The following is a 461,373-nucleotide window of genomic DNA, read 5'->3' as shown; positions in this document are numbered from 1 at the left end:
ATACAAAACAGGTGCACGGCCATTCGGCACAGAAGGGCTTACCCGTTTGCTGGGATACTTCGCCAATGTGAGTTACGCATACGATAACCGTTACCTGCTGGATGTTTCATACCGGTTGGATGGATCTTCCCAGTTTGGCGCCAATAAACGGTTTGCCTCTTTCTGGAGCGTAGGCGGCGGATGGAATATTCATAAAGAAAAATTCCTGGAAAACAGTACCGCTATCAACCGGCTGAAACTCCGCTATTCATACGGATATACCGGCTCTTCCAATTTTGCCAGCTACCTCGGTCTTACCACCAGCAGGTACTATACCGACCAGGATTATTTATACCACCTCGGCACCTCCCTGCTTGGCTTTGGTAACCCCAATCTTGCCTGGCAGCAGACCGCCAAAAGCAACTTTGGTATTGACGGTACTTTTTTCAGACGACTGGATATTACCGCCAACTATTTTGAAGAGAAGACAAAAGGTTCTGTTGTGTCTATCACCACCGCCCCATCTACCGGCTTTTCCATGTATATGGATAACATGGGCGACGTAGTAAGCAAAGGGTATGAAGTAAATTTACGCTACACCATTTTCTCTAATTCGCGGAACCGCGACAGCTGGTCCGTTTTTGCCAACGGATTTCATGTGCAGAATAAAATTGAGAAAATCTCCAATACCCTCGAACAACTAAACAAAAGAAATACTGATTCACTCAGCACCACACCGCTGGCCCGCTTTGCTGAAGGCCGTAGTACCACCGCTATCTGGGCAGTGCCTTCGCTGGGCATCGACCCTTCTACTGGGAGAGAAATTTTTCGTACCCGCAACGGTACCACTACTACTGTGTATGATCCGCTGGACCAGGTAATAGTAGGAGACGCCCGCTCTACACTGGAAGGAACCTTCGGAACCAATTTTGAAAAAAGAGGCATCGGTGTGAACCTCTACTTCCGGTACCGGTTTGGTGGCTATACCTATAACCAAACACTGGTTGACAGAGTAGAAAGCGCTGACATGAGATTTAATGTGGACCGCCGTGTATTTGAAGAGCGCTGGAAAAAGCCAGGTGACATAACTTTTTATAAGGGAATTGTGGATAATAACGGGTACACCATTAACACCATCACCTACGCCACTTCCCGCTTTGTACAGAAAGACGACTGGCTGAGCCTCGAAAGCGCCTCGCTGTATTACCGCTTAAGTGACGCGCAGAACGTACGGTTACGCCTGCACGATACCAAGCTCACCCTCTTCACCAACCAGCTGTTCTGGTGGTCCAGCATTAAGCGGGAAAGAGGCCTGGATTATCCTTTCAGCCGCAGCTTCACTTTACAGTTACAAACCACTTTTTAATTTTAAGAGGATCTGAACATGAAACATCTACGCAATATACTTTTCCTGGTAGCTTCCATCACCTCACTCACACTTACCTCCTGCAAGAAATGGCTGGATGTAAGACCCAAGACAGAAATCAAGGAATCAGAACAGTTTTCTACTGAACAGGGTTTCAAAGATGCACTGTATGGCAGCTATCAGAAAGCGGCCGACGGGCAACTATACGGTGGCTACCTGACTTTCAGTTTCCTGGAAGTCTTATCGCAGGGATACGACAACACCACGAAAATAGATCACGACTTTTTTTATGCCGCCACCTACCAGTATAGCAATGCCGGTATAACAGGCATCATCAATAGTATCTGGGGTAATATGTATGCCACCATCGCGCAAACAAATTATATCCTGAAAAATATCGACAACAAAAAATCAATCTTTACAGCGGATAACTATAATATTATCAAAGGCGAAGCGCTGGCACTGCGGGCTTTTATACACTTCGATCTGCTGCGTTTATATGCACCTTCTCCTAAATCAGATGCTACTGCTACCGCCATTCCTTATATGACTTCCTTTACGGTAACACCACAGGCGCGCTTAAAAGTAAGCGAGGTGATTACCTTATGTGAGAAAGATCTGAAAGAAGCAGAAGCATTACTGAAAGTATATCCGCGAATGAACAACCCCGGTGGCAACGACGACTTCCTCGCCTTTCGCAACAACCGGATGAACTATTGGGCGGTAAAAGCATTACTGGCAAGACTGTATCTCTATAACAACGATAAAGTACAGGCACTCGCCTATGCAAAAGAAGTAATTGCCAGCAATAATTTCCGCTTTATTACTTCCGGTGAATTAACTACCAATGCCGTTGATCTCAACAGGACCTTTACACCGGAACACATTTTCTCCATTTATGTATCCAAGCTGAAAGATCCCGTGAGCAGCTATTTTATGATGGCTACCGGTGATAAGATGTATAAGAAATTTACCATCACTGAAGAACGCAGAAAGGCAGTGTTTGAAACGGCAGCAGGCGGCAGTACCGACATCCGCTTTGTAAGTAACAGCTTGTGGGGCGTAAGCAATGGTATTATCTTCCCCAGTAAGCTCTGGCAGGTAGATGAAAACAGGGAATCACTAAAGAAGAGAATACCGGTGCTTTCTCTCTCAGAGATGTATTACATCGCCGCAGAAAGTGAACCGGCTCCTGCTGAAGGGCTTAAATGGCTGAACAAAGTCCGCGCTGCCAGGAATATTATAGAACTGCCTGCAGGACTGGACGCAACTACTTTACAGAATGAAATATTTAAAGAGTATCGCAGGGACTTTATCTGCGTGGGACAACTCTTCTATTATTACAAACGGTTAAACCTGGCTAAAATTGAGGGCGCCCTTAATGGCACCATCAATAATACGCAGTACGTACTGCCATTGCCAAACCAGGAAATCGAGTTTGGAAAGTAATCATCTCTGCATCTCTTTAAATCATCAAACATGAAGAATATTAACAGGCTGATAGCAACAGCCATATTATACCTGCTGGTAAGTGCATGTGGCAAGGAAGAGCGGCTGATGTACAAAGAATTGCCTGCGATCTACTTTTCCAGGGATTTTGTACTACCCGACAGTATCAATTATACATTTGTGGTAAAACCGGATACCGTATTGAAAGATACCGTGTACCTTAATATGCGGATCACCGGGCTGGCTACTGCTACCGACAGGAAGTTCAACCTCGTAATAACAGACAGCTCCACCGCTGTAAAAGGAACACATTTTGATATAGGCCCTGCCGTTATAAAGGCAGGCGAATATGCCATAAAGTTTCCGGTATACCTGTTCCGCACCCCGGACATGAAGAATAAAGTGTTCTCTGTTTATTTTCGTATAGCCTCCTCCGATGACTTTGCCGCAGGATTCGCTAATAGCCTTAATTACCAGATAAGGATAACGGATATGTTGCTGAAACCCGCTGATTGGAGCGACTTCTTCTATGGCGCATATTCACTTACCAAGCATCAGTTCATGGTATCACGGTTAGGTACCACCGCTATCACAATGGGAACAGGCGCACAATTTTCGGAGATCATGTCTATCCTGCAAAAGATGCGGGTAGAACTGATCCGTTACGAAAATACAAACGGGCCGCTGATAGATGAAAATGGCAACCGGGTCACTTTCCCTGCTATTTAACCTGCACTCTTATTTCTTTATCCTAAAAGTTGCAATATGAAATTGTCAGTATATAATTGGTTGTGTGTTTCAATGCTGGTGATGCTCACGCTGTCCGGTTGCCTGAAAGACAACAGCAATAAAGATATTATCCCTATTAACGTGCTCAGTATCTCCGATACTACGGCAGTTGACGCCGTGCTGCAGTTTGACACATTAACTGTGAAGCCCGATATTAAAGAGGCCGTGCCTGCAGGCGATAATGGCCTGGTATATGAATGGAGCATTCACCAGAATGATTCTGAAGATGCTTATCCGGTATATATCCTCGACAGCACCCGTTACCTTCACCAGGCTATCCGTGTGAAACCTGGCATTTACAGGCTCATTTATAAAGTAACCGTGAAAGCTTCCGGCGTTTCTTACTTTAAGTTCTTCAACCTGAAGGTAATCAACCGCTTCAGCGAAGGATGGCTCGTGATGGAAGATGTGGCTGGCAAAACAGATATGACCATCATCCTGAAAACAGATACCTTCTTCCATCATATTTTCACAGAGCTGAATAAGGACTATGTACTGAATGAACCGCTGCAGGTAGCTACCACTAACTATTACGGTGCTAAATCGGTATGGATGTTTGGCACTGACAACGCCATAGAACTGGAGTATACAGAAATGACGAAGCTAACAGACTACACCAGCTGGTTCTGGGAAACACCGGCCGTGTTCCATCCGCAGAAGTTCGGGCAAATCAATACCGGCATGAATATCCTGATTAACGACGGTCATCTGCAGGTACGTGTTGCCGGAGGTTTTCCGGGAGATGTAAAATATCTCAATACCCTTCCTTTTCCGGGAGGTAAGGGTGATGACTATTATTTTTCTTCTTATACAGGAGTCGGTCCGCAACCCTATACTGGTGAGAAAACACCCTATACCGCTTTCTTTTTTGATACAAAAACCAAAGGCTTTGTGTACCTGTCAGGCGCTTCCCTGATCCCTTCCCTGGTGGCTTTCAGCGCACCCGAGCCGGGCAGTTACTTTGATATGCGTAACATCGGGATGGATCTTCTTGCTATGGACCAGGGAAATGCGCCTTTCCTGAACAACGCTATCTTCAAGGATAATGGTAATTATTATTTGTACCAGATAGATGGCAACCGCTCGGACCCCGCCGTCGCAAAAAAACTGATCACAGGCGATGCTCCTGAATTGGCGGCCTTCACTAAAATGACCAGCTCCAAAAAACTGCAACAGATCTATTTTCTCGTTAACGGCAACATCTACCTGTATGATATCCCCTCCGGTAAAGCAAGGACCATTAAGACTATTGCAGCAGGAGAGCAGGTAACTTACTTCCAGTGTACGGGCGACGACGTAATGGTAGGTACCTGGAACGGTACAGCAGGAAAATTGTACCGCTATAAGATCAGTCCTTTGGGCGATTTCCAGGATGTAAAGGTGTTCACCGGTTTCGGCAAAATTGTAAGTATGACCTATAAAGCAGCATAACCATCAAAACCCACTATTAATATGAAGAAATCAATCGTCCTGTTGGCAGCCACTGTTGGTATGCTGTCGGCACAGGCACAAAACGGTAAGGGCTATACGATTAATGGCGTTATCCACGGCGAGGATACCGGTAAGGTATACCTGAATACTTTCATGTTGCCAGACCATAAGCCGGATTCCACCATGCTGAAGAATGGAAAGTTTACGTTTAAAGGAAAAGTAGGCTCACCGCAACTGTATTCGATATGGACTGCCGCTGATAAATATAACGGGATATCATTTTTCCTGGAAAATAGCACTATTACCATTACCGCTCATAAGGATTCCATGGGAGCCGCAAAAATAGCAGGCTCGGGAAATCAGCCTTTATATGCCGGGTGGGCGGAAACATGGGAAGCGATACGCCAGAAAGCCGGTAAATTATATCAGCGTGCAGATGCAGCAGAAAAAAACAAAGACAGCGTGGAGCGAAAGGTGGTAGCAGCCGGTTTTGCCGATCTGGATAAAGAACTGGATAGCTCCATTACCGCTTTTGTAAAGCGTTCACCCGGTTCCGCGGTAGCCGCATTTGTGATCCTGGACAGGTATATCAATTATTCCTACCCGGAAAAAGCGGCGGCCGCCTATCAGCTACTCGCAGATCCCGCAAGGAAAACGGACTACGGACTGGCTATCAAAGCCTCGATGGATAAACATGCTAAAATGAGCGTGGGCGCCCGGCCGGCAATGTCGCTGCCTGATAGCACCGGCAAACTGGTGAAATTGACCGACTACAAAGGAAAAGTTGTACTGGTAGATTTCTGGGCCAGCTGGTGTGGTCCCTGCCGTGCAGAAAATCCTAACGTGGTAAAAGCATATCAGCGCTTCCATGATCAGGGTTTTGATATCCTCGGTGTATCACTGGATACCGATAAAAAAGCATGGCTGAAAGCTGTAGGAAAAGATGGACTCACCTGGACGCATGTATCTGATCTGAAGGGTTGGAAAAGTAATCCTGTATTGGAGTTTGGAATTTCAGGCATTCCTGCCAACTTTATCATAGATGGCAGCGGAAAAATAATAGCGCAGAATTTACGCGGAGAAGAATTAGAGAAGAAGCTGGAAGAAGTATTTAAGAAATAGTTACGGCTAAGATAAATGGGTAGATATCCGCGATGGATATCTACCCATTGTTAATTTATTTTGTGAAGCTGTTGTATCTGCCGATCATGGTATCCAGCGCGTTATCGAGGGTTTCGAGTTGGCTGTCGGTCATTTCGCCTTTTTCTTTGGCGTCACGCATGATCCTTTTGGCTGTCAGCAGGAACTGGTGAAAGCTGTCATAGAAGCTCTTATAATATGAATCTTTGTTTTCTTTCGCGGCATTGGCCATATCCATGCCCGCATGTGCCGCCTGGTTTTTTTCCAGGGCGTCGTAAGCTGCCTGTGCTTTGTCACTGATCTTCGCGAAATCGGCGCCGCCTTCTCCCAGCAGGGTAATGTAATCACGTACCGACTGCATATCGGCTTTCATGGCCAATACGTAATCTTTTATGGGGCTGTCTTTCAGGATGATGGCCTCACTGGCATCTGCTACTTCGTTCACTCTTTTCATCAGGATAGCTTTCTGCTCAAAAAATACCTGGGCGCTGCTGCGGATAGAATCTGCCAGTGCCAGGCCTTTTGCGCCTTTGTCGTCTTTGTAGTCCTGTGCTTTCAGGTAATCATCCAGTTGCGTGTAAGTAGTTTTCAACTTGTCGAACGAGCCTTTAAAGCTGGTTACCTTTTCTTTAAAAAACTGCTGGTCTGCCTTATTTAAGGCATCTACCGGTTCTTCCACTTTCACCTTACCATGACTGATCATATTAATCATAATAGGTTTGATGATACTGCTGAGGAAGGCGGGATTACCTTTGCCAGACAGTAATTCGGTTACACGGTCGGCATTATTAACCAGCCGTACTACGTAGTCGGAGTTCTTGTTAGAAAGGTCTACAATCAGGTTGGTGTACTCAATTACATCATTTGCGGAAGATGCAGATTTATCTTCGTACGCAGCGTTGCTGTCTTTTTTACCAGTTTCATTACATGACGTAAACGTGGTGAGAAGGGCGGTTCCCAGGGCTAAGTACAGTACGGATCTTTTCATGATAAGTTTTTTTCGGATTAAGCTATGGCACAATCGCGTGCCGGGGTATTTTGTGGGCAAAGATATTTTTTCAGGCAAACAAAACAAAAGAAAAGTAAGACGACAAACTACTGGTATGAGTATATGTCATCATTTATATAACCGGTAATTTTAATCCGGTAAATGAGCGGCATGTTTTCAGATCTCACAGTTATATACGGAATACTATGCTGCTGGCTGTTTTTGGCGTTGTGTGTGCCTGCGGAGGCACAGCAGATACCCTTAAGTAACCCTTCGCTGGAAGGCCGTACCGGGAAAGGTTTGGTTCCTTCTGGCTGGCTGGTGGCTAATGGTACGCCGGACACACAGCCCGGTGTTTTTGAAATCCTGCTGGCTCCTTCAGCAGGTAAGAGTTATGTAGGGGTGCATAGTGGTAAAGGATTCCTGGAAGGCATTGCCCAAAAGTTGCCTGCCTCGTTGAAACAGGACAGCACTTATGTATTGAGTTTGGATCTGGCGTTTACACTTTATTATTTGTATCCCGCCTGTTATGGCAACCTGGCGATCTTCGGGGGTAATGCCCCGGGAGATACCGCCGAGCTGTTATGGACATCTGGTAATTTTACCCATGAAAACTGGCAAAGGTATCATGCCATATTCAGGCCGCATCGCAGCTATGCTTATATTTCCTGCTGGGCTTATCCAACAGCGGCCTGTAATAAAAGTATGTATGGAATAGCGCTGCTGATGGACAATCTTTCGGCTATTGACCCATTAATACCGCCTGCTGTGCAGGCTAGTGTAAAGCCCTGCAGTTGCGGGGAAGTAGCCGACGGCAGGATTATGCTGCATGTAACCGGTGGTGCGCCGCCTTACCGTTACCGGCTGGACAATGGGCAATGGCAAACCGATAGCGTGTTTCCCGGGCTTGCAGCGGGTAGCCATGTAGCGGAAATTATGGATGCACATGACTACAGCGCCGGTGTAACCGTTAAGGTGGAATCTCCCTGGAAAAACTGCCTGGTGGTGATGCCCGGTGCTTTCAGTCCTAATAACGACGGCCTAAATGATTTGTTCCGTCCGAAAGTATATGATGTGATTCATGACTACCGGTTACGGGTATACGACCGGTGGGGGGCCTTGGTATTTATGAGTAATGCATCCGAGGTGGGGTGGGACGGGAATTTTAAAGGCACGCCGGCGGGTGTGCAGGCCTATGTATATATATGTACGTTTACAGACAGCCGCAATGAGCAGCATTTATTGAAGGGAACGGTGATGTTGGTTCGTTAGTAGTTAAAGGTAACCGAGAAAACAGAACCATTTTTGCCGCTGGTAACGCTGATATGCCCGTTGTTGGCGGCAACATAGGATTTTACAATGGCCAGGCCCAGGCCGGTGCCCTCTTTACCGTGAGCGTTTGTTGCCCGGAAAAAAGGCGTGAATAAAAAACGTATATCCGCCTCCGGTATACCGATGCCATTGTCTTTTACTTTAATGCAGAGGTGATTTTTCCGGAAATGCAGGCCGAGTAGCGGATCGCCGGAAGAGTATTTAAACGCATTGCTGATGAGATTAGTGAATATCCCGGCCAGGTGGCTCCTGTCGATGTAGATATTCCGCGGGCGCCCGGATACTTTGATGCGGAGTTGGCGCTGGTCGGCACGGTTGCTGAAATACTGTTGCCGGATCATACTGGCAAAAATAGGTAGCTCCGTTTCTTCCGGTTGTGTTACAGGATTGCCGGCTACCATGCTGCCAGTGGTGAGGATGTCGTCTACCATGCTACTCAAAATGTCTATTTCTTCCTTAATGCGGGATAAATTGCGTTCGTAAAACGGCAACATCAATTCATCTCTCTGCATTTTGGTTTCCAGCAATTCTATGGAAGACGAGATGGCACTGATCGGTGTTTTAAATTCATGGGTAGCCATGGCAATGAAATCCGATCGCATTTCCAGTATTGATTTTTGGCCAACTGCATGCCTTTTGATATGGTTCAGCATACTTCTTTTTTTGGTTGATTCTTAAAAAGGTTTTCTATTTCGAAGGATACCGGGTTAGGAGCGTAAATGGTTCTGTACACAATATACGAAACTTATTCATATTATTAAAAAAGTAGCATTTGGTTACATTTATTTAACATGTAGTGAGAATTTGTTTACATAGAATTTATTATAATATAACTATTTGAGCGGACTGATTTTTCTTTCATCTGTATATAAGCCTTTAACATATTCATAAAAAATTATACTAGATAACTATCATTTTTCCGACTATATTTACTATCAGATTATTTTAATAAACCATATCATTTCGAGTACCATACCCCCGTTTAGCCATGATCAACATTGGAATCATTGAAGACAACCATTTTCTGCTAAGTAATTACCGCGAGTTCCTGGAGGACTTCCAGGAGTGTAAGGTCATGTTTGCCTGCAAATCGATAGAGGAATTTATGGACTTGCCGGTTACTTACCCGGATGTAAAAGTAATCCTGTTGGATATCACCTTGCCAGGTATATCCGGTATTGAAGGGCTCCGCGAAGTAAAGCGGGTGTATCCCGATACAAAGGTGATTGTATTATCCGGTCATGAGGAGCAGCAATATATTATTGAGGCCATTAAAAATGGTGCGAGTGGATATGTGATTAAATCCAGCCGCCTTAGTGATATCTATCAGTCGGTGATGGACACCGTGCAAAGCGGCGCTTCTTTATCTCCCCGTGCTGCCCATCTGCTCATTACTCATATCAATAAAGATCCGCTGGAAAGTATTAAAGACAAACTTACCCGCAGGGAGTATGAACTGGTGGCCTTGCTCAAGGAAGGCTACTCATATAAGGAAATGGCAGCAAAGTTGTTTGTAACCGTGTTCACTGTAAACCAACATCTGAAAAAAGTATATTTTAAATTGAATGTTTCAACCAAATCTGAGTTAATCTCAAAAATTTTATCAAATAATTTATTCATTGCCCTGTTTTTTGCCCTTCTTCAGATAAAATAATCAAATTTTCGTTTTTGGTAATATGTCAATGGCTGTGAACGGTAAGTTACTTTAATAAGTAAGGACCCCAAACTAATCGTCTCAATTTATACTGTAGTGAGTAATTGAATCCCACCCCGTTCTGAAGTAATATTGTATTGAGAGGAACGGTCAGTGTAAGTGATGATGTTAAATGCCATATCGATGATATTGAAAGCCTGCTTAACCTGGATAGGATTGGGATTGCTATGCTTGAGTTGTTTGTTTACTTCGTGCGTGTCAACCAAAAATGCTGTTTATTTCAATGATGTAAGGGATACGGTGCTAATGCCGTCAGATAGCAGTTTCGACCCCCGTATCCAAAAGAACGACATATTACAGATCAACGTAAGCAGTCTTAATCCAGAGGATGTGATCATTTATAATGTATCAAACATGACCTCCGCTTCCGGCGCAGGAGGCGCCAATGCAGGAGCCGGTGCCATGCTGGGAGGCTTCCTGGTAGATGAACAGGGATTTATACAGTACCCCGTACTGGGTCCCGTAAAAGTAACAGGCCTCACCAAAAAAGCACTCACCGTATACCTGCATGATCAGCTCATTGAACGAAAGCTCCTGGTAGATCCGGTAGTGAGCATACGGTTCCTCAACTACCGTGTAACCATACTGGGAGAGGTAAGTAAACCAACCGTAGTAAACGTAACCAACGAAAAGATATCGGTCCTTGAAGCATTGGGAATGGCGGGAGATATAACGGTGTTCGGTAAACGGAATAATATTCTGTTGATCCGGGAGATAGACGGGCAGCGGATTATACGACGCATCGATCTGAACGACAAGAGCATTCTGAACTCACCCTACTATTTTCTGCAACCCAATGATATCCTATATGTAGAACCCAATAAGTCAAAAGTGGCGACGGCTGATCGTTCGCGGCAAATCCTGCCAATTATTCTCAGCAGTCTTTCACTACTTGTTATTATCCTGGACCGGTTAGTTATAAATAATTAGGTTATGCAAAAAGTTAACGGACATAAAACCCAGCACACGGAAGCGCCTCAGAGTTTGCTTACTATCATTCGCTCCCGCTATCTGCCATACTGGCCTTTCTTTGCAGGAGCCGTAGTAGCCGCACTGATAGCTGCTTTCCTTTATCTCCGTTATGCCACTCCGCTGTATAAAATATCCGGCGTGCTCCTGGTACAGGAAGCCACCAACGGGCTCGGCGCCAGCGATATGTTGCAATCGCTCGACCTGATGGGTGGCAGCAAAACCGTGATGGAAAATGAAATAGAAATCCTGAAATCACGCACGCTCACAAAAGAAGTGGTAAGGAACCTGAATCTTTATGGAGAAGTAATAGAAAAAGGAAAAATAAGAGACGTTGTACTTTATAAAGATAGCCCGGTGAAATTTACCTTCCTGGAACCGGAGTCTATCCAGATGGCTTCTACCGGCAACTGGCCTTTCACTTATGATCCCGTGCAAAAGCGTATAACCATCGACGGTAAAAAATATCCGCTGAATGATACGGTACAAACCCGTTGGGGAAAAATGCTCATCCAGGCAAAAGCCCGGCATACAGATACCACCGCTGGTTATGTACTGCATATCATGAACGAAAAAACATGGATGCAGATCATCCTCGGTACCATGAAAATTATGCCTGCCGCGAAAGCCGGCAGTGTAGTGGATCTTGAATATACAGACGAAGCGCCGGAACGTGGGGAAGATATTGTGAATGAACTCATCCGGGTATATAGCCAGGCTGCCGTGGAAGATAAGAACAGGACTTCCGCAAACACCATGCGCTTCGTGGAAGAACGCCTGCGCATCGTGAGCACAGAACTGGGCCAGGCTGAAACAGAAGTGGAACACTTCAAAACCTCCCAGGGCATTGTGGATATCAGCGAACAAAGTAAAATATTCCTGGCAGGCGTGCAGGAAAATGACCGGAAGATCAGTGAAGCCAATATGCAGATCTCCGTATTGGATGCCATTGAAAGATATGTTACCAGCCAGAATCCGGGAGGTAACATTGTACCCGGTACATTAGGACTTTCTGATCCGGTGCTGCTGGAGTTGGTGAGCAAGTTGTCTGAAACAGAATTACAACTGGAAAGACTCCGCAAAACCACCGGCGAAAACAGCCCGCTGCTGGCAAGCCTCACACGGCAGGTAGAACGCCTGAAACCTGCTATCATGGAGAACATCGGGAGCCTGCGCGCCAATCTGCAGGCTGGCTTAGCACGCCTTCAGGCGGAGAACAGCCGCAACATGGGTATCATCCGCAGTGTACCTGGAAAAGAAAAAGCATTGCTGGAAGTAAGCCGGCAGCAGGTGATCAAAAATAATATTTACACCTTCCTGCTGGAGAAAAGAGAAGAAACCGCACTGGCATACGCGGCCGCCGTATCCGACAGCCGCGTGGTAGATGCGGGGGAAGCAGCAGCCTATGCTTTCAGTCCGCAGAAACCAATGGTGTACGGTATCTCCGTACTGGCGGCACTTGCACTGGTAGCAGGATTTGTATCGCTGAAAGATATGATGAACCGTGAGGTGATGTTCCGGGCAGATATTGAAAAAATAACGACGGCGCCGATTGCAGCAGAAATTATGTACCACGACAGCAAAGAGGCGATCGTGATGTCTAATAACAGCAGAACAGCCGTGGCAGAACAGTTCAGGGCGTTGAGAACATCTTTGTCTTATATAGGATTAAACGGCGATCGCAAAACATTGTTGATAACCTCTTCCATATCTGGCGAAGGAAAGAGCTTTATATCCGTTAACCTGGCCATGAGTTTGTCACTTGCCAAAAAGAAAGTAGCCCTGCTGGAGTTTGACCTGAGAAAGCCAATGGTCAGCAAGATGCTGAACATGCGCGCGGATCCGGGTATTACGAACTACCTCGTTGGAAAAGCATCACTGCAGCAGATATTGCAACCTGTTGGAGACAACGAGTACCTGTATTTACTGTCTGCCGGTATTATGCCGCCAAACCCGAGTGAACTTATTCTGAATGGTGAACTGGAAAGGTTGCTGAGTGAACTGAAAGAACGTTTCGATTATATCATCATTGATTCTGCCCCTGTTGGACTGGTAACAGACGCCCGCCTGATAGCGCCCTATTGCGATGCTACCCTGTATGTGGTGCGTCACCAGCGTACCCCGAAAAATTATCTTAAACTGATTGAAGAGTTGTATCAGAATAAAGAATTAGGAAAGCTGAACATTGTGTTTAACGGTATCAAGCGGCAAGGTGTGGCAGGATACGGATACGGATCCGGATATGGTGATATTAACGGATACGGTTACACGGAAATAACAAAGAAACCCGGATTATTCAGGCGCACCGTAAAGTAAATGCAGCCCGCTATAGTCGAATTAAATAACAAAGGGCGAAGTCACGCCCGTTCCTGCCTTTATAAATTCTACACAAAACTATCCGATCACCTAAAAACCGGCTACTATGTTTAATGAACAGCCTCCGGTCTGGTATGCGGTATATACCCGGCCCAAATGCGAAAAAAAAGTGGCAGACCTTTTCACCCGTAAAAAGGTGGAACACTACGTCCCCGCTAAACCATTGGTGCGTGCCCGTAAGATCATCCAGGAACCTCTTTTTCCATCCTACGTATTCGTACACATTCCTGAAAGCAGGAGTTGGGTGGTAAAGGAAACAGACAACGTGGTCAACTTCGTATACTGGCTGGGGCAACCGGCCGTGATACCAGACCACGAAATAGCGCTCATCCGCCATTTTCTCCGTGATTATGAAGATGTATCTGTAGAAAAATTTCCTATCCGGGCAGAGGAAGAAGAAAACCGTTCTCCTTCCACGGCCAGGATCTTACAGATCAGCCGTAACCGCGTGAAAGTGGAACTGAATAGCCTGGGCTGCATGCTCGTAGCAACAGTGCCATCCAGGGAAATAACGGTGGTCACCGGCCATAAAACGGTGAACGGACATCATTACTGACCATAAACCAATCATCCTATGATGCAGCATATTCTCCTTTGCGGTGGCTCCGGCACCCGGTTATGGCCTTTGTCCAACCAACAAACGCCCAAGCAGTTACTCACCCTGTTCGACGGCTATAGTCTTTTACAACTCGCTTTCCGGCGAAACCGTTTTGCCTGTAATAAAGTAATGGCGATTGTTAATGAACAACAGTCCGAAATTGTTCAGGAGCAACTGATGCAGGCAGGCGCAGCTGCCCCGGTATGCCTGGCCGAACCGGTAGGCCGTAATACTGCTGCTGCCATTGCCCTGGCTGCCTTTACAGCGGAGCCGGAAACCATACTACTCATCACTCCGGCCGATCACCTGATTGGTACGCCCGACCGCTATGCCATGGCCATTGAAACGGCCGGCCTGCTGGCTGCGGGAAATCATATCGTTACCATCGGCCTGGTGCCCACACGCCCGGACACCGGATTCGGCTACATCAGCTACTCCGGTCATGATGTGCTCCGCTTCGTGGAAAAACCCGACCGCGCCGTAGCAGAAGCCATGCTGGCCGCCGGCGGCTTCCTCTGGAACAGCGGCATTTTCTGCTGTAAAGCACGCATCATGCTGCAGGAGCTGCAAAAACATGCACCTGCTATCTATGAAGCCGCTGCCATCGCCGCGGAAGAATGGAAACAAACCGGTGTGTTATCGAAAGAAAGTATGGAAGCCATTCCTTCAGATAGCATCGACTATGCCGTGCTGGAAAAAAGTGACATCGTAAAAGTAGTGCCCAGCAAAATGGACTGGAGCGATGTAGGCAGCTACGAAGCACTGGCAGACGCATTGTCGCAACACTACCAGTACAGGAATCACCAGGCGGTTTTTATTCAAAGCGATCCGCATAAAAGTATGGTAATCGGAAAAGATAAATTGGTCGCATTGGTGGGCGTGGAAAACATGGTGGTGGTTAATACAGAAAGCGCACTGCTGATCATGCAGAAAGGAAGTGGACAGGATATTAAGCAACTGCATCAATGGGTAAGGGAAAACCGCCCGGAGCTGCTCTAAACATAAACACAATCAATCAACACGTATGGAGGCAAACGATCTTATATATGTAGCCGGCCACCGCGGAATGGTAGGAAGTGCTATTAAAAGGAGACTGGAAACTTTAGGTTACCAGAACATTATTACCCGCACATCCGGCAGCCTGGATTTACGCAATGCCGCCGCAGTGGATGAATTCTTTGCAAAAGAAAAGCCGGCATATGTATTCCTGGCAGCCGCCAAAGTAGGCGGTATACACGCTAATAATACCTACCGCGCAGAGTTCCTGTACGATAACCTCATGATTGCCGCCAACGTTATTCATTCGGCGTGGAAGCATAACGTTACCAAGTTGCAGTTCCTGGGAAGTTCCTGTATCTACCCGCGCATGGCGCCGCAGCCAATTAAAGAAAGCTTTCTGCTGACAGGCACGCTGGAACAAACCAATGAACCCTACGCAATTGCAAAAATTGCCGGCATCAAATTATGCGAGGCTTACCGCGATCAGTATGGCTGCAACTTTACCAGCGTAATGCCTACTAACCTGTTCGGCATTGGCGATAACTATCACCCGGAAAATGCACATGTTTTACCGGCGCTGATCCGCCGGTTTCATGAAGCGAAAGTAAATCAGAAACCATCCGTAACAGTATGGGGCACGGGCATGCCTAAACGGGAGTTTTTATTTGCAGATGACCTGGCAGATGCCTGCGTATATCTCATGCAGCATTACAATGATAAAGAACCGGTGAACATCGGGATAGGAGAAGATCTCACCATTAAGCAACTGGCAGAGTACATCCGGGAAGTGGTTTGTTATGAAGGGGAAATCATTTTTGACGCTACCAAACCCGATGGTACGCCGCGCAAGCTGATGGATGTATCCAAACTGCATCGCCTGGGATGGAAACATAGTATCAGCCTGAAAGAAGGACTGGTAATGGCTTACAGGGATTTTCTGCAACAGGATCAGTTCAAATTACAACCTTAAAACCAGTGGTATGAAAGTAGTCATTGTAGGAACAGGATATGTTGGACTGGTTACCGGCGCCTGCCTGGCTGAAGTGGGAACCAGTGTTACCTGCGTGGATGTGGACGCAGCAAAGATAGCACGGCTTCAGAAAGGGGTATTACCCATTTATGAACCTGGTTTGCCTGAAATGGTGATGCGTAATCAGGCAAGCGGCCGTCTTTCTTTCACTACCTCGCTGGCCAGCGCATTGCCCGGAGCTGAAGTGGTATTTATTGCCGTAGGCACACCACCGGGAGAAGATGGCAGTGCAGACCTGAAGTATGTATTACAGGTAGCGCATGAGGTAGGACAATACATGGAGCATTACCTGCTGCTGGTAACCAAAAGCACCGTGCCCGTTGGCACCGCCGCCCGCGTGAACCGCGCAGTAAAGGAGAGCCTGTCGGCCCGCCAGCTGATCATCGATTATGATGTGGCTTCCAACCCGGAGTTCCTGAAAGAGGGCGCCGCCGTAAATGATTTCCTGAAACCTGATCGTATTGTCGCCGGCGTAAGTACTACCCATGCCCGCGAAGTGCTGGAACAATTATACCGGCCATTTGTGTTAAACGGACACCCGCTGCTTTTTATGGACATCGCTTCTGCGGAGATGACTAAGTACGCAGCCAATGCCATGCTGGCTACCAGGATTTCCTATATGAACGATATCGCCAACGTATGCACGCTCGTGGGTGCAGATATCAACCAGGTGCGTAAAGGTATCGGCAGCGATCCCCGCATCGGGAAACACTTCCTGTATCCCGGCATCGGCTACGGTGGTTCCTGTTTCCCAAAAGATGTAAAGGCCCTGATCCAAACCGGCCGCGAATATGGCTATCAGCTTCGTATCCTGGAAGCAGTGGAAGCCGTGAATGAAGATCAGAAGAAAATATTATCCGATAAAGTGCTCCGTCACTTCGACGGCGACATCAAAGGTCGCACGTTCGCCGTATGGGGACTGTCTTTCAAACCTAACACCGACGACATGCGCGAAGCGCCTTCGCTGGTGCTGATCAGCAGCCTGCTGGAAGCCGGCGCACAAGTGCGTGTATACGATCCCGTTGCCATGGAAGAGGCGCTTCACCTGCTGGGCGACAGCGTCACCTTTGCGGATGATATGTATGCCGCCGCTGCAAATGCAGACGCCGTATTGCTGGTAACGGAATGGAATGCCTTCCGGATGCCCGACTGGCCACGACTGCGCAGCCTGCTGCAAACGCCACTGCTGTTCGATGGGAGGAACATCTATGATGACGTACAACTGGTAAAACATGGGTTCACTTACTATGGTATCGGCAATACAGCTGCTACCCCGGTAAATGCCCTTATGCAATAACTTATTTCTTTTTATCACTAAAAAATAACGATCGTATGAAAGTAGCCCTGATAACAGGTATTACCGGCCAGGATGGCGCTTATCTGGCAGAACTGCTGCTGGGAAAGGGATATATGGTGCATGGTGTAAAACGCCGCGCTTCGCTGATCAACACCGAAAGAATTGATCACCTCTACCAGGATATGCACAGTGAAAATGTGCGCTTCCGTTTGCATTACGGCGATATGACCGACAGCACCAACCTCATACGCATTATACAGGAAACCCAACCGGATGAAATTTATAACCTGGCTGCCATGAGCCATGTACGGGTAAGTTTTGATACCCCGGAATATACTGCCAACGCAGATGGTATAGGCACGCTGCGCCTGCTGGAAGCACTGCGCATCCTGAAAATGGAAAAGAAAACACGCATCTACCAGGCCAGCACCTCCGAGTTGTACGGACTGGTACAGGAAGTACCACAACGTGAAACAACGCCTTTCTACCCGCGCAGCCCATATGCTGTGGCGAAGTTATACGCCTACTGGATTACGGTAAACTACCGCGAGGCTTATGGAATGTATGCCTGCAACGGTATCCTCTTTAACCACGAAAGCCCGCTGCGCGGAGAGACTTTCGTAACCCGGAAGATCACCAGGGGCGCTGCTGCGATCGCACTCGGACTGCAGGATAAACTGTACCTCGGTAACCTGGATGCACAACGCGACTGGGGCCACGCAAAAGATTATGTAGAAGCCATGTGGCGCATCCTTCAACAGGAAACACCAGATGACTACGTAATTGCTACCGGTATTACCACTACCGTGAGAGAGTTTGTACGCATGTCCTTTGCAGAACTGGGTATCGAAATCGCCTTCACCGGCACCGGTGCTGAGGAAGTGGGTACCGTAGCCGCCTGCACAAACGAAGTATATGCGTTGCCGTTAGGAAAGCAGGTAGTCGCTATTGATCCGCGTTATTTCCGCCCTACGGAAGTAGAGCTGCTGATAGGCGACCCTACCAAATCCAAAACAGTACTCGGATGGGAACCAGCCTACGACCTGGCTGCACTGGTAAAGGAAATGATGGCCAGCGACGTGGCATTGTTTGCAAAAAAAGAAGTGACACAACTGGAACACTTAATCGGATAATTAAATCAACATGCAGGTAGCGAACAGGGTGATATTAAATACAGGCGCGCTTTACGGACGGATGCTGATCACCGTTTTTATTTCCTTATATGCCACCCGGCTGGTACTCAACCTGTTGGGCGCGGCAGACTACGGATTGTTTAACCTGATCAGCGGGGTCATTGCCATGTTGTCTTTCCTGAACATGGCAATGACCATCAGCACGCAGCGGTATATGTCTTTTCACCTTGGCACCAAAGACGCACACAAACTGAAAGTGGTGTTTAACTCCAGCGTATTGCTGCATTTTGTACTGGGCCTGGCATTGGTGCTGCTGTTTGAAGTGATAGGCAGCTATCTTTTTGATCATGTGCTCAATTATCCTGCATCCCGCACCATGGCTGCCAAACTTATTTTTCAGTTCATGGTGGTCAGCGCGTTCTTTACGATCATCTCTGTGCCTTACGATGCTACATTGATTGCACAGGAAAATATGGTGATGGTAGCTATAATGGGAATAGTGGAATCCGTAGGCAAACTGCTGATAGCACTCAGCCTGCAATACACTTCATACGACCGGCTCATTGTGTATGGCGGTCTTATGGCATTGCTCACCGTATTACTGCTGGTGTTTAAGCAGGTGTATTGCGCGGTGAAGTATGAAGAAAGCCGCATCCGCATCCGGCAGTATTTCGACAAAAGCCTTTTGAAAGAAATGTTTGCCTACGCAGGGTGGAATATGTTTGGCGCCGGCAGTTTTGTGGCACGTAACCAGGGCATCGCTCTTCTGCTGAATGTTTTCTTTGGCACCATCGTTAATGCAGCTTATGGCATCGCTAACCAGGTGAATGCACAGCTCAGCTACTTTTCTGTTACCATGCTGCGGGCATTAAATCCGCAGATCATTAAAAGTGAAGGCAGCGGCGACCGTCCGAGGATGCTGCGGCTGGCCATGATTGCCAGCAAGTTTTCCTTTTTCCTGCTGAGTTTTTTCGCCATCCCCATGATGATAGAAATGCCATTTGTATTGCAATGCTGGCTGAAACAAGTACCTGATTTTACCGTCATGATGTGCCGCCTGATTATCATCGCTACATTAATTAACCAGCTGTCGTCGGGCATACAGGTAGCGGTACAGTCGGTAGGGAAAATAAGAAAGTACCAGGTGGTAGTCAGCACAATGGTACTGTTCAATTTACCCATTGCCTGGTTGCTGCTGAAGGCAGGATATCCCGCGGCTACGGTATTGATCAGTGCCATCGCCATAGAAGTAGTAAGCGGCATTTACCGCATGATGGCGGCGAAAACTATTACGGGCTTATCGCCGGCAGTGTTTACCCGGCAGGTGATCATCAAATCAATAGTGCCGGCATTGCTGGCAGCCGGACTGGCCTGCATCCCGCAACTATTCATGGGAGAAGGATTTATGCGGCTGGGCGTTACCACAACAATAAGTATCATCAGCATCGTATTCCTCATCCGGCTCATCGGGCTAACCACCGATGAAACCGCGAAAGTGGAACAATTACTCAACAGGATTTTCACAAAACTACAGGCACGGCTAGTGGTATTAAAAGCGAATTAAGATATGAACATTCTTTTCTTCACAGACATATCTCCCTTCCCGCAAAACGGGGGAGAACGCATCAGGAGCTACTACCTGATCAAAGCTTTGTCGCAGCTCGGTTATGAGGTGATTGCCGTGGTACAGAATGTGGAGAAGGTGGACCTGCAAAAATACCATCTCCCTAACGTCACTTTTTATACTTATGAAACAAAACCTTTCGATCTGCTGACCCGTATTACGGGTAAACAATACTTCCAGCGCTCTGCCACCGTTATGAGCATTTTTGAAGAGGTTTGCCGCGAATATCCGCTGGCAGCAGCTATCCTGGACTATGGCTATGTAGGTCATTATATTTCTTATTTCAGGCAGAAGCAGATCCCCGTTATCCTGGGCACACACAACGCACAGCCCATGATCACCTGGCAGCTGCCCTCAAAAAATATTGTGGATAAGCTGCGCAAGTGGCAGCTGTTTAGTATGGAAAAACTGCATGAGCGCATGTACTTTAACAAAGCTGCTGCGGTACTGGTAGTTAGTGAAGATGATAATGCCTATCACACACGCTTCCTGCCTAAACAGAAAGTTTTTACGGTTCCCAACTTCCTGGATGCGAAGGATTATCACTTCACCGGGAAGAAGCAGCAGCGTGTGCTGGTGATGACGGCTAACTTCGGCGTATATATGAATTTCGCCGGCCTCAAGTGGTTTATCGAAAACGTGTGGGATGATGATCTGGCCGGAAAGTACGACCTGTGGCTCGTAGGCAGAGGTTCTAAAGAAGCGTTGAAACAAATTACCGGCAAAGAAGAATATCGCAATATTGTAGCCTTTGGAAAGGTGGATGATGTGAAGTGGTATATCTCCGTGGCCAGCGCAGTGATCATTCCGTTGGTGCATGGCAGCGGTACACGCCTGAAATGCCTGGAAGCAATGGCACTCAGTACACCGATTATCAGTACCCGGAAGGGAGTGGAAGGCGTGAAGAGTCATCACTTTATTGTGTCTGATGAACCTGAAGCGTTTAAGCAATCCCTGCTGGCTTTTGATCCGGAAACGGATAAGGGTGCGCGGTTACGGGAAGATTTTTTACAGGAATACAGCCTGGACGTAAACCGGGAACGGCTACAGCAAATTGTTCACTACGCGGTTCGCGGTAAAATGCCTGCCTATGTTTAACCGGATCAAAATAGCCATGTACACTTTGTTGAGTGGCGTGAATGTAGCACTGGTGGGGCAGTTGAAGCTCAATGAGATCATGGTGCTGCTGTCTACCCCCTTTGTATTTGACCTGCGGGACTTTAAAGCATACCCCATGTTCCGCAAGATCATCTTTGCATTGGTAGCGCTCTTCGTGTTCCAGGCTATTACTGATCTGTTTATTGTACACAGCTCTTCAGAGAATTTCATGCGGGGCTGGGCGGCCATCATTATGTCTATCCTCTCTTTTATTTTCCTGTTTAAAACTTTGGAAGATGATCAGGCCATCTTCTTCTTCCTTTGCATGACCCTTATCAAAAATATTATCTGGACAGATGATAATGCCGATACGGATATGTCGTACTTCAAGTTTAAGATGGTACCTATCCTGTCGTACGCTGTTTATATCTGTTCTTTCCTTTTATATCGCAGAGGACAATGGAAGGCAGTGCTGGCGCTGCTATTAGGCTACAGCCTGTTATGTTTTGCCCGCGACTCGCGCTCAACAGGCATGGTCTTTTTCCTGGGCGCCATTATCATTTACTGCTTTAACAGTGGTATGTACCTCACCCGCGACCGGTTGCTGGTGTTTGGGATTGCAGGCGCTATCCTGTTCCAGTTTGCCTATGTATGTTATGTAAATGCAGTGATGAATCATGAAATAGGAGGAGATCATGCTTCCGAGCAAATCGACCGGCTCGATAATCCTTATAATCCGTTGTCATTACTGATGACAGGCAGGGGCGAAACCTTTGCTGCAATGGCAGCCATTGCCGATGCACCGCTGTTCGGTCATGGTTCCTGGGCAAAAGACGACAACCTGCAATATTACCGGATCCTGTTGCTGTACCAGAATGAAGAAATGAATGAACAACTGGCTACCTCAACAGACCACCTGATCCCCAGTCACTCGATCCTGTTGGGGGCCTGGGTAAACTGCGGGCTGGGTGGATTTATTGCGGTACTGCTGATATTCATATTCCTGCTGAGAATGGGATTTTACCTCATTCGCAACGCTGCGGATACAGCATTGTACCCGGTACTGGTACTGATGACGATTGGGGTAATATGGACTTTTCTTTTTTCCCCCATCCAACAACTAAGGTTTAACATACCTGCCATCGGTGCAGTGCTGTTGCGTGCCTACTATGATTTTATGGAAGAATCTGCCACGGAGGAAGTACCCGTACAAATAAATGAAACGATCGATATGCTATCTCCCGAAGGGAAAATATAAACGGTAAAAAAACATCAGCTATGAAAATATGCTTCATTACACTAGGGGATATTAAATTCATTGCCACCATGAAACGGGCGATAGGCATGGCCGGACCGCTGCTGTCGCTAGGCTGGGAAGTGTCTATCATTGCGCAGGACAGTGAAGAGAACCGGAAACGTATAGCCATGGAGTGTAGTGAGGCAGTGAAGGTATACTACTATCAGCCTGGCTCCGCAGGAGAAGAAGTCAGGGTAAAAACAGAGCTGGTAAACCAGATTGCACCAGACTATGTGTTATTCTGTTCTTTCAGTTTCCGTAACCGTATTTCCAAAGGTAAGCTCAACGTAAAACCCAAAATACTTATCGAACATTCGGAGCTGCCTTCCGGTATCCCGGATAATAAAGGCATCCGCAAACTGGCGATGTTGGCGCTGGAGTATTGGTCGGTGTTGTATGCGGACGGATTGCTGTGCGCCAGCAAGTATCTCTGTAACGTATATACGAAAAGGGCAGCGCAGCTGTTTCGTAAACAACTTCCGGTGTTGTACTCGCCTTACGCCTTCAATAATGATGTGATAGCGTCGCCGCGGATCCGCCTGGATGAATTGCAGGATGCTTATAAAGGCAAAACGATACTGATCTATATGGGCACGCTTACCCGCAACTATGGCCTCTTTACGATGTTGCAGGCAATGGAAATGGTAAGCAAGGAAAGAAGTGATGTGGTATTAATGTTATTGGGACAGGGCCGGCATATGGTGGAAGCAAAAGCTTTTGTCAAGGAAAAGCAGCTGGATGCACAGGTTGAATTCCTGGGCTATGCACCCGAAGAAGATCTCAGTTCCTGGTTCACCGCGGCCGATGCATTTATTTCCCCGCTGAATGATACTGTGCAGGACTGGGCGCGTTGTCCCAGTAAGATTTACATGTACCTGCCATTTGGCAAGCCGGTGTTTACCTGTGCTATTGGCGAGCCATTGGAAATATTCGGGCACGAGGGATATTATTTCAACAACAATGCACCGGCATCACTGGCGGTATTGATCAGCAAACTGGCTAATGGCAAGCTGGCGCTGGCAACGGTGAATAGCGAAGCCCACAGCTGGGAACGACGGGCAGTTGACTTTACAGCATGGATCAACAGTAACGATGCAGTAAAAGTACTACGTATTGCTAACCTGTAAATGACTACAACGTGAATTATGTTTATTATAAAGATCCCAAAGGGAATTTTGGTGATGACCTGAACGGGTGGCTCTGGCCCAAGTTGTTTGGCGAAGGCAATATCGGTGATCCCGAGGCATTCCTGGGCATTGGTTCTATCCTGTTCGACGGCTCTCCGCTATTCAGGGATATACCGGACAAATGCAAGATTGTTTTCGGCACAGGCGTGAGGCCTTCTCATCAAACCTTCAGTCTCGACAGCAGTTGGGATATCCGTTTCCTGCGGGGGCCATTGTCGGCCTATGCGTTTAATAACCAGTTCCCGTACATCGCAGATGCTGCCTACGCCATTCGCCAGCTGCCGGAGTTTGATAAATTCCTGAAGATGAAGAAAAAGCACAAGGTGAGCGTGATTCCTTATTTTAAATCAGTCCCGTTTTTCGATTGGGAAGCACTTTGTAATAAACTGGGTTATAATTATATCTCACCACGTTCGGAGCAAGGCGTAGAACATACGTTGCAGGAAATCGCCGCATCGGAGTATGTGATTGCGGAAGCCATGCACGGCGCCATCCTCGCCGATGCGCTACGCGTGCCCTGGCACCGCTTTATATTATCTACACCGCACACAGAGGGCAGTGGTGTGGCTGAGTTTAAATGGATGGACTGGCAGGCTGCGATTCAACTATATAATATCAATGCTACACCGGTAAAACTTTACCGCAAATCATTTCTTCACCAGAAAATTAAAACCCTCTCCGGCAATCGCATCAGCGCAGAATTTATGGCCAGGGATATTGTAAAAACGGACCTGTTAAAAACACTGCAGGGTGTGAACGGTTTCTATTTATCTGAAGAAGATGTTATCAGACGTATTGATAATAAGATTCATGATCAGACTTTTTTATTGAGAAAAGAAAAGTGCATGGATAAATCATCTTTCATCACAACACATTAATATATGCAGCAGGAATTTATTTTATCAGCAGGAACAGGACATTTCTTTTTTGGTTTTCATGACCTGGTAGCTTGGAATGCTGCAGGTGATAAATTGCTTGCATTACAAACACCCGACATTACTGTTCCCCCGGATCCGCGCATTCCCTGCGGCATTGGCTATTTCGATGCAGCGCAGCAATTCCGCCGGATGGGAGATACCTACGCTTATAATTATCCACAGGGAGCCCGCCAGCAATGGATCGGCGATACAGATACTTTTATCGTGAATGACCGGGTTGATGATGTATGGGGTTCCCGGATATATGATACAAATGCCGGCAAATGTGTGAGTGTGTTGCATCAGCCCGCCCATGTGATCACAGATGAAGGCGTTGCCTTTGGTATCGACTACGCAAGGCTGTATCGTGTAGGAGGATATGGATACACCGGTATTGCTGATAAGTATGCGCACGTTCACGTACCTGATAACTCCGGTATTGTAAAACACAATGTATATACCGGTGAGCAAACATTATTGCTGTCTATTGCTGCTGCCGCTAATTATAAAATGAATCCCGCTTTGGGACAACATCATTATATCACGCACCTGCTGCTGAATCCCTCGCAGCAACGGCTGGCCTTCCTGCACCGCTATAAGTTAAAAGACGGAGGTGAAACCACGCGGCTCATGACGATCGGTGTGGATGGCAGCGACCTGAAATGCCTGGCTACAGGCTTTCTCAGTCATTTCGACTGGAAAGATGATTCACACATCGCTATCTGGGGCAGAACAGGCAGTAACATCGAAAAACTGCGTGGTTCCCTGTTGTATAAAATGATGCCTTCCGGATTGATTTCCGGGGGAAAGAAAGTGCTGAAGAAATTATTGTATACAAAAGAGAAAGGTGCAAAAGCGGTAGCGCCCTTCAACTGGTTGTTACTGGAGGATGTGGATAACGGGGCTCCGGCTATGTTAGCGAAAGATATTATTACGGAAGACGGGCACCCGATGTTTTGCCCGGCTGACCGCGACTGGATGATTTGTGATACTTATCCCAATCAACAGGGAATCCGGACGCTGTTCCTTTTCCAGTACAGCACGCAAAAGAAAGTGACGTTGGGTACTTACCGTATGATTGACGATAAACCTGATCTGAAGCAGGCGCACCCTTTACTGGCCGGCGTGGAAGAAGGAGTGTTAAAAGCGTTTTCGCTGGAACAGATGGCCTTTACACGCAGCGGTCTCCACTGCGATTTACACCCACGCTGGAAGCGTGATGGTAACGTGGTGGCGTTCGACTCCATCCACGAAGGCCGCCGCATGATCTATGGTTATGATGTGAGCAGTATTATTCATGCACATAAAAATGTACTGGTATGATTGCCATTCTGCAGCCACTGGTGCCGCATTACCGCGAACATTTTTTTAACCGGCTCAATGAGCAGGCGCCTTTCGATCTGTATTGTTATGATCAGGCAGATGCTATCAAACAGCAAAACCTGTCTGCCGGCAACACCGCAGTGAAGCAATTGCCTGCCTGGAGCGTAGGCCCGTTTGTGTTATATAACCCGTTACGTTTTTTTAATAAAGACTATAAGGTACTGGTGTTGATGCTCAATTTCGCGCATCTGTCTACCTGGATGATCCTGTTGCTGAAACCCTTGCTGAAACAAAAAGTTATCCTTTGGGGACATGGTATTTCGGTGAAGAGATATGTGCAGGAAGAACAACGACCCAGCCGCCTGTTGAAATGGATGATACAACTGGCCGATGCTACCTGGTTTTACACACCAAAAGAGATGGCGCTCTGGCAACAGGAAATGCCGGGGTTAAAGGCAGTGGCTTTGAACAATACGATTTCTGAAGTGGAAAAGATTATGCAACGGGAGGCGCCCGATAAAGCAGCGCTCCGTGAAAAGTATAATATCCGCTCAAAACGGATACTGATCTATTGCGCCCGCTTTAATGAAACCGGCCGTCGTATTGATTTGCTGGAGAAGCTGATGCAGGAAACTGATCCGGAGCAGTATGGATTTATCATCATTGGGGCAGGTAAATACAAGCCCGATTTCAGCAGTTATCCACATGTACATGACTTTGGGGCGGTGTATGATCCGATTATAAAACAGGAGCTGTTTGGTATCGCCGACCTGTATTTTCAGCCGGGATGGGTGGGATTGTCGGCGGTGGAAGCAATGGCTTATGGCAAGCCGGTATGCACTTTTAGGCGCAGTGAGGAAGTGCTGCAGTGCGTGGAGTATAGTTATGTCCGCGATGGCTACAACGGGCTGATCTTCGATAGCATGGACGAGTGTTTGTATGTGCTGGATCAGTTGTCAGATGAAGAGATCATCAGGCTGGGGCAACATGCCAAACAATTTGTGGGAGAAAATCTGACCATGACGGCTATGGTGGATAATGCTTTTCACTCGCTGGATTCAATGAATAAATAACCCTTGTTTATGAAGATACTTTTTATTGTTCCTTCCTACAAACCGGCCTACGTGTACGGAGGTCCTATTGTAGTGATAGCGCGGCTGGCGGAGCAACTGGTGTTAATGGGGCACCAGGTGGAAGTATATACTACCACGGCCAACGGCGCCAGGGAACTGGATATAGCGGCTAACACCACGGTGATCATGGATGGGGTGAAGGTAACCTATTTCAAAAGGATCACCGGTGATCACACGCATGTGTCGCCGGCATTGTGGAAAGCAGTTTGGTCTAATGCAAAACAGTTTGATAAAGTACATATTCACTCCTGGTGGAATTTCCTGGTGATGGGCGCTTCCTTTATCTGTAAATGGAGAAAGCTAAAACCACTGTTGTCTCCGCATGGCATGTTTTGCGACTATGTGCTGACGGCGCGGAACAACCGTAAGAAGAAACTGCTGCACACGGTAATGGGTAAACGTTTGCTAAAAAATACTTACCTGCATGTATCATCGGAACTGGAGTGGAAGGAATGCCGGCAGGTGAATACTCACTGGGAGGGCGGACAGGTGTTTAACCTCGTGGATTTACCGGAGGGGAGTTTTGTGCGGAAAGAGAACGAGGTATTTACCATCAGCTTTCTTTCCCGGGTAGATCCCAAGAAGGGATTGGATCTGCTGATCCGTGCATTAGCGAAGGTAACATTTCCCTACCGGCTGCAGATCGCCGGCAGTGGTGATGCGCAGTATGTAGCAATATTAAAGGATTTAATTGCGTCGCTCGATATGGATAATAGCGTCGAATGGGTAGGTTGGAAAGGCAGTGAGGATAAATTTCATTTCCTCGCTGCCACCGACCTTTTTGCGCTAACCTCCCGTAATGAAAACTTTGCCATTGTAGTAATTGAATCGTTGTATGCCGGTACCCCGGTGCTGATCAGCGATCAGGTGGGACTGGCAACCTATGTGCAGCAGCATGATCTGGGCTGGATTACCGGAATCGATAGCGTGGAGATGATTACAGCGCAGCTCACTGCTGCTTACCAGGAAAAGGGGCAACGGCAAAGGATTACACGGTCTGCCCCTTTACAGATCCGTAATGATTTCAATGATGCCACGCTGGCATCGTCTTATGTAGAACTGTATGAAAAATGTAGCTAGATGAAGATCGCGGTAGTTATACTCACATTTAATGAATCGTTGCACCTGGCACGCTGCCTGGAGAATCTCCGGCAAATAACGGATGAGCTGTACGTAATAGATGCTTTTTCAACAGATGATACTGTAGCGATAGCGGAAAGATATGGCGCAAAGGTTTTTCAGCGTAAATGGGTGAACTATGCCAACCAGTTTCAGTGGGCATTGGACCATTGCGGCATTGAAACACCCTGGATCATGCGCATGGATGCAGATGAATACCTGGAACCCGGACTGGTAAAAGAAATCCGGCAACGGATGGATAAAGTGCCGGACGGTATAACAGGCATATATATACGCCGCAAGGTGTTATTCAAAGGTAAATGGATCCGCTTCGGTGGTTTCTACCCGCATACCCTGTTGCGGATATGGCGCAACGGGGTAGGCAGCATCGAACAGCGCTGGATGGATGAACATATTGTATTGTCCGACGGCGCTACGATGCTGTTTAAAGAACATATTGTAGACGATAACCTGAACTCCATTCACTGGTGGGTAAACAAACATAACAACTACGCCATCCGTGAAATGGTAGATCTGCTGAACATCCGCTATGGTTTCTGGCAAACCGATGAAAGGCTGCTGCGGGAGAGTGGAACACAAGCCAAACGCAAGCGGTTCCTGAAAGAGAAGGTATACGCTTCTATGTCGCCTGGAATGCGGGCCTCGCTGTACTTTCTGTTCCGCTATGTGCTACGTTACGGTTTCCTTGATGGCTACAAAGGCTTTCTGTTCCATTTCATGCAGGGGTACTGGTATCGTTTGCTCGTAGACGTTAATGTGCAGGAATTTCAGCAAAAGCTCGATGGAAACGAAAGCCGGGAAGATATTATGGCGTTGCTAAAACAGGATTATAACATTCATATCTGATATCACATGACCACTAATCTTGCTGCATTTAATACAGGCAGTTATTATGCCGGCCCTAAGTGGAAAGTGCTGTTATGGTACTTCTGTAACTACTATATTTTCAACAGTGCTTTCCCCTGGCCTTATGGGTTCAAAAGTAAGCTGCTGAAGCTGTTTGGCGCCCGTGTAGGGAAGGGACTTGTCATAAAAACAAAAGTGCGTATCAAGTATCCATGGTTGCTGACCATCGGCGATCATTGCTGGATAGGGGAATCGGTGTGGATCGACAACCTGGCTGCGGTAACGCTGGGAGATCATGTTTGTCTCTCGCAGGGCGCCTTGTTGCTTACCGGCAACCACGACTACAAACAACCGGATTTTCCTTACCGGCTTGGTCCTATTCATATTGAAAATGGCGCCTGGATAGGCGCTATGGCGGTGGTCTGTGCAGGTGTTACCTGTGGCAGCCATGCGGTACTTACGGTGAATAGTGTGGCATCAAAAGAGATGGAACCCTGGCTGATTTATTCCGGGAATCCTGCAGTGGCAGTTCGCAAACGGGAAATGAAGGGACATACAGTAACCCTGCTAAATACAGCGGCTATATGAAGAAATGGTGCTTACATATCGCGTTAATAATGGGCCCTGCCACGGCAGTGGCGCAGGTTCACTTTACGGATTCGTTGGAGGTGCATGCCGGTGCAGTAGGAACTGTTGCTTCGAAAGACTACCAGCCGCTCTGGCTCATGGCGAATCATTTTGGCACTATCAGCGATCGTAAAGGAGATGTATCTACCCATGTAGGCTTCAGCAACGGGCATGTATGGAAGGAGGATTATTACGTCAGGTATGGGCTGGATGTATATAATAACGACCAGTTTCATCAGACATTTATAGAGCAGGGATATGTAAAAGCCGGTTATAAACACTGGGAAATCAGGGCAGGGCGGTATGAGGAAATCGTCGGGGAAACAGACAAGGACCTCAGCAGCGGCTCTATGGGAATCAGCGGCAATGCGCTTCCCATCCCAAAAGTAGGCATCGCGGTAACACAGTATACCGATATTCCCTATACGAATGGTTGGCTGCAGTTCAAAGGGCTCATCAGCCATGGCTGGATGGGAAACGACCAGTACATCAAGAACGCGTGGCTGCATGAGAAAAATTTCTACCTCCGCATAGGGAAAAGAAAACTAAAGTTATTTGGCGGCATACAGCATTATGCGGTATGGGGTGGTAACCGGAAAGATCTGCCAAAGATCACCGCTGACTGGCAGGGATTTATGGATGTGCTGCTTGTAAAAACAAAAGATGATGGGACCGTTGGCACGACCGATATACAGCCTAACCGTCCCGGCGATCACCGCGGTATTATAGAAGGGGGGATTGAGTGGGAAAATGACCAGTTGTCGCTTCGCCTGTATAATCAAACTCCTTTTGAATCCGGGCAGGGCATTGATATCCGGAACATCGACCGGCTCCTGGGCGTTGTGTATACCAATAAGCAAGCCGGCAGCTGGCTGGAGAAGATTACGGCAGAGTTTCTTTATACGAAACAGATGAATGATTTCTTCCCGTTGCACCAGCGCGAAAGCTACTACAACAACGGCGTATACCTTACCGGCTGGGATTATCATGAGCGCGTGATCGGCACGCCGTTGTTCATCGACCGGGATCGCGGACAGCATTACTTCCCCAGCATGAAACCGTTCAATTGGAATGATCCCAAGGATTCGCTGAGAGCAAAAGGAGGGAATATTATTAACAATCGTGTAATGGGAGTGCATATTGGCGCACTTTATCATCTCCCGAAAAAAATTACCGGCAGAACATTAATTACCTACACACAGAATTATGGTACCTACACCAATACCGCCCTTTTCAAACCAATGAAACGGCAATGGTATACACTACAGGAGTTCCAGTACCAGGTGTCGTCGAAAGGACTTGCCCTGAAAGCATCCATAGCAGTGGACCAGGGACAGCTCTCCGATAACATGGGATTTATGTTAGGGGTATTGTGGAGTTGGCGGAAATAATATTTAAATATAACGTATATGGGCAAACGAATATTACTGATAGGCGGCAATTTTTCACCAGAGCCAACGGGAATAGGAAAGTACAACGGAGAAATGATCAGTTGGCTGGCAGATAACGGGTACGACTGCACGGTAATAACTACTTATCCCTATTATCCGCAATGGCAGGTGCAACCGCCCTATGAGCGCTCCAAGAACTGGTTTAAAAAAGAAGTACATCCGCAGGGGAAGGGAAAACTGACGGTATACCGTTGTCCGCAATATGTGCCTGCAGAGCCTTCCGGTAAGAAAAGAATGTTGCAGGATTTTTCTTTTGCAGCCGCTGCATTCGTAAAAGTGATGCAGCTGGTATGGAAAAAGAAATATGATATAGTAATTACAGTGGCGCCGCCGTTTCACCTGGGATTGCTGGCGGTCCTCTATAAAAAACTGCGGGGCGCCAGCTTCGTGTATCATGTGCAGGATCTGCAAATAGAGGCCGCGCGCGATTTACAGATGATCCGCTCCCCGCGGCTGATTAACACGCTGCTGAAACTGGAAAAGATGATTCTCCGGCAGGCGGATCATGTAAGCAGCATAGCAGACGGGATGATCCGTAAAATAAGTGACAAGGCGGGCAGGGAAGTATTTTATTTTCCAAACTGGGTGGATGTAACACAATTTCATCCGCTAACGGATAAGGCTATATTAAAGCAGTCGTTCGGTTTTTTGCCCACTGATAAAATTATATTGTACTCCGGCGCCATCGGTGAAAAACAAGGGCTGGAAGCCCTGCTGCATGCTGCTGCGTCCTGGCAGCACCGGGAAGAAATGAAATTCCTGATCTGTGGTTCCGGCCCATATAAAGCCAAGCTGGAACAGGTAGCATCGCAACTGCAGTTAAAGAACACGATCTTTTTTCCATTGCAACCGCTTGCACAGTTTAATAACTTTTTGAACATGGCAGACGTACACCTGGTCATACAAAAATCACACGCCAGCGATCTCGTGATGCCATCCAAACTAACGACCATACTTGCAGTGGGCGGTATTGCACTGATTACGGCCAATGAGGGTACCGGCCTGCATGAGCTGGTAAGCCGGCATCAGATGGGCATCCTCGTAGAGGCGGAAAACCAGGAAGCCCTTCAAACAGGAATAGGCAGGGCCGTATGGGAAAATACTGCCGACATTGCAAGGAATGCCCGTGAATTTGCAGCCAGCCATCTTTCTATTTCGGGTGTGATGACGCGCTTTAAAGAACAGGTGGCGTAGCGCTTTCTTTTATTGATCAACCATATTCTATTTTATGCTGAACCGGTATCTCAAAATTTGCAGTATCCAGTTGATTGTGCTGGATTTTATCTGGCTGAATGTATTGTTTTTTTTAACCAGCTCCTGGTTGCAGCGGTACGACCGCATGCAGGATATTAATGTGGATATTTTCCTCGTGGTATCAAATCTCTCCTGGCTGGTTGCTTTATACACTACCGGTATTTATTTCCTCAGTCAGCAGTTGTCGTTTGACCGAATCGCCCGCAAAACCATACAGAGCATATTGTTGTACCTGTTGCTGTTGTTGTTGTCCTTGTTTCTGACCAAGCAGTTATATTCCCGGTTGTTTATCCTGAGCTATTGCTCCAGCTTCCTGTGCATGGTATTGCTGGGCCGGTGGCTTTTTTACAAGGTTACCCGGCATATCCTGCATCGCAGCGGCGTGGAAAAGAAAGTGGTGATCCTCGGGTATAATGATCTTTCCAAGCAACTGGCGGATCAGTTGATAGGGGATAACAGCAATCTCAAGTTTGAAGGTTATTTTGAAGAATACAGCAACGTGCATGAGTTGTCTTACTACCCGGTGATAGGCAACCTGGAGGCTTGCGTGCCTTATGCACAGTCTAACAACATCCGTGAAATATATTCTACATTATCTCCCGAAAAATTTCCTTACCTGTATACTTTGGCAAGGGAAGCAGAATTAAACCTGATTCATTTCCGCTTTGTGCCCGATTTCAAGTTGTTTGTAAACAGGCAGATCTTTGTGGATTACTTTAATAACATTCCCATTATTTCATTGCGTTCTGAGCCGTTGGATGATATTGCCAACCGCATCCGTAAGCGGGTGTTTGATATTATCTTCAGCAGTCTTGTGATTGTTTTTATTCTTACCTGGCTGATCCCTTTGCTGGCGCTGCTGATCAAGCTGGAGTCGCGGGGACCGGTGTTTTTTATTCAATATCGTACAGGCCGTAATAACCTGAACTTCCCCTGTTTGAAACTGCGGAGCATGTATGTGAATAACGAGGCGAACGCGAAGCAAGCTACGCGGCATGATAGCCGGTTTACGCGGATCGGGCGTATCCTGCGTAAAACAAACCTGGATGAAATGCCGCAGTTCCTCAATGTTTTTATGGGTGATATGTCTATTGTAGGTCCCCGTCCACATATGCTTCGTCATACCGAAGAATTTTCCCGGGTGATCCAGCAATACATGATCCGTCATTTTCTGAAGCCCGGTATTACAGGATGGGCGCAGGTTTGCGGTCTGCGTGGGGAAATTACAGAAGAATCGCATCTGCGCAAAAGGATTGAACATGATATCTGGTACATGGAAAACTGGTCTGTATATCTCGATCTCCGTATTATATTTTTAACGATCAGGAATACGATTAAGGGAGATGAAAATGCGTTTTGAATAGGTATGGTTTGTGTGAATGATAGGGTCCTGCCTCATCATTAAAATCACCAAAACCATGGCAAAGAAAAAAAATCCTATTATCGGAACGTCAAACAGGAAAGTGGATAGTCTTACCCCGCATACAGAAGAAGGGGTGGACCAATTCCTGACAACTAACCAGGGAGTGCGCATTAATGATAACCAGAACTCGCTGAAAGCGGGCGAACGTGGTGCGTCGTTACTGGAAGATTTTATTTTAAGGGAGAAAATTACACACTTTGACCACGAACGCATCCCCGAAAGAATTGTGCATGCACGGGGAGAGGCCGCTCACGGCTATTTCCAGGTGTATGAGTCTATGGCGAAGTATACAAAGGCCGGTTTCCTGCAGGATCCGTCGAAACAAACGCCGGTATTTGTCCGCTTTTCCACAGTAGCGGGCTCACGCGGCTCTACTGATCTGGCCCGTGATGTGCGCGGCTTTGCGGTGAAATTTTATACAGATGAAGGGAATTATGATCTTGTAGGTAATAATATGCCGGTGTTTTTTATACAGGATGCCATGAAGTTCCCGGATTTTGTGCACGCCGTTAAACCGGAACCACACAACGAAATGCCCCAGGCTGCTTCCGCGCATGATACTTTCTGGGATTTTATATCCCTTGCGCCGGAAAGCATGCATATGATCATGTGGGCAATGAGTGATCGCGCTATTCCCCGTAGTTTGCGCATGATGGAAGGATTTGGGGTGCATACTTTCCGTTTTATCAACGCGGCAGGCGAGGGCAGCTTTGTGAAATTCCACTGGAAGCCTTTGCTGGGCGTTCATTCCGTGGCATGGGATGAAGCGCAGAAGATCTCCGGGAAGGACCCGGACTTTCATCGCCGCGACCTGTGGAATGCCATTGAATCCGGAGCTTATCCCGAATGGGAATTAGGCGTGCAGATAGTGGCGGAGGATGATGAACATAAATTTCCCTTCGACCTGCTGGATCCTACCAAAATAATTCCTGAAGAAGTAGTACCGGTGATGCGTATCGGTAAAATGGTATTGAACCGTAACCCGGATAATTTTTTTGCGGAAACAGAGCAGGTGGCCTTTCACCCCGGGCACCTCGTGCCGGGGATAGACTTCACCAATGATCCGCTGTTGCAGGGAAGGTTATTTTCCTATACGGATACGCAGTTGTCGAGACTGGGGAGTCCGAATTTCCACGAAATCCCCATCAACCGCCCGATAGCGCCTGTGCATAATAATCAGCGCGATGGTCACATGCGGCAAACCATCAACCGGGGTGAAACCGCTTATGAGCCTAATACGATCAGCAATGGATGCCCTTTCCAGGCAAAAATGAAAGACGGTGGTTTTACTTCTTACGAAGAAAGAATAGATGCTAAAAAGATCCGTGGCCGCAGCGAAAGTTTCTTTGATCATTTCAGCCAGGCTGCTTTATTTTATAACAGCCAGTCGGAAGCAGAGAAAAGGCATTTGATCAACGCCCTGCGTTTTGAACTTGGCAAAGTAACCCGTACGGATATACGCGAGCGGATGGTCGGGGTCTTGACACAGGTCGACCGGTCACTTGCCGCGCAGGTGGCTGAAGGCCTGGGATTACCAGTCCCGGAGAAACCGGAGTATCCTGTTAACCACATACGGCCTGCGGATGCGGATGTGGAAAGTTATGAGCCGAGAACCGTAAAACAGCAGGTAGATACTTCTCCGGCGTTGAGCATGGCCAATACCGTGAAAAATACGGTGAAGTCGAGGCAGGTGGCTTTCCTGGTAGCAGACGGCGTTTCCGGCAAAGACATCGCTCAGATGAAAGCAGATCTGGAGGCCGCAGAAGCGCAGGTGCAGTTGATTGCGCCAAAGCTGGGTATCATAAAGGTAGATGGCGGCGCAGACCTCGAAGCCGATCAGAGCTTTCTTATGGCGGCATCTGTATTGTTTGATGCGGTATATGTACCAGGAGGCAAGGCTAGTGCATCCGTCTTAGCCAAAGAGCCGGCAGCGCTGCATTTTATCAACGAAGCCTATAAACATTGCAAGGCGATTGCGGTAAGTGGTGAAGGCGTAGAAGTGCTGAAGAAAACCTATCTGCAAACAGAAAATAATGAACCTGGTCTGTTGCTGAACAAAAGTAGTAATGACTTTATAAACGCCATTGCACAGCATCGTTTCTGGGAAAGAGAAGTCAATGACAGCATCCCGGCATAGATATTTTATTAAGTTAAATGAAAGGTTTAAATTCAGGGATATCTGAAATTAAAATATTCCTATGGAGATAAGAGCCATTATTACAGGAAGTACCGGGATGGTAGGAGAAGGGGTGCTGCACGAATGTTTACTTCATCCGGATGTAAAGGAGGTGTTGGTGATTAACCGCAGGCCCTGCGGCGTGCAGCATCCCAAGCTAAAGGAAATCATTCATGAAAATTTTTATGACATGCTGCCTATCGCTACAAAGCTGCATGGATATAATGCCTGCTACTTCTGCCTGGGTGTTTCTTCTGTGGGAATGAAGGAGGACCGGTATAAGCGGGTCACGTATGATCTTACGATGGAAGTGGCTAAAACACTGGCCGCGCTCAATTCAGATATGACCTTTTGCTATGTTTCCGGTGCGGGCACCGACAGCTCGGGGAAAGGGCGCAGCATGTGGGCGCGGGTAAAGGGCAAAACCGAGAACGACCTGCTGAAGCAGCCGTTCAAGGCGGCGTATATGTTCAGGCCGGGGTTCATGCTGCCTACAGATGGGCTGAGGTATACCCAGAAATACTATAAGTATATGACCTGGGCTTACCCGTTCTTCCGGCGGGTTTTTCCACAGTGGGTGTCCACGCTGGCAGAAGTAGGGCAGGCAATGATCAATGTTACCCGTTTTGGCTACAAGAAACCGGTGCTGGAAGTAAAAGATATCCTGACTTTGGCCCATCATCCATAAATACTGGTAACCTTCGGGATAGCGGTCTACTTTATATAGATACCGGGGTGTATATTTGCATCTTGTTACTTTAACAGTGTAACAGTTGTAGGTTATGAGATGACTGGAATAATCCTATCCCGGGTCCAAATAAAAAAGGCGGTGCTTCGGCGCCGCCTTTTTGTTTACAGATAAAATCCCCTCATTTTTAGGTTATCTCCCTAAAAAATCTTTACTTCACGTTAAAATGACGCAAACAGAGTATGAAGTCTTTCCACGAGTATAAGAACCCCTCCCTGGCGGTAGACCTGGTGGTATTTGGTTACCACAACAATACCTTGTCGGTATTGTTGCTGAACCGTAAGGAGGAGCCGTTCAAAGACTGCTGGACCTTACCGGGCGGCTTCCTGCAAATGGAAGAGACCTTCCTGGACACCTGTTCCCGCATCCTGCAAACGAAGCTGGGCATGAAGGAAGTATTTCTCGAACAGCTTTATTCCTTTGACGCACCCGACAGGGATCCGCGTGGCCGCGTAATAGCTGTGGGATATTACGCACTCATTAACCCCGCTAAATTCGATGTGGTGGCTGGTAGTATGGCCAACGATGTAAAATGGTTCAATGTCAGGAAAATGCCTGCCCTGGGCTTCGACCATAAACATATTTTTAAACAGGCGCTGCAAAGGCTCCGGTCAAAGATCCAGTATTACCCCGTAGGATTTGAATTGCTGGATGAACTGTTTACCATTACGGAGTTGCATGAACTGTATGAGTGTATCCTGCAAACAACCATCGACCGGCGCAACTTCCGCCGCAAAATATTGGACGCCGCCTACGTGATCAACACCGGCCTGAAACGCGAAGGGTTGAAGAACAGGCATCCTGAACTGTACAAGTTCAATAAACAACTGAAGAAAAATAGTTTCCAGATCAATATTCCCACTGAAACCTGATGTTATGGAAAAAATCACTTACACCTCCGAAATTTTGACCGTCAAAAATTTCCTCAGCACGGAAGAATGCGCCCAGCTCATAGAAAAAAGTGAAGCAATGGGCTACGAGGAAGCCACCGTAGACGTAGGCGGCGGTGTACAACGGATGATAAAAGGTGTACGAAATAATGAACGGGTCTTGTATAAAGACCTGGCTTATGCTACCTTTATCTGGGAACGGCTGAAAAATTTTGCTCCGGAAGGAAAAGAAAACAGAACGGCCTCCGGTGTGAATGAGTTGTTCCGGTTCTATAAATACAGCCCGGGACAACGCTTCAAAATGCACAAGGACGGCAGCTTTGAGCGGAACAGGTTTGAAGCCAGCCAGTATACTTTTATGATCTATCTGAACGAAGCATATACCGGCGGGGAAACCATTTTTGCTTCCGGCGAAATTATCCGCCCGGAAACAGGTACCGCCCTGATATTTCACCATCCGCTGCGGCATGAAGGTGCATTGCTTACCGCCGGTGTGAAATATGTGCTGCGAACAGACATTATGTACAAATAAAACAAAACATGCCCGCAACCTACGTAATAGGTGATATACACGGTGCGCTGAAAGCCCTCAAACAGCTGGTAGAGCGTATCGCGCCGAAAACAACCGATACACTGATTTTTTTAGGTGATTATGTAGATGGATGGTCTGAGTCTGCCGAAACCATCACCTGGCTCATGGAACTGGCATCACAACACACCTGTATTTTTATAAAAGGAAACCACGATGCCTGGTGCGAATCCTGGCTGAATGGCATAATGCCCGAAGCCTCATGGCAACGCAACGGCGGCAAAGCTACGGTAGACAGCTTCAATAAATTATCGCCCGCAGCGCTGGAAGGCCACAAGGAATTTCTGAACCGCATGCGCATGTATTACATCGATGACCAAAACAGGTTGTATATACACGCCGGGTTCACTTCCACCCACGGCCCCGCCCATGAAAGGTTTGAACCCATGCTCTATTGGGACCGAAGCCTGTGGGAACTCGCCCTGGCAATGGACCGCAGCATTCCGAAGAACTCTATGTTTTATCCAAAACGACTGCTGCAGTTCAAAGAAATCTATATCGGTCATACCCCTAGTCTTAATTACGGTGAGGAACTCCCCATGATCGCCTGCAACGTGCATAACATCGACACCGGCGCGGCCTTCAAAGGCAAAATATCCGCCATGAATGTGGATACGAAGGAAGTGTGGCAAAGTGATGCCGTGTATTTGCTATATCCGGGGGAGAACGGCCGGAATCCATAAAAAAAAAGCACCGGAATGCGAGGGCATTCCGGTGCTTTAAACTTTAAAGCAACTTCTTACTGAATCACTTCCTGCATTCCCTGCATGCCTGCACCCATGTTCTTTCTCTTAAACAGGCTGGCGTCAATTTTACCAAACCGGTAAGCAAATGTCAGGCGCATCATCTGCGGGTCGCGGAGGCGGCTGTAATACTGCGTGAAATAATCGCTTTGTGAATATTGGTCAGACCAGCGTGTCCTGAAGATATCATTTATACTAAAGGTCACCGAAGCCGCATTGTTTTTCAGGAAGCTTTTTTTGATGGCGGCATCTACACCATAAAAAGAGGCGATGTAGCCCTGTGAAGCATTCTGCGACTGCTGCATAGGCGGACCGGCCTGCACGTTCTTGTTGTCATTCACCGGCAGATTGGTTTTCGACTGGTAAGTGCCTGTGAGCTGCACTTCAAAATTTGCCGGCAGCTTAAAGGTGCTGTTGAGCTTACCAAACCAGCTCCAGAGCGCATCCTGCGATTGCGTTACATTATCTGTATTGATCTTCGAATTGTAGAGATTCACATTCGCGGTAGCACTCCACCATTTGGTGAAATTATACATGACAGTCACTTCCGCACCGGCAGAATAGCTGGAATTCGCATTGATATAAGTGTTCACCAGCAGTTCCTGGCCATTTACCGGATCGGTTTCCTTTGTGAGGTAACGGGTGATCAGGTTGTTGGTATGCCTGTAGTAGAGAGATGCCAATATGGTATTGTTTCCTTTCAGCGTTTTCAGGTACGACATTTCCAGTGAAGTGGTGAACTCCGGCACCAGCCCGGGGTTACCTTTGGTAATGTTCAGCTTATCGGTAGAGTCGGTGAACGGAATCAGCTGGAAGAAGTTAGGCCGGTTAATACGACGGGTGTAGCTCACCTGCAGTTCCTGGTCGTGTTTCAGCTTCTGGCTTAAAAACAGGGATGGGAACAGGCTTACCGGGTAGTTGTTGGAGAAATGCTGTCCGTTGTTGAGCAAATCACCCGTGTAGTTGGAACTTTCTGCACGTACACCTACTTTATAACCAAAATTACCAATGGTGTTGGATATGCTTACATAAGCGGCGTATACATTATCACTGTTTTTATAATTATTGGAGGCGGCCGGTATCAGTACATATTCCTTTGTTTCCGGGTCCAGCATATAGTTGTTGAAGTTGCTCTTAATTTTACGGACAGAGGCTCTTAACCCGGTTTCCAGCTTTAATTTACCATTGAAGGGCTTTACATAATCCGTTTGGATGGTCATAAAGCTCATGGCGCCATTACCCAGGATCTGTTGTATATCGCTGCCGCTGATGTTGCTGCCGGCATAACGGTCGGTCCGGTAGTCGGAGTTATTATCGCTCTTTCCGCCAAAATAGTTGAAGTCGGCGGTCAGTTCTTCCCCTTCTTTAGGGAACAGGTGTTTCATGCCCAATACCACGCCGTTAGCGTTGAACTTGTTATGGGAACTGGAGTTACGCTGACTGAAGGACCTTATATCACCGGCTTTATTCAGGGTGTCGGTATTAATATCGATCCTTTCAGAAGGGTTCATGGAGCCATGCACCTTGATCCCGGCCACAGACAAGGTGGTACGGTTGGTAACAAACCAGTCCAGTCCAAGTTTACCAAAAACGAAACCGCCATCTGTTTTGTTGGCGTTGTATTGGTTGATGTTGGTAGCCGGTTCATCTGCAAAGTTGTTACGCTCGGTGGTACCATTGGTACGTCCTTTCATCTGGTTGCCCATTACGCTGGCGGAAATATTTACCTTATCCTGGCGCAGGTTAAAGTCCGCTCCGCCGTTTACAGCGCCGCGTTTATCCACACCGGCGCGCAGGTTACCGTTGTAACCCGTTTTGCGATTCTTTTTCAGCACAATGTTCAGGATACCGGCGCTACCACCGGACGCATCGTATTTGGCGGAAGGATTGGTGATCACCTCTACGTTTTCAATCGCATCTGCCGGAATCTGTTCCAGGGTAAGGGTGGTCGGGCGCCCGTCGATATACAGCTGCGGGGCGCTGTTACGCAGGGTTACATTTCCGTCGATGTCCACATTTACAGAAGGCACGTTTTTCATCACATCCAGCGCGGTACCACCGGCGCTGACGATGTTTTTCTCCACGTTAAATACCTTTTTATCGATATCCATCTGCATCAGCGGTTTGGTGCCGGCTACAGTAACGCCTTGCAGCTGGGTGGTGCTTACTGCCAGCTTAATATTGCCGAGATCCTTTTCAAAAGGAGGAAAGGTCACCGGTTGTTCCACAGTTTTGTACCCGGTGGCAGTGATCCGCAGTTTCAGCGGGCCTCTGGCGGGAAGGTCCTCCAGGCTGAACTCACCATTACCTTTGGTCAGCACGCCTTTCAGCAGTTTTTCCTTCATTTTTTTTGTGGCGCTATCCATACGGTTCTGCAGGATAATTACGGAAGCATAAGGAACGGCTTTACCATCGGGGTCAATAATTTTGCCATATACATGGCCGCTCATGCCCATACCCATCGGCATTTTGGCGCCTGCGGGAGGCTGAGCTACAGCACTCATTGAAAGCAAAAACAGGGTGATAAACAAATAAATCTTTTGCATTTTATATAAATTCAGATCATGCAAAAGTATACCCACCAGATGGATAAAATAAATTAAATGAGATGAGTGGGGAAAAAACTGCTACGAACTGTCGGATCACTGACCGGCCTTTCCGGCAATAGCATATACCGCATCACGATAGGTGTCGCCCACCGGGAATTCCAGCGTATCGAGGAATACACTGTTTTTCCGGATAGCAGTGATGGCGGCAATGGAAACGATATACGACTTGTGCACACGCACAAACCTGGAGTTGGGCAACTGCTCCTCTAATCCCTTGATACTCATGCGTGTAATGATCGGTTTGGGATTGCTGTTCAGGTGGATTTTTACATAGTCTTTTAGTCCTTCTATCCACCGGATATCGGAGTATACTACTTTCAGCAGGCTGTAATCTACATTTACAAAAAAGAAATCAGCCTCTTCCCGGGCTGTTTTTCCACCTGTTTTGAGCAGGAAAAGCTCCTGTGCTTTATTACAGGCTTTGATAAAACGCTCCAGGGACACCGGTTTTACAAGATAATCCGTTACTGCGAGATTGAAGCCTTGCAAGGCATATTTTTCATAGGCCGTAATCAGTATCACCAGTGGTTTATTGGGCAGTGATTCCAGGAACTGTAACCCCGTAAGTCCCGGCATCTGGATGTCCAGGAAGATGAGGTCCACCGGCTGATGCCGCAAAATCTCCATCGCCTCAAATGCGTTGTTGCATTTGCCGGTGAGCTGCAGGTATGGAACCATGCTGATATTGTCTTCCAGCAGGTCCAGCGCTAACGGTTCATCGTCTATGGCGATACATTTCATCATCAGTGGAGATTTAATTGCAAGGATACTATAAACCAGTCATCTTTTTTATCTATATGCAAAACATAATTATCTCCATATAACAAATTCAAACGTCTTTTTACATTGGTAAGACCTATGCCACTGGTTTTATCTTTTATTTCGGAAGAATCTTTATTGAAACGGTTCTGCACAGAGAAAAATAATTTGTCATCCCGCGTATATAGCCGGATATCTATCGTAGCATCGGTGATCATGCCGGTACCATGCTTAAAAGCATTTTCCACAAAGGGAATCAGCAGCATCGGCTCTATTTCATAACAAGTGTTGCCCGTTTCCAACGACACCTGGATAGTTACATTTTTCCCGAAACGTTGCTGCTGCAGGTCGATGTAACTTTGCAGGTATTCGGTTTCTTTTTGCAACGGAACTTTGTCCTCATCCGCTTCGTACAGCATATAACGCATCAGCGACGAAAGCTTGATGAGGGAAGGTTCCAGCACATCCGACTTTTTACGCGCCAGCGACACCATGTTGTTGAGCACATTAAACATAAAATGCGGACTTACCTGCGAACGGAGCAGCGACAATTCCGTTTTCAGCAACTCATTTTCCCTTGCACTGCTTTGTCTTTCCAGCTTCATTTTATCTACAATCATCTGAAAGGCGGTACTAGCCGATAGTACAAAGAAAAAAGTGAAGAAAGTGAACAGGATGGCGGGTTTAATATCTATATGATGCGGTTTCAGGAATATCTTTTCAAAACCATACCGCATGGTGCACATGAAAATAAATACCCCTATTATGTAAAGGGTATAATCGAAAATTTTCTTTTTATAAACCAGTTTCGGAATAAATACCCAGGCGTTCAGGTAAAAAAACACGACCAATACCAGGTAGGTAAAATACATATACAGGGTCCACGCCTGTTTTTCATTCATGAGATCCCTGTCATATTTTTCGTTGGTAGGATGTAACAAATAGGGAAGAGAGAAGAATATCAGCCATGCGAGTATATGCCTGGCTACTATTGCCCATTTCTGCTGGTACCATTCCTGTTTCATGGCGGCAAATTAGGGGATTTGTATAATTATCAAGGCAGAGTTGCGACCAATTGTAATAATTCTACGACTAACACGGAAAAGAACAAAGCTTTCCGGGATTTTTCCCGGAAAGCTTGTTAAGCAGTTTTCCTGGCGGTCATCAGTTCCTGTATCCTGGCGGGGCCGGTGACTACATTCGCCTTCAGGTCGCTCAGAATGGAGTATAACCCAAAATAGGTACGGTTAATATAAAGACTATGCCTGGAGCCACGCGCTACCTTTGAATCACGGATCTCTTTCATATTGTAGAGTTCATCCATGTAGGCATATATTTCATTAAAATAAACTTCGTTGCCGAAATCAAAGTTGTCCAGCGTAAAGGGAAGGGTCAGCAAATCGATCATATGCTGGAAAAGGCCGGAGAAGAATTCCACCTCTTTGGGGCTGTCCGACGGATGAATCATTTCCAGGTTGGTATAGATCTGGTGCCGGCGTTTCTCGTCTTTTAACACCTCTTTGTCAACCAGCAGGAAGTAATTCTCATAGAAATCTTCCGGTATTTCCTTTACACAACCAAAATCAAAAATGCCGACAGTGCCATCCGGGCGCATCAGGAAGTTGCCGGGATGCGGGTCTGCATGCACCTGTTTCAGGCTGTGTACCTGGAACTGGTAAAAGTCCCAGAGGGCCTGGCCAATTTTATCCCGCACTTCCTGCGAGGGGTTGGTCAGCAGGAATTCTTTCAGATGCTGACCATCCAGCCAGTCCATGGTAATGATCCGGTCCGACGACATTTCAGGGTAGTAATCGGGAAATTTCAGGTTAGGAATATGCGCGCATTCCCTGGAAAGGTCCATAGAACGGCGGAGTTCCAGTTTGTAGTCGGTTTCCTCCAGCAGCTTACTTTCTATTTCGTCAAAATATTTGTCCATGTCTACCTCGTTCATGCCCACAATGCGGATGGCAAAGGGTTTCACAATACGGAGGTCTGACTTTACGCTATTGGCTACGCCGGGATACTGGATCTTAACGGCCAGCTTTTTACCATCTTTGGTGGCTTTATGCACCTGCCCTATGGAGGCAGCGTTAGAAGCCTGCAGGTCAAACTGGTCGTACAGCTGTGAAGGCGATTTCCCCAATGTCTTTACAAAAGTATTTACTACCAGCGGGCCGCTCAGCGGGGGAGCGCTGTATTGCGACATGGCGAATTTTTCGGTATAGGCTTTCGGCAGCATGCCTTTATCCATACTCAGCATCTGCGCCACTTTCAGTGCGCTGCCTTTCAGGTTACTCAGCGTATCGTAAATATCCGCGGCATTGTCCTGGTGAAGCTCTTCTTTGGTGGTAGAAGGATCCATCAGTTTGCGGGTGTAGTGTTTGATATAGTTGGTACCTACCTTAAGTCCTGTCGTAACGAATTTGCCTGCCCTTTCCACTTTGGAAGTGGGAATATTGGATTGTTCTTTCATGATGCTTATTTCCGCGTAAAAATAAATTTCCCGAAGTCCAGCAAACTATCCAGTGTATTGGATTTGATCAGCTGGAAGCTCAGGTTAACCGCTTTTTCAATGGCGGCATCGGTCATTTCAAACTGGTTGCTGGTATCATCCAGCCAGTATTTCAGCACAAACAGGGCCTGTAACCAGAAACCATGTACATACTGGTCGGAGATATATTTCCTTTCCTTGATTTCGCTGGATTGATAACCTTCTTTCACCAGGTCGCTTACATACTTGCTAAACGCGTGACGGAAAGTTTCCAGTTTGTTGCGGTACAGGTCCGGTAACCGGAAGTGTTTGCGCTGTAATAACAGGTAACTCCGGTCTTCCTTTAGCTTCTGTACCCAGAGAAAATAAAAGGCCAGCAATTTTTCCTGCGCATTATATTGCTGATAAATTTCATCTGCATGCAGTTGATCCAATGTTTGTTGGAAGATAGCTAACCAGATGTCTTTTTCTACCGCTTCCAGTGAACTGTATTGTTCATAGAATTCGGTTTCAGAAACGTCTACAAGTTTGCAGAGCGCATAAACAGAAACGGGCGCTTTGCCGTTTTCCAGCCAGTACACTTTATAGGCGTTGCGGATGAGCTGTTTGTCCATAAGAAAAAGTTTTATAATGTTGATGTAGCCCGTCCGGAGCGGGTTCCGGAGGTTAAAAATGCGGGTACATACAAATTTACGTCATGCACAGTTATAAACCCTTTTTTATAGGCTGGAGAAATGTTAAAATCTGCGACTATCTGCGCTAAAATTATTATGTGAAAAAAATGCGGCTGTATTTATAAAATAGCTATATCTTTGCACCCGAATTCCTTATTCTTCATCTTTTTAAAATACAAGGAATCATGACAGAACGTACCCACATATCGCTCCTTTCGCTCCTTGCCTGATCAGGCAAACGTTGCTGCTTACCTTTTACATAAGCCGGAATAATACTTGCATGGATCTTATACTTTTTGTATAAATACATTTCGTATATACGGATACGTTAGTGCCCCCGTTTGCTTTATCTTTCCTTTCAACGGAAGGTGTGTTCCTGCACGGAACAACATTTACATTCATTTATATTTAATACCGCACCGGGTTACCGGCGCCGCTGTGGTGTGCCTTTAAAGGCCGCATCACCGCACATACATCACCTTTTATGGGCAGTATAAAAACAAAAGAACTTAGTAAAATAGGTTATACAAACGACCAGGCCAGAAGCCTCGTCATTAATATTATATCAAAGCATTTCAAACACGAAGCGAAGGCAGATCTTATGGCGCTGTTAACCGCCATCAAAGCAGATCCGGCCAGCTATCGCTCTCACGGGATACTGGGAAAAATAGCGGACACCTTTATGGATGAACCGGTGGAATGCAATTTTCAGTCGTACGACCTGCTGGAAAAAACAGGCCAGCTGAAAGTATACGGCGCCAAAGAAATAGAACGCTCCGCCAAACAGCAAATGGAAACGGCGATGTCTTTGCCTGTTACCATACAGGGCGCCCTCATGCCGGATGCACATACGGGCTACGGCTTGCCTATCGGCGGGGTACTGGCTACCGATAATGCCGTGCTGCCGTTTGCAGTAGGCGTGGATATTGGCTGCCGCATGGCGCTCACCATCTTTGATGAAGGCGAAAGCTTTTTAAAACGCTTCTCTCACCAGGTAAAAGTGGCGTTGAAAGAATACACGCACTTTGGGATGGAAGGCGGACTGGGATTTCCACAGGAACATGAAGTGCTCGACAGCACAGCGTTCCAGTCGACAGAACTGTTGCGGAAATTACAGGCCAAAGCTGCGCGGCAGTTAGGTTCTTCCGGCAGCGGCAACCATTTTGTGGAATTCGGTTTAATAGAACTGAAGGAAGACAATGCCTTGCAGCTACCACCCAAAAAGTACCTGGCATTGCTGTCGCATTCCGGCAGCCGTGGCCTGGGCGCTAACATCGCGCAGCATTACACCCGCATCGCTATGGATACCTGCAAGCTGCCAAAGTCGGCGCAACAGCTGGCCTGGCTGGATCTCAACAGTGAAGCGGGTCAGGAATACTGGCTGGCCATGAACCTGGCAGGTGATTATGCCAAAGCGTGTCACGACCGCATTCACCTCAACCTCATGAAGGCACTAGGTTTGCAGTCGCTCGCAAAAGTGGAAAATCACCACAACTTTGCCTGGAAAGATACCCTGGCAAACGGTCAGTCCGTGATTATTCACCGCAAAGGCGCTACCCCGGCTCATGCCGGCGAAATGGGCATCATTCCCGGCAGTATGTGCACTGCGGCCTACCTCGTAATAGGAAAGGGCGTGGACAATGCTTTATACTCTGCCTCCCACGGCGCAGGAAGAGCTATGAGCCGCAAAAGAGCCAAAGAAAGCATGACCGTATCCGGTTTGAAAAAAATGCTGGCCGCTGCAGGTGTTACCCTCATCGGCGGCAGCGTGGAAGAAAACCCGCTGGCGTATAAAGACATTGAAGATGTTATCAGCGCACAGCAGGAATTAGTAGACATACAGGGCCGGTTTATGCCCGCCATTGTAAGAATGAATAAAGACTAACAACATGGAACAACTGATTATACAGATCACCTCGGGCCGCGGCCCTGCAGAATGTTGCAGGGTAGTGGCAAAGGTGCAGGAAATAATGATAAAGGAAGGCCGCGCAGCAGGCATCAGCATACAGGTATTGGAAAATATCAAAGGAGATATTAACGGTACCCTGCTTTCTGCTACGCTGCTGCTCAAGGGGAAAAATATAACGGCTTTTTGCGGATCGTGGGAAGGTACGGTGCAGTGGATTGCACAAAGTCCCTACCGTAAATTTCACAAACGTAAAAACTGGTTCGTGGGCGTATCTGTATTCGATATCAAAAAACAGGTGCAGTGGAATCCGAAAGACGTAACGCTGGAAACCTGCCGGGCCGCGGGTCCGGGCGGTCAGCATGTGAATAAAGTGGAAACCGCCGTTCGTGGTATTCACCGCCCCAGCAGATTACAGGTGCTGGCAATGGACAGCCGCTCACAACTGCAGAATAAACAGCTATGCCTGGAACGGCTGGAAGCAAAGTTCCTCGCCTGGCAAACGGACGAGCTGGTAAAACAGCAGCAGGACCGCTGGCAGGAGCATAATGAACTGGAAAGAGGGGATGCGGTGAAAGTGATCCGCCAACGGTTGTAAGAAGAAGGTGTATCGGATGGTACACCTTCTTAATTTAATATTGCTCTATCGCCTTCGTATATTCTATCTCAAACGTTTCTCCGTAAATCCTTTCATACTCGGCAATAAATGAAGTGTATATTTTCTTCGCAGACGCATGCTGCCGCAGTGTTACCAATGCCTTGCATTTTAGCATCACCGCTTCTTCACACAGCGAATCAAAGGTGAGAATACAATCACAGATACTGATCACCTCTTCTGGCTCCGCTGCATGTTCCTCCAGGTGGTGGATCAGCAGCGGAATTGCCTGCGCGGAAATATCCGCTTTGAATTTGTCCAGCCACGGGTATTCTGTTTCCTGCAAAAAAGCGCCTCTTTTTACAATGTCTGCAACCCGGTGAATATTGCTTCCATCGATTGTAATAACGGACAATAAGTGCAGGTACTCGGCCAGATCAACCTTTATCTGCGGATCGTCAAAATGAAAGATCCATTTATCGTTTTCTTTCGCGAGTGTATAGATGCCGGTTTTATCAAGGATACTTTTCAGCTTTACAATATTTACAGAGCGGTTATTTTTGGCATCTTTCACAGAGCGCCCCGGCCATAGTATTTCATTGATTTTTTCGGAAGATATACCCGTTTTACCCGGTAAGGAATGCAGGAATAATAACAGGAACAGTTCTTTTAGCAGCGGGCTGAATAACCGGGTGATATCGTTGCCTTCTTTGTCGAGTACCGTGAAATGCCCGAATAAATAAACAGCCGTTGCTGGTTGCGCAGGAAGGATAGTTGTTGCCGGTACCGGCGGCGCTGGCGCTTCCTGCCGTGGCTCAGTGGGCATTACCGGCTCATCATCTTCCTTTACTGTTTTATTAATTTTTACAGCAGAAATTCCAGCCGCCAGCAAAAACAGGGAAAACCCAATGGCTATTGCCAGCAGCAGCCTCATAACGTATTCGGGTATACGCTCATTGGCGGGGGCTTTTACAGCAAGGCCGTAAGGCGAAAAACTAAGCGTATATATTTTTGCCTTTGTAATGTTATTTTTTGGGGAGAAGAAGGTAACGGCTACCAGCTTATCATTTTGTGGGCAATAGAACAGGTAGGCAGCTGATTTGGTATCGTAGAAATTGTACGGCAAACTGGCCGCCATTTTAACATATGTAGGGTTTTTCAGCGAACCCCGGATCAGCTGCAGGGAAGAATTCATGCGGTCGTTGGGAAATGTCAGTGCAAAATATTCCTGGTGCGCGCTGTTGATGATCATGTTACCGGCCAAAGCAAAAGGTTCTTCCGGTTCCTTCAGCTTATAAATAGTTTTGAAGGTCCTGCGCTTTACATCAAACAGCATGAGGTCGTACAGTGCATGTGGATTCAGCAGCTGGTCACCGGTAATACTGCCGTAGCCACCCAGTATATAAACAGAATCCCCCGCGTTGTTGGCGCCGGCGGCGGCTAAGTAGCGTGGCGTGAAAAAGTCGCCGGTTACATGTACGGTATCCCAGTTCTGATGACCGGGATCATACCGGTGTACCTCATTTTTATAGCGGAAGTCGCCATATCCGCCCAGTGAATAAATGGCGCTGTCGTATAAGGAGAAGAAAATATTGGAATGCCAGTAGTTGGTTACTGCATCCGCATCAATAGACTGACTCCAGCTGGCGGTACCCGAATCAAACCGGGCCACCTGTTGCCTGTCGGGAAATAAATTGTACAGTTGATGCCGCGCAATGTCGTATGCCGACCGGATCCCGGCGGGAGTGCCTTGCGGCTGCCCGAGCGTACTGGCAGCCAATGTGTGCGAACTGCAACTGTATTGATATATGGAATCCCTCCCCGTGATATACACATTTTCAGTAGCGGGGTTCATCGCTACACTGGCATTGCTGTTAATAGAAAAGGAATCGGCCAGCTGCCATCCGGTGAATTGTGGCCGCAGCCAAATGGGGTTTTTAATGGTGGCAGTTTGCCCGGTGAACCCATCTTTTGTAACCGTACCGCTTACCTGGTCTAGCGGCCAGTGGTGCAGCAACTCCTGCCCGGCGGAAATTTTCACATCCTTGAGCCGCATGGGCGCTACATCAAAGGTTTTGAATGTTTTGCGGTAATTGGCGCCGAAGCAAATATTCAGCTGGTGTCCGGAAATAACCGGGTGACGGATACTCTTTACTGCTTTCCCGTTTACAGTAACGAGCAGCGTATGCGCACGGGTGTTAATGTCCAGCCGGATGTTATTCCATTGATGGTACAGGGAATCCCGGTCTATCTTAAAAGAAATCCCGGAAAATTCATTACCGGTAACCACATTAAACGCATACGTATGTACATTATATATCAGGTCAATATTTTGTTTCTTTTCATCGGTTATCCGGAAAATATACCCGAAATAAGAAGAAGAAAAAGGAAGGAAAGACAGGTCAAACGAAAGGGCATATTTATCTTTCACAACCAAAGGTTGCCCGGGGAAAAGATCAAGGGAAGTGCGCGATTCCTGCGGGATATTCTTGCACGCAAACTCCAGTCCGTAAGCTTCCTGGGCTTTGCTGATGATAGTAATAGTCAGTAACGTTAATAACAAAAGAGTAGATCTGTACATTGGCGGCCTTACAATTATTGCTGTAAGAATTTTTCAATTATCCTATGGTAAAAGCGGGTCACCGGCTTTCAATAACGTGGCAAATTACTCGCTAAATAAGTATTATCTCCGATCTGAAAGTTAACTTTAGTTTAAGAAACTTTTCTAGTGTTAATTTAGGCGATTATACACGCATTTCATAATTTATTTTGGGTTAATTCACGCCGTTAATCACCAGTTAACCCGCCCGTTAACCCGCACTTCCTTATTTGCAGCAGACATTTTATTATTCCTGATCTACAAAATCAAAGAATCACCATGAAGAGATGGTTATGCATTCTACTGCTGCTAGGCTACGCATTCAGAAGCACTGCGCAATCGCACCCGGTAAAGGGCAGGGTGGTCGACGACGCCGGCCAGCCGTTGCTGGGGGTGTCTATTAAACTGTCGGGCACGGGCACCGGCACCAACACCGATACCAAGGGTAATTTCAGTATCAATGCTACTGCCGGCGACCGCCTGATATTCAGTTTTGTCGGATACAAACCGGATACCCTCGCCGTAGGTAATCAAACTAATATCCAGGTAGTATTAAAAGATAATATATCCAACCTCAACGACGTGGTAGTGGTAGGATATGGTACGCAGAAGAAAGCAAATCTTACCGGGGCCGTTGCACAGGTATCCGGTAAAGTACTGGAAAACCGCCCGCTTCCAAACCTCAGTCAGGGGTTACAGGGCATGATCCCCAACCTCAACCTGGTACCCGGCGATGGAAAACCGATCCAGTCGCCCGCCTATAATATCCGCGGTACAACATCTATCGGACAGGGAGGAAGTGCCCTTATCCTTATCGATGGGGTAGAAGGGGATCCGGCTATGCTCAACCCCGCCGACGTGGCCAGCGTCACTGTATTAAAAGATGCATCTTCTGCCGCCATCTATGGCGCAAGAGCCGCATTCGGCGTAGTACTCATCACCACAAAAACACCGGTGAAAGACAGGCTGAGTGTAAGCTACTCCTCTAATTACTCTATTAAAAAGCCTACTACCGTTCCCGATATGGTGACTAACGGTTACGAATATGCCAAAAACTTCAATGAAGCCTGGAGCGCCTGGAATGATTATTCCCAGTCGCCGCAAAACATTAATAAAACACAACCCTTCTCTAAAGCATACCTGGATGCCCTGAAAGCGCATGAGGATGATCCCTCCCTGCCAAAAACAATCGTGAATGCCGCAGGTAACTATGAGTATTATGGCAATACCGACTGGTACGGCCTGCTATATAAAAACCATACCACCGCTACAGACCAGAACCTCACCGTTTCCGGCAGCAGCGGTAAAGCCAGCTACTACCTCACGGGTCGTTATTATGGCCAGGATGGGTTGTTCCGCTTTAACACCGACGATTATAAAATGTATAACCTGCGCGCAAAAGGAAACATCCAGCTGTTCCCCTTTTTACAGGTGTATAACAATACAGAATTTTCCAACAGGGATTATCATAACCCGCTCAACGTAGGCGAAGGGGGTGGTATCTGGCGCAATATGGCCGATGAAGCGCATCCTTCTTCCATGCTGCTCAACCCGGATGGTACCCTCACCGCCTCTGCCGCTTACACGGTAGGGGATATGTATTATGGTAAAAACGGACTCGACTGGAACAAACAGGTATTCAGGAACACCACCGGCTTTGTAGCAAATATTTATAAAGATAAATTCAGGCTGAAAGGCGACTTTACCTTCCAGAATACCGCCGATAACCAGAAACGTTTACGCGTACCCGTACCTTACAGCGCAGCGCCAGGTGTAATTGCTTATGTGGGCAACGCCTACAACGATCTTATGATGAGCAATTACAATACCCTCTACCTCGCCTCTAATCTGTATGGTGAATATGAAAACCGTTTTGGGGGAGATGTGCATTACTTTAAAGCCCTCGTTGGGTTCAACTATGAGCAGTCGACCTACAAAGGATTCGCTACCACCCGCAACGGCCTGGTGTACAGCGATGCCAAAGATCTCAGTCTCGCGCTCGGCACCAATGTAAACACCACCGGCGGCTACGACCGCTGGGCCATCATGGGTGAATTCTTCCGGTTGAACTATGCATATAAAGACCGCTACCTCGTGGAAGTGAACGGCCGCTACGACGGTTCGTCGAAATTTCCTTCCGATCAGCGCTATGCTTTCTTCCCCTCCGTATCCGCAGGCTGGCGGGTAGCACAGGAACCTTTCTGGAAAGTATCGCCAAAAATTATTTCCGATCTGAAAATAAGAGGATCCTATGGTTCCCTGGGTAATGGTAATGTGGCATCCTACGCCTACCAGGAAAAACTGGCCATCACACAATCATCCCGCGTGATCAACGGCGTAAAGCAGCAACAAACATCACAACCTGTGGTGCTGCCGGATGGCCTTACCTGGGAAACCTCCACTACCCGCGATCTCGGACTGGACCTCTCTGCTATCAATGACCATCTCACCATTAGCGGGGACGCCTATACGAGAATCACCAAAAATATGTTCACCGTAGGACAAACACTTCCCGCTGTATTTGGTACAGATGTACCCAAAGGAAACTATGCCGACCTGAAAACAGTAGGATGGGAAGTTACTGTGGGGTGGAAAGACCAGTTTAATGTAGCAGCAAAGTCACTGCACTACGCAGTAAGCGTTTCTATGGCCGATTATAAAGCCACCATCACCAAATACAACAACACCAATAATAAACTCACGGATTATTATGTAGGGCAGCGCTTCGGTGAAATATGGGGTTATACCAACGATGGCTACTGGACAAAAGATAACGTATCCCAGGCCGCCAAAACACAGGCGCTCTTTAAAGCCTCCAACAGCGGACAATGGCTGCCAGGCGATATCCGGTTTAAAAACCTGGACGGCGATCCTAATATTAATAATGGTGCAAATACACTTAGCCAGCATGGAGATCTTACCATCATCGGTGACACCCTGCCGCGGTATACCTATGGAATCAACCTGAGCGCCGACTGGAATAACTTCTTTATCGGCGCCTTCTTCCAGGGTGTATTACAACAGGATTGGTGGCCGGGATCAGAGTCAGATGTATTCTGGGGACAGTATAACAGGCCCTATAACTTTATGCCTAAATCACAGCAGGGAAAGATCTGGTCGGAAGACAACCCGGATGCATACTTCCCACGCTATCGCGGGTATGTGGCGCAAAACGGCGCGGGTGAATTAAACCCGCCGCAATCAAAATACCTGCAAAATGTGGCATACATACGGCTCAAAAACCTGCAGCTGGGTTATAACCTCCCACACTCGCTGGTATCGCGTGCCAGGATGACGTCCGCACGCGTTTATCTCTCCGCGGAAAACCTCTGGTCGTGGTCGCCGCTGTATAAAGTTACCCGCGACCTTGATGTGGAAAGTATCCGCCGTTCCGATGCTGTAACGGATCAGAACAGTTCCGGTAATGGTAATAACTATCCCATTCTGAAAAGCTATACGATCGGGATCAACATCACACTCTGATAAATAAAAAGGAAAAGCTATGCAACAATATATAACTGCATTACTCCGGAAAAGGGCGGCATTGATACTGGCAGCAGGGATGTTTATGACCGGTTGTGCAAAGAACCTGGATCAATCACCGGTATCCACCGCCACTAAAGACGCCGTGTTTGGAAGTGCCGATGGTCTGAAACTCTATGCTAACTCTTTCTACGACGTACTGCCCGGTATCAATGATATCTATAAAGCAGACGGAATGGCCGATTACAGCGCCGTGAATTCCGTTCCCGATTTTTTAAGACAGGGCGGATATACTTCCAGGACTGCCACGGGATGGGACTGGAAAAATTTGCGCAACATCAATTATTTTATCGCCAACTGTACTGATCAGCGCGTACCGGAAGCAATAAGAAATAACTACCTCGGACTGGCCCGTTTTTTCAGGGCATACTTTTACTTCGATAAAGTAAAACGTTTCGGCAATGTACCCTGGATTGGTAAACCCTTTGAAGTAGATGATCCCGCGTTATATGCAGGCCGTGATCCGCGTACAAAGATCATGGACTCCGTGATCGCCGACCTGGACTACGCCGCTGCCAATATTACGCTCACCAATGATCCTACCTGCAGCCAGATCACTAAAAATGTGGTGTACGGATTTAAATCGCGCGTATGCCTGTTTGAAGGCACCTTCCGCAAATACCAGACGCAGCTGGGCCTGGCGGGTGGGGCCGACAGTCTCCTGACCGCCGCTGCCGCCGCCGCTAAAACGGTGATCGATAGTAAGGCGTTTAGTTTGAACCAGATCGGTGGCGCCACGGCGTCATACCGGCAATTATTTACCAGCACGGCGCCGGTTACCGCCGAAGTGATGCTGGCCAATATTGCTAATGCCAGTCTCGGCGCCTTTAACGACGCCAACTGGTGGTATACCAGCGCAACCTATGGCTCCCGGCTTAGCTTCACCCGCAAATTTGTGAACACTTATCTCAATGTGGATGGTACGCCTTTTACCAGCACACCGGGATATGATACGCTGCCGTTTAATAAAGAAACACTGGGCCGCGATAACCGCCTCCAGCAAACCATCCGCACGCCGGGATACAAGCGCACCAGCAACGGAACTGTGGTGTCTGCACCGCCGGTATTTTCGTATACCTATACAGGTTATATGCCTATTAAATGGTGCCTGGACGACACTTATTACGATAATGGTACCAACAACATCAACGCTATTACCCTCATGCGCTATGCGGAAATCCTGCTGAACTATGCGGAGGCCCGCGCAGAACTGAAGCTGCTCAGCGACGATGACTGGAAAATAACCGTAGGCGCACTGCGTGCCCGTGCCGGTATTACCGGTGGTATTGCCAGTAAACCGGTGGTCATTGATAGCTATTTAAAAAGCAATTATTTTAACGATATTACCGATCCTTCCCTGCTGGAAATCAGGCGGGAAAGAGGCATAGAGCTGGTACTGGAAGGCTTCCGTTTTTATGACCTGGTAAGATGGAGACAGGCGCCGTTGCTCACTGGTTCCTGGAACGGTATGTACGTGCCGGCGCTGAATGTGCCGATGGATCTCGACAGCGATGGCGTATTGGATGTTTGCTTCTATCAAACGATGCCGGCCAATCCTGTAAAGGGAGTTACCTATATCAACGTATCTCCTCAGCTGGGTAGCGGAGTAAATCCGCAGCAGTTGTCGCATGGCACTTACGGCGAACTGCATTGGCTGGATAACGTGCCAAAAGAATGGCTGGAACGCAAGTACCTGTATCCCATTCCTTACAACGACCTTCAGCTCAATCCAAACCTGCTGCAGAATCCAGGCTGGGAAGAGTAGTATTGATAACCGTATAAATAACAACAGATGAAGAAAAGCGTAATGCTGGTAATGGCCTGTGTAGTCATTTTCTCCTATGGAGTAAAAGCGCAAAAGTTTAATGTAGCCACCTACAATATGCGCAATGATAACAACAAAGATGATTCCATTGCAGGCAATGGCTGGAAACAGCGGTTCCCGGTGATCGCCTCGCTGATTGCGTTCCACGACTTTGACATTTTTGGTACCCAGGAATGTTTATACCACCAGCTGGAAGATGTGAAAAACAGCCTGCCCGGTTACGATTATATCGGCATAGGCCGCGACGATGGCAAAACAAAAGGAGAATACTCAGCTATCTTCTATAAAACATCGAAATTCAAACTGCTGAAAAAAGGTGATTTCTGGATGTCCACCATTACCGACCGGCCCAATAAAGGATGGGATGCTGTGCTGCCCAGGATTTGCTCCTGGGGCGAGTTTAAAGAAATTAAAACAGGATTTACCTTTTATTTCTTTAACCTCCACATGGATCATGTGGGTGTGGTTGCCCGCTCAGAAAGTGCAAAACTGATCCTTGCAAAAATAAAAGAGATGACTGGTAACAAACCGGTGATCCTTACCGGCGATTTCAACGTAGACCAAACCAGTGATTCGTATGCAGTACTGCACACCTCCGGTGTTTTGGAAGACGCATATGAAACCACCGCCATCCGCTACGCGCTGAACGGTACCTTCAACAGCTTTAAAACCGACAGCAAAACGGACAGCCGTATCGATCATATTTTTCTGACCAAACAGTTTAAAGTGAGCCGTTATGGTATCCTTACCGATACCTATCGCAGCAAACGCCCGGAGGGCGCCACTCCTGAGGCAAACGCCAACTTCCCCAAAGAAGTGCGTATGTCAAAATATATTGCCAGGGAGCCGTCAGATCACTTCCCCGTAATGGCTACGGTGGAATACCGTAAATAATCACCTCTTTTTTATCAACACGGGCCTGCTGATGCGGGCCCGTGTTATGAACAGGCATTCTATGCAGTCACCTTTCTGTTACCTGCCGGTAATCGCCTTACTGTTTCTATATGGTTGCAGCACCAACCCGCAAATTAGTACAGAACAGTATATCGACCCTACTATCGGCAATATTTCCACGTTATTGCAGCCGACCAGGCCTGTGATGCAGCTGCCCAATCAAATGATCCGCGTATACCCGTTGAGGAAAGATCACACCGATGATCAGGTCAGCGGGTTTCCGTTGCAGGTGGCCGCACACAACAGCGGGACTTTGTTTGTTGTGCAACCTGCCACCGGTAAACTTACACCCGCCGCCTGGCAACAAAAACAAACCTACGATCGGGAAATTATTCACCCCTGGTATTATCACGCCGATTTGCTGGAAAGCAATACCACCGTGGAGTTTACGCCAGGAAGTAAAACAGGGATCTATCGTTTTACCTATCCTGCCGGCATGCGGAAATATTTATTGCTCGACAGCGCCGGGTATCACACCAACGGAACCTCCCTTACTGCACAAACATTTTATCATGATGATGTACCGGTATACTTGTATGGAGAATTTAATACGCCCGTTAACGTTATAACGCTCACGGATACACTGCAATACCTTTCATTCCCCGATACCACCACTAACATCATTACCCTGAAGTACGCCATTTCTTATGTTAGCATGGCGAGTGCGGAAAATAGTTTTAAACGGGAGATAGGTAACAGGAATTTCACCGCAGTACAAAATAATGCTCAGCAGCGATGGAAGGAAATAACCGATCAGATCAGGGTAGAAGGGGGCACCACAGCGCAGCGCCGCTCTTTTTATACAGCCCTTTACCGCTGCTACGAGCGGATGGTGGATATCGCAGAAGATACGCTTTACTACAGCGGGTATAATAAAAAAGTAAATCATACTACCCGCCCGTTTTATGTAGATGACGCCACCTGGGATACCTACCAGGCGCTGCATCCCCTTCGCATGATCCTCCACCCGCAGCAGGAAGCCGACATGCTGCAGTCCTATACGGAAATGTACCGGCAAAGTGGCTGGATGCCGACCTTTCCCCGGTTGTATGGCGATCATCCCTGTATGAACGGGTTTCACAGCACCATTGTTTTCCTCGATGCCCTGCGCAAAGGCATTCCGTTAACAGACCCGGATACAGCATACGCCGGGATGAAGAAGAACGCATTGATGGCTACCATGCTGCCCTGGCGCAATGGACCCAATGGTCCGCTCGATTCTTTTTATTACACCCACGGATATTATCCTGCTTTATCACCCGGCGACACTGAAACCGTCAGCACCGTACATCCTTTTGAAAAACGGCAGGCGGTAGCCGTTACGTTAGGGCATAGTTACGATGACTGGGCCTTGTCGCAATTCGCAGCGGCATTAAAGCAGGATGCCGATGCCCGGCTGTTTGCTGCGCGCGGCGAAAATTACCGCCACCTCTGGAACCCAGGCAATGGCTTTTTTATGCCAAAAGATGCTGCCGGCAACTGGATCAATATAGATCCCGCTTTCGACGGCGGGCCTGGTGGCCGCGACTATTACGATGAAAACAACGGCTGGACCTATCTCTGGCAGGTGCAACATAACCTCCCTGCGCTCATCAGTTTAATGGGCGGCGAAAAACGTTTTGAAGCCAGGTTGGATGAACTGTTCCGCAAAGATCCCGGCATGCCCCGTTATGAACTATGGCACAAGTTCCCAGATGCCACTGGCCTCGTGGGACAATTTTCTATGGGCAACGAACCCGGCTTTCACATTCCCTGGCTGTATAATTATGCCGGCGCCCCCTGGAAAACGCAGAAGCGCGTCCGCTTTTTACTGGACCTCTGGTTTAAAGACAATGTATTCGGCATCCCCGGCGACGAAGATGGCGGCGGCATGAGCGCCTTTGTAGTGTTTGCCTCTATGGGCTTTTACCCCGTTACGCCCGGTATCCCCATCTATACCATCGGCAGCCCCATATTCAGCAGGATCACCATTACCCTTCCGGAAAACCGCCGCTTCACCATTATTGCCAACCACTGTTCGGATACCAATAAATATATCCAAAGCGCCCGCCTGAACGGAGAAGTACTTACCTCTCCCTTTTTCACCCACCAGCAACTCACGCAAGGCGGTACACTGGAGCTGGAAATGGGCCCCTCGCCCGATCGCCGCTGGGGAGCGAGCGTACACGCCCTCTAGCGAGGATCGCCTTCGGCGATCACGTGGAGGTTGTCTTTCTCAGGATTACGCTGATTATACTGATTAGTTTGATTTTTACTTTTGTGATTTTATAAAGGATTAAGGGAGATATAAGCGGATATATTCGCTTTTATCTCCCTTAATGTTATTAATCTAAAAATCTAAAAAAAATCCAAAAGTAAAAATCAAACTAATCAGTATAATCAGCGTAATCCTGAGAAAGACAAAATCCGCCGCATTTTACTTATTTTTATAGCGCACCCGGATATCAACCAATTACCACACGTGGAGGAACAAAGTGACATAGCGCTATTACAAAGACTACGGCAATCCGATGAATCGGCGTATACCGAAATATTTCATCGTTATTGGGAGAAACTGTATGCTATTGCATACAACCGCCTGCGTACCCGCGCTGCAGCGGAAGATGTAGTGCAGGAAGTACTGGCCAGCCTGTGGGTACGAAAAGGGGAGCTGGATATCCGCCATCTTTCCGGGTACCTGGCTACAGCTACCCGGTATGCCGTGTTCCGGCAGATCAGCCGTTTATTGCCGGATCATCCGCTGGATACGGCTGATATGGCGCAGCAACTGGTGCAAAACCCCGATATGGACCACCTGGATTATTGCCGCCTCCAGGAGCGGCTGGGACAGGAAATCGCCCACCTCCCCGAAAAATGCCGCCTCGTATTTTTATACAGCCGCCGCGATCAGTACAGCAATAAAGAAATCGCCGCCGCGCTGCAACTGTCGGAAAAAACGGTGGAAGCCCATCTGACAAAGGCCCTGAAACACCTGCGCGTTCGCCTGAAAGACGTGTATCCCTATCTTTCTTTCTTCTTCTGAAAAAAAATCTAAAAACAACTAAGGGTAACAGCAGAATTTCTGTACTCTGTTATTATGCAGCACCTAAAAGACCTGATCCAACGTTACCTGAAAGGCAATGCTTCACCCGAAGAAGTGGAAGCGCTTCACGAGTGGTATGATAGCTTCGACGATAGCGAAGTGCAGCTGCCAGTGGAGCCAGGGGAAGACCGACGGATGCTGGAACAGCGGCTGCTGAACAGGTTGAAGCCAGTGATGCAGGCGCCCAAAGTGAAAAAGATCCCCTTCTGGCGTTATGCCGCTGCGGCGGCCCTGCTGGCGCTGGTAGCAGTAGCCGGGAAAATAGGGTGGCAGCACCGGTATCCATCTCCACAAAAAAATATTATGGCGGATAACGCCACCGCAACAGATAAAGCGCCGGCCAACCAAAAAGCCATGCTTACCCTGGCCGATGGCAGCACTATCACGCTCGATGACGCAGCCAATGGCGCCCTCGGTAAACAAGGCGGCGCAAACATCATTAAAAAAGAAAAAGGACAACTGTCCTACCAGGCAGGTGATGCCACCGGCGAAGTGGTGTATAATACCCTCACCGTGCCCCGTGGTGGCCAATTCCAGCTGGTATTGCCGGACGGTACCAGGGTATGGCTCAACTCCGCCACTTCCCTGCGTTACCCTACAAGTTTCCAGGGAGCAGAACGGAAAGTGATCCTGCAAGGACAAGCCTACTTTGAAATTGCCGCCGACGCCGCACAACCCTTTAAAGTACAGGCCAATGAAATGGAAGTGCTGGTGCTGGGCACCCGCTTCGATATGATGGCCTACCCCGATGAACCTACGATCAACGCTACCCTGGTGGATGGAAAAATAAAAGTACAGGATAAGATCCTGCATCCCGGTCAGCAGGCCGTGCTGGCCCTGTCAGGCCACCAGCTCACCGTTCGCGATGCCGACGTCAATAAAATTATGGCCTGGAAAAACGGACTCTTTGTATTTAATAATATGGACCTGCCAACCATACTGCGGGAAATTGCCCGCTGGTATGATGTGGAAATTGTGTATCAGTCCCCACCCGGTAAAGAACTGTATGGTGGCGGAATCAGCCGGAATCTTAATTTGTCAGCCGTATTGCGCGTGTTAGAAGAAAACGGAACTAATCACTTTAAAACAGATGGAAATAAAGTAGTGGTATTACCGTAAAACCTGTAAAAAAAGCATATGAAGTAACACATTGAACAATGAAAAAAGCCGGAGGTGGTGACACACCCCCGGCAGCAGCTCAGCATCCTGTAAGATCAGCGACGATCATTTAAGAATTCTAAACCTTATTAAAAGTATGCATTTAAAATTTAAGGAGATACCATTTCTCCCAAAGGGACTTTTATTAACCAAAATTTTGCGGGTTATGAAAATGACCACCTGGCTTATCCTGATCGCCTGCCTACATGTAAGCGCCAGGAGTTTTTCACAACAGGTTACCCTCTCTGTGAAAAATATGCCGTTACAGAAAGTATTTGCAGAAATAATCCTGCAATCGGGGGCTACCATCGTATACAATGAATCCGCCCTCAAAAATACCACCCCGGTTACCTTACAGGTAAGCAGCGCCTCCGTGCAATCGGTATTGGAGCAATGCCTGCAACACCAGCCGGTAACGTTTTCTATCAACAACGGCGTATTCGTTATCCGCCCAAAGTCCGATCCCCCGCCACCGCCAGTGGATACCACTGGCCGTATTACCGGTATAGTACGTGGCCCTGACGGCACACTGCTCCCCGGCGCTACCGTAATCGTAAAAGGCACCAGCAGGGGCAACGCCACTAATGCAGGCGGGCAATTTACCGTAGCCGCCAACGCCGGCGAAATACTGGTATTCACTTTCACCGGCTATGATAAACAGGAACTGCCCGCCCGCAACGGCATGCAGGTAACCCTGCGAACCGCCAACAGTCAGCTGGACCAGGTAGTGGTAGTAGGCTACTCCGATAAAAAGAAAAGCGAATTAACCAGCGCCGTTACCGTTGTAGACGCCGCAAAACTGAAAGACGTTACCACCAACGACGTAGGTACTATGCTGCAAGGTAAAGTAGCTGGTCTCCAGGTGGTAAGCAGTTCCGGAGTGCCCGGCGCCGCGGCAGAAATTCGCATGCGCGGCATTTCTTCGGTCAACGCGTCGCAAAGCCCGCTCGTAGTAGTGGATGGTATCATTGGCGGCAACTACGACCCCAACGATATTGAAAGCGTAACGGTGCTTAAAGATGCCGGCGCCACTGCCATGTATGGCTCGCAGGCCAACGCAGGTGTGATCATCATCACCACCAAAAGAGCCGCCTCGGGTAAAATACAGTTCCAGGCAAAAGTAACCACCGGCTTCCGCACGCCCGACTTTGGCACCATGGATATGATGAACGGCAGTGAATTGTATGAACGCCAGAAAGAATATTACCGCGACTATATTCCCGGCGCTTCCAACAACTCCTATAAAATAGACCTGCTGAAATTTTACAATGAGCGGCCGCTCGACCTGCGCAACCAGAACTACAACTGGTTAACCGATATGTTCCAACGTGCACCCATGCAGAACATATATCTCTCTGCCAGTGGCAAGTCGGAAAAATCAGACTACTACCTGGGCCTCTCTTACTACAACGAGAAAGGAACTTTTATGAATACCAACTACCAGCGCGTAAACCTGAGAGCCAATTCTACCTACCACTTCACTAAACGTATCAGCTTAACCAACAACATCAACCTCAGCGGCTCCTTTGGTAAAACATACGACTACAACGATATGTATTATGCTTATCTCAACATGCCCTGGGATAACCCGTACGACAGCTCCGGTAAAGCATTGTATGTAGATGGTAACTCGCCCTTCAAATGGTGGTCACGCGATAAGGTAAATCCTATTCACACCATTAATAATTCAGAGCATCCCTACAAAAATTTTGATGTGAATTATGACATGGGGCTTAACATCGGTATCACCGACTGGCTCACCTTTACCAGTACTAACCGGCTTTCGCTGGGATACAATAAAAATAAAACCTGGTATTCGCCGGATGTGGCCGGGCAATACCATAGTACCGGTTACCTCAGTGAATTCAGTACACTTAACTATGGATACATCTCCAACAACCTGCTGAAAGTAGATTTCCGTATGGGCGATCACCGCATCAGCGGCCTCGCGGGCGTGGCGTTTGAAGGCAGCAATACCGACGTGCTGGGCGCCTCCGGGAAAGGACTGCCCGCCGGGTTAAAAGTGCTGAACGTAGTAGCCAACAGCCAGATCGTAAATGGTAGTATCAATGAAGCCATTATACAGTCGTTCATCTCACAGGTAAACTACAGTTACCTGGATAAATATTTCCTCACAGGATCATTCCGTGTGGATGGCTCTTCCAATTTCCCATCCGGTAACCGCTGGGCATCTTTCCCATCTGTTTCTGCCGCATGGTTAATGAGTAATGAAGATTTTCTGAAAGATAATGCGGTGTTCACTAATCTGAAACTCCGCGCCAGTTACGGCGTTACCGGTACACAGGACATAGGGTCATCGCGCTACCTGGCGTTGTTTTCACTGGCTAGTCAGTACAACGGACAAATAGCGGCAACACCATCACAGCTGCCCAGCCCGGATCTCACGTGGGAAAGCAAATACCAGTGGAACGGCGGTATCGATATCGGGTTGTTTAAGCGCATTGACCTGAGTGTGGATGTGTATAACAACATCACCAAAAACCTGCTGCTGCAGGTATCACAACCACTGTCGGTTGGCTTTGAAACACGGTGGCAGAACGTAGGGGAACTGGTGAATAACGGTGTGGAACTGGGCATCAGCTCGGTGAATATCCGCGGCCGGAAATTCCAATGGAGCACCGATTTTAATATCAACTTCAACACCAACAAGCTGCAAAAATTCCCGGCCAGTATCATTAACACACAATCTACCTGGAGTATTTCACAGATCTACCGCAATGGCGGTAACCTGTATGAATTTTATATGCCCAAGTGGTTAGGGGTAGATAAACAAACCGGTGCACCTTTATGGGAAGTGGTGGATAAAGATGGCAGCAGGTCATCTACCTCAGATTATGCCAGCGCCACCTACCAGGAAGTAGGCTCCGCACTGCCAAGGTTCCAGGGAGGTATGACCAACACCTTTACCTATAGCGGTATCTCTTTAAGCGCAAATATCTATTTCCTTTCCGGCAACAAAGTATACAGTAATAACCTTCGCTTTGTGGAAAATGATGGCAACGAACCTTACTATAACCAGGTGAACCTGCCCAAAGGCAGCAGTACCTGGGCAAAGCCCGGCGACAATGCCACGGAGCCCAGTCCGCAGAATTCTGCCAACAGCACGCAAACGTCTACACGCTTTTTGAAAGACGGCAGTTTCTGGGCATTGCGTAACATCAGTATGAGTTATGAACTGCCAAAAGCATTGGTAAACAGGTGGCGCCTCGATGGTGTAACCGTTGGCTTCACCGCCGATAATGTGCATACGTTCACCAATTTCCTGGGACAGGATCCGCAAACTACCATCACACCCGGATCACAGGTGATGCCGGGCGTTTCGGATTTCAAGTATCCCAACAACCGCCAGTACCTGTTCAACATTAATTTCAGATTCTAAAATGCCTGTCATGAGATCAGCGATTATAATATTAATACTACTGCCTGTGTTGTTATGGCAAACAGGTTGTATGAAAGATGTGAATCCAAGCGATGCCCTCACCACAGAAACCATTACAGGTTCTCCCGAAGGGCTGAAAAATGCCGTGAACGGAGCATATTCACTGCTGAAAGATCACGTGCCGTTTAATGGTACCACCGATGATAACAACATGTACCTGCGGCAGTATTTCCAGTTGTCGGATTTTGCCAGCGATGATATTGTATGCGGACAAACAACAGAAGATCCCCTGTTTTATAGTTTCTCACTTGGCCACTCGCCAACGCAAACGAATACACGCTATTTCTGGTATATCTCCTATAAAATTATCAACGACGCCAACACCGTTATTGAAGCGGTGGAAAAGCAGGCCAATCCTGATGCTACCACGCAACAGATGTTGGGTGAATGCTACTTTCTGCGAGCTTTCAGTCATTTTAACCTGGTGAAATTATTCGCCATGCCATACGCACAGAACCCCGGCGCTCCCGGTGTAATCCTGCGTACTTCTACCAGCGATCCTGCACAAAAGGCACGGGCCAGCGTAGGAGAAGTATATGCACAGATCATTGCAGACGCCAGGAAAGGAGCGGAACTGATGTCGCAAAGCAGGGGATCACAGTACGCTTCCCGCGAAGCGGCATGGGCACTGCTTTCCAGGGCATACCTGTATGAAGGGAACAATGACAGCACCACTTACTTCGCATCGCAGGTAATTTCATCCGGCCGCTATTCACTGGCTACCTCCGCTACTTATCCCGATCTGTTTGCCAACGCAGCCGCCGGTACTGAAACCATTTTCTGTGTGGCCTTTACGCAACTGGACGACTACGGTAAGTTTGGTTCTATCGCCTCTATGATCTATTCCAACGGTAACTCCGGCTGGGGAGAAGAATTTGCGTCCGCGTCGCTGAGGGATACCATGTCCGCTAACCCGGAAGATGTACGCTGGAAATATATTATACCCCTGAAAGATGACAATGGCGTATTGCAGCAAAAGAATGGCATCGATATCTACTATATCTCCAAATTCTCTGGTCAGGGGGGAAGTCCTACGCTGAGCTCACCCATTCTTTTCCGCCTTGCGGAAATGTACCTGAACAGGGCGGAAGCCGAAGCCAAAGCGGGCAAAACAGCCGCGGCGCTCGACGACCTGGATATGATCCGCACCAACCGCGGCTTGTCGGGTGCATTGTATCATCAACAGTTGCCTGCCGGGAAAACCGCACTGGATGTGGTGCTAAAGGAAAGGAGACTGGAACTCGCCTTTGAAGGTCACCGCGCCTATGATGTGTACCGCAATAAGAAGCCCATGAACAGAACCTACTGGGGTTATCATTTACCGGGCCTGAAAGAATCGGATATCAACCCGGCAGTAAATCCTTCCGGTTATGCCGGCATGGTAGTGCAGCCTGATAATCCGAAGATCATCTATTACATCCCCATCGATGAAATAGAAACCAATAAACTGTGCGTACAGAATCCTTAAAACCACCTGATTATGCAAAAGCAACTGCTCTATATATTTATGCTGCTGTGCGCAGCTTCCGCCTGTAAAAAAGACGATACCAACCCGGCGCCGCTGGTAGTATATACCATTGAAGTAGAAGGGAACCAGGTATCTTTTAATAACACTACTACCGGTGCTACCTCCTGGAAATGGGACTTCGGCGATGGTACTAATTCCACCGAGCAAAGCCCGGTGCATACCTACCAGGGTAAGGGTAAATATGTGCCAACCCTGTACGCCACTTCCGCTGCAGGGGTTACTGCGGAAGGGTCTACCGTGATCCGGATCTCCAAAACCTCACCGGTGAAACTCACTGATAACAGCCTGGCCGACTGGGATACCATCAGCCAGAATGTGATCACTGCCGGTCCGGCAGGCGGCGTTTTCAAAAAGCTGAAATTCGATTACGACGGACAGTTTATGTATTTCTATGGAGAGATGAGCGGTAAACTGGCCGATGGCGCTATTTTCGACGTGTATATCGACAGCGACAACAGCGACGCCACGGGCCTGATCACTTCCCTGTTTACCGGCGCGGCTTACGATGTATTGCTGGAGGGGCAGCTGCTGCTCAATCAGAACACGGCGCCTATCCCGATGGCGATGTATTATCATAACGGACCGCAAACCAGCTTCAGTTTCGATGTGCAATCAGGAACGGATTTCTTTACGATGGGCACCATTAAAGAAGAAGGGGGGACCATCCGTTTTGAAGGAAAACTGGACCGCTCAAAAATAAAGGGCTTTACGGGAACGGCTATACGGCTGGGCATGGTGGCCACTTCCAGCGATTGGTCCACACAGCTGGGCACCATCCCCGATGAAGGCGCTGCCGCTTTTTTATTAAATATGCCGGAATAAATTATTAATTTAAGCCTACAAACAGGACAATGAGCCAAACAACCAATGTCAGTCAACGATTGATTTCCCTGGATGTGATGCGTGGCCTTATTATGATTCTCCTGGCCGGAGAAAGCGCCCGCATCTATGAGTCGATAGCACATTTACACCCCACGGGGGTAGCCGGCAGTCTAATAACGCAGTTTTTTCACCACCCCTGGAACGGGCTACGGGCCTGGGACCTGGTGCAACCTGCTTTTATGACAATGGCCGGTGCTGCGATGTTCATCTCTTACTATTATAAAACGCAAAAGGGTATTACCTGGTCACAAAATTTCCGGCATATTGCCCTGCGTTGTTTAAAGTTGTTTATATTTGGTACTGCCCTCCATTGCGTATATGCAGGAAGGTTAGTATGGGAGTTATGGAATGTGCTCACGCAGTTATCTGTAACCACCCTGATCGCTTACCTTATCATACGCCGTTCCTTTGGTTTCCAGCTGGCCATAAGCCTTTTACTGTTGCTGGCAACTGATTTAATGTACCGGTTTGTTTTATTGCCCGGTTTCGAAGAGCCATTTATACAAGGTCATAACTTCGGAGCTTTTATGGATACTGTGCTGATGGGTAAGATCAACCCTGACGGATGGGTGACCATTAACTTTATCCCCACCGCCGCGCATACCATCTGGGGCGCGCTGGCCGGGAAGTTACTGATCAGCGACCGGCCGCGGGCGCAGAAAATAAAGATCCTGGTGATCGCAGGGCTGATAGGGCTTGTCACCGGGTTCGGACTGGACCTGGCAGGCATCACGCCGATCATCAAACGGATTGCCACTGCCTCTTTTACACTGGCTTCCGGGGGATGGGTAAATGCTGGTAATGGCCCTGCTGTATTGGATTATAGATGTAAAACAAAATGTGCGTTACGCCTGGATAGCCACCGTAGTGGGTATGAACGCTATTTTTATTTACCTCTTCTTTGAAACGGTAGGCGCTCAATGGGTAAATCCCACCACCGGCATCTTTGTAAAAGGATTTACCGCGCTGGCCGGAATCCCGGAAAGCATCCGGGAAATATTATCCGCCTTTGCAGTACTGGCGCTGGAATGGGGCCTGTGCTACTGGCTGTTTAAAAAGAAGATCTTCTTTAAATTATAGGCTATCTACTGAAACCCCCATGAAAACAAAGCTCCGGTATCCTTTACCGGGGCTTTTAATTTTTTTACCGCGCCCGTATAATTTTCCGATTTTATTATTTACCTTGATTCCAGTTTAATAGTCAATTAGCCAAAATCTTTAGTATCAACGTGAACAATGGAAGAATTAAATTTCTTCCGGATCATTTAATCAAAGTCACTGTAATAAGGTTGCCAATTGGCAGCGTTACAGATATGTTATGTGTTTAAGCTACCTGTAATGAATAATTACCAATAAGGTTCCGGTTACATGAGTCATTCTTCAGACATAGTATTGGTGCAGCGGTTAAAGGAAGGCGATGCTTCAGCATATGATGCTTTATTTATGAAGTATCACAAGCTGCTTTGCCTGAATGCCTATTGGTTCCTGCGGAATGAGGCAGAAGCCAATGATCTTGTACAGACTTTCTTCCTGGACATTTGGGACAAAAAATTATACCTTCATTTTTCAGGTGATATCAAGGGATACCTGCATCAGGCTGTCAAAAACCGTTGCCTCACGTATCTTAAAAAGCAAAAGGCGGAACTGGAAAATAAAGTGGCATTCACCCAGTTACAGGATGAAACCTGTATGGTAAACACCGAAGTTTCACCGGATTATTATAAACAGGTATTAACGGCCATCAACGATATGGCGGTACAAAAAAGATCGGCTATACAAATGGTGTATATCCAGGGAAAACGGTACCAGGAAGCAGCGGATGAAATGGGCATCAGTATCAATTCTTTCAAAACCCACCTGAAAAGAGGGCTGAAAGTATTACGTCATGCAATTACTAATAAGGGGTATTAGCCCGCGTTTTGTTAACAATGGAGCAGGCACAGGAAAAAATATTTGAATTATATCTACAACGTTTGTCGGGAACACTCTCCGCAGAAGAGGAGGAGTATGTCCAGGAAATGCTGCAGCATGATGCCGGCTTCAAAGCGCAGTGGGATCAGCTGGAACAGGAGAGCATGACCCTTCATACAGACAGGTATCTTCAGCAGATTGACTCTGATGCGGCCCTGCACCGCATTAAGGAAGAAAGAACAACACGCCGCCCGGTCATACACCTGAAAAAGTGGCTGGCCGCAGCCGCTATACTGCTATTGGCAGGCAGCGGTACGTACTATTTCTTTACCCGCACAGCACCGGTAACTTCGCCATCGGTGGCCATGCAGCAGCAAAAGCAACCGGTTCGCCTGTTGCTGAGTAACGGCGAAAAAGTAGAGCTGAGCAAAGACAGCAGCGCCAAAACCATCGCACTTAGCAACGCCACGCTGAACACCAGCAACGGCGCCCTGCAATATACTTCTGCCGACACCGTATTAAATACCCTCGACGTTCCTGCCGGCGAAAGCTACAAGCTTACCTTGTCGGACGGCACGGAAGTGTGGCTGAATGCCGCCACCAGGCTGCGTTTTCCTTTTCATTTCGGCAGGGCGGCAAGAGAAATATATGTAGAAGGGGAAGCCTATTTTAAGGTGGCCGCCAATGCGGAAAAGCCTTTTATTGTACACACAGCACTTACCAGCGTACAAGTACTGGGAACAGCTTTTAATATTAACACCTATCAGCCGGGAACAGTAAAAACGGCCCTCGTACAGGGCAGCGTTATCACCAAAGGGAAAACGGGCGAACGCCAAACCCTGCAACCGGGTATCCAGGCCGACTACAACGCCGGACAGGGATTTGTTACCAGCCACTTTGATGAAGAAGAAGTGTTATCCTGGCGCAACGGGGTTTACTATTACCACCGCATGCCGCTTACAACCCTGATCGCCGCCGCTTCCCGCTTCTACGGGATGCGCTTTGTATTAGACAAAAATAAAGAAGCCGGACAGGTGGTAACGGGCCTGATGGACCGTAACCGGCTGGAGGATTTCTTATCCGATCTTAAAACAACTGCCCATATCGAATACCATTTATCAGGTAATGAAATTACCCTGAGATAGATTTTTCTTCTCTCAAAAAATATTTTTACTACTCCTTGTCACCCGTTTTCTGAAAAACGATGTAGTTGTGATGAAAGCATTTGCTACGGTGATTTGCTGTACCATCATTTTAACTTGTAAACATTCCCGAATGAGAAAAAGTATACGCCACTGCCAGCTGGCTATGCGAAACGTAGTGCGCATGTTGGTGCTCTGTACCCTTATATGCACTTCCTTTTCGAGCGTGAAGGCGCAAACACCGCCGCCTTCACTGCAGTCAATCGTCACGGTTACCGGTAATGAGGTAACCCTCCTGCAGATCTTCCGGGCCATCAAAAAACAAACAGGGCTTACCCTGGTGTACAGCAATCAACTGCTGAACGATGGGGAAAAAATGTCGCTCAACTTCCAGCAGGCAAAACTGGAGGAAGTACTGGCTTTTATTTTTAAAGATAAAAATATCAGCTACGTATTGCAGCGTAACCGCATTGTACTCGACAAGAAAGCAGCGGTGCCGGAAACCACGGTCACCGCGGCGGCAGAGAAACAATCGGAGTGGCTGGTGCGCGGGCAGGTAATGGATGTAGATGGAAATCCCCTGCCTGGCGCCACTATTACGGTAAAAGACAGTAAGAAAGGAACTGTTACCGATGTAATGGGCGTATTTTCCATTGCGGCCAACAAAGATGATATCATCAAAGTGGCGATGATGGGCATGAATCCCGAAGAAGTAAAAGTGGTGAATCAGAAAACACTCAAAGTGAGCTTAACCGCAAAGGTGGATAAGCTGAACGAAGTGGTGGTAGTAGGTTTTGGCAGCCAGAAAAAAGTAACGGTAACGGGCGCCGTATCCACCGTAAATATGGCCGATATGCAAACGCCGGTGCGCTCCTTAACTAACGCATTGGTGGGCAAGGTAGCTGGCATAATATCCATGCAGAGCGCCGGAGGGGAACCGGGTTATGACAATCCCAACTTCACCATCCGCGGTATCGGTACTTTCCAGGGAAGCGTTTCCCCGCTCATCATTGTTGATGGCGTGCAAAGGGAAGATGTAAACAGCACCTACGGCGGCGCTTTTAATAACATTGATCCGGAAGATATCCAGAGTATTTCGCTGCTGAAAGATGCTTCCGCTACCGCAGTGTATGGCGCGAAAGGCGCCAACGGCGTACTGATCATCACCACCCGCAGAGGGGTGGCCGGTAAACCAAAGGTATCCGCTAAAGCAGAAACGGGTTTCAGCGGGCTAACCCAGATGCCGAAAATGCTGGACGGCGTGAATTATATGAAGTTGTATAACGAAGCCCGTACCAATGCCGGCGATGAACCGGTATACTCTGATGAATTGATCCGTAAAACAGCCAGCGGACTCGATCCATATATCTATCCAAATGTAAACTGGATCAAAACTATTTATAAGGACTGGGCCACTATGGCAAACGCCAATGTGAATGTAAGCGGCGGCGGAGAAGCCATGCGCTACTATGTGTCTATGTCGTTTTACAACCAGGACGGACAATACAAAGTGAATAACATCGGCTACAATCCCAACCTCAATTTCAAAAGATATGATTTCAGGAGCAACGTGGACCTGAACGTCACCAAAACAACACTGCTTTCCCTCAACCTGGCTTCCATGCTGGTAAACACCCGCTACCCGGGTAACTCCGCCGGTTCTATCTGGTATTCCACTTACGCTACCAATCCCATCTCTTTCCCGGTATCCTACCCGGATGGTAAATGGGCAGGCCCGGTTAACAACGGTGGTGCCAACCCGTTTAACCTGGTACAAAACGCTGGCTACTCCACAGAATTCAGACCTTCCATCCAATCCGTGTTATCCCTTAATCAGAAACTGGATGTAATTACAGAAGGACTGAGCGCCAATGCCCGGTTTTCTTTTGATACTTACAGCGAATTTGATAACAGCAGAACCGGTGTAAATGACCTGTTTTATGCGCCCGGCAGAAACGAAGATGGTAGTCTCTTTTATAATCAAACCAGGATAGGCAGTACTTACCTGGGCTATGGAGCCTCTTCCACCGGCGAACGCATGATGTACCTGGAAGGTAACCTCACCTATGATCATAGCTTTGGTAAACATAATTTCGGTGGATTACTGGTAGGTAGTATCCGTAACAGGTTGGTGGGTTCTGCCGGAGATGTAAAAGGAGCCATTCCTTACCGTAACCAGAGCGCTGCAGCCAGGGTCACTTATTCCTATATGGATAAATACCTGGCAGAAATGAATATGGGCGCCACCGGATCTGAAAACTTTGAACAGGGAAAAAGATGGGGTTACTTTCCGGCGGGTTCCGTTGGCTGGGTGATTTCCAAAGAAAACTTTTTCCTGCCTTATACCAAAGTGATCAATCTCCTGAAGATCCGCGGGTCTTACGGGATGACAGGTAATGACCAGATCGACGGGAACCGTTTTGGTTATCTCACTTATTATAATAGCGGTGCGCCTGGAGTGTCTTTCGGCAGCTCCGGTACGCCTTCCTATAATGGAGGCGTTAATGCAGATGTAATCGGTACAGAAAACCTCACCTGGGAGAAATCTGCTAAAACCGATATCGGCCTGGAAGTGGGTTTGTGGAATAAACTGAATATTATCATAGATGGATTCCAGGATAAAAGAAGTGCGATCCTGGTTGCCCGCAAATCCATTTCACCCATTGCAGGATACGGCTCCAGCAGTATCTATGGTAACATCGGTGAAATGGTGAATAAAGGAATAGATGGCAGCATGGAGTATACCGGTCATATCGGAAAAGATATTTCGATTCGTTTATTCGGCAATATTACCTACGCCAAAAACAAGATCATCTACGCAGATAATCCCATAGCCCTGTATGCATATGCACAACAGGAAGGACATAAGTTTGGCGAATTCAAAGGCTACCAGAGCCTCGGGTTATTCACCAGTCAGGATGATGTGGAGAAAAGCCCGCAACAGTTCAGGGTAGTGCATCCCGGTGATATAAAGTATGCAGATCTCAATAACGATGGCAGGATCGATGGTAACGACCAAACCTATCTAGGTAAATCCAGTTTCCCTACCTGGTCATACGGTTACGGCTTTAATTTTGGCTATAAGAAATTTGAACTCTCTGCCGTTTTTGCAGGCGTGGCAGATGTAGGCATTATGGCCAATGGCATAGATGTACGCGGCAATGGCGCCGGGGCCGATGGCGTAGGTGTTATTCCTTTCGCCGGCATGGGGCAATATTCCGCCAGTGTACTGGAAGATATGATGAACAGGTGGACACCGGAAAATCCCAGTCAGAATGTGCGCTATCCACGTCTTACCGTAGCTAATACCAACGACAATAACTATTTAAGTAGCAGCTGGTGGATTAAAGACGGTAGTTTCATGCGTCTGAAACAGGCCACTTTCAGCTACTCCTTTATCACACCGGATATGAAACGCAAAGGCATCAGCAGTCTGCAGGTATACACCACTGCTACCAACATGCTCACGTTCACGAAGTTCAAATTATGGGATCCGGAACTGGGCAATTTCGCGGCAAGGTATCCTTATCCGAAAACCGTTACCCTGGGTGTAAGAGCACAGTTTTAATCAAGATCAAAAAGATTATTGTTATGACCAGATATAAATACCTGTTACTTTTTTTCATCGGTATCATTGCCATCACACTGGTATCCTGCAGCAAGTACCTGGACAAAAAGCCGGATAACCTTCTCACTGAAGATCAGATCTGGCAAACCAGGGCTAACGCGGAAGCATACCTGAGTAATATCTACAGCGCCCGCCAGGCCGGCGGCGACTATGCCGGCATCGGCGCCGCGGATGAACTCTCTGTTTCCATTCCCGGTACTACGGTAAGGTACATGGTGGGTGGCAACTGGAGCGCGTCCGATTGGTACTTCTATAATTGGGGCGGCTACTATACTGCCATCCGGAAATCTTTCATCTTCGAGCAAAATATCGATAAAGTACCTGCCGATCAGTTGAGCAACGAACTGAAAGCGCAATACAAGTCGGAAAACCTTTTCCTGCGCGGTTACTTTTATTGGATGCTGCTAAGACAATACGGACCATTCGTGAAGCTCACCGGTACTGTTAGCCAGGATGAAGACATGAACAAATACCCGAGAGCGCCTTTCGACACCTGCGTAAAGTTCATCAATGAAATGATGGACGGCGCGGCAGCCGGACTTCCTTTCGTATGGAGCTCCTCAGGTAATAATGGCCGTGCTACCCGTGGCGCTTGTCTCGCTGTAAAAGCAAAAGTTGCACAGTGGGCGGCAAGCCCCTTGTGGAACGGTAATCCCGCTCTTGCTGCGTTCAAAAACCAGGATGGTACACCACTGGCGCCCGCCGGCTTCGATGTAAATAAATGGCGCATCGCCGCACAGGCAGCAAAAGCGATCATCGATTCCAACAAGTATAAACTGTTTACCAACCTCGATAACGGCGGTACTACCTTCGATCCGTTTCTTTCTGTAAGAGATGTATTCCTTACTTCCTGGAATGATGAAATTATCCTTGCTTCCATGAACTGGCAACGCTGGGGATATACCATCTGTTCCTCTCCCGGCCCTGCAGGGTACAACCTGTACAACGCTACACAAAACGTGGTGGATGCCTTTTATATGAACAATGGTAAAACCATTACGGACCCTACTTCCAACTATGTAGAAACAGGCTTTGCTGCACAGGATGGTGAGCATTACTGGGAAAATAAGGAAGGCGACTGGAACATGTACGCAAAGCGTGAACCAAGGTTCTATGCTTACATCGCTTACAACCGCCGCCCGGTGATTGCAGCGGTATCAGTAGATGATAAAAACTATTTCTCTTCTGAAAAAAATAAAGATGGTACCGGCCGCCAGGAGTTTTACTACAGTGGTAAATCAGGCATGCAGGGAATGGGCAGCAACATCATCACCGGCTACCTTCCCGCTAAATTACTGAGCCCGAACGATAACCTCCGCAGCATGTCTACCGACGCCTACCGTTCTCCGTATATCCTTATCCGTTACTCAGAAATTTTACTCGACTATGTAGAGGCATTAAATGAGTATGATCCGGTTAATCCGGATATCGTGAAATACCTTAACCAGGTAAGAACACGCGCAGGCCTGCCGGGCATTGAAACCGTATATCCGGGTGCCATAGGTAACCAGGAAGAAATGAGGAAATATATTTTGAGAGAAAGACAAGTAGAATTTTGCTTTGAAGGCGATCGTTATTACACGCTCATCCGCCGGTTGCTGATGAGTAAACCGGAAAACCAGGCGATTTACGGCATGAATATAAATGCGAAAGATAATGACCAGGGATTTTCTTTCACCGGTTTTTATACCCGCACACTTTTCCAGAAAAGATACTGGGATAATAAGATGTATATGTTCCCTATCCAGCAACAGGACCTGGAAAGGGACCGCGCATTAGTGCAAAACCCGGGCTGGTAATTTTTTCTTTATTTAATTCTTAACTAACTGCTATGATCAGGCCACTGAATTCATATATACTGAAAGGTTGTTTACTGATGTCTGCCCTGTTGGCGGGATGTTCAAAAGACGACGATCTGAAACACGCGGAAGGGCAACCGGTGCTGCTTACCGACTTCATTCCCGCTACCGGCGGCAGTACCACGGAAGTACTGATTACAGGTGATAATTTCTCTGCCGATACATCCGATATCACTGTTACGATCAATGGTAAACGTTGTGCTATCGTGAACGCCAATACGAAACAGATTATGGTAATAGTGCCAAAGAAATGCGGCACCGGCAACCTCGTGGTGAAAGTTGGAAAAGACAGTGTGGTGAGCAGTACGCCGTTTACCTACGTGTTTTCCAGAACAGTCACCACACTTGCCGGCAACGGTACCGCCGGATTTGCCAACGGAAAAGGCGCTGACGCACTGTTTAGTTTTAACGGGCAAAGCTGGTACCGGATGATGGGGATTGGTGCGGATGATAACGGGAACGTATATGTGGCAGATCCGGGCAACGCCTGTATCCGTAAAATAGACAGCGAAGGAAATGCGACTGTATTGGCCGGCAGTCCCGGTAACAGCGGAAGCGATGATGGCAAAGGTGCTGCGGCGCGTTTCCAGATTCCATACGGCCTGGCACTGGATGCACAGGGAAATGTGTATACCGCGGATCCGGGCACCTGGAGCATCCGCAAAATTACACCGGATGGTACTACCACTACCCTGGGAGGTACAGTACAGGAACCCTGGAATGTTGCAGTAGATAAAACATCCGGCAAAATATATTATTGCAGTACCGGCGGCGGCGGCGTTTTTGAAATGAAGCCGGATGGCAGCAGTGTGGCTATTATTAATGGCGTTACGGCGCCAGGTGGTATGGACTTCGACAAAGCCGGCAATCTTTACATATCCAGTAACACGGGCAATACTATTATCCAGTTTAAAGCGGATACGTGGCAGCCTACTGTTATTGCCGGCGCTACCGGCGTGGCAGGTTATGAAAACGGCACGGGTACGGCTGCACGATTTGCAAATCCATGGGGACTAGCAGTAGACATTACCGGCAATATATATGTGGCTGGTAATGGCAGTTACGGCGCTAATGCCGATGAAAGTATCCGCGCTATTTCCGCTAACACCTGGAACGTGACTACCTATGCCGGTAGCAACAGCGCTGGTTTTAAAGATGGTATCGGCGCTGCCGCCTCGTTTAATGCACCAATGGGCGTAGCAGTGGACAAAGATGGGATCGTATATGTGTTGGATAAGAATAATAACAGGGTCAGGAAAATAATTTCAGAATAAACTATATGCAAACCCACGGCGGCGGTCACTTACTGCCGCCGTTTATTTTTAAAAAGATGTTAAACAGGAACATGTATTTTTTTCTATTCGCTATGCTGGCCGGCGCCTGTAGTAAAGGATCTACCGCTGTTACTACCGTTGATGCCGCACAAACCCACACTTACTACGTTGCCGCTAATGGCGATAACTCGGCTGCAGGAACTATCAGCAAACCGGTACGCAGCATCAACATCGCTTTGGCAAAGGCGCTTCCCGGCGATACCGTGATGGTGAGAGCCGGTACTTACGGGGAAAGGGTGGTTTTTCCACGCGCCGGCCGGCTGGAAAAACTCATCACACTCAAAGCCTATCCCGGTGAAAAGGCGGTGATTGATGGCACCGGCATGATCGTTACCGGGAGGGAAGCGCTGGTTACTATCAGTAATACAAGCTATGTGGTGCTGGAGGGATTTGATATCTGCAATTTAAAAAGTACTGCAGCATGGGCAAATGTGAATGGGATTACAGCAGACGCAGGTGCCAGTAATATCATCATCCGGAAAAATAAAATTTATAACATAGAACATAACGTGGAACCATCGCAGGGCAGGAGCGGTCATGGCATCGAAATTATCGGCAACACCGCCGATGTGATGAAGAACATCCTCGTGGAAGATAATATCATTCATGACACTAAAACCGGGTACAGCGAAAACCTCACCATCAATGGTTATGTAGATGGATTTACGATCAGGAGAAACACGATCTACAACACCGAAAACATTGGTATCGATGCAGCCGGTGGCTACGCGGCCAATACCAACCCTGCATTGAACTATGCAAGAAATGGCCTTATCACCGAAAATGAATTGTATAACATTGACATGACACGCGGCCCCGTTGGCGGAACGCATGGTCACGGCGCTATCGCTATTTATGTAGACGGCGCCCGGAATATTACCGTGGAAAGAAACCGCATCCATGAAGCCGACCGCGGCATCGGTATCGTAAGTGAAAATGATGCATATCCCACCAGCAATTGCATCGTCAGGAATAATTTTGTGTCTAACTGCTGGCGCACCGGCATCTATCTCGGCGGCTACCTCGGTTATACATCCGGCGGTACACGCAATTGCTACGTGGTAAACAATACCCTGTTGTTCAACGACCGCGAGCCGGGCGCTTTTGGCGAAATAGAAGGAGAGATCCGTCTCACGGAACAATGCTTTGATAACGTGATCCGTAATAATATCGTATATGCGAGGCCGGTAGATATCTTTGTGCATAAATATACCGGTACCGGCTCCGGTAATGTCATCGATAACAACCTTTACTTCACTACCGGTACGCCGCAATGGATCTGGAATGGTACCAATACAAATATCATTACGGATTTCAATACCTGGAAAAGCACTTCCGGCACCGATGCCAGCTCCGTGTATGGTACAGATCCTTTGCTTATCAGTACAACAATACCGGACCTGCACATTGCTCCCAATTCACCCGCCCGCAATACCGGTGCAGTGATCTCTGAAGCAGTGAATGGTAGTCTGGATATCGACGGCAACGCCCGTATCGTTAATAACAAGATCAGCAAAGGAGCACAGCAGTGATAAATCCCCTTTTTACGTGATTGATGGTAACAGATTCTTATCGTAGATTGAAGTAACCTAAATCTGTATCAATATGAAAAAGAAAATCACTTCAAAGCTGAAGCTCACAAAAATTACCGTTGCCAGCCTTAGTAAAGCGCCACAGGAGAAAAGCAAAGAACGTACTTTGCCCACCACACAGTTTATCTCCTGCGGGGAAACTTTTTGGGTATGCTAATAGCCGGATGCCCAATGGCTAAAGTTTGTTTTAGTTGACTTGAACCCGCTGTCACAGGCGGGTTCAGTATTTTACAACGGTTTTATCTTCAGCTAAGAAAAATCAATTCCATAAAAAAAGCATTACGGTATGAATCGTAATGCTTTCTTTTTATCGTGTTGCTTCGTACACCGGGTAGTCTGTATACCCGTGTGCGGCCCCTCCATAGTGTAAATTCCGTTCGGGTTTATTTAATGGCCAGTCGTTTTTTAGTCGGTCAGCGAGATCAGGGTTGGCAATAAAAGGTTCTCCCCATGCAGCCAGGTCGATGATGCCGTCAGTTAAGTACTGCTCCGCTTTTTCCCGGTTCATACCACCTGCCAGTATGATCACGCCGTTGTATTGTTGTCTGAACCGTTCCAGGAAGCCGTCGGGTAAAGCAAAGCTGCCTCTCGACTGCTGGTCCATGATATGGATATAGGCAATGTTCCGCTTGCCAAGTTCCGCAGCGAGATAATTATAGGTAGTCTCCAATTCATCATAGTGCGGCATTTCATGCAGGCCTCCATACGGCGTAAGACGGATCGCTACTTTTGCCGCACTAATATTGGCAATGCAGGCATCGATGGCTTCCAGCAAAAAGCGGCTGCGATTAACGATGCTGCCGCCATATTCATCCGTGCGGTTATTCACAAAAGGATTCAGGAACTGCTCAATCAGGTAACCGTTGGCGCCGTGGAGTTCTACTCCGTCGAAGCCCGCTTTTACTGCATTGGCAGCGGCATTGGCAAAATCCTGTACCACTGCTTTTACACCTTCGGTAGTTAAGGCTACCGGAACAGCGCAGGGAACAAAAGCTTCCTGGCCGTTTTCATTGTAGCCCCATGCATGCGAGTTGGCGGCCTGGATATTGGAAGCGCCTACCGGTGCAGCGCCGCCAGGTTGATTGGTGGTATGCGATACGCGGCCCACATGCCACAACTGCGTGAATATTTTACTGCCTGCTGCGTGAACAGCGCTGGTAACCAGTTTCCAGCCTTCCACCTGCGCCGGTGTAAACAAACCGGGAATATGCAATACGCCCGATGCTGTAGGGGAGATGGAAGTGCCCTCCGTGATGATGAGTCCTGCGTTGGTACGTTGCCGGTAGTACAACGCATTCATTTCATTGGGTATTCCGTTAGGATTCCGTGCGCGTGTCATGGGCGCCATCACGATCCTGTTCTTTAATGTCAGGCCTTTGCCGGTATATGGTTCAAATAATAGCATTGGTTGTTTTTTTAATAATCGGATAATCGGTATAACCTGCCGCACTGCCACCAAAAAATTTCGACCTGTCAGGCTCATTCAGCGGCAACTGGTGTTGCAGGCGGTAAGGGAGATCGGGATTGGCAATAAAAGGGCGGCCAAAAGCGATGAGGTCTGCCCATCCTTTCTGCAGCGCTTCTTCCGCCCTGGCAACAGTATACTTGCCGGCGTAAATAAGGGTACCGGAGAAGGCTTCCCTGTAAGCTTCCTTAAAAGCCACCGGCATCACGGGTGCATTGTCCCAGTCGGCTTCCGCGATGTGGATATAGGCAATGCCTATGTCGTTCAATACCTTGGCTGCCGCGATATAAGTTTCTTCCGGATGATCGTCCATAGCGCCCATCAACGTGGTCAACGGGGCCTGGCGCACGCCTACACGGTGCTTTCCGATGGCATCTGCTACTGCGGTTACCACTTCTTTCAGGAAGCGCAAGCGGTTTTCCAGCGAACCGCCGTATTCATCTGTTCTGTGATTGGTTTGTGAATCGATGAACTGCTCAATCAGGTAGCCATTGGCGCCATGCAATTCCACGCCGTCGAAGCCAGCTGCCACCGCATTTTTAGCGGCTTGCGCAAAATCACTGATAATAGCCTGTATTTCGGCTTTGGTAAGCTCGCGGGGCATAGAGTGCTGGATCATTTCCCCGGCGCCGTTTTCGGCTCCTTTTCCTGTGGGATCGGCAAATACTTTCACGCCTTCTGCCAGGATAGGGGAAGGCGCTACCGGCGCGGCGCCGTTTTCCTGTATGGAGATATGCGAAACCCGCCCCACATGCCACAACTGGGCGAAGATGAGGCCATTATTGGCATGCACGGCGTCTGTTACCTGTTTCCAGCCCGCTATTTGCTCCGGGCTGTAAATACCCGGGGTCCAGGCGTAGCCCTGGCCCTGGCGGCTGATTTGTGTGCCTTCTGATATCAGCAGGCCCGCCCCGGTACGCTGACTGTAATATTCTGCCATCAATGCGGTGGCTACATCGCCGCGGGCCGCTCTGGATCTGGTCATTGGCGGCATTACAATCCTGTTTTTCAGGTGAAGTCCGCCTAGCGTATATTCTGTAAAAAGCATCGTCTTCGTATTTTGATAAGGCAAAATTCTTCCAAAATTTATTATTATCATAATTATTTAACTTATACCTTTGTATCAGAAAAATGATATTATATGGGACTCAACCTGGAATGGCTCCGTACCTTCAAATCCATCTATGAACAGGGCACCCTCACCGGGGCGGCACAGGAGCTTTTTATTTCGCAACCAGGCGTAAGCCTGCACCTCAATTCCCTCGAGGCATATACCGGCTATAAATTATTTGATCGCTCGGCCAAAAAACTGGTGCCTACCGAAAGAGGAAAAGTGATCTATAATTTTATCGAGGAACCTTTACTCAAACTGGAAAATGCAGAACAGCTTTTTCATAAAAGTACCAGGGCCGACAGAGCCACCATCAGCATTGGTATGTGCTTTGAAACATTTCAATATACACTGGAGAAATATATTGCCACCCTGCCCTTTAACGTCATCATCAAATTCGGCGACTACCCGCAAATGATCAACGACCTCGATAAAGGATTGCTGGATCTTATTATCACACCGCAAAAAGGGGATCAGAAAAACCTGGAGTTTAAACCTTTTTCAAAAGAAAGAATTGTACTGGTGGCCGGTGGCAAAACAGATATCAAACCACTGAACGCTTTACTGAAGAAAAAAGATCTCAAAGCAGCGGAGAACTGGCTGAAAGAACAGCTGTGGTACAGCACCGCGGCGGACATGGAGCACCTGAAACGATTCTGGCAGTTCAACTTCCATCATCAAATGGATTTTAAACCCAACTACATTGTTCCAAATATCTGCTCTATTGTGCGCTGTCTCAGTGGAGAAACCGGTTTTTCAGTAGTACCCGACTTTTTGTGCGCCCGCGAAATTGAAACAGGCAGCATGAAACTGGCGTGGGAAGGAGAATCGATCATGGAAAATACCCTGTATTTCGGTACACGGAAGAAAACAATGTATGCGGCAGAAATAGATAAAGTACAACGGATATTTTCTACAGAACTATATAGTCCTTCAGTCGTGAATAGTTACGCTGGCAGCCACCAGTGATTTAATATATTCAGTAGGTGTAAGGCCGGTTATCTTTTTAAAATACTGGTTGAAAGATGACTTGGCTTTAAAGCCGCAATCATACGCCAGTGTTAACACGTTCACCGGCAACGCTTTTTCATTCATGAAACGGATCTGTTCCATCGCCCGCCGGATACGCCATTCATTGATATACTGGTAAAACGACTTGCCGGCATAACTGTTCAGCGTTTCTGAAATATGATACTTGCTGATCCCGGCGCCCTGCGCGAGTTTATCGAGGTTCAGCTCCGCATCCGTAAATATTTTTGTTTTATGAAGATAAGCTTCCAGCGATTGTAACAGCAGCCGCTGCTCATCAGTACTGAGATGCATTTTGCGGGAAGGCAATACCTCCGCTGCTGGTCCGGCTATTACTTTCACCGGCTGCGTGCCCATGATCCCCACATACTTGTACCTGATAATCACCAGGCACACCACTAACAGTAAGGAATATACGATATCTCTGCAGATAATATTATACGAGCCATCCAGCATATGCGCCGATTGCGCGGTTTTAAATCCCAATGAAATAATACTGATAATGCCCAGCAGGTAACTGATACTGTTGATCAGCTTCTTCTCCTGCGGCATATCAGGTAATTGTTTCGCAATGCGGAGTGATAATACCGGAAACAGGAAACCCAACACCATCATTAGCCATGTGGTGGTTTCATTGTAGTAATACAATACAGCATGACCGGCATCCGCGGACCACATCAATACGCATACCACCGTAAGATAGCCCACTGCGCCAAGCATAAACGGCAGGAAAACATACCACCGCGAAGCAGGAATAAACGCGGTATCCCGCCGCTGACAGGCATATAAATACAGCAACGGACCGTAGCAAAAACCGATAAATGTATTCATCTGCGTACGCACTTCGGGGTCGTTCACAAATGAATAAATGCAAAACTTGATAGCGAGATGCGCAGCAATACTACACAGCAACAGGATCAGCAGAAAATCTGCTTTACTGCGCAACTTACTGCTGCCTAGTAAAGCAACTGCGGTAAGTGCCTGAAATGCTCCGATGGCAATAACATATATCATAGTGCGGATATGCACCGAAAGTATAAAACCAATATTACCGGAATGTTAAACCTGCTGCATCGGATGGCTGGTGATCCATTTGGTAATGATTTCGTAACACATGTTAATGTATTGGTTTTCAATAAAAGTGAGTACGTTTAAAACAGAAAATACGCCTGCGCGTAGCAGTAGTTGGATGCGGTCGTAGTCATCATCAGCAAGCCTCACTTTTGTTGAAAAATACCTTCATATGGATCGCATTTTTATACCATTAAAACGCTCCCGTTACTGCACATTACTGGTTTTACTGGTAATGGCCGGCACGGCAAAGGCACAAACCATCAAGGGAATTATTAACGGCAGGGAAGGACACCTGCCCGGCGCTTCTGTACAAACCGCCGGAACCAGACAAGGCACCTCCACCGATCTGAATGGCGCCTTCACCATCAACCTACACACCACCGGTAAAGTAACATTGCTGGTATCTTATATAGGACACGAAACGCAACGACTGGAACTAACCGTAAAACCCGGTATCAACGACGCCGGTAATATCACGTTGTCGCCCACCGGCGGTAAACTGGGAGAAGTACTGGTAAAGGGAACCATGGCGCCTTCCACGGTGAAGGCCCTCAGCATTAAAAAGAATTCCCTCGCCATCATGGATGTAATCGCGGCCGATGCCATTGGTAAATTACCGGACCGCAATGCCGCCGAAGCGGTACAACGTGTACAGGGTGTGGCGGTAGCCCGCTATCACGGAGAAGCCGATGCCGCCACCGTGAGAGGTACGCCCTTCGCATGGACATCCACCCTTTTCAATGGCAGCCGCCTGCCAAGCGCCAACGTACTCGGTAACCGTAACTCGGTGCTGGACGCGGTACCCTCAGAAATTATCCAGTATGTACAGGTGGCCAAAGCCATCACACCAGACATGGAAGGCGACGCCATTGGCGGTTCCATTAATTTCATCACCCGCACCGCCCCCGCTAAAAGAACACTCAATGTTAGCGCGGCAGGCGGTTACAATACTTTTTCAAAAGACGCTACCTACAACGCATCCCTGGTCTACGGAGATCGCTTTTTTAAAGATAAACTGGGCGTCATGATTGCCGGCGCCATCTGGGACCGCCAGTGGGGAACAGATGCGTATGAAGTGGCCTACAATACCGGCCTGACCAATCCCGCACAACAAAAATCTATCAGCACCGTCATGCTGAAACGATATATGGGTAAGCGCCAGACCTATGGCGCCAACGTCGGACTTGAATATAAATTCAATTCCTCCAATAAAATATTCTTTCGTGGCCTGATGGATAAATTCAACGATATCCGCCCGGTATATGAATCCTATGTGGATTACAATAACAGCCGCTATCAGTACAACTACCGCTACTCTTATTACCAGACCGTGCTCAACGGCGGTGAACTGGGGGGCGAACATCAGCTGTCTTCCAAAGTGAAAATGGACTGGACCGTCAGCGACTACTACACAAAATATTTCCTGGAAACACCACCTACCAACAATAATAAAGGATTACCCATCGCTACTTTCCGTCAGAAAATAACCGGCGGGTTTAATAATCTTTCTGCAGATGGGAAACGGTACTGGGGTTTCGATTCACCGGAAGGTGTGGGCGGTGATCCGCTGCACTTTGATGCCGGCATCAAAAACAGCGGGGAAGTAATGGACCCGTCGAAACTCACTTTGCAGCAGTTAGTAATTGCGCAACTGGATACAAAAGAAGAAGATAAAACAGCACAGCTGAACTTCAAAGTGAGCGCCTCTTCGCGGGTAAACCTGAAGTTCGGCGCCAAATACAGGCATAAAGATCGCGCCGGTATGTATGGCTCCAACATCGTATACCTCCCCGGCGCCGCACTGGGCATCCCCAAATCGCCGGACCTGCTGCCGCTGAACACACTCCAGCGCACCGATTTCCCGGTGCGTGGCGGCTTCTTCCAGGGACTGAAAGGTAACTATGATCAGTTCATGATAGATCCCATCACCAAACAACAGCTGTTTGATTTGTATGATACTGCCACCCTGCGCAAGAACGGCTTTGCCGACTACACATCTAAAACCAATGCCACCAACATTTATACGGGTACGGAAAATGTAGCAGCCGCTTATGCCATGGCAGAAATCGATCTCACAGATAAATTGAAAATGATTGCCGGTGTCAGAAATGAATACACGGCATTTACATTGCATGGCTCCAAAGCCACTGCTGAAGGCACTCCAAAAGTAACCACCATTACACCAGCCACCGTCAAAAACAATTACAACGCGCTGCTGCCCATGATGCACCTGAAATACAGTATCAACGACCAGGCAAACCTGCGCGCCGCTTATACCCGTACTTTCATCCGTCCGAATTTCACGGATCTCACACCCGGCGAATCTGTGGACAACACCGGCTCCAACGTGACCATCACCAAAGGAAATCCTGATCTGAAGCCAACCTTCTCCAATAACTTCGACCTGATGGGCGAATACTATTTCAAAAATATTGGTCTCATTTCCGGTGGTGTTTTTTATAAACAGATCAGCAATGTAATTTTTGCCAATAAAAATTATTACACGGAGAATGGCGTGAACTATGTGGTGGCACAGGCAAAGAACCTGAACAATGCAACGCTCACCGGGCTGGAAGCAGGGATCAACAAACGCTTCGATTTTTTACCAGGCATCCTCGGTGGATTGGGCGCTGAGCTGAACTACACGTTTATCAGTTCTTCGGTAGAAGTACCCAGAACCGTGAGCGGAAATAAGATCACCGATAAAACCAGTTTGCCCAACCAATCGCGTCACCTTTTTAACAGCATCCTCTTTTATGAACGCAATGGTCTTATGATCCGTATTGCAGGCAATTACCGCGGCGCATCTGTGGAAACGATCAACCAGCAGCTGGGTAAGGATTTTTATATCTGGACAGATAAGAACTTTACCGTAGATGCTTCCGCTACTGTAAACATCACCTCCAAAATACGGGTGTTTGCAGAGCTGAACAATATCACCAACGAACCACTGAAAACCTATATGGGTGACAAGCGCCGTGTTGCCGCCGAAGAATGGTATGGCAGTCGTGGTCAGGCTGGTATCCGGTGGGACATCATCAAATAACATCATCTCTCAAAAAAAATAACAAATACAATATGAAAAGAATAATGCTGGTACTGGCTATAGCCTTACCCATGGCAACCTTTGCCCAATTGACCGATAGTGCACAAAGAGTTGTGCGCATGCAGGGAGCGGTTAACTTCCGCGATGTAGGCGGATATAAAACAACAGATGGTAAAGAAGTAGTGTGGGGTAAAGTATTCCGCTCTGCTGATGTAAGCCACCTGACAGACCAGGACCTCACCGTACTGGAGCAGAAACATATTCATACCGTCATAGATTTCCGTGGGGTAAAAGAAGCCGCTGCGGCGCCGGATCATTTGCTGCCAAAAACGGATTACCTGTTATGTCCCGCTGGCAGCGATAGTTTGCCAGGTGCTGCACAAATGGGCGAAATTATTAAGAAGGGTAATTTCCTGGAGAAGTTTTATGGCAACACCCAATACCTGGGCGATCGTTATAAACCACTGTTCCAGAAACTGCTGGTGTTACCGGCCAATGAATCCATCATGTACCATTGCACCGGTGGCCGCGACAGAACCGGTATGGCTACCGCTTTGTTCCTTTATGCATTAGGTGTACCGCAACAAACAATTGAAGCCGACTTCACCGCCAGTAACGTATACCTATTGCCCATGAATAAGCGGATGTTCCAGGGTATGCAGCAAAGTACAGGTATGGATGAAGAAACCATCCGTAAAGCATTGGAACTGAAACCGGAGCTGCTGCACAGCCTTTTTAATGCTATTAAAGGCAAGTACGGCACAGTGGAAAATTTCTTTGAGAAAGAATTAGGTATCGGGGAAAAGGAGCGGGCGATCCTGAAAGAGAAGTATACTATTTAGCAGTAAAAGCGGAGGGGAATTCTCTCCGCTTTTACTTATTCCTTCATTCCTTTTACAAGGGCCACAATCGCTAAACCGCACATCGCCATAATGGCAAACGACCAGCGTAAACTGGTCGCCTGGGCCACTAATCCCACCAGTGGCGGCACTATCATGAATCCAAGATAGCCGATGGTGGAAATAGAGGCCAGCGTTTGCCCGCTGTTGGTGCTCTTCGAGCGTCCAGCCAAACTAAATACGAGTGGCACTACACATGCCACGCCCAGTCCGGCAAAAATAAACCCGATACCGGCAGTAACCGGATAAGGCAGCAAAATAGCCAGCAATAGCCCGCTGAGGATGAACCAGCCACTGTACAGCAGCATTGATTTAATACCCAGCCTGTTGACGAGCCTGTCGCCGATAAAACGCCCGGTGGTCATGGCTACCATGTATATACCAAATGCAGCCACGGCAGTGGATTTAGTGCTGCCAACAATTTTTTCAAAGTATAGCCCGCTCCAGTCATACATGGTGTTCTCCGTAGCCATACACGCGAAGCAGATCAAAGAATATTTCAATAATGATTTATCAGGAAGCGCAAAGGCCGCTCTTTTTACTGTTTCCCTCACCGGTTGGTCCGGTAATGTTTTTGGATAGTAATAGATGGTGAATACCAGTAATAAAACACTGATCATCAGCAAATGATAGGAAGGCGCCACGTTCATGGTCACCATCAGGTATCCAATAGCCGCCCCTGCGAAGCCCGCCACGCTCCAGATGCCGTGAAAGGTGGTCATAATAGATTGCGGGAACAGGTGCTGTACCTGTACCGCCTGCGAGTTCATGGAAAGGTTCAGCAGGTTACGGGCAGAGCCAAAACAAAATAATACCAGCGCCAGCTGCCAGATACTGGTGGTGAAACCCGGCAGGCTTAGTATCAGGTTAAACACCATCGCGCCAAATACCATGATCTTCCTGGCGCTGAATAGCCCCAGCAGCCTGCCGGTAATGGGCATTGTAAGCATCAGCCCGATAGGGAGGGCTAATAATACCAATCCGAACTGCGCCTCGTTTAAATGCAATTGTTGTTTGATAGAGGGTATCCTGGAAGCCCAGGAGGAATAACCTAATCCGGAGATGAAAAAGAAGACGGAGATAGCGATGCGGTATTGCCTGGCATCGGTTTCATTTTGAATATTTGCTAACATGATCTGCGCTCACACACCTGTTTGTGGCATTTGACGACGCAAAATTAGGCAAATCCGGGGAGAAATGGCCTTGGAAATGCAGGGGATTGTATTTTACCGTTTAAACAAGTCTTCCATCGTTACTTCGTTCTGAATGATTCCTGTTTTATATACATTGTCTTTGGTACCGTAAGTAGTCACCATTGTAAGGAACAAAGTCTTTTTTGTACCCGTCTTTTCCTTAAAGACGTGCAATTTGTTTTCTAATCCAGTATCTTTATCCGCAGCCATAACTATACAAATATACATACTTATGGCTGCAGATCAAAATATATCCGCAGCCATAACTGCTAAGATGCTGTTTTTTCCGCCAGGATGTGGGAGTGGCCGGGAGCCGCTGTTGCCTGTTCCTCCATGGCGGCTTTGAATGAAGCATTATCTCGGCAACAGGTACTTAAATACTGTTTATCTTCATTGATAAGAGATCACAACCTATACCCCACAGTAACAGATAAATTCCTGTTTTTATAATCCCGTTCGGAATAAGTACCCTCTTCCTTAATCTCCCCGATATTTATCAAACCCGGCTCATAGTTTACCCCCAGAGAAAACCTTTTATATTCCACCCCCACACCGGAGCTTATCCCGAAATCCGTTCTTGATAAAGGGTGTCGTGTATCCCCGAATGTATCCGTTGAGGTTTTTTCATAATCGGTTTTCCCGGACGAGTGAACTGTTTTGTTCTTTGTTACCTCTTTTCCCCCGATACCATAAGCAATATAAGGTCCTGCATTTATAAACAGCCGGGTACTGGAAGTAAGCGGGAGTTTATACCCGATAAGAAGAGGCAACTGAAGATAAGTTTGATTGGTTATTATTTTGCTATAGGTGATCGGCGCATTGCTGCCGCCAATCCACCTTTCAGCACTTTCGTGTATGGTCCCTTTGACGGTGAGTGAAACACCGGATCGTAAATAAACCGCATCCGACAGGTTGTAGTCTGTAATAAATCCCACCTGGAATCCGGGCTTACTCTTTTTGTCTCCAATAATATAGTTCACTGTTTCATGGGCATTCGACAGGTTAAACCCGGCGTTTACTCCAAACGTGAAGGGTTTGTGTTGTGCAGTCACCTGAAGAACTGATAGTAGTATTACGCAGGTTGAAATAAGTAATTTTTGGACACTCATGCTACAGTATAAATTTATCTTCATACGGGAATAGGTTTAAATCCAGCGCATTGTAAGCGCTGCGGAATAAAAGTAAATATTAAAAGTTCTTTTCCTGGAGAAAAAAAGGCGCTTCTTATCAAGGATGTTTTTCTTCCGCGTATGCTTAACATCATTATTTGATTGAAATAGTACAACATTTGGAAAAGAAAGTGTCATTAAAGTATTTTATACGTCCGTACTTTTAGTGTCCTGATAACACTCGTACGAACGTTATGAACAAAACTACTTTTACAAGCAGTACTTACGGGACTTCCAGCCTTCTTTGCCAAAGAAAAAAGCAATCCGGATCAGCACTGCATCATTTGATATTATATCAGCCGGGCTTAACAGGTATTACAGGTAAGCATAAGCTGCGGATTAAAAAAGTACCGGTTTAAATATCTCCTGAAGTCAGCCGGCAACCAAGCCATTATTCACATATAAAAACAGTTCACCGGAAACACCCGTTTCCGGAAAGGGAATCTTTTTGCCTATCTGTACTACACAATTTAATATGACCGTTATGAAACGATGCCTTCTTTTTATTTTCTTTCTCACGCTGATAGTACCACTGGGTACTTATGCACAACAGCAAACAGTAACAGGAGTGGTACGGGATGCCACCACCGGCATAGCTTTGCCGGGCGTAAGCGTACAGGTGACCGGCACTACTGCCGGCGCGGTAACAGATGCCACTGGTAAATACCAGCTGAATATCCCCGCTAATGGCACGCAACTCAGCTTTACTTTCATGGGATACCTGGCCAAACAGGAACCCTTTGCTGGTCGCCATACGATCGACATTCAACTGCAACCGGATACCAAAGCGCTTGGTGAAGTTATCGTGGTAGGATATGGTACGCAACGCAAATCCGATCTTACCTCTTCTATTACCAAAGTAGATCTTGCCGGTGTAAAAAGCGCACCGGTAACAGGCGTGGAACAGGCATTACAGGGCCGCGCCGCCGGCGTAACTGTTACGTCTGCATCCGGCGTCCCCGGCTCACCGGTAATGGTCCGCATTCGTGGAATAGGAACGGTAAATAATAACGACCCTCTCTACGTGGTAGACGGTGTGCCGGTAAGTGGTATGAACTATCTCAACCCTGCTGACATAGAAAGCATGGAAATCCTGAAAGATGCTTCTGCTACCGCCATCTATGGCTCCCGCGCTGCCAACGGCGTTGTGCTCATCACCACCCGGAAAGGTAAAGCCGGTAAATCACAGATCACGCTGGATGCATATTATGGTCTCAACAGTCCGTGGAAAGATTATAAACCAGCCGGCCGCGATGAATACCTCTACATGGTAAAAAATGTGTACGGCGAAACTACCGATCAGTATAAAGATGCACTGACACAGTATAACAAAGGATATAATACTAACTGGTGGAAAGAAACGGTGAAGAAGAACGCTCCTGTGCAAAGCTATAACCTCGGTGTATACGGTGGCACCGACAAAGTAACCTATGCCATCAGCGGCGGTTACTTCGATCAGAAAGGTATTATCGATCCCTCTGATTTTAACCGCATCTCTTTCCGCGCCAACACTTCTGCGAAAGCAAAAGAATGGCTTACTATCGGTCAAAACCTCAGCATCTCCAACGAACAAACAAATGTAATCGGTGATGAAATCCCCGGTATCATGGGCAACATCATTCCCTACGATCCGCTGATCCCCGTGCTGGACCCATCAAAAGACCAGAGCGATCCATACAGCAAATGGGCTACCTCTGCCACCGTATTCGGCAGCAGCCCTAAAGCGATCCTGGCAAGGGAAGTAGGCAAACGAAATACATTGCGGATGGTAGGAGATGTTTTCGCCAACGTAAACATCCTCAAAAGCCTCGTGTTTACTACCCGCTTCGGATTGAACATTTCCCGCGCAGATGAATGGACTTTCAGCCCTACTTATTATATGAAGCCGAGCGACCTGCTGGAAACGCCGCAGGCCAATTCTTCAAAGGCATCTAATAATTATTACAACTGGACAAACACGTTGAACTGGCCGGAGACATTCGGCCAGCATCGCCTGAATGTACTGGCCGGTATCAGCGCGGAACGCAGCCGTGACACCTATCTTAATGGCAGCAAACAAGGCCAGCTGGGCAACGAAGAAAACTACTGGTTCCTCGATGCCGGTAACATGAACGACAAAAGCGGCGGCGGCGCAGCGCGCTGGTCGCTGATGTCACAGTTTGCACGTGCCAACTACAGCTACGCCGATAAATATTTGTTCTCCGCAAGTGTGCGCCGCGATGGCTCCTCTAACTTCGGTACAGATAAACAGTTTGGTGTTTTCCCTGCCGTTTCCGGTGGTTGGGTGATCAGCAGGGAACAGTTTTTTAAGGACATCGACCTTGCCTGGCTGACCAATGTAAAGTTGCGCGCAGGATGGGGACAAGTAGGTAACCAGAACATTCCCAACGGCGCCTACACCACGTTTGTAGCCAACAGCCTGGGTCGTAACTACCTGCTTGGTAACGGTACATCCGTGGTAATGCCGGGCTACTCTATGGATAATCTTGGCAACGGGAATATCAAATGGGAAACAGCGGAGCAGTCGAACGTAGGACTGGAACTCGGATTATTTAAAAACAGCCTGAAAATTGAAGCGGAATATTTTAACCGCAAAACAAGGGATATGCTCATCGCTATGCCAACTGCCTCCATGTTTGGCGTGCCTTATCCCTGGGTGAATGCCGGTAACGTAAGCAACAAAGGCTTTGAGCTTTCCGCGAATTATGAAGGCGATGCTGGTGCAATACACTATGCTGTTGGTGGTAATATTTCTACCTATAAAAATGAAGTGCTGAGCCTCGGCGGTGGTCAGCCATATGTGGAAGACGTAGGCTGGCAACTGCGTGTACTCAGTTTCTCCAGAACAGCAGAAGGCCATCCCATCGGTGAATTCTATGGCTGGAAAACAGATGGTGTCTTCCAGTCGCAGGCTGATGTGGACAACTACAAGAGCAGCAAAGGCGAAGTAATCCAGCCCAATGCAGGCCCCGGCGATTTCCGCTTCAAAGACCTGAACGGCGACGGCGTGATCAACGATGCAGATAAAACCGCCATCGGCAGCCCGCACCCCAAATTTACATACGGTGCCAATATCAACCTGTCGTACAAAGCATTTGACTTTTCGCTTTTCCTGCAGGGCGTTTCCGGAAATAAACTGTTCAATGCCACCAAATATTTAACAAAGCATCCGCTTGGCTTTAACAACGTGGAGGCCGGCGCTGCCTACAATGCCTGGACACCGGAAAATCACTCCAACGAATATCCGAAAATGTCGGTGAACGATCCGAACGATAACTACCGCGCATCCGACTGGTATGTGGAAAACGGCAGCTACCTGCGCATCAAAAATATCCAGCTGGGATACACTTTGCCGGAAGCATTGATCAAACGCATGGGACTACAACAGTTACGGATATACGTAGCTGCACAAAACCTGTTCACCTTCACAAAGTATACCGGTCTGGATCCTGAAGTAGGCGCTTACCAGTTAAACAGCAGCGACCAGAATAAAATGTCGCGTTTGATGGGGGTGGATAACTACACTTATCCACAGGTGCGCACGATGCAGGTAGGTGCAAGTTTGAAATTCTAATAACTTTTTAACTGACAAGAAATGAAAAGGCTGATATGTATAGCATTACCGGCAGCACTCTTACTGGGCAGCTGTTCAAAAGATTTTATCAAAGGCGACGTGCCTGCCAAAACAGACGTCAACCAGTTCTATAGCAATGCAAAGGAAGTAAACATGGGCCTGATGGACGCCTATGATGCTTTCCAGGAAGAAGAATCACAACTGGCCCGCTTCGTATATGGCGATATGGCCAGCGACGACGCCCTGAAAGGCGGTGAAACCATTGGCGACGGCCCGGATATGGAAGCCCTGGTGGAATGCCGGCCACTGTCTACCAACGACTGGTCCTATAAGCTGTGGACACAATGTTACAAAGCCGTCACGAAAGCAAATATCCTGGTGGAGAGTATTGATACCAAAGCGGATTTTAAAGGAGATGAAACCACGAAGAACCGCTACCGCGCAGAAGCACAGTTCCTCCGCGCCCTGGGCTACTATTACCTGGCAATGGCCTACGGCGATGTGCCCCTGTTCACCAACGGCGTTACCAACTACACACAGGTAGATCCGAAAATGATGATCAGGAAACCGGTGGCAGATGTATGGGCGCAGGTGGAAAAAGACCTGACGGAAGCTATTCCCGCACTTTATACAAAACAAACCATTCCTTCTTCGGAGTTAGGGCGTGCTACGAAAGGCGCCGCACAGGCTATTCTCGCAAAGTCACTGATGTTTCAGAAGAAGTATGATGCAGCCGTGCCTGTATTATCAGACCTGGTAAAGAACGGAGGCTACCAGCTGTCGCCAACTTTCAATTCGCTGTGGCGTCCGGGTACGGGCGATTTCAACGCCGAAAATATTTTTGAAATCAACTATACCAATACCTGGAACTGGTCCAGCGATGGAGAAGGCGCTATCCGCAATGTATACGAATCATCCCGCAACACCTGGGGCTGGGGCTTTAACCAGCCAACACAAGACCTGGCCAATGAGTTTGAAGCAGGCGACCCACGTATCATTTATACGCTTACCTATTCCAAAGATATTTTCCAGGCAAAAACACCGGCGGAACAGGTGGAAGAAAAGAATTCCATCAACAACGTATATCAGTACCATTCCTATAAAGTGATGATGTTGCAGGCCGAACGCGACGGCATGACCACCGGCGGCGCCGGCATGAACGAAAAAATTGTCCGCCTGGCAGATATGTACCTGTTGTATGCAGAAGCACTCGTGCGGTCAACTGCCGCTAAAGATGTAAATACCGCCGTATTTTATCTCAACGAAGTACGCAAACGTGCCAACAACACACCTAAAACAGACCCGGTGCGTGTAAAGCAACAGTTTACCGTTGCTGCCAACCTCTTGCCAATGCGTGTGTATACCAACGATGTACAACTGCTGAAAGATATTGCACATGAACGTCGCGTAGAACTGGGCATGGAAGGCGTTCGTCTCTGGGATCTTATCCGTACGGATAATACCGTTGCACTGGATGCTTACTACAAAAAATGGGGCGCCAACGGATATGAAGCAAGGGGCGATCTGAAAGGAAAATTCTATGGTACCTGGATCAGCAAATTTGCCGGTGGTAAATATCCCACCTTCCCCATTCCTCAAAAAGAAATTGACCTGTCGCAGGGCAACCTGAAACAGACCAGTGGATATTAAATCATGTTTATGGAGTATACAATGAAAAACACGACCCTGCAGGTAGAACAGCTGCAGGCGCAATATGAGCAACTGGTACAACGCACCAATGAACCTTCAGGAACATACAATGGTATCTATAACCGGTATAAGTACCCCGTACTAACGGCAGCGCATATACCTTATTTCTGGAAATTTGACCTGAATCCGGATACCAATCCATTCCTGCAGGAACGTATCGGCATCAACGCGGTGTTCAATGCCGGCGCTATCCGGCTGAATGATAAGTTTTACCTCGTGGCCAGGGTGGAAGGCAGCGACCGTAAATCTTTCTTTGCCGTAGCTGAAAGTCCAAACGGTATCGATCAATTCCGCTTCTGGGATTATCCCATTGCGCTGCCACAGGTGGCCGACCAGGAAACCAACGTATACGATATGCGTTTAACACAGCATGAAGACGGATGGATCTACGGACTGTTTTGCGTGGAACGCAGGGATCCGGCTGCAGCACCGGGCGATCAATCTGCTGCGGTGGCGCAATGCGGCATTGTCCGCACCAAAGATCTCCGCTCCTGGCAGCGGTTGCCGGATCTGCAAACACCTTCCCCGCAACAACGGAATGTAGTACTGCATCCGGAATTTGTAAACGGCAGATACGCTTTTTATACCCGTCCGCAGGATGGATTTATTGAAGCCGGAAATGGCGGTGGCATCGGCTTCGGACTAGCAGACGATATTACCAACGCTGTTATTCACGAAGAACAACTGCTGGATAAAAAAGTATACCACACCGTATATGAAGCAAAGAACGGTTTGGGACCAGCGCCTATTAAAACAAGTAAAGGCTGGTTACATTTAGCCCATGGTGTTCGCAACACCGCCGCAGGCCTGCGTTACACACTCTATGTATTTATCACCTCGCTGGAAAAACCCACCGAGGTAATACATAAACCTGCCGGCTATTTCATGGCGCCGGAAGGCGAGGAGCGTGTGGGAGACGTATCCAACGTTTTATTTTCCAACGGTTGGGTAACAGACGAAGAAGGAAATATCTTTGTATATTATGCTTCGTCAGATACGCGTATGCACGTTGCCGTTACCACGGTGGATAAAATGCTGGACTACGCCATCAATACACCGGCAGATGGTTTTACGTCCGATAGTACCGTACAACGTATATGCGACCAGGTGAGTAAGAACCAGTCATTTCTGTAATGTTTAAATGAACAACATGAAGTTAAGAACCATCATCACTGCTGCATTGATGGGCGCCATACCGGCGCTCGCCCAGCAGCAGCCTGTCGATAAAAAGGCGACGCCGGAAACCAGGCAGCTGCTGCATAACATGTCGGCGCTGCTGGATAAGGGCGTCATCCTCGGCCACCAGGACGACCTGGCCTACGGCATGCAATGGGCCTACAAAACAGGCGAGTCTGATGTGAAAAGGTTAACGGGGCAGTACCCCGGCGTGTTCGGCTGGGAACTGGGTCGTCTGGAGAAAGACAGCACCCATAACCTGGACGGTGTTCCTTTCGATTCTATTGTGGTATATATGAAATGGGTATACGAAAACGGCGGCATCAATACTTTCAGCTGGCATTTCAACGACCCGGTTACAAAAGCCACCGCCTGGAGTACTGATCCGAACACGGTGAAAAGTATTATCCCCGGTGGTGCGCATCACGCGGCTTACAAAGCTTACCTGGATAAACTGGCCGTTTATCTTCATAAAATAAAAAATAATAAGGGAGAAGAAATTCCTTTATTGTTCCGTCCGTTTCATGAACATACCGGTAACTGGTTCTGGTGGGGCAAATCGTCCTGCACACCGGAAGAATTTAAAGACATCTGGCAGTTCACCGTCAACTACCTGCGCGATGTGAAACAATTGCATAACCTGCTGTATGTTTATTCCGCCGCGGATTTTGCTACAGAAAAAGAATACCTGGAACGCTATCCCGGTGATGCCTATGTGGATGTGCTGGGCTTTGATGCTTATTGTAATAAAGACGTAGCCTATTTTGTAAAAGATCTTAACAACCGGTTAAGTATCCTTCAGCAAATAGCCGCAAAACACCACAAAGTACCGGCACTCACGGAAGTGGGCAACATCAATACGCCACAGGCGGAGTGGTGGACAAAAACATTCCTGCCCGTACTGCAAAAGTATCAGATGTCTTATGCGCTCTTCTGGCGCAACGGGCCAAAGGAAGGCGCTTTCATACCTTACGAAGGTCAGGTGAGCGCAGCAGATTTTATTAAGTTTGCCACACAACCACCGGTCATTTTACTGAACCAGTTACAAGCAACCGCTGTTTATAAAAAATAGCAGGTTGTTTTCAGGACAATTATATATTTTGTAGGGGAGAGATGATTACCGTCGAGGTAATGATTTCTCCCTTTTTCTGTATTTAAACGTCCACGTGTTATGTCCTTCTTTAAATATATTGCCTGCTGTTGTTTTTTTTACCTGCCTGTAGCGGCGCAGGTGCCGGTTGACCTCCATGCGTTCAAGCCCTCCGAAGAAGTAAAGGTAAGCGTAGCTGATCAACAGCTCACCGCCGTGTGGAATGCAGGCACTAATACACAAGCGCGTATTGTACTGAACATGGAACAGCAAAATCCGCTTATCCGCAGCCTCAGCTGGAACGCCGGCAAAAAAGAATGGCAGCAGGTGGCGTCAGGGTTACAGCCTGTATTTTTCCTTACTACCGGTAAGCGCGACCTGATTTCACAAAACGGATGGAATATCTTCTTTGATAAAACGGATAAATTACCACGTACCACTTATCCGGTACAATTGCAGAAAGACAGTATAGCCGTTATTACAGATGGCTCCCGCACGGTATTACGGGTGGCAGGTGCTACGGCCGGTCCCTTTAACGGCGTGGTAGAAATAACCCTTTACAATGGCAGCGGACTAATGAATATAGCCGCCGTGATGACCACCCAAAAAGATTCCACTGCAATATTATACGATGCCGGACTAACGGCTACAGATATACCCTGGCAGCAAATTCACTGGTCCGATCCCAAAGGCATGATGAAGTCAGTGCCGGCAGTAGCGGGCACACAAAGCACCAACGTCGCCGTTAAATACCGCACCATCATCGGTGAAAGCAAAGCCGGCAGCCTGGCATTATTCCCCGCGCCGCACCAGTTCTTTTACCCGCTGGATAATTGTTTCAACCAGTCCTTCACCTGGTACGGAAATAATTATAATAAAGATGCACCCGGCTATGGTATCGGTATCCGGCAGGAACCGGGAGGAGATAAAAGATGGGTGCCCTGGTTTAACGCGCCTCCAGGCACGGCGCAGCGCCTTCATTTCTTTTGTTTGCTCAGTAACACCCCAGCAGGGCAAACGCTGCAGTATGTTCGCCGCTATACTCACAGTGACGTTTATGCGCCGCTTCCCGGATACTATACGATGAGCAGCCATTTTCACCAGGAGCATACCGCCGATGTGTTAAATAAGCTGCCGATGCCCGAAATTCCGGCTTTCATAAAAGCTTTTCGTGAAACGGGTGTGAATATTGTCCACCTGGGCGAATTCCACGGCCCCGGCCATCCGCGTGGTCCGGAAGGTGAACGCTTCCTGGAACAGCAAACACTATTCAAAGAGTGCGAGCGATTGTCTGCAGGAAATTTTTTATTGCTCCCAGGCGAAGAACCTAACAACTTCTTCGGTGGCCATTGGATGAACATCTTTCCCAAACCGGTTTATTGGGTGATGGATCGTAAACCGGCACAGCCTTTTGTAACCAATGATCCAACTTACGGGAAGGTATACCGTGTAGGCAATAAAGAAGAAATGCTGCAACTGCTGCAAACGGAAAAAGGCATGGCCTGGACTGCCCACGCACGCACCAAAGGATCAACCGGGTTCCCTGATAAATATAAGGAGGAAGCATTTTTTACCTCGTCCAAATTTATGGGCGCCGCCTGGAAGGCTTTGCCTGGCGATCTTTCACAGCCTTATCTCGGCAAGCGGGCACTGGATCTGTTGGATGATATGGCCAACTGGGGCCTGCACAAAACAATGATTGCGGAAGCAGATCTTTTCCGTATCACGCCGGAAGATGAACTGTACGGACACCTCAACGTAAACTATCTTCAACTGGATCGCCTGCCTGCTTTTAAAGAGGGTTGGCAGCCTGTGCTGGATGCCATGCAGCAGGGAAAGTTTTTTGTAACCACCGGTGAAATACTGTTACCCGCTTTTACGGTAAATGGGAAATCTTCCGGCAATACCATTGCCGCTGCAGAGAAAGGAATTGTGAAAGTAACTGCCAGCTGGACTTTCCCGCTTAACTATGCGGTAATCATCTCAGGTGATGGAAAAGAGGTTTACCGGGAAAAAATCTCACTGCATCAGACACAATCTTTCGGGTCCACCACATTTACATTTAATACCAATCTGGAAAACCGTAAATGGGTACGGTTTGAATTATGGGACGTTGCCGCCAACGGCGCATTTACACAGTGTGTGTGGATAAAGTAGCGGGATGTAAATCCGCTTCGTTGATCGCTTTAAATTCGTCCAACGGGGATGAACATACGGAACAGCAATAATCTTCCGGTAACTCACTGAAAGCAGTACCCGCAGGGATTTGCTGTTCCGGATCACCGGCATCATCATCATACACCGTTAAGCACACCTGGCATTGATGTACTATCCGTTCAACAGCGGCAACAGGCGCCAGCGATTGTTGCTCGGTTACATAATGCTGTAATACATCCGCCTCGCTTTCCCGTTCGTAAAAAGTTCTGCACAGCGCTACAATGTAAGGCCCCAGGTGCTCTTTGGAAACACCTTCGCGGTATAACAACAACTGCGCGGAGTTGGCGTTGTAACCGGCCGTATACAGAATGTCGTAACGCTGCATATACTTCAGCTTGCTGCCATGTTTGTTTTCCTGCTTACGGATCACCACCGTTCCAAAAAGACTTGCCGGGCGGTTAATCCTTACACTGAAGCACAAACCATAGGTGCGTACATCGGCCGTATCAAAGTAACGGATGATATGACGTTTCAGCACAAGCCCGTCTTCACAGTTGTCTTCCACCTGCCAGTTTAATTCATTCGCCGCATGGCGCACATTGATGCCATATTTCCCTAACACATAATCCCATAGCTTGCGGTGGGCCGGTTCAATATTTTTTATGATCAGCGACTTCCACGGTGTGGCATACAATTGCCCGATGCGTGTTTCCAGGCAAATGGTACATACTTCTTTCAAAAAAGCTATCGGGAAATCTTCATCCCGCCGGTAAATACCTAACCAGTAACTATTTTCGAACTTATTAAAACCTTCGTAGTATGGTAAATGGAAAGCCGGCAGATCAGGTTCCTTCTCCTTCGGGCGGCCAATATAGCTCGCTACTTGTTTCACCTGCTGGTATACTTCCTCGGGAGTATCGCCTTCGTTGATACTCTGCTCCAGTTGCTTGCTCATGGCAGCAATGTTATTGGTATAGATCAGCTCCGGCCAGGCGTACAGCTGCTGGCTTCCCGGCATGCGGATATACAGGTACCAGTAATGCAGGCTGCCTGAAGAGATCCAGTTGATATGCCCGGTGAACAACGGTACAAATGTTTGCTGACTATCGCAGATATTGATTTTCAGTGTGGGCGTATAGTCGAAGCCGTTAAATACATCTTTATAAATTCCTTCACTCAGCCAGCTGTCGTGGATAAAGATACCGGCAGCAGGATAGGAGCTCATGATATTAGGCTGGTCTGCTATGGGCAACTGTTTATCTGCGCAGTTCTTTTTAAAGGCCGCTAAATTTTTATCCGGTATATCCACCAGTAATTGTTGCCGTAAGCCAAAGCGCACATGTGTAGCCTGCGCTGCTGCAGCTGTTTCCAGCAGTTCCAGCAGGTATCCCGGTGAAATAATGCCACCGGTGAAATTAACGGGTAAAGTATGCGTGTGTTTAGCCATAATTATACAAGTGCTGCCACGGTTTTCTGAATCGATTTTTCCAGCAAGGTCTTTATTTCTGATTTGCAGCTGCCACAGCCCAAACCGGCGCCGGAGGCCTGGCAAAGCTGTTGCAGGTTATCGCAACCTCCTGCTATCTTCTCCGTAATATTTCCTTCGCCCACATTGCCGCAGGAACATATCAGCCTGCCAATTACCGGTGTTCCTTTCTTACCTGAACGAAGTAACTCCAGCCGCTTATCTGATAACTCGATCTTTTGCTGGATCAGATCCCTGAATTCTGCAAACTCCGATTTGTCGCCAATCAGGATGGCGCCCACCAGCCGGTCCTGGTGAATAATACATTTCTTATAATAACGTTTCGCCTTGTCAATAAAAACAACCTCTTCATAAGCCGGGTCTTTCGGTGTTTCTACCATACCAAGCGAACAAAGATCAGTGCCATGCATCTTCAGGATGTTCATAAACAGGGAACCCTGGTAATAATTGCTGATGTCGCCGTTAAGATAACGGGCCACTACTTCCGCCTGCTGCTCTGCAGCGGCAGTGATGCCGTACAGGGTGCCATTGAAAGCAGCAATCTCGCCAATAGCATAAATTTCCGGATCACTGGTCTGAAGATATTCATTCACCACTACACCGCGGTTGCACTCCAGTTGCGCCGCCTGGGCCAGTTCTATATTAGGCACCGTTCCTATGGACATTACCACCGCCTGGCAGGGAATGTACAAACCACTTTTCAGCTGGATGCCTTCCAGTTGATCCTGCCCGGAGAAACGGTTAATTTCATCATTGTAATAAATCTCAATACCCCTGTCGGTAAGTTCTTCATAAAGAAGCTGCCCGCCCAGTGTATCCAGTTGGCGGTCCATTAACCGGGAAGTGCGTTGTATAACGCCAACGTCTATATTAATTTCTTTGAGAGATGCTGCCAGCTCTATCCCCAATAATCCACCTCCTGCTATCATTACTTTCCCTTTGGAAGGATCTATATGTTGTTTGAAGGCATCTGCATCCATCCGCGTGCGCATGGTGAAAATGCCGGGTATAGGCGGAATATCACGCAGCGTGGCTGCCCGGCTGCCGGTGGCCATCAGCAGGATATCATACGTATGCACGTTCCCGTTACTGTCAGTGAGCAACTTATTGGTACGGTCGATATGCGTAATGCTGACGCCTCTGTGCAAGGTAATATTATAGGCTTTTTCTTCTGCACGGGTCATTTTTACCAGTTGTTTCCATTGCTGCGTGCCGCTGATGTAATCCGGAAGCATTACCCGGTTGTAAAACGGCAGGTCCTCTTTACTGAACACCACTATTTCATCTGAGGTGTTTAATTCCCGGTACGACTTTACAAATCCGCAGGCGCCGGCTCCGGCGCCTATTAGCACAATTTTTTGCACCGGCTTCCGGTAGCGTGCTACCTGTACCGCTGCGTATTTAAAATCCGGCTGTTTGGAAATCGGATCAAGCAGCGGACTAGTCAGGTTATTGGCGCGGTGAAGATCGTTTTGAAGGATTTTTCCCCAGTGCATCGGGAGGAAGACAACTCCTTTTTTGATGGTGGTGCTAAGCTGGGCTTTCACCCGTACCGTACCGCGTCCATTGGTAACGGTAACAATATCGTCTGCCGAAATGCCACGTTGCCGCGCATCTTCGGGATGTATTTCAAGGAAGGAGGAGGAAATATGCTGCTTCAGCTTACTTACCTTACCTGTTTTACTCATGGTATGCCACTGGTCGCGTATGCGGCCGGTAGTCAGTATCAGCGGCAGCTCATGGCTGAGCGGCTCTGACCTGTTGTCATCGTCAAAACTATGTATCACCGCCTTTTCATCAGGGGTGTAAAACCGGTGGTCGCGGAACAGGCGCGGCGTGCCGTTGCCCGATTGATAGGGCCACTGCACGCTGCGCTGCGCCTTTATAATATCATAGTTCAGTTCACTTACATCAATATTGGTACCGGCAGTAAGCCGGCAATGTTCGTCGTATATTTCTGATACATTCGTATAGTCGAACCCGTGATACCCCATTTTTTGCGCAAAGCGGCAAATAATTTCGGCATCCGGCAACGCTTCGCCAGGTGCATCATTTACTTTGGAGAGATAACTGATGCGGCGTTCTGCATTGGTCATGGTGCCTTCTTTTTCCGTCCAGGCTGCGGCGGGCAATACCACATCTGCGTAGCGCAGTGTTTCCGGTTTACTGGAAATTTCCTGCACCACCACGTACTTCGCCTTTTGCAGTGCTGCTTCGGCAAAGCGTGCGTCGGGTAAACTCACCAGCGGATTGGTACACATGATCCATATGGCTTTCAACCGTCCGTCGTTCAGTGCGGTGAACATCTCGGTGGCAGTAAGACCCGGCTTATCAGAAAGCTCTGTGCCTCCCCAGAAAGCCTGTACCTCTTTGCGGTGCGCCGGGTTGTTCAGCACCCGGTGCGCAGGCAGAAGATTGGATAAACCGCCAACTTCACGGCCGCCCATTGCGTTAGGCTGACCGGTCAGGGAAAAAGGACCGCTGCCGGGCTTGCCGATATGCCCGGTGATCAGGTGCAGGTTAATAAGACTAAGATTTTTATGCACACCCACCGAGCTTTGATTCAGCCCCATTGTCCAGAACGTCATGAAACCAGTGGCATTGCCAATGTAATCTGCTGCCCGGTGAATATTTTCTGCTGCAACACCGCAAATGGCTGCCGCTTCTTCTATGGTGCGTTCCATCACGGTATCCTTGTACTTATCAAAACCATTGGTATGCGCCTCTACAAAGGAGCTGTCGGTAAAGCCGGCAGTGATGAGCGCCCTGCCTATGGCATGATGCAATACAATATCGGTACCCGGGTTCACCTGCAGGTGCAGATCGGCCAGCGCGCAGCTCTGTGTAACCCTTGGATCACTTACAATGATCTTCATGGCGGGGTTGGCTGCCTTTGCGGCTTCTACCCTGCGCCATAAAATAGGATGGCACCAGGCAGGATTAGCACCTGCCACAAAGATGCAGTCGGCCTGCTCTATATCATCATAGGTGCCAGGCACTGCATCTTCTCCCAAAGCCATTTTATAAGCAGCTACTGCACTGCTCATACACAACCGCGAATTGGTATCTATATTGTTGCTGCCAATAAATCCTTTGATTAGCTTATTTACTACATAGTATTCTTCCGTAAGGCATTGCCCGGATGCGTAGAAGGCTACGGCATCCGGACCATGTTTTTTGATGATGGCTGCAAATACAGCAGCAGTTCTTTCCAGTGCCTGGTCCCATGTAACCCTTTGCCGTGGAAGGTTACGGTGATACCGCATTTCGGGATACAGCAACCTGTCTGATGTATCCATCACGGTATAATGCAGATTCATACCTTTGGAACAAAGCATGCCCTTGTTAACCGGGTGTGTTTTATCACCTTCCACATGCAGCTTGCCCTGCCGGTCTTTATGTACCACTATTCCACAGCCTACGCCGCAGTAACAACAGGTGGTTTTGAATGATGCTTGCATGCTAAAGGTTTTACAATGATTTATGATACCGCTACCGGTGTTCTTACCGGTGCTTCCTCGCTGGCAGGCTGCCGGGTAAAGCGTGTGAGCATTACAATACAGGAAATACCAATCACCACATAACCGATATACGTGAACGCCTGTACGTAGCTGATGCTGTCTGATTTAAACAGGAAGCCGAACATCATCCCGCCCAGGTTTCCCCCGGCGCCAACAATACCGCTTACCAGCCCGGCATTTTTTTCGTTAATAAAAGGCACAATCCCATAAGTGGCGCCATTGGCCATTTTCAGGAACAGTGCAAAGCTCAGCATCGCTATGATAGCTACTACCAGTGATCCTGCCTGCGCAAATAACAATAATCCGATTCCTTCCGCCAGCAGCATCAGGGCCAATAACCATCCTTTCCCTTTCATGCCAAATCTGGCGCCTGCCTTGTCTGAAATAATGCCTCCCAATGCGCGCGCAAACAGGTTCATAAAACCAAAGATGCCGGCCCAGAACCCTGCGCTGCCCTGCGAAAGTTGAAATGTATCCACAAAATGTAAAGAGGCAACGTTATCAAAAGTGATCTCCATGCCAAAACACATTCCGTATGCCATTGTCAGCGCCCAGATGCGCCAGTCGGCCAACACCGACCAATCCGTTTTATTATCTTTTTTATTATAACCAATCTCATCAAAATTTCCGTTAGGCGTATCTTTTGTATAACGGTAATACAGATACGCTACACCGAGCATCATCACTCCCGGCAGTATCATCGCATAGCGCCACGCTTCGGGCTTGGTATAACCAAAACCAACAATTGCGGCAAATATCACCGGCATCACCATGTTGGTAACGCCCCCGCCCAGGTTGCCCCAGCCGCCGGTAATAGCATTGGCGGTGCCTTTGATGGCAGGGGCGAACATAAGGGAGGTGTGAAACTGCGTAATAACAAAAGAACCGCCTATAACGCTGATGGCTAAACGGAACAGCATAAAGGAAGTATAGTCTTTTGATAACCCTACCAGGAATACCGGCAACGAACCTATCAGCAGCAGCCGGATGGCGGTTTTGCGTGGCCCCCAGGTATCACAGAGCCGGCCAATGATCAGCCGCGCTATGATAGTGCCGGATACGGAAGCAATGATGATATTACCCACCTGCGATTTGGTTAAACCAAGATCCGTGCGGATGGTAGGCATCAGCGGCGCCAACCCGAACCAGCCAAAAAAGCAAACGAAAAACATGAGCCACGTAATATGGAACGTGCGCATCTGTATGGTATCAAGACTGAATATTTTTAATTTTTCTAAAGGAGCAGCCATGTGTTGTGTTTTTACAGGTTATTTAATCAGGAATTCGGGCCGGATATTCACCGATATGTATGCCCAGTTACTGTTTGGAGCAGCGTTTTTTACATTTTTAACAGTAGGAGAAGACAGGGTAGCAGTACTCCAGAAGTGACTGTAACCTGCTTCCAGGCCTATCATTTTGGTAAGTGTGTAATTTGCTGTTACATCTGCTTCTGTTCCAAACTGTTTATTCATGCCCGTTACATCGGCTGCACTGAAAAACTCGTGTACGTCGCCGGTCAATGCCCAACGCGGTCCCGGCTTTAGTTTTGTTTTTACGTAATAGTCCTGTAATCCCTTATTCCCAAATCCGCTGGCCACATAGAAATAATCCATATTACCCCAGAACTTATGCGGGGTGCCATACAGCGGATCAAAATCAGGACTGGTATAATCTGCCCCGGCGCCGGCGCTGAAAGTTTTATTTACACTATAAAAGAAAGAACCGGAAAGTAAACTGCCGCTCACCGTTTGTCCGTTCCCGTTGGTACCAAACTGATGATACGCGGCAGCTGTATAGGTAAATTTGTTAAATGCCTGTGTGTAAAACAACCCGGTGGTCATACGGGTATTTACCGCGCCTTCATATACTTTTACGGCCACATGCTCTACACTGTCGATGTGGTATTTTGAAAACTGATCCGTCAGGAAAAGAAAAGATAAGTTGCCTTTGTTCAGCTTCCTGGATACATAAGCAAACTCCAGGCTTTTGTACATGTTGCCGCCATTGGTATTTGCGGTATAATTACCGGGAGGCGTGGCATTGTACACACTGCCGCTGGCATTTTCTTTATTCTGGTTAAACGCGGCGCCCACATGCAGGGTCCACGCATTACTTTCATACTTTAATACCGCTGCATCGTGCCGGCGGCCCTGCTGCAGCCAGTCGAGATTACCCAGCAAACGGCTGTCGTCATACACCAGTTCCTGGCGGCCGATCTTCAGAGAAAGGCTCTTATTCTTCACCACAGTATCTGTCAGCAATATTTCCGCCCAGGCTTCATGCAGCATAAACCCGTTATTATCCGGAGTGGTAGTACGGTTAATGGTGGATCCGTCTTGTCCCCATACGCGTACATCCTGTACTGTCAATCCCAGCTTGATCCGGTAAGCGCTGAATCCGGCCATTAACCGGGTGCGCTGGGAAGTAAAAAAAGCTGGTGCGGCGCCTTCAGGCTGCGGAGCGCCTTGTCCGTTACGTAGTTCGGTGCGGGTCCTGAGTTGCGCACCGAGTGAGAGCTGGGCATAGCCGTACTGCGATAACAGCAGTCCGGGAAGTATCAATGATACCTTGCCTGGAAACCATTTTTTCATGTAACTTTGGTTGATTTTGAATGAGCCAATCATTTCCGGATCAGAAACCCGGTTAGCCTGCCAGCTACCGGGTTTCGTTTTTTTATTATACACCTGCCATCTCCATCTCAGCTTCTACGCCTATATACACCATGTCGTCCACGATCTTTACAGGGTAGGTAGTGAGGGAACATTCGTGTTCATCAGACAGGCAACGGCCATCTTTCAGGGAGAATGTTTTTTTATGAAAAGGACAGGCTACTTTAGGCTCGTCTTGTACAGTGCCGGTCATGCCGCGGCTGAGCGCCATCTGCTGGCGGTGGGGGCAAAGGTTCTGAGTGGCGTACCATTCATTTCTGCGGGCAAAAAAGAACAGCGCTATCTGCTCCTCCTTATACTTTACGCAAACGCCGCCATTGGTAGGTACATCTGATGTTTTGCAGGCGAGGAACCAGCTGGTAGTAGTTGTGTGAGTAGTAGACATAGCAGTATATTTTTTGTGTAAAGAGATTATTTCCATTCTGCGGCTTTCTTCTGGGCGCGCATCGTTTCAAATTTTACAGTAGGGTCTTTATCAGCCGGTGCATTTACGAAGTGCGAGAAACGTTTACGCAACTCAGGATTTTCCACCACTTCGCGCCACTCGCATTTGTAGTTGTCGACCAGCAACTGCATTTCTGATTCGAGCTGGGCGGCAATACCAAGACTGTCATTCAACACCACATTGCGTAAATAATCCATGCCACCATCCAGCTTGTTGAGCCAGGTAGCTGTACGGGTCAGCGGATCGGCAGTTTTGATGTAAAACATCAGGAAGCGATCGATGTATTGGATACAGGTTTCACTGTCGATATCTGATGCGAGTAATTGCGCATGCTGCGGTTTGGAGCCGCCATTACCGCATACATACAGGTTCCAGCCTCTTTCTGTGGCGATGATGCCAAAGTCCTTCGACTGTGCCTCTGCACATTCCCGGATACAACCGGAAACCGCCGATTTAATTTTATGCGGCGCCCGCAATCCGCGGTAGCGTTCTTCTATCCGGATAGCGAAACTCACGCTGTCGTGCAGTCCGAAGCGGCACCAGGTAGAGCCTACACAGCTTTTTACCGTGCGGAGTGCTTTACCGTAAGCATGACCGCTTTCAAAACCCGCCGCAATCAATTCTTCCCAGATATTGGGCAGATCGCTGAGATGCGCACCAAACAAATCGATACGCTGTCCTCCGGTGATTTTCGTATAGAGGTTATATTTAGTACCAATCTGACCAATCACTACCAGCTTTTCCGGCGTAATTTCGCCGCCGGGAATTCTCGGTACCACGGAGTAAGTACCACCTTTCTGGATATTGGCGAGGTAGCGGTCGTTGGAATCCTGCGCAGTGTCGTTGCCTTTGTCAAGGATCATGTCGTTCCACAAACTGGCGAGGATGGAGGCAACTACCGGTTTACATACTTCGCAGCCTTCGCCGTTGCCGTAGTGATCCAGTACTTCATCAAAGGAACGGAGTGATTTTACTTTGATCAGATCCAGCATTTCCTGGCGGGAGTACTGGAAGTGTTCGCAAACCACGTTGCGGATATATTTGCCCTGTGACTTCATGGTGGCGGTGATCAGGTCTTTTACCATCGGCGTACAGCCACCACAGCAGGTACCGGCTTTAGTACATTTCTTTACTTCGTCCAGCGTTTCAAAACCATCGGTTACCACCTGGCAGATGGCGCCTTTGCTGACGCTTTCACAGCTGCAGATAATCGCTTCATCCGGAAGGGCCGTAACGCCGGCGCCGGTATCGGCACTGCCGCTTCTGTTGCCCAGCAATAGATCTTCCGGGTTAGCCGGCAGGGCCAGTTTGTTTTTGGTGGTTTGCAGCAGCATGTTATAGGCAGCTGCATCTCCTATTAATATACCTCCCAGCAGGAACTGGCCATCATGCGTAATGTTGATCCTTTTGTAGGTGCCTTTAAATTTATCTTCAAATACTATACTGTGACAGCTTTCCGGAGCCGGGAACGGATCGCCGAAGCTGGCTACATCCACCCCGATGAGTTTTAGTTTGGTACTCATATCGAAACCGGTGAAGGCTTTGGCTTCACCGGTGATATGAGAGGCGGCCACTTCTGCCATTTCATAACCCGGGGCCACCAGGCCATAGATCATGTTGTTGTAAAGTGCGCACTCACCGATGGAATATATAAAGGAGTCACTTGTCTGCATCTGTTCGTTTACCACAATCCCCCCGCGCGGACCAACGGTGATGCCGGCAGCGCGTGCCAGCTCATCCCGGGGTTTAATGCCCGCAGACACTACCAGAATGTCTGCTTCCAGGATGGTATCATCGGAAAACTGTAATCCTGTTATGGCCTCTTCACCCAGTATTTCACGGGTGTTTTTGCCGGTAAGCACTTTCAGTCCCAGACTGGCCAGCTTGTTCTGCAGGATAGAGGAGCCTTGTTCATCTATCTGGCGTGGCATGAGGCGGGAGGAAAACTCCACCACATGCGTATTGTTAATACCGAGGTCCAGGAGGGCTTTGGCGGCTTCCAGTCCCAGCAACCCACCGCCTATTACGGCGCCGCTGCTGGCTCCCGGGGCATAAGCCTTCATCATTTCCAGGTCTTCTATCGTGCGGTAAATGAATACGCCTTTTTTATCCATGCCGGGTACCGGCGGTACAAATGCGGCTGAGCCGGTGGCCATTACGAGGTAATCGTAGGTTTCCACGATACCTTTATATGACTGCACTGTTTTATTAATACGGTCAATCTGCAATACCGGGTCGCCCAGGTGCAGGCGGATGCCTTGCTCTACGTACCAGTCGGCGGTAGCAAGTAGCAGGTCGTCGGCTGTTTTGCCGTCAAACCAGGAGGTGAGATGTACGCGATCGTAGGCGGGACGGGGCTCTTCTCCAAATACAACGAGTTCAATCGGGGTGTCGGCAGATTTGGAAATGATCTTCTCACAAAATTTGTATCCCACCATACCGTTTCCTATTACTACTATTTTCATTCGATTATATTTAAGGATCAGAAATCTTGAGTTATATTATAAATTAATTAATATAATAGTATTTTTTGCTTTGAAGATGATTTTTAAGGTAGGTGTATGATGTTAATTATAAAATTAAGCGTTTTTGTTTTAATTTTAGGCATGCATAGCTGTTAAATAATCACATAATTTTAAATATCATATGTATGCAGGTGTCAAATCCATTTCTATCTTTAGTAGGAGCAGGGCCCGGAGATCCTGAAATGATCACGCTGAAAGCGATTAATACCATCCGCCAGGCCAACGTTATATTATATGATGCATTGGTAAACGAATCGCTGCTCACTTATGCTTCGCCAGGCGCGGTAATAAAGTTTGTAGGTAAAAGATATGGCTGCCATGCGCTCTCCCAACAGGAAATAAACCACCTGATCGTGGAAATGGCATTGGCCCATGGCCATGTGGTCCGGCTCAAAGGTGGCGATCCGTTCATATTCGGCAGGGCGGTGGAGGAAATTGAAACCGCTAGGAAACATGGGATCAAAGTGGCTATTATACCAGGGATTTCCAGTGCAGTAGCAGTACCGGCATCTCAAATGATACCGCTTACCTGCAGGGGCACGGCGGAAAGCTTCTGGGTAACCACCGGCACTACCCAAAGCGGCAATATTTCGAAAGACATTGCCCTGGCGGCACAGTCCACCGCCACCGTAGTGATATTAATGGCCATGAGCAAACTGGAAGCGATCATGGATATTTTCCAGGCACATGGCAAAGCAGCCACGCCGGTAGCCATTATCCAGGATGGCACCACGCCGCGGCAAAAAATGGTGACCGGCACCGTAAAGGATATCACCTGGCGTGCACAGGCGGCTGGTATGGGAAATCCTGCTATTATAGTAGTAGGAGAGGTAGTAAAGCTGCAATCCCTGCTGGCAGATGAAACATTACAACAATTACAAAACAGTAATACGATACATGAAGAAAGATAAACAGGGCTGTGATGGTAAAACTTGTCTCCTTTGCCGGTTATCCCTGAAAGAGTGGGCTCCGGCAACAGCGTTGTACCGGAAAAATTTTTCGTTGAACAAAGGAGAAACCCTGTTTAAAGAAGGTGATAAAGTAGAAGGTATCTACTTTATTTATGAAGGCCGCATGAAAGTGCATAAACACTGGGGCTCTGAAAAAGAACTTATTGTCCGCTTTGCACAAAAAGGCGATATCGTTGGTCACCGCGGCATAGGCGGTACGGAACACCATTATCCCATATCTGCCACTGCCCTGGAACCGGTAAAAGTTTGTTTTATAGAGATGGACTTTTTTCAGGCATCTCTTAAAATCAATCACGACCTGCTGTATGAACTGATGCTGTTTTATGCGCAGGAACTGCAAACGTCCGAAAAGCAGATGCGCAACCTCGCACATATGTCCGTTAAAGGCCGCATGGCCAATGCACTGATACTGTTACAACAAAAGTTTGGCTTTAACAAAGATGGGTTTATTGATCTTGCATTGAGTAAGCAAGACCTGGCCTCCTACATCGGGGCTACTTATGAAACCACTTTCCGGGTGTTAAATGAATTAATAGAGGAGCGGTTGGTAGCAGTTTCAGGAAAAAGTATCACCATCCTGAATGAAAACAAGTTGCTCAGGCTCACAGAAACCAGTGCCTGAGGGCATTCCCGGATCAAGTCCACCTCATCGTCGTATCAACGCCGGGCTTACTTCCCCTCAATCCCCATTAAACAATATACTTCCGCAGTTTCTTCTCATTTAATATCGTAATCGCCCTTCCCTCCGCGGTAATCAGTTTCTCTGCCATAAATTCCTGCAAATTGCGGTAAATCGTTTCATAGGTGGTTCCTGCAAAAGCGGCGAGATCCTGGCGGCTGATCGTAAAATGAAGCGCCTTATGCAACCGGCTGAGTTCCAGCAAAGCATCCGCCAGCCTGCCTTTTACATCCATATGCACCAGGTTGCGCATCTTCCGTTCTGCCTCCTGTAATTCATCGGCATAAAATTGCATCAGCTTCAATGCCAGGTTGGGGTTCACTTTCAGCGATGCCTCAAAAAACGACAGCTCCGTATAACATACCGTGGTATCTTCCAGCGCAGTGGCGGAAACCGTATACAGCCGCTCACCGCTGCCTAACCCCCGGTGCCCGAGGATATCCCCCTTTTGTGCAAAGCGGACAATGAGTTCTTTTTCAGAGCCCCATTGCTTGTGCACCTTTACGTTGCCGTCATACAAAAAAAAGATCCCTTTTACCGGGCTGCCCTCCTGGAAAATTGTTTCATTCTTCTTATAAAAAAGATGCTGCCTGTGATCCGATACCGCCGCAATCCATTCGGGAATGCTGTACTGGCATAAAAAACAGGTGTTCAGATCGCAGGTTCCGGCTTTTTTCATGACTGCAATACTAGTGTTTTTTTGTGTTTTTGGAAGAAAAAATAGGTTTTAATATGATTTGAATCATATTTTTGCATTGTTTTAAAGATATAATTGTCATTTTGTATAGTATGAATCATAAAAAAGAGCAAAAGTTTGCCGGAAATATGTCAAGGAGGGTATTTTACCTGAGCCTGCAGGCATGTATCAACGCCCTGGTTATAGGCGTAGTAGCAAAAGCACTGGTGTTGCTGATCAGTCTTATTACCAACCTGTCGTTTTACGGTAAATTTTCATTTGAAGAAGCAGGGCCCGCCGGAAACCACCTGGGTATGATCGTAATAATAGTTCCTATCATAGGTAGCCTGATAGTAGGCGTGATGGCGCGTTTTGGCAGTAAAGCCATCCGCGGTCATGGTATCCCGGAAGCCATGGAGAACATCATCGGCAATGAAAGCAAGATCCCGCCGGTGATTACCTTGCTGAAACCCATATCCGCTGCTATTTCTATCGGTACGGGTGGTCCCTTTGGTGCCGAAGGCCCTATCATCGCCACCGGTGGCGCCATTGGCTCCTTCACCGGCCAGGTGATTCACATTTCTTCTGCAGAAAGAAAAGTATTACTGGCAGCCGGCGCTTGTGCCGGTATGGCCGCTATTTTCGGCAGCCCGCTGGCCGCTATCCTGCTGGCCATTGAATTATTATTGTTCGAATTCTCTCCCCGCTCAGTGATTCCCGTGGCCATAGGCTGTATCGCCGGCGCCGGTATGCACATCCTGTTGTTCGACAGCAACCCGGTTTTTGCCATGCCCCCCATCCCTGCCGTAACCGATATTGCCCTGGTCACCTATGTGCTAATGGGTGCCGTAATAGGTGTAGTCGCCGCTTACGTGTCAAAATCTGTTTATTTCGTGGAGGACCTGTTCGAGAAATTACCCATCCACTGGATGTGGTGGCCGGCACTCGGCGCCATCGCGGTGGGCGTGATCGGCTACTTCGCCCCGCACACCATGGGAGTGGGCTACGATAACATCAAAACATTGCTAACCGGCACCGCACCGCTGGCACTGCTCGTATCACTTTGTATCCTTAAATATCTTTCATGGGTGATTTCCCTAGGTAGCGGCACTTCCGGTGGAACGCTGGCGCCCCTGTTTACCATTGGTGGCGCCTTTGGCGCCTTACTGGGCGTGGCCGTAATACAATTATTCCCCGGCAGCGGCATCAATATCGCCACGGCGGCACTGATCGGTATGGCCGCTATGTTTGCCGGCGCTTCCCGCGCATTGCTCACCGCCATCGTATTTTCACTGGAAACAACCGGGCAAACACATGGCCTCCTGCCGCTGATAGCCGCCTGCACAGCCGCTTATTTCGTATCGTTCTTCCTCATGAAAGGCAGCATTATGACGGAAAAGATCCGCCGCAGAGGTGTTGCCACCCCGGAAGAATATACCCCTGATATGATGCAGCTGATTAATGTGGCGGCCGTTGCTACACAACCTCCTGTTACATTGCAGGAGCAAATGACGCAAGCGCAGGCAGACCAGTTATTGCAAACCGTCTTTTATCACTACCGCTACCTGCCGGTAACAGATAGCGCCGGGCAGTTTAAAGGCTATGTTAACAGGCAGCAGTTGTCGGCCGGAAGCAATACGCCTGTCCGCGAGCTCCTGGAGTCATCTGCACCATACCTGTATCCCGCCGATAATATCAATCTCGTTACAGAACTCTTCGATAGCTACCCGCCGGATATCCTGGCGGTACTCGACAAAGGAAAGAAATTGACAGGCATCGTTACTGCCGATGGCGTGCTGAGAACCTATGGTGAACGCCGCAAGGCCACCGCAAAGTATCACTCTGCTTTCTATGGCAATACCCGCCTGCTGCGGTTAATGGCCCGGGGAAAACGACTGCTGGCACGATCTTAACCTGCCGGCATTAAAGGTTGAAATACGGGTCCGCTCTTTTGAGCGGACCTTTTTTTATACCGGGTAAAATATTCCTCCGCACTGTCCGTCTTCGTATAAAAGCTTCTTAACTTTAATACATGCAGCGGAAATTACCTTCCATAGAAGAAAGAATACAACACTCGCAGAACTTCCGGAACGGGGCGTTTCAAAACCTGTCCGTTACGCCGATGAAACCTGACGATGTTACCTACTTCACCATGCTCCGCAAAGTGCTGCGACGCCCGGCAGATGTTCGCCCCCCGGGAGCGATGCCTTCCGTACACACCAACCTGAAAACATTATACTCGGAGAAACCGGTGGTCATCTGGTTTGGTCATTCGTCGTACCTCATCCATGTAAAGGGCTTTAATATATTGGTAGACCCGGTTTTCAGCGGCAGCGCATCCCCCATGTCATTTATGGTAAAAGCTTTCCCGGGAGCAGATGCCTATACGCCCGCTGATATGCCGGAAATAGATCTTTTGATCGTCACTCACAATCACTATGATCATCTTGATAAAAAAACATTAGCGCAGCTGAAGCCACATACAAAGCGCATCTATACCAGCCTGGGTGTTGGTCACGATTTGCAGCGCTGCGTGGCAACAGGCAACAACGTTACGGAAATGGACTGGTGGGAAACCCGTGAAATTGCTACAGACATCACCCTAACGGCTACGCCTGCACGGCATTTCTCCGGCCGCGGCTTTAAAAGAGGTGGCAGCCTGTGGTCTTCTTTTGTACTGGAAATTTTTGGGTATAAGATTTTTATCGGGGGAGACTCAGGATACGACACGCATTTCAAAGCCATCGGTGATAAATTCGGTCCCTTCGATCTCGTGATACTGGAATGCGGACAATACAATGATTACTGGCCTTTCATCCATATGAAACCGGAAGAAACCGTGCAGGCGGCTGTCGACCTGCAGGCAAAAGCCCTGCTGCCGGTGCACTGGGGCAAATTTGTGCTGGCCATGCACGCCTGGAATGATTCCCCGAAAAGAGTGACCGCTGCCGGTGCACAAAGAGGATTGCTGGTTACTACTCCCCGCATAGGAGAGCCGGTAGTCGTAGGCGCACATTATCCGCAGGAACACTGGTGGGAGTAATACCTATATCCGGAAACTCACCATTTCCACAATGCCTTCACCGGGTGCATGAAACAGCTGATTGCCCCCGGTGAGTCTTTTTTCCGTTTCGCACAAAGGCTCCACTGTTTCAAGTATGCCATCCAGCTGATACAGCAATCCTGCTATGTCTGCACGGTTATTCACATTGATGGGCCGGCCAATATAGCTTTCCAGCACCTCTTTTACCGCTTTGTGATGAGACAAAAAATTTACAGGCACCTCTTCCTCAGATAAAGAATAATCCAGCATTACCTGGTTGTGCCGAAACTGCGTTTTAAATAGTTGCATCACCTGCACAAACGCCTGGTTGGGGATGTAGTGAAGCACACCCTCAAAAATGATGATGGCCGGAATCTCCTCCCGGTAGCCATTTTTCAATAATTTATTCCATAGCAGCGCCGTATCTGTTATATCACATTTGATGAAAGCGATCAGCGGATTGCCAGGAATAATTTCTTCGTATAGCCGTTGCTTTTCTTCAATATATCCATTGTCTACTTCTATGATCCGGCTGATCTGCTGCGGGTAGTTTTCCAGGAGATATAAAGATAAAGGGTCCAGTCCGGCGCCGAGCATAATCACCTGTTGTCCTGCAAATTCAGGGATGCGCCTGTGCAACATCCTGCGGATGCTCTGTTTGCGCAGGCAGATCATATCTGTAACAAATGGATATTGTCGTTTCAGCTCATCATATAAACCACTGGTTTCACTGAAATCGATCGCTTCCATATATTGTTGCTGCAGTGGAGAGGTGTACAATTGCATGGCTGCTTCCAGCACCAGGCGCGAAGTGGAGGGTACTTTTAGTTTTCCGGTCATTTTGAGGTGCATTTACAATAAAGCTAATATAGCGCAATGCATAGGTACGGCAGGGTTATTTTAATATGAACCGTTTATAAACGATTCATAATAAGGTATCTTTAATAAACAAAATGGTAGCATCATTGTTTCATTAAAAATGTCAACAACTCAGCTTATGCAGCCACGTATCGCATCACTCAGCAAACTGGAACAGGACGGAAGAAAAATCTCCCGGTTGCCTTTCTCGATCAGGATCTTACTGGAAAATGTATTGCGGAACCACGACAACTTCGCCATCACTGATGAACACGTGGAAACACTGGTGAACTGGGATCCTGCGGGAACAGACAACGAAATACCTTTTAAACCGGCCCGCGTACTGATGCAGGACTTTACAGGCGTTGCCGCTGTGGTGGATATCGCTTCCATCCGTGCGGAAGTGATCCGCAAAGGGAAAGACGGCGCTAAAATTAACCCGGCCATACCGGTTGACCTGGTGGTAGATCACTCCGTGCAGGTAGATTTTTTCGGAACAGACTACTCCTACACAAAAAATGTGGCCTATGAATATGAACGTAATAAAGAGCGTTACCAGTTGCTCAAATGGGCGCAACAGGCCTTCGATAATTTTACAGTAGTGCCTCCGGGCATGGGTATTTGTCACCAGGTAAACCTGGAATACCTCGCCAAAGGCGTTATTAACCGTGATGGTTGGCTGTTTCCCGATACATTGGTGGGCACAGACTCTCATACTCCCATGGTTAACGGTATCGGCGTATTGGGCTGGGGCGTAGGTGGTATTGAAGCCGAAGCAGCTATCTTAGGCCAGCCTATCTATTTCTCCTGCCCCCAGGTGATTGGGCTGCGGCTCACCGGCCGGTTGACGGAAGGCGTTACTGCTACGGATATGGTGCTTGCCATCACGCAGTTGCTGCGTAAATATGGGGTGGTCGACAAATTCGTGGAAGTATTCGGCGACGGTCTGGACTTCCTCTCCGTGCCTGATCGCGCTACTATCTCCAATATGTCGCCGGAGTTTGGCTGCACCGTTACCTATTTCCCGATAGATGCACAAACGTTGCAATATATGCATCGTACCAACCGCTCCAAAGAGGATATTGCGCAGGTAGAAAACTATTGCAAAGAAAATATGCTCTGGCGCCATGGCAGCGAAGAAATCACCTATACGGATATCATTGAAGTGGACCTCGGGCAAATACAATCCGCTGTGGCCGGGCCTAAGCGCCCGCAGGACCGTATCCTGGTCCGTGATCTGCACAATGAGTTTGAAACCCTGCTCAGCAAGGAATTCAAGCGCATGTACACGCCTGAAGGCAAACGGCGTGATACCGCCTGGCTGGCGGAAGGCGGTTCCGGCACCGCCTTTACCTACGAAATACAGAAGCATGTGGAAGAAGTAGCGGTGGAACTCGACTATCTTAAATCCGTACGTATTAAACTGAAAAATGAAGAATATGTGCTGAGCGACGGCGCCATCACCATCGCCGCCATCACCAGTTGCACCAATACTTCCAATCCAAGTGTAATGATAGGGGCGGGGCTGGTAGCAAAGAAAGCGATCAGTCGCGGGTTATATGTGAAACCCTGGGTGAAAACCAGCCTGGCGCCGGGTTCACGGGTGGTAACCGAATACCTGATGCGCTCGGGTTTACTGGCTGAACTTGAAGCATTGCGTTTTCATATTGTTGGCTATGGTTGTACTTCGTGTATTGGTAACAGTGGTCCGCTGCCTCCTGCCATTGCGGAAGCGGTGGAAAAAGGTAACCTGGTGGTGGCATCGGTACTTTCCGGTAACCGTAATTTTGAGGCAAGGGTACATCCTCAGGTAAAGATGAATTTCCTTGCTTCGCCGTTGCTGGTAGTAGCTTACGCCATTGCCGGCCGCATCGATGTAGATATACTTACCGCCCCGCTGGGCTATGACCCTAACGGCGAACCGGTATACCTCCGCGACATCTGGCCTACACAACAGGAAATCAATGATACCGTAGCGGCCGCAGTAAAGCAGGAAGACTTTGAAAACATCTATAAGGTAATATTCGACGGCGACGAACAATGGCGCGGTTTACTGGCGCCCTCGGGCAAAGATTATCACTGGAGTAACGACTCCACCTACATCCGGGAAGCGCCGTTCTTTAAAGGGCTCTCTGAATTTCCGTCTTCCGTGGAAGATGTAAAAGACGCACGCGTGTTACTGAAGCTGGGAGACTCTGTTACTACAGACCATATCTCCCCTGCAGGCTCGTTTAAACAAGACACGCCAGCCGGTAAATACCTGCTGGACCGGGGCATTGATCCGCGTCTCTTTAATTCTTATGGCTCCCGGAGGGGAAATCACGAAGTGATGATCCGCGGCACCTTTGCCAATGTGCGTATTAAAAATGAGTTGTCGCCCAAAGAAGGTGGCTTTACCACTATCATTCCATCCGGAATGGTGTTGCCCATTTATGATGCGGCACAGCAATATGCGGCCACAAAAGTGCCGCTGATCATACTGGCCGGAAAGGAGTATGGCAGCGGTTCTTCGCGCGACTGGGCAGCAAAGGGCACCAATCTCCTCGGCGTAAAAGCAGTAATTGCGGAAAGCTATGAACGTATTCACCGCAGCAACCTGGTAGGCATGGGTATCCTCCCGCTCGAGTACCTGGAAGGAGAAAATGCAGCCATTTTAAATCTAACCGGAACAGAATCATATACCATCAGCGATATCTCCACCGGTCTTGTTCCCAACAAAATACTAACTGTAACGGCTATCCCGGCTGAAGGGCCGCCCATTATTTTCAAAGTAAAATCAAAGCTGAACTCCCTGATAGAAATCGAGTATTATCGCCACGGAGGCATTTTACAGTATGTGCTGCGGGCGTTTCTTGAGAAGGCTTAAGCGAGAAAGACAAAACTCGCGCTACCTGCCCCGCGAAAATTCCAGGATCTTCCGGCGGTTGCCTACCAGCCACACTACATCTTCCCATTCAAATGCGGTTTCGGAAGCGGGGTTGAGGATTTTCTCGCCGCCGCGGGCAATGCCTACTACGAGTGCCTGCGTTTTTTCCCGGATGCCGGAACCGCGGATGGTCTGACCTTTGAGGCCATTGTGTTCATCCACTACGATGCTGGTCAGGCCGATGTTTTCGTCCGCTACATCGTCGCTTCTTTCTACATTGAGGGTGTTAACCACGCGGTTAAATTCCTCCAGTTGCGCTTCCGTACCAATGGCGGTAAGGATGTCGTGCGGAAATAATTTCTCATCGCGGGTGGGTGCGTAGATCGTCACATTGCCTCTTTTAATGGCGCCTACGTTAATGCCGTACTTTTCCCGCAGCTGCAGATCTATCAGCGGTTTATCCACCAGGGTAGACCAGGGATCAATTTCTACTTCAGATACCTGCGCATCCCAGGGCAGTAAATCTGCTGCTGTAGCCTTATTATTGGCTGCATCGGCAGTTTCACGGGCATTCAGATTGGTCAGGAAACGGCTTTCAATACGGTTATAATATTTCTGTAGTTGTGAACGCAACACCAGTAGCACGCATGCCAATATAACGGCAGTACCCATTAACGCCTGCCAGAACGGAAAGTACTGGTTTACCAGGAAACCTACCAGCAGTACGGCCACCACATTACGCACTACTTCCACCACTACCAGCGGACCGTGATTGTATTTGGAATCCAGCCATAACGCCTTATAGGAATTGCTCGAAATTTTCTGCACCATCAAGGCCCAGATAAATGGCGACATCATGGCAATACCGATGATCACGCTCAGTAATTCCGCCAGGAACAGGTTCTTCACATATTTAATCACAAACGGACCGATATAATAGGTGTTGAGTAAGATCACGGCGAACATGATCACTGCATTCAGTACAATCACTTTTACATAACTGCGCAATACAATACGCCAGTCGCTTTCCGCCTGTAAGGTTTGTGAACTGGCACTGTACCGGTTAAGAGTAGTTAGCCAGCGACCAGGGATGATCTTCTCCAACCAGTTATAAAATGGCACGGAAAACTTGATCATGTAAGGTGTAGTGAAGGTGGTAATGGCCGAAACGCCCACTGCTACCGGGAAAAGGAACTCGCTGGTTACTCCTAGGGAAAGCCCCAGTGTTGCAATAATAAAGGCAAATTCACCTACCTGCGCCATACTCATACCCACCTGGACAGCCTGTTTCAGCGGCTGACCGGATAACAACGCTCCCATTGTGGTGGTGAAAAATTTCCCGGTGATGGTTAACAACGTTATCCACAGTACCGGCCACCGGTATTCTACAATCATCTCCGGGTTGATAAGCATACCTACCGATACGAAAAAGATAGCGCCAAAAAGATCTTTTACCGGTTGTATGAGGTGTTCCACTTTTTCAGAGGAGGTGGTTTCCGCTATGATGGAACCCATGATAAAGGCGCCCAGTTCCGCGGAGAAGCCCACTTTGGTGGCCAGGATCACCATGCCCAAACAGAGCGCTATACTCAGTATCAGCAGGGTTTCTCCATTGAGGTAGCGTTCTATTTTCTTCAGTGCGGTGGGTAAAAGAAAAATCCCTGCCAGGAACCAAACCGCCAGGAAGAACATCAGCTTGGCAATGGTAAACAGCATCTCCGTTCCTTCAAATTTCCGGCTCACCGCCATCGTAGATAATAATACCATCATGAGGATCACCACAATATCCTCTATCACCAACACGCCGAAAACTATTTTGGTAAATGACTTTTTCTTGATACCTAATTCTTCAAAGGCACGGATAATGATAGTGGTAGAGGAACTGGCCAGCAAACCTCCGAGGAACAGGCTGTCCATAAAACCCCAGCCCATCAGTTTACCGGTAAAATAACCGGCAACAGTGATCAGCGCTATTTCTACAAATGCGGTAATGGTGGCGGTACCCCCCACCCGCATTAGCTTTTTAAAACTAAATTCCAGTCCCAATGAAAATAAAAGGAAGATAACACCGATTTCAGACCAGGTTTTTATCCCTTCTGCATCCCCGATAGTAGGAAACAGTTTGAAATTGGGGCCCACTATAAATCCAGCGATGATATACCCCAGCACCATCGGCTGTTTCAGCCGTTTAAATAGTAATGTAATAACTCCCGCCGCTCCTAATATTAATGCCAGGTCAATGATCAATGATGGTAGATGCATACAGTAATAATCGATTTAATGTTTCGTGTGATGTACTTTTATGGCGTTGAGAAATCAGCGCACATATGTGTCAGATGCCAGTTTCCGGACCTTTGAATATTGCTAATATATTATTTTTCCGGCGGGGAAGCAAGATTAAGTTTGGCTACCGCTCCTTCTCTGCCTGTATCTGCGCTACATATCTCGACGGTAGTATCCCGAACTGTTTCTGAAAATTCTTTCCAAAATTGGTCAGGGAAGCAAAGCCGCAAAGCTCCGCTACTTCATTCACTTTGTATGATCCGGTGGATAATAAAGACGCTGCTTTTTTCAAACGTGCGATATTGATCAGCTCATGAGGCGTAAGATCGGATATCGCTTTTATTTTACGATAGAAAGTAGGGCGGCTCATGTTCATAAAATCTGCCAGCTGTTCCACATCGAGATCAATGTTATTGAGATGCTGGTTGATCAGGTCATTCAGCTTTTCCAGGAATTGTTCATCGGCGCTGGTATAGGCCATGCTGCGCAGATGCACCAGCGGAGTACTGGCATAATAGGATTTTATTTTATGACGGTTGCTGAGCAGGCTCGCAATTTGCGCCTGCAGGAATTCAGGTGAGAATGGTTTTTCAATATAAGCATCGGCGCCGAGTTCAAGCCCTTCTATTTTCGATTGCATTGTATTGCGTGCCGTAAGCAGGATCACCGGAATATGACTGGATACAAAATCCGACTTAATAATACGGCAAAGTTCAAAGCCATCCATTACCGGCATCATCACATCACTGATCACCAGCTGCACGGGCTGCTCCTGCAATAATAGCAAGGCGGCCTGCCCGTCGCGCGCAGTGATTACTTTATATTTATCTTCCAGGTCGTCTGCAATGAAAGAAAGTATTTCTTCATTATCATCTACTAACAGTATCAGCGGCTTGTTTTCCATTTGCTCAGGTTAAATTCTATTTCCTGGTGAACAGGCAAAGTAAGTGAAAAAACATTTAGTGTCCCATCGGTCGGCAGCAACTCGAGGCTACCTTTGTGCAGCAGCGTTAATGATCTTGAAAGGGATAACCCGATACCTGTACCGGATTTATCGGCCGTGGCCTTCGCACGGAAGAATGGCTCAAATATTTTGTCCTTCATTTCAGCAGGAATAATGTATCCGTCGTTCTTCACCAGGATAGTAAAAGTTGCATCGTTTTCATCCACCGGCTGCAGGTGTATGGATGCTTTGGTAGCGGCATACCGGATAGCATTGTTGATCAGATTGCCCAGTATCTTATGTAGAGCTTCCGCATCTACATAAGCAAAAAAATGAAGGCTTGATAACTCTATTTTAAACCGGATATCCTGCTGCTCCGCTGCTGGCGTAAATCGCAGATGGTTTTCTTTCAGCAGCTCAGAAATATCAGTACGCACAAAATTCAGGCTGAAACCATTGATCTCTGTTTTGCGGAAGTCGAGCAACTGGTTGGTTAACTCCAGCAGCCGGTCGGTATTGCGTTCCATGATGCGCAGGTTTTTCTGGATCAGTGGTACCTCATCGGATTTGCGGATCACCTTTTCCATCGGCCCCTTGATCAGCGTAAGTGGTGTCCGGATCTCATGCGCGAGATGTGTAAAGAATTCAATTTTCGCCTGGTATAACTCTTTTTCTTTTTCATGCTCCAGCAATTCAAGCTGCCGTTTCTGCTTTTGCTGCGCACGCTGATGATACCACCGGATAATAAAATAAGCCAGGCTGCATAGCAGGACGATGTAGGCGGCATATGCCCAATAGCTGGCCCAGAAGGGTGGGAGGATAACAATAGTAAGCACACGCGGCGTAATGCTCCAGCTGCCGCCACTGCTGGCCGACTTCACCATAAACCGGTAAGTACCGGGTGGTAATTTGGTAAAGAACGCCTTCCGGTTAGTTTCCAGGTAAGTCCAGTCACGGTCAAGCCCTTCCATTTTATATGTGTAAGCCGTCATCTCCGGGGAAGTGTAGCTCAGCGCCGCAAAGTTGATGCTAAAAGAAGATTGGTCGTGCGATAAGACAATCGTATCCGTCAGGAAAATAGATTGTTTAAGGATGTCACCCACCTGGGCTTCTTTATTATACACCTGGAAGCCGGTAATATATACGGGTGGCAGATAACTGTTACGCACAAACGACTCGGGGTTGAAACGGATCAATCCTTTTACACTGCCAAAATACATATTGCCACAACTATCTTTATAAGCGGAATTATAATTAAACTGATCATTTAATAAACCACTGGCTTTAGTATATACCACTGCATTTTCAGTGGCGGGTGTAAAACACGCCAGCCCTTTGGAAGTAGTTACCCACAGGCGGTCGCTCTTGTCTTCCAGGATAGAAAACATCATATTACTAAGGAAACCATGCCGGGTGTTGTAAGTCGTAAAATTATTACGCTGCCGGTTGTACAAACAAAGGCCATCATCTGTGGCCAGCCATAAACGCTGCTGGCTGTCTTCAAAAATTCTGTTCACGCGGTTGTTGCTCAAACTGGTGCTGTCATGTGCATCATGCAGGTAAAGCCCTTTCTTCCCCGTGCGGCGGTTATAGAAATATAATCCGTCCCTCACCGTGCCTAACCAGATAGTGCCCTCCCTGTCTTCAAAAACAGCGGTATAAAAAATATAATGAGGTGCTTCTTTTACGGTATTAAATTCATCACGGGAACGGCTATACTCATATAATCCCCAGGTAGTACATATCAGTATATTATCGTTGCTGGTACGCAGCAAGCTATAGATAAAACCACTGTGCAGCTGATGTGGCCCGTCACCCGGTGCATAGTGCCGGATAAATTTTCCGCTGGGGATATCCATGACATCCAGGCCATGCTCGAAAGTGCCTATCCAGAGGGAATCCCCGGTAACCAGTAAACCATGAAGATTGGTATGCGATAAACCAGGTGCATGTTTATCCAAAGGCCGGATGGCCGAAAAACTGCCATCCGATGGGATGAACTTATTCAGCCCCCCATCTTCGGTACCTATCCACAAATGACCATATTTATCGGGATGAATCTCTCTCACTGCGTTACCACTGAGAGAAGAAGAACCTGTTTTCGGAAATAGCTTTTCGAAATACGTATAAGGCTGTGGAAAATAATTGGTGCCGCCAAAGTAAGTACCTACCCATATGCCGCCTTCTTTATCTTTACAAATATTATAAATGGCATTATCAGAAACAGAGTAAGGATCATCATAATTTTTTTTCAGGTTGATGATCTTACTGCTTTTAATATTATAGATATAGATACCGGATTCCGATGCAATCCAGTATTCATCATCGTTCCGGCGGATAATGTCCCTCACATACAATTCAATACCGGCTGTATCCCTGGAAAGGAAATCTTCGTAGGCACGTGTCCGTGTATTAAACAGTTTTAAGCCCTGCCCTGCGGTACATGCCCAGATGGTATCCCTGCCCATTGGTACAATTTTCTGGATAGCATAGGAATTGGGTTTGGCAGAATGTGTGAAGAGGGAATAAGTGGTAAAATTGTTTTTGTCGTAATGATAGACCGCCATATTGCCCGCCGAAGAGCACAACCAGAGGCGCCCTTCGCCATCCAGGCAAACGGAGGAGGCGTCCCGGAAGCCGGGGACTTCTGTCAGACGGTCGGTAGCTGCCTGGTAGCGAAACAGGCGGCCTGCGGATATAATCCAGATATTTCCCTGCCTGTCTTTTGTGATGGACCGTACTTCTCCCTCCGTTTTTTTACTCAGCTCGCGGAACTGTTCATTACGCGGATTATATATAAATACCCCTTTGTCTGATCCTACATATAACAAGCCGTTATCGTCCTGGAACAGGCAGAGGATGTAGTTGCCACCAATACTTCCCGGCTGCTCTGTTCGCCTGAATACCCGGAAGGTGTAACCATCGAACCGGTTCAAGCCATACATCGTTCCAAACCACATAAACCCCTGTTTGTCCTGCAGCGTGCAGATAACGGCGTTGTGCGACAAACCGTTCTCTACCTGGTAATGTACAAAACCGGGCGACTGGCTATATAGCGCCCCGCTTAGCAGCAGCAACATGAACAGGATATAATAGCGGATTTTTGGCATGTGTTCGTTTAGTGGAAAGCTTAAAACTAATGGTTTTTCCGCTAAAACCCACCACCATCCGGCTAAAAGCTAAAATGATACAAAAGAGATAAAAATTGAGATAAATGGGCAAACAAGTATTCAGCGGATAGTCTTTCTTTGGAGAAGTGTGTTAAGCGTGAAATATACACTTAAATAAGCCATCTTCTAAATCCATGTTATGAAAAGTAGCCAACTACTTTCACTGGTATTTTTACTTTTTATCAGCGGTATATGCCGCGCCACTTCTGAGGATACCACCGGTATGTTCAAAAATCCTTTGCTGACCTCCGGCCCCGATCCCTGGGTTGTAAAACACAACGGTATGTACTATTATATGCATACCACAGGTCATAACCTGGTGATGCGGAAAACAAAAAGCATGTCGGCGTTGGCGCAATCCACTCAAAAAGTTATATGGACACCACCAGCCAAAGGACCTAATGCGAGGGATATCTGGGCGCCCGAACTGCACCGTTTAAATGGGAAATGGTATGTGTATTATACCGCCGGATCGTCTGATAGCATTCATCCGCAACACACATTTGTGCTGGAAAATACGGCCGCCGATCCAACCACCGGCAGCTGGACTGATAAGGGACAGATCACCGATCCCGCCCATCCGGAGCACTTCGCCATTGATGGCACCCTCTTACAATATAACGGCAATAACTATTTTATCTGGAGCGGGCATAACGGAAAAGATGCGGTGCAACGCCTGTATATCGCCCGCATGAAAGATCCCTGGACACTGGCCTCTTCAAAAGTAGAAATAGCTGCGCCTCAATATCCATGGGAACAAAACGGGATAAATGAAGGCCCCGAAATCCTCCGGAATGCCAAAGGAGAAATCTTCCTGTTCTTCTCCGCATGCGGGTGTTGGACAGAAAATTATATACTCGGTATCATGAAATTAAAGCCTGGCGCAGATCCGCTGCTGCCGGCCAGTTGGACTAAATCGCCTGATCCCGTATTGCAAAGCAAGCCGGAGAACGGCGCTTATGCACCAGGACATAACGGTTTCTTTAAATCGCCGGACGGAAAAGAAGACTGGATCATTTATCACGCCAACTCAAAAGCCGGACAGGGATGTGGCAATCAACGTAATCCCCGCATACAAAAGATCACCTGGAATACAGACGGCACGCCATTTTTTGGTGAACCGGTGAAAATAAATACATGGGTCACTAAGCCTTCAGGAGAGTAAATCACTTTAAGAAAATATATGAAAAAGAAGTACCTATTTTTTGCACTGGCACTTGGATTGGGCAGCAGTACAGCAATAGCACAACAACAGGATTGGAAAATAGTGGGAGGTAAGATCGCTACTTCCTGGAGCGAACAGGTATCGCCGGCAGCTACGTTGCCGGAATATCCGCGCCCGCAGCTGGTTCGCGGCAACTGGAAAAATCTGAACGGATTGTGGAATTATGCCATCAAAGCAAAAGAGGAAAGTCAACCTACCACCTGGGACGGCAAAATACTGGTACCCTTTGCTGTTGAATCAGCACTTTCCGGCGTAGGCCGTACTGTGGGGAAAGACAGCATACTGTGGTATAACACCACGCTCACGCTGCCTTCCGGTATGCAGGGTAAAAAGATATTGCTGCACTTTGGTGCATCCGACTGGCGTACTACCGTATACGTTAATGGCAAAGAAGCCGGCAGCCATGAAGGCGGCTTTGATCCATTTACCTTCGATATCACGTCATTAGTAAAAAAGGGTAAACAGGAAATTGCAGTAAAAGTATGGGACCCCACCGACGATGGCGATCAGCCAAGAGGTAAGCAGGTGAAGCGTCCGGAAGGAATCTGGTATACCCCGGTAACCGGTATCTGGCAAACAGTATGGGTGGAAGCCGTAGCAGATACTTACATCACTTCTACCAAACAAACACCCGATATCGACCAGGAAACACTTACGGTAGCAGCTAATGTGGAAAACTTAAAAGCAGGTGATGTAGTAAAAGTAACCGCATTCGATGGCGGTACCAAAGTAGCAGAAAGCGCCATCAACGGAGAAAATGCTGTATTGAGAATAGCTTCGCCAAAGTTATGGTCGCCTGAATCCCCTTTCCTCTACAACCTCACCCTCACGGTTACACGAAAAGGCAAGGTAGTAGACGAAGTGAAAAGCTATTTCGCCATGCGTAAATCTTCCATTGGAAAAGATGCCAATGGCGTAGAACGCATGCTGCTGAACAATAAATTCGTATTCCAATATGGCCCGCTGGATCAGGGCTGGTGGCCCGACGGATTATATACCGCCCCCACAGATGAGGCCCTGAAGTTTGATATCGCACAAACCAAAGCAATGGGTTTTAATATGATCAGGAAACATATTAAAGTTGAACCTGCACGCTGGTACTATTACTGTGATCAGCTGGGTATGCTGGTATGGCAGGACATGCCGAGCGGCGATCTCGGAAACGGCTGGGAGCCACGCCCCGGTATTATCGGACGCGGCACCGATCAGCATCGCTCAGCTGAATCAGAAAGCTACTACCGGAAAGAGTGGAACACCATCATTGATGAATTATATAACTATCCCTCTATTGTAGTATGGACGCCATTCAACGAAGCATGGGGACAATTCAAAACAGTAGAGATTGCAGAATGGACTATGAAGAAAGATCCGTCCCGCCTCGTGAATACTGCCAGCGGCGGTAACTTTTACCCGGTAGGACATATCATCGACCTGCATAACTACCCCGAGCCAGCAATGCCGGATCCGGCCATATATGGCGATAAACGTGCCATCGTGCTGGGTGAATTCGGCGGACTGGGATTGCCGGTGAACGGACATGTATGGCAGCAAAAAGATAACTGGGGATACCAGAGCTTTAAAAACGAGGAAGATCTTTTTAAACGCTACAGCGGGTTCACCGACAGATTGGAAGCACTGATCAAACAAGGACTATCAGCCGCCGTATACACACAAACCACCGATGTGGAAGTGGAGACAAACGGCCTGATGACCTACGACCGGAAAGTGCAGAAGATGCCACTGGACAAACTGAAACTGATTCATCAGAAATTGTATAACCCGGCCTTGGTAACTATAAAACCATAATGATGGAAAAGCGAAAGTTGTTTGGCTTATTGATGCTTTCTGCTTTTTTTGTTGGTCTTATTCCGGCGGATGCAGCGCATCCGCCGGGTGCCAGGGCTGACACCAATGCCTTTGTGGCCCCCGTTTACCAGGCCCTTCCACTCGGCGCAGTAAAGCCACAGGGCTGGCTGCTGCACCAGTTGCAAATCATGCGCAACGGAACCAGCGGCCATCTCGATGAAGTATATGGTAAAGTGAAGAACGACAACGGCTGGCTGGGCGGAAAAGGCGACGGCTGGGAGGAAACACCCTACTGGCTGGATGGCGCAGTACCCCTGGCCTGGCTGCTCAACGACAAAGAACTGAAAAGTAAAGTACTCCGCTATATCAACTGGACCCTCGATCACCAGCGGCCTTCCGGTTATTTTGGTCCGCTCACCAAAACCGAGCGAGAAAAGAATATAGCCATTGGCGTTAGTAATGCCGCTGATGGCGACGACTGGTGGCCAAAGATGGTGATGTTGAAAGTACTGCAACAATATTATACGGCCACAAATGATCCCCGTGTTTTACCTTTTATGACGCGGTATTTTCACTACCAGTTGCAGGTATTGAAATCCTGCCCGCTGGGCAAATGGACAGAATGGGCCACCTCCCGTGGCGCTGAAAACGTAATGGTAGCACAATGGCTGTACAGTATCAATAAAGACAAACAACTGCTGGAACTGGCAGCACTGCTGCAATCACAGGCATTTACCTGGAGCAGCTGGCTCGGCAACCGCAGCTGGGTAATAGATGCTGCTGCACAGCAAAATGACCAGCACTGGATGCGCCGCCACGGTGTAAATGTAGGTATGGGACTGAAAGATCCCGTGATGAACTACCAGCGCACCGGCGACAAAAAATACCTGCAGGACCTGCACACCGGCTTTACCGACCTCATGAACCTCCACGGCTTGCCGATGGGCATCTTTTCCGCCGATGAAGACCTTCACGGTAACGCACCTACGCAGGGAACTGAACTGTGCGCCATTGTGGAAGCCATGTTTTCCCTGGAGGAAATTATCGGTATCACCGGCGATCCGTTGTACATGGAAGCATTGGAGCGCATGACCTTTAACGCACTGCCTACACAAACAACCGACGATTATAACAACAAACAATATTTCCAGGTAGCCAACCAGGTGAATATCAAAAGAGGCGTTTTCAATTTCTCCCTGCCATTCGACCGGGAAATGAATAATGTTCTGGGCATGCGCAGCGGCTATACCTGTTGCCTGGCCAATATGCACCAGGGCTGGACGAAGTTCGCCTCGCACCTGTGGTATGGCGCTGCCGGTAACGGCCTCGCGGCACTTACTTACAGCCCCAATGAAGTAACTGCTGAAGTAGGAAAGAATCATACCCCTGTTACCATTCACGAAGAAACCGGCTACCCGTTTGAAGATCAGATCCGTTTCCGGATGAACATGCGGGAGGCAGTTGCCTTTCCCCTCCAACTGCGTATCCCCGCCTGGTGCGATGAAGCAACAATACTGCTCAACGGCCGGAAACTACGTTCCGAAAAAGGCGGCCAGATCATTACTGTGAACCGCAGCTGGAATAACGATGATCAGCTGGTACTGCAACTGCCCATGCAGATACGCACTTCCAACTGGGGCCGTAATTCACGCACCGTGGAAAGAGGACCACTCGTATATGCGTTAAAGTTAGAAGAGCAGTGGGAGAAAGGACATGATGAAGTGGAAGGCGATTATTTCAGTGTTTACCCCAAAGGTGAATGGAACTACGGCCTGCCTGAAAAGATCATCCGCGAGCCGGCAAAGTACCTGAAGGTGAGCACCGTGAAACCGGTAACAGACACATTCGTATGGAACCTGGCACATGCGCCGGTAACGATCACCACCACCGGTAAACAACTCCCTGAGTGGAAACTGGTGGATGATGTGGCGCCCCAACCCGTAACAGACCGGAACGGTATTTATAAAGGTAAAGTAAACGACAAAGAAACCAGTATTACACTGGTGCCCTATGGTTGCACCAAAGTGAGAATTGTAGCATTCCCGGTAGTGAAATAAACAATAGCGTAGCATATTTCAACCAAAAAGACAGCATGTAAGACTGATAATTTAATAAGACCACACAAACATTTGTTATGAAAAAACGATTACGTTTCCGCAATTTAATCCGGAAGGTGATACCGGGCGGCTATTGCCGGCTATTCACGGTATTGTTGCTTTCCTTGGGCCTGATGGCCCATGCTGCGCCTGCAGACATGGTGATTACCGGTAAGGTAACAGACGATAAAGGAATACCACTGGTAGGAGTGACAGTGAATATAAAAGGCACCAATAAAGGAACCGCCACAGATGGCGGCGGAAATTACTCGCTCTCTGTTCCGGAAAACAACGCCATACTGGTATTTTCCTATGTAGGATTTCTGAAACAGGAAGTACCATTATCGGGCAAAAAAGTAGTAAACGTACAACTGGAAACGGATAGCAAAGGATTGGGAGAAGTGGTAGTGGTAGGGTATGGTACACAAAAAAAGGAATCCCTGACAGGCGCTATCTCCGGCGTAACCAGCAAAGACCTGGAAAGGGTACACGCTTCTACCGTGAGCGCCACGCTGGCGGGTAAAATACCGGGCGTGTCTTTCCGTATGCCCGACGGCAGACCCGGCGCAGGCGCCAACATCCAGATCCGTAATTTCGGAAATGCCCTGTATGTAATTGACGGTATTCAGAAAGATGCCGGCCAGTTCAACAACATTTCCCCCAACGACATTGAAAGCATCACTGTACTCAAAGATGCTTCCGCCGCAATTTATGGCGTAAGGGCCGCAAATGGGGTAGTAGTGGTAACCACCAAAAGAGGTAAAATGGGCGCGGGAAATACCATTAACGTAGATGCCTATACGGGATGGCAGAACTGGTCGAGATTCCCCAAAACGGTAAATGCCTATGAGTGGATGCTCGGTAAAGCCGATGCCGAAATGAATGACGAAAACCCGCATACAGATATCACAAGAGAGGAACTGGAGAAGTGGAAAGCGGGAACAGAAAAGGGATACAGGAGTTTCGACTGGTACGATTTTATTATCAAGAAAAATGCCCCGCAGAATTCTATTAATGTGAATGCTACGGGCGGTTCTGAAAATATCAACTACTATCTTTCCCTCACACGCCTGGATCAAAAATCGGTGCTGGGAAGAGAATTTGATTTTAACCGTACCAATATCCAGAGTAACGTGGATGCCAAAGTGGCGAAGCGTGTAAAAGTAGGCGTACAGATCAACGGTCGTATTGAGCAACGCGATAACCCCGGCGTTCCCGGCGGCGACGACTATTGGGCGCCCCGCTTCGCACTGTTCCGCAACAGGCCTACAGAAAGAGCATACGCCAATGATAACCCGTTGTACCCGAATGATATCGGCCACAACACGGAGAACTGGGCGGTACAGTCAAAAGCCATCTCCGGCTATTGGACGGAAGACTGGCGCGTGCTGCAAACCAACTTCAACGCTACTTACGAAACACCTATCAAAGGGCTCACACTGAAAGGAATGTATTCCTACTATTTCGCTGACAAGCTGATGAACGGTCACGAATATACGTACGATACCTACACCTACCAGGAGGCTACGGATACTTACCTGCGTACCGGCGGAAGCTCCAATCCCTGGAGGGAACGCGGCACGCATAAAGTGCTGGAAAACGTATTGCAGGGCCAGATCAACTATAACAACACTTTTGGTAAACATACCATCGGCGCTACATTGGTGTCTGAGCGCATCAAACGCCGGGAGCTGGATGTGTGGGTGCATGCAGTGCCTAAAAGCAACCTGCTGCCACTGATCCAGTTTTCCGATATGGATACTTACAATGACAACGACTGGACAGAAGCCCGTGTGGGTTATATAGGTCGTTTAAACTATAGTTTCAGTGACAAATATTTCCTGGAAGTAGCCGGCCGTTACGATGGCTCCTGGAAGTTTACACCAGATAAAAGATGGGGCTTCTTTCCATCTATCTCCGGAGGATGGAGGTTAACAGAGGAACCTTTTGTTAAAAACCTGCTGGGAGGGAATTCTATTCTCACAGAATTGAAATTAAGGGCTTCCTATGGAGAACTGGGTGACGATGATATTGGTATCGGTGCCTACGACTACCTGCCCGGCTATACGTACGGCACGTCTACTGTAATCCTGGATGGCACCATTATCAGGGGCTCCCGCGATAAAGGTGTTCCAAACGACCGTCTCTCCTGGTTTACCAGTAAAATTGCTGACGTAGGGCTGGATTACCAGTTGTGGAATGGAAAAATATCCGGCTCGCTCGATTTCTTCAACCGTAAACGTTCCGGGTTACGTGGCCGCAAGTACGATGTACTGGTGCCAAGTGAAATTGGCTACAACCTGCCGGATGAAAACGTGAACAGCGATTCACAGCGGGGCGGCGAATTCTCTGCTGCCTATAACGGCCAGGCAGGTAAAGTGAGCTTTATGATTGGCGGTAACGTATCTTATTCCAGAAGCAGGCTGCTCGAAACCTATAAGCCGATATGGGGCAACTCCTGGGATCATTACCGGAATTCCATTGAAGACCGCTGGAATGGGATCTACTGGGGATATGAAGCCATCGGCCAATTCCAGTCGCAGGATGAAATCAATAAATACCCTGTGAATGTGGACGGACAAGGCAACAAAACTTTGTTACCGGGAGATATCATCTATAAAGACATGAACGGTGATAACGTGATCAATAACCTGGATGAAAGGCCTATTGGCTATCAAACAACAGGTAACCCTACCGTTAACTTTGGTTTAAACTTCGGCGTAAGATGGAATGGTTTTGATTTTGCAGCCGACTTCTCCGGTGGTTCCATGTATTCCTACAATCAGAACTGGGAAATGAGATGGCCCTATCAGAATGGCGGCAACCTGCTCAAACAGTTCTACGACGATCGCTGGCACCGTGAAGATCCTTTTGACCTGAACAGCAAATGGATTCCCGGTAAAAACCCACCACTGCGATTCAACAAGGGCGGTCATAGTAACTATAACAAGGCATCTACTTTCTGGTTGCATAATGTACGTTACCTGCGCTTGAGAACAATGGAAATTGGCTATTCTATTCCTCAGCAAATACTGGACAGAATTAGGTTTAAGAAGGTAAGGGTATACGTAAATACCTACAACCTATTCTCCTTCGATAACGTAAAAGACCTTGGAATAGAACCGGAAATAGCAGACGAGAACGGGTTGCAATATCCGCAGAATAAGCTGGTAAACATTGGTTTGAACTTTACTTTCTAAGTAATTAATAAGATTCGTTATGAAAAAAAGTTTGTTATATATAGGTCTTTGTGTACTCGCTTTGAATACGGGTTGCAGCAGGGACAAAGACTTCCTGGACGTGCCACCGTCCAACATCCTGCAGAATGAGCAGTTATGGAATGATGAAGGGCTCATCCTTTCTGTACTCGCCGATCTGTACGACCGTTACCCGGACAGGCAAACGGATGTTGAGAATTCGCCGATACCTTCAATGGTGGTACAAACCATAGATAACTGGGGCGAGTTTGCCCGCTTTGATGAGGCCTTCGCATCTGAAAGCGGCCAGTACTGGCGGCATAGCGCCAGCGACTATCCTTATGTATTTCCCGGTATGATTGTAAAAGGTGGACGCGAAGTGACCTATTGGGATTATGCGTATATCAGGGAGTTGAATATATTCATCGAAAAGTGTGGAGCCTCCACAAAACTGAAACAGGAGGTAAAAGACAGGTTTGTTGCCGAAGCCCGTTACCTGAGAGCGGTGGTATATTTTGAAGAAGTAAAAAGGGTGGGCGGTGTGCCGTTGATATTGCAGGCAATGGAGTATGACTACAAAAACGATCCTGCTTATCTGCAACATCCGCGTGCGAAAGAATCAGAGATCTATGATTTTGTGATCAGCGAAATGGATACGGTAAAGAAATATGTGCCTGCAAGCCCCGTGAGTAAAACCCGTGTAACTGTAGGGCTGGCGCTGGCTACCAAAGTCAGGGCGGCATTGTATGCCGGTTCTATTGCAAAACACGGCGCAGAAACACCGCAGGTGTCATTGCCCGGTGGAGAAGTAGGTATCCCCGTTTCAAAAGCAAATGCTTATTATACTACTGCCCTGCAGGCAGCACGGGAACTGATTGCCACCGGCAGTTATTCTTTGTACAAAAAGAATTCGGATAACATCACGCAGAATTTTGTCAGTCTGTTTATCGACAAAGGTTCCAATCCGGAAGTGATTTTTGCAAAGGATTACAAATTGCAGAGCGGACGTGTGCAACCCTGGACCTTGTGGAGCCAGCCACGTTCCAATGCAGAAGAGCAGCAGGGCGGCCGTTTAAACCCGTCGCTGAATCTCGTACAGTCGTTCGAGTTACTGGATAATACTTTTGCCCCGCTTCCCATCAATGCGGCAGGTGGCGGTTATATGTACTATAGTGATCCGATGGATTTGTTTGCCAACAGAGACCCTCGTTTAGCCGCTACTGTTATGTTACCCGGATCTGAATTTAAGGACAAGAAAGTAGATATATGGGCCGGTTATATTAAGAAGGATGGCAGCATTGTTACGGGTGACAACTTCGGGGCAAAAGCCAAGCTGGAGCCGAATGGACCGGATGTGCAGGTAGTTGGATTTGACGGGCCGGTAAATAACCTGGAGTTCAGCGCCCAATCCGGTTTTATTATCCGCAAGTATATGGATCCCACTGTTGGATCGGGCCGTATAGGCACTCAAAGCGAAGTATGGTGGATCCGTTACCGTTATGCAGAAGTGTTGCTCAATGCTGCGGAAGCAGCGTTTGAACTGGGGCAGGCAGGTGTGGCAGCCGGTTATATCAACGAAGTACGTGAAAGGGCTGGGTTCAAAACCCCGCTGACGGCTGGGCAAATCACCTTCGACCGGATTGTGCATGAAAGGAAAGTGGAACTGGCATTTGAAGGCCACGAATTCTGGGATATGAAACGCTGGCGCCTGGCACATAAGGTATGGAATGGTGTGAAAACACCATTGACTACTACACCTGGCACTGCAACTGCGGTAAGTAACCGGGTATTTGCCCTGTGGCCTTACAAGGTATACGATCCGGGAAGCGCCAATAATGGTAAGTATATATTTAAACAGGTATTGCCGGGAGCGGTTACTTCCGCGCATCTGTTCCGGATGGGAAATTATTATGGGTATATCGATGACGATATCCGGAATAATAATCCTAAAATAGTAAAGAATCCTAACCAGTAAAGCGAATTATTATGAGAACTAAAATTCAGTATATCATACTCATTGCATTAGGTATATTTTCTGCCTCCTGTAAGAAAGATAACTACAAGGCGCCCTCCAGTACTTTTAATGGAAGACTGGTATACCAGGGAGAGCCGGTAAATGTTAGTTACAACGATGTATATTTTGAACTCTGGGAACCTGGTTGGGGAAAAAGTATACCCATCAACGTTAATGTAAGCCAGGATGGTTCATTTTCCGCACTGTTGTTCAATGCTGCCTATAAGCTGGTGATTCCCGCTTCACAGGGCCCTTTCAGGTCCATTCCGGACAAAACAACCAATACAGATACCATTCCGTTGACGATCTCCGGCAGCCTGCAACAGGATATCGAGGTAATGCCGTATTACATGATCCGCTCTCCGAAATTTACAGCAGTGGCGAAAAAGCTCACGGCTACCTTTAGTGCGGAAAAGATCATTAAGGATGTTAATGCGCGGGATATTGAGCGGGTATTCCTGTATGTGTGTAAAACGCAGTTTGTGGATGGTCGCAATAGCATTCAAACAGCCGATATGGCCGGTGGCGATATCGTTAATCCTGCGAATATCAGTCTGCAGCTGGATATACCGGACGTGGTGCCGGCACAGCCTTCCGTATTTGCGCGGATTGGTTTAAAGATAGCAGGCGTAGAAGATATGCTTTTCTCCCCCGTACAGGAGATTGCACTGTAGAGAATGATGAACAAACATTCACATGCCCTCCGGTTTTCCGGAGGGCTTTTTATTTTTTCTTCGCTCGTTTCCGAAGCTCATTCACCTGTGCAGTGATGGTTTCAAAGAGGATATCGGTAAGCCGTTTTACAGCTGGGGAGGGCGTTTTTTTACGGATGAGCATAAACACGGCAACATCAGGTAGTGCTGGCAAACCACTGGTCTTTGTGAGTGCTACACAGCCTGCAGGCAGTCCCATTTCTGTGCGGATGGTGATACCCAATCCGGCCTGGGCTGCAGCCCACATCCCTGCTACGCTGCTGCTGGTGAGCGCCGGCCGCCATGTACGTTTAGCTTTTTCCAGCGCTGCCAGCCCCGCACTGCGGAACAGGCATGGCGCTTCAAACAGCAGCAGCGGCAACGGCCGCAGCTGCGCGATGTGCTTTTGCGTGTTACCAATCCATCGTATAGGTACATGCCCTATCAGGATGGCATCATCTGGTATATCTTTTCCAAAGGAAAGTACCACATCCAGTTTACCGCGTTGCAGCTGCTGTTGCAGCACCGCCTGCCGGTCGATCGTCACCTCCACTTCCATGTGCGGATGTACAGCGGCAAACCGTGCCAGCACCACCGGAAGACCACTTTCCGCAAAGTCTGCCGGCAATCCCAGTTTTACCTTCCCTGCTATATGCGTGGCCGTTAGGGCATTGATCGCCTGCTGGTTAATATCCAGCAGTTGCCGGGCATATCCCAGCAATATTTCGCCGGCAGGAGTGAGCTGCCAGCCTCGTCCCTGCCTGATAAATAACTGTTGGCCGGTAATTTCCTCCAGCCGCTGCATCTGCAAACTTACAGCCGATTGCGACCTCGCTACCTGGTCGGCCGCCCGCGCAAAACTATCCAGATCCACTGCCAGCACAAAAGTACGGAGCAGGTCCATCTCCAGGAGGTCTGTTATCATAGTTTAGTTTTATTAAAGTATAATGTTAAATGTTTCAATATTGCAAATGTATGAAACCATAGTAAATTTGATTCATGAAAAACATATTACTGATCATGAGCATGCTAACTACCGGGGCAGCGGCCGCACAAATGCCAACTGCCCGGAAAACATTGTTGCAGCAGGACCTGACTGGCCTGACTGTAGAAACAGTAAAGATGGACCAGGCCACTTTGGCGTCGGAGCAGCCTACTATCATCATAAATAAATAAGCCATGCCTTTTGTACAGATCTACCTGGGAAAACATCTTTCCCAACAAAATAAAAAAGACATTTCCCTCGCTGTTCATCAGAGTCTCGTGGATATCTTCAGTATTCCTGTAACGGATTATTTCCAAGTGATCCATGCCATGGAACCCGGCGATATTCTTTACCCGGAAAGCTACTTTGAGGTACCGCACACCGAAAACCTGCTCTTTATCCGTATCACCGCCAGGGCCGGCAGAACACCGGATATGAAACAGGCGCTGTATGAAAAGATAGCCAGCCGTATAGCAGCCGCTACACCAGTGAGTGCAGATGACGTTATCATCATCTTCGTGGAAAATGACCTGGCGGATTGGTCTTTCGGCCGCGGTATTGCGCAGATGGTGAAGAAATAGCAATATCGCCGGTTTTAATTTCCTGCAACCATTTAACCGGCAAAGCAAATTTATCGGTAAATTGGGCGCAGGTATGGACACTGTTACAACAGAAAAACAATTGCCGCGCTGGCAGCTTTTCCTGCTTTCCTTCAAAGAAGCATACAAGGCACTGCAGGCCAGCGATCCGCTGCGGATGGCGGGCGCCACTGCCTTTTTCACCACTTTTGCCTTACCAGCTATCCTGATCATTATTATCCAGTTGTTACGTATTATTTTCCGGATACAACATGCCGGTCAGCGTCTTATGATCCAGCTGGAAGGAATGTTTGGAAAGGAAACAACCGAAGCCATCCTGGGAACACTGAGAGCCTTCCGGAGCATTGCGCAGAACTGGATCATCGCCATCGCCGGCTTTATTTTCCTGTTGTTTGTGGCCACTACGCTCTTCAAAATTATTAAAGGCTCGCTGAATGAACTGTGGAAAATAAGATTGATCCATAAAAGCAGTTTTGGAGAAATTATGGTATCCCGGCTGAAAGCAGTATTGGTGATCGTTTTCGCAGGAGTTTTGTTTATCATCGACCTGGTGGCAGAAACTGCGCGCATCTTTCTTGGAAAGTATATAGACCTGTATCTGCCTGCCCTGGGCAGTTATTATAACAGCACGCTCAACTATGTTATTTCTGTGATCATTGTTACCATCTGGTTTTTCCTGGTGTTCCATTTCCTGCCGGACGGCCGCCCGCGATGGAGGGTAGGGATTACCGGCGCACTGGTAACCAGCATCCTGTTTAACATCGGGAAAATGGTGTTGAAAGTAATGCTCACCTACAGCAGTATTAACAGCATTTATGGGGCTTCTGCGTCTACTGTGCTGGTGCTGTTGTTTATGTTTTATTCTTCCCTGATCTTTTATTTCGGCGCCTGCTTTACCTATGCCTGGGGCGCTCTTACCGGCAGACCCGTGGAACCATTGCATTACGCCGGCAGGTTTGAAATTACTCCTGCGGAAGACTAATCTCCTCAATGGATAACAAAGCACCCTGAATAGATAAATAAGTATTACAAAAATGATCTTTTATAGAGATAGATTTGCTGATTGTATAAAGTAATTTTTAAGCAGAATTCCACCTATGGGCAACACAATTTCTTTAAAGGAAAAAATAGGGTATGGCTTTGGAGATATGGCTTCTTCCATGTTCTGGAAGTTGTTTGGTATGTACCTGTTGTTTTTTTATACAGATGTGATGGGCATCGCTGCTGCTGCTGTAGGCACTATGTTCCTGATTACCCGTATATGGGATACTTTCTTTGACCCGGTAGTAGGTACTTTGTCTGACAGAACCCATTCCAGGTGGGGGAAGTTCAGACCCTACATTTTATATATGGGAGTGCCTTTTGGCGTTATAGGCGTACTTACTTTCACTACGCCGGATTACGGCGCCACCGGAAAACTGGTATACGCTTACATTACCTATTCCGCCATGATGATGATCTATTCCCTGATTAACGTGCCTTATGCATCGTTACTGGGCGTGATCTCTGCCGACGGAAAGGAAAGGAATACGCTGGCCTCTTTCAGGATGGCCTTTGCTTTTGGTGGCAGTCTTATTGCGCTGGCGTTGATAGAGCCGCTGGTAAATTTTTTTAGTAAAGCCGGAGGAGAAAATAACCTGCAAATGGGCTGGCAGCTGGGCGTGGCAGTGATCGCCGTAATTTGTGTGATCTTATTTCTGCTATGCTTTGCCTGGGTAAAAGAAAGAGTGCAGCCTATAAAAGAGGAGCAGTCGTCACTGAAAGAAGACGTAAAGGATCTCTGGAAAAATAAGCCCTGGTGGATATTGCTGGGAGCGGGTATTGCCGCACTGATCTTCAACTCTATCCGCGACGGCGCCACCCTGTACTATTTCAAATATTATATACAGAATGCGCAGGCCTTTAAACTGGGCGGTGTCAGCATTACCTATTCCACGCTGTACCTGGTACTTGGCCAGGCGGCAAATATAGCAGGCGTAATCCTGGCTTCTCCCATTGGTAATAAAATAGGTAAGAAGAATACTTACCTGGGCGCTATGCTGATAGCTTCTGTCCTGAGTATCGGGTTTTACTGGCTGGGCCGCGGACAACTCACCCTGATCTTTATATTCCAGTTCCTGATTAGTATTTGTGCAGGTATTATTTTCCCATTGTTATGGTCGATGTACGCAGATATCGCGGACTATTCCGAGTGGAAAAACGGTCGCCGTGCCACTGGCCTGATCTTCTCTTCCTCGTCGATGTCGCAGAAGTTTGGCTGGACGATCGGCGGAGCGCTCACCGGCTGGCTGCTGGGCGCCTTTGGTTTTAAAGCCAACGAAGTACAGGCCGATGCTGCACAAAACGGCATCCTGTTAATGCTTAGTTTTTTACCGGCCATCGGGTCGGTATTGTCTATCATATTTATCGCCATGTACCCGCTCTCTGAAGAGCGCATCGCTACTATCTCTGCTGAACTGGAACAAAGAAGGAAATAATGCAACAGGAATTAAAGACATCACTGGAAAAAGAACTTACCGCCATCCTGGACTACTGGATGAAATATACGCCGGACGAAACATATGGCGGCTTCTTTGGCAAGCTGGGAAATGATAATGTTCCCGTACCCGGAGCGGCAAAGGGTGCGGTATTAAATGCCCGCATCCTGTGGACATTTGCAGCCGCCTACAACACTACCCCCAACCCGGCCTACCTGGCAATAGCAGATCGTGCATACCGGTATTTTAATACACACTTTATTGATCCTGCTTACGGGGGCGTATACTGGACGGTAGACTATACCGGCCGGCCGGCCGAAACAAAGAAACAGGTATATGCCATTGCATTTGCCCTTTACGCATACAGTGAATACTACAAAGCGGCGCCACACCCGGAGGTGCTGTCTACCGCCATTTCCCTGTACAACAACATAGAACAGCACAGTTATGATCCGGTTCATGACGGTTACTTTGAAGCATTCACACGGGAGTGGCAGGAAATAGCGGATCTGCGTCTCAGTGCAAAAGATGCCAATGAAAAGAAAACCATGAATACCCACCTGCATGTAGTGGAAGCGTATGCAAATCTATACACCGTTTGGCCGGACGAGAAACTACGTATACAAATACAACGGTTATTGCAGGTATTTCACGATAAGATCATCGATAAAAAAAGCGGGCATCTGCATTTGTTTTTTGATGAACAATGGCAGGTAAAAGGTAATCATGTATCATACGGACATGACATTGAAGCCAGCTGGCTCCTGCTGGAAGCCGCTGAAATAATCGGCGATCCCACACTCACTGAACAATACCGCAAACTGGCGCTGTTGATCACCAATGCCACCCTGCAGGGCGGCATAGATAAGGATGGTGGGCTCTGGTACGAATATGAGACCTCCCGGCGCCACATGAATACAGAGAAACACTGGTGGCCACAAGCCGAAGCGCTGGTGGGCTTTATCAACGCCTGGCAACTGCAACCACATGGCCGTTACCTGCAACACGCACAAAACACCTGGAACTTTATAACGCAACACATCATCGACAAAACCAACGGCGAATGGTTCTGGGGCGTGTACGCGGATTACAGCATCATCCCGGAAGACAAAGCCGGACTATGGAAGTGTCCTTACCACAATGCGCGGGCGTGCATGGAAGGAATAAAGCGGTTATGCGAAGGTTGTCTTTCCCGCTGATTACGCTGATTATACTGATTACCTTGATTTTTACTTTTTTGATTTTATAAAGGATTTTAGATGATTTTAGGGAGATATAAGCGAAAATATCCGCTTATATCTCCCTAAATCCTTTATAAAATCAAAAAAGTAAAAATCAAGGTAATCAGTATAATCAGCGTAATCCTGAGCCAAGACAACCTTCGCGGCACCAATACAGAATTCGCATTTTTTAATTTGTAATTAGCAATTACCCCTCACCCGCTTCCGCCGCATAACTATTTTATATATCTTGAAGCATATGAACTGCAAGATATATTCCACGCTGCAAGCTGCATTTTTATTGGGCGCCCTTACGTTGTCGGCGCAATCTGATGTAACGGTACGGTTCAGTGAACCAGCCCGGCATTTCACGGCATCTGCCCCGTTGGGAAACGGGCGTATGGGAGCTATGGTATTTGGCAACACCAACAGGGAACGGATTGTATTAAACGAAATATCGATGTGGGCTGGCGGTGTGCAGGATGCCGACAGCAAAGAAGCAGGCAATTACCTGCCACAGATAAGGACATTACTGCTGGCAGGGAAAAATATTGAAGCACAGAAAATGCTGCAGCAATATTTTGTGTGCAAAGGCCCCGGAAGCAGTGGTGGCGCCAATGTGAAGTTTGGTTGCTATCAAACCCTGGGCGACCTTTTTATCCAGTGGGAAGATACCACGTCGGCGGTAAGCAACTACCAGCGGCAACTACGGCTGGATAGCGCCATCAGCGCCGTAAGCTGGGAAAAGAACGGGGTTACTTTTAAAGAAGAAGTACTGGTATCAGCTCCAGGGCAGGTGGCCGTAGTACGCCTCAGCGCCAGCAAACCTGGCAGTCTTTCTTTCAGTACCGGCTTATACCGGAAGGAACGCGCCGCCCTGAAAGTGGTAAACGGCAACCTGGAAATGAGCGGTACGCTCAATGGCGGCAACAACGACCCCGGTGTTCAGTATGCAGCCGTACTGAAAGTAATACCCAAAGGCGGTACCCGTACACAAAGCAATGACCAGATCATCATTACCGGCGCTACTGAATGTTTATTACTGGTAGCCGCCCGTACCAATATGAACTGGCCGGAGGTGGAAACACCAGGTCCGGCCCCGCTGTCGAAAACGCTGGCAGATATCAATAAAGCCACCACATCTTCCTGGCAGGCGTTATTACAGTCGCACGTAAAGGACTATACGTCGTTCTTTAACCGTTGTCGTATATCCTTTACTGATAACAGCAATGATGAGGTGAAGACCCTCGCTACCATCGACCGGCTGCAACGCCTGCACGATGGTAAAAAGGACGCTTCCCTGGCCTCCCTGTATTTTAATTTCGGACGGTACCTGCTGATCAGCTCCTCCCGCAATGGCGGCATGCCGGCCAACTTACAGGGGCTTTGGGCAGAAGAATACCAGACACCATGGAACGCCGATTATCATCTCAACATTAATGTACAGATGAACTATTGGCCAGCAGAAGTAACAAACCTGTCGGATTGCCACCAGCCACTGTTTACACTGGCCAGGCAAATGGCGAAATACGGTCAGCGCACCGCCCGCACCTACTATAAAGCAGATGGCTGGGTGGCGCATGTGATCAACAACCCATGGGGCTTTACTTCTCCCGGTGAAGGGGCCGACTGGGGTTCTACGTTAACCGGTGGCGCCTGGGTAGCTACCCATCTCTGGAAACATTACCAGTATACCAACGATAAAAAGTTCCTGAAAGAAATATACCCGGTACTGAAAGGCGCCGCTGTTTTTTATAAAGATATCCTGATCACAGAACCATCGCATCAGTGGCTGGTGACTGCGCCATCCAACTCGCCGGAAAATGCGTACATCCTGCCCAACGGGCAGCAAGGACAAACCTGCATGGGACCAACCATGGATATGCAGATCGGAAGGGATTTACTCAAAGCCAACCAGGAAGCGGCCCGCATCCTGCAAACGGATAAAGGCTGGGCAGATACGCTGCAGGGAGTACTGGCCAAACTGGCGCCAAACCAGGTGAGCCCCAGTACCGGCGGTGTGCAGGAATGGCTGGAAGATTATAAAGAAGCAGATCCGCATCACCGGCACGTATCACCATTATATGGTTTGTATCCGTATGACGAAATTACACCGTGGGATACACCGGAATTAGCTGCGGCAGCAGAAAAAACACTGCTCAGAAGAGGCGATGGTGGCACCGGCTGGTCGCGCGCCTGGAAAATTGCTTTCTGGGCCCGCTTAGGCAACGGTAATCACGCCTATACCATGTTGCAGGAATTATTGGCGCCTGCCGCCGCTACCAGCGAAATCAGTATGCACTCCGGGGCAGGTACTTACGCCAACCTGTTCTGCTCACATCCGCCGTTCCAGATTGATGGTAACTTAGGCGCCGTGGCCGGTATCGCGGAAATGCTGCTGCAAAGCCATGGGGGCGATAACGTAATCCGCCTGCTACCCGCCCTGCCGGACAAGGAGGAATTTGCTGCCGGCCAGGTAAAGGGACTTTGCGCTATCAATGGTTTTGTAGTGGATTTCAGCTGGAAAAATAAAACAGTGCAGGAACTCAACCTGCTCTCCAATACCGGTGCGGAGTGCCGCCTGTTGCTGCCGGAAAGCGCTGTGGTAAAGGATCGAAGCGGAGCAGTGATACCGCATCAGTATAGTGACGGCGTATTGCGCTTCACTACAAAGAAAGGAATGAAGTATCATATAGCAGTATAAAGTGGCGGAGTTTTGTCTTACTCAGTCTAACCTGAGTAAGACAAAAAAATCGCATCTTTACCTTTCATAACAACCCATATGGAAGATCTGAAACAAGTGGCTGCAAAGGCAGCGTTGGATTATATAAAACCCGGCCATACCATCGGACTGGGTGCAGGCAGTACCATTGCACACCTGGTGAACTACCTGAAAACGGAGGAAACGTTATTTAAAAGCATTACCACGGTTACCTCTTCCTTTAACACACAGCAACTACTGCAGGAACACGGATTCAACACTAAACAACCAGGAGACGTATCCCGGCTGGATATTTATTTTGACGGATGCGATCAGTTTGATCATCAGCTGAATGCCCTGAAGAGCGGTGGTGGTATTCATACACGGGAAAAATTGCTGGCCGCAATGGCAGATAAATTCATCCTTATCGGCGATGGCTCCAAGTATGTGGCGCAGTTGTACACTACTTTTCCCGTAGTGATAGAAGTGATCCCGGAAGCAGTTCCCTTTGTGCTGAAGCAGCTGAAGAAAATATTTTCACTGGCTAACCCGGTGATCCGGCTTAGTAATAAAAAAGATGGAGCCGTGATTACCGAGAATGGCAACCTGCTTGTTGATATCTGGTTCCGTTCCTTCCCGCCATTAGACAGCCTCAATTATCGTTTAAAGGACATTCCGGGTATTCTCGAAACATCGCTTTTCTATAATATGGCGCATGCTGCCATCATAGCGGGAAAGAAGGGAGTAGAAATTATTCAGAAAGATCCTGCTTACCTGATCTGAAACTCTTTCGTACCTGCGGTTACATGATAACGTAACCCTTTACCAGTGTTTTCTGTAATTACCGGTTTATCGTTTTCATATATTTTTTGTGTGGGTGAGATGTGAAAAAAGATGTCTGCACCGGCATTTGCGGGCACTGTCACACGGTAGGTGATGACCGTACCGTTTCTTTTCCAGGAAGAAACCACGGTTCCGTAAGGGCTGTCATGACTTCCTTCAAAATGATCCAGTCCTTCTACGAAATTAGGAGATAACAGGATGTTTTTAAACCCGGGCGCATTTTCATCCGGCTTAATACCAGCGAGTCCCTTGTACAGCCAGGCGCCTATTTCACCAAACATGATGTGATTGCGCGAAAGATCTGAAGAGGCATTGATATCCCAGTTTTCGAAGAGGGTAGTAGCGCCGTTCATGATCCACCAGCCCCACGATGGAAAAGTGCGTTGCGCGGCCAGTTTCCAGGCTACATCTGCATAGCCGTTTTCGCTCAGCGCATTCAGGATACTTTTGGTGCCCAGCAAACCCACGTCGAGGTGAAAGTTATCTGCGGCTACTCTCTTTGCGAGATTGGCGGCTACCTTGCTTTTCATGGCATCGGGCACTAATCCCCAGTACAGGGCAACGCTTTGCTCTGTTTGTACGCCTTCTCCATAGATACCGGTTTCACGGTTCAGGTATTTGGCATTAAAAGCGGTTTTGATCTTCTCTGCCAGTGCGCTGTATTTACTATGGTCTGATGTTCTGCCAAACAATTTCGCCGCTTTGGCCAGGATCAGCGCGTCGGCATAGTAGTAAGCCGAGGATGTGAATTCCACGGGTGATTTTGATTTTACCGGCACCCAGTCGCCGAGGCCCCAGGTGGTTAGTCCGGACGGACTGATCGCCGTGATCCGGTCCACATAACGGCGCATGTTATCATAGGAGGCCGAGAGCAGTGTAGTATCTCCGTAAAACAGGTAGATGTTCCACGGAATGATGGCGATGGTGCTGGTCCAGTCCGGGCCATTGCCCCATTCATATCCCCAGCCGCTGGTGGGAATGATAGAGGGCAGCACCCCGTTGGGCTGCTGCTCGTCGCGGTGGTCTGCCAGCCATTTTTCATAGATGGTGATGCCATCGTAACTATACAACCCGGTTTCAATGGCAATCTGTGCATCTCCTGTCCAGCCGTTCTTTTCGCGCTGCGGGCAATCCGTTGGATAACCGAACAGGTTGGAGAGATAGGCATTATTGGTGGCCGTGAATAATTTATTGATCATGGTATCGGAGCCATGAATGTGGCCTGCCGGAGGTACATTGCTGTGCATGAAATAGCCGGTGAGACTTTCCTTATTGAGCTGTACCGGTTTACTGCTGGTCACTTCCACATATTGAAAGCCTTTATAGTTGAAGCGGGGCATAAAGGTTTCTTCTCCTTTGCCGCCGAGGATAAAAATATCTGTCTGGAAAGGATCGGTGTCATCTGTGGGGCGGTAATGCACTATAATATTGGAGAGGTCTACAAATCCTTTTTTATCCAGTTGCTCGCCGTGCTTCAGCTTAATGATAGTACCGGCTGCACCGCTTACGCGGATCTTACTTACGCCGGCAATATTTCTGCCCAGGTCATATATCCAGGTGCTGTCGTTGGGATGGGTAACGGCGGTAGCAGGAATTTCCTCCACATTTTCGATGGGATATAATTGTTGCGATACAATGTTTTGGGAAGGCGCGGCACGGTAAATAACCTCTTTCCATTTGTTGTCGTCGAAATTAACGGTGTTCCATCCTGGTTGTTCTTTGCGGGCGTCATAATGTTCTGCGGTATAAATGCTGTTAAATACGATAGGTCCCAATGCCGTTTTCCAGTCTTTCCCAGAGGTAACAGTTTCCACGGTGCCATCGGTATAGGTTACCCGCAGATCGAGGCAGAATGCCGGCCGGCCGCGCCACGGCGCTTCATGAAAGTTCCATACGGCGGTGGACTGGTGATTATACCAGCCATTACCAAGCATTACGCCGATGGCGTTTTTACCGGATTGCAGCAGGGAGGTAACATCGTAGGTAACGTATAGCGTGCGGCGGTCGAAGCGGGTGTACATGGGATCGAGGCGATGGTTGCCTGCTTTTTCCCCGTTGATATACAGTTCATACAGGCCCGCTACGGCGATATAGGCGCGGGCAGACTTTATAGATTTCGTAGCGGTGAAAATTTTTCTGAAGTTGGCGGCGGGTTTCAGGCGGGTGTCCTCACCGTCGCTGATCCAGGCGCCTTTCCAGTTGCTTTGCTGCAACATGCCTGTTTCAAACCAGGAGCGGCGTGGAGTGGATTTTACGCCGTCTTTATCCCATACTTCCACGCTCCAGTAGTAGCGGGTAAATGGTTGCAGCGGTTTCCCGGAGTAGCTGGTAAGTATATCTGCGCGGTTAATTTTGCCGGAAGTCCACAACGGGTGGGTGTCCAGGGTCAGTGAATCGGTGGATATGCGGATCTGGTAGGCCGTTTGGCGCGCGCCCGGGCGCGCATCTTCCAGTTGCCACGACAGCCGCGGATGAGCAGCGTCTACACCGAGCGGCATTACCAGGTGTTCGCATTTCAGGTGGGAAGCTTCACAGGGAGTGGCTTTTGCACCGGCGTACACCGTTGATACTGCACACCATAAAATTAAAAGATACAGAAATAGTTTCCGGAATGTTGAATACATGCTAAATGCTTGATTATTTTGCCAACAAGATAAAGTAAGCCGTACTTTTTTTTAATTGTTTTATGTAAATGGAAAAAAGATAGATCGATCTGTCTATTTTGTACTATCTTTGTTCCATGAAGAAGAAAACAGGAGATCCAAAGCAGCGTTTGCTGGATACTGCCACAGCACTTTTCTATAACCAGGGATATCACGCCACGGGCATTAACCAGGTGATTGAGGAAGCTGGTGTGGCGAGAGCCAGTTTATACCTGCATTATGAATCGAAGGAATCTTTGCTCCTGGCGTTTTTACATCAGCGTCATATCGACTGGATGGCCGGGCTGAAAAGCTTTACAGACGAGGCCGGCAAGCCGAAGGATAAAATTGCGGCAGCGTTTGACTTCCTGTTTGATAATAATGAAAGGGAGCATTTCAGGGGCTGCGCCTTTTTGAATATCCTGTCGGAAACTACGGAGAAGGACACAGTGGTGTTGACGGTCATACAGGATCATAAAAAAGACCTGCGCGCTTTTTTAGGTGAGATCCTCACCAATGAGAAGCAATTGGTAAAGGATCATGTATACCTGTTGTTTGAATCCGCGATCGTGGAAAGTCAGCTTTACCGGAACCAGTGGCCGGTGCAGGAAGCGAGAAAAATGGCATTGGGATTGTTGTAATGCGGACCAGGTGCATATTTCATCTCTATAAATTTAAAGATGCCCGGCATCTTTTTTTTAATCTTTTAAAATAGACAGATCGATCTATCTGTAATATTATACTGATCACTTTTAAACAATTATCTCATGGAACAGAAATTCCCCCTTCCTCCATTTACGCATGAAACCGCCCTGCAAAAAGTGCAGATGGCAGAAGACGCCTGGAACAGCCGTGATCCGCAAAAGGTATCATTGGTATATACGCCCGACACCGTATGGCGCAACCGCGACCAGTTTATCAACGGCCGGGAAGAAGTAGTGGCCTTTCTTACAAAGAAATGGCAGCGGGAGCTGGACTACCGCCTGAAAAAAGAACTCTGGAGCTTTACCGACAACCACATCGCCGTATGCTTTGAGTATGAATGGCATGATCATGCCGGTAACTGGTTCCGGTCGTACGGCAATGAACTGTGGGAGTTTAATGCCGATGGATTCATGCAACGCAGGCTGGCCGCCATCAACGATGTGCCTATTAAAAGCAGTGAACGGAAATTCCGCGAACCGGAAGATTTAATACTGGCCTGTTAAAGAGATGTGATTATTATGGTTACCCGGGAAATCATAATAATCACTACTAATTATAGTGTGAATTTTGTAACTTCGCTGAATGAACAAAACAGAAACACTCCAGGAGTTTTACGAACATAAGTTCCAGGCAGTTCCTGATAAGTTACAGCAGGATATAGGTCACTTTAATGTATTCCGGCTGGAGGACTGCATTGTAGACGGCGCTTCAACGGTGAAATACAGTCGCCGTGACTTTTACAAAGTAAGCCTGCTAAGGGGAGCCAACCTTTATCACTATGCAGATAAAACCATTGAAGTAAAAGGCAGCACCCTGATTTTCTTTAACCCGCAGGTTCCTTACGGATGGGAGCCCCTGACGAACGACATCAGCGGCTATTTCTGCATATTCCGGGAGTCCTTTTTTACAGGCGCCACCCGTGGCAACATCCACGACCTGCCCATGATGATGCCGGGGGGTATTCCTTCTTATATACTGACAAAGGCCCAGGACAAAGAAGTATCACAGCTCTTTAAAAAGATGCTCACAGAAATCAATACGGACTACGTTTATAAATACGACCTGCTGCGTAGCTACCTTACAGAAATCATCCATTATGCCTTAAAGATGCAGCCCTCTGAAACCCTGTACCAGCATGCAGATGCGAAGTCGCGTATCACGGCGGTATTTACGGACCTGCTGGAGCGGCAATTCCCCATTGAATCGCCGGCACAGCGGTTTGCATTGCGTTCTGCCAACGATTTCGCAAAGCAGTTGTCTGTGCACGTGAATCACCTGAACCGGGCCATCCGCGAAACCACAGGAAAAACCACCACGGCACACATTGCGGAGCGCGTAACGGCAGAAGCAAAGGCTTTATTAAAGCATACTAACTGGAATGTGGCAGAAATCAGCTATGCCCTTGGATTTGAGGAACCTGCTCACTTCAGCAACTTTTTCAAAAAACAAACCAGTATCCCTCCCGGCGCTTTCCGCGTTGTTTGATTTTTGCAATTATTGGTTTGAATAGCGTAACACGCTGCAGCATTCCCTGTTCTACTTTTGTGTTAACAAAAAACACAAGATCATGGACAACAAAAAAGTATGGTTTGTAACCGGCGCCTCCAAAGGATTAGGCCGCTCCCTCGTAAAACAATTATTAAACAAAGGATATAAAGTAGCCGCCACCTCACGTAGTATCGACGACCTGCGCAAAATTGCAACGGACGCGGATTTCCTGCCCCTGGCCGTTGACCTTAATAATGAAAATAGCATACAGGCAGCAGTAAAGGAAACTATCAGCCGCTTCGGTCGCATCGACGTACTGGTGAACAACGCCGGGTACGGACAATTAGGCAGCATTGAAGAACTGTCGGATGCAGAATCACGAAGCAATTTTGATGTGAATGTATTTGGCCTCCTGAATGTAACCCGCAGTATCCTGCCCCAAATGAGAACGCAGCAGTCCGGACACATCATCAACATTTCCTCTATCGCTGGTCTTACCGGTAGCTTCCCCGGCTTCGGTATCTATTGCGCTACCAAGTTCGCGGTAAACGGTTTATCTGAATCGTTGGCGGTTGAAGTGAAACCTTTTGGCATCTCTGTAACCATCGTTTCCCCTGGTTATTTCAGAACCGATTTCCTCTCTTCCGGCTCCCTGGGCCTGCCTGTGAACCAACTGGCCGCATACGAGTCGGTTCGTGCTGCCCAGCACGCGCATCAGGAGGAGATTAACGGCAACCAGCCAGGTGATCCCGAAAAAGCAGTAGCCGCCATTATCGACGTAGCCGCTGCAGACAATGCACCGCTGCATCTCTTCCTCGGAGAAGACGCCTACAATCTCGCGAATCAAAAAATAGCCACGTTGGAAGCTGACCTGGAGCAGTGGAAGGATGTAACAGTGGGAACGGCGATTGTGTAGGATGGATCACAGCGTATTTTGTCTTTCTCGCTGATTACGCTGATTATACTGATTACCCGGATTTTTACTTTTTTGATTTTATAAAGGATTAAGGGAGATAGCAGCGGATATTCGCTTTTATCTCCCTTAATTATGTTAATCAAATAAAATCCAAAAGTAAAAATCCGGGTAATCAGTATAATCAGCGTAATCAGCGAGAAAGACAAAATACGCGCCGGTCCCCTGCACTAAGTCAACGTGACATTAAAGTCCGCCCCCAGCTCGAGCCTCCCTTCGCGCTCCTCCGTGCTGCCAGGAACCTGGAGCCCTTTTATTTTGGCGGTTTTGCCTTTGGTCAGCAGGTCCGCAATGTGTTTGTCGGTTAATTTTTTGCCCAGTATTTCGAACGGAAGTTTGAAGCCGCATTCTTTAAAATTGGCGCAGCCATAGGCGGTGTTGCCTTTTTTGAGCGGATGCGTTTTGCATTTCGGGCATTGCATTTCCGCTATCACTACGGCCTTTTTGGGCTTAGGTTCCTTTTTGGGTTTCTCTTTTTCTTCCGGTACAGGCGGGGGATCAGGGGCAATGGTGATGAACTTGTAGCTGGATGTTTTTACTTCTTTGGTAAGGTCAACTACCATCTGGATCAGTTCATCTTTGAAGGTGTCCATCGCGTACTCGCCTTTTTCTATGAGGCGTAGTTTACGTTCCCACTGACCGGTTAGTTCGGCGCTTTTCAGCAGCTCTGTTTGGATGGTGTCAATGAGATCCATGCCGGTTTGGGTGGCATAGATATTTTTCTTTTTCTTCTCGATATATTTTCTGCGGAACAGGGTTTCGATGATATTGGCGCGGGTGGAAGGCCGGCCGATGCCATTGTCTTTCAGCAGTTCCCTCATTTCCTCATCATCTACCTGCTTGCCGGCAGTTTCCATTGCTCTCAGCAAGGTCGCTTCTGTAAAGGCTTTGGGCGGAGAGGTTTTGCCCTGGTGGATGCGTGGGGTATGTGGTCCGCTTTCACCCACTTCAAAGTGAGGGAGTATTTTCTCTTCTTCTTCCCCTTCCTTTTTCTCTTTTACATCGTTGGCATATACTTCTTTCCATCCCGGTTCTATAATCTGTTTACCGGTTACTTTGAAAGGTACCTGTCCTACTTTACCGAGTACGGTGGTATTGGAGATCTTACATTCCGGGTAGAAAGCGGCAATAAAGCGGCGGGCTACCAGGTCGTAGATCCTTTTTTCTTCCAGGGGAAGACCACCGGGATGCTGACCGGTCGGTATGATGGCATGGTGATCTGTTACTTTTTTATCGTCGAAAACAGTCTTTAGCTTTGGGATAGGAGCAGCCAGCAGTGGTGCAGTGAGCGCGTTGTAGGGCGTCATATCCTGCAGGATACCGGCAATTTTCGGATGCAGGTCTTCCGAGAGATAAGTGGTATCCACCCTGGGGTAGGTAGTCAGCTTTTTCTCGTAAAGGTTCTGAATATATTTGAGCGTATCATCTGCAGAGAAGCCGAATTTTTTATTGGCTTCCACCTGCAGGGCGGTGAGGTCAAACAGGCGCGGATTGCCTTCTTTTCCGTCTTTCTTTTCGAAGGAAGTCACCTCAAACGGGTGTTCTTTGAGATAGGCGAGCCCTTTGGCGGCTTTATCCGGTGTTTTCAGGCGGTCGATGGCCGCGGTGAATTCTGTTTCCCGGTAAATGGTTTTCAGTTCCCAGTAGTCTTCCGACACAAAGGCATTGATTTCCTTTTGCCGCTGCACAATCATGGCCAGGGTAGGTGTTTGCACCCTTCCGATGGACAGTACTACCTTACCCTGTGCAAATTTTTTAGTGAACAGCCGGGTGGCGTTCATGCCCAGCAGCCAGTCGCCGATAGCGCGTGCGCTGCCTGCGGCGTACAGGTTGTTATATTGCTCGGATGCTTTCAGGTTTTGAAAGCCATCGCGGATAGCCTCCACTGTCAGAGATGAAATCCAGAGCCTTTTAATGGGGGCGGCGCATTTCGCTTTCAGCAGCACCCAGCGCTGGATTAGTTCTCCTTCCTGCCCGGCATCCCCGCAATTTATCACTTCTTCACAGGCCTGCACCAGGCTTTCTATAATTTTAAACTGTTTTTGTACACCTGAATTTTCAATTAGTTTGATACCGAAGCTGGGAGGGATCATGGGCAGATCTTCCAGTCGCCAGAACTTCCATTGTTCGTAATAATCGTGCGGCTCCTTTAGAGTACAGAAATGTCCGAAAGTCCAGGTTACCTGGTAGCCATTGCCCTCATAGTAGCCATCTTTGCGTTGTTTCGCACCGATCACTTCTGCAATATCCCTTGCCACGCTTGGTTTTTCAGCAATGCAAACTTTCATATTCGTTTAAAATTGGGTAACAAATGTCGGATAAAAAGTTGTAAATGAAAGAAGGTTAAAATACGCCAAAAATCTTAAAATAATCAAGTACACACTTTAACTTTTAGTCTCCAAAAATACCTGTTATTTTAAGGAAGATTTGAAACTAACATCTTTTCCTTATGCGCTTTCCTGCCCTTGTATTATCGTGTGCCTTATCGCTTCCCGCTGTAGCACAATACCCTGCATCTTTTGACGGAAGCTTCGAAAGTAAAAAACCGGGAGGCGCGTTGCCTGACGGGTGGGTCGACTGGGGCGGTAAATACCGCCTGGCCGTCGACGACAGCACCTATTACGAAGGACATGGAGCATTGCGCATTACACCATTTGAAAAAAGAGGAATGAATGATTATGGTTGTACCGTGATACGTATACCCGTTACTTTTGCCGGGAAAACCATTTCGCTCAAAGGCTACCTGAAGCTGGATGCAGTTACCGATGGTTATGCCGGCCTGTTTATGCGGGTAGACGATAAATCGGGTGCCGTATACAAAATGGATAATATGCAGAAGCGGCGGCTGCAGGGAACTACCGGCTGGCAGCAATACAACATTACCCTTTCCCTCCCGTCCGGTGGCGGCACAGTATACGCCGGCGCCATTAATCACAGCAATGGTAACGTATGGGCGGATAACCTGGAAGTATTGATTGATGGCAAACCATTGAAGGACGCACCACCGCTCCACGTGTATAAAGCCGACAGTGATCATGCGTTTGACAAAGGCTCGGGTATCAGTATTTCCAGTCTTACCCCGCTGCAGGCAACACACCTGGAAGTACTTGGAAAGGTTTGGGGCTTCCTGAAATATTATCATCCTGCAATAATGGCCGGGGAGTACAACTGGGACTATGAATTATTCCGGATCTTACCGGAGGTATTGAGCAGTACCAGCGAAACGGCCAGGAATGAGGTCCTGCTTCGGTGGACCAACCAGCTTACGGCGCCGCAGGAGTTCCGGCGTATGCACACCGGTAAAATGGTGATTAAATTCACCCCTGATCTCGACTGGATTTCAGATGAGAAAACATTAGGTACGGCATTATCGGCAGCCCTGAAGACAGTGGCCGCCATGAACCGCGATGATGCCAGTTATTACCTCGGACTGGAGCCTGCTGGTAATCCGGCATTTAAAAATGAGCAGGCCTATAACACCATGGCCTATCCTGACGCCGGTTTCCGCCTGCTGGCATTATACCGCTACTGGAATATCATACAGTATTGTTTTCCTTATAAGCACCTGATCACCGAAGGCTGGAATAATAAACTGGCGGAGTATATACCGGCAATGATTAACGCGGCAGATACTGCGGCATACCAAACTGCGCTGCTGCGGCTGATTGCAGGTATCCACGATTCGCATGCAGGTATATATGGCGCCAATGTGGTGATTCGCAATACAGACAGGTTTAGAACGTTGCCACTGCGGGCACGGTTTGTGGAAAACAAGGCGGTGCTGGTGAAAGTGGGTGATGAAAAATACGGATTGCAGGTTGGTGATGTGATTACCGCTGTTAATAAAGAGCCGGTGACGGCTATGGTACAACGATTATTGCCGCTTGCTTCTGCTTCCAACTATGCCACGCAACTGAACAGGATTGAACGGATCCTGTTTCAAACGCAGGACAGTACCCTGCAGCTGGAATACGAAAGAGAGGGTAAGATCAGCAGTGTAACGCTGGCTACCACTACTTATAAACAGGCCATCATAGCGGGCGACCGCCCATCTGTTTCCTGGAAGATGATCGGGGAAGACGTAGGATATGTATATCCCGGTTATTTTAAGAATACACAAATGGATTCGGTAGGGGAAGCTTTTAAAAACACCAAAGGAATGGTGATAGATATGCGTTCTTATCCCGCAGACAACCTCCTGGCTTCACTTGTGAAGTATGTGCTGCCGTCGCCTGTACCTTTTGCTAAGTTTACTGTTGGCAGTGTACAGCAGCCAGGGTTGTTTGGCGTGACAGGTGAAATGAAGGCCGGCGCAAAGAACAAAGATTATTACAGAGGCAAGATAGTTATCCTGGTGGATGCCACCACGCAAAGCAACGCCGAGTTTGTAACCATGGCGCTCCGGCTGGCGCCGCGTGCTGTGGTGCTGGGCAGTACTACCGCCGGTGCAGATGGAAATGTTTCTTATTTCGCACTTCCCGGTGGCGTGCAAACGCTCATCACCGGCATTGGCGTGTACTATCCTGATGGACGGGAAACGCAACGGGTGGGGATTGTGCCGGATATTGTAATGGAGCCAACGGTGAAGGGTATACGTGAAAACAGGGACGAGCTGCTGGACAAGGCCCTGGCTATTATCAGGGAATAAGTTACTTTTTTGGTAAAGAATATTTCTTTGCTGCTTTATTATATTTCTTCAGGTACTTCCGGTCTTTTTTAACGCCTACGGCTGTTATGATACCGGAAGTTTCTGCTTTTACCCAATAGTTGAAGATGAACTTTTCCCGGTCGCGGATAAAGAACATCCGGGTGGGCCGTTGATTGCGGTTTTTCAGGAAGAGGTTGGCCAGGAACGTTTCCAGGTTAGCCATGAAACCCTGCCGCGTGGAATCCTTTTTATTCAGCACCTGTACGTTCAGGTTGTGATAATAAAAATTCATGGCGCCAAGTGTAGCGTATTTATTTCCGGACCATTGTGAGAAGATCGTATCCGCATAACCGCGTCTTACCTTTACAGCTGCCATCGGGATGGCTACGGCATTAAAATCTTTCAGGTCCATTGGAGCAAGATAGCTTTCTGCTGTAAAGCCGGAAAGGGAATCTCCATAGGATTCATGATAGGAAAAGTAACGGATAGGATTTCCCAGGAGCCTGCCGGTAGCCTGTACCAGGAGGCTGTCGGCGTTGCTGTAGGTGTTGCCGAAATGGGTAATCAGGGCGTTGATATCCGTAATGGGTACGGCTGACCATTTGTTCGTGGACTTCGACGATTCATTGACCGTTACCGCAGATTGTTGTACCACAATGGAATCTACCCGGAGCGCAAATGGAATGGTATGAATTAATTTTGTGGGCATCCATTTTTCAATGCCGTGTTCAAACGGAATTCGTTTATCCCTCGCCGTTGTCAGCTGTGTATTGTCCACCGTAATTTTACGGATAGCAATGGTGGTGTCGCCGGGTTGGTGATGCATATTGATACCGCTGATCTGCAATGCATCTCCTTTCACTGTAATGTAATCGCGTTGCCAGCGGGCAGTGCGGAAAGTTTCCTCTGCCGAAAGGTTGGGCGTCACTTCAAAGTTACGCACCTGAAATGTTTGGGTGGCCGGATCCAGTTTAAAGTTGTCCGCGTTGACATGAACCTGTTTATTGCGATAGTGCAATCCGCCTTCACTGAGCGTGGTATTGTTGATGAATGAGGGCCACTTTATTTTATGACCCTGGCTCCAGGAGAAGGATGCATCTTTAAACATGCCCGATAATTTTTGTAATACCAGTTCAAGCGTATCGGCCTGGTGCAGGGAGAACTGTGCCTCCTGCCAGGTGAGGTCCACACCTGAGCGGAGCGACAGGTGACCGGACTTCTCCTTATGCAACGAACCTTTACTGAGTTGCAGGGATAGCTGCGGAACGGAAGCAATTGTACCGGTATGACTGTAGGAGAGCGCCGATAACTGCATGTTCATATCGCCATATTGCAACAACTGTTGACTGCCGGTATTTACTTCCAGTTGGTTCCCCGTTAGCCGGGCCTGTGTTTCCAGGTGGGTGGTGTCGTGTTCTTTGATGCTGGTATGCGAAACAGCGGCATTGCCCGTAGCCAGTTTACTAATGGCTATCCTGCTGAAGTCAGTGTTATGGATGTTGGTTTGTATATCGAGAGAAGGGGTGGTTATTTTAGTATGCCCGTTACTGTTATGCAGTGTGGCTGCGGCATCGGTAATGTACGTATAACCGTTGCTGTTAAACCGTACGCTGCCAATGGTAGCATCCATTTTTTTACTGTGATGGCTGATGTGGTTAAGCTGGCCTGTGGCGGATGCCCAGGTAAAGAAGTGCTGCCGAGTGCGCATATCTTTCAAAGCTATTTTATCCGCATTAAAACTACTGTGCTCACCGGCGCCTTCGCTGTTGAACTGCACCTTGCCTATATCCAGCCGGGCAACCCGTATTACCGGCAAATCCTTTGCAGGACCTTCTTTTTTAGCGCCATTGTGATGTGCCTGTATATCGATAGCCCCGATCCTTAACACATCTACCTGTATGTCCTTTGATTGCTGAAATACGTCCCAGTCGAATACTTCCCAGTAAAGATCCCGTGCCGCTATGCGGGTGCCGTTTTCCAGTGCCACGGCTACTTTCGTGGCTTTATTATGCCGGTGCGTACCATCGAAGCTGTAGTTATCCATGGTGATATTAGCTTTATCGGAGATCACATTCACCTGCAAAATATGCAGGTTGGGCATGGAATGTTTGATATCTACCAGCGAATCGCTGAGCAGGAAGTTATGCAGCAGGATATCGGTGTTCAGGTTTTTTACCATCAGCGTTACCTTTGATTTGCCGTTGGAAGTAAAATTGATATTGCCATCTACTATCCGGAAGGTGTTCACCTGTATCAGTTCACTGAGACCATGCAGCGTTTGGTAGAAGGCCGGCATTTTAATAGCGGTGCTGTCTATAGGAACTTTGCCTTTAACCCGTTTCTTTGCTTTGGTAAGAAAGGTAATACCCGGTTGATAGAGCACTGCGCTGGTGGCTTTTAAACGCTTTCTCAGCAGGTGTTCCAGGCTTACGTTGTTGAGCCGCAGGGAGGGAGCGCGGAATGTTAATCCTTTGCCGGAATGGTTCATCGGCGTGGGGCTGTATTCCACGTTGTTAAAGATCACATCGTTCCGTTGCAGGATAAATTCGTCCACACTGAGCTGGAACATGCTGTCGAGCGAATAGAACTTTATTTTATCGAGGTTGAGTGCGATGCTGTCGGCGGTGATGGCTGGTGTGGAATCATGTGCAATATTGAGGTTATAAATATTCAGGTTGGTACGTTTGGGTGGTGCCGGTAGACACATTTCCACGAAGCAGCAGTTCGCCGTCTTTTACTTCGATGTACCGGAAGTTCATTCGTTTGAACAGGGTATTGGGCAGGCTGTCCAGCGCTATCTTTTTATCTTTGGTGCTCACCTTCTTGCCAGGGAGTTTTAATACAGGACGGATACATACGAGCGTATCAATCAGTAATTCTTCCCGCATATAAATAGCGGGAAGATGCCGGGCGTTAAAGTAGAACTTATCTGCCTGCAGCGACATTTCCCCTTTTGTGGCAGTGGCGGCACTGAAGATGGTGGCCGAGTCGAGTTCAAAAATCTGTTTTTTACCGGAGAAGTGCAGCCGCCTGAAGCTGATAGTATTCCTGCCATCCGGGAGGATCCAGTGTTGGCGGTCGAATGAGAAGTCCACATCATCCGATCCAAGGATGTGATTATCGGAGTTGGTAACCTTGGAGAAGTTGAGGATAGAGAAATTAAAATGATCGACGCGCAGGGGTGGCGGCCCATTTACCTTGCTGTATACCAGGGAACCGTTTTGCAGGTGAACGATGCGGGCATTTACATATTGCAGGGTTTGTTCCAGGTGCTGTACTAAAGATGAAAGCTGGAATCCTTCCTGGCGGGAGCCGCGCGCCACATGTTCATGGATAATGAGCGCAGGGCTGATCACGGAGAGGCTGTCGACCAGCAGTTTTTTATGCAATATCAGCGCGCGCCAGGATTGTATGGAAAGATACACCCTGGGAATGGACACATCGAAATGAGCGGCCACGTTAACGGTGTCTTTCCCGGTGAGCCGTGCGCCGCTGATCACAATATTTCTTTTGAAAAGGGAGAAGTCAATATCATCCGCGTCGAACCTATAGGCATTCCCGGATTCTTTGCTGACGATGTATTGTATGATGTTTACGAACTTATGTTCTACAAGATAATATAACAGCACACCAATGGCTATCCTGAGGATGAGCAGGACCACCAATACTTTCAGCCATATTTTTGCTTTGGGCGATATCTTCATATTCCTGGTATGCGAATGATCTGATTACAAACAGCCGGGCCTTGTATATGTTCATTTTTCAGGAAACCAATTTTGCGATGGCAAAAGCGGCTGCTGCAGCAAGCACGCCTATCATGGTTACTTTCAGGGCTCCCTGCACGGGAGGTTGACCGGTTACTTTACTTTTAAAATAGCCGAATACAAACAGGCAGATGATGGTGAGCGCGGTAGAACCTATCAAACCGCGTTGAGGCGTGTCCGTGAAAAGATAAGCCGATAGTGGCAGCAGTCCTCCTACAAAATAGGAGGCGCCGATGGTGAGCGCGCTTTGCCGCGCCCTGTTTGGGTTGGGTGCTTCCAGTCCCAGTTCAAATTTCATCATGAAGTTCACCCATTTGGTTTTGTCTTTCGACAGTTCAGTGGCAATCAGGTGTTGTACTTCGGGACTGAGGCCATATTCCGCAAACACTTCCTTCACTTCTTCCATTTCTTTGTCGGGTACGGTTTCCACTTCTGTATATTCTCTTCTTAATTCGCTTTCATAGTGTTCCAGTTCTGTTTTCCCGGCGAGGTATCCGCCGAGGCCCATGGCGATACAGCCGGCTACAATTTCGGCGATACCGGCGGTGAGGATGATGTTGTTGCTGCTCACGGCGCCGCTGAGTCCTGCGGCCAGGGCAAAGGGCACGGTTAATCCGTCGCTCATGCCAATGACCATGTCTGTGATAAAATCTGAGCTTTTTAAGTGTTCTTCCTGGTGCATCTTTTTCCGGGTTTAGAGGGCTTCACGTTATAAATATAAGTGCTTTATCGTATTTTGTCTGAACAATGTAAGCGATCATCACCTTTAATCAAAATTGGAAAGTTATGGCAAACGGGATTGTATGTTTTGGTGAAATGCTCTGGGATATTTTACCAGAGAAAGAATTACCCGGTGGCGCGGTGATGAATGTAGCTTACCACCTGCAGAAGCTGGGAGAGCAGGTGTCGCTGGTATCCCGTGTGGGACGGGATGCCCGCGGGCAGGGGTTGCTGGACATGCTGCACCGGTATGGGCTGGATACCAGCCTGGTTCAGACCGATGAACAGCAGGAAACGGGGAAAGTATATGCGGATATGACTGATCCGCATAATGTGCATTATGATATCGTATACCCGGCGGCATGGGATTTTATTGATTACACACCGGCATTGGCGGCGCGGCTAAAGGATACGGCTACACGTTATTTTGTATTCGGAAGTCTTTGTTCGCGCGACAAGGTATCATTGCATACGTTGCAGCAGGCATTGAAGGAGGAAGTGGTGAAGGTGCTGGATATTAATTTAAGGGAGCCGCATTATACGCAGGCGCATGTGGAATGGTTACTGGCGGAGTGTGATATCCTGAAGCTGAATACGGATGAACTGGCGCTGATCAGCGGATGGTATCATCCTTATGTGGATAAGGAGCAGGCCGTGCGTATGTTATCGGAGCGTTTTGGGATTGCGACTATCGTGGTAACGATGGGCGGTGAGGGTGCGTTGTTGTTTATGAACGATATTTTTTATGTGGAACCTGGTATTGTGGTGAAGGTGGCAGATACCATCGGAAGCGGGGATGCGTTCCTGGCGGGGTTCCTGCATAGTGTGATCCGTGGGCGTGCGGCGCGGGAGTGCCTGGTGTTTGCCAATGCCCTCGGAGCGCTGGTGGCATCTTATGCGGGAGGTGCACCGGACTATGAGGTGAATGATATTTTAAAGCAGAGGAAATAGCTTCCACCCGGAAGTTAATTCCCCTGCCAGATCTGGTGTTATTTGCGGGTGTATTTGATTTCCATGTCTTTTGTTTCTTTCCCGTCGGTTAACCGGTACATTTCCATGGTGTGATGGTCTTTATCCTGCCATTTTAATACCTGGCGTACGTTGTGTTCTTTGCCGGTGGCAGGGTCCAGGCCTTTGCCGGTAAATTCAAGTCCATCGCCGGATTTGAGGGGTTCACCTTCCATCACCATGATGCCGGTGCCCATGTTATCCACCCAGGTGGAGAAGTATTTTTTCTTTGCATTGTCGTACGCCATGGTACTAATGCCTTCGAAGTTCATGCCCATCATGTTGGCAGTGTAACGGCCTTCACAATAGCGGCCGCCAAGGATCATCTTGTAAGTGGCGGTGCCGGTTGATTTGCTGGGCGGTGCATCCGGTTTTTCCCAGAAGGTCATGTCGGCTGTCCATTCGCCATCGGTTTCTGCCATTTTCTGGTGTGCGGGGCCTGGTGTCATGTAGTCTGCCCACGCTTTCATCATGGCGGCAGAGTCTTGCTGGGCAAAGGTTGCGGAGTTAATTAACAGGCATAACGCAGCTGTTAACAGGTAAATTGTTTTCATGATTTGCAGCTGTTTAAGAGATGTTCGTAATGGGGTGAAATTACAGTCCAACAAGGTAAGATATTTATTGCTTTCCGCGATCGCATGCGTGTTACACCTCGTAAATAGCCAGGATTTCCCCTACCTTTGATCCTGAAAAAGAATTTTCCCCTTTATGCAAACAACCATCTTGGATGTGTCAGGAAATAAGGCGCAGCCACTGGCCATAGATGCAGCCATTTCCTTTGAACCATTTATCGCCTATCTCAGGCAGCGGATCCACGAAGAACCCACCGTGAAAGCCCGGTTGTATAAAGAAGCGCTGGCCGCGTTTGAAGCATCGGATATTGGCCGGCGGGATATTCCCCTGGAAGAAACCCCTCAGTATTCCGGCCTGCTGGAATATGTATATGCCTGCCTTTCTCCGGCCATGAGCCCGGAATATCAGCTGGCCTGGGGACTTAGCTTCCCGTTCCTTCCCACTACTTTTTATGGTACAGACCTGATCTATCAACTGCTGGCAAATAATTCGCCGGAGTATAATTACGAAGTAACCCGCACACCGGCAGATTACCACCGGGAGCGCCTGCAGCTGGTGTATTCACTGATCCTGCAACGGCTGTATAATTTCCAGGCGCCGGTAAAAACGGAGCAACACCATGCAGGAGTAAATACAGCTACCGGTTTGCTGCAATATTATGCGGTGGCCATCAGCACCGACTTTGTTGACGTGACGGCGAAGGGTGAGCTGCCGGACATTGATTTTGTGCAGCTGTACACGCATTTCAGTGAAGGCGGTGGTGAAGAGATACTGGAAGATATGTTGCCGCTGGACCTGTTCAGCTTCCGTGGATTTTGTGTGATCACCGTAACAGATGTAACGGCGGAGAAAGCGGTGGAGAATATTGCCGGTATGCGGTTATCGCGTACTACATTGATTGATGAACAGAATTACGAACGGGTGATCTTATCGCTTAAATCGCTGGTGCGTGACAGCAGGATTGAATTCGACCTGTTTCCTTTCCTGCGCGTAAATGATAATCCCGTATATAGTTTTGAAAAAGGTGGAACGGGTGTATTGTTTGCCGTGTGGGGTGAAAGCCGCCTGTCGCCGGAAGAATTCAGCAGGAATGCGAAGGCCTTTATGTCGAAACCACTTTTCTTTTTTTCCGGGGATATCGTAAAAGAAACGCGGGAAGAATATTCCTTCCTGGAACATTTCCGTCAGCAGGGAGTAAAGTCGCTGGCTATTATGCCCATTTTCCATATGGGTGAACCGGTAGGGGCATTTGCGGCACATACCTGGAGCGATCATAGTTTTGACGAGAAAACGTTGTCGCTGCTGGAACCTGCCATAGGCGCAATAGGCCAGCTACTACAGATCTATATAGACGAATTTAACGGGGAGATAGAGCAGGTGATCAAAGAGAAATTTACTTCCATACAACCGGCCGTGCAGTGGAAATTTAATGAGGCCGCCTGGCATTACCTGTACAGGCTGAAAAAGAACCGGCCGGCTGTCATCACCAATATATTGTTTAAAGAAGTATACCCTTTGTATGGCGCTATTGATATCCGGAATTCTACTATAGAAAGAAATAAGGCTATCATCGCTGACCTGGACAGTCATTTAAGCATCCTTGCCAATACCCTGGACTTGCTGCGCAAGTACCAGCAGAATGACCTGCTGCAGGAAATGATCTATCATAGCCAGCGGTGGCAGCAGGCCCTGTTGCATCAACAGCTGAGCCCTTCCGATGAAAACGCGCTGAACAGGTTCCTGGAAGAGGAATCGGTGAATTACCTGCAACATATTGCGGCGCAATATCCTGATACCCGCGAAACGATTAACACCTGCCTGCAAAGCATGGCGGGTAATGTGAATAAAGATGCGCTGGAAACATCTATGCAGCTGATTACCCAGGCGGCGAACAACTACCTGGAGTCAGAGAAAGCCAAGTTGCAGGATTCTTATCCCTGTTATTTTGAAAAGTTCAGAACGGATGGCGTGGAGTATGATATTTACATTGGTCAGTCTATTGCACCGGCGCGACCGTTCAATCATTTTCATCTCAAAAACCTCCGGTTATGGCAGTTATCTTCCATGGTAGCCATCACCAAACTAACCCACTCGCTGATCGCGCAAATGGAGAAGGAGTTGTTTACCACCCAGCTTATTTTTGTGCATAACCATCCTATCGATATCAGCTTCCGGGCAGATGAACGGAAGTTTGATGTGGAGGGTGCATATAACATCCGTTACCAGATGATCAAGAAGCGGATCGATAAAGTACATATCCGGAATACCGAAGAGCGGTTAACCCAGCCTGATAAAATTGCGTTGATCTATTCCGACAAAGACGACGTAGATGATTACCTGCCGTTTATCCGCTATTTACAGGAAACCGGTGTACTGGAGCCGGAGCTGGAGGAACTGGAACTGGAAGACCTGCAGGGCCTCAGCGGTTTGAAAGCCCTGCGCCTGGGCGTGGTGGTGGAAGACGCGAAATAAAATATTATCTTTCTCAAAAATAATTTGCATTCCCGTTAATAGTATACTAAGTTTGTAGACTAATAAATCAGCGCGGGGGTAGTACCTCTCAACCGCGGCAAGCAGCTCATGGAGAAAAAAGATTACGATGTAATAGTGGTAGGGTCCGGACCCAATGGCTTATCTGCCGCCATCAGGCTGCAACAGCAAGGGGTATCGGTATTACTGCTGGAAGCAAAGGACATCATTGGCGGGGGCATGCGTACTGCCGAGCTTACGTTGCCGGGGTTTTACCACGACGTATGTTCTGCGGTGCACCCGATGGCGATGGGGTCTCCTTTTTTTTCCAAATTGCCGCTGGCAGATTACGGTTTGGAGTTCGCCTATTCCCCGCTGGAAGCGGCCCACCCGTTTGACGACGGCACGGCGGCCTTCCTGGCGCGCTCGCTGGACGATACCGCCCGTGCGCTGGGAGCAGATAAAAAAGTGTACCGGGAACTGATAAAACCGGTGGCCGACAATTGGGAGGCAGTAGCGGAAGATAGCCTGGGACCCTTTTCGTTTCCGCGGCATCCTTTGATCATGGCCCGTTTTGGGTTGAATGCGCTGCGCTCAGCATCGGCTGTTGCCAACAGGTTTTCCACTACGGCAGCCAGGGGTTTATGGGCCGGCATGACAGCACACTCCATACAGCCCTTGACCAATGTGGCTTCTGCGGCCATCGGCATCGTATTGTCGGCGGTAGGCCATCGTTACGGATGGCCGGTTCCCAAAGGCGGTTCACAAGCCATTGGCAATGCCCTGGCCCAATACTTTGTTTCGTTAGGCGGGGAAATTCAAACAGGCGTGCACGTTAGTTCACTGTCGCAATTGCCATCGCATCATGCAGTGGTGTTTGATCTCACGCCAAAACAACTGCTTACCATTGCCGGTGATCACTTTTCACCATTCTATAAACGGCAACTGTCGCGCTATCGTTACGGTCCGGGCGTGTTTAAAATGGACTGGGCGCTCAGCGGCCCCATTCCTTTTACAGCGCCCGAATGCAGGCAGGCCATCACGGTACACCTGGGAGGCACCTTTGAGGAAATTGCGTTCTCGGAGCAACAGGCATACGATGGTAAGATCTGTAAGGCCCCTTTTGTATTGTTATCGCAGCAAAGCCTGTTTGATGAAAGGGCGCCCGCCGGAAAGCATACAGCATGGGCGTATTGTCACGTGCCCAACGGCAGCGATGCGGATATGACCCAGATCATTGAGCAGCAGATAGAACGCTTTGCACCGGGGTTCCGCGACCTGATCCTGGCAAAACATACTATGAATGCACAACAGATGGAAATATATAATCCAAACTATGTAGGCGGTGATATCAACGGCGGCATCATCGACATCAGGCAGTTGTACACGCGCCCTGCCTGCCGCATTTCACCCTATCGGACTTCTGCCAAAGGAATCTATATCTGTTCCTCTGCCACACCGCCGGGGGGCGGCGTTCATGGCATGTGTGGCTACCATGCTGCCAACACTGTGCTGAAAGATTTTTTTTAAACCGTCACTATCTTAATGAATAAATATGCCTGGAGTTAAGTCTTATTTACAGGAAGATTGGGCCATTGTTGTATTGGGGTTCCTGATCATCCTGCTTTCGCTGGCCGGAGTACATGTTGCTTTACCGGATTACAAATGGAGCACCGCCGGTGACCTTACCATGAAGGTGCTGACCGGCGCCAACTTTTTAAAGATCGGCGCACAGTTTATTTACGTGTTGCTGGTGGCCCTGCTGGGATCCTTTCTTACCGGCAGATCATTAAAAAATACCCTGCTGGTATTCCCGGCAGTGTTTATATTAACCACATTGGCGCTGATTGTAGCGGGTAATGCCGCGTTGAATGAACTGGGACTGGAAGCGGTAATTTTCAGCCTCATCATCGGGTTGCTGATCGGTAACCTGTTTAAACTGCCTGCCTGGTTCCGGGAATCCCTTACGTCGGAGTTTTTTGTGAAGATAGGCCTGGTATTGCTCGGTACCACCGTTATTTTTTCAGATGTGCTGAAAGCCGGTTCCCTTGGACTGATACAGGCATTGGTGGTCGTTATTTCTGTTTGGTATTTTTCCTATTGGGTATGTAAACAACTGAAAATAGATAAAGAGCTGACCATGATGTTGTCCAGCGCGGTGTCTATTTGCGGGGTGTCTGCCGCCATCGCTACTTCCGGCGCTATTAAAGGCGATTCAAAGAAGTTATCGCTGGTGATTTCACTGGTATTGATCACGGCCATCCCGATGATGATCTTTATGCCGATGATAGCCCACCATTTCCAGTTCCCCGAAGAAGTAACAGGGGCCTGGCTGGGCGGCAGTATAGATACTACCGGGGCAGTGGTAGCATCCGGATCACTGGTAGGTGAAACTGCACTGAAGATCAGCACTATCGTGAAATTTTCGCAGAATGTGTTACTGGGTATTGCCGCTTTTGCGATTTCCGTATACTGGACATATACCAAACATCCGAATGCGGCCGACAAGGAGCAAAAGCCCACGCTGAAGGTGATCTGGGACAGGTTTCCAAAATTTGTGATCGGCTTTATCATTGCGTCGCTGGTGTTCTCCTTTTTGTTGTCGCCCGCTGCTATTGCGCCGGTGAAAGGATCGCTGAAAAGTTTACAGGGACTGTGGTTTGCGCTGGCATTTACCAGTATCGGGCTGGAAACAAATTTCAAGGACCTGATCGGCACAGAAAGCAGGAAACCGGTATATGCGTTCCTGATAGCCCAAACGTTTAATGTAATTGTTACACTGATATTGGCTTACCTGCTGTTTTCCTGAACCGGCTGATTACTTTTTTTAGTATTTTGCCGGTATATGAAATACCTGAATCCCTTTGCTTTCCTGGAGAAGATGAATGGCGGACCCGTATCAACAGAGGATACTGCTGCGATATCCCTTCTCCGGAAAAAAATGATGGCAGAGCTGGAATTATCGGAAGAAAAGGTATTACGGGCAGGAGCGCAATGGTTCAGTAAAAACGACCTGCTGCTTTTTTTTGATGAACTGCAGTCGCCCGGCAAATTACACCTACATCAACAGATCAGGGATGATAACGTCCTGTTGGTTTTCCTGGAAACAGGTAAGCTGACAGGATTTTTTAATCATAACCCGCTTTACAATACGCCTGCCTTCCTCACTTTTATAGCTCCGTTTTATGAGCCGGTGTTTACCACTGCGGTACTCGATAGCCTGAAACAACAGCAGGCGCCGGAAGTACAGCAACTGTATGCGAACCCGCTGCTAATGGACGGCGAACACCAGCACCGGAGTTATGATAAAATATTCCGGGCATTACAGGAATCCTATAAAATACTGGAAGCAGCAGAACAACGCAGGAGGGCGGATCCCCGCTCGGGGTGGAAGGACGCAGCGCCGTATGTGAATTTGCAACAGGTACAGGTGTTGAATGCATTGCCGGAAATTTTCCAGGAGTTCAGAAACGACTCTGGTATCCTCATGATCAACTTCGCACTGGCGCTGGATGGTACCCGTGAAAATAAAAAAGCGCTGGAAATCCTGTATGCCGTAAAAGCGTTGAAATGCGGCGCGTATGTGAGAGAAGAAACAGCCAAATATTTACAGCAACTGGAAGAAAAAGCTGCCAGCCGCAAATCATTGCTGGGCAGGTTTTTCGGGAGAGAGTATAAAACGAAACAACAACGCCGGAAACTGCTCCGCGATACCTTGCTGAAAGGAGGAGTTGCGCTGGCCATTATCGTGGCCATCATTATCGGCGCACGCTTTGAACAGGAACAGGTACCCCGTATAAAGGTCCGGGAAAGCGCGAACAGCATTTTTACCGGCGCCCGTACATCGCTGACCATGCAGTATCTTTTATCACAGTTACTGATGGACAATGAAAAGCGTGCGAAGAAGCTATTGGAAGGTACCAGGCTGCCAGTTCCTGCCACAGGCGCAGATGTGTATGGCGCCGATTTTATGAAAGCCGTACGGATGCAGGGAGATTACGGCGCCGGCTTTGTGCGTCCGCCTTTTGGCCGGTCGAGGAAGTGGGCGCCGGAAGACAGCTCCCGGAACGATGCCGGGCACCGGCAAAGCATGCAAGTGGTTAACCACCAGGATGGAGCGCTGATTACGATGGTGCAAACGCCCGACTCTTTTTAACTCGTGTTACATAGCGCCGTTCGACAGCGCCTTTGTGCCCCTGCCGCTTTCCATATGCAGGGTATACTTTTACGCCGGCACAGGCTGGGACCCGGAATGGAAGGCGGAGTATGCAATGGACTACGTAGCATCTTATCGTGCTAAAGGTTTTTTTCTTATGCCTGTTTATGATGCGCTTTCGTTCCTGAAAACGTCGTGCCTGCAGCTCAACCTGGATAGCAGCTACTGGCAGCACTCCAACCGTTATATCCCGGTAGAAGTTTTCTTATCCGAAAAGAACCAACTGCAACAGCAATTGCAACTCCGGCAGCTGACCAATAATTTCAACGGCGTAGACCTGATTCCGATGGAGTAGCCGCTTTTTTATTTATTTTGCTTTCTTATGAAATATGTGAATCCCCTTAGTTTCCTGGAAGCCGTTCATGGTGGACCCGTAGATACCGGGAACAGTGCTGCGTTATCCCTTCTCCGGAAAAAAATGCTGGCAGAACTGGAACTGTCCGATGATAAGCAACTTAAAGTAAATGATTGGGTATTCAATAAGCACCAGCTCCTGCAGTTTTTTGACCAGCTGTCGGCAGGCAATGAGCTGCGCTATCATGCGCAAATCGCCGCCGACCCCGTACTGCTGCATTTCCTGGAAACGGGTGATATCACCGGCCGGTTTGCCAATAACCCGCTTTACGAAGAGCATGCGTTCCTGAAATTTATCTCTCCTTATTATGAACCGCTGTTTACAAATGCGGTACTGGATAGTTTGAAACATCAGCGGCTGCAAAATACCTCCCATCTTTTTGCCAATCCCTGGCTGCTGGATGGGGAACATACTACTACCAGTTATGGGCGGATATTCCGTTATTTGAGAGTGCTGGAAGAACAGGCGAAAATTGTTATAACGAAACTCCGGGCCGGCGAAGTGATGCCATGGAAAGAGCTGTGGGGATTCGCCAATATTCTCCTGGTGAAACAACTGAATCAGCTGCCGCAAGTGTTTCATGAGTGGAGAAGTGATTACGGTATCTGCATGATTAACCTGGGCCTGGCTATTTACCGGAATGATTTTACAAATGGCATGGCTACACTTGGACTGGTAGGGAAATTACTGACCTCGGAATATGTGCAGGAGGAAATGCAACGATGGAAAGCGAAGATGAAAGGGTACTGGAAGGAGCAGGAGAAAAAGATGTCGCTTACACAGCGGATTGGGCGTTGGGTAGCGCCTATCCGGCCGAAATGGTTAAGTGAACAGGGTGCAGGTTCCCTGATCATTGGTATTGCGCTGATACTTTTTTTTGTTATCAACGTAAGACCGATGTTTACCAGGCACAACCCCACGTTACCTGCATCTACAAATTATTTTGCCGGCAGCCGCACGGAAGCGGCGGTGAAATACCTGCTAGACAATATGCAGGTTGCCGCATTTGATTCCGGCAGAAGCGATATGGCCATAATGCCGAAAACGGGCGCAGATGTATATGGCCCCGATTTTATGGCTGCGCTGGATAAATACCTGTTCAAAAATACCAATGATCCGGCTGGATTGAAAAAGGAGGAAGATCGTTTTATAAACCGGGAGCCTGGAATTACTATACCAACCACAAAAGCAAACACTATTTTCCGTCAAAGCCTGCACCTTTATAACCGTTTAACAGTTCCTTTCATCGCCATGATCCAGACGCCGGATACTTTTTATTCCTGTTATATTGCGCCGGCCGACAGTGCCTTTGTACCATTACAGCTCTCGGTTAACCAGCTGTATATTTATGCAGGGCAATACTGGGATGGAACAAAGGAGGCTAAATACCCGATGAGCGATGTACATGCATACCGCACAAAAGGCTTTTTCCTCCTGCCTTATAAAAATTCCAAAGACTTCCTCAAAGAAAGCAGCCTTATTTTCAAACTGGATCCCAATTACTGGGCCACTTCCAACCGGAATATCCCTATTGAAATCGGACTCACAGACAGTACCAGTCTCCACTTCAACCTGCTGGAAAATAATGCCGCAGGCATAGAGCTGGAAATCGCCAATTAGCCGATCCCGGTTCCTTTCAGCTGATCGGCTTCTTTTTTGGTATCCGGCATGAGGTTGTACAGTTGATTCACGGCTACTTTCAGTTCTTCATAATTTTTCCGTTCCAGCGCTCTTTCTCCGATTTCCTTGAAACGGGCAGCTGTTTGCGGGTCAGTATAATCTTCTGTACTTACATTGGCATAGTAATAATACGCATTGATCCAGGTTTCGGGTTTATTGCGTCTTATTTCCCAGGTGAGGTCATTCAGCTCATCAATTTTTGCTTTGATTGCATAGTAGCTTTGTGAAGAAAGACAGGCGCTTTCATCGGCAATGACCTTTTCAAAACGGATCATGCGGGCGCTGTCTTCTTCTTCCCGGATATTATACAAACAATATTCTTTCCGTTTAAAATAGAGTTCGGTAATTTCTACGATCAGCTGGTCTTTCCCGGTGCTGTCGAGGTGTTGCGCGAGTTTACGTTTCTTTTCTTCCAGCTGATATTTTTCATCGGTCACATCGTCTGTGCTGAGCAGTTCCAGGCGGTTGCTGATATGATCAAGATCCACCATGATATCTTGTACCGTGGCAGCCAGTTCATATTGCTGGCTTCTCCTGAATGATTTTATTTTTTCAGATGCACTCAGGCGCAGCTGCCGGATATCGTCGAGCAGTTTACCAGTGTTTATTTTCCTGACCATCGGGTTAAATACTTCGGAGAATTCCTGTTCGTTCATGAGCAATACTGCTTTCACGGACAGGTCCCTGCTTTCGCTGATCTGCAAAGTAATTTCCACATCGGAGCCTTTTACAAGGTCGGTGATGAGGTCTGTGCTTTTTATTTCAATCATGCCGAGAGGGATACAACTGCCCGGGATGGCATAGCGACTGCCTTCCAGTACGTTGATCAGCAGGCTGTCCTGGCCGGTGCGCAGGATGGTTTTCATCACTTCTTTGATGATCGTTTTCCTCAGCGGGAGGATGGCGTTCTTTTCAAAGATAAGTTCCAGCTTGGTCGTATTATTTTCCAGGTCATCTATTTCAATGCAGATATCGTTGGGCAGTGGCTGACCATGAATGTTGAACTTGCCCTGGGAAATAGCGATCACCGGTGCCTGTACCGGCAGTTCGTTGTGGGCGGCATCGAATACCAGGATATTAAATGCGTTGCTGGTATTTTCGGCGAGCAGCAACATTTCGGATATGCGTTCCTGCAGTGGTTTGATGCCGCTGTCGTAGCCGCCGTCGGTACGCACAATGCGATAGCTTAGTCCGGCTACAGGACCGGTTACGATGGCAGTGAAATATTCTTCTTTATCGGCAGTGTTTTTCTGGTAGGCAGTTTTAAACCGGATGTCCGGTATGCCTGCCGCCAAAGGTTTGCTGGCCGCGGATTTGGACGGAGTAATTGTTTTGGTGCCGGCATACCATGCTGCGCCTGCGGCCACCGCGGTGGTAGGATCTACGCTGCAGTTAACCGGGATGCCCAGTTGTGCAGTAACCAGGTTTTTTACCAGCGGGATGTAGGTACTGCCGCCGATCATCACTACTTCTTTGATATCGGCAGCGGTGAGGTGGTTACGGCTGATAATCCTTTTTACCAGATCAACGGAATATTGTATGCGGTCGTATATAACGGTTTCAAATTGTTCGCGGGTGATGGTGAGATAAATATCCTGTGTCTGTCCGCCGGCATCAGTGATCTCGAATTCTATTTCTGCAGAAGAACTGGCGGTGAGCTGCACTTTTACTTCTTCTGCCTTTTTTAGCAGGATATGATACAGGGTATTGTATTTACCGCGTGCGCTGCGCATCTCGTTGAGCAGGTCGGGGAAGGCGTGTTGTTGTTGCAGGGCAGGGATCACCAGTTGCTCTATGATGGCGATGTCGAAGTCAACGCCGCCAAGATAGTTATCTCCTTCATGATCGGTAACACGCATTTCACCGTCCACAATTTTCACGAGGGCCACGTCGAAAGTGCCACCGCCAAGATCATACACCAGCCATTGGCCCTGCAGGGAGGTAGCGTTGGCCTGTTTGTTGGCAAAAGCCAGGCTGGCGGCAATGGGCTCCTGCAACAGCAGTACTTCACTGAAGCCTGCATCGTTACCTGCTTTCTTGGTAGCGTTCGACTGGATCGTATCAAAAGAAGCGGGGATCGTGATGATCACTGCTTCCGGTTTTTCACCGGTATAGATAAAGTTTTTGAGTTCGCGGAGTACAAGGGCAGAGAGTTCTACCGGTGTTTTAAAGTCGCTGGTATTGGGCACAAAAAAAGATTCCGATGTTCCCATTTTTCTTTTGAAAGAAGAGAATACATTTTCCGGATCTTTCTCTATCAGTTCACGGGCTTTGTCGCCAACAATGATCCTGTCTTTCCGGAAGGCCACCACCGAAGGCAGTGTTTCTTTCTGGCCAAACGGGTTTTTGAAGATTTCCACGGCGCCGTTCTGGAACCTGGCGATCAGGGAGTTGGTGGTGCCCAGGTCGATACCGAAATTAATTTGGTTGTTCATAGGTTTATTTTGCGGCGGCAATGACTACCCCTTTTTGTAAAATGGACTTTTGTCCCCCGGCAGTATAATATACAACAGGTTTGATCACATTTACTATTTCCATGTCCGGCGACATATCACCGGTGATACTGGCTTCGTAATCCACCCGTGTTTCCCGGTACGGTTCACCCAATGGATTAAGAATGGTATATCCGGCTTCTTCAAAATGCTGTTTGATCCGGTCTATATTACGTTGCAGGGATAGCAGCTCCGGTTTGGTACTTGTTTTCTTGTCCAGTTCAAAAACCTGGTTAATGATCCGGATATGCAGGGTAGATAGTGGGTCCATTATTCAAATGCTGGTCTAAGCAAATATATGGATAATTTAATCTGTTTACAGGGGCGGTCAAGGAAAACGTTTCCTATGTATGGCATCGGCTTTGATGAGAGGTAGGTCCTTTTGAATAACCATATGCTAAAAGTAGTAACCTGATATATGGAAACAACAACATATCCCGGAAGCCCGTTCCCATTGGGCGCCACCTGGGACGGCCAGGGGGTAAACTTTGCGTTGTATGCAGAAAATGCTACCCGGGTGGAGCTGTGCCTGTTTAATGATCCTGCAGGAAGCGCATACGATACTGTCCGTCTTTCGGACCGCAGCAGTAATGTATGGCATGTCTATCTTCCGGGGGCGAAGCCTGGTCTTTTGTATGGCTACCGGGTACATGGCCCGTATGAACCGGCGGAAGGACACCGTTTTAACCCCAATAAACTGCTGATAGATCCTTATGCGAAAGCGGTGAGCGGAACTATCAACTGGCATAATTCGCTGTTCGGATATGAACCGGGGCATCCGGATCAAGACCTGAGCTACAGTGAAACAGACAGCGCTCCTTTTATTCCCAAAAGTGTGGTGATAGATCAACAGTTCAACTGGGGTGATGATAAGCCGCCTAAAACACCTTATCAGCAAAGCATTATTTATGAAACGCATGTAAAGGGTTTCACCAAACTGCATCCCGGTATTCCGGATGAAATACGCGGCACTTACAGGGGCATGGCGCATCCGGCCACTATTGAATATATAAAACAGCTAGGTGTTACCGCGGTGGAGTTGATGCCGGTACATCATTTTGTGGCCGACCGTTACCTGGTAGATAAAGGATTAACGAATTACTGGGGATATAACAGCATTGGTTTTTTTGCGCCGGATGCACGATATGCCGCTTCCGGCTGTTGTGGTGAACAGGTCACGGAATTTAAGGCGATGGTAAAAGCGCTGCATGCCGCCGGTATTGAGGTAATACTGGATGTAGTATACAACCACACCGCCGAAGGCAATCACCTGGGCCCCACCCTTTCCTTCAAAGGCGTGGACAACGCGGTGTATTACCGCCTTACAGAGGATAAAAGGTATTACATGGATTATACCGGTACCGGCAATACGCTGAATGCAAGATTACCGAATGTACTGCGCCTGATCATGGACAGCCTGCGTTACTGGATTACAGACATGCATGTGGATGGTTTTCGCTTCGACCTGGCGGCTACGCTGGCGCGTGAGCTGCATGAAGTAGACCGGCTCAGCGCCTTCTTCGACATCATCCACCAGGACCCGGTTATTTCACAGGTAAAACTTATTGCAGAACCCTGGGATGTGGGCGAAGGCGGCTACCAGGTAGGTAAGTTTCCGCCCGGCTGGGCAGAGTGGAACGGCAAATACCGCGACAGTATCCGTGATTACTGGCGGGGAGCCGACAGCACGCTCGCGGAATTTGCTTCCCGGATCACCGGCAGTGCGGATCTTTATAAAGAAGATTATCGCCGCCCCACTGCCAGCGTTAATTTCATTACCGCGCATGATGGATTCACCTTGCACGACCTGGTATCTTATAATGAGAAACATAATGAAGCCAACGGGGAAGACAATAAAGACGGAGAAAGTCATAACCGCTCCTGGAACTGCGGCAATGAAGGACCCTCGCATGATCCGCTGGTGAATACATTACGACTCCGGCAGAAGAGAAACTTCATCGCCACCCTGTTCTTATCACAAGGCGTTCCGATGTTGCTGGCCGGCGACGAAGCAGGAAGAACACAGCAGGGAAACAATAATGCCTATTGCCAGGATAATGAAGTGAGCTGGCTGAACTGGGCAGGCATAGATGAAGAACTACTTGCCTTTACAAAAAAGATGATTGCGCTTCGCCGGCAGCACCCGGTATTCTGCCGCAAGCGCTGGTTCCGGGGCGAGCCGGTGGAGAGTGTGGGCGTAGAGGATATCGCCTGGTTCCTGCCGGAAGGTACGCCTATGTCTGAAGAGCACTGGGATACCGACTTTGCCCGTTCCCTGGGTGTTTATCTCAATGGACTCAGTTTACGCACCCGCGATGAAAAAGGAAACAAAATCCTGGACGACAGCTTTTATATCATCTTTAACGCACATCATGATGAACTGGGTTTTCAGCTGCCTCCCGCAGCATATGGCGACCGTTGGAAGATGGTGGTGAACACTGCCACCAATGAGGAAGGCGATGAATATACCGCCGGCAGCCAGTTGATGGCAGCGGGCAGATCGCTTATTTTATTAATGAAGGAAGAAGATAAATCAGCCTGATACCATTTCCAGCAGGGCAACCGGGAAGCGATCCAATAATGCCAGCGGAAGCTTCCCGTTTTCCGTTGTTATCCTTTCTCCCGTAAATATATTACGCCATTGCTGTGGCATATTGTTATCCAGCACCAACCACCGCTGGCCAATATTATTATCCGCATTTAATAGCGGCGCTATTACCAGGCAGATATTCTGTTCATGTTGCCGGGCATAGGCTATCAGCGGATCCTGGTCGCCGCTGAGCGGGAGATAGTCGCCTTGCTGAAAAAGTGCAGCATGTGCTTTCCTGAATTGTAAAGCTTTGGCAGCAACAAATAATTTCTCCCAGGCAAAGTGGCGGTTTTCCTTCAGCAGTTTTATTAACGCGGCCGGATCATCTTCTTCCAGCTGCTGCATCAGTGACAGCATATTGATGCGGCTGAGATAATTTACCGGGCGGCGGTTATCGGGATCTACAAAGCTGAAGTCCCACAGTTCGCAGCCCTGGTAGATATCCGGTATGCCCGGCGCCGTAATTTTCAGCAGCAGCTGGCTGAGTGAATATATAGGCGCATGCTGGTTGATCTTTTCCATAAAAATGCGGAGGCTTTCCAGGAAGCCATGATCCGGGGAAAACAACTGTTGGATAAAACGCAGGCAGCTGTTTTCATAAGCTTCGTCCGGCGCAGTCCAGTTGCTGTGTTCTTTTGATTCGCGCAGCGCTTTGATGAGATAATCGGAAAGCCGTGTGATAAAATCTTCTCCGGGATCATTATTTTCAGGAAAGCCTGCGATGATGGATTGGTAGATGAAGTATTCATCATTTTGCGCCGGTGCGGTTTCTTCGCGGAAAATGCTGTTCATGGCATGCCATTGCTGTACCTGCTGAATCCAAAGGTCGGGAAGCAGGGTGAGTACATTTAAGCGGATGCGCGCATCTTCGCCACGTTTGGTGTCGTGCGTGGCTGTAGCATTCAGTGATCCCGGAAATAATTCCTGCCGTTTGATACTGCGTTCGTGAAAAGTCGCCGGTGTGCATTTATAACCTGCGGGTGAATCTCCTACTTCGTTGTGCGAAAGCAGGGCATTATACACATAAAATACGGTGTCTTCCACGCCCTTTGCGGTGAGCGGGCCGGTGAACTGCATCAGTCTTTTTAAAAACTTTAAAGCAACAGCAGGTTTTTCGAAATCTTCCTCCCACCAGGAGCGGATCAGGGTAAACTCCTCTGTTAATGCAGGCACACGTTGTGTGGCAGCGGTAAGCGCTTCTTCAAGAATATGTATGTCGTTTTCAGGCAGTGGCCATATTTCAGGATAAACACGGTATACAGGCATGCATACCATCCATAATCCCAGCGCCGCTTTCAGCTTCTGGCGGTCGGTGTTTTTTGGCGCCAGCTGGTATTGGAACAACAGGTGCACCAGGTTATCCCATTCGGCGCTGAGTTGTGTTTGGAGGATCATTGTTTTTTTATTCTGCACCAGCTGACGGTATTTGGCGAGTCCGGGGAACAGGGCCCGGTAAAAGCGGCTGATCTTTTCATCGCCCCAGTGATTGGTGAGCAGATGGTTTACATCCGACAAAAATTCATAGCCGGTGGTGCCATCCAGGTGCCAGTTCTCCGGCAATGACTCTCCTTCTGCCAGGATCTTTTCTGCTATAATGTAACAGTTGTCCCCAAAGCGTTCGCGGAGCCTGCGTACATACATAGCCGGTTCCATCAGGCCGTCGATATGATCGATGCGTAGTCCCTGGATAAGACCTTCCTGGTATAGCTCGTGCAGGAATTTGTGCCAGGTGTCAAATACCTGTTTGTCTTCCATCCGCAGGGTGAGGAGTCCATTTACGGTAAAGAAGCGGCGGTAGTTGATCCGTTGCTCCACTTCGCGCCAGTAGGTAAAAAGATAGTATTGTTGTTCCAGCAACAGGGTGAGCAGCGCTTCGTGGTTGTTCACCTGTTCCAGGAATGTGTTGAGTATGGTTGTTTGCAGCAAACCGGTAAACAGCCGTTGCTTCTGTGCAGACCAATCTTCCGGCGATAATGGCAGCCGGCTGTTTTGTTTGAGGGTAAGCAGGCATTCGTATATCTGCGGATGTAAATCGTCGAAGGCATCGAGGAGAATATCATAGGCGGTAGCCGACAGCGGGAATTGCAGTCCGCCGGTATCGAATTTAAAGCCTTCCGTATCAGCTGTAAAGGCGATCTGTTTTTCAGTGATGGCCTGCGGCAATGGCCGGTCGAGGAAAGGAACCATCAGCCGGCCGTGGAGTTGCGGATCGCGGTACTCCCAATCGATATCAAAGAAATGATACCAGGGAGAGGAAGGGCCTCTTTCCAATGTGTCCATCAGCCAGGCATTGCCGGGATGCAGCGCCATGTGATTGGGTACAATGTCCTGTATCCAGGTCATGCCGCGTTGTTTGAGTGCAGCGCTGATCCTGCGGAGGTCGTCCAGTGTGCCAATGGCAGGGTTGATGCGATGGGGATGAATGCCATCGTATCCGTGTAAACTGCCGGGTACTGCATCGAATATGGGAGATGCATAAATGGTGGTGATGCCCAGTTGTTGCAGGTAGTCGAGTATTTCTTCCAGGTGTGCAAAGGTGAATGCATCATTGAACTGTATGCGGTACGTGGAAAGAGGGTAAGTAGTATCAGTTTTCATAAGCAATTATTTCATAAACAACAGCAGATAAAGGTGGTATTACCAGTTGGTTTTCGTTTTCAGCTGGAGGTAATGTACCTGGTCCGTTGAACCGCGTACTGGCAGAATCAAATATCTGCCGCAGTTTGCCGTGGGTGGTGTAGGGTACTGTTTGCGTATTGGAATCGAAATTAAATATGATCAGCAGCGTATCAGCGTTCATGCGGCGCTCCAGTATCAGCAGGCGTTCATTTTCTGCACGGTGCACACGGGTGCCTTCCCGGGCGGTGTTGTAATGAGCCGGTTGTTGTTTACGCAGCGCCAGCAATGCTTTATAGCAGTTGAGCAGGGCCGTGTTATTATCACCAGTGGTATTCCAGCTTAATTTACTTCGCTGAAAAGTAGCAGCATCCTGCGGATCGGGCGCTTCGCCGGCGTGTGCAAATTCCCGCTGCCGTCCTTCCTTTACTGCCTTCATGAGTGCGGGGTCTGTATGAGAGGTGAAAAACAGGAACGGATTTTTTTCTCCATATTCTTCTCCCATAAATAATAAGGGAATAAAGGGAGATAATATGACGGTGGCAGCAGCCAGTTTGAGCGCTTCAAACGGAACCAGTGACGACAGCCGTTCACCCAGCATCCTGTTGCCGGTTTGGTCGTGGTTTTGTGAAAAAACAACGAACTGGTGGAACGGGTTACCGGAAGGTTCCCTGCCGAATTTTCTTTTGCGGTGAACGGAATACTGGCCGGTATAAACGTAGGCGTTTTCAAAGGAGCGGGCGAGATGTGACACGGCGCCAAAGTCTTCGTAATATCCTTGCTGCTCACCGGTTAGGAGGCTATGCAAGGCATGATGGAATTCATCCACCCACTGCGCATCAAGGCCGTAACCTCCTGATGATGCGGAGTTGATAAAGCGTGGATCGTTGAGGTCTATTTCACCGATCAACAGTTTCCGCTTGCCGGTGCGCTCCTGCAGGTCTTTTACGGCTGCCGACAGCTCTTCTGTGAAATGCACAGCGCTGTTGTCGGAGAACGCGTGCACCGCATCGAGACGGAGGCCATCGATATGAAACTCCTCCAGCCACATTAAGGCGTTTTGTATATAAAAGTTACGGACGCCATCGCACCAGGGGCCGTCGAAGTTAACGGCATCGCCCCAGGGTGTTTTATACTTATCGGTGAACCAGGGCGCGAAGTCGGAGAGGTAGTTGCCTTCCGGGCCCTGGTGATTATATACCACATCCAGGATCACAGCGATGTCCAATGCATGGGCTGCATTAACAAGCGTTTTCAGTTCATCCGGTGTGCCATAGCTGTTGTGTACCGCGAACGGATATACGCCATCGTATCCCCAGTTGCGGTTACCCGGAAATTGCGCGATGGGCATTATTTCAATGGCTGTAATGCCAAGTTCTTTGAGATAATGCAGGTGTTGGATGATGCCCCGGAAGTTGCCTCCGGCAGAGAATGTGCCTGTATGTATTTCATAGATGATCATTTTTTCGGGGTCAATACCGGTCCAGTGATCATCTGTAAATGTGAACGACGTTTCAGGAACAGCGGATGGGCCGTGTACGCCTTCCGGCTGCCAGCGGGAAGCCGGGTCGGGGCGTTGCAGGTGGCTATCCAGCAGGTAGGTGTACCGTGTTCCGGGGCGTATGTCCGTTAGCGTTAGTTCCCAATACCCTTCCGCTGAACGTTCCATTGGTAAGAGGCGGTCGTGCAGTTGCAACGCCACTTCCTTACGGAAAGGCGCCCACAGCCGGAAGGTGGTAGCTCCATCTGCGTTGGTGAATATTCCTGCCAAATCGTATCTGCTCATAAAATTACCGGTTATATAGCTGTGTCCATTTTTTTAATCTCGTGATCGTCTTTTTGTCGAACTGCCCCGGCAGCATTCGCCATGCCCAATGTTGCCCTTCTGCTGCGGGTTTGTTCATCCTGGCGGCAGCGCCGAGCCCAAGTACATCCTGCATGGGCAGTATGGCATTGGCCGCAACAGAAGCATATATCATGCGGGCAGGCAGGAGGTGTTTTTTCTTTTTACCGGGCGTAATGCCGGCGTATTGTTTCAGGCGATTGCATGCTGCCGGCGATGCCTCTTCCTCCAGCCATCCGGCAATGGTATTGTTATCGTGTGTGCCGGTATATGCGTAGCAGTTTTGCGGATAGTGATGGGGGATATGCACACTTACGGGCATATCATCGCCGAAGGCGAACTGTAATACTTTCATACCTGGTAACCGGAACTGGTCCCGGAGGTCTGTCACCGCTTTATCGATGTCGCCGAGGTCTTCTGCTACAAAAGGATTGCCGGGAAAAGCGCTGATCATCGCTTTCAGCAGGTCGCCACCCGGACCTGGTTGCCATTCGCCGGTCTTTGCAGTGGGGGCCGTGGCGGGCACCTGCCAGAAAGCGGCAAAGGCCCTGAAGTGGTCGAGCCGGAGAAGGTCGAACCAATGCATGTTCCGTTTAATCCTTTGCATCCACCACTCGTAGCCGGTACTTTTAAGTTGTGGCCAGTGATAGATGGGCATATTCCACCGTTGACCGTTTTCGTTAAAATAATCCGGCGGTACGCCCGCTACGCTGGTCATGTTACCTTTATCGTCCAGCAGGAAAAGTTCGCGGTGGCTCCATACGTCTGCTGCCGCGTGGCTGATATAAAAAGGCAGGTCTCCGAACAATTGAATGTTCCGCTGGTGGCAATATGTTTTTAGTTGCTGCCACTGCCGGTCGAAGATGAACTGCCACCACTGTTCCTTTAAACTGATGGCGGCGTATTCAGTGCTGAGACGGGCATCTTTCTTACGGTCGGGCGCATCCCATTCCTGCCAGGGTTTGCCGCCGTATTTGACAGACAGCGCTTTGTGCGTGGCATAGCTTTTCAGCCATGTTGCCTCACGATTGCAGAAGGCGTCAAAGTCGGCCGCTATTGCAGGATAAACGCCGTTGCTGTAATTTAACCAGGCCGATTCCAGGATGGCCATTTTATACCGCGCGGCCACATTGAAATCCACCGTATCTGCCGAAGGCAAAGTAAATTTTACCAACATCTCTTTATCCAGCAATCCGTCTTCCATCAGCAATTCCGGGCTGATCAGCAAAATGTTTCCCGCCATAGCGGATAACGCACTGTACGGGGATGCATTGGAAATATCAACAGGATTTACAGGCAGCACCTGCCATATCTGCTGGCCACTGTTGTGCAGCTGGTCAGCAAACTTCCGTGCAGCAGGCCCCATATCTCCTATTCCAAAAGGGCCGGGCAATGAAGTAATATGCAGGAGTATCCCTGCCTTCCTTGCTATATTGCCGGAAGGTTGTAACGCCATATGTTGTATTTAAAATAACGGATCAGGCAGATAATCGACGGGGCGCTTCCTGTGTTGTTTGATTTCCGTGCATCATTTCCTTTATCAGTGAAGCCACGTTGCTCAGCACCGGAACAGGTTCTGCGATAACTGTCCTGCTGTAATCTTTTTCAAAGATGATTTTCAGTGCATCTCTTAAACAATAAATATCAGGCTGCTTGGGCAAACAGTCCGAGAAGCCATGCGTGCTGAGGTTATCAAGGGGTAGCTGCTCTGCGGCCGCTGCAAAATGTATCACAGGTACAGTGGCCAGCCTTTTTAACCTGCGGATTTGCTGAATAAACAAGGCAGCATGTGCAACTGGTACCCCCGAACTAATAAATATATAATCGGGGACGAAACCGGGTTGTAGTTTCAGATAGGCAAGCGCCTCAAAGGTGTTGTCCTGGCAAATACAGGCCTGGTTAACTTTCAGCAGGTCTAAGGACAGGTAAAACTGGATGCGTTGATCTGCTTTTTCTTCAATGAGAAGGCTGGTAATTTTCTTTTTCATACGACACAATATTGGGATCTGGTTACATTTTAATCCGGAAACAAATCAGGTGCCGGATGATGATATGATTATAAAATGGCTGTGGTGGCCGGTTATCGGGATCTGTCTTTTTTTATAAGTGGGGATAATATCACTCAATTGTGTAATAATGCCGCAGTGGGTAAACAGCCTGAAGGATTTGTTACAGGCTCATCTGGCGCGGTTATCACGCAGGCTTCGCTTTAATTAACGGTTACTTTTGGCATAAGAATTACTATTAAGAAAGTATGCGAACATCAACGGTTAAAAAGAAAAGATCTTCTCCCCCGGCAAAGGCCGGCAAGGTGTCCGGAAAACTGCAAACACTACTCCGGAAGTATGGTTTTACAGATGCACCGGAGAAGCCTTTCCCCAAAACAGTGAAGCCCATGCTGGCAACGCTGGTAGACCAGCCCCCCGGTGGAGAAGGCTGGCTGTACGAAGTGAAGTGGGATGGTTATCGTGCTGTTGCCTTATGTAAAAATGGTGACGTAAACCTGATATCAAGGAATAACAAATCTTTTAATGATAAATTTTATCCTGTTCACCAGGCATTGCTGCAGTTGAATAAAAATGCAGTGATTGATGGTGAAATTTGTGTACTCAATGAAAAGGGAATCGCTCATTTTGGCGCGCTGCAAAACTGGCGGAGCGAGGCGGATGGGGAACTGATCTATTATATTTTTGACCTGTTATGGTACGACGGAAAGGATCTTACCGGCTTGCCGCTTACCAGCAGAAGGGGGCTGCTGGAGGCCCTTATCCCGGGAACAGACATCATCCGTTACAGCGAATCTTTTAATACGTCCGCCACTGATCTCCTGGCAGCTACAAAGAAAATGGGAATGGAAGGGATTATGGCGAAGAAAGCAGACAGTTTTTATATCCAGGACAGGAGCAGGGACTGGCTAAAAATAAAATCCAATAAAAGGCACGAAGTAGTGATCGGCGGGTTTACTAATAACGAAGGTTCTCCCAAGGCATTCAGCTCCCTGCTGGTAGGCGTGTATGAAAACGGGAAGCTGCGGTATACCGGTAAAATCGGCACCGGGTTTAATACCAGGCAGCAGCAAGAATTGATGCAGCGCTTTCAGCCATTGAAAATAAAGAAATGTCCTTTTATAGAAACGCCTGATGTAAACCAGCCTTCCCGCTTCCGGCCAAACCCGCCGGTGGCAACCGCTACCTGGTTGAAGCCCGAATTGGTTTGTGAAGTGAGCTATGCAGAAATCACGGGCGACGGCGTCATGCGGCATCCAAGCTTTGAAGGCATGCGGACCGACAAGCCAGCCAAAGCTGTTACCGCCGAAGAACCCGCTGAATTAGTGGATATACTCCCTCAAAAAGAAAAGACGAAAACCGTGCGGTTAACCAAACCGGTTGGTACGCGCAGCCGCAAATCGTTGTTGAATCCAACAGAGGCAACACAGGTAAAACAGGTGAGCCAGCATCAGTTGAAGTTCAGTAACCTTGGAAAAAAATTCTGGCCTAAAGAAGGATACACTAAACGGGATATGCTGAATTACTATTACCAGATGGCGCCTTACATCCTTCCTTATCTTCAACACCGCCCCCAGTCGCTTAACCGTTTTCCCAATGGGATAGAAGGTAAAAGTTTTTACCAGAAAGATGTGACCGCTGTAGCGCCTGAATGGGTCAAACAGTTTCCCTACCGCACCAGCGAAGGGGAAGACAAAAATTTCCTGGTAGTAGAAGATGAAGCGAGTTTACTCTGGATGGCTAACCTGGGAGCCATTGAAATGAATCCCTGGAACAGCACCATTCATAACCCGGATAATCCCGACTGGTGTCTGATTGACCTGGATCCCGATAAGGGTAATACTTTCGCGCAGGTGATTCAAACTGCGCAGGTGGTGCATGAGGTACTGGAGGGATTAGGAATTAAAAGTTATCCTAAAACTTCCGGCTCTACGGGCATTCACATTTATATTCCTCTGAACGCAAAATATTCCTATGATCAGTGCCAGCTTTTCGGAAAGCTGGTTGCCACCAAAGCACAGGAGCAGTTACCAACATTTACCAGTATTGAGCGGATGACCCGCAACCGGAAGGGAAAGATCTACATCGATTATTTGCAGAACCGGCCCAAAGCTACGCTTGCCGCACCTTATTCATTGCGGCCCAAGCCAGGAGCCACGGTTTCCATGCCCCTGTATTGGGAGGAAGTGCGGAAAGGATTAAAGATGACCGATTTTACCATTGAGAACGCATTGGCACGTGTCAAATCGGAAGGGGATCTTTTTAAACCGGTATTGGGAAGGGGGATTAATCTGGAACGGTTGCTGAAAAAATTTTAGGTGACGCGGATAGCCCGTGTTTCCCTATTTTAGCAATTCATTTCCACAATCCATGTTATGAAAGAGCGTTCCTTCTTCATCAATGCAACAGGCATTCAGCAAAATACATTTGACGCTATTGTGATCGGCTCGGGGATCAGCGGCGGGTGGGCTGCGAAAGAGTTATGTGAACAGGGATTAAAAACGCTGGTGCTGGAGCGGGGAAAAAATGTGGAGCATGTAAAAGATTATCCGACTGCGACTAAAGCGCCGTGGGAATTTAAGCATCGCGGGCAAATGACGAAGGAGTTTTTACAGGAGAATCCTTTGATCTCCAAGGCTGCGGGGTTTGGAGAAGATACTGCACATTTTTTTATCAAAGATAAAGATCATCCTTATATACAGGAAAAGCCGTTTGATTGGATACGCGGCTACCAGGTAGGAGGGAAGTCGCTCACCTGGGGGCGTGCCTGCCAGCGTTGGAGTGATTTTGAATTTACGGCCCCCGAGCGGTATGGATATGGCCCCGGCTGGCCCATTAATTATGAAACGGTTGCGCCCTGGTATTCGCATGTTGAAAAGTTCATTGGCGTATGCGGTACCCGAGATGGCATTGAAGCCATGCCGGATGGCGAATTTCTGCCGCCATTTGATCTTAACTGCGCAGAAGCAGCGATACAGCAAAAGATCCATGCAAATTACAAAGACCGTCACCTTGTACATGCGAGGTGGGCGCATCTTACCGAGCCAAAAGAAATACATTTCCAGCAGGGCCGTGTAAAATGCCAGGCCAGGAATTTATGTATGCGGGGATGTCCTTTCGGCGGCTACTTCAGCTCCGTTTCTTCTACGCTGCCGTGGGCAAAGAAAACCGGGAACCTTACGATACGGCCTTTTTCTGTTGTGCATTCCATCATTTACGACGAACAAAAAGGCAAAGCTACGGGTGTGCGGGTAATTGATACCAACACAAAACAGGTCACCGATTTTTTTGCACGGATCATTTTTGTAAATGCCTCGGCGCTGAACAGCAACCTGGTGTTGCTCAACTCTACCAGCCGTCGTTTCCCTGACGGTCTTGGTAACGACAGCGGGTTGCTGGGTAAGTATGTAGCGTTTCATAATTACAGGGCGTCGGTGAGTGCCGGTATAGAAGGAATGGAAGATCAATACTACTATGGGCGTAATCCTACGGAGCCTATCATTGCCAACTACCGGAACCTGCACCGCCAGGACACTGATTATGTAGGTGGGTTCACCACTTTTATGGGCGCGCATCGCGGGCGGGGAAACGGGGAGGGCATAGGCGCTGCGTGTAAGGAAGCGTTATCCGAACCGGGCGCCTGGAGCACTTATATGTATATGCAGGGAGAAACTATTCAGAAAGAAACCAACCAGGTGAGATTAAGTACCGATCAAAAGGATCAGTGGGGCATACCACTGTTGGTGATGTCTGTTGATTATGATGATAATGACGAAAAGATGATCCGTGACTTCCTGACGCAAAGTGCAGAGATGCTGGAGAAGGCAGGGTGTAAAAATATTCAGCAGCATGATAACAAGCAGGCCCCGGGTCTGGACATACACGAAATGGGAGGTTGCCGCATGGGGAAGGATGCCCGTACTTCGTTGCTGAACGAATGGAACCAGCTGCATCATTGTAAAAATGTATTTGTAACAGATGGCGCTGCCATGGCGAGTACCGGCAATCAAAGCCCTTCGCTTTTATATATGGCGCTCACGGCAAGGGCTGCGAGCTATGCGGTGAGTGAAATGAAGAAGGGAAATTTGTAACAACAGTTTTTTTATTGAGGGTTTGTCGGAATTTATAGTTATATTAATATAGAAAATATAAAAAGATGAAAATTGCCGCCTCAAAAATACTTCCTTCCATTAACGAATTAGCGGAGACTTTAAAGCAAAAGTTTTCCGACAGGTATTCATATGAACTATTTGATTTCGGTAACAAGCAAAGTATTTTTGTGGAGAAGTCTGCTTTTGTATCGATCCAGGTAACAAGAGAAGAAAATGAAATTATGATAGAGAGAATTGCAAAACCATCTATTTTCACGGCGGTTTTCTTTTTAGTGGATCTTATTGTTACGGGTAGCGGCAATGTATTGTACCGGCTTTCGCCATTCCATTCAGAACAGCAAAAACTCGAACAGGAATTAAGTGCCTTTTTAAAAAAGGAATATAATTAGTCAGCACTTCTTTCTGCTTTTCCTTCCCATATAAATTCAAAAATTACCTTTTATTTCGTCAGGCTATCCCGATGAACGCAGAATACAGGCTATGATTTGTCAATCGCTGGGTACCTACCAGTGTTTTACCAATCATAGCCTGTGTTGTTTTTCGGCGGGTAAAAAGGGGAGATAGTGCATGGGGAGTGCATGCTTAGTGCATGAGGAGTGCATGGGGAGTGCATGCGAACAGTATTAGTACTGTATGGAAGATCCATGGTATACCCATGGATGAGGCAACTCAGAAGTATCGGTGAAGTAGTCACGGCACGACCGGGAAGCGTGTTTTTAGCTACGGTGTCCCCGGTTCACGGCCAGGTCCAGGCGAACCATATAGCCCTCCATTTTCCCGCCCCCGTCTTTTTGTTTTGTTTTTCCGGAATTAGATATTATCTTAAAGCTGTTCCTTTTTCCACATAAACTTACCAGACGTTATGAAAACTTGGTTGCTACTCCTTTTAGCCGTTGTCTTCTCCCCGTTTTTGCAATCGAATGCACAGTCGTTGCCTGCCATCGGCATCTGTTCTTCTTTTTCCAACGACAGTCTCGCTGCTGCCAACGGGTTTACTTTCATGGAAGAAACCGTGCGGAAGATCCTTTCACCTGCACTGAGCGAGGCCCAGTTCAGGGAACAGCTGCATGCCATCCGCAGCAGTAAATGCAAGATCCAGAGTTGTAACGTATTTATTCCCGGAACCATGAAACTAACCGGCAACGAAGTAGACGAAGCTAAAGTGCTGGGTTATGTGGACTCCGTGATGCAACGGGCAAAAATCGCCGGAATAAAGATCATTGTACTGGGCAGCGGGGAAGCCAGGAAAATACCGGAGGGCGCGGACCGGGCCAAATGTAAACAACAATTCATTCAACTGTGCCGTAAAATGGCAGTGGTGGCGGCAAAATATAACGTGACCATTGCTATGGAAAACCTCAATTCCACCGAGACTAATTTTGTGAATACCCTGTCAGAAGGCAATGAGATCGTTACCGCCATACAACATCCTAACTTCCGGCTTACGGCAGATATCTATCATATGCTTAAAGAGCATGAATCTCCTGCCAGCATCGAAAATGCCAAAGCAGTACTGGTACATTGCCATATCGCGGAAAGGGATAAACGTACACCTCCCGGTGTAGCCGGCGACGATTTCCGGCCCTATTTTGCCGCCCTGCATAAAATCGGATATACCGGTCATATTATGATGGAATGCCGCTGGGACGACCCTGCTACGCAGTACAAACCAGCCTTCGACTACCTCGAAGGACAACTGAAAGAAGCTTACGCCAAATAAACAACACACTATAAAAAACGCCTTTATATGTCTGAATCAAAAAAAACAAGACGGGAATTCCTGCAACAGTCGTTACTGGCAGGAGCCGGCCTCACGATCAGTGCTATGGGAATGCCCGCCAGCAGCTACGCCCGCATCATGGGCGCCAACGACCGTGTAAATGTGGGACTGGTAGGATTCTCCGATCGCGCACGCCAGGCCCTGTTGCCATCTTTCTTTAATAACAACAAGGAACTGAACTTCGACCTGGTGGCTGTATCTGATATATGGAACCGCCGCAGGGACGAAGGAAAGGCTTTCCTGCAGCAGAAAACCGGGCATAATGTACAGGCCTGTATGAATAACGATGAGCTGTACAATATCAAAGGACTGGATGCGGTATTCATCGCCTCCGCCGATTTTCAGCATGCTTATCATACCATTGAAGCAGTAAAAAACAAGTGCGACGTATACAGTGAAAAACCTTTCGCGGAAACAATGGAAGATGCCCGCAGTGCTCTCAAAGCCGTGAAAGACTCGGGCCGCATTATGCAGGTGGGTACACAGCGCCGCAGTGGTCCAAGCTATCATGCAGCCGCCAACTTTATCCAGCAGGGAAAATTTGGTCCCATTACGATGGTGGAAATGACCTGGAACGTTAACCAGCCAGGCCGCTGGCGCCGCCCGGACCTGGTAAATTCCATTAAAGAATCAGATACCGACTGGAAACGCTTCCTGGCAGGTCGCCCGCAGGATAGCTGGGACCCGCGTAAATATCTCGAATACCGCCTCTTCTGGCCCTACTCTTCCGGTATCTTCGGACAGTGGATGACACACCAGATAGACACCGTGCATTGGTTCAGCGGATTGAAACATCCACGCAGCGCGGTCGCCAACGGCGGCATTTATATGTGGAAAGACGGTCGTAAAAATCCGGATACCCTCACCGCAGTTTTCGACTACGGTCCGGAGAATGATCCTACCAACGGTTTCCAGGTAATGTACAGCAGCCGTTTCCACAACTCCGCCGGCGGTACCAAAGAAATTTATTACTCCAATGGTGGCACTATTGATATGTCTACCAACAAAATAAGCGCTACCGGTGGTCTCACAGAAAGAGAAGCCCAGGAAATGGGGATGCACGCCAACCTGCTGACGCCTCAAACGCTCAGCAATGACGAAGCTGCCACCACCAGCGCCAACACCGGCGGCGACCCGCTCACCAACGCGCATGTACGCAACTGGATGACATCGGTACGTGAACGTAAGCAACCCAATGCGCCGATCGAAGCGGCCTACTCACATTCTATTGCACTCATCATGGGTAATGCGGCCTACCGCACCGGTATGAAAGCCACCTTTGATGAAGCCACCCAGGAAGTAATGGTGGGAGGTAAAGTATTTAAAATGTAAAACACGAGGCGGAGGGAAGACATTCCCTCCGCTTTAATAATCAGTTTGTCCCCATTAGTCTGCGCGTTACCCCATTGTTGAAAAAAGACGGGAATACTTTGTATTTTGGATCAGCGAAGTAATTGCAAGGTATAGCAACATGAACATGAAAATTTTTAACACATTGCTGCCCATTGCAGCAGGATTTACCCTGTTAACCGCACCCGTAGCGGCACAGCAAAAGAAAACACCCTCTCCCAATATTGTTTTTATTCTGGCCGACGACCTGGGTTATGGCGACCTGAGTGCATATGGTCAACGAAAATTCAATACGCCCCATATCGATCAGCTGGCAAAGCAGGGCATGCGGTTTACACAATTCTATGCCGGCACGTCGGTATGCGCACCCTCCCGTGCGTCGCTGGTTACCGGCCTGCATACAGGTCATACTTTTATCCGCGGCAATAAAGAAATACAACCCGAAGGACAACAGCCTATAGCCGACACTGTTATCACGCTAATGGAAGTACTGAAAAAAGCCGGGTATACTTCCGGCATCTTTGGTAAGTGGGGACTGGGCCCGGTAGGCTCGGAAGGTGATCCGATGAAGCAAGGGACAGACCGGTTTTATGGCTATAACTGCCAGCGCGAATCGCACCGCTTTTTCCCAACACACCTGTGGGACAACGATACCAAAGTTGTACTGGAACAAAACGGCCGGCTGGAGCACATGAACACTTATGCGCCGGATCTCATCCAGCAGCAGGCGCTCCGCTTCCTGGATGATAATAAAAACAAACCTTTCTTTTTATACCTCACCTACACCCTGCCACATGCAGAGCTGCAGGTGCCGGATGATAGCCTCTTCCGGCATTTTAAAGGCAAGTTTGAAGAGAAGCCCTATAAAGGCAACGACTACGGTCCTAACGCCACCGTGCCCGGTTACGCTTCACAGCAATATCCGCATGCTGCCTTTGCCACCATGGTTACGAGGCTGGATAATTATGTAGGAGAGGTGATGGCGCGCTTAAAAGAACTGGGCCTGGATAAAAATACCCTGGTAATTTTTACGAGCGACAACGGTCCGCATAAAGAAGGCGGCGCCGATCCGGCATTCTTCAACAGCAGCGGAGGTTTCCGCGGCGTTAAACGCGACCTGTACGAAGGCGGTATCCGTGAACCATTTATTGCACGCTGGCCCGGCAACATCAAAGCCGGCAGTACCAACAGCTTCCAGGGCGCTTTCTGGGACATCATGCCCACACTGGCGCAACTCACCAACGCACCCGCAGTACCCTATACAGATGGCGTGTCACTACTACCCACCCTCACCGGTAAAAAAGGACAGCAACCACATAACTATCTCTACTGGGAATTCCACGAAGACGGCGGCCGCCAGGCCGTGCGGCAGGGAAATTGGAAAGCCGTGCGCCTCCACGCCGCTCAACACCCCGATGGAGCATTGGAATTATACGACCTTTCCACCGACCCCGGAGAAACAAAGAACATAGCCGCCGCCCATCCCGATATTACGCGCAAACTGGCCGCCTACATGCGCGAAGCACACGTGGAGACGGCGTTGTATCCTTTCCAGGAGAAGTAAGCGGATTTTGTCTTTCTCGCTGATTACGCTGATTTTGCTGATTACTCGAATTTTTACTTTTTGATTTTTTTGATTTTCTTAGGATATAAAAAAAGGGAGATAAAAGCGATACATCCGCTTTTATCTCCTTAATCCTTTACAAAATCCAAAAGTAAAAATCCGAGTAATCAGCAAAATCAGCGTAATCAGCGAGAAAGACAAAATTCGCGCTACTAGCTCCGATCCACCAGTTTGTTCATTGCTTCACTATACCTTTCCCCGGTGTTGGGATACTTCCGCAGTAAGTCTTCCAGGTTTTGCAGATCAGCAGGTGTTAAACTCACGTCTACTGCGCCGGCGTTATCGAGGAGGTATTTTCTTCTTTTGGTGCCCGGAATCGGGATGATATTTTCGCCCTGTGCTAATACCCATGCCAGTGCCAGTTGAGCAGGGGTACAGTTTTTACCGGCAGCCAGTTCCGCAAATCCGGCGGCCAGCAGGCGGTTGTTTTCCGCATGTTCGCCCTGGTAGCGGGGGAGAGATTTCCGGAAGTCGTTGTCAGCAAGATTGGATATATCGAGGTCGTTGGTAACAAGGCCCCGCGCAAGCGGACTGAATGGCACAAAGCTGATGCCCATCTCTTTGCAGGCCGGCAGGATCTCTTTCTCCACATCCCTTGTTAACAAAGAGTATTCACTCTGTAATGCGCTGATGGGATGTACGGCATGCGCTTTACGCAGGCTGGTAACAGAAGCTTCAGAGAGGCCGAGGTAGCGTACCTTTCCTTCCTTCACCAGGTCTGCCATGGCGCCTACCATTTCTTCCACCGGCACATTCGGATCGATGCGGTGGGCATAATATAAATCAATCACATCCGTTTGTAATCTTTTTAAGCTGGCTTCCACGGCTTTCTTCATGTACGCGGGTGAACCATCGAACTGCACGGCGCCGGGCGAAGCAGGCGAAGAAGTGAATCCAAATTTGGTGGCCAGGAATATTTTGCTGCGGTTAGGCTTCAATACTTTCGCAATCAGCTCTTCATTTTTACCGGCAGCATACACATCCGCGGTGTCCCAGAAATTGATCCCGATTTCCAGGGCTTTTTCCAGCGTGGCAATGGATTCCACGTCGTCCGGTGTGCCATAGGCATGGCTCATTCCCATGCAGCCCAGTCCAATGGCTGACAATTGTACGTCTGTTGTTCCGAGTGTTCTGTACTTCATATAATGTAATTTCGGGTTGCTGTAATACAATGAGGCAAAGATAGGCGGCGTAATACTTGTATAGTTGTAATTATGACAGTATTAATTGTGCAAATCAAAGATACCCTCTGTACGAAAGGTACCGAATATTCGTATTTTTAAGGCCCATTATGAACCACGATAAACAACATCAGTTAGTTACCGCATTCAGCGTTACCGATATCACCGACTGGTTTTGCGATGATATCCGGTTAACGCATACCGTTTCCCGTTACACAAAGCCCGATAAAATCCGTGCCAGCAACGATACCGATGTGGTACGCCTCCATTTTGGTATGAAAGGCGATTATGCTTTTTCGTATAAACAACTGGACCGTTCTTTTGACCTCATCGGCGGGCATCATAATATTATGTATTCAAATGGCTTTGAGATCGAAATAATGCCCAAAGCCACTGAGATAGAAACATTCGGGATCCAGTTCTCCAAAAAACAATTCCTGGAATTTACCGAAAACGGGAATGAACACCTGCAACGGTTTTGTGAAGCCGTGCTGAGTGGAAAAAGCGTATTGCTGTCTGAAAACTGGGGCCCTATTGATGCGGGTATTCAACAGGTAATCAGCCAGATACTGAACTGCCGTTTTACGGGTCAGCTGAAAAAATTATTCCTCCTGTCAAAGAGTATTGAATTGCTGGTGCTATCGGCCGAAGCATATAATTACACCGCGAAGAAAGACATCTTTATAAAAAATAAAACAGATAAAGAAAAGATCATTGCTGTCAGAGACCTGATCAACGACCGGCTTAGTAACCCGCCTGGCCTCAGTGAAATAGCGCAACTCGTAGGACTGAACGAATATAAACTCAAACGCGGTTTTAAAGAAACATTTAATTCCACCGTGTTCGATTATCTCACCGGGCAACGTCTGGAGCTGGCTAACCAGTACCTGCAGGGAACACAGAAAACATCCGCTGAAATAGCCTATGAGCTGGGCTATTCCACGCCCCAGCATTTTAATAATGCTTTTAAAAAGAAGTTCGGGGTCACTCCCAATTCCGTTAGAATTAATCCGTAAAATGCAATCGGGCGGAACAGCCGTTGCTTAATATTGTACTATCAAAAACAATGTATTATGGACAAGCAGTTAAAACTTTCGGAAAGTACCAGTATCAACGCCCCCGTTTCAAAAGTATGGGCCGCCATCACTGATAAGACCCTGATCAAACAATATTTTTTTGGAACAGATGTTACCAGCGACTGGAAAGTGGGCAGTCCTGTGATCTGGTCCGGTGAATGGGAAGGACAACACTACGAAGAAAAAGGCGAAGTACTGGCGATGGAGCCGGACAAAAAACTATCTTTCACCTACCTGAGTTCCGGCAAAGAAGATAAACCGGAAAACTATTCCGTCATCGTTTATACCCTGAACAGCAACGGTAACGGCGCTACCGGCTTTACCATCACCCAGGAAAATTTTGAAAACCAGGAAGCCTGCGATCATTCGCGCGACAACTGGCGGCAGGTGCTGGCCGGCCTGAAGAAGGTCGCAGAGAGCGTGTGATGCGGATTTTGTCTTTTTCGCTGATTACGCTGATTATACTGATTACCCGGATTTTTACTTTTGGATTTTTAGATTTCTTTAAATAATAATTAAGGGAGATAGAAGCGGATATATCCACTTCTATCTCCCTTAATCCTTTATAAAGTCCAGAAAGTAAAAATCAAGCAAATCAGTATAATCAGCGTAATCAGTGTTCCAAGACAAAATCCGCATGAACAATCTGCGGACTTCCGTTGTTCTAATATCCTGACAACTCCGCCAAACAATCTAAAGGTATTACGTATGAAAATCTTAAGTACTTTAATCATTGTATTATTTGTTTGCATATCCTCCATTGCCCAGAAACCACGTGTGATCATCCTGGCTACCGGCGGCACTATTGCCGGGGAAGGCGCTTCTGCCGACAGGGCGGCTTACACGGCAGGTAAGGTGCCCATTGCATCTTTACTGAAAGCGGTGCCGGGCATTGAGAAAATTGCAGACATTACCGGTGAACAGGTAGCGAATGTAGGCAGCCAGGATATGACCATTGATATCTGGATGAAGCTGAATAAACGGATCAACGAAATATATGCGAACAACGAAGCCGATGGTATTGTGATCACGCACGGTACCGATACGCAGGAAGAAACGGCGTATTTCCTGAACCTCACCGAACGTTCGGATAAGCCGGTGGTGCTCACCGGCTCCATGCGGCCTTCTACCGCTATCAGCGCGGATGGCCCCAAAAATTTATTTGATGCCGTTACCGTGGCTGCCAGCCCCAAATCTGCCGGTCGGGGTGTACTGCTGGTATTTAATGAAAGCATTTTTGACGGCCGTGATGTATCAAAAGGAAATACGACCAAAGTAGATGCCTTCTATGCCCCCAACCTCGGGCCATTGGGCCAGGTGTACGATGGCAGGGTGGCCTATTACCAGAACGCCATGCGGAAAGCAAATAAAGCAACACCTTTTGATATTGCCGGCGTTACCTCACTACCCAAAGTAGGCATCGCCTATATGTATGCCGATGCGGATCCGGTAGCCATTAATAATTTTGTAAAAGACGGTTACAAGGGAATTGTTATTGCAGGTGTGGGCAACGGTAATTTCAACAAAGCCTTTTACAACGCTATCGACGAAGCCATAAAGAAAGGCGTGGTGGTAGTGCGTTCCAGTCATGTTGGCTCCGGACGCGTTACGCAATATGATGAAGTAGACGACAAAGCGCTGGGTACCATTGTGAGTGATGACCTCAACCCGCAGAAAGCCAGGATCCTCCTGATGCTCGGACTTACCAAAACAAGCAATAAGGATATGTTGCAGAGTTACTTTTTCACCTATTGACCCGAAAATATCATTTTATGGGACTGTCTTATATCAAAACTACCGTTGCAGAACAACGTGCCTTGCAGAAATTAAGCCCTTTTGAACTGAAGGACACGCTGATTTCACTGGCACAGAACACCGCACAAAAAAGTATTGAAGTAATGCTGAATGCAGGGCGTGGTAATCCCAACTGGACGGCCGCCACACCACGGGAAGCCTTCTTCCTGCTGGGGCAATTCGGTATTGCAGAATGCCGTCGTAATATGCCCGAAGAGCATGGATTTACCGGTGTGCCGGAGAAAAGCGGTATTGCCGATCGTTTCAAGAGTTTTCTGGCCCTGCATAAAAATGCGCCTGGCGCAGCGCTGCTGCAACAGGCCTATTTATACGGACAAAACGTACACCAGTTTAACGACGATGCCTTTGTATTTGAACTGGCGGAAAGCGTGATCGGCAATGAATACCCGGTGCCCGGCCGCATGCTGGCGCACATGGAACCAATTGTGCATGATTATATTGTTCAGGAGATGTGCGGGGGGGAAAAGCAGAAAGGCAAATTCGACCTGTTTGCCGTAGAAGGCGGCACCGCGGCGATGTGTTATATTTTCGATTCACTGATGCAGAATAAACTGCTGAAACAGGGATCAAAGATTGCATTGATGGTGCCTGTTTTTACGCCTTACCTGGAAATACCGGAACTGGACCGGTACCAGTTTGAAGTGGTGTATATCAATGCAAAGGGCGAAACCAAAGAAGGCCGGCATACCTGGCAGTACCCGGATGAAGAACTGGAAAAATTAAAGGATCCCGGCATCAAAGTATTGTTTTGCGTAAACCCCAGCAATCCGCCATCAAGGGCGCTGGCGCCTGATGCGCTGGATAAGCTGTCAAAGATTGTAAAGAAAGATAACCCCCGTTTGATGATTGTAACGGATGATGTATATGGCACGTTTGTGAACGGGTTCCAGTCGTTGCTGGCAAAAATTCCCTACAACACCATTTGCGTATACTCCTTCTCCAAATATTTTGGTTGTACCGGCTGGCGTTTAGGCGTGATCGCTATTCATGAAGATAATATCTTTGATGAACAGATCGCCGCTTTACCGGCTACTGCAAAAAAAGATCTGGCAAAGCGGTATAGTACCACTACATTGCACCCGGAAAAAATGAAGTTCATTGACCGCATGGTGGCCGACAGCCGCCAGGTGGCGCTGAACCATACGGCGGGATTGTCGTTGCCGCAGCAAACGCAAATGACTTTATTCAGCCTGTTTGCGTTGCTCGACAAAGAAAACAATTATAAACAGGTAGCGCAAACGCTGGTGCATAAACGGCTGAAGCTATTGTGGGATAAGCTGGAACAACAGCAGCTGGAAGATCCGCTTAATACCGGTTATTATTCTGAAATAGATATTGCATCCTGGGCATCGAAAATTTATGGAGATGATTTCCTGAAATGGTTGCAGAAAAAAATGCAGCCCACCGACATTCTTTTCCGGCTGGCAGAAAAAACAGCGATCGTATTACTGAATGGCGGCGGTTTTGCGGGCCCCGAATGGTCGGTAAGGGTATCACTGGCCAATTTACCTACCGATGCTTATACATTGATAGGAGAGAGCCTCACTGAAATTATGCACGAATATGTGAGCGCATATAAAGAAGAAACCGGTAAAAAGTAGCTTTTTTTCATAATGATAGATGTACGGCAGGTGGCATTGCAAGGGCTGCCTGCTGTTTTTTTTATGATTTGGTAATAAGCGGGGAATTGGCCAACTTAGCAGGTATGAAAGCACCCAAAAACGCATGGCGTATATGGCTGTTATGCCTCCTGGCATTTTGCAGTGTATCTGCACACGCGCAGCATTATGTTCCCACAGACGCTGGTTCCAAAGTACAGTTTACCATTATCAATCACCTGGTTTTTACGTCTACGGTGAATGGCTATTTCAAAGGATTAAAAGGGAGTATCCGTTTTGATCCGCGTGATCTGAAGTCGTCATCAATAAACGCTACCGTGGATGTAAATACCATCAGCACCGGTATTGGTAAGCGCGACAGGGACCTGCTGGAGGAGAAATATTTTAATGCGGCAAAATACCCGGTGATGAAGATCGTTTCTTCCGCCATTGCAGCTACAGACAAGCCCTCTACGTACCAGCTCACTGCAGCGCTTACCATCAAGGGAATTACTCGGACCATCACCTTTCCGTTTACAGCAGTAGTATCTGCGGAAGCGGTGCAACTGACCGGTAAGTTTACTATTAACCGGAAGGACTTCCAGGTGGGGCCGGATAATGCCATCGATGATAAGCTCACAGTAACGCTGAACGTACAGGCAAAAAAACAGTAACGGTGATACGCCGTGTGCCCGTACACGGGTATCATCGTTACCGGCAGCCATTACAACGGTTGCGAAAAATGATGGGCGGAGATACGGAATCCCTGCCGGTGATACAGCCGGTGCGCAGGATACAGCCCGTGTCCGGAGTCCAGCTGTACAGAACGCAATCCTTCACTTTTCGCCAGCGCTTTTATATGATCCAGCAACAGGGCAGCATAACCCCGGCCCTGGTATTCAGGAAGGCAGGCCAGATCATCTATATAAATTGTTTTCCCGGTAAATAGCTTGTTCATATGACGGAAGCCTGCAAAGGCCGCCACTTTGGAAGGATCTTCTTCTGCCGTGATATACACAATTTCATATTTTTCAGATTGCATTTCTTTCAGCTGGGGTAACAGCTGTTCCCGTTCCAGGAAGGGACGGAGAAAAAGAATGACTTCACTGCAGGCCTGCAGGTCGGCTTCACTGCGGGCAGTTTTTACAGACACCATATCGCTTGGTTTAAATGGGCTTATTGAGGAATGCGCCGGGTGGTAATCCCGATACGGTCCCACGCGTTAATAATATTCACCGCCATGATCAGCTGGGCAGTACCATTCAGGCCAAATGCGGCCAGCGCTTTTTCATAGGTTTCATCAGTAAGACCTTTTTCGCTGATGAGCGTAATTTCTTCCGTCATAGCCAGGATAATCCTTTCTTCTTCGGTGAATTGCGGTGATTCACGCCATACGGGGAGCAGCAGCAACCGCTGCGTGGTTTCACCTAAATTAAGCGCATCCTTGCTATGTTTATTTACACAAAAGGCGCAGCCATTAATCTGAGAGGCACGTATTCTTATCAGCTCATGATGGAGCGGGGCAATGCCGGTAGTAGCGAGATATTTTTCCAGTCCGAGCATAGCGGCGTAGGCGCCTGGTTCCGTTTCGTTCATCAAAAATCTGGTTGTCATCGTCAATTGTTTTGTATTAAAAATGATCCACAAATTTACCATCAACTGGAGTATCTTAGTAGTCCACTTTGTAATTGTTAAGTAGTCCAGATGCTGCCATTTAAAACGCTCATACAAACAGATAAAACGCTGAAATTGCCGGTGTACCAGCAAATTGCCAACCGGCTCATCGGGCTTATCCAGGAAGGGATACTGAAACCCGGGCTGTTCCTGCCGGGCAGCCGGGTATTGGCGTTGCAGCTGGAGGTGCACCGGAAAACGGTGATTGCGGCTTATGATGAGCTGGTGAGCCAGGATTGGCTGGTGGCAATGCCGCGCAAGGGTGTGATGGTGGCGGCCAATTTGCCGGTGATGAAGCCCAGGACCTACCGGGACGCTGCCTCTCCCTATGAGGATGCAGCAGCCTTTCCATTTCACGAGGTTCCTACCATCACATTGGCAGGTGTGCCGCCGGCTGCCGGTACGCTGATCATCAACGATGGTTTTCCGGATGCGCGGTTGGCGCCGCTGGCCGACTGGGTAAAGGAATGCCGCTCGGTGATTGAAAGTCCCCGGTATGCCAAGCTGCTGATGTATGGTGGCGCTACCGGGCTGGAATCGCTGCGGAAGCAGATGCTGGAGTACCTTTCTGATACACGCGGATTAAACATCAGTATGCCGCACATCATGATTACCCGTGGTGCGCAAATGGCTATCTACCTGGCTGCCGCGTTGCTCATTAAAAAAGATGACCTGGTAATTGTTGGTAGTCCGAACTATTTTTTTGCAGACCTCTGTTTCGAACAGCTCGGCGCAAAGCTGCTGCGGGTGCCGGTAGATGAAGAAGGTATTGATGTGGATATGATTGAACAACTTTGCGGCAAGCGGAAAATAAAGATGCTGTACCTGGTTACGCATCATCACCATCCTACCACGGTTACGCTGAGCGCAGCGCGGCGAATGAAGCTGCTGGCTGTGATCCGGAAATACAAACTGCCTGTGATAGAAGACGATTACGACTATGATTTCCACTACAGCTCGGCGCCCATTTTACCGCTAGCCAGTGCAGATCATGGAGGTAACGTCATTTACATCGGGTCGTTTACCAAATCGCTGGGACTATCAATCCGAATCGGGTTTATGATTGCTCCTGCGGATTTCATTGAAGCCGCTGCCAACCTGCGTCGGCTGATGGACCTGCGCGGGGATAATCTTTCTGAGCAGGCATTAGCCAACCTGCTTGCGGATGGTACCATAGAGCGGCATCTTAAAAAATCAAATAAAATTTATAAAGAAAGGCGGGACCTGCTTTGTCATTTACTGAGCACCAAACTGGGCGACGCAGTAAAGTTTACGGTTCCTTCCGGCGGAATGGCTATCTGGTTGCGCTTCTCCAAAAAATACCCGCTCAAAAAAATCGCTGCAAAGGCAGGGGAACTCGGCCTGCACATGACAAGCGGCGGGCAATACCACTATGGCGCTGCATCGCAGAATGCACTACGCTTCGGCTTCGCTTCCCTCAACAATAAAGAAATTGCTGCGGTGGTGGGGGTGCTCGAAGAGGTGTGCGAATTTTGTCTTGGCTCAGGATTACGCTGATTTTACTGATTAATTTGATTTTATCTTTTGGATTTTTTTTCTGATTTCTAGATTTATAATAATGGAAGATATAAGCGAATATTTCCGCTTATATCTCCCTTAATCCTTTATAAAATCAAAAAAGTTAAAATCAAATTAATCAGTAAAATCAGCGTAATCAGCGAGAAAGACAAAATTCGCTTACTGGTCGAAGAACTGCCTGGTGCGGTTAAGCCGGAGATCTTTCAGCAGGCTGGCTTTGGCGCTGATCGTAAAGCTGAACTGCCGGTAGGTACCGAAGGGAATGAGGTTGATGGAGAGATTGAAGTCGTGCAGATCCCGCGAGATATACATGTTGGTGTAGGCGATTTCCATGTTGGTAAAATCGAAGCCGCTGTTCAGGCCAATCTTCCATTTGGGCGTGAGACTGAAGTCGCCGTTAAAACTTACATATTGCGTGATACGTTTTACTACGCCGCCGGAGTCGGGGATGATGGTGTTGGTATACGATAGGCTATAAGAAAGATCTATGCGCCAGGGGATATCGAAGTCCACGTATTCACCGGGATTGTTGCGTATTTGCGCCAGCTGGCGTTGTTGCGCGGCAAAGGCGGCGTCGCCACCCTGGACGTTTTGGAGGGAATCCATTGTTTGTTCTTTGGCGGCGCCCTTTTTATCTTTCGATTGGAAGGAGGTGCTCATGGAAATGCTGGCGTTGGTTAAACGACCCAGGCTGATTTTTCCCTGCTGCCACACGTATTTATCGATGCGGCGGCCGCGGGCATCTACCTGGTAGGGGTCGAGATTGCCGCTGGCGGAGATGTTCAGTTTATCGAACAGGTTGGTACGGGCGTATAAGCTGAAAGTCGACAACTTAAAGGAGTCGGCCACCAGGTTGTAGCTGCCGTTGATGCCAAAACCATCCAGTAGTTTTATTTTCTTTTCATGGTGCCCGGTGGTATCTTTTTTAGAGAATACTTTCATCTCCAGGTTATTATCCAGCCCGAAGTTAATACCTCCAAAAGCACCAGGGGAAGGTACCCCGATGATGGCTCCGTCGAAGTCGGATACCATTTGTTTATCGCCTTCCTTGTTGTATTGCAGCTCATGGTAATATTGACTGGAAAGGTCCGGGCGGTAGCTCACACTCATGGTGGGCCGCATCACATGGCGGATGGCTTTGATCTTCGAGTTTTTGTTAAAGGTGTACATACCGTACATGGCAGTAGACAGTGACATGCTGGCGCTGATGTCGCGGGCACTGTAAAATCCGGGAATGTAGGTGGTATCGATAGCGCCACCCGCGGTATCCGATCCAGGGTTCTTTTTATTGGGATCCCATTTGCGGACGAATTTCTTGGTATACCAGTATTCTGTATAGTTAATCCCTGGTGATAACGTAAAGGTTTTTTTAAACACCGGGATAGAGAATGAGATCGGGATACTGTGCTGCATGCCGGTTTGCATGGCGTCAAACATGGCTTGTTTACCAAACAGGGAATCCTTGAAGTTAGCCTGGTTGCGCAGGATAGTATTATAGGAGATCCCGATCTTTTCGTACCACTTTGGTGCGCCCACCATTTCCTTTGGCTGGAAAGGATAGATCGTGTTCACCGTGAAAGTGGCGTCCGGGAAGGAGATAGACACATCACGGGTGCTCAGGTTCTGCGAGTGGTTCAACCCCATGGTGAGGTTGTAGGGCTTCCCCTGCCAGGTTTTGGAGAACGTGATAGACGACCCGATGTTATTATTTACACGTGTGTTGTAATCATACACGTTGTACTTGTTATAGGAAGAGGTGCCAAAGTTCACGGCAGCACCGAAGTTTACACCGGGACGTGCTTTGCTGTCCATGCTATGGTTCCAGGTGACCCGGAAATCTTTGGAGGTACTGAACTCTGATTTCACTTCCGGATCGCCGAAGCGGGTGTTGGCAAAGTCGAAGTTAAAGCCGCCGTTGTATTTATAGCGTTTCCGGTAAGTGGGACTGGCTTTGATGCCCCAGCTGCCGTACGAGTAGAGGTCTATGCGCGTGGTGAGGTCGAAGTTGTCGCCCAGGCCGAGATAGTACCCGCCGTTTTCCAGGCCAATTCCCTTTTGCTGGTTCACCACGTACTGCGGCGGCAGTATCCCGGAGCGCTGACCGTGGGTGATGGGGAAAATGGCGAAGGGTATATACAACGGTGTGGGAATGCCTTCAATTTCCAGGTTAGCCGGGCCGGAGATCACCAGCTTATCGGGGATCACTTTTATTTTGCGGGCGCGGAATTGGAAGTGTGGGGTATCGAGATCGCAGGTGGTAAAAGTATTTTTAAAACCGAAGATGGTATTGTCCGGCATCCGTTTGGATTGCTGGCTGGTGATAAATCCTTCTCCGTATACCGACCTGGTATTATAAATTTTTGCTTTCCGGGAGGTAATATTAAACTGCATGGTATCAGATTCGAAGCTCTGGCCGTTGTCTGTCATTACGGGGCGGCCAATGGCTTTGCCGGCGGTATCGGTCATTTTGGTGGCTTCCACCATCCCGTTTTCCTGGTCGAAGCTGATACGCTCCGCGGTGATGTTGGTTTCTTTATATTTGGTATCGCCGCTACCGTACAGGAGTATACGTTTTTTGGGTATCTGCATTACGATAGAGTCTTTCGCCTTGTAATGGATAGGGGCATCCATGCTATCGGGTGAGGCAATGGGCAAAGTATCGGCAGGGAGGCTGTCCAATGCATCCGGTGAAACAATGAGGGCCGTATGAGGTACGCCTGCGGCAATAAGAATAAGGGCAATCAGTAAAACCGAAAGTAGCTGGCAAAGTATTTTCATGTATGCAATTGGATGGCATCCGTGGAGCGAAAATAGTACCGGAATGGTTACGTTTGCTTCGTGTAACTGGTTACAAAAAGGATAGTGACGGGGAACATTTAAGCAAAAGGGAATGCAGATCAGCCGGGATGGCTGTGAGAGACATTTTGGAAGCTGTTGGTGGAAAGTGGAAGGGGTTGATACTTTAACATTTTATTTTGTAAAGGATTGCGCGGATTTTGTCTTTCTCACTGATTACGCTGATTATACTGATTAGTTTGATTTTTACTTTTGGATTTTATTTGATTAAGATAAATAAGGGAGATAAAAGCGAATATCCGCTTCTATCTCCCTTAATCCTTTATAAAATCAAAAGTAAAAATCCGGGTAATCAGTAAAATCAGCGTAATCCTGAGCCAAGACAAAATCCGCTGCGATCACCCTAATAAAATAATCCTCGTAATAAATTTTTCTTGTCGTCCAGTGGTGGCTTTGACGCCAGGAACGCAGACATTTGCTGGCTGCTCAGCACTGTGGCAAGTTTTGTTTTAAAGTCGTTGAACAGGGCGGGCTGCTGCTGCCTGTAAACGCTGAGGTCTTGTTTGTTTGCCAGCGCCAATGTTCTTTTGGCGTCGAGGTAGTTCAGGATTATTTTATTTACCTGTGGTTTTTGTGTATCGGTTACTGAAATGTTTTTCAGGTAGATCATGCTATAATCGGTATTGGCCCTTGTTTGATTATAGCCTTGTTTTACCTGGTTCACCGGCGACAGGTTACTCTGTTGGGCCTGCGCTAATTTGCCGCCCAGTAGAGTTATAACAGCTATGAAGAATATCTTTTTCATCTGATAAAATTTAAATAATAAAATTACTGGTGGTTCCATGTTATCCATCCCAGGGCATCGCCGGCAGTTACCATATCCATGGTAGTTCCATCTGCTTTACGAACAATGTAAAAACCTGCGGAGTTAGCGAAATAAGGGGGTGCTGTTTTCCCAGTATTAAAAACATTGTTGGTAGCGATAATGCTTGGCGGATTCACGATCGGATCGCCGCCGTCGAGCATTTCGAAAGTGAGGCGGCCGCCGCTCTGTAAATAGGGGTATGCCACTCCGCCTGCAAACAGGTAAGGATAACCGTTGGTGGCTCCTACGAAGAAGGGCGACAACACATCATAGAAATCGCCACCACCTGCGTCTACCAGGCCGGGGTAGTATACATACCGGTAATAGGTACGGCCGGGAAAGGTTAGTCCCCGGATATTGTAAGCATCATCCACTCCGCTGATATGGAAGCCCGGAACGGTGAGCCAGGGGTTATCGAGGCCTTCGTTGTAGAAAGCCAGTGCAACGCCTGGTTCCGGCGATATGGGCGCCAGTGCCGGCGAAATGGTAGCCGGCGTACCGTTGACGCTCGCGCTGATAGTACGCGTACCAGGGTTCCAGACGAGGTTGTCGAGGGATTTGACCGTGAGTCCGCCGATGGTAACGGGTTCCTGCAGTATGATGCTGTGCGGTGCAAACTGGCAGCCCACATTGGTAATGTTTTGACTGCCGGCTGTTTTAATATCAAATGATCTGCCGCCAACACCGGGAGTTATTTCGAAGACAACGCCACCGGCATTCACCCGCTTGAAATATTCGAGGATTTTATTGAAGGTGCTGTAAGAACCGAATCCATTGGTATTAAACAAGGTTTGCTCGGCTTGTGTGGCTTTTACCATCACCGCTTCCGCCTGATTCAGGTTACCTTTCAAACGGATGGTGTCGCCCAGTTCCGCTGCGGCAACGTTATCTGCAAAAGCAAATTCAAAATCGGTTCCCCATCCGAACCCTGATCCAAAGGGACTGTTAGATATAGCGGCATCCGGATCGCAGGGCAGATGAACATAGCTGTAGGTATCAAAGATCAGCGTAGGACGCTGGTTAGCTTTGATGCGGTAGCCGGTATTGTTAAAAACGGTGGCAGCTCCCATGTTAAAATCCGACAACATCGATACCTGGCTGTTTTTGTCGAATTTCATATAGTAGGAGAATACCGCTTTAGGCCCGTTGCGGGTAACGCCGCCATTGGTGGAGGTACCGTTGGTGAATTGGGTAACCACCCATCCATAGGGAGCGTCTGTAAGTTTTTGCTGATAGGTGGCCAGGGCCTGTGCTATCCTTACATCTGTTGGTATCCCGTCAATATTAAGGTCAGATTTCCTGTCGCACGCAGAGAGCATCACTGCCAGGCCGAGGAAATAATATATCCATATCTTTTTCATAAATAATAATTCAGGGTGATCAACAATTATTGATAATAGGCGGCCAGTGCTCTGCGGCATTTGCGTTGCAGGGCGTAAAAGTCGATGGACCACGACCGGGCGAAATAATCCACTACCGCTGCTTCTTTTGCTTTGATGGCCTCATACCCGGGTGTTCCCGGACCATCTGTCTGATCGGCCAGTATTTTCTCATAGTCATCATACCCATCGTTGCCATTGTCGGCGCCTATCAGCAGGGAAGCGACCATTTCCACGAAGTCTTCGTTGGGGTCCGACTCTGCATAAGCGGTAATAAATCCGTCCATCCGCGCTTCCTGATCGGCGATATTATACCAGTTGCCGGTGTATCGTGGTGTGATCTGTTTAAATGAAGGAGGAACCACGATATTCTGATTCAGGATGTGTCCAAACTCGTGGTGCATGGTATGTCCCATCCGTTTCAGCGTATTGGAGTCTTTTGCCTGGGCCGTGAAGTTATTAAACTCGAACAGCACCATGGAAGTGCCGCCTTCCGCCTGGCCGAGAATGATGGAACCGTTGCTCAGGTATTGTGCGGACCCTGCTACTTTAAATGTTTTCGGCAGGTATCTTCTCAGGAAAACGTTGCTGCCGGTTTGTTCGTTGTAAGGTCTGAAAGTAACGGCCAGCAAAGCTTTTAATGCCGGGATCATTTTCTCTGCCTTGGGTGGTACAATTTCGTAAGGAAAGTCCAGCTGGCCGGGCAGCCATTTATAGTAAACGGCGATGTTATAAGGTACCGTGAGGCTATCATGTATAAAAATATCTTCCGGTGTGTTGGCGGTAGAGTCGCCGCCGAGTCCAACCGGGGGAGTGGTGAGGCTCACCTTCTCTTTCTTACAGGCGCTTCCCATTAGTAGTAGCAGGAAGATGCCGGTGATTATCTGTAGTTTCATTGGTTTCATTTTAAAAGGTTTACAACAGATGAATTATCTCGGGTTCAATGCCATACCGTCGTTAACTGCTTCCGGCGGCAGCTGTAACAATCTTCGTTTATCGCCGGGCGCCAGTGTCGTGTTAAAATTAGGCGAACCGGTATGTACTACCGGGATATCAAGCCGGAGGATATCGAACCAGCGTAGACCTTCCTGCATGTAAGTAACCCTTTTCATATAGAGTGTAGTTTCAATCATGGATGCGTCCTGAGGCAGGCCATAGAACGACATCATTTTTGCGATGGTGACGTTGTGCCGGGATGGACTGTAGCCAGAAATATTTTTGCTCACCCAGGTATTCATATCCGTAACAGCGGCGGTGTAATTCTTTAAGCGGATATTCGCTTCAATCCTGTTCAGCAGTACTTCATCCATGCTGAGGAGCGACATCACAGTAACATCCGACTTAAATTTCGGGAAGTTAAAATACTGCGGGCCGGAGCCATATATAGACATCGCCAGGTTGCCGCCGGTCACATTGTCCGACAGGAAATATTCCTGGTTAATTTCGGTACCTATGCCATAGCGGTAGCTGTAGTAGTTATCAGGATATTTTGTGCCGGGCGCTTCCTGCAGTAAAATATTAGCAGGATTGGATGCGTGGTTGTAGTATACCACCATGTCATCGTACGACATGCCATAGAATGCATCCTGGTCACGGATCAGGTTAGCCGGGTTGACGCTGCCAAAAACAGCGGTGGCATGTGCAACCACTTTGGCATAATCCCTTTTGAATAGATAAAACCTTGCGGCGAAAGCATTTGCAGCCTGGCGCGTGAAATGGTATTTAGGCGCATTGGCATACAGCTCATCTTTCAGCAGGGGTAAACCAGTGGTGAGATCACTTTCAATTTTCTGGTATACCGCCGCTACATTGCTCCTGTCGTATTTATTGAAAACGGAGGTGCTGATGGTGGTCATGTAGGGCACACCCGGATCGTTGGCGGCAGTAGCCGGGTTATATGCTTTGGCAAACAGGGTTACCAGCATAAAGTGTGCATAGGCCCTGCATACCAGGGCTTCTCCTTTTTGCGCGGAATAATTCGCTGAGTCCGGACCGTTGCAGTAAGACAATGCCTGGTTAGCCACCGCAATAGCGGCATAGCAGGAATCCCAGTAGGCAATGGGGCCATCGGCAGAAATATCATCTGCATCCTGGTATTTAAAAGTTTGCGTATTGATCTGGAAAGTTTGCGGATCAATACCTACGCCGGTGTTGCCTTTGTCTTCCACATTATCGCTCAGCGCTTCACAAAACAACATGTAACTCGCATGCGGATAGGCGGTCGTGAGCAGCTGGGTTACCTGCTCCGGTGAGGTGATCACCGTCCTGTTATCGGGCAGTGTTTCGAGGTACTTCTTACAGCCGGGTAATGTTAGTACGGCGGCAAATAAGCCTATATAGATCAGTAGTTTTTTCATAATGAATACTTTTTGGATTAGAGGCTTACTTTCAGTGAAACGGTTACCTGTTTGTTGACAGGCATTGCTACCCCGCCGGTATTATAAAATTCCGGGTCCTGCCCATGCAGGCGTTCGTCGGCGTAGATAAGCCATAAGTTGTTTCCTGTAGCCGTGAGTGATCCGCCTTTTAATCCTATGCGGGCCAGCAATGGCGCGGGGATCTGGTAACTGAGGGTCACTGATTTTAATCTTACAAATCCACCATCTGCTATGCGGTCGCTGGAAAAATTATAGTTGTTATACGGATAGGCTGTATTTGACAGCAGATCTGTTTGTGTATAGATGTCTGCCACGGAGGGGATATTTGTTTTCTTCTCATCTCCGGGTAAACTCCATCTTCCTTTAAATTCATTTGGCAGCGAGTTAAAATCGGTGTAATCGGTAGTGTATACCGGTGTAAGCCTGATCTTATTTCCTGCCTGGTAAGTAATGAGTGCGCTGAGGGAGAAATCCTTATACCGGAAGGTGTTGCTCCAGCCGCCGGTAATGGTCGGATCGGCGGGGCCTTCGTACTTCAGGTATTTCACATTATGGCTTTGCAGGTACACGCCGGACGATACCGTGCCGGTGTCGTTGATAAAGCGTGCCACGCCGGTGTATGGGTCCAGTCCTGCGTTTTGCAGGGAGAACAGTCCACGTACAGGGTAGCCTTCCAGTGCGCCGCCACCTTCACCTACCAGGTCGAAGATGACCGGGTTGTTTCTGGCATTGGTGATAAGGGTATTATTATAACTGAAGATGAACGTACTCGTAAGGCCTACATTTTTTTGCGCGATGATTTTGCCGGTAAGGGCTACATCCACGCCATGTGATTTCATATCGGCATAGTTGGCGAATTGATTTACCTGTCCGCCTACGCCGGAAGTTTTAATAAGACCGATCAGGTCAAAACTTTTTCTCCGGTAGTAGTCGAAGGTAAGTCCGAGTCTTTCATCAAAAAATCCCATATCCGCTCCGAGGTCCAGTTCATATTTTTTCTCCCAGGTAAGATCCGAGTTTTCGAGCGCCTGTATGAGGATAGCGGTTTGCTGATCTACGAGATATGGCCGGGCGGTAACAAACGACCGCAGGATAGCGGTGGTATTGGTAGCGGCGCCGGTGCTGGCGTTCAGGCCATAGCTGGCTTTGAGCATCAGGTGACTGACCGCGGAAGAGTTTTTAAGGAATGCTTCCTGGTCCACATTCCAGTTACCGGCAACGGTCCAGGTAGGCAGCCAGCGTGCACTGGGAGAGCTGCCAAGCCTGTTGGAACCATCTTCACGGACGGTGGCCTGCAGGGTGTATTTACTTTTATAGGTATAACTGGCATTGGCGTAAAAGGCGATGAACCGGTCGAAGTCGTTGCTCACACCATAGTAGGTTTGGTTTTTCTCTGTCATTTTTTTGATGAAGAGATAATCTACAAACGGTGTTCCGCCGCTGTTGTATTGATAACCCACGCCTACGTTGTTGGACGTCTGGCGGTCGGCATATTTTACTTCCTGGCCAACCAGTGCGGATACCTGGTGTTCATCGTCGTTGAACGACTGGTTATAGTTGAACTGGTTACGGAAGGTATAGTTTTTCAGTTCCACATCATTTCTCCGGTAAAATCCTCCGTAGGGCAGTACTACTACAGCCGGGTCGTTGGGGAAGTCGGGGTTTTTGTAGAGAAATGGATTCCGCTGATTGATGATGCTGTTGCCATTGGCGCGGTAGGAATTGGCTTCATTGGAGTTTTCATTTGATTTATGCTCCGCACTTGTCCGTGCATAACGGATGGCGCCGGTAAAATCATAATTAAAGTGGGGACTGAATTTATAATTCAGGTTACCCTGTAATCTGAAATCGATGACGTTAAGGTCTGTAAAATTATTCCTGGTTTCTTCAATGATGTTGAAGGGGGCAAAGTTTCGCGTAAAGTATTCGAGCTGACCGTTTTCATCGTACGCCCTGAGTGCCCTGCTGGTGCTGAGTGCGTAGGAGAAAGGATTGATATCGAAGTCCCTGGTATAGGTGCCCTGTACTTTGTCAGATACGCGGTCTTCTGTGCCTGGTGCGCGTTGCTGGCGTACGTTACCGTTGATCTGGAGGCCGTAGCTTAGCTTATTATTAGGTGTATAGTTGGCGCGCATATTCACCGTATATCGCTTCACATTATCTGCAATGGTCCATCCGGCGTCGTTATAGAAGCTGGTGGAAAGATACAGTTGTGATTTTTCGTTGCCGGTGGACAGGCTCAGTGAGTGTTCCTGGGTGAGGGAATTACGGAACAGGATATCGAACCAGTCGGTGTTTGCGTTGGCATATTGCATGAGCCATTGCTGCCGTGCTTCCGGGGTGTTCAGTACCGAAAATTTATCGCTGCCATCGGGATATTGGAGCAGGCGCCCCAGTTTTCCGTAGATGCCCGACGTACGTTCGTTGATCTGTTCTGAATACTGGAGCAGTTGTTTACGTTCCAGTTCAGCATATACCGACATCTGGTCGGCGGAGTTCATGATATCGTAGTTTTCGTAGGAGGGTTTCAGTTGTACGCCGAAGTTGCCGGTATACGCCACTGCCGCCCTGCCTGCCTTACCTTTTTTGGTGGTGATAACGATTACGCCGTTCATGGCGCGGGCGCCATAGAGCGCGGTAGCCGCCGCATCTTTCAGGATATCGAACGTTTCAATATCGTTAGCATTCAATCCGGCTACGGCAGACCCCAGGAGCGTATTGATATTACCGCTGGTGAGCTGTTCGTTGGAAACGTTTACGATATCTTCCAGTACCACGCCGTCCACCACCCACAGTGGCTTGTTTTCACCGGAGATAGAAGTAGCGCCGCGGATACGCACTTTAGGCGCAGAACCGAATGTACCGGAAACGTTTTGCACGCTTACCCCGGCAGCACGGCCCTCCAGCATACGGCTTACGTCCTGTACGCCGTCTATTTTCACATTATCCCCTTTGAGGGTAACGGCAGCGCCGGCAAATTTCTTACGGTCGATATTCTGGAAACCGGTTACTACTACGCCTCCCAGTTCTGTTACATCTTCTTCGAGGGAAATTATCAGGTTGTTGGTGGCTCTTACTTCGCGGGTTTTATAGCCCACGGCAGATATCACGAGCGTGGCGCCATCCGGTACTTCGAGGTCAAATGCACCTGCGGTGTTGGTAATAGCGCCCCTCGTAGTGCCTTTTACTTTTACCGAGGCGCCAGGTAATGGTTCTCCTTTGTTGTTGCGGATAATGCCGTGCACAGGTGCCGCAGCTTTGACGGTTTGCCGCAGTACGCCGGGAGGGAGTTTTTCCAGGGAATCCCTGGCGCTTGCCTGCAAAGAAAGCGCGAGCAGAAAAAGGGACAGTAGCTTCATAGTTAACAGCGATTTAATTGAATATAATCCGGGCAATGTAGGGTAGGGAAACGCACCCAGCTTTCTACATCTTTTGGTTGAATGCATATGAGGCAATAAGGGTTTAATATTACATTCTGGTTGATATCACTATCGCTTCCCGGCAGTATTGATGATGGCTCCGACTTGATAAATAAAGCAAAAACTTACCGGGTATCTTATCTTCTTCAGTACTTTATCATAGTGTATAAGGCTAATTTAACTAAAATTATTATACCATCAGGAGCAAAAAAACAGGAACGGTTAATTTCGTCCCGGCAACGGTTGCGCATTTTGCCGTAAACGATTTTTGCTGTATTTTGCCCCTTCTTATGAAACTAATCCCATTATTCCAACGTCATGCATGATAATGAATTATGGTACTCCTATAAAGAAGGAGATGTAAAAGCCCTGGAAGGATTATATGAATTGTATTATTCCCCGCTCACGAACTACGGATTTAAATTTACGCCCGATAATGTATGCATAGAAGAAAGCATGCAGGATCTTTTCCTGAAGCTATGGCAAAACAGGGAGCGTATTGAAAGTCCGGCAGTGGTGAAACAGTACATGTATCTTTCTTTCCGGCGTATCCTGCTTCGGAAGCTGGATTATAATCCTTCGCGGCATGAGGAAGAGCTGAGTGGAGAACATATTCCTTTTCAACTGGAACTTATCGGCGGACATCCGATGGTGAGGAAAGAGCGTATGGAGGAACTTACCGCCAAAGTAGATATGTTGCTCTCTATTCTTACTAACCGGCAACGGGAGGCGGTATTCCTGAAATACTATGAGGATCTTTCTTACGAAGAGATCGCTGACATTATGCACATGAATGTAGTGGGCGCCTACAAGCTGATATATAGTGCGCTCGAAAGTTTGCGCGAACAGTTTGGCGACTTCACTTTACTCCTGATCCTTTACGTTTTAAAACGGGCCTGAAAGCTGGAATTAATGGATAAAAAAAGCAGCGAAGATTTCCTTCGCTGCTTTTTTATGTTAAGCTGTTTTGCAGAAAGCAATATGATCATGTACCTGTGGTATTTTCTGGTAGCCGTTGGTAAGACCTAATTGCAGATCCAGCCAGAGAATATACGCGCAGGGTTCCATTCCGGCGGTAGAGAATACCAGGCTGTTGTTATGGTATTCCGCCGCTGTCGGTGGTGGTCCGCCGTGGAAGGACGCCGGGAGTACCGGGTTGCCTTCAAAGCGGATGGTGAATGCCTCGATGTGCGGGTGGGCAATGGTGTATTGCGCGGTAACGGTGGTGGTGATGCCTCCGCAACCATGGCCGCTGCCGGTAGTTTCTCCGATTTCCAGCATGGCTGCTGCGAGAATATTTTCATCGCCGGTATAGCCCCATCCGGGGTGTCTTCTTTGTTTATAATTCACATTGGACACGACTATTTTCTCCAAGGTGTTGATAGCGGTGAGTGTAGTGGTACCAACTTTTCTTGCTTCGAAGATAATTTTGAAAGTATGGATGCCTGCCCTTTGCGTAGGTGGTACGGCGTTGCCGGCTACGAGCACAGCGGGGGCGGTGAGATCGAAATTATCCCTTGCGAAGGTGGTGCCGGTGGCATTGAGTACCAGCTGGGAAGTGTTGAGGATAGCCAGTACACCATTAGTAGGGGTGAAGATACCAGTGGTTAAGTTATTGCCGCGTGGTACCGGGATCCACACTTCTCCGGCGCCGTTGATGGCCGGGGTAACAATGACCGCGTCGTGCGTCCAGGTGGTGGGGCCGGTTTGTTTCAGCAGTTCACCGATCTTGAATGGCAGCAGGGCGCTGAGTACCTGTGTGGCGCTGAGTTCGTAGCTGGTGTCGGCGTTGATGATGCGGAAGCGGTATTCCATTTCATTGGAGTTGGTGCCGCTGGGCAGGGTGCCGTTAAGATCAAGCGCACCGTAGAAAGAAAGACGCGGCACATCGGTAGTATAACCCTGTGCATCAAACTGGGCGCCGGTGGGGCCTATGTCGTAGGCGCCTACTCTTTCAAAGAGGGCGGGTACTTCATTATTAGGTGTGATATCATCCGGTACGCAGAGTTCTATGCAGAAGCAGGGGCCGCGGTTGGTACGGTCGGCGCGATGGCCCACGCTGCGGTCTTCTTTCAGCAATACCGCGCCGGATACGGGTTCGGTGATGCTGAAATAGAGATCGGGACCTGCCGGCCATTCCACGTTGAGCCAGGGCGACAACAGCGTTTGGCTGAAGTCGGCCATCGTATAATCTATCCGGAAATGCCCGGTGGCATCGGTGAGCTGACTGCCAAGCGGATCATCCTGGAGCCAGTCTACATCAAAAGCGGCTACGCGCAGGCCTTCAAGGGGTTTCTGGGTTTTACAGTTGATCACGCGGCCGCAGATGACCCATGCATCGTATTTAGCGCGGATAAGACACCACCAGCGGTTGGGGATTACATATTCCCAGGAGGCGAAGAAATCATTTTCCTGTCCGCGCCACCGTGGCTGGAGGGTAGTGATGTGAAACTGCAGGGTAGGCAGTTTGCCCGGGTAAGGTTTGGGCCGTGGCACATTGCCGCATTCGAAGTCGATTTCGAAGGCTTCGCCTTCATATTTACTTTCCCTTCCAAGAGAAAAGGCGAAGTTGCCTTCCGCATCGGTGAGGGCTTCTGCCAGCAGGTTGCCGGCTTTCTTTTTGGCTTCTTCTGCAGATACTTCATGGAAGGTTTCCTTCTCTGCAGCAGTAGCCTGCAGGACAACTTCCCGGGAAACGGCGGCCCGGTAAAGCCGGATCTTAACATTGGCAATGGCTTCTATGCAATATTTATCGCACAGGAGGCCCTTTAAATTGCCTTTGAACTGGTAGCTCATGACATTATTTTTTGGGGTTATTTTAAATCGGAAGCAGGTGCTTTTGGGGTGTTCTTCACTAGAATTTTTTGGGGACTGTTTGTGCTGTTATAATGGCCCCTGCCTCTTTAACAAATCTCCACCTAAATTCCTTCGTTATCAAGAGGATAAGTGCGGGAAATGCCAAATGCGTATATATCGCGCGGTGGCGGGAATGCGCTGATAAATGGAAAGGTATTTTGGGCATCCGGGATAAAAGCGCTTATTTTGCCGGTTAGGTTTGGTAGAGCAACATGAAAGAAGATAGCAGCAATTATTCCCTGTATGATGAGGAGGATTTGGTGACAGCTTTCCAGGTGAGTGAGGATATGCGTGCGTTTGAAGAAATCTATAAAAGATTTTGGTTCAAGCTGTACAGCGCTGCTGTGAAGCGCACGAGTTCCCAGCACGAGGCGGAAGAGCTGATCCAGACCATTTTTGAGCGGTTGTGGACCAACCGGCGCAAGGTGGTGATCCATAATATAGGCGCTTACCTGGCTGTTTCGCTCAGAAATAGCCTGCACGATTCCCAGCGCAGGAAGATGACGGCAGAAAAATACATGGAAACACTGGACACCGATCCATTGGTAAATACAACAGAAGAAGATGTAAACAGGGAGCTTCTCCTGAAAGACATCGAAAAAACGTTGCGGGAGCTGCCGGAGAAAACCCAGGCCGTTTTCCGGTTGAGCCGTTTTGAAAATAAGTCGGTCCGCGAAATAGCAGGCAACCTCGATCTCACCGAAAAGGCCGTGGAATATCATATCACAAAGGCTATAAAACTGCTGCGGCAGCGGCTCCGCGGCTATATGTCTTCCTTCCTGTAAAATTCTTTAAATTTTTTTTAGGGGTTTAATTCAGTTATGCGTCAATGTAATCAGATAAACTGATTCCATGAGCCAATATGAATTCGACGACCTGCTTGAAAAATATCTTTCGGGGCAATGCACCCCGCAGGAGGAAAAACTGGTATTGGCCTGGTACCGTTCATTTATCAACGAAAGTGAAATAGAGATATCTGCAGAAGAAAAGCAGCGCATTGAAAGCCGGATCTGGTCCAATGTAACTGCCACTGTTGGCAGTGGGGAACCGGAAACACCGGTAGTGCGGATGTGGCCCCGGCAGGTAGCGCGGTTAGCTATTGCGGGCTGCCTCGTACTGGCCGTTACAGGCGCCTGGTATTGGTGGTCGCAGCAACGGACCATTACGCCAAGGAACATATTTACGCAGGAGCCTATCCCGGGAGGATACGTATCCGTTTTCAATGAAACGGACAACAACCGGGAAGTGGCACTGAGTGACGGATCGGAGGTGAGGCTGGAACCGGGAAGCATAGTGTATTATCCGCCTGCATTCAGTGGTCATACAAGAGATGTGTACCTCAGCGGAAACGCATTTTTCCGGATAGCGCACGATGCCAGCAGGCATTTTATCGTACACACCAGCGAAGGAGTGCTGGCAGAGGTATTGGGAACCAGTTTTTATGTGAGCCATGACAAAGTAAGTCATAAAGTAGAAGTAGCCGTGGTAACCGGGAAAGTATCTGTTTATGAACGGAAGAAAAAGAATGATACTTTATTTACAGCATCTGCCAACAGCATTATTATTACACCCAACCAGAAGGTTACATATAAAACAGAAAATAACCAGTTCACCACCTCGTTAGTAGACGATCCAAAGCCGGTAACAGCACCGGAAAAGCAGCCCACGTTCAGTTATGAAGATGCTTCGCTGGAAGAGGTATTAAAGGCTTTGGAAGATACTTATGCCATTACCATTGAAACAGATAACGGGCAATTCAGCCGTTGTCATTTTACAGGAGATATCACGAAACAACATCTATACGAGAAGCTGGACATTATTTGCCAATCTGTTCAGGCTTCATATGAAGTAAAGGGTACCACCATTTATATAAAAGGGAAAGGATGTAATTAATGAAGATACTATAAAAGTCACCAAAAGAAAAAACTGGTAATGTGGGGCATTACCAGTTTAGTAAAATTAACCGTTTGCCGCGGTTAAAATGCGCTATGTCCGCAAACTTTCAATTAACGAAACAAAGCCACACAAGTTATGAAAAAAAAGCGATTCGCTGCCGTAATCTACTACGTTATGAGATTAACTGCTGTTCAACTTATTCTTGCTTCCGTTTTTTCACTGTCGCTGTACGCCAATAAGGTGAACTCACAGTCTGTGCTGGAAAAACCGATCTCCATTTCGGCAGAGCAAACTTCCGTGAGGAAGCTGCTGAACCAGATCCGGACCCAGACGGGCGTGAATTTCACCTATAGCAGCGATATGGTGGATGTAAACCGGAAGGTATCCGTAGAGCTGAAATCCAGACAGCTGAAGGAGTTTTTTGATGATATTTTAAAGCCTATGGGCATCGGCTTTAAGGTGATAGACAACCAGCAGGTCCTGCTGTTCCTCACACCTGCCGATGGCCGTCAGAATATAGTGGTAACCGGTGTGGTAACCGGTGAAGACGGTTTACCGGTGCCCGGCGCTACCGTGAGAATAAAGGGCAGCACCACAGGCACCACCACCTCCCCGGATGGTAAATTCACCCTGCCGGTTCCCGACAAACAGGCGGTGCTGGTGATTTCGTTTATTGGTTATCAGCCGCAGGAAGTAGTGGTAGGAGAACAAACGCATATCACCGTAAAGCTGACTGCAGAAAACAGTAAGCTGAATGAAGTGGTGGTAGTGGGTTATGGTACTCAGCGGAGGAAAGATATTACTGGTGCAGTATCTGTTGTGAAAGCAGACGCTTTTGAAAGCAGACCGATTGTAAGCGCCGCAGCAGGCTTACAGGGCCAGGCCGCCGGTGTAACCGTTACCGCGCCTTCCGGCAAACCCGGTGCAGGACTGAACGTGAGCATCCGTGGTAATACCTCCCTGAATGCCAGCAATAACCCACTGTTTGTAGTAGACGGGGTGATTGTACCAAACATTGATTTCCTGAATCCGAGCGATATTGAAAGTTTCTCTGTGCTGAAAGATGCGTCTTCCGCCGCTATCTATGGCGCCAGCGGAGCGAATGGCGTGGTGCTCGTTACCACTAAAAAAGGAACCAGCCAGTCGAAAGTATTTGTAAACGCCTATACCGGCATGTCCAATTTCGCTAAGAAAATGGATGTACTAAATACAGCTCAATATCAAACGCTGATGGGCGAACTGGGCATCACCGATCCCAATAACCTGAACACCGACTGGCAGAAAGAAACATTTAAAACCGGCCGTGAGCAGAATATCCAGGTAGGTGTTTCCGGTGGTACCGAGAAAGGACATTACTATGTGTCCGGCGGTTACCAGAAACAAAAAGGAGTGGTGGCGCCGGCAGATTATGACCGTTATTCTGTTAGGGCTAACATCGATAATAAAGTGAAAGACTGGCTGACACTGGCCTCTAACCTGTCGTTCAACAGATCCGTTTACGTAGATGTGCCGGATAACAGCGGCGTAGCGAGAGGAGGCACCATCCTGTCGGCCTTAACATCACCGCCAACCATCGGTATTTATAACGCAGATGGCACCTATACATCTAACCCAAATAACAAAAGCTGGCAGAATCCTATCGCCTATGCTTTTGCACCACAGCAGAAAGCCATCAACAACCGTTTCCTGGGAAATGTAAGTGCAGACTTCACCATCCTGCCGGAACTGCATTTCCGTTCTAACCTCGGTGCGGAATCGGAAGGCTACCGGTATGATTATTTCCTGGACCCTTATTCTACTGATTACGGCGCGAAGGAAAAAATTGGTTATGGTAAATCCCAGTCGATCGAACGTTTTGTATGGTTATGGGAAAACACCGTGAGCTATAACAAACAGTTTGGCAAACACAATGTGGGCGCTATGGTTGGTCATACCATGCAGGAATCTGATTATAATTTCACCGATGATATTGCCAAAGGATATACCAGTGATAAGATACCTACGCTGACAGGTTCCACTATCCGTGAAAAACAGGAAGTAACGAAAAGTCAATGGGGCAAACGTTCTTACCTGGGCCGCCTGAATTATGGCTATGCTGATAAATACCTGTTCACCGCTACCATGCGTTATGATGGCTCGTCGAGGTTTGCACCGGATGCACGTTACGGATGGTTTCCGTCTGTATCAGCAGCATGGCGTATTTCCAATGAAGACTTCTTCAGCAAAGACGGTATCGTAAATGACCTGAAAATCCGTGCAGGCTGGGGTAAAACCGGAAACGACGGTATCGGCGATTACGACTGGCGCCGGCTGTTCAGCAGCAATGGCACCGGTGGTTTAAACTTCACCAACCTGCCAAAGAACGACCTGACCTGGGAAAAAACTACGCAGAGCAACGTGGGTGTGGACCTGAGTATCCTGAACAGCCGCATCAATATTACCGCTGATGCCTATATCAAGAAAACGAATGACCTGCTGGTGGATATCCAGCCACCTGCCAGTTCCGGCTTTGGTACTCAACGTTACAATGTGGGCAGCATAGAAAATAAAGGAGTAGAACTGAGTGTGAATGCACTGATCATCGATAAAGAAGTGAAATGGAATGCCAATGGTAATATTTCCATGAACCGCAATAAGGTCTTGAACCTCGGTCCTACACCAAGTTTAGGTTATGGAGATGTATATGAAAGAGGTAACGCTATCCGTGTAGAACCGGGTCATCCCCTCGGTGCATTTTATGGTTACGTGGCACAGGGCGTTGATCCTGCTACCGGTAACATGATTTACGCAGACCTGGATGGCGACAAGAAGTTATCTGATGGTGACCGCACCTGGATCGGCAATGCGCAACCCGACTTTATCTATGGTTTCACAAATAGCATCAGTTACAAAGGCTTTGACCTGAATCTTTTCTTCCAGGGTATCCAGGGCAACGAGATATTCAACGCCACCCGTATGGAACTGGAAGGTTTGTACGACTCCAAGAACCAGAGTACCGCAGTATTGCGCCGCTGGAAACAGGCAGGGGATGTTACAGATATCCCAAAAGCTGAAAAAGGAAATACCATCAACAGTGCATCGTCTTCCCGCTTCGTGGAAAACGGTTCTTACCTGCGCCTGAAATCAGCTACGCTGAGCTATAAATTTTCAAATGATCTGTTGAAACATATCGGCGTTGGCCGTTTGAATGTGTATGTGACAGGACAAAACCTGCTGACATTTACCAGGTACAAAGGACTGGATCCGGAGGTGAGCAAGGATGCAGCCAACGGTCCGGCTATGGGTATCGATTATGGAACCTATCCACAGTCACGCGCCTTTATCTTTGGTTTGAATGCTGAGTTTTAGTCTTAACAATTAATTATTCCAAGTATGAAACAATTCACTTCTTATATAGCTACCGGTTTTCTCAGCGTGTCTTTATTGTCATCCTGCACAAAGGATCTGCTGGACAAGAAGCCAATTTCCCAGTCGGAAACTGCCACTGCAGAGTCGCTGCTGCTGGGCGCCTACGATAATATGTATGATGAGTACTACACCTCCGATTTCCTGACCAACGGAGATGTATCTGCAGATAATGGTTATGCAGGTGGTGACAACGCGGCAAACTTTTCCATTGATAAGTTCACCGTTAATTCCATCAACGGTAACGTGAAAAGAGACTGGAAATACCTGTACACCGATATAAAAAACTGTAACCTGATCCTCAGCATCACGCCCACCACGGATGATAAAGGATTAACGCCCGAACGTCGTGAGGAGATCATGGGAGAAGCATCCTTCCTGCGCGCATGGCATTACTTCAACCTGATCAGAAGCTGGAAGGAAATCCCGATCATCACTGCTATTCCAACAGACCTGCAAAGTATGTACGTGGCTAAAAAGCCTGCGGAAGAAGTATATGCGCTGATCATACAGGACCTGGAATATGCGTTGACCCGTGTACGTGATAATCCACCTGCAGGTAACAAAGGGATTGTGGCGAAAGGAGCCGTAAATGCGTTGCTGGCAAAAGTATATGCACAGAAACCCAACCCCGACTGGAACAAAGTAGTTGCCTACTGTGATGCAGTAACCGCCAGTGGTTACGACCTGGTGCCGGATTTTGCTACCCTGTTTACCGTAGCGGGAAAGAATAATATTGAGTCCATCTGGGAAACACAATTTGATGGTGTTTTGCACCAGAACTGGGTAACGGGTATGAATACACCGTTTATGTGGGGCGACTGGAAAAAGTTCAATATTCCTTCGCATACAATCGTAGCTGCTTTTGATGCGGAAGGCGACGCGGTGCGGAAAGCGGCCAGCATTAAATTTGTGAATGTTTCCTGGACGGACGACTATTGGAAACAACCGGTCCCGGTGATCTATAAATACAACGACGCCGATGGTAAAAGCAATATTTACCGTCTGCGTTATGCCGACATCCTGTTGCTGAAAGCGGAAGCGTTAACAGAGCTGAACAAGCTGGATAACACTGCCAACGGCGCGCAATACTACATCAATAAAATCAGGCATCGTGCAAAGCTGGGCGACACCCCTGCCAAAACACAGGCAGCACTGCGCCTGGCAGTGGAAAAGGAAAGACAGCTGGAACTGGCGTTTGAAGGCCATCGCTGGTATGATTTGCTCCGCACTAACCGCGCCATCCCGGTAATGAATGCACAGAAAGATGGCAATGGCAACAACCTGAACTACAACGTAACTACGGATAAATTATACTTCCCTATTTCGCAGGACGAAATAGACAGCAATCCTAACATTAATAAGTAAGTGCAATTATAAAAATGAAAACGGAACAGGAGCCTGGATAACACCAGGCTCTTTGTTTAAATACCCTTTCCATATGCAAAAAATATTTCGCCCTATATTATTTGCCGGCGGCCTTGCGCTGGCACTCTTCGCCTGCTCCGGCAGTAAAGGCATTACACAACCCTTAACACCGGTAGACACCAATGGTGCTAACGGCGCCACAGTTAACTGGTGGGTTACCACCGGGGATCAGCAAAGCCTGTTGAAACCTGGAAACGGGCAGCCGGTATTCAGTAGCCCCAACGCCAACGGTTATACGACTATTGAAGTGGACAGCAGCACAGCTTTCCAGGAAGTAGATGGCTTTGGCTATACTCTTACCGGCGGCAGCGCGCAACTGATCAATGCCATGAATGCCACCGCGAAGCAGCAACTGTTGCAGGAGCTGTTTGGTAATACCGCTAACAGCATTGGCATCAGTTACCTGCGCATCAGCATAGGCGCCTCTGATCTGAATGCCACGCCTTTTACCTATAATGATGTACCGGCAGGACAAACCGATTTATCATTGACACGTTTTTCACTGGAGGCAGATATGTCCGCAGGCACAGGTTTGATCCCTTTGCTGAAAGAAATACTGCTGATCAATCCGCAGCTGAAAATACTCGCAACGCCATGGAGCCCACCGGTATGGATGAAGGACAATGCTTCTTTTAAAGGAGGCGTCCTGCAAACAAAGTACTACGAAGTGTATGCACAATACCTGGTGAAATACCTGCAGCAGATGAAAGCAGCCGGTATTACTATTGATGCCATCACACCACAAAATGAACCATTGAATCCCGACAATAATCCCAGTCTGAAAATGGTGGCGGAAGCGCAGCGCGACTTTATCAAAAATAACCTGGGGCCGGCCTTTGCGGCGGCGGGAATCGCCACCAAAATTATTATATACGATCACAACTGCGATCACCCGGATTATCCGCTGACCATCCTCGCCGACGCAGCGGCCGCGAAGTTTGTGCATGGCAGTGCCTTTCACCTCTATGCAGGCGACATCAGCGCGTTATCTACTGTTCATGCTGCGGCGCCTGATAAGGCCTTGTATTTTACCGAGCAATGGACCAGTGCTACCGGCGGTTTCGACGGCGACCTGAAATGGCATATAAAAAATGTGATCATCGGGAGCATGCGTAATTACAGTCGTACTGCGCTGGAATGGAACCTGGCCAACGATCCTAATTACGGTCCGCATACCCCCGGCGGCTGCACCGAATGCAAAGGTGCGCTTACCGTCAGCGGCAGCAATGTTACGCGGAATGTGGCCTACTATATCATTGCACATGCATCCAAATTTGTACCTGCGGGTTCCGTACGGATTAGCAGCAACAATGGCGGGAATTTATACAGTGTGGCCTTTAAACGCCCAGATGGAAAAAAGGCGCTGATTGTATTGAATGATAATAATGCAGCTGCTTCTTTTAACCTGAAGTACCAGGGGAAGCAGGTGGTACCTGTTTTGCCTGCCGGTAGTGTGGCTACTTTTGTGTGGTAATTTTTTTTTCGGAGTTATGAAAGATGATCAGTTTTTACTGGTCATTTTTTTTTGTTAATCATTTTCTTTTAACCTGTTCTTTACGGATGTTTTGTATTGGAAAGATATATTTGTTGGCATATTGTTTAACCCATAAGAACCTGTGAAAGGCGGGAGCTATTGGATCTGCGCCGGGCGGCGGTCGAACTGTTTGAAATTTACTAAGGGATGTCATTAAATTGAATGAATTTGGAGAGGTATGAATGTACTGCTGATTCTCAATTCAGTAGTTTTACGTTTGATAGCATAGGTCCGAACAGAACCATTAGAAAGGTTGTAAATTATGAGCAGATTCCTGGTATTTTTTTACCCGATGGTTCTGCTGTAAGGAATTTGGCATTTGGTGACTGGAACGAAGTGGAGGAAAGAATTGATGACGGCATTGTTTCTAATAATAATGACAGGGATAAAGTGCTTGCAACCGTTGCTTCCACAATTATTTCGTTTACAGAAAGCATGGAAAAATACCTGTCTATGCAGAGGGCAGTTCTCCGGCGAAAACGAGACTGTATCAAATGGGGATCAATGCCCGCCTGGATACAATTAAATCATTGTTTTGGATTTATGGCCGCATTGAAGGAGAATGGGAAGTATTTGAATCAGGGGTTAATTTTGAGGCATTTCTGGTAATTCGGAAATAGTCTTATTTTTGTTGATAACAAATGTTTGATTATGTTTTTAAAGTATGTAAGAAAGAAGAAAAATATACCTTCAAATATCAGGGTTTGTACTGCTATGAGAGATTACAGCAAAGAAGACTTTTTTATCAAAAAATTGGAAGCCGCAAGAATTGCCATTATTAAATGGGGGCTTCCCAAAGAATTATACGTTAAATAATGCAACTTTCTTCAGATTAGAGCATATTCCTACCTGTGTCCATTTCCGAACACCCCCTGTCTTAAATCCGGACAAATTATATTTTTAATACATTCAATTCCGCCTGATTCTAATACCCCTCGTCACTGGCATTTTCTTCGCAGTCAAGTCCGCGGTCCCGTGAGATAGATATCTTTCAAAATCCAATTTCCTGCTGATGTTTAAAAACTATCTCAAAATTGCCTGGCGCAATCTCTGGAGAAATAAAGTTTTTTCTTTTATCAATGTAATGGGCCTCACTATTGGTCTTACTGCCTGCTTCTTCATTTTCCTGTATGTACATTTTGAACTTAGCTATGATAAGTTTCATAGTAAGGGAGACCGTATCTACCGCGTTATCTGTGACATAAAAACGCCCAGCGAAATGATAAAAAGCGGAAGTACGCCATGGACGTTTGGGCCGAACATGCAGCACGACTTTCCGGAGGTAGAAGCATTTACGCGGCTAAACCGCGCTAATTTGCTGGTGAAGAAAGGTAACCTGAGTTTCCAGGAAGAGCATTCCATGTTTGCGGATTCGTCGATCTTCCGGGTATTTGATTTCAAACTTATTTATGGTAACCCGGCTACAGCGCTGAGAGATGTGAACGCTGTGGTACTTAGTAAAACAGCTGCTAAGAAATATTTCGGGAATACAGATCCGGTAGGACAAACCGTGCAGCTCACCGGCGAGCTGGTACCGGTCACAGTCACCGGCGTGATGGAAGACATGCCACAGAATTCGCTGATCAAAGCAGATATGCTGGTGTCGATGTCTTTTTTGGTGAGTAGAAATCCGCGCCTCGATGACTCGTGGGGCAATTTCGGCGCAACTACTTTCCTGCTGCTGAAACCTAATACAGACGCTGCTGCGCTTGCGGCAAAGTTCCCGGATTTTATAGAGCGGCATAATGGCGACGAGAGAAGAAAGGCCAAAATGCTCTATACCGTTTTACTGCAACCGCTGGAGCAGATCTACCTGCATTCCGACCGGTCCTCTTTTGAGAATGGCAGTATAACCAATGTGTACATTTTTTCCGTTATTGCCATTTTTATATTGTTTATTGCCTGTATTAACTTCATCAATCTTACCACTGCGAGGTCGGTAGAGCGGGCGAAAGAGATTGGTGTACGTAAAGTAGTAGGCGCCACCCGTGCGGAGCTAATCCGGCAGTTTATCGGCGAATGCGTGTTGTTGTGTTTAATGGCATTTGTATTCACTATTATATTGTTTGCAGTATTGCTGCCATCCTTTAACCTGCTGGCGGGTAAAACGATCAGCACCGGTTTGTTTGCCAATGCCTGGTACATCGGGGCATTGCTGGCGGCAGCCATAGGGATAGGTTTGCTGGCGGGTGTATACCCGGCGCTGGTGCTGTCGTCCTTTAAACCGGTAACGGTATTGAAGGGCCGGTTCTCTACCGGTACCAGAGGCATTTTTCTCCGCAAAGGACTGGTGGTAACACAATTTGCTATTTCCATTGCACTGATCACAGGCACTATTGTGGTGTACCTGCAAATGCATTATATACACAGTAAAGACCTGGGCTTTAACAAAGACCAGGTGCTGGTGATCGATACACATGGCGACCCGGCGAAACACACTTTCAGGACATCTATTGAAGATATTCCAAAAGTAAATTCCGTTACCATTTCATCAGGTATCCCTGGCGGGGAAACCAATGGCGCTTACTCAGAAATTCAGAACAAACAAGGCGATATGCAGGTGGCCAACCTGGACCTGTATTCCGTGGATTATAATTTTTTGCAGCAATATAAAATGAAGATAGTTGCCGGACGCGGATTTTCCCGCGACTATGGCAGCGACTCTGCCCATGCCCTGGTGATCAATGAAGCGGCCGCAAAGCTGTTTGGCTACGCCACTCCCGATGAAGCTATTGGCAGGGGCTACCGGCAATGGGGCCATGAAGGCACTATTATAGGTGTGGTAAAGGATTTTCATTTCCGCTCACTGCAGCAGGATATTAAGCCGCTTACCATCCGGATGGAGCCGCAGGATTGCGAAGTGGTGTCTGTGAATGTAGCCCCCGGTGATCTGTCAGGTACCATCGCCGCTATTGAACGGAAGTGGAAAACGCTGATCCCTAACCGGCCTTTCAGTTATTATTTCCTGGACGAATTCTTCGACAGGCAATACCGCGCCGAAGAACGTTTTGGTAAACTCTTTTTCGACTTCGCCCTGCTGGCGATTATTATTTCTTGTCTTGGTTTACTAGGACTGGCTTCTTACAGCGCCATACAACGTACCCGCGAAATGGGTATCCGCAAAGTAATGGGAGCATCTGTTACAGATATCGTGAACCTGTTATCAAAAGAATTTCTTAAACTGGTATTAATCTCCTTTGTTATAGCCACACCGGTAGCCTGGTATTTTATGCACAAATGGCTGCAGGAGTTTGCCTACCGGATCAGTATTGGTTGGTGGGTATTCGCCGTATCGGGCATCATTGCAGGTATCATTGCCATTGGCACAATCAGCTACCAGGCGCTGAAAGCCGCGTTGGCAGATCCGGTGAAAAGCATGCGGGCAGAATAGCATCCCCATACCGGCAGTTCCGGAAAATTTTTATCATCTTATCATGAGCGCCCTGCTCCTGGGAAATTAACGCGTTTGGAAATGCCCCCTGAAGGCAAAACAAAGGCGAAGAAAATTGCCATTATTTTCGATGGTGCACAGCCAATTATAATTTGTATTTTGTTCCTTGCCGCCGCATTTTTCAAAAAATGCGTCTGCCCCAATGATCAGTCCGGCGTTTTGAAAGAAAACAGTCCGGAGTAGCTAAAATTCCACTTAATTACAAAAACTCATGCGAAGGAACAAACACACTATAGCCGTTTGCGTTATAGCATTGCTAACATCGCTGCCTGCATTGGCGCAGCGCACAGAACTGAAACTCAGGTACGACAAGCCTTCGGGCAAAATATGGGAAGCCGCATTACCAGTGGGCAATGGTCGCCTGGCCGCTATGGTGTATGGCAATCCCGGAAGCGAACTGATACGGCTAAACGAAAATACGGTTTGGAGCGGAAGTCCCAACCGCAATGATAACCCCCATGCACTGGCTGCACTGCCGGAAATCAGGCAACTGATCTTCGATGGTAAAATGAAAGAGGCCAGCGAGATGGCGGCAAAAAATATCCAGTCAGAAAAAATCAACGGCATGTGTTATCAGCCGGTGGGAGACCTGGAACTGGTTTTTCCCGGTCATGAGCAATACACCGGTTATGCGCGGGAACTGGATCTGCAAACAGCGGTAACCGCTACCAGCTACACGGTAAACGGCGTAAAGTATACCAGGCAGGTATTTGCTTCTATACCGGATCAGGCGATAATTATTCAGCTTACTGCCAGTAAGCCCGGCAGCATTACTTTTAACGCCGGCATGAAGAGCCAGCAAAAATCGAATGTAGTTACCAGCGGGAATAATGAACTGGTGTTATCCGGTATCAGCGGAGACAGAGAAGGTGTACCGGGAAAAGTGAAATTCCAGTCGCAGGTAAGGTTTAAAACCAGCGGTGGTAAAGCCTCCGCCAATGGTAGCGCCATTAGTGTTGCCAGCGCTGATGCGGTAACCATCTATGTGTCTGTTGCCACCAACTTTGTAAACTACGCCGACATTAGCGGCGATGAAGTAAAGCGCACCACGGCGTATATGTCGAAGGTATGGCCAAAGAATTTCGCAGGTCTGCTGAAAGATCATATAGCGGCTTACCAGCACTTTTTTAACCGCGTACAACTGGATTTAGGAACTACCGATTCTATCAAAAATACAACAGATATCCGGTTAAGGGATTTCAGGAACGGCAACGATCCGCAGCTGGTAACATTGTATTTCCAGTTTGGCAGGTACCTGCTGATAGCTGCTTCTCAACCGGGTGGCCAGCCGGCAAACCTGCAGGGCATCTGGAACCCGCTCATGAATCCACCCTGGGGAAGTAAGTATACGATCAACATCAATACAGAAATGAATTACTGGCCTGCGGAAGAAACAAACCTTTCTGAAATGCATGAGCCACTGATAGAAATGGTGAAGGACCTATCTGTTACCGGGCGGGAAACGGCAAAAGTGATGTATGGCGCCGGCGGATGGGTGGCTCATCATAACACTGACCTGTGGCGTATTACAGGCCCGGTAGACGGGATTTATTCTGCTATGTGGCCAATGGGAGGCGCCTGGTTAAGCCGGCACACATGGGAAAGGTATTTGTTTAACGGGGACAAGAAATATCTGCAAACAGTATATCCCGCATTGAAAGGCGCGGCGCAGTTTTACCTGGACTTTCTGGTAGAAGAGCCGGTGCATAAGTGGCTGGTGGTATCGCCTTCCATGTCGCCGGAAAATAGCCCAAAAGCCTACCCCGGCATATCCATTGCGGCAGGCGCCACCATGGATAATCAACTGGTATTTGATCTGTTTACCAATACCATCCATGCTGCTGAAATCTTACAAACTGATAAAGTGCTGGTGGAAAAAATGAAAGCCGCCCGGAAACGCTTACCGCCTATGCAGGTGGGCCAGCATAACCAGTTGCAGGAATGGTTGCAGGACCTGGATAATCCGGACGACAAGCACCGTCACGTGTCGCATTTATTTGGCTTGTATCCTGCCAACCAGATCTCTCCCTACCGCACGCCTGTTTTGTTCAGCGCTGCACGTACTTCGCTGCTGCAACGTGGTGATGTGTCCACGGGTTGGTCGATGGGCTGGAAGGTAAACCTCTGGGCGCGTTTGCTGGATGGCAATCATGCCTGGAAGCTGATCAAAGACCAGCTTACCCCGGTGGACGTAAGTAATGTAAAGTATGGTGGCGGCGGTACTTACCCCAATCTTTTTGATGCGCATCCTCCTTTCCAGATCGACGGGAACTATGGCTGCACCGCAGGGATCTGTGAAATGCTGCTGCAAAGCCAGGATGGCTCCATCCACTTGTTGCCGGCGCTTCCGGACGATTGGAAGAACGGGCGTGTGAGCGGCCTGCGTGCCCGGGGCGGTTTTGAAATCCGGGAGATGGTATGGGAAAATGGTCAGCTCAGTAAAATCACCATCCGTTCCACGCTGGGTGGCAATTGCCGTCTCCGCGTACCCAATGCGCTCCGGGAAAACGGACAGTTGAAAGCAGCCGGTGGTGATCAAACCAATCCTTTCTTTGAAGTAACACCAACAGCTCCGGCCCTGGTGAGTGAAAAAGCTAAGGTAGAAGAACTGCCGTTGCCCCAGACAATATTATACGACCTGGATACACAGGCAGGAAAGACGTATACTTTTGTAAGGCAATAAGCGCGTATGTTGTCTTTCCTCGCTGATTACGCTGATTATACTGATTTGCTTGATTTTACTTTTTGGATTTTATAAAGGATTTTAAAAGATTTGGGGAGATATAAGCGAATATATCCACTTATATCTCCCCAAATCTTTTAAATCAAAAGTGATCAAATCCCCTGAATCAGTATAATCAGTGTAATCAGCGGGAAAGACAAAATCCGCTCAAAGCACCAGCTGCCGGTGCAACCGCATCAGCGTATCTTCCGCATTGGCGCTGCAAAAACCGGGATGTACCCTCGATGTTTGCACCACGCTGCTGCGCGTGGCAGTTAGCCAGCGGAAGCGGCTGGCAATATCCAGTGCCCCGATCGGGCCGCCTGCTTTGCTGCCGTTGGAAATTTCCACAAAGGCATCCAGGTAGGGGCGGATGGTGTTGACATCTGTTTCAGGAGAAAGTGCGTGTAATTTTTCTTCGTTTAATGCATATACCGCCCGTAAAAATTTTTGTTGCCTGCAATAGAGGATAACACCAACATTCAGAAACTCTTCCCGCTCTACGCTTGGCACCACCCGTATTACAGCGTATTCATATAAGTGATTGTCTTGCATGTTGTGCTTCTTTTACAAAAATGCCGGAGTGGCTGATCCGGTTTGTTAAAAATTCAAAATATACCTGGCGTCTTTCTTCCGGTGTAACATCGTTGCTGTCGTCGCTGCGCAGCCATTCTTCGGGAATGATGTTTACAACGGCGCGTATCCGTTCCGGTGTGAGGATCAGGTTGAAGGCAGCATCTACTTGTTCCAGTTCACTTGCCTGTGGCAGCAGCACATGATCCTTTACCTGTACAAAGGGACGGAGGGACTGTTCCTGCCAGTTTTGCCAGGAGTGATGAAAATAGAGCGAGGCCCCGTGATCAATAAGCCATAGTTCATTGCGCCACATGAGCATGTTGGTGTTGCGGGCAGTACGGTCTACATTGGTCAGGAGGCAGTCGAGCCACACGATCTTCGATGCAGTTAAAGCATCGATGGTATTTACCGTAGGGTCGTATGTGGTGGCGCCGGATAAATAGTGCAGGGCAAGATTGAGGCCCACGCTTTTTTTCAGGAGGTCCTGTATTTCCTCGTCGGGTTCTGTACGGCCAAAGGCGGCGTCGAGATGGGCAAATACAAGTTCCGGTATTTTCAGTTTGAGTATCCTGGCCAGTTCACCGCCTATTAGTTCAGCGATGAGCGCTTTTACGCCTTGTCCGGCACCTCTGAACTTCAGGGCATACAGGAATCCGTCGTCTGCTTCGGCGATGGCCGGCAGCGAACCCCCTTCACGTAACGGCGTTACGTAGCGGGTTACATTCACCGTTCTTAGCTGAAGTTGAATATCGTCTATCATCTGATAATCTGGTTATCGTTTTCTAATATGAGTCTATAGTCAAACAAAGTAACCAAATATCAGGCACTTTTGCCACAGGGCTTTTATATAGCGGTTACGCTTTGCAGCTCCTTTCCCATAAAAGCCGCATAGGCAGCCGCTGCGGTGTCTACTGTTGTTTTCTTGCCGGGAGAAACCAGTTGTGTGGTAAGTGCAATATGCCGGTTCCCTTCTTTCCGGTTCCAGATACCACCAATTTTTCCATTGATCACTACTACGGGCTTAAAGATGCCATAACCGGCGGTGGATTGATGTTCGGCCGGGAGGATATCGCTGCGGTCTTTGTAGGCCACGGCGTATTCATCGTACCAGGGCAGGAGCAAGGTAGAGGGAGTGGTGCGTTTAGTCAGTGGCGTGCCGCCGGTAAACCAATAGGCCTGGCCGTTGACGACCGTATGAGTGAGCTGTGCTTTGTTGAGCTGCAGTCCTGTTTTGATATCGGATATATTTAACCCGCTCCACCACTGGAAGTCCTGGATAGTAGCAGGTCCCCTGCTGCTGAAGTAGCACAGGGTGAGGCGGGCGATGGCTTCTTCCCGGCCGGGCGCCGCGGTGGCGGGTACACGGTCGGCAAGCAAGGCATAGGTGAATTGTTTTCCCTGCCTTGGGCCGCTGCAGATAAGTCCATCCAGCTCCGCATCCATCAGGAGAAATCCGAGCCGGATATCATCGGTGTTGATCTTTGCTTTGGCGAGCAGCGGAAGAAGGGCTGTGCGGGGAAGGTAGGTATGATCGCTGAGCGCTTTGGTAATAATGGCGCTGCTGCGTTTCAGGTCTTTGTCGGAGATGCCCAGTTTTACATGCAGCCGTTTATTAAAGGCTTTTATTTTAGGCGCTGTCAGTTGCAGCATCCAGCGGATGTCTTCCGGCGCCACAAAGTGCCAGGTAGGGCGCAGTACATGAGTGCGCAGGATCTTTCCTTCGTTAAAGTCCTTTTCAATGGAGGCGTCGGTGCTGCCTTTAATACGGTTCCCGATGGCCCATTTGGCGCCTGCATAATCCTGCGCCTGGATGCAGCCCATCCAGCGTACTAGGTCGGCAGGCCGGGTAAACCGGGAATGGAGGAGCTGCTGCTGATGCAGCCGGTGTTGTATGATCTGCAAGCTGTTCATATCCCAAAATTACCGGTGGGGTGTGACAACGGTATGTCAGTTGAGAAAACGGGTCAGGAAACTTTTTTCAGCATCTCCCGCAAACGGTCTTTTACCAGGGTTTTAAGGGAAGCTGGTGAAATAATATCTGCCTGGTCAGCGAAGGTGATATACCAGCGGGAAAATGCTTGTATACAGGGCGCTTCAAACTCCATGCGGGTGTGGGTTTTGCCTGCTTTCTCGCTGTTAAAGCCATAATTATATTTCTGTTCCGTAAGATACCTGGCCATATCGTTATGCACGTTGATCACTACCGGGAACGACTGCCCGTTATTTTTAGGTTTGTTTGCCAGGTATTCCGTCAGGGAGATGTGTTCCTGGTGAAATGGCCGGCCGGTATCTTTTACCGAAAGCATCCGCTCTGTTCTGAAAGGATGATATTTTTTGGAGGTGGTACAAAAGGCGATGGCATTCCAGCTGCCGTTTTCCCGGAAAATACCAATGGGCTCTATGTCCCTTTCGTTAACACCGGTTTCGGTGGCATACCGGATATGCAGCACTTTCTTTTCACCTATTGCCCTGATGAGCAGGGGAAGGGTGTCGTTGAGCAGGTGATTATGTTCAGATACCTTATGTTTAACGGCAATGTTTTCTTCCAGGTCTTCCAGCAATTTTTTCTGTGCATTACGCAGTACAGCTTTTACTTTGAACATCGCGCCTTTAAAGCGTTCGCTGTTTTGCAGGTCGGCATGGTGTTCCAGCATTTTTTCCGCCATCAGGAAGGCAATCACTTCTTCTTCGGTAAACATTACCGGCGGCAGGCGATAGCCTTCCATAATGGAATATCCCAGTCCTTTTTCGCCGATAACAGGCACCCCGGCCTGTTCCAGCGATCGTACATCGCGGTACACCGTACGCAGGCTCACATCAAAGCGGTCGGCAATTTCCTGGGCCAGCACCAGTTTTTTGGATTGCAGGTGAATGAGAATAGCGGTTAATCGGTCGAAGCGGTTCATTGTTGGAATCAGTTGTAGGTTGAAGTAACTAAATTACTGATTTCCCGGGATATCGTTTTTGCGCCGTGAATACTACCTTTGCCGGCACAGATAATAGCTTAAAGTTATGATGAAACGTTTGTTTGTTGTGGTATGCCTCCTGGCCGGATGGGTAGCCGCCTGTTTTGCACAGTCGGATGAGTACCTGAAAAAGAAGAATGTCCCCGATACCATTTTACAGAACCGCACCCTGTTACTGGCAGGTACTTTTAATGCACAGAAAGCGCTGCTGCAACTGTTCCCCGGAAAATATTACAATCTCACCAAAGATAGTTACCGGAATGAGCTGATCAACTGGGAATGCAAAACCTGTAAACCCAAACCTTACCCGGATGTAAATGAAGACGGCAACCCTGTATTTCCTTACCCCGAAGGCGTGGCCACCCGCCTGATCAATGAAATGGATTTTAAAGATGCCACAGGCTTACAGTATAAGGTGATCAGTTTTAACCATTCGGTATTTGATGAAGAAGGTTTCCAGACTTCGCGTTTCACCGGCGGACTCCTCGGCCTTGCCAAGTTTGTACTCACCGACGAGGGCTGGAAACTAAGGATGTTTCAACCGGCTATCCAGGCGTACGGCGCTTTTTCTAAGTGCCCCACGCCAAAGCCACTGCTGATAGGCGATGATCAGTATGCGTTTATGATTAAACATAGCAACGGACCTGCAGGTGGTCCATACTATGGCGATTATTTCCTGGTTGCCGGAATCAATGGCGGCTATCAGCAGGTAATGGCTGCTCACAACGCAGAACGAACAGAAGTCGGAGCGGAGGAAGGGTTATCCAGCTGGAGCAGTGAGTATACGGTGCCGGCGGGCGATAAAAAGTACTTCCGCGATATTGTAATCACCTTTAAGGGAACCGCTACTGCCACGGATACCGACGGGCTTCCGGATGAAGTGAAAAGCCTGCTGAAAGGCAAAAAGAAAATACGGTTTACGGCCGTGAAAAGATATGTATACATGGGCAGCAAAGGCTACCAGCTGCAGCTGCCGGTGAAAGCTACGTTAATCAACTGATGCCGTTTCCAGGGCAGGCAATTTCAGGCTGCGCCCTGTGATTTTTTTCCGGTGCATGGCGCCCCATACCGTTAATGAATGGAGCACATCTCCCAGGGTGTCACTGTAATCGGTCAGCTCATACTCCATAAGTTGACTGCCGGCTACCGGTATTTTTTTCACAAAACCATTCAGCTCCAGCTCTTTCAGTTCATTCGACAATACCTTTGCCGAAATACCTTCCACTAAACGCTGCAGTTCATTAAACCGCCTGCGGTGATCTATCATAGCCACAATGATCTTCAGTTTCCACTTGCCGCCAATGGCATACATGGCGTCTCCCACTGCTGCGAGCGAGGCAGCACATACTTCTGCTGAAGGATGATGTCTTTTATCCATTTGCATATATTTTAACTTCCCTGGGTTAGCAGTAACCAAAGGTAAGTAGTTTTCGAAATAAATTCGCGGGGGTTGTCTTGAGCGCTGATTACGCTGATTATGCTGATTTTAAGGATTGGATCAGGTTGGATTTTAAAAAGATTCGGGGAGAAGTAAGCGAAGATCGCGGCGAATTTTGTCTTTCTCAGGATTACGCTGATTTTACTGATTTTACTTTTTTGATTTTAAAGGATCAGGGAGATATAAGCGGATATATTCGCTCGTATCTCCCTGAATATTTTAATAAAATCCAGAAAATCAAAAAAGTAAAAATCCGGGTAATCAGTAAAATCAGCGTAATCAGTGCTCAAGACAACCTCCGCGTTTTATTTACTCAGCGCATCGAAGTCCTCGTCAGAGAGCGTGATCGATCCTGCTTTAAGGTTTTCTTCCAGGTGGGCAATGCTTTTGGTGCCAGGTATCAGCAGGATGTTGCTGGCGCGTTTCAGCAGCCAGGCCAGTGCAATCTGCGCCGTGGTGGCATGGTGGCGGGCAGCAATTTTGCTGATCTTTTCTTCCAGGGTATGCGGACCGGAAGCCAGTGGGTACCAGGGAATAAACGCAATGCCTCTTTCAGTGGTATAATCCAGTACGGATTCCCATTGGCGGTTACCGAGGTTGTACAGGTTTTGTACAGACACAACAGGCACTACTTTTTCTGCTTGCTCGATCTGTTCAATAGTTACTTCAGACAGCCCCACATGTTTAATTTTACCGGCTTTTACTGCTGCTACTACCGGCGCCAGGGTTTCTTCTACCGGGATGTTAGGATCAATGCGGTGCAACTGCCAGAGATCTATTATGTCCGTCTTCAGATTTTTGAGGCTGTTGTCGATGTCTTTAGCAATCCATTCCGGGCGGCCATCAGGTACCCACTGGTTGGGGCCGGGGCGCTGAAAGCCACCTTTGGTAGCGATAATAAGGCCTTTTTGATAGGGATGCAGCGCATCCGCAATGAGGCGTTCATTGGTCCCTGGACCATAAGCCGCCGCAGTGTCAATAAAGTTCACACCGGAAGCCACCGCTTGTTGTAATACCTTAATGGCATTGGGACGGTCAGCTGCATCGCCAAATACGCCGTTGCCGGTTAATTGCATAGCGCCGTAACCCACACGGTTAATATTGAATTCGCCTCCTAAAAGAAAGGTGGCGGCGGGAGATATTTGTGTTTTTTCCATTTTTTTATGATTTGCTGGATCAAAGGTAGGGGTAACGGCTGATCCGGAAATTGTGAAAATAACAGGAAGAGTTGTATAAATCAAAGAATGAGGGGACAGGATATTAATTTTTTTTCACAGTTTTAAGCTGGGCATGCAGATAATCTGCCACCATCTTAGCAATTGAAGGTAGTCCTTTCTTTAACCAGGTCTTTTTCAATGAAGATTCTTTAGCCATTACTACTTCGTTATCTTCCAGTTTAACAAGTAAAGTAGGTTTAATCATTCCGTCATACCGGCAAATAACCTTAAATGTATTGCTATAGTTGTTGATGTGTTCCAGATTTTTCTCATAAACGCCCTTTAATGGTCCTTGCATCTACAGCATGTCCACCTTCTTTCACTCTTTGCTCACAATCTTTTATTTTATCGAGACATAGGTAGTTAAGTTGAATTTGATAGCCTTTGTTTTCAAAACGGTCTATGTACTTCCAGTAATCAGGATGGGATAAGGGCGTTTCCAAAACAAAGTGGTGATTTGCAAGAATGGCTTCGTCCATTTTAGAAATCAAAAAATCTTCCATCATTTGTGCGGAGCGGTTTTTGATCTGGTCTGGTGACATTCCATCTTTCTCCAGTTGTTTTCAATATTTGTCCGCGTTAAGTCCCTGTCGAAAGGTAAAACGCCTTCAAATAGTGAAGGTAATATCGATTCAATGTGTGTGGACTTACCTGCTCCGTTTGGCCCGGAAATGACTAGTAGTGTTGGCTTAGAGTAATCCATTTTCTCTCCGGTACTGTTGCCTGATGGTATTAGATTCCAGATCTGATAAACGACGCACAAGCCGCGTTTCTATTTCAGCACCAATAGTATAAACTTCTTGAATTTCAATATGACCATCTGCATATTCATAAAAACCTTGTCCCTCCGGTAGTTTATCAGAGAGCATCAGGAACGGCAGGTTATTGCTAAAATTTCTTTTTCTTATTTTTTCAATAGTAGCAGTAAATTTTCTATCCTGCAAAGCAATTTCAGATTCAATATTTGTCATATGGATAATGCTAAATTACTGTGCCAATTTTGAATGCCGTTTATAAAGTGTTGATAATTAGTTGTTTGCAAGGGAATGTTATTCGCCTTTTTTGTCTATATTATCTTCGGGTTTCCATCTTATCCGTCAACGCATGAATAAACGCTATCAGGTCCTTAATCTCCGCTTCCCGGAGATTCAGCGGCGTGGAAGAAAGCGTTTGATAAGGATCAGTCATTCCCACTCCATTGCCGCCGCCGGCATTATAAAATTCCATTACTTTTTCAAGATCCCGGAATGCGCCATTATGCATGTAGGGAGCGGTCATAGCGCTGTTGCGTACGGTGGGCGTTTTGAAGGCTCGCTGATAATAAGCAATCGGGAAAAATTCAAACCTGCCGGCATCCGTATCGCGTCGCGGATGCTGGAGATCATCGTTGGCAGGCATGCCGAGGTTTTCAAATTCCGTGAACTGGTATAAGGGCGGCGTTAGACCGTTGAACAGCGGGGCAAAGTGACAGGTAGCGCATTGCGCTTTCCCGGTGAATAAGTTGAAACCCCGGATCTGCGCGGGTGTCATGGCGTTTTTGTTGCCGGCAAAATATTCATCCATTGCGCTGTTCATAGGAGCGAGGGTGCTGAGGTAAGCAGCAATGGCGGTGGCCAGGTGGGGCATGGTAACAGCGGTACTGTCTTCCGGGAAGGCTGCCGCAAAGGCTTCGCGGTAATGCGCGCTGTCTTTTAACCGGCTGACGATCACGGCAGGATGGCCGTTCATTTCCTGCGGGTTGCTGATCACGGTGAGTATTTGTTTTGATAAGGTACCCGCTCTTCCATCCCAGAACTGCGCATATTGGAATGCGGTATAGGTGAGGCCCGGCGCATTTCTTCTTACCACGGCTTTATCATCCAGCGTCCTGCTGGTGCGGAGTCCGTCGCTGAAGTATAATTCCGGGCGGTGACAGGTACCACAATGGCGGGTGTTGTTCCCGGAGAGTGCCTTTTCGAAGAATAGTCGTTTTCCCAGTGCCTTTTCATTTTCCGTATATACGGCGCCGTTAGTAAAAGCTTTGAGGTCTATGGCGTTTTTACTGAAAAGGTTTGGAGCGTTATAGTTTAGCGCGCTGCGGGTGTGCTGGTCCAGCTGTAAAGCGCGTATCAGTGCGCCGGTGCTCTCCTGCAGGGGCAAACCGCAGGTGGTGAGGAATTCCAGCCGGTTAAAGTCATCGAAACCCGGATGCGTTTCCAGGTATTGTATACAAAGGGTGAGGTAATGGGCTACGGATTTTGTTTCGGGAGAAGAGCTGCTGAGCCAGGGTTCCATCACTGCCTGGATAGTTCGCATCGATTGCGCGGTTTCTGCAATGCCTGTTTTTAATTCCGGTGCATCGTAACCGGTGATGCCTCCTGCGTATAGGCGTACCAGTTCGAGCCGTATACTTTCCATAATGGCTTTGTCGCTGGTAGTAAACTGGTAGAGCAGCGATGTAAGATCGGTGGCGGCAGTGCGGATTACCAGCGCTTCTGTTACCAGTTCTTTTTTCCGGGAGAAAGGATCGTTCTCAAACAACAGTACCGCTATCTGCTGTAACCCTGATGGCGCCTGGTATTCCATGTACGGTTCATCTATTTCCGTTTTGGCCGGGCGGTTATACACCATGGAAGAAGAGAAGAAAAAGTAATCAAGAAAAAACTCGATCCTTTTGTATTGTAAGCGGCATTTTTTCAGCGCTTCTTTGGCAGCCATAAGGCTGGCCGGATCATCTTTATCAATTGCCTGTATGGCCTGTTCCAGTTCCAGGGAAGCCGCCGAAAATCCGTTGGCGCCCTCCCTGAAAATGGCAATGGTATGGGTAACACCGCGGTCATCCGTGGATGGTGTAAAGCTATAAGCTACCAGCAGGCTGAATAACAGCCAGATGACCTTATTTCGATACATATACGGTGAAAGTATCTTTTACATTATTGTATGCATCCACTACGGTATATTTTGTGGTGGAAGCCGTGGGAGTTACGGTAATACTCCGCGTAGTGTCTTTACGGTTATTCCATTTATAAGTACCAATGAACGACGCGGTTAATGTTGCTGCTTCGCCTTTTTTGATACGGATATTGGTATTCCGGTTTACATTTTTCATCATGGAAAACTGGTCGCGGATGGTGCCATCTGCGCAGATCCATTTCAGGTCGAGGCGGTTGTCCTGTATTTCAAGAATGCTGGAGCCGCCGTGTTCTGCATCTGCAAAATACATGGCATTATGCGGGTAAACGGTTTGTTTGCCGCCCAGCTTACCGGCGGAGCCGCTCACTACGTATACAGTACCGGTGGTATGGATGCTGTCCTTGATGTATGGTGCGGAATTGCTGCCGCCATCGTACCGGCCGGAAGAGTTGCTCACGTTATGTTTGGCAGGATCAAAGCTGTTAGCCGGGCCGTAGTGCCCCTTGATCATCCTGGATCTTTCGTAATCATGACTATGCCCGTTCAGCACCAGGTCTACCCCGTTGCGCTCCAGTATCCGGATAAAGTTTTCCCGGATGTGTACCAGTTCATCTTCTTCATCGGAATTATGGGAGCCCATAGTATACGGCGGATGGTGCCAGTAGGCAATAACCCAGCCTTTATTTTTATTTTCGGCGAGGTCTTTCTTTATCCAGGTAACCTGCGGACCGGTGGTGTCGTACAGGCGGTAGGCGCTGTCTTCTTTGCCGTAGCTGTCCAGCGACAGGAAGTGAATGTTCCCGATATCAAAGGAATAGAACGAAGCCGAGTGGGAAGGTGATCCGCCGGATTCTCCTTCAGATGGCATGGAGAAGTTCTGGTAGTAGTTTGTTTGGTGCGACTGCTGCGCGGCAGCGGCAGAGATATCGGTATCATGGTAGTCATGATTGCCGGGCGCCGGGAACAGGGGATATTTCTTCAGCAGGTCATCTTTATAAACATTAAAAAACTTGCTTTGATATTCCGCATCGGTGCCGTTGGGATAAGCATTATCGCCTAATAATATCCATGCATTCAGGTAATTGCTGCCGATGTATTTTACCAGTTGTTCCTTTACCAGTTGCTGGTTGGGAGAGCCGTCGCCGCAATCGCCCAATGCTGCAATGCGGTACAGGTCTGTTTTACCGGCTTCGGGCAGGGTCATAAAGTAATTGTCTGTGTTGCCCTGCAATACCTCCTTATAGCCGCCAATGGAATAATAGTAGCGGGTGTTGGGCTGCAGGTGGGTAAGCAATACTTTATGTTCTGTTACCAGGTTGGCATCGTCTGCCTGCTGATCCAGCTTATCCGGAGCGGTGCCGTATTTCACACGGCTGCGGGCAGATGCATCGGTGCGCCAGCGGATCAGCATCTGCTGTGTACCTGCTGCCTGCAGGTAAGGACCACGGATCAGCTTTGCAGCGATGGGGTCTTTTTTAACAGCAGCATCCTGTGCCTGCACCGGGCCTAAACCGGCCAACAGGCACAGGGAAGCGAGAAAGATAGATTTCATATATGGGACACTATTTTTTTGTTGGCGCTGATTCCAGCTCTTTACCGGCGATATCTTCCCAGCGATAATAATGGAAGGTCCGGTCGTCGCTCATCACTACAAATAATCCATGTTTGAAAGTATTGTTCAGTGGCACATTTACCATATCAGAGCCATCGCTGTGGCTGGCGCTTACTTTCACTGTTTTCAGCAACATATGTGTTGTTCCTGCTCTGTTGAAGATATGAAATTTGTTGGCACCCTGGTCAGATACCAGGATATATCCTTTGGTGGAAGACGTTTTATAAATGGAGATGCCTTCATGATCTTCTGTAAAACCGGTGGTACCGAAAACTGTTAATTCTTCATTACCTTTTTCGGGATCAGCGTAATATTGCCGTACGCCGTACTGTTCATCCGAATAATAAACATAACCGGCTTGGTTATCTACCGCTATAGCTTCTATTTCCTTTTTGCCACTGTAGTGGCCAAACTTACGTACCAGCGTGGCTTTTATTTTTCCTGCACCGTTATCAGAGATACGGTATTGCCATAAATAGGTCCCATCCTGCGGGCCGGTTTTACGGCCTGCGATAACATAGTGTTCGTTCTTTTTATTAGTGTAAACAGCCACCCCCATAAGATCACGGAACTGTGTGCCGGTTTCGCCTTCAAATGCCGGGATGCCGCCATCATCGATGGGCTGCATGTCTGGTAATGAATAGAAGCGGAGTTTATGCGTGATGCGTTCTGTGGTAACGGCATAGTCTATACGTTTTCCGTTGAGGAGCAACCCATATGCGATGTCCACATTATTGGGGCGTTGCAGGTTGGGTACTATCTGTTTGATCTTCCCTTCGAGGTCAAACACATACAGGGCGCCCTGGGCCGATTTATCAGTGCCTATCACCAGGCTCTGCGCGGGATTTTGCGGGTTTACCCAGATCGCCGGATCATCTGAATCAAACTTTACAGGTTCGGTGATGATCGCCGGCTGAATAATGGCAGTATCCGTATATACCTGCCCGTTAGCCCGGCTCGCCGGTCTTGCGCAGGCAAGAAAACACAGCAGTCCGGGTAGAACTGCTGCGGAAAATAATATATTGCGTGTAGTCATTACTGTGAGATCGCTGTTTTAGTTTTTAGTGCTAAATGCACCAATAAAAGAGGAAGGAGCGGGAGAAGCATAGTTATTCCCATTCAGCTCCAGACCATTCGGGAAGTTACGGGTAAAAGCAGTGGTACCCTTGCCCAGCGCGGGCGAACCGGCCTGTAAATGAAAGTCCCAGCTGGTGTTAAAGTTTGGGCTATCCATTGGTGTGCTTAGCGGGTAATTTACAAATTTCGGGTCATTCTCACCGGCTTTGGCACCAATAACGTCGTTGGCGCCGCTAACAATATCTTTCGCGGGCTGGAACTGATCTACCGTAGTTTGATTAAATCCGTAATAAAGATTGTTGCTGATCACCGAGCGACTGTCCTCTACTTTTTTAGTATCTCTCTTAATACCAAAACGTGTGTTGGCAAACAGGTTATTGTGCAGTTCCACGAATACTGTGGCCTCTACCCAAACGGAGCCGCCTTTTACAGTAGGCCTTCTCCAGCCGGTGTTGAGCATGGTGTTGTTATAGGCAATCACGTGCGCCTGTGGCGTGCGCTCACCGGAATTGGATAACTTAAGGGCGTTGGTATTGGTAGAGTAGAAGAGATTATAACTTACATCCGCGATGCAGCCGGATTTGATGTTAATACCCTCTCCGCCGGTAATACCGGTAGTATAGAATTTATTATTGGAGAAGATGATCTTACCGCCTTCAATATAGGTGCAGTCTTCATTAAAATTGCGGAAGATACAGTTATTAACAACCAGCTTGCCATTCACACTACTGTACCATAGCGCGGGCAGCGCTTCGCCGCTCACAGCTTTATACAAACCCAGTTTTACAGAGGTAGATGATTCGGTGGTGACAGCACCGCCGTATTCAAGGATGGTATTGTCTAACAATAGCTCTGCACAGGATTTAGCCGCGAGGATACCGCCCCATTGTTTACCAAACTTGCGGCTGTCGGTGCGGTAGTTTTCTTCAATGGTAAACCGCACTGGTTGTTCAGGTGTTCCCATGGAATACAGGTTTCCTTTTACAATTACTTCGGGTTTCACAAGCGTATCCATAATTACCAGCACGCCTTCTTCAATCACCAGCGTTTTGCCTTCAGGAACGGTGATATCGCCGGAAACACGTTGAATACTGCCTTTGGGCCAGATGCCCCATACATCGCCGTGAACAGTGCCGGAGCCAATGATGCCTTCGCTGAGGTCTACATCGCTGTTTGCTTTTTTACAGCCGGCGACAATAGTCAGTATCAATGCAGCGTAAAAGAGAATATTTTTATATTTCATGAGATGAATATTTTAGAATGAGTTTATAACTTGTAACGTACGCCGAGCAGGTAGGTTTGTTTATAATATTCTTTCCTGATCAGGGTTTCATTGGCCTTTCCCTGTCCGGGCATATTGGTATTGGCAGGATCTGTTCCTTTGATAAATATTTCTGTTGGAGTGTTCAGCAGGTTACCTGCTTTAACGAAGATGCTGAAGTTGTTTCTGAACCTTTTTTCTACAGAAAGATCCATTTGTATAAATCCTTTCTGCCACAGATCATTATCGATGTACTGGGAAACAGTGTTGATACGCGGACCGGTGTAAGCGCCGGCCAGCTGTGCATCCCATCCATACTGAATGTCTTTGTACAGCACGGAAAGGTTACCGATGTGTTCCGACTGTCCGTATAAAGGGCGGGTCTGATCCACAGCGATGGTCTCAACATCGCCTTTGTCATCCCGGATCCTCACGCTTTTAGAAGTGGTGATAGAAGAATGTGTATAAGTGTAGTTCGCTTTGAATCCTATCTTACTGAAAAATTTGATATAATCTATTTCCAGGCCGTAGTTACGGGCGGTACCAAAGTTACCGGCAGAATAATACTGATCCTGCGGGCGGGTGGCATCTGCGCGGATGGTATTTTCAATCGGGTCCTGGATCCTTTTGTAGAATACACCTACCAGCAATTGGTCGGAGCGTTTCGGGAACAGTTCATAACGCAGGTCGAAGTTGTCCGCGATAGCGCGCTTCAGGTCCGGGTTACCGCGTTCCTGGTAGTCTTCCAGTATAATTTTGGAAGGAACAATTTCAAAGAAACCGGGACGGTTCAGTGAGCGGAAGTAGGAACCGCGTAAGTTCTGGTGTTTAGATAACTCGTATTTCAGGTTCAGGCTTGGCAATACATCGGTATATACCTGGTTGCCCGTGGGGCGGTCTTCTCCCTGTGGAAAAAACATATGATAACCCTGGTCGGTATGCTCTATGCGTGCACCACCGGTTATTTCCAGTTCAGCTACTTCGAATTTAAACATACCATATACTGACGTCGTTTTTTCGGATGCGTCGTAAGTAAGCGGGTTGCCTACTGCGCCTCCGGGATTCTGGATCTCCCATACAATGTCTGTATAGCTGGTAAAATCTTTGCCATATACTGCATTGATATTCGCAGGTCGGAAGGTATAGTTGTTAAAGAAGCTGCTGCGTTGTTTGTCGCGGTACAGGCCACCTGCGGAGAAATCTACTTTGGTCCCGGCTATCCTGGCAGTGTACGTAAGATCGAGGTAGCCCGCGAGATCATTGTCTGTATTACGTTCCCAGCGACGGGAGGTACCGTTGTTTTCAATAGTGGTGCGTGTGTCCTGGAAGTTGTTCCTTACCCCGTTTAATGCGATGGTAGTATTGTCCGGCACTTCATTTTTGGCAGAAGAAAACACGGCAGACCACTGCAACTTTAATTTACCCGGAATGATATGGTGATCGCCATGCAAGGTGGAATTGTAGATCTGCTGGGTGGTTTTCCTGGAGCGGTTTTCAAACGTCAGCTGTGCATTGCCGGCTGCAGGATCAAATACGCCATCAGAGAAGTTGGTGGTAATACCTTCCCTTGTTTGGAAACTTTGCAGGTTCATATAGGCGTTGTAAAGCGACAGCTTATTATTTTCATTGAACACATAGTCGATCTTCCCGTGAATACCACTGCGCTGCTGTTGTTCGCTGTACTGCCTGTTTTGCATACTGGTAAGCACAGAGTAATGCCCCGTATCCATATCATTCTTATAGAATGTGCTGGTAGTACCGCGATAGGTGTTCTGGAAACTGCCGGCGAGGATCACACCCAGTTTATTGTGCAGGAAACGCTGGCCAACAGATAATCCTGCTACCAGGTTGGGGGCGAAGCTTTTGTTTTTATAATCAAGTGTGCCGGTGGCAAAATCTGCGGGAGTGGCATTGTAGCTTTTACCGTGCGCTTCGTAAGGTGATTTGGATTGTATGTTGCCGGCGTCAAAGGAAGTAAAGCCTTTATCCAGCACCATCTGGCTGTAGCCGGTGGCTACGTTGGCGTTGAGCGACAGTTTCCCGGGGGCGTCTTTCATTACCATGTTCACTACGCCGCCTACGGCGTCAGCCTCCATGTTGGGGGTTAAGGATTTATATACCTCGAGGCGGTCCAGCAATTCCGACGGGAAGATGTCCAGCGGCACGTAGCGGTATTTATTATCCGGGCTTGGTATTTTCACCCCGTTGATAAGTGTGTAGTTATATCTTTTGTCCATACCACGGAGAATGGCGTATTGCCCGTCGCCGTTGCTGCTGCGTTCTATGGAGATACCCGAAACGCGCTGGATCACGTTGGCCACAGTGAGGTCGGGTGATACTTCTATTGCCTGACCGGATACTACGTTCATCACCTGGACGGATTTCTGTTCCAGTTTGCGGGCGGTGTTTTCAGAGGAGGCTTTGGTGCCGCCGGCAATTACTACTTCACTCAGGTTTTTGCTGCTGCGTTCACTGAGGTAGATGTTGAGCGCGGGGTTGTCACTTTCCTGTACGGTAACTTCTTTTGTTAATGTTTTGTAGGTAAGATGGGAAATGTGCAGAGTGAATTTTCCTGCGGTGATCTTTTTAAATTCAAAGGAACCATCAAGCCCCGTGAGGGCTACCAGTTTGGTTTGGTCCATTACAACGGTGACGCCTACCAGCGGTTCGCCCGTTTTCTGATCGTACACATGTCCTTTCAGACTGCCGGCGCTGGCAAATGTGACGCTCAGCAGCAGACATAAAAGCGTTGTTAAAAGTGTCTTCATCTTTTGGTGAATTTGATGCCGTTCGTGTTAGTGGCGAATGGCATCGCAAATGTGGGCTGCTCCAAAAAAAAATGCAAGAAAGCAGCGTAAGCAAAACGTAAACAGCGTTAACAACACCGTAAACAAAGCGTGATCAGCGTATACAAACAAGATGTAAGTTGTTGGTAGTTAGGTGTTTATTTGTAACAGGAATCGCCATTACCATTATGTTACCGCAACGTTACCGGAAGGTTATGCTTCACAGGCTTTGCACAAAAGTGTTGAGCGTATCGCCTTCCGGAATGTTTAATTTTTTTCGGAGACGGTATCTTGCCACCCGTAAACTGTCGGGTGAAATACCAAGAATGGTAGCCATATCTTTTGAGTCCATATTCATTTTATGGAGCGCCAGTAATTTGATATCGTTGTTGGTAAGATCGCTGTGCAACGCATTGAGTTTATCAAAAAACACCTGGTGTACCTGTTCAAAGATGCCGGTGAATTCTTTCCATTGTTTCTCGTGATTGACGGTCTGGTTAATTTTCAGCACCAGTTGCTGCAGTTGTTTTTTCTGGTCGCGTTTATCTTCCTGTACCATCTCTGAGAGGGTATTCCGCAGTTCATCTAGGAACTGGTTCCGTTGGATCACGTCCAGCGTATGGGTGGCCAGCTGCCTGCTTTTCAGTTCCAGCTGGTCTTTCTGCACGCGGTTTATTTCGGCATTCCGTTCAGATACGGTCTGGGCCTGGCTGATCTTCAGCTTCTGGCGGGAAATGGTAAGCAGGCAAAGGAGGATGAGTAATGCCACTACAATGACTACCGCCGTATAAATGATGCGGTTTATTTTATGGCTGTTTTCCAGCTGGAGGATTTCGTCGTTCTTTTTATTGGTATCGTACAGGATCTGGAGGAAATTCATCTGCTGGTTGTTTTGGGCAGAGTAGATGTCGAGCAAGCATTTGCGGCTGTACTCCATATAATAAAAGGCGCTGTCGTTCCGTCCGAGGAGATTAAACGCTTTGGCAATGTCTTTACAGGCCGCGGCTTCCTGGTACTTGTTATTGGTTTGCTGTGCCAGGGCGAGTGCTGCTCTGGAATAAGGCAGGCTGTTTTTTACATCGCCGGTTTTCCGGAGCACATCACCTATATTATTTAATACTTCTATGCCGGCTACCCGTTCGTGGCTTGCCTCAAAGAGTTGCAGGGCCATGCGGAAGGAGGAGAGGGCGGTATCGTATTTTTCGAGGTCTTCATAAATGGTGCCCAGGTTTTCGTAGATGCCGGCCATGCCGAACGTGTCGCGTGCGCGCTGGTATTGTGTCAGCGCCAGTTCCTGGAAATACCGGGCGCTGTCGTATTGTTGCTGTTTTTCGTAGTAGTGACCAATGTGGCCATAGGTGGCGGCAATGCCGGCGGGATCATTTACCTGCCGGTACAGCTGAAGGGCTTTATCGTACTGCTTTTTGGCGCCTGGCTTATTAATATTGCGATAATAGAGCTGGCCCATATCATTGAGTACAGCCGCTTCGGCGGCTTTATGGCCGGTGACGGTAAAAAGAGTGGCCGCCTGCTGGTAGTATTCCAGCGATTTGGCGTAGTGCCCCAGGGTAAAGCAGATTTTTCCCATCTGGCGGAGGCATTTGCCGGCAGTGGCTTCATCTTTGTTACTGATAGCTGCATCGTGCATTTTGCGCAGGGCAAGAAAGGCGGCATCCGGTGATTCCTGGCTCAGCTTTCCTGCGGCTGCCAGCTGCATTTGCAGGGTGTCCTGTGCAGAGGTGGCGGTTACCGGGAAGACAGATAAGCATACTACGATAAACTGAAGAAAACGTTTCATTTGTAATGACAGCACGTATTAATTAAGTGTAATCAATCCGCAAAGAATGTTTTTTAGTGTTAACTGTATGTTACCAAACGGGCTGCCGCTGACATAAAAATGCTTGCTTACCGATACTATTTTATATATTATTGTGCCGCCGGTTACATTTTTTGACCCATAAATTAGTTCCAGTTAAATATTGATTATGAAAAAGAGAATCTTAGTTACCATGCTGCTGGCCGGAGGAATTGGCGCCGCCAATGCCCAGGAGAAAGCAAAACCTGAAGATACAGAAGTATATACCCCGGTGCCGCCGGAGGTAAAACCCGGAAAAAAATGTGGTGAAGCGCCTTCGGATGCGATCATCCTGTTCGATGGCAGCAACCTGGATCAGTGGGTAATGACCGACGACCGGGAGAAACCTGCAGAATGGCTGGTGAACAAAGGCATTCTGACGGTGAACAAAAAGTCAGGAAATATTGAAACAAAGAAGTCCTTTAAGAACTACCAGTTACATATCGAGTGGCGCGTTCCCGCCAATATCACCGGTACTGGTCAGGGCAGGGGCAACAGCGGCGTTTTCCTTGCCTCCATTGGTAAAGGGGATGCCGGTTATGAATTGCAGGTGCTGGACTCCTATAACAATAAAACGTATACCAATGGCCAGGCCGGCAGCATTTACAAGCAGTCCGTGCCACTGGCTAACCCTACCCTGAAGCCAGGGGAGTGGAATACGTATGATGTAATCTGGACAGCGCCCGTATTTGGTGCAGATGGCGCGTTGGTATCTCCCGCAAAAGTAACCGTAACTTTTAACGGCGTAGTGGTACAGAATGGCTATGAGCTGAAAGGCCCTACCCAATACATTGGTCAGGCATCTTACCGCCAGGCGCATGGCGCCAGCCCAATCAAGCTGCAGGCACATGGCGATAAGAGTGAGCCGCTCAGCTTCCGGAATATCTGGGTAAGAGAATTACAGTAACAAAAACGAATTTACAGGAGAGGGCTGCCGGAAACGACAGCCCTTTTTTATTTTTTTCTCCCCGTTCCATCATTTTCTTTACTTTTAATACAACGACGTTATGTAAAACTATTCCACTTTATCCGGTTCCATGGAGCACGTAAACATTGAAAAGAAATTGTTGCAAAGGGCTGCCGAAGGCCATGAGGAGGCGTTTACCCAACTCTTTTTCCTGTACAGGCATAAGTTGTACAGCTTCCTGCTGCGCTTAACGGAATCTCCCGAAATGACGGAAGACGTAATACAGGACGTATTCCTGAAATTGTGGAAGGACCGTGAAAACCTGGTGAACATTGAACAGTTTGGCGGGTATGTTTACCGGATGGCCCAACACCAGGCACTGAATGCGTTCCGCCGGATGGCGAAAGAAACACTGATCCTGGCTGAACTCACCAGGACGATCAAGGATGCCGCCCCCGCCGATGCCGCGGATAACCTGAGTGTCCGCGAGGTGAGGGAAAAGTTACAATACGCGCTGGATCATCTTCCCCCAAAACAAAAACTGGTGTATACCCTGAGCCGGGAACAGGGACTGAAACATGAAGAAATTGCCCGGCAGCTTAATATTTCCCCGTCTACCGTTAATAATCATATGATTGCCGCCCTGCGCACCATCCGCCAGCAGCTGGGCCCGCACCTGCATTCCATTACCAGCGCTTCCTGCCTCCTGATGATCATCGATGGCTTCTGCTGAAAAAATATTTTCAGGGACACTAGTTATATCCTTCCGCCCGGGTGTCTATAATACGACAGATTCCGCATTAATGTAAAAACACCGCATGACTTCAGCAAGGATCAGCTACCTGGCAACACGCTATTTTGATAATACCTGTACACCGGCAGAAAAGCTGGAGCTGGCGGCATGGATCGACCGGCAAACGGATGATACCGTGCTGGAAGCCGTATTGGGAGAAGCCTGGGCATCACATGTGCCGCTGATCATGATGCCGGATGAAATGTCGGACCGCATTGTGTCAGCCATGTTTGGCCGTGCGCCGGAGGTACCCGTGATGCAGGCGCGTACCCGGTATTATAAAATATGGTGGGCAGCTGCCAGTATCCTTCTACTGGGTGGCATAGGCGTATGGGCATGGCAGCATCAGCGGTCGCCATCGCCGGTAGCAGAAAGCAAACAACAACGATATAAAAATGAAGTGATGCCGGGCAGCAACCGCGCCATGCTCACCCTGGCCGATGGCAGCGTGATTGCGCTGGACAGCGCCGGCAACGGATTACTTGGCCGGCAGGGCGCCGTAAAGATCATCAAACAGGCCAACGGCGAACTGGCTTATGTGGGCAACGGCAACGGCGAGGCCATGTATAATACAATGACCACCCCGCGGGGCGGTCAATACCACCTTACCTTACCGGATGGCACACAGGTTTGGTTGAACGCCGCTTCTGCGATTACTTATCCTGCCGCATTTACCGGTAAGGAAAGAAAAGTAACCGTGAAAGGGGAAGCCTATTTCGAGGTAACCGCCAATGCCAATATGCCTTTCCGGGTGGCAGCCGGCAATACCGCTATAACGGTACTGGGTACACGATTTAACGTAAATGCCTATACGGAGGAACCGGCTGTCCGCACCACGCTGGTAGATGGCGCCGTAAGCGTAACTGCCGGCAGCAACAGCACCGTACTCCACCCGCGCATGCAGGCGAGGGTAGGCAAAGATGAAGTATTACACGTTACTGAAAATATAGATACCGATGAAATCATCGCCTGGAAAAACGGGTTCTTCCAGTTTACCGACGCAGATATGCCTGCCGTAATGCGGCAAATAGAGAAGTGGTACGACGTTAAAGTGACTTATGAAGGACCTGTTCCTGAAAAGAGCTTTGGCGGCGGTATGCAACGCTCTTTGCCCTTAACGGAAGTGTTGGGAATACTGGAAGAAAATGGGGTGAAATTTAAGATAGAGGGGAAAAATATTATTGTATTGAAATAAAAAACCACGTTACTGATTCACTATTAAACTAAGAAACACAAATTCCACTGCATAAGCTCCTGTAGTTTATGTATCCTCACCTGTTATGCATAATAAAGCCGGAAACGCTGATAACATTTCCGGCGGCGTCTGGATAACAGAAACAAAAAAGTCGGCGAAGACTCCTTATTCATTCAACCAAACAATGCAAATGTATGCAAATTAATTGTATCGCTCTTTGCAGCCGGACAGCTGTTGCTATTACCCGGAGCGTTATTTCCCGGACAGGCAGCAGGGTTTCCTGGCATCGCACGCTATGCTCAACCAAAATGCTGTTAGCTATGAAGTTAACGATTGTGTTCACATTACTGCTCCTGAACGTAAGTGCCGCCGGCCTTTCGCAAACGGTCAGTTTTTCCGGTAAGTCGGTATCACTCAAAGCAGTTTTTGCCGCCATCAAAAAACAAACGGGATACGTGGTGTTCTACGACAACCAGCTGCTGCAAAACAGCAAGCCGGTGACCCTCTCCGTGGAAAACGCGCCGCTGGCGGTAGTGCTGAATGCTGCCCTGAAAGACCAGGGGATGACTTTTACCATCCTGGACAGAACTATTTCAGTAAGGAAGCAGCGGCCGCCGCTCACACTTCCGCCCCTCCTGAAATTGATGATCCCGCAAATGACCATCACCGGCCGGGTTACCGACGATTCCAATACACCGCTGCCCGGCGTTACGGTATTGCAGAAAGGAACCAGCAACGCCGTTGTGACCAGCGAAACGGGCGAATACCGGCTTTCCAATATCAGCGATGGCGCCGTGATCGTTTTTTCCTACATCGGGTTTAATAAAGAAGAGATCACCGTGAATGGGCAGTATAAGCTGGACGTTCGCCTTACCAAAGCCGCCAACACCGCACTCGACGAACTGGTGGTAATCGGCTATGGCACCATGAAGAAAAGTGACCTCACCGGCGCTGTGTCTACCGTGAAAGGCGATGCCATCGCTTCCCGCAAAACCACGCAGGTATCGCAGGCACTCCAGGGCGCTGTGCCGGGCGTAATGGTTACCCGTACCAACAACGCACCAGGCGCCGTGGCGCAGATCCGCGTAAGAGGGATCACCACCATTTCTGATGCCGGCGCCACACCGCTCATCATCCTCGATGGCGTACCCATAGATGATATCAACTCCATCAACCCAAATGATATCGATAATATTTCGGTATTGAAAGACGCCGCCTCTGCTTCTATTTATGGCTCCAGGGCCGCCGCCGGCGTGATCCTGGTCACCACCAAACGCGCAAAGAGCGGGCAGCTGGACCTGAACTACAGCTATGAATACGGGGTGGAAAAGCCTACCAAATTGCCGGATTATGCCAATGCCGTACGCTATATGCAACTTACCAATGAGCTGCGGTGGAACGATAATGGTAATAACGCCAACGAATATCCTACCTATACCAAAGATATTGTGGATAACTACGCCACATTGCATGCACAAAATCCGGATCAATATCCGGATACTGATTTTAGAGGCATGATCCTCAACAACAGCGCACCCCGCGAAACCCATGCACTCAGCATTGCCGGCGCCGGGAAGGCACTGCGCTCCAGGGTTTCACTGGTATATGATAAAATCGGCGCACTGTACGACGACCGCTCGTACGACCGCCTCACCACACGTATCAATAACGACATCGTCATCAATAAATACCTCACCGCCAGCGTGGACGTGAATTACAAACGCACTATCGTTAAACAACCCGTCGTTGACCCAATGTACAAGATGGGTATCATGCCGCCTATTTACGCGGCCATGTGGTCCGACGGCCGCATCGGCGCGGGAAAAGACGGCGCGAATATATACGTGCAAACAAAGTATGGCGGCTTTAACAACAACTGGTATAACCAGCTTGGCGGAAAGGTGGGCATCGATTTTACACCCATAGAAGGATTGAAAATTTCCGGTGTCGTATCGCCTTTTATTAACTTCGATAAAGGAAAGAAATTTACCCGCAAAGTGCCGTATACGTCTTTCAACAATCCCAACATCATTTCGGGATATATTGAAGGCGCTACGGAAACCAAACTGGAAGAAGTCCGCAACGATAACTACCGCTATACCACCCAGTTTATTGCCAATTATAGTAAACAGATCAAAGACCACAGCTTCAGCCTGATGGGCGGATATGAATTTTATAAGGCGTTCAATGAAGATCTGGGCGCTTCCCGTGGCCAATATATCCTCAGCAACTATCCCTATCTCAACCTGGGACCACTGGAGTTCCGCGACAACAGCGGCGGCGCATATGAAAATGCTTACCGCTCCTGGTTTGGAAGGGTTACTTATAGCTATAAAGACAAATACCTGTTCCAGGGTAATATCCGCTATGATGCGTCTTCCCGTTTTGCTGCAGGCTACCGCTGGGGTTCTTTCCCCTCTTTTTCTGCCGGCTGGGTAATATCAGAAGAGAAATTTATGAAATCCACGGCGCCCTGGTTATCCTTTGCAAAGCTCCGTGCTTCCTGGGGCTCGCTGGGTAACGAACGTATCGGTAACTACCCTTACCAGGCATTGCTGCGCTTTGAAAATAACTCCCTGTTCTATAAAGGCAACAACGCCGTATCCGCGCAATCTGCCGCACAGTGGCAATATGCGATCCGTGATATTTCCTGGGAAACCACCCACTCATGGGATCTCGGCGCTGATGTAAACTTCCTCAATAACAGGTTACGTTTCACCGGTGATTATTTTAAGAAGACAACAGACGATATCCTGCTGGAGCTGGAAATCCCTGATTACATTGGTTTCGACAATCCTTACCAGAATACCGGTAAAATGTTTACAACCGGCTGGGAAGCGCAACTGGGCTGGAACGATCGCATCGGTGATTTCACTTATAGTGTATCCGTGAACGTAGCAGACTTTGTATCAAAAATGGGCGACCTGGGTGGTACACAGTTCCTCGGAGATTCTATAAAAAGACAAGGCAGTGAATTTAACGAATGGTATGGTTATTTATCTGATGGAATTTACCAGACACAAGATGAAGTAGATAAATCGGCCAAGCTCAATGCCAATGTGAGGCCCGGCGATATCCGCTACCGCGATGTGAGCGGTCCGAATGGCGTACCCGATGGCAAAATATCCCCCGAATACGACCGCGTATTACTGGGTGGTTCGTTGCCCCGCTACCAATATGGCATCAATTTGCAGGGTGGGTTCCGCAACTGGGATCTGGGTATCGTATTCCAGGGCGTAGGCAAACAAAACTCCAGGCTTACTGTGGATATGGTACGGCCCCTCATGGAAAATTTCGGCAATTTCCCGGCTATCCTCGATGGCAATTCCTGGAGCAAATATAATACGCCGGAACAGAACAAAGCAGTCCGGTATCCGCGTTACAGCAATACTTCCGCAGGCAATAACTACGCCATGTCCGATTTCTGGCTGATCAACGGCGCCTATTTCCGCCTGAAAAATATCAGTGTGGGGTATTCCATGCCTAACGACTGGGTAAAGAAGATCCGCATACAAGGTGTTCGTATATACGGCAGCGTTAGCGATCTTTTATCGGTGCATAATTTCCCTAAAGGCTGGGATCCTGAACAACCTTCGCTGGGCTATCCTATTACCACCAGTTATGTTATTGGCGCATCTGTTAAATTCTAAATTCCACGAACATGAAGCAACTTATTCTCATAGCCGGCATCACTTGTTTTTTCTTCAGCGCCTGCGGCAGCCTGGATCTGAACCCGCTGTCCGACGGCTCCAGTGAAACCTGGAATTCCAATGCGGAAGAAATTGAAATGTCGCTCAACGGATTGTATAAAATCAATTTCTGGATGAAGGACGACGATGAGTGGACCGACGACTGGATCTACCGCGACGTTACTACCGCTATTACCGGCGCTACCATCAATGGGCAAACTGATTTTGTAAAGAAGTGGTGGACAGATACCTACAAAGCCGTTGCCCGCGCCAACAACATCCTGCAAAGCATTTCCCGCGCCGATAAGGTGTTGTCGGCCGACCAGATCAACAACTACACCGCAGAGGCCCGCTTTGTAAGAGCGTGTATGTATTCCCGTTTGTTATCGCATTACGGAAATATTATTTACACCGATTCCATGCTCGATATCGACCAGGCATTGCAGCTGAAGCAAACAGACAAAGCCACGGTGCTGAAAAAGATCTATGAAGATTTTGATGCCGCTGCCGCTACCTTGAAAACCACTTACGGTACATCGGAATTGAAACGTGCCACCAAAGGCGCTGCCCTGGCCATGAAAGCGCGTATTGCCCTGTATATGGGCGACTGGGCCGTTGCACGCGACGCCGCTAAAGCATGTATCGATCTCGATGTATATAAATTGCACGATAATTTTGGTAACTTGTTCCTGTCGAAGACAAAAAACTCCACCGAAACAGTTTTTGGCCTGCCAAGATCCGTGACCTTAAAAGTTACTTTCGACGATTGCCAGAATTATGTATCGCGTAACGCCGGTGGCTGGGCTGCCAAAGATCCGTCATGGGATCTCTTTTGCAGTTTTTTATGTAAAGATGGATTACCGGTAGATGAATCCCCTTTATTTAATCCCCGCCGCCCGTTTGATAACCGCGATCCGCGCTGTGCCGCCACCATCGTGGAGTTCCAGACACCGCACCTGGGGTATATTTTCCAGCCGCACCCGGACTCCCTGAAAGTAAGATCCGTATCAGACAATAAATACGTAGAAAATAAAGATACCCGCACCATTGCACAGTACGCATCGTTCAACGGGTTGTTATGGAAAAAAGGAATTGACGGCGACTGGCTCCTCAACTCCTGGAAATCAGAACCGGATAATATCGTGATCCGTTTTGCAGATGTATTGCTGATATATGCAGAAGCCAAAACAGAGCTGGGAGAAACAGATCAGCTGGTGCGCGATGCTATTAACAAAGTAAGGGCACGCGCCTATGGTACCGTGTACACCAATACCAGCGGGTATCCTGCGGTGACTACGGCAGATCAGTCTGCCCTGCGTAAAATTATCCGTACGGAAAGAAGAATGGAGTTTGCGCTGGAAGGCATCCGCTACATGGATATCATCCGCTGGAAGCTGGCAGAAAAAGTGCTGAACAAAGCAAACTATGGTTTGCTGGAACCCGCGGACCTGCGCACAAAAATAGTGCAGCCTGGATTATGGTTCTTCCCGCAAACGCCGGCTATCGATGAAGATGGTATAGCAGATTTTACCGCGATGTATAATGCCGGTCTGGTAAAACAGATCACCGTGCGAAAGTTTGATGCCACGCGCCAATACCTGTGGCCTATTCCATCTACAGAAGTATTGACCAGTCACCTCACCCAGAACCCAAATTATTAAGCCAGCACATGACACAAAGAAATAGATTGGCAGCAGTATTAATAACCATCGGTATATTGGGAGCTGCCTGTAAAAGTGAAAAAGCAGCGGCGCCGCGATCGTTCAGCGGTATTTACCCGCAACTGGCGATGTATAACAAGGAAGGAGAATGCGGTACCGGTGCAGTAGTGCCGTGGGCGGGGAAACTGTGGGTAATTACTTATGGCCCGCACCTGCCTTTTGGTTCATCTGATAAACTATATGAAATAACCCCCGACCTGAAACAGGTGGTACGCAGCGAAAGCATTGGCGGCACACCAGCCAACCGCATGATCCACCCGGAAAGCCACCAGTTGTTCATAGGGCCATATGCGATTGGAGAAAACGGCCAGGTACGCGTCATCCCTTATACGGCAATGCCCGGACGGCATACCGGTAACGCCAGGCATCTTACAGATCCCGCCGGCAAAATTTACTATGGCACTATGGAAGAAGGTTTTTATGAAGTAGATGTAAAAACCCTTCAGCCTACTTTATTATATGAAGATGGAAATGTAAAAAACAAAAAAGGCGCAGACACTACCGCCAACTCACCTTCCGCCTTGTTGCCGGGAGCGCATGGTAAAGGCCTGTATTCGGGGCAGGGCGTAATGATCTATTCCAACAACGGGGAACCCGGGCCCAAAGCATTGACCCAGTTTGATATTGAAGCCGGATCGTTATCGGAATGGAATGGGAAGGACTGGAAAGTGGTGCGCCGGAACCAGTTCACGGAAATCACCGGCCCGGGCGGTATCTCCGGAAATAAAAATCCGGCCACAGATCCCATATGGGCAACGGGCTGGGATCATAAATCGGTGTTACTCGGATTGCGCGACCAGGGCAAATGGAGCTTTTTCCGGTTGCCAAAGGCCAGTCACAGCTACGACGGCGCACATGGCTGGAACACCGAATGGCCGCGTATCCGCGATATCGGCGCCAACAATAAACCGGATTACCTCATGACCATGCACGGCCTGTTCTGGCATTTCCCCGGACAGTTTTCTACCGGGCATACTGCGGGTATCCGTCCCCGTAGTGCCTACCTGAAAGTGATCGGCGACTTCACCCGCTGGCACGATCAACTGGTGTTTGGTTGTGACGATGCCGCACAAAAAGAATTTCTCAACAAGCGTACCGCCAAAGGAAGTATTGAAGGACCCGGACAATCAAATTCCAATCTCTGGTTTACCTCCCTGCAACAACCCGATGCGCTGGGACCCAACACCGCCGAAGGCGCCGTATGGCTGAATGAAGCCGTAACACCCTCACTGCCTTCCGAGCCTTTCCTTTTTGCCGGCTGGCCTCACCGCATCGCGCGCATCACCCACAACGACAAACGTGCCGTGGAGTTCACGCTGGAAACAGATAAAGGCGACGGCAACTGGAGTGTTGCGCAAAAAGTAACCGTAGCGCCCGGGCAAACCGGTGACATTATTTTCCCGGAAGATATGCCGGGAGAATGGATCCGCATCACTGCCGCACAACCGGTAGTTGCCACCGCGCATTTCTTTTATGCTGCCATTGATGCCCGCAAAACAGCCCCGGCGGCTATTTTTAGCGGACTAAGCAAAGTAACCGATGCCGTTTCCAACGGCGGATTATTATATGGTTTAGGTAACGATCGCCGCGCACTTGGTATACTGGCACAGTCGTATAAAAATGGCGACGCTACAGTGGAAGGCTATTACGAACTGGATGCTAATATGGACCTGGTAAAAAAAGACGATCCTAAAACGGCGGACTTTATCCGGCAGAAATTCGCCATCCCGCAACAGGCGGTGACAGTGGAAGCCGGCGCTGTATTGATTGTAGACGACAAAGGCCGCAGATGGCGGTTGCCATTAGGCGACGAAGCCTTCGCCGGGCTTACCGGGAAAGCCGCTCTGCGCATTTGCCGCGAGGTGTCAACAGAAAGGGACCTGTTTAATTGTATGGGCACCTTCTATGAATTGCCTGCGGAAAACGCCGACGGCTACGCGAAAATACGACCGGTAGCATCGCATCCTTTCCGGATCAACGACTACGCCGCTTACCGCGGTATGCTGGTAATGACAGGCATTGCTCCCGGTACCAAAGCCGGCGAACATATCATTGTATCGGAAGATAAAAAAGCGATGGTATGGGCAGGCGCTATCGATGATCTCTGGCAGCTGGGCCGGCCGGTGGGCCGCGGCGGTCCGTGGAAAGATGAGGCGGTGGAAGCAGGCAAGGCATCAGATCCTTACCTGATTGGTTTTTATTCACAGCGGCAACTGCAATTATCGCATGATGCTGCCGCGCCGGTTGAATTTACCCTGGACATCGACCCGGTGGGCAATGGCGCCTGGATGAAGTATAAAACCATTACGGTTGCCCCCGGAGAAACGCTGAACTGGCAGTTCCCCGATGGCTTCGAAGCACGATGGATCCGTTTTACCAGCAATAAAAACTGCCACGCTACTGCATGGCTGGAATATAAATAAGGAGCGGCATGAAATATACAGTGGTCTGTTTACTGATGTGGTGTTGCCAGGCAGCCAACGGGAAAAATCCCGTTGATACCGGCGCCGTGAAAGACGTGCTGGGTAACCGCTCGCTGTTACCGGTGGCGGCTTCCTATAAAACATACCGTATCAGTGACACTGCGGCTTATGAGCTGCAGCTGGCGCTGGACCGGGATAACAGGCCACTGTACTATTACCGGCATATTTTTACGCCGGTTTGTTATACGGGAGAATGTAAACCGGTATACATCAACCTTTACTGGGACCTGCTGGGCAATTATATCCGTTATGATCTGCCCGGAAAGGAAGTATTAACAAAGCTGGATCACAAAGAATTTAAACGCGACGATTATGAAAAGCTGCAGGACATACTGGCCCGGCCCAATTCGTTGCTGGCTGATCTGGCTATCACCGACCTCATTGTACCGGGAACGGAAAGTCTCAGCGATTCGGTGGATGCCCGTACCGGCGCTACGCTGAAAACCATTAAAAATGAAGTGATTTCCGGCGCCGTGTACACCTGTTATACCTTGTGGCATATCGCGCACGGTACCGTGACAGATGAAATCGCCCGTATTACAGATACCTATATCAATCCCGCACTGCTGCATCGTTTTCTGTCTTCCTCCAATCACGCTTATCAGTATAAAGCACTTGAAAAGGTGATGGATAAAAACGGGAGGATAATGCCGGGTTTTGAAAATGATATCCGTACTTTGATTAATGGCAAAAATATTTTTATTGCCAGGTATACTTTGCAACAGGTACATCCCGGTTTTATCAGCGGCGCCAAGGCACAGTCGTGGTTGTGGGATACTTACACTAAAAGCGTGTACCCGTTACAGTTAACCATGCTGCGTAAACTGGCCACCGTGCCGCTGAGCGATGCAATGGCAAAGCAACTCGCGAATGCGGGCAGCAGCGCCAATGAGGAACAGTTCCATTTAATACTGGCCGCATTACAGGCCACGCCCCATTTGCGGGATGCGGCGATACAGCTGCTGGCCAACCAGTTAAAAAACACCGATGCCACACGGGCAGCCGCTATCCATGCGTTGCTGTTACAACAGCAGCCGGTGAATCATTCCGTAAAAATTAAGATGCATGAATATGAACAAACGCTTCATCCAACTGAAAAATAGCTGGCTCACCATCCTGTTGTTGTGTATATGTACACCCTGGCTGCAGGCGCAACAGCGGGTATTTGTGGAAACAGAATCCTTTACAGAAAAAGGCGGCTGGGTCATCGACCAGCAGTCGTTTCCCGTAATGGGTTCCTCCTACCTGATGGCGCACGGCATGGGCCGCCCGGTAAAAGATGCGGTGACTACCGTCAATTTTCCGGAGAAAGGTACTTATCATTTATGGGTGCGCACAAAAGATTGGGCGCCCTTCCCGAAGGGACCAGGAAAATTCCAGGTGGTAGTGAATGATGCACCGGTGAAAACGGTGTTTGGGGAAAGCGGCAACGACAAATGGAAATGGTACGACGGCGGCGAGATCACCGTGGCTGCCGGCGCCACAAAAATAGCCTTGCGCGACCTCACCGGTTTTAATGGCCGTTGTGATGCCCTGATGTTTACCACCGGGAAATTTACCCCGCCGGATGACGCGGCCGCACTGAGCGCATTACGGCGTAACCTTTTGCATTTAACGGCCGCGCCAAAAGAGGCCGGCCCGTTTGATCTCGTGGTAGTAGGTGGCGGCATTGCCGGCACCTGTGCCGCTATATCCGCTTCCCGCATGGGTTTGAAAGTAGCGTTGATACAAGACAGACCCGTACTCGGCGGGAACAACAGCTCGGAAATACGGGTGCACCTGATGGGCGATATCGACAAAAATTACTATCCCAAGCTGGGTCGCATTGTAAGGGAAATGGATAACGGCGATCCCGGTAACGGTAACCCCGATGCAAAAGAATATGGCGATGCCCGTAAAATAGCCATCGTTAAAGCAGAAAAAAATCTTACCCTGTTCCTCAATACCTATGTATTCAAAGTAGAAAAAGAGAAAGATCATATTGTAGCGGTTACCGGCCGTGATATTGCGAGCAACCAGGAAACACGTTTTACCGGCACTTATTTCTCTGATTGTACCGGCGATGGCACGATAGGTTATCTTGCCGGCGCCGCCTTCAGGATGGGCCGAGAAAGCAAAGAAGAAACAGGCGAATCGCTCGCCGCAGAGAAGCCAGATAGCTTTACACTTGGCACTTCTAACTTGTGGGCCTCCCTGCCAACAGACAGCGTTACTGCTTTCCCTGCCACACCCTGGGCATTGCAGTTTTCAGACGAATATCATATTGATGCGTCTAAGGCGGACTGGGAATGGGAAACCGGTTTTGGTAATTTCAATACCATCACGGAAGCCGAACAAATCCGCGATCATAACCTGCGCGCGATTTATGGTAACTGGTCCTATCTTAAAAACAGCAAGCCCGAAAAATATGGCAAACAGCAACTGGCCTGGGTAGCCTATATCGGCGGTAAGCGCGAATCCCGGAGGATCATCGGTGATCATGTGCTCACCCAGATGGATATACAGGAAGGTAAAATGTACCCGGATGGCGCTGTCACCGCCACCTGGACCATCGACCTGCATTTCCCGGATCCTGTCAACAAAAAGTATTTTGAAGGACAGGAATTTTTTGCCGGCACCAAACATATCAGGGTGGCCCCGTATACCATTCCGTACCGTTGTTTATATTCTAAAAATATCAACAACCTGTTTATGGCAGGACGGAATATCAGCACCACGCATGTAGCCTTTGGCAGTACCCGCGTAATGCGCACCTGTGGTATGATGGGAGAAGTAGTAGGCTTTGCCGCCTATGTGGCCAATAAATACCACGGCAGCCCGAGAAGTGTATACACCGATCATCTCCCCGAACTGATGGACCTGCTTAAAAATTAAACATGTACGCCGTTTATATCCTGCTGCTGTTGCATACCGCCGTTGCCCCTTCCATGATACACCTGGAAGGCAGCGCGCAGGGCACTACCTGGCATATTCAATATGCGGATGCGCAGCAGCGGGATTTCACGCCGCAGATAACACAAATTTTAACAGACATCGACCAGTGCCTGTCTGTTTACCGGAAAGACTCCGAGATCTCTTTATTTAACCGCGCTACCTCCCTTGAATTCCAGCTGCCTTATTTTTACCCGGTATTAAAAAAATCCGCCGAGATATACGCCGCTACCGGCGGCGCTTTCGACCCTACTGTCATGCCGCTCACAACCGCTTACCGGCAGGGCAAAAGAACACATACCCCGTGGTGGGAAAAGGCCGATTCCCTGTTGCAATATGTAGGCTTTTCCAATATCCGTTTTGATGAAACCGGCGTGCGCAAATTAAAGGAAGGCGTAAGCCTCGATTTCGACGGCATTGCGCAAGGCTATAGCGTGGATGTTCTAGCCGTATTACTGGACCGCAACGGCATCAGCGATTACATGGTAGAGATAGGCGGAGAAGTGCGCTGTAAAGGGCTTAAAAACGGCAAGTCGTGGACCGTTGGCATCGATAACCCATTGCATCCCGATCAGCAACTGGCTACCATACGGCTGTATAACAGGTCTGCTACCACGGCAGGTGATTACCGCGATCACTATGAGCAAAACGGTACTGTATCCGGGCATATCATTCATCCCAAAACCGGCTACTCCACACCCGATTCGCTGTTGAGCGTTACGGTGTTTTCTGAAGATGCTATTACCGCAGACGGATATGATACCGCTTTTATGGTAATGGGAGTAGAGGCAACGAAACAGTTCCTGGCGCAACGGAAAGATCTGGATGCATACCTGGTGTATGTGGATGCGCAGGGCGGGGTGAAGGTGTGGATGACGGAAGGGGTGAGGAGAATGGTGGAGTGAGAGAGAGACTGTTCCGAAGATTAACCCCAAAAGCTGTCGTTATTGATGGCTTTTTGTTTTGAATTTAATTAATTGCATAGTACTGATTTGCGATATCTGTGTATATTTAATTAAACTAAATATTCAGCTGTTTTATACTTTGTATAACCCCCGGGGAATTTCCTCTTATCAGTTAATTAACGACGCATATTGCTTCCCATTTTGTAATAATTAATGATGCTTCAGCCGCAATACAGTTGCTTTTAAGTCGGGTCATTTATTCTTTTAATTGATGATTTTTATCAATTAATTGACAAATAGAATAAATTTACATAACTTTATGAGAGTTCTACATACTGCATCGGGCAAATATAAAGAGGCTCGTATAACTTTACTACGAAAAGTGGAGTTAACAGGCGCCACAAAGAAGAGATTTGATTTTGATTGGGAAAGGGAAGTAGAAATTGAAACCTATAAAATCACATTTATCAATGATGATTATATTCTTGGACTGATGTCTGTTCAAATTAATTCTTCAGAGCGTAGATGTGAAATAAGATTGTTGGAATTGTCACGGGAGAATAGAGGTGATTTTAAGGTGTATGATAGGCTGGCAGGTTGTTTGATTGCTTTTGCATGTAAACTGTCATTTAAAGAAGGGTTTAATGGTTTTGTTTCTTTGATACCTAAGACGGTATTAATATCTCATTATATGAGGAAATATTTTTTTTCTCCAATGGGAGCACAGCTCTATGTTAGACGGTGAAATTTCTATTACTCTCATTACAGATTATTTGGAAAACGATTAATTATGAAGAAGAATAAGAAAATAAGTGAAGAACTATCTGTGGATAACATTTATCCTCACGGCCTTTCCAAAGAAGAAAAAACTGCTGCAGATAGAGAAATGGCAGCGTTTCGTATGCAGCAGTGGAATAAAATGACCCCAGCCGATCACCTCAGAGCAGACTTATTGCAAGTTAAGTACCAGATGGAAAGCGTAATTGAATCACTGGAATACCAGGGCTCATTGCACTTCGGCTATTTCCTTTCTGCCTATATCCGGGCCGTGCAAAAGAAGCAAAAGGAATTCGCCGCGGAGATCAGTATCGATGAAACCCGTTTAAGCCGTATTATTCATAATAAAGAATTTCCTAATGATGAGTTGTTTATCAGGCTGGAGCTGCACTCAAACAATACAATACCCGCACTCAGCTGGTTTTTGCTGGCCGAGAAAGGCAAGGCGTATAATATCAGTACAAATAAAGAATTAAGGAAAAAAGAGAAGAAAAATGTGCATAAGACGATTGCAAAAATATAAGTTACAAATACTTCCTAATCACCTCATTCTTACACACAGCCATATAAAATAAAAAAGTTGCAGGACCTGCCTGCAACTTTTTTATTAATAGATATCTCTTAATATCCTGGGTTCTGCACAATCTTCGGGTTACGGTCTATCACATCCTGCGGTACCGGGTTCAGGTACATTTTTGAGGTAAACACATGCGGGTGGTTCAACGGCACAATTTCGTATTTCCATACCCCTGAGTTGTTATTGGGCACCGTATTCGTGATCTTCATGGCATGTTTATCCACATTCATCACCGTGCTCACGGTTTTCCAGCGAATGATGTCATAAAAGCGTTTGTTCTCAAAACAGAGCTCCACGCGTCTTTCATGATAAATAGCAGCCCGCATCTCTGCCTGAGATAATCCCGGCGCCAGGTTGGGCAACCCAGCTCTTTTGCGGATCTGGTTAATGGCATTGTATACGGTGGCATCGGGGCCTGCGGATTCATTTTGCGCTTCGGCATATCCCAGTAATACTTCGGCATAGCGGTAGTAGATAAAGTTGGCGCCGCTTACTGCACCACCGCCGGGCCGCACCAGTGGGTTGAGCCGCTTTTTAAAATAATAGCCGGTATTGCTTACGTCATCGGTGCCAAAATCAATCTGGTTTTTGGAAGGACGTACTTTATCAATGCGGGTGTATATGGTGTCGCCTTTATCCATCCAGTTCATTTTATAAGGCGCGCCGTCATATACGATCCAGTCGTAAAAACGCTTCTCGCGGCCTATGTAAGGGTGTTGCGGATCATAGCCGGAAGTGGGATCGGTGATGGGTTTGCCATTGGCCATATTGAACTGGTCTACCAGTTCCTGGGTAGGGTTGTAGTTGCCCCAGGTATAATAAGCGCCATTGATCCACACCGGGCCGCCATATTGTTCAAAGGAAGACCCCATAGTGTTGGCTACTACCTGGCGATCCCACACTACTTCCGAATGGTACTCATTGGCTTCATACCAGATAGCGGAAGGTTCGGGAAACAGTTCGTATGATTTACCGTTGCCATAAAGGTCGATGAACTGTTTGAAAGTAGCGGCGGCCTTACTCCAGCGCTGCGCATCGAAGTTATTGTAACCGGCTACTTTGTGCGGGTCGTTGCCTGCGGCAGGTTGTGCGGCGTTGAAAGCAGGACTGGCGGCATATAACTCCACCCATCCTTTTAAGGCCAGCGCGGCGCCCAGTGTAGCACGGCCAGCATCTGCGTCGCCCTTGTTGTATTTAGCCGGCAGGTAACCATCTTTGGCAATGGAATCCAGTTGCGTGGTGATGAAGTCTGTTGTTTCCGCAAAAGTATTCCGGGGCGTGTAAATGGCGGCGCTGTCCATGGTGCGCCTGTCGGCGGGCACGGTAATAATAGGCAATCCGCCGATGTGCATCCACAATTCGCTGTAAAAAAAGGCGCGGATAAACCGGGCCTCATCGAGCCGTTTGTTCAGCCACTCGGGCGAGAAGTTGGCAGCATTATTACGTACCTCTGTAATGAAGGTGTTGCATTTGCGGATATTAGTGAAGATGGTTGTCCAGTTGGTGAGATCGCCGGAACCCGTGATGCCTCCCCAAATAGTATAGTCGTTGGAGGAAGGTTCCACAATGCCCTGTTTCCAGTTGTAGGAAGTGTAATAAAAGCCGGCGTCGTTGTCGTCGGTGAAGTTATCCAGGTTTTCCGGCTGGTTCCAGTAGTTCGGTAATGCGCTGTAAATATCGTTCAGGAAAAGATCGGCATTCCCTTCTGTACTCCATTGGGTTTCGTCGGTGAGCTTCGACTTGTCGGTATTTTCCAGGAATTCTTTTTTGCACGACAGGATACTGAGCAGCAGTATAACGGCGGGCAACAGATGTATGAAGCGGATCATAATATTTTTATTTAACAGGATGAATCTAAAAGGTGACATTGAGTCCAAACACAAATACTTTCTGGTTAGGATACGCTGTTTCCAGGTCGGTGTAGCCTACTTCCGGATCCATGAATTTCATTTTGCTGAAGGTGAGCAGGTTTTGCCCGGAGAAATAACAACGGACACTCTGCATCTTCATAGCTTTTGAAATATTGGGAGGAAGGGTGTATCCCAGCACGGCAGTTTTTAAGCGGAGATAACCCGTTTTCATCATCCAGAAATCGGAGTTCTGTGTATTATTAGCGTAGGGCGACTGGTTCGCACGCGGATACTTTGCATTGGGCGTGGCCGGTGTCCAGTGGTCGTTGTAGTATTCATAAGCTGAATTACTGTTGTTGTTGTTAAACGGCACCGTCTGGAAACCACGGATGTTCAGGCTGGCCAGCGCAGATCCCTGGAAAAACAGGCTGAGGTCAAATCCTTTCCAGGAGGCGCTGGGCGTGAAACCGTAGGTGATGAAAGGATACACGGGGTTGCCGATTACTGTTTCATCATAGGAATCTATTTTACCATCGGGTTTACCACCGGGACCGCCTATATCTGCATAGCGGATGTCGCCGGGATGTAGCACGCCAAACTGGGTAACGTTGTAGCCATCGTCACTGTTGATGATACCATCGCTGTTTTTATCGTCTCCCTGGGAAAACAATCCCAGCGCATGATAGCCGAACTGCGTGCCGGTGGGTCGGCCTGTTCTGCTGCGATTGGGATTATCATGTGTGGCAGCAGTTTCAAACACCTGGATCATTTTATTCTTCGCATAGCTGAAATTGCCGTTCAGGTTTACCTGCAGGCCATTGGTGAAACGGTGGCTGGTACCCGCGGAAATATCAATACCACGGTTTTCCATAATACCCTGGTTTTCGTCGGACAGCCCCAGGCCGTATTCTACCGGTACCGTTACTGCCGGCGGCAGCAACATACCTGTTCTTCTTTCATGAAAATAATCTACTTCCAGTGTAAGTAAACCTTTCCATAAAGTAGCATCTATACCAATATCTGTTTTAGTAGATATTTCCCAGGTGATATTGGGATTGGCTTCCCTGCTGATGTTGGAACCCTGTACCATATTGCCGTTGCCATAAGCATAGGCGTTACCGTATAAATTATAACCGTTCAGGTATTGGAACGCAGATCCGGCCAGGTTACCCGATTTTCCCCAGGAGCCCCTGAGTTTAAGATAGTTCAGCACAGAGGGACGATCCTTCATAAATTTTTCTTCGGAGATAATCCATCCTGCGGAGAAAGCAGGGAAATAACCCCAGCGTTTGCCAGGCGCAAAATAATAGTGACCATCGTACCGGCCGGCTGCTTCAAAAAGATATTTTTGATCGTAGATGTAACCTACGCGGTATACAAAACCAAGTTGACTACCGGTAATAGTAGAGCCATTGTTATCAAAATCATTTTTGTTGGAACTGCCCATTCCCAGCTCGTCGATGTTTACCGCAAAATTATTCCGCCGGGCAGAGAAGCCGGTAGAGTCATTCTTGCGGGCTTCGGCTACCAGCAGTCCTGTGAAGTCGTGCTTGCCAAAGCTGTTATGATAGTTCAGGAATCCCTGGTAGGTATAGAACTGGTTCTTTGAATACTCCTGGTTCAGCCAGGTGTAGGGTGCAGCGCTTCCTTCCGAAGTGGATATTTGTTTCGTATATGAGTAGGGGTTAGTGGAGGTATTCTGCGAATAAAAGTAAAACGGCGTATGCCATCCTTTCACGGTGAAGTCGTTAGGATCATAGCTGAAAGTACCTTTAATACTAAGCCCTTTAATGAAAGGCAGTTGCTGTTCCACGGCGAGGGTAGTGAGCAGCGAAGTGGCATTGCGGTGGGAGTAACCTGCTTTCAGGATACCTACCGGCGTATTGCCTGCAAACTCGCCCCACAGGCCATTACTGTAATACATGTTGGTGATGGGGATCAGTTTATATGCACTACGGAACAGTTGCCCGGGTTGTAGTGGCAGCATCTACACTGTTGGTATTTTCAATGGCGCCAATAAGCGACAGTGATACCGTGGTGGTGGACGTGGCGCTCACTTCCATGTTTACATTATAATCGTAACGTTTGTAGTTGATCGGGTCAAACATACCATCCTGTTTAAGGAAACCAATACCGGCATAGTACCGCACCACTTTGGTGCCGCCACTGAGTTGCAGGTTATAGTTTTGAATCGGCGCGCGCATGCGCACCAGGTCTTTGGTATTGCTGATGGGATATTTATCGGGATCTTTGGCGTTCAGGTCTGCATACGTGTTGATCAGCTCTTCGGAGAATGGCTGCTGTGCGCCACCGGGGTTTTCATTCATATAGGCTTCATTACGCAGGCGCATATAGTCCTGTGCATTCAGCATTTTAGGATAATAAGTGGGCGTTTGCCAACCGTAATAGGCGTTGAGCGATAACGACGGCATACCTGTTTGTCCGCGTTTGGTGGTGATGAGGATTACACCATTAGCGCCACCCAATCCGTAAGGGGCTACTGCGGCGGCATCTTTCAATACCGTCACGGAGGCGATGGAGCTGGGCGCAATCTCGTTGATGTTATTGCGGATGATACCATCCACTACTATCAGTGGTGAATTGTTACCAGTGGTGGCAATACCCCTGATGTGAATATCAGGATTATCCCTGCCAGGCTGGCCGCCATTGGGACGCATGCTGATACCGGAAACATTTCCTGCCAGCGAATTGGAGATATTGGTTACCGGCGATTTTGCCAGCTCCTTACCCTGTACTGCTGCCACGGAGGCGGTGGAGGAAGTTTTCTTCTGTGTGCCGTAACCCACCACCACTACTTCATTTAATCCGCTGGCACTTTCTTTCAGGATGATGTTGATGGGATCGGCGGTGCTTACCACTTCGGTTTGTTCATAACCTACATAGCTGAATACCAGCGTAACGCCGGCGGCAGCCTGCAGTTCAAAACGACCGTGTTCATTGGTCATGGTACCAATATTGGTACCTTTTACTTTTACGGAAACACCAATCAGCGGATCGCCGTGTTCATTTTTTACAATGCCGCTTAATTTGGCGGCGATGATATTTCCGGATGCAATTACAATAGCGTTGTCGTTCAGTACAGTGTAACGAAGCGTAGTACCGGAAAGGGTTTCAGTGAGCAGTTGCTCTACGGTAGCATTTTCTGCGTGAATGGATACCGGCGGTTTCTCCGGTAAAATATCGTCGTTGTAGATCAGCCGGTAGCGGCTTTTTTGTTGAATAGCCTTCAGCACTGTTTTAATGCTGACTTTCTCCAGGGAGATACTGATCTTTTCCTGGGTGGCGGAGGTGGCGTATACCGGCGTGATACCGGTTAGCAGCAAGGCCAGGATGAGTATACCAGGCAGCCTGCCATGCAGACTTTTAATAAAAGTCCATAGGAACATTATCTTCATAACATGGAATGTAAGAGGGTGAACGAAAGTTAAAAGAACGGGTTTGTAATGTTTTTATGTCATAGCATTTATTTTTGAAGATGATAAATACGGTATCAATTATTGATGCGGACGTCCTTCCCGTTGATCCGGAAATTGAAGGGCCGCGATAGCTGCAGCATTTTCAACGTCTCGTCTATTGATTCTGTATCGATGATGCCGGAAAACCGGAGTTGTTGCAGTTGGGCAGATTCAAAGTGTATAGTAACCCCGTACCACTGGTGCATTTTCACCGCCAGTTCACCAAAGGTTTCGTTGTCAAATACCAGTTTATTATTCAGCCAGGATATTTCGCGGAGCTGTCCGCTGCTGTCTTTCTCCAGGTGTTTTTGCTGCAAGACAGGCGCCAGCCGGGTTGCCGGAACCATTAGTTTTTCTTCAGGTTGCATCACCACGGTTTTACCGCCAAACGATACCGCAATTTTTCCACGGACCAGCGTAGTGGACACGGCGCTGTCGCCCGTATAGGCTTTCACGTTAAACGCGGTGCCTAGTACGCGGATGTTTACTTTCCCCGCATGAATAATAAAAGGAACGCCTTCGCTTTTGGCGATATCAAAAAAGGCTTCACCGGTAAGTGTAATTTCCCGCTGTTGCTGGCCAAAGCTGTTTTTTTCGTAAGAAAGCTGCGTGTTGCTGTTGAGCCATACGATGGAACCATCGGGAAGTATCACCTTCGATTTTCCGCCGGGAGCGGAGCTGAGTTGTTGTACCGCAGGGGCCGTGGTGCGCGTAAAATGCCACAGCGTCCAGGCTGCTGTCAGCACTGTTGCTGCCGCTGCCATCGCTACCAGTTTGCGTATATTGTTGCGGGGAAGTTGCGGGTTCACAGTTTCCCATATACGTTCTTTACTGTGCTGCATATCAGTCACTTCCTGCATAGGCGACTGCCAGATGGTGGCAGCAAGTTCCTGCGAAGCGGCAGCCTCCGGATCATCTTTCAGCAATGTTTCCAGTTCTGACAGTTCTTCACGTGAAATATCGCCGCTGAACTGTTTACCGAGTAATATCCATATACGGTCGTTGCTCATAGTACTATTGAAAATGGTTGACGAAGGGCACTTCGGGGTATAAGACAACCGGAAGGAGATAATACCCCCAAGAGGGCAGGAATTTTTTTTTGAGAAAGATTACTGGTCGCCCGGAAGCGGCGTAGTGAGGAAGGACTTTATTTTAGTGAGTTTTTTCAACGCGATGCCTACCTGGTTTTCTACCGTTTTTATGGAGATGTTAAGCAGCATGGCTACTTCCCTGTATTTGAGCTCATCTTCTTTTACTAGTTTAAAGATGAGGCGGCACTGCGGGGGAAGCTCGCTGATGGCCGTATTAATATGCCGCATCATTTCATTGCTGATCAGTTGCGCTTCGGGATTTATTTCATATTCCAATAAATAGGCTTCATCAAGATGCAGCGTTTTTTTATGGGCATATTTGCGGAGATAGTTAAGCGCAATGTTACGGGTGGCTGCATAGAGATACCACTTCAGGTTGCTTACCTGGTGGAGGCTTTTCCTTTTTTTCCATACGGCAATAAACACATCTGCAACTATTTCTTCCGCCATTTCCCTGGAATGAACAATCGCCAGGGCTAATTGGAGTAATGGCGCGCAAAAGTCATCGTACAATTCTTTAAATGCCTGTGTATCACCGGTGTATATTTTGTTTTGCAATTCGGGGATATCTTCGCGCATGATAGTAAAAATACCCAAATTATGTAAAAATGCAAGTGTATAATATTAAGTGTCCGGATGACATATAGCTTACCCTTGAAGGGTTTTTCACCGGGAATAATCAATATATATCACAGACAGGATAATATACTATAAGAAATATCTTCTTTAATCCTGTTTCTTTGAATATCATGCTGTTATCCACCGGTGAAAATAAAACGTCCGGGTACGGATTTTTTTTTCTAAATTAATTATGGTGAAAACACTCATTTGTACTACTCCCGGTAATTTTGAATATGGTTTGCAGGCAATGCCCCAGGTGCAGGCTGGGCATGCTATTATCCGCATCCGCAAAATAGGGATCTGCGGCACCGATCTGCACGCTTTTGAAGGTACCCAGCCTTATTTTAATTATCCCCGCATCCTCGGGCATGAGCTGGCTGGTGAAATTGTAGACCTGGACGGCATAACATCTACCAGCTTTCACATAGGGGAGCTGGTAACGGTTATTCCATATGAAAACTGCGGCGTTTGTATTGCCTGCCGCAACGGCAAACCCAATTGCTGCGAAAATATCGCGGTATTGGGCGTGCATAAAGACGGCGGCATGGCAGAGTACCTGTCGGTGCCGGAACGCCTGCTGGTGCATGGCAATGGTCTCACTGCCGAACAGCTGGCACTGGTGGAACCGCTGTCGGTAAGCGCACATGGCATCCGCCGGGCAGCCGTCCAACCCGGTGAGTTCGTACTGGTAATGGGTGCTGGCCCCATCGGCCTGGCCGCCATGGAATTTGCCCGCATTGCCGGCGCACAGGTAATTGCCACCGACATCCAGGATAAACGGCTGCAGTTTGCACAGCAAATGCTGGGCATTCCTTTTACGATTAATGCCGCTGCAGACGTAGCCACGCAGCTGCGCAATATTACCGGCGGCGATATGCCGGTAGTAGTAATAGACGCCACCGGTAACCAGAAAGCCATTAACAACGGCATTTATTACCTGGCACATGGCGGCCGGTATGTACTCATCGGGTTGCAGAAAGACCTGCTCCAGTTTTCCCATCCGGAATTTCATAAAAGGGAAACCACCCTGATGAGCAGCCGCAACGCTACCCGCGAAGATTTTGAACAGGTGATCCGCTGTATCAAAGAAGGACAGGTGCATCCGGATAAATACATTACCCACCGGGTGAAATTCGGCGACGTAAAAACCGCCTTTCCCTCCTGGCTGGATCCCCGTAACGGAGTGATAAAGGCGATCATAGATATCTGATCCCTTAACCGATATCAAAAACAGTTGACGATGATGAAATCATGGCTCTTGTTGCTGCTCCTGGGTATTACCCATACCATTGTTGCGCAACCTGTTTCATTACAACACCTGCTATGTGAATACCAGGATAATCCCATGGGCATAGATGCCCCGCACCCCGCGCTTAGCTGGCAACTGCGAAGTAAAGGCACCAACATCCGGCAAACCGCCTACCGCGTACTGGTAGCGGATAATCCCACTGCACTGGATAAAAACCGCGGACGCATCTGGGATTCAAAAAAGGTGCCGTCGGATCAGTCGGTGCAGGTACTTTACAACGGCAAACCACTGCTGCCCGCTACTACCTACTACTGGAAAGTAATGGTATGGGATCAGCAGGGAAAGCCGTCGGCATGGAGTGAAACGGCGCAGTGGCATACGGGCCTGTTTTCGCCGCACGACTGGCAGCAGGCGCAATGGATCGGTTATGAGAAAATGCCGGATACTGCACGCATCGTTCCCGCTATTACCAACGACAACGCCCCAAAATACCGGTACCGGAAAGACATACTACCCCTGCTGAGAAAGGAATTCAATATCGCCAAACCACTGCAAAAGGCCACTGTTTATATCAGCGGACTGGGTCAGTTTGATCTTCATCTCAATGGAAAAAAAACAGGCGATCATTTCCTCGATCCCGGCTGGACAAAATATGATCAACATGCCCTCTATGTTACCTTTGATGTAACGGAACAACTACACACCGGTACCAATGCACTCGGTGTAATGCTGGGCAACGGCTTCTTTTATGTGCCCGGTGAAAGATACCGTAAACTCACCGGCGCGTTCGGCTACCCGCAACTCATTTGCCGGCTGCATCTGCAATACAATGATGGCACCACGGAAAATATTATCAGCGATACTACCTGGAAAGCAGCACCCGGTCCTGTAACTTTTTCCAGCATCTACGGCGGAGAAGATTATAACGCCACCCTGGAACAACCAGGATGGGACACTCCTTCCTTCGACGATGCTTCCTGGCGGCCCGCCGTAACGGTAACCGGGCCGCCGCAGCTGGAAGCGCAAAACGCAGCTCCCCTGAAAATATTCGACCGCTTTACGCCGCTTAAAATAACACAAACCGGTACTAACACCTGGGTATACGATATGGGGCAAAATGCGTCCGCCATTCCTGCCATCTCCCTGAAAGGAAAAAAAGGAATGGTGGTACGTATCACGCCTGCTGAACTGATCACGGAAAAGGGCCTGGCAGATCAATCCGCCGTAGGCAGCCCGGTATTTTTTAATTATACTTTAAAGGGAACAGGTACAGAATCCTGGCAGCCGCAGTTTATGTACTATGGTTTCCGCTATATCCAAATCGACGGCGCCGTGCCTGCCGGCAAAAGCAATCCTGCAGGATTGCCGGAAATACAAACACTGTATAGCCTGCATACCCGCAACGCAGCGCCCACCATCGGGCAATTCAGCTGCTCCAATGAATTGTTTAATAAAACTTTTAAGCTGATCGACTGGGCCATCCGCAGTAACACAGCAAGCGTGTTTACCGATTGCCCGCACCGCGAAAAACTGGGATGGCTGGAAGAAGCACACCTGGTAGGCAGTTCTATCCGTTATAATTACGACATTGCCGCACTTTGCCGCAAAGTAGTGCGTGATATGATCCATGCACAAACCGCAGATGGCCTGATCCCCGACATCGCCCCGGAGTATGTGCAATTCGATGACGGCTTCCGCGACTCACCGGAATGGGGCAGCAACGGCATCATCCTCCCCTGGTACATGTATCAATGGTACGGCGATAAATCGGTACTGGAAGAAAGTTACCCGATGATGACCCGCTACGTAAGCTATCTCTCGCAAAAATCAAATCATCATATTCTGTCACACGGCCTGGGCGACTGGTACGACATTGGCCCCAAGTTCCCCGGCGAATCACAGCTCACGCCAAAGGGTATAACGGCTACGGCTATATACTATTACGATCTCAGCATCCTGTCGAAAGTAGCCACCGTACTAGGAAAAACAGCAGACGCACAAAAGTACGAATCGCAAAGCGAAGCTGTAAGGCAGGCCTATAACCGCGCCTTTTTCAACGACAGCACTAAACAATATGCTACGGGCAGTCAAACCGCCAACGCCATGTCGGTATACATGCAGCTAACAGATTCCCGTTATAAAGCCGGCGTAGTGGAAAACATCGTGGCGGATATCCGTCAGCACAACAACAGTATCACTGCCGGCGACATTGGTTACCGCTACCTGCTCCGCGTGCTCGACGACGAAGGCCGCTCAGATGTAATCTTTGATATGAACAGTCGCAGCGATGTTCCCGGTTACGGGCTGCAACTCGCCAAAGGCGCCACTGCGCTCACCGAATCGTGGCAGGCCTATCGCGATGCTTCCAACAATCATTTTATGCTGGGCCACCTGATGGAATGGTTTTACAGCGGCCTTGCCGGCATCCGCCCGGCGCCCGGCAGCGTTGCCTTCCGCGATATCGTGATCCGCCCGGAACCTGTGGGGGATGTTACCTCCGCCAAAGCCAGCTACCTTTCTCCTTACGGGGAAATTGTGAGCGACTGGAAGAAGGAAGACAACACGTTTACCCTGCGGGTGCGGATACCTGCCAATTGCCGCGCTACTATTTATGCACCCGCAGAATCCACTTCAGATGTTACCGTAAACGGAGTAGCCGTAGCGATAGAGAAGGGGTATAAAGAAGGCCGGTATATCATGGAAACCGGTTCCGGTGAATACCTGCTGCATGTGGTGAACCGGCGGCCGGTGACCTCGTCGGCGGGGAGTTATGCGGGGAGGTGATGTATGTTAAAAAGATGTGTAACTGTTACACATATACGAAGTAATACATGGCGTGTACGACAAAGTGCCTATATGTATACACATTTTCTGCAAAGGCAGCCATACTATTCAATTTCAGTCATTTTTAATATGACTTTTTCATTTAAAAAGTACCACTTCCGGAATTAATTTGAAATACTCTTCACTCTAATTGGTACTTTTTTATCCATTTGTGTGTAATAATTATGTTTCCGATGCATTGTTTTTACTTCGCGTTGCAGTAACAAGCATAATTAAAAGAGCTTATGCTATTCTTAGCAGGAGGATGAATATTGGCTGAATGTTATAATAGTTAACCAGCTTTAGTAAACCCACTATTAGATATTGGTGGCCGCTATCCGATTCATACCTGCCTTCCTTAGTTCTATGTGTTGACCCGTTAACCACATAGAACATTAACAGTAGAAAAACACTCATATGGATAAAAGACTATTAAAAGCCATTCGTAGCAATAAAGCTATTGTTTTGGCAGGCGCAGGGGTTTCAATAGCCACCACTAATGACCCATTATCGAGTTGGAATGGGTTGCTACGTCATGGTGTTATGACCTGTAAGAACCATTTTTCTGATAAGCTGGATGAAAAATGGATAGAAAGAAGGTACCGCGATCTGGAAGAAGGAGATGTGTATGACAAGTTAAATGTAGCCACACAGGTGATGGATAGGTTCGGAAAGTTAGGGAAAGAACTTTTTGAAGCCTGGCTGGAGAGGACTATCGGGAAACTCACAGTTAAGGACAGGAAACTGATTGACGCGATTGGAGGATTAAAATTACCTATTCTAACTACCAACTTTGATACCCTGATAGAAAAAGTACTGGGTAGAGATTCGGTAATATGGGAAAATCCAGAGCTTTGTTCACAGATCATAAAAGGTAAAAGTCCAGCAGTGCTGCATGTACACGGTTGCTGGAAGCATCCGGAAACAATTGTGTTGGATTTAAAATCTTATGGCCGAATTGGAGCAGATGACTTTATACAAACTTTTCTGAAAAGTATAGAATATCATCATTCCATTATTTTTATGGGTTTTGGTGCAGGTATTGACGATCCTAATTTTCAAGGATTTTTAAACTGGGCAAAAGGGAAGTTCCTGAACTCCCAAACGCAGCATTTTATTCTTGTAAGAGCTGGTGAGGAGCCGAAAGACCTACCGGATAATATTATACCTATAGTATATGGAGAAAGTTATGAGGATCTGCCGGGGTTTCTGCAACAGTTGGTGGCTAAAAACAGAAGACCTGGAAGGCCCCGCAAAAATGCAAAGTATTTTAATTTTAGTCCTGTGCCCGTAGTGAATAGCGTGGAAGAGCCTGTAAAGAATGCCTGGGCTCACAAGCTGGTTTCAGGCGGAGCCGGGAACAAAATACCGGCATCAGAAGGCAATGTGCGCCCGGTAATGCAATCGGCAGAAGGGTTTCTTGAGTATGCCAGTAGTAACATGGAACTCGTAAAGGACGTGATGTTTTTAAGCATGCTGTTACAAATAGATGAGAAGGTACTAGCTCTTTACTGGCCCGGTATTGATGTTACCCAGAAGTTAAATGAATTGTCTTCACAGCATCCTTTTATTAGCAATGGTCGTGTTGGCGCATCCGACAGAAAGCTGTTTCGTCACAACTGGGAGAAAGGCCATAATCCTATCGCGCAGGAAGTACTCACCCGGCTTGACAAGATTATTGAAACACTGCGGGTTGATGTCAACTTTAAAACCAACGATTATTTTAATTGGTACCTTCAGTTTCTGAATGTAAAGTGCTGGACCAGTGGTGTTGCTGTTATACCACACCTGGTAAAGGGACTTTTAGCCGGTGTATTAACCGGAGAAAATTGCCAGATGATAATGGAATTGGCAATGGAGGTCGTTGAATTTCATCCTGATGAGAAATCATTTGCCGGGTTTTTGGAGAATAGATCTTTTACAGACCTGGAATCGCTTCAGCTGAAATGGGTGGACCTATGTTTCCTGGAAAGCCTGTATATCGCCGAGTGGTATCCTATGGAGCGGGCTATTTTATATTTCGTATTGGCTTATGGCTATTATGTAATTAAAGATAGTCGTATGGCGTTGTATTACTTTGATATGGCTTTTGCGGTGTCTGATAATTTTTTGCCCGAAGTAGAACTGTTAGCTAAAGCTTATCTGGATGTAGTGCTGGCAGTTCTTCCTATTGCCGATTCCTTAATGATGTTAAACAACTGTTTGCAGTGGATTGATAAATTTAACCTTTCCTCTTCCGGATTGTACCGGGAGTTAGCAATGGTATATCACCACGCAAAAGAATATGAAAAGGCAGTGAGTTTATGGAAAAAGTATCTGGAATTAGAACCTACGCATGTTACTACCTATGAGGAGCTGATAACAACTTTGACTTTCCGGATGGGAGAGCATGAAGCAGCTATCACCGTTTTTAAAGAGGCTCCGGTAAGTATCCGGGACCGACCTCTGCTAAAATTGCTTATAAGTGGCTGTTATCAAAGGCTGAAGAACTACACGCAGGCGGTAAAATATTACCGCATGGTTATTGACCATGATTACGACGCCAAAGGTGCTGTTTATTGCTTGCTGGCAGAATTATATGTTAATAACCTGAATGATCCTGATCTTGCTGAAGATTGCTTTGTGATGGCTATTCGGGAGAAAGGAAGTAATTATGAAACACTATGTTGTAAATTATCATATCTGCAATTCCTGATGGATACAGATCAACCTGAGAAAGCAACCTCACTGGTGTTATTGATGGAGCAGTTGTTGAATGAGGGTTACCATAGATTGTCTGCTGATGTACTGAATAATGCTGCCTGGCACCTTTACCTATTGAATTTAAAATTAGATCTGGCAGAAAAAATATCATCTCGTGCTGTTGAACTGGAAGACAATCCGGAGCTTTATGTACATACACTATCCTGCATATTGGTCCGCAGGAATAAATGGATTGAAGCGAAACGGCATATACTAAAATGGGTGGCCTATACAAACGATGATGTTGTGAAAGATCGTTGGGACGACTATCTCCCATTGTTCCGCGATGCTGTTATAGCGAATAAACAAACGATGGTAGAGCGATTATTAAAGGAAGAAAATTCCAGACTTTGGATAATTATCAGATATGCGTTGCTAAAAACTACTATTAAAGGGCGGGCATCGGTGATTCCTGAAAGTATAATAAGCCAGGTGGAAGTTGTATATCAACAGTTAATCAGTAAGGAGCCCCCCGGCGAATTCCCCTCATAGGTGGTGAAAGTTATGGTACCTTCTGCCTGATGGGAGTGTATTATTATTTGCACGTGTGACATGCGGCAAGGATACTAACCCCAATCGTTATGAATGAAGCATCACTCCAGGTAATCCTCAGGAATTTACCGGCATTTCTGCAGCGGCTGAATAAAAAGCATAAGGCTCCCCGGCCAGCGGGCATGCTGGGAAAAACGGACATTGCCTATCTTGAAGCCGTGCAGGGCAACCAGCGGCAACAGCAGGAACAAATTTCCTTCTACTTAATACTGGCATACAGCCATTATGCGCTGGGCGAACAACGGATGGTTGTTCATTATTTTGAGCGGGCTTTTACCTTATCTGATGACTATTTTCCTCAGGGCGACATATTGGCAAAAGTTTACCTGGATGCATTGCACGCCGTGGCAGCGCAAACGGGCGATCTTTCTTTGTTGAATAATGGCTTGGAGTGGGCGGGAAAATTTGAGTTCATTACGTTTAATGTGCATAAGGAGCTGGCAGCAATTTACTACCTGGCAAAAGACTATCACACTGCTGCCGCTCTCTGGAGCCAACACCTGCAAAATGTCCCCGACTGTGTAACTACCTGTCACCACCTGGTCAAATTATTATCGGACCAGCGTCGATATGAAGCGGCGATAGCGGTGTTTAAACATGCGCCGGCATCTGTGCAGCAGGTATCTTTCTTACAACTCCTGATAGGACATTGCTATAAAGAAACCGGAGAGTATGCCGAGGCGGAAAAGCTGTATAAAGCCGCCATGTCGGCTCGCGGCAACGACCAATGCCAGCCTATGCGCGCACTGGCGGAGTTGTATGCGGAAAGTCTTACGGATTACCAGCTGGCGCATACCTGGTACCAGCAGGCGGTAGATCAGAAGGGGAGCAGCTACGATTTGCTGCAGGCAAAAATTTCTTACCTGCGTTTCCTGGTAGATCAGGGAGAAACGTCCATCGCGGTTTCCCTGCTGTTGTTTATGGAGCAACAGCTCAATTACAATTATCTCCGCCTGCCGGCCCGCGATTTGAACCGGGTAGCCTGGTGCCTGTATATACTGAATACCCGGATGGATCTGGCGGCGAAGTTCGCCCGCCGGGCTGTTGAGCTGGACCCGCATGTGATGGATCATGTACACAGCCTGGTAGCTATACTAATCCGTTTAAGGGAGTGGGAGAAGGTAACGCCGCATGTGCGTCACTGGCTCAAGTTCTCCGATGATGAAGCCGTGAAAGCTTCCTGGAAAGATTACAGCCTGGTGTTCCAGGATACTATTATGCAGGATCAACAGGCTACTATGGAGACACTGTTATATGATAAAACTTCTCATTGCTGGCGCGCTATCCGGTGCGCATTGTATAAAACGTCGGACTATGGGGAAACGGTGGCTATTCCCGATGATATTTATCCTGTTGCACATCAGTTATACAAACAATTTATTTTCAGGGATATGCCGCATATTCCCAGAGTAGGGAGGGGGAAAAGCCCGGTAAAGTTGTTTTACCGGGCCATTTTTTTAAGACAGGAACAAATCCCGCTGTAGCTTGCCGCCCGGCACTACTGCATATTTATCGAAGTTGGTGATACCCATCGCTTTCAACACATCTTCATCAATCAATGTATTTCCTGTGTATGACGAGGGCTGTTGTAATATATATTCTACGGCGTCGGCAATAATTTCCGGGGTACGGCTTTTGTTGATCAGCGAATCGCCGCCCAGCAGGTTTTTTACTGCTGCTGTAGCGATGGTAGTGGCGGGCCATAGTGCGTTGGAGGCAATGTTGTATTTCTCCAGTTCATTGGCCCAGCCCATGGCCAGCATGCTCATATTGTATTTGCTGATGGTATAGGCTACGTGTGGTCCAAACCATCTTGGGTCGAGGTTCACCGGTGGCGACAGCGTAAGGATATGCGGATTATTTCCTTTTTTCAGGTAGGGGAGACAATGTTGTGTAACGAGGAAGGTGCCGCGTACGTTGATATTGTACATGAGGTCGAAGCGTTTGGCAGGTGTTTCTTCTGTATTGGTGAGCTGGATGGCGGATGCGTTGTTGATCACTACATCAATTCCACCGAATTTCTCTACACCTTGTTGTACGGCGGCGGCTATCTGTGCTTCTTCCCGGATATCTACCTGTACGGCGAGTGCTTTACCGCCGGCAGCTTCTACTTCTGCAGCGGCGGAGTAGATGGTACCTCCCAGTCTTGGATCTTCTTCCACGCTTTTGGCGGCAATGATAATATTAGCTCCCCGGCTGGCGAGTCGCAGCGCAATGGCTTTGCCTATGCCGCGGCTTGCGCCGGTAATAAAGATGGTACGTTGCTGAAATGACATAACCCTTGCTTTTAGCGGTGAGAAAAGAAAAAGGAATTTAAGGAATCTTTCTCTGACGGCAAAAAGCAAGGGTTATTTTGAGGGACAAGTGATTGCCGGATCAGGATTGATCCGGCATACTAATGGGGATATTCAATCTCTTCATTGACTACTTCGAATGATAGCGATGGAACAGTTAAAATAGGATTCAAACAGGGTAGTGAATTCGTCTGCATTGTTCATTGCTATAGAAGTACAAATTTTTTCAGGGGGATCGGGAGAGGTGATAACGGTGCCATATGCCTGGATCATCTGGCGTTGGAAGTGGAAGTGCTCAGGCGTCATAAAGAAGCTGTTGATGAAGGCTTCTCTCAGTTCCTGTGTGCCGAGGTCCAGCAGTACTGCCATTTTAGCCATGGAAAACTTTTCGTTGGTGACGTTCACCAGGTATTTAATGGATTCCTCTAATTTTTCAGATACATATAACGGGAACACCCGCATGGGCTCATCCTCCAGTTTATCCTGCGCCGCAAAATTGAAGTACAGCTCCAGGCAGCACCTGTGCATGAATATTTCTGCCTGTTTGCCTACAAACTTACAGTTGCAGATGGCATCAATAAGGTCTGTACACGCCAGGTTGATATGATACGGCTCTGCGTTGATGGGCGCACTGCCTTTTTTGGATGTTTTCTTAACTATTGCCGCCAGTTCCGGGTATTCCAGTGCCAGCTCCTTCAAATCTTCTGGTGTGATATTAATATGGAAGCTGAACATATTATCCCAGGGGTTCATGGGTGCTTTATGTGCGCTGGGTTCCAGCTTGAATAAGGTCATTTCCCTTTTGGCCATCATATACGGCCCCTGGTCGGTGAGCTCTGCTACTATTTCACCACCAGCCATAAAGTGCAGGGCCAGCAGCTCTATTTTTGTATAAGGAACCAGCATAATGGGATGTTCCTTATTGAATACTTCATGCGTACGGAGTGTGAACCGGCCAAACTTTATCGTTTGGCTGATGATATCCACATAGTCATCACTTCTGAAAGAGATTTTAGCAGCCGGCATGGCCAGGTGCTGATATTCCGGGGGTAAACTTTCAATAGAGATGAAATCCTGGTCATCTTCATCGATTCTTAAAGGTATACGTGGGAGATTACTGGGCGCTTTCATAACATTATTTTTTTTGTGAAAGTGGTGTAAAAATGTCTGTTATTGTTTTGCCTGCTGACCGGGCTGATTGAAGTGTTTTTATAGGATAGCAACAAACTATTTCAATCTGGCCTATTCAGTTTTGTATCTTAATATTTTGCTTTCGTCTTTTTTAAGGTTAATCATATATAGTACACATGCGAATTCCTCTACGTACTATGAATATGAAAAAATATTATTTTGAGAAAAAATGGGTCACTAATAGGAATACTAGCGACCGACACATGAGTGCGTAAGGGGTGTAAACCATCCACCCACTTACACCGCGTAGAGTTTAATTATTTTGTGGCCAGGTAGGGAGGCCGGCTTTCATTTTTTGAAGGGTTTCAGCGAAGGATTCTTCCTCTGCTTTAGTTCTTTTTAGTTTAAGCGCCTTTTCCTCCCAAATTATGCCTTCGCTCGATTTATTTAACTTATAAAGAAGATTAGCATAAGTGTCATAAGCACTTGGGTTATTTTGATCCCATTTTTCCAAGTCATATTTCATCACCTGAAGAGCGAATTCCAATATAAGAGGATCATCAACTTTTAAGAATAACTGCCATGTCAGATTATTTATTTTATAATCTGGATGTTTATATGCTTTCCCGAAATAGAGCATATAATATTTTCCATAGTTTTCCCAATCATGTGTAATATCATGGTAATACATCATTCGCTTTCCTAAAATTAGTTCTTCCCCTGATTGTCCGTATTTTAGACTCATCTCTTGATATAATGAATCCCAATTAGGAATAATTTTATTATTCAGGTAATCGGATAATTCCTCTTTCTCAATTATCTGCTTAACTTTATATTGCGCTTGAATACTCCCAAATACTTCATTTGCCTTCTCGGCATTTGTATTTAGAAGAACAAACCCTTGATCTTTTGTAGTATTGGTAATGCTATTGATAAAATACAAATTCTCTTTATTAAAAGGATCCTTCAGCATAGCGATATAGCTATTACCTATTTGCGTGATTCTTGGTTGATCTTTTTTCCGTAAAGCAATGAGTGTAAGTCTTCTTAGAAAGGTTGAATCGCGATTTCCCTTATCATACTCATCTAACAGTTCTACATATTTGTTGTCATTGTCATTTGTATTAATGTTTGCTGCAATGTAAAAATTAGGATCCAAGTTAAAACCGTTGCTTAGATGTACTAAACTTTTATTAATGTTTCTAATATCATTTATAGGTATTTTAATGATCTCCCTGTCGTAGGTTAGTAGTCCATTTTCTTCCCCCTCTACGTCGAAGGGCTGTGTGTAAATGGAAGCGCTTAGCCCTTCTTGCTCTAACTTTTTAAGAGTAACAATCATTTGTGTATACTTCTCTTTTAGCTCATCTGCGGTAGACTGAACATAGCCCCAACCATGTAGGTCATCCCATTGGTGACCCGGAACAGGAACACCGATGCCTCCAAACTCACCTATAACTTTTGCTTTTCCTGGTTGGCCCGGCGGATTTCGTGGTTCGGGATAGGAGTGCACGTCTGTCATGTCACTGCTAATCCATGGATTCGTAGATGGCTCTCTCAACTCGCCATTTACATATAGTAGCTCTCCTGAATGACCATTCACAACTCTACTTGGATCGTATTTTTTTACCCATTCTGTAATCCTTTGTTGATCGTAAACTCCCCATCGCTCATTAAATATTACCCAAGTAATAATGCTAGGATGATTGTGTAATTGGTCGATTATTTCTTTTACTTCATTTTCAAAAATAGTTTTGGATTCATCGGGAAGTCCTTGAGGTGGGTTTACAAAATCTTGCCAAACTAGTACACCCATTTTATCTGCATGGTAATACCATCTCGCAGGTTCAATTTTAATATGTTTTCTTATGGTGTTGAATCCCATTGATTTTATGGTCTTAATATCAAAAGCCAATGCTTCATCGGTAGGAGCCGTGTATAGACCTTCGGGCCAAAACCCCTGATCCAAAATTCCTAAATTGAAGGTATATTTATTGTTTAGAAAGATCCGGTCAGTTCCTTTTTCATCCTTCTGAATACTTATTTTACGCATCCCGAAGTAACTCTTAATTTCATCTATTATTTTGCCACTTTTAAGTATCTTGACAGACAGATCATACAAGAATGGGTTATCAGGTGACCATAGTTGTGCGTCAGGGATTAGAAGCTGAATATTGGTAGAATTGATATTATTTGTTAACTGAATTTTTTTGCTATTAATGATTTTATTATTGGAAATGGCAGCAACTTCCATCACCATATCTGAATGAGCATCAATAGTATTTATTTGTATAGATAATATTCCTTTGTCTATATCCGGAGTCATTTTTATTTTTTTCACATGGGTCTCCGCTACTTTCTCTAACCATACAGTTTGCCAGATGCCACTGGAAGATGTATAATAAATATTCATCGGATTCAAAACTTGTTTGCCATGAGGATTTGGACCTTGATCAGTCGGATCATATGTCTTCACTAATAATTCGTTATTTCCTGCTTGCAAATACTTGGTGATGTCAATTGAAAACTCTTCATAACCATTAGTATGGGTTGCTACTTCTGCATTATTTACATAGATCGTAGCTTGCCAATCAATGGCACCAAAATTTAATATTAAGCGATCATTATTTTTAATATTTTGAATTTTAATATTTTTTTTGTACCATAATCGTTGTTCTGGCTTTAATTGTTTCTGAACACCTGATAGAGCAGATTCAATTGGATAAGGAACCAGTATAACGCCATCATACGAGATTGGTTTTTTTGTAGTAGAATCAGTAATTGCATACTCCCATAGACCATTCAGACATTTCCAGTTATCCCTTTTTAGCTGTGGACGCGGATATTCTTCAAGTACATTAACCGAGTTTACTTTTCCAGCCCAACGTGTTTTCTGGTGAATGGGTTTCATATGATAATCAGCTGTAATTCTTCCTAAGGTGTCTACTTGGTTTCCTGCCAAACAGTTACCTGCTATCAGCAGTAGTAATAATGAATAGTGGTGCTTTGATATCATTTTTTTTGAATTGATTTTTATTTGATAAGCCACTAGTTTCAAAGAAGCCTCCGGAATTGACCGCGCTTTATTATGGGCTCATTTAATTTATATCTATTTTAGTATCCTATATTTTGTTGGATATTTGAGTTAGCCTGTGTATCATAGATAGGTATTGGAAACCATTGCCAGTTTGGATTCCAATTTCCACCTTTTATGGGTGTTACTTTGCTCATGATAGCATTTACATTATTAGTTCTTTTAAGATCGAACCAACGATGTCCATACTCGGAGAATAACTCCACTTGTCTTTCATGTAGAATGGCTGATTGCAAAGAATTGAAATCAGTTGCGATTGTGTTTGGAAGGCCTGCTTTTTCTCTTATTTTTTTTAGATCTTCTCGTGCGCCATTAAAATTTCTCTGATTGTTTCTTGCCTCTGCGCGTATAAGATATTGTTCGCTCAAGCGTAGCACGGTATTGTATTCATTGACGTCCTCTCCCTGAGTATGAAGTTTATATTTGTAGGCAAAAGAGTAGATTGAATTTTCAAATGAGATTGAGTCAATCCATTCTTTCTTTCTTTGATCATTTGGCTCAAAGACGTCAAGAAGGTGATTGCTAAGATATACACCTGACGCCCCATTCGGTCCGAAGTCACTTGGGATTATATAAGCTTTAGCGTCTTCTGTATTCCACCCCCTTAGTACGGGTTGTAATTGCCAAATTGCTTCGTTGTTATTTTTTTTAAACTTTTCATTTATTGGAACTAGTGAAAAAATAGAAGCTTGGTCAATTAGAATACTCGATTCATCCTCAGCCCTTTTCCAATTTTGAATATATAGATATGTTCTTGCTAATAGTGCTATGGCTGCCCATTTCGTAGGCCGTACTCTTTCATTGTCTTTGCTGAGCAATGTAGCATCTAGAAAGTCAGCGCTTAGTAGATTTTTCGCATCGATTAGATCTGAAACGATTTGCTCCCAAACTTTATTTTGTGGCGATCGAGATAGGGATAGGTTTACAGTATAGTCTGGATTCGTTACCAATGGTACATCTCCATATAAATTTACAAGATAGAAATAGCATATTGCTCTGATAAATTTTGCCTCACCTAGCAATTGTAATTTTACTTTCTCATTTAATCCTTTAGAGGCCGTTAATCCTTCAATTGCTGAATTGACAATATAAAGTCTTGAGTATAAAGTATTCCAAAAGCTAGTTCCTTGCAATCTAGAAGACATCGAATTCTGGAAATAGCTCATTAAGGTTGTATTGGTGTTTCCAATATATAAAATGAGTTCATCCGAAACCAACCCCGTTATGAACCCTATGCTAGATAAGTCAAAACCTCCATACTGAATTGAATTTTCGCTCATTTTTGTGTAAATTCCAGAAAGTACGGCAATTGATGTGGCGTCATTTTCATATACATTCTTACCACTTATACTTGTTATTGGACCATCAACTTCGACAAATTTTTTACAACTATTAGTGAGCAGCAGTATTCCTAGAAGACTGCTAGATATGCCATACTTTATAATATTAATGAAGTGCATAGCCTTGTGGTTTTTTTGTCATAATGTAACTTGGGCTCCAAATGTTATTACTCTTAATGGAGGAAGTCCTACCCCTCTTGATTCAGGATCTAGTCCAAAATAGTTAGTTATTGTAAACAGATTCTGGCCCAGTAAGTATATTCTCATATTTTGGATCTTTATTTTTTTAATCCAGCTTTGAGGTATTTGCCATGAGAGAGAAGCGTTTTTAAGTCGGATAAAAGATGCATCATTATATGATGCATCACTTCCCCTTGCGTCTAATAATGCAAATAGAGTACCTGATCTACTAGTCGTGAATCTAGGTTGGGATACTTTGTCCCCGACTTTTCGCCAACGATCAAGAACCGTTATAGGTTGATTATTTATCCCTGCCCTAAAAAGACCTGCTGCGCCGGAGCTATATCCATAAGTTAAGTCTTGCCCTGTTCTTTTAACAAATTGAAATAGAAAATCTAACGAGACACCTTTATAGCTGAAACTGTTTTGAAAGCCTCCGTAGAATTGAGGATCTACGTTGACAGATTTTGTTATATCGGTTGCTAAATCAGTTAAGTTTCCTTTGTCATCATAAAACTGAAAGTTCCCGTTACTTTCATTTATCCCGGCTAACTTGCCTACTTTAATTGAGGTAATTGGCTGTCCGACAACATAGAGTTCATTTGTACTGCTATAGGGATAGGATGCTAGTTTATTTTTTGGAATGGTTAAATTGATATTACTGCTCCAATTAAAGGCTCTTGTCTTGATAATTGTTGAATTAATAGTAAATTCCCATCCCGTATTCTGAACAATTGCGTCAAAGTTTCTGCTTATTCCTGGGAAACCGGTGATATAGGGGATCATAACACCTAGCAATTGGTTTGAAGACCTATTATGGTTATAATTTGTATTTATTATGATTTTGTCTTTGAATAAGCCTAGTTCCAATCCAACCTGGAATTTTTTTGTTTCTTCCCATTGCAAATCTGGCGTGGTTAATCTTGTTGGTGCCAAGCCTAATGAGTTTTGTTGGTAGGGGACTTCTGCTGGTATAATATCGTAAAGGTCAAGAAATTGATAGTCGCCAATCTGATCATTTCCGGTAGTGCCATAACTAGCTCTTAATTTTCCGAAACTCAGAAAAGGAACACCTCTTTGAATGGCCTCACTTTGCGAGAATATCCATGCAGCACCTACTGCTCCGAAATTATGAAATTGGTTTTGAGGTCCAAAACGAGAACTTCCGTCTCTGCGGGCTGTCACATTTACGATGTATCTGTCCAGTAGATTATAATTGAGCCGCCCATACAAGGCGTTATATTTATAGATATAGTCCGCCGATTGTATTGCCTGTATCAAGGGAGCGGATTTAATATCTTTTAGAACAAGATCATTGCTGAATCCACTAGCTAACAAATCTTGCCTGCTTCCATCATTGTTTTGCAGAGTTGCTCCAACATATATATTAACTCTTCCTTGAAGTATATTTCTATTGATATCTATTCCCGGTTCGATAAGCCAAGAATTCATATTTGTGGTGCCAAAGGTGCTTGATCGTACATTGTAGAATTGTGATTCGGGAGGTAGAGTGGATAAAGGGTCAATCGAGATTTCATTTGAGCGTAAGCTGTTATATCCAAAACTACTCTTAATCGTTAACCAAGGATAGATGTCGTAACTAAGGGTGGCTTGACTAGTTAAATTATCTGTTTTATTAGAATATTCTCTTTTTAGATAAGTAAGCGGATTGCCCGGGTTAGTACTGGTTCCAGATGGTGTAGGTTCCCAGTTGAGGCTCCCGTCAGAATTAAGAGGATTAGGTGCGACCGGGGCTAATTGTATAGCAGCAATAGTCGGGTCACCTGCAGGTAACAAATTGTTGTCTTTCATATAAGATCCCGATAATTGTATCCGGAATTTTTGATCTGTTGAGGCGCTGGTGATATTGAAATGAACACTGCCTTTAATATCTGAGAAGTCACCAGGAAAAACACTGGTTTCCTTATGATATCCACCACTGATGAAATATTGTGTCTGATTTGTACCGCCAGAGAATCCAAGCTGAATGTCATTATATTGAGCCGAGCCCCCAATTAACTCTTTTTGCCAGTCTTTGGCTTGCGTGGTATCCCAGATTCCGTTTAAGTCGTAATCGACAGCTGAAGGATTACTGATGCCGTCATTTTTTAATGCTTCATGTCTCATGGCGAGATATTCTTGAGCATTCAGAACTTTTAACTTGTGGCTAACTTCCCCCCAGCCTTTTTGTATATTGAGAGTCATCTTCATTACACCACTTTTCCCTTTTTTAGTAGTTATCAATACTGCCCCATTTGCAGCACGCGATCCGTAAATAGCAGTTGCATCTGCATCTTTCAGTATTTCAATACTTTCAATGTCAGAAGGATTAAGGAAATTTAACGGATTTCCTGCTATTCCTGATGAGCCTGCTGTGATACCAGCGACAGTTGGTTGCATTAGTTGTGACATATAAGGGACACCGTCGATTACATAGAATGGGGCATTGCCTTGTCGAATGCTGTTTTGACCTTGAATGGTAATTTTTACGCCTGTCCCTGGCAACCCAGATGCCTGTTCTATGAATACGCCGGCTATCCTCCCTTCCATAGCGAGAAGAGCATTATTTATGGGCTGTTTTTCTATATCGACAGCTTTTATGCTGCCAATATTGCCCGTATTGAATCTTTTTGTTGTGCTTCCATAGGCAATTACTACTTTTTCATCTAGTTTATTGGTATATGATTTCAAAGTGGCTATTATGCTCTTATTTTTAACTTCAATATCCTCAGATTCAAACCCGATAGAACTAATTGAGATTATCTCTCCCTTTTTTACATGCTTTAATTGGAATGATCCATCAGAGTTTGAAATCGTACCATATTTTCCTCGTTTTACTTTTATAGTTGCGCCTGGGATTGCGTTTCCAGAGTCATCGGTTATTTTGCCTGATATTGGGAACTGTTTTATAATTGTGTCGCTAATATATGTTGCGGAGGAAATACCTGGTTTAGGATTACTACGCCTATAGATAACAATCTTATTCCCTTTCAAATAGAACCCTAACTCTTTTTTATCCGTTAATAGAAAGTTCATTACAATGTCAATATCTGTCTGGACAAAATTTACACTCACCTTTTTGTTCTCGTTTAAATTCGTTTCTTGTGTGTTGTTAAGGACAAGAATCCCAGTTTGTTTGTTAATAATGTGAAAGAAGTTGCTTAGAGGAATATTTTTTGCCGAGTATGTTATCTTTTGCGATTGGGTATTACAAAAATACCCAAATGTAGTGTTAGGGAAACTCAAATACATCGTCACCATAGAAATTATAACTAATCCATAATTGGACCGATATGAGTATTGCTTCGTCATATAAAAATTATTATGAGTTGCTTTAATGAGAACAGAAGCTGTTTAAGATGAGTATTTTTTATCAACATCTATATCTAATACACCAGCGCTTTTTTGGAGTACTATATATAGCGATTTATATTATGTATCCTTAGGTCCCTAGGTTGTGAATTTATTAATGCGACAATGAAATTGTTGGTACTAAATGGACTTAATAAGTGTATTGGTTTGGGATTTTAAAGAAAGACCGGTAGGCTAGATTCTTTGGATGATTTTACAAAATTGATGCTGTATAAGAGCAGTATTATTTAGTACATTTCTCTTTATAGGTTAGTTATTTTTATAATTTCTGTTTTTATACGCTTATTAAAATATTTAAATCATGATAGTTTTGAATTTAACAAAGTGCTTTAAAGCTGCAGTTTTGTTCAGTTTGGCATTTATTTTATTCACAGTTTGCAACGCACAGTCCCCTCATAAGCCGTTAATTGACACTAGCATATATAATAAGTGGCCAATAATAACCGATCCATTAATAAGCCCTAACGGACTTTATGTATCATATATCGTAAAGAATGATCCCGTGGGGAGTTGGACGTTAATAATAAGATCTATACATGAAGATTGGGAGTTAAAAGTACCTGGAGGTGAAAAGCTATGCTTCACAAATAATGAAGGTTTTGCTGTTTTTTCGAGATCTAACGATAGCTTGTTCATTGTCAGACTTGGGAAATCCGTTCTTGAGGGAATGGCAGATATAAAATCTTTTGAATTAAAAGGGGATGGTGACAATGAAGTGTTAATTATGAATAAGGGCAATGACTCACTTTCTACATTACAATTGTTAAATTTTAGCACTAAAAGAACGATTTCTTTTTTGAATATTAAGAACTATGTTATAAGCTCCGATGCTAAAAGCTTGATTTTATTTAGAGATTCAATTTTAGAAGGAAGAGTTATTCAATCTCTGGATTGGTTAAAATTGGAGCAAGGGGAGAGATTTAATATTTGGACAGGTAGTAGCAAATCATTTCAAATGATAATTGACGATACTGGCAATCAAATTGCTTTTCTCGTTGGTGATAGTGTAGAAAAGGAAGATAGTAGGATTTGTTTATATTATAAATTGGGAAATAAAGCCTCAGAAATTCTATTTGATGATAGAGATGGAAGTACTTTGGTAAGTGAGCACGTCGCTTATCTATTGAAGTTTAGCAAAGATGGAACAAGAATATTTTTTGGCACTGAATATTCAGCTACAAAGTCTGTGTTTTCGCCTATTTACACAGGCGTGAAGGTCTGGAGTTATTTGGATACAAAACTACAATCTGTTCAAGAAAAAAGTATATCACAAAGTAAGACAGTAGTTCATTCGTTTAATATTAGCAATCGCCAAGCTAGTGTTATTAGTAATGAAGGAGATATCGTTATCGATAATTTTAAGAATGATAAGGCTGCTTTTATTTGGCACATGAATCCAAATGCGGACTTCAGAGAGCATTCGTGGAATAAAGCCGCTAGATTAAGTTATTTCTTTACATCAACAATTGATGGGAAAAGAATTGATCTAAGTAAAATAGGGAACTATCAGGGAGAGGTCTCGCCTGATGCTCAATTTGTAATTTTCTTCGACGGTAAAGATTATTATAGTTATGAAGCAGCTTCTGGAGAGTATAGAAATATCAGCAAAGGCATTAATTTAGATTGGTTGAATCATGAAACAAGCGATAGAGATTCTTCTACTCGGGGAATTGGTGGCTGGCTAAGGAAGGATGCTGGCCTATTAGTTTATGATAAATATGATATTTGGTTATTAGATCCTACGGGTAAGGAGCCCGCAAAGAATATTACTAATGGTTATGGGCGAGAAAATGACATCGTTTTTAGTTTGGGCTTGTCCGAGTATTCAAACGTTCCGATTTCTAAGAATGCCTCTTTAATATTAAGCGCAACTGGATTAGTATCGAAAGATAATGGATTCTTTAGAAAAGATCTTAATAGCAATGAGGATCCAAAAGTTTTATCATATGGCCCGTTTGTATTTCATATTATGGATAATATTTATGTTAGGCAAAATGGGCATTTTCCGATAAAAGCTCGTAAGTCAAACACCTATATGGTCTGTAGAATGAGCGCTACTAAATCGCTTAATTATTTTATCACTTACGACTTTAAAAGTTTTACTCCAGTTAGTCACATTTATCCTGAAAGATCGTATAATTGGTATACGAATGAAATTTGTACATGGAGAACTTCTGAGGGCGAAACTCTGCAAGGGATTTTATATAAGCCTGAGAATTTTGATTCTACTAAGAAGTATCCGCTAATTATTAATTATTATGAGAAATTATCGCAAAATCTTAATGTTTGCTTAATCCCGAATTATTCAACTGCAGTAATTGATATTCCCACTTATGTGAGTAATGGATATCTTGTATTTACACCAGATATTCTATATAGAATAGGTGATCCAATGCAAGGTGCTTATAATTCCATTACATCTGCCACTCACTATTTGTCAACATTCCAATTCGTCAATAAGGAGAGGATTGGTATTCAAGGATTTAGTTTTGGAGGCGTACAGACGAACTATTTAGTTGCAAATACTAGTTTGTTTGCGGCTGCGTGTTCTGCTTCTGGGTTATCTGATTTTATAAGTGCATATGGTTCGATTTCGGTTAATGGATATAGTTTGCAAGGGAACTTCGAAAGTGGAGGACAGGTTCGCATGGGAGGTGCCCCATGGGAAATCCCAGACTTGTATATTAAGAATTCTCCTATATTTAAAGCAGATAGGGTCTCTACTCCCTTATTGATGATGCATACGACAGGCGATGGAATTTGCCCTTTCTCCCAGGCATTGGAATTTTTCACGGCTTTGAGACGCCTAAATAAAAGAGTTTGGCTTTTAGAATATATCGATGGCCGCCATACGATACGGGGAGCATCTGGGGTTGATTTCGATATGCGTATGCGGCAGTTTTTTGATCATTATTTAAAAAATCTACCAGCACCTGATTGGATGACAAAGGGAAGGCCCTAGAAAGCCAAGTGAAGATCAATACGAGTAAAATCAGGTTAATGCTATCCCGCTGAGAGAATGAAATTGGTCAGCGGGATAAAATGTTTGATTTTTGGAATTGCCGAACTACAGTTCAATACCGTTGGACGCCAATTATTACTACAGGTAGAAAGTTATTTGAATTGTAGGACAGGGGTCATACTTAGGATAAGTCGAAAGCACAGTCGATCGTCCAAAATCAGTTACTATGGAATTGATAACAGTAGGAACTGTACAGAATGTATGACCATTATTGACTGTAGGCATATAAAAGACTGAGTCAAAGCCCCTAGATCTATATGCTAACGTACTGCAGATACATGTTAAAACTGTGACCAGCGTTAACAATAGTTTTGCCTTGTTCATTTTGAAGATTTTTAGATTGAGTAGTTTTTTCTATCTCCTTGTTAATTCCTCTTAAATTCAATCGGTCAATTCAGTTACATATTTATTACTTGTAAGAAGCTGGTATTTAGAGTTGTTTTATTGACGGATCCAATTAGTTTTTTGATTAAGTAAATTTGAGACTCTAACCATCGCGGGTTTTAATTATAGATTATTCCGTAAAGTGATAGTCGGGCACGGAGCCGCTATTGTGGCAGGGAAAAGTGTCGCTACAGTTGTGAAAGCTATGCCTGGACCAGTTATAGTTGCATTTTCCACTATTGTTGGAACAGTGCAAAAAGTTCGCCCATTAGTTATGGTTGCAGTATATACTCTCACATCGAAATTTCTCGTCGCTTTAAAGGCCAACGTTCCACCGATTACTGCAAGAAAGATAACAGTTGTTAATGCTATTTTTGCTATTTTCATGATAATGAGTTTAAAGTGAAATTATTTCTGTTGTCTGGAGAACGGTAATTTTGGCTACAGCTATTCTGTTAGTATTGCGTAATTTTGAGTCGATTTATGGAAATCTCTTTCTTTCTTTCTTTAGTGTGTTTTAGTGTTTATGTAAGAAAATATTTACTTTTCGGAGAGAAGACTAATTGGTTTATGAGGTGATTATAAATGTTCTCAGGCCTTTACGTTGAAGTATCGGAGTGTAGATGAATTGGAATGGTATTAATTTTTCTGTTTAACCTGGTATCATCGTAGGTTGTTGCTAATTGAAATGCGTTGTGCTCGTATTTTTTAAGATCCTTTTTCCTAATACATTTCCACTTATTTTGTACTTGCAGATATGCTAAAAATACAGCAATACCTTTTCTATTCACTATATGAGTTTATTTGTCGTTACTATGTTGTTTTCTGTATTTTGACTTACTTTAAGTAGGGGCTATCAAGTGATAGCCCTTACTCTTTAATTTACTTCTGGACGGATAATTATTCAGCCAAAAGCGAACTGTAACTATTTACAGTGTTGTGATTATAAGTTGCTCCTCAAAGTGATAACAGGGCAAGGAGCTGTTGTTGGGGCAAGTGAAGCTTTAGTGGTGAAAGTTGCTCCAGCTCCAGTAATTGTTGCATTTTCAACAAGTGTCTTAAAGGTACAGTAGGTAGTACCTTGAGATATAGTTTGAGTGTAAACTACTACATCGAAATTTCTAGATGCTTTGAAAGCTAAGGCGCCACCTACTACGGCCAGAATTGCTACTGCTGTTAATGCAAATTTTGCTTTTTTCATAATGATAGATGCTTTTTAGAATCAAAAAGCTAAACTTTGATATGTATAAATTTGCCTACTCGTTTATAATGGTTTTCGGCTTCTCCATTTTTCGACTAAACGTTTGTCCAAAATTTAGCCTATGTTGCGCAACATTTTATAGCTTCGAAACTGCTATTATTTGGTCAGAGTTGACATTCCCAACAAAAGCTCCGTTTAATCTCTTGTCTTGCCCATAAATAGCTATGTATGGAATACTTACAGTATTGAAATATTTTCCAATAAATAGTTGATTGTCTATGCCTGTTTTTATATTGTTAAATCTTTTAAGATCAAATTCATCATAAAAATTTTTCATTTCAGTGAATGAATATGGAGTTAGAATATAAAACTCAATATTCCCTAATCGGTTTATGTTTTTAACTATTTCTTTCATTTCCATTTTACAAAAAGGGCAATATGGACTGAAATAGAATAACACAATAGGTTTTCCTACTGGAATGTTATCAGTATTGATATTTGTTGTACTACTGTCGGCGAGAATTATATTGAATGTCGGTAATAGTTGATTTTCCTTGCCTGTTTGCTGGGGATGAATGAATATTATTTTTTTTGATTTGGAGAGTATAGGTATTCCCATTAAGTTGCCTAATACAACGAAAAGCAATAGTCCAGAAATCAATGTGACCACATACTTAGTTAACTCTTTTTTAATCATCTTTAATATTATTATAGTTATTAATAATTGTAATGATTATCAGCGGTGTCACCTATTGGATTTAGTAAACTCTTATTTTTTAAGGTATTTGTGCCTTCAGTCTTCGTTGCTTCTTTTATTAGAAATTCTAAAAGGAAAAGAGTAAATGAGAAGGATGCTAGTATCGGAAAAAGCTGAAATCTTAGGGCAATTGGCGACGCAAATACACTGAATCCGAAATTTATTACCCAGAGGGTTATGATTAGCAGTATCCCTTGATTTAATCGTGGATATTGTTTATGCCCCCTTAATATTAAGAAGCTTATAAGGCTGAATAATAGAACGATATTCATTGTTCCTGTCAGAACGGGAAAAAAGTTAAGAACATTTACATTGTAGTCTTTAAAATGTGTTTTAAGTTTATTTGTTTTATAGTCAAACCAAACTTGAGCTATGTAGGATACACTATCTACCCCAGTACTATATTGACCAAGAAATTCGAGTGGCGGCGCATAATATTTTAGAGCGTTAGGAATTAGGTAAAATTTGACATATTCTTCGGGATATTGTCTAATAAGTAATCGCCCATAATCTTCAAAGAATGATGATACGGAAGCCCATTTTTTTAATTGACTCGCTGTCGTGTCTTTTTTAAATCTAGTTTCTGTATATATACTCAACGGAGAGTCTGGAGCCCACATGTATACGGTGCTAGCTACTAATTGTTCTTGAGGATATTTTTTTATATCTCTTGTTGTATCAAAATATGTCCGGACCATTCTATCTAGCACTTGAAATCGCTTTGGCACATTCTTTCTTTGAGAACTGTCTACGTATCGATAGGCGTATAATGCATTATTTGCGGTTTGCCATCCCGTGAATGGTGTAAATTGTCTATAACCAGTCAAAGTATAGTATTTATTGCTGGTGTAGAATATGAAAACTCCTATTAGTAAAAAGCTGATCGCAATTCCGCCGATCTTTTGACCAGCTGAGTTTCTTCCAATTAATAATGCGACTAGAGCTATTGCCGGATAGAATAAAGCATTATATCTAACAGTGAATGCTAGGAATAGTATGAGCGCATTCACTACAATTAGTCTTTTAGATGGCCTGTTGATTATCCAGAGCAACTGTGTGAACCAAATCATACTGAGAGAGAGAAAGAAGGCATCACTTGAGACATAGTTAGCCAGATAAAGGAATACAGGATTGAATAACATGAAGCTAAACAATATTATTTTAGTTACTTTTTCGGGATTGTAAAAATAGAATAGCGAAAATATAAATGCCATTAGGCTTGATTGTACTAGTAAGTACTGTGTAGCTATAAGAGCTGTGTCTGACCTCGTAAATACACTGAAGATCCTTAGGAACATAGAATATCCAATAGGATACGTATTTATGGATAAGTTGTGGTAGGCGGTTTCTAAATAGGAATACGAATCCCCGTTGATGAATCCAGCATATGGATAAAGATATTTGAAAACTGCAAACTGAAGCACGGTTACTATTATCGCAGTTCGTATAAACCACTTGTTAGTTGGATTTTTGAAAATATAATTCCATAGCGTTTGGCCGGGAATATGGTCAGAGTTGCTTGTTTCGATATTCACCTTGATTTTATCCGGCGTTGACGCAGTATTGTTCAATTCAATATTTGCTATTTCTAGTGGATTACCTGTACTCATTGCTAAGCGGTTATTTGAGTCAAATACGCTCTATTATTATTAATAGGTTTTAAGTTTCTTTCCTGAATTATATGCTGTGAATCGAGTGAAATTATAGCATACAGGATTCGCAGTTGTTGAACTCAAAGTGAATAATTGACATGGCTTGTTATGTTTTGAGGGTCTTACATATTTGTTAATCCAAAATTAAATCCATTCACTGCAATTACCACACAGCAAACATTTTATTTCTATAATTATTGTATGAAATCTCCTTTCTTGTTTATAACTGCAGTTTGATCGCAATTGGATGGCCGAAATTACAAGTACCGGTAATCTCTCCATATGAAGCAATGGCTATTTTTGTTTGTTACTGTATTTTACGGTTTTCATACTTTAGCCCAGACTAATAACGGTATTCGACTAATTGGACATCTCTATGATGCTCAAAGTAAAGAGTATCTGTCGGGAGCTTCTGTCGTTTGCTTGTTGGCGAAGGATTCCTCTATGATTCAGATGATCTTTACGGACTCAAACGGCGCTTTTGGACTGGATAGCCTGTCTCAGGAAAAGTATTATCTGTATATAACATATATAGGATATAACGCGCTTTTAAAGCCTGTTGATCTGAGGGCCAATGGAAAAGTAGTAGATCTGGGTGATTTGTCAATGGAAAGGAAAAGTTTAACACTTGCAAAGGTTGATGTAATCGGCACTAGACCTCCGGTCAAAATATTGAAGGATACTATTGAATTTAATGCTGGAAGCTATAAGTTAAGGGAGCATTCTGCATTGGAGGAGTTATTGAAAAGATTGCCTGGAGTACAAGTTGACGAAAGTGGTGGGATCCGAGTTAATGGGGAGGTTGTAAGTATTATTTTGGTGGATGGTCGACCTTTTTTTTCTAGGGACCCAAGTATAGCATCAAAGAATTTACAAGCTGATATGATTGAGAAGGTTCAAATAATTGATAGAAAGATTAAGGAGAGAGACCCTGCTATTTTTGATAGTGAGAGAACAGAGAAAGTCATTAATATTACCTTGAAAAAAAGCAGTAAAAATATTTGGTCAGGAGAGTTAATGCTGGGACATGGAATAGATAATCGCTTTGCCGCAAGGACGAATATTGCTCGATTTAGTGATTTGGAGCAATTTGCATTACTTGTCAATGGTGATAATATTAATGGAAATATGGAAGGAATAGATCCCGGTAATGGTTTATCCAGGAAATGGAATCCTAATCTGAGTTATACCAAGGATATTAACGATAGAATTTCTTATACCGGTAGTTACTCCATGCAAGATAGTAAGAATGAAGATCGTAGAGGGAGTTCCCAAGAGATATTTGGCGTTGATTCGAGTTACTTTTATGATCAAAGATCTGTTCATTTGAGTAGAGGTAATTCGAATGCTATTAATTCCCAGTTGAGTTTAAAAACTGGCCCGTTATTAACCATAATTTATTCAAATAGCCTCGGCTATTCCATAAGTAAAGATGAACTATTGAACGAGCATGGGTCATATGGTAATCACAGGCAATTATTGGATAGTGGAATGATTGAGAATTACAGCAGTAAATCACTTTTAGATATTTCAAATCAAATTACTATTGATAAGAAGTTTAGAAGATCAGGTTATAACTTGAATTTGAGTTTAAGCTATTCAAGTGCTAATAAGCGTGAGGATATCTATAATGCGTCTAATACATTATACGTGCAACCCGATGATAAGTATATATTGGATACATTAAATCAATATAGCAAGATAGCAGATAAAGGAAAGTTTCTACAATTTATGATCACTCAAATATTTCCGGCCTTTAGGAGTGGTAAGTTATCACTTTCCTACTCTTTTACTAATAGCACTAGCCTGTATTCTAAAATTACTTATGATTTTGATCCGTTTGAGAATCATTATGATAACGTCATTGATACCTTGACAGGTAGTTTTAAGAATGCAATGACTGGTAATTTGTTTCGTATTGGAATTGAATCAAAGAGTGAAAGGATTGACTATAAAATTTCATTTTACGCTATGGCTTTTGATTTGACTAATTTTAATCTTCTGTTAGGAAATAGTTTGAAGTATGGAACCATTACAGTTATTCCTAGAGGCAGTTTGAATTATAAATTTGATAATAGTCGGCGTCTTCGCGTTTTGTTGACTGGGAATCCAATTCTGCCAAATGCTGAGCAGTTGCGCCCAATTCCTGATAATAGTAATCCACTAGTTATAAAACAGGGGAATGGGGGCCTGAAGGCAGGTAGTATGCATGCATTGTCTCTGAATTATAGTTCTTTTAATGCGTCTAGAATGCTTTTTTTTAATTGGGGATTTAACAGCTCATTTATGTTTAATCAAATTATAGACGAGATATGGCTTGATTCATTAAAGCGACAAATCATCCGGCCTTTGAATATTAGCGGTTCTTATGATTTGCAGATGAGTAGTGATTATTCCTTTCCTATCGGTAGATATGGATCTTCTTTTAATGCGGGAACATCTGTAAGATTAAGTAGAGATATGAGTTATGTAAATGATGTCAAAGGAAGTAATATGAACCTATCATTGTCGCAATCTATCTCTTACAATTACGCTTATAAAGAGTTACTTAATGTTTATGTAACAGGAAGTTGTAGTTATAATAGAGCTACTTATGCTAATTCATCTTTTGTAGCTACGAATTTTTTTGGCTATGGTTTTTCATTTAGGGGAACTTTCAAGTTGCCTTTAGATTTACTGATAGGGAGTAGTATAAATTACACTTTGAATACGGGAAGATTTAATGGATATAATTCAAGTGTATGTATGATGAATGCTTATATTTCTAAGACTGTATTTGGCAACAGGAAGGGAATGATAAGGCTGCAAGGATTTGATATCCTAAATCAAAATGTAAGTATAAGTAGAAATGTTGGACCAAGCTATATCGAAGACGTCAAAGTAGATGTTTTGCAACGATCTTTTATGTTAAGTTTTACTTATTATCTAAAGCAGCAGAGAGCTAGTAAGTAAAATATAAGTCAAAGCACATGATCAATGTTTTTAAAGAATAGTTATACCATTATTATGAGGTATTTGTTATTTTTGCTGATTTGTTTTTCTACGATCGTATCCTTTGCGCAATCGGATAGAAATGATGGGTCAAAAGAAATACTTTCATTCAAAGTATTGAATAAGTGGCATTTATCACCACGGATCGATATTAGTAGGAGCGGTAAGTATTTATACTTTACCAAGCAGGATCCTTTTTCATACGGAGTACTTTTAGTGATTAAAGATTTGGAAGGTAAGCATTATGTCGAGGCTCCTTGTTACGGCGAGCCACACTTTTCCTCTGATAGCCGTAAAATTATTTGGATGAGGTCTTCCGATACTTTATGTGTAATGAATTTAAAGGATTTTGGACTTTCATATATTGCGGATGTAGAAGATTTCTGGGTATGTAATGATTTTCTCCTGTATAGAGTAAGTAAGCCAAGTAGAAATTTTTTTGTTGTTAATTTGATAAATGGAAAAGAAAAGTCATTCTCCACTGTTATCCAATTTAAAATAAGTGGTAATGGGAGATATTTGGTTTTATGGAGACAGTTTGTCAGTTCGGTGCAATCATTGAGTTTAGTGAATCTCTATGATGGGAAGATATTTGAAGTTTGGGAGGGAAAGAAAATTGATTTATTTATAGTAGATTCAAATGGCAGTCAAGTTGCTTTTTTGACTGAAGGTGTAGTATTGATATATAATAGGTTTGAGAGGCGCAACCTGGTGAAACTAAAATGTACGCGGGACGATTTTTCTATAAATCGACTGATTGCCTTTAGCAGAGATAATAAAAATATATTTGTTACCGTAAAAAATGTGAAGAAGATTACTGCTCCAGAGTGGAAAGGGGAGTTAACCATTTGGAGCTATTGGATGAAGAGATTTCCACCTGAGCTGCATCGGAAGATAGACGAGAAGGATTTTTTAGCGACTATTTCTCTTTCTGATCAACAAATACAACTGTTGGAATATCCGGATGAATTGGTTTATTTCCCGGGTTATGAGAAGTTAACAGATTCGATATGTCTGATTTATAAGTCAATCGATAGTCTAGCCAGTTATGATGACATTAAGGAAGGAGTATGGGAATTATTAAATACCAGGACTGGAGTCAGGAGACAATTGGAATTTACAAAGAATGCGACTTTTGCATTAATGTCTTTGGGTGGTAGGTATGTGGTTTATTATGATAAAATACAGAAGAACTATTTTTCTTATGAGATAACCACCGGAGAATTAATAAACATTACGAAAAAGACACCTGTTTTGTGGGGGAAAGATGTCGAAAGAGGCATTTATGGGTACAGATATATATGTGGATGGCTAACTGATGATAAAGCATTGCTGATATATGGCGAGGATGATATATGGCAGGTAGACCCCGCTGGAGTTCGTGCCCCCATCAGACTAACAAATGGATATGGAGCCAAGCATGGTCTGAAATTTTTTCTTGCGTTGGATGATTACTGTTATCGTTTTCTTAGTGAGAATGAATCGCTTGTTTTATCTGCTTTTGACCCGATAACGAAGAATAATGGATTTTATATGACGACTATCGGAAAAAGTAGAGACCCAGACTCACTAACCATGGGAGCATATCTATATTGTATTTCTGAAAATCCTTGGGTGCCTTCATACTACAATTTCCTTCCTATTCGGGCTGCAAATGCTAGTAAATACATTGTTCGACGTATGAGCAGTACTGAGGCTCCCAATTTTTTTATTACTAGTGATTTTAAGTCGTTTCAGCAAATTACTGATATAGCTCCTCAAAAGGAATTCAATTGGTATACAGCAGAGTTACATAAATGGCAATCATTGGATGGCCGAGAACTACAAGGAATTCTTTATAAGCCTGAAAATTTCGAAACAACAAGAAAGTATCCTGTTATCTTCTGTTTTTACGAGAGAATGTCTGATAGGCTGAATACCTACATACAGCCTGATGTTCTGACTGGAGGTAGTTCGATTAATATTCCATATTATGTAAGTAATGGATATACTGTATTTTGTCCCGATATTCACTATAAGAGAGGCGACCCTATGCAGGGAACTTATGACGCAGTTATATCCGCGGCAAATTATGTGTCTGAGTTGCCTTTTGTGGATTCAAAGAAGATGGGCATGCAGGGAAGTAGCTGGGGCGCGATACAAGTAAATTATTTAATTACACATACTAGTCTTTTCGCAGCGGCGTGTTCTGTATCTGGACTCTCAGACTGGATCAGTGGTTATGGGAGTCTGATGGCCGATAGAGTTAGTGCACAGGAAATGTACGAAGATGGACAATTAAGAGTTGGAGGCACTTTATGGGATAAACCTGAGATTTATATTAAGAATTCTGCTGTTTTAAACGCAGATAAAGTAACTACACCTTTATTAATGATGCATACGACTGATGATGAGCTTTGTGCATTTTCCAATGCTCTCGAATTCTTCACTGCGCTCAGGCGATTGGGGAAAAGATCATGGTTATTGCAGTATGAAGGAAATCATACCTTATTTGGTAAAGATGCTGAAGATTTTAGCATTCGTATGAAACAGTTTTTTGACCATTATTTAATGGACAAACCAGCACCCAGATGGATGACCCAAACGTTAAAACAAGATGATACTGGTTTAGAACTTGATGATAACCTTAAAGCTCCGGGGGAAGGCTTGAATGTTAAATAGATTTATTACTCATATTACAAATAGAGATTTAGGTTTCTAAGCTCTGAATTGGAGACTATCGGCATCTAATTAAAGTCAGTAGGTTTTGGCTGGCGCCAGCTAGACCTAAGAGCAGAAACTAATTATCCCAACGCCACATAATCTTATTTTTTCGTGGCATCGATTCACTTTGGGCTATAATTTTTTTATTTTAGCAAAATACCCCATCAGGGTATTCCCTTCTCTCCCAAACTCAGGTCATTGAACGTAGTATTATTAATACCATATCTGTGTATATATAATATACCAACAATTCAGAGTTTAATAAATTGTTATCCCTGCAACTAGAATGCAAAAATGAAAAATGACACGGTGACTCAGCAAGACCTGGAGAATCTTAAAAACGAGATATTAAAGGAAATCGAGACATTAGGAAAGCTATTAGATTATATCAGTAGCATGTTTAACCCTCTCCGCCAATGGCTTAAATCCTACGAAGTACGCGACATGATGGGCATCTCTGAAGGTACGCTTCAAAACATGCGTAATAATGGTACGCTTGCCCACAGAAAAGTAGGTGGTTTGATGTATTATAAGTATAGTGATATCCTCAAGTTGATGGATGGATAAAAATCCACTTATATTCACCCTTATCTTGGCAGGATCTGCTCCTTAGAGAACAGATTGTTCAAGTGAAAGCCGGGCTACAGCTGCGAATCGGCTATTCGGCATAAAGAAGGCCTCGCATTTGCGAGGGCCTTCTTTATGCCGAATAGTTTTTTTATTCGAAATCCTCTGTTGGAGGCTCCTCATATACTACAGCCTGGCTTACTGTTGAAAATACAGTTTCTGCTATCGCCAGGTGAGTGGCTATTTTAGCAATAATAACAGGTACTGTTGGAATTCCAATCAGGGCGGTGCTGATGGCCGTTAATACCAGTCCTATATTGCGGGCTTTGGTAAAGAAAGGCGGCGTGTCAGCTATTAAACGTGCGGCGAGTTTCATTTGTATGATTTTAATTGTTAAAAATACCGGGGCCAATTAAGACCCCGGTTTGAGGATTAAAGAGCAGGTATAGTGGCCGGCATACCGGAAACCTCCACCAGCGATAACGCGTTGTTAACGCCATTTTTCAGTTTGTAGAATACACCGTTTACCTGTTGGTAAAAGGCGATACCCAGCGCAAGAAACAACGGCTTGGTACTGTTACCGGTAACATTGGTCTGTAAGTGGAGTTCCGGAGTGGCAGAACCATCTATCGGAATTTCTTCGCTGGTAGCGACTCCATTCACAAATGTTTCCGCTTCGAAGTCCACTTCAGCACCGCCTGCCAGGATTTTAAAATGCGTGGCGCCGGCAGGGCTGGCCACCAGGTCAGTCGGGCTGAATACAGGCAGGTCTACTTTGAGCGTACCTGCAACGCGATCTATTGCGGCTGTATACGGAGCGGACAGTGTTGCCCCTAAACGTGAATTGCTGTTGAATTCAAAGCCTTTCAGCAGTTCTGCTTCGCCGTCAATTACGTTGCGTTGTACTCTCACATTCATAACGTCCGCCTGGATCACTTTCATCATTTATCTTACATACGCCAGGCTCTTTGGCCAGCAATACCTTTTTACCCGGTAGCGTTGTATTAGCTACCACGCTCTTATATATAATCGTTCGTACAGTACAGGCTCCACCTTCATACGCCGGCATGTAATAATAAGTTGGCAGTGCAGCCGCTATCGCAGCCATGCCCACCATCACAATTAAAATCCTGGCTTTCATCATATCCTGAAATTAAAGAGCATCACTGCAAACCCATCTCAGAAAACATAACACAACCTTAAACCACCTCCCCAACAAAATCCCCTATTTTCGCCCCGTTGCTCAAACCACTGCCATGCTGCATGCTCATGATGATATAGCGCTTATCCGTACCGGTGACCCAAAAGCATTCGAAAGGTGTTTCAATCAGCACTGGCCTGCCCTCTATGCCTTCGCACTGAAAATCCTCGGCAATAAAGACGATGCAAAAGACGTAGTACAGGGGGTATACATCTCCCTGTGGTCACGGAAAGAGAAACTAAACCTGAGTGGCCCGCTGGAAAACTATCTCCACCAGGCCGTCCGCTTCCAGTCTATTAAAAAGTTAAAGGAAATCATGAACCGGCCGGAGGAGCTGGACCGCGTACAGGAGTATATCATGCCGGTGTTAAACGATATCTGGGAGAAGATGGAAACGGCCGATGTATTTAAAGAAATCGATAACCGGTTAACCACCTTACCGGAAAAAACGCGGGAAATCTTCCTGCTGAGTCGCCGGCATCATTTATCTGTCACGGAAATCGCCGGGAAATTAAATCTCTCCGAAAAAACAGTCCGGAACCAGCTGCACATAGCGCTGAAGGCGCTCCGGCATCATATTGCGGCGGCATTGATCCTCGCAGAAATAATGAGTTAATAATTCCTTAACGTACTTCTTCGGGACAAGCACCCCTGCTGAAGGAACATATCTATAGAAGAATGTTCCGGATGAATATCACACAGTTTAAAAGATTGGTCAGTAATTACCTGTCGGGCAATGCCACTCGCAGGGAAGCGGCGTTGTTGAACAACTACCTCGATAAGGCCTGGAAAGAAAAGCAGGTGCCTGGCGATGTGGAAGAGCAGCGCCTGGAGGTATGGAATAACCTGAAAAGGGAAATCGCGCCGCCACGCATCAGGGTATGGCGGTATGCGGCTACGGTCCTTATCATTATAGCTGGCGGGGCCACCTACACCTATCGCCTCGCGTTGCAGGACTGGCTAGATCCTATCCCCATGCAAAGTATTACGGCGCTGAAATACCAGGTAAAAAAGATCGTCCTGCCGGATAGCTCTGTGGCTATTTTGAATGGCGGTACTACGGTCACTTATCCCAAATATTTCCGCGGTAAACAAAGAAGTATTACAGTAAATGGGGAAGCATTCTTCGAGGTCACTCCGCAAACGGCGCCTTTTGTCATCACCGGTCCGCATGTAAGCGTAAAGGTATTGGGCACCAGCTTCGTGGTGGCGGACAGCAGCAGCATCGAAAAACCAAAGGTAAGTGTGAAAACGGGCAGGGTAGCGGTTACTGCGGGTACGGCGGTGCAGCAGCTCACGGAAAACGAGGAGCTGGTATACGACAAGGAAACCATCTATATCTACAAACAAGCAGAAGTGAACACCAGTTGGACCAGCAAAAAGCTGCTGTTCAATGAGTCGGCGCTGAACGATGTTTTCAGGGAGATAGAATTGCTGTACGGCGTAAAAATAAAAACCACGCCAGGTGTCAGCAACCTGAAATTCACCGGCGCATTCGAGGATACAGATACGATGAACGATATCCTCAAAGTGATATCGCTGTCGTACCGGCTAACCATTCACAAAAACAAACAGGGCGTCATCGTCATAAAATAACACCACACATAGAACAAATGCTAACAACCATCGGCGTACCGCTGCTGGTAACGGATCTTCTTTTTTTAAATCACAAACGAATGAAGGAAAAAATTTTACACGGATGTATGTGGGTCCTGCTCTGCTTTACGTTGCCGGCAATGGCACAGGAAAGCTTCCTGCAGAAAAAGATCAGCATCAGTTTCAGGAATGAACCCATCGCAAAGTGTTTCATAGGATTACAACAGAAGGGCGGCATTACTTTCTTCTACAATCCTGCCGATATGAAGGCGGTAGATAAAAAATACACGGTCGATCTCAATAATAAAACCGTAGCAGAAGTGATCACCTGGTTATTACAGAATACCGGGTTGGAATTTGAAGCGGTAGATGGGAGGAAGGTAGTGGTGCGAAAAATCATTATCAAACAATCAACAGCGCCCCGGAAACGTACCATCAGCGGGATGGTTACAGACGCAACTAAAAACAGCCCCATTGCCCGCGCGGAAATCATGGCGCAAAGTACCGGTAGTGTGGTGATGGCAGATGAATCCGGTCGTTTCTCCTTGGAAGTAAAGGACACGTCGGATGTACTGGTGATCTATTATGTAGGCTACGCCACTAAAATGATCAAAGCCGGCAGCGCGCCGGTGTTGTCAGTACAACTGAAACCCGACAGCAAAACGCTGAGCGGCGTAACGGTAGATGCCCGGCGGCGCTCCAATACGGAAGTAATGCTGCTGAACGACCGTAAAAACTCCGCCATGATCTCCGACGGGATCTCTGCCCAGAACATCGAAAAAACTGCCAGCATTACCACCACCCAGGCCCTGCAAAGGGTATCGGGCGTAACGGTTACAGATGATAAATATGTAGCCATCCGTGGCCTGGGTGACCGCTCGGTGATCGGGCAGCTGAACGGTATCCGCCTGGCATCTTCCGATCCCGACAGGAGCGCCATCCCGCTGGACCTGGTGCCCGCCGGCCTGCTGGATAATATCACCATCTACAAAACCACTACCTCCGATAAACCTGCCGATGCCGCTGCCGGTATCGTGGAGCTGAAAACAAAGTCGGTGCCGGATAGGGAAATGCTCACCATCACCGTGCAAACCGGCATGAACTCACAAACCGGCAGCAAAGTGAACAGCTTCTATAACAGCGACATGGGCTTTCTCGGGCAAAAGGTAAAATCAAAGGGATTGTCGCCGGAATTCAGGGAACTGTCCAAACAGTACCCAAACGGCTTAGGCGATATCCAGCACAAAATCGCCAACAGCCGCAACGATCCGGCCCTGCTGGCAGAAGCCAACCGCATCAGCGGTATCATGCACGGCTTCGATCCCGTGCTCACTACAAAGTATAAATCGGCGCCGCTGAACCAGATCTATGCGGTTACTTACGGTAACAGCTATACGGTATTTAAGAAACACCAGGTAGGATTAATAGCCGGCGCCAATTATTATAACCGCACCAACGATATCTACGACGGACAACTGACCCAGTACAGCGTATACCAGGGCGTGTTAACCGGCAACAGCGCATTGTACAGTCCCCGGGTGATCCCTAACTACATTACACCCAACAACATCAATCTTGGGAAGTATTTAAATTATAAGGAAAATACCGGCACACAAACACTCAACTATGGATTTTTGGGTGGACTTACCTATCGCTTCAGCCCTCAGCACGAAATAAGTATGCAGTACCTGGGCAGCCGTGGTGCGGAAACACGCGCCAGCAACCTGCACGGCGCCTACGAATACACCGGCCTGCCGGGAAAGGTGTATAACCTCGTGTATTCCTTACGCCAAAGCTATCGCACACTCAACACCTTCAACCTGCAGGGCGAGCATAAGTTCACAAAAAAGGAATATGCGCCAAAGCTGAGCTACAACCTTGCTACCTCTTCCTCTGCACAGGATGATCCGGATTATCGTTTTGTAAACCTGGCCGACTATCGCATTAACGGCGGTACCAGCTACCCCGGGGTACCGGATAAACCAGGCGGTACGCCGCCGGACATGTTCTCGCCCAGCCTGTATTCACTGGTGTCGGGGTATGTAAATGGGTATGGCCCCTACGGCATTATCCAGGCCGATCCCAATGGCCGCCGCTTCCGTCATCTCAACGAAAATAATTATAACTATAAAGCAGATCTGACCCTGCCTTTTAAAGTGCTCAACAAAAAACAGGAATTTAAAACCGGGGTCAACTACCTGCACCGCAGGAGAAGCTTTAATGAAAATGTACTTTATCTTCCGGGATCAAATTACTCAGCCAATGGCGCGCTGCCTTTATATGAAGTAAGCGGCAATCTCGATCAGCTCATCGGCTACGATCGTATCGGTATCCTCCCGCAGTCGTCGTATAACGGGGAAGGCGCTCCCCGCAATGGTGGCTATCTGTATAATATCCAGAAGTCGCCCAACAACTACAAAGGCTACTACGAAACACGCGCCTTCTATGGTATGCTCGATCTGCATCTCACGGAACAGCTGCGCCTCACCGGCGGCGTGCGTTTTGAAATGACCGACATCCAGGCGTCTGTAGATACATCCAATGTTTTCCTCGATCCCAGTATTACCGCTACCGATGCTGCCGGCAATAAAGTGAACCTGGTGTATACAGAGCCTAATTCTGTCTACAAAACCGATTACGAACCTTACTACTCTGCTAACCTTACCTATACACTGAATAAGAACATGAACTTCCGCCTGGGCTACAACACTACGCTGGCCCGACCGGAGCTGAGGGAACTCACTAACGTATTTGATTTTGATCCTTTCCAGTTTGCACTGGTGGTAGGTAATCCCAACCTGAAAAACCAACAAACCACCAACTACGATTTCCGCTGGGAATGGTTCCCCGCGCCAGGTGAGGTATTGTCTGCGTCGGTTTTTTATAAGGAGATAGATAACCAGTTAACAAAGGTGTTTAAACAAAATTCATCCGGACTGGAAGCACGGTTCCCCGAATTTCCCGCGATAGAATTTCAGAACGATCCCAACAAAGGACGGGTGTACGGAATAGAACTGGAAGTAGTAAAAAATCTCGGCCTGCTGTGGGCACCCATGAAAAATTTCTTCCTGGGATCCAACCTGCTGCTGGCGCAAAGTGAAATCAAGAAAACAAAGGAACGGCTGGAATCTTCGCGTGCCATCGATCGCCGCGCACCGGCCAACAGCCCGCTGTTTGAACAGGCGCCGTATTCCGTGAACGTATTCATTAACTACAACAATACTAAATCAGGTACCGACTTCACGGCCACTTTTAATATGGTAGGAGAGCGGCTTATCCAGGTAAACCTCGATGGCACGCCGGATCTCTACTCCCGGCCAAATCCTGTACTGGATTTTGTGGGCTCGCAAAAATTGCTGAAACGCCTCACGTTAAAAGGCTTCGCCAAAAATATCCTGGACAGGCCCGTGGAGGAAGTATACGCGAACCCCGGCACCGGTGGTAAGTTCTACGGCAAAAAGTATGTACGGAGAAGTTTTTACCGGGGAACAGAATTTATGCTGGGCCTGACTTACAACCTGTAAAACCTGAATGATGAAAATGAAAATTACATATATAGGGATGGCTGCTGCGCTCTTGTTCAGCGCCTGCAGCAAGAAACTGGACTACACCTACGATAACCGATTTATTCAACAGCCGGTTACTGCGTCCACCGTTCGCCTGGTAAACCTCGTAGGCGCCACAGAATTAACTATTGCCGGGCAACCGCTCACCAGCTTTATAGCCCCGGATGATGAAGGCTATTATGGCCCCAATGAAACCCGCGCTACCCGCTGGTTCCCGGAAAATGGCCGCCTCGGTACCACATTCACCATTCCAGCGGAATTACTGAAAAATGGCCGCGCAGATAGTATCCTGTTCAGCAGCCTGTCTCCAAAGTTATCGGTGCCACCACCGCGTCCTTTTAGTGTGCAGGAAGAAGTGAACAACCCTTCGGATTATTACTTCGTGCGCTTCCGGCCCAACGCCGCCGGCTTCACGGATTCGCTGTTCCGCATTCCCCGGGCTGTTTCGCCGGCATCAGATCCGGCCGGGTTTAAGGTGCGGCTGCTTAATCTGAGTTCCATACCGGCCGGCAATTCCATGCCGGGCCTTTTCCGCCACGGACCAATGACGCTCACGCTGGCAGATGGCACTGCTGTACCCGGCCTGACCAACATCATGCCCGGCGCTTATTCCGGTTATGTGGAACTGCCCTACGGTACCTATCAGTTTAAAGTACTCAGCAGCGAAGGAAAAGAAGTGCCGGCAAGCGGGGAATATAATTTACTCAACCCCGTAACCGGCACGTTAATGGACCAGCAGGGAACACCCGGCATCGGTGGCAATAAGGATACCTGGCTTACCTATGCACCGCTGAAAACATTCCAGCCCGGCGGTATCTATACCATCGTGGTGGCATGTAACTACGATACCAAAGTGCCTACCGGTAACCCCAACGGGGAAACTACCATCACAGAAAATAATTCTTTCCGCATCATCGCAGATATATCCGAGCCGGTGAATATGACCTACGCCCGCATGCAGGGCATCAATGTAGCCGCCGGCAGGAAAATATCCTGGCAGGTAGATGGTCAACCGATGGGAGCCACACTGGACTACACCCAACAAACCACCTATAGCCGGTATATAACGGGCACGCATATAGTAAAAGCAATAGACGAAAAAGGACAGGTGCTGGCAGAACGCTCCCTGCCGCTGCAGCCAGGCGATAACCTTACGCTATGGTACTACCAGCATAAAGATGGCGCCCCTGCGATCACTTTCTCTGCCAATAACCTGAGCGGGAAATTCTATGGCGGTACAGCTACCGACAACGGTACTTACGGCATGTTCAAAGACAGCTACCCCTTCTGGATCCGTTTTATGAACTTCTGTCCCGACCTGGAGGAAATGACTTTCACCACGGACAATGGTCTTCCATTTCCCAACCCGGTGAATATCCCTAACGCAGCGGCACAGCATATCGAATTGGGAACTCCGGTAACAGACAACCCGTACGTGATGATGTTTGTCAATTTTCCGCAAAGGATCCTGGCATACGCATCGGCACCCGGCATCCTTCCTGGCAACTGGATCCGCACCATCACCCCGCTGAAGAGCCGCCAGTTTATTGCCCGTCCTGAACTTTATAAAACACCGGAGCTGCCGCAAAGTGAGCCCGGTATCTATACGGTAGCGCTCATTGGCAGCACATCCGCCAATGCCACGGAAAAAGCCCGGATGATTATTGTGAAACACAACAACTGAGTTAAGTATGAAGTCGAAATATTTTTTGCTGCTTTTATGTGCCATCGCCCTGCTCTTTAACAGCTGCCGCAAAACGGATTATGCCACCCTGAACAGCCCGGCGTATCTCCGCGTGTTCAACTGCCTGGAGTACAACGCCACGCTCGATAATAAAGATGTGCCGGTGCCTTTCCTCGTGTTCCTGGTAGATCCTGTAATGGATGATGCAGGCGTACCGGTAAACGCCGCTATCACCGGCGATTTCCTGGATCGCCGCAGCGAATGGGCTATGCCTTACCCCGATGCCGCCAGCAATGTGATCTGGCAAAAGGAATATCCCGGTACCAAAAGAGTACTGGCCGGTCCAATATTAAATGGATATGATCTGTCCAGCTGGGCGCAGGTGCCGTCAGGAAAACATCACATTGTTTTCCGTACCCGGCCGCTGAACAACACGCCTTACTTCGAACTGGATAAACTGGAAAGAGGTGTTACCCTGATCGATACAACTATCGATCTCACCGCCGGTGAAGTATATACCATGCATGCACTCATTGCGGAATATACAAGCCAGCAGCCGTTTATGTACCTGCGCCAGGAAACGTTTACCAAACAGCCTTTTGCGGATTCTATGGTGTACGTAAATTTTTACAACCTCAGCTCGAAAAACTGGTACCGGCTGGCGCCCAATGAAATCACCAACCAATACCTGGTGAGCACGAAGCTGCAGGATACCATGCAGGTGTATTATTCACTGAATAAAAGAAAGGATGCCATTCTCACCCCTTTACCAGGTTACAGGGGCGTACCTATGGGGCAAATCATACATTCCCTGGAACCCCGTGTGGCGCCATATTACAGCTTCCCGCTGTTTGCAGATACCAGCGGCAATAAAATCTTTACAGGTAACATGAGCCAGCAGTTCGGATTTTTTGGAGCAGGGTTTTCCCCGGAAAACCTCGGCTATCCCGACTTCCTGCCGGTAGGCGCCTACTCAGCGCTTATCCTCGGCGATTACGGGGATGCTAACAAAACTTCTCACCTGCCTTTCAAAATAAGAACAGACCTGCGCACAGGACTCATCGTCAGTATTCATTCCGGTACTGCCAACCCACGCTCTTTTGCTACGGTAAATACCATTGAATACATCAACCGCAAGTTTTATGTAACCACCATCCAGCGGAAGTTTGCGCCGCCTGTTTATTAACATCTTATTGTATGAATATGCTGAATATAACTTTTAAAAGATTTAGGGAGATGATGGGACTGCTGTTAGTGTTGCTGATGGCAGGGTGCAGTAAAGATGACCTCATCCCCCCGGTAGATAGAACCACGATCCCCCGTAACATAGGGGTGTTCATTGAAAATAACTACGACCTGAGCCTGTTAAGCGCCGCCCTCAAAAAAACCGGTTTGCTGGATTCATTAAACCAGCCGGGAGCCACCACGCTCTTCGCACCGGATAACGCGGCCTTTAACAGGATAGGTATCAGCACACCCGCAGAGATAGACCGTATGGACGTGGACAGCCTGCGGTTTATGCTGCGGTATCACATGATCCGCAACCGGTATTTTATTACCACTTTCCCCAAACAGATGGATAATAAGTATCTCTCCCTCACCGGTGACGCACTCTATGTGTCTGTAGATAAACAGGAGCAATTTATCAAAGACGACATCTTCACATTTGTGAATGGCGCCTACATCATGACCGGCGCCAAACGCAATATCGCGCTGGCCAACGGGGTAATCCACATCCTCGCCAAACCATTGCAGTATAAAAAGGAAACAGTACAGGACTATATCTCTAAAGATACCAGTCTTGCCCTCTTCGCCGCTGTCTTGAAACAGTTCAATCTCTGGGATGATCTGAAAATAAAAGATCCGCTTACCTTATTCGCACCGGATAACAACGCTTTCCTGAAGTACGGCTTAACAGCAGGGAAAATTGCCACCCTGAAGCCAGCAGATTACAAACCACTCACCTTCGGCATCTATACCCTCATGATGCGGCCTATGCATATTTTTTCTACCGATGGCTACATCCTGTCTGGCACAAACGTATACGGCGCCAATGTGATTTACTTCAACGATACTTACAGTATCACCCCCAATTATATACGGAATAACTACAACGGTACAGAACAATCGGCGGTCTACATCGGCAAAATAATGGGCGTAAACTGGGGCTCAAACGAAGAAGGACCTGCCACAGTACAATATAAAGGTGGACTCACAAATGCTGATCACCTCTGCAGCAACGGTATTGTACATGTGATAGACGACCTGGTGTTTAACCCGGATTTAATGAAGCAATAAAATGAATCAGATGAAATTACAGATACACGTACTCTTATTACTGTTGCTGGTGGCGGCCGGTTGCCGCAAACAGGATATCGAACCGGAGCCGGTGGGCAACCCGGTGCCGCATGAAGCCGGCCCGGATAAAACCTGGCAACAACTGCTGGCTGCTTCTCCGTATACCCGTTTCCGTGAGGCATGGCAATTGTCCGGCATGGATGAAAAAGTAAAGCAATCCGGGTCAGGTTTCTACACGGTGCTGGTACCCTCAGATAAAGCTTTTGATGAAGCCGGATGGACCACCGCAAAAATAAAAGCCGCCACCAAAGAAGAACTGGATGAACTGCTCACCATATATGTGATGCCTGCCCGCCTCACACCGGAAAACATTGCAGCAGTACCCGCGGCAACACGCCCGGCGCTACCCTGTCAGAGCGCTCAATGGCGGGCCGGGACAACTGGTACAGCAAAAACTATATCGATTTCCTGTTCCTCGGCAAACATGGCGACAGCCTCCTGGTAAACGGCATTGCCCAGGCTAGATGGGGCCAATACCAGGAAGCTGTCAACGGCCTCATTTACCCGGTAGAACATTGCATCACCAAACCACAGCAAACAATGTGGGAGTACATCAGCACAGAACCCCGCTTCAGCCTCTACCGCGATGCACTGCTCATATGCGATAGCCTCTACAACTCGGTATGGATGAATATGGGTATCATGACCCTGCTGCAATCGTCAGAATCGCTTGCGCAATTCACCTTGTACGCACCCAACAACAACGCATTTATAAAGAATGGATTTCATAATGCAGATGATATCCTGAATTATTGCCTGCGCTCCTGGCCATTGCCGCCCGGCGACTATGATGAAAATATGTACTACCAGCAGCCGGTGACAGCGATCGACTCCATTCTTTTTGCACACGGTGTGGAAGTATACATCGCCTCGCAGCTCAACGGCGATGCAAGAATAGGACCGGTATACTTCTCCAACGATCTCGCCGATAATGCACAGCAGCTTAGCGGGTTGATGCTCCTGAAAGGACAGCTATATGGCAGTCCGCCGGTATACATCAGTCTTGATTTTATCAGCAACAACGGGCAACCCGGCGTAAAAAGACACGCTGCAAACACTCCATATACCGGTCTCAAAAACAAGGATATCCGTGTGCTCAACGGCGTGATCCATGAAGTAGATGATCTTTTCAAATGGCCTAACTAAACAAATGTACCCATGAAAATATTGAAGTATACCGGCGTGCTGTTAATGCTGCTGTCGGCCTGTACAAAAGACAATGATAAGGTGGCCGGTACGGACGAAAACAACCGCCTCACCTACGTCATCGATGATAATAAATTCAACTTCTCCGCTTTCAGCACTGCCCTGAGCAGAACCCGTTACCGCACCACACTGGCCGGCCCCGGCCCATATACGGTGATGATACCGGATAACAACGCCTTTTCAAAAGCAGGCTACAGCACCGATCAGTCAGTGCTGGTAGAAGATGGTACCATCCTCGGTAACCTGGTCTCTTATCATGTTGTGAACGGCGTCTGGGAACTGAACAAACTACCGTTTAAATTCAACCAGGAAATTGCCGCTATCACCGGCGCGAAGATGTTCGTTACCCGCTGGGTGAAAGGAACAGATACACTGCTCACCATCAACGGCACGCCATTACTCGCTTACAACCTGCCCGCCAGCAACGGCGTAATACAGGTGCTGGATAATGTGCTGCAGCCATTGGTACATAAAACATTGTCGGACGCTATATCTTCAGACACCACGCTCACCTTCCTGAACGTAGCGCTTCAACAGGCGGGAATGAAACAGCTGCTCACTACCGGTAACACCTACACGTTTTTTGCACCCTCCAACACAGCCTTCCGCAGCGCAGGTTTTTCTTCTGCAGATAGTATCAACGCAACAGATCCTGCCGTGCTGCGGGAGTTATTGCAATACCATTTGTTCTCCGGCAGGAAATTCATATACGATTATATCCTCACCACCGGTGACTCCGATCAAACAGAACAGACCATGCTTAACGGTAACAACGTGAAGATCAGCCTGCTGAAATCCGGTGTGAAATACACGGGTATCAGCATCACCGGACCCGGTAATACCGCGGCCGCACAGGTGAAGAAAGCCAACGTTATGGCCGGCAACGGCGTACTCCACATCATAGACCAGGTACTAAAAGAAAATCAGTAGTGATGAAGAAAATTTTATACATAGCTTACTTGTTCACCGTACTGCTGGCTACCAGCCCCTTGGCATACGCACAGGAAACAAACGGCACACTAAGCGGGAAGATCACCAGCGATAAAAACGAACCGCTCATCGGCGTTACGGTACTGGCCATCCACGAGCCTTCGGGTACAAAGTACGGCGCAATCACCACCGCCGATGGCCGCTACTATTTACCCGGCCTGCGTATCGGCGGTCCTTACTCGGTAAGCATCACCATGATGGGAATGCAACCGCAGAAAAGAGAACAGCTCAACGTCCGCCTCGGCGAACCCGTACAACTCAATGTGGTAATGGCTGTTGCCGGTAAAGATCTTGCTGCTGTAACTATCAAAGGCACAAAGAAAACCGCTTCCGCCAATACTACCGGCGCAGGACAAAACATCAGCCGCACACAACTGGCAAACATGCCTACCATTTCGCGCAGCCTTCAGGATATGACAAAGATGGTTCCGCAGGGCAGCCGTGATAACTCCTTTGCAGGTACCAATTTCCGCTATAACAACGTAACCATCGATGGTGCTATCAACAACGATGCTATTGGCTTCAGCCCCTCTGCAGGAGGCATTACCGGCAGCTCCGGCCTGCCCGGCTCCAGTACCCGCACCAACGCGGTATCGCTGGATGCGATCGAAGACATGCAGGTATACCTCGCCCCCTTCGATGTAAAGATCGGGAACTTCACCGGCGGCAGTATCAACGCTGTTACACGCAGCGGTACCAATACCGTAACGGGATCGGTTTACGGCTTTGGCCGCAATGCAGCCCTCACCGGTAAAGGTCCCAATGGCAAAATGAACAGCGACTTCCACGACTATCAGGCCGGCGTCCGGATAGGATTCCCCATCATAAAAAATAAACTGTTCTTTTTTACCAACGAAGAAATTACTTCCCGCCAGGACCCTGCACAGCTGCTGGCCGGTCAACCGGAAACGGCGCAGATCCTCAGCGTCAAAGATGCAGACGATATCCGCAACGCTACGCTGAGCCGTTATGGTAAAGGATTTGATCCCGGTACTGCCGGTAATTACACGGCATACTCCCGCTCGCAGAAATTCTTTAACCGCATCGATTGGAACATCAACGATAAACACCAGCTCTCCTTTCGCAATAATACCATTCTGTCTAAAGCCATGAACATGGACCGGGATCAACAGGATTTCCGGTTCAGCAGCATGGCTTATCAACAGGTAAATAACCAGAGCTCCACCGTAATGGAAATAAAGTCGAGGTTTAACAACCGCTGGTCCAACAGTTTCATCGCAGGATTCAGCGTAGTACACGATAAGCGCAACCCCGGTTCAGATCCGTCACTGCCACAGGTGCAGATCACCGGCCGCACACCCGGTACTACCATCTATCTCGGTACTGACCGCGAGGCGAGCATCTTTGATATGAAACAACGTACCATCGAAATCTCTGATAACCTTACCTTCAGAAAAGGAAAACATACCATATTACTCGGCACCCACAATGAACTGTATCATATCGACTATGGCTTTGTTAACAGCTGGAATGGGAGAGTGGATTATCTGAGCATTGAAGATTATCTGAACAACAATCCTTACCGTGTTCGTGGCAGTTACAACTATACCAATAACAGCCGCGAATACATCCTCGCGCACCCGGAAGCGCAGTTTAATATAAACATGCACAGCGTATATGCACAGGATGAAATACAGGTAACAGACAAGTTGAAGGTGATCCCCGGTATACGTGCCGATTATACCTGGCTGCCAGAGAAACCCGCCTTGAGTGATAAAACACAGAACGCCTATACCGATGGTTCTTTTGGTAACACCTACGCCTATACGCCGCTGAACCGCATCAATAATGGCTACCTGGGCAAAGTGCAATTGTCGCCCCGCCTCGGCTTCCGCTACGATTGGAAAAACGATCAAAGCCTTATCCTCCGCGGTGGTACCGGCCTGTTCACCGGCCGCATCCCTTTTGCCTGGATCGCCTATGCCTATTATAACAACGGCATCAACTACGGCTCCTTTGATCAGAAAGCAGATACAAAAGTATTTGTGCCCGGCAGCGATCCGCTGCAACCCAATCCTAACGGTATCGCGCAGTTTATTGAGCAAAACGGCGCACAGATGAACAACCGGAATGCAGGTAAAACACAGGTGGATGTAATTGATAATAACTTCGTGATGCCGCAGGTATGGCGCAGCAGCCTGGGACTGGGTTATGTGAGCCCGGCAGGATTTAAATACACCGTGGAAGCGATGTACACCAAAACGCTGAAGGACGTATTATTTCAGCAGGTGAATATCAAAGATGATCCAAAGTATTATGCTTATGATAAAGACCGGCAGCAACCGATTTACAGCGGTACTACAGATCCGCATTTCTCTAACGCCTACCTGTTGAGCAATACAAAAAAGGGTTACCGCTACAGCTTCACCGGTAGCGTCAACCGTAGCTTCCCTTCAGGTATCCAGGCGTCGCTGGCATATACCTACGGCGGTTCCAAAGATATCTCCAACGGTATCCGTAACTCTATGGAAAGCAACTGGCAGCTGAACCAGGCGCTCAGTCCCAATAATCCCGGACTGGCATGGTCCAACTTTGACGTGCGTCACCGTATAGTCGGTAACGTTACTTACCACAAAGCCTGGAGCAACAACTGGCTAACCACCGTTACTATATTCGCCACCGCGCAATCCGGCAGTCCGTTTACCTACGGTGTGGTTAACAACAGCATCCAGGGATTACCACAACAGGTAAGCTTGTTATATATTCCTTATGCAGATGAAGCTATTAATTACTTCCGCGGGAAAGGCATTTCTGCCGAACAGCAGGCAGCTGCTTTTAACGCTTATATAGATGGCGATAAATACCTGCGCGGCCGTCGCGGGCAGTTCACAGAGCGTAATGCCGGCCGCACGCCGTGGAATGTGCAGGCAGATCTGCACTTTGCACAGGAGTATCATTTTGGCGGAAAGCAGTTCATCACTTTTACTGCGGATGTAGTGAATCTGACGCACCTGATCAACAGCAACTGGGGCACGGTATATTTCTCTCCCAATACATTTAACTCCACTGCCAGCACCGGCTTAACACCGGTATTCCCGGCAGGGCAAAACCCCGGCGGATACCCGGTGTATACTTTCGAAAATCCGGGTAAGCCTTACTCCGTTGATTTCCTCAACTCCAGGGCGCAGGTGCAGCTGGGATTAAGATATTCTTTTTAATCAATGTTAATCATCCAACAATGAAATATGCTTTATACCTGCTGCCGGTAATTTTGTTACTGGTGGCAGGCTGCAAAAAAGACCGGGATAATAGCACGGTGGCCATGAATGTAAAAACGTTCTGGCCAAATAGTGGAAATGCGGGTACCATTGTTACCCTGCAGGGACAGGGACTCACCAAAGATGTACAGGTAAGCTTTAACGGCACGGAAGCCAGGGTACTGGATGCGCGCGATTCCGTGCTGATAGTGCTGGCACCGGACAATGGCAGCACCGGTTCACTTGCTGTAAAGTCCGGCGACCGTAAAATGGAACTTGGCACCTACACTTACCAGGCACTGAGCCTGCATGGTATCAGTCCGGCTAACGGTCCCGCAGGTACGAATATTTCTATCCGCGGCGCGGGCTTCAGCAGCATGGAAGCGCCGGCAAAGGTAACCATCAATGGAAAGGACGCACTGATCACCGGTGCATCCGATACGTTACTGGTAGCGGCTGTGCCGGAAGGTGCAGGCAGCGGCAAGGTAGTGGTAATGGTAGATGGAAAAGAAGTAAGCGGACCTGATTTCTCTTTCCAGGTCATCAGCAGCATTAAACCGCTGAAGGGTGGTAGCGGCACGGCGGTAACCATTAACGGGGAAGGGTTTAATACCCTGGCCGCCGGCAACAGCGTTACGTTCAATGGTAAAGCGGCGGCGGTTATAAGCGCTGCTGCCGGCAAACTGGTGGTGACAGCGCCGGAAGGCGTAGCTACAGGACCGGTAGTCGTAAGCATCAACGGGCAGAAAACTATTGGCCAGGTGTTTACCGTAGTTCCCAAACCGGTAATCAGAACGGTTACGCCCCTGAGCGCACCGGCAGGTGCTGCTGTGGATATTGCAGGCGATTACTTCAGCACGTTCCCCGATGAAGTAACGGTGTCCTTTAACGGGCATGCCGCTATTGTTACTGCCACAACTGATAGGAGCATAAGCGTAAAGGTACCTGCCGGAGCAGGCGCCGGGAAAATACAACTCATCGTGAACGGGCAGCAATCGGAAGGACCGCTGTTTAAAGAACAGTCGCTGGGCATTTTACAATTATTACCGGATAACGGTCTCGAAGGTACGGAAGTAACCATAAAAGGGATTGGCTTCAGTACCAACGCGGCAGAGAACATCGTTACCTTCAATGGGGTAGTGGTGCCGGTAACCGCAGCCACCGACAGTACGCTGCGTGTAGTCGCTCCCGTTGGCGTTAGCACCGGCGCGCTGAAAGTAAAAGTAGGCACGCTGGATGCCACAGGCCCGGTATTCCGCAGGGCAGGAGTGATCACGGTTGCAGGCGGCCCGTCACAAACCCTTTTCGATGATCCGAAAGGCGTAGCAGTAGATTCCCGCGGGAATATATTCGTGCTGGATCTGAACGTGATAAAGAAAGTAACGGCCAGCGGGGCGGTGAGCATTTTTGCAGGAAAAACAGATGGCTCCACAGGGAATGTGGATGGCAACGGAACAGCCGCGGCATTCAATTACCCGGTGGCTTGCGTAATAGATGCGCAGGATAATCTCTATGTATGTGATCAGAATAACAGATGCATCCGCAAAATTACGCCGGCCGGCAGTGTAACTACGTTTGCCCGTGTGGCATTTACGCCTATTGGTGTGGGTATTGATAAAAACGGAACAGTGTACATAGGCGCACAATACGCAGGTGTATACCGCCTTGATGGCGCCGGCAATGCCAGCCCGCTGGCGCCGAATGTATATCAGAGCGCACCGGGTACACTGGTAATAGATAATAGTGGAACCCTGTTTTTTGGCGGCGATTCGGATAACCCGTTTGTTTCAAAAATTACAGGTGGCGTTAAAACGCTGTATGCCGGCGGCCAGTATGGCTACGGCGATGGATCGCTTACCGGCGCACAATTCAGCATTATCTCCGGCATGGCCCGCAACGCGGTAACCGGCGAAATGTACGTGGCAGATAATAATGCCATCCGGTTAATCGCCAACGACCAGGTAACACGGATCACAGGCTGGAAAGGCGGTAGTAACCCGGTATCAGGAAACGATGACGGAACGTTGAACCAGGCCACCTTTAACAGCATTAATGGTATTTGTACAGATAAGGAAGGGAATATTTATGTAGTAGAGCGGTTTGGAAAAGCGGTAAGAAAAATTATCCTGCAATAATTTTTTTAGAAAGAAGAACGAAGGGGCTGGCCAGATTACTGGCCAGCCCCTTCGTTATGAATAAGTGTTATGGCTTTAGTAGCCAGGATTCTGTTTCATGTTTGGATTACGTTCTACTTCCGCGTTTGGCAGCGGGAATACCACTGCATCATCATTCCACTCCTGTGCATCTACGCCGCCGTGGGCAGGAATTGCACGGTGTGTTCTCAGGAAGTCGAATTCGCCATGTCCTTCGAAAGCCAGTTCTATTCTGCGTTCGGTGAGGATATCGTTGATCAGCGCCGCCTGTGTTAACGGGGCCAGTACCTTAGCCTTGGCCCTTGTCCTGATGGCATTCAGCAGGGTGATAGCTTCGGGATTAGCTACGCCGGGAGTTAGCCTGGCCAATGCTTCTGCTTTGGTGAGCATCACTTCTGCCAGGCGTACAACGGGCACCCAGGCATCTACGGTGCTGGCGCCAAAAAATTTCTTGGTATAAAATGCGGTGGTATCGCCACCACTGATGGTATAAGTAAACAGTGGTTTCGCCCGCAGATCGGTGAAACGATCGAAATTGGGGAGCGTCAGGTAGGTCTGGCTGATGGTGATATCACCCCTGCCTGAACTGCCATAATGCTGGCCGATGGCGTTATTGGTATTCGGGTTATCACCGGAGCTCATGGCTACAGAGAAAATGCGTTCCAGGGAAGTCTGGTAGTTTGTGGAAGACCATACATCGGCTGGCGTGGCGTCGAGGTCGTAACCAAAGGACGACAGCAGTACGCTGTCTGCATAGTCACGGGCTTTGGCCCAGTTGCCTTCATACAGGTAGATGCGGGAAAGCAGTGCATGGGCGGCGCCTTTGGTGGCACGGCTGCGGTCATTGTAATCATCACCGGTGGTAACAGGAAGTACGGCTGCTGCTTCAGTGAGATCTTTGATCATCTGGTCATAAACTTCCTTCACCGTGTTGCGGGGAACTTTATTCTTCGGATCAATGGCTTCGCCACCATCCTTTGCAGCGGTGAGTATCAACGGCACGCCCATATGTCCGGCATCAGCCTGGTAAGTATAGGTTTGTGCATAGGTATTTACCAGGAAGAAGTACGTGAGGGCACGGATAAATTTTGCCTCTGCGTAATAGCCTGCTGCTACCTCTGCGCCAACTACACTTTCATGATCTTTCAGGTTCTGCGAGAAATAATTGCTTTCAAAAATGGTCCTGTATCCGCCCGACCAGCAGTTGAACGCATACACATTGTTGGAAAGCATATTAAAAGTAGGTACATTACCAAAATAAAGAGGAGATATTTACATCCACTGATCTCACGTCCGAGTAGATCAGTACACGGCCCCCCAGGAATTCTCCGTTCTGCAGGGCATCGTACATACCGATCGCGGACTTTTCAATTCTTTCCGGTGTGCTGAAGGCTTCCTCCGGCGTCAGTTTGGAAAAGGGGATCTGGTCATTTACCTTGGAGCAGGAAAACAGCATCGAAGATGCTATCGCTACTGCGCCAATGGCCAAACCTATGCTTGTTTTTTTCCGGGAGTTCGGTTTATATTTTAATTCCATAATTCAGTTTTTTTAATCGCTAACAATTAGAATCCAACATTTAAGCCCAGCATGAATATTCTTGGTAAAGGCATACCCCTGTTATCTGTTCCGTAGTTGATATTGCTATCACGGTTGGTATTGATTTCAGGATCAGCGCCTGTATATTTGGTAATGATAAAGGCATTTTGAACGAGGGCGTAAACGCGCAGGCTGTTCAAACCGATTTTATCTTTGATGCCAGGGAAAGTATAACCGAGGCTGATTTCACGACCTCTCAGGAAATCGCCTTTTTCCATCCAGCGGGTGGATGCCTGGTTGGTTGGCGCGTCAGAGAGTACCAGCTTGGGAACATCCGTGTTTTTATTTTCGGGAGTCCATCTGTTTTTGATTTCCTGCAGGTTGTTCTGGAAATAGTTGCTCATCAGGGCAGCCCTGGTGGAATTGTATACATAGTTACCGCCACTGTACTGAAGCAGGATACTCAGGTCAATGCCTTTGTAGTTGAAAGTGTTATTGAAACCACCATACCAGGTTGGGTAACCGGATTTATCCTGGTACTGAGCGTCAGAGCCTGTAACAGCGCTCATTGGCTTGGTACCGTCCGGAGAAGTCCATTTCCTGGCAGTAGGTACGTTAGGGTCTAAGTTGTACATCACCAGTTCGCCTTTGGCGTTGTAGTACATTGGATTACCATTGTCCGGGTTTACGCCGCCCCATTCGATCAGCTTGAACACGCCCAGGGTTTTGCCAACGCTGACACGGTTGTTTCCTTTGATGATATCAGATCCATCAGCAGTGGCCGTCACCCTGTTTTTAATAATGGTGAAGTTAATGCTGGAATTCCAGCTAAAGTCCCTGGTAGTAATGTTCTGGGTATTTAATGTCAGTTCCAGTCCCTTATTCCACATGGTGCCGATGTTGGTAGTGAGGATAGAACCCACCGCACCGGTAACAGGGTCCCAGGGCGTACCCACGGTAGCCAGGATAGGCGCATCCAGGATCAGGTGGTCGATATTACTGTGGAAGTAGTCGGCCACAAAAGTGATCTTGTTTTTCAGCAGGGTAACGTCCACGCCTATATCCAGTTTCTTTGATTTTTCCCACTGCAGGTTAGGATCACCGATCTGTGCAACACCAAATCCATTGATATCGCCATACTGTCCGCCGCCATACAAGGAACGGAAGGCGTATGCACGGATGTTGGAGTTACCCACCATACCATAACTGGCTCTGAGTTTCAGGTCGCTGATCAGGGAGATATTATCTTTAAAGAAGCCTTCTTCAGAAATTCTCCATCCCACAGATACGCCGGGGAAGTAACCACGGCGGTTATTGGAACCGAAGTCAGAATAAGCATCTGCTCTCAGGGTTGCATCAAAGTAGTATTTTGATCCGTAGTTATAACCTATCTTACCGAAGTAAGACTCGAATGAGGTGGCAACGCGGCCACCACCGGTATAGCTGTTTTCAGAGCCGGCAAATAAACCGTCATAGATTTCTTTAAAATAAGAATCTGCCAGGTTGCCCTGCCCGGTATATAACTGTTTCTGTTCGGTATGTTGGGATTCCTGACCTATTGTAGCGCTGATGAAATGCAGGTTGTTGATAGCTTTCGTATAGGTGGCAAAGTTAGACCAGTTCCAAAGGTTCTGGCGGAAGAGGTTTTCCTGCACCAGGCCATTGTTGCCTAATCCCAAACCTGCCTGTAAAGGGCCGCTGTACTGGTCTTCAAAGTTCTGCACCATATCAACACCAAACCGGGAAGTTATTTTCAAACCGGTGATAGGCTCAATTTCTATATAAGCGCTGGATAATACGCGGGTGGCGGTATTATCATTCCTTCCGAATTGCAGATTGGACAGCGGGTGGAAGAAGCGGTTCAGTTTGTTGGTCGTAATGTTATTGCCATCTGCCAGATCCCCGTTGCTGGATTTGATATACAGGTTGCCGTTTTTGTCATACACCGGTACATTCGGCATCGCGTTGTATGCAGAGAAGGTGGAACCTGCGAGGTATCCGTCGGATAAAACGCCGTTATTCAAAGACTTGGAGCTGTATAAAGAGATACCTGATTTCAACCATTTTTTAGGGGTTACATCCAGGTTCATACGGATGCTACCTCTGCGTAAACGGTTAACAAGCACCATACCCTGCTGATCGGCATATTCACCGGATGCATAAAATTTCGCTTTCTCCGTGCCGCCGGCGAGTGATAACTGGTGATTCTGGATAACGCCCGTGCGGAACACTTCATCCAGCCAGTCCGTTCTGTCTGCTTTACCATCGCCGTTTATGTCAACGTCTTTTGCCAGGATGGGAGTAACGCCGCCTGTTTTAGTAGCGTTCTTTGCTTTTTCATTCTGGATAATAGTGAAGTCATCGCCGTTCAGCAGTTTTGGTAATCTCACGGCTTTGCTCATACCCACGTATCCGTTGTAGTTTACATTGATAGTGCCGTTTTTACCTCTTTTAGTGGTAATGATAATTACACCGGCAGCAGCGCGGGAACCGTACAATGCACTGGCAGCGGCATCTTTCAGCACATCCACCGATTCAATGTCGTTCGGGTTGATGTCTGCAAGCGGATTGTAACGGGTACCGTTACCACTGTTGAAAACGTTCAGGTTAGTGAGGGAGTTTACCGGGATACCATCCACTATTACCAGTGGCTGCGAGCTGTTGGTAATGGAGTTAATGCCCCTGATGCGGATGTTTACGTTGTCGCCCAGTACACCGGAGTTGGTACTGATGTTCACACCGGCAGCGCGGCCAGTTAACGCCTGGTCAAAGCTGGTGGCAGGGCGGTTATTGACAAGTCCGGCTGATACATGACTCACAGAAGAAGTCACATCTTTTCTTTTCAGCTCTCCATAACCGGTTACAAGTATTTCATTCAGTACTTTATTGCTGCCGGATAAGGCAACACTAATGTTTTGGCGGTTGCCGGGTTTCTCTTCTTTCGTTTCATAGCCAACAAAAGAAAACAGTAAGATGGTATTGGCATCTGCCTGGATGGTAAATTTACCGTCGGGGCCTGATACAACGCCTGTTTTGGTACCCTTGATGATTACAGATACGCCGGGCAGGTCTTGTCCGTCCTGGGCATCTGTTACCTTACCAGTAATCGTTCGGGTCTGGGCATAGGAATGCACCACACCGATGGCTAGTAAAAGCCATAGTAGTAAACCTTTTTTCATACGGTTTCAATTTGGTTTAGATATATAAGAAAATGTTGCGGGCGGGCGGCCTTGTGTCAGATTTTGGTTTAATTCATCGGGTTATTGCCAATCGCAGTCGCCTGCCTTGTTCATAGTTATACAGATTTTGGTTTAAAGATGAAGTCAATTTATTCTGATGGATCAACTATTATTTTCTATAGGAATCTAAAGCCTGGTAAGGCTTATAGCATTGTGCTAATTTTGTTGTTTACAGATCATGCTTCCCCGGACGGACTAAATCCGGCGCACAAATTTGCTATATAAAAGGCTAAATGCAGCATCCGCTTGTAGTTGGCAACACTACAACCAATGATACCTATGCTTCCAGAACCAGTTGGAATTAAAATACGTCCTCAATAAGCAAATAGTAATAACAAAAAACAATCAGTACAGCATGTTCAAATTTTGGTTATAGGGTCCATGTCAGGTTACAGCGGGTCAAGGCTGAAAACAAAACAGGATGATTCTCATTAGCGGCATAAAAATATACTGTTTTTTGCATAAAAACAATATTCTCCGGGATGTTTATTTTGAAATATAATTACTTACCTCCAGCAGGTTGCCGTCGGGGTCCCTGAAATAGATAGATCGGATCTTGCCTGTAGTGCCGATCCTTTCTACAATTCCGCCTTCCAGGATGTTTATTTTCAGCGTCATTAATTCCACCAGGATTTCTTCCACCGGCGTATCTGCAATAAAGCACAGATCCGCCGATCCCATAGTGGGTGCAAGCGCTTTGGGATCTATTTCCCTGCCTTTTTCATGCAGGTTGATCTTCTGGTGCCCGAAACGCAGCGCCCTGCGGTCAAAGAATACTATCACATACCTTATCCGGATGAAGGGTTGCAAAGGTAACCCGATATATCCCGGATTTCCACTAACTTACCATATACCCATTAATGAACAGGTTCATGGATAAGCAACGCTCTCCCAATAAACTCGCCACTTTTTTTAAAAAACTGGGCCCGGGATTAATTACCGGCGCCAGCGATGATGATCCATCCGGTATTGCCACGTATTCGCAGGCAGGTGCGCAGTTCGGGTTGGCAACTTTATGGACCTCCCTGCTCACTTTCCCGCTGATGGCGGCTGTCCAGGGTATGTGTGCCCGCATTGGGCTGGTCACCAGCCAGGGCCTGACGGTTACTTTAAAGAAGAACTACCCCAGGCCGGTGCTTTACCTCATGTTATTATTTAGTTTTCCGGCCATCACACTGAACATAGGTGCAGATATCCAGGGCATGGGAGCGGTGTGCCATATGATCTTCCCCGCAGTACCGGTATCCGTTTTTTGTGTGGGCGTCACCGCGATAATGATGTTCGTAATCATCCGCTTCTCTTATGAAAAAATTGCCATGATCCTGAAGTGGCTCTGCATGTCGTTGCTGCTGTATATTTTAGTGCCCTTTATGATAAAGCAAAACTGGGGCGATATCGCAAGGCATACTTTTATTCCCACCATTCAATACAATAAAGATTTCTTCTCTATCATTGTCGCCATACTGGGTACCACTATTTCACCTTACCTTTTTTTCTGGCAAACCACGATGGAGGCGGAAGACCAGGCACATAACGGCAAAGGAATTGTGGTGGACAAAAGAGTGTTGAGTGAAATGAAAACAGATGTAAACACGGGCATGTTGTTTTCAAATATTGTGATGTTCTTTATTATCCTCACGGCGGGCAGCGTGCTGTTTCCCGCCGGCGTGAAACAGATAGATACCGTAGACCAGGCAGCTAAAGCGCTGGAGCCGCTGGCAGGAAAACTGACCTACCTGATTTTTGCTACGGGCGTATTGGGAACCGGGTTGCTGGCCATCCCCGTACTGGCAGGTTCACAGTCGTATATGCTTGCGGAAACGCTCGGGTGGGAGGCAGGACTGGATAAGAAATTCTCCCAGGCCAAGCCGTTTTATATCTCTATCATCATTTCGCTGATCGTAGGCTTATCGCTCGACTTCCTCGGCGTGAGTCCTATTAAAGCGCTGCTGTACACGGCCATTGCCTATGGCCTTACTGCGCCGGTAATGATTGTGATGATCATACATATCGGTAACAATAAGAAGATCATGAAAGAGCACACGAATTCGAAGTTATCCAATATTCTCGGCGGACTCACACTATTACTGATGACTGCCGCCGCAGTGGCTATGATCTGGTTCCTGTTCTGAGTTTATCATTTTTCCACGTAAAGAATTTTTAAGCATCATCAACAAATGAATATTTTCAGGAAGATACTTACCGGCACCGGCATCGTTTTTTCTTTCACTGTTGCCGCGCAGGAACGCGTACACGTAAATAGTTTCGGACTTAAACCTAATACCTTCACAGATGCCACTACCAGGGTGCAGCAGGCCATTGCCGCCTGTAAGGATAAGCCCGGCGCGGTATTGGAATTTGCTCCCGGCCGTTATGACTTTTACCCGGATAGCGCCGTGAAGAAAGTATATTTTATTTCCAACACCTCCAGTGAAACAGAAGTGCCGGACAAAACAAAAACCATCGGATTGTTTTTTGAAAACTTTAAAGACCTTGTTATCGAAGGGAATGGAGCGGAATTTGTTTTTCATGGAAAGATGACCACCTGGGTTTTTGACCGGTGCGAGAACATTACCATGCGTCATGTGACCATAGATACGGAACGGCCTTCCATGTCGGAAATGACGCTGAAAACGGTGACGCCGGAAATGGTGGTCGCCGCCATACATCCCGATTCCAAATATACCATCATTGATGGACGCCTCGAATGGCATGGTCCCAGGTGGGGCATGAACACATTCCATGCAGTGCTGGCGAATACCGCCAACGGTATATACACTTATTCCTCCTGGACGCCGTTCCTGAAAAGCAGGGCCGCCACCATTGCGCCTAACACGGTACAGTTTACCGGCGATTTTTCCGGCTTCAAAGGTGAGCCGGGAAACGTGTTTACCGTGAGGGATGGCATCCGCGACCAGGCAGGCGCCTTTATCCGGCATTGCCGCAATGTGCAGCTGGATCATATCAACATGCGTTACATGCACGGCCTCGGCATTGTATCGCAGTTCTCTGAAGAGCTTCACTACAGCCATATACAGATCATGCCGGATGAAAAAAGCGGCCGTGTAATGGCCACTTTTGCAGATGGCATGCATTTCTCCGGCTGCAAAGGAAACATCACTATTACGGATTCGCATTTTAAAGGCCTGCACGACGATCCGGTGAATATACACGGCACGCACCTGGTGATCACGGAAAAAGTGGCGCCACGGGTACTGAAATTGCGGTTCATGCATCATCAAACGTATGGGTTTCAAGCTTTCTTTGCCGGGGACAGTATCACTTTCGTACATGCGGCTACGTTACAGGGGTATGCAAACGGCCGCATCACCGCCGCCCGCATGATCAGTGAAAGAGAGATGGAAGTAACGCTCAGCGGCGATGTACCCGAAGGGATCATTGCCGGCGACTGCCTCGAAAATATCACGTGGGTACCGTCGCTCACCGTACGTAACTGCGTGTTTGAAGCTGTGAATACAAGAGGGCTGCTGGTAACCACCCGTAAGAAAGTGGTGATAGAACATAACCGGTTCTACAGAACAGGTATGCATGCCATCCTCATTGCCGATGATGCCGCCAGCTGGTTTGAATCCGGGCCGGTACAGGATGTGCTGATCAGCGGTAACACCTTTGAAGGTTGCGGGTATAACCTGGCGCCTGATAACAATTATGTGATTGCAATAGCACCGGAAAATCATCAGCTGCTGAAAGGTTTTATGGTGCATCATAACATCCGGATAACCGATAATGAATTTCGTATCTACGACTACCCGGTGTTAACAGCCCGCAGCACGGGCAACTTATCGTTTATGCGTAACCGTATTTCCTGGACGAAGGACTATTTGCCACAGGGCGCAGAACGGCCAGCTTTCCGGCTTACTGGTTGCGAGGGCGTAAAGGTAACTGGAAATGAATGGCAAGTGCCTTTTAAGCCACTTGTGTTGCTGCAAAGCATGACGGCCAAAGCCATCAAAACAGATCTGCCGGTAACAGTAAAGCCATAGTTATTTTACGGTCCGAAAACCCTGGTTGCTGAAGGAAGCACGCTGGTGAACGCGGCCAATATCTACCGAGTTAAAGAAGGAGCAGGATCGCTGGCTGCACCACCACGATCCACCGCGGGCATGTGCCAGGGTAGGGCTTTCGCCGGGCTTTATGTGGCCGGAACAGAATTCAAAAACGTTGCCATACATATCATATAGGCCCCAGGCATTGGGTTGAAAGCTGCCAACAGGGGCACTATACATGAATCCGTCTGAACTATCAGCCTGCAGGTGATCCTTTCCGTGCCAGATATTGGCATAGCGGCCAATGAGCGTTTTCTTATCTCCAAAAAAATAAGTGGTGCGGGCGCCTGCACGGGAAGCAATTTCCCATTCTTCCAGCGTAGGAAGCCGTACACCTGCCCAGTTGCAGTATGCCTGCGCATCCTTATAACTGATACAGGTAACCGGGTGCTCCATTTTGTTTTCAATACCGCCGGCACGCACGCCGTTGGGGAAACGCCAGCAGGCAGTGGAATCGTTGCTCCATTCAAACTCGCGTAACCCTGGTGCAAATACCAGTGCATCGTGCCGTTGTTCTGCATCAGTTATATAACCGGTGGCTGCTACAAATGCAGCAAACTGCCGGTTAGTAGTTTCATATATTGCAATGTTAAAACTATCGACGCTTACTTGTCTTTCGGGGTTAAGTGTATGTAGATGCCCACCTATATGGTAGCTGCCGGCGGGTACCAATACGTACCCACCGGGCGTTTGTGCAGAGCCGGCATAGCCACTCAGCAACAGCAACGCGGTACTAACCTTTTTTAGGAAGCCCATTGTAAAATGCAGTAGCCCGTTCAATGATCAATGCTTCATTGGCACTATTGAAATTCAGGTAAGCCTGGTAACTGGTTCCTTCATCGGCATACAGCTTTTTGTAGGAAGCAGAAGATAAAAAAGGTGCGTATTCATTATTCTTCATCAATATCATCAGCAGGGTGAGTATATCATGATCTTTATGATCGCGGTTATAAGTGCTGATCAGCAAAGGGATCATTTCCCGGCCATTAATATCGATAATGGCTTTTTTATAGTTAACGCCGATGCGGTTACTGCGCTGGATGGAAGCGCTCATTAACGCGATAGCGGAGTCGCGGTTAGCGGTCATGAAATTCGACTGCCGCTGGCTCCAGCTGTATTCACCGAATGCATCCGGCAACTGCGCAAAGATCTTTTTATGTTCGTCCGGCACCGGCGGCATGGCATCACAGTTCTGGCTATACGATTCCGCATGAATGAGGTGATAAGTAAGCTTTTCGCGCATGGATAACGCCATGTATTCCTTCTGGGGCAACGGGGTGTTCTCGTCTTCATCATGACCGGCTTTCGCAATCAGCGCCAGCACTTTCTCCAATCCATCCGGCGGCCGGCTTATTTTCAGGCGGTACTCGTGATAAGCCTGGCTTTCTTTGCTGGGCTCCACCCATGTTTCATCTTCCTGGGCAAAACAAACGTTGTAAGCAAATACAGATAAAAGAACTGCTACCATCTTTTTCATGCAAATTCAAAATTTACGGGAAGATAAAGCAGGCGGGGGTATTTGCCAAATGCGGATTTTGTCTTGGCTCAGGATTACGCTGATTTTGCTGATTAGTTTGATTTTTACTTTTGGATTTTTTTAGATTTTTTGATTTTCTTAATAATAATTAAGGGAGATAAAAGCAAATATATCCGCTTCTATCTCCCGTAATCCTTTATAAAATCCAAAAGTAAAAATCAAACTAATCAGCAAAATCAGCGTAATCCTGAGCCAAGACAAAATCCGCTGCATTCACGGCGCCATCATCAGCCGCATGGCCTTCTTGTGCTCCAGTTTCCGGTGATGCCGGAAAACGCTTTTGGTTACAAAATGGCCCAGGGCCAGCCCCACCCATACATCGCTGCTCCAATGCCGGTTTTCATACAGGCGGGTGGCGCCGGTAAGGCCGGCAATGCCATAGGATACCCATGGCACCCACGGATGATCTTTTCCGTAGAGTTCCGCAATCGCGGTGGCTACTGTCATAACGGTGAGACTATGCCCCGACGGGAAAGAGGTATGCTGTTTATCTTTGCTGAAGGGAGCATTAAAGCTGAACGGGGAATCGTAATAGGTAGGGCGTCCGCGTCTCACAATACTTTTAAGGGTGGCGTAAATGGCGGTGGAAATGATCAGCGATTTGGCAGCCATCAATCCGCCGTGTTCCAGGTTGCGGTCCTTTGCAATCACTCCCACTACATACATACCGGCTACAATGTACGGGGAATAGGCATTGCCAAAGGGTTCTATCTGGTCGGTTACGCTGGTAACAAAATTCGACTGGTGACGTACAAAGAATTGTTTTACGCCGTAATCCCCTCCCAGCAGGATGCCGGTCACACCGGTAATTACGCCCAGCCGGATGTAATCCTTTTTCTCCCAATGGGCGGGCCGCGCTACCGTATATTTCAGGTCCTGCCAGATACTGCCCAGGTAGGCGCCGTTTATGCGGTACCGTATTAAGGTGTCGCTGGCGTTGATCACCGGGCGGATGCTGTCAGCCACCACGGGCAGGCTGCTGTCCGATTGCGCCTGTATACGGGGAGAAAAAATAACCAGTAAAAGAAATGTAAGCCTGAATCCCATCTGTTTAAATACTTTGGAGCGAGCACGAAAGTAGTATTTTTAGGGAGAAGCAGCGCGGGAATTGTTAACTTTACGATCACATTAATCAGCAATTATGAGAAACTGTTTCCTCGCACTTTTCCTGCTTTTTGCCACCCGCAGTGCCATTGCACAACGGGTTGCACCAGATGAGATTTCTACCTCCAAGGGAAATCTTACTATCCAGCCCATTAACCATGCCGACCTTCTATTGTCGGTGGCAGGCAAAACCATTTATGTGGACCCTGCTGGTGGTGCCGAACCGCATAAAGGATTGGCAGCGCCGGATATCATTTTGGTAACGGATATTCATGGTGACCATTTTGACCCCGCTACCATCAACGCGGTTAAAACGGCGCATACTATCATTGTTGCCCCGGAAGTAGTAACAGCTAAACTGGAAGGGATACCAGCCGCGCAGATCGTGACCCTGAAAAACGGGGAGTCCAAAACAGTAGCCGGAATTTCCATCCATGCCATCCCCATGTACAACCTGCCCGAAAGCGCTACCGCTATGCACACCAAAGGCAGGGGCAACGGTTATGTGTTGAAGGTAGGAGGCAAGTCGGTTTATATCTCCGGCGACACCCAGGGTATTCCGGAAATGAGGGCGCTGAAAAATATTGATGTGGCTTTCGTTTGCATGAACCTGCCATATACGATGGATGTAACCGAAGCCGCAGATGCAGTGCTGGCCTTTGCGCCAAAAATAGTGTACCCTTATCACTACCGTGGTAAAGGCGGACTGGCGGATGTGAATAAGTTCAAAAGCCTGGTAGACGCAGGTAATAAAGGGATTGAAGTAAGGTTGCGCGACTGGTACGCGAAATAACAACGCAATTTATTGCTGGAAGAATAGCCCGAATGCTGGTGTAAAATCCTTAAATTTAGTATTTACACCAGCATTTAATTTCAGCAGCACATGACAGAAAACAATATCATTTGCCCGGGCTGTAAACTACATCTTGCGTACCAGCAATTTGCCCCTTCAGAAAGATATAATGCATCCGGTGAATGCCTGGATCTCTTCAATCAGCTCGCCGACCGCACCTTTGCTTTTCAGCATCCGGATTTTCATCATCAGTTGTCTGTAGATGCCTACGGCGCCCAACATGCCGGTGGCGTGAGCCGGAACATCATCACCGCCTACGCGTTGATAGGGCTGTATCTGGCGCTGGAAAAAAATTACACCGGGCGGCAGGTACAACATGTGCACAGCATTATCCCGCAGCAATCATGGGAGAAGCTGGAACCTCCCGCTACCACCGGCGCCCTCACCGTTAAGGATGTACTCAAAGCAACCACCGAGGAGGAACTATATGCCGCCATGAAAAAATGGGCACAGGCAGTATGGGATAGCTGGAGCGCACACCATTCCTTTATTAAAGAAAAGACCGCCCATTACATTTAAAAGACCAGGAACGGGATATTTGTATAGTTTTGCGGCTTGTTATGCAACTATCTTCTTTTCCCGAACTGATTATTGTACCGGTGGCGGTCATCGCCATTGCGGTGCTATGTGTAATAAAACGTAAGCTTACCCCGGGCGGTGGCGTAATGGCAGCGGCAGTAGCGCTGCTGGTAGCAGCAGGCGCCGGCTACGGCGGACTGTTATTGCTCGGTGCATTTTTTATCATGGGCGTAATCGCCACCTCACATAAAAAGGATCTGAAAATTTTTCCCGGAGAAAATCACCCGGGGCAACGCACGGCCGGCCAGGTATTTGCCAATGGCGGAGTAGCCGCTTTCATGGCATTGCTGGCACTCATGCATCCCGACATCGACGATATGTACCAGATGATGCTGGCCGCCAGCCTGGCTGCTGCCACTGCCGATACACTGTCGTCCGAACTGGGAATGGTATACGGCCGCAACTTTTATAATATCCTCACCTTTAAAAAAGATACCCGGGGACTGGATGGCGTAATCAGCCTGGAAGGTACCCTGCTGGGCGCCGCAGGCGCAGCTATCCTCGCTTTGCTGTACGGTATCAGCTTTGGTATGGACGAAACCCTATGGTTTGTAGCCATCGCGGGTATCGCCGGTAACCTGGCAGACTCCCTGCTGGGCGCCACCCTGGAGCGAAAACATATTATTGGTAATGATGCGGTGAACTTCAGCAATACGTTGTTTGGCGCAATTACGGCGATGGTGCTGTACCTGTTGTAACGTTATCCCCCTGTCTTGTAGGTGGAATTCCTATGTTGTCACATTATGGGATGTACTCTTGCCGCACCGGCGTGAAAATCTGGAGTAAACCCGCAATGACGGGAATATCGGCGAAGCCGGCCTGGAAATTAATCTGACACTGGAAAAAGATACCGACTATGAAATCCGCCTCTATTACCCCCGTGGCAGAACCGTGGAAACTATTGAGTTTAATACACGCGGCATGAAGGACGGAGAAGTGCTGAGAAAAGATATCTGTAAATAAAAAGAAGCACGAATGACAGCTTTTTTTCTATTTTTACGACATCAATCAAAATACCGATCTCTCCGCGCCTAGATTTTTATGGAATGCACCAGTTAGAAGATGAGAAGGAATTGCTCCGGAAGGTAGCCGACGCCGATCAGGAGGCATTCAGTATACTTTATGAACATTATGCCAGGCATGTGTATGGACTCGCCCTGCGCCTGATGAAATCACCGGAGATCGCACAGGATCTTACCCAGGAAGTTTTTGTAAGAATATGGGTAAAAAGGTCACAACTGTTCACTGTACAGCAATTCAGACCCTGGCTCAATACCATCACCCGCAACATGGCGATGGATTACCTGCGAAAAAAAGTAGCGGCTCCGGAGCAGGAAGAATACCTGACCAGTTTTTTTACCGATACAACACCTTCTGTAGAAGAACAACTGGCGCTGAAACAGCTGGAAGGAGCCATTTTACAGGCCGTAGACCAACTTTCCCCTCAACTAAAAACCGCTTTTATGCTAAGCCGTTTTCAGGGTTTAACCCATACGGAAATCGCACAACGCATGAATATTTCACCCATTACCTCTAAAAGTCACCTGGTACGGGCACTGGCCATTATCCGCAAATACCTGGAGGAAAACTTCCCGGAAATAGCACTGGTAGCCCTTTTATACCTGACGCCATTATTTTCTGCTTTTTTTTAAAAAAGTATGCATTACCCCCGGGATGTATTTACGTCTATAGTAGCAAGGGGTAATAACAACATCAACCATTATTATTTTAATGCATGCAACCTGCCGATAACGAATTTGATGAATTGTTCCGCAAGTATACGGAAGATACCATGACACCGGAAGAGTTCCGACGATGGCGGTTGATGCTGCTGGATGAACGTAACACCGCCAGGCTGGAAAGTTTGCTGGCAGCACTGGCAGAAACCGATCATTCGGCATTCGGGCAGGATGCCCCCCTGAAGGAAATGTATGCCAATATTAGACCGGTCACTCCACTAAAAGCAACCGGTAAACCCCCCCGCCGCTTAAATTACAGGCAGTATGCATGGTGGGCAGCGGCAGCATCGCTGCTGTTACTCGTGGCGACCGGCATTTTGCGCTGGCAGCAACCATCCGGTAAACAACAGCTGGCAACGAAATACGATGTGGCGCCTGGTGGCAGTAAAGCCGTATTAAAACTGGCCGATGGCTCTGTGATAGCACTCGACAGCGTAGCCAAACGGCAAATACAGCTGGGCAATGCCACTGCCCAGCAGGTAAACGGCCAGCTGAATTATGCGCCTTCCTCCGGTGGAGAAGCGGCCGGCATAAATGTACTCACAACGCCCCGTGGAGGCCAGTTCCAGGTAGTACTGCCCGATGGCACCAGAGTATGGCTGAACGCCGCATCTTCACTTAGTTATCCCACTGCCTTTACCGGCAAAGAACGGCTGGTGGAAGTGAGCGGGGAAGCCTACTTTGAAGTGGCAAAGGACGCACACAAACCCTTCCGGGTAAAGATCAGCAACCAGGAAAACTATATTGATGTACTGGGAACCCACTTTAATGTAAATGCCTACCCCGATGAAGCAGCCATCCGTTCCACCTTGCTGGAAGGGCGTATCCGCTTCAGCGCTGCGCAGGCGGTGGTATTATCGCCGGGCCAGCAGGCTGTTTTAACGGCCGGCACACAAACGCCGCAAGTGGTGAATGGAGTAGATACCAGCGCTGTAATGGCGTGGCGCAGCGGCCTGTTTAATTTTGAAGGACAACACCTCCGCGAGGTAATGCGGCAACTGGCCAGATGGTATAACATCGAGGTGGTGTACGACCAGGAAGTGCCGGATGTGGTGTTCGGCGGCAAAATAGTGCGGAATGTAAGCCTCACACAATTACTGAAAATATTGACCGATGCCGGCATTCACTTCAGACTGGAGCCGGGAGGAAAATTGATCATACAACCTAAATAAACCAATCATTAAAAAAACGAAAACCGAAAGTGCTTGGACCCACTTCCGGTTAGTAGTTCAGTCGTTTTAAATTTTCCGTAAGAGAATCTATTATCAACCAAACCAAATGCAATTTATGCAAAAAAATGCTTATTGTGGCCACCTGTCATGGTGGAGGCATCGTTACATTACCAAAATCTTGTTCGTAATGAGGCTTACCTTTTTACTGCTGACTATTACTTTTCTAAGTGTGCATGCGTCAACTTTTTCACAAAGTGTTACACTTTCAGGGAAAGATCTTTCCCTGAAGAAAATTTTTACTGCTATTGAACAGCAAACAGGCTATGTAGTTTTCTACAACAGTGAATTGCTGAAAACAGCGAAACCAGTCACGGTAACAGCGGAAGATATGCCATTGACGGCCTTCCTGGAAGCGGCTTTTAAAGATCAGCCGTTGAATTATACGATCACCGGAAAAGTGATTACGTTCGCGGAAAAGCCACCACCACTGGAAGGAAAGCTGCCTTTCATCACAAGCACTTTTATTGAAGTGAACGGTAAAGTACTGAATGCTGCCACGAAAGAACCAATCATATCGGCATCTGTAAAAATAAAAGGAAAGAACAGGGGAGCGATTACCGATGGAGAAGGCAACTTCCGCCTGAACGCCGAGCCCGGCAATGTGCTGATCATCACCTCCCTGCAATATGAAACACAGGAAGTGAAGATCATTCCCAACCAACCCTTCCTCACGGTAATGATGAACCCCGGTGTATCTAAACTGGATGAAACGGTAGTAACGGCTTTTGGTATAGAAAAAAGTTCGAAAGAAGTAGGCTATAGCGTAGCCAAAGTGAGCGGGGCAGATATCAACCGCGCCAATTCCGGCAACCTGCTACAGGGGCTGGCTGGTAAAGTATCCGGTTTAAATATCGCTATACAAAGCGCCGACATGAACCCGCAGATGCGGGTGCTGATCCGCGGTATCCGCTCTTTCAGTACCACCAGCAACAACCAGCCGTTGTTCATCCTCAATGGCACGCCGTTATCTTTTGGGTCGGACATTAACTCCGCCGCCATGATCATGGACTTTATCAATAACATCAACCCTGCGGATATTGAAAATGTAACCGTGCTGAAAGGCGCCAACGGTACGGCTTTATACGGACCGGAAGGTGTGAATGGCGTGATCATCATCACCACAAAAAAAGGACAAAAAGGCAAACCTACTATCAATTTCCGCAACAGCGTAAATTTTTCCCGCCTCGATTTCCGGAATGACAACAGTAAGCAAAGACGCTTCGGTACCGGTAGCGGCCTGGTAGACGACAAAGGAAACGGTATTTACAGCAGCCTGGATAAAAGCGGCTGGGGCCCCGCCTACGACGGCCGGCTGGTACCCATCGGAAGAGCCGATGAAAACGGCGACTACCAGATGGTAACCTACTCCGATAAAAAGGATGCAAGGCGCTTCTTCAACGTAGGTCGCACCATCCAGAATAATTTATCCATCTCCCAGTCAGATGCTATCTCCGATTTCTATCTCGGCCTCAACGCTGTCAATCAAACAGGCATGATACCGGGCGATAAACAAGACGGCGTAAACCTCTTCTTCAGCGCGGGGCGTAAACTGGGCAAACTGAATGTGCAACTGAACCTCAATTACTCCCGTACCACCGCTGATAAAGGTCCTACGTTCGACGATATGCTGAGCACACCTACCTATATCCCTATCCTCAGTTACAAAAATTATGAGAACAATAAGTGGGCAGATATAAACCACTACTGGAATGATAACGACGTGATGAGTCCGTATCAGCAGGCGGCAGACCGGAGAAAGAAAAGTACCGATAACGCATTGGTGACGGGTTTGATACTAACCGCAAAGGTACTGCCGTGGCTAACGGTAACAGACAAACCCAGCGTGGTGTATGATGGCTTCTACGAAAAAACCGTTTCACAGCCAATGAATTTTTCTGATTTTGCCAAACAATATGGCGGCTATAACCGCTTCCGCGACAGGCTTACCCAGTTGGGAGAGGAATCCCGATCCAATACGACGCTTAACAACGACCTGCTGATCACAGCATTAAACCATGCAGGCAACTTTAATTTCCGCACTACGTTAGGAAGCTCTGTAAAAGAAAATTATTATAAGAAAGTTTCCGGTAGTGGTAATCCCATCATCCCGGTATTCAACCTCGCGTTTTCCCGCGATCTGCCATATGGCGCCGAGGAATCATTGCTCACCCGCAACTATTCCTTTTTTGGTACGTCAGGCATTGGCTACAAAGATAAAGTGTTTGTGGAACTGATGGCACGCAACGACTGGGATTCCAAGCGCGCAAAAGCCGGCAGGGGAAAAGATCTCTACGTGGGCGGTAATACTTCCGTGATCCTGAATGAAGTTATTTCTTCCCTGAAAAATTATACCTGGTTATCCCGCCTGCAGTTACGAGCCGCGGTAAACACCACGGCCAATATGAACATTGAACCTTACCAGTCTGAACGGACCCTTTCAATGGCCTATTCTAACGGCTTCCCTTATCCCGGCACATCCGATGAAGGCGTAATTGCTTATAACTATATGCAGGGTAATCCCAACCCTTTTCTGAAACCGGAAAAGATCCTCAGCCAGGAATACGGCGTCAGCGCAGGCTTTTGGAAGAACAGAGTCGCGTTGGACTTCACCTGGTATACCCAACAGAATAATGGTGTGATCATGAAAGTAAAGATCCCGTGGCTGAGCGGTGGCAGCACCATCGATAACCTGGGCATCATGCGCAACTATGGCTGGGAAGCCGATCTGAAACTGGACCCCATCATTAAAACCAGGAGCGGATTTACTTTCAGTGCAGATATACGTGTAGCCATGAACGATAATAAAGTGATCTCTATCAGCGATGCCTATGATGGATTGTTCCCGCTGAGAACTCCTTATTATGGAAGCATGTACGGAGTAGTGGCCCGCACCGGGCAGCGTGCATTTGAATACCAGGTGTATGATTTGAAAAAAGATGCCGAAGGGAGGGTGATCGTAAATAAAGAAACCGGTATGCCGGACGCGGACATTAATAACCCGATCTACGGCGGACGCACCTTACCCAAATATTCCGGTGGAATGAACCTGAACTTCGCCTTTAAAGGATTTACGCTGGCCGTACTGGGAGAATTCAATACCGGCGCCATGCACTACTCTGACCTTATGCAATATGATGTGCAGTACGGGTTCAGCGTGCTCACTGTGTACAACGACCGTAAACCATTTATCTATCCGAATTCCGTTTATGACGATGGTACCGGGAAACTGGTCCCTAACACAGATGTATATACGAAAAGTGCTAACCAGGAATTATACAGTCACTTCCAGAACGCTTCTGCCAGCTATCTGACCAAAGCCGACTTCTTCAAAATACGCGAAGTGGTGATAGGATACGAAAGGTTCTTCAAAACAAAAAACAATTAAGAAACTCAATTTAAGTGTATACGGTAGAAACGTGTTTAACTTCTACACAAAGAAAAATAAAACAGGGGATCCGCAATTGATCAAAGGCCCTGGCGACAGAGGGTACCGTACTATTCCCGACAACCTTTCCGGATCTGCGTCCGGTGTTTCTACCGTTCCGGGTGTGGCGCAATACGGCGTAATCACTACCGTGAGTTTTTAACAACAAAAAATTAAACTGATGCGCAAAAGATATCACATTTTAGCGGGAGCCTTACTAACTGCCGCCACCTTTATGGCAGGTTGTAAAAAAGGCTGGATAGACATTAACTACAATCCGCTGCAGCTTACAGAAAACAATGCCACACCGGATCTCATGTTACCCGATATGTTGTTCAACAGCATATCCGGCGTGGAAAATCAGCTGGAAGCACAATGGATGGGCTATTGGACATATGCGGAGTATGCCACCGGCGTCACTGAACTTACCTATTACCAGTTAAATGACGGTTCTTTCGGAACCAGTTCCCCCGATCCGGCCATTCTCCTTTGGGAAGCCAATGCCAGGTTGCATGACCAGCCCTATTACATAGGAATTGCGAAAGCGATCCGGGCGCTGCAATGGAGCCGTGCGGTAGATAACAATAACAACATGCCCTATAGCGAGGCCAATAATACCAGTATCCGGAAACCTAAGTATGATACCGGGGAGTTCATTTATGAAGACCTGATGACGCAGCTGGATTCGGCCATCATCCTCATCCGCGATGCTCCGCAGGACAAAGCGCTCCGTATCTCCATTGCAGATATTATGTTCCATGGCGAAAAACAAAAGTGGTTCCGGTTTATCAATACCCTCAAACTGCGCATGCTGATACATCAGGCGAATAAGCCCGGCAGGGAAAATTATATCAAAGGTGAAATAGCAAAGATTACCGCACAAGGCTCCGGTTTCCTGAACAGTGGAGAAGATGCCAGTGTAAATCCAGGCTTTACCGATGTGAAACCTTCCAAGTACTACGCTAAATATTCGCAGTATGATGTGTATGTCCGCTATTATGGGTTAGCGGGTAATAAATCTATTCCCAACTGGCAGATTGCATCCGCAAATGTAACCGCCATGAATATGCTGAAAGAGAACCGCGATCCCCGTCTTGGTTTCTTTTACTCGCCTGCCCGTGTTCCGCTGCCTGCCAATGCGCCGGAACCATTCGCACAACCCGGTCCGCAGGAATACAGGGGCAATAAATTTGGCCTGCCGGTAGATGAACAGCAGTTTCCTTATAACCGCACGGAGTACGTATCGCAGGTGGGCGGTGTGCGCACTTTCCGTACGGCCGTGTCGCCTTTGTCAACCGGCATTATAAAAGGCTATGACATGCCCTGCTGGATCATCACCAGTATAGAAAGTGCGTTCCTCCAGGCAGAAGCCATTCAGCGCGGCTGGTTGCCCGGTGATCCGGAAACGGCCTATAAGAATGCGGTAAAGGAATCCTTCCGGTGGCTTAATGTAGGTGGCAACACCACGGTACCTTCCCTGTCGGACGATGCTTTCAATACCTGGTACAATGCGGAAACAGCTGCCGCCAATCCAAAGGTGAGCTGGGCCGCCGCGCCGGATAAATACAAACTGCTGATGTTCCAGAAATACATGGCCTTTAATGGTATTGAACCTTTTGAAGCATGGGTGGACTATCGCCGCAACGGCGCGTTCCCGGACATTCCATTGTCTTACGACCCGGCCAGGATAGGTAATACCATGCCGATCCGGTGCCCTTACCCGCTATCAGAAATGGTGCAGAATAAGGAAAACCTCCTGGCGCAGGGACCTATCGACATCTTCACCAGCAAAATCTGGTGGATGCCATAATCATCTCTTAAAAAAATAACAGTTATCATGATAAAATTTTGTTGCAAAATTGCAGCATGGGGGATGCTTTTGTCTGCCTTTACCGGCAGCATAGCTCATGCACAACAAACCGGTGAGTCAGTGCCTATGGACCCTGAAGTAACAATAGGTAAACTCCCTAACGGGTTTACCTATTATATCCGGAAAAATACCACACCGGAAAAAAGAGCGGTAATGTACCTGGTAAACAAAGCCGGGTCTATCCTGGAAACAGACGAACAACGCGGGCTGGCGCATTTCCTGGAGCACATGGCGTTTAACGGCACTACCCATTATCCCAAAAATGAACTGGTAAATTATCTTCAGAAGTCGGGTGTGCGATTTGGCGCTGACCTCAATGCTTACACGGGTTTCGATGAAACTGTATACCAATTGCCGGTATCTACGGAAGATAAAACCGTTTTCCGTAATGCCATGCAGATCCTGCGCGACTGGGCACAGGAACTCACGCTCAGCGATGAGGAAATAGATAATGAAAGAGGCGTGATCCTGGAAGAAAAAAGACAACATCTGGGCTCCGCACAACGCATACAGGATAAAGTGATGCCACTGTCGGTGAATCAATCGCTGTACGCCTCCCGTCTCCCGATAGGCACGGAAGAAGTACTGAAAAATTTCGGACATGAACAAATCCGTGCTTTTTATAAAGACTGGTACCGGCCCGACCTGCAGGCGCTGATAATAGTGGGAGATGTAAATGTGGCGCAGATAGAGAAGTCGATCCGCGCTATGTTCTCCGATTTGCGCTCACCCGCGCAGCCGAAAGAACGTAAGTACACCACCATCCCGCTCACCGGGAAAAACCAGTTCCTGGTGGTAACAGATCCGGAAGTGGCTACCACGCGGCTGGAACTCTCCATCAAACAACAGGGTAACGTCATTAAAACAAAAACAGATTTCAGCAATACCCTCATCCAATCGTTGTTCAATAGCATGGTCAGCGATCGTTTAAATGAGGTGGCACGGCAAAAAAATGCGCCATTCCTCAGTGGCAGCGCAGGATTCAGCAAAATGATGGCCAATATCAGCGGGCTTAGCGGCAGGGTAGTACTCAAACCCGGTGAAACGGAAAAAGGCGTCAAAGCATGGTGGACAGAATTGCAACGGATAAAGCAATATGGCTTCACCGCGGGTGAATTGCAACGGGCAAAAACATCGTTCCTCAGCAGTATTTCCCTGAGCTACAAGGAACGGGACAAAACCCCGTCGGAATCATATGTAAAAGAATATGTAAGGCACTTCCTGGAAGGCGAAGCAAGTCCGGGTAACGCATATGAAACAGCCCTGTATAAAGCCAGCGCCGATACACTTACGCTGCCGGGCTTTAATGCTGCTATACAATCTTACTTTAAGGATACCGACCGCGATCTTATCCTCGTTGCCAACGATAAACAGAAAGACTCCCTTCCTTCGGAAACCATGGTACTGCAATGGATGAACGAAGCCGCCTCAGCGCCTATCGCGGCTTATGAGGATAAAAAAGTATTGCGCACCACGTTGCTGGACAACGCGCCGCAACCCGGCGTGATTACCAGCGAGGAAGTGATCAAAGACCTGGGCATTACTTCACTGGAATTCAGTAACGGGATAAAAGTATTGCTGAAACCAACCACCTTTAAAAAAGATGAAATCTTATTTAATGGTTTCAACCCTGGAGGCTTATCACAGGTAAGCGACGCTGATTTTTATAACGCCAGCATCGCCGCTTCACTCATAAGCGCCAGCGGCGTATCGGATATGACCCAGGCGGAATTACGCAAATTGCTCACCGGGAAAAATGTATCAGTGGCGCCATTCATCAGCGAAACATCAGAAGGCATTTCCGGCGGTTCCGCGGATGAAGACCTGGAAACTGCGCTGCAACTGGTATACCTGTATTTTACCAGTCCGCGTAAAGACCCCGTGATGTTCAGCAATATGACAGAACAGGCGCGGTTGTCGTACGCCAATGCAAACAAAGCGCCGCGGCAACTTTACAGCGATACCCTCAGCGCTGTAATGGCCAATTACCACTTCCGTAAGATGCAGATGCCGGAGCAACAACTGAACCTGCTTGATGCAGATCAGGCACTGGCTATCTATAAAAACCGTTTTGCAGATGCCGCCGGCTTTACCTTTGCCTTCGTAGGGAATTTTAATACGGATAGCATCAAACCGTTGCTGGCCAGGTACCTGGGATCGTTGCCTGCTTTACATCGCCGGGAGGAAGTGAAGGATCTTCAGCTGAATTATCCGCAGGGCAGGGTAGTGAAAAAAGTGATAGCCGGTAAAGAACCGCAGGCAATTGTTACCCTTGCTTTCAGTGGTTCGTTTCCGTATGATGTTAGCACCAGCGACCAGATGAAAGCATTGGCAGGCGTACTCAATATTCGTCTTACAGAACGGCTCCGCGAACAGGAAGCCGGCGTATACAGCGTTAACGTAAATGCCAATACCCGCAAGGTCCCTTCCGGGGAATATATGTTTGGCATTAATTTTATTTGCGATCCACGCAACGTGGAATCCCTGATCCTCAGCGTTAACAGTGAAATCATGAAACTGAAAACAACGGGCGTGGCAGACGACGATGTGATAAAATATAAGGCAGGCTATAAAAGCAGTGTGGAGCGGGCGTTTAAAGAAAACGGCTTCTGGCTGAATTATATTACTTCCGCCCTGTTTAACGGTGATCCTTTACAACAACCGGATATAAAAGCCCGGCTCCAGAAAATCACCCCGGAAACTTTACAGCAAACGGCTGTAAAATATTTTAACAATGCTAACTATATCCGCGCCATACTGGTGCCGGAAAGTAATTAAATAAACGTGAAAGCACTATACGCCGGGATCGCATTTTTCCTTGCCGGATATTTCGTAACCGTCTCCTGCGCTACGGCGCAGGGGCGGACTACGGACAGCCTGCCGGCAACCAAAGCCGATACTGCCCATCCCAAAATCATTGGACTTAAAGCGGTGGAGATAACCGTTGCCAAACCGCCTTTTACACTTCGTAACGATACCCTGGAATTTGATGCTTCGGCCATCAGGCTGGCTGCAAATGCCAGCGTATTGCAGCTGCTGAAAAAGCTGCCCGGTGTGGTGATAGGCAGTGATGGCAGCATTACTGTAAACGGAAAACCCGTGACAAAGATCAAAGTAGATGGCAGGGAATTTTTTGGAGATAATAAAGAGGCCGCTACCAAATACCTGCCTGCAGACATCATTGATAAGATAGAAGTAACCGACACCAAAGACCTTGCCGCCCAACGTTCCCTTGCAGTGAAAGCCCCGGCGGAAGATGTTACCGTTAACCTCGTCCTTAAAAAAGATAAAAATACCGGCATCATGGGAAACATCACTGCCGGTGCGGGTAGCCATCGCCGTTATCTTGCAGATGGAATGATCAGCTCCATGCGCAATCCTACGCGCATCAGTGTGATGGCGGCGGCAAAGAATGTTACAGATGAAACGGGCGGCGCTATAATGATGTCGCCATCCGGTATGGTCGGTGGCGGAGGAGGATTACCGGAATACAACAACGGCAGTATCAACATCAACACAAAACCAGGTAAAAAGCTCACACTGGATGTGAACTATAATTATAACAATACCAAAAATAGCCAGACCACCATCACCGACCGGCTCAATTTATTACCGGATAACAGCTTCCATAATCAAACCAATAGTGATGCTGTAGCCGGGAACAGTCAGCATCAGCTGTATACGAATCTTGTTTATGAAAAAGATTCACTCACCACCTGGACCTTCAGGAGTAACGCGGGTATAGGGAAAAGCAGCAATAATTTACAAATGTATTCCCTGTCGGAAACCTCCGGCGGAACTTTACTGAACACACTCTCTTCCCGGAGTAACGGGGAAGCACATACGCGTAATGGCGGCAGCGAAATCAATTTCAATAAAACCAGCCGAAACCGCAGGCTCAACCTTAATACCACCTGGAAGTTTGACGCCGGCAGTAAAAAGGAAAACGAATACAATAATTCAGTTAATAACTTTTATACAGATGATAGTGTTAGTCACCGTGATTCTGTAAATCAGTATATCAGCTCTGCTGAAAACAGTTTTAATAATAATTTTACATTTAATTTATCGGCGTCCTTAGGACATGGTTTTGTGGTGGCGTTGGACTATACGCTGGGTACCATGTACAACGGGCAGCTCCGGGAAGTATTTAAAGAAGATCCCGTGTCCGGCAAATACGGCATGCGGGACAGCGCTTTGTCCGGCAGTAGTAGAAATACCAGTTTTACCCATACACCATCTGTGCAGCTGGCCTGGAAAAATGATCGCCTGAGCATAGCGCTGAACACCGGTATGCGGATCCTGCAACAGGAAAACCGCCTGTTGTGGCTGGATTCCGTGATTAAGATCCATCAGCAGCAATTTGCGCCTAACCTGCAACTGAATTATTCCCTCAGCAAATACGGGAGATTGTTCACCAACTATTCCATTTCTTCTTCCGCTCCTTCGGCAGAGCAGTTGTCGCCCGTAGTGGATAACACCAACCCGTTGTTCATGAAGGTCGGCAACCCTTTGCTGAAAGGCGCCTTTACCCAAAACGTTGCGCTGATGTTTTACATTTATCAGCCGGTGAAAGGGTTTAGTTTCAATCTCGGCGCCAACGGGGCAGTAGTCCGTAATGAAATTGTGGCGGATCAGCGGTATGATTCCCTGGGCCGACAAATCAGTACCTTTCAGAACGTGAATGGTACGTGGAGAATGATGGTACATGGAAATATCAATCTTCAGAAAAAAAAGAACAGCTGGACATTTAACAATGGCCTTAACGTGAGTATGAACCGGAACAGGAGTATTGGCCTGGTAGCGGGTGAGGAAAATATCTCCAACGGGTGGACCGTCGGCGCCGGTGTTTATTTTTCCGTTATTTACAAAGAGTGGCTGACAATATCGCCCGCTGTAAACATAGATGTGAATAATACCGTTTATTCGCTGGCTGGTATTGACAATGTTAACTATACCACACAACGTTTTAACCTGCAATGGCAGCTGATTCCTGTTAAGCGCCTGGAGTTGTCGGGCGATATGGCGTACAATTATAATTCGCAGGTAACGGCGCCGGATCAACGCCGTTATTTTATTTGTAACAGTGCCGTAGCTTACAGTTTTGGAAAGAAGGAGCAGCTGAAACTAAAATGCAGGATAAACGATCTTTTTAATAACAACACCAATATTTCTAACATAACAACAGCTACCTATACCGAAACAAAGCAGGTAAATGCTTTACAACGTTATGTCATGATCACTTTCCAGTATTTTTTTGGCAAGATGGGGCCGCAGTAAGAATATTCTTTGAAGGGTTCCTGCACAGGGCTATCTTTGAAAAATAACTATTATTTTCAGGAGCATGAAATTGCTGACAGATAGTATCCTTCAACATGTACCGCTGCGCGATGCCGATATTAAACGTATTCCCGGCTATTTTGAATCGCTACGTACCCGCCGCCGGCAGTTCCTGTTGCGGGAAGGCGACGTTTGCCGCTACGAATTTTTTGTGCTGAAAGGTTGTTGCCGCCAGTATGAAAAAGATGCCACCGGCAAAGAAAATGTGTTGCAGTTCAGCGTGGAAGGCTGGTGGATCACGGACCTCGACAGCATGCTATCCGGTCAGCCATCCCGGTTTAACATTGATGTGCTGGAAGGAGGCGAGGTGCTGCGCATCACCCGGCAGCAACTGGAACAACTATTTAACGATATCCCGGCGGTGGAGCGGTATTACCGCATTATTTCCCAGCGAGGCTACATCGCGTTGCAACGTCGTATCCTGTCGCTGCAGAAGCCTGCCATAGAGCGGTACCGTGGGTTTGTAAGCTGCTACCCTTTCCTCGAAACACGGCTGCCCCAGCACCAGGTAGCGGCTTACCTGGGCATTACGCCCGAATCGTTGAGCCGTTTACGTCGAAAAATAGCAAAGGAGCCATTTTAAATTTCTTATCATTTGTCATTGTTTTGGCGCACCGAAGTGTACAACTTTGTGCTAAAGTTTTATATATGACCACACACCCGGTATTGACGCCTGTTACACTGGCGCAGCAATTTGTTAAGAACAGGGTGGTGCTGGCGCCTATGAGTCGCGCCAGCGCTACATTGCAGGGCATTCCCACGGCAGCCATGCACGCTTACTACGAACGTTTTGCCCTCGGCGGTTTTGGGATCATTATCACCGAGGGATTATATACCGATGCAGTAGCCAGCCAGGCGTATCCGCATCAGCCAGGACTGGTTACATCACAGCAGGTGGCCGGTTGGCAGGAGTTGGCGGTCAAAGTAAAAACACCTGGCAGCTTATTTATTGCACAGCTGATGCATGCCGGCGCTTTATCGCAGCATTTGCCGAACACGCTGGCGCCTTCTGTGGTAACGCCGCTGGGCCGCAAGCTGCGCTCCTATGGTGGCGGCGACGGTCCCTTCCCGGTTCCGGCTGCCATGACGCGCAATGATATTGCCATCGCAGTGGCAGGATATGCCGCCGCGGCGGTTAATGCCCTAGCCGCCGGTTTCGATGGAATAGAAGTGCATGCCGCCAATGGTTACCTGCCGGATCAGTTTTTAACGGAGTATACCAATCTGCGGAATGATGAGTATGGCGGGTCTGTTGAGAACCGCTTCCGTATTATCGCGGAAATCATTACCGCTATCAGGCAGGCAGTGCCCCCGCATTTTATTATCGGGTTGCGCCTGTCGGAAGGAAAAGTGAACAACTTCACCTATCGCTGGCCCGATGGCGCTATTACAGCAGCAGCACTACTTGAAGAAGTAAGAAAGGTATCTCCGGATTATATCCATATTTCAGGGGAAGGCAGCACCTGGGAAAAACTGGGCGCTTATGAACATGGGGAAACGCTCACGGGTATGGCTAAACGCATTGTGCAGCGGCCGGTAATTGCCAACGGCGGTATGGAAGAACTGGCCGTGGCCGGAAGGGCCTTAACGGAAGGGCATGCGGATCTTATTTCGCTGGGAAAGGCGGCACTCGCCAATCCAAACTGGCCGGCACGTGTGGCCGCAGGAGAGCCGTTCACTCCTTTTGAGCGGGGAATGGCGGAGCCTTTTCCGCCGGTACAGTAAAATCCGGGAGCAGCGGGTTATTCACCTCTCCATAAAAATTTATTTAGGAAGCGGTCCGTTATTCGCCATTATTGAGCATCTCCATTTCGAGGAGCTTACTGCCGCCTGCAAAATCTGCAGCAGCATCCGGGCATAATACCATTCCCAGGGAATTCATCATCCTTTGGGCAACCAGGTCGATATCTTCGGTAGTGGTGGCGATAAACGGCGCCTGGCTTTTCAGTCGCTGGATTAACGCATTTTTCTGGGTAACAGAAATGTCTACCAGCTTGTTAATTCTTTCTACAGCCGCTTTATATAGTTCGTCGTAATAAAAAAGCATGTTCATGTCAACAGGTTATTTTGTATGGCTCAAATGTAGCCCATCGTCTATAATCCTGGCTATATGAAAATATTATGACCTATAATTAATAATTATAAATGGATCTGGCCATTTTGATGAAACGTTTGTTGAGGTCGCTGGTTTCGCCTTTACGTTGAATGAAGTAAAAATTGCGTTCTATCCGCAGGCCTTCAAAGGAAAGGATCGTTAATTCGCCGTGTTGCAGCTCTTTAGCAATGGAGCGGGTAGAGAGGAATCCTACGCAACCGGATTCCAGGAGGAAATTCTTCAGCGCCTCGGTGCCTCCCAGCCTGACCTTTATTTTCAGGTCGTTGAGCCGGATCCTGCTTTTCTGTAGCCCCTTCTTGAGCGCTTCCAGGGTGCCGCTGCCGCGTTCGCGGATAGCTACAGGCATCTGCAGGATATCTTTCAGCGCGTAGCTCTTTTTACGGGCAAGAGGATTGTCGCGGCTGCATACCGCTACGATCTGGTCTTTCAGAAATGACTGGTAGGTAATATTGCTGAGTTGTCCTTTTTCTTCGGTAACGCCTATATTAATTTCTTTGTCGAGCAGTGCCTGCAATACAATTTCACTGTTCCGGTTGAGCAGGGAAATATCCACCAGGGGGTATTCGCGGTGAAAGGCCGACATTACTTTGGGTAGTATATACAGCGCAGCAGTGGTACTGGCGCCCAGGTTAAGCATGCCGGTGGCCTGCTGCTGGTCGTGGATCACGGAAATGTCGAACTCAGTTTCCTGTTGTATATGACGTACGGTAAGCAGGCGGTTGTACAGCAGCTGACCGGCTTCTGTCAACTCTATCTGCAAACCTTTTCTTTCAAATAATTTGGTTTTATACTGTTCTTCCAACCCTTTGATATGTGTGCTTACTGCCGGCTGTGAAATAAACAATGCCTGGCTGGCCTTTGAAAAGCTTTTCTGATGGGCCACTTCCATAAAGATCTGGTGTCGGTTAGATAGCATGTGCGCAAATTTATGGAGCGTATAAAATTTCTCTCCGGCGGATAAAACGGACCTTGTCTTTATAATCCGTTACCCTGTTATTCATGATTTCCACTTTTTCTATCCAGTTATGATGAAGGTCGTAGGTAAATTCATACCGGTACACGGTTCTTTCCACAGCATCGGTGGTGGTAACCCTGTCGGATATTTTCGCGGTAAGATGTCCCTGCTCATTGTACTGGCAAATAATGGTTTCCACTGCCTGGTTGCTGTCAAAACCATCAGCGTCCTCGAATTTGTATTCTTCCAGTAGCTGCTGCCGGCTGTTGTACTTACTTTTGGTGATTTCCTGCAAGGCACCAAAAGAGTAGTAGCGGGTAATTTCTATCCGGCAGCCGTCGTCATCAGTGCTGGTGTTGGTTTCCCATTGCTCGTTGTACGGATCTTCTTCTACAGGCAGTGGATCGTTGTTTTCCAGTTGTTCAAGCACGTTGCCTGCTTCATCGTACCGGGTGTAAAAGGTATCTTCCCCATAGTATTCGGTACATTCTTTCAGCGCCCCGTTTTCAAAGTAGCGGTTTTTGTAGATGGGCCCCTTTGCTGCAGAGGTCAGCGCTTTTTCCAGCAGGTTCCCCTGTTCATCGAAAGTATAGGTAAGGGTTTTATCCAGTTGGTGGGTGGAGGTATAATCCTCCCATCTGAGCAATAATCCTTTTTCATCGAAAAAAGAGAGTTCATACCCGTAATATTTGCCATCGGGGTCTGTGGTAGCATATTTCATTTGCTGTACCGGCCCGGTCAGCTCAGTATCTGCCAATGTTTGTTTCATGGTACCTAAAGTTATTGGAAACAAAATAAACTTCCACTATTTAAGTACTTATTTCTGCATGATATTTTTTTGGAATGGTGTTTTCCGGGTATTTTTTTCCGGGAGAGATGGAAGTGCGGTAATCCCCGTAAAGCCAGGCAGCCCTCACGGGAGCTGCTTGGCGGAAGGAGGGGTTATTTGTCGAACGTCATGTTTTCAAACTTATCCAGTTTTGCCATGATTCCCCATCCATAAAAGTCGTTGGCCAGGGCGATCAGTATTTCATTGTCGCCAGCTACCAGCGGAAGGGAGAAAGACGCATTATCCACGGTGCAGCGGCCATCCGGTTGTTTCATCAGCGGGTAGGAGTAGAGGTTTTTGTCTACGTACACAAATTTATCGTTCACAAATACCCATACTTCGTCGCTGAAGCCGAGGTGCAGTTGTCGTGTTTGCGCTACAGCAGAACGGATATTTGTTTTCAGCCACACGATGCGCCGGGCGCGGTTTTCAGCGCCGCCAAATTTGCGGGTTACGTTGATCAGTCCCCGCCTTTCGGCGCGGATGGTTTCCCATGGTGTTCCTTTTCCGGGTATCCATGCTTTGCTGAAATCAATTTGATCAGGGGTAGCCATTGGCTGGGTGATTTGCCAGGTGCGGAGGTAGGCGGCGTCATTGTTGGTAATGTCGATGCCTTCACCGGGAGGCAGTCCTTCCGTTTGATCCGGTTTCACCACCAGGTTGGCAATGACCGCCTGCCCGTCGAATGCAATGCCGCCATGCCAGGTATTGCTTTCCAGTCGCGGCACTTCCAGCACCGGCCGGGAGGTATCGTTCACGTACACCCGCATTTGCCTGCCGGAAATAACCAGCTTCACATGGTTCCAGTCGTCTTTGGAAATCCAGGCGGCAGCCTGGTACTGGTCCAGCATATCCCAGAGGTTAACGCCATCGATATGCGGTGCATACTGTACCGCATCGCCTTTACCGGAAGAAGGCGTACGGAAATAAAAGCATTCATTCTCTTTCCGGCTGGCGCGCCTGAAATAAAACGATGTGAAAGTAGAAACAGGTTGCACATCGTATTCGATGGTGCCGTTTGTAAAGTCAAGGTTTTTCAGCACTACGGTGTCGTTCCGGTTCAACAGCTTCATGGCCGGTACCGATTTATACGTGATAAATTCCACCGTGCCGGGTTGAAACGACCAGTGTCCGGCTTCCAGGGGGACCTTGATAATATCCTGACTGCCGGGATGGCCGGTTTTCTTTTTTTGTGCTGCTGCGCATAATGGGAGCAATAGGAATAAGCATGCGGTGCGGATTTTTGTCATGACCAGTGTTTTAAATTTAAATGCTGCAGCAAATCTGAATAATAACTAATTTCAGGGCGAATCATTGGCGCATCAAGTGTGTGCAAATCCGTGCAAGCTTGTAATAGACTACCAGGAAATGAATAATAGTTTTGAGATTAATTACATACGAAAGTGCCTCGAGCTGGCAGAAGCCCGGTTGAACCGTGGTGACGCCAGCGAGTGGACAAGCTATGATTTTGAAAAACTAAGTGCCGCCATAGAAGAAGCTACGGGGGTGATATTGAGCGTTACTACCCTGAAACGGCTGTGGGGAAAACTGAAGTACACCAATATGCCCGCCACCACTACGCTGAATACCCTGGCACAATTTGCCGGGTATGCCGACTGGCGGGAGTTTAAACGTCTTGCCACCTTGCTGCCTGGGGATATTACGACTGCGGCAACCAGCCATAAAGCGATGGTTGAGTCGTTGCCAGTTGATGATGCCACATCTTTAAATATGGCCACGGGGGAAACTCCTGTCAGTCAGACAGTATCCGGTTATGCAACAGGCAATGGTGTGACCACTGCCACTCATTCACCCGCAGCAACGCCACCAAAACGCAGTAAATGGACTTACTGGCTGCTCGCCCTGGTACCAATAGGAATTCTCGTATATGCCTTACTGTTATCCAATACCAAACCAGGCAAACCAATTGATACAACTGCATTTTCGTTCAGCTCCAATAAAGTAGTTATGGATGGCGTGCCTAATTCTGTTATTTTCAGCTATAATGCTGCCGCAGCAGGGAAGGATTCTGTGTTCATTGCGCAAACCTGGGATATCAGGCGGAAAATGCCGGTATCTGCCAAAGAAAAAACATACACTGCTATTTATTATGAGCCAGGTTATTTCAAGGCGAAACTGATGGTGGGTAAACAGATCGTAAAAGAACACGAACTGATGATCAGCTCCGGTGGCTGGCTGGCCATGGTAGAACAGGAGCCTGGCACACCACTGTATTTCCGGAAGAATGAAGTCATAAAAGGAAACGGCCTGGAAGTGAATGAAGCGTTGTTGTCGGCATATCACGTTCCGCTGCAACCTGTTCCTCCCGCCTTACGCTTTTATAATGTACAGCCCCTTGGCGACCTGCAAACGGATCACTTTACTTTTGAAACCACGCTGAAGAGCGGTTTTCAACTGGGCACCGCTGCCTGTCAGCGGGTGGAGGTGTTGCTCCTGTGTAAAAATGATTTGATCTCCATCCCGTTGTGCGCGCCCGGATGTGTGGGAGACCTGTCGCTGTTTGCCGCCGGCGTTGCCCTCAGCAGCCGGAACACTGACCTCTCGAAATTTGGCGCCGACCTGGCAAAATGGGTAAAACTCCGTGTAGTGGCGAAAGACCGGCACCTGCAGTTTTTTGTGAACGACAGCGCTGCTGCGGAGCTCACGTTTTCCAATCCGCCTTCCGGCATCGTCGGTGTGCAATACCGGTTCAATGGCACTGGCGCAGTAAAAGATACCCGCTTTACGAAAGATAGCACCGTGATTGAATTACAATAATAGCTGCTGCCTATCCATCTCTCTGAAAACAATTACTGCTGCTTTTATTCCTAAAAAGCTTTATTTTTCTCTGGAACATATTCCCGTTATGAAAAGTAAGTTATGGTTTCTCAGCAGCCTCCTTTACTGTTTATGCACCAAGGCGCAGTTGCCGGAGCGTTTACAGGTTACCCCGGATGGTCATTATCTTCAATATGCCAACGGGCAACCCTTTTTCTGGTTGGGCGATACCGGCTGGGAATTGTTTCACCGGCTGGATACCGCAGAAATTAAATACTACCTCGATAACCGTGCCCGCAAAGGCTTTACCGTAATCCAGGCAGTAGTGCTGGCGGAATTTGATGGTCTTCGCAAACCCAACCGCTATGGACAACTGCCGTTGCTGAATGAAAACCCTGCCACTCCCAACAACGCTTATTTCACGTTAATAGACAGCACCATCAGCTGGGCAATGCAGCGAGGAATGTACATAGGGCTGCTGCCTGCCTGGGGCGATAAGGTGACAAAGTTATGGGGCGAAGGCCCTGTGGTGTTTGATACCACTAACGCTTACGGATATGGGAAATGGATAGGGAACAGGTATCGTAATCATAAAAACATCATCTGGATACTTGGTGGTGATCGCCCGGCGGTTAACGACAGCGGCGACTGGCGACCCATCTGGCGGGCAATGGCAAGAGGTATAAAGGAAGGCACTGCCGGGCAATGCATCATTGCTTATCATCCTTCCGGAGGAGCTAACTCCACGTCGCAATGGCTGCAGCAGGAAAACTGGCTGGATATCAACATGTTCCAGAGCGGTCATGGCAGCGGCCATGATGTACCATGTTGGGAGCTGGTGCGGAGGGACCGGCAATCTTTACCGGCCAAACCTACCCTTGACGCCGAACCTAATTATGAAGACCATCCCGTGAATCCCTGGCCTAAATGGAATCCCGACAATGGTTATTTCAGGGACTACGATGTGCGTAAGCAATTGTACCGTTCTGTATTTGCCGGCGCATGCGGCGTCACCTACGGTCATCATGCGGTGTGGCAATTTATGAGTGCGCGGGAGGAAGCCGTTAACTATCCTGATCGGGGCTGGATGAATGCACTGGACCGGCCCGGTGCTTTCCAGGCGGGTTATCTTCGCAGGCTCATAGCCATACATGGCGCACTAAACCGCGTACCGGACCGCTCCCTGATCTTGTCGGGTCAGGGGGAAGGAGGAGGCCATATGGAAGCTTTCCAGGATGCGGCGGGTACTTACCTGATGGTATATCTGCCCATAGGAAAATCGCTGCAGGTGAACACTGCTGTGATAAAATCCGCGCGGTTAAATTGTTGGTGGTTTAATCCGCGGAATGCGGAAAGAACAAGCATCGGAGTTGTGAAACAAAGCTCCGCTGTTACATTTGTGCCCCCGGCTACCGGCGTGGGCAATGATTGGGTGTTGGTGGTAGAGGCGCACCCGTAACAAAAAGCCGGTTGGCAAAAGCATGCTCCAACCGGTGGTGTTATTACTTTTCATTGGCTTTCAGCACTTCCACATAATGAGGATTGTACATAATGCCCAGTACGTTGCCGAAAGGATCAATTACGGAGGCGGTAACAAATCCATGTCCCCGTTCTGTAACGGGTTCTAAAACAGTAGCTCCCAGTTGCAGCAATTTTTCCAACCCCGCCTGTATATCGTCTACATGCCAGTAAATAATAGCACCGCCGGGTCCGCTGCCCAGCGATTTTGGCGCATACTTACTGTCGATAATACCCAGTTCATGCTGGTAGTCGCCCAGGCGGAACTCTGCATAGCCGGGCCTTTCAAAGTAAGGAGGAATACCGGTTAACTCCGTATACCATTTTTTTGCCGCCTCGTGATCTGCTGCATAAAAGCTCAGCGTGGCAAATCCTCTTAAAATGTTTGTGTTGCTCATTTGGTTTGTTTTAGGATGAAATTTTTATTGTCTGATGTAAAAGTAGCAGGCGGGTATGACAACCCTATGTCAACAGCAAAAAAGAAAGGCAGAATATTTCTGAATATAGTTATAAATTTTAAATATCTATTTTTATGTCCTAATCTGTATATTATGAAAAAGGTGGCCTATGACCCTAATGGTGGAAAACTGTGGATAAGGATAGATATGACCGGCATTTACTTTATTACTTACATCTACCAGATGTGGGCGGCTACCGCCGATGAACATCCTATACTAACAAAGCCCCTCCGGCAAAACAGCAATGAGCTGCCCCAACCGGATTACTATCTTATTCAAAACGATTATAAACCCGGTGAACCATTAATCAATTTCGACAAAAGAGTACTGGATATTTCTTTCAGGGTAAGAAAGTACGAGGACGACAATGGTTATAAATTAAGGGTAAGCGTATTGCAGGGCGATGATTTTAATACAGCCAAAGTAATAGGCAGCAGCCAGATTGGCTATGGCACTACTGCTACTTTAGGTACCGATGTTACCGGCAAACAGGAAGATATTTTACTGCAGTTGATCGTAAAACAGGATTGATTACCCCTATTTAAAATATATGTATGTCAGCACGGAAAATAATTTTCATTCTGTTATCTCTTATTTCTTTCCGGACATCTGCGCAGTTTAAAACAGACAGTACCGAGCATTACCTGTTAAACTTTTCTGTGCCGGATATGCCGGCGTTTAAAGCGCTGGGAGCAGATCCTTCCAACCTGCTGCGTCCTTCGGATATTCAAAAGTTTGCGCTCAGCTTATCGCCGTTTTATTCAAACGGCCAGGGCGTTATCCCGCGTAATTTCGCCGTGGAATTTTCCCCGGGGAAACTGGCCAGCAAAAACTGGACGCTGGAAGATTATGGCAAAAGGAAGTTCTGGTATAACTCCTCCTTCAGCATCGGGGCAATCGTTGATTCAGGAAATGTATCCTCCAAACTGGCTGTAGGCTACCGGTTTTCTATTGTGAGAAAGAAAGATGACCTGTTACTGAATGCCGCAAAAAGAAGGGCGGTTTTTCTTGCACAACAGCAGGCGCAGCTGGCGCTCCGGGAATTTAAAAATAACTGGATCATTATTGTGCATAAGGAAGTGCCACCTGCAGAGCGCGCGCAATATGGAGCCGAGCATGACAAAGAATTCTGGGATTTCGCGGAAAACAAAGCAGAAGAATATCTCAGGGAAAACCCAGATACAACCTTGCAGGCCAGCTACGACGCCTTTAAAAAAGGATACGACACTGATAAAAAGAAATATTATGCGGCAGTAGACGACCTGATAGAGCAATTTAAAAGCGAACATTGGAACGCTACCCGCCTGGATGGCGCCATTGCGTGGGTAGGGCAATCCCGCGATTCATTGATTAAAAACGCCGGCTTCGCCTCCTTCAATACCTGGGTCACCTGGGCCCTTGGCATCGGGAAAAGCAGCCAGCTGCTGCTGGGTGGTAGTTTCAGCTTACCCCGCTCTGAATTTAAAGACAGTACATTCGTCAACGCAACAGTGAATGTCCGCTATTACCTGGGGACCTCCGGTTTCAGGGGATTTGCGGAAACACAGTTTAAATATCAGAACTATGATAACCTGGACAAATCCCTGCTGTTCAATTTTGGAACTGAATTCAGGGTTGCTAAAAGTATATGGATTGTGGCCGAAGCAGGCATTGATAACTACCTGAAAGAGAAAGACCCTTTCAGCGCTTTTATAGCGAGCATCAATTTGCGGTATGGATTTAACCAGGTGATGAAGTAGGGGGGAATCAACTAACTCCTTCGGGGTGGGATTAAGAGAAGGCTTTTATCCCTTTACTGTGCTTGAATACACTAGACGCAAAAAAACCACCACAATCATTTTTCATTGAACATTGATTACATTCTTCGTGAAAGATATTTTTCCAGTCGGAAATAGATTTTTTCGAGAACTGCCAGATCTCACGGGGTGTAGTGCAAAGTTGTGAGTTATAAAGGGAGGTGGTCATACCAAAATCCGATAAATAAGTCATCGCTTCTGTAAGTTCTTTTCCATATTCAATCGGATCAATCCAAAGTTTATCCAGGTTATACGGCGTGTATCCCTGATGCTCCAATCCCATAAAGGCCACATGTTCTGCGAACGGCAGATTTTTATAAATAAACTTCGCCAATTTAAGAAGCCGGGGTAACGTCTGTTTATGTAGAACAATTCTTAATTCTATTCTGACATTTCTTCTTGCCAGGTTATATAACCCTTGAATGGTCTGATCAAATGCACCTTTGGCTTGAACAATATAATCATGTTGCGCATGGTAATCCGAGTATATAGGTATGCCAAGCATAAGTCTCTTAAAAGACATATCTCCAAGTTTGTCGGCCATGTTAGGCCACGCAAATGACCTCCCATTGGTTAAGCAGTGTACTTCGGTATCCGGCAGCTGCGTTTGTATTTGTGCCAGGAGCTTAAAAAACTTATCACCGGAGAGGGTTGGTTCACCTCCCGTAATGCCTAATTCCATGCAATCTTTCGGGATTAATGGAATTGTTTGAGTATGGATATTGTATAAGTAATCTGTATCGTCCTTATCCCGGGGAGGCTGAGAACACATTAAACAGTTGCTGTTGCATCTTTCCGTAAACAATAGGAAATTGTGTGGGGAATTTATTCTATATAAAGTAGAAATCACGCCATCCGTATTGACGACGACGATATCTCCTTCGCATAAGTGAGAAACATCAGGGATTGAATATACACTTGGTTTATCAAATAAACTGACTTTTTGATTGCTTGAGAGGATTACTTTATAATGTTGGAGATGCATTGGGATGTTCTCATTTGCAATCAAAACTTCCCCCTTTGTGTCAGAGCCAAAAGTTACTCTGCCCACTATTGGCGCATTAATTTCAGATGGAATACCTTTTGTTTTTAATAGCATTAGCTTCTACCTGTTATCCAGTTTCTGAATATTTTTTCTATTTCCTTATTATCATCCATTAACTCAATCAAATACCGCATTATTTCCATATTTCTCTGGCAAAAAGAACTTGTCGGTCTGTGGCCGTATAAATCGCCCTGTGTAGTGTGATTGAAAACAGGATCAGCTCCACAATAGGTCTGGAAGGCGCACTCAGAACAACCTGGCAGTGATTCATTGGTCATTACATCACTAAGTGCCAGGGCTTTTTCTCCGTAAAAGATTTCTTCGTATGTATTTTCTCCTAACTGCCCAAGTTGGGATGTAAAATCATTCATTTCCGCGAGCATTCTGGACTCGTCCGAGGCATACACTGCCCCATCATAATTAAACACAATAACGCTATTAATAAGTCCGGCGGGAGATTGAAGATCGACATATCCGACGGGAAATGGAGTTAGCATTTTCTTTAAAATGATACTTGCATAGTCTTCTCTGATAAAATAGCCGTCTATATTATATTGAATAATTCTGGTCAGCGCTTTTTTGTAAAATTCCAGGAATTTTCCTGTCTCATATTTATTCTTGTCCTTGCTTCTGGTCGCAAAACCATATGGGCTTATAGGCCTCAGGAAAATGTTTTTAAATCCTAATCTGACATATTCATCCACTATTTCATGCGGATATTCCAACGACAGCTTAGTAGTGGTAACTAATGCTGAAATATGTTCTGCCCCTATAATCTGCCTGCATTTTTCAATGCCATCAACTGCAAGCTGATGGCTGTTGGCATTTGGCTTGTGTCTGTTTTTGTTGTGTATAAATGCAGGGCCATCAAGCGAAGTCGATATTAAAATTCCGTTTTCATGGCAGTATTGAAGCATTTCATCTGTCAGTGGAGCAAGATTAGTGCAGATTACATAAGTAACCTCTTTATGATGCTTCTCTGCCTCGACTTTTGTTTTTTCAACAGCATATATTATGCTTTCAAAGGCTAATAATGCCTCACCACCTTGAAACTCCATTGTCACGTGTGGGTTAGGTGATTTCATCATCATAGCTATACCAGCGTCAATATGAGGGATACTCATATCATATTTGCTTTTATCGGAAGTAACTCTTGATACCTGGCAGTAGTGACAGGTATGTTCGCATCTCAGGCTGATTACAAAAATATGTAGTGATGTAAAAAAATCAAGAAATGACTTTTTTGTACGGTAGCGGGTCGCAAGAACATCAATGAGATTTGGAACGGAATTCCCCGAAATAAAGAAATTGGCTGTTAAATCGGCGTATAGCTCCTGGTCCTCACTATTTCCGGCTTTTATTTCCCGCGCCACGATCCTGGCTGTTGTACCTGCGGGTACTACCAGAAAGTCTCCAATTTCATTTACAATCACTTCTTTTTTATTGGAAATACGGTGGAATCTGAATGGAAGTAAAGTATATTCTGGTATTGACGTGGTATAAGCTTCAAATTCTTTAAATTTCCTGCTTACCCTTGTTGTTACCGGTGTTGATTTCATGGTTGTATGGATTGGGGGCTGAAGCCTACGGGGTCACTTATCTCCGACATGGGTATTGTCTCATTTTCATAATATGCGAAAGCTTTAGCAATAATAAGCTCCCTGATCGTTTTTGTTTCATCTGTTATACACTGCCGTAGCTTGAAATCTATGAGATCCTGCTTTAGTTTTACTATTATGGTTTTCCAGTCAACAGGTTCCGCGTTATAGAGACGAGTTAGTATTATTTTATACTGGAGAGGATCTGTCTTTATAATATCTACTTCAAAGGCATTAGTATACCAGTAGAGACATTTAAACAAAACAACTTCAGGGTATAGCTCGGTAGCAACCGTAAAAGAGAGCGTGTTATTATCTTGTAGAAATTTCATTCGCTTTATTTCTTAGTACATTAAGTGTTTTAGCGTCTACTTTACCATCAGGCCTTAATTCATTTTCTTGCTGAAAATGAATAATAATTGCTTCTGTTTGTAGTCCAAAATATCCGGTTATAAACATGTCTTTTTTTAAGGTCATTAATATCCTTTGCAGCACTTCCACATCCTTTCCTTCGCATCCTTTGAATAGTACCCGATCTCCCAATTTTAGACTGGAGGAATCTGCTACATGTACAGCATCTGTAGTTCTATTTGAAGGTGAAATACGTGCCGCACCCGGGTTATAGAAAGGAGTCGCACCAGAACTTTTTCCGGTAGAGTTTGTTCCGGGAGTACTTTTCACAGTACCTCCTGAGGTTGAATGCCCTGAAGAGGAGGACGACGCAGGAACATATACAGGTGTAGGGGATGGCGTATAGCTACTGCCAGAGCTATAAGACGAGGAATAATGCGAACTGTGAGAGCTATGCGAAGAATGAGAACGATGAGAGCTATGCGAACTATGCATGGAAACAAGGCTATTCGATGGATCCATTATATTGAGTTTCAGCACTAGTTTAGGTTTCAATACATTTTTATGAGTGTTCTCAACAGGGATGTTTTTATCATTTTCAATTTCGTGGTTAGTGTTATTGGGAACCTCGGCTTTGGTATGGGAAAATACACTTAACGCGGCTGTTACCACAGCAAGACTTTTCTTAGCCAGATTTTGGAAGCCAAATTTATTGTTGATCATTAGGATGTTTTTTGTGGTCTAATTATCTGGGAATTATAGGGATGTTAGATATAGGTTCAAACACGCAGAATGGTCAAATTTTTTGAGGATAAGCTTTAAAGCAGAATACTAAGTTATATAAATTTGTTCAAAATTGGTTAGTTGAATTATTTATTATGTTTTTTAATATATGATTGCTGGAGATTATCCTTTGTAAGGTGTTCTATGGAAGATAACTATTAACTTCTCCGCTTATTCCTCTTCACCAGTAAAAAGCACACATACAAAAACACCACCCATGCCGGGATCAGTTCTACCGGCAGTTTCATTCCCGTTATCCACATCAGGATCAGGATGCCCACCAGGAACACCAGGCAAATGTAATTGGACACCGGGTAAATAAAGGAAGGGAACTTTGTCAGGATCTGCGCTTCCCGTTTGCTCTTTTTGAATTTAAGATGCACTACGGTGATCATCAGCCAGTTAATGATCAATGAAGATACCACCAGCGACATCAGTACTTCCAGCGCTTTTTCAGGGATCACCTTATTTACCACAATACAAATAGCAGCAAATAAACCGGATACCAGGATTGCTTTTACAGGTACATGGTTTTTATTTAGCTGAGATAAGAAAGCGGGTGCATTGCCTTGCTTCGACAAGCCATACAACATCCTGCTGTTACTGTATACGCAACTGTTGTAAACGGAAAGTGCCGCTGTTAAAACAATCAGATTTAACACATTTGCAATCAGGCTGGTGAAATAGATGGTTTTACCCAAAAAGGAAAACCGGAATCCTTTTAAGCTTTGAAATACCATTACAAACGGGCTGCTGTCTGTAGTAATACTTTTCCATGGTGATAAAGAAAACAGGATCACAAGTGCGCCAACATAAAAGATCAGGATACGGTAGATCACCTGGTTGGTAGCCTTGGGGATTGTTTTTTCCGGCTGGTCTGCTTCTGCAGCAGTGATACCAATCAGTTCAAGCCCGCCAAAGGAAAACATGATCAGGGCAATGGCTGCAAACAATCCCTGGAAACCACCTTTACCATCGGCATGCAATAATCCACGCGGGAAAAATCCGCCATCGTTCCAGAGATTCCGGATGCTGGCCTGTGAGCCGCCACTTCCGCTTATCAGCAAATAAATTCCAAAAACGATCATGGCAATGATAGCCACTACTTTTATGATGGAAAACCAAAACTCTGCTTCTCCGTATACTTTTACTGAGCTCAGGTTTAACGCATTAATAGCAATGAAGAAAAAAAGACTGGAAGACCATAACGGGATCTCCGGCCACCAGAAATGTACATACACGCCAATAGCAGTCAGCTCCGACATGCTCACCAGGATATAAAGGATCCAGTAATTCCACCCGGAAGAAAAGCCGGCAAATGAGCCCCAGTATTTATAGGCAAAATGACTAAAACTACCTGATACCGGTTCTTCCACTACCATTTCGCCCAGCTGGCGCATAATAAAGAAAGCAATAATACCGGCCAGGGCATAGCCCAAAATAACAGAAGGTCCCGCCAGCACCGCCGCCGGGCCTATGCCCAGGAATAAACCTGTTCCGATGGCGCCGCCCAGCGCAATCAGCTGGATATGCCTGTTCTGTAATCCCCTTTTAAGGTTTTTTTCGTTTGCTGAGTCCAATGTTTATAGTGCTGGATAAGGCTGCAAGTTGAGGTAATTTCGGCAAAATTGAAACTTTGATTTATTTGCTCCGCAGATGCCTGTTTCAGCAGTACGGATCATACTTTGAGTGTTCTGTCTGATATAACAGGTACAATGGGGTAGATGTACTCCATGGGTTTTACGTCAGGCTTTTCCGGCGACGAACTTTGTGTTCGAGTAAGATTCCCCATGGCACAGTTATCGATATCAAATCTGCAGAAAAATAAACCCGCAGATCATGCTACCTCATCAAAACCCAATAATCCGGCATAAATTCACTGCCGATCCTACCGCACTGGTCCACAATGATACTATATACCTGTACACCGGCCACGACGAAGCGCCGGTAGGCACGGAAGCCTATGTAATGAATGAGTGGCTCTGCTTCTCATCCAACAACCTCACGGAATGGACGGAACATCCTGTACCATTAAAAGCAACCGATTTTTCATGGGGCAGCGGCAATGCTTACGCCTCAAAAGTAATAGCGCACAATAATAAATTTTATTGGTATGTAGCCACCGCCCACGCTACTATTAAGGGATCAGCCATTGGTGTGGCAGAGGCCACACATCCGGAGGGTCCGTTTAAAGATGCCCGCGGATCAGCGCTGGTTACCCTTGATATGCTGCCAGCGGGTGTGCACGAAAAAGCCAATCTCGATCCAACGGTGATGATAGACGACAACGGGCAGGCATATATTTTCTGGGGTAATGGGAAATGCTTTTATGCAAAGCTGAAATCCAATCTCACGGAACTGGACGGACCGATTAAAACACTGGACCTGCCGGGATTTGAGGAAGGCGCGCACCTGCATAAACGCAATGGTTGGTACTACCTGTCCTATGGTTACGGGATGCCGGAGAGAGTGGCATATGCGATGAGCCGCAGCATGGAAGGTCCGTGGGAATTTAAGGGGATACTAAATGAGCTGGCAGGGAATTGCGAAACTAACCGACCGGCGATATTGGATTTTAACGGCAGGTCTTATTTTATTTATCACAACGGGGGACTGAAAAACGGGGGCAGCCACCGGCGCTCAGTGTGCATCGACTACCTCTACTACAATCCGGATGATACCATGAAGCGGGTGGTGATGACCTCCGAGGGCGTACAGATGGCATATTAAATGCAATGCCTGTTATTATGAAAACAATATGCACCTTACTCATCATCAACTTATTCGTCATGGCTACAGCTACTGCGCAGGATACCGCCCGCTATATCAAAACCAATACCGGCTACCTCATGGTATTACGGCAGGGAGATGATATTTTTAAGCAACTGGAGGCCTTTGCAGAAAAGGAAAAGATTCCCTCCGCCAGTTTCACCGGCTTCGGATTTGTGAACGCCACCTTTGGGTATTTTAACAGGGAAACGAAAAAGTACGAGCCCAAAGAATTCAGTAATATGGAACTGTCCGGCATGAACGGGTCTATTGCATGGCAGAAAGGGAAAGTGTCACTGCATACGCATGGCACGGTTACGGATAAAGATTTTAACGCCTTCGGCGGACATATGTTAGGTGGCACCGTTGGCACCGGATCGCTGGAGATCACTGTTATAGTGCATCCGCAGCAACTGGAACGCGTGTTTGAAGAACCACTGGGCGCCAACGTGCTGAGCCTGGAAAAGAAATAATCAACTATAGTGAAATGCTGCCTTTACCAGAGCTTCATTGCTTTCTGCAATAGCGCCGGATGGGTCGAGTAAGGTATCTTCAAATCCTATTCTCAGGTCGTAACCTTTATACTTGGCTACTTTCAGGAGTTCCCAGCAGGTACTGTCGAAACCATGCAATACCACCGTTTGATGCGGTTGCCTGCCGGTCAGGTTGTCTTCAATGGCCTTCACCATTGCCAGCGCTGCGTTGAGGTCCTGCTCCTGCGGTTCAATTAACAGGCGGAAACATTCGTTCAATAATCCGCTGCCGCTGAAATTCGCTGCTGCCTGCGCGGAATTAAGTCCCGCTTCCACCCCGATCTTCTTGTCCAGTATGGCCTGTACAATACGTTCAAAACCGGTTTCATGCCCATTCACAGATACAAAGTTGGGTAGTTCTTCCCACTCACGGATATACGCGAGCCGCTGATCGATATCCGGTACTATCCAGGCGCCGGTACTGATGCCCACAGGAGTTTCCGGCACGGCGGCCTTTACTGCTTTTACCTGCTCATTTACAAAGAGTGGCTCCAGGGTTTCTTTACCGTTGCGGTCACGTACATGGAAATGGATGGCGTCTGCGCCGGCGAGAACGGCGCTTTTAGCGGCTTCCACCAATTCATCTGTCGTAACCGGAACATTCGGATGGTCTGCTTTGGACCTGGAACCATTTAATGCTGCTTTTATAAACATACTTCCTGGCTTTTTTCAGGTCACTGCATAAATGATACCTGTATCGTAATCACCAGCTTTTCCGGCATTAACGGCCAAAAGCATGGGATGCTGTGTTGTGGAACAGGTTGAGCAGATTGCAGGATTTTTTCCCTGAAGTGGGTATTGGGCTGTGGCAGGGTTCGTCTTCTTTCGTCATTATTTTTACCCTGCCGGTTGCGTTTTTTTATTATAGCTTTAGCCGGAAAAAAGCCTCCAATGACCGGGAACATTCTGATACAATCGCTGAAAGATATTACAGACCAGGAGATTAGCATCAACAAGTTTATCGGAACGCAGAATAAGGAGGACTTTTACAAGAAAGCCGCACACCGCCGGGATGACCATTACCTGTTTATCTTTCAAAAAAAAGGCAGAAGTACGGTCATGATAGATTTTAAGGAAGTAGCGTTAATCGAAAGCGCGGTATTATGCGTACTGCCAGGACAAATTCATTATGGCGTTACGGCAAACAATGACACGGAAGCGTGGCTGATTACGTTGGATACTAATTTTGTAGAAGAAGATTACCGGAGCATTTTTGATGATTACTATTTTCAGAATGCCCCCATCACCATATCCACTTTAGAAAGTACTCCGCTGGATGATAGCATTGAATTGCTGGCATCCATAGTGCGCAACCGCCATCCGTTGGATTTTATGCCACAGGTAATACATTCGTTGATCAGCGCTTGTGTTGGGATGTTCGCTTCTGCCTATCGCAGGCAGGAAAATAGGGAGGTCCCTTTATCACGCACACATCTTTTAACACAGCAATTTAAACGGTTGCTTTTGCAACAGTTTAAAACACATAAAACTACTTCCGCTTACGCTACCTCATTAAATATAACCCCTGCATACCTGAATGATGCCGTAAAACAAACAACAGGACTTACCGTAAGTTTCTGGATACAACAAACTATCATCATGGAAGCAAAAAGACTATTGTACGCTACCAATGCATCCGTTAAAGAAATAGCCAGCCAGTTGGGGTTTACTGACCATGCTTACTTTACCCGCTATTTTTCCCATGCAGAAGGGCAGTCGCCATCGCGATTCCGCCGCAACAGCCGCAAATAATCCAATGGTTCCCTCTATCTATCCATTTTACCAGGGCATAGCTGTGACTAACTTTGCAGGAAAATAACGGATGGGCAATCAAATCATTTTTACGGTTGGAATAATATGCCTCTTATGGCTTTTATACAGGACGATAAAATTCATTTATCCTTATATCCGCCGTTCGGATCTTAGAAAATATCAGAAGCCGGGCGCCTTTGCGGTGGTCACCGGCGCAACTGATGGGATCGGGAAAGCAATCGCCGTGGCACTGGCAGGGAAAGGCTTTAATATCGTTTTACACGGCAGAAACGAAGCAAAATTGCAGGCAGTGAAAATGGACCTTGAAACAGCTTACCCGCAGTGCCAGGTAGTACTGCTGTTACATGATGGTAGCAGGGAAAGCCGGGTAAATGTGGAAGAAATTGAGCATTTGCCCGTAACAGTACTGGTGAATAATGTAGGAATAGGACCGATGAATGCACTGGCTGATTTTTCCGCCGGGGAAATTGATGAAACAATTACGCTCAACATGGCCTTTCCTTCACAGCTAACCCGTAGCTTGCTGCCACAACTGGGAAAACCCGGGCTTATATTAAATGTTTCTTCTTATGCGGGCTTGTTTCCACCACCTTATTTAGCGGTTTATGCAGGCTCAAAGGCATATAACAATGCCTTTTCCATTTCGCTGGCGCGTGAATTAGAAAATGTGGAAGTGATTTCATTGATAACAGGTAGTGTAAACACCGGGACAAATAAAAAGCCCGTCACCTTTATGCGGCCGGCCGCGGCCACCTATGCAAAGCACGTGCTGGCCATTGTGGGTTGTGGCAGAAAAAGTATTATGCCTTATTGGCCTCATGCCATACAAACTTTTCTGATATCACTGCTGCCTGAAAAGCTGATCGACAGTGCAACTAAGAACGCCATGCAGCGGGAACTGCAACATCCTGAACTTTAATATAGCCGGAAGGGATTCACTAATCCCCTTCGGCTATATCTTCTTAAAAAATAATTACTTCGCTGCTACAACAGGTTTTTCAAACCCGTCTTTCTTCGCTTTCTCCGCCATCGTATTCATTCTTTTTTCTGTATCAGGGTGAGAAGAGAATAATTGTGAGCCTTTCTTTTTATCACCACTGCTTTCCTGTGATGCCTTCCACAATTTTTCGAAAGCCATAGACATGCCCCAGGGATTGAGCTTGGCCGCTTTCAGAAATTCGTAACCATAGTTATCAGCCTGGCTTTCCTGGTTGCGGGAATAGGCAGAATTAGCAACCGCTTCTCCCAACTCGCCGAGCTGTGAATCGCTCAGGGTGCCGGCAGCGCCGCCTTGTGAAGAAACACCGTCTTTCAGCGCGGAGGTCATCAGCGCTGTTTTGAACGCATCTTTGGAATCCTTGTTTTTTACATGCCCGATTTCATGGCCTATTACGCCCATTACTTCGTCGTCTGTCATGGTTTGTAATAACCCGGCGCATACACGCACACTGCCATCTGCACAGGCAAAGGCGTTGATATCCCTTACCAGGTACACTTTGAAGTTAAGATTCATGCCTTCGTAGCCGGTAACATGATCGGTTAGCTTTTTCAGGCGCTGTGCCATCGGATCATCTGCAGGAGCAACGGGGTTGTGCTCATCCATCCACTGGATATACTCTTTGGTATACCTGATCACATCGTCATCTGTGAGGGTGGCTGCTTTCACTGCTTTGGCGCCGGCGCCCAGTGTTTTTGTGTTTAATTTCAATTGAGCATTTGAGGCTAACGCAAATGACATCGTCAAAGCGCATACGAAACCGAATCGTGCGTAAACAGACATAATAAAGGTTTTTTATTGTTGAAAAGGGTTAAATACTAATGATTGCATTCAAGGCTACGGCGCGAAGATAAATATTGTTATGATCTCTTACAAACAATTTTAGCCCCGTAAAAGGAGTGTTTTTAAAATATATTAATATTAGGGAGACGAGGTGAGTGCATGAGGAGTGCATGGATAGTCCATGACATACGCAGGGCTGAGGCATTGATGAAGCATCAGGGAAATAACCGGGATATTGGCCCCCAATACATCCGAATCGATAATAACATTAACCGGATCTGATCTTCACTTATCTTTGCCCTCACTTTAATTGATCTTTTGAAATTTTTAAGATGATAAACATATATCGTAAAACAGCATTAATCGAAGCAGTATCTTACCTGATATTATTATTTGTGGCCATGCCCATGAAATACCTCTTCTCTGTGCCTGAACCGGTAAAGTACTTCGGGTGGCTGCATGGCGTATTATTTATCCTGTTTATTGTACTCCTGCTTTCCTGCTGGATTAAGTACAGATGGAGCATCATGAGGGTGGCCGGCTTTTTCGTGGGATCGTTCCTGCCGTTTGTGCCGTTTATATTTGAAAAGAAGCTGAAGGAAGAATACGGCGCCTGATGGAGGCCCGGTTCCGGTGGATCCAAACCGGCATAATCATCTTTACCCGGTAAATTTAAAAACAATGGGTAAGAAAGTAAGGTCAATTCCTGTAAATCCGTTTGCAGCCGCATTGGACCCCGGAGTTGTCGTGGGAAAGATATCGTCCGGCAATTTGCTGTCCTACCATGCAGCCCACAGGCCGCACAGGCACGATGGACATTTTTTCCTGTTGGTGGAAAAAGGAACGGCGCATATCGAAATTGACCTGGAAAAGTATCATATCAAGGCATTTCATGTGTTATATGTCCATCCTAACCAGGTGCACCGGGTTGTAAAATCCGGGAAAACAGACGTTTACCTGCTGGGGATCACTAACGAAAACCTGACTTCCCAAAACCTGGAATTGCTGGAGCAAATTGTTCCTGCACAGCCTTTGTCACTAACCAAAAGTAGCTTTTCAATTGTAAGCCAGGCAATATGGCTATGTATAAATATTTTTGAAAGAAAACAGGATAAGTTATACCCATCTTTGCTTAAAGGCGCCTGCAATACACTGGTAGCCCTGATTGTTTCGCAATACCTGGAGCAGTCGGCTTCAGCCGGCAAACTTTCACGCTTCGATACTATTACAAAAGCATTTAAATTATTACTGGAACGCGATTTCGCCAGGGTCAAACGGCCTTCCGACTATGCGACCGCATTGAATATTTCCACCCCTTACCTGAATGAATGTGTCCGGAATGCCACCGGCTTTCCCGTTTCATACCATATTCAGCAACGCATTATACTGGAGGCGAAACGCCTGATCTGCCATTCCGGCAAGTCTGTTAAAGAAATTGCCACCGAACTGGGATACAACGACTATGCCTACTTTTCACGGTTTTTTACAAAAGTAACGGGAATGACGGCGATAGCTTTCCGGAAAAAAAACCTCGAATAGTCCAGCAACTACACTTCTATTGCCATTGTTCCCGGCAGAAATATAGCCTTGCTTTGCAGGCTATAATAAACTGTGTAAAATGCCAAGAACAGCAAAATGGTTAGGCGACGCAATGGAAGGCTTGCTGGGATCCAGGTTTCCATTAATGAAGGTAATGGAAACAAATTATATCAATCCGAACATAAAAAAGATACGGTTTAAAGGGAATCTTTCAGGGATGAATTTCCAGTTAGGCTATGCCGTTATAATCAGGGTAAGTGATACGGAATACAGAAATTACTCGGTATCATTCAGCGATGTTGAAAATGGTATCCTGGAAATTATTTTTCACCTGCACGGTGCCGCACCAGGATGTCTTTTTATGGATCGCCTAACCGTTGGTGACCAGGTAAGGGTCAGCATGCCAAGAGGGCAAAAGCAATATGATCCGGCGGTGAAAAAGCAGTTGTTGTTTGGCGATGAAACATCGTTGGGCGTGGCGGTGTCTTTTCAACCGTACCTGAAAAAGAACAATCACGAGTTTCAGTTTTATTTTGAACTGGATGAAGCAAACGAACAGGTACCCCGGCTGTTGGGGTTGGAGAACTACACAGTATTTCCTAAAAACAATCACTTCAGGAATGAGCAGTGGATAAACGACCTGGCGATTTTTAGGGCTGGCGATTGGCTCACGGCTAACTACATTCTTACCGGAAATGTAAAGTCAGTTCAAACCTTTAGAAGAGTACTGAAGAATAATAATATCAGCGGCAGAATATTTACGGCCGGTTTCTGGCTGGAAGGGAAAACGGGTTTGTAATTCCAGTACATGAAGGCTGTTTCCCGCTGCTCTTTAAAAATATTTCTTCAAAAAACAAGTACTAAATGGCGGTAACTGTTCCATTGCGTGTCTAATCTAAAAGCCGTTACCACGCAATGCAGCTACCACGTATAAAAAACACACGCCGGTTTTTTACCGGTTTATTTTGCAGTTTCTCCCTCGCCACCGCAGCGCAGCAAAAAGAACTGGTGGCCTACGCCAATACTCTACAGGGCACCAATTCGGAGTTCTCACTCAGTAATGGCAATACCCATCCTTCCACGGCGCTGCCTTTTGGTATGCATGCCTGGTCTGCCCAAACAGGTAAAAACGGCGACGGCTGGAAGTACCAGTACAAAGCCACCACCATCCGCGGCTTCCAGCAAACGCACCAGTGCAGCCCCTGGGTGGGCGACTACGCCGTATTCAGCCTGATGCCGGTAACAGGTAAACTGGCAGTAGGAGAAGAGGAGCGCGCCACAGCTTTCAGTCATGCGGATGAAGTAGCCCGCCCCGACTACTACAAGGTAACTTTCGTCAATAACATCACCACGGAATTATCACCTACTGAAAGAGGCGCACATCTGCGCTTTTCGTTCCCGGCAAAGAAACCCGCCTACATTGTGCTGGATGGCTATGATGCGCTGAGTGGCGTACAAATATTTCCGGCAGAAAGAAAAATTACCGGGTACGTCACCAACGGGCGCTTCATCCCCAAAGGCTTCCGTAACTATTTTGTGATCGTGTTCGACCAGCCTTTCGAAGCCAGCGGCACCTGGGAAAATACCAATAACAGGATCTTCGCAGATACGCTGTCGGCCGAAGGGAAAGGCGCAGGTGCATTTATCCGTTTTAAGAATGGTGCAGTGGTACAGGCCAGGGTAGCTTCTTCCTATATCAGCGCCGCGCAGGCGGAACTCACCTGGCAACAGGAGCTGAAACCCTTCACCAGGCTGGAACAAACAAGAGCGGCGGCCGCCAAAATATGGAACACGCTCTTTGCCAGGGTACGGGTGGAAGGCGGAACGGAAAAAGACAAAGCCACTTTTTATTCCTGCCTTTTCCGCGCCAATCTTTTTTCACATATCTTTTTTGAATACAACAGCAAAGGAACCCCTTATTATTTCAGTCCGTACGATGGAAAGATACATAACGGGTACATGTACACTGACAACGGCTTCTGGGATACCTTTCGTGCGCAGTTCCCGCTAAACACCATCCTGCACCCCACCATGGAAGGCCGCTACATGCAGGCGCTGCTGGATGCGCAGCAACAATGCGGCTGGCTCCCTGCCTGGTCGTTCCCCGGCGAAACAGGCGGCATGCTCGGCAATCACGCCATCTCCCTGCTGGCAGATGCATGGGTGAAAGGGATCCGCACCTTCGATCCCAAACAAGCGCTGGACGTCTATTATCATGAAGCCATGAACAAAGGCCCCTGGGGCGGCGCCAACGGCCGCGCCGGTTGGAAAGAATACTATCAGCTGGGATATGTCAGCTTCCCCGAATCACAGGGCAGCACCTCGCAAACATTGGAATATGCATACGACGATTTCTGCGGGTATCAACTAGCCAAGCTGACTGGCAACAATTTTTATCAGTACGTTTTTGGCCGCACCATGTATAATTATAAAAATCAGTACGACAGCCTCTCCGGGTTTATGCGCGGCCGTAAACTGGATGGCAACTGGCAGGAAAACTTTGATCCGTATGAATGGGGCGGCCCCTATACAGAAGGGAATGCCTGGCACTGGCAGTGGTCCGTATTTCATGATGTACAAGGCCTGATTAACCTGATGGGAGGAAATACGCCCTTCATCACAAAACTGGACTCCGTTTTCAGCGCCCCCAATAAAGTGAACGTGGGCGCTTACAAACAAACGATCCACGAAATGACGGAAATGGTAAACGCCAACATGGGCCAGTATGCACACGGTAATCAGCCGGTGCAACATATGATCTATCTCTATAACTATGCCGGCCAGCCCTGGAAAACACAGGCGCATGTGCGGAAAGTAATGGACCAACTTTACAATGCAGGAGAAAACGGGTATCCCGGGGATGAAGACCAGGGGCAGATGTCCTCCTGGTACGTAATGAGCGCTATGGGCTTTTACAGCGTGTGCCCAGGCACGGATCAATACGTGATCGGAAGTCCGCTGTTCCCGAAAGTGACAATAACACTTGAAAACGGGAAGCAGTTTGTGGTGCAAGCCCATAACAACAGCCCGGAGAATGTATATATCCAGTCGGCGGTTCTCAACGGTAAACCGTGGCCGCACAACTGGCTCCGGCATGCAGATATCCTTAATGGCGGTGTGCTGCTGCTGGAAATGGGTAATAAACCGGCTGTCAACCGGGGCATCGCCGATGCCGACAAACCTTTCTCGCTGAGCGACCGGTGAAAATACGGCTGCCGATATTTTCGTACCGACATGAAGAATTTCGTACTGAAACGATTAAATTAGCCCGTAGTTCGAATTCATGTCGATGCGAAAAGATTTTTCCACGTATACAGATGAAGAGTTGTTCCTGTTTGTAAAACAGGGACACAAGGAAGCGTTTGAGGATGTGTACAGGCGCTTCTGGCAGGAGTTACTGGATGCCGCCTACCGGCGTGTAAAAGTACAGGAAGCGGCCATGGAGCTGGTGCAAAGCCTGCTGGTAGACCTCTACCTGAAAAGGGAAACCATTTCTCTTAACACATCGCTCCGCAATTACCTGCATACATCACTGAAAAACCGGATACTGAATACCATCCGTTCACAATTGGTGCGCAACACCTATCAGCAGCATGTACTGAATGATAGCGGTCTTTATCAGTCAGACGCCGCCAGCACGCTGCAATTAAAAGAACTGCAGCGGCATATAGATGAATCCTGCGCCAGCATGCCCGAAAAATGCAGGGAAGTATTTTACCTGAGCAGGAGAGAGCAGTTGTCGTACCAGCACATCGCCCGGCAAATGAATATTTCGGTGAACACCGTAGAGAAACATATGGTGAAAGCCCTGAAAATATTACGCGCTCACCTGAAACAATATCATTACATCCTGTTCTGGTGCCTGGTATCGCTGTTGCTGCTGTGGAGTGCAAATGTCAAACTATTTTGAATCGTGATGGCGGTAAGCCATTTTTCAGGTGTCTAATGTTAGAGAGACTATGGATATGAACAACACCCGGTTAAAAGAATTATTGGATAAATACCTGGACGGTACAGCCACTGATGTTGAAATCAGTGAGGTGGACAATTGGTACAGGTCTTTCGAAAATGATCCGGCCTTCACTGCGCAATTCAGCCCGGAGCAACGCACCGCGCTGGAGCAGCTGATCTTCCTGCGCATCAGCCGCCAGGTGGAAGCTGCGGAGCCACGGGTTAGCTACCGGTCTGTTCGTTGGTGGGCCGCAGCCGCCGCGGTGGCTTTGCTCATTACCGCAGGCGCCTTCTTCCTGACCCGGAAACAACCGGTTCAGCAGGGAATGCCCATTGCAAGTGTGACAGCACAAACCGGTAAAAAAGGCATCAAGAAGGTCAGCCTGCCGGATAGCAGCATTGTATGGCTGAATATAGATAGTAAACTCCGGTATGAAGAAACAAAAGGCCGGGAGATCTGGCTGGAAGGAGAAGGCTACTTTGAAGTAGCGCCCAAACAAGGCGCTCCCTTCCTGGTGCATGCCGGCACGCTTCATATCAATGTACTTGGTACCAGCTTTAACATCGACGCCTACACGCCGGATGCAAAAGTAACGGTAACAGTAGCCAGCGGAAAGGTCGCCATTGGAAACAGTCAGCGCAACCATGCCACGCTGGGGGCCAATCAGCAGGTCATATACCATGCTGCGGAAGATCAGCTGGAAACAAGCAACATCGCTGCGGCAGACGTCAGCGCCTGGACACAGGGTCAGCTGATATTTAAGAAAGCGCTGTTCCGCGATATTGCACAAAAACTGGAACGCCGTTACGACGTACGTATCCGGTTTGCCAGCGAACAAATTGCCAGCTCATTGCTCACCGCCCGGTTCGATGCCAACGTACCGTTTAAAAACGTACTGGGCATGTTGTGTGATATTTATGGGTTTAGCTACCGGCAAACGCCGGGCAAAAACGAATACCTGGTTTACAAAAAAAGTCAACCAACTAAATAATCCGGAAGGATCAGCCATGTGGCGTGATAATTTCAAGTTATGAAAGTGAAAACAGCGGAGTGCGTGCACATGACGCCCAGGTGGCTTGCCTGCCTGGTGCTGGCATTGTGTTGCCTGTACCCGCCGCGGATGATGGCCCAATCCGGAACAACAACAGAGCTGAAACAAACCACGGTAGATATACATGTTGTGAATGAAACACTCGATAAAGTGTTTGAACAGGTGGAAGCCTCCACCACATTCCGGTTTGTATATAACCCGTCGGAAATTGCAAAAAGTGGAAAAGTAACGATCAATAAAAAGAATATTCCGGTGGAACAGGTGCTGAAATTATTGCCATCCGTATTGCAATATGAACTGCGTGGAAGGAACCTCCTCATCACCCGGAAGGAAGCGCCGCCACTGAACCAGGCTTCGGTATTAACAGGAAAGGTGACGGATACCAACGGCAACCCCTTGCCGGGTGTATATGTCATGAAGAAAGGTTCGCCGCCACGTATCGTAACAGAGCCGGATGGCTCCTTCAGCATACATGCCGATCCGGGGGATACCCTGCGCTTCAGCCTTCCCGGCTTCGGCGAACAGGAAGTTCCCGTGGAACGCGCCAATATGCTCTATGTTTCCATGCTGGCGAAATATTCATCACTCAAAGAAGTAGTGGTGATCGGTTACGGCACTTCCAGCAAGGAGAAACTTACCACAGCGGTAGGCACCGTGAGCGGCGATGTATTAAAGGAACGTGCTACCACCATGAACCTCATGCAGGGACTGGCAGGAAAGGTAGCCGGTGTCAGCGTGATGATGAACTCCGGAAAACCCGGCGGTAATCCTATCGTAAAAATCAGGGGGACCGGTTCCATCAACGCGTACAACGGTCCGCTGTATGTGGTAGACGGCATTGTGGGCGCAGATCCCCTGATCCTTGATCCGAATATTGTGGCTTCGGTGGATGTGCTCAAAGATGCCGCTGCCTCCGCCATTTACGGTGCAAGAGGATCTAACGGCGTGATCGTGATCACCACCCGGAAAGGCACAAAAAGCAGCCCGGCTATTTCATTCCGCAACACCCTCAGCTTTGGCGCACTGGCCCGCAAAGTACAGCTGATGAATGCAGAAGAAGCACTGGAGATGTTTAAGCGGGAATATGAATACCTGCCTGGCCGCACCGCGCCGCATCTCGATCCTACCCGCCAGTTTCCGCGGAAGGATGAACTTTTTAATACAGACGGTTCGCCTAAATATCATACAGACTGGCAGGAGGAAGCAAGCCGCCTGGCAGTGTCCCACGAACATTCATTGTCACTGTCTGCCGGAAAGGATGGCTTCTCCGCCCTGGTCAACCTGTCTTACAACGACCAGCAGGGAATCCTGATCAACAGCTACTCCCGGCAGATCAATGGCTTTATCAACCTCGGCTGGGACGTCACAAAATGGTTGCACGTACAGGCGGTCATCAACAGCGGGGCAGCCAAACAGAATAATGTCGACATCAATACATTCGGATTAAATGCCGTACGCCAGATATATGAATTTCTGCCCTTCCTGCCGGTACGCTATGCAGATGGCACGTATTCGCGCAAAGGAGATTATCCCGGTGCAGAGGATTCTGAAAACCCGGTGAGACTTATGCAGGAAGTAAAATCGGTGGCCGGCCGCACGTATACCATGGGCAACCTGATCACTACCATCCGCCTGAACAGCAAACTGCATATCACAGCGGGTTTGAGCGGACAAACAGGCGCCACCTACAACCTGTATTATTCCGGCCGGGATATCCGCGGATATTCGGATACGCAACAGGGAGTAGCCACACGGGCAAATGGTAATTCCGGCTCCTGGACTTCGGAAGATTACCTGACCTGGAACAACCAGTTTGGCAAACATAAAGTCACTGCCGTGGCAGGCGCCAGCTGGTACTATTTCGGGAACATGAACACGCAGGCAGGAAGCGAAGGCTTCTTCGATGATTTCTTTTCGTATAACAGCCTGCAAACAGGACTGGTACCGCAACGGCCGCAGTCGGGAACAAGCAATACAGCAATGAACTCGTATTATATGCGGTTCAACTACGACTACGACAGCCGTTACCTGCTGGGATTTTCTTTCCGTGCAGATGGATCTTCGCGCTTCGGAGCCAATAATGTGTATGGATACTTCCCAAGTTTCTCGGGCGCGTGGCGGTTGTCGTCGGAGCCTTTCCTCCGGGATGTGCGCAGCATCAACGACCTGAAGATACGTGGCAGCTACGGCATCGTAGGCAATGCGGATATCGGCGATTATGTAACGCAAGACAGGCTGCGGAGCGGCCAGGTGGCATTCAATGGCCAGGCGGCGCCCGCAGTTATGCTGGAAGCATTGGGTAACAAAAATCTTAAATGGGAAAAAGCCCATCAGCTGAATATCGGGGTCGATGTTTCACTGCTGGACAACAGGATACAATTTACCGGCGACGTTTATAACCGCGTAACAAAAGATCTGCTGTATTACCGGCTGATGCCGGCTACCACCGGCTATGAGGGCGTGTTTGACAATATCGGTTCTATCCGTAACAGGGGTGTTGAACTGTCGCTTGTTACCAACAATATCCGGCGCAAACAATTCTCCTGGAACACTTCCCTGATCTATTCCATGAACCGCTCCCTCGTACTGGAACTGAATGGCGATATCATGTATCCCTGGGGTGGCCGCATCATGGAAGGACGGCCGTTGAATGAATTTTATGGCTACCGCCGCCTGGGTACCTGGGGTACAGAGGAAGCAACGGAAGCTGCTGCCTATGGCAAAAAGCCTGGCGATCTGAAATACGCAGACCGGAATAATAATAAAGTGAAAGATGCCAACGACCGGACGGTACTTGGTAACGGTATGCCCGATTTTGAAGCAAGCCTGAGTAACACGTTTACCTATAAAAATTTTTCGCTGTTGGTAGATGTGCAAACGATCTATGGTCACAGCCTGGCAAACTTTACCAGGATGCTCATGGAAAATGCAGCACCCACCATCAACAGCTACCGCAGCCTGCTCAATGCCTGGACGCCGGAACAACAGGGCGGCATGAACCCGGCGCTGCGGCTGCCGCAGGATGGACTCGATAATGAAATGGATAGTTATTACATAGAAAAAGGAACATTCCTGCGCATTCGCAATATCGCACTGGCCTATAGGCTAAAGGAAGACTGGCTCGCACGGTATCATATAAAGTCAGCCGCCATCAGCGTCAGCGCAGAAAACTATTTCCTGTTCACAAAGTATAAAGGATATGATCCGGAAGCATCTTCATTCGATGGCGACTTTAACCAGGGAGTGGATATGTATCAATACCCGAAAGCAAAAACGCTGGCGTTCACATTAAATGTTACATTCTGAATAAAGGAATTGAAATATGAAACAACTGGTGCTGTTGGGGATGATCATATTGATTACTTCCTGCAACAAATTCCTGGAAGAGGAACCCTCGGGTTCTCTCAGCCTCACACACTACTACAAAACACCTGAACAGGTGAGCGCTGCGGTAAACGGTACCTACGACGGCCTCGCTACTCCCTTCGTGGCTAATATAGGCGTAGCCGTTAGCCCGGTGTATTCACTGGAATATATCACAGGGTATAGCCGCCGGCCACGGCCATCAGGTTTTGAAGATGACCAGTTCCTGCGGTTAGACCGGCTCGATAATGCAAACTCAAAATTACAGGGATGGTGGAACGCTACTTATTACCCGGTGGAAAACTGTAACAGCGTGATTGAAAACGTAAGCGTAACACTGGTGGTAGATGAATTAACCAAGCAGCGTTACCTCGGTGAAGCGCATTTCCTGCGGGCATGGTATTACTTCCAGGCAGTACGGCTTTTTGGCGACATTCCCCTGAAACTCACCACCACAAAAGATATTAATGATGTAAGAATCCGCCGCTCGCCGAAAGCAGCCGTATATGAACAGATTGTGAAGGACCTTACCGTAGCAGAAAATGCCGGTCTCCCCTGGACGGATCAGAGCGGGCATGTAAGCCTGGGCGCCGTAAAATCTTTGCTGGCAAAAGTATACATCACCATGGCCGGTTATCCGTTGCAGAAAGGAATGCCTTATTACCAGAAGGCCTATGACAAGGCGATGGAAGTAATCGACAGCCACCAGTTTTCCCTGTTTGAGCAATACAGCGATCTGCGTAACCCCGCGGTGCAAAATACCCGGGAGCATATTTTTATGCTGCAGCGCCATCCTACGGTGGCGGTGAGCAACATTCACTGGGCCTATCTTCCATATCCCGGTCAGCCGGTTTCTATACAACCCGCCTATGGTGGGGCCATGGCGCCAGCGCCCGCGTTTTATGATTCGTATGCAGCAGACGACGGACGCAAACAGGAAAAGGCTTTCTTCTATACGAAATACCCGCGTTATGGCAACCCGGCCGAAACCATCTTTTTCTCCGAACCTTATATCTTCAAATTCTGGGATGAGGAAGCAGAAAAAACCGGCCGCTCAGGAGCTAACTTTCCCCTGATACGTTACGCGGATATTTTGCTTTTATGTGCAGAAGCAAAAAGTGTAATCGACGGTGGCACTACATCCGATGCCGCGGCTATCGACGCCTGGTATTCGGTACGCCACCGGGCATTCCCGGCAGCGCCTAAGCCTGCTGCTTTAACAACAGATGATATTCTCAGGGAAAGATATTGGGAACTGTGTTTTGAATTCCAGACCTGGTACGATATGCTGCGTACCCGCAAAGCCTTTGATGTGGCACGCGGCCGCATGACTAACCTCGTCGGATACAAAGCACCCAACCACCTGCGGAGCTTCGAAGAAACTGATTTTCAATTTCCATTACCATTAGCTGAAGTTCAGAAAAACCCGGACTTGGCCCTTTAACAACAGCATGAAACGAATGACTATTTGCCTGGCGGTTTTACTCACCGCTGCGGCACAGGAATCTTTTGCCCAGCAGCCTTACTTTATTGATGGCTATCATGGCGGCGTTTACGGGCACTATCCCGTAGGATACACCCGGTTTATAAACAGCCAGCTGCAGGCAAACCCTAACTGGAAAATTAACCTGGAAATAGAACCGGAAACCTGGGATATGGTGAAGACCCGTGAACCGGAAGCATATACGGTTTTCCAACAATTATTTGCCGATCAATCCAACAACGGCCGCATAGAATATGTGAACCCGGCATATGGTCAGAGTTATCTCTACACCAGCTCCGGTGAAAGTATGATCCGCCAGTTCAGCTATGGCATACAAAAAGTAAGGGAACATTTTCCCGGCGCCCGGTTCACTACTTATTCAAGTGAAGAACCCTGCTTTACCAGCGCTCTGCCACAGGTACTCCGCTCGTTCGGATTTAAATATGCATCCCTGAAAAATCCGAATACCTGCTGGGGAGGCTACACCCGCGCATTTGGCGGAGAGTTGGTTAACTGGCAGGGCCCCGATGGCAGCCGGCTGCTAACCGTGCCGCGATATAGTTCGGAAGCCTTATTACCCAATTCTACCTGGCAAACTACCGCCTGGAACAACAGCAAAGAATATTTAGCATCCGCACGGGCCGCCGGCATCGCCAATCCCGTGGGCATGTGCCTGCAGGATGCCGGCTGGCGCAACGGCCCCTGGCTGAAAGATAATGCACAGTATGAAACGTGGCGGAATTATATCGGCAGCGTGGCCGGCAAAACAAATGTGCCCTCATGGCGCTTTAGCCAGGAAGACATCCAGGTAAGCCTGGTATGGGGTGCGCAGGTATTACAGCGTATTGCACAGCAGGTGAGAGCAGCAGAAAATAAACTGATAGCAGCAGAAAAATATGCCGCCATTGCCACGCTATGTGATCATGTTGCATGGCCGCAGCAACAACTGGATACCGCCTGGAAATCACTGCTGCTGGCCCAGCATCACGACTGCTGGATCGTGCCTTACAATGGCAGCAAGGATGATACCTGGATCGATAAAGTACAACACTGGACAGATAACACCATCGCTGTAAGTGACAGTATCTTGCAACAAAATAATAACGGCGCTGCTTTTATACGCGTGTTGAATACCACTGCACGCCGCCGCGAAGAATGGATTGATTTACCGGGTGGCAATTGGAAAGTAACAGACAGTAAAGGAAGACAGGTGCAAACAGCGCAGGGATCCGTTAAAGTTTCCGTGCCGCCAATGGGATTCAGCGTTTACAGGTTGCAGCAAATAACAGGTACAGAAAAAGATACCCGTCCGGAAACAGGACGCTATCTGCTGGAAACAGACTTATACCGCGTAGAAATAGACCCCGCCAAAGGCGGCGTTATCACCAGCCTGGTAGTTAAAGCCACCGGCAAAGAAATGGTAGACACAAAAAGCAATCGCGGGTTCAATGAACTCAGGGGATACTTTTACCAGGAAGGCGCCTGGCGCTCCAGCATGGATACGGTAGCGGTTATCCGCATTACTGAAAATAACAAAGCCCGCGTGTCGGCGGAAATCAACGGTTTTATTGCCGGTCACCCATTTACACAACAGCTTACACTTACCAATGGTCAGCGAAGAATAGATATGAAAGTAACCATAAACTGGAAGGGCAATCCCGGCATAGGCGCCTATTCTCAGGCTAACAACTATAGTACGGAAGCATATCACAAAGCATTTTATAACGATAGCTGCAAACTGCAGGTGCTGTTCCCGCTTTCTCTCTCTTCACAAAAACTCAGTAAAGATGCACCGTTTGATGTAACGAATAGCCGGTTGGAAAATACTTTCTTCAGCAGCTGGGACAGCATTAAAAATAATGTCATCCTCCACTGGGTGGATGTAACCGATGGCAACGCAGGACTGGCCCTGTTTACCGATCATACTACCAGTTATGTGCATGGAAAGGATTATCCGCTGGGTCTTACGTTGCAATATGCAGGCAGGGCGCTCTGGGGACGTAATTATGATATTACCGGCCCTACAGAAGTGAATTATGCCATCGTTCCGCATAAAGGCAATTGGGAAACGGGCGCCATCCCCAATGAGGAAGCACGCTGGTGCGAACCACTGCAGGTATTGCCTGCCACCGGTGGAAAAGATTTTTCCCTGCTGGCAGCGGATGATCATTGGCAGGTATCCGCCCTGCAGATTGATGGAAAAGATTTGCTCATCAGGTTGTACAATGCGGGTGGAAATAACGGTCAGCAGCAACTGTCTTTCAACGGTAAAGCGGCGCAGGCTGTTATAGAACAACTGGATGGACAGGCAGTGGAAACCCTGCAACAACGGCAGACTGCAGGCAAAACAATCATCCGCCTGGCGATACCACGTTTCGGTATCCGCACCATCCGGCTGAAAAATGTAATTGTAAATAACTAAACCACAATATGAAAAAGTTCGTGTATTCCATCGGGTTATGCCTCGCCACCTTGTTCACGCAGGCGCAGGTAAAACCCTTTCAACAAAATGACCGCGTGATTTTTGTAGGCAACAGTATCACCGAAGCAGGAGCCTATGTCTCGTATATTTATCTCTACTACATGACCCATTTCCCCGGCAAAAAACTGGTGATCCTCAACGGTGGCATTGGCGGCGACAAAGCATCGGATATATACCGCCGCCTGGATTATGATATCCTGGCTAAAAAGCCTACGGTACTGGTGCTCACATTCGGTATGAACGACACCGGCTACTTTGAATTTAACAGCAGCGATGCTGCTAAAACCGCCGCTGAACGGATTGCCGCGTCCCGCAGCAGTTATCAGCAAATAGAACAACGGCTGCTCAAACTGCCGGCTATACAAAAAGTAATGATGTCGTCGCCGCCATACGATGAAACCGCGAAGATACCAGGGAATTATTTTCCCGGTAAACAACAGGCCATGCTGGAAATAATAAAGTTCCAGGAGCAGGCGGCACAGAAAAATAACTGGCCTTTTACAGACCTGTTCCGGCCTATGAAAGCGCTGAATGAACAACTGCAGCAAAAGGATTCCACTTTTACCATGATTGGCCCCGATAGGATCCATCCCGGTAATGCAGGACACCTGGTAATGGCTTCCCTCTTCCTGAAAAGCCAGGGACTGAACGGCAAACCTGTGGCAGCAGTAAGGATTAACGCGAGCGCTGGTAAATTGCAGCAGGCGGTGAATTGTAATATCAGCCAGCTGACAGCTTCCGGTAATAAAGTAAGTTTCGGCTACCTGGCCGCATCACTGCCCTTTCCCATAGATACGGTGTCCCGCATATGGGGCAATAACCAGAAACAATCTGATGCATTGAACTGGATTCCTTTTACAGAAGATTTTAACCGGGAAATGTTACAGGTAGATGGATTGTCGTCCGGAGATTATACACTGCTGATAGACGGCCACGCTATGGGCAGATGGTCCGCTACCGCATTCGCCGAAGGCATCAACCTTGCCACGCTGCCGGAAACGCCGCAATACAAACAGGCGTATTCCATTATGCAGCTCAATCTCCGCCGTGCAGAGCTGGAAGGCCATTTACGCAGTTACTACTGGGTACAGGGTAACTTTTTTGATAAAAAGCATTTATTATTGCACGATAACGCCGCAGCACTGGACAGTGTGCGCACCGCCGCAAAAACAGATGGTATGCTGCGCTTCCACGAAGGAAATTATGAAACAGCCATGTACAAAGAACTGCGTACGGCCTGGCTGAATGAGATCGATACCATCGTTAAACTGATCTATACGATCAACAAACCGGTGCTTCATAAAATTGAGATCGTTAAAATTTAAAGATGAAAATCACTGCTTCTATATTCGTTTCCGCACTCTTCCTGGTTGCAACGGTTGGTAAGGCCCAGGGGCCCGCTGCTTACGTAAACCCTTTCATCGGCGCCAGTACCAGTGAAGATGCCGCCGGCAGCTACCACGGCCTCGGCAAAACTTTTCCCGGTGCCGCCACGCCGTTTGGCATGGTGCAGCTCAGCCCCAATACCATTACCGGTGGCGACAACGGCTCAGGATACAGTTATGAACATACCACCATAGAAGGCTTTGCCTTTACGCAAATGAGCGGCATCGGCTGGTATGGAGATCTTGGCAACTTCCTGGTGATGCCCGCCACCGGCCCCCTGCAAACTGCCGCCGGCAGCCGGCAACATCCGGAAGAAGGGTATCGTTCTACCTACTCAAAAAAAGAAGAAAAGGCTACCGCAGGGTACTACTCCGTTCTGCTCACAGAAAATAATATCAAAGCAGAAATGACCGCCGCTCCGCACAGCGGCATCATGCGCTTTACCTTTCCCGCCAATCAGCAATCACGCCTACAAATCGACCTGGCCCGCCGGGTAGGCGGTACCTCCACCTGGCAGGAAGTGAAAGTGATCAACGACAGCACCATCGCAGGGTACATGCAGTGCACACCGGAAGGCGGCGGCTGGGGAAACGGCGATGGTAAAGGTAATTACACGGTATACTTTTATGCACAATTCAGTAAACCACTTTCAAAATGCGGCGTCTGGAGTGCAGACATCCCCGACGGATGGTCGCGTAAACGGGAAGACATTGAAAGCGCCCGCTACCAGCAACAGATCGCAAAAGCAACGGTGATACCCGGCACTAAAGAAAAAGCAGGTAAACATCTCGGCTTCTATACAGAATTTGCCACAACAGAAAAGGAAGCTGTACTGATGAAAGCAGGCATTTCCTTCGTTAGCATCGATGGCGCCAGGAATAACCTGGAAACAGAGATCAAAGACTGGAATTTTGATGGTATCAGGCAGCAAACCTTCAACTCCTGGAACAAAGCGCTGGGAAAAATAACGGTAACAGGAGGCTCGGAAGAGGAGAAGAAAATACTCTATACAGCCCTGTATCATACCATGATAGACCCGCGCAATTTTTCTGATGCGGATGGAAAATATATCGGGGGAGATGGAAAAGTTCACGCCGTGAAAAACTTTACCAAACGCACCATCTTCAGCGGCTGGGACGTATTCCGCAGCCAGATGCCCCTCCAAAGCATCATCAATCCCCGCGTAGTAAACGACATGGTGAATTCACTGGTCACCCTGGCAGATGAAAGCGGCAACCAATACCTGGAACGCTGGGAATTCCTGAACGCCTACAGCGGTTGCATGATCGGCAACCCCGCCGTATCGGTGATGGCAGATGCTTGGGCAAAAGGAATACGTGGCTTTGATATCAGTAAAGGCTATGCCTTCGCCAAAAATTCCGTAGAGAAATTCGGGAACGGCAGCAAAGGATATTCCACCGGCGGACTAAGCGTATCGCTCACGCTGGAATACGCGTACTTCGACTGGTGCCTCGGCAAACTGGCCGGCGCACTCGGCAAAAAGGACGATGCGAAAAAATACCTGGTCCGTGGCGCCAATTATAAAAATGTATTTGACACCGCCAAAGCATGGTTCCGCCCGCGCAACGACGATGGCAGCTGGCAACCCTGGCCGGAACAGGGCCGCATGCAACAGGGATATGGCACTATTGAAAGCAGCCCTTATCAGCAGGGCTGGTTTGTTCCGCACGATGTGCCCGGCATGGTAGCCCTCATGGGTGGAAAAGAAAAGGTATTGGAAGATCTGACCGTATTCTTTGATAAAGTTCCGCAAAACATGATGTGGAACGATTATTACAACCATGCCAACGAACCGGTTCATCACGTTCCGTTTTTATTCAACCGCCTGGGCGCCCCCTGGCTTACCCAGAAATGGACCCGCGAAATCTGCGCCCGCGCTTATCATAATTCGGTGGAAGGACTGGTAGGTAATGAAGATGTAGGGCAGATGTCTGCCTGGTATGTACTGGCCGCCAGCGGACTGCATCCGGTATGCCCCGGAAGTACCCGGTATGAGATCACCAGCCCGGTGTTTGATAACATTAGCATCGCCCTGGATCCGGCTTATGCCAAAGGCAAACAGTTTACTATCAGCGCCCGCAATAATTCGTCTGCCAACCGCTACATCCAGCGCGCCTGGTTAAACGGCAAACCATACGCCCACTGTTATATCAACCACGCAGATATCACTGCCGGCGGCACACTGGTACTGGAAATGGGTAACCAGCCGGCAAAAAACTGGGGAATTAAATAAAAATTAATGGAAGAATGGCGGTAGGGTCTTTTTAAGGTGTCATACCATAGGGACAAACCGTAACCAATCAAAAAAGATCCCGCATCATAGGCCACTGTAGAAGACCGCTTTTACAGAACAGGCGATGTCATGCCACGTATGTAAATTTTTATCACCAAAAGCTGGATGCTAACACGTATTAACGTTATGAAAATGAAATTTGCGTTCACTGCTCCTGTATGCCTGTGCATAGGAATTTTTACCCTCGCTTCCTGCGGTAAAAAGAACTTCCTGGATCAGACGGAAACGACTAACCTGAACGAGCAAACGGTATTTGCCGACAGCGCCCGCACCGTCGCTTTCCTCACCAACATTTATGTCGACATTGGCTTTGCGGAAAACGCTACCCGCTTTGGCAACGGCGGCCTCGATGCCTCCTGCGATGAAGCGGAACCACAGAAATCTGCCACGGTGACCACCTCCATTCAATTTGCCACCGGTACCGTCAATCCTTCTATCATCAGCGCCGACGCCTGGAACCTGCCCTATACCAATATCCGCAGGGTAAACCAGCTGCTGAAGCACCTGCCCGGCTCACCCATCCCGTCGTTTATCCGCAACGTGATGGCCGCGGAAGCACGCTTCCTGAGAGCATGGTATTATGCCGATCTGCTGAAACATTATGGAGGTGTTCCGCTGCTGGGCGACTCTGTGTATAAGGTGGAAGATAAGATCCCCGCGGTGCGCAACTCCTATAAAGAGTGCGTGGACTACATCATATCTGAATGCGATGCAGCCGCCGCTGTATTACCACTCGTGCGGATTCGCGAAGATTACGGCCGCGCCAGCGGAGGCGCTGCTATGGCGCTGAAAGCAAGGGTGCTGCTGTATGCCGCCAGCCCGCTCTTCAATGGTGGCGGTATCAATCCGCAGGAGGCGCCTACAGGGTACCCCGACAATGTTCCGGGACGCTGGAAGCTCGCCGCCGATGCCGCTGCTGCCGTAATGAACACCGCTGCTTATTCTTTGAATGAAGATAATACCACTGCTCCAGGTTATGGCTTTTATAAATTATTTACCCTTCGGGTGAACCCGGAGTATATCTTCGCCAGGATGCAGGGCGGCAACCGTGAACTCGAAAGCGCCTGGCAACCGCCATCGCGGAACGGCGCCCAGGGAGGCTTCCCTTACCAGGGATTTGTAGACGCCTTCGGCATGGCAAACGGTAAACCTATTACCGATCCTTCATCAGGTTACAACGCAGCCGATCCATACAGCAATCGTGATCCACGACTGGCCTATTCCGTCATCCGCGACCAAACGCCACTGATACAAAACACCGGCCTGAAAGAACCGGTCAATATTTTTCTCGGCCCCGATGGCAAAGGCGTAAGCCAGGATGCGGTACATGCCGGAACACCCACAGGTTACTACACCAATAAAATGCTCGATGAAAATATTGCCGCCAACTTTATACACGGCTCGCAACGCTGTTTTCCGCTGATGCGCTATGCAGAAGTTCTGCTAAACTTCGCGGAAGCACAAAACGAATATGCAGGCCCGGTGCAGGAAGTATACAATGCGGTGGAACTGGTACGTAAACGCGCAGGACTATCGCCGTATGAATTGCCGGCAGCACTTACAAAAGAACAAATGAGAGAGGTCATCCACGCGGAAAGGAGAGTGGAACTGGCATTTGAAGGCCACCGCTTCTGGGATGTAAGAAGATGGAAGATCGCCCCGCAAACAGAAAATAAACAAATGACCGGCATGGAAGTGAAACGCAACGGCGCGAACGTTACCTATACCATCTTCCCCGTACGCAAACACAATTTCCGCGAAGCCATGTACCTGTGGGCCATCCCGCAGGGAGAAACCGCGAAATCGCCTGAATTAAAACAAAATCCATCCTGGTAAAAAGCAACATTATGAAATCAAGATTCCAGATATGTTTACTGATGCCAATACTGGTACTCATCATCAACTCCTGTCACCGCAGTGAAATACTGGTGCCCGAGCCGGTGAAAGATATTGCAGGCGAATGGCGCATCGTTAAAGCAGTGCGCAATGGCGTGGATATCACTACACTAACGGACTTCACAAAGTTCAGGATACGCTTCACCGCCGATCTTCAATATACCATTGAAAATCCATTGCCTTTCGTGGTCAGTAAAAACGGCAGCTACGCACTGGATGATCCCAAATATCCTTTCCGGATCAGCTTCAGTCAAACGGGCGTCAGCAGCCCGGTCAACACCACCTTCACTTACCCGGTGGTAAACGGAAAACGGAACATCAACTTTTCGTTCAGTCCTGGCTGCACCGCTAACACATACGACTACACACTCGAAAGATTGCATCCCTGATCCAACACAACATAACACGTTATGAAAAAATATACATACGGTATCATCCTGTTCCTCTTACTGCTGGCTGGTTGCGTATTCCTCGACGGGGTGGACGAGCCCTCTGCTGCTAAAGCAGGAGAGAACATCACCATCACCATGCATAACCGGATCGATGTAGCCGACGGCGGCCGCACCGGCGTAAGACTGATCATTGGTTTCCTGGCGCCTAAAAACTGGGCGGCAGCAGCCAATTCAACGATTACCTATACCACCACTTCCTATGGCAACGGTAAAATGGTGCCGGTGCCTTCGTCTGTTCTCGTCGGCGGCCTGTCATGGCCGGCGGCACTGAAAAACAGGTTCGGCATGGGCGGCAACTATATGACAGACAACCTCGAATGGGTAGTGTTCTGGACAGATCAGGCCTATAATGTACCACAAGGCGTTAAAGATAAGATCGATGTTACCATGGTGATCAAACCAGGTCCGGAAAATGTACAGTTTAAAACCGGCTACTTCCTTGGCACCAGCAGCGATGGACTCAGCGATGTATTTGGTTCCAACAATGTATACAAAAGCATGTTCAAAGATTGCTTCTCCATCACGGATGGTCAGGGCGATCTCATCGACTTCTGCAATCCGCAGATAGCGGCGGTAAGCCCCGGCGTGGCCACCGACAATGACTTCCTCACCCTGAGCTTCGACCCGGATGTAGTGTCTACAGCGCTCAATGGCGTAAGCAACATTTATCTCTGCGCAAAAGGATATACCAGCGATGGACATATCCTCGAAGCCTGCACGCAAACGGAAAGCTCAAAACTGAAAAGCTATACCGGTAATAAATCTGCTATCACCATCTGGCCCCGCGCATATTTTAACATGCAGGAAGGACAAACGCTGGAGAAGATCGAATACTTTTTTACAGATGCTACCGGCACGGTGAAAGTAGGATTTAGCAATACCACTGCCCCTTTTGTGTACACCTTCAAATGTCAATAACAATGGCTCACAGCTACATCAATAAATATATTTCAGCCCTTGCCTGTTGTGTACTTGCGGTTTGCGCGAATGCACAGGCACAGCAAACCGGTATCATCTCCGGCCGGCTGATAGATAACTATGGCCAGCCACTTGCAGGGGCGGCCATCTCTGTAAAAAATACCGGCGACACTGCCAGCAGCAATACCAACGGCGCATTCAGTATCCATGCGGCCCTGAACAGCACGCTGGTTATCCAATATCCCGGTTACAAGGCAATAGAACAAAAAATACACGATACCACCGCGCTCACACTGCGCATGGACGAACTATTTATCCCTTTACCCCAACGTATTCCCGTACTCTATGGAGAAGCCTCCCCGAAAAGTTCGGTAGGCGCCATCGGTACGGTATACACCAATCAATTGTCTACCACACCGGCTACCTTGTTTGCCTACGCATTACCAGGCCGCTTGGCAGGATTGTATACCCAGCAGGTAAGCGGCTTCCGGAACCCGGGCACAGGTAACAACTTCGATGTAGATATCTTTATCGGGAACATTCCCCGGCCAGGCGCATCGGAACCCAATGATAATACAGAAATGAATCTGTCGTTGCGCGGGCAGGTACCGGTAACAATCGTAGACGGAATACAGCGGGATGTGTTTTCCATCGATCCTGAAAATATAGAATCGATTTCAGTGCTGAAAGATGGATTGTCTACCATCATGCTCGGTCAGCGCAGCTCCCGCGGGGTATTACTGGTCACCACCAAACGCGCCCGCGCCGGCAAACCACGCGTATCCTTTACTGCACAAACAGGCATCCAGCAATCTCTCAGCCAGCCAAAGCCTTTGCCGGCATGGCAGTATGCTTACCTGCTGAACGAAGCCCTGCAGAACGATGGCAAAGCGCCGCTGTACAAGGAATCCGACTTTATCGCCTTCCGCGATCATACAAAACCTTACACCAACCCGGACGTAAATTGGTATAACACCATCCTGCGCGATAACGCTCCTATGTCCCGCTACAACCTCAACATCAACGGCGGCGGTAATGTAGCCCGGTATTCCGTGTCACTGAATTATACCGGTCAACAGGGTATATTCAAAACTTCTTCTGATAATAACTATAACACCAACGCAGGATTAAAGCGCTACCTGATCAATACCGACGTAGACATTGACGTTACACGAAACTTCAATGTGGGCATGCAGCTCTTTGGCCGCCTGCAGGAAGGAACGCAACCGGGCGCCGGAACTAATAACATATTGGGAAACCTCCTCGGAACACCGAACGGCGCTTATCCCGTTTACAATCCCAACGGCAGCTGGGGCGGTACCAGTAACCTCACCAGCAACCTCCTGTCGCAAACCATTAACAGCGGCTATATACAGGATAACAGCAAAGATGTGATGGCAAATGTAAATTTGCAGTATAATCTTGGCGACTGGCTGCCCGGCCTGTCCTTAAAAGGAAAAGGCAACCTGTCTATACAATCAGCCAATGCAATAGACCGCAGTAAAAGTGACCTGGTATACCGCGTATCGATAACAGATGAAGACACGCTGTATACCAAAGCAGGTAACGCAGTGGCGCAGCAGAATAATTTCATTTCCGTTTTTAATGCGCAGTATTTCTTTGGACAGGCATCACTGAACTACGACCGACAGTTTGGTCCGCATGGCGTGAATGCCGTAGTGCTGGCCGATACGAGGCAAACCATCTTTAACTATGATCTGCCTGGTAAATCTACCAACATATCAGGTAAAGTAGCTTACAACTACGCAGGTAAATATTTCATAGAGGGCGCCCTCAACAGGAGCGGCTATAACCGCTATCTGCCGGGTAAACAATATGGCACTTTCTTCGCCGGCGGCATCGGCTGGGACCTCGCACAGGAAAACTTTCTCAAAGAAAACAACGATTGGTTAAACCAGCTGAAACTAAGAGGTACCTATGCACACACCGGCAACGGTATCGATAATTCCGGCTATTATATCTGGCGCCAGGACTTTAGCGAAGATAATGGCATTGGCGGCGGCATATACTCCCAGGGGACAGCGAGATCCGCAGGTTCCGGCTTTAAGGAGAATGGCCTGGCCAATGTGAATATCTCCTGGGAAACCGCGCGGAAAATGGATGTAGGAATGGACCTGTCGTTATTCAATAACAAATTGCAGGTAACGGCCGATTATTATCACGACCGCTACGAAAATCTCCTGCAGATACGCGGAAAAAGTATCGCCCTCTCCGGCGCCGCCTATCCCCCGGAAAATATCGGTATTAACCTCTACCAGGGCGGAGAACTCACGGTAACCTACCAGGGCAGGATAAAGGATTTTAACTATTTCGTTACTGCCAATGGAAGTATCGAAGGCACCAAAGTGGTGTTTATGGATGAACAGCGCCGCGACTACGACTGGAACAAAAGAACAGGACAGCCGGTAGGCATGCGCTTCGGTTATATAGCAGATGGCTTTTTTGCATCAGCGGAAGAAGCGGCCGGCAGCGCTACCATCGCCGGTTATAAACCACTGGCAGGCGACATACGTTACAAAGACCTGAACGGCGACGGCGTCATTAACCAGTTTGATGAAGCGCCTATCGGTACGCATAAGCCTCGTATTTATTATGGCGTTAACATCGGTTTTTCCTGGAAAGGAATAGAAGCCAGCGCATTGTTACAGGGTGTGGGTAACAGAATTAACTATGTAGATAATTTTGCCACCGAAGCAGGTTTCCAGTTTCAGAACTTCACCTACGGTCAGGCTTATGAACAGATCACCGGCCGCTGGACACCGGAAACAGCGGGTACCGCTACCTATCCGCGTTTGACTGCCGACGCGAACAACAACTACAATAAATTCAGCTCTTCTTTTTGGGTACGTAATGGTAATTACTTCCGGCTGAAAAATATAAATGTTGCTTACAATCTCCCTTACCGCTGGACAAGCCGCGTGAGGCTGGGCAGCGTAAAGGTATTTGCCAATGCACAGAATCTGTTTACACATGCTGCATACGATTTCGTTGACCCCGAAGTAGGAGTGGGAGCCTATCCCATCCAGCGGGTACTGAACACCGGTATCAACATAAAATTCTAGTCAGCCATCTAAACAACGCACCATGAAACATTTCCGCATATTGATCTTCCTGGCCGGCTGTATGACAGTCATCATCAGCTGCAGAAAAGATTACGAAGTTATTCCACTCGAAAAAGTAACCATCGAGTATGTATTTGACCAGGATGATTCACTGGGTACCTATGCCAACAAATTTCTCAACAGCATCTATTCCAAACTTCCCGGTGGCTACAACCGTGTAGGCGGCGATTTGCTCGATGCAGCCTCAGATGATGCCATCTCCGGCCTGGTAGGTACCTCCGCGGTATCACAACTTGCCACAGGTGCATTCACCTCTTATGCACCCATCACAGACGAATCGCCCTGGAACAATTGCTACGCCGCTATCCGCGCTGCCAGTCTTTTTGTTTCCAACATCGACGTGTCGCCCGTAAAGGAAAAATTACCCAACGGCGCCTCTATCCGCTACGCATGGAAAGCAGAAGCCCGTTTTATCAGGGCGCTGTTTTATTTTGAACTGCTGAAACGCTATGGCGGTATACCACTTATGGGAGATAAAGTAAGAGAGCTGGGAGATGATGTGCAGATACCGCGCAGTTCTTTCGCAGATTGCGTAAACTATATTGTAAACGAATGCAACGCCATCAAAGACAGCCTGCGTCCTAATCCCATTGTAGCGCCGGAGTTGAACAGCCACCGTGCCACCAGGGGCGCTGCACTGGCTTTAAAAGCAAGGGTGTTGCTGTATGCAGCCAGTCCCTTGTTCAACGGGCAAAATATCGAGGCCAGTAATCCGCTGACAGGTTACAGCAGTTATGATAAAGCACGCTGGAAACTGGCAGCAGATGCCGCCCGGGAACTGATCAATGAAAAGACTTTCGCGCTGGTACCCAATTTCAAAGATGTATTCATCACCCAAAACAACAGTGAGGTTATCTTCTTCCGCCAGGGGGGAAACACTACGGAAATTGAAAGTACCAACGGACCGGTAGGTTTTGCCGCGGTAGCAAGAGGGCGCACCAATCCCACCCAGGAACTGGTGGATGCCTTCCCTACCAATGCCGGGCTGGCGATCACCGATCCTGCATCAGGCTACAACTCCAATGAACCCTATGCCCGCCGCGATCCACGCCTGGCCATGAGTATCCTGTACAATGGCGCCCGCTGGCTGAATACCGAACTGCAAACATTTCAGGGCGGTCAGCACCGGCCCGGCGGCGCAGAACCCGGTACGAAAACATCTTACTATATGCGCAAGTTCATGGGCAACTTTGAAAATGCCACGCAGTACAGCAATACAAGCCACGACTGGATCATCCTGCGCTACACGGAAGTATTGCTCAATTTTGCCGAAGCAGAAAATGAATCCAACGGCCCCACTGCGGAAGTATACCAGGTGCTGAAAGATCTGCGCGCCCGTGCTGGGATTGCAGCCGGCGATAACGGCATGTATGGTCTGAAGGAAAATATGACAGCAGATGAAATGCGCAATGTAGTGCGTAACGAAAGAAGGATAGAACTGGCCTTTGAAGAACACCGCTTCTGGGATATCCGCCGCTGGAAAATTGCGCAGCAGGTATATGGAAAGGCACTGCATGGTATGAACATCATCAAGGAAGGACCTGCCTTTAGCTACAACCTGGCGGAAGTATTTAAACCGGTGTTTATTGCGCCCAAAATGTATTTGTATCCCATTCCATACGATGAAGTGGTGAAGAACGATAACATGCGCCAAAATCCGGGCTGGTAAAGTCATATTCCTTACAAGAAATTTAACTGACTGAAGATGAAAAATATTATACTGTTTCTCCTGCTGCTGGTTGCTGCACCATTTGTGGCAACAGCCCAGCAAAAAAATATAAGTGGTACGGTAAAAGACGTAAATGGGGTACTGCCCGGCGCTTCCATTTCGGAAAAAGGCGTGCCCACCAACGGCGTGATAGCTGATGCCAACGGCCGGTTCAAACTCGCCCTGAAAGGCAGTTCCCATACACTGATCGTAAAACTGATCGGGTTTTCCGCGCAGGAAGTTGACATAGCCGGTCGCGATGCGATTGACGTAGTGCTGCAATCTTCCACCCAGGGCATCGACGAAGTAGTGGTGGTAGGCTTTAACACCGCCAAACGTATCACCAGCACCGGCGCTGTAAGTGCCATTACCGGCGCTGAAATCAGGAACGTACCTACCGCTAATGTGCAGAATGCCTTGATGGGGAAACTGCCGGGATTCGTTTCACAGCAACGCTCCGGACAGCCGGGAAAGGATGCTTCCGATTTCTTTATCCGTGGCGTTAGCTCGCTCAACAGCGATGGAAATAAACCGCTGATCATTGTAGATGACATCGAATATTCCTATGATCAGCTGCAACAGATCAACGTGAATGAAATCGAAAGTATCTCTATCCTGAAAGATGCGTCCACCACGGCAATATATGGTATCAAAGGCGCCAACGGCGTACTGGTGGTGGCCACCCGCCGTGGTAAGGTGGGACTTCCGCAGGTAAACCTCCGCGTGGAATCAGGCCAGCAGTCGCCGGTGAAAACACCAAAGTTTTTGAACTCCTATGATGCGGCGACCCTTGTAAATGAAGCGTACAAAAACGATGGACTGGCGCCGAAATTTACCTCCCAGGATCTGGAACTTTTCCGCAGCGGCGCCGATCCTTACGGACACCCGGATATCAACTGGTATGATGCGGTATTCAAAAAACACGCTTACCAGGCCAATACCAACGTGGATATTTCCGGCGGTACAGAAGCTGTGAAATATTTTATCTCCGGCGGATTCCTCACCCAGAACGGCCTGGTAAAAGACTTCTCTGATCCCAGGAATGAAGTGAATACCAACTACTTCTTCCGCAGGTATAATTTCCGCTCCAACCTCGATATGCGCGCTACCAAAACGTTAACCATGCGGCTCAATCTCACCACCCGTTTCGGTGATATTAACCAGCCCCGGTCGGCCAACGTGGTATCAGAAGTATACAACTTTGAAAAAATACATCCCTACTCCGCACCTTTAATGAACCCCAACGGCAGCTACGCCTATGCCGTGGATACAAAAGATGCCTTGCCTACGCTCAATGCACGGCTGGCCAACGGTGGCTACAGCCGCACTAAAAGAACAGACTTCGATGTGCTGTACGACATCACGCAACAGCTGGATTTCCTGACGAAGGGGCTGTCGCTCACAGGCCGCATTGCATATGGAGGTATCGAACAGTATGCCAGGAATTTATTTCGCGAAGCCGAACCGCCATCGTATTATTATAACCCGGCGGATCAGTCGTACACCCTCGATCCCCGCGGCAACTACCGCCTGCAGAAATACCGGGTAACAGGTAACACAGACCTCTACAGCCGGAATGTAAATACACAGGCTTTCCTCAGCTATAACCGTATTTTCGGTGATCATACATTCAATGGGTTGGCGCTGTATAACAGGCAAAGCTATACGTCGAAGGCAGATATTCCTGCCAACTTCAGGGGCTTTTCCTTCAAGGCAGGCTACAACTATAAACAGAAATACCTGCTCGATTTCAATGGCGCCTACAATGGCTCCGACAGGTTCCAGGCGAAGAAACGCAACGGCTTCTTTCCTGCCGTGGGCGTAGGCTGGAGTATTTCGGAAGAACCATTCTTCAAACGTAACAACAGCTTTGTAAGCCTTCTGAAAGTGCGTGGATCATACGGTGTAGTAGGTTCTGATGTTACGTCAGGTAACCGTTACCTGTACCGCCAGGAATATCTCAATGGCGGCGGTTATTCTTTTGGGGAGAATGATACGCAATCCGGCTCCATCTACGAAGGCGATCTTGGCAACATGGACGTAAGCTGGGAAAAAGCAAAAAAAGCAGACGTAGGGGTCGATGTAAATCTCTTTAAAGACAAACTATCTTTTACGGTAGATTATTTCCACGATATCCGCTTCGATCAGCTGGTACGGAAAGGCTCTGTGCCCAACATGATTGGAATTGGTTACAGTCCTACCAACGTGGCCAGAACCAGTAACCAGGGCTTCGACGGGCAGATCAACTACCGGGGGAATATCCGCCAGGTAAATTTTAATACCAGCCTTGTATTCCAGTATTTCAAAAATAAAGTACTGTTTAAAGACGAAGCGCAACCCGCCTATCCCTGGCTGCGGGAAACGGGACTGCCAATCGATCAGCCATTCGGATACACCTTTATCGGTTTCTACACACCGGAAGATATCCAGAAGATCCAGGCCAATACACACGATAAACCCGCTGCACCACTCAGCGAATATCCTATACAGGCAGGCGATCTCAAATACAAAGATATCAACGGCGATGGCGTGATCGATAACAACGACCAGGGTCCCATTGGAAAACCCAACCTGGCCAGCACGGTATTGGGACTTACCCTCGGCGCCAATTACAAAGGCTTCAGTATTAACCTGCTGTTCCAGGGCTCCTTCGGATACAGCTTCAGCGTAGTGGGCACCGGTATTGAAACTTTCCAGAGCCAGTTCCAGCCTATTCACCAGCAGAGATGGACGCTGGAAAATGCTGATAAGGCGCAGTTCCCGCGGCTCACGAGCAATCCTACCACGGTAAACAGTGCGCGTACGTATATGTCGGATTTCTGGTTGATAGATGCGCGCTATGTGCGGCTGAAAACAGTGGACCTGGGCTATCAGCTGCCCAGCCGCTGGCTGCCGGGCCGGTTGAATAATACACGTGTGTACCTGAGCGCGTATAACCTGCTTACGTGGACCAACTACGATAAGTACCAGCAGGATCCCGAAGTAGCCAGCAACTCCGCCGGGGATGCCTACATCAATCAGCGCGTGATCAACCTGGGTCTCCAAATCAGCTTTAAATAATATCTTATGAACAAAATGCTATTGCTATTGATTACCGGCGGCATTTTTACTTCCTGTGTGAAGAACCCGCTGAGTGATTATCAAAGCCAGGAACGCGCCATCATTTCCTTCCGGTTACCCGAAGGCCAGGTGGGTACTTCAGAGATCATAAACGGAACAGATTCCGCCACCGTTACGGTATGGGTAGAAGACGATGTGGACCTGAGTGCCGTGAGCCCTTTGGTGATGGTATCCAAAAAAGCGACTGTGCTGCCCGCGCCGGGAGTGAAGGTGGATTTTGCTGCCAATAACAATCGTTATGCTTACCGCGTCACTTCCGAGTCCGGGGAGCAGAAGTACTGGTACGTACGCATCATGAAAAAGACAACAGCTGCCGGTCCGCGTTTGCAACTGCTGCCAAACAATGGACAGTGGAACCCGGCAGTAAGAGTATACAGCGATCTTGATTACAACGATTATCTTACCCGCTACCAGGGCTGGAACGGCGGCGATGGCTGCTATTCGGTGTTACTGCCGGATGGCCGCCTGCTATGGTCATTCCAGGATAGTTTCTTCGGGCAGGTAAGTGCGGACCGTAACCGCACCAATAACGTAATGCTGCGCAACGCTGCACACCTGCAACTGGATACTTCTTTGCAAAGCTTTGTGCAGCTAAACCCTGGTTCAGGCAGTGCGAGTCAAACCTGGATCAAATACGGCAATGCACCCGAAGACCAGGACTGGTACTGGCCCGGCGCCGGACAGGTATATAATAACAAAGTACAGATGCTGCTAAGTCATGTGAAGAAAACCGGCAGCGGCACCTGGGATTTTGCACACGTAAGCACAGACCTCGCCATCTTCGATTTGCCCTCCATGCAGCTGAACCAGCTGATCCAGGATAAGGATACGCTCAGCAACTACAGCGCCGGCAGCATGAAAGCGCCGGATGGCTATACGTATATGTACAGTACGGAGAATGGTTTTCTCACCTCTTCTATGTATGTGGCCCGCGCAGCAAATCATGATCTTAACGGCGCATGGGAATATTACAACGGAACAGGGTGGAGTACTACACCGGTGAAATATAATGTTTGTAATGACATCAGTCAGCCGAACGTGTTTTATAAGAATGGTAAATACTACCTCGTATCGCAGCAAATTATTTTCGGACTGGATATCTATATTCTGGAATCAAATACGCCGGTAGGACCGTGGACGAATAAACGGACACTGTACCATATCCCGGATCAATACAGCGTAGGTTTCATCAGTTATAATTCATTTGTGCACCATGCACTGAGCAGGGAAGGGGAGCTGGTGATTTCTTACAATATCAACCCCACTGATTTTTCCACCAACTTCAACAGTCCCGGTAGTGCCGACAGGTACAGGCCGTATTTTGTACGGGTATTCAATTGGCAATAGCAAATAATCATGTTCAACAAAGGAAAAAAATTGCTGGCCCTGTTAATGATCTCAGGGCTGGCAATGAAAGCACAGGAAAAGACGTTCAGCTTAAACAGCAGTAATAAAGCCGTACACTGGAAAATAAAAGCAGCGGAAGCAGGCCAGGAGCCTGGTCTCCATGCCCCGGACTATAACGACCATAATTGGGTGAACGGCGTGGTGCCGGGTACGGTATTCGGCGCATTTGTAGCAGCAGGATTGGAGAAAGATCCCAACTTCGGAGATAATATTTACCAGGTAGATAAAACAAAATATGACCGCGATTTCTGGTACAGGGCCACGTTTACGCCTGTACGTAATACTGCTGAAAAGCAGTGGCTGAATTTCGAAGGCGTGAACCGTAAAGCGGAAGTATACCTGAATGGTCAGCGTATTGGCGTTCTGGATGGTTTTATGGATCGCGGCAAATTTGATGTAACGGACATATTGAGATATGACCGGCCAAATGTACTCCTGTTATTAGTGCATTGGCCAGGTACCCCCATAGTGAATTACTCCAGTCCTACCTACATTTCAAGCGCCAGCTGGGATTGGATGCCTTATGTGCCCGGCCTTAACATGGGCATTACGGACGATGTATATCTTGGCAGTTCCGGCCAGGTGACAATTACAGATCCCTGGATCCGCACTGCTTTGCCGGATTCATCGCGCGCAAAGCTCAGCATCAGTATGGACCTGGATAATCATTCGGCCGGCATACAGGAAGGAGAAGTATCCGGTATTATCCAGCCGGGCAATATCCGTTTTTCTAAAAAAATAAAACTACCCGCAGGACAATCGGAGCAGGTAATGTTTCATCCTGAAATAGAACACCCGCAGTTGTGGTGGCCCAATGGCTATGGCAGTCAGCCACTGTACACCTGCCAGTTGCAGTTTGTATCCGGTGGGAAATCATCCGACAGCAAACAGGTAACCTTTGGGGTAAAGCAATACAGCTATGATACCCTCGGCGGTGTGCTGCACATCAGCGTGAACGGCAAACGTATCTTTATAAAAGGCGGCAACTGGGGCATGTCTGAATACATGCTGCGCTGTCGCGGTGAAGAATACAACACGAAGGTGCGGTTGCATAAGGAAATGAACTTTAACATGATCCGCAACTGGATAGGCAGTGTTACTGATGAAGAGTTTTATGATGCCTGCGATAAGTATGGAATGCTTGTATGGGACGACTTCTGGCTGAACTCACATCCTAACCTGCCAAAAGATGTTTTTGCCTTTAACAGGAACGCCGTGGAGAAAATCAAACGCCTCCGTAATCATCCCAGCATCGCGGTTTGGTGCGGCGATAACGAAGGTTATCCTTTACCGCCGCTGAATGGCTGGTTAAAGGAAGATGTGAGCGCCTACGATGGCAACGACCGCCTTTACCAGGCAAATTCCCACTCGGATGGATTAACCGGCAGCGGCCCCTGGGCCAATTTCATGCCCGCCTGGTACTTCACAAAATATCCCGGTGGCTTTGGAGGAACACCCGGATGGGGAATGCGCACAGAAATAGGTACCGCCGTTTTCACCTCTTTCGAAAGCTTTAAAAAATTTATGCCCGACAGCAGCTGGTGGCCCCGCAATAAAATGTGGGATCTGCACTTCTTCGGTCCCTCTGCCGCAAACGCAGGCCCCGACCGGTACGACGACGCCATTAATAAAAGTTATGGTAAAGCCACCGGTATTGAAGATTATTGCCGCAAAGCGCAGCTGTTAAATATAGAAACCAACAAGGCATTATACGAAGGCTGGTTGCACCATATGTGGAACGATGCCTCCGGTGTAATGACCTGGATGAGCCAAAGCGCCTATCCAAGCCTGGTGTGGCAAACCTACGATTATTACTACGACCTCACCGGTGCATACTGGGGCGTTAAAAAAGCCTGTGAGCCATTGCATATTCAATGGAGTGCGGCAGATAATTCCGTGAAAGTGATCAACACTACATTGGATCAATACAATGGTTTACAGGCGGAAGCCATCGTTTACAATATGGATGGAACGCCGGCGCCAACCTTCGGCCGGAAAGCAACCGTAGATGCAGCTTCCAATACAGCCACACCATGTTTCGATCTTAACTTCAATATCGATAACCTTGCTTTTAAAAAATCAGCAGTAGCATCTTCGTCATCACCGGAAAGCGCCGGCGCCGGGGCCGTAGCGGATGGCAGCACCGGTTCAAGATGGAGCAGCAACTACACCGACAATGAATGGGTTTATGTGGACCTGGATGCAGTACAGGAAATCAGCAGCGTGATGCTGCATTGGGAAAGCGCTCATGCCCGTGCCTATAACCTCCAGGTGTCCGCCGATGCAAAATCCTGGCAGGATGTGTACGCCACAGATACTGGCAGCGGGGGAATTGAAACCATCCCTATTAAACCCGTAAAAGCGCGTTACGTACGTATGCTTGGCCGTAAACGTGCCACAGAATGGGGCTATTCGCTGTATGACATGGAGGTGTACGGCAAACGCAGCAAAGCATTGACGGATGTACAGTTCATCCGCTTGTTGCTGAAAGATGGACGGGGCAGATTACAGTCTGAAAATTTCTACTGGAGAAGCAGTCGAATGGCAGATTATACCGCGCTGGATCAACTGCCCCGGGTGCAATTGAAAACTTCCTCCAAACTGGAACAGCATGGCGACAGTACCCGCATTATTGCTACCATCACAAATCCCTCATCTGCCCCCGCCTTTGCAGTACATGTGCAGCTGTTAAGGGCAGACAATAACGAACGCGTGTTGCCCGCCATCATGAATGATAATTATTTTACGTTGTTAAAAGGAGAGCAGAAGCGGGTGGAGATAATGTTTGAAAAAGAATTATTGAAAGATGGAAAATATAAACTCCTGGTGACTCCCTATAATCATTAATACGCTGGTATTATTGGATAGAAAAGCCTTTGCCTGGTCAGGTAAAGGCTTTTTTTATGGGGGTATTTATATATCGATTATAGCATATGTATGCTGAATCTACCTTGCTTTCTTTAATTTAGGGCAGAAAATGAGCGAATTTGATAAGGGATAACTCCTATAGTGACCTGGAACTGATAACTATGCTGAAGAGAGGCGATGTGACAGCGTTCGATCTGCTTTATGCCCGTCATTGGTCCGGTATGTACCAGGCGGCATATTACCTGTTGCGCGACCAGGGCGCCTGTATGGACATCATACAGGACATTTTTGCATGGTTGTGGGAGAAGCGGGAGCAACTGGATATACAGGCGGTGCCATCCTATCTCCGGAGCGCTGTCAGGTTTAAGGTGGCTAATTATATCCGCTCCAGTAAGGTGAGGGAGGAATTTTATACAGAACTGGCGGGGTTGTCTTTACCCGAAACACCGGGTCCGCAGGATTTTATGGAGCTGAGCGACCTGAAGTCGATTATCGGGCAGGTGATCCGCAGTTTGCCGGAAAAGTGCCGCGAGATATTTCTCCTGAGCAGGGACGGGCAACTGACGAATCAACAGATTGCAGACTTATTGAATATTTCCATAAAAACAGTCGAGGCACAGAAAACAATAGCTCTGAAACGTATCCGCGCAGCAGTAGATCCTCACCTGCTCGCCTTGTTATTACTCCCGGTGATGACCCATTACCATTAAGATGCCCGGCTCAAAAAAAAATTTGAGACTCTTTTAAGGGTATGTCCTTTTACAATTGCCTATGTATATGACAGGTTACGCATGACACGAGAAGAGGCAATATTATTAACAGAAAAAGTTATATCCGGCACAGCTACGGATGAAGAGCTGCTGCAATACAACCAGCTGTTCAATGCTTTTCAGCAACAGGAAGGCTGGGATGAACACCTGCTGGGCAATAAACAGCTGCTGGAGGATGCGATCCGCCTGCGTTTACAGCCTGTACTCGACCGCAGGCCCAAAGGGAAAGTGGTCCGGTGGTACAGGTGGGCCGCAGCAGCAACGGTAACACTGGTACTAGGTACCGGCTATTATTTCTATCAGCAACAGCGGCAACAACCGCTGGCGCCCCAGGCGGTCCGTTTTAAGAATGATATTGTGGCGCCGGCCGGTAATCACGCCGTACTTACATTGGGTAATGGTCAACAGATCCTGCTGGATACAGCGGGCAATGGCACGCTTGCCATGCAGGGACAAACCAGCGTTTCCAAAAACGCGAATGGCCAGATCGTTTATAACAGCGCTGGTAACGACGTTAGTTTTAATACTATCCAGGTTCCAAATGGAAGCAAGGCGCTCGCGATTGTACTGGGCGACGGCACCCAAGTCTGGATAGATGCAGGTTCTACACTTACCTATCCGGCTGCATTCAGTGGCGGTAAACGCGAAGTATCCGCAACGGGACAGGTTTATTTTGAAGTTGCACAAAACAGCAACCAGCCTTTCATTGTAAAATCCAGCATCAATAAAACCACCATTGAAGTATTGGGAACCGCTTTCAATCTCCGTTCCTTCCGGGACGAAGAAAAAATGAAGGTCACCCTTGTTAGCGGTACCGTAAAAGTAAATACCGCCGCCGCTTCACAGCTGCTGCATCCGGGCGAACAGGCGGCAACAGCAGGGAGTGCTATACAACTGCTCACCAACGCCGATCTGCAGCAGGTAACTGCCTGGAAGGAAGGATTATTTGTTTTTAATGGCGCTGACATCGCCACCATAATGTCAGAGCTGCAACGATATTATAATGTAGACGTCGACTTTCAGACCGATGTTAAAGATGCTTTTGTCGCGAGAATTCCGAGGGATGTCCCCGTATCTCAGTTACTGAACTTGTTGGAGATGACCGATCTCGTTCATTTCAAAATTGAAGGACGGAAAATTACTGTGATAAAATAGTACATACACCAGCTCAATCGTCCGATCCGGTAAGGCAGGCCACCTTACCGGCGGGAGAAATGTTGTCAGATTTTAGTTTATCCGCAAAGCGGTATTGTTCATCAAAAATCAACCAGAAGCTATGCTTGTAAAAAAGCTGATGAGCGCTTTATGCCTTTCGAAATCAGGAGAGAAAAAGCCAGGTGTCAACTACCTCAGGACTTATTTACTCATGGGATGCCTGCTATTGGCCACCCAGACTTTCGCACAGAAAGTATCTATGAACATGAAATCAGGTTCCCTGGAAAAAGCGTTCCGGGAAATCGAGAAACAAACGGGGTATAGCTTTATTTATGGGAAGAACCAACTCAGCCAGGCAGCGCCCGTAAACATTGATGTAAAAAATCAGGAGCTGGCAGATGTGCTGAAATTACTTTTCGATAACCAACCCTTCACTTATTCCCTGGTAAGGAAATTTATTGTAATCAGGGTAAAAAAAGCCCCGGGCACTGAAGCGAAACCGGCAAATGACGGGATTACTATCCGCGGGAAAATAACAGATGAGAAAGGAAACCCGATTCCTGCGGTATCCGTGGTGATTCCAGGTACTCCCTTCGGCGCAATGACGAATGAAAATGGAGAGTATGTCCTCAACAGGGCGCCGGCAGATGCAGTACTCGTAGTATCCTATCTTTCCTATGAAACACAACGAATCGTTGTTAAAGATCGTACTACTGTTAACGTTGTTTTAAAGGAGCAGGTAAATGCATTAACTGAAACAGTAGTGATCGGGTATGGAACTACTACTAAAAGATTGAATACCGGTTCGGTGAGCAGCATTACGGCAAAGGATATCGAAACGCAACCTGTCTCCAATCCACTGGCTGCCTTGCCAGGACGTATCCCGGGTGTACAGATCACCCAGCAGAATGGTTTGCCGGGTAGCGCTGCAGTGGTACAGATCAGGGGCCAGGGTTCCCTGAACTCAGGCACCCTTCCTTTATATGTGATTGATGGCGTACCCTTTACCAATTACAACGGATCTTTTCCTCCTACGGATAACCTCAACTCCTTTGGTACCAGTGGCGCCAACGGCGGGATTAGCCCTTTCAGTATGATCAACCCGGATGATATTGAACGGATGGATATCCTGAAAGATGCCGACGCAACGGCCATCTACGGCGCCAGGGGCGCTAACGGCGTGATCCTCATCACTACAAAGAAAGGTAAATCCGGCAAAACAAGGGTGAACCTCAATGCCTATACAGGATCGGGAAAAGTAAACCACTTCATCCCTATGATGAATACTCAGCAATACCTGGACCTGAGAAAAGAGGCCTTTAAAAATGATGGCCTCACACCAAATACAGCAAATGCTCCGGAACTCACCGTATGGGACCAGCATGCTTACACCGACTGGCAGAAACTCCTGGTAGGAGGAACGGCCAGATCCACCGATGCACAGGCGTCTGTTTCAGGAGGGGATACCAAAACGCATTTTATGTTCAGCGGCGGATATCATAAGGAAACTACTGTGTACCCCGGTAACTTCAACAGCCAGCGCCTCACTGGCCGTTTATCTGTTGACCATACCTCTGCCAACAATAAATTTTATGCGGCTTTCACAACCAACTATTCCAACGATAAAACCGTTCTGCCGGCATCAGATGTTATTTCCCTGTACAACCTGCCACCTAACATGCCTTTGTACGACAGCACCGGCAAACTTGCATGGACTGGTCGTTACGATAACCCGCTTGCGCTCCTGCAACGCCGCTATACCAATACAACAACTAACCTGATGACAAACGCCAATCTGCGTTATACCATCATTAAAAATCTCAACTTCAAAGTAAATCTTGGTTATACCAATACCACCCTGGATCAGGTGAATCCACTGCCGGCATCTACGCAGAATCCGGTCAACAATCCGCAGTCGTCCGCCACTTTTGCGAACACACGGTCGCAGAACTACATCGTGGAGCCAACACTCGACTATGGTATCGATCTGAAACAAGGCAGACTGAACTTTTTGGTAGGAGGTACCTACCAGCGAACGCTCAGCACCGGTCAAAATATACTCGGCCAGAATTACAGCAACGAAGCCTTGTTAGGCTCTCTGGTTGGTGCAGGTACTATTGTGCTGAATTCCAGCAACTACTTCGATTACCGTTACGCATCTTTGTTTGGCCGTATCAACTACGATTACCAACAAAAATACCTGCTGAATGTAACCTTCCGCCGCGACGCTTCCTCCAGGTTTGGACCGGATAATATCCTGGCTAATTTCGGCGCAGTGGGCGCTGCCTGGTTGTTCTCTGAAGAAGATTTTATTAAAGACGCACTTCCCTGGCTTAGTCTCGGTAAGCTGAGAGCTAGCTATGGTACCACTGGTAATGACCAGATCAATAACTACATCTACCTGCCTTTGTTGTCATCCGCAGGTACTTACCAGGGGGCTTCCGCACTGCTCCGGGGAACGCTGCCGAACCCAGGTGTGAAATGGGAAACTACCCGCAAGCTGGAGTTTGGCCTGGAGCTGGGCGCCCTGAACGACAGGATCGCATTTACCGGTAGTTACTACAGTAACCGCTCCGCCGATCAACTCCTGTCAGCCGCACTGGCTACACAGTCGGGATACAACAGCTATACTGTAAATGTACCAGCCCTGGTACAAAACAGTGGGGTGGAACTGGAGCTGAATACCCTCAATCTTAAAACATGGAATTTCGGCTGGAGGTCATCTGTCAACGTAACCTTCTACCAAAATAAACTGGTGAAATTTCCAGGGATTGAGAAATCCTTTTATGCCAGCAGCTATCTTGTAGGGCAGCCTATTGACCTTGTCAGAAAATATATTTACACCGGGTATGATCCTAATACAGGAATCCCGCAGTATGTGGATGTGAACAAAGATGGAAGTGTTGATTTTAACAATGACCGTCAGATCATCAAACCAGGTACGCCTTTCTTCGGAGGATTGAACAATAGTTTCAGCTATAAGAACTGGGACCTGAGCTTTTTCCTGCAATATAACCACAGGAAGGGAGCTACCAATACTTTCGATATACCCATTGGCAGCAGCACAAATAATCAGAACACATCTCTGCTCGACAGGTGGCGTCAACCAGGCGATAAAGCAGCCTACCCGGCAGCTACCTCTACTTCCGGCACGCCTATCTATCTCGGCTATACGCCGTATTACAGTTCTACCGCATGGTGGGGAGATGCAAGCTATCTGAAACTGAGATCTGCTTCTCTTTCCTATTCATTCCCGAGGGCATGGATTACAAAAGCAAAGATCAGTAACCTGAAAGTATATGCAGAAGGACAGAACCTGTTTACCTGGGCGAAGAATAAATACATCTACGATCCCGAAACGAGTGTTTCAGGAGGTCCTCCGGGATTGGGTACCGGTATGATTGCCATGCCGCCGTTGAGGACCATTGTATTTGGTATTAACTGTTCATTCTAAAATCTGAATTCGATGTCTTGCTTCAAAATAAATAAAAAGGTAACCGCAGCAATATTACTGACAGGAATTGCTTTTTCTTCCTGCAAAAAACTGGTGGAAATTGGTCCGCCTACAACGCAGGTGGGCCTTGACCAGGCCTTTGCATCCGATGCAACTGCCACCAGCGCAGTGCTGGGGGTTTATAATGCCAGCTTTACACGGGATGTACTTTTCCCTTTGAGTGAAATGCCGGGACTTTCTGCCCATGAACTGCAGAACAATATTTCCAGTCCCGCTTTCGATGAGTTTAAAACAAACAGCATCACCATCACCAACAGCGTGATTAACTTCGTACTCTGGGGATATTCTTACTCCACCATTGCACAGGCCAATGCCATGATGGATGGTATTTCCCGCAGCACTACCTTGTCTGCTCCCGTGAAGAACCAGTTACTGGGAGAAACCAAAGTATGGAGAGCCTTCATCAATATGTACCAGGTAAATATGTTTGGCGACGTGCCAATGCCGGTTACAGACGATCCGCTGGCAAATGCCACACTGGCGCGTACTCCGGCAGCGCAGGTATGGGAGCAGATCATAAAGGATCTTACAGAAGCACAAAGTATACTCACAGATGCATACCCCGCCACACTGAGAACCAGGATTAACCGGCAAACGGCGAACGCCCTGCTGGCAAGGGCTTACCTGTACCAGAAGCAATGGGCCAATGCAGAATCTGCCGCCAGCACCGTGATCAACTCCGGTATTTACAGTCTGAATAAAGACCTGAACACTACCTTCAGTAATACCAGCAATGAAGTGATATGGCAACTGGCTACGCTTACCGGCTTATCCACCTATACTACCAACAGGAGTGCCAATGGAGGCAGCTATGCAGCAGCAACAGGTTCCGTTCCGGCAGTAACGCTAACGGATACACTTTATAATTCACTGGAAGCAGGCGATAAACGGAAAACCAGCTGGGTAGCAGCAACCGATATCGGGGGCACCAATTATAAAGTGATCACAAAATATAAATTGCGGGTGCTCGCCGCTGGTACCACCACCGGCAATGAGTTTAACGTGATGCTGCGCCTGGCTGAACAGTACCTGATAAGAGCAGAAGCGCGCGCCCAACAGGGCAACCTCACCGGCGCCATTGCCGACGTGGATACCATCCGCGCTAAAGCAGGGCTCCCAATGCTGGATAATAACATCACCCAGCCCAGCCTGCTGCTGGCCATCGAAAATGAAAGAAAAGCGGAATTATTCGGAGAATGGGGACACCGGTGGTTTGACCTTAAACGTACACCTGGAATTTCCAGCGGAGGTAAAACCCGTGCAGATGAGGTGATAGGCGGCATGCGTCCTGCCACCTGGACAAACACCGACATACTCTATCCAATTCCCGATGCACAACGTGTTGCTAACCCGGCATTAACTCAAAACCCGGGATATACAAACTAATCATAAACCAACCATGCACAATATGAAAAAAGTACTCCCGATTTTGCTGAGTGGTAGTCTCCTTACCGCCGCCCTGCAATCAAACGGACAGGCAAAAGTTAGCCAGGACTCCCTGATGAGATATTATACGCAGCTCGCTAAAGGCAGTGATGCCGATAAGGCACTGCTGGTGACTAAACTATATGCGCTCACCAAAAGTAAAAAGGAATCCGACTGGCTTACGGCATCCGGTTTCTTTTACCAGCTGAAGCAGGTAAATGTCTCTGACTCTATCCGGCAGGCAGCTGAAAAAAAATTCCCTGCTGGTATCACCGTCCGCGATAAGCAGGTACAACCTATCTACGACGAAAATGACCCGGTGAAAAAAGAAGCGCTCTATAAAGCATGGATGAAGAAATTCCCGCAGGGCAAACTGGACAACGATGTGATCGTTTATGACTATGCCCGCAATAGTGTGGGCACTGCCTATGCGAACGCCGATAATTTGCCAAAAGCACTGGAATATGCCAACAGTATAGAATCCCCTTTCTGGAAAGGGCAGGGGTGGGCAGGAACTGCTGAACGCATTATTAAAAAAGGACACACCGCGGAAGCAAAAGTGTTGCTGAAAAAAGCCGTTGATGATGCCTGGGAATTCAGAACGACCCGTAAGAATGAAATGGCAGCCGGCTTTGCAGCGATGGGCTATCCAGGCTATCTGAGTACCTATGCACAGCTGCTTTACAACGATAAAGAATATGACTCCGCACTGGTGTACCTTAAACGCGCAGAAGAGGCAGAAACACCTGTAAGACCACAGGTAAACGAGATGTATGCAAAAGTGTTCCTGGCAAAAGGAGAATATAAAGAAGTACTCAAACGCATGACTGAAATTGCGGCACAGGGCAAACTGAACGACAACAATAAAGAACTGTTGGCTACCGCCTATGCCAAAGTACGTGGTGATAACAACCTGCAGGGATATATAGACTCACTGAAAAGCGGGCTGGATAAAAAAATGCAGGAAGAATTCGCCAAACAGATCATCACAGAACCGGCTCCTGGCTTCACCCTGAAAGATGTAGATGGGAATACCGTGTCACTGGCAGATTACAAAGGAAAAACCATTGTACTGGACTTCTGGGCCACCTGGTGCGGCCCCTGTAAGGCCTCATTTCCTGCAATGAAAAAGGCAATGGACAAGTACAAAAACGATCCGAATGTGAAATTCCTGTTCGTGCATACCTGGGAAAAAGAAGCAGATGCAACCGCGAACGCGAAGAAATATGTTACCGGCAATAACTTTCCTTTTGAAGTATTGATGGACCTCAAAGATCCTGCAACCGGTGTAAACAAAGTAGTAGAGAGCTATAAAGTGAATGGCATTCCTACCAAGTTTGTTATCGATGGCAAAGGTAACATCCGTTTCCGTTTCACGGGCTTCAGCGGCGGCGACGATGCCGCGGTGGCAGAAGTATCAGCCATGATCACCCTGGCGAATCAACAATAACAGAACAGTTACTTTAAATAAAATAAAACAGCGGAGTGGCATCACTTCGCTGTTTTTATTTTATTACTGAAATGAGTATTGATGAAAACACATAATATCCTTGTGTAAAATTTGTTAACAAAAGGTTACGGAAAATTGATATATTCATAGTCAACCAAAATCAACTGCTGCTATGAGAAATCCAGTTCTTACCGGATGCCTTATCCTGTTATGCCTGTTCACCAGTCTAATAACCTATGCACAGGTAACCACTGCCACCCTGAGCGGCACCATCCAAAGTAAGGAAGGCAAACCATTAGCCGGTGCCACCGTGAAAATCGAATACCGGGAAGCCGGTATCAGTAAAGTAATCATCACCCAGAATAATGGCTCCTTCCAGGTGCCTAATCTGAGGGTAGGTGGCCCTTACAAAGTGACGGCTACTTTCGTGGGCTATTCAGAAAAATCGGAAGAGAACATCTTCCTGGAACTGGGACAAAACACTGCCCTGGACTTACAGCTGGAACTCAGCTCTGCTAACCTGTCGGGCATCACCGTTACCGGCCGCTCCAAAATTTTCGATAACCAGCGTACCGGCGCCTCTTCTAATATCAGTTCGCGTCAGTTGCGTCAATTGCCAACCATCTCCCGCTCTGCGGATGATTTTACCCGGCTGACGCCCTCCGCGTCCGCAACGATCAACGGTACCTCTTTCGCCGGCCGCAATGGGCAATACAATAACTATTCGCTCGATGGCGCCGTATTCAATAACCCATTTGGCCTGGATGCACCTACACCCGGCGGACAAACAGGCGCTCAACCCATTTCCCTGGATGCCATCGACCAGATCCAGGTGAACCTGGCGCCCTACGATGTAACCCAGGCGGGCTTCACCGGCGCCGGCGTTAATACTGTTACCAAATCAGGTACCAATACTTTCGGCGGCACCGTGTACGGTTTTTACCGCAACCAGGGCATGACCGGCAAAAAAGTGGACGGCAACAAAATCGCCGTACCGGATCTCACACAGCTGCAGGCCGGCTTTGCAGTAGGAGGCGCCATCGTCAAAAACAAACTTTTCTATTTCGCCAACTTTGAAACAGAACAAAGAGACGACGCTGCCAGCAGCTACGTGGCCCGAACCGCCGGCAATGGCGACAACAATAACACTTCCCGCGTGCTGGAATCGGACCTGATAGCTGTAAGCGATATCCTGCGGGACAAGTTCAACTATGAAACCGGTCCCTGGCAAGGTTTTAATCTCAAGCAAAAAAATTATAAATGGTTAGCAAAACTCGATTGGGTGATCAACGAAAATCATAGCCTGTCTTTTACCTACAATGGCCTGCAGGCAACTAAAGAAAAACCTGCGCACCCCAACGCCATCCGCGATCGTGGTCCTGATTACCAGACTTTACAATTCAGGAATTCCGGCTATGAGATCGAAAACAGATTGCAATCTTTCGGCGCGGAATTGAAATCCAGTTTCGGCAACCATTACGCCAATAAGCTGAGGGCTGTGTATACCACTTTCAAGGATAAACGGACGCCTTTCTCTGAGCCTTTCCCTGTACTGAATATCACCAAATACGGTACCATGTACATCGTGGCAGGGCATGAGCCATTTTCTATCAACAACCGGCTGAACCAGGATGCCTTCCAGGTAACAGACAATTTCAACATCATCCTTCCCAAACATACTATTACCGTTGGAGGGTCGTATGAGTCCTTTAAATTCGGAAATTCGTTTAACCTTACCGGTTATGGCGCCACCCTTTTCAGTGACGCAGATATCCAGGTTTTCAAGGACAGTGTTCCTGTGAGCGGCAAATATGTTTTTGGTGCATACCCGCTGGATGTGGATGTAGCGGCAGCAAGAGCCGCAGGCGCCGCCGATAAATGGAACTGGTATTATATCACCGTGGCACAGTTATCAACATATCTGCAGGATGAGTGGAAAGCCACCGAAAACCTGCGCGTTACCTTCGGCCTCCGCATGGATATTCCGCTTTATATGAATTCCTCCTTTCAATCGCCGGATGGCAAAAAAACGTCTCCCACCATCCCCAATAACGATGACCTGACCCTCTTCGATGAACACGGAGAACGGGTTACAAACGGCCAGGGAAAACAACTGGACAATACCCGGCTCCCTTCGTCCAAACCGCTGTTCTCTCCAAGGATTGGTTTCAACTGGGATGTGAAAGCCGACAAGAGCCTGCAGCTGAGAGGCGGTTCGGGTCTCTTTACCGGCCGTTTCCCATTTGTTTGGATCGGTAACCAGATTGGCAACCCCACTTCCGGTTTTTATTGCGCCACCGACCGCGATTTTAAATGGCCACAGATCTGGCGCACCAATATCGGCGCGGATATCAGGGCCGGACTGGGAACCATTTTCAGCGTAGATGTAGCCTACTCTAAAGATGTAAATGCCATGATGGTGAGGAACTATAAGCTGGGCACGCCTACGGGCTCCCTGAACAGCGGCATCGGTGATACACGAAGCGTATACAAAGACACCGACAAAGGAGCCGTGAATGCGTATATTTTCACCAATACAAAAACAGGCGATCAGTTCAACACCAGCTTCACCGTTCAAAAAACGTTCGCCAATAACCTGTTTTTATACGGCGCCTATAACTACCTCGTATCGCGCGATGCAAGCTCCATTTCCGCAGAAATCAGCGGCGACGCATTCGACCGGAATCCTATTCTCAATAATGCCAACGAAGCCAGGAATACACCTTCCCTTTATGGAAATACCCACCGCTTCGTAGTGGCCGCCAGCAAAAAGTTCAACTACGGAAAAGGTAAATATGCAACAACCGTTTCCCTCTTCGGTAACTGGAGCAGCGGTAACCGCTTTGCCTATATTTATGGAGGAGACATCAACAACGACGGCACTACCAGCAACGACCTGCTCTACGTTCCCAAGAACAGCGAAATCGACTTAATGCAGTTCGCACCGCTTACTGACGTAAACGGGGTAGTGCAGAATGCAGCCGCCCAGAAGGCGGCGTATAAAGCATTCATCGAGCAAGATCATTACCTCCGGAGCCGGAGAGGTATGTACACAGAAAAATATGCAGGAGTAAGCCCCTGGTTCAGCCAGGTGGATATGCGCGTATTACAGGACTTTTATTTTAAGAGCGGAGAAAAAATCCGGACTGTTCAAATCAGCCTGGATGTAGTTAACCTCGGTAACCTGATCAGCAGCAAATGGGGCGTCCGGAAGTATGCCAGCAACTCAGGTTATTTCCAGCCAATATCTGTAACCGGCGTAACCAATGGCGTGCCTACTTACCAGTTCGATCCTTCTTTGAAAGAAACGTTTATTGCCAGTCCGGATTTGTTAAGCCGCTGGCAAACCCAGCTGGGATTGCGGTTTATATTTTAGCGAAGTAAAATTGGCGTGAATCATCAAATAGCATTTTCAAGTATTTAAGCAAAAAGAAGCTGCCTCATAAATGAGGCAGCTTCTTTTTTATTCGCTTAATTATTGGGGTAATAACAATGAATGGCAGGCCGGTAGCAAATCACTATTACTCTATCAGAAATTTAACAGACAGATAGTAATATTGATCTGTTACCGGCTTATAGTAGAAGTTTTCTTCAGATACTGATTCAGGTGAGGTAAGATCTGTCACGGTAATGGCCGCACCTAATTTTTTATTGATGGCCTTTGCAATGGTGGCAGCCTTTTCTTTGCCGTCGCTGAATGCAGTAGCATATAGTTTTTCGCTGTCTTTAACAGGTTTATATTTTAACCGGGTGCTTACGATAGTCACCACCACTCCATTTGCCAGTTTAACAACTTTTAAAAGTTCTTCTTTGTTACGGGTTTCAAATGTGTACAAGCTGCCTTCCCTGTAATATTGCAACGCCTGATATCCCATTTTATCTTCTTTAAACCGGCTTTCTTCAAAGCCTGCCGCTTTCGCTTTGGCAAAAAAGGTATTCTTAAGATCTTCAAAAGCTTTTTTCCCTTCCCCTTCTCCATATTCGGCTGCTATAGCAAAATCTACCAGGTAGGATTCAATCTCCCTGTCTATTTTAGCAACGCCCCTGACTTCAATGGAACTCTCTTTTCCCTGTGAATGGCTGTTCAATGCTGCAAACAGCATCATTGCGGCCAATAATATTTTTTTCATTGGTTTTATTTTTGAATTGCTGAAGAATAACTTCCTACGCTATCGTAAAGATCAAAGAGGCAGCAATCATCCATACGCCTACGATAATGCCCAATATGCCGAGCTTACCTTGTTTGGGGGCAATTTTCGCCCGGATCTGTACCGCCTTTTCCATAGCCTTTTCGCTTTTGGAGAGGAATAATTTGGTGATGAGCGGGTATCCGAGTAAAAAACCCAGGCAGGCTTCTACCAGGCTGCCAGCTGTTAATGTGGTCCACCAAATCGGAGCGGCGGTAAGCCAGCCCATATGGAGCACGGCAGTTACTACACCCCAGATCCCCCAGAAGCAGAAAATAATGCCTATCCATCCCTGATAAGGTTCTACTTTTTCCAACAATTCCTTTGCGTTGGGTTTTCTGGATAGTATTAGAGAAGGGACAGCAATGATGCTTAATAAGATCAGAGAGATTCCGTAAATCATGGTGATTAATTTTTAGTATTAGAAATGAAAATTGCAAAAATGAGGAACAGCATTACAAGGCCCGAACCGGTAAACAGGTACCAGGGAACTTTCGCTTGTTTTTTTAGTTCGCGGGCTTTTGTGTGTAAGTCCGGAGGCATGGCGTTGCTGGCTAATGCCTGCCGGCAACTGCTGCAAATGCTGTAAGCTTTTTTATAAATGGGAAAGACAGGGATCCAGAACACATGAAGGTAAACGCAGTTCGTTTGTATGTGCAGACTTTTCCGCTGCGAACAATGATTGCAGGAGTGCTGATACACTGGCTGCAGGCCGATCTTTTTTTCCCTCATTCCAAAAAAAACTATCATCCCGTTTTATTTGAAACAAAGGTATACCGCCGCATGCCGGGCAACAACATGGTTTTCAGTGAAAATCAATACCCTGTTTTCAGGGGGTTAGCTGAGTAGTCCCAGCTTTACAGCATACCTGGTGAGGCCTGCCAGGTTGCGTACTTTTAATTTCAGGATAAGTGTTTTGCGGTAGCTTTCAATGGTATGCTTGCTTAAAAAGAGTTTATCGGCAATTTCCTGGGTGGTGTATTCTTCTGCAATTAATTTCAGCACATCCTTTTCCCGCGAGGTCAGCATTTCAAGGGTTTCTTTTTCCTTGTAAAAAGCACTGTTAAGGTAACCCTGTTTTACAGCGTCTGAAAAGTACTTTTCACCTTTCAGGATCATCTTTATCGCTTTAAGAAATTCATCGGAATCTGCATTTTTTGATAGGAAACCATCCACATGATGCTGAATAAGGGCATCAATCATATTATTGTCGGTGTGCATGCTCACCACCAGCGTGCAGATTTCCGGCCGTGTTTCTTTAATGTGGTTATTCAGCGTGATGCCATCCACATCCGGCATGCTGATATCTGTGATTACCAGGTCTACCTGCTCATCCGGATGCTGGTCCAGGTAATTCATCACCAGCTTGCCATTATGCGCATAATACAGGATATGCAGGTTTTCGTCCTTTTCTATCAGCCTGATAAGACCTTCCAGGAATAATTTGTGATCATCTGCTAGAATAATATTATGCTTCATACCATTCTGGTTTTAAGGATATTTCAATATCTATTACGGTGCCCTTCGACGGAAAGGAGTCAATAGAAAGCACCCCATCAAATAATTTTAACCGCTCCCGTATATTCTGAAACCCAATACCATATTTGGTGGTTTCTACAGGAAAACCTTTGCCATTGTCTTCAAACAACAGCTTTAGCAAACCATCGATCTTTGTCAGTTGTATTTCAACTTTCGATGCCTGGCTATGCTTTTGGGTATTGGTGATCAGCTCCTGCATGATCTTATAGATTTCCACTTTCAGCGTGGTGCCAATAAGATCTATTTCTTCCCTGGGATAAGCCTGGAAAGATATTTTGGCGTTCCCCGGAACATCAAATTGCCTGAGATAACCGGCAATCAGTTCTGTAAACCCGGTATTATTGAACTTCTGTGGAATGAGATCATGTGAAAGATCACGCACCTGGTGATAGGTGTCATCAATCTGTTTTATCACCTCTTTTATTCCAGTCACATTATTTTGATGGGCAAGGCGAAGCTTAATGGCGGCAAGGTTACCGCCAATGCTGTCATGCAGTTCTTCTGCAATTCGTTTCCGTTCTTTTTCCTGCCCGCTCACAGAGGCTTTCAGCAATGCCAGTTCCTTATCTTTTAACAGCACGGCTATCTTTTGCTGATTCACTTCATCCATGGTGGCATTCAGCTTGCTTTGCGCCTGCAACTTCTGGTAATACATATACAGCAGGCCGATAACAGGTAACAGGATCACCAGGAATCCTATTAACAGGCTATATTTTATTGTTTTTTGATGTTGCAGTTCGTTTTCTTTATTTAAAATCTCTTTTTCTTTCTGAACGGTCTGATATTTTATTTCCAGCTCATTGATCTCTTTTTTATTTTGCAGATCCAGTATTTCCCTGGAAATACCCATGTACTGCGTCATGATGGCATAGGCATTTTTATAGTCGCCAGTGGCTGCGTGCACGGCTCGCAGGCTATTCAACACTTTTAGCTGCGCCTTCATGTCGTTCCATTGGATGGCATTTGCATATACCATGGAAAGTAACCGTTTGGCATCTTCATATTCTTTCTCAGCAATAAGAAGATCACCCAATCTTTGACCTGCGTTAATATATAAGTCGAAAAACTGGTTGGCGGCTGCGTGGTTTTTTACTTCGTTGTATATAGAAAATGCTTCTTCTGTATGCTGACTAAGTTCAGCAACAATACCCAGGATTAATTTTGTTTGAAGCTCGTTTTTTAACTGGTGTTCCTGCCGGAAGAATACGATCGCCTTCTCCGCATAGGCTTTTGCCTTCACGAGATCTTTTCTCTCCAGGTAGATAATGCCCAGTTGTTGATACGCAATATGTATCAGTTGCTCATCATGGGAGGTATTCAGCAGATCGTTATATGCCTCAATGGCTTTGTTGTGTTCATTCCGGGCAAAATATACATTTGCGATACCCAGTTTATTTTCGTTGACAGCAGCACCATTGTTCAGCGCTTCTGCATACCGGATGCCTTCGAGGTAATAGCGCAGCGCCTCATCATACAACCCTTTTTCGCTATAAGCTTTCGCTAAAGTGTGGTACAGGGTGGATTGATAGGGGAGCTTGTCACGGGCCTTTATATCACTATTGTTTAGCGCGTCGATCATCTGTTGGGAGTAAAAGATAACCGAATCTGTTGTGCCGTGAGCAGCATGAAATGCCATTAAAGGCTCCGTGGCAAGCATTTTTGCTTTAATATCACCCGCCTGCCTTAGTCGCTGCAATAGCGAATCCGGGGTTTTTACGGGAAGTTGACCAAACCCCACAAAGCCTCCCTGGCTTTGCGCCACGCAGGAAAAAGAAATTATAAGAAGACATATAAAAAGCAGCTCCCGTTTATTCATTCGCTTCATGCTGATATAATACCGTTGGGTTTTGTTTCATACATGAAGGTAATAATATAATTAAATAATTCATTTTTTGAAGACATAAGGCAATAAAACCGGTCATCTACCTGATCAACTCCAGCAGTTTCTCCTCCAAGGCAAAGCCTCTTAAATCCTTAGCAACGATCTTACCATCCTTGTCAACCAGGATATTCCAGGGTATGCCCCGCACGTTGTAATACTTTGCAATGGCATTTTCCCTGCCTTTCAGATCAGACAACTGTGTCCAGGGCAGTTGATCATCTTTGATGGCCTTCTTCCACTTGCTGGCATCGGTATCCAGGGAGATGCCCACGATTGTAAACCCTTTGGATTGGTAACTATTGTATGCTTTCAGCAAATTCGGATTCTCGGCACGGCAAGGCCCGCACCAGCTCGCCCAGAAATCTATCAGTACATACTTCCCTTTAAAGCTGGAAAGGGAAATTTCCTGTCCGCTGCTATCGGCTTGAGACAAATCTGCAATCATTGCGCCTTCGGCGCTTCTTTTCATCAACGGTAACATTCCTGCTATCCTTTTGCCAGTGGGCGTTCCACGGATTATTTCCGGCAGCGATGCATAAAGCGGGTAAACAGTGTTATATCGGGGCCCCGACATATCTTCCGCCATATCCTTTACCAGTTGCAAGGAAAATAAACTGAGGGGATGTTTCTCTACATAGTCCTTAACACTAGCCGTATACCGGCTTCTTGTCAGGGTAAGCAAGTGTTCTCCTATTTTGGACCTTTCCTCTTGTGAGGCATCCGTGAGTTGTTGCAGCAATTCCTTTTGCTGCGGACTAAGTTCCCTGGTAGTTGCATAAAAGGCATTGGCTTCATCCTGGATATCGGAGCCCTCTAATGTGAAATTTGGCAACGAATCGATATTAGCTGATAACTGCAGGTACCCGATATCGGAGAAGAAGCTAAGCTGTTCGCCTTTTGGAAGGATGGTGGCGTTTACCCGCTGTGGCTCCGGCATTTCAGCAAGCCAGGTGAATTTGCCGTTGTGGATAGACACCGTATCGTTTCGGTAACTATTGCGGTTGTAATATTTAAAAACAATGATGCTGTCGTTCTCGCCTTTTATCTCTCCATCCATACGCATATTATGCCCCCGGTCAAAGATTTCCATCAGGGTGTTCATCAGGTCCCTGTTGCGTTTGTTTTTGGCGATTATCCTGCCTTCAGGATCTATGAGTACATTCTGCGGGATTCCCTTGATACCATATTGGATGGCAGCCTCATTATTTCTTCCTTTCAGGTCAGATACCTGTTGCCAGGGCATATTATCATCCCGGATGGCCTGTATCCATTGAGGCCGGTGCAGCGAATCGTCCATCGATACGCCCAGTACGGTGAAGCCTTTGTCTTTGTAAGCATTGTAGGCACGCAGTACGTTGGGATTTTCCGCGCGGCAGATACCGCACCAGCTGGCCCAGAAGTCAACCAACAGATATTTACCCCGGAAGGAGGACAGTTTGATGGCATTGCCATCTGTATCTGCCTGCGTAAAATCCGGAGCGGGCGAACCCACCATTATTTTCCTGACATTAGCGATCTGTTTTGCCAAAGCTTTTCCATCTGCCGAATTTTTAAACCCCGGGCTAAGCGCTTCGAATAAAGGGGCAACCGTTTCAGGATCTAAAGCTATACGGTAACTATAAACCATGTCCCAGGAGGCATAGGCGTTCGGGTGCTGCCTGATGATACCGGCTACTTCCTCATCAAATTTCTTTTTTACCTGTTCCTGCTCCGCATTAATAGCCAGCAGGGAATCTTTCAGTCCGCGGTTGAAATAAGCTCTTGTATTCAGAGAGGTAAAAGTATTTGCGTACTTATTTCCATGTTGAACAAATTCATCCAGGACAGCCGTATTGGGGCTGCCTTTCACAGTAGCTGAATCCAGGGAATTGGTTGTGTGGATGTCTACTTTTCCAGGTTGCAGGTAGAAATTTCGTGAAACATACTTACCACCCGGTGGCATCATGTACAGCTTTGCAGATACCGGTCTGCCCAGCTTGCCGCTGAAGGTGAAATGTCCATCCATTTGCAGCGTAGCGGAATCAGTTGCCCGCTCTTTATCATTCAACTCGTATTGAAGATAAAGTTTGACAGGGTACTGCGGGGCAGTTATCTGCCCCTTTAGTATGAACGGCTTTGCTTGTCTGGATTGTGCCTTTGCTACGACCGTTCCGGTCATGAGCAGGGCAGCAGGCAGCCATTGCCTGAATAATTGATAACGCATCATATGTTTGGTTTTTACCTGGCGCTAGAAATATCCTTTGTTTTGATCCAGGTTTCGATTAGAATTAATGGCAGATTGCGGAATGGGATAAAGAACATCTGTCGACTGCCACTGGCCTCCTTTGAGCTGCGATAAAACTTCGTCGGCCCTGGAGATAGCAGGGTTATTGATGCCGGGTAATCTTTTCAGATCTAACCAGCGATGTCCCCATTCGCAGAAGAATTCAATGCGGCGCTCATGTTCAATGGCAGCCATCAGCGTGGCTTTGTCGTTGGCCTTCGTGTTGGATAAACCTGCTCTTAACCGGACGCTATTAAGGTCAGCTGCTGCCTGTATGTAGTTGGATTGTTGTGTACGGGCTTCAGCGCGGATTAAAAACTGCTCTGTCAAACGCAATACCTGGTTATATTCCACTGCGCCCACACCTGCCATATACCTGTATTTTGCGGGGTAGGGATAGTTAATACCTCCATAGCTTTTATAGCCAACCCAGCTGGTTTTTCGCCTGTCTCCGGGTTCAAAATTATTATAGAGGCTGTCGTTGATTACAAATTTAGGCGTTGTACTGAATGAAGAAGGAACGAAGTTGTTGGCGATCCATGAACTGCTGATACCATTTACAAATTGAAGGATGCCTTCTTTGTTGTTGGCTAAGAATACCTGGTTGAGGGAGTCGTTCATACTAAACATCCCCGGATTGTTAATGACGGCAGTAGCCATGCTTTCAGCCAGTTGCCATTTTCCCCTGTAAAGATATACCCTGGCCAGTAAGGCATCGGCAGCCCAGGTGGTAGCGCGTATACGCATGCCGCCATAGATGTCTAAGGTGGCAGGCAATACTTTTTGCGCATCTGTAAGATCTCTTTCTATCTGGTCATAAACGGCATCCACGTTATCACGGGGTTGCGTGGTAGTGCTGTTTACATCAGTAGACAATACTAATGGCACGGCGCCATATTCATTCACCAGGTAAAAGTAGCATAATGCCCGCAGGAACCTGGCTTCCCCGGCAGCCCTTTGTTTGTATGATTCAGATAAGGGAGATTCAGCCATCCCGGTGATAACGGAATTGGCGATGTACACATTTTTATACATGGTGCTCCATAAACCATCTACGTAGTAGATCATGGGAGTTAAGGAGTTATTCGTAAAATCATCGTAATAATTCATGGCATATGCGTACGTTTCATCGGCCGACATACTATTGAACATGGTAACGGAAGTGCCCAAATCATTGCCCGGATTCGGGTTCGCCACACTGGCATATAACCCTATCATAGCTGCTTCCGCCGTAGTTGAATCCAGGAATACACTGTTGGAAGCCAGCTGGTCTTTTGGTGGCCCTATCTCGATCAGTTTCTTACAACCATTCAGGAGCGAGGCGGCCAATAACACGATACAAGTATATAAAAAGCATTGTTTTTTCATTTCCCTATTATTTAAAGTGAGCAATGGATACCAGCGGCAATTTGTCTTAACGGTGGTAATACTGCACCGGCGGTTTCAGGATCAAATCCCAGGTAACGGGTGATGGTAAACAGGTTTTGCGCCCTGATAAATGCCCCGGCTGATTTTAACCGGATCGCCTTTGTCCAGGAACCTGGAAGCTCGTAAGAGAGGTTCAGGTTTTTAAGTCTTATAAAACTGGCGTCTGAATAGTTTCCATCGGAAAACAGGTAGTAATTTTTATAGGCATAAGTAGCGTCACTGCCGGACAACGTAGATGGCTTGAAGCCATCAGTAATGATTTTGTCGTCCTGATTGGACAATCCACCTGGTTGCATTCCTACTGCGGAGCGAACGGAGGATTTGATTTGTTTCACGAACTGTAACAGGATATCCAACTGAAACCTGCCGAGTTTGAGCGAGTTACTGAACCCGCCATAGAAATCGGGAATACTGGAGGATATAATCTGGTAATCTCCGTTTGCTGTTTCTAACAAGCCGGTTGTAAATTTCCCATCCTTGTTGAGATCCGCGATGGTAGCAATTCCATCTTTCAGGCCTGTATAATGATAGCCGTTATAAGTGTTGATAGGTTGTCCCTCAATAAATACATAAGCATAGGCGGTTGTTTTTAAACCAGGGAAGGAAATGAGCTTATTACGGGGGATGGTAATATTAAAAGAACTGCTCCAGGAGAATTTTTTATGGTTGATATTCTTTGTTTTCAACTCAAATTCCCATCCGGAGCTTTGCAGCAATGCCGGCATATTACCGATAAAGGAAGAAAATCCCGATTGGGAAGACAGGGGAGCAGTCACCAACTGGTTATCAGTACGGCTGGAAAACCAGGAAGCCGAAAGGAAGAGCTGATCTTCTATAAATCCGGTTTCTAAGCCGATGTCCAATTTGCGGTTGGACTCCCATCCATAATTGGGATTGGCGCTTCGCAAAGGATAAATCCCAGCGCTGCCATATTGATAGAAAAGATTGCCATAGGACGAAAGGTATCCGTAGTCCGGGATCTGGTCATTCCCCGTTGTTCCGTAGCTGGCCCTGAGTTTACCGTAGCTTAACCATGGAATGGCTGTTTTTACCCACTGCTCACTGCTGAAAATCCACCCTGCACCAACGGAGCCGAAATTACCAAATTGACGGTTCGGACCAAAACGGGAGGAGCCATCCCTGCGGCCGGTAAGGTTGAACAGATAGCGATCTTTCAGTACATAGTTGATGCGTCCAAATGCGGAAACGTATTTGTATTCTTTAAAGCTGCTGCTTTTGAAAGTGATATCAGACGCTGCTGTCCAGGAGCTCATCAGCTTATCGTTGGAGAAGCCGGTGGCTCTTACAAAGTATGGTTCTGCAAAGCTGGATTGTTGCCAGGTACCACCCACCAGCACGTTCAGTGTACCCTCACCCAGAGATCTGTTGTAAGTTAGTTGTGGCTCCACGATATAGGTTTCAATATAGTCGGATGTATACGTAGCCGCTGATTCACCTGAGCCACTATTCGGGTCAAGGGAGGTTTTAGGAAGATATGTTTCGTTGGTTTGAGCTATTTTATTATACCCAAGACTCACCTTTGCGTCTAATCCTGCCAGTATCGTATATCGTAAAGTGGCATTCGCTAAAAGGTTATCCGACTTGAACCTGGCCGATTGCAACAGGTAGGAATCAGGATTGGTGAATCCGCCTGTCCAGTTTAAACTGCCATCCTGGTTATGCACGGGATAGTTGGGTGGTAATATGTACACCGACCGGGTAATGTCGCTGGCCACCTGGTTATTGGATTCTTTGGTATACATGGCCGAAGCACCCAGCGTGAATTTACCATTGCGCGACGTATTGTCTATACTCAGGTGAGATGAGTAGCGGTTGTATCCCCAGTCGCCGGGAAATACCGTCGTTTCACGCCGGAAGGTATTGGAAAAGCGGTAACGCAAATATTGACTGCCACCCGAAAATGCGCCGGTAACCTCTGTTTGATTGGCGGTATTGCCGATATAATCTTTCTGGAAATTCCTGGATTTTGTTGTATCCCAGATAGTGAGATCCGGAGCGTTTGAAAAACCGGGTGTTATTTTATCATTAGCGAAAGCAGTTCTCCGCATAGCCAGGTAATCGGAAAGATTCAGCATCGGTAAATAGTTGGTTACTTTACCGGCGCCTGTATAAATATTGAAATCGAAATGTGGTTCGGAGGTTTTGCCTTTCTTTGTGGTCACCAGGATAACACCATTAGCGCCCCTGGAGCCATAAATAGCAGTTGCATCGGCGTCTTTCAATACAGATATCTCAGCGATATCGGCAGGGTTGATGGAGTTCATGGGATCTATCTCACCGGAGGCTCCTGCACTGGCAAATGGCGTTTCCACGAATGGCACCCCATCGATAATGAATAGCGGCATACTTTTGTTGCCGGTGGGTAGCGGGATGGATTGCTGTTGACGGATGGAAATATTCATCTGGCTGCCAGCGTTACCACTGGAACGCGTGATGAAAAGTCCTGGTACATTCCCCTGCAATGCTTCGAGCACGTTACTTACAGGCTGCCGCTCGATGTCTTCCGCTTTCACACTGCTAACACTGCCTGTATTAAAACGTTGTGTGGTGGTGCCGTAAGCAATAACCTGCACTTCATCAAGTTTAGAAACAGACGGAGGGAGTATTAAATTAAAACCGCCTAAGCCGGAAGAGATAGATTGACCGGTTTTAAGAGCTGCCCCGTCAGCTTTGCCAGCCGGGTAAGACACTACAACAGCATTGGTGGCGGAGGTCACTTTTAATTCTATGCTTCCATATCCAATCCTGCTGATCACTAAAACATCGGCTGCATTAACGTTGATGGTAAACGAGCCATCAGTCTTTGTTGCAGTACCCGTTCTGGTGCCTTTGATAACGATGCTGGCGCCGGGGAGCGCTTCCCCGTCGCGGTTAAGAATAACGCCGCTGAAAGGAAATGTCGCAAGCTCACCAACCGTTGTAACCTTATTTCCGGTGGGCTGCGCTGCAACCGGATATATGCTGATGGTTTTGCTGCTAATCAGGTACTTTAAAGGCTGGTTCCGGAACACCTCTTCAAGGAATTGTAATAGGGGCTCGTTGGTGGCCGTAACGGTAACAGGTTTGGCTGCTGATAGATCAGTTTCCTGGTATAAAAACAGGTAGCCGGTCTGTTGCTTTACAACAGAGAAAATTTTTTCGAGCGATACATTTTTGCCCGAGAAATTTACATTTTGAGAAAATCCAATGGCCGATACGTTGAGAAAAGCGGCTGTAAGAAAAAATGCAGTTAGTTTCATTACTAACAAGATTTTGGTGACTTGACGGATACCCCCACGGGAGGGCCATCCACAAAAAGCAGTTTTTGTCATACCTTTGGAACTGTTTTAGGTGCTTAATAAGCAGTCTGTGCAGACTTTGTTTTGAATGTTACCTAAACTACCCGGCCAATGATGTTTCCCCATCATTGGCTTTTCGTTTTGAGTAAGGAATTGTATATGCTGGCCCTTTTAAGAGGGAATTGCCGGGATAATTATTCAGTATATTCATCGTCCGGAACAGGTGATCCACGTATACACGGATCTGTTCCGGTGGTTGGCTGCCGGCAAAGTATATATCATATTTCGGCTGACAGGGATTTATTTACTTTTCTCCTATGACCAATGTTCTGTTCTTCAGTTCCACATGCAGGCCGAATCCCTGCAGAAAGCGAATCAAATCAGTTAATTGAACGCCCCTGTCCATTTCTCCTTTCAATTTCCTTGTTGGAATAGCTCCTTCATATTTAACCTCAATATCGTACCATCGTTCAATATCTTTCATGATGGATTGAAACGGCCTGCCCGTGAAGTTGAAAATGCCCTTCTTCCAGGCTAGCACCTGTTCCAGGTCGGCGCCGGAATTAATGGTGATGGTGGTGGTGTTATCCGGCTGTAAGGCTTGCTGACCAGGACGCAGCGTTACCGCCTGGTACGTAAGCTGCCGGTCGGATGATGCAGCAGCTATATTACCCGCCAACACCCTGACCTTACCCTCCAGTAGTGTGGTGGCAATGGTACCTTCGTTGGTATAGGCATTGATGTTGAAACTGGTGCCTAACACTTCAACGGTGGTTTGCCCGTCAACATCCACGATGAAAGGCATTTTGGCGTTTTTCGCCACTTCCATATACACTTCACCTTTTACTTTTACTTTTCGCTCATTCCCTGTAAATGCAGCCGGGAAGGTAATAGCACTTGCAGCGTTAAGCCATACGGTTGTACCGTCAGGAAGCGTGAGGCGGTATTGCCCGCCGCGGGGCGTGGACATGGTATTCATCATCACTTTGCCTTCGGAGTGCCCCTTCACATCGTAAATAATTTCACCGTTGGCTGTTTTAACAACTGAAGAATTACCCTGTTGGGCAATGGCGCCTTTGGCAGCGCTGTCTAATGTGATAGCTCTTCCATCTGACAAAGTCAGCAACGCCTTATTTGATCCGGGTAGAATATCATGATTGGGCATTACTTTTCCTTTTACGAAATCCCCTGCCGTCTTTTTGGAGGTCGTATAAAGATAAGTACCGGCGCCAAACAGCATCAATACCGCAGCGGCCCAGCCCCATTTCTTCAGGGAATGTATACGAGGTACAGGACGCGCATCTGGGAGGGATTGGTCAGCATAAATCCTGGCGGTCACCCCCTGTTCAATACGGGCAATTTCCTGCGAAAAATCCTGTTGATTGTTTTCCCATAGTGGCCAATCCTGGTCCAGCATCCGCGCTACCATGTCCTTATTAGCCGGATCTTTGAGCAGGTCAGCGAACACAATACGCTCCTCTTTGCTCAGGTTTCCCTGGGCGTATCTGTCAAAATAATATGTCAGTTGCTCTTCAGTCATTGTAATCAGTAATAAAGACCCGGTTTAAAGAGGGGTAGGACGGGTCGGGAATAAAAAAAATCTGGTAATTATTTAATCGTCTCTTCACAACAGGTTAATTAACGCCCATAACAGGGTGATAATGATCCCGGCATTTCTTTTTAAATAAGTTCGCAGGAAGACTAATGCCTCCACCATATGCTCTCTCACCGTACTTCTCGAAATCCCCAACCGAGCGGCAATTTCCTCGTACGTTAACTGTTCGTTGCGACTTAACAGGAATACTTCTTTGCGTCGTGGTGGCAGGGATTCAATGGCCTGCCCCATAATGGTGGCCAGTTCTTTAGTCTCCAGGTCTGTTTGAGGATTGGTCAGCGCCAGATCGATTTGAGCCACATCCGGAGCAGCTGTTTCTAATAATCCGCGTTCAAACTGGGAGTTGACGCAGTTCCGGGAAACCACATATACATAGCCTGAGAAATTGCTGATATCCGGTAATTTGTGCCTGTTTTTCCAGAGGCGCAGGAAAACATCCTGGGCCACTTCCTCGGCCAGTTGAGGCGATTTAAGCCAATAAAGCAGGTAGGGATAGATTACCTGGGAGTACTTTCTGACGATGCGACTAAATGCCCGTTCATCCCCCAGTGCAACCAGTTTCAGTGTCTCCCGCTCATCCGGTTCCGTATTTAAATTGTTGTTGCTCAATCCTATACCGTTAACAGTTCGTCTTAAAAAATAATTTTGAAAATATGAGCTTTCGCAGGAGGGTATATCAAAAATGTCTGAACAGTTGCTGTGACGCAATAATTTAGATGCCGGTTTCTTCCGGGTAATGCGCCGGACTATAATTTTTCCTATCGCTCAATATGCGAGCACACGACTTAGTGAACGAAAATAGTTAATAATTTTTAGATTGGTCATTATCTTCTATCGGGGAAATGAGGCTGGGGATGGGGATGTTTGGTAAAAACTTTTAAATGCTTAAATAAAATTTTAATGTTAAAATAGAGTTTATTTTTCAAAAAGCTATGAACAGAATTACATTAAAACCATTAGAAGGAATTATCATAAATGAAAGTAAAATAAGCTTTGGTCAAACAAAGAACGATCTTATAAATTTACTTGGCAGCCCGGACTACGAGGATGAAAATCAGGTTTTTTATGAAAATCTGGATGTTAGGTTTGATCTTGATAAGAATGGCTTATTGGAATTTATCGAATGTCAGGGACCCTATTCCGGAAATTCCGAATTCAATATTTATGGTATCAGCCCTTTCAAACTTCCGGCTAATGAGCTTGTAACTTTGCTAACAAATGAAAATAACGGAGAAATTGATGACTTTGAAGTACCGTATAGTTATTCTTTTTTAGAAATCTCTGTTGGAGTTTGGAGAGCAGCTGTTCCCACTGATATAGCGGCTGCTATTGCTGAAATGAAAGCAGATGGCTCATATGAAGCAGCAAAGGAGGTAATGGATCAGGATCTGGAAAAATCAGGACATTTTTGGACGATGGCTGTTGGAAAGATTGATTATTATAGAATATAAGGTCTAAGCATATGGAGCAGAAAAAAATAATAAGCAGTTTTAAAAAACAGATAGATAAGACGAAAAAAGAAGGCGTAAGTCAGGAAGAAATCCATCAATATTATGATCTGATAAAGCAAAGCATCCAGGACGATATCAAAGACGGTTTTAAGGAAACAATTGCACGGAATCTCACAATAGGAATTGGAGTGCATTCCGGCGAATATCCTAAACATTTGATCTTGAATGATAAAAAAGAAGGATGGATGTTCATCACCCGTTATCTGTTGTGGCAGCAGCATATTTTACAAACCCTTTTTTCTTATAAAGAAGTAACGTCAAGATCAGTAGGGCCAATTATCGGCTTAGCAGTTCTTTGGGATATGAACGATCTTGCGAAGCGCTCGAGAGACTATTTCCAATGGCTGTTTGAGGAGGATAAGGGAAAATATGAGCAAAAGGAAACGCATCATTTATTCATGGCGATCTTGTATGATTTAAACAAAACAAAAGAAATCAATCAGCAGCTGTATGCAGCTTTGCCGGAAGGGAATATTTATAAAAAGTTTTTGGATAATTGGTCAACAACAGATGAAAAGCTATTAAGCGAATTGTTGTTGGAGCTTTGTGATTTTCATATCTACAGCTCATTGGATTTAAAAGATAAATTCTCCGAGATCCTTTCGTTAAATTATATTCCATATGAAATCAGATTGATTGAAAAAATCAGGGATGGGCAGGGACTGATGAATGTTGAGATCGATCACCCGTTATTGAAAACGCAATTAGCGGATATCCCTGTAGCTGCTTATGAATGGGATCTGTCAAAAGACGAGGTGTATCAGTTTGCCGTTTAATAAGATCGATCCACAACAATCATGCTGCCTATCGTCACAGTTGTTCCCCAAAAATGTCAGAAAACACAAAAAAAATCTCATTTATGTTTCTTCACCGCTGACTCCACCACCTATTTTTGTAAGCTAAAGCTCTACCCTATAGAAGCAATTTCTTATAAATACAAAGCCTTTAGTTGATAACATGCAGATAAAAATCCTTTGTACGCGATGGGGCCACGAAAACATCCCCGTAGAAGCTTTTCTCGAAAAGGTAATATCCGCAGGATATGACGGCGTGGATTCCTGGCTACCCGAGAATAAAAATGACAGGAAGGTATTTATCAAACGTAGCAAAGAACTGGGATTACCAATAGTTGTGCAACAGCATCAGGCGGAAGGTGCGGATATACAAGCCTTTTGCAGGAGCTTTGAATATCATCTGAATGCGGCAATGGAATGTGAACCGGTAATTATTAATTCGCATTCAGGAAGAGATTTCTTTACGATCAATGAACAACTTGCCGTTATTGATGCGGCGGAAAATTTTTCAGCGGGGAATAATATTGTTATCGCGCATGAAACGCACCGGGGAAGAATTGGATTCAGCCCGGGCAATGCGAAAGAACTGTTTAAGCTAAGACCTTCCATGAAAGTAACCGCCGATTTCTCACACTGGGTTTGTGTTACAGAAAGCTATCTTGAAGGATTCAAAGAAACGGTTGACGAAGCAATCAGGCGCACCGTACATATACATGCCCGTGTGGGGTTTCCTGAAGGACCGCAGATACCTGATCTGCGACTGCCGGAATGGGCCGAGCCGCTGAACTACTTTACCGGCCTGTGGTCCGGGATCATCCGGGAAAAGGAAGCCGAAGGCATATCCCTGCTTACCATTACAACGGAGTTTGGGCCACCGCCTTATATGTGGACTACTTCGCCGGGTAATACCCCGGTAGCTTCACAATGGGAAGTGAATTTATTTATGATGCATCTGCTGAGAGATATAATTGCTCCACAACAATAACCCTCATGTATTCAGCTCCACATTATTTTACCTGCTAACGTATTTTTGCTAACTTTATCTCTTAACACGTTATGCTGTGTTGATCGGCGGCAGTATTTCCCGCCTTTAATAACGCCGGTTGCCACCAATACTTAAGAGAAAAGATAATTCAATGGGCAATAACTTTTTTAAATATCTGAGTACAAGTCCAGTCGAGGAGAAATGGGGAATTTATGTAACTACGGTGGGGTATTCAAAAGTAACACCGAATGAACGTTATCCTAAAGAAGAACATCCCCAAAGCCATCAGCTTACATGGAACAGGGGAAGGATTCTGACGGACTATTACATGATATTTATTTCAAAAGGAAAAGGAACATTCTGTTCGGCATTAACGGAGCCGGTGGAAATTGAGGAGGGAACCTGTTTTTTTCTTTTCCCGGGAGTATGGCATCGTTACAGGCCGGATATCCGCTCGGGATGGGAAGAATATTGGATTGGCTTTCACGGGTACTATGTTGATCAACTGATGAAACAAGGCTTTTTTGATCCCAATCAGCCATGTATCAAAACAGGGCTGGATAGAGATATGCTGGTATTATTTAAAAAGATGATTGATGTTGTAAACGCCTCGCTTGTAGGTTACTCACAACAGATTGCGGGTTTAACACTTCAGATACTCGGTTTGGTCAATACCATATCGCTAAGTAAACAATATGATCATAGCCCGCTGGAAAAGGCAATAACGAAAGCAAAGTTCCTGTTACAGGAATCACTGGAGCACCCTGTAGATATCCCGGAACTTGCCCGGCAATTGCCTATGGGATATTCTGCATTCAGGAAGAATTTTAAGGCAGTAACGGGGCTGTCACCTAATCAATACCATTTAAATTTACGCATAGATAGGGCAAAAGAACTGCTTGAATCAACATTGCTTAACGTGGAGGAAATCGCAGATCAAACAGGGTTCGACAGCATTTATTATTTCTCCAGGATCTTTAAGAAGAAAGTTGGCCTTTCTCCTAATACTTATCGTAAAACATTTGCCGTTGAATGAAACGCCGTTGCAGGTAATTATGTTTCATCGCTTTATTTGCCTTTTATCTTATCGCGGTATTCACCGGGCGATAATCCCGTTTTTGATTTAAAGAACGTTACAAAATAACTGGCAGACTCAAAGTTCAGGTGAAAGGCAATTTCCTTTACCGGTAATATCGTACTGGCCAGCAATTCTTTTGATTTCTGCAATTTTATTTCAAGTTGATATTGTGCGGGTGAAAATCCTGTATACTGTTTAAATACTCTTCTGAACCAGGAATAGCCTATGTTTAGCGTTTTAGCGATGGATTCGGGAGTAACATTATCACCGGTTTTTTCGCGCATCATCATTCTTGCTTTATCAATCTGAGCGATGATGGCTTTATCTCTGAAAGAGTTGTTTTTCTCAGCGTAAAAGATGAAGCCCAACAGCAGGCTGGTAATGCCGGAAAGTACCTGCTGGTAGGCCATTTTCTGGTAATTGGCTGTTTCAATACCCTGGTTGAACAAAGCCACAATCTGTTCATTAAACCCCACATTATAGACCGGGCTTTTCCTGCAAAAGAAAAGATTACCGGTTAACTGTTTCATATAACTACCATTAAAACCCACCCAGTATTCATTCCATCCTTTGCCTTTAAGCGGCCGGTAGGTATGCCATTCGCCGGGAAATAACAACAGGATAGTACCGGCAACGACTTTAGTTAGCTTGCAGCTTGCCGATTCAAATGAACCTTCTCCTTCTGTAATGTACAGCAGGATGTATTCCTGCAATACCCTTCCGGTATTGGGACTGAACCAATATGCCGAAGGATGGCTTTTAGGAGGGTAGTCACTATTGGGCGATATAACCTGGAAACCAATAGTAGTGGTGTATAATCCCCACAGTTCGTCTGTTTCATTTACTGTCAGGTAATTGACGTTTTGATTCCTTTTATTTTTCATTGGTGTGTCAAAAAGTTAAATGATTCCATCAGAATTTATCACTGCACCTTTTAGATTCAGGTTACTTTGCATTACCAACTTAATTGAAAAACAGGATAGATGATTACTGAAATATTAAAGTTCCGACTGACTTTAAATTGTTTTATGGCGGAAATTTTTGATAGAAAGTTTTCATATAAAAGTAGCACTTTTTGTGATGATATCAACGTTTCATTCCGGCTGTAGATCAGCAACCGGGGGTTAAATTCACGTTTGAAAAATTAATCTTTATGAATGCATCAACCACCTGTCGGCCTGCCGCCGCACAGCAGTAACCGTCATTTCTAAATTGTAAATAATTCCACTACCAGCGATGTTTAAAACCAAAATCTCATGTTATGTTAAACAAGCAATTTGATTCTCTATTGCCTATCAAAGCATCATTTTTATTGCTATTCCTTTTGGGCATCTCACAAATTTCCTTTGCTCAGCAAAAAATAGTGGTAAGCGGTAATGTTGTGTCAGACAGCAGTCAACCCGTTTCCAATGTATCTATAAGAATAAAAGGCGGGACTGCCGGTGGAACCACTGATGAAAACGGCTCCTTTAAGATTAGCGTTGCTAAGGGTGCAGTCCTGCTTTTTTCTTCTATAGGATATGAAGTGAAACAGGTAACAGCCATGAAAGATGGAGAGGTACTAACGGTGATGCTTACCCCAAGCAATGCCAGGTTAAATGACATTGTGGTGGTTGGATACGGAACCCGCAAAAAAGAAACACTGACAGGCTCCATTGCTTCTGTTAAAGGAAGCGACCTGGTTAAATCACCGGCGGGTAATTTCTCCAATTCCTTAGCAGGCCGGTTACCTGGTTTGGTGGCTATTACCAGAACAGGCGAGCCTGGAAATGACGGATCCACCTTAAGAATACGTGGGGCCAATACACTTGGCGATAATTCCCCGCTGGTGGTTGTTGACGGCATTGCCGGCAGAAGCCTGGAACGGCTGGACCCCGCCACCATTGAATCTGTTACGATCTTAAAAGATGCGTCTGCAGCGATATACGGATCACAGGCGGCCAATGGCGTTATCCTTGTCACCACCAAACGCGGCGCATCCGGTAAGCCCACCATTCAATTCTCCCTGAACCAGGGATGGAATACACCTACCGTTCTTCCCAAAATGGCGGATGCGCCCCTTTATGCAGAGTTACAGAATGAAATTTCCGCTGCTTATCATCCCGGCGACCCATTGCCTTATTCGGCAGAAGATATCCAGAAGTATAAGGATGGCTCTGATCCCTGGGGGCATCCCAATACGGATTGGTTTAAAGAAACAATCAGGAAAAATTCCCCGCAACGCTATGGCAACTTAACATTGTCAGGCGGCGCTGAGGCCATAAAGTATTTCATTTCACTTGGATCGAATTTTACCGACGGGATTTTCAGGGACGGAGCTACCAACTATTCGCAGACTAATTTTCAAAGTAATATTGACGCAAAAGTTACTAACAACATCCGTTTGAGTTTTGATGTGGTTGGGCGGCAGGAAAACAGGAACTATTCAGGCGGTGGCGCCAATGGGGGAAGCGCCGATCAGGCACAAAATGTTTTCTGGGCATTAAACAGGTCTTTTCCTACCTGGCCCGCGAGATGGCCTAATGGCTTGCCCGGACCGGATATTGAATACGGCGCTAACCCGGTAGTACTGGTTACAGATGCAACGGGGTACACCAAATCAAGAAGTTATATTTTTCAGAGTAATGTAAGGCTCGTGGTTACTATTCCATGGGTAAAAGGACTGTCGTTAACCGGTAATGCAGCAATGGACAGAACTATTGTCAGTACCAAACAATTCAGAAAGCCATGGTTCCTCTATACCTGGGATAAAACAAGTTTAGATGCCAATGGAACTCCGCTGCTGGTAGCATCCAAGAAAGGAAACACTGATCCGCGACTGCAACAGTGGATGGATAACAATTCTAATGTAACCCTCAATGCGCTGTTAAATTATGACAGGGTTTTTGATAAGCATGATATTAAAGTTCTTTTTGCGGCGGAACGTATTGCCGGTGATAACATGAATTTCTGGGCTTTCAGGAGAAACTATACCAGCGATATTCTTGACGAACTGGATTTAGGAAGTAATGAATTAAAAGATAATGGAGGATCATCCGGTGTGGCCCGCAGGTTAGATTATTTCGGACGACTAAGCTATGCCTATGACGCAAAGTACCTCGCTGAATTTGTGTGGAGGTACGATGGCTCTTATATTTTTGATCCGGCCGGCAAGCAATTTGGTTTTTTTCCAGGGATATCCCTGGGATACAGGATCTCTAATGAAAAATTCTGGAAAGATAATATCGCTTTTATCAATGAAATGAAAATGAGAGGCTCCTGGGGAAAAACAGGTAACGACCGGATAGGGCCCTATCAATACCTTACAACCTATGGCTACAATGGTGGTTATGTATTTAATGAAAATGTTCCGCAACAGGCGTTGAAAGCATTACGTATTCCAAACGCCGGGGTTACCTGGGAAGTAGCCAATCAATCCAATATCGGTGCTGATGTGGAACTGCTCAATAATAAATTAGCGGTAAGCGCCGATTATTTCTACAACCTGCGTACCAATATCCTGGCCTACCGAAACGCTTCTGTGCCAGGTTCTGCCGGATTAAGCCTGCCGCAGGAAAATATCGGGGAAGTGGTTAACAAAGGCTTTGAATTACAGGCATCATATCGCGGTAGTGCCGGCGATTTCAAATACCAGGTGTCTGCCAACGGCGCCTGGGCAAAGAATCATATCAGGTTCTGGGATGAAACACCCGGCGTGCCCGACTATCAGAAGTCTACCGGCAATCAGATGAACGCAAGATTGTATTACCAGGCAATAGGTGTATTCGCAGACCAGGCAGCGATTGATAAATACCCTCATTGGACAGGCGCCCGCCCCGGAGATATTATATTCAAAGATGTAAATAACGATGGACAGATTGATGGACAGGACCAGGTTAGAAGCAACAAAACTACCATACCAACATTTACCGGCGGGCTCAGTATCGATTTACAGTATAGGAACTTCTACGCAAATGTATTATTCCAGGGAGCGGCCGGTGCGGAAAGATCCTACCGGACTTTTTCCGGCGGGCCAGGTGTCGGGAATTTTATGTACAACCTTGTAAAAGACCGCTGGACACCGGAACATCCAAGTGCTGTTAACCCGAGAGTATGGGAGCGTGGCGGCGCATATTGGATGACAGATGGGGAACCTAATAATACCTACTTCGTTAGAAGCAGTGATTATTTAAGATTGAAAAACTTTGAGGTTGGTTATAACCTGTCATCCGGCATTGCGCAAAAAATAGGCATACAATCGCTGAGGATCTATGTCAGCGCCCTAAACTTTTTAACGTTTACAAAGATGAAGGATTTCGATCCTGAATCTCCTGACGACGCTCCAGGCTCCATATGGGTGAACAGTGAAGTATATCCATTGAACAAAACCACTAACGTAGGATTAACGGCAACATTCTAAAATCAAAGTGTATGAATTACAGAAACTCAAACTTAATATATATCACTATCGGGTTTATGTCACTGCTGCTAACATCATGTGGCAAAAGTTTCCTTGACACAAAACCTTCCACGCAATTTACAGAAGCGGATGTTTGGTCTGATCCCAACCTCATACAACTGAACATGAACAGCATTTATAACCAGAACCCCTGGTCGTTCTTCATGACTTCGCTGGCTGTAGATGAGGCCCGATGCTATGATGCAGGAAATGATTATAATATGAGCAACATGCTGATGTCGCCTGATAATGCAGGCTGGGGCGACTGGAACGGCAGGTACAGCGCTATCCGGGACTGCAATATATTCCTGGAAAATATAGACAAATTGCCGGATGATCAGGCGCTGATTGATGGCGTTACACTAAAAGACAGGTTGAAGGGCGAAGCCACTTTTTTCAGGGCCTGGTATTATCAGTTACTCATCAGTTATTTTGGCGGTGTACCCCTGGTTACGAAATCCTATAAATTAACAGACAACTTTTCCGCCGCCCGGAACAGCTATGCAGAGTGCGTGCAATTTATTTCCGGTGAATGTGATAAGGCGGCTGCATTATTACCCCTGGTGAATACAGGTGTCAACAAAGGAAGAGTAACAAAAGGCGCCGCTTTGGCGCTTAAATCAAGAGTATTGCTTTATGCGGCCAGCGATCTTCATAATACAACATTTTCCGGGTTTTCCAACCCTGAGCTCCTGGGATATGTAGATGGCGACAGGAAGCAACGCTGGCAGGCAGCCAAAGCGGCCGCTAAGGCTGTAATAGACCTGGGCATATATGGTTTGTATCAGCCCGGTCCTGCATCAACAGAGGAGGCTGTTCAGAATTATGAGGACCTGTTTATCTCAAAAAATAGTATAGAAGACATCTTTATTCGTTATTACAATGCCTCCGTAAGCCAGGGAGTTGACTACTGGCAGGTTTTCCCAAATGGATATGGCGGTATTGAAACAAACGGCGCCCCCAGCGAATTGGTAGACGCTTATGAAATGAGTGATGGCACTAAATTCTCCAGAACCAACCCTGCACAGAATCTCGAACCATATAAAAACAGGGACCCGCGTTTTTATGCTTCCATTTTATACGAAGGGGCAAGGTTCAGGTCAAGGCCATCCAGCTTACTGGCAGCCGATCCCGTAGGAGTTTTGCAGGTAGGTACCTGGGAAAAGTGGGATGCCGCCGCTAATAAAATCGTGTATACATATGGGTTAGATAGCAGGAACAGCGTGGTTTATGGAGGCGGTTATAATAATACCGGTACCTGTATGCTTAAATTTATAAACCGCAAAACCGATATGTATGTAAATCACCAGGATGACCTCACCTGGCGCTTCATCCGTTACAGTGAAATCATACTCAATTATGCAGAGGCCTGTATTGGATTGGGAGAGGAGGCGGAAGCACGCACCTACATTAATATGATCAGGAAAAAAGCGGCCATGCCTGATGTAATGGATGCCGGCGCAGCCTTGTCAGCAAGATACCGGAATGAAAGGCGTATTGAACTGGTGTACGAAAACCACCGCTTTTTTGACGTGCGCCGCTGGATGATCGGGCCGGAAGCCTATCACCCAATGCATGGGGTTAAGGTGGTGTACAAACTGAATCCCGATCATACAACTGCCACCATTCCTACTATTACCCCCGTGGAGATCACAAGTGGAAAGTGGGATAATAAGGCCTACTTTTTACCAATCGCAAGGAGTGAAATGAATAAGAACGATAAGTTAGTGCAAAACCCCGGCTATAATTAATATCGCGTGTAGCATTGATGGATTTCTATTGAAAATAATATTCATACCAGTTATTAACTCAAAACAGTAATGAAATATACATATCTGAACATCTTTTTTACCGGTTGGTTGCTGACAATTACTTTGAATATATCCGGGCAATCTGAATGGCAAAAAAAATATAGCGACCCCAAAACGGTTCAACAAATGTTTGTTAGCCCCCCAATGTTCTATGCTCCGCATACTTTCTGGTTCTGGGATGATACCATCAGGGATGATCATTTTACAGCTACTATGGCAGAGGAAATGATGAAGCAGGGACTGAACCCCGGATATGCACATCCCCGGGGTTCAATGGATCGCTTAAACCCGGCATTTTCTTCATTGCCATATAAGCAATACCTGGAAAAACCCTGGTTCAGCAGTTTCGGGAATGCTATGCAGGCAGCAAAGAACAAAGGATTTACCCTGGGTTATTGTGATGAATACGACTGGCCAAGTGGGCAGGCTGCAGGACGGGTATTAGCGCAGCATCCTGAGCTGGAGGCAAAATACCTGGATTGGAAACGGTATAAGGTAACGGGGAAATCGACCGTTTATTATGATTCAACAGATTTTGCCGTGGCAGGTAAAATAGCCGGCAATGCCATTGATGCCTCATCGCTGCGGATCATTGGAGAAGGAAGCCATTTCAAATGGACGGCGCCGCCGGGCGAATGGGTGGTGTATACTTACACAAAAAAATTCCATCCCGGAATTGACGGTGGGAAAGTTAACTATCTCGATCCCGGATTAATGAAAGTTTTTATCCCGCTTGTTCACGCGCAGTACGCCAAACATTTTGCAAATGATATGGGGAAAACAATTCCTGGCGTCTTTGTTGACAATGAAGGCGACTATGGCTGGCGGATGGCTTGGTCAGAATATCTTGCCAAACGGTATAAGGAAATGAAAAACCAGGATATCCGTTTATGGCTTCCCCTTTTGACAGAAAAAGACAACAACGGTTTGTTTGCAAAAGCCCGTTGTGATTGGTTTGATGTTGTTTCAGACGTATATAACAAATGTTACTTTGAGCCTTTGGTGAACTGGCTCAAACAATACAACATGTATTACATCTCCAATCTGTGGGAAGAATCATTGTTGTTACAAACTGCCGCCATGGGCGATTTTATGCGCGTTACAAGAACAGCAACTATGCCCGGAACGGATTGTCTTTTAATGAAATCGCAGGATGTTCACGATTTTAAAGAAGTGCAAACAGTAGCCGAATTGGAAGATCGTCCTTTTATGAGTGAAATTATGGGCGTTGCAGGATGGGAGCAAACACCCGCTATGATGAAAATGACTATTAATTCTATTACATCATTTGGTATTAACCACGTGGTGCCACATGGAATTAACGTTAACCGGAAAATTGAACAGGATCCGTATCCGCCGGATTGGTTTACCGAAAATCCATATTGGCCTTATTTGCATAACTGGACGGACTTTTCCAGGCGAGCTGCTTTTGTAAACAGGCAAAGTAAGCTTGTGGCGGATGTTCTCCTGGTAAACCCGCTTGAAAGTATCTGGGCAAATGCTGAAGGCTTTTTTACGCATGAGGAAAATTTTGGCCTGCTGGAAGGCAAAGAAGTCTGGGATACGCTTTCACTCGAGATCAACCAGGTGTATTCCGATGCTATGAGAGAATTAAATAAAAATAACATCGACTTTTTAATCGCTGATAAATATTACCTGGATAAAGGAAAAACAGGAGCCATTAGTAGCGGTGCAAAGATCACTATTAATGACCACAACTTTTCGGCGATCGTTCTCCCACCGGCTTGTGTTATTTCTCATGCCGTTTCAGGTAAGATACTTGAATTTGCTAAAAAGGGAGGCGTTGTGCTGCTCCTGGGTACAACACCAGAAGGATCGCCGGAGAAAGGCATGAAAGATGCGTTGATCATTAGCCAGATGAATGCATTAAAGCGGTTGCCCAATGTTATTGATCTGTCGGGAGACAAAGACAGGCTGAGTAAAATGGTTACTGCTTTGAATGAAAGGGTCCGGCCACAGATCCGGTTGGAGAACTCAGGCCGGCTCTACACTGCTCACAGAACTATTTCCAATAACCACTTTTACTGGCTTGCCAATAACTCCGATACCGTGAGAAATTTTTCAGCCTGGTTCAGGGATGGCGATGGCATGGCGCAGATATGGAATTGCGAAACCGGGGAACGTACACCCGTTGCATACATGAAGGAGAAGGGATATAACAAAGTAAAAATGACTTTACAACCTTACGAAGGTTATTGGCTTGTATTTGAGCCCGGAACAAGCGATATGAATCCATTGGTACAGCATGAATCTGATTTAAAAGAAATTAAGCTCGATGATAAATGGACCATCAGTTATCCGGGGAAAGACACTGTTTATAAAACCACGGCCACTTCATTCACGTTAGCCGACAACGGGTTAAGTGAAGATCTTATGTTGTTGGCATATAATGATTCAAAATGGAAGTATACCAGTTTTATGACAGCGAAAAAGCGGAACGGGGATGGGCAGAAGGATGAAATAAAGGATAATGATGCCACCGGTTACCGCTACTGGAGGGTCAATATACCAGTTGGTGCAAAAACAGTAGTGTTCCCTGATAATATGATTGGCACAACGGTTTGGATGGATGGCGCAAAAACAGACGTAGCGGCGGCGTCAATTGACTTGCCTGCTGATGCACGGTTGCTGTCGTTTGCAAGGTCCGTCAAAAGTGAGCAGACGCTGACTGCCCCGTTGAAATTTATTGTTGGCAGCAAAGCAAACTGCACCCTGCAATCCTGGTATGCCTATGGACTTCAGCAGTATTCAGGATATATTGATTATGAAATACCTGTTGTGCTGAAAGATGTAAATACCAGGACTTCTATAGATCTTGGTGATGTAAAATATATGGCGGAAGTGTTTGTAAATGATAAACCCGTTGGAGACCGGCTATGGGCGCCCTTTGTATTTGATATATCCAAGTACCTGCAGGAGGGAGAAAATAAAATAAGAATACGGGTCGGGAACCTGATGGTTAATGAAATGTGGGTGAAATCGGATCTGGGCAAGCTCCGCACCTGGGGCTGGGTAGGTGTGCCCGATTTTAGTAAATATGACGCTGGTTTGTTAGGCCCCGTTAAGTTAATACAGGTAAAATAATAATACTATGGGCTTACAGGCATTTGCCTGGTATGCCTGATATTTTTCAAAAAGTTGCAGCTATATGAACACGTTACTCACGCAAAAGCAGATTCAATCTTATCGGGAAGATGGATTTTTATTAATTGAGAACTTTCTTAACCAGGAAGAACTTTCCCATTGGCGGCAGGTTATTACGGAGGCCGTTGAACAGAGGGATGGCAGGAAAATGCCCGGCAGTGATAAAAAAATGGGGGAAGACGACGGGATCAATAAGGAAAGTGAATATTTTGGAAAGGTGTTTGACCAGATGATTAATATCTGGCAAACAAACGATGCGGCAAGGCAGATTATGCTTGATGAGAGATTGGGCAAAATGGCCGCAGAATTAGCAGGGTGGGATGGTACCCGGATCTGGCATGACCAGGTGCTCATAAAACGTCCCTGGGCCAATCCTACTTCGTGGCACCTGGATACGCCTTTCTGGTCGTTCACCGATAAGCGGGCACTATCAATATGGGTAGCTTTAGACGACGCTACAAATGAAAACGGTTGTCTGTATTTTATTCCCGGGTCTTATCATGAAACCGGTTTTGAAAACCAGGGTATCGGGAAAAATATGGATGCAATATTCCAGGTTTACCCGCAACTTGTAACTAGAAGCGCTGTTGCTGCACCCATGAAGGCGGGTAGCTGTTCTTTTCATAATGGTTTAACAATACACGGCGCCGGGGCCAATATGACCAATGGCTTCCGCCGAGCGATGACTTGCGCTTATATGCCTGATGGCGCTAGATTTAACGGCATAAAGAATATATTAAGTGATGCGCAGGTAACCAGGTTGAAAGTCGGGGATCTGCTGGATGATGATGCACAGAACCCGCTGATTTATACAGCCGGGGTTCAATAGGCCCATCAGGTAATGCTGATTCAAAGTACATTCCATAAACTGTGTAAAACATATAAAACCGGAGTTCTTTCAGGGCCCCGGTTTTATATGTTTATGTTGGATTGAAAGGAGGAGTTTAATGAGATGTTTTCCTGATGGAAAAGCTAACAGGCGTACTACAATGTTTATTCAGGGAAATGCTGCCATTGTTATTCGCCTGAAGCCGGGTAATATCTTTGTTTGTTACTACTTCATATTTTGAGCCTGGTTGCAATCCATTAATGGTGAATTGATAGTTGCCGTGTGATGAAATAGTCCATGCAAATACATCATTCTTCCACGAAGTAATTTTCATGTCAATACGGTTGCCCGGATCTGCACGAACCAGGAGTTGCGCAGTATCTTTATTACCAGGGTAGAACTTAAGCGTGTTCCCGCTTTTATCCGCACCAAAAGGTTCGCTGCTTTTTACAGAAAAGCTACCGGTGCTCATTAAATAATCATTAACGCTCAATTCAAGGTGATAAACGGTATGCCTGTGGATATATGAAAACTTCGTTCCGTTCAGGGTTTCAAGCATATTGGGTTCCAGCCCCATCCTGTTCCATTTTGGACGAAGGCCGTAAATATCCTTGTATAACGCTGTAATGCTGGTACAGATGCCAGCCAGGATATCATCCCCCAGTCCAAGTTGGGTTGTTCTGCTGTAGCGCTGGGAAGAGAGTCCGTCTTTTTTATACTGATCAAGGAGATGATTAATGAATTTAAGCGCAATGTGCTTATCATATTTCACATAGGCGTTGATACCAAGATATCCCCATGTTGGGAATATATCCCCGTTTTCATATTTAGGGAAAGGCCAGTTGCCATCGCTTACCTCTTCTCTTTTAAAGGAATCGAAGCAAAGCGGCCAGTGAAACAGGTGTTCTGCCGTTGTTCTTTGTTCTATCTGATCAAGAATAAGTTTTATTCGTTCCTTGTCGTCACACAATCCAAAGGCAATGGCAGCGAAATTTACAGGAGTAACCAGGTTATCGCCATGAATGGTGTTGTCTTTATCACGCCAGTACACATACTGTTGTTTGGCTGGCGACCAGAAGCCGCCTTCATCAACCGGCCTATTAAATGCACTTTTAAGACGGGCGGCTATCGCTGAATAATGGCCGGCCATTTTATGATTGCTTAAAATCGTTTCACATTTGGCCCATAGCGTTAATGCTTCGTATAATTGCGCATTTACAAAAGCGTTTTCAAAGCTTGCCCAAACAATGTCTAACCAGTCGCTTGCCTTTTTTTCCGCTACGCCGTTATTCATCATTTCATAGATCCCGTTGTTGTTGGAATCCCGTTTTATCAGCCAGTCCAGCGCCTTTTCACAGCTTGCTTGATGTGCACGCAGCCATTGCAGGTCACCATTCAACTCAAACAGTTCGCTTGTATTGATCACATAGCCCGTTTGTGAATCAATGGTATATCCCCACATGGCTTCATAATAGCCTGTTTGCGGGTTATACGTGCCGGGAATTTCATCGCCGGGTACATTATGCCAGCGGGATAACACACGACCATCGTTGAGGATCGCCTGATCTCTTTCCTGGTCCAATGTTGCCGCCAGGTTTTTTATATAGTGTGGATCATTCAATGCCATCCCGATCTGCGCAAAAAATGGCTCATGGAGACATTTCCAGTTGGTGAGCCAGCCATTTGCGCCTACTATATTGTTGTCTACCACGCCATACCGCCCGGTTGTATTTAAAAGCTCGCGTACTGCTGTTGCATCAATACCGGGAAGCGTTCCTCTTGCATATTCCTTATTGTAATCAATGTATTGTAGTTCCAGGCTTAGCTTTACGCGTCCTTTTTTTACCTGGAAGGGAGCAAATACATCGTACTTTTGTGATACGAAGCGGCTCAGGTGATGGCGTTGCTGCAATTCGGAGTCAGTTAGCAATTGTGTAAAAGTGAATTCGCCATTTTCGCTGTGGGAATATTTTGAAGCCATTTTATTTGCGCTTCCTGGTTGAGGCGATATCCTTAACGCATCTCCCGAATCAGCATTCCAGAATGTTACGCCACCTGTATGAACGCCATAGGTATCGTTAATTTGTTTTAGGTATTTGCACCAAACCATCCCGCCGTTATCAATAATTCCTCCTTTCCAAACGGATAGATCTGTAAAATTCCATTTTGGAAAGGCCATGTCTTCCAGGTCGGTTGTTGTGCTATAGTTGCGGGTAATATCCCAGGTTATTTTATCTCCTTTGCTGGTAAAGTCCCATGTTTCTTTAATTTGAAGCGCCCCGGTTCCATAGGTGATACCACTTAGCGATATGCCTTTCGGGGTATTTGTTATTTTAATATCGCCTGTTTGATCAGCAGATGAGGCGGTCCCACTTCCTGCAGTGATACCGGTGTATACACCCGAAGATGATATCGTATTTTTATTTTTCAGGTTTACCTGTTTAATAATGCATCCCTTTGAATAGTCAATCCTGATGGAAAGCTTTTGATCAGGAGTGGTAATTGTAATTATTTTGGAAGCCCGGTTGTGTAGGATACCATTTTGTGAAAAACATAGATCGGGGATCAATATGAAACTGATAATAATTGCTAATATTCGCGTCATAAACGGGATAGAATTGAACACCGGGAGCCCACTGGCATAACAGTGCTGGTAAAGATTGTTTGTAAAATTAATAATATCCTTCGGTTGGCCTGCCTGCACCAGCTAATTTACGTCCGAATATTAAGAGCGTTTTTATATGAAAGCGTTTTTTATTTGTACTTTTTGCCAGTTGCCGGCTGCCTGTATTTTGAGGTGTTGATGTGGTACTCCTATGACAGCAGCCTATTCAAAAGGTAGAAATAAATATTATCTGTATTACAGATGCCAGCATCATAAGAGCGATAATTTCCAGGTGAGAAATTGCATACTATGATGGAGCTTTTAAGTTTTTCTGAAAAACAGGTGAACCATATAGTTACTGAATGCAAGGACGGGCTAAAGGACCATTTCAAGAAAAGTTTAAAAATACTGCCAGAAGGAGAAAAACAACGAGAGAGAGTCGAACAGAAAATTCACAACCAGGAAGAGAAATGGATGAATGAACCTGAAAATGATTTATCAGAAAAGTAATCTTTAATTAAGAAGGTGTTCAAACATAATCTGGTGTTTAAAGCGAGGCTATATCGAACCGCTACTATCGAAGGAGTCTTCAGGTATAACGCATTGATTTTAAAAGAAAAAGGTCTCATCGATTTCGATGAGACCTCTCTTTCAGAAGTGTCACTCCTGAGAAGTACCCCGGAACGGAGTTGAACCGTCACTCGCATTGCTGCGAACGGGATTTTAAGTCCCGCGTGTCTACCAATTCCACCACCAGGGTCTGTAGGGAATAATCAGAGCGAAAGACCGGGCTCGAACCGGCCACCCCGACCTTGGCAAGGTCGTGCTCTACCAAATGAGCTACTTTCGCGTTATTAATAAGAACTTTTTTTGTTGGGATTGCAAAGATAGGAATCTTTTCGAAGCTGCAAAATTTTTTTAACGTTGAATTAAAATATTTTACGAATGCCTTTTTTTTAAACTGCATCAGGGATTCAGCTCATAGCCGTATTTCACCATCCCTAACAACTCTTTCCCTTTGCCATAGCACGTTTCACTCAAAGGTAATCCATTCGGCTGATATTCATACTGCCAGATTGTATACGACGACGTTTGTGCGTTAACGGTAGTCATCTTCACCAGCTTTCCCTGCGCATTATACTCAAAAATATAGTCCGGCAACATACGCTTCTTCGCAGGCTGATAACGGTACACATCTGTGAGCCGCCCCGCCTTGTCGTAGTTATAATAGATCTTCGTTCCACGACGCGTATCCAGCTCTTCAATCACATTCCCCGCACTGTCGGTTTTAAACGCTACCACCGTGGAGTCGCCGCCCTTACGCTGTATCAACTGCTGTAACCGTCCCGCCGTATCATAACGGTACGTCCGGCTTTCATCAAAACGAAGCTTACTATCTCGCGCAATGGAAGTGCTGCTGATATATTGCAGCCGCCCCCCTTCGTCGTAACGGTACTGCGTGGTAGTCACACTTGCACCGGAACTGTCTACTGTTCTGGTCAACTGCCCCTTCGCAGAAAACGTAGAAGTCATAGCCGAATAACCGGTGGAGCTGGACTGTGTCTGCGCCCTCATCTGCCGGTATGTGGGATTCAGGTTGCGTTCACAACGGAAGTCCCGGTCCGGCTGCATATCTGCATCCAGCGTCAGCACCTGCTGCGTTTTTACCTTGTTTTCCTTTAGCAGCGCCATAGTCGCTACGGTTTGCTGCGTGTTGTAAATGTCCTGGAAGTAATATTGACTAAAACCCCTGGCCGCAAATGCCAGTATACTCAGTGCCAGTAGGATCGTTTTCTTCATGCCCGTAAAATCGCTGATTTTTGAATGTTCAAAGGTAAAACGCAAAAATCATATTAAAATTTTTTAACCGGACTTTAACCGGCTATAATTCATCATTTCTTTTTTATCTTGCCTGCTGTTACAACCAAAAATATCTAAATCTCTTGAAATCACAACCTTTACGTAAGGAGAAAAATTGCCTGAACTGCGGCACAGAAGTCCCTGAACGGTATTGCACACACTGCGGACAGGAAAATACCGTACCACATGAAACATTCACCCACCTGGTTAAACACTTCGTGGCAGATATCTTTCATTACGATTCCCAGTTCCTCACTACCCTCAAATACCTGCTTTTCAGACCAGGATTCCTTTCCAGGGAATATATGGCTGGCAAAAGAGTACGCTACGTCAACCCGATAAAATTATACGTCTTTATATCCTTCGTTTTCTTTTTTGGCCTGTTTACATTGCAACACGGCAACGAAAAGGAATCCGGCGAATTCGTTACGGAACGCTCCCTGACCCAGGCAAACAATGGCGATACCGTGAAAACAGGCATTGAAACCCTGGACCAGGCGCTCTCTGATTCTTCTCCCACCAGTATAAAGAAGAATATGAACCGCTATCATACAGTGGAAGAATTTGATGCGGCGCAACGGCAATTGCCTGACTCGGAACGCCTTCACGGCGCAGAAAAGTCGGTATACCGGCGGATTATCGGCGTGCGCCAGAAATATGGAGAAGACTCCAAAAAGGCCATTATTGAAATGTTCAACCATAATGTGCCCAAGTTGATGTTTGTCCTGCTGCCGCTTTTTGCCCTGTTCATGACGTGGATGTACCGCAAGCAGAAAAAATGGCTGTATGCCGACCACGCCATTTTTGCCATCCACCTGCATTCCTTTAGCTTTATTATCGGCCTCACCGGGCTTCTCCTGGAATTTATTTTCCATAACGATATCTTTATGACCATAGGCTGGTGGATCATCTTCATTTACCTGGTGCTGGCGCTCTGGAACAATTACCAGCAAAGCTTCAGGAAATCCCTGCTGAAAGGCATTGTGCTGAGCATAGCTTATGGGATGTCAACAGGCATCGTATTCCTCATCTACATTTTACTGATGTTTATGATATTTCTTTAACTTTAAAAGATGCAACCGGAATTTATTATCATACACCAGCAAGTGGCGCCCTATGTTGCCCACATCCAATTAAACCGCCCAAAAGAACTGAATGCATTAAACCTGCAACTCATGGGCGAACTGAGAGATGCCCTCAAAGCCCTGGATGCGGACGATGAAGTACGGGTAATCGTTCTCAGCGGCAACGAAAAAGCCTTCGCCGCAGGCGCTGATATTAAACAAATGGCCGGGAAATCGGCCATAGACATGTATAATATCGATCAGTTCAGCACCTGGGACACTATAAAAAAAATAAAGAAACCCATTATAGCCGCCGTTAGCGGCTTCGCCCTAGGCGGCGGCTGCGAACTCATGATGCTCTGCGATATGATTGTAGCCAGCGAAACAGCCCGCTTCGGACAACCGGAAATAAAACTCGGCGTGATGCCCGGCGCCGGCGGTACACAGCGCCTTACCCGCGCGGTAGGAAAAGCCCTCGCCATGGAAATGGTGCTGACCGGCCGCTTTATTACGGCGGAAGAAGCACTCCGGGCCGGACTTATTAACCGTATCGTGCCCGTGGAACTGTTCCTGCAGGAAGCCATAAAACTTGCTGCGGAAACAGCCGCCATGAGTCCGGTAGCCCTTAAAATGGCCAAAGAAGCCGTTTTAAAAACTTTTGACACCAGCCTGGAAGAAGGATTACATTTTGAACGTAAAAATTTTTATCTTCTCTTTGCATCTGAAGATCAGAAGGAAGGCATGCAGGCGTTTATTGAAAAAAGACCTCCTGTATTTAAGGGCAAATAGCCCGGAACTTTATTGAAAACCATTATTTTTAATATGTGACTTGTTAACCTTCCACTGATAAATAATGCTGTTAACTGCCGGGAAAAGTGGTACCCGATAGTTGTTGTTCGCCCCCTTTAGTATCACAAAAAAAATTTAACCATGAGTGCGAGAAGGATTCCTGTTGCATCACTTTTATCGCTCACTATCTGCGCGTTTGCATGTAATAGCCCCGCCCAGAAAGTAAGGGCGATTGTACTGGCCGACCAGTCTAACCTGCCACCTACCGATACCATGATCGCTGGTGGCGATACTATTCAGACAGACATGGTCGCATCCTGGAACAGTTTCCTGCAATTCGATGGCAAATATGCCATGGAAAGCGGTCTTTTTGAAGCCGAGCCACTGAAAAGCAGGCTTAACGCATTGATAGGTAAAGCCCGCAAATCTTTTTTTGAAAGATTAAAAGTAACACCACCCATAGAAGTGGAAAATAAAATACTTTTTAACGAAGGATATATGCCCGGAAAATCAGGCTATGATGAAGCTGTTATTGCCATAGATATGGATCGGGACATCATTTACATCGGCTTCACCGTGAACAGGAGTCTCATGCTCTTCAGCGAAAAAGGAGATACCGACTACCCGGAAAAATTCCTGCAGTGGATGCAGAAATATGAACGCTGAAAGAAAGAAGGAAGACCACCGGCCTTCCTTCTTTCTTTATCTTAATTATCAAACTTATTCTTCAACGCGGCCAGCTTAGCCTGGAAGTCGTTCAGCGGCGCCTCTTTAGCCGCCGGCTTATTCACTTTCTTCTGCTGATGCGGCTGCTCGCCGCGGGGCTCCCTTCTGGCTCCCTGCTGCTGGGAACCGCCGCCACCGCCTTTCTCGTTGTCTTTCATCGATAAGGAAATACGCTTACGCGCCACATCAATTTCCAGTACCGTCACCTGCACCTTCTGATTCAGTTTAACCGCTTCATTAGGATTGCTGATAAATTTATTGGAGAGATGGGAAATATGCACCAGCCCATCCTGCTTTACACCAATATCCACAAATGCACCAAAAGCAGTAATGTTGGTCACCACGCCCGGCAACACCATCCCCGGCTTCACATCTTCCATCTTATGAATGCCTTCGGCATATTCAAAAATAGAGATCTCGTCGCGCGGATCACGGCTAGGCTTAGCCAGCTCCTTCAGGATATCTTCCAAAGTCAGTAAACCTACTTCGGCACTCACATAATCCTTCGGGTTAATTTGCTTGCGCAGCTCTTCTTTGCCCATCAGATCCTGTACAGTGCTGTGTTGTTTGGCCGCCATTTCCTTGATCAGGTCATACCGCTCCGGATGCACCGCTGAATTATCCAACGGGTTATCGCCATTCTCAATACGCAAAAAGCCCGCGCATTGCTCAAACGCTTTATCCCCTAAACGGTGCACTTTCTTCAGCTGCATACGGTTGCTGAATGCGCCGTTTTCTTTACGGTACTTTACAATGTTCTCCGCAAGGGAAGGGCCCAAACCGGAAATATACGCCAGCAGGTGCTTGGATGCCGTGTTCAGGTTCACACCCACATTGTTCACACAGCTCACCACCACACGGTCCAGGCTCTGTTTCAACGACGACTGGTTCACATCATGCTGGTACTGTCCCACACCAATAGCTTTCGGATCTATCTTCACCAGTTCGGCCAGCGGATCTATCAGCCTGCGGCCAATGGAAATAGCGCCACGCACTGTTACATCATGCTCCGGGAACTCCTCACGGGCCACCTCTGAAGCAGAATATACAGATGCGCCACTTTCATTCACCATAAACACATTGATCTTTTTGCCAAAATCAATCTTCTTCACAAACTCTTCTGTTTCACGGCCCGCAGTACCATTGCCCACAGCAATAGCTTCGGTATCATATTTAGCTGCCCACTTCTTCAGCAGGGCTTCTGCATCATCTCTTTTGTAATTTTTTTCCAGCGGGAAAATAACATCGTTGTCCAGCATATTGCCCTGGTTATCCAGCGCTACTATTTTACAACCTGTTCTGTAACCCGGGTCAATGGCAATAACGCCCTTTGGTCCCAGTGGCGCTGCCAGCAACAGCTGCCGCAGGTTTTCCGCAAATACTTCGATTGCTTCCTGGTCCGCTTTTTCTTTTGCAGCTGTCCGGAACTCATTCTCCAGGGAAGGACGCAGCAAACGCTTGTAAGCATCTGCCGCCGCTTTGGTTACCTGTTCTGCGGCCTTGCCTTTACCTGTCACAAATTGTTTGCTGATCAATGCATTGGCATCTTCCTCTACCGGCGCAATAGAGCTGAACAGGATACCCTCGTGCTCCGCACGCAATATTGCCAGCACCCGGTGAGAAGGCATCTCCCGCAGATCCTCTGAAAACTCGAAATAGTCTTTATATTTATCGCCTTCGGCTTCTTTTCCTTCTACTACTTTAGACGTTAGCTTGCCGGTATTGGCAAATAACTTACGCAGCTTATCACGGCACTCCGCGTTTTCATTGATCCACTCCGCAATAATATCACGCGCACCTTTCAACGCCTCTTCAGACGTAGCTACCTGCTCATTGATAAATGTTTCCGCCGCTGAAATATCACCGTCCTGCTGCTCAAACAACAGGGTAGCCAACGGTTCCAGGCCTTTCTCAATGGCCACTGTGGCACGGGTTTTACGCTTAGGCTTGTAAGGCAGGTAAATGTCTTCCAGCTCTGCCAGTACCCAGGTGTTTTCTATTTTGGATAATAACTCAGGCGTCATTTTTTCCTGCTCAGTGATCGTTTTGATAATAAAATCACGACGGTCATCCACCTCCTTATAACGCTTCTGCAGGTCTTCAATACGGCCTATCTGCACCTCATCCAGACTTCCCGTTACCTCTTTACGGTAACGACTGATGAATGGAACCGTTGAACCTTCAGATAACAGGGCCATGGTGTTTTCTGCCTGTTTACCGGAAATACCCAACTCCGATGAAATAAGCGCAATGTGTTTCGGATTCATAAATCAATACATTTTGGGATTTTTTGATTGCCAGATGCCGGTTTTGTAACCACAATAATTACAAAAATTACCATCTCCAAACCATGAAATCGCTACCATTTAATAGCTCGCAAATGTAACTAAAATGGCCTTTTTACCAAGAAAAAGTATTCCCCATTTTTACACGTCCGCATTTGGTTCTCCGGACCCGTTCCTGCCCGGAATCATCTATGAATATTAAAATCCCCAAATGATCCCTATTTTTACAAAATATGGAAAAGACAGCTACATTTGATCGCCTCCTGCAGATCATGGACGATTTAAGGGAAAAGTGCCCCTGGGACCGCAAGCAAACCATTCAAACGCTTCGTCAGCTCACCATCGAGGAAACCTATGAGCTGGCAGATGCCATCACCGATGAAGACTGGAAGTCCATCAAAGAAGAACTAGGGGATATCCTCCTCCATATCGTGTTCTACGCCAAAATAGGCTCGGAACAGCAAAAATTTGATATAAACGACGTGATAAACGGCGTATGCGATAAACTCATCCACCGCCATCCGCACATTTATGGCGATGTAAAAGCCGATACGGAAGACCAGGTAAAACAAAACTGGGAAAAACTTAAACTGAAAGAAGGTAAGAAATCCGTGCTCAGTGGCGTTCCCCTGTCGCTCCCCGCGCTTGTAAAGGCCATGCGCCTCCAGGAAAAAGCCAAACAAACCGGCTTCGAATGGGATAATACCGCACAGGTGTGGGATAAGGTAAAAGAAGAAGTAAATGAACTGGAAGCAGCAGTGAGCAGCGGGAATATAAATGATATGGAAGATGAATTCGGCGACGTGATGTTCTCTTTGGTGAACTATTCCAGGTTCCTTAATATCGACGCGGAAAATGCCCTCGAACGCACCAATAAAAAGTTCCAGCGCCGCTTCCAGGCAATGGAAGTACTGGCACTGGAACAGGGCCGTACCCTCAACGATATGACCTTAACGGAAATGGATACACTCTGGAATAAGGTGAAAGCCACAGAGCAATTATAAATAGTTCCTTAATACACCCGCATTGATCGATACTAAAGAAATACGGCTTTTTTTCCTGCGACATGGCTATCTCCTGATCATTGCAGCCTGGTTGTTTACCTTCGCTTTCCTGTTCAGTAACTACTGGTCGTACTACTCGTCCCCGCAAGGCGTGAAGCGCAGCATGGAAAAGAGTATCCACCAACGCGAAAAAACATTCGAAAAACTCGTTAAAGATACCGGCCTCACCGCCTCCCTCCTCCGGCGCAGCTACGACCAGAAAACACTGGACAAACTTACCGGCATGGAGTACTACCTCTTTGCCTACGATTCCAATAACACCGGCATCTGGCTTACGTTCTGGAATACCAGCCAGGTACAGCCGGAAGAACTGCAAACGTCACTGGAAAACGGCGAGCGGTTCATGAAGCTGAAAAATGGCTATTACGAAGTCATCACCCGGAGGGTGAAATCAGCCCCGGGCCACGCCCAATACCTGGTGGCAGCCATTCCCGTCCGCATGGAATATGCCATTAAGAACAACTACCTCGTCAATCACTTTTATGACAAGGAAGAACTGGGAGAGGAGTACAGCATCCTGCGGGAACAACCCGCCCTGGTGGTGCCGGAACATATTATCCTGCCGGTAAATAACGGGCAGGAACAAACGCTGTTCTTCCTCGATTACAACACCGGCATGCACGTACATCCCTCCAACAACCTGAGCATATTGCTGCGGGTGTTGGGCTGTATCTGCGTACTGATATTCCTCAACCTCTTTGCCACCCTGCTGGCAAAAAGCACCAACCCGCTGTATGGCTTCCTGTTCCTGTTCCTTATCGTGTTCGGTATGCGGGTGCTCAGCTACGTATACCCGTTTCCGTTTAACCTGAAGGAACTCAATATCTTCGATCCCAGGATCTATGCAAAAGATGAAATCTTTTACTCACTCGGCGATCTGCTGATCAACGTATTACTCACCTTCTGGATGGTCCTCTTCTTCCGGGAACACGTAAAAACCATCAACCCGCCGGTGCTCAAAAAAAGATGGGCGCAAAGCGTGGTGATCATCATCGCCAGCCTGATCCTCTATATCGTGGAGCAATTCCTGGCAGACCTCATCCAGAGCCTTGTAATAGATTCCAAGATCTCTTTCGATGTTACCAACCCCTTCAGTCTTACAGAATACAGTATCATCTACAGCATTATCGGCTTCATGGTACTGGGCTTTATATCTTTCAGCTTTTTGTTCTTCTCCCAGATCATCAACTACCTGCTGAATGAACTCACCAATTTCCAGTACCGCACCAAATACATTTGGCTGGCGGCTGTAGGGATCATCTGGCTGCTGTTCCGTATCCATAACCCCGAACTGCCGTTTTCGGTTACAATGGTGATCTGGCTGCTGATTTACATCGTGCTGCTCGATTTTCTCGCAGATCGCTTTGAAAGCAGTATGGCCACCGTACCCTTTCTCTTCTGGCTCTTCCTGCTCACCATCACCACCTCCGGCGCACTGGTACATTATAACAATCATAAGGAGCTGTATGCCCGTCAGAAGCTCGCAGAAGACCTGTCCAAGCAAAAGGACCCTTACCTGGAAATGCTGCTGAATGATATCGGTAAAAAGATAGAACATGATGAGGCCATCCAGTTTTTTTTCCAGGACCGCAGCAGCAGGATCCACCGTAAGTCGGCGTTCGACACCCTGCTCCTGCCCAAATACTTCCAGGGCTACCTGAGCCGCTTCCGGGTGAACATTTATGCATATGACGAAAACGGCGCCTCCCTGTTTTCTTCGGATACCGTTAGCTTGTTAACTTTTAACCGGCAGATATTTACCGAATCGGAAGCCTCTCCTGCACTGGTGCCCGGCAACGACCTGTATTATTATGAACGCAGCTTCAACGACTACAGCTATATCGCAAAAAAAGAGTTTCACAACGCCAACGGGGAAGTTACCGGCTGGCTGGTATACACCCTGGCGCCAAAGCCGGTAAGCAGCGAACGGCTTTATCCGGAACTGCTGGTGGAAGGGGATATGAGCGATCCGGGCCGCGAATACGCAGGCGCTTATTCATTTGCCGTATACGATAAAGGCATTCTCGTAAGCAATAACAATGACTTCCCGTTCCCGGTCCGTTTATATGCGCATGAACTGCCAGCCGCAGATGTTACCGTAAAATCCATCAAAGGTTATTCAGAACTGATCTACCGCGCTACCCCCGAAAAAGTAGTGATAGTGGTAAAGGAAAACAGGATGTTCGTGGAATTCATCACCCTGTTCGCCTACATGTTCTGCCTGTTCCTGCTCATCATCGCCGTATATAAAGCATTCGACCTGCTCATCAAAGCAAGAATGCGGATCAGCAACCTCCGGGCACTGATCAATATCAGCATCCGCAAAAAAGTACATGGCACCATCATCTTTGTTGTTATTTTCTCCTTCCTGATATTGGGTATCACCACCATCAAATTCTTTATCTACCGCTCGGAAATGCAGAACCGGGAAAGGCTCAGCAAAACCATGAGGGAGGTATCGAAAGATGTGGAAAAGGTATTGGAAAACCAACGCGACCTGGACCAGGTAGGGGATATGTATGATTCAGAACTGATGAAAAAGCTGTCGGCCTCCCTCTCGGATATTGCCAATGAAAGGGCCCTGGATATTAATATCTACGACCGTGATGGCAACCTGCAGCAAACCACGCAGCCGATGATGACCGATAAAGGTTTAATCTCCACGAAGATAGATCCGCAGGCCTTCTACAGCTTATACCGGTTGGAACAGATCCAGTTTATCCATACAGAATACATTGGGGTGATGCCGTTCCTGTCGGGTTACATGCCGTTGCGCAATCATGATACACATGAAGTGATCGCTTACCTGAACGTTCCTTATTTCGCCACACAAACGGAATTGAACCAGCAGATCTCGAACTTCCTCGTGGCCCTCATCAATTTCAACGCTTTCATTTTCCTCATTGCGGGAATGGTGGCGTTGCTGATCACCAATTCCATCACCCGCTCGTTCTCGCTGGTAACAGAAAAGCTCCGGCACGTAAACCTGGGTCAGCGCAACGATGAAATAGAATGGGATAAAGATGATGAGATCGGCGCGCTGGTAAAAGAATACAATAAAATGGTGCGCAAGCTGGAAGTAAGTGCGGTACGCCTGGCTAAAAGCGAAAGGGAAGGGGCCTGGCGTGAAATGGCGCGGCAGGTAGCCCATGAAATCAAGAACCCGCTCACGCCCATGAAGCTGAGCATTCAATACCTGCAACGCGCTATCGCCGGCGATTCTCCCAATGTAAAGGAGTTGTCGCGCAAAGTAGCCGGCACACTGGTGGAACAGATTGAACACCTGTCTAATATTGCGTCCGACTTCTCTGCCTTTGCCCGCATCGGTGAACCCAACAACGAAGAATTCCTGCTCAATGAAGTATTGTATTCCCTCACCTCCTTGTACCAGGGGCATGAAGATTGTGAAGTTACCTACATACAACCCGCACACGATTTTTATGTATTTGCAGATAAAACCCAGATGAACAGGCTGTTCACCAACCTGTTGCTGAATGCCATCCAGGCCATCCCCGACGACCGTAAAGGACAGATCGTGGTACGGCTGCAAATGACGTCCGACAATCACGTGATCGTGAGCGTATCCGACAATGGCGAAGGCATTTCCACAGAGATTCAATCCCGCATTTTCGTTCCCAACTTCACCACCAAGTCGTCCGGCACCGGCCTCGGACTGGCCATGTGTAAAAACATCGCTGAACAGGCAAGAGGGGAGATCTGGTTCGAAACGAAGCTGAACGAAGGCACTACGTTCTACGTAAAGCTGCCACTGCAAGGGCGCTAATGCAGCGGGTTTTGTCTTTCTCGCTGATTACGCTGATTATACTGATTTTACTTTTGGATTTTATAAATGATTTTAAAAGATCGGGGAGATATAGGCGGATCTATTCGCTCATCTCTCCCCGGATATTTAAATCAGTTATAAAATCAAAAAAAATCCAAAAATCCAAAAAGTAAAATCAGTATAATCAGCGTAATCAGCGAGAAAGACAAAACCCGCTTCTATCCACAAACTCAAAGTAAAATCAAAACATAATCAAATCAGTGCAATCAGTATAATCAGCGTAATCCTGCTCCAAGACAATTTACATCGCCGAAGGCGATCGGCGATCCCCGCAAAAAAAAAGACGCCCTGGAATACCAGAGCGTCTTCAAAATAATTTCTTGCTGTTTACTGCTGTTGTGCGTCGTCTTTCGCTACAAAGCTTTCTTTAATTTTTTCCAGCAGTTTACTTTCGATCATTTGCTGCGACAGTTGTATCATGTTTTTAAAGGCAGTTTCCTGGGAAATACCATGACCAATAATTACTGGTTTGGAAACGCCTAAAACGGGAGTACCGCCATATGATTCAGAGTCAAATTTCTTCATGTAGTCATCCTGGATATTACGTCTCAGCGCAATTTCATGGAATGATTCGGCCATCTTAAGTACGATGTTTCCGGTAAAGCCTTCGCATACAATTACATCTGCTTTTTCGGAGAGGATATCCCTTCCTTCAATGTTGCCGACGAAATTAATTTGTTTGCTTTCTTTTAACAGCGGGTAAGTTGCCTGCGCAAGCAGGTTGCCTTTGCCTTCTTCTTCGCCGATATTCAGTAAACCAACTTTAGGATTGGGTACCTGAAGAATATGTTTGGAATATAGGGATCCGAGAAGGGCAAATTGTGCCAGGTTTTCAGGTTTGCAGTCGGCGTTGATACCTACGTCAAGCAAGAGGCCGTACGTGCCGTTTTCACGGGGTACCAGAGTAGATATAGTAGGACGTTGCACTCCCTCTATGGCTTTAATGGAATAATAGGTGCCCACCATCATGGCGCCGGTATTACCTGCGCTGATGAAAGCATCTATTTTTTCATTCTTCAATAAATGAAAACCGATAGAGATGGAGGATTGTGGCTTCTCTTTCAGCGCCTTGGTAGGGTGTTCATCCATCCCGATTACCTGGGATGAATGAACAACTGAATATTTTGATTGGTCCAGCTGTGCGGCTGCAATTAAAGGAGCTAACTGTTGTTCGTCTCCAATTAAAACCAGATGCACCTCAGATGCAACAGTGTCTAAATATAATTTTACTCCTTTTACTGCTTCTGTGGGAGCGAAATCGCCACCCATCATATCAAGCCCGATTCTCATGTAACTCAAGGTTTGTTCTTGTTAGCTCGGGTAAAAATAGTAAAATAATTTATTATTTAGCTGCGCTCTGTTTTTCCAACACTACTTTTCCTCTGTAGTACAGTTTGTTTTCCACCCAATGAGCACGGTGTCTCAGGTGCACTTCACCGGTTGCGCTGTCTGTGCTTAATGTATCCGCTACCGCCTTATAATGCGTTCTTCTCTTTGCTGATCTTTGCTGAGAATGTCTGCGTTTAGGATTTGGCATTTTATTTAATTTTTAATTGTCCTTAAATTTATCCAATCCTTTCCAGATTGGGTTATCGTTTTCTTTTGCCTGCTGGTTCATTTGCTCCAGCATTTCAATCACTTTCGGATTACACCCGCTTTTGCCGTCCGCATTGTCGGGATGTATACGTTGCATTGGAATGCTCAGATGGATGAACTCGTATATAAATTCTGCCACGTTCAAATGGCTCTCTGTCTTCAGTATATACGATACATCCGGATCTTCTTCTCCACTTGCCAGCTCTTCCGGATTCTCCACCAGCTTTACTATCTGGTTAAAATCATCCCATAGCTGCATCTCAAAGGGCTCTCCACACCGGTCGCAGGTAACGGTTACCTTACCACCTATCGCAAATTTCAGTAAGAAGAAGTTACTCTTCTTGTCTAAAGTGAGATTTACACTCACCTCACAATCACTGAAATCCCTCGGCTCCTCGAAATTATCAAAGAAACGCTCCCCGATAGCATAGTGAAATGAATGTTCCCCTGGGTTTAATCCAACAAAGGCTATATCAAATTCGCGGAGTGGTTTCATATCAATATCCTCACTTTTAGAGGGATGCAAAGGTAATTAAATATTTGCAATTGCAAAAATTTCATAAATTTGTTCACCAACGATATCTTATTTATATATATATTTATATCATAAAATATCAGCCATATTGATGTTGTGGCATCCAGGCGTGAGGCGCAAAGGTACGTAATTAGCTTTTATCTTATACCTGATTTTCACAATTCAACGAATTTATTGAAAACCCGTATCCCCATTCCATCAAAACGATGAAGGCCACAGGAAAATACAGTAAGAAAATAACTGGTAGTACCGGCGTGCCATTAAATGGCGCACCGGACCTCTTTTCCCTGCCCATAACCGCCTGGCTCAACAGCACAAACGCCGGCCTGCTCGTGACCAACGAAAAGCACCGCTGCATATGGGTAAATGACATATTCAGCCGGTATATGGATGGAAATATCCCCCTGAACTGCTCATACCCTGAACTGATCCGCTACCTCAAACCAATGGTGGCCGATTATGTGCCGCTTGAAGCCAAAATGAAATCCCTCCGCCGGGAAAAAAAGCCCTGGTTCGGCTGGGAAGTGCCCTTCCGCAACGGCCACATCTGGGAAATTAACTACCTCCCCGTATTTAACGGCGAAATTTTCAGTGGCAGCATCTGGCAGGCCATCGATATCACCCGCCGCCACAATGTCCAGGAAGAAATAAAACGCAATGAGGAAAAATTCAGGGTCATCCTCAATAATCTCAACGCCGCTATGTGCGAAACCGACGTAAAAGGCAATATCACCCGCGTATACGAAAGCTTTTGCCGCCTCTCCGGCTATAACGAACAGGAACTCATCGGCAGGAACATCACCGACGTTTTTGTACCGGAAAACAACCGCGCCTTCGCCCGCGCCCTCCGCAAAAAACGCCTCGATGAAAATGTACCCCTCGTATACGACATGGAAATAAAGCTGAAAGATGGCTCCAATCGCTGGATTCTCGCCAGTTCCACCAATATTTACGACCGCCACGGCAACATCACCGGCGGAGCAGGCATCCACATGGATATCACGGATCAGAAAAAACTGCAGCAGGAACTGGAAACAGCCCGCCGCCAGGCAGAAGAAGCCCAGCGCGCCCAGAAAGATTTTCTCGCCAGCATGAGCCACGAAATCCGCACACCGCTCAATGCCATCATCGGCATGGCACACCTGCTGGAAGAAACCCACCTGGACCCGCAACAACAGGAATACGTCAATATCCTCAAAAATTCCTCCGGCATACTGCTGGGCATTGTCAGCGATATTCTTGATATTTCACGCATAGAAGCCCGCGAAATACAGGTTAACCAACGCGAATTCAACCTCCGTGAACTGATCCAGTCATTACGCAACACTTTTGAACTCAAACTGGGACGACGCCCGGTTAAAATAACCGCCGAACTGGACGCGGCGCTCGATACCTGGCTTATTGGCGACGATGTACTACTGAACCAAATACTAATCAATTTGTTAGGTAATGCAGAGAAGTTCACCAACGAAGGTATCATCGCCATTACCGCTACCCAGGAAAGCTGGCAGGAGAATAAACTCTGGATACGCTTCCGGGTATCCGATACCGGCATCGGCATCAAAAAGGATAAACTGGAACTCATCTTCCGGAACTACAAACAGGCAGAAGGCGATATCCGCGAGAAATACGGCGGCACAGGCCTGGGACTCGCCATCGTTAAACAACTGGTTGAAATTCAGGGCGGTACCATCACCGTGGAAGAACTCCCCGGCTTTAATACCTGCTTTAGCTTCAATATCCCCTTCCTGGATAGCCGCCGGCCACTCACGGCAAATGCCGGTAAACTGAGCAGGAAATTATTGCAACGCTCATTTGAAGACGCAAGGGTACTGGTAGTGGAAGATAACCAGATGAACCTGCGCTATATCATGAGCCTGCTGGAAAAATATAAGATCAACTACCAGCTCGCCACCAATGGCCCGGACGCTACCTGGTTCCTCGAATCAAGGCAATACGACCTTATCCTCATGGATATCCGTATCCCCGGCATGAATGGCATGGAACTGGCACAAAAAATAAGAGGAGATGAGGAACAACCGAATGTGGCCACGCCGGTAATCGCCACCACCGCCGTAGCAATGGAAAGTACCGCCATCATGGCAAGGGCCGCCGGAATAACAGATATACTCACCAAACCTTATACACCGGATCAGCTATTACAGATTTTTAATAAATATCTCAACGAAGACGAAACAGAACTAATAATGGAAGAAGTGCAGAATTTAAGCGGATTTGAGTTTAACAACGATTTGGACGTCAAATATCTCACAGATCTCTATGAGAGCAATATTTCCTATGCCGCAGACCTCTTTGAAATTTTTATCAGAACCATCCGGGATGAAATCTCCAAACTGCAGGTAATGGTGGACAACCACGAATGGGAAGCCATGAAATTCCAGGTACATAAACTAAAACCGAATTTCGCCATGGTAGGCCTCACCTGGATCAGCGCCAAAATGCAGGAACTGGAAAATTACCTGCGCATCAACCAGGAACTGCACAGCACAGAAATCTGCCGGCTTTTTGATGAAATACGGGAAGATGTAAACCGCTACTATCCGCTCGTGGAAGAAGAATATGGCAAAATGCGCGATTTTATCGATTCCCCCGGCGAATAATCAATACGATTGCAACACCTCTTTCATGCTGTTGTAATAACTGCCGCCAAATAAGATGAAATGTACCATCAACGGGTATAACTGGCAAATGCCTATCCGCTGCTGCCACCCCGGCTGCAATGGATAAGCGGCCTGGTACGCATAATAAAACCGCGTGTCAAAACCACCGAAAAGCCGCGCCATCGCCAGGTCTATTTCCCTGTGACCATAATACACCGCCGGATCAAAAACACTGGCCCGCCCGTTACTCCCCACCATAAAATTACCGGACCACAAATCACCATGCAGCAACGCCGGCGCTTCTGCCGGGAATATCTGCGGCAACCGCCGGCACAACCGCTCTACCTGCTGCACCAGCTGCCGGTCTACCAGCTGCTGGTCATAAGCCATCCGGATCAGCGGCAATAAACGGTTGAACGCATAAAACACCGGCCAGCTGCTGTACGGCGTATTATACTGTTTCAAACTTCCTACATAGTTGGTACCCGCATACCCGTAATGAGGCTGCGTTACATGATGCTGCTTCGCCAGCGAAACAGCAAAGTCGTCCCAGAAATCAGCTACAGCCTGCCCCTTCGTCAAAAACTCCTGCAACAGGTAAGCCCGTCCGTTCACACTCCCGTAACCCAGCGGCCTGGGCGTATGCAATGCTTTGGCAGCCTGCAACTCCAGCAGCCCCGCATACTCCTGCTTAAACATATCCGGGTACTTCCCCGCATCGTTCATCTTAATAAAAAAATACCCCTCGTTAGTGCCTATACGAAAAGATTCGTTAATATCGCCACCATGCACGCTTTTTGCATCATTAATATGTATTTTTACTTTCAAATGTTCGGAAAGTGCTGCGCTTAACTGTTTTTGTAGAATTTCATCTATCATGTTCCGCCACATTATATGGAGACAAAAGTCCGGATTAAAAAGAAAATCGTCCGTATTGTACTAACACTTACGGCTATACTATTGTTAAAAGGATTATTCGCCTGGAGTAACCGCTTCAGCGATTTCTACTTCCATAGGTGGTACGATTGGAGTAGTTTGGCGTTCAGACAAGTAACAGGTATAGTTCCATTCAGTATTGGCGATGTAATATATACTGCCTGGATTATCGGAGGAATACTCTATTTGTTAAAACTATGTTATAAACTCATCCGCGCACGCTGGGAAGCCCTGGGTTTTCAACTGCTCCGCGGTGTTCAGTTCCTGCTGAGTGTGTATCTCGCCTTCCTCGTGCTATGGGGTTTTAACTACGAACGCAACTCACTCACCCGCGATACACACCTTGTTACCGGCACTTATAATACGCAACAGCTTTATCAATTATCGGATACATTACTGCAACTCGTCAACCTGGAAAAAACCAATACCGGCGATACCACCGGCACTATGAAAACAGATACCACCGGCAAACCTGTTTTTGAAAGAGCCGTCGCCGCTTACGACGCAGCCGCCAAAACCTGGCCAGCCCTGCGTTATAAAGCACCCAGCATAAAACCGGCTATGTTCGGGCACTGGCTTAATTACCCCGGTGTTACCGGCTACCTTAACCCGTTTACCAACGAAGCACAGGTCAATACCACCGTTCCGGATGTATTGCTGCCATTTGTTTCCTGTCATGAAATTGCACACCAGATTGGTTATGCACCGGAAGAAGAAGCGAACTTTGTAGGTTACCTGGCGGCAACCAGCATTCCGGATAGCCATTTCCGTTATGCCGCCAATTTTGATATGTTCCTTTATAGCGTCCGTCAGCTCGCCCTCCGCGATACCACCCTCGCCCGCAACATCTGGAAAAGGGCGCTTCCCGGCGTAAAAGCCGACTATAAAGCGATCATCGATTTTTATGAACCCTATACGGGAAAAGTAGATGCGTATTCCTCCCTGCTGTACGATCGCTACCTCAAAGCTAATAAGCAAGAGAAAGGGATCCGCAGCTACAGCGAAGTCACCGGCTGGCTTATCGCCTACTTTAAATTATAACAAACATCAGTTCATCATCAGCACATTCACGCTGCGCTGTAAAATATTAAAGGCAATTTCTGCCATCAGGTTTTCACGGTCAAGTGTAGGGTTTACTTCAGTGATCTCAAAACAACAGATCTTACGGTGCTGCATGAACTTGGCAATCAGATCCTCCGCTTCCCGCTCCCTCAGTCCATTACTTACCGGCGTGCCGGTGCCCTTGGAAATGGAAGCATCCAGACTGTCCACATCAAAAGAAACATAGATGTACTCACAATCACTCAGGTAACGGAACACGGAACGGGAAATATTTTCCGGCCCTTTCCGGCGTACTTCACTGGTAGTGATCACCTTCATACCATATTGCTTGATCAGGTAATCTTCTTCTTTCTCATAATCCCGCAGGGAAATAAATACAATATCTTCCGGAAGTACCTTCGGCGCTATTTTGCCAATGTTTTTTAAGGCATTCCACATTTTGGCAGTATTCTCATCCAGGTCATGCACCTTGCAATCCATATTATCTTCCGCAATAGCCGTAGCCAGCGGCATACCATGCATATTACCGGAAGGGGTGGTATAAGGCGTATGCAGATCAGCATGCGCATCTATCCAGATCACGCCCAGCTTGGCTTTGGGATGTGCCATCTTCAGGCCTGCAATCGTTGCGCCGGCAGTACTGTGGTCGCCGGAAAGCAATACCGGGAACCAGTTGGCTTTCACCGTTTCACATACACTCTTGCTGATACGCTCGTACATGTTAAAAGTACCTTTGATCCTTTTGGCATAGGGCGATTCAATAGGTTCAAACAATAGCTTATTTTCCGTTTCAATGGCCTCGGTGGGAAAGTGTACAAAAAAGTTGCTCATAAAGTCCAGCGCAGCGATCTTAATAGCATCCACACCCAAACTGGCGCCACGCGTACCTGCTCCTATTTCCGATTTTACTTCTATTATTTTAATATTCTTCATAAAAATAGCATTACAGGCAAGCTACAGGATTTTATGTGAACGCCCAAAGCAGCAGAACGTGTAATGGTGAAAAACTTGTATATAATATCTGAATCAAATCCAATACAGTAGCGTTATTGTAGCGATTTGTTCAATATTTCGCCTGTTCTGGTTGACAACGTTGAATTTTAATCGGGCTATTTTTTTAGCTGATGATTTATAAATAATTTGAGTGGATTACCACATAAAATTAAAACCATGGACTTTCAATTGACGGAAGAGCATCTGATGATACAAAAGGCAGCGCGCGACTTTGCTGTCGCGGAATTACTGCCGGGTGTGATAGAAAGGGATGAACACCAGAAGTTCCCTGCTGAACAGATCAAAAAACTGGGGGAACTCGGCTTCCTGGGAATGATGGTGAGCCCGAAATATGGTGGGGCAGGACTGGACGCAATCTCATATGTACTGGCAATGGAAGAAATTTCTAAGATAGATGCCTCTGCCTCCGTGGTGATGAGTGTGAATAACTCCCTTGTTTGCTGGGGTCTCGAAGCTTTTGGTACAGAAGAACAAAAACAGAAATACCTGGTACCCCTGGCTTCCGGGCAGATAATAGGCGCATTTATGCTGAGTGAGCCTGAAGCCGGTTCTGATGCTACCTCCCAGCGTACCATCGCAGAAGATAAAGGAGATCATTACCTGCTCAACGGTACCAAAAACTGGATCACCAACGGTAACTCGGCCAGCGTATACCTGGTAATGGCGCAAACCCATCCTGAAAAAGGAAGTAAAGGTATCAACGCCCTCATCGTGGAAAAAGAAATGCCCGGTATCACTATCGGCGCCAAAGAAAATAAACTCGGCATCCGCGGTAGCGATACCCACAGCGTGATGTTCCAGGACGTAAAAGTGCCAAAGGAAAACAGGATAGGAGAGGACGGCTTCGGGTTTAAATTTGCCATGAAAACCCTCGCCGGCGGTCGTATCGGC

The 461,373-nt window shown here is 47.3% G+C and carries 327 protein-coding genes, 2 tRNA genes and 1 pseudogene (2 of these 330 cut by a window edge); 208 read left to right on the top strand and 122 right to left on the bottom strand.

Annotated elements, in window-relative coordinates; genetic code table 11:
• The 5 genes in view from QFZ51_RS28020 to QFZ51_RS28000 are tightly spaced (at most 36 nt apart) and all read left to right on the top strand, a layout consistent with a single transcriptional unit that may run on beyond the window.
• Positions 1 to 1,345, top strand: partial view of a SusC/RagA family TonB-linked outer membrane protein gene (locus QFZ51_RS28020; protein ID WP_429050715.1) — the final stretch only. Its footprint begins 2,048 nt before the window's first position; 1,345 of the gene's 3,393 nt are visible here — the last part of the coding sequence; the start codon falls outside the window, past its left edge; it ends in the stop codon at positions 1,343 to 1,345.
• A gap of 18 nt (positions 1,346 to 1,363) precedes the next feature.
• Complete coding sequence (locus QFZ51_RS28015) at positions 1,364 to 2,794, top strand: RagB/SusD family nutrient uptake outer membrane protein (RefSeq protein ID WP_429050714.1); 1,431 nt, start codon at positions 1,364 to 1,366, stop codon at positions 2,792 to 2,794.
• Positions 2,795 to 2,824: 30 nt separating this feature from the next.
• The gene (locus QFZ51_RS28010) at positions 2,825 to 3,523 is read left to right on the top strand and encodes a DUF4843 domain-containing protein (protein WP_429050713.1); all 699 of its coding nucleotides are present in this window, start codon (positions 2,825 to 2,827) and stop codon (positions 3,521 to 3,523) included.
• A 36-nt stretch (positions 3,524 to 3,559) separates the two neighbouring features.
• Positions 3,560 to 5,014 (top strand): PKD-like family lipoprotein, encoded by a 1,455-nt coding sequence (locus tag QFZ51_RS28005; RefSeq protein ID WP_429050712.1) that lies wholly within the window; start codon positions 3,560 to 3,562, stop codon positions 5,012 to 5,014.
• A 21-nt stretch (positions 5,015 to 5,035) separates the two neighbouring features.
• Positions 5,036 to 6,136, top strand: coding sequence for a redoxin family protein (locus QFZ51_RS28000; protein WP_429050711.1), 1,101 nt, complete (start codon positions 5,036 to 5,038; stop codon positions 6,134 to 6,136).
• A 55-nt stretch (positions 6,137 to 6,191) separates the two neighbouring features.
• Here the strand turns inward: QFZ51_RS28000 and QFZ51_RS27995 are convergent, their stop codons facing one another.
• Entirely contained in the window at positions 6,192 to 7,142 is a 951-nt protein-coding gene (locus QFZ51_RS27995; protein WP_429050710.1) for a DUF3829 domain-containing protein, read from the bottom strand.
• Between the two features lie 171 nt (positions 7,143 to 7,313).
• On the opposite strand from QFZ51_RS27995, the gene QFZ51_RS27990 reads away from it, so the two are divergent.
• A complete protein-coding gene (locus QFZ51_RS27990) occupies positions 7,314 to 8,414 on the top strand; it encodes a gliding motility-associated C-terminal domain-containing protein (protein ID WP_429050709.1) in 1,101 nt (366 codons plus the stop codon).
• On the opposite strand, the gene QFZ51_RS27985 is transcribed toward QFZ51_RS27990, so the two are convergent.
• Complete coding sequence (locus QFZ51_RS27985) at positions 8,411 to 9,076, bottom strand: sensor histidine kinase (protein WP_429050708.1); 666 nt, start codon at positions 9,074 to 9,076, stop codon at positions 8,411 to 8,413. The genes QFZ51_RS27990 and QFZ51_RS27985 overlap by 4 nt on opposite strands.
• Before the next feature lie 386 nt (positions 9,077 to 9,462).
• On the opposite strand from QFZ51_RS27985, the gene QFZ51_RS27980 reads away from it, so the two are divergent.
• On the top strand, positions 9,463 to 10,128 hold the full coding sequence (locus tag QFZ51_RS27980) for a response regulator (protein WP_429050707.1): 666 nt from the start codon (positions 9,463 to 9,465) through the stop codon (positions 10,126 to 10,128).
• Positions 10,129 to 10,214: 86 nt separating this feature from the next.
• Here the strand turns inward: QFZ51_RS27980 and QFZ51_RS27975 are convergent, their stop codons facing one another.
• Complete coding sequence (locus tag QFZ51_RS27975) at positions 10,215 to 10,394, bottom strand: hypothetical protein (protein ID WP_168771290.1); 180 nt, start codon at positions 10,392 to 10,394, stop codon at positions 10,215 to 10,217.
• Between QFZ51_RS27975 and QFZ51_RS27970 the strand changes: the two genes are divergently transcribed.
• The 25 genes from QFZ51_RS27970 to QFZ51_RS27850 all read left to right on the top strand — a co-directional run bounded on the left by QFZ51_RS27970 (position 10,384) and on the right by QFZ51_RS27850 (position 38,996).
• A complete protein-coding gene (locus tag QFZ51_RS27970) occupies positions 10,384 to 11,118 on the top strand; it encodes a polysaccharide biosynthesis/export family protein (protein ID WP_429050706.1) in 735 nt (244 codons plus the stop codon). The genes QFZ51_RS27975 and QFZ51_RS27970 overlap by 11 nt on opposite strands.
• Before the next feature lie 3 nt (positions 11,119 to 11,121).
• Complete coding sequence (locus QFZ51_RS27965) at positions 11,122 to 13,473, top strand: GumC family protein (RefSeq protein ID WP_429050705.1); 2,352 nt, start codon at positions 11,122 to 11,124, stop codon at positions 13,471 to 13,473.
• Positions 13,474 to 13,579: 106 nt separating this feature from the next.
• Positions 13,580 to 14,089, top strand: a complete 510-nt coding sequence (locus tag QFZ51_RS27960) for a transcription termination/antitermination NusG family protein (protein ID WP_370908286.1) — start codon at positions 13,580 to 13,582, stop codon at positions 14,087 to 14,089.
• Positions 14,090 to 14,107: 18 nt separating this feature from the next.
• The gene (locus tag QFZ51_RS27955; RefSeq protein WP_429050704.1) at positions 14,108 to 15,130 is read left to right on the top strand and encodes a mannose-1-phosphate guanylyltransferase; all 1,023 of its coding nucleotides are present in this window, start codon (positions 14,108 to 14,110) and stop codon (positions 15,128 to 15,130) included.
• A 25-nt stretch (positions 15,131 to 15,155) separates the two neighbouring features.
• Positions 15,156 to 16,100, top strand: coding sequence for a GDP-L-fucose synthase (fcl, locus tag QFZ51_RS27950; RefSeq protein WP_370908284.1), 945 nt, complete (start codon positions 15,156 to 15,158; stop codon positions 16,098 to 16,100).
• Positions 16,101 to 16,110: 10 nt separating this feature from the next.
• A complete protein-coding gene (locus QFZ51_RS27945; protein WP_429050703.1) occupies positions 16,111 to 17,457 on the top strand; it encodes a UDP-glucose dehydrogenase family protein in 1,347 nt (448 codons plus the stop codon).
• A 35-nt stretch (positions 17,458 to 17,492) separates the two neighbouring features.
• Positions 17,493 to 18,590, top strand: coding sequence for a GDP-mannose 4,6-dehydratase (gene gmd, locus QFZ51_RS27940; RefSeq protein ID WP_429050702.1), 1,098 nt, complete (start codon positions 17,493 to 17,495; stop codon positions 18,588 to 18,590).
• A 10-nt stretch (positions 18,591 to 18,600) separates the two neighbouring features.
• The gene (locus tag QFZ51_RS27935) at positions 18,601 to 20,154 is read left to right on the top strand and encodes a lipopolysaccharide biosynthesis protein (protein ID WP_429050701.1); all 1,554 of its coding nucleotides are present in this window, start codon (positions 18,601 to 18,603) and stop codon (positions 20,152 to 20,154) included.
• Between the two features lie 3 nt (positions 20,155 to 20,157).
• Positions 20,158 to 21,312, top strand: coding sequence for a glycosyltransferase family 4 protein (locus QFZ51_RS27930; protein ID WP_429050700.1), 1,155 nt, complete (start codon positions 20,158 to 20,160; stop codon positions 21,310 to 21,312).
• A complete protein-coding gene (locus QFZ51_RS27925; RefSeq protein WP_429050699.1) occupies positions 21,305 to 22,570 on the top strand; it encodes a hypothetical protein in 1,266 nt (421 codons plus the stop codon). Before QFZ51_RS27930 ends, QFZ51_RS27925 begins: the two co-directional genes overlap by 8 nt.
• Positions 22,571 to 22,590: 20 nt before the next feature.
• A complete protein-coding gene (locus tag QFZ51_RS27920; RefSeq protein ID WP_429050698.1) occupies positions 22,591 to 23,736 on the top strand; it encodes a glycosyltransferase family 4 protein in 1,146 nt (381 codons plus the stop codon).
• A gap of 11 nt (positions 23,737 to 23,747) precedes the next feature.
• Entirely contained in the window at positions 23,748 to 24,674 is a 927-nt protein-coding gene (locus QFZ51_RS27915) for a polysaccharide pyruvyl transferase family protein (RefSeq protein ID WP_429050697.1), read from the top strand.
• Between the two features lie 3 nt (positions 24,675 to 24,677).
• A complete protein-coding gene (locus tag QFZ51_RS27910; RefSeq protein WP_429050696.1) occupies positions 24,678 to 26,036 on the top strand; it encodes a hypothetical protein in 1,359 nt (452 codons plus the stop codon).
• Positions 26,033 to 27,109 carry a glycosyltransferase gene (locus QFZ51_RS27905; protein ID WP_429050695.1) on the top strand — a complete coding sequence of 359 codons (1,077 nt, stop codon included), beginning with the start codon at positions 26,033 to 26,035 and terminating at the stop codon, positions 27,107 to 27,109. The genes QFZ51_RS27910 and QFZ51_RS27905 overlap by 4 nt, the downstream gene beginning before the upstream one ends.
• 9 nt (positions 27,110 to 27,118) lie before the next feature.
• Positions 27,119 to 28,249 (top strand): XrtY-associated glycosyltransferase XYAG1, encoded by a 1,131-nt coding sequence (locus QFZ51_RS27900; protein WP_429050694.1) that lies wholly within the window; start codon positions 27,119 to 27,121, stop codon positions 28,247 to 28,249.
• Positions 28,250 to 29,155, top strand: coding sequence for a glycosyltransferase family 2 protein (locus QFZ51_RS27895; RefSeq protein WP_370908274.1), 906 nt, complete (start codon positions 28,250 to 28,252; stop codon positions 29,153 to 29,155). It abuts the gene before it with no gap.
• A 6-nt stretch (positions 29,156 to 29,161) separates the two neighbouring features.
• Positions 29,162 to 29,743 carry a WcaF family extracellular polysaccharide biosynthesis acetyltransferase gene (locus QFZ51_RS27890; RefSeq protein WP_429050693.1) on the top strand — a complete coding sequence of 194 codons (582 nt, stop codon included), beginning with the start codon at positions 29,162 to 29,164 and terminating at the stop codon, positions 29,741 to 29,743.
• On the top strand, positions 29,740 to 31,173 hold the full coding sequence (locus QFZ51_RS27885) for a capsule assembly Wzi family protein (protein ID WP_429050692.1): 1,434 nt from the start codon (positions 29,740 to 29,742) through the stop codon (positions 31,171 to 31,173). The genes QFZ51_RS27890 and QFZ51_RS27885 overlap by 4 nt, the downstream gene beginning before the upstream one ends.
• 18 nt (positions 31,174 to 31,191) lie before the next feature.
• Positions 31,192 to 32,427: a WcaI family glycosyltransferase gene (locus tag QFZ51_RS27880; RefSeq protein ID WP_429050691.1), complete on the top strand. Its 1,236-nt coding sequence runs from the start codon at positions 31,192 to 31,194 to the stop codon at positions 32,425 to 32,427.
• Positions 32,428 to 32,461: 34 nt separating this feature from the next.
• A complete protein-coding gene (locus QFZ51_RS27875; RefSeq protein ID WP_370908270.1) occupies positions 32,462 to 33,847 on the top strand; it encodes an undecaprenyl-phosphate glucose phosphotransferase in 1,386 nt (461 codons plus the stop codon).
• Positions 33,848 to 33,905: 58 nt separating this feature from the next.
• A complete protein-coding gene (katE, locus tag QFZ51_RS27870) occupies positions 33,906 to 36,047 on the top strand; it encodes a catalase HPII (RefSeq protein WP_429050690.1) in 2,142 nt (713 codons plus the stop codon).
• A gap of 61 nt (positions 36,048 to 36,108) precedes the next feature.
• Entirely contained in the window at positions 36,109 to 36,774 is a 666-nt protein-coding gene (locus tag QFZ51_RS27865; protein ID WP_429050689.1) for an epimerase, read from the top strand.
• A 242-nt stretch (positions 36,775 to 37,016) separates the two neighbouring features.
• Positions 37,017 to 37,706: an NUDIX hydrolase gene (locus QFZ51_RS27860; protein WP_370908267.1), complete on the top strand. Its 690-nt coding sequence runs from the start codon at positions 37,017 to 37,019 to the stop codon at positions 37,704 to 37,706.
• A gap of 4 nt (positions 37,707 to 37,710) precedes the next feature.
• Entirely contained in the window at positions 37,711 to 38,256 is a 546-nt protein-coding gene (locus tag QFZ51_RS27855) for a 2OG-Fe(II) oxygenase (RefSeq protein ID WP_429050688.1), read from the top strand.
• 8 nt (positions 38,257 to 38,264) lie between these two features.
• Positions 38,265 to 38,996 carry a metallophosphoesterase family protein gene (locus QFZ51_RS27850; protein WP_429050687.1) on the top strand — a complete coding sequence of 244 codons (732 nt, stop codon included), beginning with the start codon at positions 38,265 to 38,267 and terminating at the stop codon, positions 38,994 to 38,996.
• A gap of 56 nt (positions 38,997 to 39,052) precedes the next feature.
• Here the strand turns inward: QFZ51_RS27850 and QFZ51_RS27845 are convergent, their stop codons facing one another.
• The 5 genes from QFZ51_RS27845 to QFZ51_RS27825 all read right to left on the bottom strand — a co-directional run bounded on the left by QFZ51_RS27845 (position 39,053) and on the right by QFZ51_RS27825 (position 45,529).
• Entirely contained in the window at positions 39,053 to 41,602 is a 2,550-nt protein-coding gene (locus tag QFZ51_RS27845; protein WP_429050686.1) for an outer membrane beta-barrel protein, read from the bottom strand.
• A 96-nt stretch (positions 41,603 to 41,698) separates the two neighbouring features.
• Positions 41,699 to 42,409: a LytR/AlgR family response regulator transcription factor gene (locus QFZ51_RS27840; RefSeq protein ID WP_429050685.1), complete on the bottom strand. Its 711-nt coding sequence runs from the start codon at positions 42,407 to 42,409 to the stop codon at positions 41,699 to 41,701.
• Complete coding sequence (locus tag QFZ51_RS27835; protein ID WP_429050684.1) at positions 42,409 to 43,449, bottom strand: sensor histidine kinase; 1,041 nt, start codon at positions 43,447 to 43,449, stop codon at positions 42,409 to 42,411. Before QFZ51_RS27835 ends, QFZ51_RS27840 begins: the two co-directional genes overlap by 1 nt.
• A gap of 116 nt (positions 43,450 to 43,565) precedes the next feature.
• Positions 43,566 to 44,897, bottom strand: coding sequence for an ABC1 kinase family protein (locus tag QFZ51_RS27830; RefSeq protein ID WP_429050683.1), 1,332 nt, complete (start codon positions 44,895 to 44,897; stop codon positions 43,566 to 43,568).
• A gap of 5 nt (positions 44,898 to 44,902) precedes the next feature.
• Complete coding sequence (locus tag QFZ51_RS27825) at positions 44,903 to 45,529, bottom strand: TetR/AcrR family transcriptional regulator (protein WP_429050682.1); 627 nt, start codon at positions 45,527 to 45,529, stop codon at positions 44,903 to 44,905.
• 544 nt (positions 45,530 to 46,073) lie between these two features.
• On the opposite strand from QFZ51_RS27825, the gene QFZ51_RS27820 reads away from it, so the two are divergent.
• A complete protein-coding gene (locus QFZ51_RS27820; RefSeq protein WP_429050681.1) occupies positions 46,074 to 47,474 on the top strand; it encodes an RtcB family protein in 1,401 nt (466 codons plus the stop codon).
• Between the two features lie 4 nt (positions 47,475 to 47,478).
• Positions 47,479 to 48,093, top strand: a complete 615-nt coding sequence (prfH, locus tag QFZ51_RS27815) for a peptide chain release factor H (RefSeq protein WP_429050680.1) — start codon at positions 47,479 to 47,481, stop codon at positions 48,091 to 48,093.
• A gap of 34 nt (positions 48,094 to 48,127) precedes the next feature.
• Here the strand turns inward: prfH and QFZ51_RS27810 are convergent, their stop codons facing one another.
• Positions 48,128 to 50,671 carry a hypothetical protein gene (locus QFZ51_RS27810; protein WP_429050679.1) on the bottom strand — a complete coding sequence of 848 codons (2,544 nt, stop codon included), beginning with the start codon at positions 50,669 to 50,671 and terminating at the stop codon, positions 48,128 to 48,130.
• A 297-nt stretch (positions 50,672 to 50,968) separates the two neighbouring features.
• Between QFZ51_RS27810 and QFZ51_RS27805 the strand changes: the two genes are divergently transcribed.
• The 18 genes from QFZ51_RS27805 to QFZ51_RS27720 all read left to right on the top strand — a co-directional run bounded on the left by QFZ51_RS27805 (position 50,969) and on the right by QFZ51_RS27720 (position 78,744).
• Positions 50,969 to 54,172 (top strand): SusC/RagA family TonB-linked outer membrane protein, encoded by a 3,204-nt coding sequence (locus QFZ51_RS27805; protein WP_429050678.1) that lies wholly within the window; start codon positions 50,969 to 50,971, stop codon positions 54,170 to 54,172.
• A 19-nt stretch (positions 54,173 to 54,191) separates the two neighbouring features.
• A complete protein-coding gene (locus tag QFZ51_RS27800) occupies positions 54,192 to 55,997 on the top strand; it encodes a RagB/SusD family nutrient uptake outer membrane protein (protein WP_429050677.1) in 1,806 nt (601 codons plus the stop codon).
• A 27-nt stretch (positions 55,998 to 56,024) separates the two neighbouring features.
• Positions 56,025 to 56,951 (top strand): endonuclease/exonuclease/phosphatase family protein, encoded by a 927-nt coding sequence (locus QFZ51_RS27795; RefSeq protein WP_429050676.1) that lies wholly within the window; start codon positions 56,025 to 56,027, stop codon positions 56,949 to 56,951.
• Positions 56,952 to 57,012: 61 nt separating this feature from the next.
• A complete protein-coding gene (locus QFZ51_RS27790) occupies positions 57,013 to 59,187 on the top strand; it encodes a GH92 family glycosyl hydrolase (protein ID WP_429050675.1) in 2,175 nt (724 codons plus the stop codon).
• Between the two features lie 285 nt (positions 59,188 to 59,472).
• Positions 59,473 to 60,033: an RNA polymerase sigma factor gene (locus tag QFZ51_RS27785; RefSeq protein ID WP_429050674.1), complete on the top strand. Its 561-nt coding sequence runs from the start codon at positions 59,473 to 59,475 to the stop codon at positions 60,031 to 60,033.
• Between the two features lie 54 nt (positions 60,034 to 60,087).
• Positions 60,088 to 61,212, top strand: a complete 1,125-nt coding sequence (locus QFZ51_RS27780; protein WP_429050673.1) for a FecR family protein — start codon at positions 60,088 to 60,090, stop codon at positions 61,210 to 61,212.
• A gap of 205 nt (positions 61,213 to 61,417) precedes the next feature.
• Positions 61,418 to 64,651 (top strand): TonB-dependent receptor, encoded by a 3,234-nt coding sequence (locus QFZ51_RS27775; RefSeq protein WP_429050672.1) that lies wholly within the window; start codon positions 61,418 to 61,420, stop codon positions 64,649 to 64,651.
• Between the two features lie 10 nt (positions 64,652 to 64,661).
• On the top strand, positions 64,662 to 66,179 hold the full coding sequence (locus QFZ51_RS27770; RefSeq protein WP_429050671.1) for a RagB/SusD family nutrient uptake outer membrane protein: 1,518 nt from the start codon (positions 64,662 to 64,664) through the stop codon (positions 66,177 to 66,179).
• Positions 66,180 to 66,191: 12 nt separating this feature from the next.
• Positions 66,192 to 67,061 (top strand): PKD domain-containing protein, encoded by an 870-nt coding sequence (locus QFZ51_RS27765; RefSeq protein WP_370908249.1) that lies wholly within the window; start codon positions 66,192 to 66,194, stop codon positions 67,059 to 67,061.
• Positions 67,062 to 67,090: 29 nt separating this feature from the next.
• Positions 67,091 to 68,026: a DUF5009 domain-containing protein gene (locus QFZ51_RS27760; RefSeq protein ID WP_429050670.1), complete on the top strand. Its 936-nt coding sequence runs from the start codon at positions 67,091 to 67,093 to the stop codon at positions 68,024 to 68,026.
• The gene (locus QFZ51_RS27755; protein ID WP_429050669.1) at positions 67,995 to 68,201 is read left to right on the top strand and encodes a hypothetical protein; all 207 of its coding nucleotides are present in this window, start codon (positions 67,995 to 67,997) and stop codon (positions 68,199 to 68,201) included. Before QFZ51_RS27760 ends, QFZ51_RS27755 begins: the two co-directional genes overlap by 32 nt.
• A 288-nt stretch (positions 68,202 to 68,489) precedes the next feature.
• A complete protein-coding gene (locus tag QFZ51_RS27750) occupies positions 68,490 to 69,032 on the top strand; it encodes an RNA polymerase sigma factor (protein ID WP_370908247.1) in 543 nt (180 codons plus the stop codon).
• A 17-nt stretch (positions 69,033 to 69,049) separates the two neighbouring features.
• Positions 69,050 to 70,177, top strand: coding sequence for a FecR family protein (locus tag QFZ51_RS27745; protein WP_429050668.1), 1,128 nt, complete (start codon positions 69,050 to 69,052; stop codon positions 70,175 to 70,177).
• Positions 70,178 to 70,307: 130 nt separating this feature from the next.
• Positions 70,308 to 73,742 (top strand): TonB-dependent receptor, encoded by a 3,435-nt coding sequence (locus QFZ51_RS27740; protein WP_429050667.1) that lies wholly within the window; start codon positions 70,308 to 70,310, stop codon positions 73,740 to 73,742.
• 23 nt (positions 73,743 to 73,765) lie between these two features.
• Complete coding sequence (locus QFZ51_RS27735; protein ID WP_429050666.1) at positions 73,766 to 75,601, top strand: RagB/SusD family nutrient uptake outer membrane protein; 1,836 nt, start codon at positions 73,766 to 73,768, stop codon at positions 75,599 to 75,601.
• Between the two features lie 32 nt (positions 75,602 to 75,633).
• Complete coding sequence (locus tag QFZ51_RS27730; RefSeq protein WP_429050665.1) at positions 75,634 to 76,935, top strand: IPT/TIG domain-containing protein; 1,302 nt, start codon at positions 75,634 to 75,636, stop codon at positions 76,933 to 76,935.
• Between the two features lie 71 nt (positions 76,936 to 77,006).
• On the top strand, positions 77,007 to 78,527 hold the full coding sequence (locus QFZ51_RS27725; protein ID WP_429050664.1) for a hypothetical protein: 1,521 nt from the start codon (positions 77,007 to 77,009) through the stop codon (positions 78,525 to 78,527).
• Between the two features lie 73 nt (positions 78,528 to 78,600).
• A complete protein-coding gene (locus tag QFZ51_RS27720) occupies positions 78,601 to 78,744 on the top strand; it encodes a hypothetical protein (protein ID WP_370908241.1) in 144 nt (47 codons plus the stop codon).
• A 150-nt stretch (positions 78,745 to 78,894) separates the two neighbouring features.
• Here the strand turns inward: QFZ51_RS27720 and QFZ51_RS27715 are convergent, their stop codons facing one another.
• Complete coding sequence (locus QFZ51_RS27715) at positions 78,895 to 79,992, bottom strand: alkene reductase (protein ID WP_429050663.1); 1,098 nt, start codon at positions 79,990 to 79,992, stop codon at positions 78,895 to 78,897.
• Positions 79,979 to 81,100, bottom strand: a complete 1,122-nt coding sequence (locus QFZ51_RS27710) for an alkene reductase (protein WP_429050662.1) — start codon at positions 81,098 to 81,100, stop codon at positions 79,979 to 79,981. The genes QFZ51_RS27715 and QFZ51_RS27710 overlap by 14 nt, the downstream gene beginning before the upstream one ends.
• 93 nt (positions 81,101 to 81,193) lie before the next feature.
• Here QFZ51_RS27710 and QFZ51_RS27705 point away from each other — a divergent pair, with 93 nt between their 5' ends.
• Complete coding sequence (locus tag QFZ51_RS27705) at positions 81,194 to 82,132, top strand: LysR family transcriptional regulator (RefSeq protein WP_429050661.1); 939 nt, start codon at positions 81,194 to 81,196, stop codon at positions 82,130 to 82,132.
• On the opposite strand, the gene QFZ51_RS27700 is transcribed toward QFZ51_RS27705, so the two are convergent.
• Entirely contained in the window at positions 82,097 to 83,206 is a 1,110-nt protein-coding gene (locus tag QFZ51_RS27700) for a helix-turn-helix domain-containing protein (protein ID WP_429050660.1), read from the bottom strand. The genes QFZ51_RS27705 and QFZ51_RS27700 overlap by 36 nt on opposite strands.
• A gap of 45 nt (positions 83,207 to 83,251) precedes the next feature.
• Positions 83,252 to 83,413, bottom strand: coding sequence for a hypothetical protein (locus QFZ51_RS27695; protein ID WP_429050659.1), 162 nt, complete (start codon positions 83,411 to 83,413; stop codon positions 83,252 to 83,254).
• A gap of 22 nt (positions 83,414 to 83,435) precedes the next feature.
• Between QFZ51_RS27695 and QFZ51_RS27690 the strand changes: the two genes are divergently transcribed.
• Both QFZ51_RS27690 and QFZ51_RS27685 read left to right on the top strand, forming a co-directional pair.
• Complete coding sequence (locus tag QFZ51_RS27690) at positions 83,436 to 86,312, top strand: TonB-dependent receptor (RefSeq protein ID WP_429050658.1); 2,877 nt, start codon at positions 83,436 to 83,438, stop codon at positions 86,310 to 86,312.
• Between the two features lie 32 nt (positions 86,313 to 86,344).
• Positions 86,345 to 87,154 (top strand): tyrosine-protein phosphatase, encoded by an 810-nt coding sequence (locus tag QFZ51_RS27685; RefSeq protein WP_429050657.1) that lies wholly within the window; start codon positions 86,345 to 86,347, stop codon positions 87,152 to 87,154.
• A 35-nt stretch (positions 87,155 to 87,189) separates the two neighbouring features.
• Here the strand turns inward: QFZ51_RS27685 and QFZ51_RS27680 are convergent, their stop codons facing one another.
• Together QFZ51_RS27680 and QFZ51_RS27675 are read right to left on the bottom strand one after the other, a co-directional pair.
• On the bottom strand, positions 87,190 to 88,344 hold the full coding sequence (locus tag QFZ51_RS27680; RefSeq protein ID WP_370908234.1) for an MFS transporter: 1,155 nt from the start codon (positions 88,342 to 88,344) through the stop codon (positions 87,190 to 87,192).
• Between the two features lie 464 nt (positions 88,345 to 88,808).
• Positions 88,809 to 89,513 (bottom strand): porin family protein, encoded by a 705-nt coding sequence (locus QFZ51_RS27675; RefSeq protein WP_429050656.1) that lies wholly within the window; start codon positions 89,511 to 89,513, stop codon positions 88,809 to 88,811.
• A 544-nt stretch (positions 89,514 to 90,057) separates the two neighbouring features.
• On the opposite strand from QFZ51_RS27675, the gene QFZ51_RS27670 reads away from it, so the two are divergent.
• The 5 genes from QFZ51_RS27670 (at position 90,058) to QFZ51_RS27650 (ending at position 99,280) form a co-directional block, all read left to right on the top strand.
• Complete coding sequence (locus tag QFZ51_RS27670) at positions 90,058 to 93,147, top strand: SusC/RagA family TonB-linked outer membrane protein (protein WP_429050655.1); 3,090 nt, start codon at positions 90,058 to 90,060, stop codon at positions 93,145 to 93,147.
• Between the two features lie 21 nt (positions 93,148 to 93,168).
• Positions 93,169 to 94,797: a RagB/SusD family nutrient uptake outer membrane protein gene (locus QFZ51_RS27665; protein WP_429050654.1), complete on the top strand. Its 1,629-nt coding sequence runs from the start codon at positions 93,169 to 93,171 to the stop codon at positions 94,795 to 94,797.
• A gap of 9 nt (positions 94,798 to 94,806) precedes the next feature.
• Positions 94,807 to 95,991 (top strand): glycoside hydrolase family 130 protein, encoded by a 1,185-nt coding sequence (locus QFZ51_RS27660; RefSeq protein WP_429050653.1) that lies wholly within the window; start codon positions 94,807 to 94,809, stop codon positions 95,989 to 95,991.
• Between the two features lie 16 nt (positions 95,992 to 96,007).
• Positions 96,008 to 97,105, top strand: a complete 1,098-nt coding sequence (locus QFZ51_RS27655; protein WP_429050652.1) for a glycoside hydrolase family 26 protein — start codon at positions 96,008 to 96,010, stop codon at positions 97,103 to 97,105.
• Positions 97,106 to 97,204: 99 nt separating this feature from the next.
• On the top strand, positions 97,205 to 99,280 hold the full coding sequence (locus QFZ51_RS27650; protein WP_429050651.1) for a hypothetical protein: 2,076 nt from the start codon (positions 97,205 to 97,207) through the stop codon (positions 99,278 to 99,280).
• Here QFZ51_RS27650 and QFZ51_RS27645 read toward each other — a convergent pair.
• The 6 genes from QFZ51_RS27645 to nirB all read right to left on the bottom strand — a co-directional run bounded on the left by QFZ51_RS27645 (position 99,255) and on the right by nirB (position 109,866).
• A complete protein-coding gene (locus QFZ51_RS27645) occupies positions 99,255 to 100,727 on the bottom strand; it encodes a rubredoxin (RefSeq protein ID WP_429050650.1) in 1,473 nt (490 codons plus the stop codon). The genes QFZ51_RS27650 and QFZ51_RS27645 overlap by 26 nt on opposite strands.
• A gap of 2 nt (positions 100,728 to 100,729) precedes the next feature.
• The gene (locus QFZ51_RS27640) at positions 100,730 to 104,227 is read right to left on the bottom strand and encodes a molybdopterin-dependent oxidoreductase (RefSeq protein WP_429050649.1); all 3,498 of its coding nucleotides are present in this window, start codon (positions 104,225 to 104,227) and stop codon (positions 100,730 to 100,732) included.
• Positions 104,228 to 104,247: 20 nt separating this feature from the next.
• Positions 104,248 to 105,537 carry an MFS transporter gene (locus QFZ51_RS27635; protein WP_429050648.1) on the bottom strand — a complete coding sequence of 430 codons (1,290 nt, stop codon included), beginning with the start codon at positions 105,535 to 105,537 and terminating at the stop codon, positions 104,248 to 104,250.
• An 18-nt stretch (positions 105,538 to 105,555) separates the two neighbouring features.
• Positions 105,556 to 106,878, bottom strand: a complete 1,323-nt coding sequence (locus tag QFZ51_RS27630; protein WP_429050647.1) for an alginate export family protein — start codon at positions 106,876 to 106,878, stop codon at positions 105,556 to 105,558.
• 85 nt (positions 106,879 to 106,963) lie between these two features.
• Positions 106,964 to 107,341: a nitrite reductase small subunit NirD gene (gene nirD, locus QFZ51_RS27625; protein WP_370908222.1), complete on the bottom strand. Its 378-nt coding sequence runs from the start codon at positions 107,339 to 107,341 to the stop codon at positions 106,964 to 106,966.
• Positions 107,342 to 107,367: 26 nt separating this feature from the next.
• Entirely contained in the window at positions 107,368 to 109,866 is a 2,499-nt protein-coding gene (gene nirB, locus QFZ51_RS27620) for a nitrite reductase large subunit NirB (protein ID WP_429050646.1), read from the bottom strand.
• A gap of 185 nt (positions 109,867 to 110,051) precedes the next feature.
• On the opposite strand from nirB, the gene cobA reads away from it, so the two are divergent.
• On the top strand, positions 110,052 to 110,837 hold the full coding sequence (gene cobA, locus QFZ51_RS27615; protein ID WP_429050645.1) for a uroporphyrinogen-III C-methyltransferase: 786 nt from the start codon (positions 110,052 to 110,054) through the stop codon (positions 110,835 to 110,837).
• Positions 110,824 to 111,519, top strand: a complete 696-nt coding sequence (locus QFZ51_RS27610) for a Crp/Fnr family transcriptional regulator (RefSeq protein WP_370908219.1) — start codon at positions 110,824 to 110,826, stop codon at positions 111,517 to 111,519. Before cobA ends, QFZ51_RS27610 begins: the two co-directional genes overlap by 14 nt.
• Before the next feature lie 67 nt (positions 111,520 to 111,586).
• On the opposite strand, the gene QFZ51_RS27605 is transcribed toward QFZ51_RS27610, so the two are convergent.
• Positions 111,587 to 112,255, bottom strand: coding sequence for a Crp/Fnr family transcriptional regulator (locus QFZ51_RS27605; protein WP_370908218.1), 669 nt, complete (start codon positions 112,253 to 112,255; stop codon positions 111,587 to 111,589).
• Between the two features lie 110 nt (positions 112,256 to 112,365).
• Between QFZ51_RS27605 and QFZ51_RS27600 the strand changes: the two genes are divergently transcribed.
• Together QFZ51_RS27600 and QFZ51_RS27595 are read left to right on the top strand one after the other, a co-directional pair.
• On the top strand, positions 112,366 to 114,165 hold the full coding sequence (locus QFZ51_RS27600; protein ID WP_429050644.1) for a chloride channel protein: 1,800 nt from the start codon (positions 112,366 to 112,368) through the stop codon (positions 114,163 to 114,165).
• A gap of 119 nt (positions 114,166 to 114,284) precedes the next feature.
• Positions 114,285 to 115,295, top strand: a complete 1,011-nt coding sequence (locus tag QFZ51_RS27595; RefSeq protein ID WP_429050643.1) for an MBL fold metallo-hydrolase — start codon at positions 114,285 to 114,287, stop codon at positions 115,293 to 115,295.
• Between the two features lie 3 nt (positions 115,296 to 115,298).
• Here the strand turns inward: QFZ51_RS27595 and QFZ51_RS27590 are convergent, their stop codons facing one another.
• The gene (locus QFZ51_RS27590) at positions 115,299 to 116,135 is read right to left on the bottom strand and encodes a class I SAM-dependent methyltransferase (protein ID WP_429050642.1); all 837 of its coding nucleotides are present in this window, start codon (positions 116,133 to 116,135) and stop codon (positions 115,299 to 115,301) included.
• Between the two features lie 157 nt (positions 116,136 to 116,292).
• On the opposite strand from QFZ51_RS27590, the gene acnA reads away from it, so the two are divergent.
• On the top strand, positions 116,293 to 119,019 hold the full coding sequence (gene acnA, locus QFZ51_RS27585) for an aconitate hydratase AcnA (RefSeq protein ID WP_429050641.1): 2,727 nt from the start codon (positions 116,293 to 116,295) through the stop codon (positions 119,017 to 119,019).
• A 21-nt stretch (positions 119,020 to 119,040) separates the two neighbouring features.
• Here the strand turns inward: acnA and QFZ51_RS27580 are convergent, their stop codons facing one another.
• The 3 genes from QFZ51_RS27580 to QFZ51_RS27570 all read right to left on the bottom strand — a co-directional run bounded on the left by QFZ51_RS27580 (position 119,041) and on the right by QFZ51_RS27570 (position 125,355).
• Positions 119,041 to 121,281 carry a cation:proton antiporter gene (locus QFZ51_RS27580; protein WP_429050640.1) on the bottom strand — a complete coding sequence of 747 codons (2,241 nt, stop codon included), beginning with the start codon at positions 121,279 to 121,281 and terminating at the stop codon, positions 119,041 to 119,043.
• Between the two features lie 145 nt (positions 121,282 to 121,426).
• The gene (locus tag QFZ51_RS27575) at positions 121,427 to 122,206 is read right to left on the bottom strand and encodes a response regulator (RefSeq protein ID WP_429050639.1); all 780 of its coding nucleotides are present in this window, start codon (positions 122,204 to 122,206) and stop codon (positions 121,427 to 121,429) included.
• Positions 122,188 to 125,355: a ligand-binding sensor domain-containing protein gene (locus QFZ51_RS27570; RefSeq protein ID WP_429050638.1), complete on the bottom strand. Its 3,168-nt coding sequence runs from the start codon at positions 125,353 to 125,355 to the stop codon at positions 122,188 to 122,190. Before QFZ51_RS27570 ends, QFZ51_RS27575 begins: the two co-directional genes overlap by 19 nt.
• 199 nt (positions 125,356 to 125,554) lie before the next feature.
• Here QFZ51_RS27570 and QFZ51_RS27565 point away from each other — a divergent pair, with 199 nt between their 5' ends.
• The 6 genes from QFZ51_RS27565 (at position 125,555) to QFZ51_RS27540 (ending at position 136,427) form a co-directional block, all read left to right on the top strand.
• Positions 125,555 to 126,580: a glycoside hydrolase family 43 protein gene (locus tag QFZ51_RS27565; RefSeq protein WP_429050637.1), complete on the top strand. Its 1,026-nt coding sequence runs from the start codon at positions 125,555 to 125,557 to the stop codon at positions 126,578 to 126,580.
• An 18-nt stretch (positions 126,581 to 126,598) separates the two neighbouring features.
• A complete protein-coding gene (locus QFZ51_RS27560) occupies positions 126,599 to 128,446 on the top strand; it encodes a glycoside hydrolase family 2 protein (protein ID WP_429050636.1) in 1,848 nt (615 codons plus the stop codon).
• A 2-nt stretch (positions 128,447 to 128,448) separates the two neighbouring features.
• Positions 128,449 to 130,503 carry a beta-L-arabinofuranosidase domain-containing protein gene (locus QFZ51_RS27555; RefSeq protein WP_429050635.1) on the top strand — a complete coding sequence of 685 codons (2,055 nt, stop codon included), beginning with the start codon at positions 128,449 to 128,451 and terminating at the stop codon, positions 130,501 to 130,503.
• Positions 130,504 to 130,580: 77 nt separating this feature from the next.
• Complete coding sequence (locus QFZ51_RS27550) at positions 130,581 to 133,742, top strand: SusC/RagA family TonB-linked outer membrane protein (protein ID WP_429050634.1); 3,162 nt, start codon at positions 130,581 to 130,583, stop codon at positions 133,740 to 133,742.
• A 19-nt stretch (positions 133,743 to 133,761) separates the two neighbouring features.
• Complete coding sequence (locus tag QFZ51_RS27545) at positions 133,762 to 135,714, top strand: RagB/SusD family nutrient uptake outer membrane protein (RefSeq protein ID WP_429050633.1); 1,953 nt, start codon at positions 133,762 to 133,764, stop codon at positions 135,712 to 135,714.
• A gap of 11 nt (positions 135,715 to 135,725) precedes the next feature.
• Entirely contained in the window at positions 135,726 to 136,427 is a 702-nt protein-coding gene (locus QFZ51_RS27540) for a DUF3823 domain-containing protein (RefSeq protein WP_429050632.1), read from the top strand.
• 49 nt (positions 136,428 to 136,476) lie between these two features.
• Here QFZ51_RS27540 and QFZ51_RS27535 read toward each other — a convergent pair whose 3' ends face one another.
• Positions 136,477 to 137,370, bottom strand: coding sequence for a LysR substrate-binding domain-containing protein (locus QFZ51_RS27535; RefSeq protein WP_429050631.1), 894 nt, complete (start codon positions 137,368 to 137,370; stop codon positions 136,477 to 136,479).
• Between the two features lie 74 nt (positions 137,371 to 137,444).
• On the opposite strand from QFZ51_RS27535, the gene QFZ51_RS27530 reads away from it, so the two are divergent.
• The 7 genes from QFZ51_RS27530 to rpiA all read left to right on the top strand — a co-directional run bounded on the left by QFZ51_RS27530 (position 137,445) and on the right by rpiA (position 145,210).
• Positions 137,445 to 137,621 (top strand): hypothetical protein, encoded by a 177-nt coding sequence (locus tag QFZ51_RS27530; RefSeq protein WP_429050630.1) that lies wholly within the window; start codon positions 137,445 to 137,447, stop codon positions 137,619 to 137,621.
• 3 nt (positions 137,622 to 137,624) lie between these two features.
• On the top strand, positions 137,625 to 138,011 hold the full coding sequence (locus tag QFZ51_RS27525) for a tautomerase family protein (protein ID WP_429050629.1): 387 nt from the start codon (positions 137,625 to 137,627) through the stop codon (positions 138,009 to 138,011).
• Between the two features lie 73 nt (positions 138,012 to 138,084).
• Positions 138,085 to 139,011: a YihY/virulence factor BrkB family protein gene (locus QFZ51_RS27520; protein WP_429050628.1), complete on the top strand. Its 927-nt coding sequence runs from the start codon at positions 138,085 to 138,087 to the stop codon at positions 139,009 to 139,011.
• Positions 139,012 to 139,126: 115 nt separating this feature from the next.
• Positions 139,127 to 140,506, top strand: coding sequence for an MFS transporter (locus tag QFZ51_RS27515; RefSeq protein WP_429050627.1), 1,380 nt, complete (start codon positions 139,127 to 139,129; stop codon positions 140,504 to 140,506).
• Positions 140,506 to 141,705 carry an AGE family epimerase/isomerase gene (locus QFZ51_RS27510; RefSeq protein ID WP_429050626.1) on the top strand — a complete coding sequence of 400 codons (1,200 nt, stop codon included), beginning with the start codon at positions 140,506 to 140,508 and terminating at the stop codon, positions 141,703 to 141,705. Before QFZ51_RS27515 ends, QFZ51_RS27510 begins: the two co-directional genes overlap by 1 nt.
• Positions 141,706 to 141,985: 280 nt before the next feature.
• On the top strand, positions 141,986 to 144,430 hold the full coding sequence (locus QFZ51_RS27505) for a glycosyl hydrolase family 95 catalytic domain-containing protein (RefSeq protein ID WP_429050625.1): 2,445 nt from the start codon (positions 141,986 to 141,988) through the stop codon (positions 144,428 to 144,430).
• Positions 144,431 to 144,508: 78 nt separating this feature from the next.
• Positions 144,509 to 145,210, top strand: coding sequence for a ribose 5-phosphate isomerase A (gene rpiA, locus QFZ51_RS27500; protein WP_429050624.1), 702 nt, complete (start codon positions 144,509 to 144,511; stop codon positions 145,208 to 145,210).
• Here the strand turns inward: rpiA and QFZ51_RS27495 are convergent.
• Entirely contained in the window at positions 145,198 to 147,894 is a 2,697-nt protein-coding gene (locus tag QFZ51_RS27495; protein WP_429050623.1) for a family 78 glycoside hydrolase catalytic domain, read from the bottom strand. The two genes, rpiA and QFZ51_RS27495, sit on opposite strands and share 13 nt — an antisense overlap.
• Positions 147,895 to 148,010: 116 nt before the next feature.
• Here QFZ51_RS27495 and QFZ51_RS27490 point away from each other — a divergent pair, with 116 nt between their 5' ends.
• From QFZ51_RS27490 to QFZ51_RS27475, 4 genes are all read left to right on the top strand, one after another.
• Entirely contained in the window at positions 148,011 to 148,553 is a 543-nt protein-coding gene (locus tag QFZ51_RS27490) for a TetR/AcrR family transcriptional regulator (protein ID WP_429050622.1), read from the top strand.
• A 126-nt stretch (positions 148,554 to 148,679) separates the two neighbouring features.
• Positions 148,680 to 149,120 carry a DUF1348 family protein gene (locus QFZ51_RS27485; RefSeq protein ID WP_370908195.1) on the top strand — a complete coding sequence of 147 codons (441 nt, stop codon included), beginning with the start codon at positions 148,680 to 148,682 and terminating at the stop codon, positions 149,118 to 149,120.
• Between the two features lie 79 nt (positions 149,121 to 149,199).
• Complete coding sequence (locus QFZ51_RS27480; protein WP_429050621.1) at positions 149,200 to 150,102, top strand: helix-turn-helix domain-containing protein; 903 nt, start codon at positions 149,200 to 149,202, stop codon at positions 150,100 to 150,102.
• An 82-nt stretch (positions 150,103 to 150,184) separates the two neighbouring features.
• Complete coding sequence (locus QFZ51_RS27475; RefSeq protein WP_429050620.1) at positions 150,185 to 151,021, top strand: oxidoreductase; 837 nt, start codon at positions 150,185 to 150,187, stop codon at positions 151,019 to 151,021.
• Positions 151,022 to 151,248: 227 nt separating this feature from the next.
• Here the strand turns inward: QFZ51_RS27475 and QFZ51_RS27470 are convergent, their stop codons facing one another.
• Entirely contained in the window at positions 151,249 to 153,366 is a 2,118-nt protein-coding gene (locus QFZ51_RS27470; protein WP_429050619.1) for a DNA topoisomerase 3, read from the bottom strand.
• A 161-nt stretch (positions 153,367 to 153,527) separates the two neighbouring features.
• Here QFZ51_RS27470 and QFZ51_RS27465 point away from each other — a divergent pair, with 161 nt between their 5' ends.
• Positions 153,528 to 155,726 (top strand): S41 family peptidase, encoded by a 2,199-nt coding sequence (locus QFZ51_RS27465; protein ID WP_429050618.1) that lies wholly within the window; start codon positions 153,528 to 153,530, stop codon positions 155,724 to 155,726.
• A gap of 1 nt (position 155,727) precedes the next feature.
• Here the strand turns inward: QFZ51_RS27465 and QFZ51_RS27460 are convergent, their stop codons facing one another.
• Genes QFZ51_RS27460 through QFZ51_RS27450 form a run of 3 tightly spaced genes read right to left on the bottom strand, consistent with a single transcriptional unit; the run spans position 155,728 to position 160,172 of the window.
• A complete protein-coding gene (locus QFZ51_RS27460) occupies positions 155,728 to 158,439 on the bottom strand; it encodes a hypothetical protein (RefSeq protein ID WP_429050617.1) in 2,712 nt (903 codons plus the stop codon).
• On the bottom strand, positions 158,387 to 159,430 hold the full coding sequence (locus QFZ51_RS27455) for a hypothetical protein (protein ID WP_429050616.1): 1,044 nt from the start codon (positions 159,428 to 159,430) through the stop codon (positions 158,387 to 158,389). The genes QFZ51_RS27460 and QFZ51_RS27455 overlap by 53 nt, the downstream gene beginning before the upstream one ends.
• Before the next feature lie 58 nt (positions 159,431 to 159,488).
• A complete protein-coding gene (locus tag QFZ51_RS27450) occupies positions 159,489 to 160,172 on the bottom strand; it encodes a VIT1/CCC1 transporter family protein (protein WP_370908189.1) in 684 nt (227 codons plus the stop codon).
• 104 nt (positions 160,173 to 160,276) lie between these two features.
• Here QFZ51_RS27450 and QFZ51_RS27445 point away from each other — a divergent pair, with 104 nt between their 5' ends.
• Positions 160,277 to 161,161, top strand: coding sequence for a carbohydrate kinase family protein (locus tag QFZ51_RS27445; protein WP_429050615.1), 885 nt, complete (start codon positions 160,277 to 160,279; stop codon positions 161,159 to 161,161).
• Positions 161,162 to 161,199: 38 nt separating this feature from the next.
• Here QFZ51_RS27445 and QFZ51_RS27440 read toward each other — a convergent pair whose 3' ends face one another.
• Positions 161,200 to 161,772 carry a DUF1579 domain-containing protein gene (locus tag QFZ51_RS27440; RefSeq protein WP_429050614.1) on the bottom strand — a complete coding sequence of 191 codons (573 nt, stop codon included), beginning with the start codon at positions 161,770 to 161,772 and terminating at the stop codon, positions 161,200 to 161,202.
• A 154-nt stretch (positions 161,773 to 161,926) separates the two neighbouring features.
• Here QFZ51_RS27440 and QFZ51_RS27435 point away from each other — a divergent pair, with 154 nt between their 5' ends.
• The 6 genes from QFZ51_RS27435 to QFZ51_RS27410 all read left to right on the top strand — a co-directional run bounded on the left by QFZ51_RS27435 (position 161,927) and on the right by QFZ51_RS27410 (position 170,451).
• Positions 161,927 to 164,263 carry a GAF domain-containing protein gene (locus QFZ51_RS27435; protein WP_429050613.1) on the top strand — a complete coding sequence of 779 codons (2,337 nt, stop codon included), beginning with the start codon at positions 161,927 to 161,929 and terminating at the stop codon, positions 164,261 to 164,263.
• Between the two features lie 108 nt (positions 164,264 to 164,371).
• Positions 164,372 to 165,790, top strand: coding sequence for a phytoene desaturase family protein (locus QFZ51_RS27430; RefSeq protein WP_429050612.1), 1,419 nt, complete (start codon positions 164,372 to 164,374; stop codon positions 165,788 to 165,790).
• 25 nt (positions 165,791 to 165,815) lie between these two features.
• Positions 165,816 to 167,069, top strand: a complete 1,254-nt coding sequence (locus QFZ51_RS27425) for a YeiH family protein (protein WP_429050611.1) — start codon at positions 165,816 to 165,818, stop codon at positions 167,067 to 167,069.
• A gap of 36 nt (positions 167,070 to 167,105) precedes the next feature.
• Positions 167,106 to 168,416, top strand: coding sequence for a hypothetical protein (locus QFZ51_RS27420; protein ID WP_429050610.1), 1,311 nt, complete (start codon positions 167,106 to 167,108; stop codon positions 168,414 to 168,416).
• A gap of 157 nt (positions 168,417 to 168,573) precedes the next feature.
• Entirely contained in the window at positions 168,574 to 168,771 is a 198-nt protein-coding gene (locus QFZ51_RS27415) for a hypothetical protein (protein ID WP_429050609.1), read from the top strand.
• 27 nt (positions 168,772 to 168,798) lie between these two features.
• The gene (locus tag QFZ51_RS27410; protein ID WP_429050608.1) at positions 168,799 to 170,451 is read left to right on the top strand and encodes a hypothetical protein; all 1,653 of its coding nucleotides are present in this window, start codon (positions 168,799 to 168,801) and stop codon (positions 170,449 to 170,451) included.
• Here QFZ51_RS27410 and QFZ51_RS27405 read toward each other — a convergent pair.
• Positions 170,448 to 172,946 (bottom strand): Hsp70 family protein, encoded by a 2,499-nt coding sequence (locus QFZ51_RS27405; RefSeq protein ID WP_429050607.1) that lies wholly within the window; start codon positions 172,944 to 172,946, stop codon positions 170,448 to 170,450. The genes QFZ51_RS27410 and QFZ51_RS27405 overlap by 4 nt on opposite strands.
• A 4-nt stretch (positions 172,947 to 172,950) precedes the next feature.
• Entirely contained in the window at positions 172,951 to 173,274 is a 324-nt protein-coding gene (locus QFZ51_RS27400; RefSeq protein WP_370908180.1) for a hypothetical protein, read from the bottom strand.
• A gap of 147 nt (positions 173,275 to 173,421) precedes the next feature.
• Between QFZ51_RS27400 and glgX the strand changes: the two genes are divergently transcribed.
• The gene (gene glgX / locus QFZ51_RS27395) at positions 173,422 to 175,545 is read left to right on the top strand and encodes a glycogen debranching protein GlgX (protein WP_429050606.1); all 2,124 of its coding nucleotides are present in this window, start codon (positions 173,422 to 173,424) and stop codon (positions 175,543 to 175,545) included.
• On the opposite strand, the gene treY is transcribed toward glgX, so the two are convergent.
• The 4 genes from treY to QFZ51_RS27375 are packed head-to-tail and all read right to left on the bottom strand — an operon-like array spanning position 175,537 to position 182,040.
• Positions 175,537 to 178,191, bottom strand: a complete 2,655-nt coding sequence (treY, locus tag QFZ51_RS27390; RefSeq protein ID WP_429050605.1) for a malto-oligosyltrehalose synthase — start codon at positions 178,189 to 178,191, stop codon at positions 175,537 to 175,539. The two genes, glgX and treY, sit on opposite strands and share 9 nt — an antisense overlap.
• The gene (treZ, locus tag QFZ51_RS27385; protein ID WP_429050604.1) at positions 178,181 to 179,995 is read right to left on the bottom strand and encodes a malto-oligosyltrehalose trehalohydrolase; all 1,815 of its coding nucleotides are present in this window, start codon (positions 179,993 to 179,995) and stop codon (positions 178,181 to 178,183) included. Before treZ ends, treY begins: the two co-directional genes overlap by 11 nt.
• Before the next feature lie 4 nt (positions 179,996 to 179,999).
• Positions 180,000 to 181,508: a 4-alpha-glucanotransferase gene (gene malQ / locus QFZ51_RS27380; RefSeq protein WP_429050603.1), complete on the bottom strand. Its 1,509-nt coding sequence runs from the start codon at positions 181,506 to 181,508 to the stop codon at positions 180,000 to 180,002.
• Between the two features lie 22 nt (positions 181,509 to 181,530).
• The gene (locus QFZ51_RS27375; RefSeq protein WP_429050602.1) at positions 181,531 to 182,040 is read right to left on the bottom strand and encodes a hypothetical protein; all 510 of its coding nucleotides are present in this window, start codon (positions 182,038 to 182,040) and stop codon (positions 181,531 to 181,533) included.
• 266 nt (positions 182,041 to 182,306) lie between these two features.
• Between QFZ51_RS27375 and ligD the strand changes: the two genes are divergently transcribed.
• The 6 genes from ligD to QFZ51_RS27345 all read left to right on the top strand — a co-directional run bounded on the left by ligD (position 182,307) and on the right by QFZ51_RS27345 (position 190,864).
• Positions 182,307 to 184,376: a DNA ligase D gene (gene ligD, locus QFZ51_RS27370; RefSeq protein ID WP_429050601.1), complete on the top strand. Its 2,070-nt coding sequence runs from the start codon at positions 182,307 to 182,309 to the stop codon at positions 184,374 to 184,376.
• Between the two features lie 57 nt (positions 184,377 to 184,433).
• Positions 184,434 to 186,149, top strand: a complete 1,716-nt coding sequence (locus QFZ51_RS27365; RefSeq protein WP_429050600.1) for a GMC oxidoreductase — start codon at positions 184,434 to 184,436, stop codon at positions 186,147 to 186,149.
• Positions 186,150 to 186,214: 65 nt separating this feature from the next.
• Positions 186,215 to 186,559 carry a hypothetical protein gene (locus QFZ51_RS27360; RefSeq protein WP_429050599.1) on the top strand — a complete coding sequence of 115 codons (345 nt, stop codon included), beginning with the start codon at positions 186,215 to 186,217 and terminating at the stop codon, positions 186,557 to 186,559.
• A gap of 473 nt (positions 186,560 to 187,032) precedes the next feature.
• Positions 187,033 to 187,890, top strand: a complete 858-nt coding sequence (locus QFZ51_RS27355; RefSeq protein ID WP_429050598.1) for a sugar phosphate isomerase/epimerase family protein — start codon at positions 187,033 to 187,035, stop codon at positions 187,888 to 187,890.
• A gap of 27 nt (positions 187,891 to 187,917) precedes the next feature.
• The gene (locus QFZ51_RS27350) at positions 187,918 to 189,282 is read left to right on the top strand and encodes a Gfo/Idh/MocA family protein (RefSeq protein WP_429050597.1); all 1,365 of its coding nucleotides are present in this window, start codon (positions 187,918 to 187,920) and stop codon (positions 189,280 to 189,282) included.
• A gap of 145 nt (positions 189,283 to 189,427) precedes the next feature.
• Complete coding sequence (locus QFZ51_RS27345; RefSeq protein ID WP_429050596.1) at positions 189,428 to 190,864, top strand: arylsulfatase; 1,437 nt, start codon at positions 189,428 to 189,430, stop codon at positions 190,862 to 190,864.
• A gap of 212 nt (positions 190,865 to 191,076) precedes the next feature.
• Here QFZ51_RS27345 and QFZ51_RS27340 read toward each other — a convergent pair whose 3' ends face one another.
• A complete protein-coding gene (locus tag QFZ51_RS27340) occupies positions 191,077 to 192,066 on the bottom strand; it encodes an aldo/keto reductase (protein WP_429050595.1) in 990 nt (329 codons plus the stop codon).
• A 149-nt stretch (positions 192,067 to 192,215) separates the two neighbouring features.
• Here QFZ51_RS27340 and QFZ51_RS27335 point away from each other — a divergent pair, with 149 nt between their 5' ends.
• The 5 genes from QFZ51_RS27335 to QFZ51_RS27315 all read left to right on the top strand — a co-directional run bounded on the left by QFZ51_RS27335 (position 192,216) and on the right by QFZ51_RS27315 (position 197,268).
• A complete protein-coding gene (locus QFZ51_RS27335) occupies positions 192,216 to 193,121 on the top strand; it encodes a helix-turn-helix domain-containing protein (protein ID WP_429050594.1) in 906 nt (301 codons plus the stop codon).
• 57 nt (positions 193,122 to 193,178) lie between these two features.
• Positions 193,179 to 193,607, top strand: a complete 429-nt coding sequence (locus tag QFZ51_RS27330) for an SRPBCC family protein (protein ID WP_429050593.1) — start codon at positions 193,179 to 193,181, stop codon at positions 193,605 to 193,607.
• Between the two features lie 282 nt (positions 193,608 to 193,889).
• Positions 193,890 to 194,936: a type II asparaginase gene (locus QFZ51_RS27325; protein ID WP_429050592.1), complete on the top strand. Its 1,047-nt coding sequence runs from the start codon at positions 193,890 to 193,892 to the stop codon at positions 194,934 to 194,936.
• Positions 194,937 to 194,953: 17 nt separating this feature from the next.
• Positions 194,954 to 196,597, top strand: coding sequence for an aspartate 4-decarboxylase (gene aspD, locus QFZ51_RS27320; protein WP_429050591.1), 1,644 nt, complete (start codon positions 194,954 to 194,956; stop codon positions 196,595 to 196,597).
• 104 nt (positions 196,598 to 196,701) lie between these two features.
• Positions 196,702 to 197,268, top strand: coding sequence for a YceI family protein (locus tag QFZ51_RS27315; RefSeq protein ID WP_429050590.1), 567 nt, complete (start codon positions 196,702 to 196,704; stop codon positions 197,266 to 197,268).
• Between the two features lie 50 nt (positions 197,269 to 197,318).
• Here the strand turns inward: QFZ51_RS27315 and QFZ51_RS27310 are convergent, their stop codons facing one another.
• Positions 197,319 to 197,750, bottom strand: coding sequence for a GNAT family N-acetyltransferase (locus tag QFZ51_RS27310; RefSeq protein ID WP_429050589.1), 432 nt, complete (start codon positions 197,748 to 197,750; stop codon positions 197,319 to 197,321).
• A 20-nt stretch (positions 197,751 to 197,770) separates the two neighbouring features.
• Positions 197,771 to 198,208, bottom strand: coding sequence for a carboxymuconolactone decarboxylase family protein (locus QFZ51_RS27305; RefSeq protein ID WP_370908161.1), 438 nt, complete (start codon positions 198,206 to 198,208; stop codon positions 197,771 to 197,773).
• A gap of 90 nt (positions 198,209 to 198,298) precedes the next feature.
• Here QFZ51_RS27305 and QFZ51_RS27300 point away from each other — a divergent pair, with 90 nt between their 5' ends.
• Positions 198,299 to 199,786, top strand: coding sequence for a PLP-dependent aminotransferase family protein (locus tag QFZ51_RS27300; protein ID WP_429050588.1), 1,488 nt, complete (start codon positions 198,299 to 198,301; stop codon positions 199,784 to 199,786).
• A gap of 180 nt (positions 199,787 to 199,966) precedes the next feature.
• Here the strand turns inward: QFZ51_RS27300 and QFZ51_RS27295 are convergent, their stop codons facing one another.
• The 6 genes from QFZ51_RS27295 to QFZ51_RS27270 all read right to left on the bottom strand — a co-directional run bounded on the left by QFZ51_RS27295 (position 199,967) and on the right by QFZ51_RS27270 (position 210,584).
• A complete protein-coding gene (locus tag QFZ51_RS27295; RefSeq protein ID WP_429050587.1) occupies positions 199,967 to 202,585 on the bottom strand; it encodes a putative LPS assembly protein LptD in 2,619 nt (872 codons plus the stop codon).
• A gap of 421 nt (positions 202,586 to 203,006) precedes the next feature.
• Positions 203,007 to 203,408: a hypothetical protein gene (locus QFZ51_RS27290; RefSeq protein WP_429050586.1), complete on the bottom strand. Its 402-nt coding sequence runs from the start codon at positions 203,406 to 203,408 to the stop codon at positions 203,007 to 203,009.
• A gap of 23 nt (positions 203,409 to 203,431) precedes the next feature.
• On the bottom strand, positions 203,432 to 204,829 hold the full coding sequence (locus QFZ51_RS27285) for a DUF4302 domain-containing protein (protein WP_370908157.1): 1,398 nt from the start codon (positions 204,827 to 204,829) through the stop codon (positions 203,432 to 203,434).
• Positions 204,830 to 204,855: 26 nt separating this feature from the next.
• On the bottom strand, positions 204,856 to 205,743 hold the full coding sequence (locus tag QFZ51_RS27280) for a substrate import-associated zinc metallohydrolase lipoprotein (protein ID WP_429050585.1): 888 nt from the start codon (positions 205,741 to 205,743) through the stop codon (positions 204,856 to 204,858).
• A 33-nt stretch (positions 205,744 to 205,776) separates the two neighbouring features.
• Positions 205,777 to 207,204, bottom strand: a complete 1,428-nt coding sequence (locus QFZ51_RS27275) for a RagB/SusD family nutrient uptake outer membrane protein (RefSeq protein ID WP_429050584.1) — start codon at positions 207,202 to 207,204, stop codon at positions 205,777 to 205,779.
• A 17-nt stretch (positions 207,205 to 207,221) separates the two neighbouring features.
• Entirely contained in the window at positions 207,222 to 210,584 is a 3,363-nt protein-coding gene (locus QFZ51_RS27270; protein WP_429050583.1) for a SusC/RagA family TonB-linked outer membrane protein, read from the bottom strand.
• Positions 210,585 to 210,962: 378 nt separating this feature from the next.
• Between QFZ51_RS27270 and QFZ51_RS27265 the strand changes: the two genes are divergently transcribed.
• Positions 210,963 to 211,544, top strand: coding sequence for an RNA polymerase sigma factor (locus tag QFZ51_RS27265; protein WP_370908153.1), 582 nt, complete (start codon positions 210,963 to 210,965; stop codon positions 211,542 to 211,544).
• A 57-nt stretch (positions 211,545 to 211,601) separates the two neighbouring features.
• On the opposite strand, the gene QFZ51_RS27260 is transcribed toward QFZ51_RS27265, so the two are convergent.
• Positions 211,602 to 213,440: a hypothetical protein gene (locus QFZ51_RS27260; protein ID WP_429050582.1), complete on the bottom strand. Its 1,839-nt coding sequence runs from the start codon at positions 213,438 to 213,440 to the stop codon at positions 211,602 to 211,604.
• Positions 213,441 to 213,712: 272 nt separating this feature from the next.
• Between QFZ51_RS27260 and QFZ51_RS27255 the strand changes: the two genes are divergently transcribed.
• From QFZ51_RS27255 to QFZ51_RS27220, 8 genes and pseudogenes are all read left to right on the top strand, one after another.
• The gene (locus tag QFZ51_RS27255; RefSeq protein ID WP_370908150.1) at positions 213,713 to 214,285 is read left to right on the top strand and encodes a sigma-70 family RNA polymerase sigma factor; all 573 of its coding nucleotides are present in this window, start codon (positions 213,713 to 213,715) and stop codon (positions 214,283 to 214,285) included.
• Positions 214,286 to 214,352: 67 nt separating this feature from the next.
• On the top strand, positions 214,353 to 215,393 hold the full coding sequence (locus QFZ51_RS27250; protein WP_429050581.1) for a FecR family protein: 1,041 nt from the start codon (positions 214,353 to 214,355) through the stop codon (positions 215,391 to 215,393).
• A gap of 177 nt (positions 215,394 to 215,570) precedes the next feature.
• A complete protein-coding gene (locus QFZ51_RS27245; protein ID WP_429050580.1) occupies positions 215,571 to 218,744 on the top strand; it encodes a TonB-dependent receptor in 3,174 nt (1,057 codons plus the stop codon).
• Between the two features lie 24 nt (positions 218,745 to 218,768).
• Positions 218,769 to 220,169, top strand: coding sequence for a RagB/SusD family nutrient uptake outer membrane protein (locus tag QFZ51_RS27240; RefSeq protein ID WP_429050579.1), 1,401 nt, complete (start codon positions 218,769 to 218,771; stop codon positions 220,167 to 220,169).
• A 73-nt stretch (positions 220,170 to 220,242) separates the two neighbouring features.
• Positions 220,243 to 221,703 (top strand): glycoside hydrolase family 30 protein, encoded by a 1,461-nt coding sequence (locus tag QFZ51_RS27235; RefSeq protein WP_429050578.1) that lies wholly within the window; start codon positions 220,243 to 220,245, stop codon positions 221,701 to 221,703.
• Positions 221,704 to 221,925: 222 nt separating this feature from the next.
• Positions 221,926 to 222,383 (top strand): annotated as a pseudogene (locus QFZ51_RS27230) (DUF6934 family protein).
• A gap of 392 nt (positions 222,384 to 222,775) precedes the next feature.
• A complete protein-coding gene (locus tag QFZ51_RS27225) occupies positions 222,776 to 225,154 on the top strand; it encodes an ABC transporter permease (protein WP_429050577.1) in 2,379 nt (792 codons plus the stop codon).
• Between the two features lie 271 nt (positions 225,155 to 225,425).
• Positions 225,426 to 227,897, top strand: a complete 2,472-nt coding sequence (locus QFZ51_RS27220) for a glycoside hydrolase family 95 protein (RefSeq protein ID WP_429050576.1) — start codon at positions 225,426 to 225,428, stop codon at positions 227,895 to 227,897.
• Between the two features lie 207 nt (positions 227,898 to 228,104).
• On the opposite strand, the gene QFZ51_RS27215 is transcribed toward QFZ51_RS27220, so the two are convergent.
• From QFZ51_RS27215 to QFZ51_RS27200, 4 genes are all read right to left on the bottom strand, one after another.
• A complete protein-coding gene (locus tag QFZ51_RS27215) occupies positions 228,105 to 228,491 on the bottom strand; it encodes a DUF3037 domain-containing protein (RefSeq protein ID WP_429050575.1) in 387 nt (128 codons plus the stop codon).
• Positions 228,469 to 229,272, bottom strand: coding sequence for a HipA family kinase (locus QFZ51_RS27210; protein ID WP_429050574.1), 804 nt, complete (start codon positions 229,270 to 229,272; stop codon positions 228,469 to 228,471). The genes QFZ51_RS27215 and QFZ51_RS27210 overlap by 23 nt, the downstream gene beginning before the upstream one ends.
• 83 nt (positions 229,273 to 229,355) lie before the next feature.
• Positions 229,356 to 230,423: a winged helix DNA-binding domain-containing protein gene (locus QFZ51_RS27205; RefSeq protein WP_429050573.1), complete on the bottom strand. Its 1,068-nt coding sequence runs from the start codon at positions 230,421 to 230,423 to the stop codon at positions 229,356 to 229,358.
• A 53-nt stretch (positions 230,424 to 230,476) separates the two neighbouring features.
• Positions 230,477 to 231,418: a helix-turn-helix transcriptional regulator gene (locus QFZ51_RS27200; RefSeq protein WP_429050572.1), complete on the bottom strand. Its 942-nt coding sequence runs from the start codon at positions 231,416 to 231,418 to the stop codon at positions 230,477 to 230,479.
• Between the two features lie 106 nt (positions 231,419 to 231,524).
• Here QFZ51_RS27200 and QFZ51_RS27195 point away from each other — a divergent pair, with 106 nt between their 5' ends.
• Entirely contained in the window at positions 231,525 to 232,478 is a 954-nt protein-coding gene (locus QFZ51_RS27195) for a hypothetical protein (protein WP_429050571.1), read from the top strand.
• Here the strand turns inward: QFZ51_RS27195 and QFZ51_RS27190 are convergent.
• The 12 genes from QFZ51_RS27190 to QFZ51_RS27135 all read right to left on the bottom strand — a co-directional run bounded on the left by QFZ51_RS27190 (position 232,467) and on the right by QFZ51_RS27135 (position 245,559).
• Entirely contained in the window at positions 232,467 to 232,856 is a 390-nt protein-coding gene (locus QFZ51_RS27190; protein WP_429050570.1) for a winged helix-turn-helix transcriptional regulator, read from the bottom strand. The two genes, QFZ51_RS27195 and QFZ51_RS27190, sit on opposite strands and share 12 nt — an antisense overlap.
• Before the next feature lie 365 nt (positions 232,857 to 233,221).
• Positions 233,222 to 234,073 (bottom strand): aldo/keto reductase, encoded by an 852-nt coding sequence (locus QFZ51_RS27185; protein WP_429050569.1) that lies wholly within the window; start codon positions 234,071 to 234,073, stop codon positions 233,222 to 233,224.
• A 103-nt stretch (positions 234,074 to 234,176) separates the two neighbouring features.
• Positions 234,177 to 234,431, bottom strand: a complete 255-nt coding sequence (locus tag QFZ51_RS27180) for a hypothetical protein (RefSeq protein WP_429050568.1) — start codon at positions 234,429 to 234,431, stop codon at positions 234,177 to 234,179.
• Positions 234,403 to 234,675, bottom strand: coding sequence for a hypothetical protein (locus QFZ51_RS27175; protein ID WP_429051615.1), 273 nt, complete (start codon positions 234,673 to 234,675; stop codon positions 234,403 to 234,405). The genes QFZ51_RS27180 and QFZ51_RS27175 overlap by 29 nt, the downstream gene beginning before the upstream one ends.
• The gene (locus tag QFZ51_RS27170) at positions 234,636 to 234,836 is read right to left on the bottom strand and encodes a hypothetical protein (RefSeq protein ID WP_429050567.1); all 201 of its coding nucleotides are present in this window, start codon (positions 234,834 to 234,836) and stop codon (positions 234,636 to 234,638) included. The genes QFZ51_RS27175 and QFZ51_RS27170 overlap by 40 nt, the downstream gene beginning before the upstream one ends.
• The gene (locus QFZ51_RS27165) at positions 234,823 to 235,104 is read right to left on the bottom strand and encodes a hypothetical protein (protein ID WP_429050566.1); all 282 of its coding nucleotides are present in this window, start codon (positions 235,102 to 235,104) and stop codon (positions 234,823 to 234,825) included. Before QFZ51_RS27165 ends, QFZ51_RS27170 begins: the two co-directional genes overlap by 14 nt.
• Before the next feature lie 100 nt (positions 235,105 to 235,204).
• Entirely contained in the window at positions 235,205 to 237,022 is a 1,818-nt protein-coding gene (locus QFZ51_RS27160; RefSeq protein ID WP_429050565.1) for a cytochrome-c peroxidase, read from the bottom strand.
• Positions 237,009 to 238,577 carry a purple acid phosphatase family protein gene (locus tag QFZ51_RS27155; RefSeq protein ID WP_429050564.1) on the bottom strand — a complete coding sequence of 523 codons (1,569 nt, stop codon included), beginning with the start codon at positions 238,575 to 238,577 and terminating at the stop codon, positions 237,009 to 237,011. Before QFZ51_RS27155 ends, QFZ51_RS27160 begins: the two co-directional genes overlap by 14 nt.
• 10 nt (positions 238,578 to 238,587) lie before the next feature.
• Positions 238,588 to 239,673: a phytase gene (locus tag QFZ51_RS27150; protein ID WP_429050563.1), complete on the bottom strand. Its 1,086-nt coding sequence runs from the start codon at positions 239,671 to 239,673 to the stop codon at positions 238,588 to 238,590.
• 18 nt (positions 239,674 to 239,691) lie between these two features.
• Complete coding sequence (locus QFZ51_RS27145; RefSeq protein ID WP_429050562.1) at positions 239,692 to 240,957, bottom strand: hypothetical protein; 1,266 nt, start codon at positions 240,955 to 240,957, stop codon at positions 239,692 to 239,694.
• Positions 240,958 to 240,980: 23 nt separating this feature from the next.
• Complete coding sequence (locus QFZ51_RS27140) at positions 240,981 to 243,743, bottom strand: TonB-dependent receptor domain-containing protein (RefSeq protein ID WP_429050561.1); 2,763 nt, start codon at positions 243,741 to 243,743, stop codon at positions 240,981 to 240,983.
• Positions 243,744 to 243,981: 238 nt separating this feature from the next.
• A complete protein-coding gene (locus QFZ51_RS27135; protein ID WP_429050560.1) occupies positions 243,982 to 245,559 on the bottom strand; it encodes a tetratricopeptide repeat protein in 1,578 nt (525 codons plus the stop codon).
• A gap of 187 nt (positions 245,560 to 245,746) precedes the next feature.
• On the opposite strand from QFZ51_RS27135, the gene QFZ51_RS27130 reads away from it, so the two are divergent.
• The 11 genes from QFZ51_RS27130 to QFZ51_RS27080 all read left to right on the top strand — a co-directional run bounded on the left by QFZ51_RS27130 (position 245,747) and on the right by QFZ51_RS27080 (position 261,540).
• Positions 245,747 to 246,523, top strand: coding sequence for a 3-keto-disaccharide hydrolase (locus tag QFZ51_RS27130; RefSeq protein WP_370908123.1), 777 nt, complete (start codon positions 245,747 to 245,749; stop codon positions 246,521 to 246,523).
• 130 nt (positions 246,524 to 246,653) lie between these two features.
• On the top strand, positions 246,654 to 247,256 hold the full coding sequence (locus QFZ51_RS27125) for an RNA polymerase sigma factor (protein WP_429050559.1): 603 nt from the start codon (positions 246,654 to 246,656) through the stop codon (positions 247,254 to 247,256).
• Positions 247,257 to 247,341: 85 nt separating this feature from the next.
• The gene (locus QFZ51_RS27120) at positions 247,342 to 248,511 is read left to right on the top strand and encodes a FecR family protein (protein WP_429050558.1); all 1,170 of its coding nucleotides are present in this window, start codon (positions 247,342 to 247,344) and stop codon (positions 248,509 to 248,511) included.
• A gap of 320 nt (positions 248,512 to 248,831) precedes the next feature.
• A complete protein-coding gene (locus QFZ51_RS27115; protein WP_429050557.1) occupies positions 248,832 to 252,161 on the top strand; it encodes a TonB-dependent receptor in 3,330 nt (1,109 codons plus the stop codon).
• Between the two features lie 11 nt (positions 252,162 to 252,172).
• Positions 252,173 to 253,861, top strand: coding sequence for a RagB/SusD family nutrient uptake outer membrane protein (locus tag QFZ51_RS27110; protein WP_429050556.1), 1,689 nt, complete (start codon positions 252,173 to 252,175; stop codon positions 253,859 to 253,861).
• Between the two features lie 8 nt (positions 253,862 to 253,869).
• Positions 253,870 to 256,344: a hypothetical protein gene (locus tag QFZ51_RS27105; protein ID WP_429050555.1), complete on the top strand. Its 2,475-nt coding sequence runs from the start codon at positions 253,870 to 253,872 to the stop codon at positions 256,342 to 256,344.
• Between the two features lie 8 nt (positions 256,345 to 256,352).
• A complete protein-coding gene (locus QFZ51_RS27100; RefSeq protein WP_429050554.1) occupies positions 256,353 to 257,507 on the top strand; it encodes a hypothetical protein in 1,155 nt (384 codons plus the stop codon).
• A complete protein-coding gene (locus QFZ51_RS27095) occupies positions 257,470 to 259,278 on the top strand; it encodes an FAD-dependent oxidoreductase (RefSeq protein ID WP_429050553.1) in 1,809 nt (602 codons plus the stop codon). Before QFZ51_RS27100 ends, QFZ51_RS27095 begins: the two co-directional genes overlap by 38 nt.
• Positions 259,279 to 259,280: 2 nt before the next feature.
• Entirely contained in the window at positions 259,281 to 260,240 is a 960-nt protein-coding gene (locus tag QFZ51_RS27090; protein ID WP_429050552.1) for an FAD:protein FMN transferase, read from the top strand.
• 319 nt (positions 260,241 to 260,559) lie between these two features.
• Entirely contained in the window at positions 260,560 to 260,985 is a 426-nt protein-coding gene (locus QFZ51_RS27085) for a hypothetical protein (RefSeq protein ID WP_429050551.1), read from the top strand.
• A gap of 45 nt (positions 260,986 to 261,030) precedes the next feature.
• Positions 261,031 to 261,540, top strand: coding sequence for a hypothetical protein (locus QFZ51_RS27080; protein WP_429050550.1), 510 nt, complete (start codon positions 261,031 to 261,033; stop codon positions 261,538 to 261,540).
• A gap of 98 nt (positions 261,541 to 261,638) precedes the next feature.
• On the opposite strand, the gene QFZ51_RS27075 is transcribed toward QFZ51_RS27080, so the two are convergent.
• The 5 genes from QFZ51_RS27075 to QFZ51_RS27055 form a co-directional block, all read right to left on the bottom strand.
• The gene (locus QFZ51_RS27075) at positions 261,639 to 263,423 is read right to left on the bottom strand and encodes a RagB/SusD family nutrient uptake outer membrane protein (protein ID WP_429050549.1); all 1,785 of its coding nucleotides are present in this window, start codon (positions 263,421 to 263,423) and stop codon (positions 261,639 to 261,641) included.
• A gap of 25 nt (positions 263,424 to 263,448) precedes the next feature.
• Positions 263,449 to 265,431, bottom strand: coding sequence for a SusC/RagA family TonB-linked outer membrane protein (locus tag QFZ51_RS27070; protein WP_429050548.1), 1,983 nt, complete (start codon positions 265,429 to 265,431; stop codon positions 263,449 to 263,451).
• Positions 265,397 to 266,860: a SusC/RagA family TonB-linked outer membrane protein gene (locus QFZ51_RS27065; RefSeq protein WP_429050547.1), complete on the bottom strand. Its 1,464-nt coding sequence runs from the start codon at positions 266,858 to 266,860 to the stop codon at positions 265,397 to 265,399. Before QFZ51_RS27065 ends, QFZ51_RS27070 begins: the two co-directional genes overlap by 35 nt.
• Positions 266,861 to 266,955: 95 nt before the next feature.
• Positions 266,956 to 267,930 (bottom strand): FecR family protein, encoded by a 975-nt coding sequence (locus QFZ51_RS27060; RefSeq protein WP_429050546.1) that lies wholly within the window; start codon positions 267,928 to 267,930, stop codon positions 266,956 to 266,958.
• 99 nt (positions 267,931 to 268,029) lie between these two features.
• Positions 268,030 to 268,590: an RNA polymerase sigma-70 factor gene (locus tag QFZ51_RS27055; RefSeq protein ID WP_370908109.1), complete on the bottom strand. Its 561-nt coding sequence runs from the start codon at positions 268,588 to 268,590 to the stop codon at positions 268,030 to 268,032.
• Positions 268,591 to 268,822: 232 nt separating this feature from the next.
• On the opposite strand from QFZ51_RS27055, the gene QFZ51_RS27050 reads away from it, so the two are divergent.
• From QFZ51_RS27050 to QFZ51_RS27035, 4 genes are all read left to right on the top strand, one after another.
• Positions 268,823 to 269,842 (top strand): zinc-binding alcohol dehydrogenase family protein, encoded by a 1,020-nt coding sequence (locus QFZ51_RS27050; protein ID WP_429050545.1) that lies wholly within the window; start codon positions 268,823 to 268,825, stop codon positions 269,840 to 269,842.
• 30 nt (positions 269,843 to 269,872) lie between these two features.
• The gene (locus QFZ51_RS27045) at positions 269,873 to 272,665 is read left to right on the top strand and encodes a family 78 glycoside hydrolase catalytic domain (RefSeq protein ID WP_429050544.1); all 2,793 of its coding nucleotides are present in this window, start codon (positions 269,873 to 269,875) and stop codon (positions 272,663 to 272,665) included.
• A gap of 456 nt (positions 272,666 to 273,121) precedes the next feature.
• On the top strand, positions 273,122 to 275,938 hold the full coding sequence (locus QFZ51_RS27040; RefSeq protein ID WP_429050543.1) for an SIR2 family protein: 2,817 nt from the start codon (positions 273,122 to 273,124) through the stop codon (positions 275,936 to 275,938).
• Between the two features lie 89 nt (positions 275,939 to 276,027).
• Positions 276,028 to 277,482, top strand: coding sequence for a tetratricopeptide repeat protein (locus tag QFZ51_RS27035; protein ID WP_429050542.1), 1,455 nt, complete (start codon positions 276,028 to 276,030; stop codon positions 277,480 to 277,482).
• Here the strand turns inward: QFZ51_RS27035 and QFZ51_RS27030 are convergent.
• The 5 genes from QFZ51_RS27030 to QFZ51_RS27010 form a co-directional block, all read right to left on the bottom strand.
• Entirely contained in the window at positions 277,456 to 278,274 is an 819-nt protein-coding gene (locus QFZ51_RS27030; protein WP_429050541.1) for an SDR family oxidoreductase, read from the bottom strand. The genes QFZ51_RS27035 and QFZ51_RS27030 overlap by 27 nt on opposite strands.
• A 141-nt stretch (positions 278,275 to 278,415) precedes the next feature.
• A complete protein-coding gene (locus QFZ51_RS27025; RefSeq protein ID WP_429050540.1) occupies positions 278,416 to 279,423 on the bottom strand; it encodes a hypothetical protein in 1,008 nt (335 codons plus the stop codon).
• Positions 279,424 to 279,736: 313 nt separating this feature from the next.
• Complete coding sequence (locus QFZ51_RS27020) at positions 279,737 to 282,439, bottom strand: sugar-binding domain-containing protein (RefSeq protein ID WP_429050539.1); 2,703 nt, start codon at positions 282,437 to 282,439, stop codon at positions 279,737 to 279,739.
• A 98-nt stretch (positions 282,440 to 282,537) separates the two neighbouring features.
• The gene (locus QFZ51_RS27015) at positions 282,538 to 283,977 is read right to left on the bottom strand and encodes a RagB/SusD family nutrient uptake outer membrane protein (RefSeq protein WP_429050538.1); all 1,440 of its coding nucleotides are present in this window, start codon (positions 283,975 to 283,977) and stop codon (positions 282,538 to 282,540) included.
• An 18-nt stretch (positions 283,978 to 283,995) separates the two neighbouring features.
• Positions 283,996 to 287,349 carry a SusC/RagA family TonB-linked outer membrane protein gene (locus tag QFZ51_RS27010; protein ID WP_429050537.1) on the bottom strand — a complete coding sequence of 1,118 codons (3,354 nt, stop codon included), beginning with the start codon at positions 287,347 to 287,349 and terminating at the stop codon, positions 283,996 to 283,998.
• A gap of 361 nt (positions 287,350 to 287,710) precedes the next feature.
• Here QFZ51_RS27010 and QFZ51_RS27005 point away from each other — a divergent pair, with 361 nt between their 5' ends.
• Positions 287,711 to 290,371, top strand: a complete 2,661-nt coding sequence (locus QFZ51_RS27005) for an alpha/beta hydrolase family protein (protein ID WP_429050536.1) — start codon at positions 287,711 to 287,713, stop codon at positions 290,369 to 290,371.
• Between the two features lie 567 nt (positions 290,372 to 290,938).
• On the opposite strand, the gene QFZ51_RS27000 is transcribed toward QFZ51_RS27005, so the two are convergent.
• The 4 genes from QFZ51_RS27000 to QFZ51_RS26985 all read right to left on the bottom strand — a co-directional run bounded on the left by QFZ51_RS27000 (position 290,939) and on the right by QFZ51_RS26985 (position 294,383).
• On the bottom strand, positions 290,939 to 291,202 hold the full coding sequence (locus QFZ51_RS27000) for a hypothetical protein (protein ID WP_429050535.1): 264 nt from the start codon (positions 291,200 to 291,202) through the stop codon (positions 290,939 to 290,941).
• Positions 291,203 to 291,758: 556 nt separating this feature from the next.
• On the bottom strand, positions 291,759 to 292,016 hold the full coding sequence (locus tag QFZ51_RS26995) for a hypothetical protein (protein ID WP_429050534.1): 258 nt from the start codon (positions 292,014 to 292,016) through the stop codon (positions 291,759 to 291,761).
• Positions 292,017 to 292,152: 136 nt separating this feature from the next.
• Positions 292,153 to 292,713, bottom strand: coding sequence for a TlpA family protein disulfide reductase (locus QFZ51_RS26990; RefSeq protein WP_429050533.1), 561 nt, complete (start codon positions 292,711 to 292,713; stop codon positions 292,153 to 292,155).
• Positions 292,714 to 292,733: 20 nt separating this feature from the next.
• The gene (locus QFZ51_RS26985) at positions 292,734 to 294,383 is read right to left on the bottom strand and encodes a hypothetical protein (RefSeq protein WP_429050532.1); all 1,650 of its coding nucleotides are present in this window, start codon (positions 294,381 to 294,383) and stop codon (positions 292,734 to 292,736) included.
• 324 nt (positions 294,384 to 294,707) lie between these two features.
• Between QFZ51_RS26985 and QFZ51_RS26980 the strand changes: the two genes are divergently transcribed.
• The 3 genes from QFZ51_RS26980 (at position 294,708) to QFZ51_RS26970 (ending at position 300,686) form a co-directional block, all read left to right on the top strand.
• Positions 294,708 to 297,377 carry an outer membrane beta-barrel protein gene (locus QFZ51_RS26980; RefSeq protein ID WP_429050531.1) on the top strand — a complete coding sequence of 890 codons (2,670 nt, stop codon included), beginning with the start codon at positions 294,708 to 294,710 and terminating at the stop codon, positions 297,375 to 297,377.
• Between the two features lie 54 nt (positions 297,378 to 297,431).
• Complete coding sequence (locus QFZ51_RS26975; RefSeq protein ID WP_429050530.1) at positions 297,432 to 300,077, top strand: alpha/beta hydrolase family protein; 2,646 nt, start codon at positions 297,432 to 297,434, stop codon at positions 300,075 to 300,077.
• A 438-nt stretch (positions 300,078 to 300,515) separates the two neighbouring features.
• Entirely contained in the window at positions 300,516 to 300,686 is a 171-nt protein-coding gene (locus tag QFZ51_RS26970) for a helix-turn-helix domain-containing protein (protein WP_429050529.1), read from the top strand.
• Between the two features lie 151 nt (positions 300,687 to 300,837).
• On the opposite strand, the gene QFZ51_RS26965 is transcribed toward QFZ51_RS26970, so the two are convergent.
• Genes QFZ51_RS26965 through QFZ51_RS26955 form a run of 3 tightly spaced genes read right to left on the bottom strand, consistent with a single transcriptional unit; the run spans position 300,838 to position 301,830 of the window.
• Positions 300,838 to 301,062, bottom strand: coding sequence for a hypothetical protein (locus QFZ51_RS26965; protein WP_429050528.1), 225 nt, complete (start codon positions 301,060 to 301,062; stop codon positions 300,838 to 300,840).
• 56 nt (positions 301,063 to 301,118) lie between these two features.
• Positions 301,119 to 301,604 (bottom strand): hypothetical protein, encoded by a 486-nt coding sequence (locus QFZ51_RS26960; RefSeq protein ID WP_429050527.1) that lies wholly within the window; start codon positions 301,602 to 301,604, stop codon positions 301,119 to 301,121.
• Positions 301,573 to 301,830, bottom strand: a complete 258-nt coding sequence (locus tag QFZ51_RS26955) for a hypothetical protein (RefSeq protein ID WP_429050526.1) — start codon at positions 301,828 to 301,830, stop codon at positions 301,573 to 301,575. Before QFZ51_RS26955 ends, QFZ51_RS26960 begins: the two co-directional genes overlap by 32 nt.
• A 112-nt stretch (positions 301,831 to 301,942) precedes the next feature.
• On the opposite strand from QFZ51_RS26955, the gene QFZ51_RS26950 reads away from it, so the two are divergent.
• The 11 genes from QFZ51_RS26950 to QFZ51_RS26900 all read left to right on the top strand — a co-directional run bounded on the left by QFZ51_RS26950 (position 301,943) and on the right by QFZ51_RS26900 (position 318,640).
• Positions 301,943 to 302,503, top strand: coding sequence for an RNA polymerase sigma factor (locus QFZ51_RS26950; RefSeq protein ID WP_429050525.1), 561 nt, complete (start codon positions 301,943 to 301,945; stop codon positions 302,501 to 302,503).
• 71 nt (positions 302,504 to 302,574) lie between these two features.
• Positions 302,575 to 303,483: a FecR family protein gene (locus tag QFZ51_RS26945; protein ID WP_429050524.1), complete on the top strand. Its 909-nt coding sequence runs from the start codon at positions 302,575 to 302,577 to the stop codon at positions 303,481 to 303,483.
• Positions 303,484 to 303,563: 80 nt separating this feature from the next.
• On the top strand, positions 303,564 to 307,007 hold the full coding sequence (locus QFZ51_RS26940; RefSeq protein ID WP_429050523.1) for a TonB-dependent receptor domain-containing protein: 3,444 nt from the start codon (positions 303,564 to 303,566) through the stop codon (positions 307,005 to 307,007).
• Between the two features lie 16 nt (positions 307,008 to 307,023).
• The gene (locus QFZ51_RS26935; RefSeq protein ID WP_429050522.1) at positions 307,024 to 308,733 is read left to right on the top strand and encodes a hypothetical protein; all 1,710 of its coding nucleotides are present in this window, start codon (positions 307,024 to 307,026) and stop codon (positions 308,731 to 308,733) included.
• 7 nt (positions 308,734 to 308,740) lie between these two features.
• Complete coding sequence (locus tag QFZ51_RS26930) at positions 308,741 to 309,919, top strand: hypothetical protein (RefSeq protein ID WP_429050521.1); 1,179 nt, start codon at positions 308,741 to 308,743, stop codon at positions 309,917 to 309,919.
• Positions 309,920 to 309,969: 50 nt separating this feature from the next.
• Positions 309,970 to 311,031: a fasciclin domain-containing protein gene (locus tag QFZ51_RS26925; protein ID WP_429050520.1), complete on the top strand. Its 1,062-nt coding sequence runs from the start codon at positions 309,970 to 309,972 to the stop codon at positions 311,029 to 311,031.
• Positions 311,032 to 311,041: 10 nt separating this feature from the next.
• Complete coding sequence (locus QFZ51_RS26920) at positions 311,042 to 311,536, top strand: fasciclin domain-containing protein (RefSeq protein ID WP_429050519.1); 495 nt, start codon at positions 311,042 to 311,044, stop codon at positions 311,534 to 311,536.
• The gene (locus QFZ51_RS26915; protein WP_429050518.1) at positions 311,455 to 312,237 is read left to right on the top strand and encodes a hypothetical protein; all 783 of its coding nucleotides are present in this window, start codon (positions 311,455 to 311,457) and stop codon (positions 312,235 to 312,237) included. The genes QFZ51_RS26920 and QFZ51_RS26915 overlap by 82 nt, the downstream gene beginning before the upstream one ends.
• A 12-nt stretch (positions 312,238 to 312,249) precedes the next feature.
• Positions 312,250 to 313,227, top strand: coding sequence for a fasciclin domain-containing protein (locus QFZ51_RS26910; RefSeq protein WP_429050517.1), 978 nt, complete (start codon positions 312,250 to 312,252; stop codon positions 313,225 to 313,227).
• A gap of 2 nt (positions 313,228 to 313,229) precedes the next feature.
• Positions 313,230 to 316,466, top strand: coding sequence for a TonB-dependent receptor (locus QFZ51_RS26905; RefSeq protein ID WP_429050516.1), 3,237 nt, complete (start codon positions 313,230 to 313,232; stop codon positions 316,464 to 316,466).
• Positions 316,467 to 316,486: 20 nt separating this feature from the next.
• Positions 316,487 to 318,640 (top strand): IPT/TIG domain-containing protein, encoded by a 2,154-nt coding sequence (locus tag QFZ51_RS26900; RefSeq protein ID WP_429050515.1) that lies wholly within the window; start codon positions 316,487 to 316,489, stop codon positions 318,638 to 318,640.
• 75 nt (positions 318,641 to 318,715) lie between these two features.
• On the opposite strand, the gene QFZ51_RS26895 is transcribed toward QFZ51_RS26900, so the two are convergent.
• From QFZ51_RS26895 to QFZ51_RS26880, 4 genes are all read right to left on the bottom strand, one after another.
• Complete coding sequence (locus tag QFZ51_RS26895; protein WP_429050514.1) at positions 318,716 to 319,891, bottom strand: RagB/SusD family nutrient uptake outer membrane protein; 1,176 nt, start codon at positions 319,889 to 319,891, stop codon at positions 318,716 to 318,718.
• Between the two features lie 16 nt (positions 319,892 to 319,907).
• Positions 319,908 to 320,195, bottom strand: a complete 288-nt coding sequence (locus tag QFZ51_RS26890; RefSeq protein WP_429050513.1) for a hypothetical protein — start codon at positions 320,193 to 320,195, stop codon at positions 319,908 to 319,910.
• 26 nt (positions 320,196 to 320,221) lie between these two features.
• Positions 320,222 to 323,374, bottom strand: coding sequence for a SusC/RagA family TonB-linked outer membrane protein (locus QFZ51_RS26885; RefSeq protein WP_429050512.1), 3,153 nt, complete (start codon positions 323,372 to 323,374; stop codon positions 320,222 to 320,224).
• Positions 323,375 to 323,920: 546 nt separating this feature from the next.
• On the bottom strand, positions 323,921 to 324,217 hold the full coding sequence (locus QFZ51_RS26880) for a hypothetical protein (protein WP_429050511.1): 297 nt from the start codon (positions 324,215 to 324,217) through the stop codon (positions 323,921 to 323,923).
• A gap of 89 nt (positions 324,218 to 324,306) precedes the next feature.
• Between QFZ51_RS26880 and QFZ51_RS26875 the strand changes: the two genes are divergently transcribed.
• Positions 324,307 to 325,566: an NRAMP family divalent metal transporter gene (locus tag QFZ51_RS26875; RefSeq protein WP_429050510.1), complete on the top strand. Its 1,260-nt coding sequence runs from the start codon at positions 324,307 to 324,309 to the stop codon at positions 325,564 to 325,566.
• 45 nt (positions 325,567 to 325,611) lie between these two features.
• On the top strand, positions 325,612 to 327,438 hold the full coding sequence (locus QFZ51_RS26870; protein ID WP_429050509.1) for an alpha-1,3-galactosidase-related protein: 1,827 nt from the start codon (positions 325,612 to 325,614) through the stop codon (positions 327,436 to 327,438).
• Here QFZ51_RS26870 and QFZ51_RS26865 read toward each other — a convergent pair whose 3' ends face one another.
• The 3 genes from QFZ51_RS26865 to QFZ51_RS26855 all read right to left on the bottom strand — a co-directional run bounded on the left by QFZ51_RS26865 (position 327,439) and on the right by QFZ51_RS26855 (position 330,085).
• The gene (locus QFZ51_RS26865; RefSeq protein ID WP_429050508.1) at positions 327,439 to 328,257 is read right to left on the bottom strand and encodes an SUMF1/EgtB/PvdO family nonheme iron enzyme; all 819 of its coding nucleotides are present in this window, start codon (positions 328,255 to 328,257) and stop codon (positions 327,439 to 327,441) included.
• Positions 328,235 to 328,978 carry a hypothetical protein gene (locus QFZ51_RS26860; protein ID WP_429050507.1) on the bottom strand — a complete coding sequence of 248 codons (744 nt, stop codon included), beginning with the start codon at positions 328,976 to 328,978 and terminating at the stop codon, positions 328,235 to 328,237. Before QFZ51_RS26860 ends, QFZ51_RS26865 begins: the two co-directional genes overlap by 23 nt.
• Positions 328,979 to 329,251: 273 nt before the next feature.
• A complete protein-coding gene (locus QFZ51_RS26855) occupies positions 329,252 to 330,085 on the bottom strand; it encodes a phosphatase PAP2 family protein (RefSeq protein ID WP_429050506.1) in 834 nt (277 codons plus the stop codon).
• 94 nt (positions 330,086 to 330,179) lie between these two features.
• Here QFZ51_RS26855 and QFZ51_RS26850 point away from each other — a divergent pair, with 94 nt between their 5' ends.
• From QFZ51_RS26850 to QFZ51_RS26795, 12 genes are all read left to right on the top strand, one after another.
• Positions 330,180 to 330,935: an MBL fold metallo-hydrolase gene (locus QFZ51_RS26850; protein ID WP_429050505.1), complete on the top strand. Its 756-nt coding sequence runs from the start codon at positions 330,180 to 330,182 to the stop codon at positions 330,933 to 330,935.
• A gap of 90 nt (positions 330,936 to 331,025) precedes the next feature.
• Positions 331,026 to 331,514 (top strand): DUF5946 family protein, encoded by a 489-nt coding sequence (locus tag QFZ51_RS26845; RefSeq protein WP_370908070.1) that lies wholly within the window; start codon positions 331,026 to 331,028, stop codon positions 331,512 to 331,514.
• Positions 331,515 to 331,555: 41 nt separating this feature from the next.
• Positions 331,556 to 332,272 (top strand): DUF92 domain-containing protein, encoded by a 717-nt coding sequence (locus tag QFZ51_RS26840; protein WP_429050504.1) that lies wholly within the window; start codon positions 331,556 to 331,558, stop codon positions 332,270 to 332,272.
• A 348-nt stretch (positions 332,273 to 332,620) separates the two neighbouring features.
• Positions 332,621 to 333,226 carry an RNA polymerase sigma factor gene (locus QFZ51_RS26835; RefSeq protein ID WP_370908066.1) on the top strand — a complete coding sequence of 202 codons (606 nt, stop codon included), beginning with the start codon at positions 332,621 to 332,623 and terminating at the stop codon, positions 333,224 to 333,226.
• 83 nt (positions 333,227 to 333,309) lie between these two features.
• The gene (locus QFZ51_RS26830) at positions 333,310 to 334,485 is read left to right on the top strand and encodes a FecR family protein (protein ID WP_429050503.1); all 1,176 of its coding nucleotides are present in this window, start codon (positions 333,310 to 333,312) and stop codon (positions 334,483 to 334,485) included.
• Between the two features lie 187 nt (positions 334,486 to 334,672).
• Positions 334,673 to 337,930 carry a SusC/RagA family TonB-linked outer membrane protein gene (locus QFZ51_RS26825; RefSeq protein ID WP_429050502.1) on the top strand — a complete coding sequence of 1,086 codons (3,258 nt, stop codon included), beginning with the start codon at positions 334,673 to 334,675 and terminating at the stop codon, positions 337,928 to 337,930.
• 31 nt (positions 337,931 to 337,961) lie between these two features.
• The gene (locus QFZ51_RS26820; RefSeq protein ID WP_429050501.1) at positions 337,962 to 338,132 is read left to right on the top strand and encodes a hypothetical protein; all 171 of its coding nucleotides are present in this window, start codon (positions 337,962 to 337,964) and stop codon (positions 338,130 to 338,132) included.
• 18 nt (positions 338,133 to 338,150) lie between these two features.
• On the top strand, positions 338,151 to 339,779 hold the full coding sequence (locus QFZ51_RS26815; protein ID WP_429050500.1) for a SusD/RagB family nutrient-binding outer membrane lipoprotein: 1,629 nt from the start codon (positions 338,151 to 338,153) through the stop codon (positions 339,777 to 339,779).
• 27 nt (positions 339,780 to 339,806) lie between these two features.
• Entirely contained in the window at positions 339,807 to 342,617 is a 2,811-nt protein-coding gene (locus tag QFZ51_RS26810; RefSeq protein ID WP_429050499.1) for a M16 family metallopeptidase, read from the top strand.
• 6 nt (positions 342,618 to 342,623) lie between these two features.
• Positions 342,624 to 345,119: an outer membrane beta-barrel protein gene (locus tag QFZ51_RS26805; RefSeq protein WP_429050498.1), complete on the top strand. Its 2,496-nt coding sequence runs from the start codon at positions 342,624 to 342,626 to the stop codon at positions 345,117 to 345,119.
• A gap of 64 nt (positions 345,120 to 345,183) precedes the next feature.
• On the top strand, positions 345,184 to 345,762 hold the full coding sequence (locus QFZ51_RS26800) for a Crp/Fnr family transcriptional regulator (protein ID WP_429050497.1): 579 nt from the start codon (positions 345,184 to 345,186) through the stop codon (positions 345,760 to 345,762).
• Between the two features lie 65 nt (positions 345,763 to 345,827).
• The gene (locus QFZ51_RS26795; protein WP_429050496.1) at positions 345,828 to 346,904 is read left to right on the top strand and encodes an NADH:flavin oxidoreductase; all 1,077 of its coding nucleotides are present in this window, start codon (positions 345,828 to 345,830) and stop codon (positions 346,902 to 346,904) included.
• A 58-nt stretch (positions 346,905 to 346,962) separates the two neighbouring features.
• Here the strand turns inward: QFZ51_RS26795 and QFZ51_RS26790 are convergent, their stop codons facing one another.
• The 4 genes from QFZ51_RS26790 to QFZ51_RS26775 all read right to left on the bottom strand — a co-directional run bounded on the left by QFZ51_RS26790 (position 346,963) and on the right by QFZ51_RS26775 (position 350,329).
• On the bottom strand, positions 346,963 to 347,232 hold the full coding sequence (locus QFZ51_RS26790) for a hypothetical protein (protein WP_429050495.1): 270 nt from the start codon (positions 347,230 to 347,232) through the stop codon (positions 346,963 to 346,965).
• Positions 347,233 to 347,311: 79 nt separating this feature from the next.
• On the bottom strand, positions 347,312 to 348,211 hold the full coding sequence (locus tag QFZ51_RS26785) for a LysR substrate-binding domain-containing protein (protein ID WP_429050494.1): 900 nt from the start codon (positions 348,209 to 348,211) through the stop codon (positions 347,312 to 347,314).
• Positions 348,212 to 348,221: 10 nt separating this feature from the next.
• On the bottom strand, positions 348,222 to 349,019 hold the full coding sequence (locus tag QFZ51_RS26780; protein WP_429050493.1) for a hypothetical protein: 798 nt from the start codon (positions 349,017 to 349,019) through the stop codon (positions 348,222 to 348,224).
• Between the two features lie 173 nt (positions 349,020 to 349,192).
• Positions 349,193 to 350,329, bottom strand: a complete 1,137-nt coding sequence (locus QFZ51_RS26775) for a hypothetical protein (RefSeq protein ID WP_429050492.1) — start codon at positions 350,327 to 350,329, stop codon at positions 349,193 to 349,195.
• Between the two features lie 118 nt (positions 350,330 to 350,447).
• On the opposite strand from QFZ51_RS26775, the gene QFZ51_RS26770 reads away from it, so the two are divergent.
• On the top strand, positions 350,448 to 351,857 hold the full coding sequence (locus QFZ51_RS26770) for a hypothetical protein (RefSeq protein WP_429050491.1): 1,410 nt from the start codon (positions 350,448 to 350,450) through the stop codon (positions 351,855 to 351,857).
• 88 nt (positions 351,858 to 351,945) lie between these two features.
• Positions 351,946 to 353,316 carry a glycoside hydrolase family 140 protein gene (locus tag QFZ51_RS26765; protein WP_429050490.1) on the top strand — a complete coding sequence of 457 codons (1,371 nt, stop codon included), beginning with the start codon at positions 351,946 to 351,948 and terminating at the stop codon, positions 353,314 to 353,316.
• Between the two features lie 43 nt (positions 353,317 to 353,359).
• On the opposite strand, the gene QFZ51_RS26760 is transcribed toward QFZ51_RS26765, so the two are convergent.
• Positions 353,360 to 353,773, bottom strand: coding sequence for a VOC family protein (locus QFZ51_RS26760; protein ID WP_370908052.1), 414 nt, complete (start codon positions 353,771 to 353,773; stop codon positions 353,360 to 353,362).
• 153 nt (positions 353,774 to 353,926) lie between these two features.
• Here QFZ51_RS26760 and QFZ51_RS26755 point away from each other — a divergent pair, with 153 nt between their 5' ends.
• Both QFZ51_RS26755 and QFZ51_RS26750 read left to right on the top strand, forming a co-directional pair.
• A complete protein-coding gene (locus QFZ51_RS26755) occupies positions 353,927 to 354,364 on the top strand; it encodes a hypothetical protein (RefSeq protein ID WP_429050489.1) in 438 nt (145 codons plus the stop codon).
• A gap of 23 nt (positions 354,365 to 354,387) precedes the next feature.
• Positions 354,388 to 355,572 (top strand): hypothetical protein, encoded by a 1,185-nt coding sequence (locus QFZ51_RS26750; RefSeq protein ID WP_429050488.1) that lies wholly within the window; start codon positions 354,388 to 354,390, stop codon positions 355,570 to 355,572.
• 31 nt (positions 355,573 to 355,603) lie between these two features.
• On the opposite strand, the gene hxsC is transcribed toward QFZ51_RS26750, so the two are convergent.
• The 5 genes from hxsC to QFZ51_RS26725 all read right to left on the bottom strand — a co-directional run bounded on the left by hxsC (position 355,604) and on the right by QFZ51_RS26725 (position 360,986).
• The gene (gene hxsC / locus QFZ51_RS26745) at positions 355,604 to 356,728 is read right to left on the bottom strand and encodes a His-Xaa-Ser system radical SAM maturase HxsC (protein ID WP_429050487.1); all 1,125 of its coding nucleotides are present in this window, start codon (positions 356,726 to 356,728) and stop codon (positions 355,604 to 355,606) included.
• Positions 356,728 to 358,233 (bottom strand): His-Xaa-Ser system radical SAM maturase HxsB, encoded by a 1,506-nt coding sequence (gene hxsB / locus QFZ51_RS26740; protein WP_429050486.1) that lies wholly within the window; start codon positions 358,231 to 358,233, stop codon positions 356,728 to 356,730. The genes hxsC and hxsB overlap by 1 nt, the downstream gene beginning before the upstream one ends.
• Complete coding sequence (gene hxsD / locus QFZ51_RS26735; RefSeq protein ID WP_429050485.1) at positions 358,230 to 358,604, bottom strand: His-Xaa-Ser system protein HxsD; 375 nt, start codon at positions 358,602 to 358,604, stop codon at positions 358,230 to 358,232. Before hxsD ends, hxsB begins: the two co-directional genes overlap by 4 nt.
• The gene (locus tag QFZ51_RS26730; RefSeq protein WP_429050484.1) at positions 358,585 to 359,346 is read right to left on the bottom strand and encodes a peptidoglycan-binding domain-containing protein; all 762 of its coding nucleotides are present in this window, start codon (positions 359,344 to 359,346) and stop codon (positions 358,585 to 358,587) included. The genes hxsD and QFZ51_RS26730 overlap by 20 nt, the downstream gene beginning before the upstream one ends.
• Positions 359,347 to 359,564: 218 nt before the next feature.
• Positions 359,565 to 360,986 carry an amino acid permease gene (locus tag QFZ51_RS26725; protein WP_429050483.1) on the bottom strand — a complete coding sequence of 474 codons (1,422 nt, stop codon included), beginning with the start codon at positions 360,984 to 360,986 and terminating at the stop codon, positions 359,565 to 359,567.
• A 259-nt stretch (positions 360,987 to 361,245) separates the two neighbouring features.
• Between QFZ51_RS26725 and QFZ51_RS26720 the strand changes: the two genes are divergently transcribed.
• Entirely contained in the window at positions 361,246 to 362,136 is an 891-nt protein-coding gene (locus QFZ51_RS26720; protein WP_429050482.1) for a glycoside hydrolase family 43 protein, read from the top strand.
• Between the two features lie 17 nt (positions 362,137 to 362,153).
• Positions 362,154 to 362,648 (top strand): PPC domain-containing DNA-binding protein, encoded by a 495-nt coding sequence (locus QFZ51_RS26715; protein ID WP_429050481.1) that lies wholly within the window; start codon positions 362,154 to 362,156, stop codon positions 362,646 to 362,648.
• Here QFZ51_RS26715 and QFZ51_RS26710 read toward each other — a convergent pair whose 3' ends face one another.
• Positions 362,649 to 363,362 (bottom strand): 3-keto-5-aminohexanoate cleavage protein, encoded by a 714-nt coding sequence (locus QFZ51_RS26710; RefSeq protein WP_429050480.1) that lies wholly within the window; start codon positions 363,360 to 363,362, stop codon positions 362,649 to 362,651.
• Between the two features lie 237 nt (positions 363,363 to 363,599).
• On the opposite strand from QFZ51_RS26710, the gene QFZ51_RS26705 reads away from it, so the two are divergent.
• Positions 363,600 to 364,460, top strand: a complete 861-nt coding sequence (locus QFZ51_RS26705; RefSeq protein ID WP_429050479.1) for a helix-turn-helix domain-containing protein — start codon at positions 363,600 to 363,602, stop codon at positions 364,458 to 364,460.
• A gap of 70 nt (positions 364,461 to 364,530) precedes the next feature.
• Entirely contained in the window at positions 364,531 to 365,400 is an 870-nt protein-coding gene (locus QFZ51_RS26700; protein WP_429050478.1) for an SDR family oxidoreductase, read from the top strand.
• A 54-nt stretch (positions 365,401 to 365,454) separates the two neighbouring features.
• Here the strand turns inward: QFZ51_RS26700 and QFZ51_RS26695 are convergent, their stop codons facing one another.
• Complete coding sequence (locus QFZ51_RS26695; protein ID WP_429050477.1) at positions 365,455 to 366,189, bottom strand: M48 family metallopeptidase; 735 nt, start codon at positions 366,187 to 366,189, stop codon at positions 365,455 to 365,457.
• A gap of 404 nt (positions 366,190 to 366,593) precedes the next feature.
• Here QFZ51_RS26695 and QFZ51_RS26690 point away from each other — a divergent pair, with 404 nt between their 5' ends.
• The 25 genes from QFZ51_RS26690 (at position 366,594) to QFZ51_RS26570 (ending at position 411,033) form a co-directional block, all read left to right on the top strand.
• Positions 366,594 to 366,878, top strand: a complete 285-nt coding sequence (locus QFZ51_RS26690; RefSeq protein ID WP_429050476.1) for a DUF3817 domain-containing protein — start codon at positions 366,594 to 366,596, stop codon at positions 366,876 to 366,878.
• A gap of 64 nt (positions 366,879 to 366,942) precedes the next feature.
• Positions 366,943 to 367,800: a helix-turn-helix domain-containing protein gene (locus tag QFZ51_RS26685; protein WP_429050475.1), complete on the top strand. Its 858-nt coding sequence runs from the start codon at positions 366,943 to 366,945 to the stop codon at positions 367,798 to 367,800.
• 79 nt (positions 367,801 to 367,879) lie between these two features.
• Positions 367,880 to 368,599 (top strand): hypothetical protein, encoded by a 720-nt coding sequence (locus QFZ51_RS26680; RefSeq protein ID WP_429050474.1) that lies wholly within the window; start codon positions 367,880 to 367,882, stop codon positions 368,597 to 368,599.
• A gap of 116 nt (positions 368,600 to 368,715) precedes the next feature.
• Positions 368,716 to 371,004 (top strand): GH92 family glycosyl hydrolase, encoded by a 2,289-nt coding sequence (locus tag QFZ51_RS26675; protein ID WP_429050473.1) that lies wholly within the window; start codon positions 368,716 to 368,718, stop codon positions 371,002 to 371,004.
• A gap of 85 nt (positions 371,005 to 371,089) precedes the next feature.
• Positions 371,090 to 371,710 (top strand): RNA polymerase sigma-70 factor, encoded by a 621-nt coding sequence (locus tag QFZ51_RS26670; RefSeq protein ID WP_370908037.1) that lies wholly within the window; start codon positions 371,090 to 371,092, stop codon positions 371,708 to 371,710.
• 49 nt (positions 371,711 to 371,759) lie between these two features.
• Positions 371,760 to 372,743: a FecR family protein gene (locus QFZ51_RS26665; RefSeq protein ID WP_429050472.1), complete on the top strand. Its 984-nt coding sequence runs from the start codon at positions 371,760 to 371,762 to the stop codon at positions 372,741 to 372,743.
• Between the two features lie 39 nt (positions 372,744 to 372,782).
• Positions 372,783 to 376,109, top strand: a complete 3,327-nt coding sequence (locus QFZ51_RS26660; RefSeq protein WP_429050471.1) for a TonB-dependent receptor — start codon at positions 372,783 to 372,785, stop codon at positions 376,107 to 376,109.
• A gap of 16 nt (positions 376,110 to 376,125) precedes the next feature.
• Entirely contained in the window at positions 376,126 to 377,610 is a 1,485-nt protein-coding gene (locus tag QFZ51_RS26655; RefSeq protein WP_429050470.1) for a RagB/SusD family nutrient uptake outer membrane protein, read from the top strand.
• Between the two features lie 7 nt (positions 377,611 to 377,617).
• On the top strand, positions 377,618 to 380,071 hold the full coding sequence (locus QFZ51_RS26650) for a glycoside hydrolase family 38 C-terminal domain-containing protein (protein ID WP_429050469.1): 2,454 nt from the start codon (positions 377,618 to 377,620) through the stop codon (positions 380,069 to 380,071).
• An 8-nt stretch (positions 380,072 to 380,079) separates the two neighbouring features.
• A complete protein-coding gene (locus QFZ51_RS26645) occupies positions 380,080 to 381,456 on the top strand; it encodes an SGNH/GDSL hydrolase family protein (protein WP_429050468.1) in 1,377 nt (458 codons plus the stop codon).
• 2 nt (positions 381,457 to 381,458) lie between these two features.
• A complete protein-coding gene (locus QFZ51_RS26640; protein ID WP_429050467.1) occupies positions 381,459 to 383,771 on the top strand; it encodes a GH92 family glycosyl hydrolase in 2,313 nt (770 codons plus the stop codon).
• A gap of 186 nt (positions 383,772 to 383,957) precedes the next feature.
• Positions 383,958 to 385,667 (top strand): RagB/SusD family nutrient uptake outer membrane protein, encoded by a 1,710-nt coding sequence (locus tag QFZ51_RS26635; RefSeq protein WP_429050466.1) that lies wholly within the window; start codon positions 383,958 to 383,960, stop codon positions 385,665 to 385,667.
• Positions 385,668 to 385,678: 11 nt separating this feature from the next.
• Positions 385,679 to 386,116 (top strand): DUF5004 domain-containing protein, encoded by a 438-nt coding sequence (locus QFZ51_RS26630; RefSeq protein WP_429050465.1) that lies wholly within the window; start codon positions 385,679 to 385,681, stop codon positions 386,114 to 386,116.
• A 21-nt stretch (positions 386,117 to 386,137) separates the two neighbouring features.
• Complete coding sequence (locus tag QFZ51_RS26625; RefSeq protein ID WP_429050464.1) at positions 386,138 to 387,097, top strand: DUF4961 domain-containing protein; 960 nt, start codon at positions 386,138 to 386,140, stop codon at positions 387,095 to 387,097.
• A 2-nt stretch (positions 387,098 to 387,099) separates the two neighbouring features.
• A complete protein-coding gene (locus QFZ51_RS26620) occupies positions 387,100 to 390,180 on the top strand; it encodes a SusC/RagA family TonB-linked outer membrane protein (RefSeq protein WP_429050463.1) in 3,081 nt (1,026 codons plus the stop codon).
• Positions 390,181 to 390,202: 22 nt separating this feature from the next.
• Positions 390,203 to 391,909, top strand: a complete 1,707-nt coding sequence (locus tag QFZ51_RS26615) for a RagB/SusD family nutrient uptake outer membrane protein (protein ID WP_429050462.1) — start codon at positions 390,203 to 390,205, stop codon at positions 391,907 to 391,909.
• A gap of 36 nt (positions 391,910 to 391,945) precedes the next feature.
• On the top strand, positions 391,946 to 395,008 hold the full coding sequence (locus QFZ51_RS26610; RefSeq protein ID WP_429050461.1) for a SusC/RagA family TonB-linked outer membrane protein: 3,063 nt from the start codon (positions 391,946 to 391,948) through the stop codon (positions 395,006 to 395,008).
• A gap of 6 nt (positions 395,009 to 395,014) precedes the next feature.
• Complete coding sequence (locus tag QFZ51_RS26605) at positions 395,015 to 396,415, top strand: DUF5005 domain-containing protein (protein ID WP_429050460.1); 1,401 nt, start codon at positions 395,015 to 395,017, stop codon at positions 396,413 to 396,415.
• Between the two features lie 9 nt (positions 396,416 to 396,424).
• Complete coding sequence (locus tag QFZ51_RS26600; protein WP_429050459.1) at positions 396,425 to 399,322, top strand: discoidin domain-containing protein; 2,898 nt, start codon at positions 396,425 to 396,427, stop codon at positions 399,320 to 399,322.
• A 140-nt stretch (positions 399,323 to 399,462) separates the two neighbouring features.
• Positions 399,463 to 400,053, top strand: coding sequence for an RNA polymerase sigma-70 factor (locus tag QFZ51_RS26595; RefSeq protein ID WP_429050458.1), 591 nt, complete (start codon positions 399,463 to 399,465; stop codon positions 400,051 to 400,053).
• Between the two features lie 81 nt (positions 400,054 to 400,134).
• Positions 400,135 to 401,268 carry a FecR family protein gene (locus QFZ51_RS26590; protein ID WP_429050457.1) on the top strand — a complete coding sequence of 378 codons (1,134 nt, stop codon included), beginning with the start codon at positions 400,135 to 400,137 and terminating at the stop codon, positions 401,266 to 401,268.
• A 121-nt stretch (positions 401,269 to 401,389) separates the two neighbouring features.
• Positions 401,390 to 404,722: a TonB-dependent receptor gene (locus QFZ51_RS26585; protein WP_429050456.1), complete on the top strand. Its 3,333-nt coding sequence runs from the start codon at positions 401,390 to 401,392 to the stop codon at positions 404,720 to 404,722.
• Positions 404,723 to 404,734: 12 nt separating this feature from the next.
• The gene (locus QFZ51_RS26580) at positions 404,735 to 406,168 is read left to right on the top strand and encodes a RagB/SusD family nutrient uptake outer membrane protein (protein WP_429050455.1); all 1,434 of its coding nucleotides are present in this window, start codon (positions 404,735 to 404,737) and stop codon (positions 406,166 to 406,168) included.
• Positions 406,169 to 406,190: 22 nt separating this feature from the next.
• Complete coding sequence (locus QFZ51_RS26575) at positions 406,191 to 407,657, top strand: redoxin domain-containing protein (protein WP_429050454.1); 1,467 nt, start codon at positions 406,191 to 406,193, stop codon at positions 407,655 to 407,657.
• A gap of 172 nt (positions 407,658 to 407,829) precedes the next feature.
• Positions 407,830 to 411,033: a TonB-dependent receptor gene (locus tag QFZ51_RS26570; protein ID WP_429050453.1), complete on the top strand. Its 3,204-nt coding sequence runs from the start codon at positions 407,830 to 407,832 to the stop codon at positions 411,031 to 411,033.
• Between the two features lie 145 nt (positions 411,034 to 411,178).
• On the opposite strand, the gene QFZ51_RS26565 is transcribed toward QFZ51_RS26570, so the two are convergent.
• From QFZ51_RS26565 to QFZ51_RS26555, 3 genes are read right to left on the bottom strand one after another with little or no spacing between them, the layout of a single operon-like run.
• Positions 411,179 to 411,787, bottom strand: a complete 609-nt coding sequence (locus QFZ51_RS26565) for an SIMPL domain-containing protein (RefSeq protein ID WP_429050452.1) — start codon at positions 411,785 to 411,787, stop codon at positions 411,179 to 411,181.
• Positions 411,788 to 411,821: 34 nt separating this feature from the next.
• Positions 411,822 to 412,247: a hypothetical protein gene (locus QFZ51_RS26560; RefSeq protein ID WP_370908015.1), complete on the bottom strand. Its 426-nt coding sequence runs from the start codon at positions 412,245 to 412,247 to the stop codon at positions 411,822 to 411,824.
• A 5-nt stretch (positions 412,248 to 412,252) separates the two neighbouring features.
• Positions 412,253 to 412,576, bottom strand: a complete 324-nt coding sequence (locus tag QFZ51_RS26555; RefSeq protein ID WP_429051607.1) for a zinc-ribbon domain-containing protein — start codon at positions 412,574 to 412,576, stop codon at positions 412,253 to 412,255.
• Between QFZ51_RS26555 and QFZ51_RS26550 the strand changes: the two genes are divergently transcribed.
• Positions 412,472 to 412,693: a hypothetical protein gene (locus QFZ51_RS26550; protein ID WP_429051614.1), complete on the top strand. Its 222-nt coding sequence runs from the start codon at positions 412,472 to 412,474 to the stop codon at positions 412,691 to 412,693. The genes QFZ51_RS26555 and QFZ51_RS26550 overlap by 105 nt on opposite strands.
• Here QFZ51_RS26550 and QFZ51_RS26545 read toward each other — a convergent pair.
• The 7 genes from QFZ51_RS26545 to QFZ51_RS26515 form a co-directional block, all read right to left on the bottom strand.
• The gene (locus QFZ51_RS26545) at positions 412,682 to 413,323 is read right to left on the bottom strand and encodes a response regulator (RefSeq protein WP_370908014.1); all 642 of its coding nucleotides are present in this window, start codon (positions 413,321 to 413,323) and stop codon (positions 412,682 to 412,684) included. The genes QFZ51_RS26550 and QFZ51_RS26545 overlap by 12 nt on opposite strands.
• The gene (locus tag QFZ51_RS26540) at positions 413,313 to 415,145 is read right to left on the bottom strand and encodes a tetratricopeptide repeat-containing sensor histidine kinase (protein WP_429050451.1); all 1,833 of its coding nucleotides are present in this window, start codon (positions 415,143 to 415,145) and stop codon (positions 413,313 to 413,315) included. Before QFZ51_RS26540 ends, QFZ51_RS26545 begins: the two co-directional genes overlap by 11 nt.
• 160 nt (positions 415,146 to 415,305) lie before the next feature.
• Positions 415,306 to 417,471, bottom strand: a complete 2,166-nt coding sequence (locus tag QFZ51_RS26535; RefSeq protein WP_429050450.1) for a redoxin domain-containing protein — start codon at positions 417,469 to 417,471, stop codon at positions 415,306 to 415,308.
• 21 nt (positions 417,472 to 417,492) lie between these two features.
• A complete protein-coding gene (locus QFZ51_RS26530; RefSeq protein WP_429050449.1) occupies positions 417,493 to 418,896 on the bottom strand; it encodes a RagB/SusD family nutrient uptake outer membrane protein in 1,404 nt (467 codons plus the stop codon).
• Between the two features lie 11 nt (positions 418,897 to 418,907).
• A complete protein-coding gene (locus QFZ51_RS26525; protein WP_429050448.1) occupies positions 418,908 to 422,216 on the bottom strand; it encodes a SusC/RagA family TonB-linked outer membrane protein in 3,309 nt (1,102 codons plus the stop codon).
• Between the two features lie 343 nt (positions 422,217 to 422,559).
• Positions 422,560 to 423,795, bottom strand: coding sequence for a FecR family protein (locus QFZ51_RS26520; RefSeq protein WP_429050447.1), 1,236 nt, complete (start codon positions 423,793 to 423,795; stop codon positions 422,560 to 422,562).
• A gap of 84 nt (positions 423,796 to 423,879) precedes the next feature.
• Positions 423,880 to 424,479 (bottom strand): RNA polymerase sigma factor, encoded by a 600-nt coding sequence (locus QFZ51_RS26515; RefSeq protein ID WP_429050446.1) that lies wholly within the window; start codon positions 424,477 to 424,479, stop codon positions 423,880 to 423,882.
• A 323-nt stretch (positions 424,480 to 424,802) separates the two neighbouring features.
• Here QFZ51_RS26515 and QFZ51_RS26510 point away from each other — a divergent pair, with 323 nt between their 5' ends.
• The 4 genes from QFZ51_RS26510 to QFZ51_RS26495 all read left to right on the top strand — a co-directional run bounded on the left by QFZ51_RS26510 (position 424,803) and on the right by QFZ51_RS26495 (position 428,196).
• On the top strand, positions 424,803 to 425,321 hold the full coding sequence (locus QFZ51_RS26510; protein ID WP_429050445.1) for a hypothetical protein: 519 nt from the start codon (positions 424,803 to 424,805) through the stop codon (positions 425,319 to 425,321).
• Positions 425,322 to 425,332: 11 nt separating this feature from the next.
• The gene (locus tag QFZ51_RS26505; protein ID WP_429050444.1) at positions 425,333 to 426,157 is read left to right on the top strand and encodes a hypothetical protein; all 825 of its coding nucleotides are present in this window, start codon (positions 425,333 to 425,335) and stop codon (positions 426,155 to 426,157) included.
• Between the two features lie 181 nt (positions 426,158 to 426,338).
• Positions 426,339 to 427,160 carry a sugar phosphate isomerase/epimerase family protein gene (locus QFZ51_RS26500; protein WP_429050443.1) on the top strand — a complete coding sequence of 274 codons (822 nt, stop codon included), beginning with the start codon at positions 426,339 to 426,341 and terminating at the stop codon, positions 427,158 to 427,160.
• 151 nt (positions 427,161 to 427,311) lie between these two features.
• Complete coding sequence (locus tag QFZ51_RS26495) at positions 427,312 to 428,196, top strand: helix-turn-helix domain-containing protein (RefSeq protein ID WP_429050442.1); 885 nt, start codon at positions 427,312 to 427,314, stop codon at positions 428,194 to 428,196.
• Positions 428,197 to 428,228: 32 nt separating this feature from the next.
• Here QFZ51_RS26495 and QFZ51_RS26490 read toward each other — a convergent pair whose 3' ends face one another.
• On the bottom strand, positions 428,229 to 429,122 hold the full coding sequence (locus tag QFZ51_RS26490; protein WP_429050441.1) for an AraC family transcriptional regulator: 894 nt from the start codon (positions 429,120 to 429,122) through the stop codon (positions 428,229 to 428,231).
• A gap of 377 nt (positions 429,123 to 429,499) precedes the next feature.
• On the opposite strand from QFZ51_RS26490, the gene QFZ51_RS26485 reads away from it, so the two are divergent.
• From QFZ51_RS26485 to QFZ51_RS26470, 4 genes are all read left to right on the top strand, one after another.
• Positions 429,500 to 432,637, top strand: coding sequence for a SusC/RagA family TonB-linked outer membrane protein (locus QFZ51_RS26485; protein ID WP_429050440.1), 3,138 nt, complete (start codon positions 429,500 to 429,502; stop codon positions 432,635 to 432,637).
• Positions 432,638 to 432,648: 11 nt separating this feature from the next.
• Positions 432,649 to 434,427: a RagB/SusD family nutrient uptake outer membrane protein gene (locus QFZ51_RS26480; RefSeq protein ID WP_429050439.1), complete on the top strand. Its 1,779-nt coding sequence runs from the start codon at positions 432,649 to 432,651 to the stop codon at positions 434,425 to 434,427.
• 186 nt (positions 434,428 to 434,613) lie between these two features.
• On the top strand, positions 434,614 to 437,592 hold the full coding sequence (locus QFZ51_RS26475; RefSeq protein ID WP_429050438.1) for a glycosyl hydrolase: 2,979 nt from the start codon (positions 434,614 to 434,616) through the stop codon (positions 437,590 to 437,592).
• A gap of 64 nt (positions 437,593 to 437,656) precedes the next feature.
• The gene (locus QFZ51_RS26470) at positions 437,657 to 438,481 is read left to right on the top strand and encodes a phytanoyl-CoA dioxygenase family protein (RefSeq protein ID WP_429050437.1); all 825 of its coding nucleotides are present in this window, start codon (positions 437,657 to 437,659) and stop codon (positions 438,479 to 438,481) included.
• 115 nt (positions 438,482 to 438,596) lie between these two features.
• On the opposite strand, the gene QFZ51_RS26465 is transcribed toward QFZ51_RS26470, so the two are convergent.
• Positions 438,597 to 441,086, bottom strand: coding sequence for a hypothetical protein (locus QFZ51_RS26465; RefSeq protein WP_429050436.1), 2,490 nt, complete (start codon positions 441,084 to 441,086; stop codon positions 438,597 to 438,599).
• Between the two features lie 309 nt (positions 441,087 to 441,395).
• Between QFZ51_RS26465 and QFZ51_RS26460 the strand changes: the two genes are divergently transcribed.
• Positions 441,396 to 441,596, top strand: coding sequence for a hypothetical protein (locus QFZ51_RS26460; RefSeq protein WP_429050435.1), 201 nt, complete (start codon positions 441,396 to 441,398; stop codon positions 441,594 to 441,596).
• A 164-nt stretch (positions 441,597 to 441,760) separates the two neighbouring features.
• Here the strand turns inward: QFZ51_RS26460 and QFZ51_RS26455 are convergent.
• From QFZ51_RS26455 to QFZ51_RS26445, 3 genes are all read right to left on the bottom strand, one after another.
• Positions 441,761 to 441,846, bottom strand: a tRNA-Leu gene (locus QFZ51_RS26455).
• Positions 441,847 to 441,863: 17 nt separating this feature from the next.
• Positions 441,864 to 441,936: transfer RNA gene (locus QFZ51_RS26450), tRNA-Gly, on the bottom strand.
• Between the two features lie 116 nt (positions 441,937 to 442,052).
• Complete coding sequence (locus QFZ51_RS26445; protein ID WP_429050434.1) at positions 442,053 to 442,886, bottom strand: RHS repeat domain-containing protein; 834 nt, start codon at positions 442,884 to 442,886, stop codon at positions 442,053 to 442,055.
• Between the two features lie 143 nt (positions 442,887 to 443,029).
• Here QFZ51_RS26445 and QFZ51_RS26440 point away from each other — a divergent pair, with 143 nt between their 5' ends.
• The 3 genes from QFZ51_RS26440 (at position 443,030) to QFZ51_RS26430 (ending at position 445,465) form a co-directional block, all read left to right on the top strand.
• The gene (locus tag QFZ51_RS26440) at positions 443,030 to 444,010 is read left to right on the top strand and encodes a DUF3667 domain-containing protein (protein ID WP_429050433.1); all 981 of its coding nucleotides are present in this window, start codon (positions 443,030 to 443,032) and stop codon (positions 444,008 to 444,010) included.
• Positions 444,011 to 444,019: 9 nt separating this feature from the next.
• The gene (locus QFZ51_RS26435; RefSeq protein ID WP_429050432.1) at positions 444,020 to 444,799 is read left to right on the top strand and encodes an enoyl-CoA hydratase-related protein; all 780 of its coding nucleotides are present in this window, start codon (positions 444,020 to 444,022) and stop codon (positions 444,797 to 444,799) included.
• A gap of 141 nt (positions 444,800 to 444,940) precedes the next feature.
• Positions 444,941 to 445,465 (top strand): hypothetical protein, encoded by a 525-nt coding sequence (locus QFZ51_RS26430; protein ID WP_370907999.1) that lies wholly within the window; start codon positions 444,941 to 444,943, stop codon positions 445,463 to 445,465.
• Positions 445,466 to 445,506: 41 nt separating this feature from the next.
• On the opposite strand, the gene QFZ51_RS26425 is transcribed toward QFZ51_RS26430, so the two are convergent.
• Positions 445,507 to 447,792 (bottom strand): Tex family protein, encoded by a 2,286-nt coding sequence (locus QFZ51_RS26425; RefSeq protein ID WP_429050431.1) that lies wholly within the window; start codon positions 447,790 to 447,792, stop codon positions 445,507 to 445,509.
• A gap of 251 nt (positions 447,793 to 448,043) precedes the next feature.
• On the opposite strand from QFZ51_RS26425, the gene mazG reads away from it, so the two are divergent.
• On the top strand, positions 448,044 to 448,814 hold the full coding sequence (gene mazG, locus QFZ51_RS26420; RefSeq protein WP_429050430.1) for a nucleoside triphosphate pyrophosphohydrolase: 771 nt from the start codon (positions 448,044 to 448,046) through the stop codon (positions 448,812 to 448,814).
• Between the two features lie 22 nt (positions 448,815 to 448,836).
• On the top strand, positions 448,837 to 452,658 hold the full coding sequence (locus QFZ51_RS26415; RefSeq protein WP_429050429.1) for an ATP-binding protein: 3,822 nt from the start codon (positions 448,837 to 448,839) through the stop codon (positions 452,656 to 452,658).
• Positions 452,659 to 453,045: 387 nt separating this feature from the next.
• On the opposite strand, the gene plsX is transcribed toward QFZ51_RS26415, so the two are convergent.
• Genes plsX through QFZ51_RS26400 form a run of 3 tightly spaced genes read right to left on the bottom strand, consistent with a single transcriptional unit; the run spans position 453,046 to position 454,810 of the window.
• Positions 453,046 to 454,008: a phosphate acyltransferase PlsX gene (gene plsX, locus QFZ51_RS26410; protein ID WP_370907995.1), complete on the bottom strand. Its 963-nt coding sequence runs from the start codon at positions 454,006 to 454,008 to the stop codon at positions 453,046 to 453,048.
• 52 nt (positions 454,009 to 454,060) lie between these two features.
• The gene (gene rpmF, locus QFZ51_RS26405) at positions 454,061 to 454,255 is read right to left on the bottom strand and encodes a 50S ribosomal protein L32 (RefSeq protein WP_079473289.1); all 195 of its coding nucleotides are present in this window, start codon (positions 454,253 to 454,255) and stop codon (positions 454,061 to 454,063) included.
• 12 nt (positions 454,256 to 454,267) lie between these two features.
• Positions 454,268 to 454,810 (bottom strand): YceD family protein, encoded by a 543-nt coding sequence (locus QFZ51_RS26400; protein WP_370907994.1) that lies wholly within the window; start codon positions 454,808 to 454,810, stop codon positions 454,268 to 454,270.
• 245 nt (positions 454,811 to 455,055) lie between these two features.
• On the opposite strand from QFZ51_RS26400, the gene QFZ51_RS26395 reads away from it, so the two are divergent.
• Entirely contained in the window at positions 455,056 to 457,470 is a 2,415-nt protein-coding gene (locus QFZ51_RS26395; RefSeq protein WP_429050428.1) for a PAS domain S-box protein, read from the top strand.
• Here the strand turns inward: QFZ51_RS26395 and QFZ51_RS26390 are convergent, their stop codons facing one another.
• Entirely contained in the window at positions 457,471 to 458,349 is an 879-nt protein-coding gene (locus QFZ51_RS26390) for a fructosamine kinase family protein (protein ID WP_429050427.1), read from the bottom strand.
• A gap of 15 nt (positions 458,350 to 458,364) precedes the next feature.
• Between QFZ51_RS26390 and QFZ51_RS26385 the strand changes: the two genes are divergently transcribed.
• The gene (locus tag QFZ51_RS26385) at positions 458,365 to 459,447 is read left to right on the top strand and encodes a DUF3810 domain-containing protein (RefSeq protein WP_429050426.1); all 1,083 of its coding nucleotides are present in this window, start codon (positions 458,365 to 458,367) and stop codon (positions 459,445 to 459,447) included.
• Positions 459,448 to 459,453: 6 nt separating this feature from the next.
• Here the strand turns inward: QFZ51_RS26385 and QFZ51_RS26380 are convergent, their stop codons facing one another.
• A complete protein-coding gene (locus QFZ51_RS26380) occupies positions 459,454 to 460,401 on the bottom strand; it encodes an arginase (RefSeq protein WP_079473296.1) in 948 nt (315 codons plus the stop codon).
• Between the two features lie 237 nt (positions 460,402 to 460,638).
• On the opposite strand from QFZ51_RS26380, the gene QFZ51_RS26375 reads away from it, so the two are divergent.
• Positions 460,639 to 461,373 carry the 5' portion of an acyl-CoA dehydrogenase gene (locus tag QFZ51_RS26375; RefSeq protein ID WP_370907990.1) on the top strand. The gene runs 405 nt beyond the window's last position, so 735 of the gene's 1,140 nt are visible here — the first part of the coding sequence; its start codon is at positions 460,639 to 460,641; its stop codon lies beyond the right edge, outside the window.

The sequence above is a fragment of the Chitinophaga sp. W3I9 genome (assembly GCF_050434025.1).
GTDB lineage: Bacteria > Bacteroidota > Bacteroidia > Chitinophagales > Chitinophagaceae > Chitinophaga.
Note: the sequence above shows the minus strand (reverse complement) of the source record. Positions and strands in the feature narration are given on the sequence as shown.

Excerpts from the sequence above, each read along its gene's own strand:
- QFZ51_RS27880 (WP_429050691.1), top strand. The coding sequence starts at position 31,192 with ATGGGCAAACGAATATTACTGATAGGCGGCAATTTTTCACCAGAGCCA.
- QFZ51_RS27130 (WP_370908123.1), top strand. The coding sequence starts at position 245,747 with ATGAAAAAGAGAATCTTAGTTACCATGCTGCTGGCCGGAGGAATTGGC.
- QFZ51_RS26490 (WP_429050441.1), bottom strand. The coding sequence starts at position 429,122 with ATGAAAAATAAAAGGAATCAAAACGTCAATTACCTGACAGTAAATGAA.
- QFZ51_RS26885 (WP_429050512.1), bottom strand. The coding sequence starts at position 323,374 with ATGAAAAAAGGTTTACTACTATGGCTTTTACTAGCCATCGGTGTGGTG.
- QFZ51_RS26970 (WP_429050529.1), top strand. The coding sequence starts at position 300,516 with ATGTTTAACCCTCTCCGCCAATGGCTTAAATCCTACGAAGTACGCGAC.
- QFZ51_RS26775 (WP_429050492.1), bottom strand. The coding sequence starts at position 350,329 with ATGACAAAAATCCGCACCGCATGCTTATTCCTATTGCTCCCATTATGC.
- QFZ51_RS27185 (WP_429050569.1), bottom strand. The coding sequence starts at position 234,073 with ATGGAAAAAACACAAATATCTCCCGCCGCCACCTTTCTTTTAGGAGGC.
- QFZ51_RS26790 (WP_429050495.1), bottom strand. The coding sequence starts at position 347,232 with ATGAACATGCTTTTTTATTACGACGAACTATATAAAGCGGCTGTAGAA.
- QFZ51_RS27655 (WP_429050652.1), top strand. The coding sequence starts at position 96,008 with ATGAAGTTAAGAACCATCATCACTGCTGCATTGATGGGCGCCATACCG.
- QFZ51_RS26965 (WP_429050528.1), bottom strand. The coding sequence starts at position 301,062 with ATGAAACTCGCCGCACGTTTAATAGCTGACACGCCGCCTTTCTTTACC.
- QFZ51_RS27520 (WP_429050628.1), top strand. The coding sequence starts at position 138,085 with ATGGACACTGTTACAACAGAAAAACAATTGCCGCGCTGGCAGCTTTTC.
- QFZ51_RS26525 (WP_429050448.1), bottom strand. The coding sequence starts at position 422,216 with ATGAAACTAACTGCATTTTTTCTTACAGCCGCTTTTCTCAACGTATCG.
- QFZ51_RS26570 (WP_429050453.1), top strand. The coding sequence starts at position 407,830 with ATGAGAAATCCAGTTCTTACCGGATGCCTTATCCTGTTATGCCTGTTC.
- QFZ51_RS26800 (WP_429050497.1), top strand. The coding sequence starts at position 345,184 with ATGAAATTGCTGACAGATAGTATCCTTCAACATGTACCGCTGCGCGAT.
- QFZ51_RS26665 (WP_429050472.1), top strand. The coding sequence starts at position 371,760 with ATGGATATGAACAACACCCGGTTAAAAGAATTATTGGATAAATACCTG.
- QFZ51_RS27345 (WP_429050596.1), top strand. The coding sequence starts at position 189,428 with ATGAAAATTTTTAACACATTGCTGCCCATTGCAGCAGGATTTACCCTG.
- QFZ51_RS27360 (WP_429050599.1), top strand. The coding sequence starts at position 186,215 with ATGAAAATTGCCGCCTCAAAAATACTTCCTTCCATTAACGAATTAGCG.
- QFZ51_RS27905 (WP_429050695.1), top strand. The coding sequence starts at position 26,033 with ATGATTGCCATTCTGCAGCCACTGGTGCCGCATTACCGCGAACATTTT.
- QFZ51_RS27145 (WP_429050562.1), bottom strand. The coding sequence starts at position 240,957 with ATGAAATATAAAAATATTCTCTTTTACGCTGCATTGATACTGACTATT.
- QFZ51_RS27705 (WP_429050661.1), top strand. The coding sequence starts at position 81,194 with ATGGGACTCAACCTGGAATGGCTCCGTACCTTCAAATCCATCTATGAA.
- QFZ51_RS26825 (WP_429050502.1), top strand. The coding sequence starts at position 334,673 with ATGAGGCTTACCTTTTTACTGCTGACTATTACTTTTCTAAGTGTGCAT.
- rpiA (WP_429050624.1), top strand. The coding sequence starts at position 144,509 with ATGGAAGATCTGAAACAAGTGGCTGCAAAGGCAGCGTTGGATTATATA.
- QFZ51_RS27210 (WP_429050574.1), bottom strand. The coding sequence starts at position 229,272 with ATGATAGACGATATTCAACTTCAGCTAAGAACGGTGAATGTAACCCGC.
- katE (WP_429050690.1), top strand. The coding sequence starts at position 33,906 with ATGGCAAAGAAAAAAAATCCTATTATCGGAACGTCAAACAGGAAAGTG.
- QFZ51_RS27170 (WP_429050567.1), bottom strand. The coding sequence starts at position 234,836 with ATGGATTACTCTAAGCCAACACTACTAGTCATTTCCGGGCCAAACGGA.
- QFZ51_RS27670 (WP_429050655.1), top strand. The coding sequence starts at position 90,058 with ATGAAACGATGCCTTCTTTTTATTTTCTTTCTCACGCTGATAGTACCA.
- QFZ51_RS26810 (WP_429050499.1), top strand. The coding sequence starts at position 339,807 with ATGATAAAATTTTGTTGCAAAATTGCAGCATGGGGGATGCTTTTGTCT.
- QFZ51_RS27275 (WP_429050584.1), bottom strand. The coding sequence starts at position 207,204 with ATGAAAAAACTACTGATCTATATAGGCTTATTTGCCGCCGTACTAACA.
- fcl (WP_370908284.1), top strand. The coding sequence starts at position 15,156 with ATGGAGGCAAACGATCTTATATATGTAGCCGGCCACCGCGGAATGGTA.
- QFZ51_RS26390 (WP_429050427.1), bottom strand. The coding sequence starts at position 458,349 with ATGATAGATGAAATTCTACAAAAACAGTTAAGCGCAGCACTTTCCGAA.
- QFZ51_RS26875 (WP_429050510.1), top strand. The coding sequence starts at position 324,307 with ATGGATAAGCAACGCTCTCCCAATAAACTCGCCACTTTTTTTAAAAAA.
- QFZ51_RS27485 (WP_370908195.1), top strand. The coding sequence starts at position 148,680 with ATGGAACAGAAATTCCCCCTTCCTCCATTTACGCATGAAACCGCCCTG.
- QFZ51_RS27910 (WP_429050696.1), top strand. The coding sequence starts at position 24,678 with ATGCAGCAGGAATTTATTTTATCAGCAGGAACAGGACATTTCTTTTTT.
- QFZ51_RS27250 (WP_429050581.1), top strand. The coding sequence starts at position 214,353 with ATGAGCCAATATGAATTCGACGACCTGCTTGAAAAATATCTTTCGGGG.
- QFZ51_RS27235 (WP_429050578.1), top strand. The coding sequence starts at position 220,243 with ATGCAAAAAATATTTCGCCCTATATTATTTGCCGGCGGCCTTGCGCTG.
- QFZ51_RS27010 (WP_429050537.1), bottom strand. The coding sequence starts at position 287,349 with ATGACGAAGCAATACTCATATCGGTCCAATTATGGATTAGTTATAATT.
- QFZ51_RS27325 (WP_429050592.1), top strand. The coding sequence starts at position 193,890 with ATGAAAATCTTAAGTACTTTAATCATTGTATTATTTGTTTGCATATCC.
- QFZ51_RS26960 (WP_429050527.1), bottom strand. The coding sequence starts at position 301,604 with ATGAATGTGAGAGTACAACGCAACGTAATTGACGGCGAAGCAGAACTG.
- QFZ51_RS27445 (WP_429050615.1), top strand. The coding sequence starts at position 160,277 with ATGGCAAACGGGATTGTATGTTTTGGTGAAATGCTCTGGGATATTTTA.
- QFZ51_RS26470 (WP_429050437.1), top strand. The coding sequence starts at position 437,657 with ATGAACACGTTACTCACGCAAAAGCAGATTCAATCTTATCGGGAAGAT.
- QFZ51_RS27425 (WP_429050611.1), top strand. The coding sequence starts at position 165,816 with ATGCCTGGAGTTAAGTCTTATTTACAGGAAGATTGGGCCATTGTTGTA.
- QFZ51_RS27885 (WP_429050692.1), top strand. The coding sequence starts at position 29,740 with ATGAAGAAATGGTGCTTACATATCGCGTTAATAATGGGCCCTGCCACG.
- QFZ51_RS27965 (WP_429050705.1), top strand. The coding sequence starts at position 11,122 with ATGCAAAAAGTTAACGGACATAAAACCCAGCACACGGAAGCGCCTCAG.
- QFZ51_RS27760 (WP_429050670.1), top strand. The coding sequence starts at position 67,091 with ATGAGCCAAACAACCAATGTCAGTCAACGATTGATTTCCCTGGATGTG.
- QFZ51_RS26500 (WP_429050443.1), top strand. The coding sequence starts at position 426,339 with ATGCAGATAAAAATCCTTTGTACGCGATGGGGCCACGAAAACATCCCC.
- QFZ51_RS26550 (WP_429051614.1), top strand. The coding sequence starts at position 412,472 with ATGAAGGTAAACGCAGTTCGTTTGTATGTGCAGACTTTTCCGCTGCGA.
- QFZ51_RS27000 (WP_429050535.1), bottom strand. The coding sequence starts at position 291,202 with ATGAAAATAGCAAAAATAGCATTAACAACTGTTATCTTTCTTGCAGTA.
- QFZ51_RS27700 (WP_429050660.1), bottom strand. The coding sequence starts at position 83,206 with ATGATATATGTTATTGCCATCGGAGCATTTCAGGCACTTACCGCAGTT.
- QFZ51_RS27160 (WP_429050565.1), bottom strand. The coding sequence starts at position 237,022 with ATGTATCGAAATAAGGTCATCTGGCTGTTATTCAGCCTGCTGGTAGCT.
- QFZ51_RS26650 (WP_429050469.1), top strand. The coding sequence starts at position 377,618 with ATGAAACGAATGACTATTTGCCTGGCGGTTTTACTCACCGCTGCGGCA.
- QFZ51_RS27505 (WP_429050625.1), top strand. The coding sequence starts at position 141,986 with ATGAACTGCAAGATATATTCCACGCTGCAAGCTGCATTTTTATTGGGC.
- QFZ51_RS27895 (WP_370908274.1), top strand. The coding sequence starts at position 28,250 with ATGAAGATCGCGGTAGTTATACTCACATTTAATGAATCGTTGCACCTG.
- QFZ51_RS27005 (WP_429050536.1), top strand. The coding sequence starts at position 287,711 with ATGATAGTTTTGAATTTAACAAAGTGCTTTAAAGCTGCAGTTTTGTTC.
- QFZ51_RS26795 (WP_429050496.1), top strand. The coding sequence starts at position 345,828 with ATGACCACACACCCGGTATTGACGCCTGTTACACTGGCGCAGCAATTT.
- QFZ51_RS27645 (WP_429050650.1), bottom strand. The coding sequence starts at position 100,727 with ATGGCTAAACACACGCATACTTTACCCGTTAATTTCACCGGTGGCATT.
- QFZ51_RS27855 (WP_429050688.1), top strand. The coding sequence starts at position 37,711 with ATGGAAAAAATCACTTACACCTCCGAAATTTTGACCGTCAAAAATTTC.
- hxsD (WP_429050485.1), bottom strand. The coding sequence starts at position 358,604 with ATGAAATTTCTACAAGATAATAACACGCTCTCTTTTACGGTTGCTACC.
- QFZ51_RS27300 (WP_429050588.1), top strand. The coding sequence starts at position 198,299 with ATGCTGCCATTTAAAACGCTCATACAAACAGATAAAACGCTGAAATTG.
- QFZ51_RS27110 (WP_429050556.1), top strand. The coding sequence starts at position 252,173 with ATGAAGCAACTTATTCTCATAGCCGGCATCACTTGTTTTTTCTTCAGC.
- QFZ51_RS27750 (WP_370908247.1), top strand. The coding sequence starts at position 68,490 with ATGAGTCATTCTTCAGACATAGTATTGGTGCAGCGGTTAAAGGAAGGC.
- QFZ51_RS27220 (WP_429050576.1), top strand. The coding sequence starts at position 225,426 with ATGCGAAGGAACAAACACACTATAGCCGTTTGCGTTATAGCATTGCTA.
- QFZ51_RS27850 (WP_429050687.1), top strand. The coding sequence starts at position 38,265 with ATGCCCGCAACCTACGTAATAGGTGATATACACGGTGCGCTGAAAGCC.
- QFZ51_RS27195 (WP_429050571.1), top strand. The coding sequence starts at position 231,525 with ATGATGAAACGTTTGTTTGTTGTGGTATGCCTCCTGGCCGGATGGGTA.
- QFZ51_RS27470 (WP_429050619.1), bottom strand. The coding sequence starts at position 153,366 with ATGAAAGTTTGCATTGCTGAAAAACCAAGCGTGGCAAGGGATATTGCA.
- QFZ51_RS28005 (WP_429050712.1), top strand. The coding sequence starts at position 3,560 with ATGAAATTGTCAGTATATAATTGGTTGTGTGTTTCAATGCTGGTGATG.
- QFZ51_RS26435 (WP_429050432.1), top strand. The coding sequence starts at position 444,020 with ATGCAACCGGAATTTATTATCATACACCAGCAAGTGGCGCCCTATGTT.
- nirB (WP_429050646.1), bottom strand. The coding sequence starts at position 109,866 with ATGAAAATAGTAGTAATAGGAAACGGTATGGTGGGATACAAATTTTGT.
- QFZ51_RS27285 (WP_370908157.1), bottom strand. The coding sequence starts at position 204,829 with ATGAAAAAGATATGGATATATTATTTCCTCGGCCTGGCAGTGATGCTC.
- QFZ51_RS26530 (WP_429050449.1), bottom strand. The coding sequence starts at position 418,896 with ATGAAAAAACAATGCTTTTTATATACTTGTATCGTGTTATTGGCCGCC.
- QFZ51_RS26635 (WP_429050466.1), top strand. The coding sequence starts at position 383,958 with ATGAAAATGAAATTTGCGTTCACTGCTCCTGTATGCCTGTGCATAGGA.
- QFZ51_RS26395 (WP_429050428.1), top strand. The coding sequence starts at position 455,056 with ATGAAGGCCACAGGAAAATACAGTAAGAAAATAACTGGTAGTACCGGC.
- QFZ51_RS26590 (WP_429050457.1), top strand. The coding sequence starts at position 400,135 with ATGACACGAGAAGAGGCAATATTATTAACAGAAAAAGTTATATCCGGC.
- QFZ51_RS26815 (WP_429050500.1), top strand. The coding sequence starts at position 338,151 with ATGCGCAAAAGATATCACATTTTAGCGGGAGCCTTACTAACTGCCGCC.
- QFZ51_RS27875 (WP_370908270.1), top strand. The coding sequence starts at position 32,462 with ATGCTGAACCGGTATCTCAAAATTTGCAGTATCCAGTTGATTGTGCTG.
- QFZ51_RS27440 (WP_429050614.1), bottom strand. The coding sequence starts at position 161,772 with ATGAAAACAATTTACCTGTTAACAGCTGCGTTATGCCTGTTAATTAAC.
- QFZ51_RS26760 (WP_370908052.1), bottom strand. The coding sequence starts at position 353,773 with ATGAGCAACACAAACATTTTAAGAGGATTTGCCACGCTGAGCTTTTAT.
- QFZ51_RS26600 (WP_429050459.1), top strand. The coding sequence starts at position 396,425 with ATGTTCAACAAAGGAAAAAAATTGCTGGCCCTGTTAATGATCTCAGGG.
- QFZ51_RS27665 (WP_429050654.1), top strand. The coding sequence starts at position 93,169 with ATGAAAAGGCTGATATGTATAGCATTACCGGCAGCACTCTTACTGGGC.
- QFZ51_RS27025 (WP_429050540.1), bottom strand. The coding sequence starts at position 279,423 with ATGAAAGCGCCCAGTAATCTCCCACGTATACCTTTAAGAATCGATGAA.
- rpmF (WP_079473289.1), bottom strand. The coding sequence starts at position 454,255 with ATGCCAAATCCTAAACGCAGACATTCTCAGCAAAGATCAGCAAAGAGA.
- QFZ51_RS27770 (WP_429050671.1), top strand. The coding sequence starts at position 64,662 with ATGAGATCAGCGATTATAATATTAATACTACTGCCTGTGTTGTTATGG.
- QFZ51_RS26585 (WP_429050456.1), top strand. The coding sequence starts at position 401,390 with ATGCTTGTAAAAAAGCTGATGAGCGCTTTATGCCTTTCGAAATCAGGA.
- QFZ51_RS26920 (WP_429050519.1), top strand. The coding sequence starts at position 311,042 with ATGAAATTACAGATACACGTACTCTTATTACTGTTGCTGGTGGCGGCC.
- QFZ51_RS26655 (WP_429050470.1), top strand. The coding sequence starts at position 376,126 with ATGAAACAACTGGTGCTGTTGGGGATGATCATATTGATTACTTCCTGC.
- QFZ51_RS27435 (WP_429050613.1), top strand. The coding sequence starts at position 161,927 with ATGCAAACAACCATCTTGGATGTGTCAGGAAATAAGGCGCAGCCACTG.
- QFZ51_RS27085 (WP_429050551.1), top strand. The coding sequence starts at position 260,560 with ATGAGAGTTCTACATACTGCATCGGGCAAATATAAAGAGGCTCGTATA.
- QFZ51_RS26765 (WP_429050490.1), top strand. The coding sequence starts at position 351,946 with ATGAAAAGTAAGTTATGGTTTCTCAGCAGCCTCCTTTACTGTTTATGC.
- QFZ51_RS26465 (WP_429050436.1), bottom strand. The coding sequence starts at position 441,086 with ATGACGCGAATATTAGCAATTATTATCAGTTTCATATTGATCCCCGAT.
- QFZ51_RS26835 (WP_370908066.1), top strand. The coding sequence starts at position 332,621 with ATGCACCAGTTAGAAGATGAGAAGGAATTGCTCCGGAAGGTAGCCGAC.
- QFZ51_RS26430 (WP_370907999.1), top strand. The coding sequence starts at position 444,941 with ATGAGTGCGAGAAGGATTCCTGTTGCATCACTTTTATCGCTCACTATC.
- QFZ51_RS27810 (WP_429050679.1), bottom strand. The coding sequence starts at position 50,671 with ATGTACAGATCTACTCTTTTGTTATTAACGTTACTGACTATTACTATC.
- QFZ51_RS27340 (WP_429050595.1), bottom strand. The coding sequence starts at position 192,066 with ATGAAGTACAGAACACTCGGAACAACAGACGTACAATTGTCAGCCATT.
- QFZ51_RS27860 (WP_370908267.1), top strand. The coding sequence starts at position 37,017 with ATGAAGTCTTTCCACGAGTATAAGAACCCCTCCCTGGCGGTAGACCTG.
- QFZ51_RS27455 (WP_429050616.1), bottom strand. The coding sequence starts at position 159,430 with ATGAAGATATCGCCCAAAGCAAAAATATGGCTGAAAGTATTGGTGGTC.
- QFZ51_RS27415 (WP_429050609.1), top strand. The coding sequence starts at position 168,574 with ATGCCTGTTTATGATGCGCTTTCGTTCCTGAAAACGTCGTGCCTGCAG.
- QFZ51_RS27610 (WP_370908219.1), top strand. The coding sequence starts at position 110,824 with ATGAAGAAAGATAAACAGGGCTGTGATGGTAAAACTTGTCTCCTTTGC.
- QFZ51_RS27565 (WP_429050637.1), top strand. The coding sequence starts at position 125,555 with ATGAAAAGTAGCCAACTACTTTCACTGGTATTTTTACTTTTTATCAGC.
- QFZ51_RS27125 (WP_429050559.1), top strand. The coding sequence starts at position 246,654 with ATGGAGCACGTAAACATTGAAAAGAAATTGTTGCAAAGGGCTGCCGAA.
- QFZ51_RS27530 (WP_429050630.1), top strand. The coding sequence starts at position 137,445 with ATGAAAAACATATTACTGATCATGAGCATGCTAACTACCGGGGCAGCG.
- QFZ51_RS27240 (WP_429050579.1), top strand. The coding sequence starts at position 218,769 with ATGAAACAATTCACTTCTTATATAGCTACCGGTTTTCTCAGCGTGTCT.
- QFZ51_RS27350 (WP_429050597.1), top strand. The coding sequence starts at position 187,918 with ATGTCTGAATCAAAAAAAACAAGACGGGAATTCCTGCAACAGTCGTTA.
- QFZ51_RS27190 (WP_429050570.1), bottom strand. The coding sequence starts at position 232,856 with ATGGATAAAAGACATCATCCTTCAGCAGAAGTATGTGCTGCCTCGCTC.
- QFZ51_RS27150 (WP_429050563.1), bottom strand. The coding sequence starts at position 239,673 with ATGACTACACGCAATATATTATTTTCCGCAGCAGTTCTACCCGGACTG.
- QFZ51_RS27510 (WP_429050626.1), top strand. The coding sequence starts at position 140,506 with ATGCAACAGGAATTAAAGACATCACTGGAAAAAGAACTTACCGCCATC.
- cobA (WP_429050645.1), top strand. The coding sequence starts at position 110,052 with ATGCAGGTGTCAAATCCATTTCTATCTTTAGTAGGAGCAGGGCCCGGA.
- QFZ51_RS27575 (WP_429050639.1), bottom strand. The coding sequence starts at position 122,206 with ATGGAAAACAAGCCGCTGATACTGTTAGTAGATGATAATGAAGAAATA.
- QFZ51_RS27550 (WP_429050634.1), top strand. The coding sequence starts at position 130,581 with ATGAAAAAACGATTACGTTTCCGCAATTTAATCCGGAAGGTGATACCG.
- acnA (WP_429050641.1), top strand. The coding sequence starts at position 116,293 with ATGCAGCCACGTATCGCATCACTCAGCAAACTGGAACAGGACGGAAGA.
- QFZ51_RS27365 (WP_429050600.1), top strand. The coding sequence starts at position 184,434 with ATGAAAGAGCGTTCCTTCTTCATCAATGCAACAGGCATTCAGCAAAAT.
- mazG (WP_429050430.1), top strand. The coding sequence starts at position 448,044 with ATGGAAAAGACAGCTACATTTGATCGCCTCCTGCAGATCATGGACGAT.
- QFZ51_RS27215 (WP_429050575.1), bottom strand. The coding sequence starts at position 228,491 with ATGCAAGACAATCACTTATATGAATACGCTGTAATACGGGTGGTGCCA.
- QFZ51_RS27115 (WP_429050557.1), top strand. The coding sequence starts at position 248,832 with ATGAAGTTAACGATTGTGTTCACATTACTGCTCCTGAACGTAAGTGCC.
- QFZ51_RS27555 (WP_429050635.1), top strand. The coding sequence starts at position 128,449 with ATGGAAAAGCGAAAGTTGTTTGGCTTATTGATGCTTTCTGCTTTTTTT.
- QFZ51_RS27720 (WP_370908241.1), top strand. The coding sequence starts at position 78,601 with ATGAAAAAGAAAATCACTTCAAAGCTGAAGCTCACAAAAATTACCGTT.
- QFZ51_RS27310 (WP_429050589.1), bottom strand. The coding sequence starts at position 197,750 with ATGGTGTCTGTAAAAACTGCCCGCAGTGAAGCCGACCTGCAGGCCTGC.
- QFZ51_RS26700 (WP_429050478.1), top strand. The coding sequence starts at position 364,531 with ATGGGCAATCAAATCATTTTTACGGTTGGAATAATATGCCTCTTATGG.
- QFZ51_RS27730 (WP_429050665.1), top strand. The coding sequence starts at position 75,634 with ATGATCAGGCCACTGAATTCATATATACTGAAAGGTTGTTTACTGATG.
- QFZ51_RS27955 (WP_429050704.1), top strand. The coding sequence starts at position 14,108 with ATGATGCAGCATATTCTCCTTTGCGGTGGCTCCGGCACCCGGTTATGG.
- QFZ51_RS26660 (WP_429050471.1), top strand. The coding sequence starts at position 372,783 with ATGAAAGTGAAAACAGCGGAGTGCGTGCACATGACGCCCAGGTGGCTT.
- plsX (WP_370907995.1), bottom strand. The coding sequence starts at position 454,008 with ATGAGAATCGGGCTTGATATGATGGGTGGCGATTTCGCTCCCACAGAA.
- QFZ51_RS27590 (WP_429050642.1), bottom strand. The coding sequence starts at position 116,135 with ATGACCGGAAAACTAAAAGTACCCTCCACTTCGCGCCTGGTGCTGGAA.
- QFZ51_RS26850 (WP_429050505.1), top strand. The coding sequence starts at position 330,180 with ATGAGAAACTGTTTCCTCGCACTTTTCCTGCTTTTTGCCACCCGCAGT.
- QFZ51_RS26865 (WP_429050508.1), bottom strand. The coding sequence starts at position 328,257 with ATGGGCTTCCTAAAAAAGGTTAGTACCGCGTTGCTGTTGCTGAGTGGC.
- QFZ51_RS26935 (WP_429050522.1), top strand. The coding sequence starts at position 307,024 with ATGAAAATTACATATATAGGGATGGCTGCTGCGCTCTTGTTCAGCGCC.
- malQ (WP_429050603.1), bottom strand. The coding sequence starts at position 181,508 with ATGGCGTTACAACCTTCCGGCAATATAGCAAGGAAGGCAGGGATACTC.
- QFZ51_RS27640 (WP_429050649.1), bottom strand. The coding sequence starts at position 104,227 with ATGCAAGCATCATTCAAAACCACCTGTTGTTACTGCGGCGTAGGCTGT.
- QFZ51_RS27545 (WP_429050633.1), top strand. The coding sequence starts at position 133,762 with ATGAAAAAAAGTTTGTTATATATAGGTCTTTGTGTACTCGCTTTGAAT.
- QFZ51_RS26680 (WP_429050474.1), top strand. The coding sequence starts at position 367,880 with ATGCCAAGAACAGCAAAATGGTTAGGCGACGCAATGGAAGGCTTGCTG.
- QFZ51_RS27560 (WP_429050636.1), top strand. The coding sequence starts at position 126,599 with ATGAAAAAGAAGTACCTATTTTTTGCACTGGCACTTGGATTGGGCAGC.
- QFZ51_RS27055 (WP_370908109.1), bottom strand. The coding sequence starts at position 268,590 with ATGCGCGAAGATATCCCCGAATTGCAAAACAAAATATACACCGGTGAT.
- QFZ51_RS27900 (WP_429050694.1), top strand. The coding sequence starts at position 27,119 with ATGAAGATACTTTTTATTGTTCCTTCCTACAAACCGGCCTACGTGTAC.
- QFZ51_RS26845 (WP_370908070.1), top strand. The coding sequence starts at position 331,026 with ATGACAGAAAACAATATCATTTGCCCGGGCTGTAAACTACATCTTGCG.
- QFZ51_RS27290 (WP_429050586.1), bottom strand. The coding sequence starts at position 203,408 with ATGAAAAAGATATTCTTCATAGCTGTTATAACTCTACTGGGCGGCAAA.
- QFZ51_RS27635 (WP_429050648.1), bottom strand. The coding sequence starts at position 105,537 with ATGGCTGCTCCTTTAGAAAAATTAAAAATATTCAGTCTTGATACCATA.
- hxsC (WP_429050487.1), bottom strand. The coding sequence starts at position 356,728 with ATGCTATTAAAAACAAAAGGTATTCCATCTGAAATTAATGCGCCAATA.
- QFZ51_RS27175 (WP_429051615.1), bottom strand. The coding sequence starts at position 234,675 with ATGTCACCAGACCAGATCAAAAACCGCTCCGCACAAATGATGGAAGAT.
- QFZ51_RS26480 (WP_429050439.1), top strand. The coding sequence starts at position 432,649 with ATGAATTACAGAAACTCAAACTTAATATATATCACTATCGGGTTTATG.
- QFZ51_RS26560 (WP_370908015.1), bottom strand. The coding sequence starts at position 412,247 with ATGATTTACGGAATCTCTCTGATCTTATTAAGCATCATTGCTGTCCCT.
- QFZ51_RS27180 (WP_429050568.1), bottom strand. The coding sequence starts at position 234,431 with ATGCAAGGACCATTAAAGGGCGTTTATGAGAAAAATCTGGAACACATC.
- QFZ51_RS26945 (WP_429050524.1), top strand. The coding sequence starts at position 302,575 with ATGAATATCACACAGTTTAAAAGATTGGTCAGTAATTACCTGTCGGGC.
- QFZ51_RS27630 (WP_429050647.1), bottom strand. The coding sequence starts at position 106,878 with ATGAAAAAATGGTTTCCAGGCAAGGTATCATTGATACTTCCCGGACTG.
- QFZ51_RS27120 (WP_429050558.1), top strand. The coding sequence starts at position 247,342 with ATGACTTCAGCAAGGATCAGCTACCTGGCAACACGCTATTTTGATAAT.
- QFZ51_RS26915 (WP_429050518.1), top strand. The coding sequence starts at position 311,455 with ATGGCGGGCCGGGACAACTGGTACAGCAAAAACTATATCGATTTCCTG.
- QFZ51_RS27200 (WP_429050572.1), bottom strand. The coding sequence starts at position 231,418 with ATGAACCGCTTCGACCGATTAACCGCTATTCTCATTCACCTGCAATCC.
- treZ (WP_429050604.1), bottom strand. The coding sequence starts at position 179,995 with ATGAGCAGATACGATTTGGCAGGAATATTCACCAACGCAGATGGAGCT.
- QFZ51_RS27105 (WP_429050555.1), top strand. The coding sequence starts at position 253,870 with ATGACACAAAGAAATAGATTGGCAGCAGTATTAATAACCATCGGTATA.
- QFZ51_RS26980 (WP_429050531.1), top strand. The coding sequence starts at position 294,708 with ATGAAGCAATGGCTATTTTTGTTTGTTACTGTATTTTACGGTTTTCAT.
- QFZ51_RS27675 (WP_429050656.1), bottom strand. The coding sequence starts at position 89,513 with ATGAGTGTCCAAAAATTACTTATTTCAACCTGCGTAATACTACTATCA.
- nirD (WP_370908222.1), bottom strand. The coding sequence starts at position 107,341 with ATGTCTACTACTCACACAACTACTACCAGCTGGTTCCTCGCCTGCAAA.
- QFZ51_RS26955 (WP_429050526.1), bottom strand. The coding sequence starts at position 301,830 with ATGATGAAAGCCAGGATTTTAATTGTGATGGTGGGCATGGCTGCGATA.
- QFZ51_RS27825 (WP_429050682.1), bottom strand. The coding sequence starts at position 45,529 with ATGGACAAACAGCTCATCCGCAACGCCTATAAAGTGTACTGGCTGGAA.
- QFZ51_RS27095 (WP_429050553.1), top strand. The coding sequence starts at position 257,470 with ATGAATATGAACAAACGCTTCATCCAACTGAAAAATAGCTGGCTCACC.
- QFZ51_RS27410 (WP_429050608.1), top strand. The coding sequence starts at position 168,799 with ATGAAATATGTGAATCCCCTTAGTTTCCTGGAAGCCGTTCATGGTGGA.
- QFZ51_RS27270 (WP_429050583.1), bottom strand. The coding sequence starts at position 210,584 with ATGAAGCTACTGTCCCTTTTTCTGCTCGCGCTTTCTTTGCAGGCAAGC.
- QFZ51_RS27600 (WP_429050644.1), top strand. The coding sequence starts at position 112,366 with ATGAATCATAAAAAAGAGCAAAAGTTTGCCGGAAATATGTCAAGGAGG.
- QFZ51_RS27795 (WP_429050676.1), top strand. The coding sequence starts at position 56,025 with ATGAAGAAAAGCGTAATGCTGGTAATGGCCTGTGTAGTCATTTTCTCC.
- QFZ51_RS27690 (WP_429050658.1), top strand. The coding sequence starts at position 83,436 with ATGGATCGCATTTTTATACCATTAAAACGCTCCCGTTACTGCACATTA.
- QFZ51_RS26610 (WP_429050461.1), top strand. The coding sequence starts at position 391,946 with ATGAAAAATATTATACTGTTTCTCCTGCTGCTGGTTGCTGCACCATTT.
- QFZ51_RS27660 (WP_429050653.1), top strand. The coding sequence starts at position 94,807 with ATGGAGTATACAATGAAAAACACGACCCTGCAGGTAGAACAGCTGCAG.
- QFZ51_RS26445 (WP_429050434.1), bottom strand. The coding sequence starts at position 442,886 with ATGAAGAAAACGATCCTACTGGCACTGAGTATACTGGCATTTGCGGCC.
- QFZ51_RS26625 (WP_429050464.1), top strand. The coding sequence starts at position 386,138 with ATGAAAAAATATACATACGGTATCATCCTGTTCCTCTTACTGCTGGCT.
- QFZ51_RS26770 (WP_429050491.1), top strand. The coding sequence starts at position 350,448 with ATGAATAATAGTTTTGAGATTAATTACATACGAAAGTGCCTCGAGCTG.
- QFZ51_RS27725 (WP_429050664.1), top strand. The coding sequence starts at position 77,007 with ATGTATTTTTTTCTATTCGCTATGCTGGCCGGCGCCTGTAGTAAAGGA.
- QFZ51_RS27945 (WP_429050703.1), top strand. The coding sequence starts at position 16,111 with ATGAAAGTAGTCATTGTAGGAACAGGATATGTTGGACTGGTTACCGGC.
- QFZ51_RS27865 (WP_429050689.1), top strand. The coding sequence starts at position 36,109 with ATGGAGATAAGAGCCATTATTACAGGAAGTACCGGGATGGTAGGAGAA.
- QFZ51_RS27710 (WP_429050662.1), bottom strand. The coding sequence starts at position 81,100 with ATGCTTTTTACAGAATATACGCTAGGCGGACTTCACCTGAAAAACAGG.
- QFZ51_RS26580 (WP_429050455.1), top strand. The coding sequence starts at position 404,735 with ATGTCTTGCTTCAAAATAAATAAAAAGGTAACCGCAGCAATATTACTG.
- QFZ51_RS26855 (WP_429050506.1), bottom strand. The coding sequence starts at position 330,085 with ATGGGATTCAGGCTTACATTTCTTTTACTGGTTATTTTTTCTCCCCGT.
- QFZ51_RS27715 (WP_429050663.1), bottom strand. The coding sequence starts at position 79,992 with ATGCTATTATTTGAACCATATACCGGCAAAGGCCTGACATTAAAGAAC.
- QFZ51_RS27155 (WP_429050564.1), bottom strand. The coding sequence starts at position 238,577 with ATGAAATCTATCTTTCTCGCTTCCCTGTGCCTGTTGGCCGGTTTAGGC.
- QFZ51_RS26890 (WP_429050513.1), bottom strand. The coding sequence starts at position 320,195 with ATGGAATTAAAATATAAACCGAACTCCCGGAAAAAAACAAGCATAGGT.
- QFZ51_RS27305 (WP_370908161.1), bottom strand. The coding sequence starts at position 198,208 with ATGACAACCAGATTTTTGATGAACGAAACGGAACCAGGCGCCTACGCC.
- QFZ51_RS27015 (WP_429050538.1), bottom strand. The coding sequence starts at position 283,977 with ATGCACTTCATTAATATTATAAAGTATGGCATATCTAGCAGTCTTCTA.
- QFZ51_RS26720 (WP_429050482.1), top strand. The coding sequence starts at position 361,246 with ATGCTACCTCATCAAAACCCAATAATCCGGCATAAATTCACTGCCGAT.
- QFZ51_RS27540 (WP_429050632.1), top strand. The coding sequence starts at position 135,726 with ATGAGAACTAAAATTCAGTATATCATACTCATTGCATTAGGTATATTT.
- QFZ51_RS27525 (WP_429050629.1), top strand. The coding sequence starts at position 137,625 with ATGCCTTTTGTACAGATCTACCTGGGAAAACATCTTTCCCAACAAAAT.
- QFZ51_RS26505 (WP_429050444.1), top strand. The coding sequence starts at position 425,333 with ATGGAGCAGAAAAAAATAATAAGCAGTTTTAAAAAACAGATAGATAAG.
- QFZ51_RS27735 (WP_429050666.1), top strand. The coding sequence starts at position 73,766 with ATGACCAGATATAAATACCTGTTACTTTTTTTCATCGGTATCATTGCC.
- QFZ51_RS27820 (WP_429050681.1), top strand. The coding sequence starts at position 46,074 with ATGGGCAGTATAAAAACAAAAGAACTTAGTAAAATAGGTTATACAAAC.
- QFZ51_RS26930 (WP_429050521.1), top strand. The coding sequence starts at position 308,741 with ATGAAGTCGAAATATTTTTTGCTGCTTTTATGTGCCATCGCCCTGCTC.
- QFZ51_RS27960 (WP_370908286.1), top strand. The coding sequence starts at position 13,580 with ATGTTTAATGAACAGCCTCCGGTCTGGTATGCGGTATATACCCGGCCC.
- QFZ51_RS26940 (WP_429050523.1), top strand. The coding sequence starts at position 303,564 with ATGAAGGAAAAAATTTTACACGGATGTATGTGGGTCCTGCTCTGCTTT.
- QFZ51_RS26520 (WP_429050447.1), bottom strand. The coding sequence starts at position 423,795 with ATGACTGAAGAGCAACTGACATATTATTTTGACAGATACGCCCAGGGA.
- QFZ51_RS27070 (WP_429050548.1), bottom strand. The coding sequence starts at position 265,431 with ATGCTGCCACTACAACCCGGGCAACTGTTCCGTAGTGCATATAAACTG.
- QFZ51_RS26990 (WP_429050533.1), bottom strand. The coding sequence starts at position 292,713 with ATGATTAAAAAAGAGTTAACTAAGTATGTGGTCACATTGATTTCTGGA.
- ligD (WP_429050601.1), top strand. The coding sequence starts at position 182,307 with ATGCGAACATCAACGGTTAAAAAGAAAAGATCTTCTCCCCCGGCAAAG.
- QFZ51_RS26755 (WP_429050489.1), top strand. The coding sequence starts at position 353,927 with ATGAAAAAGGTGGCCTATGACCCTAATGGTGGAAAACTGTGGATAAGG.
- QFZ51_RS27740 (WP_429050667.1), top strand. The coding sequence starts at position 70,308 with ATGAGAAAAAGTATACGCCACTGCCAGCTGGCTATGCGAAACGTAGTG.
- QFZ51_RS26785 (WP_429050494.1), bottom strand. The coding sequence starts at position 348,211 with ATGCTATCTAACCGACACCAGATCTTTATGGAAGTGGCCCATCAGAAA.
- QFZ51_RS27420 (WP_429050610.1), top strand. The coding sequence starts at position 167,106 with ATGAAATACCTGAATCCCTTTGCTTTCCTGGAGAAGATGAATGGCGGA.
- QFZ51_RS27890 (WP_429050693.1), top strand. The coding sequence starts at position 29,162 with ATGACCACTAATCTTGCTGCATTTAATACAGGCAGTTATTATGCCGGC.
- QFZ51_RS27135 (WP_429050560.1), bottom strand. The coding sequence starts at position 245,559 with ATGAAACGTTTTCTTCAGTTTATCGTAGTATGCTTATCTGTCTTCCCG.
- QFZ51_RS26555 (WP_429051607.1), bottom strand. The coding sequence starts at position 412,576 with ATGAGGGAAAAAAAGATCGGCCTGCAGCCAGTGTATCAGCACTCCTGC.
- QFZ51_RS27060 (WP_429050546.1), bottom strand. The coding sequence starts at position 267,930 with ATGAGCAACGACCGTATATGGATATTACTCGGTAAACAGTTCAGCGGC.
- hxsB (WP_429050486.1), bottom strand. The coding sequence starts at position 358,233 with ATGAAATCAACACCGGTAACAACAAGGGTAAGCAGGAAATTTAAAGAA.
- QFZ51_RS27570 (WP_429050638.1), bottom strand. The coding sequence starts at position 125,355 with ATGCCAAAAATCCGCTATTATATCCTGTTCATGTTGCTGCTGCTAAGC.
- QFZ51_RS27405 (WP_429050607.1), bottom strand. The coding sequence starts at position 172,946 with ATGAACAACCAAATTAATTTCGGTATCGACCTGGGCACCACCAACTCC.
- QFZ51_RS26615 (WP_429050462.1), top strand. The coding sequence starts at position 390,203 with ATGAAACATTTCCGCATATTGATCTTCCTGGCCGGCTGTATGACAGTC.
- QFZ51_RS26840 (WP_429050504.1), top strand. The coding sequence starts at position 331,556 with ATGCAACTATCTTCTTTTCCCGAACTGATTATTGTACCGGTGGCGGTC.
- QFZ51_RS26545 (WP_370908014.1), bottom strand. The coding sequence starts at position 413,323 with ATGAAGCATAATATTATTCTAGCAGATGATCACAAATTATTCCTGGAA.
- QFZ51_RS27920 (WP_429050698.1), top strand. The coding sequence starts at position 22,591 with ATGAAAATATGCTTCATTACACTAGGGGATATTAAATTCATTGCCACC.
- QFZ51_RS27775 (WP_429050672.1), top strand. The coding sequence starts at position 61,418 with ATGAAAATGACCACCTGGCTTATCCTGATCGCCTGCCTACATGTAAGC.
- QFZ51_RS27475 (WP_429050620.1), top strand. The coding sequence starts at position 150,185 with ATGGACAACAAAAAAGTATGGTTTGTAACCGGCGCCTCCAAAGGATTA.
- QFZ51_RS27260 (WP_429050582.1), bottom strand. The coding sequence starts at position 213,440 with ATGAGCTACCAGTTCAAAGGCAATTTAAAGGGCCTCCTGTGCGATAAA.
- QFZ51_RS26380 (WP_079473296.1), bottom strand. The coding sequence starts at position 460,401 with ATGAAGAATATTAAAATAATAGAAGTAAAATCGGAAATAGGAGCAGGT.
- QFZ51_RS27265 (WP_370908153.1), top strand. The coding sequence starts at position 210,963 with ATGCATGATAATGAATTATGGTACTCCTATAAAGAAGGAGATGTAAAA.
- QFZ51_RS27065 (WP_429050547.1), bottom strand. The coding sequence starts at position 266,860 with ATGAAGATAATGTTCCTATGGACTTTTATTAAAAGTCTGCATGGCAGG.
- QFZ51_RS27050 (WP_429050545.1), top strand. The coding sequence starts at position 268,823 with ATGGTGAAAACACTCATTTGTACTACTCCCGGTAATTTTGAATATGGT.
- QFZ51_RS27580 (WP_429050640.1), bottom strand. The coding sequence starts at position 121,281 with ATGCATCTACCATCATTGATCATTGACCTGGCATTAATATTAGGAGCG.
- QFZ51_RS27225 (WP_429050577.1), top strand. The coding sequence starts at position 222,776 with ATGTTTAAAAACTATCTCAAAATTGCCTGGCGCAATCTCTGGAGAAAT.
- QFZ51_RS27745 (WP_429050668.1), top strand. The coding sequence starts at position 69,050 with ATGGAGCAGGCACAGGAAAAAATATTTGAATTATATCTACAACGTTTG.
- QFZ51_RS26575 (WP_429050454.1), top strand. The coding sequence starts at position 406,191 with ATGAAAAAAGTACTCCCGATTTTGCTGAGTGGTAGTCTCCTTACCGCC.
- QFZ51_RS26995 (WP_429050534.1), bottom strand. The coding sequence starts at position 292,016 with ATGAAAAAAGCAAAATTTGCATTAACAGCAGTAGCAATTCTGGCCGTA.
- QFZ51_RS27480 (WP_429050621.1), top strand. The coding sequence starts at position 149,200 with ATGAACAAAACAGAAACACTCCAGGAGTTTTACGAACATAAGTTCCAG.
- QFZ51_RS26705 (WP_429050479.1), top strand. The coding sequence starts at position 363,600 with ATGACCGGGAACATTCTGATACAATCGCTGAAAGATATTACAGACCAG.
- QFZ51_RS26510 (WP_429050445.1), top strand. The coding sequence starts at position 424,803 with ATGAACAGAATTACATTAAAACCATTAGAAGGAATTATCATAAATGAA.
- QFZ51_RS27045 (WP_429050544.1), top strand. The coding sequence starts at position 269,873 with ATGATGAAATCATGGCTCTTGTTGCTGCTCCTGGGTATTACCCATACC.
- glgX (WP_429050606.1), top strand. The coding sequence starts at position 173,422 with ATGGAAACAACAACATATCCCGGAAGCCCGTTCCCATTGGGCGCCACC.
- QFZ51_RS26485 (WP_429050440.1), top strand. The coding sequence starts at position 429,500 with ATGTTAAACAAGCAATTTGATTCTCTATTGCCTATCAAAGCATCATTT.
- QFZ51_RS26565 (WP_429050452.1), bottom strand. The coding sequence starts at position 411,787 with ATGAAAAAAATATTATTGGCCGCAATGATGCTGTTTGCAGCATTGAAC.
- gmd (WP_429050702.1), top strand. The coding sequence starts at position 17,493 with ATGAAAGTAGCCCTGATAACAGGTATTACCGGCCAGGATGGCGCTTAT.
- QFZ51_RS26495 (WP_429050442.1), top strand. The coding sequence starts at position 427,312 with ATGGGCAATAACTTTTTTAAATATCTGAGTACAAGTCCAGTCGAGGAG.
- QFZ51_RS26385 (WP_429050426.1), top strand. The coding sequence starts at position 458,365 with ATGGAGACAAAAGTCCGGATTAAAAAGAAAATCGTCCGTATTGTACTA.
- QFZ51_RS27515 (WP_429050627.1), top strand. The coding sequence starts at position 139,127 with ATGGGCAACACAATTTCTTTAAAGGAAAAAATAGGGTATGGCTTTGGA.
- QFZ51_RS26640 (WP_429050467.1), top strand. The coding sequence starts at position 381,459 with ATGAAAATCACTGCTTCTATATTCGTTTCCGCACTCTTCCTGGTTGCA.
- QFZ51_RS27490 (WP_429050622.1), top strand. The coding sequence starts at position 148,011 with ATGAAGAAGAAAACAGGAGATCCAAAGCAGCGTTTGCTGGATACTGCC.
- QFZ51_RS26685 (WP_429050475.1), top strand. The coding sequence starts at position 366,943 with ATGGGTAAGAAAGTAAGGTCAATTCCTGTAAATCCGTTTGCAGCCGCA.
- QFZ51_RS27840 (WP_429050685.1), bottom strand. The coding sequence starts at position 42,409 with ATGATGAAATGTATCGCCATAGACGATGAACCGTTAGCGCTGGACCTG.
- QFZ51_RS26975 (WP_429050530.1), top strand. The coding sequence starts at position 297,432 with ATGAGGTATTTGTTATTTTTGCTGATTTGTTTTTCTACGATCGTATCC.
- QFZ51_RS27465 (WP_429050618.1), top strand. The coding sequence starts at position 153,528 with ATGCGCTTTCCTGCCCTTGTATTATCGTGTGCCTTATCGCTTCCCGCT.
- QFZ51_RS26460 (WP_429050435.1), top strand. The coding sequence starts at position 441,396 with ATGATGGAGCTTTTAAGTTTTTCTGAAAAACAGGTGAACCATATAGTT.
- QFZ51_RS27765 (WP_370908249.1), top strand. The coding sequence starts at position 66,192 with ATGCAAAAGCAACTGCTCTATATATTTATGCTGCTGTGCGCAGCTTCC.
- QFZ51_RS27140 (WP_429050561.1), bottom strand. The coding sequence starts at position 243,743 with ATGAAGACACTTTTAACAACGCTTTTATGTCTGCTGCTGAGCGTCACA.
- QFZ51_RS27450 (WP_370908189.1), bottom strand. The coding sequence starts at position 160,172 with ATGCACCAGGAAGAACACTTAAAAAGCTCAGATTTTATCACAGACATG.
- QFZ51_RS28015 (WP_429050714.1), top strand. The coding sequence starts at position 1,364 with ATGAAACATCTACGCAATATACTTTTCCTGGTAGCTTCCATCACCTCA.
- QFZ51_RS26730 (WP_429050484.1), bottom strand. The coding sequence starts at position 359,346 with ATGATCAACAATAAATTTGGCTTCCAAAATCTGGCTAAGAAAAGTCTT.
- treY (WP_429050605.1), bottom strand. The coding sequence starts at position 178,191 with ATGAAAACTGATACTACTTACCCTCTTTCCACGTACCGCATACAGTTC.
- QFZ51_RS27165 (WP_429050566.1), bottom strand. The coding sequence starts at position 235,104 with ATGACAAATATTGAATCTGAAATTGCTTTGCAGGATAGAAAATTTACT.
- QFZ51_RS27790 (WP_429050675.1), top strand. The coding sequence starts at position 57,013 with ATGCAGTCACCTTTCTGTTACCTGCCGGTAATCGCCTTACTGTTTCTA.
- QFZ51_RS27800 (WP_429050677.1), top strand. The coding sequence starts at position 54,192 with ATGCAACAATATATAACTGCATTACTCCGGAAAAGGGCGGCATTGATA.
- QFZ51_RS27030 (WP_429050541.1), bottom strand. The coding sequence starts at position 278,274 with ATGTCATTTCAGCAACGTACCATCTTTATTACCGGCGCAAGCCGCGGC.
- QFZ51_RS27280 (WP_429050585.1), bottom strand. The coding sequence starts at position 205,743 with ATGAAACTACAGATAATCACCGGCATCTTCCTGCTACTACTAATGGGA.
- QFZ51_RS26950 (WP_429050525.1), top strand. The coding sequence starts at position 301,943 with ATGCTGCATGCTCATGATGATATAGCGCTTATCCGTACCGGTGACCCA.
- QFZ51_RS26985 (WP_429050532.1), bottom strand. The coding sequence starts at position 294,383 with ATGAGTACAGGTAATCCACTAGAAATAGCAAATATTGAATTGAACAAT.
- QFZ51_RS26900 (WP_429050515.1), top strand. The coding sequence starts at position 316,487 with ATGAAATATGCTTTATACCTGCTGCCGGTAATTTTGTTACTGGTGGCA.
- QFZ51_RS26645 (WP_429050468.1), top strand. The coding sequence starts at position 380,080 with ATGAAAAAGTTCGTGTATTCCATCGGGTTATGCCTCGCCACCTTGTTC.
- QFZ51_RS27930 (WP_429050700.1), top strand. The coding sequence starts at position 20,158 with ATGAACATTCTTTTCTTCACAGACATATCTCCCTTCCCGCAAAACGGG.
- QFZ51_RS27355 (WP_429050598.1), top strand. The coding sequence starts at position 187,033 with ATGAAAACTTGGTTGCTACTCCTTTTAGCCGTTGTCTTCTCCCCGTTT.
- QFZ51_RS27100 (WP_429050554.1), top strand. The coding sequence starts at position 256,353 with ATGAAATATACAGTGGTCTGTTTACTGATGTGGTGTTGCCAGGCAGCC.
- prfH (WP_429050680.1), top strand. The coding sequence starts at position 47,479 with ATGGAACAACTGATTATACAGATCACCTCGGGCCGCGGCCCTGCAGAA.
- QFZ51_RS26715 (WP_429050481.1), top strand. The coding sequence starts at position 362,154 with ATGAAAACAATATGCACCTTACTCATCATCAACTTATTCGTCATGGCT.
- QFZ51_RS27315 (WP_429050590.1), top strand. The coding sequence starts at position 196,702 with ATGAAAGCACCCAAAAACGCATGGCGTATATGGCTGTTATGCCTCCTG.
- QFZ51_RS27650 (WP_429050651.1), top strand. The coding sequence starts at position 97,205 with ATGTCCTTCTTTAAATATATTGCCTGCTGTTGTTTTTTTTACCTGCCT.
- QFZ51_RS27245 (WP_429050580.1), top strand. The coding sequence starts at position 215,571 with ATGAGATTAACTGCTGTTCAACTTATTCTTGCTTCCGTTTTTTCACTG.
- QFZ51_RS28010 (WP_429050713.1), top strand. The coding sequence starts at position 2,825 with ATGAAGAATATTAACAGGCTGATAGCAACAGCCATATTATACCTGCTG.
- QFZ51_RS27020 (WP_429050539.1), bottom strand. The coding sequence starts at position 282,439 with ATGATATCAAAGCACCACTATTCATTATTACTACTGCTGATAGCAGGT.
- QFZ51_RS26910 (WP_429050517.1), top strand. The coding sequence starts at position 312,250 with ATGAAAATATTGAAGTATACCGGCGTGCTGTTAATGCTGCTGTCGGCC.
- QFZ51_RS26860 (WP_429050507.1), bottom strand. The coding sequence starts at position 328,978 with ATGAAAAAGATGGTAGCAGTTCTTTTATCTGTATTTGCTTACAACGTT.
- QFZ51_RS27995 (WP_429050710.1), bottom strand. The coding sequence starts at position 7,142 with ATGAAAAGATCCGTACTGTACTTAGCCCTGGGAACCGCCCTTCTCACC.
- QFZ51_RS27495 (WP_429050623.1), bottom strand. The coding sequence starts at position 147,894 with ATGTATTCAACATTCCGGAAACTATTTCTGTATCTTTTAATTTTATGG.
- QFZ51_RS27685 (WP_429050657.1), top strand. The coding sequence starts at position 86,345 with ATGAAAAGAATAATGCTGGTACTGGCTATAGCCTTACCCATGGCAACC.
- QFZ51_RS26905 (WP_429050516.1), top strand. The coding sequence starts at position 313,230 with ATGAAGAAAATTTTATACATAGCTTACTTGTTCACCGTACTGCTGGCT.
- QFZ51_RS27205 (WP_429050573.1), bottom strand. The coding sequence starts at position 230,423 with ATGAACAGCTTGCAGATCATACAACACCGGCTGCATCAGCAGCAGCTC.
- QFZ51_RS27755 (WP_429050669.1), top strand. The coding sequence starts at position 67,995 with ATGAACGCTATTTTTATTTACCTCTTCTTTGAAACGGTAGGCGCTCAA.
- QFZ51_RS27075 (WP_429050549.1), bottom strand. The coding sequence starts at position 263,423 with ATGATCCGCTTCATACATCTGTTGCCCGCCGTTATACTGCTGCTCAGT.
- QFZ51_RS26690 (WP_429050476.1), top strand. The coding sequence starts at position 366,594 with ATGATAAACATATATCGTAAAACAGCATTAATCGAAGCAGTATCTTAC.
- QFZ51_RS26675 (WP_429050473.1), top strand. The coding sequence starts at position 368,716 with ATGCAGCTACCACGTATAAAAAACACACGCCGGTTTTTTACCGGTTTA.
- QFZ51_RS27935 (WP_429050701.1), top strand. The coding sequence starts at position 18,601 with ATGCAGGTAGCGAACAGGGTGATATTAAATACAGGCGCGCTTTACGGA.
- QFZ51_RS26925 (WP_429050520.1), top strand. The coding sequence starts at position 309,970 with ATGATGGGACTGCTGTTAGTGTTGCTGATGGCAGGGTGCAGTAAAGAT.
- QFZ51_RS27845 (WP_429050686.1), bottom strand. The coding sequence starts at position 41,602 with ATGCAAAAGATTTATTTGTTTATCACCCTGTTTTTGCTTTCAATGAGT.
- QFZ51_RS27605 (WP_370908218.1), bottom strand. The coding sequence starts at position 112,255 with ATGAAAAAAGCCGGAACCTGCGATCTGAACACCTGTTTTTTATGCCAG.
- QFZ51_RS27980 (WP_429050707.1), top strand. The coding sequence starts at position 9,463 with ATGATCAACATTGGAATCATTGAAGACAACCATTTTCTGCTAAGTAAT.
- QFZ51_RS26620 (WP_429050463.1), top strand. The coding sequence starts at position 387,100 with ATGGCTCACAGCTACATCAATAAATATATTTCAGCCCTTGCCTGTTGT.
- QFZ51_RS27330 (WP_429050593.1), top strand. The coding sequence starts at position 193,179 with ATGGACAAGCAGTTAAAACTTTCGGAAAGTACCAGTATCAACGCCCCC.
- QFZ51_RS27255 (WP_370908150.1), top strand. The coding sequence starts at position 213,713 with ATGAAAGAAGATAGCAGCAATTATTCCCTGTATGATGAGGAGGATTTG.
- QFZ51_RS27925 (WP_429050699.1), top strand. The coding sequence starts at position 21,305 with ATGTTTAACCGGATCAAAATAGCCATGTACACTTTGTTGAGTGGCGTG.
- QFZ51_RS27035 (WP_429050542.1), top strand. The coding sequence starts at position 276,028 with ATGAATGAAGCATCACTCCAGGTAATCCTCAGGAATTTACCGGCATTT.
- QFZ51_RS27780 (WP_429050673.1), top strand. The coding sequence starts at position 60,088 with ATGCAGCACCTAAAAGACCTGATCCAACGTTACCTGAAAGGCAATGCT.
- QFZ51_RS27090 (WP_429050552.1), top strand. The coding sequence starts at position 259,281 with ATGTACGCCGTTTATATCCTGCTGCTGTTGCATACCGCCGTTGCCCCT.
- QFZ51_RS26750 (WP_429050488.1), top strand. The coding sequence starts at position 354,388 with ATGTCAGCACGGAAAATAATTTTCATTCTGTTATCTCTTATTTCTTTC.
- QFZ51_RS26475 (WP_429050438.1), top strand. The coding sequence starts at position 434,614 with ATGTTTGTTAGCCCCCCAATGTTCTATGCTCCGCATACTTTCTGGTTC.
- QFZ51_RS27835 (WP_429050684.1), bottom strand. The coding sequence starts at position 43,449 with ATGAAACAGGAATGGTACCAGCAGAAATGGGCAATAGTAGCCAGGCAT.
- QFZ51_RS27375 (WP_429050602.1), bottom strand. The coding sequence starts at position 182,040 with ATGAAAAAGAAAATTACCAGCCTTCTCATTGAAGAAAAAGCAGATCAA.
- QFZ51_RS26830 (WP_429050503.1), top strand. The coding sequence starts at position 333,310 with ATGCAACCTGCCGATAACGAATTTGATGAATTGTTCCGCAAGTATACG.
- QFZ51_RS26780 (WP_429050493.1), bottom strand. The coding sequence starts at position 349,019 with ATGAAACAAACATTGGCAGATACTGAGCTGACCGGGCCGGTACAGCAA.
- QFZ51_RS27430 (WP_429050612.1), top strand. The coding sequence starts at position 164,372 with ATGGAGAAAAAAGATTACGATGTAATAGTGGTAGGGTCCGGACCCAAT.
- QFZ51_RS26605 (WP_429050460.1), top strand. The coding sequence starts at position 395,015 with ATGAACAAAATGCTATTGCTATTGATTACCGGCGGCATTTTTACTTCC.
- QFZ51_RS27080 (WP_429050550.1), top strand. The coding sequence starts at position 261,031 with ATGAAGAAGAATAAGAAAATAAGTGAAGAACTATCTGTGGATAACATT.
- QFZ51_RS27990 (WP_429050709.1), top strand. The coding sequence starts at position 7,314 with ATGTTTTCAGATCTCACAGTTATATACGGAATACTATGCTGCTGGCTG.
- QFZ51_RS27535 (WP_429050631.1), bottom strand. The coding sequence starts at position 137,370 with ATGATAACAGACCTCCTGGAGATGGACCTGCTCCGTACTTTTGTGCTG.
- QFZ51_RS26870 (WP_429050509.1), top strand. The coding sequence starts at position 325,612 with ATGAATATTTTCAGGAAGATACTTACCGGCACCGGCATCGTTTTTTCT.
- QFZ51_RS26400 (WP_370907994.1), bottom strand. The coding sequence starts at position 454,810 with ATGAAACCACTCCGCGAATTTGATATAGCCTTTGTTGGATTAAACCCA.
- QFZ51_RS27985 (WP_429050708.1), bottom strand. The coding sequence starts at position 9,076 with ATGCGATCGGATTTCATTGCCATGGCTACCCATGAATTTAAAACACCG.
- QFZ51_RS27400 (WP_370908180.1), bottom strand. The coding sequence starts at position 173,274 with ATGGACCCACTATCTACCCTGCATATCCGGATCATTAACCAGGTTTTT.
- QFZ51_RS27295 (WP_429050587.1), bottom strand. The coding sequence starts at position 202,585 with ATGAAAATACTTTGCCAGCTACTTTCGGTTTTACTGATTGCCCTTATT.
- aspD (WP_429050591.1), top strand. The coding sequence starts at position 194,954 with ATGGGACTGTCTTATATCAAAACTACCGTTGCAGAACAACGTGCCTTG.
- QFZ51_RS27680 (WP_370908234.1), bottom strand. The coding sequence starts at position 88,344 with ATGTTAGCAAATATTCAAAATGAAACCGATGCCAGGCAATACCGCATC.
- QFZ51_RS26710 (WP_429050480.1), bottom strand. The coding sequence starts at position 363,362 with ATGTTTATAAAAGCAGCATTAAATGGTTCCAGGTCCAAAGCAGACCAT.
- QFZ51_RS26630 (WP_429050465.1), top strand. The coding sequence starts at position 385,679 with ATGAAATCAAGATTCCAGATATGTTTACTGATGCCAATACTGGTACTC.
- QFZ51_RS26895 (WP_429050514.1), bottom strand. The coding sequence starts at position 319,891 with ATGCTTTCCAACAATGTGTATGCGTTCAACTGCTGGTCGGGCGGATAC.
- QFZ51_RS27335 (WP_429050594.1), top strand. The coding sequence starts at position 192,216 with ATGAACCACGATAAACAACATCAGTTAGTTACCGCATTCAGCGTTACC.
- QFZ51_RS27830 (WP_429050683.1), bottom strand. The coding sequence starts at position 44,897 with ATGAAAGAACAATCCAATATTCCCACTTCCAAAGTGGAAAGGGCAGGC.
- QFZ51_RS27040 (WP_429050543.1), top strand. The coding sequence starts at position 273,122 with ATGGATAAAAGACTATTAAAAGCCATTCGTAGCAATAAAGCTATTGTT.
- QFZ51_RS27595 (WP_429050643.1), top strand. The coding sequence starts at position 114,285 with ATGCAGCGGAAATTACCTTCCATAGAAGAAAGAATACAACACTCGCAG.
- QFZ51_RS26425 (WP_429050431.1), bottom strand. The coding sequence starts at position 447,792 with ATGAATCCGAAACACATTGCGCTTATTTCATCGGAGTTGGGTATTTCC.
- QFZ51_RS26670 (WP_370908037.1), top strand. The coding sequence starts at position 371,090 with ATGCGAAAAGATTTTTCCACGTATACAGATGAAGAGTTGTTCCTGTTT.
- QFZ51_RS28000 (WP_429050711.1), top strand. The coding sequence starts at position 5,036 with ATGAAGAAATCAATCGTCCTGTTGGCAGCCACTGTTGGTATGCTGTCG.
- QFZ51_RS27805 (WP_429050678.1), top strand. The coding sequence starts at position 50,969 with ATGAAGAGATGGTTATGCATTCTACTGCTGCTAGGCTACGCATTCAGA.
- QFZ51_RS26535 (WP_429050450.1), bottom strand. The coding sequence starts at position 417,471 with ATGATGCGTTATCAATTATTCAGGCAATGGCTGCCTGCTGCCCTGCTC.